This window comes from Vibrio sp. 3-2(1), assembly GCF_963887575.1.
GTDB lineage: Bacteria > Pseudomonadota > Gammaproteobacteria > Enterobacterales > Vibrionaceae > Vibrio > Vibrio anguillarum.
The window spans coordinates 115,343-576,715 of record NZ_CAWPGB010000022.1; the positions used below are offsets into that span (position 1 = coordinate 115,343).

At 44.5% G+C, this 461,373-nt stretch carries 372 protein-coding genes, 2 pseudogenes and 1 riboswitch (1 of these 375 running past the window's edge); of the genes and pseudogenes, 183 read left to right on the forward strand and 191 right to left on the reverse strand.

All coding sequences use genetic code 11. The features are described from left to right. Positions 1–2 precede the first annotated feature (2 nt). Positions 3–272, forward strand: coding sequence for an Lpp/OprI family alanine-zipper lipoprotein (locus AACQ79_RS08745; RefSeq protein WP_026027153.1), 270 nt, complete (start codon positions 3–5; stop codon positions 270–272). A 108-nt stretch (positions 273–380) separates the two neighbouring features. On the opposite strand, the gene AACQ79_RS08750 is transcribed toward AACQ79_RS08745, so the two are convergent. Genes AACQ79_RS08750 through AACQ79_RS08765 form a run of 4 tightly spaced genes read right to left on the reverse strand, consistent with a single transcriptional unit; the run spans position 381 to position 4,515 of the window. Next, positions 381–1,304: a L,D-transpeptidase family protein gene (locus tag AACQ79_RS08750; RefSeq protein WP_013868372.1), complete on the reverse strand. Its 924-nt coding sequence runs from the start codon at positions 1,302–1,304 to the stop codon at positions 381–383. Positions 1,305–1,309: 5 nt separating this feature from the next. Then, positions 1,310–2,722, reverse strand: a complete 1,413-nt coding sequence (gene phrB, locus AACQ79_RS08755) for a deoxyribodipyrimidine photo-lyase (protein WP_094131792.1) — start codon at positions 2,720–2,722, stop codon at positions 1,310–1,312. Positions 2,723–2,738: 16 nt separating this feature from the next. Further along, complete coding sequence (locus AACQ79_RS08760) at positions 2,739–3,572, reverse strand: MerR family transcriptional regulator (protein WP_129532897.1); 834 nt, start codon at positions 3,570–3,572, stop codon at positions 2,739–2,741. Then, the gene (locus AACQ79_RS08765; RefSeq protein WP_026027151.1) at positions 3,562–4,515 is read right to left on the reverse strand and encodes a YbgA family protein; all 954 of its coding nucleotides are present in this window, start codon (positions 4,513–4,515) and stop codon (positions 3,562–3,564) included. Before AACQ79_RS08765 ends, AACQ79_RS08760 begins: the two co-directional genes overlap by 11 nt. 311 nt (positions 4,516–4,826) lie before the next feature. Here AACQ79_RS08765 and deoD point away from each other — a divergent pair, with 311 nt between their 5' ends. The 6 genes from deoD to AACQ79_RS08795 all read left to right on the forward strand — a co-directional run bounded on the left by deoD (position 4,827) and on the right by AACQ79_RS08795 (position 11,858). Next, positions 4,827–5,537 carry a purine-nucleoside phosphorylase gene (deoD, locus tag AACQ79_RS08770; protein ID WP_013868368.1) on the forward strand — a complete coding sequence of 237 codons (711 nt, stop codon included), beginning with the start codon at positions 4,827–4,829 and terminating at the stop codon, positions 5,535–5,537. A gap of 60 nt (positions 5,538–5,597) precedes the next feature. Then, positions 5,598–7,067, forward strand: coding sequence for a lactate dehydrogenase (locus AACQ79_RS08775; RefSeq protein WP_026028170.1), 1,470 nt, complete (start codon positions 5,598–5,600; stop codon positions 7,065–7,067). 163 nt (positions 7,068–7,230) lie between these two features. Further along, positions 7,231–8,718 (forward strand): hypothetical protein, encoded by a 1,488-nt coding sequence (locus AACQ79_RS08780; protein ID WP_013868366.1) that lies wholly within the window; start codon positions 7,231–7,233, stop codon positions 8,716–8,718. Continuing rightward, entirely contained in the window at positions 8,699–10,279 is a 1,581-nt protein-coding gene (locus AACQ79_RS08785; protein WP_017042162.1) for a GGDEF domain-containing protein, read from the forward strand. The genes AACQ79_RS08780 and AACQ79_RS08785 overlap by 20 nt, the downstream gene beginning before the upstream one ends. Before the next feature lie 62 nt (positions 10,280–10,341). Then, complete coding sequence (locus tag AACQ79_RS08790; protein WP_013868364.1) at positions 10,342–10,728, forward strand: DUF3302 domain-containing protein; 387 nt, start codon at positions 10,342–10,344, stop codon at positions 10,726–10,728. Next, positions 10,728–11,858 (forward strand): HlyD family secretion protein, encoded by a 1,131-nt coding sequence (locus tag AACQ79_RS08795; RefSeq protein WP_088733132.1) that lies wholly within the window; start codon positions 10,728–10,730, stop codon positions 11,856–11,858. Before AACQ79_RS08790 ends, AACQ79_RS08795 begins: the two co-directional genes overlap by 1 nt. A 101-nt stretch (positions 11,859–11,959) precedes the next feature. On the opposite strand, the gene AACQ79_RS08800 is transcribed toward AACQ79_RS08795, so the two are convergent. Beyond that, positions 11,960–13,150, reverse strand: a complete 1,191-nt coding sequence (locus tag AACQ79_RS08800; protein ID WP_088733131.1) for an MFS transporter — start codon at positions 13,148–13,150, stop codon at positions 11,960–11,962. Between AACQ79_RS08800 and AACQ79_RS08805 the strand changes: the two genes are divergently transcribed. Next, positions 13,149–14,276, forward strand: a complete 1,128-nt coding sequence (locus AACQ79_RS08805) for an endonuclease/exonuclease/phosphatase family protein (protein WP_170898951.1) — start codon at positions 13,149–13,151, stop codon at positions 14,274–14,276. The genes AACQ79_RS08800 and AACQ79_RS08805 overlap by 2 nt on opposite strands. Before the next feature lie 12 nt (positions 14,277–14,288). Here AACQ79_RS08805 and AACQ79_RS08810 read toward each other — a convergent pair whose 3' ends face one another. Next, positions 14,289–14,576 carry a GNAT family N-acetyltransferase gene (locus AACQ79_RS08810; RefSeq protein ID WP_170898952.1) on the reverse strand — a complete coding sequence of 96 codons (288 nt, stop codon included), beginning with the start codon at positions 14,574–14,576 and terminating at the stop codon, positions 14,289–14,291. 136 nt (positions 14,577–14,712) lie between these two features. Here AACQ79_RS08810 and AACQ79_RS08815 point away from each other — a divergent pair, with 136 nt between their 5' ends. Beyond that, a complete protein-coding gene (locus AACQ79_RS08815) occupies positions 14,713–15,456 on the forward strand; it encodes a flagellar brake protein (protein WP_017042158.1) in 744 nt (247 codons plus the stop codon). 44 nt (positions 15,457–15,500) lie between these two features. On the opposite strand, the gene gltS is transcribed toward AACQ79_RS08815, so the two are convergent. Further along, on the reverse strand, positions 15,501–16,727 hold the full coding sequence (gene gltS / locus AACQ79_RS08820) for a sodium/glutamate symporter (RefSeq protein ID WP_026028168.1): 1,227 nt from the start codon (positions 16,725–16,727) through the stop codon (positions 15,501–15,503). 651 nt (positions 16,728–17,378) lie between these two features. Here gltS and AACQ79_RS08825 point away from each other — a divergent pair. The 5 genes from AACQ79_RS08825 (at position 17,379) to sstT (ending at position 21,493) form a co-directional block, all read left to right on the forward strand. Further along, positions 17,379–18,299, forward strand: coding sequence for a DUF368 domain-containing protein (locus AACQ79_RS08825; RefSeq protein WP_064626594.1), 921 nt, complete (start codon positions 17,379–17,381; stop codon positions 18,297–18,299). Between the two features lie 143 nt (positions 18,300–18,442). After that, positions 18,443–18,871 (forward strand): hypothetical protein, encoded by a 429-nt coding sequence (locus tag AACQ79_RS08830; RefSeq protein ID WP_017048144.1) that lies wholly within the window; start codon positions 18,443–18,445, stop codon positions 18,869–18,871. Beyond that, on the forward strand, positions 18,868–19,476 hold the full coding sequence (locus AACQ79_RS08835) for an SCO family protein (protein WP_013868355.1): 609 nt from the start codon (positions 18,868–18,870) through the stop codon (positions 19,474–19,476). Before AACQ79_RS08830 ends, AACQ79_RS08835 begins: the two co-directional genes overlap by 4 nt. Position 19,477: 1 nt before the next feature. Next, positions 19,478–19,921, forward strand: a complete 444-nt coding sequence (locus AACQ79_RS08840; protein WP_013868354.1) for a copper chaperone PCu(A)C — start codon at positions 19,478–19,480, stop codon at positions 19,919–19,921. A 354-nt stretch (positions 19,922–20,275) separates the two neighbouring features. Then, entirely contained in the window at positions 20,276–21,493 is a 1,218-nt protein-coding gene (gene sstT, locus AACQ79_RS08845; RefSeq protein ID WP_026028166.1) for a serine/threonine transporter SstT, read from the forward strand. Positions 21,494–21,604: 111 nt separating this feature from the next. Here the strand turns inward: sstT and AACQ79_RS08850 are convergent, their stop codons facing one another. Next, positions 21,605–22,750 carry a tetratricopeptide repeat protein gene (locus AACQ79_RS08850; protein ID WP_017045034.1) on the reverse strand — a complete coding sequence of 382 codons (1,146 nt, stop codon included), beginning with the start codon at positions 22,748–22,750 and terminating at the stop codon, positions 21,605–21,607. A 345-nt stretch (positions 22,751–23,095) separates the two neighbouring features. Continuing rightward, a complete protein-coding gene (locus AACQ79_RS08855) occupies positions 23,096–24,733 on the reverse strand; it encodes a glycoside hydrolase family 13 protein (RefSeq protein ID WP_115339935.1) in 1,638 nt (545 codons plus the stop codon). 218 nt (positions 24,734–24,951) lie between these two features. On the opposite strand from AACQ79_RS08855, the gene AACQ79_RS08860 reads away from it, so the two are divergent. From AACQ79_RS08860 to AACQ79_RS08870, 3 genes are all read left to right on the forward strand, one after another. After that, a complete protein-coding gene (locus AACQ79_RS08860) occupies positions 24,952–25,869 on the forward strand; it encodes a LysR family transcriptional regulator (protein ID WP_094126682.1) in 918 nt (305 codons plus the stop codon). A gap of 323 nt (positions 25,870–26,192) precedes the next feature. After that, positions 26,193–27,371 carry a maltose/maltodextrin ABC transporter substrate-binding protein MalE gene (gene malE, locus AACQ79_RS08865; protein ID WP_026028892.1) on the forward strand — a complete coding sequence of 393 codons (1,179 nt, stop codon included), beginning with the start codon at positions 26,193–26,195 and terminating at the stop codon, positions 27,369–27,371. A 76-nt stretch (positions 27,372–27,447) separates the two neighbouring features. Further along, entirely contained in the window at positions 27,448–29,913 is a 2,466-nt protein-coding gene (locus AACQ79_RS08870; protein WP_170898953.1) for an amylo-alpha-1,6-glucosidase, read from the forward strand. 148 nt (positions 29,914–30,061) lie between these two features. Here the strand turns inward: AACQ79_RS08870 and AACQ79_RS08875 are convergent, their stop codons facing one another. Then, positions 30,062–30,913 (reverse strand): MalM family protein, encoded by an 852-nt coding sequence (locus AACQ79_RS08875; protein ID WP_017045030.1) that lies wholly within the window; start codon positions 30,911–30,913, stop codon positions 30,062–30,064. A 65-nt stretch (positions 30,914–30,978) separates the two neighbouring features. Beyond that, entirely contained in the window at positions 30,979–32,253 is a 1,275-nt protein-coding gene (locus AACQ79_RS08880; RefSeq protein WP_170898954.1) for a carbohydrate porin, read from the reverse strand. 438 nt (positions 32,254–32,691) lie between these two features. Between AACQ79_RS08880 and glgX the strand changes: the two genes are divergently transcribed. Next, positions 32,692–34,689 (forward strand): glycogen debranching protein GlgX, encoded by a 1,998-nt coding sequence (gene glgX / locus AACQ79_RS08885; protein WP_017048138.1) that lies wholly within the window; start codon positions 32,692–32,694, stop codon positions 34,687–34,689. 101 nt (positions 34,690–34,790) lie between these two features. On the opposite strand, the gene ulaG is transcribed toward glgX, so the two are convergent. Then, a complete protein-coding gene (gene ulaG / locus AACQ79_RS08890) occupies positions 34,791–35,858 on the reverse strand; it encodes an L-ascorbate 6-phosphate lactonase (protein WP_013868344.1) in 1,068 nt (355 codons plus the stop codon). A 123-nt stretch (positions 35,859–35,981) separates the two neighbouring features. Then, the gene (gene ulaR / locus AACQ79_RS08895) at positions 35,982–36,737 is read right to left on the reverse strand and encodes an HTH-type transcriptional regulator UlaR (RefSeq protein WP_026027147.1); all 756 of its coding nucleotides are present in this window, start codon (positions 36,735–36,737) and stop codon (positions 35,982–35,984) included. Between the two features lie 390 nt (positions 36,738–37,127). Here ulaR and AACQ79_RS08900 point away from each other — a divergent pair, with 390 nt between their 5' ends. The 8 genes from AACQ79_RS08900 to AACQ79_RS08935 all read left to right on the forward strand — a co-directional run bounded on the left by AACQ79_RS08900 (position 37,128) and on the right by AACQ79_RS08935 (position 44,205). Beyond that, positions 37,128–38,888 (forward strand): PTS ascorbate-specific subunit IIBC, encoded by a 1,761-nt coding sequence (locus AACQ79_RS08900; protein ID WP_026028425.1) that lies wholly within the window; start codon positions 37,128–37,130, stop codon positions 38,886–38,888. Between the two features lie 77 nt (positions 38,889–38,965). Further along, positions 38,966–39,448 (forward strand): PTS sugar transporter subunit IIA, encoded by a 483-nt coding sequence (locus tag AACQ79_RS08905; RefSeq protein WP_094149381.1) that lies wholly within the window; start codon positions 38,966–38,968, stop codon positions 39,446–39,448. 7 nt (positions 39,449–39,455) lie between these two features. Then, positions 39,456–40,148, forward strand: coding sequence for an L-ribulose-5-phosphate 4-epimerase (locus tag AACQ79_RS08910; RefSeq protein ID WP_013868339.1), 693 nt, complete (start codon positions 39,456–39,458; stop codon positions 40,146–40,148). Between the two features lie 5 nt (positions 40,149–40,153). Next, the gene (locus tag AACQ79_RS08915) at positions 40,154–40,975 is read left to right on the forward strand and encodes a pyridoxal phosphatase (protein WP_170898955.1); all 822 of its coding nucleotides are present in this window, start codon (positions 40,154–40,156) and stop codon (positions 40,973–40,975) included. 5 nt (positions 40,976–40,980) lie between these two features. Then, positions 40,981–41,628 carry a 3-keto-L-gulonate-6-phosphate decarboxylase UlaD gene (locus tag AACQ79_RS08920; RefSeq protein WP_096037186.1) on the forward strand — a complete coding sequence of 216 codons (648 nt, stop codon included), beginning with the start codon at positions 40,981–40,983 and terminating at the stop codon, positions 41,626–41,628. Between the two features lie 8 nt (positions 41,629–41,636). Next, entirely contained in the window at positions 41,637–42,518 is an 882-nt protein-coding gene (locus AACQ79_RS08925) for an L-ribulose-5-phosphate 3-epimerase (RefSeq protein WP_026027146.1), read from the forward strand. A gap of 188 nt (positions 42,519–42,706) precedes the next feature. Continuing rightward, positions 42,707–43,129, forward strand: coding sequence for a hypothetical protein (locus tag AACQ79_RS08930; protein WP_094126674.1), 423 nt, complete (start codon positions 42,707–42,709; stop codon positions 43,127–43,129). Between the two features lie 119 nt (positions 43,130–43,248). Next, complete coding sequence (locus AACQ79_RS08935; protein ID WP_026028163.1) at positions 43,249–44,205, forward strand: diguanylate cyclase domain-containing protein; 957 nt, start codon at positions 43,249–43,251, stop codon at positions 44,203–44,205. Here AACQ79_RS08935 and AACQ79_RS08940 read toward each other — a convergent pair. Then, positions 44,195–45,166, reverse strand: a complete 972-nt coding sequence (locus AACQ79_RS08940) for an arginine deiminase-related protein (RefSeq protein ID WP_094133518.1) — start codon at positions 45,164–45,166, stop codon at positions 44,195–44,197. The two genes, AACQ79_RS08935 and AACQ79_RS08940, sit on opposite strands and share 11 nt — an antisense overlap. 511 nt (positions 45,167–45,677) lie before the next feature. On the opposite strand from AACQ79_RS08940, the gene AACQ79_RS08945 reads away from it, so the two are divergent. Both AACQ79_RS08945 and AACQ79_RS08950 read left to right on the forward strand, forming a co-directional pair. Next, a complete protein-coding gene (locus AACQ79_RS08945) occupies positions 45,678–47,522 on the forward strand; it encodes an ABC transporter ATP-binding protein (RefSeq protein WP_013868330.1) in 1,845 nt (614 codons plus the stop codon). 97 nt (positions 47,523–47,619) lie between these two features. Then, the gene (locus AACQ79_RS08950; RefSeq protein WP_096037189.1) at positions 47,620–48,324 is read left to right on the forward strand and encodes a DUF445 domain-containing protein; all 705 of its coding nucleotides are present in this window, start codon (positions 47,620–47,622) and stop codon (positions 48,322–48,324) included. A gap of 88 nt (positions 48,325–48,412) precedes the next feature. Here the strand turns inward: AACQ79_RS08950 and AACQ79_RS08955 are convergent, their stop codons facing one another. Further along, positions 48,413–49,168 carry a phosphatase PAP2 family protein gene (locus AACQ79_RS08955; protein ID WP_170898956.1) on the reverse strand — a complete coding sequence of 252 codons (756 nt, stop codon included), beginning with the start codon at positions 49,166–49,168 and terminating at the stop codon, positions 48,413–48,415. Between the two features lie 313 nt (positions 49,169–49,481). Next, a complete protein-coding gene (locus tag AACQ79_RS08960) occupies positions 49,482–51,359 on the reverse strand; it encodes a PhoX family protein (RefSeq protein ID WP_170898957.1) in 1,878 nt (625 codons plus the stop codon). 446 nt (positions 51,360–51,805) lie between these two features. Between AACQ79_RS08960 and AACQ79_RS08965 the strand changes: the two genes are divergently transcribed. Beyond that, positions 51,806–52,366, forward strand: a complete 561-nt coding sequence (locus AACQ79_RS08965) for a hypothetical protein (RefSeq protein WP_047688797.1) — start codon at positions 51,806–51,808, stop codon at positions 52,364–52,366. A gap of 23 nt (positions 52,367–52,389) precedes the next feature. Continuing rightward, the gene (locus tag AACQ79_RS08970; RefSeq protein ID WP_170898958.1) at positions 52,390–53,958 is read left to right on the forward strand and encodes a methyl-accepting chemotaxis protein; all 1,569 of its coding nucleotides are present in this window, start codon (positions 52,390–52,392) and stop codon (positions 53,956–53,958) included. Positions 53,959–54,075: 117 nt separating this feature from the next. Here AACQ79_RS08970 and AACQ79_RS08975 read toward each other — a convergent pair whose 3' ends face one another. From AACQ79_RS08975 to AACQ79_RS09005, 7 genes are all read right to left on the reverse strand, one after another. After that, complete coding sequence (locus AACQ79_RS08975; protein WP_013868324.1) at positions 54,076–54,912, reverse strand: arginase family protein; 837 nt, start codon at positions 54,910–54,912, stop codon at positions 54,076–54,078. Positions 54,913–54,918: 6 nt separating this feature from the next. Then, positions 54,919–55,653, reverse strand: a complete 735-nt coding sequence (locus AACQ79_RS08980) for an IclR family transcriptional regulator (RefSeq protein ID WP_170898959.1) — start codon at positions 55,651–55,653, stop codon at positions 54,919–54,921. A 161-nt stretch (positions 55,654–55,814) separates the two neighbouring features. Further along, positions 55,815–57,701: a methyl-accepting chemotaxis protein gene (locus AACQ79_RS08985; protein WP_170898960.1), complete on the reverse strand. Its 1,887-nt coding sequence runs from the start codon at positions 57,699–57,701 to the stop codon at positions 55,815–55,817. 326 nt (positions 57,702–58,027) lie between these two features. After that, entirely contained in the window at positions 58,028–58,885 is an 858-nt protein-coding gene (locus AACQ79_RS08990; RefSeq protein ID WP_170898961.1) for a hypothetical protein, read from the reverse strand. Continuing rightward, on the reverse strand, positions 58,885–59,748 hold the full coding sequence (locus AACQ79_RS08995; protein WP_017048124.1) for an ABC transporter ATP-binding protein: 864 nt from the start codon (positions 59,746–59,748) through the stop codon (positions 58,885–58,887). The genes AACQ79_RS08990 and AACQ79_RS08995 overlap by 1 nt, the downstream gene beginning before the upstream one ends. Further along, positions 59,745–60,116: a GntR family transcriptional regulator gene (locus AACQ79_RS09000; protein WP_026028428.1), complete on the reverse strand. Its 372-nt coding sequence runs from the start codon at positions 60,114–60,116 to the stop codon at positions 59,745–59,747. Before AACQ79_RS09000 ends, AACQ79_RS08995 begins: the two co-directional genes overlap by 4 nt. A gap of 194 nt (positions 60,117–60,310) precedes the next feature. Continuing rightward, positions 60,311–62,857, reverse strand: coding sequence for a glycosyl hydrolase family 18 protein (locus tag AACQ79_RS09005; RefSeq protein ID WP_170898962.1), 2,547 nt, complete (start codon positions 62,855–62,857; stop codon positions 60,311–60,313). A 475-nt stretch (positions 62,858–63,332) separates the two neighbouring features. Between AACQ79_RS09005 and AACQ79_RS09010 the strand changes: the two genes are divergently transcribed. Next, positions 63,333–63,956 carry a DUF2057 family protein gene (locus AACQ79_RS09010; protein ID WP_026027524.1) on the forward strand — a complete coding sequence of 208 codons (624 nt, stop codon included), beginning with the start codon at positions 63,333–63,335 and terminating at the stop codon, positions 63,954–63,956. A 64-nt stretch (positions 63,957–64,020) separates the two neighbouring features. Here AACQ79_RS09010 and AACQ79_RS09015 read toward each other — a convergent pair whose 3' ends face one another. The 3 genes from AACQ79_RS09015 to AACQ79_RS09025 form a co-directional block, all read right to left on the reverse strand. Beyond that, positions 64,021–65,406: an SLC13 family permease gene (locus AACQ79_RS09015; protein ID WP_017043564.1), complete on the reverse strand. Its 1,386-nt coding sequence runs from the start codon at positions 65,404–65,406 to the stop codon at positions 64,021–64,023. A 195-nt stretch (positions 65,407–65,601) separates the two neighbouring features. Next, entirely contained in the window at positions 65,602–66,459 is an 858-nt protein-coding gene (locus AACQ79_RS09020) for an alpha/beta fold hydrolase (RefSeq protein WP_115339947.1), read from the reverse strand. Between the two features lie 147 nt (positions 66,460–66,606). Beyond that, on the reverse strand, positions 66,607–67,215 hold the full coding sequence (locus tag AACQ79_RS09025) for a TetR/AcrR family transcriptional regulator (protein WP_170898963.1): 609 nt from the start codon (positions 67,213–67,215) through the stop codon (positions 66,607–66,609). Between the two features lie 126 nt (positions 67,216–67,341). Here AACQ79_RS09025 and AACQ79_RS09030 point away from each other — a divergent pair, with 126 nt between their 5' ends. Continuing rightward, complete coding sequence (locus AACQ79_RS09030; RefSeq protein ID WP_013868314.1) at positions 67,342–68,298, forward strand: AEC family transporter; 957 nt, start codon at positions 67,342–67,344, stop codon at positions 68,296–68,298. A gap of 57 nt (positions 68,299–68,355) precedes the next feature. Here the strand turns inward: AACQ79_RS09030 and AACQ79_RS09035 are convergent, their stop codons facing one another. After that, positions 68,356–69,105, reverse strand: a complete 750-nt coding sequence (locus tag AACQ79_RS09035) for a substrate-binding periplasmic protein (RefSeq protein WP_170898964.1) — start codon at positions 69,103–69,105, stop codon at positions 68,356–68,358. A gap of 175 nt (positions 69,106–69,280) precedes the next feature. Here AACQ79_RS09035 and AACQ79_RS09040 point away from each other — a divergent pair, with 175 nt between their 5' ends. Then, positions 69,281–69,910: an START domain-containing protein gene (locus tag AACQ79_RS09040; protein ID WP_026028159.1), complete on the forward strand. Its 630-nt coding sequence runs from the start codon at positions 69,281–69,283 to the stop codon at positions 69,908–69,910. A 5-nt stretch (positions 69,911–69,915) separates the two neighbouring features. Here the strand turns inward: AACQ79_RS09040 and AACQ79_RS09045 are convergent, their stop codons facing one another. The 10 genes from AACQ79_RS09045 to AACQ79_RS09090 form a co-directional block, all read right to left on the reverse strand. Continuing rightward, positions 69,916–70,311 carry an MAPEG family protein gene (locus AACQ79_RS09045; protein WP_094123942.1) on the reverse strand — a complete coding sequence of 132 codons (396 nt, stop codon included), beginning with the start codon at positions 70,309–70,311 and terminating at the stop codon, positions 69,916–69,918. Positions 70,312–70,387: 76 nt separating this feature from the next. After that, complete coding sequence (locus tag AACQ79_RS09050) at positions 70,388–71,125, reverse strand: DUF2931 family protein (RefSeq protein ID WP_170898965.1); 738 nt, start codon at positions 71,123–71,125, stop codon at positions 70,388–70,390. A 22-nt stretch (positions 71,126–71,147) separates the two neighbouring features. Next, positions 71,148–71,888: a DUF2931 family protein gene (locus AACQ79_RS09055; RefSeq protein ID WP_170898966.1), complete on the reverse strand. Its 741-nt coding sequence runs from the start codon at positions 71,886–71,888 to the stop codon at positions 71,148–71,150. A 1-nt stretch (position 71,889) separates the two neighbouring features. Further along, positions 71,890–74,025 carry a T6SS phospholipase effector Tle1-like catalytic domain-containing protein gene (locus AACQ79_RS09060; RefSeq protein ID WP_064626574.1) on the reverse strand — a complete coding sequence of 712 codons (2,136 nt, stop codon included), beginning with the start codon at positions 74,023–74,025 and terminating at the stop codon, positions 71,890–71,892. After that, positions 74,022–74,819, reverse strand: coding sequence for a DUF4123 domain-containing protein (locus AACQ79_RS09065; protein ID WP_064626573.1), 798 nt, complete (start codon positions 74,817–74,819; stop codon positions 74,022–74,024). The genes AACQ79_RS09060 and AACQ79_RS09065 overlap by 4 nt, the downstream gene beginning before the upstream one ends. A gap of 24 nt (positions 74,820–74,843) precedes the next feature. After that, on the reverse strand, positions 74,844–78,317 hold the full coding sequence (gene tssI, locus AACQ79_RS09070; RefSeq protein ID WP_170898967.1) for a type VI secretion system tip protein TssI/VgrG: 3,474 nt from the start codon (positions 78,315–78,317) through the stop codon (positions 74,844–74,846). A 141-nt stretch (positions 78,318–78,458) separates the two neighbouring features. After that, entirely contained in the window at positions 78,459–78,977 is a 519-nt protein-coding gene (locus AACQ79_RS09075) for an Hcp family type VI secretion system effector (protein WP_013868180.1), read from the reverse strand. A gap of 290 nt (positions 78,978–79,267) precedes the next feature. After that, on the reverse strand, positions 79,268–81,457 hold the full coding sequence (gene glgB / locus AACQ79_RS09080; RefSeq protein ID WP_017042358.1) for a 1,4-alpha-glucan branching protein GlgB: 2,190 nt from the start codon (positions 81,455–81,457) through the stop codon (positions 79,268–79,270). Between the two features lie 181 nt (positions 81,458–81,638). Then, positions 81,639–83,816, reverse strand: coding sequence for a 4-alpha-glucanotransferase (gene malQ / locus AACQ79_RS09085; protein WP_170898968.1), 2,178 nt, complete (start codon positions 83,814–83,816; stop codon positions 81,639–81,641). 101 nt (positions 83,817–83,917) lie between these two features. Continuing rightward, positions 83,918–86,371: a glycogen/starch/alpha-glucan phosphorylase gene (locus AACQ79_RS09090; RefSeq protein ID WP_170898969.1), complete on the reverse strand. Its 2,454-nt coding sequence runs from the start codon at positions 86,369–86,371 to the stop codon at positions 83,918–83,920. A gap of 586 nt (positions 86,372–86,957) precedes the next feature. Here AACQ79_RS09090 and malT point away from each other — a divergent pair. Then, positions 86,958–89,666, forward strand: coding sequence for an HTH-type transcriptional regulator MalT (malT, locus tag AACQ79_RS09095; protein WP_017046883.1), 2,709 nt, complete (start codon positions 86,958–86,960; stop codon positions 89,664–89,666). A 62-nt stretch (positions 89,667–89,728) separates the two neighbouring features. Here the strand turns inward: malT and AACQ79_RS09100 are convergent, their stop codons facing one another. Then, entirely contained in the window at positions 89,729–90,085 is a 357-nt protein-coding gene (locus AACQ79_RS09100; RefSeq protein WP_026027197.1) for a YibL family ribosome-associated protein, read from the reverse strand. Between the two features lie 291 nt (positions 90,086–90,376). Between AACQ79_RS09100 and AACQ79_RS09105 the strand changes: the two genes are divergently transcribed. Then, a complete protein-coding gene (locus AACQ79_RS09105) occupies positions 90,377–92,038 on the forward strand; it encodes a methyl-accepting chemotaxis protein (protein WP_170898970.1) in 1,662 nt (553 codons plus the stop codon). Positions 92,039–92,167: 129 nt separating this feature from the next. Here AACQ79_RS09105 and AACQ79_RS09110 read toward each other — a convergent pair whose 3' ends face one another. The 5 genes and pseudogenes from AACQ79_RS09110 to AACQ79_RS09125 form a co-directional block, all read right to left on the reverse strand. Continuing rightward, positions 92,168–92,650, reverse strand: coding sequence for a YehS family protein (locus AACQ79_RS09110; RefSeq protein ID WP_038148283.1), 483 nt, complete (start codon positions 92,648–92,650; stop codon positions 92,168–92,170). Positions 92,651–92,769: 119 nt separating this feature from the next. Next, on the reverse strand, positions 92,770–93,150 hold the full coding sequence (locus AACQ79_RS18375; RefSeq protein WP_410001445.1) for a CZB domain-containing protein: 381 nt from the start codon (positions 93,148–93,150) through the stop codon (positions 92,770–92,772). Positions 93,151–93,192: 42 nt separating this feature from the next. Beyond that, positions 93,193–93,693 (reverse strand): annotated as a pseudogene (locus AACQ79_RS18380) (methyl-accepting chemotaxis protein); the annotation flags it as partial. A gap of 296 nt (positions 93,694–93,989) precedes the next feature. Beyond that, positions 93,990–94,646, reverse strand: a complete 657-nt coding sequence (ribB, locus tag AACQ79_RS09120) for a 3,4-dihydroxy-2-butanone-4-phosphate synthase (RefSeq protein WP_013868190.1) — start codon at positions 94,644–94,646, stop codon at positions 93,990–93,992. 92 nt (positions 94,647–94,738) lie between these two features. Beyond that, positions 94,739–94,895: riboswitch (FMN riboswitch) on the reverse strand. Between the two features lie 181 nt (positions 94,896–95,076). Continuing rightward, complete coding sequence (locus tag AACQ79_RS09125; protein ID WP_013868191.1) at positions 95,077–95,214, reverse strand: hypothetical protein; 138 nt, start codon at positions 95,212–95,214, stop codon at positions 95,077–95,079. Positions 95,215–95,359: 145 nt separating this feature from the next. On the opposite strand from AACQ79_RS09125, the gene AACQ79_RS09130 reads away from it, so the two are divergent. Next, the gene (locus tag AACQ79_RS09130) at positions 95,360–97,258 is read left to right on the forward strand and encodes an SgrR family transcriptional regulator (protein WP_170898971.1); all 1,899 of its coding nucleotides are present in this window, start codon (positions 95,360–95,362) and stop codon (positions 97,256–97,258) included. On the opposite strand, the gene AACQ79_RS09135 is transcribed toward AACQ79_RS09130, so the two are convergent. The 8 genes from AACQ79_RS09135 to AACQ79_RS09170 all read right to left on the reverse strand — a co-directional run bounded on the left by AACQ79_RS09135 (position 97,255) and on the right by AACQ79_RS09170 (position 108,464). Continuing rightward, a complete protein-coding gene (locus AACQ79_RS09135) occupies positions 97,255–98,670 on the reverse strand; it encodes an aldehyde dehydrogenase family protein (RefSeq protein ID WP_170898972.1) in 1,416 nt (471 codons plus the stop codon). The two genes, AACQ79_RS09130 and AACQ79_RS09135, sit on opposite strands and share 4 nt — an antisense overlap. 21 nt (positions 98,671–98,691) lie before the next feature. Continuing rightward, the gene (locus AACQ79_RS09140) at positions 98,692–99,174 is read right to left on the reverse strand and encodes an Lrp/AsnC family transcriptional regulator (protein ID WP_010317305.1); all 483 of its coding nucleotides are present in this window, start codon (positions 99,172–99,174) and stop codon (positions 98,692–98,694) included. A 221-nt stretch (positions 99,175–99,395) separates the two neighbouring features. Beyond that, positions 99,396–101,285: a methyl-accepting chemotaxis protein gene (locus tag AACQ79_RS09145; protein WP_013868194.1), complete on the reverse strand. Its 1,890-nt coding sequence runs from the start codon at positions 101,283–101,285 to the stop codon at positions 99,396–99,398. A 218-nt stretch (positions 101,286–101,503) separates the two neighbouring features. Further along, complete coding sequence (locus tag AACQ79_RS09150) at positions 101,504–101,731, reverse strand: hypothetical protein (RefSeq protein ID WP_017049358.1); 228 nt, start codon at positions 101,729–101,731, stop codon at positions 101,504–101,506. A 215-nt stretch (positions 101,732–101,946) separates the two neighbouring features. Continuing rightward, positions 101,947–103,437: a sodium/proline symporter PutP gene (putP, locus tag AACQ79_RS09155; RefSeq protein WP_017044927.1), complete on the reverse strand. Its 1,491-nt coding sequence runs from the start codon at positions 103,435–103,437 to the stop codon at positions 101,947–101,949. Positions 103,438–103,505: 68 nt separating this feature from the next. After that, positions 103,506–104,204 carry a 1-pyrroline-5-carboxylate dehydrogenase gene (locus tag AACQ79_RS09160; RefSeq protein WP_170898973.1) on the reverse strand — a complete coding sequence of 233 codons (699 nt, stop codon included), beginning with the start codon at positions 104,202–104,204 and terminating at the stop codon, positions 103,506–103,508. Positions 104,205–104,225: 21 nt separating this feature from the next. Then, positions 104,226–107,348 carry a bifunctional proline dehydrogenase/L-glutamate gamma-semialdehyde dehydrogenase PutA gene (gene putA / locus AACQ79_RS09165; protein ID WP_170898974.1) on the reverse strand — a complete coding sequence of 1,041 codons (3,123 nt, stop codon included), beginning with the start codon at positions 107,346–107,348 and terminating at the stop codon, positions 104,226–104,228. Between the two features lie 291 nt (positions 107,349–107,639). Further along, on the reverse strand, positions 107,640–108,464 hold the full coding sequence (locus AACQ79_RS09170; protein WP_017042345.1) for an AraC family transcriptional regulator: 825 nt from the start codon (positions 108,462–108,464) through the stop codon (positions 107,640–107,642). Positions 108,465–108,890: 426 nt separating this feature from the next. Here AACQ79_RS09170 and AACQ79_RS09175 point away from each other — a divergent pair, with 426 nt between their 5' ends. The 3 genes from AACQ79_RS09175 to AACQ79_RS09185 all read left to right on the forward strand — a co-directional run bounded on the left by AACQ79_RS09175 (position 108,891) and on the right by AACQ79_RS09185 (position 112,998). Next, positions 108,891–109,994 carry a PEGA domain-containing protein gene (locus AACQ79_RS09175; protein WP_026028446.1) on the forward strand — a complete coding sequence of 368 codons (1,104 nt, stop codon included), beginning with the start codon at positions 108,891–108,893 and terminating at the stop codon, positions 109,992–109,994. Between the two features lie 156 nt (positions 109,995–110,150). After that, positions 110,151–111,971 carry an SUMF1/EgtB/PvdO family nonheme iron enzyme gene (locus AACQ79_RS09180; RefSeq protein WP_170898975.1) on the forward strand — a complete coding sequence of 607 codons (1,821 nt, stop codon included), beginning with the start codon at positions 110,151–110,153 and terminating at the stop codon, positions 111,969–111,971. A gap of 310 nt (positions 111,972–112,281) precedes the next feature. Further along, on the forward strand, positions 112,282–112,998 hold the full coding sequence (locus AACQ79_RS09185; RefSeq protein ID WP_017044931.1) for a helix-turn-helix transcriptional regulator: 717 nt from the start codon (positions 112,282–112,284) through the stop codon (positions 112,996–112,998). A gap of 39 nt (positions 112,999–113,037) precedes the next feature. Here AACQ79_RS09185 and pdxH read toward each other — a convergent pair whose 3' ends face one another. Next, positions 113,038–113,673, reverse strand: coding sequence for a pyridoxamine 5'-phosphate oxidase (gene pdxH, locus AACQ79_RS09190; protein ID WP_013868203.1), 636 nt, complete (start codon positions 113,671–113,673; stop codon positions 113,038–113,040). Between the two features lie 297 nt (positions 113,674–113,970). On the opposite strand from pdxH, the gene AACQ79_RS09195 reads away from it, so the two are divergent. The 4 genes from AACQ79_RS09195 to AACQ79_RS09210 are packed head-to-tail and all read left to right on the forward strand — an operon-like array spanning position 113,971 to position 120,115. Beyond that, on the forward strand, positions 113,971–115,362 hold the full coding sequence (locus tag AACQ79_RS09195) for an HlyD family type I secretion periplasmic adaptor subunit (protein WP_017046873.1): 1,392 nt from the start codon (positions 113,971–113,973) through the stop codon (positions 115,360–115,362). Between the two features lie 44 nt (positions 115,363–115,406). Beyond that, a complete protein-coding gene (locus AACQ79_RS09200; protein ID WP_026027195.1) occupies positions 115,407–116,069 on the forward strand; it encodes a transglutaminase-like cysteine peptidase in 663 nt (220 codons plus the stop codon). A gap of 5 nt (positions 116,070–116,074) precedes the next feature. Next, positions 116,075–117,985, forward strand: coding sequence for a bifunctional diguanylate cyclase/phosphodiesterase (locus AACQ79_RS09205; protein ID WP_105977647.1), 1,911 nt, complete (start codon positions 116,075–116,077; stop codon positions 117,983–117,985). 15 nt (positions 117,986–118,000) lie between these two features. Then, positions 118,001–120,115, forward strand: coding sequence for a type I secretion system permease/ATPase (locus tag AACQ79_RS09210; protein WP_013868207.1), 2,115 nt, complete (start codon positions 118,001–118,003; stop codon positions 120,113–120,115). 81 nt (positions 120,116–120,196) lie between these two features. Here the strand turns inward: AACQ79_RS09210 and AACQ79_RS09215 are convergent, their stop codons facing one another. The 14 genes from AACQ79_RS09215 to AACQ79_RS09280 form a co-directional block, all read right to left on the reverse strand. Beyond that, on the reverse strand, positions 120,197–121,873 hold the full coding sequence (locus AACQ79_RS09215) for a DUF342 domain-containing protein (protein ID WP_094128638.1): 1,677 nt from the start codon (positions 121,871–121,873) through the stop codon (positions 120,197–120,199). A 182-nt stretch (positions 121,874–122,055) separates the two neighbouring features. Next, positions 122,056–123,756, reverse strand: a complete 1,701-nt coding sequence (locus AACQ79_RS09220; protein ID WP_170898976.1) for an ATP-binding SpoIIE family protein phosphatase — start codon at positions 123,754–123,756, stop codon at positions 122,056–122,058. A gap of 18 nt (positions 123,757–123,774) precedes the next feature. Continuing rightward, a complete protein-coding gene (locus AACQ79_RS09225) occupies positions 123,775–124,074 on the reverse strand; it encodes an STAS domain-containing protein (RefSeq protein WP_013868210.1) in 300 nt (99 codons plus the stop codon). Positions 124,075–124,085: 11 nt separating this feature from the next. Further along, entirely contained in the window at positions 124,086–125,264 is a 1,179-nt protein-coding gene (locus AACQ79_RS09230; RefSeq protein WP_170898977.1) for a methyl-accepting chemotaxis protein, read from the reverse strand. A 44-nt stretch (positions 125,265–125,308) separates the two neighbouring features. Then, complete coding sequence (locus tag AACQ79_RS09235) at positions 125,309–126,352, reverse strand: protein-glutamate methylesterase/protein-glutamine glutaminase (RefSeq protein ID WP_170898978.1); 1,044 nt, start codon at positions 126,350–126,352, stop codon at positions 125,309–125,311. Further along, positions 126,349–126,990, reverse strand: a complete 642-nt coding sequence (locus AACQ79_RS09240) for a chemotaxis protein CheD (RefSeq protein WP_094145791.1) — start codon at positions 126,988–126,990, stop codon at positions 126,349–126,351. The genes AACQ79_RS09235 and AACQ79_RS09240 overlap by 4 nt, the downstream gene beginning before the upstream one ends. Before the next feature lie 10 nt (positions 126,991–127,000). Then, the gene (locus tag AACQ79_RS09245; RefSeq protein ID WP_017044936.1) at positions 127,001–127,861 is read right to left on the reverse strand and encodes a CheR family methyltransferase; all 861 of its coding nucleotides are present in this window, start codon (positions 127,859–127,861) and stop codon (positions 127,001–127,003) included. Continuing rightward, entirely contained in the window at positions 127,846–129,864 is a 2,019-nt protein-coding gene (locus AACQ79_RS09250; protein ID WP_017044937.1) for a methyl-accepting chemotaxis protein, read from the reverse strand. Before AACQ79_RS09250 ends, AACQ79_RS09245 begins: the two co-directional genes overlap by 16 nt. A 10-nt stretch (positions 129,865–129,874) precedes the next feature. Then, positions 129,875–130,339, reverse strand: coding sequence for a chemotaxis protein CheW (locus AACQ79_RS09255; protein ID WP_013868216.1), 465 nt, complete (start codon positions 130,337–130,339; stop codon positions 129,875–129,877). Beyond that, on the reverse strand, positions 130,339–130,869 hold the full coding sequence (locus AACQ79_RS09260) for a chemotaxis protein CheW (protein WP_170898979.1): 531 nt from the start codon (positions 130,867–130,869) through the stop codon (positions 130,339–130,341). The genes AACQ79_RS09255 and AACQ79_RS09260 overlap by 1 nt, the downstream gene beginning before the upstream one ends. A 21-nt stretch (positions 130,870–130,890) precedes the next feature. After that, on the reverse strand, positions 130,891–133,047 hold the full coding sequence (locus AACQ79_RS09265; protein WP_170898980.1) for a chemotaxis protein CheA: 2,157 nt from the start codon (positions 133,045–133,047) through the stop codon (positions 130,891–130,893). Between the two features lie 59 nt (positions 133,048–133,106). After that, positions 133,107–133,466, reverse strand: coding sequence for a response regulator (locus AACQ79_RS09270; protein ID WP_026028445.1), 360 nt, complete (start codon positions 133,464–133,466; stop codon positions 133,107–133,109). 23 nt (positions 133,467–133,489) lie between these two features. After that, positions 133,490–133,753, reverse strand: a complete 264-nt coding sequence (locus tag AACQ79_RS09275; RefSeq protein WP_017044940.1) for an STAS domain-containing protein — start codon at positions 133,751–133,753, stop codon at positions 133,490–133,492. A gap of 308 nt (positions 133,754–134,061) precedes the next feature. Continuing rightward, positions 134,062–136,125, reverse strand: a complete 2,064-nt coding sequence (locus AACQ79_RS09280) for a tRNA(Met) cytidine acetyltransferase TmcA (protein ID WP_170898981.1) — start codon at positions 136,123–136,125, stop codon at positions 134,062–134,064. Between the two features lie 173 nt (positions 136,126–136,298). On the opposite strand from AACQ79_RS09280, the gene AACQ79_RS09285 reads away from it, so the two are divergent. After that, complete coding sequence (locus AACQ79_RS09285; protein WP_017044942.1) at positions 136,299–137,333, forward strand: ABC transporter substrate-binding protein; 1,035 nt, start codon at positions 136,299–136,301, stop codon at positions 137,331–137,333. Positions 137,334–137,404: 71 nt separating this feature from the next. On the opposite strand, the gene AACQ79_RS09290 is transcribed toward AACQ79_RS09285, so the two are convergent. After that, complete coding sequence (locus AACQ79_RS09290) at positions 137,405–138,376, reverse strand: ParB/RepB/Spo0J family partition protein (RefSeq protein ID WP_017049342.1); 972 nt, start codon at positions 138,374–138,376, stop codon at positions 137,405–137,407. Positions 138,377–138,383: 7 nt separating this feature from the next. After that, positions 138,384–139,601, reverse strand: coding sequence for a ParA family protein (locus AACQ79_RS09295; RefSeq protein ID WP_170898982.1), 1,218 nt, complete (start codon positions 139,599–139,601; stop codon positions 138,384–138,386). Positions 139,602–140,829: 1,228 nt separating this feature from the next. On the opposite strand from AACQ79_RS09295, the gene AACQ79_RS09300 reads away from it, so the two are divergent. Beyond that, a complete protein-coding gene (locus AACQ79_RS09300) occupies positions 140,830–142,806 on the forward strand; it encodes a replication initiator protein RctB domain-containing protein (RefSeq protein WP_017043500.1) in 1,977 nt (658 codons plus the stop codon). A 189-nt stretch (positions 142,807–142,995) separates the two neighbouring features. Here the strand turns inward: AACQ79_RS09300 and AACQ79_RS09305 are convergent, their stop codons facing one another. Further along, positions 142,996–143,451, reverse strand: a complete 456-nt coding sequence (locus tag AACQ79_RS09305) for a hypothetical protein (RefSeq protein ID WP_064626530.1) — start codon at positions 143,449–143,451, stop codon at positions 142,996–142,998. Between the two features lie 354 nt (positions 143,452–143,805). On the opposite strand from AACQ79_RS09305, the gene AACQ79_RS09310 reads away from it, so the two are divergent. The 5 genes from AACQ79_RS09310 to AACQ79_RS09330 all read left to right on the forward strand — a co-directional run bounded on the left by AACQ79_RS09310 (position 143,806) and on the right by AACQ79_RS09330 (position 147,907). After that, positions 143,806–144,003: a PA3496 family putative envelope integrity protein gene (locus AACQ79_RS09310; RefSeq protein ID WP_170898983.1), complete on the forward strand. Its 198-nt coding sequence runs from the start codon at positions 143,806–143,808 to the stop codon at positions 144,001–144,003. Positions 144,004–144,162: 159 nt separating this feature from the next. Beyond that, positions 144,163–144,372, forward strand: a complete 210-nt coding sequence (locus AACQ79_RS09315) for a DUF3283 family protein (RefSeq protein WP_017046863.1) — start codon at positions 144,163–144,165, stop codon at positions 144,370–144,372. An 89-nt stretch (positions 144,373–144,461) separates the two neighbouring features. After that, positions 144,462–145,178, forward strand: coding sequence for a YebC/PmpR family DNA-binding transcriptional regulator (locus AACQ79_RS09320; RefSeq protein ID WP_017044945.1), 717 nt, complete (start codon positions 144,462–144,464; stop codon positions 145,176–145,178). A gap of 167 nt (positions 145,179–145,345) precedes the next feature. Then, complete coding sequence (locus AACQ79_RS09325) at positions 145,346–146,209, forward strand: NAD(P)-dependent oxidoreductase (RefSeq protein ID WP_064626531.1); 864 nt, start codon at positions 145,346–145,348, stop codon at positions 146,207–146,209. A 462-nt stretch (positions 146,210–146,671) separates the two neighbouring features. Continuing rightward, positions 146,672–147,907 carry an aromatic amino acid transport family protein gene (locus AACQ79_RS09330; protein WP_212756374.1) on the forward strand — a complete coding sequence of 412 codons (1,236 nt, stop codon included), beginning with the start codon at positions 146,672–146,674 and terminating at the stop codon, positions 147,905–147,907. A 35-nt stretch (positions 147,908–147,942) separates the two neighbouring features. Here the strand turns inward: AACQ79_RS09330 and makE are convergent, their stop codons facing one another. From makE to AACQ79_RS09360, 6 genes are all read right to left on the reverse strand, one after another. Then, positions 147,943–149,004 (reverse strand): alpha-pore-forming cytotoxin subunit MakE, encoded by a 1,062-nt coding sequence (makE, locus tag AACQ79_RS09335; protein WP_001076381.1) that lies wholly within the window; start codon positions 149,002–149,004, stop codon positions 147,943–147,945. 49 nt (positions 149,005–149,053) lie between these two features. Beyond that, complete coding sequence (gene makA, locus AACQ79_RS09340; RefSeq protein WP_000082912.1) at positions 149,054–150,163, reverse strand: cytotoxin MakA; 1,110 nt, start codon at positions 150,161–150,163, stop codon at positions 149,054–149,056. 12 nt (positions 150,164–150,175) lie between these two features. After that, a complete protein-coding gene (gene makB, locus AACQ79_RS09345) occupies positions 150,176–151,240 on the reverse strand; it encodes an alpha-pore-forming cytotoxin subunit MakB (RefSeq protein WP_094132119.1) in 1,065 nt (354 codons plus the stop codon). An 11-nt stretch (positions 151,241–151,251) separates the two neighbouring features. Beyond that, positions 151,252–151,647 (reverse strand): alpha-pore-forming tripartite toxin MakABE regulator MakC, encoded by a 396-nt coding sequence (makC, locus tag AACQ79_RS09350; protein WP_013868236.1) that lies wholly within the window; start codon positions 151,645–151,647, stop codon positions 151,252–151,254. 24 nt (positions 151,648–151,671) lie between these two features. Further along, positions 151,672–152,052, reverse strand: coding sequence for an alpha-pore-forming tripartite toxin MakABE regulator MakD (gene makD / locus AACQ79_RS09355; RefSeq protein ID WP_013868237.1), 381 nt, complete (start codon positions 152,050–152,052; stop codon positions 151,672–151,674). A 625-nt stretch (positions 152,053–152,677) separates the two neighbouring features. Further along, a complete protein-coding gene (locus AACQ79_RS09360) occupies positions 152,678–153,565 on the reverse strand; it encodes a LysR family transcriptional regulator (protein ID WP_013868239.1) in 888 nt (295 codons plus the stop codon). Between the two features lie 125 nt (positions 153,566–153,690). On the opposite strand from AACQ79_RS09360, the gene AACQ79_RS09365 reads away from it, so the two are divergent. The 3 genes from AACQ79_RS09365 to AACQ79_RS09375 all read left to right on the forward strand — a co-directional run bounded on the left by AACQ79_RS09365 (position 153,691) and on the right by AACQ79_RS09375 (position 155,672). After that, on the forward strand, positions 153,691–154,329 hold the full coding sequence (locus AACQ79_RS09365; protein ID WP_170898985.1) for an NAD(P)-dependent oxidoreductase: 639 nt from the start codon (positions 153,691–153,693) through the stop codon (positions 154,327–154,329). A 115-nt stretch (positions 154,330–154,444) separates the two neighbouring features. Further along, positions 154,445–155,167, forward strand: a complete 723-nt coding sequence (locus AACQ79_RS09370; protein ID WP_013868241.1) for a sulfite exporter TauE/SafE family protein — start codon at positions 154,445–154,447, stop codon at positions 155,165–155,167. 73 nt (positions 155,168–155,240) lie between these two features. Next, positions 155,241–155,672 carry a YccF domain-containing protein gene (locus tag AACQ79_RS09375; RefSeq protein ID WP_026027764.1) on the forward strand — a complete coding sequence of 144 codons (432 nt, stop codon included), beginning with the start codon at positions 155,241–155,243 and terminating at the stop codon, positions 155,670–155,672. A 79-nt stretch (positions 155,673–155,751) separates the two neighbouring features. Here the strand turns inward: AACQ79_RS09375 and AACQ79_RS09380 are convergent, their stop codons facing one another. The 5 genes from AACQ79_RS09380 to AACQ79_RS09400 form a co-directional block, all read right to left on the reverse strand. Next, positions 155,752–156,618, reverse strand: a complete 867-nt coding sequence (locus AACQ79_RS09380; protein ID WP_170899080.1) for a glycerol kinase — start codon at positions 156,616–156,618, stop codon at positions 155,752–155,754. 184 nt (positions 156,619–156,802) lie between these two features. Then, the gene (locus AACQ79_RS09385; RefSeq protein WP_013868244.1) at positions 156,803–157,210 is read right to left on the reverse strand and encodes a hypothetical protein; all 408 of its coding nucleotides are present in this window, start codon (positions 157,208–157,210) and stop codon (positions 156,803–156,805) included. Beyond that, entirely contained in the window at positions 157,207–157,698 is a 492-nt protein-coding gene (locus tag AACQ79_RS09390; RefSeq protein WP_094128604.1) for a methylated-DNA--[protein]-cysteine S-methyltransferase, read from the reverse strand. The genes AACQ79_RS09385 and AACQ79_RS09390 overlap by 4 nt, the downstream gene beginning before the upstream one ends. A gap of 1 nt (position 157,699) precedes the next feature. Then, positions 157,700–159,064, reverse strand: a complete 1,365-nt coding sequence (locus AACQ79_RS09395) for an AlkA N-terminal domain-containing protein (protein WP_445285854.1) — start codon at positions 159,062–159,064, stop codon at positions 157,700–157,702. A gap of 165 nt (positions 159,065–159,229) precedes the next feature. Continuing rightward, positions 159,230–160,120, reverse strand: a complete 891-nt coding sequence (locus AACQ79_RS09400) for a LysR family transcriptional regulator (RefSeq protein ID WP_013868248.1) — start codon at positions 160,118–160,120, stop codon at positions 159,230–159,232. Between the two features lie 148 nt (positions 160,121–160,268). Between AACQ79_RS09400 and AACQ79_RS09405 the strand changes: the two genes are divergently transcribed. Further along, positions 160,269–160,628, forward strand: coding sequence for a DUF413 domain-containing protein (locus AACQ79_RS09405; RefSeq protein ID WP_017049330.1), 360 nt, complete (start codon positions 160,269–160,271; stop codon positions 160,626–160,628). 266 nt (positions 160,629–160,894) lie between these two features. Here AACQ79_RS09405 and AACQ79_RS09410 read toward each other — a convergent pair whose 3' ends face one another. Next, positions 160,895–161,146, reverse strand: a complete 252-nt coding sequence (locus tag AACQ79_RS09410) for a DUF3081 domain-containing protein (RefSeq protein WP_170898986.1) — start codon at positions 161,144–161,146, stop codon at positions 160,895–160,897. Between the two features lie 311 nt (positions 161,147–161,457). On the opposite strand from AACQ79_RS09410, the gene nagB reads away from it, so the two are divergent. Further along, entirely contained in the window at positions 161,458–162,258 is an 801-nt protein-coding gene (gene nagB / locus AACQ79_RS09415) for a glucosamine-6-phosphate deaminase (RefSeq protein ID WP_013868251.1), read from the forward strand. 127 nt (positions 162,259–162,385) lie between these two features. Here nagB and AACQ79_RS09420 read toward each other — a convergent pair whose 3' ends face one another. Continuing rightward, the gene (locus AACQ79_RS09420; protein WP_305951630.1) at positions 162,386–162,682 is read right to left on the reverse strand and encodes a bactofilin family protein; all 297 of its coding nucleotides are present in this window, start codon (positions 162,680–162,682) and stop codon (positions 162,386–162,388) included. 8 nt (positions 162,683–162,690) lie between these two features. Continuing rightward, a complete protein-coding gene (locus AACQ79_RS09425) occupies positions 162,691–163,638 on the reverse strand; it encodes a M23 family metallopeptidase (protein WP_088733077.1) in 948 nt (315 codons plus the stop codon). Between the two features lie 638 nt (positions 163,639–164,276). On the opposite strand from AACQ79_RS09425, the gene AACQ79_RS09430 reads away from it, so the two are divergent. From AACQ79_RS09430 to AACQ79_RS09445, 4 genes are all read left to right on the forward strand, one after another. Continuing rightward, on the forward strand, positions 164,277–166,226 hold the full coding sequence (locus AACQ79_RS09430; RefSeq protein ID WP_094133869.1) for a PTS mannitol transporter subunit IICBA: 1,950 nt from the start codon (positions 164,277–164,279) through the stop codon (positions 166,224–166,226). Positions 166,227–166,342: 116 nt separating this feature from the next. Continuing rightward, complete coding sequence (locus AACQ79_RS09435; protein ID WP_026028875.1) at positions 166,343–167,491, forward strand: mannitol-1-phosphate 5-dehydrogenase; 1,149 nt, start codon at positions 166,343–166,345, stop codon at positions 167,489–167,491. Between the two features lie 61 nt (positions 167,492–167,552). Then, positions 167,553–168,083, forward strand: coding sequence for an MltR family transcriptional regulator (locus AACQ79_RS09440; protein ID WP_010319258.1), 531 nt, complete (start codon positions 167,553–167,555; stop codon positions 168,081–168,083). A 105-nt stretch (positions 168,084–168,188) separates the two neighbouring features. Next, entirely contained in the window at positions 168,189–169,118 is a 930-nt protein-coding gene (locus tag AACQ79_RS09445) for a Gfo/Idh/MocA family protein (protein ID WP_026027760.1), read from the forward strand. Here AACQ79_RS09445 and nhaD read toward each other — a convergent pair. The 3 genes from nhaD to AACQ79_RS09460 all read right to left on the reverse strand — a co-directional run bounded on the left by nhaD (position 169,115) and on the right by AACQ79_RS09460 (position 172,963). After that, the gene (nhaD, locus tag AACQ79_RS09450; RefSeq protein WP_170898987.1) at positions 169,115–170,563 is read right to left on the reverse strand and encodes a sodium:proton antiporter NhaD; all 1,449 of its coding nucleotides are present in this window, start codon (positions 170,561–170,563) and stop codon (positions 169,115–169,117) included. The genes AACQ79_RS09445 and nhaD overlap by 4 nt on opposite strands. A 169-nt stretch (positions 170,564–170,732) precedes the next feature. Next, a complete protein-coding gene (locus AACQ79_RS09455) occupies positions 170,733–172,037 on the reverse strand; it encodes a dicarboxylate/amino acid:cation symporter (RefSeq protein WP_029189696.1) in 1,305 nt (434 codons plus the stop codon). 482 nt (positions 172,038–172,519) lie between these two features. Then, complete coding sequence (locus tag AACQ79_RS09460) at positions 172,520–172,963, reverse strand: DoxX family protein (RefSeq protein WP_013868258.1); 444 nt, start codon at positions 172,961–172,963, stop codon at positions 172,520–172,522. Between the two features lie 1,178 nt (positions 172,964–174,141). Here AACQ79_RS09460 and AACQ79_RS09465 point away from each other — a divergent pair. Then, positions 174,142–174,798 carry a hypothetical protein gene (locus AACQ79_RS09465; RefSeq protein WP_017046847.1) on the forward strand — a complete coding sequence of 219 codons (657 nt, stop codon included), beginning with the start codon at positions 174,142–174,144 and terminating at the stop codon, positions 174,796–174,798. Between the two features lie 55 nt (positions 174,799–174,853). Then, positions 174,854–176,089: a zinc-dependent metalloprotease family protein gene (locus tag AACQ79_RS09470; RefSeq protein WP_170898988.1), complete on the forward strand. Its 1,236-nt coding sequence runs from the start codon at positions 174,854–174,856 to the stop codon at positions 176,087–176,089. 46 nt (positions 176,090–176,135) lie between these two features. Here the strand turns inward: AACQ79_RS09470 and AACQ79_RS09475 are convergent, their stop codons facing one another. The 3 genes from AACQ79_RS09475 to slyA are packed head-to-tail and all read right to left on the reverse strand — an operon-like array spanning position 176,136 to position 178,727. Beyond that, positions 176,136–177,170: a DUF2955 domain-containing protein gene (locus AACQ79_RS09475; RefSeq protein ID WP_170898989.1), complete on the reverse strand. Its 1,035-nt coding sequence runs from the start codon at positions 177,168–177,170 to the stop codon at positions 176,136–176,138. Positions 177,171–177,182: 12 nt separating this feature from the next. Next, a complete protein-coding gene (locus AACQ79_RS09480; protein WP_010318632.1) occupies positions 177,183–178,238 on the reverse strand; it encodes an HlyD family secretion protein in 1,056 nt (351 codons plus the stop codon). Positions 178,239–178,244: 6 nt separating this feature from the next. Continuing rightward, positions 178,245–178,727 (reverse strand): transcriptional regulator SlyA, encoded by a 483-nt coding sequence (slyA, locus tag AACQ79_RS09485; RefSeq protein WP_019283056.1) that lies wholly within the window; start codon positions 178,725–178,727, stop codon positions 178,245–178,247. Positions 178,728–178,840: 113 nt separating this feature from the next. On the opposite strand from slyA, the gene AACQ79_RS09490 reads away from it, so the two are divergent. After that, on the forward strand, positions 178,841–179,869 hold the full coding sequence (locus AACQ79_RS09490) for a VirK/YbjX family protein (RefSeq protein ID WP_017046842.1): 1,029 nt from the start codon (positions 178,841–178,843) through the stop codon (positions 179,867–179,869). Positions 179,870–179,902: 33 nt separating this feature from the next. Here AACQ79_RS09490 and AACQ79_RS09495 read toward each other — a convergent pair whose 3' ends face one another. The 12 genes from AACQ79_RS09495 to AACQ79_RS09550 form a co-directional block, all read right to left on the reverse strand. Further along, a complete protein-coding gene (locus tag AACQ79_RS09495; RefSeq protein ID WP_199871600.1) occupies positions 179,903–180,661 on the reverse strand; it encodes an EAL domain-containing protein in 759 nt (252 codons plus the stop codon). Between the two features lie 98 nt (positions 180,662–180,759). Further along, positions 180,760–182,313: a cryptochrome/photolyase family protein gene (locus AACQ79_RS09500; RefSeq protein ID WP_170898991.1), complete on the reverse strand. Its 1,554-nt coding sequence runs from the start codon at positions 182,311–182,313 to the stop codon at positions 180,760–180,762. Between the two features lie 154 nt (positions 182,314–182,467). Continuing rightward, entirely contained in the window at positions 182,468–182,842 is a 375-nt protein-coding gene (locus AACQ79_RS09505; protein ID WP_170898992.1) for a rhodanese-like domain-containing protein, read from the reverse strand. A gap of 50 nt (positions 182,843–182,892) precedes the next feature. Continuing rightward, entirely contained in the window at positions 182,893–183,990 is a 1,098-nt protein-coding gene (locus tag AACQ79_RS09510; protein WP_013868268.1) for an ABC transporter permease, read from the reverse strand. Further along, positions 183,987–184,913 carry an ABC transporter ATP-binding protein gene (locus tag AACQ79_RS09515; protein WP_017044975.1) on the reverse strand — a complete coding sequence of 309 codons (927 nt, stop codon included), beginning with the start codon at positions 184,911–184,913 and terminating at the stop codon, positions 183,987–183,989. The genes AACQ79_RS09510 and AACQ79_RS09515 overlap by 4 nt, the downstream gene beginning before the upstream one ends. Then, complete coding sequence (locus tag AACQ79_RS09520; protein WP_373433639.1) at positions 184,913–185,875, reverse strand: HlyD family secretion protein; 963 nt, start codon at positions 185,873–185,875, stop codon at positions 184,913–184,915. The genes AACQ79_RS09515 and AACQ79_RS09520 overlap by 1 nt, the downstream gene beginning before the upstream one ends. Before the next feature lie 91 nt (positions 185,876–185,966). After that, positions 185,967–186,626, reverse strand: coding sequence for an HAD family hydrolase (locus AACQ79_RS09525; RefSeq protein WP_019280796.1), 660 nt, complete (start codon positions 186,624–186,626; stop codon positions 185,967–185,969). 4 nt (positions 186,627–186,630) lie between these two features. After that, positions 186,631–187,680 carry an ABC transporter ATP-binding protein gene (locus AACQ79_RS09530; RefSeq protein ID WP_170898993.1) on the reverse strand — a complete coding sequence of 350 codons (1,050 nt, stop codon included), beginning with the start codon at positions 187,678–187,680 and terminating at the stop codon, positions 186,631–186,633. After that, positions 187,677–188,480, reverse strand: a complete 804-nt coding sequence (locus tag AACQ79_RS09535) for an ABC transporter permease (RefSeq protein WP_010318639.1) — start codon at positions 188,478–188,480, stop codon at positions 187,677–187,679. The genes AACQ79_RS09530 and AACQ79_RS09535 overlap by 4 nt, the downstream gene beginning before the upstream one ends. Continuing rightward, positions 188,467–189,366: an ABC transporter permease gene (locus AACQ79_RS09540; RefSeq protein ID WP_026027756.1), complete on the reverse strand. Its 900-nt coding sequence runs from the start codon at positions 189,364–189,366 to the stop codon at positions 188,467–188,469. Before AACQ79_RS09540 ends, AACQ79_RS09535 begins: the two co-directional genes overlap by 14 nt. After that, positions 189,366–190,169 (reverse strand): alkaline phosphatase family protein, encoded by an 804-nt coding sequence (locus tag AACQ79_RS09545; RefSeq protein WP_010318641.1) that lies wholly within the window; start codon positions 190,167–190,169, stop codon positions 189,366–189,368. The genes AACQ79_RS09540 and AACQ79_RS09545 overlap by 1 nt, the downstream gene beginning before the upstream one ends. A 9-nt stretch (positions 190,170–190,178) precedes the next feature. Beyond that, the gene (locus AACQ79_RS09550) at positions 190,179–191,240 is read right to left on the reverse strand and encodes an ABC transporter substrate-binding protein (RefSeq protein ID WP_170898994.1); all 1,062 of its coding nucleotides are present in this window, start codon (positions 191,238–191,240) and stop codon (positions 190,179–190,181) included. 212 nt (positions 191,241–191,452) lie between these two features. Here AACQ79_RS09550 and AACQ79_RS09555 point away from each other — a divergent pair, with 212 nt between their 5' ends. From AACQ79_RS09555 to AACQ79_RS09565, 3 genes are all read left to right on the forward strand, one after another. After that, entirely contained in the window at positions 191,453–192,205 is a 753-nt protein-coding gene (locus AACQ79_RS09555; protein WP_170898995.1) for a UTRA domain-containing protein, read from the forward strand. Between the two features lie 45 nt (positions 192,206–192,250). Further along, positions 192,251–193,477 (forward strand): DEAD/DEAH box helicase, encoded by a 1,227-nt coding sequence (locus AACQ79_RS09560; protein WP_170898996.1) that lies wholly within the window; start codon positions 192,251–192,253, stop codon positions 193,475–193,477. Between the two features lie 446 nt (positions 193,478–193,923). Continuing rightward, entirely contained in the window at positions 193,924–195,159 is a 1,236-nt protein-coding gene (locus tag AACQ79_RS09565; RefSeq protein ID WP_170898997.1) for a RidA family protein, read from the forward strand. Between the two features lie 139 nt (positions 195,160–195,298). Here AACQ79_RS09565 and AACQ79_RS09570 read toward each other — a convergent pair whose 3' ends face one another. Beyond that, positions 195,299–195,955: an HAD family hydrolase gene (locus tag AACQ79_RS09570; protein WP_088729347.1), complete on the reverse strand. Its 657-nt coding sequence runs from the start codon at positions 195,953–195,955 to the stop codon at positions 195,299–195,301. A gap of 217 nt (positions 195,956–196,172) precedes the next feature. Here AACQ79_RS09570 and AACQ79_RS09575 point away from each other — a divergent pair, with 217 nt between their 5' ends. After that, positions 196,173–197,909 carry a SulP family inorganic anion transporter gene (locus AACQ79_RS09575; RefSeq protein ID WP_050934249.1) on the forward strand — a complete coding sequence of 579 codons (1,737 nt, stop codon included), beginning with the start codon at positions 196,173–196,175 and terminating at the stop codon, positions 197,907–197,909. Positions 197,910–198,162: 253 nt separating this feature from the next. On the opposite strand, the gene AACQ79_RS09580 is transcribed toward AACQ79_RS09575, so the two are convergent. The 10 genes from AACQ79_RS09580 to AACQ79_RS09625 all read right to left on the reverse strand — a co-directional run bounded on the left by AACQ79_RS09580 (position 198,163) and on the right by AACQ79_RS09625 (position 210,324). Further along, on the reverse strand, positions 198,163–199,047 hold the full coding sequence (locus AACQ79_RS09580) for a YjjW family glycine radical enzyme activase (RefSeq protein ID WP_170898998.1): 885 nt from the start codon (positions 199,045–199,047) through the stop codon (positions 198,163–198,165). After that, positions 199,037–200,605, reverse strand: coding sequence for a YjjI family glycine radical enzyme (locus tag AACQ79_RS09585; protein ID WP_170898999.1), 1,569 nt, complete (start codon positions 200,603–200,605; stop codon positions 199,037–199,039). Before AACQ79_RS09585 ends, AACQ79_RS09580 begins: the two co-directional genes overlap by 11 nt. A gap of 145 nt (positions 200,606–200,750) precedes the next feature. Continuing rightward, positions 200,751–201,365, reverse strand: a complete 615-nt coding sequence (locus tag AACQ79_RS09590; RefSeq protein ID WP_170899000.1) for a glutathione S-transferase family protein — start codon at positions 201,363–201,365, stop codon at positions 200,751–200,753. 13 nt (positions 201,366–201,378) lie between these two features. Beyond that, positions 201,379–202,410, reverse strand: a complete 1,032-nt coding sequence (locus AACQ79_RS09595) for an NADP-dependent oxidoreductase (protein ID WP_047687590.1) — start codon at positions 202,408–202,410, stop codon at positions 201,379–201,381. 83 nt (positions 202,411–202,493) lie between these two features. Beyond that, positions 202,494–203,090, reverse strand: coding sequence for a TetR/AcrR family transcriptional regulator (locus AACQ79_RS09600; RefSeq protein ID WP_038169460.1), 597 nt, complete (start codon positions 203,088–203,090; stop codon positions 202,494–202,496). 154 nt (positions 203,091–203,244) lie between these two features. Then, on the reverse strand, positions 203,245–205,542 hold the full coding sequence (locus AACQ79_RS09605; protein WP_170899001.1) for a glycoside hydrolase: 2,298 nt from the start codon (positions 205,540–205,542) through the stop codon (positions 203,245–203,247). Between the two features lie 75 nt (positions 205,543–205,617). Continuing rightward, a complete protein-coding gene (locus tag AACQ79_RS09610) occupies positions 205,618–206,445 on the reverse strand; it encodes a DUF2861 family protein (protein ID WP_170899002.1) in 828 nt (275 codons plus the stop codon). Beyond that, positions 206,438–207,091 carry a response regulator transcription factor gene (locus tag AACQ79_RS09615; RefSeq protein WP_013868288.1) on the reverse strand — a complete coding sequence of 218 codons (654 nt, stop codon included), beginning with the start codon at positions 207,089–207,091 and terminating at the stop codon, positions 206,438–206,440. The genes AACQ79_RS09610 and AACQ79_RS09615 overlap by 8 nt, the downstream gene beginning before the upstream one ends. Continuing rightward, on the reverse strand, positions 207,088–208,533 hold the full coding sequence (locus AACQ79_RS09620) for an ATP-binding protein (RefSeq protein WP_170899003.1): 1,446 nt from the start codon (positions 208,531–208,533) through the stop codon (positions 207,088–207,090). Before AACQ79_RS09620 ends, AACQ79_RS09615 begins: the two co-directional genes overlap by 4 nt. A gap of 93 nt (positions 208,534–208,626) precedes the next feature. Next, on the reverse strand, positions 208,627–210,324 hold the full coding sequence (locus AACQ79_RS09625; protein ID WP_170899004.1) for an RluA family pseudouridine synthase: 1,698 nt from the start codon (positions 210,322–210,324) through the stop codon (positions 208,627–208,629). 574 nt (positions 210,325–210,898) lie between these two features. Between AACQ79_RS09625 and AACQ79_RS09630 the strand changes: the two genes are divergently transcribed. The 18 genes from AACQ79_RS09630 (at position 210,899) to AACQ79_RS09715 (ending at position 236,503) form a co-directional block, all read left to right on the forward strand. After that, positions 210,899–211,987 carry a hypothetical protein gene (locus tag AACQ79_RS09630; protein ID WP_094131750.1) on the forward strand — a complete coding sequence of 363 codons (1,089 nt, stop codon included), beginning with the start codon at positions 210,899–210,901 and terminating at the stop codon, positions 211,985–211,987. A 388-nt stretch (positions 211,988–212,375) separates the two neighbouring features. After that, complete coding sequence (gene tssB, locus AACQ79_RS09635) at positions 212,376–212,885, forward strand: type VI secretion system contractile sheath small subunit (protein WP_170899005.1); 510 nt, start codon at positions 212,376–212,378, stop codon at positions 212,883–212,885. 49 nt (positions 212,886–212,934) lie between these two features. After that, positions 212,935–214,410 (forward strand): type VI secretion system contractile sheath large subunit, encoded by a 1,476-nt coding sequence (tssC, locus tag AACQ79_RS09640; protein WP_026027753.1) that lies wholly within the window; start codon positions 212,935–212,937, stop codon positions 214,408–214,410. A gap of 2 nt (positions 214,411–214,412) precedes the next feature. Next, positions 214,413–214,850 carry a type VI secretion system baseplate subunit TssE gene (gene tssE, locus AACQ79_RS09645; RefSeq protein WP_013868295.1) on the forward strand — a complete coding sequence of 146 codons (438 nt, stop codon included), beginning with the start codon at positions 214,413–214,415 and terminating at the stop codon, positions 214,848–214,850. Positions 214,851–214,856: 6 nt separating this feature from the next. Beyond that, positions 214,857–216,626 (forward strand): type VI secretion system baseplate subunit TssF, encoded by a 1,770-nt coding sequence (tssF, locus tag AACQ79_RS09650; protein WP_019282041.1) that lies wholly within the window; start codon positions 214,857–214,859, stop codon positions 216,624–216,626. Next, positions 216,590–217,612, forward strand: coding sequence for a type VI secretion system baseplate subunit TssG (tssG, locus tag AACQ79_RS09655; RefSeq protein WP_026028436.1), 1,023 nt, complete (start codon positions 216,590–216,592; stop codon positions 217,610–217,612). Before tssF ends, tssG begins: the two co-directional genes overlap by 37 nt. 4 nt (positions 217,613–217,616) lie before the next feature. Then, on the forward strand, positions 217,617–219,089 hold the full coding sequence (tagH, locus tag AACQ79_RS09660; protein WP_094166082.1) for a type VI secretion system-associated FHA domain protein TagH: 1,473 nt from the start codon (positions 217,617–217,619) through the stop codon (positions 219,087–219,089). A 2-nt stretch (positions 219,090–219,091) separates the two neighbouring features. Next, positions 219,092–219,571, forward strand: coding sequence for a type VI secretion system lipoprotein TssJ (gene tssJ, locus AACQ79_RS09665; RefSeq protein WP_013868298.1), 480 nt, complete (start codon positions 219,092–219,094; stop codon positions 219,569–219,571). Positions 219,572–219,575: 4 nt separating this feature from the next. Beyond that, entirely contained in the window at positions 219,576–220,910 is a 1,335-nt protein-coding gene (tssK, locus tag AACQ79_RS09670; protein ID WP_017044997.1) for a type VI secretion system baseplate subunit TssK, read from the forward strand. A gap of 2 nt (positions 220,911–220,912) precedes the next feature. Further along, positions 220,913–221,686, forward strand: coding sequence for a type IVB secretion system protein IcmH/DotU (gene icmH / locus AACQ79_RS09675; protein WP_026027751.1), 774 nt, complete (start codon positions 220,913–220,915; stop codon positions 221,684–221,686). A gap of 23 nt (positions 221,687–221,709) precedes the next feature. Next, positions 221,710–224,328, forward strand: a complete 2,619-nt coding sequence (tssH, locus tag AACQ79_RS09680) for a type VI secretion system ATPase TssH (protein ID WP_170899006.1) — start codon at positions 221,710–221,712, stop codon at positions 224,326–224,328. A 2-nt stretch (positions 224,329–224,330) separates the two neighbouring features. Beyond that, positions 224,331–225,893 carry a sigma-54 interaction domain-containing protein gene (locus tag AACQ79_RS09685; protein ID WP_170899007.1) on the forward strand — a complete coding sequence of 521 codons (1,563 nt, stop codon included), beginning with the start codon at positions 224,331–224,333 and terminating at the stop codon, positions 225,891–225,893. Continuing rightward, positions 225,890–226,549, forward strand: a complete 660-nt coding sequence (gene vasI, locus AACQ79_RS09690; RefSeq protein ID WP_170899008.1) for a type VI secretion system-associated protein VasI — start codon at positions 225,890–225,892, stop codon at positions 226,547–226,549. Before AACQ79_RS09685 ends, vasI begins: the two co-directional genes overlap by 4 nt. A gap of 9 nt (positions 226,550–226,558) precedes the next feature. Continuing rightward, the gene (tssA, locus tag AACQ79_RS09695) at positions 226,559–227,956 is read left to right on the forward strand and encodes a type VI secretion system protein TssA (protein WP_170899009.1); all 1,398 of its coding nucleotides are present in this window, start codon (positions 226,559–226,561) and stop codon (positions 227,954–227,956) included. Positions 227,957–227,973: 17 nt separating this feature from the next. Further along, a complete protein-coding gene (gene tssM / locus AACQ79_RS09700; RefSeq protein ID WP_212756369.1) occupies positions 227,974–231,519 on the forward strand; it encodes a type VI secretion system membrane subunit TssM in 3,546 nt (1,181 codons plus the stop codon). Between the two features lie 57 nt (positions 231,520–231,576). Next, complete coding sequence (locus AACQ79_RS09705; protein ID WP_170899010.1) at positions 231,577–232,872, forward strand: type VI secretion system ImpA family N-terminal domain-containing protein; 1,296 nt, start codon at positions 231,577–231,579, stop codon at positions 232,870–232,872. Positions 232,873–233,039: 167 nt separating this feature from the next. After that, the gene (tssI, locus tag AACQ79_RS09710; protein ID WP_170899011.1) at positions 233,040–236,138 is read left to right on the forward strand and encodes a type VI secretion system tip protein TssI/VgrG; all 3,099 of its coding nucleotides are present in this window, start codon (positions 233,040–233,042) and stop codon (positions 236,136–236,138) included. After that, positions 236,135–236,503 carry a hypothetical protein gene (locus AACQ79_RS09715; RefSeq protein ID WP_170898907.1) on the forward strand — a complete coding sequence of 123 codons (369 nt, stop codon included), beginning with the start codon at positions 236,135–236,137 and terminating at the stop codon, positions 236,501–236,503. The genes tssI (AACQ79_RS09710) and AACQ79_RS09715 overlap by 4 nt, the downstream gene beginning before the upstream one ends. Before the next feature lie 163 nt (positions 236,504–236,666). Here AACQ79_RS09715 and AACQ79_RS09720 read toward each other — a convergent pair whose 3' ends face one another. Further along, complete coding sequence (locus tag AACQ79_RS09720; RefSeq protein WP_094145646.1) at positions 236,667–236,927, reverse strand: DUF3012 domain-containing protein; 261 nt, start codon at positions 236,925–236,927, stop codon at positions 236,667–236,669. Between the two features lie 306 nt (positions 236,928–237,233). On the opposite strand from AACQ79_RS09720, the gene rbsD reads away from it, so the two are divergent. The 6 genes from rbsD to AACQ79_RS09750 all read left to right on the forward strand — a co-directional run bounded on the left by rbsD (position 237,234) and on the right by AACQ79_RS09750 (position 243,231). Continuing rightward, positions 237,234–237,653 carry a D-ribose pyranase gene (gene rbsD / locus AACQ79_RS09725; RefSeq protein ID WP_013868176.1) on the forward strand — a complete coding sequence of 140 codons (420 nt, stop codon included), beginning with the start codon at positions 237,234–237,236 and terminating at the stop codon, positions 237,651–237,653. A 20-nt stretch (positions 237,654–237,673) separates the two neighbouring features. Next, positions 237,674–239,179 (forward strand): ribose ABC transporter ATP-binding protein RbsA, encoded by a 1,506-nt coding sequence (gene rbsA / locus AACQ79_RS09730; RefSeq protein ID WP_094145644.1) that lies wholly within the window; start codon positions 237,674–237,676, stop codon positions 239,177–239,179. 11 nt (positions 239,180–239,190) lie between these two features. Next, a complete protein-coding gene (gene rbsC / locus AACQ79_RS09735; protein ID WP_413470695.1) occupies positions 239,191–240,159 on the forward strand; it encodes a ribose ABC transporter permease in 969 nt (322 codons plus the stop codon). Between the two features lie 73 nt (positions 240,160–240,232). Next, entirely contained in the window at positions 240,233–241,111 is an 879-nt protein-coding gene (rbsB, locus tag AACQ79_RS09740; RefSeq protein WP_010320543.1) for a ribose ABC transporter substrate-binding protein RbsB, read from the forward strand. Between the two features lie 175 nt (positions 241,112–241,286). Continuing rightward, positions 241,287–242,207 carry a ribokinase gene (rbsK, locus tag AACQ79_RS09745; RefSeq protein ID WP_026027599.1) on the forward strand — a complete coding sequence of 307 codons (921 nt, stop codon included), beginning with the start codon at positions 241,287–241,289 and terminating at the stop codon, positions 242,205–242,207. Between the two features lie 16 nt (positions 242,208–242,223). After that, the gene (locus AACQ79_RS09750) at positions 242,224–243,231 is read left to right on the forward strand and encodes a substrate-binding domain-containing protein (RefSeq protein WP_047691031.1); all 1,008 of its coding nucleotides are present in this window, start codon (positions 242,224–242,226) and stop codon (positions 243,229–243,231) included. Positions 243,232–243,276: 45 nt separating this feature from the next. On the opposite strand, the gene AACQ79_RS09755 is transcribed toward AACQ79_RS09750, so the two are convergent. Together AACQ79_RS09755 and AACQ79_RS09760 are read right to left on the reverse strand one after the other, a co-directional pair. Next, positions 243,277–243,900, reverse strand: coding sequence for a DsbA family protein (locus tag AACQ79_RS09755; protein WP_170899012.1), 624 nt, complete (start codon positions 243,898–243,900; stop codon positions 243,277–243,279). Next, positions 243,894–244,757, reverse strand: a complete 864-nt coding sequence (locus tag AACQ79_RS09760) for an MBL fold metallo-hydrolase (protein WP_010320539.1) — start codon at positions 244,755–244,757, stop codon at positions 243,894–243,896. The genes AACQ79_RS09755 and AACQ79_RS09760 overlap by 7 nt, the downstream gene beginning before the upstream one ends. Before the next feature lie 110 nt (positions 244,758–244,867). On the opposite strand from AACQ79_RS09760, the gene AACQ79_RS09765 reads away from it, so the two are divergent. Further along, complete coding sequence (locus AACQ79_RS09765; RefSeq protein WP_170899013.1) at positions 244,868–245,770, forward strand: LysR family transcriptional regulator; 903 nt, start codon at positions 244,868–244,870, stop codon at positions 245,768–245,770. Positions 245,771–245,823: 53 nt separating this feature from the next. On the opposite strand, the gene AACQ79_RS09770 is transcribed toward AACQ79_RS09765, so the two are convergent. The 5 genes from AACQ79_RS09770 to AACQ79_RS09790 form a co-directional block, all read right to left on the reverse strand. Continuing rightward, positions 245,824–245,964 carry a hypothetical protein gene (locus AACQ79_RS09770; protein WP_010320537.1) on the reverse strand — a complete coding sequence of 47 codons (141 nt, stop codon included), beginning with the start codon at positions 245,962–245,964 and terminating at the stop codon, positions 245,824–245,826. Positions 245,965–246,097: 133 nt separating this feature from the next. Continuing rightward, complete coding sequence (gnd, locus tag AACQ79_RS09775; protein WP_017046894.1) at positions 246,098–247,546, reverse strand: decarboxylating NADP(+)-dependent phosphogluconate dehydrogenase; 1,449 nt, start codon at positions 247,544–247,546, stop codon at positions 246,098–246,100. Between the two features lie 13 nt (positions 247,547–247,559). Beyond that, on the reverse strand, positions 247,560–248,276 hold the full coding sequence (gene pgl, locus AACQ79_RS09780; RefSeq protein WP_115340002.1) for a 6-phosphogluconolactonase: 717 nt from the start codon (positions 248,274–248,276) through the stop codon (positions 247,560–247,562). Then, on the reverse strand, positions 248,273–249,775 hold the full coding sequence (gene zwf, locus AACQ79_RS09785; protein ID WP_026027771.1) for a glucose-6-phosphate dehydrogenase: 1,503 nt from the start codon (positions 249,773–249,775) through the stop codon (positions 248,273–248,275). Before zwf ends, pgl begins: the two co-directional genes overlap by 4 nt. Positions 249,776–250,131: 356 nt before the next feature. Further along, a complete protein-coding gene (locus tag AACQ79_RS09790; RefSeq protein ID WP_026027597.1) occupies positions 250,132–250,644 on the reverse strand; it encodes a hypothetical protein in 513 nt (170 codons plus the stop codon). Positions 250,645–250,853: 209 nt separating this feature from the next. Here AACQ79_RS09790 and AACQ79_RS09795 point away from each other — a divergent pair, with 209 nt between their 5' ends. The 3 genes from AACQ79_RS09795 (at position 250,854) to AACQ79_RS09805 (ending at position 256,589) form a co-directional block, all read left to right on the forward strand. Then, the gene (locus tag AACQ79_RS09795; protein ID WP_026027772.1) at positions 250,854–253,214 is read left to right on the forward strand and encodes a Lon protease family protein; all 2,361 of its coding nucleotides are present in this window, start codon (positions 250,854–250,856) and stop codon (positions 253,212–253,214) included. 242 nt (positions 253,215–253,456) lie between these two features. Beyond that, positions 253,457–255,088 (forward strand): methyl-accepting chemotaxis protein, encoded by a 1,632-nt coding sequence (locus AACQ79_RS09800; RefSeq protein WP_170899014.1) that lies wholly within the window; start codon positions 253,457–253,459, stop codon positions 255,086–255,088. Between the two features lie 256 nt (positions 255,089–255,344). After that, positions 255,345–256,589: an MDR family MFS transporter gene (locus AACQ79_RS09805; protein ID WP_170894913.1), complete on the forward strand. Its 1,245-nt coding sequence runs from the start codon at positions 255,345–255,347 to the stop codon at positions 256,587–256,589. Between the two features lie 42 nt (positions 256,590–256,631). Here AACQ79_RS09805 and AACQ79_RS09810 read toward each other — a convergent pair whose 3' ends face one another. The 3 genes from AACQ79_RS09810 to AACQ79_RS09820 form a co-directional block, all read right to left on the reverse strand. Continuing rightward, positions 256,632–257,369, reverse strand: coding sequence for an MBL fold metallo-hydrolase (locus AACQ79_RS09810; protein ID WP_096036849.1), 738 nt, complete (start codon positions 257,367–257,369; stop codon positions 256,632–256,634). Continuing rightward, positions 257,347–257,976, reverse strand: a complete 630-nt coding sequence (locus tag AACQ79_RS09815; protein WP_017043842.1) for a hypothetical protein — start codon at positions 257,974–257,976, stop codon at positions 257,347–257,349. Before AACQ79_RS09815 ends, AACQ79_RS09810 begins: the two co-directional genes overlap by 23 nt. Positions 257,977–258,075: 99 nt before the next feature. Then, positions 258,076–259,410, reverse strand: a complete 1,335-nt coding sequence (locus AACQ79_RS09820) for an MATE family efflux transporter (RefSeq protein WP_029189964.1) — start codon at positions 259,408–259,410, stop codon at positions 258,076–258,078. 461 nt (positions 259,411–259,871) lie between these two features. Between AACQ79_RS09820 and AACQ79_RS09825 the strand changes: the two genes are divergently transcribed. The 8 genes from AACQ79_RS09825 (at position 259,872) to AACQ79_RS09860 (ending at position 270,537) form a co-directional block, all read left to right on the forward strand. Next, positions 259,872–261,110, forward strand: coding sequence for a carbohydrate porin (locus AACQ79_RS09825; protein WP_064626497.1), 1,239 nt, complete (start codon positions 259,872–259,874; stop codon positions 261,108–261,110). A gap of 337 nt (positions 261,111–261,447) precedes the next feature. Continuing rightward, entirely contained in the window at positions 261,448–262,455 is a 1,008-nt protein-coding gene (locus tag AACQ79_RS09830; protein ID WP_017044901.1) for a LacI family DNA-binding transcriptional regulator, read from the forward strand. Between the two features lie 30 nt (positions 262,456–262,485). Beyond that, entirely contained in the window at positions 262,486–263,733 is a 1,248-nt protein-coding gene (locus AACQ79_RS09835) for an extracellular solute-binding protein (RefSeq protein ID WP_094124999.1), read from the forward strand. A gap of 94 nt (positions 263,734–263,827) precedes the next feature. After that, complete coding sequence (locus tag AACQ79_RS09840) at positions 263,828–264,814, forward strand: carbohydrate ABC transporter permease (RefSeq protein ID WP_013868154.1); 987 nt, start codon at positions 263,828–263,830, stop codon at positions 264,812–264,814. A gap of 4 nt (positions 264,815–264,818) precedes the next feature. Next, a complete protein-coding gene (locus AACQ79_RS09845; RefSeq protein WP_170899015.1) occupies positions 264,819–265,685 on the forward strand; it encodes a carbohydrate ABC transporter permease in 867 nt (288 codons plus the stop codon). A gap of 80 nt (positions 265,686–265,765) precedes the next feature. After that, positions 265,766–266,860: an ABC transporter ATP-binding protein gene (locus AACQ79_RS09850; RefSeq protein WP_013868152.1), complete on the forward strand. Its 1,095-nt coding sequence runs from the start codon at positions 265,766–265,768 to the stop codon at positions 266,858–266,860. Continuing rightward, positions 266,860–269,460 (forward strand): glycoside hydrolase family 3 protein, encoded by a 2,601-nt coding sequence (locus tag AACQ79_RS09855; protein WP_170899016.1) that lies wholly within the window; start codon positions 266,860–266,862, stop codon positions 269,458–269,460. The genes AACQ79_RS09850 and AACQ79_RS09855 overlap by 1 nt, the downstream gene beginning before the upstream one ends. A gap of 63 nt (positions 269,461–269,523) precedes the next feature. After that, entirely contained in the window at positions 269,524–270,537 is a 1,014-nt protein-coding gene (locus AACQ79_RS09860; protein ID WP_026027775.1) for a LacI family DNA-binding transcriptional regulator, read from the forward strand. 37 nt (positions 270,538–270,574) lie between these two features. On the opposite strand, the gene AACQ79_RS09865 is transcribed toward AACQ79_RS09860, so the two are convergent. Further along, on the reverse strand, positions 270,575–272,131 hold the full coding sequence (locus AACQ79_RS09865) for a methyl-accepting chemotaxis protein (RefSeq protein WP_170899017.1): 1,557 nt from the start codon (positions 272,129–272,131) through the stop codon (positions 270,575–270,577). Between the two features lie 234 nt (positions 272,132–272,365). Between AACQ79_RS09865 and AACQ79_RS09870 the strand changes: the two genes are divergently transcribed. Then, positions 272,366–275,284 (forward strand): alkaline phosphatase family protein, encoded by a 2,919-nt coding sequence (locus tag AACQ79_RS09870; RefSeq protein WP_170899018.1) that lies wholly within the window; start codon positions 272,366–272,368, stop codon positions 275,282–275,284. Positions 275,285–275,380: 96 nt separating this feature from the next. On the opposite strand, the gene AACQ79_RS09875 is transcribed toward AACQ79_RS09870, so the two are convergent. Continuing rightward, on the reverse strand, positions 275,381–275,911 hold the full coding sequence (locus AACQ79_RS09875; protein WP_370685849.1) for an RNA methyltransferase: 531 nt from the start codon (positions 275,909–275,911) through the stop codon (positions 275,381–275,383). Between the two features lie 196 nt (positions 275,912–276,107). Here AACQ79_RS09875 and AACQ79_RS09880 point away from each other — a divergent pair, with 196 nt between their 5' ends. The 5 genes from AACQ79_RS09880 (at position 276,108) to AACQ79_RS09900 (ending at position 280,502) form a co-directional block, all read left to right on the forward strand. Further along, on the forward strand, positions 276,108–277,436 hold the full coding sequence (locus AACQ79_RS09880) for an endonuclease/exonuclease/phosphatase family protein (RefSeq protein WP_170899019.1): 1,329 nt from the start codon (positions 276,108–276,110) through the stop codon (positions 277,434–277,436). After that, entirely contained in the window at positions 277,437–278,384 is a 948-nt protein-coding gene (locus AACQ79_RS09885; RefSeq protein WP_249339191.1) for a hypothetical protein, read from the forward strand. An 83-nt stretch (positions 278,385–278,467) separates the two neighbouring features. Continuing rightward, on the forward strand, positions 278,468–278,989 hold the full coding sequence (locus AACQ79_RS09890) for a DUF2058 domain-containing protein (protein WP_026027777.1): 522 nt from the start codon (positions 278,468–278,470) through the stop codon (positions 278,987–278,989). 185 nt (positions 278,990–279,174) lie between these two features. Then, positions 279,175–280,086, forward strand: a complete 912-nt coding sequence (gene dmeF / locus AACQ79_RS09895) for a CDF family Co(II)/Ni(II) efflux transporter DmeF (protein ID WP_170899020.1) — start codon at positions 279,175–279,177, stop codon at positions 280,084–280,086. Beyond that, the gene (locus AACQ79_RS09900; protein ID WP_017042082.1) at positions 280,086–280,502 is read left to right on the forward strand and encodes a MarR family winged helix-turn-helix transcriptional regulator; all 417 of its coding nucleotides are present in this window, start codon (positions 280,086–280,088) and stop codon (positions 280,500–280,502) included. The genes dmeF and AACQ79_RS09900 overlap by 1 nt, the downstream gene beginning before the upstream one ends. A 53-nt stretch (positions 280,503–280,555) precedes the next feature. On the opposite strand, the gene AACQ79_RS09905 is transcribed toward AACQ79_RS09900, so the two are convergent. After that, entirely contained in the window at positions 280,556–282,025 is a 1,470-nt protein-coding gene (locus AACQ79_RS09905; RefSeq protein WP_170899021.1) for a trypsin-like peptidase domain-containing protein, read from the reverse strand. A gap of 275 nt (positions 282,026–282,300) precedes the next feature. On the opposite strand from AACQ79_RS09905, the gene AACQ79_RS09910 reads away from it, so the two are divergent. Next, a complete protein-coding gene (locus tag AACQ79_RS09910; RefSeq protein ID WP_013868139.1) occupies positions 282,301–282,852 on the forward strand; it encodes a YbhB/YbcL family Raf kinase inhibitor-like protein in 552 nt (183 codons plus the stop codon). A gap of 14 nt (positions 282,853–282,866) precedes the next feature. Beyond that, positions 282,867–283,709, forward strand: coding sequence for a helix-turn-helix transcriptional regulator (locus AACQ79_RS09915; RefSeq protein WP_212756370.1), 843 nt, complete (start codon positions 282,867–282,869; stop codon positions 283,707–283,709). 13 nt (positions 283,710–283,722) lie between these two features. On the opposite strand, the gene AACQ79_RS09920 is transcribed toward AACQ79_RS09915, so the two are convergent. The 3 genes from AACQ79_RS09920 to AACQ79_RS09930 all read right to left on the reverse strand — a co-directional run bounded on the left by AACQ79_RS09920 (position 283,723) and on the right by AACQ79_RS09930 (position 289,577). Beyond that, complete coding sequence (locus tag AACQ79_RS09920; RefSeq protein WP_445285855.1) at positions 283,723–286,563, reverse strand: FAD-binding and (Fe-S)-binding domain-containing protein; 2,841 nt, start codon at positions 286,561–286,563, stop codon at positions 283,723–283,725. Positions 286,564–286,632: 69 nt separating this feature from the next. Continuing rightward, a complete protein-coding gene (gene lldD, locus AACQ79_RS09925; protein ID WP_047687773.1) occupies positions 286,633–287,769 on the reverse strand; it encodes an FMN-dependent L-lactate dehydrogenase LldD in 1,137 nt (378 codons plus the stop codon). Positions 287,770–287,876: 107 nt separating this feature from the next. Continuing rightward, entirely contained in the window at positions 287,877–289,577 is a 1,701-nt protein-coding gene (locus tag AACQ79_RS09930; RefSeq protein ID WP_170899022.1) for an L-lactate permease, read from the reverse strand. A gap of 220 nt (positions 289,578–289,797) precedes the next feature. On the opposite strand from AACQ79_RS09930, the gene AACQ79_RS09935 reads away from it, so the two are divergent. Next, positions 289,798–290,697, forward strand: a complete 900-nt coding sequence (locus AACQ79_RS09935) for a LysR family transcriptional regulator (RefSeq protein ID WP_170899023.1) — start codon at positions 289,798–289,800, stop codon at positions 290,695–290,697. Between the two features lie 311 nt (positions 290,698–291,008). On the opposite strand, the gene AACQ79_RS09940 is transcribed toward AACQ79_RS09935, so the two are convergent. Then, a complete protein-coding gene (locus tag AACQ79_RS09940) occupies positions 291,009–291,779 on the reverse strand; it encodes a helix-turn-helix transcriptional regulator (protein WP_094132356.1) in 771 nt (256 codons plus the stop codon). A 106-nt stretch (positions 291,780–291,885) separates the two neighbouring features. Here AACQ79_RS09940 and AACQ79_RS09945 point away from each other — a divergent pair, with 106 nt between their 5' ends. Further along, positions 291,886–292,596 (forward strand): type 1 glutamine amidotransferase, encoded by a 711-nt coding sequence (locus AACQ79_RS09945; protein WP_094132354.1) that lies wholly within the window; start codon positions 291,886–291,888, stop codon positions 292,594–292,596. A 79-nt stretch (positions 292,597–292,675) separates the two neighbouring features. Then, positions 292,676–293,311, forward strand: a complete 636-nt coding sequence (locus tag AACQ79_RS09950) for a LysE family translocator (protein WP_170899024.1) — start codon at positions 292,676–292,678, stop codon at positions 293,309–293,311. A 345-nt stretch (positions 293,312–293,656) separates the two neighbouring features. Here the strand turns inward: AACQ79_RS09950 and AACQ79_RS09955 are convergent, their stop codons facing one another. After that, a complete protein-coding gene (locus AACQ79_RS09955; protein WP_170899025.1) occupies positions 293,657–294,562 on the reverse strand; it encodes a LysR family transcriptional regulator in 906 nt (301 codons plus the stop codon). A gap of 108 nt (positions 294,563–294,670) precedes the next feature. On the opposite strand from AACQ79_RS09955, the gene accD reads away from it, so the two are divergent. After that, on the forward strand, positions 294,671–295,537 hold the full coding sequence (accD, locus tag AACQ79_RS09960) for an acetyl-CoA carboxylase, carboxyltransferase subunit beta (protein ID WP_000118599.1): 867 nt from the start codon (positions 294,671–294,673) through the stop codon (positions 295,535–295,537). A gap of 431 nt (positions 295,538–295,968) precedes the next feature. Here accD and AACQ79_RS09965 read toward each other — a convergent pair whose 3' ends face one another. From AACQ79_RS09965 to budA, 3 genes are all read right to left on the reverse strand, one after another. Next, on the reverse strand, positions 295,969–296,727 hold the full coding sequence (locus AACQ79_RS09965; RefSeq protein ID WP_013868131.1) for an SDR family NAD(P)-dependent oxidoreductase: 759 nt from the start codon (positions 296,725–296,727) through the stop codon (positions 295,969–295,971). Next, on the reverse strand, positions 296,724–298,427 hold the full coding sequence (gene alsS / locus AACQ79_RS09970) for an acetolactate synthase AlsS (RefSeq protein WP_170899026.1): 1,704 nt from the start codon (positions 298,425–298,427) through the stop codon (positions 296,724–296,726). Before alsS ends, AACQ79_RS09965 begins: the two co-directional genes overlap by 4 nt. 100 nt (positions 298,428–298,527) lie before the next feature. After that, a complete protein-coding gene (gene budA / locus AACQ79_RS09975; protein ID WP_069212237.1) occupies positions 298,528–299,325 on the reverse strand; it encodes an acetolactate decarboxylase in 798 nt (265 codons plus the stop codon). A gap of 85 nt (positions 299,326–299,410) precedes the next feature. Between budA and AACQ79_RS09980 the strand changes: the two genes are divergently transcribed. Next, positions 299,411–300,295, forward strand: a complete 885-nt coding sequence (locus AACQ79_RS09980; RefSeq protein ID WP_170899027.1) for a LysR family transcriptional regulator — start codon at positions 299,411–299,413, stop codon at positions 300,293–300,295. 63 nt (positions 300,296–300,358) lie between these two features. On the opposite strand, the gene glpQ is transcribed toward AACQ79_RS09980, so the two are convergent. Together glpQ and glpT are read right to left on the reverse strand one after the other, a co-directional pair. Beyond that, entirely contained in the window at positions 300,359–301,420 is a 1,062-nt protein-coding gene (gene glpQ / locus AACQ79_RS09985) for a glycerophosphodiester phosphodiesterase (RefSeq protein ID WP_026028651.1), read from the reverse strand. A gap of 99 nt (positions 301,421–301,519) precedes the next feature. Continuing rightward, positions 301,520–302,896: a glycerol-3-phosphate transporter gene (gene glpT, locus AACQ79_RS09990; RefSeq protein WP_026028652.1), complete on the reverse strand. Its 1,377-nt coding sequence runs from the start codon at positions 302,894–302,896 to the stop codon at positions 301,520–301,522. A 494-nt stretch (positions 302,897–303,390) separates the two neighbouring features. On the opposite strand from glpT, the gene AACQ79_RS09995 reads away from it, so the two are divergent. Continuing rightward, complete coding sequence (locus AACQ79_RS09995; protein WP_094125092.1) at positions 303,391–304,566, forward strand: lytic polysaccharide monooxygenase; 1,176 nt, start codon at positions 303,391–303,393, stop codon at positions 304,564–304,566. Positions 304,567–304,659: 93 nt separating this feature from the next. Here the strand turns inward: AACQ79_RS09995 and AACQ79_RS10000 are convergent, their stop codons facing one another. Continuing rightward, positions 304,660–305,064, reverse strand: a complete 405-nt coding sequence (locus AACQ79_RS10000; protein WP_094125091.1) for a cystatin domain-containing protein — start codon at positions 305,062–305,064, stop codon at positions 304,660–304,662. Between the two features lie 398 nt (positions 305,065–305,462). Between AACQ79_RS10000 and ompW the strand changes: the two genes are divergently transcribed. The 4 genes from ompW to AACQ79_RS10020 all read left to right on the forward strand — a co-directional run bounded on the left by ompW (position 305,463) and on the right by AACQ79_RS10020 (position 309,127). Continuing rightward, complete coding sequence (gene ompW / locus AACQ79_RS10005) at positions 305,463–306,107, forward strand: outer membrane protein OmpW (RefSeq protein WP_047687768.1); 645 nt, start codon at positions 305,463–305,465, stop codon at positions 306,105–306,107. Between the two features lie 163 nt (positions 306,108–306,270). Continuing rightward, positions 306,271–306,414 carry a hypothetical protein gene (locus tag AACQ79_RS10010; protein WP_019281242.1) on the forward strand — a complete coding sequence of 48 codons (144 nt, stop codon included), beginning with the start codon at positions 306,271–306,273 and terminating at the stop codon, positions 306,412–306,414. Positions 306,415–306,455: 41 nt separating this feature from the next. Continuing rightward, positions 306,456–308,291, forward strand: a complete 1,836-nt coding sequence (gene empA, locus AACQ79_RS10015; protein WP_170899029.1) for a zinc metalloprotease EmpA — start codon at positions 306,456–306,458, stop codon at positions 308,289–308,291. A 227-nt stretch (positions 308,292–308,518) separates the two neighbouring features. Continuing rightward, positions 308,519–309,127 (forward strand): 2OG-Fe(II) oxygenase, encoded by a 609-nt coding sequence (locus AACQ79_RS10020; protein ID WP_026027933.1) that lies wholly within the window; start codon positions 308,519–308,521, stop codon positions 309,125–309,127. Positions 309,128–309,175: 48 nt separating this feature from the next. On the opposite strand, the gene AACQ79_RS10025 is transcribed toward AACQ79_RS10020, so the two are convergent. The 3 genes from AACQ79_RS10025 to AACQ79_RS10035 all read right to left on the reverse strand — a co-directional run bounded on the left by AACQ79_RS10025 (position 309,176) and on the right by AACQ79_RS10035 (position 311,541). Next, positions 309,176–309,421: a Rho-binding antiterminator gene (locus tag AACQ79_RS10025; protein WP_013868119.1), complete on the reverse strand. Its 246-nt coding sequence runs from the start codon at positions 309,419–309,421 to the stop codon at positions 309,176–309,178. A gap of 17 nt (positions 309,422–309,438) precedes the next feature. Beyond that, a complete protein-coding gene (gene speG, locus AACQ79_RS10030) occupies positions 309,439–309,960 on the reverse strand; it encodes a spermidine N1-acetyltransferase (RefSeq protein WP_013868118.1) in 522 nt (173 codons plus the stop codon). Between the two features lie 90 nt (positions 309,961–310,050). After that, positions 310,051–311,541 (reverse strand): aminotransferase-like domain-containing protein, encoded by a 1,491-nt coding sequence (locus tag AACQ79_RS10035; protein ID WP_170899030.1) that lies wholly within the window; start codon positions 311,539–311,541, stop codon positions 310,051–310,053. A 97-nt stretch (positions 311,542–311,638) separates the two neighbouring features. On the opposite strand from AACQ79_RS10035, the gene AACQ79_RS10040 reads away from it, so the two are divergent. The 5 genes from AACQ79_RS10040 to pstB all read left to right on the forward strand — a co-directional run bounded on the left by AACQ79_RS10040 (position 311,639) and on the right by pstB (position 316,453). Further along, positions 311,639–312,541, forward strand: a complete 903-nt coding sequence (locus AACQ79_RS10040) for a DMT family transporter (RefSeq protein ID WP_026027683.1) — start codon at positions 311,639–311,641, stop codon at positions 312,539–312,541. Between the two features lie 282 nt (positions 312,542–312,823). Continuing rightward, complete coding sequence (locus tag AACQ79_RS10045) at positions 312,824–313,645, forward strand: phosphate ABC transporter substrate-binding protein (RefSeq protein WP_026027935.1); 822 nt, start codon at positions 312,824–312,826, stop codon at positions 313,643–313,645. Between the two features lie 211 nt (positions 313,646–313,856). After that, entirely contained in the window at positions 313,857–314,789 is a 933-nt protein-coding gene (gene pstC, locus AACQ79_RS10050; RefSeq protein ID WP_170899031.1) for a phosphate ABC transporter permease subunit PstC, read from the forward strand. Between the two features lie 5 nt (positions 314,790–314,794). Further along, positions 314,795–315,658 (forward strand): phosphate ABC transporter permease PstA, encoded by an 864-nt coding sequence (gene pstA / locus AACQ79_RS10055; RefSeq protein WP_026027681.1) that lies wholly within the window; start codon positions 314,795–314,797, stop codon positions 315,656–315,658. Positions 315,659–315,703: 45 nt separating this feature from the next. Continuing rightward, positions 315,704–316,453, forward strand: a complete 750-nt coding sequence (pstB, locus tag AACQ79_RS10060; protein ID WP_013868112.1) for a phosphate ABC transporter ATP-binding protein PstB — start codon at positions 315,704–315,706, stop codon at positions 316,451–316,453. 73 nt (positions 316,454–316,526) lie between these two features. On the opposite strand, the gene AACQ79_RS10065 is transcribed toward pstB, so the two are convergent. The 4 genes from AACQ79_RS10065 to AACQ79_RS10080 form a co-directional block, all read right to left on the reverse strand. Further along, positions 316,527–317,627, reverse strand: a complete 1,101-nt coding sequence (locus AACQ79_RS10065) for a GGDEF domain-containing protein (RefSeq protein WP_170899032.1) — start codon at positions 317,625–317,627, stop codon at positions 316,527–316,529. Then, positions 317,627–318,094: a molybdopterin-dependent oxidoreductase gene (locus AACQ79_RS10070; RefSeq protein WP_170899033.1), complete on the reverse strand. Its 468-nt coding sequence runs from the start codon at positions 318,092–318,094 to the stop codon at positions 317,627–317,629. Before AACQ79_RS10070 ends, AACQ79_RS10065 begins: the two co-directional genes overlap by 1 nt. Positions 318,095–318,294: 200 nt before the next feature. After that, on the reverse strand, positions 318,295–319,671 hold the full coding sequence (locus AACQ79_RS10075) for a YjiH family protein (protein ID WP_170899034.1): 1,377 nt from the start codon (positions 319,669–319,671) through the stop codon (positions 318,295–318,297). 351 nt (positions 319,672–320,022) lie between these two features. After that, positions 320,023–321,684, reverse strand: coding sequence for a SulP family inorganic anion transporter (locus tag AACQ79_RS10080; protein WP_170899035.1), 1,662 nt, complete (start codon positions 321,682–321,684; stop codon positions 320,023–320,025). 211 nt (positions 321,685–321,895) lie between these two features. On the opposite strand from AACQ79_RS10080, the gene AACQ79_RS10085 reads away from it, so the two are divergent. Then, positions 321,896–322,195, forward strand: a complete 300-nt coding sequence (locus tag AACQ79_RS10085; RefSeq protein WP_026027568.1) for an isoamylase early set domain-containing protein — start codon at positions 321,896–321,898, stop codon at positions 322,193–322,195. Positions 322,196–322,381: 186 nt separating this feature from the next. Continuing rightward, on the forward strand, positions 322,382–323,689 hold the full coding sequence (locus tag AACQ79_RS10090; protein WP_017050287.1) for a peptidoglycan DD-metalloendopeptidase family protein: 1,308 nt from the start codon (positions 322,382–322,384) through the stop codon (positions 323,687–323,689). A gap of 52 nt (positions 323,690–323,741) precedes the next feature. On the opposite strand, the gene AACQ79_RS10095 is transcribed toward AACQ79_RS10090, so the two are convergent. Together AACQ79_RS10095 and AACQ79_RS10100 are read right to left on the reverse strand one after the other, a co-directional pair. Further along, positions 323,742–325,574, reverse strand: coding sequence for a putative bifunctional diguanylate cyclase/phosphodiesterase (locus tag AACQ79_RS10095; RefSeq protein ID WP_105976710.1), 1,833 nt, complete (start codon positions 325,572–325,574; stop codon positions 323,742–323,744). Between the two features lie 215 nt (positions 325,575–325,789). Further along, on the reverse strand, positions 325,790–326,674 hold the full coding sequence (locus AACQ79_RS10100; protein WP_026027569.1) for a LysR family transcriptional regulator: 885 nt from the start codon (positions 326,672–326,674) through the stop codon (positions 325,790–325,792). 134 nt (positions 326,675–326,808) lie between these two features. On the opposite strand from AACQ79_RS10100, the gene AACQ79_RS10105 reads away from it, so the two are divergent. From AACQ79_RS10105 to AACQ79_RS10115, 3 genes are all read left to right on the forward strand, one after another. Continuing rightward, on the forward strand, positions 326,809–328,005 hold the full coding sequence (locus AACQ79_RS10105) for a multidrug effflux MFS transporter (RefSeq protein WP_170899036.1): 1,197 nt from the start codon (positions 326,809–326,811) through the stop codon (positions 328,003–328,005). A gap of 124 nt (positions 328,006–328,129) precedes the next feature. Further along, positions 328,130–328,480: a hypothetical protein gene (locus tag AACQ79_RS10110; protein WP_026027570.1), complete on the forward strand. Its 351-nt coding sequence runs from the start codon at positions 328,130–328,132 to the stop codon at positions 328,478–328,480. Between the two features lie 103 nt (positions 328,481–328,583). Then, the gene (locus AACQ79_RS10115) at positions 328,584–328,718 is read left to right on the forward strand and encodes a hypothetical protein (RefSeq protein WP_013868100.1); all 135 of its coding nucleotides are present in this window, start codon (positions 328,584–328,586) and stop codon (positions 328,716–328,718) included. Between the two features lie 198 nt (positions 328,719–328,916). On the opposite strand, the gene AACQ79_RS10120 is transcribed toward AACQ79_RS10115, so the two are convergent. The 3 genes from AACQ79_RS10120 to AACQ79_RS10130 all read right to left on the reverse strand — a co-directional run bounded on the left by AACQ79_RS10120 (position 328,917) and on the right by AACQ79_RS10130 (position 331,886). Further along, on the reverse strand, positions 328,917–329,486 hold the full coding sequence (locus tag AACQ79_RS10120) for a glutaredoxin domain-containing protein (protein ID WP_170899037.1): 570 nt from the start codon (positions 329,484–329,486) through the stop codon (positions 328,917–328,919). 59 nt (positions 329,487–329,545) lie between these two features. Further along, a complete protein-coding gene (locus tag AACQ79_RS10125; RefSeq protein WP_170899038.1) occupies positions 329,546–330,430 on the reverse strand; it encodes a DMT family transporter in 885 nt (294 codons plus the stop codon). Between the two features lie 460 nt (positions 330,431–330,890). Then, positions 330,891–331,886 (reverse strand): porin, encoded by a 996-nt coding sequence (locus AACQ79_RS10130; RefSeq protein WP_170899039.1) that lies wholly within the window; start codon positions 331,884–331,886, stop codon positions 330,891–330,893. Between the two features lie 284 nt (positions 331,887–332,170). Between AACQ79_RS10130 and AACQ79_RS10135 the strand changes: the two genes are divergently transcribed. Next, a complete protein-coding gene (locus tag AACQ79_RS10135; protein ID WP_013868096.1) occupies positions 332,171–332,785 on the forward strand; it encodes a fumarylacetoacetate hydrolase family protein in 615 nt (204 codons plus the stop codon). Between the two features lie 58 nt (positions 332,786–332,843). Here AACQ79_RS10135 and AACQ79_RS10140 read toward each other — a convergent pair whose 3' ends face one another. The 8 genes from AACQ79_RS10140 to AACQ79_RS10175 all read right to left on the reverse strand — a co-directional run bounded on the left by AACQ79_RS10140 (position 332,844) and on the right by AACQ79_RS10175 (position 340,208). Next, positions 332,844–333,164: an AzlD domain-containing protein gene (locus tag AACQ79_RS10140; RefSeq protein ID WP_013868095.1), complete on the reverse strand. Its 321-nt coding sequence runs from the start codon at positions 333,162–333,164 to the stop codon at positions 332,844–332,846. Further along, positions 333,161–333,892: an AzlC family ABC transporter permease gene (locus AACQ79_RS10145; RefSeq protein ID WP_170899040.1), complete on the reverse strand. Its 732-nt coding sequence runs from the start codon at positions 333,890–333,892 to the stop codon at positions 333,161–333,163. The genes AACQ79_RS10140 and AACQ79_RS10145 overlap by 4 nt, the downstream gene beginning before the upstream one ends. Before the next feature lie 76 nt (positions 333,893–333,968). Beyond that, positions 333,969–334,802 (reverse strand): AraC family transcriptional regulator, encoded by an 834-nt coding sequence (locus AACQ79_RS10150; RefSeq protein ID WP_170899041.1) that lies wholly within the window; start codon positions 334,800–334,802, stop codon positions 333,969–333,971. Positions 334,803–335,002: 200 nt separating this feature from the next. Continuing rightward, the gene (locus AACQ79_RS10155) at positions 335,003–336,706 is read right to left on the reverse strand and encodes a phospho-sugar mutase (RefSeq protein WP_170899042.1); all 1,704 of its coding nucleotides are present in this window, start codon (positions 336,704–336,706) and stop codon (positions 335,003–335,005) included. Positions 336,707–336,864: 158 nt separating this feature from the next. Next, positions 336,865–337,779 (reverse strand): amino acid ABC transporter permease, encoded by a 915-nt coding sequence (locus AACQ79_RS10160; RefSeq protein ID WP_170899085.1) that lies wholly within the window; start codon positions 337,777–337,779, stop codon positions 336,865–336,867. Positions 337,780–337,811: 32 nt separating this feature from the next. Then, a complete protein-coding gene (locus tag AACQ79_RS10165) occupies positions 337,812–338,594 on the reverse strand; it encodes a transporter substrate-binding domain-containing protein (RefSeq protein ID WP_170899086.1) in 783 nt (260 codons plus the stop codon). A 97-nt stretch (positions 338,595–338,691) separates the two neighbouring features. Further along, positions 338,692–339,489, reverse strand: coding sequence for an amino acid ABC transporter permease (locus tag AACQ79_RS10170; protein ID WP_026027335.1), 798 nt, complete (start codon positions 339,487–339,489; stop codon positions 338,692–338,694). Continuing rightward, positions 339,489–340,208 (reverse strand): amino acid ABC transporter ATP-binding protein, encoded by a 720-nt coding sequence (locus tag AACQ79_RS10175; RefSeq protein WP_047687789.1) that lies wholly within the window; start codon positions 340,206–340,208, stop codon positions 339,489–339,491. The genes AACQ79_RS10170 and AACQ79_RS10175 overlap by 1 nt, the downstream gene beginning before the upstream one ends. 299 nt (positions 340,209–340,507) lie before the next feature. Here AACQ79_RS10175 and aroG point away from each other — a divergent pair, with 299 nt between their 5' ends. Further along, positions 340,508–341,560: a 3-deoxy-7-phosphoheptulonate synthase AroG gene (aroG, locus tag AACQ79_RS10180; RefSeq protein WP_013868087.1), complete on the forward strand. Its 1,053-nt coding sequence runs from the start codon at positions 340,508–340,510 to the stop codon at positions 341,558–341,560. A gap of 94 nt (positions 341,561–341,654) precedes the next feature. Here the strand turns inward: aroG and AACQ79_RS10185 are convergent, their stop codons facing one another. Continuing rightward, positions 341,655–342,098, reverse strand: coding sequence for a DUF2850 domain-containing protein (locus AACQ79_RS10185; protein ID WP_026029059.1), 444 nt, complete (start codon positions 342,096–342,098; stop codon positions 341,655–341,657). Positions 342,099–342,467: 369 nt separating this feature from the next. Here AACQ79_RS10185 and ppnP point away from each other — a divergent pair, with 369 nt between their 5' ends. Continuing rightward, positions 342,468–342,749, forward strand: a complete 282-nt coding sequence (gene ppnP, locus AACQ79_RS10190) for a pyrimidine/purine nucleoside phosphorylase (protein WP_026027338.1) — start codon at positions 342,468–342,470, stop codon at positions 342,747–342,749. Positions 342,750–342,777: 28 nt separating this feature from the next. Here ppnP and AACQ79_RS10195 read toward each other — a convergent pair whose 3' ends face one another. Both AACQ79_RS10195 and AACQ79_RS10200 read right to left on the reverse strand, forming a co-directional pair. Next, positions 342,778–343,524 carry a substrate-binding periplasmic protein gene (locus AACQ79_RS10195; protein ID WP_170899043.1) on the reverse strand — a complete coding sequence of 249 codons (747 nt, stop codon included), beginning with the start codon at positions 343,522–343,524 and terminating at the stop codon, positions 342,778–342,780. Between the two features lie 97 nt (positions 343,525–343,621). Continuing rightward, entirely contained in the window at positions 343,622–344,470 is an 849-nt protein-coding gene (locus AACQ79_RS10200) for a pirin family protein (RefSeq protein WP_170899044.1), read from the reverse strand. 148 nt (positions 344,471–344,618) lie between these two features. Between AACQ79_RS10200 and AACQ79_RS10205 the strand changes: the two genes are divergently transcribed. Next, positions 344,619–344,909, forward strand: coding sequence for a hypothetical protein (locus AACQ79_RS10205; RefSeq protein WP_013868082.1), 291 nt, complete (start codon positions 344,619–344,621; stop codon positions 344,907–344,909). On the opposite strand, the gene AACQ79_RS10210 is transcribed toward AACQ79_RS10205, so the two are convergent. Together AACQ79_RS10210 and AACQ79_RS10215 are read right to left on the reverse strand one after the other, a co-directional pair. Then, positions 344,890–346,065 (reverse strand): GGDEF domain-containing protein, encoded by a 1,176-nt coding sequence (locus AACQ79_RS10210; RefSeq protein ID WP_047687751.1) that lies wholly within the window; start codon positions 346,063–346,065, stop codon positions 344,890–344,892. The two genes, AACQ79_RS10205 and AACQ79_RS10210, sit on opposite strands and share 20 nt — an antisense overlap. 342 nt (positions 346,066–346,407) lie before the next feature. Continuing rightward, complete coding sequence (locus tag AACQ79_RS10215) at positions 346,408–347,316, reverse strand: LysR substrate-binding domain-containing protein (protein ID WP_096036909.1); 909 nt, start codon at positions 347,314–347,316, stop codon at positions 346,408–346,410. A gap of 90 nt (positions 347,317–347,406) precedes the next feature. Here AACQ79_RS10215 and AACQ79_RS10220 point away from each other — a divergent pair, with 90 nt between their 5' ends. Continuing rightward, positions 347,407–348,333, forward strand: coding sequence for a DMT family transporter (locus AACQ79_RS10220; protein ID WP_017045989.1), 927 nt, complete (start codon positions 347,407–347,409; stop codon positions 348,331–348,333). 11 nt (positions 348,334–348,344) lie between these two features. Here the strand turns inward: AACQ79_RS10220 and AACQ79_RS10225 are convergent, their stop codons facing one another. Further along, the gene (locus tag AACQ79_RS10225; protein ID WP_170899045.1) at positions 348,345–349,436 is read right to left on the reverse strand and encodes a DUF3541 domain-containing protein; all 1,092 of its coding nucleotides are present in this window, start codon (positions 349,434–349,436) and stop codon (positions 348,345–348,347) included. Positions 349,437–349,764: 328 nt separating this feature from the next. Between AACQ79_RS10225 and AACQ79_RS10230 the strand changes: the two genes are divergently transcribed. Beyond that, complete coding sequence (locus AACQ79_RS10230) at positions 349,765–351,141, forward strand: diguanylate cyclase (RefSeq protein ID WP_017045991.1); 1,377 nt, start codon at positions 349,765–349,767, stop codon at positions 351,139–351,141. Positions 351,142–351,413: 272 nt separating this feature from the next. Here the strand turns inward: AACQ79_RS10230 and AACQ79_RS10235 are convergent, their stop codons facing one another. Beyond that, entirely contained in the window at positions 351,414–352,931 is a 1,518-nt protein-coding gene (locus AACQ79_RS10235) for a DUF3612 domain-containing protein (RefSeq protein WP_017047432.1), read from the reverse strand. Between the two features lie 161 nt (positions 352,932–353,092). Here AACQ79_RS10235 and AACQ79_RS10240 point away from each other — a divergent pair, with 161 nt between their 5' ends. Then, on the forward strand, positions 353,093–353,671 hold the full coding sequence (locus tag AACQ79_RS10240) for a malate synthase (RefSeq protein ID WP_013868075.1): 579 nt from the start codon (positions 353,093–353,095) through the stop codon (positions 353,669–353,671). A gap of 125 nt (positions 353,672–353,796) precedes the next feature. On the opposite strand, the gene AACQ79_RS10245 is transcribed toward AACQ79_RS10240, so the two are convergent. Next, entirely contained in the window at positions 353,797–354,813 is a 1,017-nt protein-coding gene (locus AACQ79_RS10245) for a GGDEF domain-containing protein (protein WP_017045993.1), read from the reverse strand. Positions 354,814–355,045: 232 nt separating this feature from the next. On the opposite strand from AACQ79_RS10245, the gene AACQ79_RS10250 reads away from it, so the two are divergent. After that, a complete protein-coding gene (locus tag AACQ79_RS10250) occupies positions 355,046–355,423 on the forward strand; it encodes an MmcQ/YjbR family DNA-binding protein (protein ID WP_017045994.1) in 378 nt (125 codons plus the stop codon). Here AACQ79_RS10250 and AACQ79_RS10255 read toward each other — a convergent pair. After that, a complete protein-coding gene (locus AACQ79_RS10255; protein WP_013868073.1) occupies positions 355,420–356,337 on the reverse strand; it encodes a chemotaxis protein in 918 nt (305 codons plus the stop codon). The two genes, AACQ79_RS10250 and AACQ79_RS10255, sit on opposite strands and share 4 nt — an antisense overlap. A gap of 185 nt (positions 356,338–356,522) precedes the next feature. Between AACQ79_RS10255 and ppiC the strand changes: the two genes are divergently transcribed. Continuing rightward, positions 356,523–356,801 carry a peptidylprolyl isomerase PpiC gene (gene ppiC / locus AACQ79_RS10260; protein WP_026027858.1) on the forward strand — a complete coding sequence of 93 codons (279 nt, stop codon included), beginning with the start codon at positions 356,523–356,525 and terminating at the stop codon, positions 356,799–356,801. Between the two features lie 375 nt (positions 356,802–357,176). Then, on the forward strand, positions 357,177–357,848 hold the full coding sequence (locus AACQ79_RS10265; RefSeq protein ID WP_013868071.1) for a LuxR C-terminal-related transcriptional regulator: 672 nt from the start codon (positions 357,177–357,179) through the stop codon (positions 357,846–357,848). Between the two features lie 70 nt (positions 357,849–357,918). Here the strand turns inward: AACQ79_RS10265 and malK are convergent, their stop codons facing one another. Continuing rightward, positions 357,919–359,037 carry a maltose/maltodextrin ABC transporter ATP-binding protein MalK gene (malK, locus tag AACQ79_RS10270; protein ID WP_017045996.1) on the reverse strand — a complete coding sequence of 373 codons (1,119 nt, stop codon included), beginning with the start codon at positions 359,035–359,037 and terminating at the stop codon, positions 357,919–357,921. Positions 359,038–359,694: 657 nt separating this feature from the next. Here malK and malE (AACQ79_RS10275) point away from each other — a divergent pair. The 3 genes from malE (AACQ79_RS10275) to malG all read left to right on the forward strand — a co-directional run bounded on the left by malE (AACQ79_RS10275) (position 359,695) and on the right by malG (position 363,430). Beyond that, positions 359,695–360,876, forward strand: coding sequence for a maltose/maltodextrin ABC transporter substrate-binding protein MalE (gene malE / locus AACQ79_RS10275; RefSeq protein ID WP_026027705.1), 1,182 nt, complete (start codon positions 359,695–359,697; stop codon positions 360,874–360,876). A gap of 76 nt (positions 360,877–360,952) precedes the next feature. Further along, positions 360,953–362,527: a maltose ABC transporter permease MalF gene (gene malF, locus AACQ79_RS10280; RefSeq protein WP_013868068.1), complete on the forward strand. Its 1,575-nt coding sequence runs from the start codon at positions 360,953–360,955 to the stop codon at positions 362,525–362,527. 12 nt (positions 362,528–362,539) lie between these two features. Next, the gene (gene malG, locus AACQ79_RS10285) at positions 362,540–363,430 is read left to right on the forward strand and encodes a maltose ABC transporter permease MalG (protein WP_010317575.1); all 891 of its coding nucleotides are present in this window, start codon (positions 362,540–362,542) and stop codon (positions 363,428–363,430) included. Positions 363,431–363,749: 319 nt separating this feature from the next. Here malG and AACQ79_RS10290 read toward each other — a convergent pair whose 3' ends face one another. Together AACQ79_RS10290 and AACQ79_RS10295 are read right to left on the reverse strand one after the other, a co-directional pair. Continuing rightward, positions 363,750–363,995, reverse strand: a complete 246-nt coding sequence (locus tag AACQ79_RS10290; RefSeq protein WP_017047197.1) for a hypothetical protein — start codon at positions 363,993–363,995, stop codon at positions 363,750–363,752. Positions 363,996–364,088: 93 nt separating this feature from the next. Further along, positions 364,089–364,574 (reverse strand): acyl-CoA thioesterase, encoded by a 486-nt coding sequence (locus tag AACQ79_RS10295; RefSeq protein WP_026027856.1) that lies wholly within the window; start codon positions 364,572–364,574, stop codon positions 364,089–364,091. Positions 364,575–364,874: 300 nt separating this feature from the next. Between AACQ79_RS10295 and AACQ79_RS10300 the strand changes: the two genes are divergently transcribed. Next, entirely contained in the window at positions 364,875–365,456 is a 582-nt protein-coding gene (locus AACQ79_RS10300) for an acyl-homoserine-lactone synthase (RefSeq protein WP_017046000.1), read from the forward strand. Positions 365,457–365,459: 3 nt separating this feature from the next. Here the strand turns inward: AACQ79_RS10300 and AACQ79_RS10305 are convergent, their stop codons facing one another. The 4 genes from AACQ79_RS10305 to AACQ79_RS10320 form a co-directional block, all read right to left on the reverse strand. Further along, positions 365,460–366,182, reverse strand: a complete 723-nt coding sequence (locus AACQ79_RS10305) for a helix-turn-helix transcriptional regulator (RefSeq protein ID WP_170899046.1) — start codon at positions 366,180–366,182, stop codon at positions 365,460–365,462. A 138-nt stretch (positions 366,183–366,320) separates the two neighbouring features. Beyond that, entirely contained in the window at positions 366,321–367,082 is a 762-nt protein-coding gene (locus AACQ79_RS10310; RefSeq protein ID WP_013868063.1) for a DeoR/GlpR family transcriptional regulator, read from the reverse strand. 196 nt (positions 367,083–367,278) lie between these two features. Beyond that, positions 367,279–368,196 carry a GGDEF domain-containing protein gene (locus AACQ79_RS10315; protein ID WP_170899047.1) on the reverse strand — a complete coding sequence of 306 codons (918 nt, stop codon included), beginning with the start codon at positions 368,194–368,196 and terminating at the stop codon, positions 367,279–367,281. A 129-nt stretch (positions 368,197–368,325) separates the two neighbouring features. Next, positions 368,326–369,225, reverse strand: coding sequence for a DMT family transporter (locus AACQ79_RS10320; protein WP_017050312.1), 900 nt, complete (start codon positions 369,223–369,225; stop codon positions 368,326–368,328). Between the two features lie 99 nt (positions 369,226–369,324). On the opposite strand from AACQ79_RS10320, the gene AACQ79_RS10325 reads away from it, so the two are divergent. Then, entirely contained in the window at positions 369,325–370,113 is a 789-nt protein-coding gene (locus tag AACQ79_RS10325; protein WP_026027854.1) for an AraC family transcriptional regulator, read from the forward strand. A gap of 133 nt (positions 370,114–370,246) precedes the next feature. Here the strand turns inward: AACQ79_RS10325 and AACQ79_RS10330 are convergent, their stop codons facing one another. Then, positions 370,247–371,158 (reverse strand): M14 family metallopeptidase, encoded by a 912-nt coding sequence (locus AACQ79_RS10330; protein WP_026029062.1) that lies wholly within the window; start codon positions 371,156–371,158, stop codon positions 370,247–370,249. A 280-nt stretch (positions 371,159–371,438) separates the two neighbouring features. Here AACQ79_RS10330 and AACQ79_RS10335 point away from each other — a divergent pair, with 280 nt between their 5' ends. The 3 genes from AACQ79_RS10335 to rlmC all read left to right on the forward strand — a co-directional run bounded on the left by AACQ79_RS10335 (position 371,439) and on the right by rlmC (position 375,050). Further along, complete coding sequence (locus tag AACQ79_RS10335) at positions 371,439–372,767, forward strand: HD-GYP domain-containing protein (RefSeq protein WP_170899087.1); 1,329 nt, start codon at positions 371,439–371,441, stop codon at positions 372,765–372,767. Between the two features lie 134 nt (positions 372,768–372,901). After that, positions 372,902–373,813, forward strand: a complete 912-nt coding sequence (locus AACQ79_RS10340) for a DUF808 domain-containing protein (protein ID WP_094133011.1) — start codon at positions 372,902–372,904, stop codon at positions 373,811–373,813. Positions 373,814–373,901: 88 nt separating this feature from the next. Next, positions 373,902–375,050 (forward strand): 23S rRNA (uracil(747)-C(5))-methyltransferase RlmC, encoded by a 1,149-nt coding sequence (rlmC, locus tag AACQ79_RS10345; RefSeq protein ID WP_026029063.1) that lies wholly within the window; start codon positions 373,902–373,904, stop codon positions 375,048–375,050. A 73-nt stretch (positions 375,051–375,123) separates the two neighbouring features. Here rlmC and pyrC read toward each other — a convergent pair whose 3' ends face one another. Then, positions 375,124–376,152, reverse strand: a complete 1,029-nt coding sequence (gene pyrC / locus AACQ79_RS10350) for a dihydroorotase (protein WP_170899048.1) — start codon at positions 376,150–376,152, stop codon at positions 375,124–375,126. A 208-nt stretch (positions 376,153–376,360) separates the two neighbouring features. Here pyrC and AACQ79_RS10355 point away from each other — a divergent pair, with 208 nt between their 5' ends. The 4 genes from AACQ79_RS10355 to AACQ79_RS10370 all read left to right on the forward strand — a co-directional run bounded on the left by AACQ79_RS10355 (position 376,361) and on the right by AACQ79_RS10370 (position 382,494). Next, the gene (locus AACQ79_RS10355; RefSeq protein WP_017046009.1) at positions 376,361–378,178 is read left to right on the forward strand and encodes a hybrid-cluster NAD(P)-dependent oxidoreductase; all 1,818 of its coding nucleotides are present in this window, start codon (positions 376,361–376,363) and stop codon (positions 378,176–378,178) included. Between the two features lie 587 nt (positions 378,179–378,765). Continuing rightward, a complete protein-coding gene (locus tag AACQ79_RS10360) occupies positions 378,766–379,974 on the forward strand; it encodes a NupC/NupG family nucleoside CNT transporter (protein ID WP_013868046.1) in 1,209 nt (402 codons plus the stop codon). A gap of 198 nt (positions 379,975–380,172) precedes the next feature. Next, positions 380,173–381,405 (forward strand): peptidase T, encoded by a 1,233-nt coding sequence (gene pepT, locus AACQ79_RS10365; protein ID WP_038169713.1) that lies wholly within the window; start codon positions 380,173–380,175, stop codon positions 381,403–381,405. Between the two features lie 210 nt (positions 381,406–381,615). Beyond that, the gene (locus AACQ79_RS10370; RefSeq protein ID WP_017047149.1) at positions 381,616–382,494 is read left to right on the forward strand and encodes a mechanosensitive ion channel family protein; all 879 of its coding nucleotides are present in this window, start codon (positions 381,616–381,618) and stop codon (positions 382,492–382,494) included. Positions 382,495–382,587: 93 nt separating this feature from the next. Here AACQ79_RS10370 and norR read toward each other — a convergent pair whose 3' ends face one another. Next, the gene (norR, locus tag AACQ79_RS10375; RefSeq protein WP_088729746.1) at positions 382,588–384,174 is read right to left on the reverse strand and encodes a nitric oxide reductase transcriptional regulator NorR; all 1,587 of its coding nucleotides are present in this window, start codon (positions 384,172–384,174) and stop codon (positions 382,588–382,590) included. 203 nt (positions 384,175–384,377) lie between these two features. Between norR and hmpA the strand changes: the two genes are divergently transcribed. Next, the gene (gene hmpA, locus AACQ79_RS10380; RefSeq protein ID WP_170899049.1) at positions 384,378–385,565 is read left to right on the forward strand and encodes an NO-inducible flavohemoprotein; all 1,188 of its coding nucleotides are present in this window, start codon (positions 384,378–384,380) and stop codon (positions 385,563–385,565) included. Between the two features lie 187 nt (positions 385,566–385,752). Here hmpA and AACQ79_RS10385 read toward each other — a convergent pair whose 3' ends face one another. Next, positions 385,753–386,298 carry a YaeQ family protein gene (locus AACQ79_RS10385; RefSeq protein ID WP_013868041.1) on the reverse strand — a complete coding sequence of 182 codons (546 nt, stop codon included), beginning with the start codon at positions 386,296–386,298 and terminating at the stop codon, positions 385,753–385,755. Between the two features lie 70 nt (positions 386,299–386,368). Then, complete coding sequence (locus AACQ79_RS10390) at positions 386,369–386,578, reverse strand: cold-shock protein (RefSeq protein ID WP_010318975.1); 210 nt, start codon at positions 386,576–386,578, stop codon at positions 386,369–386,371. A 796-nt stretch (positions 386,579–387,374) separates the two neighbouring features. Between AACQ79_RS10390 and AACQ79_RS10395 the strand changes: the two genes are divergently transcribed. The 4 genes from AACQ79_RS10395 (at position 387,375) to AACQ79_RS10410 (ending at position 389,795) form a co-directional block, all read left to right on the forward strand. Next, positions 387,375–387,737 carry a hypothetical protein gene (locus tag AACQ79_RS10395; protein ID WP_026029065.1) on the forward strand — a complete coding sequence of 121 codons (363 nt, stop codon included), beginning with the start codon at positions 387,375–387,377 and terminating at the stop codon, positions 387,735–387,737. 209 nt (positions 387,738–387,946) lie between these two features. Then, positions 387,947–388,186, forward strand: coding sequence for a hypothetical protein (locus AACQ79_RS10400; protein ID WP_017046015.1), 240 nt, complete (start codon positions 387,947–387,949; stop codon positions 388,184–388,186). A 164-nt stretch (positions 388,187–388,350) separates the two neighbouring features. After that, the gene (locus tag AACQ79_RS10405; RefSeq protein WP_017046016.1) at positions 388,351–389,355 is read left to right on the forward strand and encodes a response regulator; all 1,005 of its coding nucleotides are present in this window, start codon (positions 388,351–388,353) and stop codon (positions 389,353–389,355) included. Between the two features lie 2 nt (positions 389,356–389,357). Then, positions 389,358–389,795: a PAS domain-containing protein gene (locus AACQ79_RS10410; protein WP_170899050.1), complete on the forward strand. Its 438-nt coding sequence runs from the start codon at positions 389,358–389,360 to the stop codon at positions 389,793–389,795. Between the two features lie 78 nt (positions 389,796–389,873). On the opposite strand, the gene AACQ79_RS10415 is transcribed toward AACQ79_RS10410, so the two are convergent. Beyond that, positions 389,874–390,875: a 2-hydroxyacid dehydrogenase gene (locus tag AACQ79_RS10415; protein ID WP_129532985.1), complete on the reverse strand. Its 1,002-nt coding sequence runs from the start codon at positions 390,873–390,875 to the stop codon at positions 389,874–389,876. A gap of 565 nt (positions 390,876–391,440) precedes the next feature. Here AACQ79_RS10415 and AACQ79_RS10420 point away from each other — a divergent pair. The 4 genes from AACQ79_RS10420 to AACQ79_RS10435 all read left to right on the forward strand — a co-directional run bounded on the left by AACQ79_RS10420 (position 391,441) and on the right by AACQ79_RS10435 (position 396,073). After that, complete coding sequence (locus AACQ79_RS10420; protein WP_094132994.1) at positions 391,441–392,484, forward strand: GMP reductase; 1,044 nt, start codon at positions 391,441–391,443, stop codon at positions 392,482–392,484. A 144-nt stretch (positions 392,485–392,628) separates the two neighbouring features. Continuing rightward, positions 392,629–393,252: a TnsA endonuclease N-terminal domain-containing protein gene (locus tag AACQ79_RS10425; RefSeq protein WP_081245099.1), complete on the forward strand. Its 624-nt coding sequence runs from the start codon at positions 392,629–392,631 to the stop codon at positions 393,250–393,252. Further along, entirely contained in the window at positions 393,249–395,123 is a 1,875-nt protein-coding gene (locus AACQ79_RS10430; protein ID WP_019281668.1) for a Mu transposase C-terminal domain-containing protein, read from the forward strand. The genes AACQ79_RS10425 and AACQ79_RS10430 overlap by 4 nt, the downstream gene beginning before the upstream one ends. Beyond that, positions 395,120–396,073, forward strand: coding sequence for a TniB family NTP-binding protein (locus AACQ79_RS10435; protein WP_069212102.1), 954 nt, complete (start codon positions 395,120–395,122; stop codon positions 396,071–396,073). Before AACQ79_RS10430 ends, AACQ79_RS10435 begins: the two co-directional genes overlap by 4 nt. Positions 396,074–397,554: 1,481 nt before the next feature. Here the strand turns inward: AACQ79_RS10435 and AACQ79_RS10440 are convergent. After that, a complete protein-coding gene (locus AACQ79_RS10440) occupies positions 397,555–398,937 on the reverse strand; it encodes a DEAD/DEAH box helicase (RefSeq protein ID WP_088720822.1) in 1,383 nt (460 codons plus the stop codon). Then, a complete protein-coding gene (locus tag AACQ79_RS10445; protein ID WP_013855668.1) occupies positions 398,922–399,464 on the reverse strand; it encodes a hypothetical protein in 543 nt (180 codons plus the stop codon). Before AACQ79_RS10445 ends, AACQ79_RS10440 begins: the two co-directional genes overlap by 16 nt. 101 nt (positions 399,465–399,565) lie before the next feature. On the opposite strand from AACQ79_RS10445, the gene AACQ79_RS10450 reads away from it, so the two are divergent. From AACQ79_RS10450 to AACQ79_RS10485, 8 genes and pseudogenes are all read left to right on the forward strand, one after another. Continuing rightward, the gene (locus tag AACQ79_RS10450) at positions 399,566–399,895 is read left to right on the forward strand and encodes a helix-turn-helix domain-containing protein (protein WP_096036950.1); all 330 of its coding nucleotides are present in this window, start codon (positions 399,566–399,568) and stop codon (positions 399,893–399,895) included. 244 nt (positions 399,896–400,139) lie between these two features. Next, entirely contained in the window at positions 400,140–400,658 is a 519-nt protein-coding gene (locus AACQ79_RS10455; RefSeq protein WP_019281889.1) for an Hcp family type VI secretion system effector, read from the forward strand. Between the two features lie 139 nt (positions 400,659–400,797). Further along, on the forward strand, positions 400,798–402,777 hold the full coding sequence (tssI, locus tag AACQ79_RS10460; RefSeq protein ID WP_170899051.1) for a type VI secretion system Vgr family protein: 1,980 nt from the start codon (positions 400,798–400,800) through the stop codon (positions 402,775–402,777). Further along, on the forward strand, positions 402,777–403,565 hold the full coding sequence (locus AACQ79_RS10465; RefSeq protein ID WP_170899052.1) for a DUF4123 domain-containing protein: 789 nt from the start codon (positions 402,777–402,779) through the stop codon (positions 403,563–403,565). The genes tssI (AACQ79_RS10460) and AACQ79_RS10465 overlap by 1 nt, the downstream gene beginning before the upstream one ends. Beyond that, on the forward strand, positions 403,555–405,180 hold the full coding sequence (locus tag AACQ79_RS10470) for a hypothetical protein (RefSeq protein WP_170899053.1): 1,626 nt from the start codon (positions 403,555–403,557) through the stop codon (positions 405,178–405,180). Before AACQ79_RS10465 ends, AACQ79_RS10470 begins: the two co-directional genes overlap by 11 nt. Before the next feature lie 204 nt (positions 405,181–405,384). Continuing rightward, entirely contained in the window at positions 405,385–406,173 is a 789-nt protein-coding gene (locus tag AACQ79_RS10475) for a glycosyl hydrolase family 26 (RefSeq protein WP_170899088.1), read from the forward strand. A gap of 9 nt (positions 406,174–406,182) precedes the next feature. After that, positions 406,183–406,482, forward strand: coding sequence for a type VI secretion system PAAR protein (locus AACQ79_RS10480; protein ID WP_081245287.1), 300 nt, complete (start codon positions 406,183–406,185; stop codon positions 406,480–406,482). A gap of 496 nt (positions 406,483–406,978) precedes the next feature. Then, positions 406,979–407,186 (forward strand): annotated as a pseudogene (locus tag AACQ79_RS10485) (helix-turn-helix domain-containing protein). 375 nt (positions 407,187–407,561) lie between these two features. Here the strand turns inward: AACQ79_RS10485 and cas6f are convergent. Genes cas6f through AACQ79_RS10505 form a run of 4 tightly spaced genes read right to left on the reverse strand, consistent with a single transcriptional unit; the run spans position 407,562 to position 412,301 of the window. Next, entirely contained in the window at positions 407,562–408,161 is a 600-nt protein-coding gene (cas6f, locus tag AACQ79_RS10490) for a type I-F CRISPR-associated endoribonuclease Cas6/Csy4 (protein ID WP_019283234.1), read from the reverse strand. 2 nt (positions 408,162–408,163) lie between these two features. Further along, entirely contained in the window at positions 408,164–409,222 is a 1,059-nt protein-coding gene (csy3, locus tag AACQ79_RS10495) for a type I-F CRISPR-associated protein Csy3 (RefSeq protein WP_019283233.1), read from the reverse strand. Continuing rightward, positions 409,194–411,116, reverse strand: a complete 1,923-nt coding sequence (locus AACQ79_RS10500) for a type I-F CRISPR-associated protein Csy2 (RefSeq protein WP_170899054.1) — start codon at positions 411,114–411,116, stop codon at positions 409,194–409,196. The genes csy3 and AACQ79_RS10500 overlap by 29 nt, the downstream gene beginning before the upstream one ends. Continuing rightward, positions 411,117–412,301: a TniQ family protein gene (locus AACQ79_RS10505; RefSeq protein ID WP_170899055.1), complete on the reverse strand. Its 1,185-nt coding sequence runs from the start codon at positions 412,299–412,301 to the stop codon at positions 411,117–411,119. A 190-nt stretch (positions 412,302–412,491) separates the two neighbouring features. Between AACQ79_RS10505 and AACQ79_RS10510 the strand changes: the two genes are divergently transcribed. The 14 genes from AACQ79_RS10510 (at position 412,492) to AACQ79_RS10575 (ending at position 440,897) form a co-directional block, all read left to right on the forward strand. Further along, positions 412,492–413,976: a sigma-54 interaction domain-containing protein gene (locus tag AACQ79_RS10510; protein ID WP_170899056.1), complete on the forward strand. Its 1,485-nt coding sequence runs from the start codon at positions 412,492–412,494 to the stop codon at positions 413,974–413,976. A gap of 62 nt (positions 413,977–414,038) precedes the next feature. After that, positions 414,039–417,470 carry a DEAD/DEAH box helicase family protein gene (locus AACQ79_RS10515; RefSeq protein ID WP_170899057.1) on the forward strand — a complete coding sequence of 1,144 codons (3,432 nt, stop codon included), beginning with the start codon at positions 414,039–414,041 and terminating at the stop codon, positions 417,468–417,470. A gap of 164 nt (positions 417,471–417,634) precedes the next feature. After that, on the forward strand, positions 417,635–419,230 hold the full coding sequence (locus AACQ79_RS10520; RefSeq protein WP_170899058.1) for a type I restriction-modification system subunit M: 1,596 nt from the start codon (positions 417,635–417,637) through the stop codon (positions 419,228–419,230). An 8-nt stretch (positions 419,231–419,238) separates the two neighbouring features. After that, complete coding sequence (locus AACQ79_RS10525; protein WP_170899059.1) at positions 419,239–420,423, forward strand: restriction endonuclease subunit S; 1,185 nt, start codon at positions 419,239–419,241, stop codon at positions 420,421–420,423. A 51-nt stretch (positions 420,424–420,474) separates the two neighbouring features. Then, the gene (locus AACQ79_RS10530) at positions 420,475–421,131 is read left to right on the forward strand and encodes an amino acid adenylation (RefSeq protein ID WP_170899060.1); all 657 of its coding nucleotides are present in this window, start codon (positions 420,475–420,477) and stop codon (positions 421,129–421,131) included. 164 nt (positions 421,132–421,295) lie between these two features. Continuing rightward, positions 421,296–422,387 (forward strand): ComEC/Rec2 family competence protein, encoded by a 1,092-nt coding sequence (locus AACQ79_RS10535; RefSeq protein ID WP_170899061.1) that lies wholly within the window; start codon positions 421,296–421,298, stop codon positions 422,385–422,387. Beyond that, entirely contained in the window at positions 422,387–423,010 is a 624-nt protein-coding gene (locus AACQ79_RS10540; RefSeq protein WP_170899062.1) for a hypothetical protein, read from the forward strand. Before AACQ79_RS10535 ends, AACQ79_RS10540 begins: the two co-directional genes overlap by 1 nt. A 10-nt stretch (positions 423,011–423,020) precedes the next feature. Beyond that, positions 423,021–424,565 carry an AAA family ATPase gene (locus AACQ79_RS10545; protein WP_212756372.1) on the forward strand — a complete coding sequence of 515 codons (1,545 nt, stop codon included), beginning with the start codon at positions 423,021–423,023 and terminating at the stop codon, positions 424,563–424,565. Further along, positions 424,558–426,099, forward strand: a complete 1,542-nt coding sequence (locus tag AACQ79_RS10550) for a VWA domain-containing protein (protein WP_208613957.1) — start codon at positions 424,558–424,560, stop codon at positions 426,097–426,099. The genes AACQ79_RS10545 and AACQ79_RS10550 overlap by 8 nt, the downstream gene beginning before the upstream one ends. Positions 426,100–426,258: 159 nt before the next feature. Next, entirely contained in the window at positions 426,259–426,795 is a 537-nt protein-coding gene (locus AACQ79_RS10555) for a HEPN domain-containing protein (protein WP_170899063.1), read from the forward strand. 126 nt (positions 426,796–426,921) lie between these two features. Continuing rightward, complete coding sequence (locus tag AACQ79_RS10560; protein WP_170899064.1) at positions 426,922–430,518, forward strand: STY4851/ECs_5259 family protein; 3,597 nt, start codon at positions 426,922–426,924, stop codon at positions 430,516–430,518. Position 430,519: 1 nt separating this feature from the next. Further along, the gene (locus AACQ79_RS10565; protein WP_170899065.1) at positions 430,520–436,936 is read left to right on the forward strand and encodes a DEAD/DEAH box helicase; all 6,417 of its coding nucleotides are present in this window, start codon (positions 430,520–430,522) and stop codon (positions 436,934–436,936) included. 615 nt (positions 436,937–437,551) lie between these two features. Continuing rightward, the gene (locus tag AACQ79_RS10570; protein ID WP_170899066.1) at positions 437,552–439,207 is read left to right on the forward strand and encodes an ABC transporter ATP-binding protein; all 1,656 of its coding nucleotides are present in this window, start codon (positions 437,552–437,554) and stop codon (positions 439,205–439,207) included. Then, a complete protein-coding gene (locus AACQ79_RS10575; RefSeq protein WP_170899067.1) occupies positions 439,200–440,897 on the forward strand; it encodes an ABC transporter ATP-binding protein in 1,698 nt (565 codons plus the stop codon). The genes AACQ79_RS10570 and AACQ79_RS10575 overlap by 8 nt, the downstream gene beginning before the upstream one ends. 347 nt (positions 440,898–441,244) lie before the next feature. On the opposite strand, the gene AACQ79_RS10580 is transcribed toward AACQ79_RS10575, so the two are convergent. The 6 genes from AACQ79_RS10580 to AACQ79_RS10605 form a co-directional block, all read right to left on the reverse strand. Next, complete coding sequence (locus tag AACQ79_RS10580; RefSeq protein ID WP_019281883.1) at positions 441,245–442,903, reverse strand: (2,3-dihydroxybenzoyl)adenylate synthase; 1,659 nt, start codon at positions 442,901–442,903, stop codon at positions 441,245–441,247. Further along, on the reverse strand, positions 442,900–444,294 hold the full coding sequence (locus AACQ79_RS10585) for a salicylate synthase (RefSeq protein ID WP_017046024.1): 1,395 nt from the start codon (positions 444,292–444,294) through the stop codon (positions 442,900–442,902). The genes AACQ79_RS10580 and AACQ79_RS10585 overlap by 4 nt, the downstream gene beginning before the upstream one ends. Further along, positions 444,287–445,159, reverse strand: a complete 873-nt coding sequence (locus AACQ79_RS10590; protein ID WP_170899068.1) for a thioesterase II family protein — start codon at positions 445,157–445,159, stop codon at positions 444,287–444,289. Before AACQ79_RS10590 ends, AACQ79_RS10585 begins: the two co-directional genes overlap by 8 nt. Beyond that, complete coding sequence (locus AACQ79_RS10595; RefSeq protein WP_017046026.1) at positions 445,156–446,256, reverse strand: thiazolinyl imide reductase; 1,101 nt, start codon at positions 446,254–446,256, stop codon at positions 445,156–445,158. Before AACQ79_RS10595 ends, AACQ79_RS10590 begins: the two co-directional genes overlap by 4 nt. Further along, positions 446,243–458,164, reverse strand: a complete 11,922-nt coding sequence (locus tag AACQ79_RS10600) for a non-ribosomal peptide synthetase/type I polyketide synthase (protein WP_170899069.1) — start codon at positions 458,162–458,164, stop codon at positions 446,243–446,245. The genes AACQ79_RS10595 and AACQ79_RS10600 overlap by 14 nt, the downstream gene beginning before the upstream one ends. Before the next feature lie 74 nt (positions 458,165–458,238). Next, positions 458,239–461,373, reverse strand: partial view of a non-ribosomal peptide synthetase gene (locus AACQ79_RS10605; RefSeq protein WP_170899070.1) — the 3' portion only. 3,054 nt of this gene lie beyond the right edge of the window; the window shows 3,135 of its 6,189 coding nt (coding positions 3,055–6,189); its start codon lies off the right edge, out of view — the gene reads right to left on this strand; it ends in the stop codon at positions 458,239–458,241.

Consider the following 461,373-nt stretch of genomic DNA (forward strand, 5'->3'; position numbering starts at 1 on the left):
TAATGAATAAGATGTTAATTGCAGCTGCAGCCTCTTCTGTACTTCTACTTGCTGGTTGTGCATCAGGCCCTGATGACGCAGCAATGACGAAAATGGATCAGCTAAGCAACCAAGTTAGCCAACTCAGTGATCAAATTTCTGCACTTAAGAGCGAGCAATCGACACTTTCGTCTAAAGTAAGCCAAGCGGCTGATGCCGCTGCCGCTGCGCAAGAAGAAGCGGCTCGTGCAAACGAGCGTATCGATAATATTGCTCAGTCATACACGAAATAATTTCGTTATATTCCATAGCTGAAATTGCTTAAAAGGCTTGTTAATTCAAGCCTTTTTTATTGCTGCTATTACATGGTTCACCATTAATGAACTCATCAACTTCTTTAATTACTCCAATGAGGTTGAAAAATCTGCAGCCACAACTTCGACAGGCACACCATTTTGCGCCAAGATCACCGCTCTCGCTTTCGCATCTGATTTGTTAAATTCATCCAACCACCAGCGAAGTTCTTGCGGTACCTGCAACTCTTTTTTACTGCCGTTACTGCGCGTTAAAGGTTCATGAGCTTCAAGAAATACGCTTCGATCTGGCTCTAAGGCTAATTTTATCGGCTCATCAATTACTTTCACTTTCTCGCCACGCTGAACCTGCTTAAACAGCCATTCAATATCCTTGGGATCCATACGGATACAACCTGAGCTGACTCTCATACCAATACCAAAATCTTTGTTGGTACCGTGGATCAAATAATCACCCGCACCATAAGCGAGACGAAGCGCGTATTCGCCAAGCGGGTTATCTGGCCCAGCAGGCACCACCGCAGGCAGTTCAATACCTTTCGCTTTATATTCAGTGCGGATCGATTGAGGAGGTGTCCAAGTTGGGTTCGGCCGTTTTTGGCTGATAGTGGTTTCCATTTCGGGCGTGTCACGACCAATACGGCCAATACCGACGGGGAAAATATGCACTTTGCGTTTTTCAGGCTCAAAGTAATAGAGCCGCAGTTCCGCTAAGTTGATGACGATGCCTTCGTAAGCCACGCGCGGTAAAATAATTTGTGACGGAATGGTTAGCACAAACTCTTGCTGCGGCAAAAATGGGTCAATTCCTTTGTTAGCCGCCATCAAAGATAAAAACCCAACATCGTACTGTTTTGCAATTTGCGCTAAGGTTTCGCCCTGCTCAATCACGTGATATTGAGTTCGGCCAACCATGCTACTGCCTTCGGCAGGAAAATCATAAGTCGCGGCGAACGCGTTCACACTGAGCGCACCCCAGCAGCAACACAAAGAGAGTAGCTTGCGTAGCATGGTGATCAGGTATCCTTGGCGTCTTTATAGAGCTGTAAGGTTATCTCTCTTTCTACTTTATGATCAACCATTGGCGCGGGATATGACAAGGAATTGACGGCAGGGAATTTCCAAGGCGTGTGGATGTACTTATCTGGCAACGAAGCCAATTCAGGTACCCACTGACGAATAAAATCCCCTTTCGGATCAAAACGTTCCCCTTGGCTGGTAGGATTAAAAATTCGAAAATAAGGTTGCCCATCACACCCTGTTGAGGCGCACCACTGCCAACCGCCATTGTTGGATGCATAATCGCCATCCACTAATGTTTGCATAAAATATTGTTCACCAAGTCGCCAATCGATATGCAGATCTTTGGTTAGAAAACTGGCCACCACCATCCTTAATCGGTTATGCATCCACCCCGTTTTGTTCAGTTGGCGCATCGCCGCATCGACAATAGGGAACCCGGTTTGACCCTGCTGCCAACGTTCAAAGGCCGTTGAATTCTCCCACCAAGATACGTGTTTCCCCCAAGGTGCAAAATCTTTTCCCTTACAGAGATCAGGACGAAACCCGATCAGATGCTGATAGAATTCACGCCAAATAATTTCGCTCAGCCAAGTTTGCGCCCCTTCAGACAACCCAATATGTTGCGATTCAGCGTATAGGCGCGCCATACATTGACGCGCAGAAAGCGCCCCTATTGCGAGATAAGGTGACAGTGCGCTGGTCGAATCCAACGCGGGAAAATCACGCTGCTGGTGGTAGTTCTGTACCTTATCACGGCAAAACTGGCGTAATTTAGCGCGAATTGCATCGAACTCGACCACCCAATGATCACTGCTGATGCGTGGATAGCTGAACGAGCGGTGTTCGCTCCACAGCAACGGCTCAAGATCCTTTATGCGTTTATAATGTGTAGAAATAGGCGTTGGTAAAATTTGAGGAAGAGCCGCTTGTGATAACCACGCTCGTTTAAAAGGCGTAAAGACTTTGAAATAATCACCTTGCTTATTTTTGACCGAACCGGGGGCAATAATGCACTTATCGTCGTATGCTCGCCACTCGATCTGGCGCTCTAGGCAAAACTGGCTCGCCATCTCATCACGCTGCAACTCATTGATTTCATACTCGCGATTAACCAACACTGCGCTGGCATTAAGCTGCTTAGCCATAGCGGTAATCTGCTGCGCAGCATCAGCGTAATCATCGACTTCCTCATACAACAGAGCAATATTGAGTGCTTGCAGTTCACGTTGCAGCTCAAATAAACGCCGATAAATAAGATCCGCCTGCATCGGAGCAAGATGGTGTTTTTGCCACTGTGCTGGTGTTGCAATGAATACGGCAACAACAGGTTCTTCACCATCAATGGCGGCATGTAATGCCGTATTATCAACGGATCGTAAATCTCGGCGCAGCCAGAGTAATTTCACTGTACATCCTTACTGATTAATCTAACGAATGGTGCAGACGAGCAACCACATCTGACAACGAAAGCTTATCTCCCAGTGAGATACGCAATTTCCGTAACGCTTGAACTTGCTGCTCGGTTAGTGCTCGGTTGGCAAACAGCGCAACCTGTTGGTAGTTTGCTAAAGCATCATGATCAACAAGAGCGGTAAGATCTTCGACACCATCTAAGATAGTGAGGTTATAACCAGCTTCCACCTTTCCCACGAACCATAACCAAGCCAGTATGCTCGATGTTGGATCAAGATTAACGCAAAGACATTTTCCTTTAGTTGCCGCTTTGTTTTCCGCTTCAATGATCGAGCTCAACTTGCTTATCATCAGTGCCTGAAAAAGCCCTTTTTGCAAACTGCGCAACGGTCCTTTAACCCGCTCTAACGTGTCGATGACAGGAAAGACAAACTGCTGCTCAACAATCTCTAACGGATACTCTTTCAATACCGTAGCAATGGTTGATTCCGCTTTGCCTTTATTGAGATCCACTAAAGCTTGCAGCAATTGTTCTTGCTCTAAAAGCTCTGAGCCATGATTTGCCAAAGTATCAATGATGCTTTCACTGCCACTGAGCAATGCACTCACTTTGCCAATCGAAACCCCTTTCGCCAGCCAGCCTTGAATGATGCGAATCGTCGCAATATCCTCTTGTGAATAAAGGCGATGCCCTTTTTCCGTGCGCTGTGGCTGAACGAGGTGATAGCGGCGCTGCCATGCCCGCAAGGTAACAGGCTTTACTCCAGTCATCTCGGCAACGTCTCGAATAGCGTATAATTGTTCAGTCATCATGTTTTCAGTCAGTGGGTTCTCATAGTCCATAACGTAACCTTAACGTTTGTGGATAAGGCGATAAATAGTGCTGTTGCTGCAGATAAGCATCGGGATACATTTTTATGTAATGTTTGAGCAACGTAATAGGCGCAAGTAAAGGAAGCTCGCCAGTTCGATAGTCATCAATCAATTGCGCTAACTCTACTTTCTGCTCTTTGTTTAAGGCTCGTTTGAAATAACCCTGAATGTGCATTAGAACATTGGTGTTATTTTTACGGCTCGCTCTGTGTTTGAGTGCATCCATTAGCCCTTGGCGATAGTGCTCAATAAAATACTGTGGCGGATGCTGCTTGACTTCAGCCACCAAACGGCCGAGTTCTCGATACGCTTGCGGGTGATGCGCCATTAACGTCAATTTGTAGCGTGAATGAAAGGCCACCACTTTGCCCGGTGTCGGGTTGTCACCTATCGATTGATAAAAGTCATGTAAACAGTAGACACGCGTAATGAAGTTTTCGCGAAGCACAGGATCATGCAAACGGCCATCTTCCTCTACAGGCAACCACGGCATTTTACGCATCAAAGTGGCGGTATAAAGCCCAACGCCCTCTTTATCCGCTCGCTGATGCTTATAGACTTTGACTCTTTCCATGCCACATGTTGGGGATTTCGCACAAACGATATAACCACACAATTTCATCAATTCGAGTTCATCAACTTTTCGTTCTGAGAAATCGAACATGGCTTGCGTGTAATCTTTGGTTTCATCTTTAGTTTCAACCAGCGCTAAACGCTCTTCGTGAGAGATCAAGCGAATGGTAGGCCTTGGCACGGTTAAGCCAATCGCAACCTCTGGGCAAACGGGTATGAAAGAGAAATAATTCGTTAACTCTTTGGTCACAAAGTCACTCGCTTTGTGGCCAGAATCAAAACGGACTTGCTCTCCCAGCACACATGCACTGATCCCGATACGAATTTCTGGATTACTCATCGCCGCCTCATATACAAAAATATTTGTTGTATAATGTATAGCACACTCCAACCACCTTATACAAAATATATTTATGTACACATAAAAGGTAAACGTTTACCCAAATCGATTGCCTTACCACTTTCAACACTTTTAGTTATCAATGAGCCACAAAAAGGGTATTAACCTCCATTCTGTGACAAATCTCTCAAGGAACAGTGTCAGGTCTAGCTAGTATTGCCTCAACAAAACACATCAGATTCAACAGAATTAGTAATTTAATCCACTTATTGCGGATAAATCGCTGACTCGAAAACTTTGGAGTAACAACGATGGCAACCCCACACATTAATGCGCAAGTTGGTGATTTCGCTGAAACCGTTCTAATGCCAGGCGATCCATTACGTGCAAAATACATTGCTGAAACTTTTTTAGATGATGCTAAACAGGTTTGTGATGTTCGCAGTATGTTCGGTTATACCGGTACTTATAAAGGTAAAAAAGTATCCGTTATGGGCCACGGTATGGGCATTCCATCATGCTCGATTTATGTTCACGAGTTGATTTCAGAATACGGTGTAAAAAATATCATCCGTATTGGTAGCTGTGGCGCAGTTCGTGACGATGTCAATCTAATGGATATCGTTATTGGTATGGGTGCTTCAACCGATTCCAAAGTTAACCGCATCCGTTTTAACAACCACGATTTCGCCGCGATTGCGGATTACGGATTGCTTGAAACGGCCGTCAATCAAGCCCGCGCACAAAACGTGCCCGTGAAGGTAGGCAACGTGTTTTCCGCTGATCTGTTCTACACACCTGAAGGTGATTTATTCGAAAAAATGAATAAGCTTGGCATCTTAGGCGTGGATATGGAAGCGGCCGGTATTTATGGCGTTGCAGCGGATCTAGGCGCAAAAGCATTGACGATTCTTACCGTGTCAGACCACATCATTCGCGGTGAGAAATTAAGCTCTGAAGATCGCCAAACCTCTTTTAACGACATGATGAAAGTCGCGCTTGAAACCGCGATTAGTATCTAATTTTTAAACCTCAGCTGCTCACCCAAATTGGCAGCCTTAAATTACCCCGAGGGGGCGATTGTGTCCAACGACCAACTACCCAAGGACGCAGATGGTTTACAACTCAACTTTTGTAAAACATTGGCGTGTGACAACTTTGGACTGAGTGAAGCCGAACGGTACGTTCTGCAGCGCGTAAACCCGAAGCGTCCAACGATGGTTTGTCGTGAATGTGGAGCTTTCCCCCCCTTACTTAACAACCGAGAAGTGTTAAACGAATTACACCGTTTAAGGCAGCTTCACAGCGACGGTTTGCCCGCTTGTCGCAGTGATGATTGCCAAAATTTCGGTTTATCTGTTCATACACACAAACATCTCTATCACGCTTTTGGCTACAGCGGCGATCGCCAGCGATACCGTTGCAAAGCTTGTCAGAGTACCTTTGTTGATAAGTGGTCAGGAGCCAACAAAAAACTCGTTTTTCAAGAAACCTTACTCGGCCTACTCTTCATGAGTTATTCGGTGCGAGAGATTTGCCGTAAATTATCCATCAACCCAAAAACGTTTTATGATCATGTCGAGCACATTGCCAGTCGCTGTCGTCGAAAACTGGCCATGATTGATGCGCGTTGGGTGAATCATGCAAACCAATATGAACTGGCTTGCAATTACATCCCGCTCCAACCCCATAGCGACAACGGCGTATTGTGGTTTGCAACAGGTGAAGCCAAAACAGGTTACATACTCTGTCAGCACGTAAACTATTCCGCCAATGAAGAGCCTGCTGGCGAGCTTGATCACAACCCCTATCACTCGCCCGCGCGTTTTGTTTCTCGTGAACATTCATCCGAGGCGAATCTACCCACTCCTGACGCATCTCCGCTATTACGTGAGCGTATTGATCAGAAATACCAAACAATTTTAGCCCGCGGTAATGTAGAAGACCCCATGGGTAACCTCACCACTTTTCATTATCCTTCTAAAGGCGCCTTGATTCGCCCTCCTTACACCTCTTATGCCCACTTCCTCCACGTGCTGGATTTGTGCCTTGAAGATAAGCGAGTTTCTATCTATCTGCCTCAAGATCCGGTTTTACGTTCTGCCGCATTGAGCGTCTGTTTGCCGCGAATCAAGCGTAAGAATGTTGACTTGATGTACGTTGAGGAAGATCCGCAATGGCAAAATGGACATTCCGTGAATAAAACGGACATTGTTCACATGGGATGGTGGCGAGATCGCTGGGCTATTGCCAATCAGGCACAGGCTGCCAAAGGTGTTTGCTATTTGGCAGGAGACAATCCAACACCCGAAGCTTGGCTCGATAAAGCATCGATTAAGCAAACAGAGTTCTATCAAAAACGCTTCCAACTGTTGTTCGAAAGCTTTATCAACGAACCGAGGCGCAAACTTCGCCCTGGCGGCCTACAACCAATGCTGGATATTTTTCGTGCTTGGCACAATTTGTGCTACCAAGATAAACATGGATTCACCGCCGCCCAAAATTTGGAATTAACCAAACATCCACTGACGTTGAAAGAACTACTCTCTTAGATTTTTAGGTTATATTTAGACTGTGGATTGTGAAGTAGCGCAGATTATTGTGGTAATGAATAACCAATGCACCCACTTTTGGGAAAGTAAATAGTGCGCTTTAACGTTGGCTTCATATAATGAATCGGTGACTTAGGCTTCTTACTTTTGAGGAACAGCCCGTTTGGATAAAAGCCAATACCTTCTTGAAATTGAAATAGAACAGCTTAGAGCCCGTATTGAAACTGAGCCGGAGAAGGTGTCGATCGTCGCGGAGCAGTGTTTATTGAGAGCACAGCAGATCTTTTTCCCAGAAGGGGCGATTCAATGTTTGATCATTTTATCTCGCTGCGCTTGGTGTCTAATGGACTACCGCGTGGGTTTAAAATACATTAAAGAAGCCTTATCCACTCAAAATACCCTCGATACTGATGATTGCCTTCCCGAAATTCTGCATATTCACGCGCTGCAACTTTGGGGTCAGGCAAAATATTATACCGCCCAACAATATTGGATAAATGCCTTAGAACAATCAGCTCTGGTTGATGAAGTTGATATCCAGATAGAGTGCCTCATTGGTCTGGGTAATGTTTGGCGTATTACCAACGAATATCAACTTTCATGTTCAACACACGAGCTAGCCGTTAAAGTCGCTAATAATGCCCGTATCCATTGGTTAGAAGGCAAAGCCCGTATTCTGTGGGCATGGGATCTCTATCTACTTAACCAATACATCGATATGCTGACCGTACTCGATGGTGCCGAAGAAGCGCTACAGGATCATCCCGATAAAACTTGGCAAGCCGAGGTTTGGGATTTTCGCGGCTTAGCACTGCTCGGACTAGAACGAATCGAAGATGCGGAAGCGGCAACCACCAAAGCACTCGAACTTGCTGTTGAGCATAACCTTGTGTGGATGAAGGCTCACTCATTCATTAGTCGAGCTCGTTTGGAACTGCTGAGAAAAGACTCCAAGAAAGCAACTGAGCTGTTGCTTCTTGCTGAAGCCTCTGCTGCTTCATTTGATAAAGGTGAGCTACTTTCACAAATTTGCTACCAACAATCCCTAGTCGCAGAGCAGCGTGGTGATTTTAAAGCTTCTTTAGCCTCATTTAAGAAATATCGCCAATTTACGGTTGAGATGCTTCGAGAACAAACGGCGCGCATTGGCCTTGATAAAGCAAGAGCCTCTAAGCGACAACTTGAGCAACGAGCACGTAAACTCATTAACCGTATTCGTGGTCAACACGAATACGACCCAGAGAAACATCTCTCCAATGTGGTTTCAGAGACTTATTGGTGGGAACAACTCATGCTGTTCAAGACCGAGTTGAAGCATTCTAATCACGCCGTCATTGTCATCCAACATAACGACTCAAAGTACCTCGATGTATGTACCGAGATTGCCCACTCGCTCTGTAACCAAAAAGATCTCGTTTCTCGTTTAAGTAGCGAACGCTTAGCGCTGCTTCTTGCCGATAAAGGCGATGCAGCGCTGCACGTCTTCCATGTATTGGCTAAGATGATTGAAATATACCCCTGGGAAAGAAAAGGATTAACGGGGTCGCTACCTCAAGTGATGTTCCAAGACATTTTGAGTTTCCCATTCACATTAGAACAACTGGAAGACAGTCAACCTCAGGAATGGTCGCATGGAAGTACTGCTCAGTAAGATTAAAGATACGGGTTTGGATGCCACCTCCGTTTCCGGAGAAGAGGCCATCATTTTCTGGAATCACGTCCGACAACATATAGCCTCAACATCAAAAGAAAAAGCACTTAGCTACATCATCAGTGCAGAGTATCGTTCAGAACTGCATCAGTCGTCCGCCAGCATAGAGGAGCTTCGTCACGCCTTAGCATTACTTGAATTGCCTAAGGACGCCGAAATTATTTTGTCTGTGAAAAACAGTTTAAGCGATCGCCTAATGGAAAGCGGTGAATTTGCCGCAGCGCTCAACGAATATGTGTCCGCTTCTAATATTGCCGTCGACACGGGTTACATTGATGAATATGTACTGGCCGTCATTGGCATGGGTAACCTGTGTGATGCTTATGGCGAACACAGCCGAGCCCTTCGTTACTATCAAAAAATTGATAGTATTGATCACGCAATCACCAGCCGCTCATTACGCCTGCGTTATAAACTTTACATGCTATCGTGTTACATTCAACTGCACCGAATCTCCGCCGCCACCGACCTAATTAAAGAGTGTGAAGAGCTGAGTATTTTGGTCAGCGATAAAATTCTTACCGGGCAAATTTCACTCTATCAAGCTCAACTTTATCTTTATCAGGATCAAGTCGATAAAGCGCTCATTACGCTCTCTAGTGTTCAGTACAGTGCTGGGAATATGAATTCCACCTGGCTATCGAATATGATTCGAATTGAAACGGCCAACTGCCTGGCTAAAATAGGCAAAAGTCATATTGCCAATATGATGCTGGCCAGTACAGACAAACGTCTGCAACGATACACGTCACCCACGATGGCCAAGCAGCTGTATCGAGCATTCAGTGCCGTGTGCGAGCGCCAAGGCCTTTATCAAGCCGCCCTGATTTATGAAAAAAAAGGCTTTCGAATTGAAACTGATCTGATGAAAAACATCCCGATTAGTGAGCTGGGGGCCAATCAACTGCGTCGCTTATCGCGCTTTGAATTGCAATTGAAATTGATCTTATCTGAGATTGAAAATCGCGAGCTCAAAGAAACCACAGAACATCAAAAGAATGCCGTAGCCCAACTTCAACAGGATGTATTCACTGACCCACTCACCACTTTACACAACCGCCGCTGGTTAGATGTAAAGCTGAAAGACCTACTGCTTCATGAGAAGCTATTTGCATTTCTAGTCATTGATATTGACCATTTTAAATCGATTAATGATGAACTTAGTCACTTGGTTGGTGACAAAGCGATAGTCAATGTTTCACGTGAGTTGAAAAACTACTTTAAATTCCGAGGCTCCTCCTGTGTCCGTTTTGGTGGAGAAGAGTTTCTGGTGATTTTAGAAGATTGCTCGCTCGACCAAGCTGAAATGCATGCCGAAAACTATCGAGAACGCATATTCCAATTTGGTTGGCACGATATTCTAGGTGAGCGCGGCTTAACCGTCAGTATCGGTATAACCTTGCATCGAGATGGTGAAAATACACAACGCACATTCTACCGCGCCGACAAAGCCTTATATCGCGCGAAAGCGAATGGCCGCAACCAAGTGTGCACTGAGTAACTTTCCATCACATTAAGCTATTAGCTGCCGTTTACACTCTTCATTGAAATACAGGAGCAACTATGTTTTTAGATTACTTTGCCCTTGGTCTACTGATTTTCGTAGCCTTGGTCATTTTTTATGGAATCATCGTCATTCATGATATCCCTTATGAAATCGCCAAAGAGCGCGACCATCCACATCAAGATGCCATTCATGTTTCTGGCTGGGTGAGTCTATTTACCTTACATGCCATCTGGCCATTTTTGTGGATTTGGGCAACCTTGTGGCGAAAAGATCGCGGGTGGGGGTTCACTAAACTTCAAGAAGAGCAGCACGATATTCATCATCGTGTCGATGAACTTATCGATCAAGTCGCAACACTCACTCGAGAATTACATGAGTTAAAAGCGCAGCCACCCGTTGCTCAAGCGAACATCGACCATGCCAGTAATCAGGAGACAAAATAATGGATTTACTTCTGATCATGACTTATGCCGCTTTATGTATTGCGATATTCAAAGTCTTTAAAATTCCATTAAATAAGTGGACCGTCCCTACAGCTGTATTAGGTGGCGTTATTTTGATCGGCACCCTGATCTTACTGATGAACTATAATCATCCTTTTACTCAATTGGGTAGCCAAGTTTTTTCCACAACACCTGTCGTCTCAGGAGTACGAGGAAGAGTGATTGAGGTTCCGGTACAAGCAAACCAGCCCTTAAAACAAGGTGATGTGCTTTTTAGAATTGATTCTGTGCCTTTTGAAGCGGAATTGGCAAAAATTGAAGCTCAGATCAAAGAGGCGAGCCAAGGTGCACTCGGCCTAGAATCGAATGTTTCTGAAGCTGCGGCAGCGAAAGTACAGGCTATCGCTGACCGGGATAAAGCACAACGTGAGTATGCTCGTTATCAACGTGGGTATGATAAAGGTGCATTCACCGAACAAGATCTTGATACCCGTCGCCAAGCTTATAAAGCAGCAGAGGCAGCAGTAGAAGTCGCCCAAGCACGTCTAAATCAAGCCAATATCTCCTTAAACTCAGAAATCAATGGTGAGAATACTACCGTTGCTCGCCTGCTTGCCGATTTTAGACAAGCCCAATTCAACCTTGAACAAACCATTGTCAGAGCGCCTACTGATGGCTATGTGACGCAATTAGCTCTCAGACCAGGTGCGATGTCCGTACCATTACCCTTAGCGCCAATGATGACGTTTGTACACACAGAAGATAAAATCTACACAGCTGCATTTAGGCAAAATTCTCTTCAACGCCTAAAACCGGGCTTTGAAGCCGAGTTTTTGTTCAGAGCACTACCCGGAAAAGTCTTCAAAGGAGAGGTGGTTGAAATATTACCTGTTATTGGTGAAAGCCAGATCCAAGCACGAGGTACCTTGCTAGGAACTGAGGCATTACGTACCAATGGACGCGTACTCGTCACCCTTAAAATCACCGATGATTTAAGCGATTATCACCTGCCACTCGGTACTGCTTTTGAAGCCGCTATCTATTCAGACAGTTTCTCTCATGTCTCGATTATGCGTAAGGTACTCATCCGGATGAAAAGTTGGCAAAACTATCTCTACATAGATCATTAGATACCATCCATCACGACATACGTTGAAAAACAGCCAACCCAGATGTCGCTTGTCTAGTGACTATTGGCATCATGTTAAAAGGGTCGTAAACGACCCTTTTGCTACCTGTCGCTCCAACGCAGAATTCTAACTTCATTACCCGCTTCGGGTTTAATTGGAATATTGAGTGATAAAAGCAGCGAAACAAGTGCCATTACCGCTCCAATGTAAAAGACGCTCGCCGGAGAGATAAGCCAAATTAAACCAAACGTGGCGGGGATGAACACGGCCGCAATATGATTAATGGTAAAAGAAACTCCCGCTGTAGACGCCATGTCCGCAGGATCTGCAATTTTCTGAAAATAAGTTTTAATCGCCAAAGCCAAGGCAAAAAAGAGGTGGTCAACCACATAAAGTGCCGCCGCCCAATGTGCGTTTTGTACAAGACCGTACCCAACAAAAACAACAATCAACCCCGTGTATTCAAACAGTAGCGCTTTACGCTCGCCGACTACACCAATGAACTTACCAATACGTTTAGCAAACAAAAAGTTGAACAAATAGTTGATCAAAAACAGTAAGGTAATATCGGCCGCTGAATAGCCAAATTTCTCCACCATAAGGAAACCAGCGAAAACAGTGAAAATTTGCCTACGCGCACCACTCATAAAGGTCAAGGCGTAATACAGCCAATAACGTTTGCGTAGCACGAGCTTTTTATTTTGTGGCACTTCCGCTTTAAATTCAGGAAAGGCAAAGGCAATGATCAACACCAGCACAAAACCAGCACCGCCAGAAATGGCATAGACCCATTTAAAATCGAGCTGAAACACTTCTAACATTACCCACAAAGCACCGTAAGTGATCAGTGATGCAAGTGCTCCAACCGAAATGAGTTTGCCAAGCATTTCTGGCGCTTCATCTTTATTTAACCACTGCAAAGACAAGGATTGTTTAAGCGTTTCAAAGTAGTGGAACCCAGTCGACATCAATAATGTCGTGAGCAGTAACCCGGTTAAAGAAGGGAAAAAACCCGTCATCGCGGTTCCTAACGTCAACATACCTAATGAGACCAAGATAAATCGCTGCTCTCGAATGAACAGTAAAACGAATACGGCGGTGAAGGCTAAAAATCCGGGGATTTCTCGTACACTTTGTAATAAGCCAATGTCTGAACCATCGAAATTCGCTTTTTCAATCACGAAATTATTCAACAGTGCCATCCAACTAGAAAATGTAATCGGCACAATAATGGAGATAATCAATAGGAAATTTTGTGGCGTGCGCCAACCTTGAGAGGCTTTAGGGTACATGAGAGATCCTTATCTATGTTTCAGCGCATCATATACTCAAGTCGCCTTAAAAGGCGAGAGCTCATCACAACAGGAAACAAGGTTAGGGATTAGCACTGCTAAATTACACCGTTCGGGTATAAGATCGACCGAGACACAAATATTGGGATTTAACATGACGATTACGTTCGCAACGATCAATTTATTCAATTATTTAGCTCCGCCGAACGCATATTATCAGTTCGATAATATTTACACGCAAGCAGAGTGGCAGCAAAAAAAGCAATGGTTTGGCCAGAAGATCCAACAACTGGATGCCGATATCATTGGCTTTCAAGAAGTTTTCAGTTTTGATGAACTGCGCAACCAGATGATAGATTTAGGCTATCCGTATGTGGCCTGTGTAGATGAACCTATCGTCAAAGATGGATACATCTACAGCCATCCGGTTGTGGTGATTGCCTCTCGCTATCCTCTGCGCCAAGTGAGCGCCGTACATGGCACGCTACCAAACCAAGCTGCCCCTTTTTGCTTTAATCGTACACCGTTACACGCTACGGTTTGCCTGCCAATGCTCGGGGATATCGATGTCTATATTGTGCATTTTAAATCTCAACGTCCGGCAGAATCGCCTGCGGCACCTCATCATCTGATCGATGAATGGCAACAAGAAACGCTAGGACGCTGGCTCTCTACTGTTCAGCGAGGCTTTGAAGCAAACCTGACTCACCAATATATCGTCAATACTCAAAAACAAACTGGGCGGCCTTGTGTGCTAATGGGCGATTTTAATAAACCGTTACATCACGAGGAGTTTCAAGGACTACTATCACAGGCCTTATACCGCAGACCAGATACACAGCAACCGCTGGCTGGCTATGCGCTTTACGATGCTTGGGATCTGCATACCGAGAGTGTTGAGCAGCCTCGCAAAGCCACTCATTACGCCGGAGCCACGGGATCTGTACTCGACTATATTCTCCTTTCCGCAGACTTCGCGCCTTTTATCCAGCCAATGAAAAGCTATATCAGCCACTATACTGTGCTTGATCAACATCTGGTCAACCCGAGCTATGAGCTCGATAACTTTAGTACTGACCATGCACTGGTCGCGGTCACATTAAAAGTAAACACAACACCGAGCTAATGGGTTTGTATGCTACGACTCTCGATGCAATAAATGCTGCCATTCACTGTGTCGATTTAAATAATGCACAACATAACTACAGACAGGTTTAATGGTGTAACCATGCGCTTCAATTTGCGGTAATACACTCTCCATCATTATTTTTCCGTATCCTTTACCCTGAAGTTCATCCGGTACGCGAGTCGAAGTAATAAACAACACTTCATCCTGTTGTTGGTATGTCACAGTTGCGAATAGATTCCCCTCAAGATGTACTTTATATTGACAATTTTGTATATCATGTTGCACTTCATGAATCATGGTAACGTCCTAATTGATATATAAATCAAATAAATTGATATTCTCAGAATTGAATCTTCCAACATCTACCCCTAGAATTTAAACTATTACAAAAATTAGAATAAAATGCAGCTACTGCATCACGGAGAAAATTAAGATGGAATCGCAGTCGGCAGTGCTGAAAGATGAACAGAACCCAAACCGTTCAACCGAACGTAATAAAACCCTATCGACACTTAATAGTACTGATGCGTTATCTATGGTTGAACACAGTAGTGAACTAACCTTAAGTATAACCACTCCCGTTGGTACGAAATTCCAGTGTAAAACGTCATTTATCGGTACCTACTCTCATTCCCATCTCCTTGTAGAAATTCCTAAAATTTCCGCAGATGATCTCTCTTTTTTCTTCCAAGAAGGTTTTTGGATGAATATCAGAGCTATTTCACCACGTGGCGAAGGGGCTTTAATCCATTTTCGTAGCCAGTTGTTACATGTATTGCAAGAGCCTATACCGCTCGCCATGTTATCCATTCCCAACAGCATGCAAGTGACCCAACTGCGCAAAGAAGCTCGTTACGATGTGAATCTGGCAGGAAAAGCAACGGTAGGAACGCATAAGTCGGATTGTGAGGTAAGAGATCTCTCCAAAAGTGGCTGTCGTTTTGTCACACCTCCTCTTGGGCGCACTTTCCAAGTGGGTGATAAGATTAGTCTCGAATTATTTACTGATCCTCGCGGCAGCCAATTCTTTGCGCCTTTGATGGGTAAAGTTTGTAACCTGCAACGCTCACTGCACTATGCTCGTTACGGAGTGCAGTTTGATGAAGAAGGTGTCAAAAATGCAAAGAGTTTATTAAGCCAATTGAAGTTTGATGGCACAAAACTAACGCTGAAGTAAGCAATACACCCTAACCAATAAGTTAGGGTGTATTGCTATTATTTTTAACCGAGAAACGAAATATACCCTTGTAATATCACCAAATTCACAATATCCACAAAGAATGCCCCTACGATAGGCACTACCATAAACGCTTGTGGTGATGGGCCATATCGTGTCACTAGCGACCCCATATTCATCACAGCGGTTGGCGTTGCTCCAAGACCAAAGCCGCAGTGCCCACCAGCGATCACAGCGGCGTCATAATTTGATCCCATGACTTTAAATGTCACAAAATAAGCAAAAATACCCAACACGACCGATTGCACCGCTAAAATCACCAGAAATGGGACAGCCAAGTCAAAAATATTCCATAACTTTAAACTCATGAGTGCCATTGCAAGAAATAGCGATAGAGAAACGGTGCCTAAGATGTCAACGGTTTCAGCATCAATTTTATGAACTTTCGTCAATTCCAGTATATTGGTAATGAACACACCGATGAAAAGCGCATAGACAAAATCGGGGATCATCAACCATTTGATTTCAAATGCACTTACCCACTGTTCTAAATATTTAGCACCCGTGACACAAATAAGAAGGATGAACAAACCCTCAATCACTTTCTTTGCGGTGACTTTATCTTCTTCATATTCATTGTACGTAACCAGCTCTGGGAACTTATCGTGCGTTTTGGTTCCTCGTCCATACTCAGATTCAAACCCGTTTTTATTAATGAGTTTTTGGGCAACTGGGCTACCGATAATCCCACCAATGATCAAACCAAAGGTCGCTGAGGCCATGGCAATTTCTAGCGTATTGCTAAGCCCATAATTGTCGTTGAATGTTTGAGCCCACGCCGCTCCCGTACCGTGTCCACCCGAGAGGGTAATAGAACCGGCGATCAACCCCATCAGTGGGTCAAGACCAAGAGCCGTCGCTAACGATACACCGACGCCATTTTGGATGATGATATAAAACGAGGCAACAGCGAGGAAAAGAAAGACTTTTGCTCCACCCTTAACCAGTTGAGTGTAATTGGCCGCAAGGCCTACGGTGCTGAAAAACATCAGCATAAAAATATTCTGCAACGGCAATGAGAACTCTAAATCTAAGCCGTAAAAATGTAGAAGAGTGATCGCGAAAGCGACAATTAAGCCACCGACGATGGGCTCAGGAATGTTGAATTTTTCCAAGATAGGCAGTTTTGCGTTAATAAAGTGACCTAAAAAAAGCACGCTAATAGCGATTAAGAAAGACTCAAGGGGCCCAATTGAAATTAAATGGTGCATATAACCTCTTATTACTGCTTCACTCATCTTCCTTAATGAGTTTGGAGATCATCAAAGAAAGCTTGATAAACTCGAAAAAAATACGATTGATCGATACGGATCATCCTTATGGATATTTTTTATTTACAATGATATACGATGTTTATTTGATGGGTTTTACGAACGTATGGCCTAACTGATTTTGCTCGAAAAACATCTTCGCTCACGGCTTTTGATTGTCATTTGCAAACTCTCATTAGACGAGCGAGGAGACGTATCATACCTAACAGACAAAAAAAGAGCCAACCGCAATGATGCGATTGGCTTATATATAGTGTGAACAAATTCATTCACTAACAACGTCAGTTGGCTAGGTGACCCTCGGCTTTAAGAAGGGTCGAATAGTATTATGCATGAAGTATGCCAACTAAAAAAGGTCTGCTTTTTAGCTATGCATCGCATTAATTCATCAAAATGTAGTACTTTTTCGCATTACGCAAATTGCATTATGCGAAACGAATGCAAAACAATACTCACCCAGTTGCTATAAAACAAACTAACTTTCTGCGCTTTTTCACCTTAAGCCAGCACCACTCACTCATCTTTTGTACAAGCATTTCTTAGTTATTTCATTATATACTTCCGGCACATACACTTAATCATGCAGATTCAATGAACTATTTCAGTACGTTTTTAAAAGGGATGGCCATGGGCGCCGCCGATGTTGTGCCGGGTGTTTCGGGTGGAACCATTGCATTCATCACTGGTATCTATGACACTTTGCTTGAAAGCATTCGTAGGATTAACCCGAGTTTATTGCGCATAGTCAAACGAGATGGGTTAGCCGCTGCATTTCAACATATTAATGGCTTCTTCTTGCTCGCACTGTTTGGGGGAATATTCACCAGTATCCTCTCTTTGGCTAAACTCATTTCTTGGCTGTTAGCCACGCATCCTATTCCCATTTGGTCATTCTTCTTCGGTTTAATTCTGGTTTCGGTGTTCCATATTGTGAAACAAATTGAGCAGTTCAAACTTTCTCGGTTGCTCTTCGCTTTGCTGGGAATTGCGTTTGCTTACAGTATTACGGTACTTAACCCAATGCAGATGGAACCAACAGCGCTGAACACAGTTCTAGCCGGTGCTATTGCCATCTGCGCCATGATTCTACCGGGAATTTCTGGAAGTTTTATCCTGTTGCTGATTGGTATGTACGCACCGGTACTGGGCGCGGTGAAAGAGATGCAAGCCGATATTTTGGCACTCTTTTTACTCGGATGTATCGGTGGTTTACTGAGTTTTTCTCACGTATTGTCTTGGTTACTCAAACAATTTAGAGATTTGACCTTAATTTTTCTTACGGGATTAATGATCGGCACCTTACCCAAAATCTGGCCTTGGAAAGAAACGCTCACTTGGCGAACCAATTCTCACGGCGAGCTCGTTCCTTTACTACAGCGAAACCTTTCTCCATTGGAATTTGAGTCCATCACTTCACAGCCTTCGCAACTGCTGGTAGCCATTTTATTGATGCTTTGCGCTGTTACCCTCGTGCTTGGCTTGGAGCAATATGCAAAACATCACGATGTGTAAATCACACCGCATAGCATGAATGAGTAAAGGTGGGGAGACTCACCTTTACTATATTGATTTGTTGCACATTTTATCCATTCGTCACCACTGAAAAAAAATAGCTGTGATAATATTCGCGTTTTATAACCGCTTGGATTGTCCCCATGCACAACGCAATCAAAATCGGCGTCTTTGTTCTAGCCCTACTAGCGGGTTACTTTAGCAGCGATATTTTCAATTGGCTCTCTTCAGCACACTCTTCTCCAGACATTAATCGATATTGCCAATTGTCGAGTGCCCCTTGTCGACAAGGAGATGTTGTCATGACATTGGCACACGATAAATCTCAACCTTTGGTGGCTAACACTCTGACCGTTGAATGGCCACAAGCCAATGCAAGTAAACTCACACTCACACTCAATGGGCTAGAGATGGAGATGGGCACCGCTAAATATGTACTGACGCCGCAGGAAGACGGGCTCTACACAGCACAGATTGTACTCCCAGTTTGCACGACTGAAAAAATGACATGGATTGGCGAACTCTCTGATGGTCGTACCCAAGTATTTCCGGCAATAAGGATGGAAAGATGAGTAAAAATTGGTCTCTAGCATTGGTGGTTGCGTTTGTATTAGGCTTTGGCATAAAAACCTATTTTGATACGCAGCAAAGTATGGATTTAGAGAGCGGTAATAGCTCATCTTCTGAGGTGATTTTATTTGGCAAAGCAAATCAACCCATCTCTATTTTTGATACTAAAGATGAACGCATACGTGTTGTTTACTTCGGCTTTACACGCTGCCCAGATGTCTGTCCAACATCTCTGGCTATGTTAGCAGGTGCACTCAATCAACTGGATGATGTAACCAAAGCAAAGCTGCGCCCTTTATTTATCTCTCTCGATCCAGAGCGTGACGCTGCCGATGCTTCTCATCAATACGCCCAATATTTCCACCCTATGATCGAGGGACTTTCTGCTCCTCTAGACATTACAACACCACTGGCGCATCAGTATGGCGTCATTTTCCGCAAAACCGAATTAAAGGGATCTGAACTGAAATACACATTAGATCACAGCTCCTACTTCTACTTTTTACAACCAGATGGAACATTAATCACTAAAGTTCCACACACGCTTTCACCGGCTCCCATTGTTGAAGCCATCAAAACAATAATGACGTCATCACAAGGAAAATAACATGAAGCTCAATGCTCTTTTTTTAGCAAGCCTTGCCCTTAGCCCACTAGCTTTTGCGAACACAGATATAATGGTACATCACCCTTACGCACGTGCTACCGCACCAACCGCCACCACCAGCGCAGTATTTTCTCAAATCATGAATAAAGGTGAAACGGACCGTTTCATTGTATCGGCCAACACCGATGTGGCAGGGAAAGTTGAGTTGCATGATGTAATCACCGAAGGAGATGTGATGAAAATGCGTCAAGTCACTGAATTTAAAATTCCGGCCAAAGGGCACGTCGAACTCAAACCGGGCGGCTTGCACATCATGCTTTTTGATTTGAAGAAACCATTGGTTGAAGGTGAAAAGATTGACGTACAACTGACCTTTGCCAATGGTGAGCAGCAAACCATTACTGCACCAGTAAAAAAAGTGATGAGTGGTATGGCACACCATTAAAAAGAAGAGGGTGAGCGATGTTGGCTTACCCTCTTTTATCATCGCACTAAACGCTCATTGACCAGTCTAATGGCGAGAGCGAGACATCCCGACGAGAGGCTTATCATTCCACCACCACAAATGCTACATTTTATTTACATTTCACTCAAAATCGATTGCATTTCCACACATTGATTAATTATTTGTGCTGATTATCAATTAATTCTAGACACAATATCCCGCGTAGATATCATTACCCCCTTCAGTGGAGCTCACTGATGTCACTATAACTCTATTTGTCTACCATAACCGATGCTATGGCTTCGTAGTATTTAGGTCATGCAGGATGTAATTCGATTTATTGCAGGGATAACTATGCAAAGCAACAATATTTTCGCCCGTTTTGCGCGTGGCAATTTGGTTCTGCAAATACTCGCCGGTATCGTTCTCGGTGGGATATTAGCAACCCTTTCACCCGATGATGCGAAAAGCGTCGGCCTACTTGGCGACCTTTTCGTTGGCGCACTTAAAGCCGTAGCGCCGATCCTCGTGTTTATTTTGGTCGCCGCGTCCATCGCAAACCAAAAGAAAAACCAACACACTTATATGCGCCCAATCGTGGTGCTTTACCTTTTTGGGACCTTCACCGCCGCTCTTACTGCCGTTGTATTGAGCTTTATCTTCCCTACAACCTTAACATTGGTTGCGGGGGCAGAAGGTGCAACGCCTCCTCAAGGCATCGCTGAAGTGCTTAATACCCTGCTGTTTAAGCTGGTTGATAACCCAGTCAATGCTCTAATGAGTGCAAACTATATTGGCATTCTGGCATGGGCTGTTGGGTTGGGCTTAGCTTTACACCATGCCTCAGCAACAACTAAAGCCGTATTTGAAGATTTAAGCCACGGCGTTTCACAAATTGTGCGTTTTATTATTCGCCTAGCACCGTTTGGTATTTTCGGCTTGGTTGCATCCACGTTTGCCACGACTGGCTTTGAATCTTTGGCTGGTTATGCCAACCTTTTATTCGTATTGCTCAGTGCTATGTTGATCATCGCATTAGTTGTCAACCCAATCATTGTGTACGCGAAAACTCGCCAAAACCCGTATCCATTGGTGTTCCAGTGCTTGCGTGAAAGTGGTGTCACCGCATTTTTTACACGTTCAAGCGCCGCCAACATCCCAGTAAACATGGCATTGTGTGAGAAACTAAAACTGGATGAAGATACTTATTCAGTCTCGATCCCACTCGGTGCGACCATTAATATGGCTGGTGCCGCCATTACTATCACGGTTCTCACCCTAGCGGCAGTAAACACAGTAGGTATTGAAATTGACCTGATGACAGCCTTGCTACTGAGCATCGTTGCTGCTGTTTCTGCATGTGGCGCATCCGGTGTGGCAGGTGGTTCACTGCTGCTGATCCCGCTCGCATGTGGGCTATTTGGCATTTCAAATGACGTAGCAATGCAGGTTGTTGCCGTTGGCTTTATCATAGGCGTGATTCAAGATTCAGCCGAAACCGCGCTCAACAGCTCCACAGATGTTGTCTTCACCGCTGCGGTTTGCCAAGCTGAGCACAATAAATCAGCATAATCATTCGATACACTAAAACCGATACCAACAAAAATCCCCAGTCGATTCGCTGGGGATTTTTATTTCAGAGATTTTTTATTTACAGTGCTTAGCCACTTTATCGATCCAGCATTACCTGTCCATTGAAGTATTGGAGAAATCTAATCTCGTTAGAACCTCATGATCATCAGATGGGCTGGATGACAAACGCTCTTCGGAGGCATCCGCCACTACGCTCAATGAGAGATCGTCTTCATCAGGCAACTCCCCTTTCTCTGGGATAGGGATCCCACGTTTGTAGAGCTTGTTCAGCGCCTTAATAATTGAGTGTTTACTTACAGTACCCGCGCCGATTTTCTTCATGAGTGGTTTGGCCAACGATTGCAACCCCACAACAGAATCGACACCGATACGTGAGCCCACTTGATCTCTTAGCACCTTTGCTGGTTCAAAACCAAAATGAGCCGATAAAAATAACCAAATATAAGCAATAGCATTGCCATTTGAACCTTTATCTATCCAAGCTTCTCCTGCGTGATACATCGCCTCTACATGACCTTTTTCAGAAGCTCGCTCTAACCAATAACAAGCTTTACTGTGGTCCATTGCGACACCAACACCCTTAAGGTAATTCAAGCCTAGTTTCATCTGTCCTATCGGGCTATTTAGCTTCGCGGCTTTGGAATACCAAAATGTTGAATCCGCTGGTGATGGCGCGATATTGTCGTGTGAAACACACCAATCCCCCATGAAAATCACAGCGTCGAGCAAATTCGCTTCCGCAGCCTCTTGTACTAACGAGACTCCTTTCGCAGTATTCGCTTCCACGCCACGGCCATGAATATAGGCCATGCCAGTTTCATACTTTGCGGTTAAGTTACCTTCAATTCCTGCAATACAAGTCTGCCAAAACTTCTCTTTTTCCCGCAAAATCAGATCATCTCGAAACTTTTGGCAAATCCGAACAACACCATACATTCCCGTAACATTGTCATAATTTGCCGCTTTGTCATACCAGTACATCGCCTCTTTGAGGTTGGTTCGTTCGGCTTCTTTCGCTAAATACAAAATCGTCGGCACATGGCCTGTTTCGGCCTTAAACAAGCGATCTTGTCTTTCTTGTTCACGTGATTTTTCTATCGCTTTGCGATAAGCGATTTCTCTCTCTTTTCTCTCTTCCTCTAAGCGTTTTTTGCGCAAAGAGAGCGAAAACATCCACACGAAGATGAGGATAAGTGATAACCCGGTTGCGCCTATGGCAATCCCAATAGTGCTCATTGATTCAAATCTTATTTAGCTGATTAACTTCATTATCGACCATTTTTCTCAATCTTTGAAAAAGTCTGACCACATTCATTCTGTCTCGAACCATTTAAAGCATACGAAACAGTCAAATTCGTTCATCCAAAACAGAGAGGCCACTCTATATCTAATGCTCGTGATATCTAATGCTCGTGGATTAATTAAGCCACATAGCCTTAGCACTAAGATAGTACCGTACTCTTTTCAAGAGTGTTACGCACAATCACACTAATTGAGGAATAGATTCCGATTTGGGTCAATGAATGAAAAAACGCAGCCAAATCGCTGCGTTCATTCCAGATCAAAAATGAGCCACTCACTTTACTCTCTCATCAAAACCGCGATGGAGTGATAAGGCTCGAGTACTAGGTTTTCTTCTAATTTTTCAATCTCTTGATAATTAGAGCTCAAACACTCCACCGCTCTCAATTGAAACTTTTCGGGCATTGTTAAACAAACCGTGGCCGATGAAAAATTACTGACCACGACAATTTGCTCACCTTGGTACTCGCGCACATAGCCAAACACTTGGTCATGTTCTTCAAATAAAGGCGTGAACGATCCATAGACGATGGACAGGTGTTTTTTACGCAGTGCAATTAACTTTTTATAGTGATGGTAAATCGATTGTTTATCAGCAAGCGCTTGTTCAACATTGACTTTTAGGTAGTTAGGATTCGCCTCTATCCACGGAGAACCTTGAGTAAATCCGCCGTGTTTATCCGCTGACCATTGCATTGGCGTTCGAGCGTTATCGCGGCTGTTTTGATGAATAGCATCCAGCATATGCTGATGAGAAACGCCCGATTCTGTCTTCACACGATAAAAATTTAACGTCTCGATGTCTCGGTATTGATCGAGCGAATCGAAGGCCACATTCGTCATACCAATCTCTTCGCCTTGATAAATATAAGGCGTGCCTTTCAGAAAGTGTAAGCTCGTTGCCAACATTTTCGCAGATTCAACTCGGTAGCGTTTGTCATCACCATACTTAGATACAGCGCGTGGTAGGTCATGATTATTCCAAAATAATGAATTCCAACCCTGATCGGCAAGCTCAATCTGCCACTTGGTTAATACCTGTTTAAACTGCTTAAGATCTAACGGAATAGGGTTCCATTTGTCACCATGCTCCCACGTCAAAGTGATGTGTTCAAATTGGAAAACCATCGATAACTCACGACGACTCGGCGCACTGTACAGTTTTGCAATGTCTGGTGTGGCTCCCCAAGTTTCTCCCACGGTCAGCAGATCTTGATTACCAAAGGTGGCGGCATTCATTTGCTGTAATAACGGATGCAAGCGCGGGCCATTACCAGTAATGCCCTTATCAATTTCTTTGCCAATTAAATCAATAACATCTAATCGAAAACCACCAATACCCTGTTCAATCCACCAATTCATCATGCTGTGCACTTCTTGCTGCACTTTAGGGTTTTCCCAATTCAGATCTGGCTGACGTTTAGAAAAAAGGTGGAAGTAATATTGCTGCGTTTGCTCATCCCAGTGCCAAGCACTGCCACCAAAAATTGACCCTGTATCATCCGGTACACTGCCATCCGGTTTTGCATCCCGCCAAATGTAGTAATCTCGATACGGATTGTCTCGCGATTGCTTCGCTTGTAAAAACCATTGGTGTTCATCCGATGTGTGATTAACGACAAGATCCATCACTATCTTAATATTGCGTTTTTGTGCTTCGCTCAGTAAACGCTGCATATCTTCCATGGAACCAAACTCTTGAGCTATTGCTTGGTAGTCAGAAATATCATAGCCGTTATCATCCATTGGAGATTGATAAACAGGAGATAGCCAAATAACGTTAATGCCTAACTCTGCAAGGTAATCAAGCTTACTAATAATGCCATTTAAATCGCCGATACCATCGTGATTAGAATCGTAAAAACTGCGCGGGTATATTTGGTATACCACAGCGCTATGCCACCATTTGGGTTCCATGATATTGCCTTTTTGTAAATTAATTTATTGCTCATCATAATGAGAGCTGACGCAAAGTAACAATAGAACATTCCCCATATGATATAGCCAATACCTATATCATAAGAAAAATCACTATAGTTAGGCCTCTCTGCATGCAAAGAGATTAAAAAAACATCACCTAAAATGTGATTTATGCCAAACATGATAGCAATAAGCAGAAGACAAGATAAAACAGCATGGATAAATCCCTTCGATATTTTTTGATGGTTGCGATTGAAAATAATATTAAGCAAGCCGCAGAGAAACTGCATATCAGTCAACCATCTCTCACCACAGCAATTAAAAAGCTTGAACATGAACTTGGAGTTGAGCTATTTATTCGCCGCTCAAAAGGTGTAGAGCTCAGCGCTTATGGCAAACTATTTAGGGAGTATGTGCAGGAGCAACAAGAAAAGCAGCAACAACTGTTACATCAGTTCACCGATATGCAACAGAGACATCAAGGAAAATTAAAGCTTGGCACTGGGGAAGCGTGGTGGGAATTATTTGTTCGCGATACGGTATGCCTATATCAAAAAAACACCCCTAATTGTTCAATACATTTGGAATTTGGCAATAACCTTTCTTTGATCCATCATTTGGTGCAGGGAGATATTGACCTCTTTATTGGCCATGAAATTCAAGATCTACACGAAAGGTGTAAAGTCCATTTCCAACCTTTGTTCCGAGACCAAGAAGCATTTTTTGTATGTTCAAGCCATCCGATATTGAATACAAAAAAAAGTGATGATGAACTTCTGATTGAACAAGCCCAATACCCTCTCATCCGCGTCACGCCGGATCATTCTCGACATCGTACAATGTTGGCTGAACATGCATCACTGGCTAAACAATATACGGAACAAAGAGAGAGTAAAAGAGCCATCTATGATGTCGATTCTTTATTTGCTAGCATAGATATATTAGAGATGGCTAACGCTGTAATGCCATATAGCGATAAAATGTGCCATTGGATGGCCAGAAGAAATATTGCAACATTAACCATCAACAAAAAGAAAAAAGGTAATGTAGGAATTTATATTAAACAAGGCATAGCTGACCCAAAAATTACCAGTTTTATTGAAATACTAACGAAGTATACCTCTTCCTTATGAAGGCTAACACCCTACTAAACAAATTATTGAAGATCAGTGTGGACTAAAGCCTTGATAACATAGGCTTCCGGCACACAAAGCGGGCATTACAACAATAGTTTTTGTTTTGGTTCACACTTTTGAAAGTAGAAAAACTCACCGTGTTATCTACCGTAGTTACATTCTATCAATATTAGAGCAATGATATTGATAGAATCTATATCAAACTCACTTTCATCTATTTCTTATTGCAAGCAAAAGCCGTTATATTTTCAACAGGACTTACACTCAAGGACTCATGCGTACCATATTCGCTTCGGGCCTAGGTAAAACAGGAAATAGTGATGAAAAATTCAATTAAGAATCTGTCTATCTGTACACTGGCCACTTTAATGGCGGCACCACTGATGGCGATGCAAGAAGGTGAAATCACCATTTGGATTAACGGTGATAAAAGTTATGATGGCTTAGCGCAAATAGGCCAACAATTTGAACAAGATACTGGAATTAAAATCATTGTTCAGCATCCAGAATCGCTTGAAGCAAAATTCCAACAGCACGCTGCAACTGGCAGTGGTCCTGATATTATTTTTTGGGCACACGATAGATTCGGTGGCTATGCAGAAGCAGGCTTGCTTCACGAAATCAAACCAAGTAAGCAATTTAAAGAAAAGTTGGTCGATTTCAGTTGGGATGCCGTTACCGTTAATGGAAAATTGGTTGGCTATCCTCTTGCTATTGAGGCCCCTTCTCTTATTTACAATAAAGATCTGTTACCAACACCGCCTAAAACTTGGGAAGAACTAGTCAGTATTCATAATACAATGGAGAAACAGGGTAAAAAAGCCATCATGTGGGATATTAAAAATGCTTACTTTACTTGGCCTGTTATTTCCTCTGGCGGTGCCTATGCTTTTGAAAAAATTGTAGGGGGTTACAATGCCAAAAGTACCGGAGTTAATAATGAAGCAGGAATCAACGGTCTGCAGTTTTTAGTTAATATGGTTAATCAAGGTGTATTGAACCCAAACATGGATTATGCCGTCTCTGATGCTGCATTCAGCAAAGGAGAGGTGGCCATGACGATAAACGGCCCATGGTCTTGGGGTAATTTAGATAAATTAGGCATAAATTATGGCGTTGCAGAGCTGCCAACGCTAAACGGTGGCAAAGGTAATCCTTTTGTTGGCATTCTAAGTGCTGGGATTAATTCGGCCAGCCCGAATACTGATCTTGCCGTTGAGTTTTTAGAAAATTATGTCTTTCAAGATGATGCACTAAAAATCATGAATGACGATAAGCCACTTGGCGCAGTAACGTTAAAATCGTTTCAAAAAATCTTAGAACAAGATCAGCGAATCAAAGCCACTATGATTAACGCCGAAAATGGTGAAATTATGCCTAATATCCCACAGATGACAGCATACTGGTTTGCCGAAGGGGCAGCAATTGATAATGCGATGCAAGGAAAACAAGGTGTCAAAGAAGCATTAGATATGGCAGCGAAACAAATCACGAAATAATTCATCCCCAACAAGCACAATTTTCATGTTCACCTTTGGGTACAGTCTACTGTACCCCTTTTTATAGGTATCGGTCATGACTTCAAAATATAGACATTCTCAAATTACCTCAATAAACCAAACACAAACACGCCTTCTCATTTGTAAGGAGTTCACGCCGATATGTGGTGTAGAACCGAGTACACCAAGAATTGATGGCACTTTAGAGCTAGAAAATTTATTTTCAAATCTAGCAATAGAAAGTACCTCAAAATTTTCTTATGTATTCAGCGATGGCGTGGATGGATATTATCAAGGACATACCTATGGCTTCAGCTCAAGCGGTAATTACCGTCATTCTCAAGGTTGGTATTTAGGTCAATTTGCGTCATTTGTAAACGGTAACATCAATGATAAAACACAAGCCAGTAAAGCCCGCTTGATGCCTTTTGGCATTGAACATCACTATGTTGGTACATCTTCTGTAGAATGTTTGAGCTTATTACAAGGTCAACGACTTGCTTGTCTCACCATCACCTCTGAGTCCAAACAATCTCTTGCCATACTCCCTGAGCTTAATATATTAGTAAATGCAAGCAAACCTGAATGCATCGATGACGTCCTTATCTATGAAATAAATGACGCAAATTCTGTTAGCGAAGAACCACGTTTTATTGCGATTAGCGCAAATCAATCCGTTATTGCCAAAGAAATGGCAACCGATGAATGTGCAACCACCTCTAAATTAATGGGTTTAAGTGATTCTAATGTAAAGCTGATGATTAGTTCCACTGAATCAACCCAAAAATTAGTCATTTACCTCTACTTTGAAAGCACCAAAACAGAGGCAATAAAAGGAGCTCAACTCGCAGCGCAAAACCATGCAAATATTATTTTTCAAAACAATCTGTATTGCTTTCTGACACGTAATTATCTATGGACCAACGATCTGGAGTATAACCGAGCCGTGATGTGGTCTAGATTGGCAAGTCGTACATTTGTGAACCAAGAGTTTGGTTCTGGTATATGGGCTGGTTTACCTTGGTTCAAAGACTGTTGGGGAAGGGATACGTTCATAGCCTTATCTGGGACAAGTCTCATTAATGGTCAATTTCCAGAGTCCAGAGCAATCATTGAAAATTTTGCTTCCATGCAAATGAAAGATCATACTTCAGTCAATTACGGTCGTATTCCCAATCGAGTAACGAGCAAAACGGACATAATATATAACACGACCGATGGTACGCCTTGGATGATTAGGGAGGTGATGGAATATATTAATTACAGTGGCGATATCGCTTTTGCAAAGGATATTTATCCGATTGTAAAACGATTTATTGATGGGATAGAAAGTAATTATCTTAGTGAAGATGGGTTACTAAAACATCGTCATCCCGATACCTGGATGGATGCAAAAATCAAAGGTCAAATTCCATGGTCTCCTCGCGGACCGAAAGCTAATGATATTCAAGCATTGCTATTTGAAAGCTTTCATGTTGCGGCACGTCTGGCAGAAATGAATAAAAATGATCTAGATCATCGATATTATTTAAAATTAGCTGAAAAATTAAAGATGAGTTTTATCAGAAAATTTTGGGATGAGGATAAAAAACAACTAGCTGATCATCTAAAAGAGTTCGATATACCAGATAATAGCGTACGTCCAAATCAATTAATGGTACTATCTATCCCACAGACAGAAGCCTTTCTCCCACTAGAAATTGGGCAATTTATTATTCGAAATAGCATTGATCATCTTTTATTTCCATGGGGTATTTGTTCCTTAGAGCAATATCACGAAGATTTTCACCCCTACCATGATAATCGCTCTGAGTACCATAAAGATGCGGCATACCATAACGGTACGATTTGGGGTTGGAACGCTGGTTTTACCGTCAGTGCATTAACAAGTTTTAGCAAGCAAGATTTGGCTTTTCAATTATCCAAAAACTTAGCCAAACAAATTTTGCAGCAAGGACATCGTGGCACAATGAGTGAAAACCTCGATGCTTATCAACATGATGAAGACAACTTGATAGAAACAGGTACCTATGCTCAAGCCTGGTCTGTTTCAGAATATGCACGAAATGCTCAACAAGATTACCTAGGCTTTAAACCAGAATTGTCGAAAAATAAAATTAATCTTTCACCGAAACTACCATCATGCTGGACAAGCTTTAGTGCAACCCTCCCATATGGTCAAGATGAGAATTTATACTTCAACTGGCAATGCCACGATGGTAAGGCTAGTTATATGATCAATCCACGATACCTGAGGGCTGATCTCATATTGAATCTCATATTGAAGTTGGGGAATTATCAAATAAATATTGAGTGCGACTTAACAAAAAAAGTGGAAATAATACTAGATGTAAACACTGATGACATTAAATTCAACAGAAATGATATTATTGTAAAAAAAGTAGTGGCTCCATCTTATCCTGAACTCTCTAAATTAAAGTTCACTTATCCCAATTGGCATTTAACGCATAATTCTTTAAAGCAGAACGACTACCTTCAAACCAAGCGTCATAGTCAAAACTTACAAAAGGCAGTTGATTAGTATAACCACAGCTCCTTCATCATCAATGAAGGAGCTTATATATCAGAAACCACACCATTCAGTGCCCATCAGGGATATAGAAATCTAGGATAAGAATCATCCATAAAAACGATGACATACCAATATAACGCTTACCTTAAATTTTTAATTATTTGGCATTAACGGCTTTAATAAATGCTTGCTGAGCACCATCAACATTCAACATTTTCGCTTCATCTAATAAGCTTAGAGCTTTTGCTACATCACCAGTATTGACGGCATTTTCAATAGCTGATATGTAATATTTTTTCGTTTCTATCTGCACAACTACTGCTACTGCCGCTGCAGTTTGTTCTGATGCTGGCTTTTCAATTTTCCTCTTTGTTTGATGAGACTGTAAAGATAATGTCTTGATTTCTAGTTTAAATTGACCAAAGTGGGATGATATATATGTAGGGTCCGTGACCATTGGCATCGCTTCACCAAGATCTTTAGCTCTAACCTTCGCTGGATGATCGACCTTGATTGTTTTCCCAAAATATTGCTCTGGAGAGTAAATAATAAAATAAGGTGTCTGCTTAGAGTCTACCTGAACGTTTACATAATATTGTGTTCTTGTAAAAGCATCCGAGGTTTTAATTTTAAATTGTGATAAATCAATTTCAGAAACAATATTGAACGTCTGATCTAACATAATTAATTTTGGCAAAAATACTGCTTTATCAAACATGTAGCTACTAAGCTGTATTTGCACTTTTGCTGAACGTTGAGGGAGCTGAAAAGCATTAAAATAGCTATTGCCATCTGTAAAGTGGCCAATAGGGGCACTTTCATCAATATCAAACTCGATACTTTCATTGCTTTGTAGCTCAATCCAAGGAAAGTCAGCATAATTATTACAGCATACTTTTGCGTATGAGATAGCCTCAGTAGACGAAAGGTTTGAGGTAGATGGAACTGAACTACAGGCAGTCAAAGCTGCTCCGAGGATAAGGGTCATTAATGATTTTTTATTATTCATCGTTATTCTCTATCATTTACAAAGCAAAAAAGGCAGCCAATAGGCTGCCTTAAATCTTAGTTGAGTTAGAACCAGATTTCAGTGTGGACACCGATAACTGTTTCATTTTTGCCATCTTTGATGCCAATTTGTGATGCGCTTGCTTCATCATCAGCAGAAATATAGCTAATGTATGGTTTGATTTGTGGACGACCGAAGTAATCAGCATTGACTGTAAATGCAGCAGCTAATTCCACATTGAAAATATCGCTTTCTAGTGCCTCACCAGTACGACCCCAGTAACCTTCAGCTCCCTCTTCATGAGCATAAGAACCTGTCATTTCAAGACGTAGGTTATCATTCACTTTATACGATGGACGAACAGCAGCAATATAACGTTTCAAATCTTTAGCACCAAATAACTCATCCAGCGCACCAAAATAGGTAATTTCAGAGCCCATTTGCCAGTTTTCGGAAATATTCAGTACACCGTAAGAAGTCAAGAAAATAGACTCTTGCTTATCATCACCGCCTGACCAGCCACCAAAGTTAACACCACGGTTTTGCGCAACACCTTTACCATATGCAATAGCAGATTGAGCCCAACCATCCAAGCCGTAATAGCTAGAATTTAACGTGATTGATGCGCCAAAACCATCATCTGATTTACTGTCTTTGTTCGCTTGTTCCATGTATTTAAAATCAAAGTCTAAGCTACCAAAACCAACATCGACACCGTAGTAGTACAGATCGTAAGATGAAAGCGTTGTGCGTTCAGGGTTTGTCGTTGCCACACCTGCATCAGGATCGGCGACCACCACCGCAAATCCTGCAGTATTGCCAGCAAGCTTAGTTTGAACACCAGCACCTACGCCAGAAGATTGTTTCCAAAATTCACCAGAAAGAATACCAGCAGCACGGTTTAGGAAACGTTGACCAGCCCATATAGATGTGTCTTCTCCTAAGTAGGATAAACCACCGATTTCAACAAAAGTTTCTTTCACTTCAAATTGTGCAGTGTCATTGGCTTTTTGACTACCAGATGAAGAATAAGCGTACGAGTTACCATTACCGTATTCAGAACGAACAGTGAAATTTGACCAAACACCATTTTCATGTTCTGTGTGTTTCTTAATTACAAACTCAACCTGATTGGTGCTTTTTCCATGAGTACCCGCTGTTTTGTAATCTGGTTTACCAAACTCTGTATCAACAGTTTCACCATCAACCATGCGGAAATTCATTGAAGCATACCCATGAACTTCCCATCCGTCTTTTAGTACATCTGTTTCTGCAGCAAAAGCAGAACCTGCTGCTAGAGTAGCAGCCACTGCGGCAGCAATTACACTTACTTTTTTCATTCTTAACTCCATTAAGGACGATTTATATTTATGGAAAATTTTAACTACGGACAGCATTTAAAACTTTCACTCTTCTCCTATTGGAACCTGCAAGGCAGTTGACAGATAGACGCTAAAAGAAGAGGTAAGACGGGACTAAGTCCCCAGTTGTTTCAACGGTGATAAGGTTACTAAAGGCGTAATAAGCTTGCTTCCTCCACCTCAAAGTAATTTAGGGGGGAGGAGAAAGGATGAGTAATTTTATGGTATGGCGTTTTTAAAGCACGGATCACGGATTTCAGGGGGAGGAGATCAGTTAATGGTTATAAAATAGAATACAAAATGCCTTATTGATCACTATTTAGGGCCAATAACATCATTAAAATGAAATAAAATTACATTCAAATTTTATTCATTGGGCGCTTGACCTAATATCAACAAAGCTTTTTACTTAAAGCGATGACGTGCAGCAAAATAACAATTAAAGATGCCCATATGAAATGTACTATTTCTAGCCCTTACCCACTCGGTGCAACCCTTGACAACACAGGTTGCAATTTTGCTATTCATGCTCCAGCAAATAAACAGCTTCTACTCGCTCTGTTTGATCAACAGGGAAGTTTCACCACCCACGAGTTAGAGAATGAATATGCGGGCGTGAAGTACACTCATGTGCCAAACATTAAAGCAGGGCAAAAATACGGTTACCTCATTTTAAATGGTGACGAGCCGCACTATATTTCCGACCCCTACGCGAAGGCGATAGATAAAAACTTAGGCTATAAAACACCATTTAGTTCAAAAAAGAGTTTCGAGCTGCCTAAGTGTGTCGTGGTTGACGATCAATTCGATTGGCAATCAACTAAAAAACCACACATACCTCGCGATAAGACTATTTTGTTTGAGACCCATGTCAAAGGAGTGACCAAACTTAATCCACGAGTGCCTAAAGCAGAACAAGGTACTTATTTAGGCTTAATCAGTGAGGAGATGCTGGAGTTTTATCGCAAGCAAAACATCAACACACTACAGCTACTGCCCATCGCGGCTTGTATGCATGAGCCACATCTATTGGATATGGGCAAAGTCAACTATTGGGGATATAACCCCTATCTGTTTATGGTGCCAGATCCACGTTATGCGCAAAAAGATGCGGTAACGGAACTGAAAACGGCTATCAGAGAACTGCATCGTCACGGAATTGAAGTGATACTGGATGTGGTTTATAACCACTCAGCGGAGGGGGGCGAAGATGGGCCTATTTTCAATTTAAAAGCACTCGACCCTAAATATTATCTAAAACACGGCCAACATTACGCGAATTTTACCGGTTGTGGTAACACCATTGATCTCTCTTATCAACCCGCCCTTAACCTAGTCATGGACACGCTGCGCTACTGGGTTAGCGAATACCAAATCGATGGTTTTCGTTTTGATTTGGCCGCAACGCTTGGAAGAAATGGCGATAATTTCAGCCCCGATGCTGCGTTCTTTAAAGCGGTGGCGCAAGATCCAACATTAAAACGAGTCAAATTGATTGCAGAGCCTTGGGATATCGGTCCAAACGGTTACCAAGTAGGCAATTTTCCTTTCGGTTGGAATGAATGTAACGACAAATTACGTGATATCACACGCAGCTTTTGGCGCGGCGATCAAGGCTATTTAAAAGAGTTCGCCACACGCTTAATGGGCTCGCGCGACTTGTACAGTGCCGCAAACTGGCCCTACAAACTGACCGTCAATTACATCACTTATCATGATGGCTTCACCATGCAAGATTTGGTGTCATACAAGCATAAGCACAATGAAGCGAATGGTGAACAAAACCGAGATGGTCACGGTGACAATCGCTCCGACAACTATGGCGTCGAAGGCGAAACCGAGAACATGGTGATAAAAGCAACCCGCGAAAAGCAAAAACGCAATATGATGGCGAGCTTACTTTTTGCTTTTGGCATTCCTCATATTCTCACCGCGGATGTGCTTTCTCATACTCAGCAAGGTAATAACAACGCTTATTGCCAAGACAATGAGATCAGTTGGCTTGACTGGAACATGACCGAACGCAAAAGCTACTTCAAACATTGGTTGAGTCAAATGGTGGCGGCAAGACACCTTTATATGGTGCCCTTTATTCGTGCTTTTAGTGGTGAGGAACGTAATGCCAACCGCGTATTCTGGCGACGCGTAGATGGCACACTGATGGAACATGATGATTGGAACCGCTTAAGTTCTGTGGCATTGCAGATGGGCATTGGATCGGATGGGGCTGAAATGCTCTATTTGATCAACCAAACCAACGCACCCGCTCGTTTTACTCTACCTAAAGATCGTAACCAAAACTGGGAAGTGATATGCGATACCAATTTACGTAACGTACAACCCGGCCATGCAGAAGGGGAGTTGTTACAGTCGCCCATATCAATGACAATTTTGCACTACCAACCTGAAGTATAAAATCAAGTACTGCACATCATTACCAATAAGCAAAGAGATTACCAATAAACAAAGAGGCCCAATTGGCCTCTTTCTCTTCTCTAATTTTTGCTTTCAGAACATTACAAGAATGCCTTGAAAGGCAGCTCTGGTTCATCGACAAAAATATCTTTAAAGCCTCTGAAATGCTGGTAATGCATACGTCCTTTGTCGGTTGGGTAAGTGTATTTACCACCCACTTGCCAAAAGAATGGCGCAAAACCGTATTGCAGACGATCTTTTTTCATTTGCCACAATACTTCAATTTCACGCGGGTCATTTTGGAAGTTAGCCCAAATATCGTGATGGAATGGGATCACCACTTCACAATCTAACGCCTCGCCTGCGCGCAAAATATCAGATGCAGTCAGCTTATCTGTGATGCCTCGTGGGTTTTCACCGTATGAGAGCAGCGCCACATCAATCTTGTAGTCATTACCATGCTTGGCATAGTAGTTCGAATAATGCGAATCACCTGAATGGTAGATTGAGCCACCGGAGGTTTCCAATAAGTAGTTGACCGCGCGATCATCCATACCATCAAGAATCCCCTTATCATAAGATGAAACACCTTTAGGCAGCGTAATCAACGCAGTGCGATCAAAAGAGTCCAGTACTCGGATACTGATATCGCCGACTTCAATGCAATCACCCACTTTCGCCACAATGCAGCGCTCACTCGGTACTCCCCAGCCTTGCCACAGGTCAACGCAAGCTTGTGGCCCAATAAATTTCACATGCTCACCACAGTTTTGCAGCACAGCTGCTGCGACATTAATATCGATATGATCAGCGTGATCATGCGTCGCCAGCACTGCATCAATCTCTTTGATGCCAAATGGGTCCAACACAAAAGGAGACGTTCTTAAATTGGGTTGCAGTTCACGCACGCCCCCCATACGCATCATCTGATGCTGTTGATTCATCAAGGCATTCTTTTGCGTTTTCTTACCCGTCCCACACCAAAAATCGATCGAAAGATTGGTATTACCTGCACTTTTTAGCCAAATGCCTGTACAACCAAGCCACCACATAGCAAAGGTGTTAGCTTCCACTTCGGTCTTTTCTATCTCTTCATTCAGCCAAGTTCCCCACTCAGGAAACGTACTGAGAACCCATGAATCGCGTGTGATTTCATCAATTTTACTCATAGCAACACCTTTTATTTCACGATCAGTTAGACAAATTTTGGATGTAGGGAGCCAAGCGTCTTAACCAAAGGTGAAGACACTGAGCCTGTGTTTATTATTAGAATGTGTAGAGCGAAGTGCTTTCTATACCAGAATCACTTCTGTCCCCTGCTGTTGTAGCGCTTGGATAACTTGCGGATCGGCGGCTTTGCCAGTGATAACAATATCAACCTTGCTGGCGGGGCAAAATAGCATGCCCGTACGCTGCCCAACTTTAGAACTATCCACTACCACCACTAACTTACCGATTTGCTCTAGCATCTGTTGCTCGGCAACGGCGGTGAGCATATCGGTTTTGTATAGGCCATTTTCCGTCAGCCCTTTGCCACTGGTGAACATCCAATGTCCGGCATAACCACCTAACGAATCAGGGGCGGGGTTGAGGAAAATGTTTTGTGCTTTGTTGTACTGCCCACCAATGATGATTACATCGTCGTGATCTTCATTGATAAGGTAACTGGCCAGTGGGAAATAGTTAGTCACGATTTGAACATCTTGGCCACACAACTCTTTACCGAGCAAGAAGGCGGTCGAACCACAGTTAATTACCACACTGTCACCTGGGTTGCAGAGCTTAGCCGCAGCCATGGCAATCTGTGATTTTTCATGGAAATGATCCGTACTGTCGATATTTAACGGCGTCCACGCCCGCTTTCTAATCTCTAAACGTTCAGCACCATTGCGAACTTTCTTCAGCTTACCTAGCTCATCTAACTTAGAAATATCGCGGCGGGCCGTTGCTGGTGACACGTTAAATTTCTCAATAATATGCGTGACGTTGATGGTGCGCATATTGTCTAGCAAAGACAGTATCTCGTTATGTCTTTGTACTTCGTTCATGGTTATCACCTTATCTTTTCATCAAGTGATTACTTGGTGATTATTTATGATTTGTTTTGATTCTATTTCTCATCCATCACAATGTCAAACACTGGACGAACAAAACTTCCCTTTCGCTCACAATAAAACCTAACCAATTGATTTTATTTGAAATAAAATTTTAACTGTGACTTGAGTATCAAATAATGTCTCCATTTGGCGAAGAAATTGATAAAAATCAAAATAATCACAAATGAGCATTGAATGATTACTTTTGATTGGTAAAGTCTATTTCGTGAGCAAAACAGGATTGAAATCGGCATCACCTTGCTGATTCACTCTGACCTACACCCAGCTTCGAGTAAGACGGGAATACACATAACGATAAATAGAGAATCAAGGGGTAAAGATATGCAGTTCATCTACGATATCTTCTACATTTTTTATAGCCAAGTAATGACTAAAGCACCTTTGCTGCTGGGCTTAGTCACCCTTATCGGTTACTGGTTATTAAGAAGAGATACCACCACCATCATTAAAGGGTCGATCAAAACCATCGTCGGCTTTATGTTGGTACAGGTGGGTGCAGGGACCTTAGTGGCAGGCTTTAAGCCTGTGATTGAGAAATTATCGGAATATCATGGTTTAACTGGCTCGGTTATCGACCCGTACACCTCAATGATGGCCACCATGGAAATCATGGGGGATGATTATTCTTGGGTTGGTTATACCGTACTACTGGCACTGGCGATCAACATCTTGCTCGTTTTGCTGCGCCGCTACACAGGCATTCGCACCATCATGCTAACGGGGCACATTATGTTCCAACAGGCAGGATTAATTGCGGTGTTCTACCTTGTGCTGGGCGCAAGCATGTGGGAAACCATCCTTTATTCGGCTGTTTTGATGGCGCTCTACTGGTCTATCTCCTCCAACATTATGTTCAAACCCACCGAAGCCGTCACGGGTGGAGCCGGTTTCTCCATCGGCCACCAGCAACAAGTCGCGTCTTGGATTGCGGTTAAGATTGCCCCCAAATTGGGCGACAAAAACGAGAGTGTCGACCACCTTGAGCTGCCTAAATGGTTGCACATTTTCCACGACAGTATTGCCGCAACCGCGATTGTGATGACGCTATTTTTCGGCATTATTTTGCTCTCATTTGGTTTAGACAACCTGCAAGCAATGGCGGGAAAAACCCATTGGTCTATCTACATTCTGGAAACTGGCCTTAAATTTGCGGTAGCGATTCAAGTTATCGTAGCGGGTGTGCGTATGTTCGTTGCCGAACTGTCTGAAGCCTTTAAAGGTATCTCAGAGCGCGTCATTCCTAACGCGGTTTTAGCCATTGACTGCGCCGCTATCTACGCGTTCTCACCTAATGCCATGGTGTTTGGTTTTATGTGGGGCGCGATTGGTCAATTTACGGCGGTACTGGCCATGCTCGCTTTTGATGCACCGATCATGATCATTCCCGGCTTTATTCCGATGTTCTTCTCCAACGCGACCATTGGTGTTTTTGCCAACCACTTTGGCGGCTGGCGCGCGGTCATGAAGATCTGTTTTGTGATGGGTATCATCGAAGTCGTTGGCTCAGCATGGGCCATTCACATCTTCAACCAATACGGCACCGAATTCAGTGGCTGGATGGGCATGGCCGACTGGGCGTTAGTCTTCCCGCCAATCATGCAAGGCTTATCCGTCTCAAAACTGTTCTTCTTTGTGCTGATTGCATTGGCTGGTGTGTACATGTTCTTCGCCTCTAAAAAACTGCGTGAAGAGGAAGATGCACAAGGTTTGGTGAACATCAGTGACGATCCAGAAGTCATCGCCGCCGTCGAACAAGCACTGAAAGTCAGTGATGGCGTACGTCCGGTCAGCATTTTAGCCGTGTGTGGTAATGGGCAAGGCTCCTCAATGATGATGAAGATGAAAATCGGTAAGTATCTGGAGAAAAAAGGCATTCCACACGTGATGGATTCCTGCGCAGTGTCTGATTATAAATCTAAGCTCGCCACCACCGACATCATCGTCTCATCAAAACATCTCTCTGGTGAGATGGAGCCCGGGGAAGGCAAGTTTGTGCTCGGCGTACAAAACATGCTGAATCCGAACTCTTTCGGTGATGAGCTGCTCGATATCATCGATAAAAACTTTGTCACTTTGAAATAGCTATTTACTACAAAACGATAAGTACAAAAACAACAATAGGTGCCAGACGCACTGGCACCCACTCTGGAGATAGAACCATGGGACTGAAACAATCACTGATCGACAATGATTCCATCCAATTAAATGCACAGGCAAGCACTTGGCAAGAGGCGATCAAAATCGGTACGGATAGGCTGATCAAATCGGGAGCCATCCACCCCTGCTATCACGATGCCATCATCAGCAGCGTTGAACAATTAGGCCCGTACATCGTCATCGCGCCGAATCTTGCCCTGCCTCATGCTCGTCCTGAAAATGGCGTGATCAGAACCGCCTTTGCTTTAGTGACGCTACAAACGCCTGTCTATTTTGACGGCGAAGATGAACCGGTCGATGTGCTGATCACCTTGGCTGGTAGCTCGTCTGATCAGCATATGGAAGGATTAATGGAAGTAACCCAAGTGCTGGATGATGAAGAGAGCGAGACTGGCGTTGATCTCGATAAACTGCGCCGTTGTCGTACCGCGCAGGATGTTTACCAAATAATTGATGAAGCGTTAGCGGCACAATTGGTCGAGTGAGGATGTCATGTATAGCGAACTAAAACAGCGAGTATTTGCGGCAAATCTTAAGCTTCCCCAATACGGTTTAGTCACTTTCACTTGGGGCAATGTATCAGAAATAGACCGCGAGAAGGGCGTCATCGCCATCAAACCTTCCGGCGTAGAATACGATGTGATGAAAGTCGATGACATGGTGATCGTTGACCTTAACGGCGCGATTGTGGAAGGCACACTTAATCCATCCAGTGATACCGCCACTCACCTCGAACTCTATAAAGCTTATCCAGAGATTGGCGGCGTGGTACACACCCATTCGCGCAGTGCCACTATTTGGGCGCAAGCGGGCATTGACATTCCCGCTTTAGGGACCACTCACGCCGATTATTTTTACGGTGACATCCCCTGCACACGCAAACTTTCTTGCGATGAAATCGCTGGCCAATATGAGAAAAATACCGGCCTTGTGATCATCGAAGAGTTCAAACATCGTCGCATTGATCCGATGGCGGTGCCAAGCGTGATTGTCGCCGGGCATGCTCCTTTCTCTTGGGGCAAAGATGCTAACGATGCGGTTCATAACGCCGTCGTCTTGGAGGAGATTTCAGCCATGGCGCTGGCGACTCGTTCACTCAACAGTGGCATCAAGATTCAACCGGAATTATCCGATAAACACTATCAACGTAAGCATGGTGATAACGCTTACTACGGTCAAAGGTAGCGGCTATGTATAAAGTTCTCGCGCTCGATCTTGATGGCACAGTGTTAACTGATGAACACACCATTCACCCACAGCTAAAACGGGCGATTCAACAAGCGCAGCAACACTGCCACGTGGTGATCGTGACTGGTCGCCACCACACGGCGGCTAAACCCTATTATCAAGAATTGGGGCTCACAACCCCCATCATCTGCTGTAACGGCACTTATGTGTATGACTACCAAAATGAAAAAGTGCTCAAGCACAATGCGATTGCCAAGCACGATGCATTGACCTTTCTCGCTTTAGCTAAAGAGTTTCAAATGAAACTGGTGATGTATGTGACCGACGCGATGACTTATTCCAAGCGTAGCCCAATCGCCTACATGCAAGCGTTGGAAAAATGGGCCAACCAGTATCCACCGACGGCACAGCCCAAAATCGAGCAAATTGACTCGTTTCGTCACCGCGTCGAGCAAGAAACGTTTATTTGGAAATTTGTGGTTGAAGGGCTACCGAGTTCCGTTGAACGCCTTGCCCAACAAGCTTGGGTACAAGAGACATTCAACGGTGAGCGTTCATGGTCGAATCGCGTCGACTTTGCTGCCAAAGGCAACAGTAAAGGCCAGCGCTTGGCTGAATATGTGCAATCGCTTGGCTACCACGCTAATCACGTGCTGGCTGTCGGCGATAACCATAACGACATTTCAATGCTCGACTACGCCGGGCTCGGTGTGGCGATGCTCAATGCCGACGATACGGTGAAATCCCACGCCAAACTGATTTGTACAACCGATAACAATCACGACGGGCTCGCCCGTTTGATCCGTGACAAAATTCAAGGATAACTCTCATGACTAAACCAATGATCCAAATCGCTCTCGACCAAACTGACCTTATTTCTGCCATCGAAGTGGCAAAAAACGTAGCAAGCTTTGTGGATGTCATCGAAGTGGGCACCATCCTCGCCTTTGCTGAAGGCATGAAAGCCGTCAAAACGTTACGCCATAATCACCCTGACCATATTCTAGTGTGCGATATGAAAACCACCGATGGCGGCGCTATTTTAGCGCGGATGGCATTTGAAGCTGGCGCGGATTGGATCACCGTTTCTGCCGCAGCGCATATCGCCACCATCAGCGCTTGTAAGAAAGTCGCCGATGAACTGGATTGCGAAATCCAAATCGAAATTTACGGCAACTGGACCTTTGCTGATGCACAAGCGTGGATTGATCTTGGCATCACCCAAGCCATTTATCACCGTTCAAGAGATGCCGAACTGGCCGGTATTGGTTGGACAAGCGAAGATGTTGAGAAGATGCGAACTCTATCCGATATGGGGCTTGAACTTTCCATCACAGGTGGCATCGTTCCAGAAGATCTCTATTTATTTGAAGGCATTAAGGCCAAAACGTTCATTGCGGGGCGTGCATTGGTCGGTGAAAAAGGTCGCGCCACTGCCGAAGCACTGCGCAGTCAAATCGATCGTTTTTGGTGCTAGGAGGCCGTATGTATCAACATTTGCCACGCCAACGTATCGGGTTGTATGAAAAAGCGCTCCCCAATCATTTCAGTTGGGAAGAAAAGCTCGCTACAACGAAAGAGCTGGGGTTTGATTTTTTAGAGATATCCGTCGATGAGTCGGATGAACGTCGTCAACGCTTAGACTGGGATGATGCAACCATCTATCAGCTACGAAGATGGTGTGAGCAATACCAAATCCCGCTGCAATCGATGTGCTTAAGTGCGCACCGTAAGTTTCCTTTTGGCTCGTCAGACCCCGCCATTAGAGAGCAAGCCATTCTGCACATGGAGAAAGCGATTACCTTAGCTTACAAACTGGGCATTCGCACCATCCAACTCGCAGGCTATGATGTCTATTACGAACCCGCTAATAAAGAAACTCATCAACGTTTCATTGAAGGCATGCAGCTTGCCGCCAAACTAGCCGAGCGTGCTGGCGTAATGCTGGCAGTGGAGATCATGGATACCAGCTATCTTAATTCACTCAGTAAGTTCGAAATTCTAAAGCGGCAAGTACCCTCCCCCTATTTTATGGCGTATCCAGATGTAGGCAACATTTCAGGTTGGAACTACGATGTGTGTACTGAATTGGCACTTGGTATGCCACACATTACTCAGATCCACCTTAAAGATACTCATTGCGTCACCTCTAGTTCCACGGGCCAATTTCGAGACTTGGTGATTGGTGAAGGAGAAGTCAATTTCGATGCTATTTCCCAAACGCTGAAAGAGGCAAACTGTGTTGTACCTATGGTGATCGAAATGTGGGCGCAAGATGAACATTGGAAACACAATATTCGTGTTGCGCAGCATCGGCTAAATCAAGCTTGTGATGCTGCTGATTCGCCTCGTTTATTCAACCTATAGCTCATTTATTCAACCTATAAATTGTGCTCGGGTGCATCTTTTATGCATCCTTCATCCTCATATTGGATAATACCGCGCCCTCTCCCCCGTGAGCGCGGTAGCTTTTCTTGGCAAATATTGACATCACCAACACAATCGCGCAGAGTTGCTTTTTGATAACGCCCCGATGCATAACACTCTGAGAACCAATGAAATTACTTCACTTACAACTCTTCTGGTATGAAAAGCATCACACCCTTTTAGAAATGGAAGCGCTCCCTACGCTCACCCCAACCCAAGAGCAAGCACTGGCAGAATGGGTTAAGTGTCGACGCAAAATATTAAGCTTTGAGGCTCACCAGCATATTTGGGTAAAAGTGAATGTAGACGGTTTTTCTTCCGCTTTGCATTTAAAGCCGAATGGCACGTTGGTCGAGCGAGATCTGTTTGGTGAAAAAACACTGCAAGGATTATGGAAAGTCATCGACGGTTTCTTATTTATCAAAGTGATCAGCGGTGAATTTATTGTCGAATATCAGATTGTTGGCAATAACGAACACAGCATTCACTGCGGTATTGAGTACATCAACGGCCGAGTCAGTACCTACAGCAAATTTATTCAAACCAAATAAGCTTTGTGACCCACGGGAAAAAATGAGATGTATGTTGAACAAGATATCAACAACCTTGTGAATCCATCGGCAAACTGTGGCACACTCGACATAAATGCAGACTCGGTTCATCACGGTTTATGGAAGAGTACTTAAAACGAATCAAGCAGCTTGAAGAGCAAGTTGAGCATCTCAAAAAAGAAAACAGCTCTCTTGAAGAAAAACTGAATGCAACGCTAGAAGGCACTGGTCTTTGTCTTTGGGAACAACACATTCCTAGCGGAACCCTTAAAATATTCAATAGAGAATGGGGTGATATGCTTGGCTATCAATCACACGAGCTAGACGCCACCGTCGACATTTGGAAAAGCAAGCTCCACCCCGATGATTATGACTTAGCCGTGGGCGCTTTTGAGGACCATTTGAATGGCAAGGCTGACACCTATCAGGTCATACACCGGATGATCCGCAAAGATGGAGGTCAAAGCTGGGTGTCGGATCGCGGCCGAATCGTTGAATATGATGAGAATGGAAAGCCGCTGCGCATGATGGGCACCCACACGGATATTACCAATGAAAAACATTATGAATTAGAACTCTCCAAACTCGCCGCGCAAGATCCATTAACCAACCTATTAAATCGAAAAGCGCTAGAAACTAAGTTTGACGAGATGAATGATCTTGTCGAACACCCTGCGGCACTGATTTTTATCGATTTGGATGACTTTAAAACCGTCAATGATCATCTTGGGCACCAAGCTGGGGATTTCGTGCTGCTCCAAGTTTCTCAATGGCTTCAAGAAAATGCGCCTCAACCATCATCGATTGCTCGTTTGGGCGGCGATGAGTTTGTCCTCTTGTGCATCAACCAAAGCACAGAAACGTTAAAGCAGTTTATCGACAGTTTGCTCACCAAAGCCTATTCACCACTAAAATTAAGCCATGGAGAAGTGCAGATTGGCTTTAGTATTGGTGTTTGCCAATTCACAACCTCAACACATACTTTTGAAACCTTATATGAATTGGCCGACCAAGCAATGTATCAGGTGAAGAAAAATGGCAAAAATGGCGTTGAGTACATCAATCTTAGCCAATAGCAGGCAAAAACACTTCCCCTAACATACATCTCACCGAACCACCGCCAATATCCTCAATGGTCTTCACATTACACGGCAATAACTTACCGTGACTGGCCAGCTGCGCACGCTGCGCCAGCGAAAAGGCATCAAACGCCGATTGCGACATAGCGATCACTTTATCTCCTGCCGCCGTTTCTAATTGTAAAATGTTGCCGCAGAAACCGTTCATCTGCTCAAGTGAAATTGAGATGATCTGCTTATCTTTGGCCAGTGATTTAACCACAAAACGACGTTCAAACTCCGGAATCACTTCATCGCAAATCACGCAGAATGCTTCACCAACCGCCATCATCACATTGGTGTGATAAACCGGTTGGCCTGAAGGCAACGCCGTTTGAAAAGAAACCACGCGATCATAACCGATACGTTTGGCGTACTCCTCTAACACTTCACGGTCGCAGCGCTGTGACAACGCCGAATAGATGGTTCGATTAAGGTGATCCATCACCATCACACCGGTGCTTTCAAGATAAGCCTGCTGGTCTTGATACGCGAGCAACGAATCTTGCGCCAATATCTTGCGGCCAGACAAAGTAAGGGCTTCAACCAACGCTTGTGGGCGCACTTCTTGCTGTCGATTTTTACAAGCCATCGGAAAGGTAAACAAGGTTCCCTCTGGCGTAGTGCTAAACCAGTTATTGGGAAAGACGGCATCTGGCGTTTCCACTTCAGATAATGGGTAATCAAACTCCACTACTTGTACGCCTTCGAGACGCAGTGTCTGAACCATGCTTTGATATTCGGCCATGGCTTGGATGCGAACTTGTTCGGTACTCAATGCAACTTGGTGTTGAAATTCATTATCTTGTGCCGTTTGAGCGTTAAATTTGAACTCTTTTGGCGGCACCATTACGACACAATTGGCATTTTGCACTGTATTCACGGCTGGCTGTGTGATCACTTGTTCCTGCAACATCATAGAAACTTTCCCTTCTACTCACTTTAGGCCAATTGTAAGCATAATGTTAAAATAACATTGACTGAATTTTGGGTTATTTCATCGAATAACTCCTATTAATTACTGAGAAAACTACTTTTCACATTAAAAATTACGGCAAAATCCTCATCACACCTACAAATATTCACCATTATTCAAAAAATATTCACAGTAAAAACTCACTTAAAAGTAACGCAACTCGTTTATGGTTCTCTTATCGTCGATAACGATATTTTACTCGCTTCATTTTTTCATCCGATAGACGTTACTGACCATTCGAGCCGATGCTTGCTGCATTAACCACCGTATTAATCAGGCGCCGTTTTCTAGAGCCAAGCGCGAAAAGTAATCCGCCACTTATGTTGTGATTTCGTTATACTTCTGTTCGGCTTACTCCATCATTTGCTCCCCTTATAGGAGTTCAACGTTAGATTCTCGCGTTCTAGGCTTTTGGTCTCTCATACTTTAGCGAGAATTGGCATAAGGATTTTCGATGTATAAAAAATTTGAAAGCTTTACCCAAGCCTTTCCCAAAGAGGAACCCAAACAGCCTCCTGCGACCTTATGGGCCTTTTGTCGTTACTACACGCGCGGCTTTGAAAAACCACTCATTTTAATGGCGTTAATCAGCACGTTAATTGCCGTTGTTGAAGTATCACTGTTCGGTTTTATGGGCCAACTGGTGGATTGGCTCTCATCCAGTAACCCAGAGACTTTCCTAACTGAGAACCGAGACACCTTGATCGGTTTATCTATTTTAGTACTCGTGATCATGCCACTTTTGATTGGCATCTATTCACTGTTGATCCACCAAACTATGCTCGGCAATTATCCCATGTCGATCCGTTGGTTAGCGCACCGTTATCTGCTCAAACAAAGCCTCTCTTTTTACCAAGATGACTTTGCGGGAAGAATTGCCACTAAAGTAATGCAAACGGCGTTATCCATCCGCGAAACAGTGATGAAGACCTTGGATGTGTTTGTCTATGTGTCAGTCTATTTCACTGCGATTGTGGTGATGTTGGCGCAAGCAGACTGGCGTTTAATGGTGCCGATGCTAGTCTGGCTCGCGGCCTACATTTGCATTCAACTTCACTTTGTACCACAGCTTAAAAAAGTGGCATCAGAACAAGCCGATGCTCGCTCAACCATGACGGGGCGCATTGTTGATAGCTACACCAATATTGCCACGGTCAAGTTGTTCTCACACACCCGCCGAGAAACCGACTATGCCGAACAAGGCATGGAGAGCTTTTTAGACACGGTTCACCGCCAAATGCGTTTAGTGACTGGTTTTAACCTGTGCGTTGAACTCGCCAACTATATTTTGGTGTTCGTGATTGCGGCAACTTCGATTTATCTATGGATGCAGAGTGCCATCAGTATTGGTGCAATCGCGATTGCGATCAGCCTTTCATTGCGCATTAATGGCATGTCGAAATGGATCATGTGGGAAGTTGGCGCACTCTTTGAAAACATGGGCACAGTCGTGGATGGCATGAAAACCCTCTCGAAACCGATCACCATTGAAGATAAACCCAACGCAAAACCGTTGCAGGTTGCACAAGGTGGCATCGAATTTGATGACGTGAGTTTCCACTATGGCGAGAATAAAGGCGTTATTAACCATTTAAACCTGACCATTAAACCGGGTGAAAAAGTGGGTTTAGTAGGGCGTTCTGGCGCTGGAAAATCGACTTTAGTCAATTTACTGCTTCGTTTTCATGATGTTGAAGGTGGGCAAATTCGTATCGATGGGCAAGCGATCAATGAGGTCACCCAAGATTCGTTGCGCAGCAAAATTGGTATGGTGACGCAAGATACTTCACTGCTGCATCGCTCGATCCGCGATAACATTTTGTATGGCAACCCTGATGCAAGTGAAGAACAACTGCTGCAAGCCACCCGACAGGCACACGCGCATGAGTTTATCGAAACACTCACCGACCCATTTGGTAACCTAGGCTATGATGCGCAAGTGGGCGAGCGCGGCGTAAAACTGTCTGGCGGCCAGCGCCAGCGAATTGCTATTTCCCGCGTGCTGTTAAAGGATGCGCCACTGTTGGTACTCGACGAAGCCACATCCGCACTCGACTCCGAAGTGGAAGCGGCAATTCAAGAGAGCTTAAATGAGCTGATGCAAGGCAAAACCGTGATTGCCATTGCTCACCGTTTATCAACCATTGCCGCAATGGACAGGTTGATTGTACTCGATAAAGGTAACGTCGTTGAGCAAGGCACACACCAAGAGTTGATCGCTCAAAACGGCATTTATGCACACCTATGGGCGCACCAAACGGGTGGCTTTATCGGTTGCGACGACGTTGAGATTGCTTAATGGTTTATCAACGGAGTTTGCGCTCCGTTGAAGCTTCCACAATTGACTCTTTTTCCTTAGAATTCGCCCATTCCCTTTATTTAACTAGATTTGGATTATGAACAAGAGCTTACTCACTAATATCATTGCGCTAGCGCTCCTTGCTGCGGGCTATCAACTGGATAACACTATTGCGCTGTATGCGGGCTTATTTGCCTTCTCTGGCGCAATCACCAACTGGCTTGCGATTCACATGCTGTTTGAAAAAGTGCCAGGACTCTATGGCTCGGGTGTGATACCTGCTCGCTTTGAAGAGTTCAAAACCGCAATCAAGAGCCTGATGATGGAGCAATTTTTCACTCAGTCCAATATTGACCGCTTCCTCAGTAAAGAGATGACGGGCAGTAAAACGTTGGATCTTGAGCCTGTGATTGCCAAAGTTGACTTCAACCCAACCTTTGATTCTTTGGTCGAAGTGATTGCAAACTCTCCATTTGGCGGCATGCTGGCGATGTTTGGTGGAACCGACGCGCTACAACCACTCAAGCAACCGTTTGTCGAAAAAATGCAGCAATCTATGATTGATATCAGCCAAAGCGATAGAGTTAAACAAGCGCTCAAAGAGCAGTTAGAAGCTCCTGAGATGATTGAAGAGATCACCGCTAACATCGAAAACATCATCGATCAACGTCTCAATGAACTCACGCCTAAATTGGTGAAAGAGATGGTACAGAAGATGATTAAACAGCACCTTGGCTGGTTGGTTGTTTGGGGTGGAGTATTCGGTGGTTTGATTGGTGTAGCTTCCTCCTTCTTTGCCTGATTGCCGTTACTTATGTGATTGTAAAATATGATTATAAAAAGCCAGCACGTTTAAATGTGCTGGCTTTTTTATGATGGATTGTGACCCGTTAACAGAGATGAAGACGCGTTAATAGTGGCTTTAATTTAGGGTGATCTAAAGGGTACACTTTGGGTATCACAAGGTAAATCATGCTGACAAACAGCAAGGAGCCGTATAAATCAACCGGACGATGCATCCCTAACCATAAGCGGCTAAAGGCGACTCCACAGGCCCAAAGCAATAGACCCGCCGCAAAAATATAGCGCTTTTGTTCAATAAACAAGCCACCAAAGAAAGCCAGACAAATAGCAGCGAAGATCGTATGGCCAGAGGGAAATGAATAGTCCTTTTCACCCTGCCAATGACGTAAGCGCCAGTCACTGACTTGGGTTGCGATGTCGGTCATCACACTTTCTTTTTGTAATTCACTCAATTTATAAAAATGCGCAGGGTTTGGAATAAGCAGTTGATGCGTCATCAATTCAGTGTACGGGCGCGGGCTCTCTGTCAGATGTTTTAAACCCGTTTTGGCAGCCATACCAATCACCAATAACAAGCCAATTTGAATAATGCGGTTAAGCAGTTCAATGCGGGAAGTCGCTGTCCGTGTTGCCAAAAAAGCCAACAAAGCAAAGGTAAAGCCAAAACCTTGCCAACCAGCCGAATCGGTTAAATAGGTAAAAAATGCACCGACGCCCTCGCTCACTGGCGTGGTCAAATCAATCGAAGACCCAACCAATGAGATGGGAACTAACAGCAACGAGAACAAGGCTAAGAGTACTAAGCCCGATTTTTTCATTTGGATTTGCTTTTTCACGCTCAATAGACACCGCTGGATTATTGAAGATCAGCATAATAACGGACGACACGCAAAGAACGTATCAAGCAATTGTCAATTTGAGGGAAAATAATCGCCCCGATCTCACCCTTTTTACTTATTTTCCTGACACAAAGAGTTCATACATAACGTGTAGGAAAGGCAAACCAGACCATGTCCTGCCTAACCGAAACAACGTCTTCTTTCGTGCAAGATAGGAGGCTCCAAGACCGTGAATGGATGATGGCAACAGCGTTGACCGACAGCAGGAATGTTAAAAAGGGAGCCGCAGCTCCCTTCAGAGGAAAATGATCAGGGCTTATGCGCCAATCACCCCGCCGTCTTCACGAGTGATCATCATAATGGTCGAACGCGGCTTGGTGGTTCCACCGTATGGGAAATGCGATGGCGCTTCATCTTCCCCAGGGTGTTGAACGCCAACAAACATGGTTTTTTGATCCGGTGAAAAAGTTAACCCTGTTATTTCACAAGCAATCGGCCCAGTTAGGAAACGTTTTACTTCACCAGTAATTGGATCCCCGCACAACATTTGGTTATTGCCTTGCCCGGCAAAATCCCCTTTGTTGGAATAGTTGCCATCGGTTTGAATCCACAAGCGACCCGCTTTGTCAAAGCCGATACCATCTGGGCTGTTGAACATGTTGTCTGCTGAGATATTGTCGCTGCCCGCATAGAGATCGCCTTTATGTACCGTTGGGTTGCCCGCAATCAAGTACAGATCCCATGCGAACACAGTGCTAGTGTGATCCTCATTGGCTGGCATCCAGCGCAGAATCTGGCCATAGTTATTCTTAGCGCGAGGGTTAGGACCACCAACAGGTTGCCCCTCTTTACCTCGGTTTTTATTGTTGGTCAGTGTACAGAACACGTGCTTATTATCAGGGTGAATCGCAACCCATTCAGGACGATCCATTGTCGTGGCACCCACTTGAGTCGCTGCGCGGCGAGCAAAAATCATCACTTCTGCTTGGTCCTTAAAGCCATTTTCTGGCGTTAAACCATTTTTACCAAAGGTCAGTTCAAGCCATTTTCCCGAGCCTTTCAGTTCTTTCTCATTCATATCAAACTTAGCGACAAAGAGGGTTCCTTCTTCTAATAAATTGCGATTCGCTGCATCGTTACCAGCTTGGTAGCGATTTTTTGAAACGAATTTGTATAGATGTTCACCGCGTTCATCATCCCCCAGATAGACCACAGCATGGCCATCTTTGTTGAGAGTAAGCGCCGCATTTTCATGTTTGAAACGGCCTAACGCCGTGCGTTTAAGTGGCGTCGATGCTGGATCGTTCGGATCAATTTCCACCACCCAACCAAAGCGGTTTGGCTCATTGGGGTTTTTCGCAACGTCAAAACGCTCATCATGTTGGTGCCACTGATAATCACTGGGTTTGGCTTCAATACCATAACGCTTATGATCAGCCGTTAACTTCACGCCATCTTGGTTACTACCAAAGAAATCATCAAAGTTCTCCTCACACGTTAAGTATGTCCCCCACGGCGTTTGACCATTCGCACAATTGTTAAAAGTTCCCAGTGGATTTAAGCCCTTAGGATCAGTGGCGGTTTTCATTAGCGTATGGCCTGCAGCTGGCCCAGTGAGCAACATTGGTGTGTTTGCCGTGATACGACGGTTACGCTTCCCTGCGCGGTCAACCGTCCACTGGCCATTTTTGTTCATCACTTCAACGACAGTAACGCCGACCGCAGCTTGCGCTTTACGCACATCATCTGCTGTCATCGATTTACCTTTGTGATCAAACAAGTATTCGTAGTTGGTGTATTCATTATTAATCGCAAGTACACCGCGATCATCCGAAATTGGGAAGAAGCTCATGCCATCAGTGTTATCACCAAATTGAAGCTCTTGTGCTCGTGAATCTTGTTTACCACTTTGGTCAAACTCAGGAGCATCAACAGAAATGGGGTCACCCCATGAAATCAACGGGGTCGCTTTATACCCTTTAGGAACAACGATGGCATCTGCCGTTGAGACAGGAATGGCTTCAAAATTGAGCAGTGAAGAGCTCGACTTTGCCGCCACAGCCTTAGCAACTGGATTTAAAGATAAAAACGCGCCTGCACTGACTGCCGCACTACCCGCCATAAAACGGCGGCGAGAGAGTCTCGCTTCGATCATTTCACTAAATTGAGACTCTTGCTCATCACGCTTCCACATGTTTGCTCCTTGACTTTACTTGTCTTGTTATTGGATTTTGCAAGCAGCTTAGCGGTCTATCGTGACAAATAAGTTAAATTTACATTGCTTAACGGTGACAGTGAGTTAAAAAATAAAATCTATGCGTTAGCTAAATAAGCCATTCAGCACAGCTGGGTCACCACAAGTATCACTCCAAATCGATATTTTCTAACCGACCTCGTCGAGAAAACAATACAACCGGAACCGCCATCAAGCTTGTCAATTGTCAAAACGGATAGTTTTTTGTTTTGTTTTGTTTGGCAAGAGATGAATATTCATTTGATCATGCGCTCAAATCACACCTATTTTTTTACAGTTTTCTATTCTTAAACTAGGCTCAAAGTGCATATGGATGAATATGAACATCTAAGATCACTACATACCTTATACACAACGCAAAATACCTAACTCGACTGGAGTCTGTTATGAAATATTTTATTTGCCTGATCGCTTGTTTCTCCTTTTCCTCCTTTGCTAATGAGTTTGAAGGGGCGCTAAAAAACTTCATTGATACCAAGGTGGCTGAAATCATTGCTAATCCCGTTTTAATCCAAGCCATTAATGCTCAAAACGCTCAACACGCTAACCTAACTCAAATGCAAATTGATCAACTCGACAAGGATTGGCGTAGCCAAGTGGGCCAAACCGATGCTCCACTGATCAACAAACTGCTCTCTTCCCCCGCATCTTCTGAACTTAAATCGATTCAACAAGCTAGCAACGGGCTAATTACGGAGATCTTTGCTATGGATAACAAAGGGCTGAATGTCGCCCAAAGCGAGATTACTTCTGACTACTGGCAAGGAGATGAGGAAAAGTGGCAAGACACCTACCTTAAAGGTCCAAGCGCATATCTAATTGGTGAGATAGAAGAAGATGAGTCGACCCAAATGTTTCAGTCACAGATAAGCCACAGCGTGGTTGACCCTAGCTCAGGGAAAGTGATTGGTGCCATCACCATCGGCGTTAACGTAGAAGCTCTTTAACTCATTGATCAGGATTACTCTATATGAGACTTAGTATTAGTCGGTTGGTAGTGGCAAGTGCGTCGCTACTTAGCGTTGTATCGCTGATTGCTATTTCCTATGCTCTATGGTCGAAAAGTGCCACAGTGATGTACTCGCTGAGCGCTCAAACTTATCAACAAATGGCGGCTTCTCTAGCTGAAAACGTCGCCACTTCGGTGCGCTTTAACAAAGTAGAGAGCTTGGAAGAGCGGGTTAAAGTCGCTGTCGATAGCAGCAATAAAGAACTCAAACATATAGCGGTTTTCCTTGCAGATGGATCTTTATTCTATCAATTAAATGAGAAGTCCGTATCTCCTAGCGGAGTCAATATAAAAAATGCGCTGACCCAAGCATCAACCAACGCCATCATTATTGAACAAAGCACACAACACGTGATCATCATCAACCCATTAACGTCGGGCAAGGAAGCAAAATTGGTGGGTTACTTAGTTACTCAGTGGCAATTTGACAAGGTCAATGCCATTTCCAAGGAACTGGGGCTATGGGCCATTTCAATTGGCATAACCTTCGTGTTGATTACTTTTATTGGCTTGTTTTTTATTTTGAGGAGCGCTCTACTGCATCCTTTAAATCAGCTGAAAAACTTATGTGAATCATTGGCTTCTGGTCGGTGTGACCTCAAGCAACGAATTCCATTTAACAAAGATAACGAGTTAGGTGACCTTGCCACAGCAATCAATATGTTCATTGAAAAAGTGGAACACACCTTCCACCCTATTGAACAAAACATCTGCGATGTCACTGATGTTACGAAAGCTTTTGAACGACAAGTGAAGCAGCTAGAACACAATATCAATGGTCAGCAGCGGGAAATTGCGCAATCAGTACAAATTGGTGAAGGTGCTCGGCAAAGCATTGCGTCAGTCACCGAGAATATCAATACTGCGTCGCTGTCTTTACAACAAGCAGTTATTTCTGGGCAAGAAAGTCAACAACAACTTAAACATGCATTAAGTGAAAATAAAAACCTAGCAGAAAAGTCACAAGTAACAGCAAAAACCGCTGAGAGCCTAAATGCCCAGGTTGAAAAAGTCACCGATATCTTACAGATCATCCGTACGATCGCTGATCAAACAAACCTGCTTGCGCTCAATGCGGCCATTGAAGCGGCTCGCGCGGGTGAGAATGGTCGCGGTTTCGCCGTCGTGGCAGACGAAGTGCGTAACCTAGCGGAAAAAACATCCTCTTCAACCAACCAAGTGGAAGAGATCCTTACCGTGCTTAGTAACTTTTCGAAAGACTTGATCGGCTACATGGGGGAAAGTGTCAATGCATCAATGAGTTGCGTTGAAGCTATTGAAAGTAGTAACGAGTTAGTCAGCCAAGCGATCAAGGATGTTAATCAAGCGAATAACGCCAACCACTTAGCGGTCAATTCATCTGATGAGCAACTGTCACATGTTGAAGATTTGCTAACGCAACTGAGCAATCTTAATCAACATTCACTCGAACTGCTTAATGACAGCAAAGTGATGAGCGATTGTAGTAAAGAGCTCTTCCAGAAAGCACAAGCCACTTCATTATCACTCAGCAAATTTAGTGCTCATTAACCTAATACTAAAAACCGAACAACACACTTAACATACTTCAAATAGTTGAGTTCCATAAAACAAAAACCCCAGACAGCTGGGGGTTTTTGTTTGGTATATATGAGAATCAATATGTCACTACGCAGCGTGGATCACATCTGGCGATAAAGCACATAGCTCATCTAAAATTTCTTTGGTCTGCTTAGAATAAATCAATTTATCCTTCGCCCCCACCAGTTGGATAAGCTTTACCTTGCCAGAAAGCGCACATTGCCTTAACGTTCTTAGTACCATTTGGTTATCTAACGCGTTGTTCTCATCAACCCCCACTCCCGGAACTAAAGAGGCTAAATCAATCGTCACGATCAGTTGATCACAATGCTCTATGTAGTGACCTAATTGGCTTTTTAGTTGATTACGATGACGAAAACCGCACTCATTCAGCGTTAACCAATCACAGCCTAAATCTTCTGCATACTCCCACACTTGGTTGGATTGATGCATTTCATCAATTCCAATACAAAATAGGCGCGTATTGTTATAGCGAGAGAGTGCAAAATGAAATGCAGAGCCAACTTGTAGGTCCAGCGTTTGTTTCAGCTCAAAATGATGTCCGATACTCACAATACCAACTTCGTCATTCTCAAAAGCCATCACTGGTAATGCATTGAGCAGCATTTCGTGACAATTCGCTAGTACGACGGGCACTGAGCTCAGTGCTAATTGATGACTCAAGGTGTCTTGAAAACGGGTGGCATTTTTATCTTTGACGACTATATGTCCCGCATCAGAGTAACAAGGCGTGGATTGACGCTGATAGAGCCAATCTGATGCAAATTCAAGGCTCTGCTGAGCAAATTCAAACTCTACTTGAGACATTGGCTTTATCTGTTCACAGAGTGTCATGAACGTGAATGGATAAGCGGGTTGGCTCTGTGTACGACTCATACGGTAGCGTTTGAATAAACTTAGCATTATGAATTACCTTTCTGGTGGCAACGCTCTTGCTGCCTGTAATACATGTAAAATGATCCGCTGCTTGTTGGTTTCAACACGATGGGCTGGAGCCATCACTGAAATTGCGCCGATCAACTTACTCCCTTTCATTACGGGGGCACTAATTCCGGAAACGCCAGGATCAATTTCTGACGTGCTCACGGCGTACCCATTACGACGTATTTTTTCCAACTCTGTCTGCCATTTTTCCATTTGGTGGTCTTCACCAAAATAACGAAGAATTTTTTCACAGCGCGGAGTGGGTAAATACGCCAACATCACTTTAGATGAGGCACCTCGAAGCAGGGGTTGACTTTGACCCTGGACGAAGCTGCATCGAAGTGCCTGCATACTTTCTTTTTGGCTAACGCACAAGGCTCGGTATCCCACCGGAACCATGTATGCCGCCATTTCGCCTGTCTGTTTCTGTAATCGACTTAACACCGCATCGACTGCATCTAAATTGTGTTGACTCGTTTCATAACTGCGCATTAAAAGTAGAGCCGCCGAACCGATGATCAACGTTTTGTCGTGTGGGCTCTCTTCAATCAAGTTCCACTCTTTCAAAATCTTCAGATGTCGGTACAAACTACTCAGCGGAACTTGCAATTGTTCGCTCAAGGTTTTCGCTGATACTGGCTCTTCATTTACCGCCACTTGCATCAATAATTGCAGTGACTTTTCATTAACTTGGCTGGCCGATAATTTCGTTTCGTTCATGTTTTCTTTTTAGCCTCATTTATTCCACGCCTCAACTATGATTCTTATATATCGAGAATTTAAGATTAATAACAGACTTGCTTTCTCACCAAGTGAGAAAACATAACAATCTGATCAAAAAAAGGCTCCGCAGAGCCTTTTGAATAAGAAAGAAACAACCGTTACGCTAATTTAAATGTCGCCACTTTTGCACTCAGCTCTTCCGCTTGCTGCTTGAGTTCGTTGGATTGGCTCAAGCTATCTTCTGCACCAATGACCAGTTGCTCTGTCACATCCTTGATAGAAGTGACATTTTGTGTAATTTCACTAGTCACATGCGTTTGTTCTTCGGCTGCCGTCGCAATTTGCGTCGCCATATCACTGATCAAGGCAACCGCTGCTTTAATTTCTTCAAGCGCACCGGATGCTTTATCGGCATCTTCCACTGAGTTCTCAGCGAGCGTTGAGCTGCTTTGCATCAACGATACCGCACGTTTAGTGGTTTCTTGCAGGGTATCAATGGTTGATTTTATCTCTTCGGTAGAAGTATGGGTGCGCTGAGAAAGCACACGGACTTCGTCTGCTACCACTGCGAAACCTCGGCCTTGCTCACCGGCTCGCGCAGCTTCAATAGCCGCATTCAGCGCAAGTAAGTTGGTTTGTTCTGCAATGCCTTGAATGGTTGCCAGTACGGTCGAAATCTCTTGCGCGTGTTGGTTTAGTGCGGCAATCACGCCACTGGCCTCACTCACTGATTTTGCCAAGTTATTGATCGAGCCTTTGGTATGAATCACCAAGGCATGTCCATTGTTGGTGCTGGTTGCCGAGTCTTGCGCTGCTCTTGCCGTTTGCTCTGCGTGAGAGGCTATCTCTTGCGTTGCCGACGCCATTTCAGTGACCGCAGTAGCGACCATCACAATTTCTTGCTGCTGGTGACTAAGCTCTGATGCCGATTGATTAGCGCGATGCGCGCCATGTTCTGATTGCGCTTCCAATTGATGAGACTGGTGACGAATATGGCCAATAAGTTGTTGTAAACTTTCCACAAAGGTATTGAAGTTTCTGGCCAATTCACCTACTTCATCGCTGTTCTCTACTTCAATACGTTGGGTTAAGTCACCACTACCGTTTGCAATTTGTGCCAACGCTTGAGAAACATTATTCAAAGGACGGAACAAAATATTACACAATAAGTTGAACAGCAGAGTACAGAGTATGACCACAACGGCAGTAACAATGAGCTGGCTGAAAGTAGCTTCAGATAAAGGTGCGATGAGCGAATCGTGATTGATGACCACAACAGTACTGAGATTCGTTCCGTTGATGCTTCGGGCGTAGAGAACATACTCCTCACCTCGAATATCCACCAATAAATCGCTGCTTTTCGCAATCGCTTGGCGGATATCAGCGAAATTTAAACCCAGATCAGAAACACTTTTATTGAGCAGCTTAGTATCACTATGGGTAAAAATATTGCCTTTATCGTTAGCAATAAACATATATCCCTCACCCGGCAAAATAACTTGCTTCATGCTGTTGAGGATGTCAGTAATTTCTACGTCGGCGCCTAAAACGACTTGTTGGCCATGTAAATTCAGTGCCTTACCTAATGAAACCACATTAGCGCCCGTTGCCGCAGCAACGGTTGGGTTATCCATAAACACTTTTGATGGGTTTGCTTTAGCGTTTGTATACCAGCCCCATTTGCGCGGATCATCGTTCCCCGGCGGCAAGATGACACCATTAGCGTTGTTTTGAGAACCGTCGGGGTAAGCAAGAAATACGTTGTCAAACGCTGCAGAATCTCGAACTTGTTTTAAATGTGTCACGATGGCTTGTTTCTCGGCATCTTGCGACAGCGAGGTTAAAGCACGCTCTTTCGACAGTAACCAGTCCGTCACATACTGGTTATAAGAAGCGGTGGTACTTTGTAATCGTTGTTCAACATCAATATCTAATCGCTCCAGTGCAGCTCGATACGACAATGCTTCAACGAGTAATCCCCCAAGAATAATGGCAGCGCTGGCTGAAATCGCCAGTTTATTTTTTAACGACATTTTTTTAAACATAGGTAGACCTATTTGTAATAGTAATTTAACTCAAACCGATAGAATTCTCGATCAATTGGACATTATAATTTCAAGCCTCGAAATAAAACTTGAAGCGGTCCACGTCTTTGTCATTGCTCACAAAGGACTACAAAATAGCATAGTGCATTTAACACATTTATATCATGTTAGTCAGAGAGTTGATTACTCATCACTTTGGAACTAACTTCTAATTTTGAGTGAATTTTTCTGGTCTAACCTTTTCTATCCTCACCATAGTAACCGCAGGAAATAGGCGAAAAAAAAGAGAACAAACGCTCTCTTTTGGATTAAGCTTAACCAGAAACTTATCGGGTCAACAGTGACTTCAATGAAAGTTCATCAGTACTATAGAGCTTGTGGCTAATCCAGTAGCTGGCGATACCAATCATGATATACACAAATAAATTACCCCAACCAGCACCTTCAAAAGCCGTGAACATGTTTGAAGAAGTCATTAACTGCAACGGCAAGTTGAAAATCGCGTGGTAAAACTCCCCTACAATGTCAGAATTCAGCATAACAATCGAGATCCATTTAAGCGCGAAACCGCCCACGAACATCACAAGGATCGGCGAATTAAATATCTGTGAAATAACTAAAGTAAAGCAGGCCAATGGCAACATCGTCACAGCAATCACCCACATGATGCTGAGGTAATTCAACCAGTGTTGAACGGCATATCCTAGAGAACGTTGTTCAAATAGTAGGGCTAAACGGTTTTCTGTCGCTAAGTTAAGCCCCCACAGCAGAACGTCCGCACAAATGACCAACACGGAACAGATCACAGGGATTACAAATAGACCAAACCCCAGTTTTACTATGTGAGTCATATTGTTCGTCACTGGCATGCTGCGCCAGAACATTGAGCTTCCCTCTTTACGCTCCTTGCGGAATGTTCTGGGGAAATAGAGTGAACTGAGCATTAGCGAAATAAAACCAACAAGCATGATGATAAAGGTGTTGAAATCATCCACAAATTCGATATGGACATCGCTGATGTCGCCACCAAATTCCATCTCAAAAAACAAGTTATGTTGCAGTGTATTGTTCATTAATAAACTGATGAACAATAGGGTTCCGCATACCAATAGAAACAAAGGAATACGCGTAACATTTTTGTTTTCAATCAGCTCTTTTTCGAGCATATAAATACTGGGGTGCATTATGCGTTCTCCTTCTGCAAGGCAAGAAATAGTTCAGCAAGTTTTACACTGTAAATAGAACCAAGCCCTTCAACGGCTTGACGGTGTTCTGAAGTCAACAACCACTTTGTTGTTCCCAAGCTTGGCTGAGATGCCAAAGGACGATAGGTTTGGATAACGTCTTGATGTGCGTTACTGGCCTCTAGAACAAAATACCCTTGTGTAATCGCCTCCATTGAGTCTTGCAGCACGACCTTACCTTGCTTCAAGATCAGCACATCCGTTAGCAAATGTTCAATTTCCGATACTTCATGACTAGCAATAATCAAGGCACGTTCACCATCATGGAACCATTCGAGTAAGTGACGATAGAAGGTATCACGGTAGATTAGGTCCAAACCAAGAGTTGGCTCATCCAAAATCAGCACTTTGGTATCGGTGGCAATCACAATGGCTAAATGCAGTTGTACTTTCATCCCTTTTGATAAGGTACGAATTTTACTTGATAAACGAATGTTGGTTTGTGCAAGGACTTGCGTGGCCTTGTCTAACGAGAAGCTGGGATGCACACCTGACGTATAACGCAAAATTTGTTTAACCGTCATCCAATCTGGCAACACATTGACGTCTGAAATGTAGGAAAGATGCGCCATCACTTGCGCATGTTCCGTAATCGGATTTAAGCCTTGGATCAAAATGTCACCTTGATAATGGTGAGCACCGAGTAACGACTTAATTAAGGTCGACTTGCCCGCACCATTATGTCCGAGCAAACCGAGCACCTGTCCTGCGTAGAGCTTAAAGCTCACATTCTGCAGAGCTTCCGACTCGGCATGCTTTGCGTACTGTTTAGATACACCGTTGACTTCGACTAATGGATTCATTGGTCACCTTCAATATGCTGTTGTAGTTGGTTGATAAAATCCTCAAGCGGCATCGCCAATAGCTTGAGTGTTTGTGCAATTTCTGGGATCTGTTGCTCTAAAAAGTGCTGCTTTTGTTTCGCCTGTAATTGCGCTAGCGCTCCTTTCGCGACATACATACCTTGACCTCGTCTTTTTTCAACAATGCCTTCGTCAACAAGCAGTTGATAGCCTTTCATGACAGTTAAGTGATTGATTTTCATATCTGCCGAAACGGTTCTTACCGAAGGCAACGCACTATCTTCTAACCAAATACCTTGTAGGATCTGCTCGGTAATTTTGTCGGCTAGCTGACGGAATATGGGTTGGTTATCTTGCCAATCTGTCACAATTTCATACCGATATAGTGTTATACACATATATAACACTAAAGCAAAAATATTGAATTGCAAGTGATGAATGAAAAAACATAGAAAAACGCACAAAAAAGCCTCGTGTTAGAACGAGGCTTGAAGTCATTGTTTGCGATAAAAAGTTTATTAAAACCCGTTAGCTTATTGAGGTAACTGGTTTATTAAAGCAATCAGCTTGTTGGGCAACTCGCAGGACCAATCTCTTTCCATACTCCCCACACACCAGTAGTCGATGGGTTTTCGCCAGTTGTCCACCACTTGGCTTCCCATACTTTACCAGCCCAAGAAACTTGTTGACCGCCAGTATAAACCGCTGATTTATCCCATAAGTTACTGCAAGTGTCACCACCAGAGTCTTTCTTCGCCACGATAACCGATGCACTTGCAGAGGCCGCCGCTTTACCATCACTGACAGTTACAGTGAAGCTTAGCGTGGTGTCTTGTGTATACTCAGGAGCAACAAACGAAACACTCGCACCTTGAATGGTTGCATTTAGGCCTGCAGGTACATCCCATACGAAAGTTAAGGTGTCTTGATCGACGTCACTTGAAGCGGAAGCGTCCACCACCACAACCTCACCAGCACTGGCATTGCTTGGCGCAGTAATCACCGCCACTGGTGGCGTGTTCACAGGCTCAGTTGCTTTAGGTTTGACCGTTACAGTCACGACATCAGAAGCCGTTGCGCCTTTGTTATCTGTGACCGTCAACTTGAACGTCAGCGTTTGTACTTGTACCACTTCGGCCGCGTCAAAACTGGCTCGTGCAGAATTAGCGTTTACTAAGCTCACTGCTGTGCCCGTCGTTTGCTGCCACACGTAACTGACAATAGTGCCATCACTGTCTTTTGATGCACCGCCATCAAGAACAACACTCACCGGACCAACCACCGATTGATCAACACCTGCATTTGCAGTGGGCACGCGGTTCGCGGGGGGTGTAGTACCTCCTCCTGCTAAGCTTTCATGCATCGCATTTAGAATGTCACCATTATCAGCGTCAATCTCCCAAGAGAACAACCCGGCCAAACCAAGGTTTCGAGCATAGGCGCCCTTGGCTTTGATTGAACGGTTATCGTCAAAAGTAACCAGTTGGCCCGTTGTACGATTCCAAACCCAAGGTGCTTCAGCTTGTTCATCGTATCCATATTCAAAGCCATTAATACCGGTATTATTAGCCCCTAACATGAATGATTTGATGCCTTTATAGTCAATCACACCCGCTTCCCACACGCCTTGCGCGGAAGTGCCTTTCAATTTTCCGTTACCTACCCCTGTCATCGGATCGGTTGGATCACTTAATGAAGCCGGCATTACCCCTTCCCAGCCACGGCCATACATGGCCGCACCTAAGACTAACTTATTAGCAGGGACACCCTGTGCTAGCAGTAACTGGATACCGTTATCCGCCGTATAGGCAGGGCCTTTATAAGGTTCGCCATTTTCATCCACACCTTTTCCGTCACACTGACCAGGGCGCATGAATGAACCACAATAAAGCGCGGTTTGGTGGCCTAATACGTTATTCCAACCGCCATAAAAATCATAAGTCATGGCAAAGATGTAATCCATATATTGAATGGCTTCGCCGTAATTAACATCTTCAATCTTGTCATGACCAACACCAATCGCTGATGTGAGCTCATAAGTGCGGCCGTTTTCAGCTTGCAATTCATCAAGCATGGCGCGCAGTTCACGCATTAACGCAATGTACGCCGGGCCATCATTGATGGGGTCACCGCGATCCGCCGCTTGGCCACCGCCTCCTGGAAATTCCCAGTCGATATCCACGCCGTCGTAGAATTTCCACGTGGTTAGGAATTTCTTCACTGAGGCTACAAAAGTATCGCGGTTGGCTTTGGTGGTAAAATCAAAAAATGGGTCAGAGAGTGTCCAGCCACCGATAGAAGGGATAATTTTCAGATCCGGATTACGCTGTTTGAGCGCCATCAACATGGCGTAGTTACCCTTAATCGGGGAGCTATATTGGTGACCCGCTTGCGGGAAACTCTTTTGATACGCCGCCCAAGGATCATGAATCACCACTTCGTAGTCATCCACCCCATTACATGCGGTCATCAACGCGTTGTAGCTGTTTCCACCGACGGATTTCAATGATTCGTTAGGGCCACAAATTGGAATGAAGCCGTATAGAATATGCGTCAGATTATCAGCCGGGATGTTATCTACCGTATATTTCCGGTCATAGATGCCCCACTCAACAAAGTAGGTTCCAACCACCGTATCTTTATCGGTCGTGTAAGTCTTGTTATTGGGATCAATATTCATCACCAAAGGTTTGAGATGTGAGCCATCGGTATCGGCAATTGTTATCTCAACGGGTGCACTTTTGCTGCAACCTGTCGCGTCGCAAGCTTCGATTGTCATTTGGTAAACACCACCTTGTGCATAACTGAAGTTTGCGGTGGTTTGGCTGCCAGTGATTGGGCCTGTCGCGACCTGTGCGCCATCAAAATAGATTTTATACGTGTTGCCCGTTGTACCACTCCATTGGTTAAACTTAACGGCAATCGGCGCTTGGTCATAATATTTGACCATTTGGTTATAACCAGCCGTGCTTTCCATGGCTAATTCAACTTTAGAAAACTGTAGATTATTCGACCCATAGACATCGACGCTAGGGGTTGCTGGTGCTGCCATTGCCGTGCCCGAAAGAGCCATTGCAATACTTGCGGCGCACAAAGTAATACGATTCATACCTAATATCTCTCATTTCTGAATGTTTCACTTACATTTAAGCAAGCTGCTCTTCTGATAAGGCATTGAAGAACATCCATTTCAGTATTTACAAGACTTATTTTTTTTAGCAAAAAAATAAAAACGCTTTTCGAGTCATCGTTAAAATTTTGTTATGGGGATTCACCGTGTTACATCTTAAAAGCAATTCTGAGTCAGGAATTCAGAATTTTGACAAAGCAAAGCAGGTAAATTTAATTTTTTACGCTAATTAAGGCCTTTGAAGAAGACTAAATGGCATAATTTAAAATTAAGAGAATGACATTATCACGTGACTAACGATCTGATAATATTGACGAATGCATGACGCATGCCTCGCACTAAAGATGTTACATTTCAATGAAAATTAGTCACTTATGCCGTTGAGAACTTGCTTTTACAACCAACTATCGGCAACCTCTACTCTATTGCTTGCAAGGATAAAATAATGAACCTAATTAAACCGGCTTTATGTACATTAACCATGATCTTTAGTGCCTCTGTATTGGCTAATATCACTCTTGAAATTCCAGACACCATTAACTTATTAGCGGTGAATGGTCAGAAGCCCGAAACTTCTGGCAGCCTATTTTCCTCAGCGAAAAGCCTTGAGCTGGCCGATGGTGAACAACAAATCGTCTTCAAATACGCGCCTTATTTTACGCAAGGGAATGACCGCGTGATTATCGAAAGCGATGCAGTCATTGCCACATTCACCGCAAAGGATGCAAAACTGAATTTTGCCATGCCTGAATACCGTGATGCACATCGAGCAGAGAAAGAGATTAAAACAATGCAATGGTCACTGATTGACCAAGCAGGCCAAACACTAGAGATAAAGCAAGATCGCCTTCTTAAAGAAGGATATCAAGTAGGTCGTGACTATATCCGTGAAGCAAATGACTATAATCGCGCAGGGGGTATTGCAGCTATTGGAATGACGGATGTTGCTATGCTGCAAAATGAACTAGCTCAGTCAGGAAATGTACAAAACGCCGCCGAAGAAATGCTGCATTTTTGGTACAACAAGGCTGATGAGAAAACGAAAGCACGCTTTAAAGAATTCGTTAACCAACAGTAATAACATCTCAATATGAGCTCTCTGAATTGAGAGCTCATTAGTATTGAAGTAGTTTGTGCTTAGCTTACCAGAACAGCATCGCAATCATGGTCAGCAAGCCAATACAAGCAATATTTAACATCATACCCACTCGCATCATCTCACTTTGCTTAATGTGTCCAGAGGCAAACACTATCGCATTGGGTGGCGTCGCAACGGGCAACATAAATGCACAAGAAGCCGCAATAGCAATCAATACAGATAGAATCACGGGTGAGATACCAAAGGCTTCAGCAACACTGGCAAACACCGGAATAAGCAGCGCTGCACTGGCTGTATTACTCGCGAATTCCGTTAGGAACACCACGAAAACAGCAATCACGAATACAATAAAGAACAGACCTAAATGAGAGATCAGGGCACTTAGTTCATTGGCTAGGAAAACGCTGGTTCCCGTTTGCTTAAGTACGTTGCTCAAGCAAATACCGCCGCCAAACAGCAGTAATACCCCCCAATCTGCCGTTTTTTCTACATCTTTCCAGTGCACCACTCGGGCAAAATTGACCAAAACAATCGCACCCAGCGCAACCAGAGTATCAAAGCTCGCAAAACCACCCAGCATGGCATTGACTGGTTTGCTAAATATCCAACAAAAAACCGTTAATGCGAAAATACCAAGCGTGACGACTTTACCTTTATCCCAAGTAACAGGTTCATAATTGAGCTCGAACTCTCCATTAAGATCCGGTTTTAATGCGAAATATAAAATAGTAATCGCAATGGGCAGCATAATCGCCGCCGTTGGAGCACCAAATTTCATCCAATCTGTAAATGAAAGACCAACCTCAGCCGCGGCAATCGCGTTAGGAGGGCTTCCTACGATGGTTGCGATACCACCAATACTGGCGCTGTAAGCAATACCTAACAGCACAAAAACATAGGTCGAATGACCACGGTCTTTATCCACTTTGCTGAGTACACCAAGCACCAGCGGTAGCATCATCGCAGCGGTGGCGGTGTTACTGATCCACATTGAAAGCGCGGCAGTCACACCAAACAACATGAATACCGCAACGCTCATTTTTCCGCGCGCCATGATAAGAACTTTATCGGCAATAACTTTGTCCAGACCCTGCCGATGCATAGCAGCAGCCAATGCGAATCCACCTAAAAATAGGAAGATAATCGAGTTAGCAAAGTTATTGAGCGCCGTTTGGGTGTTAAAAACACCAAAAACGATGGCCATGATAGGCACAAGAATGGCTGTGACCGTGACATGTAAAGCTTCCGTTAACCACAGCACAGCAATAAATGCCAGCATACTAATGCCCAAAGCGACATTAGAATCAACAGGCAAGGCATTGTACAGGACAAAAAACAGGACAATATCGGCTAGGATGATAAGGCTGTTACGGTTAAAAAACCATTCTCGGGTGTTGGAGGGTAAAGGGACACTATCATTTCTATTCATTATTATTTTTCCTTATGAGGGCCTACTGGCAACAATATGATCACACATATTCAAACAAGGAGATAATAATTATTGCGAAATTGTTAACCTTATCAAGGCTATGGTTAACAATTTAACACTTTGAAATAAATGGAAAACTATTGGTTAAATTACACCCATCCAATTACGGCTTCAAATGAGCTTAAAACGAACACCTTAGCATGGTATTCCTGCCAACAAATCAAATCCGTACTTAACTTGTTCACCTTTCATCACACGTCCATGTCCTTGGTTTTGGGTGGTAATAAGTGACACTTTCTCGATTTCTTCTGCCGCTCGCTTTGACACAGAATATTTGGTGAACTTATCATTCTCATCGTGAACAATGACGCTGCGAGATTGACGCTGAGCAAGCTTATGGTAAGGATCGATAGATTGAATGGGATAACGATATTGATCGGCAACTTCCGCAACAACGGCCTCAAATAAGCGCATCGAATAGCCAGACCTTGCCACACTGCTGAATAAGTTATCCAAATAATCCAGCACGGGCGCGACCAATAGCATTGGACAATGCTCAATTTTATGATGTCGGCATTCTAATGCGGCGGCCGTCCCCATACTGTGTCCAACGATACCAGCAACATTGTCAATACTATCGAGTATCGCTTCCAACCCTCCAACAAACGCAGGAATGTGACCATACACTCCCTCGCTTTGACCATGTGCTGGGTGATCATAAGCTAATGCCGTATAACCACGTGCCGCAATATGCTCCATCAGTGGATAAAACTGACTTGCCGTGCCAGACCAACCATGGGTCAATAACCAAATGGGACCACTTCCGAGTTGATAAGTCGTCAGAGCCCCTTCGACGCACATTACACGGCCAGTTTTCAGGCCAATTGGCGGCTGATTTTGAGGCTTACTTCTTGCCGGAGTCAACAATACATTTCGTGCAACTTTTTTGGCATGTGACGGTGCGAGCGTGTGATGAAGACGAGTGCTCATATTGACCAATGTACGTTTCACACTGAATGTGTTTGAGGTGCTGAAATAGATTTTTTCACTCACTGAGTTGCCCTTCCTCTCGATAAAATAGAACGTTCGTACTATTTCTAATTAAAAATTTTTATTTTGCTAAGCATTTTATTTTGTTAAATAAAAGTGCATTTTCGCTGTTGCGGATTCGTTCTTCTCGCTGTGAAAAGCGAGAATTAGCTAACATTGCTGCTTCACTATATTTCGCCATCGAGACATTAAATCGTCCACGCCTTTCCAAAAATGTTGATAACTTTCCATTTGGCCGTAGATCGAGTAGAACAAATGAGCACTTAAATAGAGTCCATACAACTCATAAGCAGCCTGCTTTACATCCAATTTCGGATGAAACTGTGCGCTATCAACCCCTTTTTGAATTTGAATTTGCAAGTAATGAATCCAAGTCGCGATGGTTTTTTTAAGTACTTTTTGAATTGCACAATCACAAGTTGCGGCATCTTTCCACGCATCTAAAAACATACAACTGCCTTGGAATGAATGATTCCAACCTAACCAGTGCTCTAACAGCACTCGCAATTTAGCTTCGATATTCTCGTCGCCAATCAGGCGAGCCGGTGTAATAACACGCTCAGTAAACACAGAATGGGCATGCTCTAATACTGCAATTTGCAAATTTTCTTTAGCATTAAAATGCGCAAACAAACCACTTTTTGATAAACCGCACTGTTTTGCCAACTCACCGATAGTGAGGCTTTCCAAACCGTTTTCACTGGCTAATTCGAACGCTTTGTTCAGTATATTTTCTCTTGTAATTCTACCTTTGCTCATATTATGCCGACTCTCACTTTATACCATGCTATTTTTAGCACGTTCGTTCTTTTTTGCAAATTTGATTTTGCAAAATGAGGAACTGTGGAAGAATAGCAACGCTATGAGCAACTTCAATGGATTGATATGACAACGATTATCGAACAACTTTTGTTTTCGGCCTCAATTACAGGGCCTATCTGTTTGATGTTAGTACTGGGCGTTGTACTGAAGCGAACGGGGGTTATCAACGATAATTTCATCGATGTCGCGTCACGCATCGTATTCCAAGTCACCTTACCAGCCATGCTATTTCTTAGCATAGTCAAATCACAGCACGATTTTTCTTCCAGTGCAGCACTGATTGGCTATGGACTACTCGCTAATTTCCTATTTTTCCTTTTCACGACTTTTTTCACCAAAAAAGCGTTCCCACAACATCTGGATCACGGCGTGATCATCCAAGGCGGGTTTCGTGCGAATACCGCTATTATCGCTTTGGCTTATGTCGCAAATACTTATGGCGAACCTGGGCTAGCATTAGCGGCGATGTACGTTGCCGCAACCACTATCCTTTATAATATTCAAGCGGTGATAACACTCACGCCAAAAGGGGAAAGTTCAGGGCTCAAAGCCGCAGGAGTAATTGCCAAAACACTCACCAAAAACCCACTGATTATTGGTATTCTGCTCGGTGTTTTATGCTATTCCTTATCCCTTCCAATCCCGAAAATGGTTACTGATGCTGGCCAATATTTTGCCAATATGACACTACCATTAGCACTACTGTGTACTGGCGGCTCACTCAATATAGGTTCACTCAGAAGCGACAAAGCACCGGCTTGGTTTGCCACTGCCCATAAGCTGATTCTCGCCCCGATATTGATCACATCGGGTGCGTTACTTTTTGGCTTTCGCGGGTTAGATCTCGGGCTAGTCTTTTTGATGAGTGCATCCCCTACCGCTGCGGCCAGTTATGTTATGGCTAGAGCTATGGGAGGAAATGCAACCTTAGCGGCCAACATCATTGCATTGACGACCGTATTTTCACTGTTTACTTGTACACTAGGCATCTTCCTGCTCGCGTCTCTGAACTTAATTTAACCGCCTTTTAATTCACTGCGGAAAGGTAAGAAGGAAGGGCCATTCAAAAAAAGCGAATCATTCCATCATGGAGACATCACTTTCTTTCAGTCCATGATTAAATAGCGTCAACAGTTGCTCACTTCGTTCACCCATTTTAGGGAACAATAGATAGTTATTATTGATGAGAAAAGGTTTGGGATGGTGCGTGATCATTTCTCGCCATTGCGGTAAGTATTTATCCAGAGTGTAATAACCGATATGAATTTCTTCTGGCATGAGATCAATCCTCTTTTTCACCAGCCGTTCGAAGTTCTGTTTTGGATCATTGACTCGAGACATTTTTATTTGCTGCGTCTCTAACAATCTGTCTAACTCGGCACCATAGCTGTAAGCAATGCCACCTCCTAAATGTAACCCCTTAAGATCATAGAGGCTTTCCCAGTGAAAGTCGGTTTCTTTATGGTGAAAAAACACGAAGCGTTCATCGCTCACCGCTTCGCTATAATAAAAATCTACCGTCCGCTCTTGGTTAAACATCCAAATAGCAGTTGCATCATAACGTCCAGCTTTGGCTTCGGCGTATGCTCTCGCCCATGGGAAAAAATGAAACTCAACTTCGTAGCCAGCATCCTTAAATATTTTACGGATGATCTCAGCAACAAAACCATTATTTTCAATGTGTTGACCAATAAACGGCGGCCATTCACCCGCACTAATACGAATGATATGACTATTGTGTATTGAGGATGGCACTGCCCATGCAGGGATAGAAATCCATGATAGGATGAGACAGAACCAAACCTCATACCATCTTAAAGATTTCATTGCCGTACCTGAACATTGAGCAAACTTCTAAGAAACATAACAAAAACTAATAAAACAAAACGTATACATAATATATTTATGTTTTTATGCTAGTGCAGTTCTTAAACCCACTTTTTGTAACCAACACGACAAAAATAAGGCCACGTGCTACAACATCAATGAGGAAAGAACCATGATGAAATGGATAGTCGGTTTAAGCCTACTATTTAGCAATGTTGCTAGTTTGGCAGCGACTTCGGTCGATTGGTTACAGGTAAAATCAGAAGACGGCATTACGATCTACTCGCGCCACCATAGCGATGGCTTAGTCCAAATACGGGCGCAAATGTTCGTACCCACCAGCTATTTCGCTTTTATGCGGCTATTAGATGACAGTGAACATGTACCAAACTGGATAGATAACGTGAGTAACAGCCGTGTGCTGCAAAAAATTTCAGATACCGAGAATATTGTTTACACCCAATTCTCGGCACCATGGCCAGCTAAAAACAGAGATATGGTGACTTATTCAAAATTTGAAATGCTACCTAATGGTTTAAGTTTAGACATAGTGGATGCCCTAAATTACTTGCCTGAACAACCGGGATACATCCGTATCACTCAAGTCAACGCACATTGGACGCTGCAAAAACTGACTAATGGTATGACTCACATCGATTATATTGCCTTCGCTAATCCAGGAGGTGCGCTACCTAACTGGTTAGTGAACAAACTGTCCACTGACAGTGCCTTTACCACATTTAAAGGCTTGCGCCGAGAATTGGCCACCTATCAAGATAAACTTCACCCTGCCGTGAATGAATAGCATTCTTAACCCAATACTTGGCCAAAAGGAAGGTAAATAATATTCAGCACGATCAAGATAACCATCGCACTGAACGTTAGCTTCATACCACGAATCCGCCCTTTAAGTTGGTCACTTAAAATCGCTCTGGCATGTAAAATTCGGCCAACGATAAACGTAATACCCACCCCGTGGATCCACCATACGCTGGCACCATTAAACTCCAATAACCCCATTAGGATTAAAGTAATAGGAATGTATTCTGCGGCATTTCCTTGCGCGCTGCGAGCTAATTGCAGTGCTGGTACTCCACCATCGGCATATCTCACTTGGTTAGCCCGACGCTGTTTAATAACATTAATCGCTAGCCACAAAAATAATACTGAAAGTATCGATGCATATAGAGCAGTAACCATGGTCATTTCTTTTCAGGTCAGTAGTGCCTCTATAGTAGTGCATCAAGCACGTTCAGATCACTACTCTGATTCAAAGCAATCTCTAGTGCTGAAGTGGCTTAATCTCCTGAGCCGAGTATACCTTATCCACTTTATCCCAAGGAATCGGGTCAATTAATACACCGGCATCTTTTGCGCGTTGGTGAATACGCTCTAAATAAGAAGCCTCTTTATATGTGTCAGCTGTAAAACCATTACTATCACGATCCATGACTTTATCTGGTGCTAATTCAGCTAGATATACAGTCTCGCCACAACCTCTTAGCCAAACTTTGGCTTGCCCATTGGGCAGTAAACCAAACACGAATTCGGTGCGATAACAAACATTACCCAATGAACCATCTCTATTTTGGTAAAGACTTTTTCTTGCCATCAAACTTTTCACGTCTTCAGATACAGTATATTTGGTCACATAAAACTGGGTGTTAACAAGTGAAACCCAATACAAGTAAAGAGCATCGGGTGGTAGCTTAATTTGTACTACCTGCTTTTTCTGGTTCATTGCATAATCTTGAATTGGTAATCCGAAACCATCGTATTCATGAAATCGTTTGTTGATATTCTCGAATGCACTGATCCTCATAAACTGAGAAAAAGTATGTAAGGGAGATGTCCAATCTTGCGCTTCATTGACTCCATAGGCTTGAGTCACTTTAACAGGGTAAAAAGAGGGCATAGAGACGCTAACGCTCCATGCCTTCTCTGGTATTGGCTCCGCATACGATGAACAAGCATTTAACAATGCTGTGATCATCAAAGCAGATACACTTTTTAGATACATTTTACGTTCTGATCAAAGATTGTTAATTAAGAGATTTGATCTCTTCCATTGAATACACCTTATTTACTTTATCCCAAGGAATCGGGTCAATTGATACACCGGCATCTTTTGCGCGTTGGTGAATACGCTCTAATGAAGAACCAGACTGCTTATACGTTTCCACACCAAAACCATTGCTATCGCGATCCATGACTTTATCTGGTGCCAATTCAGCTAAATAGATGGTCGTACCACAACCTCTTAACCAAACTTTGGCTTGCCCATTGGGCAGTAAACCAAACACGAATTCGGTGCGATAACAAACATTACCCAATGAACCATCTCTATTTTGGTAAAGACTTTTTTGTGCCATCAAACTTTTCACATCTTCAGATACAGTATATTTGGTCACGTAAAACTGAGTGTTAATAAGTGAAACCCAGTACAAGTAAAGACTATCTGGTGGTAATTTAATCTTTACAACCTGCTCACCCTGCGTATTCATAGCAAAACTATGAACAGGCAACCCAAAACCATCATATTCAGGTAACCAACCTTGAACATTTTTTAGATCACTGATTCTCATAAACTGAGAAAAGGTATGCAAAGGAGACGTCCAGTTTTGCGCCTCATTTACTCCATAAGCTTGAGTCACTTTAACAGGGTAAAAAGAGGGCATAGAGACGCTAACACTCCATGCCTTCTCCGGTATTGGCCCCGCATACGATGAGCAGGCATTTAACAATGCCGTGATCAACAAAACAGATACACTTTTTAAATACATTCTACTTTCCTTCTTCGCATGGGTAGCTGGCGCGCTTATAGCAGCCTTGACTTTTGTCCCAAAGCGGTTTGAGTGCAAAACTATCATCCGACGAATGATGAAATAAGTTTAGCTGCATCAACTCTTGTTTACGTTTTGCATCAAATTCACTCTCTAACTTGGTATATTGCCCTTGCTTTGCCATATCAAGAATCTGTTGACTAAATTGCTCGAGGCTAAACGAGAAACGCTCGACAGGCTGAAACGTAAAATCTTTGACTATATATAAATATTCTTCAGGGTTTTGCCACAAAAAACCATCCGCATCGGCCACTGGTACCCCATGATACTCGGCTAGACCATACATCAACCTAAGGTATACACGGGAGAGCTCTCCTTCCACCTTTCGCTGTATATAAAGGCGGCCGACCACTCTTCCGCCCTCTTTTTTACCTTGTTCAATAAACTCAACTTCTGGTTCTACATAGTCACTTTCCTGCCAACCGGTGGCTAAATCACGTTGCTTATACTCAGACAGCTTTCTTCTCACGTATTGCTCGGCGCGATCCTTATCCCAGCGGTCAGAGAAAGAGCGGCTCGCACGCTTCACCAACTTTTTCTCTAAGATCGGCAAGAAATAATCACTGTTGTTGTAGCTCAGGCGTGAATGGTAACCACCACCAATATCGGAATGGGCTCCTGGAAGGACAAATTCATGAAAATGATCTACCGAATCAACAGAGTTAAGATGGTTGAGGCTAAAGTTATAACGACACTCAATGCTAGGATCGGCGGTTAAGTGAACAGCACGCCGAACGCGCTGAGGATCAATCCATAACCTCACATCACCATTGTCATGATGAGTTGAAAAATCAAAAGAGAGTAGGTCAACCACAGAAGCAACGGTATCAAACAGGCCTGCAAAAGTAATCTCACAGCTGGCTTTAGCCTCATCTGCTTCACTCCAATCAAACCCGTAAGCTAAGGGAATGCCGCTCTTTTGGCACGCCTTACTAAACGCTTGAGCAAACTCGCCCTGCTCGCCATCTAGTACTACATTAATAAAATGTCTTGCGGCAGCGGCTCCACGGCTAAAGCCAAATACATCAAACTGCAGTTTATTAAAACCGTCAACGGTATTCGGATCTGCTTCAGCAAAGACTGATTTAATATTTATAATTGACGTTGACAGTTGCTCTATGGAAGTACTGACTTTAGCGGTCACACCATATTTACCTATCCCAGCCCCCTGCCCAAAAATTTCCGATTCATCAGCTGGTGCAATATTGGTGCTATTTCCCGTACCAATACCCGTAACATATTCAGCTATAGAATAGGCAAGCCTGTTTTCAGAAAATTGATTTTTCTCATAAAGTTCAAACAACTTCTGTACATTGGTTAGCTCATTAGTGGCGCTACCTGCCACTGTCTCTAGTTCGCCTTCATCATTTTTAAATAAAGAGATAAAGAAATTGTCTTTTTTAGGATAATCAAAACACTCGCTCGATAAGTGAGTAGCAGGAATGTCGTTTTTAAGCCGCCCTGTTTTTCTGGAAATAATGTCGCAATCAACCTTGTATTTCATTTTCCATGTTTGATAGTAATTCTCTAACTGAGTTTTCCCCCACTGCGCACTGTAGCTATTATTGGCTGTGCCATCAAAAAACATACCTACACGTAAGGTAATAAAGTTAAATCCTCTCACTTTAAGAACATAACTTTTATCTGTCAGTAAATTACAAGCATCCGCTTGGCCTTTTTGGTGCCTTACGGGTAGAGCTTGTTCTCGCGTTAATTCGGTTAGATCGCCACTGGTTACGTTTAGAAAACGGGCACTATTACCTAAATGGTCTTGGTATTGCTTGGCAAAATCCAAAGTAGGATCGGCTTCATTATTGGGTGTTCTCAGTTTGCCCTGAGACTCTCTTAACCATTGTTCAGCATCGAGAGTGAGCGTCACAGGGCCGGGGGCAAGCGTTTTAAGCAAGATAGGTGCTTCACCTAATACGACGGGAAATTTATGCTTTGCAGAGTCAGTGATAGTACCAGTGATGCCTTCAAATGGCTTATTGAACTCATCACGGATGATAATTTCAATCCAATGCGTTCGATTTTCACACGGCGCACAAAAAGGGCTAACTCCTGTTGTACTTCTCATTGCCAGCTCTCCTTAATGGCCTTTAACTCTTTCAATTCATCCAATGTTAAATGTAAAGGATGGGATAAATCATCAAGCGCGGTATCGGTTGCAGTGACGAGCGCAACTAACGCATGCTGCTCTGCGACCTCATAGCTATTTTGCTTTTCTAATGCTGATTGCAAGGCTGATAATATCGTCTGCTGCGGTGATTCTAAGCGTTGTAAAAGATGCGGCAGTAGCTCCCACCAACGTCTTTCTAAGGAATTGGCATGAACATTTACGTTGTACAAAGGCGCTAGGTGGTGAGGTAACATCTTCCACCAAGTCCCGTGACGAAGCACAAATTCACTGCGTGAGGTATTACTGAAGGTAATGAGAGCGTCTTCTTTATGGTGATCAATCGCCACCAATTGGTTGATGTTGCCTAAAAAGTGATTCACCTCGGCTTCATCCATCGCTCGTAGTATGGGAATAATCACATCACGATCGTAAAAACGAAACATCACTTCTTCGCCATCAAGTGAAGCTATCAATAAGCTTTGTAAATGATCGAGCATTACTTCAGTACGGGTTGAACTGGTTAGAAATAGACCTTGCTGCAAAATCTCGACTGGCAGGTTTAACACTTTCCCAGATACTGGAACGAGCCACGGAGATAAGCCCATTACTGAAGAAAAAGTATCTCCATGAAATAGTACGGCCATGTTTTCGAAACTCATACCGCCGTTTTCAAGCATCGCATGCTTGATTGTCTTATATCCAACAAGCCAATACACAGATCCGCTTTGTTGCGTTACCCATTGATTAATCATCATTACATCCCTGTATTTTGATGGTTATTGGCTAGTAATGCGTTGCCATTCTTGTGGTTTTTCCGCCTTGACCCATTCAGCTTTATGATTAGCTGAAGCGCTTTTTTTCGCATTTTTGACTGGAGGCATGTTTATACTCTGCCGATAGTTTTGGTACCAGAGATCAAATTGATCGCCACTATTTTGGATAACATCGTCAACTTGATTATTGACTAATGTACGTTTTTTACCCTCAAATGCATCGAGTAGCTTGGTGTCTGTTTTTGCAGTAGATTCCACCTTGGGTAAATAACCTTGCAGCGCGTTTGGAACCGTTCGAAACTCAAAAAGTATCGCTGGTTGTGGGCTTTTAGGATCACCGATGGTGGCGTTATTGATGCCATGCCCAGCTACTTCTCCACCATTTTGAAAGTATTGAAATACATTAACGGCGAGATCATTTGAACACACCGAATAAAGTTCTGGAGTTATTTTGCTACGCACGACTCGAGAATCCTTAGCACTTAATACCTCTAACATTTTCGAAGGCTTAGTTCTTGGTAATATCTCCCAAGCATTTTTCACTTTAGGGTCCGTTAAACCATTAGCATTAGGTGTAATGCCTTCTGATTCTGGCTGCCACTCGTTGATATAAATACCAAATTTTTTCGACAACTCAGCGGTTTTAATATAGATGGACGTTAAGTAAGCAAATACTGAGGAAGCCGTTTCTTCATCATCCAACCGCTCACCGCGAGTTAATGACAAAAACTTATCCTTGAGTGATTTTTTATACCAAGGGGCTAATTCAAGTAACCGAAGCTCTGCATTAGCGCCCGTTCCAAATAATTTAGCGCTAACTCCAACTGTAACCTGCTGCCCACTCGGGGTCATCGAGATTGTTTGACCTTGGTAATCGGCAGCGACACCATTTCCAGCAGCGATAATATGATTCACGTTCGAGATTTCTAGAATAAACTGACCATCATCACTACTCGTAGCCGCAAGCGTTTGATGGTTAAACTGGCTAATGTGCGATGTGAAATACTTCGCTAACCAAAGCATACCTGCTTTACGATCCTCGACGGCTTTTTCATCATCCATTGCACAAGGGTAAGTAATAAGCTCAATTGTATGAGTTTGCCACCCTGTATAATCTCGACCATTTTTAAGATGCGGCGGGCAATGATAACTGCCTTGATTCATATCTTTGGTCAACATGAATAGCGCTTCGCCTTTTGCATTTTTTACATAACCAAATTTTTGTGATGAATTGGCAGGCATCGCGACAATCAAACCACTCAGCTCATTCTCGATACCGATTGAGGAAGTCGGGAAATGAGTACCAAACTCCGGAGCAGGCTTAGTTGTATTTCGAACACGAGCATCTGATGCTAAATTCGTTGCTTGTACCAGCACTGGTTGCGGTGGTGCTAATGGCGGAGGTGGAGGCGGTGGGGGACTCACTAACCCTTGAGTTTGCTCTAAAGGACAAACTCTTACTGCAGGGATACTTGCCTCTTCAGCTTGCAATAGCGCTTGGTAAAGAATGGTTTGAGGTGGCGCGGGGGATTTTTGCAGTTCAAGCTCACCAGGTAATAACGGTAAATCACCACTAAAGCCACTGCCACTACCCGCACTGCCGCCTGAGTTTAAATTAACGCCCGCCCCAGAAAGATGGACACCAGCAGGATCGACTTTGACAAAACTGCCGCCGGCTGTCACGGTAATTTCTGATCCAGCTTCGATCACCACTTTTTGTCCAGCTTTGATGTGGATTTCATCTCCACTTTCATTAGTCCAAACTTGCCCTGATTTTACGTGCAAGGAACCATCGACCATTAATATACAGCTACCCTTAACCGATTCGCGGCTTTCGCCCTCCACCGTGAGGTGGTGGTTATGTTTAACGTGCGTAAGCTGGTCGTTATCCACCGTGAGGTGCTGGTCGTGCTTGATGTGCGCCGTGGCGTCATTGAGCACCAAAGCATCTAAGTCTTTTTGCGCGTGTAGGTAGATTTTCTCTTGCGCTGCTTGGTCTTCAAAGCTCAGCTCGTTAAACCCTTGCCCTTGGTGCGTTTCACTGCGCAGCACGGTTTTGGTTTTGTTATCCGGCAGTGTGTACGGCGCTTTGTTGGTCGCATGGTAGGTACGGCCTGTCACTATCGGTTGGTCTGGGTCGCCGTTGAGAAACGAGACGATGACTTCATGGCCAATGCGCGGAATGGCTATCATGCCATATTGGCTGCCAGCCCAACCTTGTGAGACGCGCACCCAGCACGAGCTGTGCTCATCGCCGTTGGAATATCTGTCCCACGGGAAATGCAGTTTGACGCGGCCATGTTCGTCACAGAAGATTTCTTCGCCATCAGGGCCCACGACTAACGCCATGCAAGGGCCATCCACTTGAGGTTTGGCTTGCGGTGTCGCACGCCACGTGACATCAGCAGGAATGAGCGTGAATTGGTTGCTGTATGTGGTCGCGCCACTGCCGCCCTCTTCTTCCAAAGCTTGTGGCTGACGCCCTTGATGATGCACTTGCACTACAACCCAGTCGCGGTTCGCGCTGTCGTCAAGATGCTCTTGTAAGTCGAACTTTGTGCCCGCTTGCAGGCCAGGATGGTTACTTTTTCCGGTCGCGGTACGCGCTTCTCGTCGTAGGTACTCTAAGCGAATTTGATTAAAGGCTTTGCCGCTGACGTCGTCTTTAAAGCGACCCGGTGCATCAAAGTGTTCGTAGGTCGCTTGCTGGTAATCCATCTCGCGCCCTTGCGCTTGCTGAGCAAACGAGTAGCTCGGCTTTTTAAAGCTGTAATCTTGCAGCGCGCTGTGGCTCACTTCGGTTTGGCTGTGTTGCGTTAATTGCGACACATAAGGGCTCTCCATCACGCCACCCGCAAGGACGTTGTAAGGGATAGGCGTTTCTCGCTTCGTCAGGCTTTGGCTGTCGTCACTGAAAAAGAGGGTGTGTTTCCCCTCTTCATGGATGAAGTGATACACCAAGCCCTCTTCGGCGGCTAAGCGGTGCAAGAAGTCGATATCCGTCTCACGGTACTGCACGCAGAATTCACGCTGAGCACACTCACGCTTCAGCGAGAAGGCGTAGTCGTTAATGCCCATTTCTTGCAGTACGATGGAGAGGATTTCGGGAACGGTTTTGAGCTGGAAAATACGGCTGTTTTGGCGCAGTGATAGCCGCTCTAATGCCGGGACTAAGGTCAGTGAGTAAAAGGTGTGATGATGGCCAATATCGCCTTTACTGAACTGGCGCACAATGCCGTGCACGCGCTGCACGACAAGGCCATCACGCAACATCTCAAGCTGAGCGGTTTTATCCACCAGCTCCAGCGCCGTTAAGCCAGATTGGCGACTGGCCAGTTTTATCTCATAGCGAAAACCGTAGCAATGCAGGCCCGCTTGCGCGCTATCAGACAGCGATTCCACACCTTGGTATTCACGCACCACTAACGTGTCGTCTGCCAACCCCTCCACGGTGATCCTAAAACTTAACCTTGCCATCTTTTTCCCTTCCACATTTGAATGTCGAAAAACCTTAAGCTCAATACATAACTAGGCTACGTACTGAGCTTAAGGTTTTGGTGTGGGCCACTCACCCCAAGGACATGAAACACGAGTGAGCGACCCAAAAACTAAGCGTGATTACGCTTCAACAGGCTTGCGCCAGTCGTCAGAGCCTGAAGTACCCGCATTCACGTGATCCCACAGGATTTTACGGTAAGACATAGAAACCGTAACGTTTTGTGTGAAGTCACCGTTCGCTGGATCTTGGCAGTGTGGCATTTCACAGTGAATGTCCACGATAGAGGCGCTTTCGAGTGTAGTAGTGAAGAAGTTCTCTTGCTTACCTTCGATAGAAGTGCGGTACCATTTTAGCTCAACCGATTTCATCTTCTCGCCAGACGCCAGTGCGTTATAAAGAAGAGGAACCGCTTTGTTTAGCGCTACGGTGAATTTAAATGGTTTGTGAACACGTTGACCAGAAGGCTGACCTGATTGTGGATCAGTCGGTACAGTTACAACGTGGTCAAATTGTTGAACCAACATTTGGTCTTCATGACCTTCAACGAACGCATCACCGATTGAATCAGTAGACAGAGCACCAGCAGTGATCAGGCCCTGAGTTTCGCCTTCGATAGAGATATAACATGGAGTTGGCATTGCAAATTCCTTACTTTAATGATGAATGGTATGAAACAAGTTCACTCGTCATAGAGCAAAGTCAGTGCCAACTCTATTACTATTTAAAATCAAACACTTATATTGTATGTATTTTTGATTGAGCAAAAACCTGCCCAGTATGAGCAAGATATTGCTTCGATGGGTAAAAACTTACCCTCATTCTGAGACAGCCAGATGTAAAAATCCCGATTCACACTGTAAATCGGGATTTTGATGTTGAGACTTCACAAGGAACCATTCAACTCATTAAATTGCAATGGGGTTGACAACTATACCCTTGTCTCTAGCTTATAGTAGAGAGTTGCCAGTGGCGGTACACAGACCAAAATAGATTGGTCTAAACCCTCACTCTCAACGTTTTCCGTCAGTACACGGTTTTTGACTTCAAAACCGCTACCGCCATAGTGTCTATCATCTGTATTAAGCAGTAATTGATACTCACCTTTGACAGGCATACCTAAACGAAAAGCTTGGTGAGGAACAGGGGTAAAATTAGTGATAATTAAAATACGTTCACCGCAGTCACTCATGCGTTCATGCGCAAGAATGCTCGCATCGGCCGCATCTTGTAAGCGCCACTCAAAGCCACGAGGTTCACTGTCTAACTCAAAAAGTGCAGGCTCGGCTTGATACATCTTATTGAGATCTCGCGTTAAATTCTGCACTCCTTGATGGCGTTCAAACTGCAATAAGAACCACTGAAGTTGGTCATCATGATTCCATTCTGCCGTTTGACCAAATTCAGTGCCCATGAAGTTGAGTTTTTTACCCGGCTGGCCATACATGTACCCCATATAAGCACGCAAGTTTGCCGTTTGTTGCCACTCATCGCCGGGCATTTTGTTGTGGATCGAACCTTTTCCATACACCACTTCATCGTGTGATAGCGACAACACATAGTTTTCACTGTGTGCATAGACTAACGGGAAGGTGATGACGTTGTGATGGTATTTACGATGGACAGGATCTTCTTTTATATAAGCCAAACTGTCATGCATCCAGCCCATATTCCATTTGAAACCAAAGCCTAAGCCGCCCATAAAGGTTGGCGCTGAAACGCCGGGAAAAGCTGTTGATTCTTCAGCAATGGTCATAGCATTCGGGAAGTGTTTGTACACTTCTTCGTTCATCCACTTTAAGGTGGCAATCGCATCGTAATTTTCTCTGCCGCCATCCACATTTGGGATCCACTGATCATGGCTGCGTGAGTAGTCGAGATAGAGCATCGAAGCAACGGCGTCTACTCGAATGCCATCGATATGGAACTGTTCAAACCAATATAACGCATTCGAGACCAAGAAACGGCGCACATGTTCGCGGCCAAGGTCGTAAATATACGAACTCCAATCTTGATGCCAACCACGGCGTGGATCAGGGTCATGAAATAAAGGAGTGCCATCAAAATTGGCTAAACCATGACTATCGGCTGGAAAATGTGCGGGAACCCAATCGAGCACCACACCAAGGCCAGCTTGGTGGCACTGATCCACGAAATATTTAAAATCATCGGGCGTACCAAAACGGCTCGTTGGCGCAAATAAGCCAACAGGTTGATAACCCCAAGAGCCATAGAATGGGTGCTCAGACACGGGCATAAGCTCTACATGGGTATAGCCTAAATCCACCAAATAAGGCACCAGTTGATCAGCCAGCTCACGATAATTTAGAAATTCACCCGCCGAATTACGACGCCAAGAGCCCACGTGCAACTCATAGAAAGAGAGCGCTTGCTTGCGCTTTTCGGTGATGGGGCGAGCTTGCCACGTACTGTCTTGCCATTCATAACGCCGATGATCATACGTCACTGAAGCAAACGAAGGGTATTGCTCGGCGTAGTAACCCCAAGGATCGGCTTTGTGCGGTAACCCTTCACCATGAGGCCCTTTCAATTCAAATTTGTATTGCGTACCTTCGGGTAAGTTGGGCATGAAAATTCCCCAAATACCGTAATCAAGGCGCTGCATTGGATTACGACGTCCGTCCCATTGGTTAAATGCGCCAATCAAACTGCACGCTTTTGCATGCGGTGCGTAGACTAAAAAACGGATACCTGAGATTTGTTTACCACCACGTTCCATGGTCACGAACTGCGAACCCATGTGGTGATACATCGATTTCGGCGTATGTAAATCATCATATTCAGCGTATAAACCATGGTACTGATATGGGTCATCGATGAGCTGTTCGACACCTGCCCAATCGACCGCCAATTGGTAGTGGGTAAAACGTAAATCAATGTCTGATTTTAGGATGAAACCCGACTCATCTTCACGCTCAAGCAGAATGCGGGGTTGATTTTCCACCACCAGCTCAACTTTTTCGGCACCCGGCATCCAAACGCGTAGCGCACCTTGATCGAGTGCAAGGTAAGGGCCTAAAAATGAGAATGGATCTGTAAATGATGCATGGGAAAGTTGGCTATATGCCTGCTTTAGCTTTGAAAGCTTTTTTGTTTTCATATCCCTACTCCTAACCTAACTTTCTTTAAACGTATAAAAATGCCCGCTAAAATGGCGGGCATACTAGCGAGGTTCAGTGTACCGAACTCTGCTGTTACATTGAGTGACCTAGACTAAAATTCTTCATGCCATGATTAAGAAAGATAACACTAAGCCACATCAAGGTTTATTCAGTAAGTGATTATTTACTTACACTCGCTCGCACTTCCGTTAAACGTGCAGCGATGCGATTGACATTATCACGCGCAAATACTTCATCCAAATTCATTGAAAGTTTACGACGCCAGTTAGGGTACTCATTAACGGTGCCCGGAATATTAACGGGTTTATCCATTTCCAACCAATCTTCTAACTGAATACTTAACAAGGTCGATGCACCAGATGCAACGTGCAATTGCAGCGCCTCACTTAAATACGAATCCATTGGAACAAGGCTTGCATCGCGCCCCACACCCTCAGGCAAATAACCATGCCATGCCACCGAATCCAAAATGCCTTGTTTACATTTCAAACGGTCCTCAAACAAGGCTTCGAGCTGGGCTTGATCGGGGTACAAACCAATTTCGCTCCCCATTTTGAGATCATCGCAATGCCAGAAACCACGCAACGTTGGCATATCATGTGTGCACAGTGCCGACATCGACTGAGCGGCGTAATGTTTCGGTGAGATAAAGCCGCCATCTTCTGCGGTTTCAAAGAAGAACACTTTATAAGAGTGAACACCCGCATCGGCTAAAATATCGACGATTTCATCAGGTACTGTACCCAAATCTTCGCCAATCACGCTGCATTGATGGCGGTGAGATTCCAACGCTAAAATCGCGAGCATATCTTGTACTGGGTAGTAGATGTAAGCACCCTTAGTGGCATTTTCACCTTTTGGTACCCACCACAAGCGCAGTAGACCAAGTACATGGTCAATGCGCAGCGCACCACAATGTTTCATATTGGCGCGCAGCAGCTTGATATAAGCATCGTAAGCGGTTGCTTGTAATACTTGTGGATTAAGCGGTGGTAAGCCCCAATTTTGACCCAATGGTCCAAGAATATCGGGCGGTGCGCCAATGCTGGCGTCTAAAATCAAGTTACCGGCATCAGCCCAAGTTTCAGAGCCTGAATCAGCCACACCCACCGCAAGGTCGCGGTATAAGCCGACCGCCATGCCTTTTTCTTCCGCGAGTGCTTGGGCTTCATTAATTTGGCCATCAGCAATCCACTGCAAGTACATGTATAGGTGAACTTTATCTTGATTGTCTTCGATAAATTTCTGTACTGCGCTGTTTTCAAACCGACGATATTTTTCAGGGAAAACCGGCCAGCCCCATACATTCGGATCTTGGGCATGTAAATCGACATGCAGCGCATCGAATGCCGCTTGGTGCACTAAGCTCTCACCACCTTCTTCAACGAAATTCAAAAAGGCTTGTGCGCGATCGCTATTTTTATCTAAATGGCGTTTTTTAAATTCGGTGAACAGGAGTGGCAAGACACTCATTTTTAATGTTGCAACTTCGGTATAGTTTACCCAATGCGCTTCACGTACTTTCTGAAGACGTTGCTGAAACTCCGCACCGCCTACTTTTTGCTGCGCATCCGCACTCAAAGCAAATTCAGGCACTGAACTCACGTCTATGTATAAAATATTGAGCCAACGGCGTGACGATGGGCTGTAAGGACTCGCTCCTTCAGGGTTTGCAGGAAAGAGAGAATGAATCGGGTTAAGGCCGACAAAATCGCCGCCACGAGAGGCAATATCCGCCACTAACTGTTTTAAGTCGCCAAAATCACCAATACCCCAGTTGTGCTGAGTACGCAGCGTGTAAAGCTGCACACTCGGGCCCCACAATTTTTTACCTTCAGTAATAGGTGCTTGTTTGTAACAGGCTTTTGGCGTCACTATCAGCGTGAGCTCATACGGTGTTTTACGGCGTTTCCGTGTCACCAACAGTTTGTGATATCCCCATGCCAAATCGCTTGGCAATGCAAACACTAAAGGGCCACCCTCAGCGCGTTCATCACGAACGACTTGCGATTGAAGATAGCCTTCAAGTACCTCTCCTTGCTCGGTTTCTAAGCGCCAGTTAAATTCGCTTTCACGTGCGCTGGCACCTAGATAAAGTGGCACTTCCACCGCTTCACCTTCACGAATAACGAGAACAGGATCTAATACATCTTTCTTGTGTTTCTTTTCTGCTGATTTCAGCAGCGTTTCATCATTGGTTGTGTCATAGCCCAAAGACGCCAATAAGCGGATAATGGTTTCATCTTCCACTTTCGCTTCGTCGCCCCACGCGCTTATGTAGCTGTCGGCAAGGTTCGCTATCGCCGCTACTTGTTTTAATGCGTTTAGTTGTTTCATCGCTTTCTCCGAAGGGACTTCTTTTCCCTTCAAATGGGTAGGGTTTTATTATAATGAGTCATCATAGAGCCAAGGCTCTAAGGCCTTGGCTTACTTGAAAATTAACGTTTAACGGTTTCTAATTTCCAGATGTTGTTAACGTAGTCACGGATACTGCGGTCAGAGCTGAACTTACCCACCAACGCGGTGTTAAGAATCGCTTTCTTCGCCCAGCCAGCCTGGTCACGGTACTGTTTGTCCATCGCCTGATGCGCTTGTACATACGAAGCGAAGTCAGCCAGCACTAGGTATGGATCACCACCATCAAGCAAGCTATCGAACGTGGCTTTCAATTTGCCCGGAGCGCCTGGGGTAAACTCTTCACCCACCAACAAATCCAGTGAAGCCTTAAGCAGCGGATCCGCATTGTAGTAATCATATGGGTTATAACCACTGGCTTTTAACGCTTCGACTCCGTCCACTTCCAAACCGAAGATGTAGATGTTGTCATCACCCACTTCCTCACGAATTTCCACGTTTGCACCATCCATTGTACCTATGGTTAAAGCACCATTTAGCGCCATTTTCATGTTACCGGTACCGGATGCTTCTTTACCTGCGGTAGAAATTTGCTCGGATACATCGGCAGCAGGAATGATGATTTCAGCTATGCTCACGCGGTAATCAGGAATGAAAACTACTTTTAGCTTGTTACCAATGCGCGGATCGTTATTCACTTTTTCCGCAATTTTATTGATGGCGTAGATGATCTCTTTAGCTAGGTGGTAACCCGGTGCCGCTTTAGCCGCGAAGAACACCACGCGCGGCGTCATATCGAACGTTGGGTCATTCACTAAACGATGATACAAAGAGAGAATATGTAACATATTCAAATGCTGACGTTTGTATTCATGCAAGCGTTTGATCTGCACATCAAAGATGGCATTGGTATCAAGCTCAATACCCATGTTCTCTGATACCCAATCAGCCAGACGCTGCTTGTTGTGTTTCTTAACCGCCATAAACTCTTTTTGGAATTTCGCATCGTCAGCGTATTGCGCAATCGCTTCTAGCTGGTCAAGGTGCGCTGGCCACTCAGTGCCAATTTTTTCCGAAATAAGCGCCGACAAACCTGGGTTACAAAATTTCAACCAGCGACGCGGCGTAATGCCGTTTGTTACGTTGTGCAAACGTGTTGGGTAAAGCTCGTGGAATTCTGGGAAAAGATCGCGTTTTACCAACTCCGAGTGCAGCGCTGCCACACCGTTCACAGCGTAAGAGCCAACCACACAAAGGTTTGCCATACGCACTACACGGTGGAAACCATCTTGAATGATGGAGAGTTTTTGCTGTTTCGACACATCACCCGGCCACTTGGCTCGTACTTCTTGCAGGAAGCGGTGGTTGATTTCGTAAATGATTTCCATATGGCGAGGAAGCAAACGCTGGATCAACGACTCGCTCCAGGTTTCGAGTGCTTCAGGCAGTAGCGTATGGTTGGTGTAGGCGAACGTTTTTGAGCTGATCGCCCATGCTTCATCCCAGCCCATGCCTTTCTCATCAATCAAGATACGCATCAATTCAGGAATGGAAATCGTTGGGTGAGTATCGTTTAGCTGAACGGTTTGATATTTAGGAAGATCAGCAATGTCATGACCCGCCGCAGCATGACGACGCAAAATGTCACGCATTGACGCCGCGCTATGGAAATATTGCTGCATCAAACGCAGTGTCTTGCCTTTTTCGTGGTTATCGTTTGGATAAAGTACTTTGGTAATGTTGCCTGCATCAATCAAGGCATGCTGTGCTTCAAAGTAGTTACCGTTGTTGAAATCAGCCAGTGAGAAAGGCGCAATTGCGCGACATTCCCATAAACGAAGTGGGTAAACCGTGTCGCTTTCATAGCCGACGATCGGTAAATCCCAAGGCATTGCTTGGACAAACATACTCGGAATCCAACGGCGTTTTTCCACACCATTGTCATTGATAACGTCAACATGGCCGTAAAAACCAATCTCTTGTGCTAGGTGTGGTCGTGCCACTTCCCACGGGTAGCCTTCAACACAACGCCACTCATCAGGAGCTTCTTGTTGGTGGCCCTCACTAAAAGATTGCTTAAACAAACCATATTCATAATGTAAACCATAACCTACGGTTGGGTACTCTTGCGCAGCACACGAATCCATGAAACATGCCGCAAGTCGCCCTAAACCACCATTACCTAAGGATGGGTCACGTTCTTCTTCTAATAAATCCGTTAGGTTCTGGCCTAAATCAGCCATCGCTTTCGTGATTTGCTCATACAGGCCCATGCTGATGAGGTTGTTGCCCGTTAAACGGCCAATCAAGAACTCAAGTGATAAGTAGTTCAGACCCTTAGCGTTAACAATGCGCTCGTCTTGCTCAGTTTCGAGTAGATCAAACATCGTTAATTCAGCCAGTGCGCGCCCCATTGCGAGATACCATGAACGGCTATCTGCATTTTCAATGGTGGTAGCGTAGGTGGCAGTCAGGTGTTTCTTTACGTTGTCTTGGAACGAAGCTTTATCAAACTTCTTCTGTTGCGTAGGTTTCATTAGCGAAATCTCACTTAGTCGTTTTAATTCATCTTCGGCATATCGTGCATCAGCTACGCAAGGTCGGCATCCTCCTAAAAATGACCTCGTTTAGGAGGAGGGCTCAGGGCGTAGAGGGCGAGCACCAGAGTCGCAGTGATCTATCTCTCATTCGTTGCACATAGCGGTTCATAAGCAGTGATTGTGATCACATCACCCTGCTCACTAGCCTAAATACTGCTCATGACGCTCAGGTTTCGATCAGGAATATCAATCTCTCAATATGAGAATTGGCTCTCAAAAAAATGAGCTTCATTTACAAATCACATGAGATTTTGTACATGCTCAGTTTTTATATAGCGCATAACAAAGAAGTTTTAGTGATTAAAGTCACAATTACAGGGCGTAGATGATGAGTAAATGTGAATCCTGCAAGAATCTCGGGATGGATCAATAAACGTGCGTCACGACATCAAGTAACATCCACACAAAATGAGTGATAGTTCACTTGTGTACTCCTAAATAATGATGCTCTTCTTACTAAGCACCTCCAAAGCTGCGATCAGCTTTTAAGTCAGTAACAAGAACAATAAATGGAATCTGGAAGATGTGGATACCTTCTAAGCTTACTCGTCCCGGCCGCCTACACAACGCCATCGTTCGCCCGCGTGTGTTAGAGCTGCTTGCCCAAGCACCTTGCTACAAACTCGTGCTATTTCGCTCGCCTGCTGGTTATGGAAAAACCACCATGGCAGCGCAATGGTTATCAGACAAGACCAATGTGGGTTGGTATAGCATCGATGAAAGCGACAATGATGCGTTCCGATTTATCAACTACTTACTGCAAGCGATTAATAAAGCGACTCAGCAAAGTTGTCCAAATGCCCAAAAACTGGCCGAGCGACGCCAGTTCTCTTCTTTACACTCGCTATTTAGTGAAGTGTTTTCGGAAATGTCTGGCTTTAACAAAGAGTGCTATGTAGTTCTCGATGATTACCATTTGATCGCCGATGACGATATCCACGAAGCGATGCGCTTTTTCCTCAAACACATGCCAGACAACCTAACGCTGGTCGTCACTAGCCGTGCCACACCCCCATTAGGCACGGCCAACTTGCGCGTACGCGATTTGATGATCGAAATTGGTAACGAGCTACTCGCCTTTGATACCGAAGAAACAACACGCTTCTTTAATCAACGGGTCTCTGATGGCGTGGATGATGATACTGCCAACAACTTGTGCACCTATGTCGAAGGCTGGCCCTCTGCACTGCAATTGATTGCCTTACAAGCACAGCACCAAAAGCGCACGTTGGCGCAGACAGCGGAGTCGGTATCGCAGTTTAATCATGCACATTTATGGGATTACTTAGTTGAGGAAGTGTTTGATCTGCTGGATAAAGAAACGCGCCAATTTTTGATGCAATGCTCGGTGCTCGATCACTTTAATGACGTGTTAGTCTCTGCACTCACCAAACGTGACGACGCGCTGAGCATGATTGAGTCGCTCAACCGCTATGGTTTATTCATTTATCCACTGGAAGGTGAGCACAACTGGTACCGGTTCCACAACTTATTTGCGGAATTCCTCTCTCATGAACGCTTGGCGCGCATCCCGCAGCAGGAGCACGATCTGCACCGTGCCGCCGCGCACGCTTGGTTGCAAGAAGCTACACCTCATCAAGCGTTGCGTCACGCCACGCTCGCCAACGATACTGACTTACTCGCTACTATCTTGACGCAATTTGGCTGGAAGATGTTCAACCAAGGCGAGCTTTTGGCTCTCGAAGAGGCCATTAACCAACTCTCTCCGGCCCAACTCTATCGCGAGCCTAAACTGTGTATGCTACAAGCTTGGCTGGCTCAAAGTCAGCACCGCTACTTTGACGTTGGGGATCTGCTGACCAAATCGACCAACGAGATGAAAGCGCTTAATGTTCAGCTCAGCACCAAAGAACAAGGCGAATTCAATGCCCTGCGTGCTCAAGTCGCGATCAACCAAAATGAGCCAGAAAAAGCCTTAGAACTGGCGGAATTAGCGCTAAGCCAACTGGATCACACCGTTTACCGCAGTCGTATTGTCGCCACTTCAGTCGTCGGCGAAGTGAACCACGTGCTCGGTCAATTAAGCCGCGCACTCTCGATGATGCAACAAACCGAAAAGCTGGCACGCCAGTATCAGGTTTACCACCAAGCGCTATGGGCATTACTACAGCAAAGCGAGATCTTGATTGCCCAAGGTTATGTGCAAGCCGCTTTTGAAGTACAAGATATTGCCTTCAAATTAATTGAAGAGCAGCAATTACAGCAAGTGCCATTGCATGAGTTCTTACTACGGATACGTGCCCAAATCCTGTGGTGCTGGAACCGCTTGGATGAAGCGGAAGAGTGCGCTTATAAAGGACTACGCGTATTGGGCAACCACTCTCCAAGCAAGCATCTGCACAGTTATTCAATGCTGGCGCGTATTGCTATTGGCCGTGGTGAACTCGATAAAGCGGGTAAGTTCATCGAACAAATACAGCACTTACTGAAACAATCGACTTATCACGTAGACTGGACGGCGAATGCTTCGCTCTCACTGATTCTATTTTGGCAAGCTCGTGGCAATGATGAAGCAATGTTGCAGTGGCTCAAGACCACCATTCGACCAGAAAAAGCATGCAATCACTTTTCACAGCTTCAATGGCGTAATATTGCTCGAGTTCAGATTCACTTAGGTCATTTGGAAGATGCGACTCAAACTTTGACGTTTATGCAGCACGAAGCGCAAACTTATCAGTTGATTACTGACCTAAACCGTAATTTGATCCTCGAAGCCGTTCTAGCCACCACAGTGCACAACGAAGAAGTGGCGAAAGAAAAACTCAAAGAAGCCCTACAGCTAACCAATCAGACGGGTATGGTGGGTAACTTTTTAATCGATGGTTCGCAGATCGGCCACTTATTGGAAAAACTCTCTAGCCGATCCGAATTGGGAGATCTGGAACGCCACCGCGCACAACAGTTAATGAAAGAGATCTCTACCACTCAGCGCAGCCGATCAGTCCATTTCGACGAAGAGTTTGTTGAGAAGCTGGTTAATCACCCAAATATTCCTGAGCTGGTTCGTACCAGCCCACTCACTCAACGTGAATGGCAAGTCTTGGGGCTTATTTACTCTGGGTTTAGCAATGAGCAAATTGCACAAGAGCTGGATGTCGCAGGAACCACCATCAAAACCCACATCCGCAACCTATACCAAAAACTGAATATTGCTAACCGCAAAGAGGCAATCCACACCGCCGAGAATTTATTGCAACTTATGGGCTATTGAGTCGCAGGTACGATCAAAAAGAGCCAGATTATCTGGCTCTTTTCTGTCGTAAAAAATGATGGTTAGAAGGTTTTTGGAGCGAAACCAGTCATCACTTCTAAACGCAGTTCTTTGCCCATTGTTGTCATCGGGTGTACCACGATTAAACCTTTAACTGACTTTTTCAATTGACCTAAATCCGCCTGTTCGGCTTTGGTCAACTCACGAGAAAATGGCATATCGAGCAAACTCTTACGCTCTTTGCTCACCGTATAATTTTGCTTGTGTTTTGCTTGAGCGAGCTTTTTCGTCAGTTGCTCTACTTCATCGGTAAATTTGCTGATCATTACTTGATCGCCACGACCTTTAGCCGCATCGAGCTTATGGCGACACGTATCTAAACGGTTATTGAGTTGTTGAATTTCATTTTTCAGGCTCATGGTCACTGGCTCTTCGAAAGTAAAGTGGGCGCGGAGTATATCACAGCCTATCTATACTCTATATAGAAATTAAGCTTAAACCGGTGAAATGAAAGCCACTGGCAAGTCGTAGAGGGCATAACAACTCTACTTAGCATTCCAATTTGACATAACACCCATTTTTCATATGAAAATATGCTCTTTGTAAGACGCGGTGCCGCAAACTTAGCTAAGCTATATTTATAACAACAACGAGCATGTCAACCGTCAGTTAAAGTACCAAGGCCAATAACATAACAACAGGAAATAACCATGAGCCTGACTATTCGCCAAAGACTCTACGTGCTATCCATTGTTCCGCTACTGATTATTTCGTTAAGTATGATGTATCTCAGTTTTTCAGAAACACAAAAACTGAATCACGAACAAATGGCTGCTACCCGCGCTAGCATGATGGAGATGAAACAAAATGAGCTGCGTTCATATCTGCAAATTGCCGATACAGCGCTCAAATCACTCAAACAAAAGAACGCTCCCCTCAGCGAAGCCATCACCATACTGCGTGACATCGCGTTTGAAAATAGTGGCTATATCTTTGGCTACAATAGCAAAGGGGATCGACTACTACTGGGCCAAAGTAATGCTGGTTTAGGCGATAACTTTTGGAACATGCAAGATACGCATGGCAACTATTTAATCCAAGATTTAATCAAAAATGCCAAAGTAGATAAATTCACTACCTACTATTTCCCCAAGCCGGGAGAGACGACACCACTACCTAAATTGGCCTATTCCGCCTACTTGCCACAATGGGATTTAATCATAGGTACTGGTTTTTACACCGATGACATTGATGCCGTAATCGCCAACATGGAAACACTCGCTGCGGAAAATATGCAAAGCAGTTTAGTCAATATCGGTTTGATGAGCTTGATCATTATCCTCATCGTCGGTTTTTTCGCCATCATTTTAAATCGCAGTATCATGCGTCCTCTCGAGCTATTTGATTTATCGATTCGTTCATTTGCAAGCGGTGACGCTGATTTAACTGCAAGAATGGAAAAATTCAACGCCCCTGAATTTGCAAGATTAAGTGATAACTTCAATGCCTTTGTCTCCAGCTTGCAAAGTATCATTGCGCGCGTGCACCAAGTTGGGCAACAGGTTGTGGATGAAACCAATGACATGACACAACGAGCACAACAAGTTGACGCCATTGCATCAGGGCAACGTGAAGAGACCGATCAAGTAGCGACAGCGATGACAGAAATGACCACGACTGCAACAGAGATCTCGAACAACGCCCATCATGCCGCTCAATCAGCAAAAGATGCTGACGACAACGCCAAAGATGCCCATGAGATTGTTGATTCGGCAGCAAAATCGGTACAGGATCTCGCCAAAGAGGTCGCTGAAGCGAGCCTTGTGATTTCAAAACTGGAAGGCGATGTGAAAAACATTTCGTCTCTACTTGCGGTTATCCAAGATATTGCGGAACAAACCAATCTACTGGCGTTAAACGCAGCTATTGAAGCAGCTCGCGCAGGCGAGCAAGGACGAGGATTTGCCGTGGTAGCGGATGAAGTCCGAAAATTAGCCAGCCGTACCCAAGACAGTACAGGGCAAATTCATGCCATGATCGGGCAACTGAAAAATGCCTCTGATGCCGCAGTTAAAGCGATGGATTCAAGCCAAAGTCGTAGCTTAAGCACCGTAGAAAAAGCCAATGCCGCATCGACAGCATTACAAAAAATTCAAGACTCTATTGCCACGATTATGGATATGAACGCACTGATCGCAACTGCAACAGAAGAGCAAAGTATTGTTGGGCAAGAGATATCAGAGCGTATTGTGGTGATATCTGATCAAAGTAGTCAATCGGCTGAACTGGCTAATCAGAACCAAGCGGGTAGCCAACAGCTGAATAGCCGAGCCAACGAACTCTATGAGTTGGTAGACCGCTTTAAAGTTTAGCAAGAAGAGGTAAAACTGATATTCGTAAGCGTCAGAATGAAGATCGTTGATCACTAAGTAAAAAAGCCATGTCGACATGGCTTTTTTCAATGAAGAGATCCCTAATGACTTACAGGAGATTTCTTTGGTTTAATCGATTTTTTCTTGATATTCGCGTTTATCTTCTGGACGCAGTTGACGCTGAACACCCATTAAAAAGTTACGCAGGATCTGATCTTTACATTCACGGTAGTGTTTATTGTCAGGCTTGCGGAAAAATGCATTGAGCTCGTGCTTACTTAAACGAAAATCGATGAAAGCTAATGTGTCTAAAATATCTTCTGCTTTCATATCCAGCGCAATACGCAATTTCATGAAAATCATATTATTGGTTAAGCGTGTTTCAGGCTGAGGTTGTTCACCATCGCGTTTACCACGCTTTGTATTGATTAAGCCATTGAGAAATATCGCTAGATCCACATCACTCAACACAGATTCCGTCTCTTTGTTTAGCCAAGTAGTCACTTGCTCTTGAGTAACGCAGCCGTCCGCCGCAGCAAAAATCTCAACCATAGCTGAGTCTTTAAAGTCAAAAGTGTAGCGAATACGGCGTAAAATATCGTTATTGGTCAAAATAGATCCTAGGGTTAGATTTCCAGTGCCATCAAGATGACAGACTGTGAAGAAATAGCGCGCCACTGTAGCAGAAGAGCGATCGGACACCTATCTATTTTACGTAATACCGTCTGAGTTTAATGTGTGTTTACTACCTCTTTTAGTAATCGGTCTATCGAATCAACCACCGATTTACTGGCCAATTCCATAGTATCAACTTGCTTAATCAGTTGTGTCCAATCACCATTCTGACCAAACTTCAGTGCACTCTTTCCTGAATCATGCACCAATTTATGAGGAGCATTCAAACCAGCAAAGCTGGGAAGCTGGCTGTATTCACGCGCACCATCACCCTCAAAATACCATTTACCTAGACGGCACTCTTGATGAGTATTCATCCCATGTTCAAACCGACGATTGAGGATGTGATCGTACACTTCATTTTTCCAAACTGCGTGATCCAATTTCACCGTATCAAGGAAAGAACACGCCGTCGCAATACGAATAACTTCTTGCATTTGTTTTGATTTGTCTAAAACGATTGTTACCGTCTGTTTTAATTCATTTGAAGCATTTTCTACTTCGATTGCACATTCTTGACTCTGATTCACTGAACCTTTAATACTTTCCGTTTGGTTCTGAACTTGCCCAACTAAAGATTCAATCTTAGTGCTGGCATCATTGGCTTTGGAAGCTAATGCCCGTACTTCATCGGCCACGACCGCGAAACCTCGACCCGCTTCACCTGCGCGTGCCGCTTCAATAGCTGCATTCAGTGCCAATAAATTGGTCTGTTGCGAAATCTCTTGGATCGTGCCGACTAACTGGCCAATCGAAATGGTTGTTTTATCTAGAACAGTCACCGACTCCATACTAGCGTGAGCGTATTCTGCAATTTTTTCTGCTCGAGAAGATAAGTGATTAATTGCTGTGCTTGTCTGACCAAAAATACTATTCAGTTGCTTCAGTGATTCGTTCTCGCGCAATAAATTCTCAGCATTGTGAGCCAGACCAGAACGGATGGCTTCTAGCATGTGGCTACCACTCAAATGGCTGGCCATCAAATCAGACTCTAATTGAGTTGATGTACGCAATAAGGCCAGCTGTTCTTTTAGCTGCTGAATTTCATCTTGCCACTTTTGTTGCTCAAGTCTTTGCTGTGCTTGTAATGCAGCTATCTGAGCCTTCAAATCATCATTTTCTTATTAAATAGCATGCTCAACCTCGGCAAAAATAACATCGTCAATCTACATAAGTTTAATCGAACGTTAATAATTTTATGCACTTCTCATTTCAAAATGAGAAGATTAAATCGGAGTAATGTGAAGGGACGCACCTAGCCTCCCTTCGACATTCATTAAGCCTGTTTGAGTTCAAGTCTTGTTCGATACAGCACCATATCTTCAATCGTCAATACAGGCATATTGTGCTTTTGCCCGAACGCAACGATCTCGGGTGTTTTGGCCATGGAACCGTCAGGATTGGTGAGTTCACACAATACGCCCGCAGGCATTAAACCCGCCATTTGCATAAGATCAACCGTCCCTTCTGTATGCCCACGACGAGCCAAAACGCCCCCCGCCCGAGCACGAAGTGGGAAAACATGGCCGGGGCGTGCAAGATCATCGGCTTTAGCATCAAAGCGGGCCGCGGTTTTTATTGTGGTCACTCGGTCTTGCGCTGAAACGCCCGTAGTTACACCTGTTTTTGCTTCAATCGAGACAGTAAAAGCGGTTTGGTTTGCGCTATTGTTATGCATGACCATCGGGGGCAGTTGCAGTTGATTAGCCTGTTCATCGGTCAAACATAGGCAGACGATGCCACTGCATTCACGGATCATCAGTGCCATTTGTTGTGTGGTCAGTGACTCAACCGCATAAATGATATCGCCTTCATTTTCACGATCTTCATCATCAAGCAACAACACGCCTCGCCCTTCTTTAAGCGCAGACAGTGCGTTTTCAACACGAGTAATAGGGTCGCCAAATTTGGCAAGTAGAGATAGCTGATTCATGGTTGTACTCCTAAAAAATCACCAGAATCAGGGCTGCTATGAGGGATCAAATCCAAAACAAATTGCACCAGTTAGCGAACTAACTGGCGTCTCTTCATTCTCTCTCATCCGGACTATAACCGTCGGCTCTGGTTTTTCACCAGATCTGCTGACCTCGATACATCGAGCGCTCGCGGGCTCATCTGCCTTCTCAACTGAAAAAACAAACACACCGCCGGTGGGGAATTTCACCCCGCCCTGAGAATTTAAAATATAAATTAGCTTTAAAAAAGCGATGTCATGGTAGTCGTTTACGATAAAGATGAAAAGTAGGACGAAGAAAAAGTGATGTGTATCGAAAAGGAAAGGCATCCTGCAATTATGCAATTGGGGGTAACAGGAGCATAGCTAACTCAAGAGTTTAGGGTATGCAAGATGCCTTTATTCATGGTCACCAGTGACATAAATGAATCAGAGCTAAAATCGCCATTACCTCTATAGGGTTACGTGATTTTTCTAAACGCTGGCGGTAATAGATCGCCAGCGGTGTTGGCTGTTTGGTGTCAGTCGTTATGGGGTCGTTCATCATTCACCTCCTCAGCTATCGATGCGTTGATTGTGAATCAAAACAAGGAATACAAAAACTGAGAATTTTTTATTTTTTAATTCCTCATATCATCGAAATTAGCCTTAAAACGATATTTAAAAACTAAAAATCAATCAATGAGGAACAAATGATCATTAATATTTCTTATTTAGTTCTTCATAAATTCGCTACTATACCCAAACAACTTGACCATCAAGGAGGGCAAAGCGCAAGGCCGTGCGAAGAACTGAACTGCCTATCTCTTCCCTTTCATCCAGAGGATTTGCGAGTGTCTGATCTTACTTTATTACGTTATTACACACGCCTGACCGTGCTTGGTGTGGGTCAAGAGATTAAAGTGTCGTTAACACAGGTTGCAGAATGTTTATTCACCTCACCGCGTCATGCACGAAATCTGGTGGCTAAAATGCAGCAACAAGGTTGGCTCAATTGGCAACCCAAAGTCGGACGTAACCAACGCTCGATACTGCGCCTGAACCTCGATTTAGACACAATCAAACAAACGCTCGCGAAAGAGCAAATTTTGGCTGGGAAATATGAAAAAGCCTTAACCATACTAGATAATGATGAGGTAGTGTTTGGGCGTTTGTTGCAAAGTACTTCCGGCGCATCTATTCGCGAAGGTCGCTTACACATTCAACTGACGTATAAACGACCATTTGAACGGCTAGTGCCCCATCAAATACAACGTAGTAGTGAGCGATTTCTGCTCAGGCAAATCTATTGCTGCCTCATCCAGTGTGATGAACAAGGACGCTTTCATCCAGAATTAGCCCATCACTGGGAGTATGATGCGCAACATTTTCAGTGGGTATTTTATCTTCGCCCCGGATTAGCGTTTCATGATGGCTCACCGATTGATGCTAATACGATCGTGAGTTTATTTGCCAAACTCTCTAGTTTGGAAGAGTACAAAAAAGAGCTCGCGCATTTGGTTGATGTAAGCGCACCACAACCACAAAAAGTAGTATTTTCTCTTAATCAATCTGATTTAGGATTTGCAGGGTTGCTCTCTGGCGTCAAATATTCAATTCAACCAGCCAGCCAAGTGAACAATGCATACTCCCCAATGGTGACAGGTTGTGGCCCATTTCAAGTTCAAGATCACTCACCTCACAAACTCATTTTAAGCGCATTTGACCAATTCTATGGCTGCCGAGCTTTAACGGATCACGTCACAATTTGGATTTTAAATGAAGACGAGTTGTACCCTCAAGGCATGCATATCAAACAAAAAAATCAGCAACAAAACATCTCTTGCCACCACGATGTAGAGCTGAGTAACGTTGAAGAACTGGCGATCATCACCTCTAATCAGTCATCAAGAGTGGAAGATGGCTGCATGTTTATTTTGTTCAATCAAGGTGCTCATTCACCTCTCAATGAAAATCAGAAACGCTACCTAGCTACCGAGATATCTGGAGAAAAACTAGAGCACTATTTAGCACAACAACCAACTAAGTTTGACGCAGTCGTTGCCAGTAACCTACTGCCAGTATGGCAACCTGTGGTGCGACCACCAGCGCCCAAAGCAAGCTTGCCAAATCAAATCTCGATTGCCGTCTATGACTACACGGTACTGATTCATTGCGCCTTCGGTGTGAAACATATTTTAGAGGAGATGGGGCTGGCTGCTGCCGTCAACATTTACTCCTACCGAGAATTGAATTTTCTGGCCCAGCAAGGCAAATTGTACGAAACCATAGTTATCACCAATATTAATTTAGATGACAATCGGCATTTCAGTGCATTTAGCCATTTATTTGGCAACCCAATGTTGCACCATTGCATTGGCCCCGCAGAGAGCCAATGGCTGCTCAAAGCGTTAATCGACATTCGATCAACGACACCATTGACACACTACCTTATCGCGTTGGAACCGCTAGCATCGAGTTTGATCAACGAATACTGCCTCGTCCCTTTGTTCCACCATAAGCAAACATTACGTTTTCAGGGTGTGCTCAAAGACGTTGCACTGACCAACTGGGGATGGCCTGATATTAAAAATGTGTGGTCCATTGATTAGCGAATAAATAGCCTGCGTAATATTGCCAGCATCACTAAACGATAACGCAGCATCCACTGGCTACGTGGCAACCAACGCTTAGAAAACAATACGGTTTTGGCGTGTGAAAAGGTCTTAAAACCTTCAATCCCGTGATAGTGCCCAACCCCAGAATCGCCAATACCGCCAAAAGGGGCATCATCGGCGGCCACATGTAACAGAGTATCGTTCACAGCTAGGCCACCACTATGCGTTTGTGTACTAACCTGTTTGATCACCTCGTGATCATCACTCATTAAATATAAAGCTAACGGACGTGGGCGAGCGTTGATATAAGCTATCGCTTCATCCAAACTGTGATAGCTCAATACCGACAATATGGGGCCAAATATCTCATGTTGGGATAACAACATATCAACCTTCACATTCGTCACTAAGCAAGGCAAAAATTGATACGTGCCCGCTTTTGCATCGCCTTCTACGGGATGCAATGTAGCCCCTTTTTGTTTAGCATCTTCTAAGTATTGCTGCAGCCTATCAAACTGGGTTTGATTAATAATATGTGACGTATCATAGCCATCTTTAGTGGAAAAATAGCGCTTAAAGCGTTGCAGATAGAGCTCCACAAAGGCTTGTTGTTTGCCTTCCGGCAGTAAAACATAATCAGGAGCAACACAGATCTGCCCTGCATTGATGGCTTTGCCAAGCATGATGTTATCAACGCTGCGCGCAAGGTCAGCATCAGGTGCAATGATCACGGGAGATTTCCCGCCAAGCTCTAACGTTACTGGTGTTAGGTTTTTCGCAGCCGCTTGGGCAACCAATTTACCTACCGGTGTTGACCCCGTAAATAACAGATGATCAAAGGGTAACGCACTGAACTGTGCGGCAACGTCAGCCCCACCTTCTACAGTATCAACCGCTTCATCGACAGTCGCAAAAATACGCATCAACACTTGGTTGGTGCAGGGCGTATATTCGCTCAATTTGACCATAGCGCGATTACCTGCTGCCAATGCGGTGACTAATGGAGCCATACTGAGCACGATAGGAAAATTCCAAGGTACAATCACCCCCACAAGACCCAAGGGTTGATAGTGAACGCTCACTGTCGACGGCAGTAATAGCCAACCTGCATGACGCGATTGCGATTTTGTCCACGATTTGAGGTGTTTTAGCGTGTAATTAATGTGTGAAACGGCCGGTAGCAGATCGCAAACCGTACTATCAAAGCGACTTCGATAACCATAATCCCGATGTAAGGCCTCAACGAGCGCGGCCTGTTCACTGAGTAACGCGTTTTTTAAGCACTGCAACCAAATACGTCTTTGCTCAAGGCTAGGATACGGCTCTGCTATTGTCTGCTGTTTTAATCTAGTAAAAAGTGTCGTAACGTCTTTAGTTAAGGGCTGTTGCTGTTCTGTTTCTTGCACCGTATTTCACCTCATTCGCAGCTAAGGCAGCGTCTTGGAAATGAGCTCAGGATTAATGCCAAAGCTGGCTTTATGTTCTTCAATCACAAATTCACTGCGCGTTTGAATCACTCCCGGCAATGTACCCAACTTGCCAGACATAAAACTTTGGTAGGCTTTCATATCTTTCACTCTCACTTTGATCATGGTGTCAAAATCACCGGACAATGAATAACATGCTTCAATTTCTGGGATGTCCGCCACTGCTTGTGAAAAACGCTCGAAAATAGAGAAACTGGTTTGATCCAATCGAATATGAATGAACACTTGTACATCCAGACCTAACTTTTCTGGGCACAGTTCTGCATGGTAGCCTTTGATATACCCTTCCTTTTCTAAGCGTTTGACACGATCAGAACAAGGAGATGTGGTTAAATTCACCAACTTTGCCAGCTCAACAACGGGAAGCCGTCCTTTACTGTGCAAAATACGTAAGATCTGTTGGTCGATGCGGTCTAGGCTCATGGTTTTGCACGGCGCTCAAAAAAAAGTGATATGGCATACAATAATGGCTTACAGCGTTAAACCAACCTATCATCACAAGGCATTGTGATATAAATCACATAGAATAGGGGAACGTTAGAATAAAAAGACTGAGGAGAAAAAAGGAAAAGAAAGTGAGCAAGCACCCACTTTCTTGGTTGTAATCTATTTATCGCCTCTTTACTTTGAGTATGTTGAGATGATTACAGTTTGAAACGAGAAATTTCTTTATCTAACTCATTCGCTAAACGGTGCATTTCATGAGCTTGTTGCACTGCATTTTGCGCATCACTGGCGAGTTGGTCGCTGACTTCACGTACCGATTCGGTGTTGCCATTAATATCCGCTGTCACCAAAGATTGCTCTTCTGCTGCTGATGCAATTTGTGTCGCCATATCACTGATCATCTGAATGGCTTCGCTGATTGCGTGTAAGCTTTCTCCTGTATGGTTCACATCTTGCACACTTGTTTCGACCAGTTTATGGCTTTCCGTCATGACAGAAACAGCATTGGTCGTTACCTTTTGCAAACCGGAAATTTTAGACTGGATCTCCTCGGTAGAGGCATGAGTACGCTGAGAAAGCACTCGGACTTCATCAGCTACAACCGCAAAGCCACGACCTTGCTCTCCGGCGCGCGCCGCTTCAATCGCCGCATTCAAGGCCAACAAATTTGTCTGCTCTGCAATCGAGCGAATGGTCGACAGAATGGTTGAAATCTCATTAGCGTGCACTTCTAATTCACCAATGATGCCCACAGCACTGCTAAGCTCTTGTGCTAACTGATTGATTGACTGTTTGCTTTGCTGCATCTGGCGATAGCCTTGTGCACCAAGCTCAACCGATTCATTGGCATTTTTAGCGGTATTATCAGCATTGCCCGCGATTTCAGCGGTCGCAGACGCCATTTCAGTTACCGCAGTTGCAACCATAGTAATTTCATCTTGTTGAGTACGAATCCGTTCACTACGTTGACTGGCTGAGCTCGCGGCCTGTGTCGCTCCTTGGTTAAGGGAAACGGAAACATCACGCACGCTTTGCACCATGACATGGATGCGATCGACAAATTTATTGAACTTATCCGCTAAGATACCGACTTCATCATCGCTGCGAACGGCTAAACGACGGGTTAAATCGCCATCACCTTCGGCGATATCTGACAAAGCTTGAGCAATATTACTCAACTCATTCAACTGACGAGCGACGAACCATGAGGTCGCTAATGCCAAGATCACTAAAATCATCAAGCCAATCAAGCTCTGTTTCAATAGCATGTCATTGAGTGGCTGTTCAAGAACCGTTTTGTCCATCACCATAACCAACAGCCAGTCGGTATGTTCAATACTTTGCGCCATCAATACTTTGGCCTGACCATCAATATCAACAAAGAGTGGTAATTGAGAATTTGCCGCCTCTGATATGCTTTGAATGGTCAGTTGTGAGGCCATCTCTTGGGTAGGTTTTAAAATAAGCTCTTGATTGGGATGGGCAACAATTAGTCCCTTGGTATTCACCAAAATAGCATTGCCCTTCCCGGGAACCTCAATGGCTAAAACGTCCTTGATCAATTTACCCAAAGCTAAATTGGAAGCGGCAACGCCAATCAGTTGGCCATTTTGACGGACAGGTTCTGCCAATGTCACCACTAAGGTTTGCATGGTAACGCTGACGTAGGGGGCGGTTGTGATCGGTTTACCCGCGACTTTGGCTTCTTTATACCAACCACGCTCGCGGGGATCATAACCATTTTGGTTACGCGATCCGTCATTGCGGATCATATCGCCCTGTTCATTACCGTAATAACTCAGCCCAAACTCACCAGACTCCAAGGTTTGGCGTAGGTGAGGAACAATGTCTAATTGTGGATTACGCTCAATTTCGTTTTTTAATCCTAGCAGCGTTTTTTGTTTACCATTAAACCAGTCACCAATCCCTTTTGCATGAGCCTGTAATGTATTACGCGCTTCACTCTCAATCGCTCTCCAGCTATCGGTTTTAAAGGTTTGATAGCCAACCATAACCAATGCAGCGGCTGTCAATGTAATAGCAGCAACTACAGAGAACACCATTTTTCTCTTTAAACTCAATTGCATTGCAATGCTCCTTGAAGCTTGTTCACCAAAGTAATGGGCTTGAGAGTATTACAACTATGGATTATTACTTTGCCTAAGTTCCCAATACTTGACACTCGTGCAATAGAACGGTACGTGAATGTGCGCTAAATCAAACTTAGTCAGCCGAATAAAAGCAAAATTATCTTTTGAGCGAGAGGCGCACTACGCCAAAAACCTTAGCGCAGTGCTGGAAGTATTTAGAAAACGCGGACGCGTGAGAAGTCAGTGTGGCTTAATGTTGATGGGTGATTACATACTCGGCAAAAACCTTGCTTTTCCATTTTGTAATGAGGTTCACCTTGTATAATGAGCGCAAAAAACTTTTGAACACCTTGCCACGTTGAACAAGGTTCTGACTGACAGCGCTTCATCACGACTTTATGTGGTGTCTCTTTACGACAGCAGGTGCAATAAGCTTTTGACATGGTCCAATAATCCCTACAATTTGCATCATTATTGATAATTGACACATTTTGCGCCTACAGGTTCATTTTTCTCAAACTTTAGTGTGTGTTTCGTGAGCTATCTTCAAAAAACGTCCATCCCAATCTCCTTATTTTCTGCTAAGCACACTACACAATCTAACCTGTACAAAAAAGCCCCTCAGAAAGGGGCTAGCTATTAAACAACAGTATGAATATCAATCTAGTTCAACCAGCTGCTTTTTAAAGGTCACGTGCTGTGCTCTCACGCTCTCTTCGGGTTCAGCTGTTGCTAAGCTCACCACAACGATCGCAAGTACAGAGAAAATGATCCCAGGAACAATTTCATACACATCAAACCAACCGCCAGACAGTTGTTTCCAAACCACAATTGTCACGCCACCAACAATAATGCCGGCTAGTGCACCATTGCGGTTCATTCGAGACCAATAAAGGCTCAATACCACTGCAGGGCCAAATGCGGCGCCAAAGCCCGCCCATGCATACGAAACTAAGCCGAGCACGGAACTATCTGGTGTCATGGCCAGCACTAACGCAACGATAGAAATTAGAATCACAGCAAAGCGGCCAACACGAACTATCTCCTCCGACGTTGCATCTTGCTTGATGACTTGCTTGTAAAAATCTTCCGCTAACGCAGAGGAAGAAACTAATAATTGCGAGTCAGCGGTACTCATAATTGCCGCAAGAATAGCCGCAAGCAAAATACCTGCAATAACTGGATGGAAAATCGCATTCACTAGCAGCATGAAGATTTTTTCACCATCTGCCAGCTCCAGCGAACCGGTGTTAGTCACATAAACAAGCCCAACTAAGCCAACCAACAAGGCTCCCGCCATGGATAAACCGGTCCAAATGACCGCAATACGACGTGCAGTGGTGAGATCTTTATTTGAACGAGACGCTTTAAAGCGTGCCAAAATATGGGGTTGACCAAAATAACCAAGCCCCCATGCCATTAATGAGATAATGGCAACACCCGTTAACGGCTCACCTTTCACATCATGCCATAGCGTTAGTAGCTCTGGGTTTATTGCGGATAGATCTTGACTCAGTTGACCCAAACCACCGTTGATTGCCGCGATGGGCACAATCATTAATGCCGCTGCCATCAATAGGCCTTGCACTAAGTCAGTCCAAGAAACGGCTAAAAATCCACCAAACAGTGTATAAGACACCACACAAATGGTGCCAATAATAACTGCGGTTGAATAATCTAAACCAAATACCGTTTCAAATAATTTACCGCCAGCCACAAGGCCAGAACTGGTATAAAAGAGGAAGAACAGCAAAATAAAGAAGGCTGAAATGGTTTGAATCAGTTTAGATTTATCATTAAAACGGCGTGATAAAAATTCAGGTAATGTTAATGAATCTGTCGTGATGCTATAAGTGCGCAAGCGCTTAGCATTCACTAACCAGTTCGCCCATGTGCCCAATAATAAGCCACCCGCTAGCCAGAAAGCCTCAATACCAGCGGCGTACGCGTAACCAGGTAAACCGAGCAATAACCAACCGCTCATATCAGATGCACCCGCCGATAAAGCCGCAGGCCAAGGGCCCAGTGATCGCCCTCCTAAGAAATAATCTGCGGAGTTTTTCGTTCGAAGGTATGCAACCACACCAATAGCCAGCATCAAAATAAGATACAGGATAAAGGTGGTTGTAATAGCAAAGCTATTTTCCATTGTGTTTGTCCTCTTTAAAAGATCGCCTTCCATGTCCTCTTCCAAAGAAGAGGATAAAACAGAAAGGATTAATGGGTTTCGCTACCAAGCTCAAGCAAGGTCGCATTACCACCCACTGCTGTTATATTTATTGTGCGAGTACGCTCGGTAATAAAGCGCAACGATAAGTGAGGATCATGAGCCACGGGGATCGCGCTCAAGTCCGTTTCAGAAACTAGGCTGACAATCGCACCATTACGATCAGCTAGCTGACGGTTGAGGCTACGCTCAACCGAAGTGTTCCCAACGTAACCTACACTTCGAACGTCCGACGCCATCAACGGATGATAAGCATCAAAAGACGTAAACTGAATGAGATTAGTAGGGAGTGTTGACTGCTCAAATGCCGCTTGCAGTGTTCGAATCAACATCGCATCGTCACTACATAAGACGACGCTATTGCCTGCCACAAGAGCGGCACAAAGCTGAGCTGCCACCGCCTGTTGCGCTTTATCACTGTGTTCACCTTGGATGATCACAGCCACGCCCCGACCTGCGGTGTATAGCTCATTGGTTTCTCCAGTAGAACCGATCAATTGATGCGAATGCGCCAACAGCGCCGATGCCTGATGAAGATGGTAAGAAATCACTGTTGCCAGTTGTGGCATAGCGCTTTCTAGTAGATTTTTAAATGAAAGTAAGCACTCACATTTAGAATCAAAATCGGTGATATTCCAATTTTCCCATGCTGAAAAAGCGTCAGAAAAACGTGTTACTTGATGAACCATGCTAATTCTCCTGAGCCTTTATTACTGAGAAAATTCAGTTTGAGTAAAACGGTATAAGTAATGTGGGCCACCTGCCTTTGGTCCGGTACCAGAAAGCCCCTGCCCACCAAATGGTTGCACGCCCACCACCGCACCCACTTGATCACGGTTGATGTAACAGTTACCTACTCGGGCGTGTTTTTCTATCCAACGATACGTCGTTTCATTGCGGCTATGGATCCCCATGGTTAAACCAAAACCAGTTTGATTAATTTGCTGCACTACATCGGCCAGCTCACGCGCTTTAAAGCGCACGATATGCAAGATCGGCCCAAATTGTTCTTCGGTTAAGCAGTGAATATCTGAAATTTCAAAAGCCGCTGGCGGTACAAAATCGCCGTGTTGGCACTCCGAACTGAGTTCTAATTGCGCAACTTTGGTCTGTGTCTTGGTCATCTGTTCAATGTGAGAGAGCAACTTTTGTTTGGCTTTTTCATCAATAACAGGGCCGACATCTGTACTGTGGAGGTAAGGAAGACCAATCTTGAGCTCATTCATCGCACCATGAATCAAGCTGATGATGCGATCGGCAATATCCTGTTGAACAAATAGCACTCGTAATGCAGAGCAGCGCTGCCCGGCCGAAGCAAAGGCAGAACGAATCACATCTCTCACCACTTGCTCGGGTAAAGCCGTACTATCAACGATCATCGCGTTTTGTCCCCCCGTCTCTGCAATCAACGGCACTGGCGCGGCGTCACGTTGAGCGAGAGCTTGATTGATACGTTGCGCGGTCGCCGTTGATCCAGTGAACGCGACACCTGCAATGGCAGGGTGAGAAGTCAGCGCACTGCCAATTTCTGCACCACGTCCAGGTAACAATTGGATAACGCCAGCAGGAAAGCCAGCTTCCAACATCAGTTCCACGGCACGCGAAGCAATCAAACTGGTTTGTTCTGCGGGTTTGGCAACGACCGTATTACCCGCCACTAACGCTGCCGTGATTTGCCCAAGAAAAATCGCAAGAGGGAAGTTCCATGGGCTAATGCACACGAAAACACCGCGACCTTCACGGCTCACTTTACGCTTTTCATTATCAAAACTCGTCACTTCAAAGGGTGTTAACGCGGAAACTTGTTTGGCGTAATAGCGACAAAAATCTACCGCTTCGCGGACTTCATCAATGCTATCGTGAATGGTTTTCCCTGCTTCGTGATGACAAATGGCGACCAGTTCAGCCAAGTTCTCTTCGAGTAAATCAGCAAGTTTATCAAGTTTGCCCGCGCGAACGCTGTGCTCTTCTTGCTTCCAAGCAGCAAAGGATTGCTCCGCTATTGAGATAGCTTCGGAAACATGATCAAGGTTGGCAAATACCACTTGTCCAACATGCTTCCTACGGTCATACGGCGCAGTCACAACTTCCGGCGATGCCCCTGCCTTGATCATGCTTTCGAGTAGAGCAACACCATTGATGATAGGAGAAGCATGCCACTGTTTACTGAGCCAACATTCTACTTTCGCTTCAAAAGGCGTTGCCTCACTTTCAATATCAATATTGACGCCATAGGAATTAACGCGCTCGGCAAAGATATGCGGTGGCAAAGGGATTTTGGTATTTGGTAAAGAATCAAACGAGAGCAACATATCGACAGGATGTTGCGTTAACGTATCAATAGGACAACGAGCATCGACTAAACGATGCACAAACGAACTGTTCGCACCATTTTCAAGCAATCTACGAACTAAATAAGGCAGTAAGTCTTTATGACTACCTACTGGAGCATAAATTCGCACCGATTGTTGATAGGCTTTCATTGCATGATGATAAAGAGCATCACCCATGCCATGCAGACGCTGGAACTCAAAATCTTTGTGTTGTGACATCACCGCAATCGCGGTCACGGTTTGTGCATTATGACTGGCAAATTGAGGGAAAATATGACCACGAACACCCTCGCTTAAAAGAAAACGAGCGCAAGCCAAATAGGCTACATCAGTAGCTTCTTTACGTGTGTATACCGGATAGTTGCTGTAGCCACTTTGCTGAGACCACTTCACTTCGCTATCCCAATACGCCCCTTTGACTAAACGCAGTGGGATCACATCACCTTGCTGTTTCGCCAACCCATTAAGCCAAACTAAAACGGGTAAAGCGCGCTTAGAGTAAGCTTGTACAACTAAACCAAATTTCCCCCACCCTTTCACGGGCTCACTGCGATATATCTTTTCAAATAGCTTTAATGACAGCTCTAAACGGTCTGCTTCTTCTGCATCAATAGTGATCGCCACATCCAGCTCGATAGCACGGGCTAAAAGCTGTAGCAGTGTGCTATAAAGCTCGCTCAGCACGCGCTCTTGATTAGCCACCTCATAACGCGGATGCAATGCAGAAAGCTTGATTGATACGGACGGTGCCGGGCTGGTTGATAAGCCATATTTCTCGCGGCCAACCGCCTCAATCGCCATCAAATAATCTTTGAAATATTTATTGGCATCGGCCGTGGTTAACGCCGCTTCACCGAGCATATCAAATGAATAGGTATAGCCTTTATCACGCATAGGACGGCCATTTTTTTGTGCTTCTTCAATGGTTCGGCCTAGCACAAATTGGTGGCCCATCACCTTCATCGCTTGGTGCATAGCCTTACGAATCACTGGCTCAGAAAGCTTATTCACTAGACGATTAACCGCCTGCGTTGGACTAGTCGTATCCACATCAGCAAGGCCAATCACTTTACCAGTCAGCATCAACCCCCACGTGGACGCATTGACAAAGACAGAGTCAGAATTTTTCAGATGAGATTTCCAATCCGCAACGCTGAGGCGATCTTTAATAAAAGCATCCGCGGTTTCCGCATCGGGAATGCGCATCAGAGCTTCAGCCAAACACATCAACAAAATACCTTCTTGCGTATCTAAACTGTACTCAAGTAATAAGGCATCGATCATTTGCACCGCTTTTTTGTCGGCTCGGATCGCTTCGATTAACTGGGTTGTTTTATTTAATATCGCCGATTTTTCTGATTCTGTAGCTGTTGCCAGCGGTAATAACTGCTTCAGCCATTGAGATTCGTCCACCATATAAAGTGGAGAGATCAGCGACCACAGCTTATCAAGCGGTTGCTCGATAAACTCTGCATTCAACACATCTGTTGCTGTAAACATGCGTTTTCCTCAATCTCACTCCCGAAAAAGGTCGGGTTTCCTGCAATGGCTGGCAGTGTATTTTGAGCGCGAGAAGAATACTTGTCAAAAACTCCGAGTTTTTTGCTAAAAACTCTGGCTATTAACAAAATAAAAACACAATCACATCAATTGACATCATGTACAAAGCAGAAAACAGCAACATTGTTTCCAAAATTTAACCAAAGATGCACGTGTTGCCGATAGGTCAAGGCAAGCAATATAAAAATGATGTGGGAATTACAAACAAAAAAGAGGCAGGGATATAAAGAATTAGCGACGACACAATTTTCGGTATTGCGATGGAGAAATACCTTGCAAGCGAGTAAATGAATGAGTGAAGGTACTTTGTCCAGAAAAGCCTGTTAATTCCGCAATTTGACCAAAACTCAAACAACCTTGCTCAATCAAATCTTTTGCCATATCAATTCGTTTACCTAACAAATATTGATGAGGCGTGATCCCCATTTGCTCTTTGAACAACATATGAAATTGGCTTTCACCTAAATAAACGCGGCCCGCTAATTGAGCGACTGAAATTTTACGACCAAGGTGCAGATCGATATAACGATCAATCGCTTCAAGATCAAAACGAGATTCTTTGCGATGCGTTTCAAATACAGAAATATGACGTTGCAGTAATGCCATCACGGTGTCATTGCAGGCACGGCTCAACAGTAAATCATCAGGACTCGATTGCATCTCTTTAACCAGCAATTGGATCAGCTTTTGGATTTGTCCATCCAGTTGAAAGTAAATATCCGCATTCGACAGCTCATTCATTTTTTGTAGAAGCAAAGGGTCATCTCCACAGGAGATTGGAAGATTAAGCACTAAAATATCCGACTGCCCAACGACGCCACCAAACGCATGGCCAGTTCCAGAGGTAACGACACAACCTTGCCCCGGCCCCACCAAATTGCCTACACCTTGTACTTCAAACTCAGCTTGGCCTTTTAATCCGATAACGACTTGGGTATAACTATGATCATGACACTCCATGTACGAGGGTAATGTCACTAACTCTGCCGGCCTAGGCGACAAAACTTTGTCATTTTGTTGATAGTTAGATAGCTTAGCCGAAGAAAAGTCACTCATATTGCTGCATCATGGTTGAGGTTAGAAGCTGATGTTATAACAAAACTATCAGGAGCGAAAACAAAGCTGTATTTTTTTAAAAATTAAACATCAAAGTGCATATGAAGCTTAAGTTTAGGGGTGAAATGAGATCGATTTTTCAAAACGGAACAATGATCAAGTGCACATAAATTACGGTCAATGTGTGTTCAATCCCAAAACCCCTAAATAGATCGAAAATAGAGACTTGCATATTTCGCTATTAGGCTCAAAATGAAGATGCACAATTATAAAATTTACAAAATCAGTCACCTAGTAATAGATTTCAGTGAATTTTGCTATTGTTCGGAATAAATTTTGCATTATGAATACAGCTTATCCATTAAAGCTGTCAAAAGTTTGTCTTTCCCACTTTTGTGGTTAAACGTTAATTTGTTGCAGGGACCTATGATCACACGTCGCATCCCAGCGCTATTGCTTGCGCTAAGCCCTTTTTGGGTATCTGCATCGGTGTACGCGGAAGAAGTTATTCAGGTAGATCCTGTCACCGCTATCGATGAAAAAATGACTACTAAACAGACGGAAATCGACGCGATTTCTGCAGAATACGAAGCAGAGGGAGCCAAGCTTCAACAACTTAAAAATGAACATGTTCGTATTAAACGAGAAAGTGAAGAACTTGATGCTAAACGCAATCGAGCCAAGTCTGCTTTGGACAAACAATATAGCCGTCTTTTAGATGATCCAGACACAGATTTAGCTTCGTTTCAAAAGAAGTACCAAGAAACATGGGCATCAGTGAAGCAGAACCAAGCTGAAGGCCTTGAGAATAATCAAGCGATGACCGAAGTTGAAATGCGCTTGTCTCAAATCAAACAGAAGCAAGCTCGTCTCAGTAATGAGTATGCGAACCTCGAAGAGTCGCGCATTGAAGCTAGGGTCAAACGTCTCGAAGCCGAACTGCGTGAAAGTAGTGTTCTTGAAACTGGCTATAAAACCACCTGTTCAACGACAATGACACTCGGTGAGTGTTCAAATCAGGGACAGCACCTTACCAAACAAAAAGCAGTAAAAACGTTTCGGGCCAAGTTGCTTGATGACCTAACCGAATCGGTCATTGCCAAGCAAAACCTGAAAGGCGTGGAACTTAATATCCATGTACAAGATAGCCAAATTATTCGCAGTGGTTTTGAAGGCAACAACGAATACTTCACCCAAATGCAAGCTCAGCTTCAAGCGAAACCAGAAGCGGTGGCTGCGTGTAAACTGCTTAACGTGTCAACTCGATACTGTTTGAAAGGCGGCGTGTCTGAAGGTACGCAAAAAAATGACAAACAGTGGGCAAATGTGACCGTAAGGTCGGATCAATACAACGATGCCGTAACCATCAACGGTATTAACTACGGCAGTACACCTGTTGAGATTGTTTTGCCCAATGGCCGCCACCAAGTTACCGTCTCTAAAGATGGCTACGAAACCTACAACCGGGTATTAACAATTAACGGCAATGATACGGTTTGGATAAAGCTAAGACCGAATAAAGAGGGTTAATTACCTCAAAAAAACTCTGTTTTTCTGTCGTAATTCACAAAGATGCGGTTAAAACGCCATTTTGTCATTAAGTTATTGAAAGATGACTTCAGACAAAATGGTGTTTTCGTTTAGAATAGACACAATGAACTAATAACTTAACTGAAGTAGATAATAATGCGACAAGGTTTACCCGCTCTCTTATTAGCACTTTCGCCTTGCTTAGTGGCAACATCGACGATGGCAGAAGGAACGCCTTCCTCAGTAATTGCCATTGATGATGCGTTGTTTACTAAACAGTCCGAATTACAGGCAGCCCAGAAGGCCACCCATGAACAACAAGTGGTTGTGAACAACCACAACAGTGAGTTAGACAGGCTAACAAAGCAAGCCCAGCTCTTTGATAAGGCACTTGCAAAAGCAAAAACTGACTTAGAACGCGATTACATGAAAATGATTGATGATCCTGAACTGGACATCATGCCTTCACAAAATGCCTACCAAGCGGCTTGGGCTAATGTAAAGCAGAATCAAAAAAACCGTTTAGAAGCTGAACAAAAACGCCAAGAGTCAGAAGCACTGCTGGCACAAAAAAGGGCCGAGCAGAACACGGTCAGCAAAAATATCAATGAGCTAGAACAGCATAAATTACGCGCGCGAGTTGAGCGCTTAAGAGATGAACTCAAACAGAGTAGCACCGAGAAAGTTAGCTTTACTAACGCTTGTAGTGCCGATATGACATTGGCTCAATGCTCGAAACAGACCACTGACTTAGCGCTCCAGAAAGCGGTAAACCAGTATCAAACCAAGTTAATAGAGGCCACAAGTGAGGCCAAGCTCGTCCAACAACATCTGGCCAATGTCTCTTTTAATATTCATGTACTGCGCCATAAAGCCGTAGATTCAGGTTTCTACAATGGCAATAAGTACAAAGCCGTACTAGATGTTCAGCTTGATGCAAGACCGGATGAAAACACACCATGCCGGTTGCTGAATGTCGAATCACAATACTGTTTCGCCCCAGGCGAATACTCAGCCAATACAGAAAAACAGAAAGAAATTGCTTGGGTTACCCTATCGATTCGCTCGAACCAATACAGTGATAAAGTCTCTATCGACAATGTAAACTATGGTAGTACTCCCGTCGAAGTGATGCTTCCAGTGGGACCGCACATGATTACGATTGAGAAAGAAGGGTATTACTCATTTAATCAAGAGCTGAAAATCACCTCAGATCATACATTAAGAGCGAACCTACGAGAAAAAGACAACCTACTTAAACCTGGCCATAAATTTGCGGATTCCCTCAAAGGGGATATTAAAGCTCCTGAGTTAGTCACTTTGATCTCAGGCGAATATTTGATTGGCGAGCACGCATCGAAACAAGTTTTCCTTGATCATGCTTTCGCAATTGGTTCAACCCCCGTAACTGTGGGTCAATTTGAAACCTTCGTGAATCAAACCACCTACCAAACTGATGCTGAGCTACAAAAACTATGCACAGCAGTCGCCGAATCTGAAATTACCCCGATTGCAGGTAGCTATTGGCGCGACCCAGGTTTTAAGCAGTTGAGCAACTCGCCAGTGGTGTGTATTAGCCAAAATGATGCGAAGGCCTACACTCGCTGGCTAAGTAAGGAAACTGGCTATAAATACCGTTTGCCGACTGAAGAAGAGTGGGAAATTGCCGCTCGCGCTGGTACACAAACAGACTATTGGTGGGGAGATGATTTCGGAACTGGGAAAGCGAATACTGGCTGGAGTGGTACACCTTGGTCAAATAAAAGTACCTCTCCTGTGAAGTCTTTCGCTCCCAATGGCCTAGGCCTTTATGATGTTGTCGGTAACGTGTGGGAATGGACAAATGACTCAAGGGGTCAAGCAAAAGGTGGAGCATGGAGCTTCTCCCCTGCAACGGCGGCGGCTTATGGTAATTTGTTTATTGCTCCTGCTACTTCTGCAAATTATGTTGGCTTCAGGGTCATTAGGGAACTTTAGGTAAGCTGAACTAGCTCAGCCATTTATATAACAAAGGGGGGAATTCCCCCCTTTGTTATTGCACTCTCGTCGTCTAAAGTGGTGTTGAATATCAAACACGTTTGATATTTGATATCCATGTGGTATCCCTATGAATTTGCAACACCCTCGCAGCATTCATAGAACCTCTTCTACACGTCGACAAGAAGCAATTCTTGTATTTATGCCAGCCCTTCTTCAGGCTGGCTTTTTTTATGTTCAAATGCCGCTATGGATTACAACCCGCCATGCCATTGGTATTATATCAATATCATTGTTAGGAGAACCCGCTATGGTCAATTTCCTCAGCGCAGAACAAATTTCATTGTTTCAACAGCTTCCGGGATATTGGGGTTGCAAAGATCTTAATTCGGTTTTTGTTTACGCAAACAATGCTTATGGCAAATTAATTGGTGTTAGTGATGCAAAACAGTGCATTGGATTAACTGACTTTGAAATGCCAAGCCCGACAACCGCTTGCGCCGCAGAATTCCAGCAACAAGATCGATGTGTAATCTCCACAAAAAAACCGTTAAAAGTGCTGGATATCCACCCCTATGCTGACGGTTCTTGGCGCGCTCATATTTTCACCAAAACCCCATGGTTCAACGCACAAGGTGAGGTTCAAGGTACAATTTTTTTCGGGCAAGAGCTAACTGATACCGCGATTTTGGAAGTAGGCCATTGGATATGTCGGGCAACAGGTTTAACGACCACACAGCATTCCGCGGGTGTTCTAGAGCCCATTTCCGGGCCCCTAACCACAAGAGAATCTGAGGTTCTTTTTCTTCTGCTTTATGGAAAAAAGCCCAAACACATTGCTCGGGTGATGAAGATTTCGATAAAAACCGTGGAAGGCTATGAAGCAAAATTGCGACATAAATTTGCAGCCCACAGTAAAGAGCAACTTATCGATATGGCTCTAGACCAAGGTTATGGCTCAAACATCCCCAAGACCTTGCTCAAAACGCAATTATCCGTGGTACTCAATAGTGAATGCCCCATATAAATGAGGCATTCATTGCGACTGACTTTTAACAAGTAGGCCTTATGGTGCTAAACGTTCAGCGTCCCACTGTTGATCATGTTGCGTAAACAAGAAGCGATCATGCAAACGATGCTCACCACCTTGCCAAAATTCTATCGATTCAACTTTAACGCGATATCCTCCCCAAAAACTCGGAACTGGGATCTCACCTTGTTCAAATTTCTTTTTTAACTCCAAGTATTTACCTTCCAAAATACCACGTGCTGAGATACGGCTGCTCTGGCGACTCGCTATCGCGGCAATTTGGCTATCTTTAGGACGAGAAGTAAAATATTTCATGTTTTCAAAAGCCGACAATTTTTCAGCCGTTCCTGTGATGTGCACTTGTCTCTCTAATGGGTGCCAAGGAAAGTGCAAGCTGACTTTATTGTTGTGTTCAATATGCTGCGCTTTGCGACTGCCTAAATTGGTGTAGAAAACAAAACTGTCTTTTTCGACATTTTTTAATAGCACTATACGTTGGAAAGGTTGTCCATTTTCATCAACCGTTGCCACTGTCATCGCCGTGGGATCGGTAAGACCGGCATCAATGGCCTGTTGCAGCCAAAGGTTAAACTGCTCAATGGGATTTGAAAGCAAATCTTTGCGTCTTAAACCGCCTTTTATGTATTCGCGGCGGATGTCTGAAAGTTCCATCTCTGCTCCTTATGAAATTTTTGACGATTGTGCGCCTATCATCGTCATAACTCAAGAGTGCTAAGGTTCAACAAAATCAGTAATTCACAGCTAAACTCTGTAGAACGTACGCAATAGGAAGTACAATCAATTCAAATGGTGAATAGTAATCTCATGATGAGTGGCAAATCCTTAACATTTTGCTAGACAAGTAATAAAATCAAGCAACTATACCCAAACAACTTACAGTTGTAGCCTCCCTCTACAGCTTTAAGTAGAAAAGGGAAATACACTACGATTAGGCGCAAAGGATAAGCGATGAGCAACAAGAGTTATAACAAACTCTCTTCGACAGAATTGGAGTACGTAGACGACAAAACGGCGGCTCTGCTACTGAACACGCCCAACAGTGCACGTGTGATGCTCTGGGTTATGGTCTGTTTTTTTCTCTTAGCCATCGTCTGGGCCTCATGGGCACAGGTCGACAAAGTGACAGTTGGACAAGGCAAAGTCGTTCCGTCATCGCAAGTTCAAGTGGTTCAAAACTTGGAAGGAGGCTTAGTCAAACAGATATTGGTTCGCGAAGGTGAACGAGTGCAAAAAGGCCAACAACTGTTATTAATTGATGACACTCGTTTCCGCTCAGACTACCGCGAACGTGAACAACAAGTCGCTAACCTTACCGCCAGTGTTCTACAGCTATCCGCTTCCATTACTAGCGTGATGATTAACGAAGAAATTGATGATGACAACTGGCAAAATAGCGTCAAAATTGACTATAACAAACTCGCCTTTCCACCGCTGTTAACAGACAACCAACCCGATTTAGTTAATAGACAAAGGGCCGCCTACCGGCAAGATCTTAATAACTTACGCAACCAACTTTCTCTTTTAGATCAACAAGTCAAACAGAAACTACAAGAGTTGGTTGAAATACAAGCGCGCGTGAAAAATTTGCGCCAAAGTTATGATTTTGCGAATAAAGAGCTTGAGATCACTAGACCTTTAGCAGACGAAGGTGTCGTGCCACGAATTGAGCTGCTGAAACTACAGCGCCAAGTAAACGATACTCGCCGTGAAATGACTACCAGCGAGCTTAACATCCCAGTATTAAAATCAGCGATTCGCGAAGCGGTGCTCAACCGTATTGATGCGGCTCAAAAGTTTCGCTCACAGCAGCAAGACAAACTGAACGAAGCCCAAGATAGACTTTCAGCAATCACAGAATCAGCCGTTGGGCTTGAAGATAAGGTAAATCGCACTGTTGTACTATCGCCTGTGACAGGAACGATTAAGACGCTTTACGTCAACACCGTTGGCGGTGTTATCCAGCCCGGTATGGATATTGTTGAAGTAGTTCCAACAGAGGATACCTTACTTGTGGAAGCGCAAATTGCCCCACAAGACATCGCCTTCTTAAGACCAGAATTGCCTGCCATCGTAAAATTCAGCGCCTATGATTTCACCAAATATGGCGGCTTGGAAGGGACACTTGAGCATATCAGTGCCGACACCACTCAAGATGAAGAAGGCAAAAGCTATTATTTAGTCCGAGTAAGGACCAATCAAACCAGCTTAGGGCATGATGCTAACCTGCCTATCATCTCAGGAATGACGGCCTCTGTTGATATTATTACGGGTAAACGGACCGTGATGGATTATCTACTAAAGCCCATACTCAGTGCACAAAAAAATGCGCTAAGGGAGTAAGGTTCACTTATGCTTTTTAATATATTCATGATTGACGGTTTTTGATGAAGTTTTGGCTGCCACTGGTTTTATTGCTATTTATGCCCTCATCCCCCCAAGCGCTCAACACCAAAGAGCAGCAGTGGGTCGATGCGGTCGCGCTTACCTATGGCACAAGAGCGGGAAAACGCGTCGAAACATGGCGCAAAGAAATTGCCAAACACCAAAATGCTCCCGAACGTGACAAATTGACCGAAATAAATCGATTTTTCAATCAGCTGTACTTTGTTAATGATATCGATTTATGGGGAAAAAATGACTACTGGGCGACACCACTTGAGTTTCTAGGAAGCAACGCAGGGGATTGCGAAGATTTCACAATTGCGAAGTACTTCTCCCTGCTTGAACTGGGTATCGATGATAAAAAGTTGCGCCTCGTGTATGTTAAAGCCATTGAATTAAATCAGTTTCATATGGTTCTTGCGTACTATTCAACACCCAATGCCGAGCCCTTAATTTTAGACAATATAAACCCTGAGATTAAGCCAGCATCAACACGCCGTGATCTGTTACCGATCTACAGCTTTAACGGTAAAAATTTATGGCTAATGAAATCCAAAAATGGCCAGCTTGCAGGAGACTCTTCACGATTAAGTCTTTGGAATGACTTACGTGAACGGGAACGCTCGCTAAAATTGAATAAACCAATTGTAAGTTACGATGAGTAAGTAATATGACGCTATATAAACAACTTGTCGCGGGAATGATTGCCGTCTTCATTATGCTGATGACTTCAGTCTTTATTATTGAATTCAATACGACCCGCAACAACTTAGAGCAGCAGCAGCGCTCTGAAGTCAACAACACCATCAACACCGTCGGTTTGGCGCTGGCACCTTATTTGGAGAAGAAAGATAAGATTGCGGTTGAGTCGGTTATCAATGCCTTGTTTGATGGCAGCTCTTACTCAGTCGTACGATTGATTTTTCTAGACGATGACGAAGAGATTCTGCGATCTTACCCTGTAAAACCTAATAACGTTCCGCAATGGTTTACCAATTTACACCTGTTTGCACCGATCCATGATCAACGCGTTGTAACCAGTGGTTGGATGCAGCTTGCTGAAGTCGAAATTGTCAGCCACCCTGGCGAGGCCTATGCGCAATTATGGAAGGCGCTGATTCGGCTACTTATCGCGTTTAGCGCTATTTTTGTGATTGGCCTTGCCGCCATCGCTTTCATTCTGAAGCGCGCTTTACGCCCGTTGCAGATGATTGTCGAAAAAATGGAGCAAGTCGCACGCAACCATTTTGGTGAACCGCTACCGCGGCCAGCGACCAAAGATCTGATTTATGTAGTTGATGGTATAAATAGCATGTCAGCGCAGGTTGAAAAAGCGTTCAAAGCTCAGGCGCAAGAAGCGCAGCAACTGCGTGAGCGTGCTTATATTGACCCAGTTTCTCAACTTGGCAACCGCGCCTATTACATGAGCCAACTCAGTAGTTGGCTATCAGAAAGTGCCATAGGTGGCGCTGCTATTTTGCAAGCAGAGTTTATCAAAGAGCTTTACGAAGAAAAGGGTTATGAAGCAGGCGATGGTATGGTACGCCATTTGGCTGAGCATCTAAAAGTGTCGATTACTTCACCTGATGTGACTCTGGCACGCATTTCTACCGAAGAGTTTGGCTTTATTTTGCCCAACATGGAAGAGAGTGAACTCAAAATCATCGCCGATAGTATTATGAATTTTGTGCAAGACACTCTAGCCGACCCAACTGGCATGGCATCAGCTAAAGTCTCTTTAGGTGTTGTTCATAATAAAGAACCAAAATCTTCAACACAGTTACTTTCCTTGCTCGACAACGCGTTAGCCATTGCAACTGCAAATCCAGAGCTGATTTACGGCTTTGTCAGCAGTGAAACCAAACAAACTGTGATGGGTAAACAGCAATGGAAAGCATTGGTTGAAGAAGCTATCCATAACGATTGGTTCAGTTTCCGTTTGCAGTCAGCCAATAATAGCTGGGGACAAACTTTCCACCGCGAAGTTTTTTCAGCGATTGAGCACGATGGCAAACGCTACAGCGCTAACCAATACTTATTTGCACTCGACCAACTCAATGCCAGCCATATTTTTGATGAATATGTTATTGAAACGATGATTCGCAAGCTCGAAACGGGAGAGATAGCCGAACCATTAGCCATTAATATCGCTCAAAGCAGCCTTTCTCAACCCAGTTTTATTCGTTGGGTCACTCAGACTCTGGCGAAGCATCGCTCTATCTGTGAGAACCTACACTTTGAAATACCGGAAAACGCATTCCTCAACTCCCCTCACCATACGGCGCTGTTTTGTAATGCCATAAGAGCCGCAGGTGCAGACTTTGGTGTCGATAACTATGGCCGGAATTTCCAATCATTAGACTACATCAACGAGTACCGTCCAAAATACGTGAAACTCGATTATCTATTTACTCACCATCTCGACGATGAAAAGCAAAAATTCACCTTAACGTCGATTTCTCGCACAGCACACAATTTAGGAATCACCACAATTGCGTCAAGGGTAGAAACGCAAACTCAACTTGATTTCCTTTCCGAGCATTTTATAGAAGTCTTCCAAGGCTTTATTGTGGATAAATAAAAAAGGTCAGATGTAATGCAAGACACGCTACTCAATTCGCTTATCTATGTGAGTCGTTATTATGGATTGGCGAATTCCCCAGAAGCACTGATCAACGGCCTACCTTTATCAGATGGGAAACTGACGCCTTTTCTCTTTCCTCGAGCCGCCGAAAGAGCGGGATTAATCGCCAAGGAAAATCGCTCAGCATTGGATCAAATCCCAAAGTTGGTTTTCCCCGTTATCTTAATTTTAAAAGGCGGTGAGGCCTGTGTGCTCAGCAGCATCAACGAAGCGAATCAAGAAGCTGAGGTCGTCACTGCGGAGTCTGGTCTAATCCCCGTAGCTATCCCCTTAGAGGAACTGACTGAACGCTATATTGGCCGCTACTTCATGGTGAAAAAACAGTTTCGCTATGACGAGCGATCACCGGAAATATTAAAGACCCGTGATGGCCACTGGTTTTGGGGTACGTTATGGCAGTCAAAGCACATTTATCGCGATGTGTTGATCGCTTCCATTTTAATCAATTTGTTTGCCATTGCGGCACCAATGTTCAGCCGTTTAGTGTATGACAAAGTCGTGCCTAACCTTGCGTTTGAAACCTTGTGGGTATTAGCGAGCGGGATTTTTGTGATCTTCTTATTCGATCTGCTCCTCAAACTACTTCGCAGTTATTTTATTGATGTGGCGGGCAAAAAATCTGACATTCTGATCTCTTCCAAGCTCTTTAGTAAAGTGATGGGGATCAGAATGGAGTCTCGTCCTCCTTCTGTCGGTGCGTTTGCGCGACATTTACAAGAGTTCGAATCCATACGCGAATTCTTTACCTCAGCAACCATCTCATCATTGATTGACCTGCCATTTGCACTGCTCTTTTTAGTGCTGATCTGGCTAATGGCGGGCAGCTTAGTGCTGGTACCTATCGCTGGTGTACTGATCATTGCTATCTATTCTCTGCTCATCCAAGCACCTCTACGACGGGCGATTGAAGAGGGCTCTCGACTGGCATCACAAAAATACGCCAACCTGATTGAAAGTTTAGCTGGACTTGAAACGGTGAAACTCTTTGGCGCTCAAAGTCAGTTTCAATATCGCTGGGAAGAAGCGGTCGCGCACATGGCGAACTGGAACATTAAAAGCCGTAGAATTACTGATGGTATTCAAAATACTGCCGGCTTTGTTCAGCAAGCCGCGAACGTTGGCATGATCATCTTAGGCGTCTATCTGATATCCAACGGCGATTTAACCATGGGTGGGCTCATCGCCGCAACCATGCTCAGCGGCCGTGCGATTGGCCCAATGGTGCAACTATCATTACTTTCAACACGCTACAACCAAGCCAAATCGTCCTTAAAAATCATTGAACAAGTGATGCAAATGCCCGATGAGCAAGAAGAAGGTAAACGCTATATTCATCGTCCGATTGTGCAAGGTAAAATTGAGCTAGACAAAATCACTTTTCACTACCCTAATGCGCCTGTTGCATCAATACGTGACTTAAGTATAACGATTCATCCGGGTGAAAAAGTAGCGATCATAGGCCGCATCGGCTCAGGGAAGACCACCTTAGAGCGCCTTATTATGGGGTTATATCAACCGACCGAGGGGAATGTTCGCATTGATGACACTGATATCGCGCAACTGCATCACATTGATGTGAGACGTAATATTGGTTGCGTACCTCAAGACAGCAACCTATTTTACGGTTCAATTCGCGATAACATCACGCTCGGGCGTCCCTTAGTTGATGATAGAGATGTGATGGATGCCGCCAACCGAGCGGGAGTTACCGCGTTCACACAGCAAGACCCCGCGGGGTTAGAACGACAAGTGGGTGAAGGCGGCTTGTTGTTGTCTGGTGGTCAGAGGCAAGCGGTAGCCATTGCTCGTGCATTGCTCGGACGCCCACCCGTTTTGCTACTTGATGAGCCCACCAGCGCCATGGACAATCGCTCTGAAATGCACATCAAACATCAACTGTCTCAATTGACACCAAGTGAGACGTTAATATTAATTACTCATAAAACGTCAATGCTCGATGTGGTTGATCGCGTCATTGTGATGGAGAAAGGCTGTGTCATTGCCGATGGTCCTAAATCGATGGTGTTAAACGATCTCAAACAGGGCAAAGTGAGATCAGTGCAATAGCCACCTTACTAGAAATAGCATAATCAGCAAAAAACGAGGCAAAATGCCTCGTTTTTTGCTTAGCACTCTGAGATAAGAATGTTAGATCCCTCCGACATCTTCATCTTCAAGCATCGAAGCACATTTAATCTCATACTGGTTAAATGAGAAGATACTAGCGCCATGAGCCCGCTTGGTGATGATCCGCTCATCATCAAATTGCACCGACACATGGGTATAAACTTTATTTTTGACTTCGATCGTATTCATTTCGAGCAATTGCTCAAACTCCTCTCCCAGCATATCCAACGCCAATTTTGCTTTTTCTAAACGATCATTAGTCTGTTTCTTAAATTCATCAATTTTTAGCAGTTCCTCTTCCGAGCGTTCCGCTTTAGGCTTTTTCTTAAATTCAATTTCACGGCGGATCACTTCCATCGTCGCTTCTTGCGCTTGTTTATAATGCTCTTTGTGTTTCGCGACCCGTTCTTTATACACAGCATAACGAGCAAAAGCCTGCACAGCCGTGGCAGTATCGCCTTCAACGCCTAGATTGAAGCAAACGATCTTACCACCAACTTTCGCGTGACCACCGCTGAGTGTGCCTTGCTTCTCTTTACTATCTAATACTTTTAGATCATTGCCACAGCGTAATTCATTGCTCATGCTGTGAACCGCTAAATTGATGTCATCTGCCGCTTGCAGTTCGCTAAATTGAGCATAGTTAGCCGTGATAGAGCCTCCTGATTTGATAATGCACGTTCTTGCTTCATCATCAAACACCGTATGGCCAATAATGCCTTTACCAACATCAATATTACCTTGGGCTTGAACATCAGCAGACTCAACAAACCCACCGATGGTGATTGAGCCCGTCGCTCTCACGATCATCCCAGGCTCGACATCGCCCGTGATGACAACACATCCTTTAAATTTCACGTGGCCAGTCGCTACACTGACGTTGTTTAAACATAAAGCGTTATCGACATCAACCGTTTTACTTTTCAGGATAGGCATGCCCGCTTGACTGGCCAGTAGCACATTCGGGTCATTGGGTGAGATGTAAGACCCCTTTCCTGCAACTAAGGCCGAGTCTTTACCTGGTTTAGGATCCAGCACTTTTCCCTGCACGGTATAGCCTGGCGTTCCTTTTGTTGCAGGAATTCGACGCATCACTTCATCATCTTGACCAACAGTGATGGTTTCACCTAAGTTGCGCATATCAATTTTGTTCTGTCCTTGCTTTTTGGTCGGTGCTAACACGCGCTTACTGACATCCTCAACCAAAGGAACAAATTGTGCGTCTTTACCTTGAATGGGTTCGCGCCCCTGCGCAACAGGTTGAGTGTATACTTCCCCTGGCTTCAAGGTATTACTTACCATTAACACTTTCTTTAAAGCCAGTTTGTTGATGCCTTTTGTCACGTGGGAATGAGCCAATGCATACACCAACTCACTACCGCGCAATGCTCTGCCACCATATGCACCCGTCACGACCATGCTGGCTAACATATCTCGATCACTAAATTCAATCTCAACCGAAGCGTTCTTTTTCTCTGCAATGGTGATTCCAGAGAATGCTTCACCCTTACCCTCTTTTGCACAGTTGATAAAGCGGGTAACTTCAGTTTCATTTAAGAAAAATGTCGATGCAGATAACTCAAACAATGCTTCTTTCAAGCCTGCTTGGTCAAAATTTTTGTCGATGGACTCCGTCCCAGGCAGCTGGGCAATGACTTGTTTTTTGTCCTCTGAAAGCGAAATTAAGCGTTTCCACATACTACTTAACCCATATGGTTAGATTCCGTTCGTATGGCAGTGTATACAATTTACAGTATGGACTAAATCTTTAGGCAACCAAATTAAGGGCTACATCACTTAGTCACGACGAAACGAACCACATAACCTAAAAATAAACGAAAGAATGAGTTACGCGGAATTTTACAGTGTAAATAATCTGTTCAGTATTCAGACAATATCGGAAAATCATGTTTACTGTTAAAGGCGTAAGTCACCTTAACAGTGCAACCATCTTTTGAATATTCCAATGACTCACACAATTTAGAGACCAACATAATCCCTCGACCGTGTGTACAGTTGCCGTCTGCAACCGTATGTTGGTAGTCAAAGCCTTCGCCATTATGCTCAAGTGAAAAGCTCAATTGTCCCACCGTTGGGTCATAATCAATGTCTAGTTTAATCCATAACGATTCATCTAACTCATCCATACACTCTTCACGTCGTTGGTAAAAAGTGAGAAATCCATCTGGGTCATCTTTTAGTGAAGAATTAAGTTTTAATAACCCATGCTCAATGGCATTGGCAAACAGTTCTGACAATACAGAGCAAACGAGGTCAAGATGCTCGCCACCACTGATAAAACCGCGAACAATGTTACGCATCTCGACCATAATTGAAATCTTTTTAAGAATTGAAGCAGGAAAAAAGAGATGGCTTTGCATTGGTATATGGCTAAGAAACTGTTTTTTTTGCGACGCTAATATTTCATTATTATTGGTAATTGGAAATGTCATTGAAAGAATTGAGAGGTCATCACCATGGCCACGATTGGAAAACTGGCATACTTCATCGTACAAATCTGAAATCTGAGTCTTACCGTTCCGTTGCAAAACTTGTTCGAGTCGCAACTGGCCAAATTGTTCCCCGTTTTCATTCATCGCTTCGGTAATACCGTCGGTATAACAGAGGATAGTTTGGTTAGGTTTTAATTTGAGATGAACTAAATTTACTTCAAATTCATCAGCATCCAGAACTCCCAGCGGCATATGTGTAGAAACGAGACGACGAACGATGTTGCTCTCTTCATCCAGTAAATAACCATCAGGCAAACCACCTCCCCACCACGAAACCTCGAAGCCGTTGGCTCGTATCTCAAATACACTGGCGGCAAGCATCATGCCAACAGGCAAAAACTTTACTAACGCACTATTAAGTTCTGCGACCATTTCGCCAAGCGACATCCCTTTTTCTGCCATTGAAAAAAAAGTACGCGTAGCAGGGATCGTTGAAATCGCGGCAGGTAATCCATGCCCAGTGGCATCAGCGATCATGATGTAGACGCCACCATAGGGCCGGTTCGCCACAATGATGAGATCACCATTAAAAATGGTCGAAGGTGTGGAGATATAACTGATGCCATAGATATTGCTGACTTTTGCACTCATCTCCTCCATTAAGTTGGTGAAAATGGATTCGGCGATGGCATAGTCATATTGTACTTGTTCGTTGAAATAATTGAGTTTATCTCGCTGTTGAGTGACTTCATTATGCATTTTCACAATACGGTAATGAGCCTGCACTTTAGCGAGCAGTACACTTCGCTCTACTGGTTTAAGAATAAAATCATCGCCCAGCGATAAACAGCGTTCAAACGAATCATGATCATCAAGCACGGTCAAAAATATAATAGGGATATGGTGATTAGGAAAAGAGTCGCGGATCTCTTTTGCAGTGGTGAAGCCATCTTTAACTGGCATCATCACATCCAACAAAATAACGTCGGGTAAGACGTCCATGACGAGCATCGCCTCAACAGCATCAGCGCCATTTTCGAAGGTATCGATATGCTCGGCAATAGGCAATAAGATAAACCGACACAGCTCCCTATTCGATTTATGGTCATCAACGATCGTTACGCGCATCGGCTCACTCCTTAAGCATTATTCGATACTAAATTTTTTATCAAACCGAGAAATCAGTAAGATTTTCCTTATTTGGGGTAAGGTATTGGTAATTCGGATCATGCCATCACTTTGCTCAAGATATTTCTGCATATTGAGCAGCATGCCAAGACCAGCACTGTCAATATAGTCCACCTTGCGTAAATCAATGGTGAATCTAAAACCTCGATAGGGTGAATAACTATTACGAAATTCTTTAACTAGGTTAAAGCCAAAAGCACCATCAATCGCGATAGTAATGTGTTTCGCATTGCTATCTATTTCAGTTTCTATACTCATCGTACTCCCTCCTAGAAAAGCTCGACTTCGCCTTCGTCCATATTAGTTTGGATTGCGGCGGGACCACTTCGATTGTGCAGGCGCTCTGTCAATTGGTGAAGTTGTTCTGCCCATGCTGCTTTAGTCATGCTTTGTGTTAGTAAAGCGTTCAATAGCTCATTTGCTTCTTGCAAATAATCAATAGACGCATTCGCATAATCACTTTGTTGAACCACAATGTCAGCAAATTGAAGGGCACGGACGCCATTACTCACTTGCTGGGTTAATTCTTGTCCTAATTCTTGAATTTTTTGCACTTCTTGCTCTATTTCTATATTCACTTGTTGGACACCACGCAGCATGTGGTCCACTTTCTCTTTCGACTCAATAACGTGAGTCATATCTATCGATGCCATTTCGCCAACGGTTTTGTTTGCTCTTTGTACTGTTTGTTGAGCAACATTAATTTCTGATTCAATTTGAGTATTCAGCGTTCTTGCTTTAACCGACAAGTCGCGCACCTCTTGAGCCACGACCGCGAAGCCTCGCCCGGCCTCGCCCGCTCGCGCTGCTTCAATCGCCGCATTCAGCGCCAATAAGTTGGTCTGTTCCGATAGGCTTCTCACTTGATTTAACAGTTTAAAGACCATATCCAATTTTTCTGACATGTCGTGAATGCTGTGTACCGCTGAAATACTTTTCTCCGAAATATCAATCAGAATTTGCACAAAGCCATCAATAATCGCCTCAGTCTTTGGTAGTACGGTGGTGAGATCATATTCGCTGCCTTGGTTTGCCAATAAGTTATTGACCAAGGTACTTGAGACGTGACTCTGTTTTTGGCTGATATCTTGCAAGCCAAAAAATGCGTTATTTAATGTCTCTACTGAACCTTCAATCACGGTGTGCTGCATGGTTAAAGGGCTACTCACTTTAGGTAGCGTCTCTTTGAACAGTTTTTCAATACTCTGTAGATGTTGCTGCGTTTCAAGAGTGGACTCTTCTTCAACCTTATTTTGGTTGGCTTTAGCTTTGTTTTGTTCACTAAAATTCATAGACAATACTAGCCAAGGTATTGCTGCCGCAAAAATCATTAACCCCATGCTCCATAAATTAGAGGAGTGAAGCATGACGGCAAAAAGGGCCATTAGCTGCAAAACTAAAGCTAAAATATATTTTGCTTTTGGTGTCACTGTTTTATTTATCATCACCCATTCCTTGCTTCTCTATGTTGAGCTTATTTAATGAGACAACACTAGCGATAGAGCTCATCACAAATCCATTGTGGTATGGCATTTAACGCTTTGATATTCTGTGTTGCGCCAATCTCTACTGCCGCTTTGGGCATTCCCCACACCACTGATGTTTTTTCGTCTTGAGCTAAAGTCAATGCGCCACACAACTTCATTTTGAGCATGCCTTGCGCTCCATCTTTACCCATCCCTGTTAAGAGGATACCGATGGCTTTGTCTCCCACATTTTCAGCAACCGTATCAAACATCACATCTACTGAGGGTTTATGACGATTGACCGCAGGTCTATCGTCAACTTGACAGTAAAGGTGAGTGCCTTTTTTTATCACCATCAGATGCTTATCTCCGGGAGCAACATAAGCGCATCCATTCACTAAAGGCGCTTGATTAGCGGACAACTCTCTCACCTCTACGGCGCTACAAAGATTCAAACGCTCTGCAAAGGGGCGAGTAAACATCGCACTGATATGTTGAGTGATCACGATCGGTGGCAACCCTGCTGGTAAAACAGAGAATATGCTTTTTAATGCTTCTGTTCCGCCCGTTGAGGCTCCAATCGCGATCAACTGATAACGCGCCTCTTGGTGGCTAACCGCTATCAGTTCGACCTGATTAACCGCCGCAGAATGATGCGATTGAACGACATTTGCCCCTGCCGCCATTTTTATTTTGTCGTTCACCAGCTCCCTATAACTTGCCATTTCAGCCGTGTTTTCGACCGACGGTTTAGGGAAGTAATCCACTGCACCAAGCTCTAATGCTTCTAACGTGGCTTGAGCGCCATGCTGGGTCAAGGTTGAAATCATCACTACCGGCATAGGGCGTAACCGCATAATATTTTTTAAAAATTGCACGCCATTCATTTTTGGCATTTCAATATCTAGCGTTAGCACATCAGGGTTGTGCTGCTTGATAAGCTCTCGGGCTTGGTAAGGATCTTGTGCCATTGCGACGACATCTAACATAGGGTCAGCATTAATCAGCTCGCAGAGCAGTGCTCTAAAAACGGGAGAATCATCGACAATCAGCACTTTGATTTTTTTCATTTAAATAGCTCCACATCATCACTCTCTTTATGCGCTTTACGATCCAACTGTGTGGCATAAACCTTTTCTTGAAAACTTAACCGGCTCACTTCGGTCAATGGAATTCTTTTTAGCCACACTTTACCTGTCATGGGTTCGAAAATGACTTTTCTCGGTTCGTCACCCCCCAAGTCACTGGCTTCGACAATAAGCCTTTCTTGCTCAACATAGTTTTTGATGAAATCTATGTTTTTCTGGCCAATCATGGCTTTAAAACCCAGCATTTGTGCTCCACCAAAGAGTTTTACTCGTAAGCGCTGACGCTCAGCCCCCATTTTGATCAACTGATTAATCAGTAGCTCCATCGCATAGCAACCATAACGAGAGGCGGTTGAAGCAATATCATCAGGATGCCAGTGAGCAATTTGTGAATAATTATCAAAAGGCAATAAAAAATGGTTCATCCCCCCAACTTTGGCCGCTTGGTCCCACATACAGGCGGTAACGCAAGAACCTAAACCGGTACAAATGACCTCTTGTCGCATCGTACAGTACAACCCACCGGGCAAAACCTTTACCCAATCCACTTTTTGTTGGGGATGATAAAATCGGCTGAAATTCCGATTGTCGGTTGCCAAATGCATCGCCAACGAGGTCATTAATTATTCCTCATTTTTTCACGTAAATGGTGTGGCCGAGATGATGAAAAACATCAGCACAGCGCCCCACACTTTCTGAATGACCCAAAAATAAAATCCCATTCGGTTTCAACCATTCATAGAACCTTTCGATCAAAGCCTCCTGCGTGGGTTTATCAAAGTAGATCATCACGTTTCGGCACGAAATGAGGTCTAAATTCTTAGGTAACGTCCAAGGAGATAATAAATTCAGTTGCTGAAAATGGACAAAACGTTGTAATTGACTGGCGATTTTTATTTTTCCCTGTTTGATACCGCGCCCTTTTACAAAGCACTTTTTAAGATAGTGCTGTGGAATAGTAACCACAGCCTCATCGGTATAAATGCCCGCTTGCGCATGTGCCAAAACCTGTGTGTCTAAATCTGTTGCGTAGATATCAACATTGTCTGCGAAATCAAATAAACCGCTGCTGTATAACGACGCAATAAAACTGTATGGCTCTTCACCACTAGAGCAGCCAGCAGACCAAATTTTAGGATGACGCACGCCCTGTGATCGCCACTCATCGAGCAGTACTTTTTCTAAAAACTCAAAGTGGTGATACTCGCGAAAAAACTGGGTTTTGTTAGTCGTTAACGCATTGATGAAGTGGATCCGCTCTTGCTCATTATGCTCAATAAGCTCCTTGTAATCACAGAAACGCTGAATCCCCCGTCGACGCATCTGACGGCTCAAACGGCCGTAAACCATCGCTCGCTTAGCATCCGACAAGTAAATACCAGCCGTTTTGTGCATAAACCACTGGATGAATTTGAAATCCTTTGCGGTGAGTTCAAATTCTTGGTCATTGTTCATCATGATTGGATGGCTATCTGTTAGAACTCTTCCCATTCATCTCCATCCTCATTGAGGTTGAGCCCAGAATTGGCAACGTTATTGGTGGCTTTAATGCCTGCCACTTTCTTGACCTTGGGTTTGGGTTGATGGGCGGAGATGGGTGTTCTTTTGGGCTCGAACGTTTTGATGTTGTCATCGGTGGTGAAATAGCTCATCAAGCTAATCAGCTCTTTCCCTTCATCTTTCAACGATTGGCTGGCCGCAGAGGTTTGTTCAACAAGAGAGGCATTTTGCTGCGTCATCTCATCCATGGCTGTAATTGCACGATTGATTTCGTCAATGCCCGTCGATTGTTCAATACTGGATGATGCAATTTGGGCGATGAGATCAGATACTTTTGCTACAGCGTCCACAATCTCATTCAATGTTGCTCCTGACTCATCAACTAAACGCGATCCCTCTTCGACTTTCTCAACACTATCTTTAATCAGCCCTTTAATCTCTTTCGCCGCTGCTGCGCTACGCTGCGCAAGGTTTCGAACCTCTCCAGCAACAACAGCAAATCCACGCCCTTGTTCTCCGGCTCTTGCCGCTTCTACCGCTGCGTTCAAAGCCAATAAATTGGTTTGAAAGGCTATCTCGTCTATCACTCCAATAATATCGGCAATCTTCTTACTCGAACGATTAATTTCCGACATGGCCGAGATCGCTTGCCCCACCACTTCACCACCTTTACTGGCTTTTTTGGCAGCATCACTCGCTAGATCGTTCGCACCTTTGGCGTTATCTGCATTTTGGCGCACGGTCGCTGTCATCTCTTCCATACTCGCGGCCGTTTCTTCTAAATTGGATGCTTGAGCTTCCACCCGTTGGCTCAAATCATTATTGCCTTGCGCGATTTCTGTTGACGCCGTAGCCACTCTGGCAGAAGAAATGGTGATTTTTTCAACCATATCGCGCAGGTTAGCAATCGAGGTATTGACCGCATTTTGCAGTTGACCAAACTCACCTTGGCTGCCCTCTTCCATCTTGGTATTCAAATCGCCATCTGCCACTTTGCTCATGACGTCAATACACTGAGCCAGCGGTGAAACTAAGGTATCAAGCAAGTTATTAATCCCCTCGCCCAACTCCCGCATAAATCCGCTGTACACGGTGGTATCAATTCGTTCATTCAACTGCCCTGCGATAGCTTTTTGAATGAGGCTCTCTACTTGGTATTGACCATCTTGTTGTTCGGTAATATCGATCCATTGCAATGCAGGGCCAATGTATTCCCCTTTGTGATTGTGCATCGCAATACAAGTTAAATTAAATTGCAGCGCCCCCACTTTGATGTTGGATGAAAATGGCAAACGATCAGGGTTGGCAATAATGCTACGTTGATGGCCCGGGTTTTTATGAAATATATCGATATTTTGTCCGACCAGATTATTGACGTCAAAGCTTGTTAATACTGTCCTCAACTCACTTTCTCTTGTACGCATCAACTTGGTCAATGAAGGGTTTAAGTATTGAATAATACCCTCTTTATCGGCCATCATTAGGTTGGTTGTCATCCCCTCGACTGCCGAAGCTAAGCGGCCTATTTCTTGCTCTTTTGCAATCTCTTGAGTGACATCACGCCACTCTAATGTGTTCCCGATATAAATACCGTCTTCATCAATAATGGCGCCAACATTAAGCTCGATCTTCACTCCTTTAATAGTAATCATGGTAGTGAAAGGCAAGTTGGCTGGATTCGACAACATTTGGCGTTGATGCTGTGGATTGACGTGAAAACCATCGATGCAGTAGCCAATCAATGATGACTCTTCAGCTTTAAAATCAGGCCAGACACTTTGAAAAAGCACTTCATGCTGCTTGAGTAGAATCAATGACTGCTTATTGAGATAGGTGATTTGAAAATCTCGGTTAATCATCATCAATGCGGTTTTTGCTGCATTAAGAGCAGAAAGAAGCTGCTGATTGGAGAGCCCTTCATTCTCATCGACCAATGGATCTTCTATCTGCTCAACAAATTTTTTTGGTTCTGGTTTGCGGTTCCAAAATGCCATGAGTATTCCCTCACAAAATAGCGTCTTCTACGAATGTCTGATTTAACCCAGGTACATCAAAAAGGGTCTCGATATTAATTAGGATCAAATGACCGTTAGCCACACTAGCAATTCCCTTCATAAATTGTGGTTCAACCGTGGTGGATAAGGCTGGTACAGGTTTTATCTCTTCAGCGGCTAAGTCATACACTTCTGAAACACCATCGACAATAATGCCGAGCGGATTGCGTTGCGCGTCATTCAAAACGATAACAACTGTCGTGGCCCCAATCTGTGCAGGTGGCAGACGAAAACGAATTCGAAGATCAACAATCGGTACATACTCACCACGGATATTGAGTAAGCCAACTAAGTAATCCGGTGCATTGGGTACAGAGCGCACATCACTCCAGCCGCGAACTTCTCGGACCTCAAGGATTGGCACAGCGTACTCATCGTTATCCAGCACGAAACTAAGAAACTCTTGTTTAGACATCAGGGTTCCTCACTCAGTATTCGGTGCATATCAAGGAGCCCTTGGGTATCGAGCAGTGACATGACCTCTTCGCCAACATTGAGCAAACCGAGCGAATACGCAGCGGCAGGTGTTTCCCCCACGGCAGGAAACAGCACATTATCTCCCTGGCCAATCACATCACTCACTGCATCAACGACTAAGCCCATAATACGAGGCCGCTCTTGTTGAAGGCTACGAAGTACCAACACCACAGTCGTGGGAAAGTAGCCACAAGCCTCCATACCAAATCGAAGACGCAGATCGATAATAGGCACAATCATGCCGCGTAAATTAATCACACCTTTCACAAAGCTAGGCGCGCGAGGAATAGGCGTAGGTGGCTCCCATACTCGAATCTCTTCAACATCTTGAATTGCTACCCCGTACAACTCATTCGCTAACCGGAAACTCAGAAAATCGGCCTCACAGCTTCTTTCTTCATAAACAGCATTCAAAACACTCTGTGTTTGATTCTCTTGTTGATAATTTGGTGAATAATCATATTCCATGGCTCTTCTCTGTCACCTTCACTAAGCGGCAATAATCTTGGGAGATAAACTTGAACGTCGATTCGAGTACGTGGAGATTAACCCTTGAATATCTAAAATGAGCGAAACGGAACCATCTCCCAAAATCGTAGCTCCTGATATGCCTGCCACTTTGCAGTAATTTGACTCCAAGCTCTTTATAACCACTTGCTGTTGGTCTAGTAGCTCATCAATCAATAAGCCAACGCGGCACCCAGCGGCTTCAACAAAGCAGAGTATTCTATCGGGCAAAGCACCACTTGATCCCATTTCCAGTTCATCTTGCAGACGTAAGATAGGAATGTTTTCGTCACGAAGCCGGTACAGCTCAACCCCACCGGCGGCATACTTCACATTAGCTAGGTTGATTTGGATAGATTCGATAATGGTGAGCAGTGGGATGATGTAAACTTCCCCGCCTACTTTGATCAATTGCCCATCGAGGATGGCTAAAGTGAGTGGTAAACAGATAGTGAAATGGCTGCCTTTACCTAACGTGGATTCGACATCAATATGCCCACCCAACTCTTCGATATTACGTTTTACAACATCCATACCGACGCCACGACCTGAAATATCAGACACTTGTTCTGCTGTTGAAAACCCTGCGGCAAAAATAAGGTTAAGGATCTGTTTGTCGGTGATCTCTTCACGCCGTGTATCTTTAGGTAATACACCTTTTTCTAGCGCCTTTTGAAATATTCTTTCACAGTTTATCCCCGCGCCATCATCTTTCACTTCGATCACTATCGAGCCACCTTGATGATAAGCATGTAGTTCAATGGTGCCGATTTCTGGTTTGCCTTGTTCAAGGCGAATGTGTGGCTGCTCAATTCCGTGGTCAATACCATTTCTGACTAAATGGACCAATGGATCAACAATACGTTCAAGGACGGTTTTATCGAGCTCGGTGTGCTCGCCAATGATGTTCAGTTCTACTTTTTTTTCAAGTCGGCCGCACAAGTCTCGCACAAGGCGAGGAAAGCGGCTAAAAGCAAAGCTCATCGGCAGCATGCGAATATTGAGCACATTTTCTTGTAAATCTTTACTGTTTTGCAAAAGCTGAACTAGGCCTGCTTGCAACTTTTCTAATTTATCCATGGTGAAATCGTTGCCGATTTCGGTCAGCATTGATTGGGTGATAACAAGTTCCCCAACCAAATTAATCAGGCTGTCGACTTTCTCAATATCGACGCGAATAGAGCTTACGCTGGATTCTGCTTTAGCCACTTTGGGCGCAACAGCGGGCGTAGACTCTATTGATTTTATGAGATCGATGGGTTTTATGAGATCAACTTGCTCTGCCGATTCGGTAGGGGGAACAGCGTTCGCATGAAACGTAGGTGGCACCTCGGCCGAAGATTCCTCACTCTCGCTGATCATACCTTGGGTCGTCGATTCTGGTACTAAAGGTTCAACAATTAAGTCACATTCATCTTCAACCCATTCAAAAATTTCGCGAATATCACTCTCTTGCACTTGGCTACTGAGAAAAATAGTCCAGCTTAAATAACAAAGCTCAGCCTCTATTTCCACCAATTCGGGAAGGTGCTCAAGCTGAGCTTCCGCCCTGCACTGATCATCCAGTTCATAAAGCTCTCGCAGCAACCGAAGTGGATCATTACCACTGAAATAAAGTTCTCTATGCGGAGTAAAAACGACTTTCCAACCTAAGTTGTTCTCGTTGTCAGAAGCCTTTAAGAGCGATGACGTCTGTTCATCTTCGGCGTCAAGCGGGTGATGGTCTGCTAGCTCATGATCAACCGTTGAATTGTCAGCAAGTAAAGCATGCAGTGACTGGCTGACTCTCTGCTGAAGCTCACTATCAACCTCACCGTGGCTCTCATGCCCCGCGAGCATATTGCGAATGCAATCACCGCTTTTCAGTAAAATGTCCACACTTTGAGCGGTGAGAGTTGATTTTTCGTTACGGACGAGGTCAAGATACGCTTCGACAGAGTGGGTAAATTCACTGATATCCAGTAAACTAAAGGTCGCAGCGCCACCTTTAATCGAATGGGCAGCCCGAAAAATGGTATTAATAGTCTCTTTCTCAACCTGATTAGGGTCAAGATTAAGCAGTACATTTTCAAGCACTTCAAGATTTTCACGACACTCTTCGTAAAACATCTTGCGCAACAGTTCCATGTCTAAAGCCATAGCTCTTCCTGCCAGTTAACGTCGTTTAACGAATGAAGCTTTTAATAAAATACGGTGTTCTATATGACCCGTTTTAGTGTTTTCAATAGCGTCTCAGGGTTGAACGGTTTGACCAACCATCCTGTAGCTCCCGCGAGTTTTCCTTCTTGTTTCTTTTCCATACTCGTTTCAGTGGTTAACATCAAAATAGGTATAAACTTATATTGAGCATGACCACGTATTGCTTTAACTAACTCAAAACCACCCATCACTGGCATGTTGACGTCCGAAATAACAACATCAAATTTGGTTTGTTGTGCCTTACGTAATGCATCACTTCCATCAGTAGCGGTTTCAACGTCATAGCCTGCATCTTTCAATGTATGGCTTAGCATTTGACGAATTGAAACCGAATCATCAACCGCGAGGATCTTTGTCATAGCCCCTTCCTTGCAAAATCTCATTACTCTGCGAACAAGCTTTCTAAAGCCAGTAGCGCAATACCTTCATTGAGCGTGTTTGTTGCGTTAACTAAAGTGATCTCAATTCCAGCTCGCTCTGCTGTCATAAACAAAGAAGCAAGCAGTTGCAGACCGGCAGCATCCACGCTATTAACTCGTGATGCATCTATCGTTAAAGGAGGAGTTAGGCTTAGCCATTGAAGATAATTTGCTTTGGAATCTAGTACCGTTGAAATTTCCAAAGACTCCGCCAACAAAAAATCCATATCTCATCCTTACGTACTATTTATATTCTATTTTTTAGGAGAACACCTGACTTTGAGTGTAGGAGGGAATACTCATTAAGCAAATGATTGAACACGTTAGGAACAAAAATAAAAACCTCACAATAAGGGGGACCGTATGGTTAACTCATTAATATAGTTTGGATTTTTTTATTCTGTGACTAGAACAAAAAATCCTACTCTTAAGACGTAAGTAGTAGGACTTTTTTGTCATATGACAAGCACAGTACACCTGGAGAAAGTGTCTGCTCTTACATTATTCACGCTTTACACTGTAAATTGGCTGCAGTTCATTGCGTTGAATGATCAACTTTACAGTGTAAATCATCTAATAGTCGATTAAGGTCATGACGGAGGGTAGCCTCAATCATTTTCCGTCCAGTGAGGTTTAATTGACTGGCACACTCTTGCCAGCTTTTCCTTTGCAATACTTTGACAATAAGTACATCAGATAACAGTGATAGAGCAGCTTTATCCAATGAAGTAATTAGCCGATGAATCCATACACTCACACTCTCATAATCCGCACCGCCTTGTGCGTAACAACGTAGCAATGAATAAGGTAGGAAATTAACTTCATTTGAATCCGCGCATGCGACACGATCTCGGACTAATGACAAGATGGTCCGAACCAAAGCCGGCTCTAAACTTTGCAAAGAATCAGATAGCGAGAAAATGAAATGCTGCTCGAAAATTTGTTCAGCCCGAGTTAACCAATCCAATTTTTTCTCTTGGAGCATGATTAAGGAAAAACAGCCACTTGCGCTGTCTCTGTGGCTCCCTAGTTTTATCGGAACAAATTGGTTCTTAGCCCAAAAAGCCATTAAATCGCTCGTTACGCCAAAACTCGTCGCTAAATAGTCGGCATCATTTTCCAACATGCACGCTTCAATCAAGCGGCTGCCTAACCCTTGATTTTGTAATTCGGGATGAACTGCAATACGCATGATGCGCTGACAAACACTCTGCGCTGCCTGCGTAATACCTACTTGATTAGCTAAGCAAACAGGAACTAGATGACCTTTAGGACGCCGCTTTCCTCGTTGGATCTCTTCCACTAAAGCGCTACAAAGCCCACCTTCACGAACTGTCAGCAAACAACCGACACAAACCTCGCCTACCATTGCAGCAACTAGCTGAACTTTATCGTCCGCTAAAAAATGAAATAGATCGTTCGGTGATGTCTGGTAATGAGCATTCACTAATAACGAAAAAATAGCGGCTAAGCGTGTCGGGTTGGCAATGAGTTGAGCCTTATCCAGATGCTCAATGTTAAGTGTCGCTAACTGTTCTGATGTCATCGCCGGCAATGTAGCTAAATCATAATGAAGGAGGAAAGTATCGTAATGCCACGCTTCTAACGGATCACCCTGACGCCAACGGATCGGCTGATCTAAATGGAGAGTTCGAGTCCCAGCTCGATGGTGTACTAACCAAGTTTGAAACTTAAGCGTGAACCCTCTCCCACACCCTTCGTAGCCATGAATGGTGGTAGAGAAGACCACACGATGATAGTGTTCAACCCAGTTTTTTAACATTGATAAAGGCAGCGCGGCCGCTTCATCTACCAATAGGAGATCACATTGTGGCCGATGCAAAATCAGCTCATCCGGTGCCACAAACGTCAATGACGAGTTTTGCCAAGTAAGGGATTGTCTGGTGACGTGAGCGCCTGCTAAACCTTTAGCCGCATGTTCAAATATCGGCGCTACGGCATGGATTGAGGGTGCCGTGACCACAATATCTAATGAACGAGACGCCATCAATTTAGCCGCAGCAATACCAAGCGCACTGCTTTTCCCTCGTCCCCGATCGGCAGTGAGAACCAATGGTCGCTTGCGATGCCCATCCATCACACGAAGAATTGCTGAAACCGCATCAACTTGCTGTTCATAAATCGGTGATTGAGAGCTGACTCGTGGATAAACGGGTAAAGGAGGGCAAGGTTGATTCTGTTCTATAACAACAAGCTGTTCGAACGCTCGCGTTAACCAGCGCTCAGCAAAAGAGTCGTTACGCTGAGGGGCTTCAATGATCAACAGTAACCCACCACCGACCAGTGAACCCAGCGCAGCACTGAAACTGTTCGCATCAAAACCATGGTGATTGTCACAAATAAGTAAATGGCATTCTTGACCAAGAAACTGCTGCCCTTTGTTGAAGGGGGCATAACGAATGCATGGTAACGGTTCTCCACCTAACTGAAATATGGCTTGCCCCTCATTTTTTGCGAGAAAATGCATAAGCACGTGTTGTTGCCATTGAAGCTCACCACGGATTAAGAGCCCCATACGCCATAGGCTATTCTCAGCCTGCACCATCAAATCATCTAAATAAGCCGCTATCATGTTCATATTTACGCCACCTCGCTGAAACGCAATGGTAGCACAGCCGCTATAATCACTGTGCGTCGTTAAAAATATTTTTCTTTACGACAAATTATATTTGCTTTAATCGTGACCATTTTTAACTAATTATTCACCTACACCCCAGTACATTTCTGGGCTATTTAAGGAATTCAAATGCAATGAAAACTTTCATCAAAGGATTGGTTTTGGCAGCAGCTCTAACTTCTTCACACGTAAGCGCAGACAACAAAACACTCAACGTTTATGCATGGGGAGGATATCTTCCAGAAAAATCCCTCAAGCAGTTTGAGCAGCAGGAAGGGGTAACGATTAACTATTCGACCTTTGAAAATAACGAGTCAATGTATACCAAGCTCAAGTTGCTCAAAGGTGGCGGTTATGATGTGGTTTTTGCCTCAGCGTATTTCATTGAAAAAATGGGACGTGAAGGGTTACTAACCGAGCTGGATCATGCACAAATCCCGAACATGAAAGATGCCATGCCTTCACTACTCGGCCAAGCACACGATCCCAAAAATAGTTATTCCCTGCCCTATATTTGGGGGATCACTGGCCTCAGCTATAACGAAGCATTAGTACCAGAAGGTGTCTCTCGCTGGGCTGATTTGTGGGATAAGAAATATAGCCAACAAGTGATGTTGATTGACGATATTCGCGATGTCTTTGGTATGGCGCTGATCTTAAATGGCTTCAGTATTAATACAAAAAATGAAAAAGAGATTGAAAAAGCCTACCAATCATTGGTCGCGTTAAAAGATAATGTACTGTTGTATAACTCTGATGCGCCACATGTGCCTTATGTCTCAGGTGAAGCAGCGTTAGGGATGCAATGGAACGGGAATGCTTACCAAGGCCAAGTTGAGATGCCAGAGCTAAAATTTGTAATGCCGGAAGAAGGCGCAGTCTTGTGGATGGATAACTTTACTATTCCATCAGGAAGCAACAACAAAGCGTTGGCGCATAAATTCATCAACTTCATGTATCAAGCAGAGAACCAAGCTGAGATTGTGAATAGCTTAGGTTATGCATCGGCAACAAAAAGCGGCCGAGCGTTGCTTCCAGCAGAACTTCGCGACAATCCAACGATTTTTCCAGCCGATGAAGATATGGCTAAAGGGGAATTCATTAATGATGTTGGGCCTGAAGCGCTCGCTATCTACGAAAAATACTGGCAGCGTTTAAGAAATCAATAGATTCGAACTGAATAGACTTAGTTACTAAAAAACCCGCCGTGGCGGGTTTTTATTCTTTACATGATGGATGCTTAATCAAGCTTAGATTGGATAAAATCTAATATTTCTTGCACCGTAGCATCATCCACCTTTTTCAAATTAAGCGCTAAATTACTGCCTTTACGACTGTAACTTACGCGGCCTTTGATCAGATCAATTTTTACATGCTCAGTGCGCTTAGGTGGCAACAACTCTTGTATCCAAGACTCTATTGTCTCTGTGACTTCTTTCGTCAATCGGGCAACACCTTGTACGCTACTACGCTGCCAAACAAATCCATCTTCAGATTGACACTTTTCCAACAAATTTGCTTGTTGCTTTGCATCGAGTTCATTAAATTGTTTATGCAATTTAACTATGGTTGGACGACCTAATTCAACCACATTTGGATAAGCTTGCAATAGCTCAAGTGGCAAAGCCGCTGCTTTTAGAGCACCACTTACTAGGGCCTCACTGCATTGAAATATCTTGGCTAAAGCTTTTTGGTCTTCCGCTTCACCGTTATCCAGCTTCGCTTGCATCTCTTTACCCTTCTCATAAAGAGAAAGCGGCTTGTGCGCGTTTGCCACATCCGAAAGAAACTTCGCATGTTCCGAGTTTATGTCTTCAGCAACATAAACCAAAAATTCTTTACCCGCCAAGATACAAGACATTCGACGACGGCTGCCATCAAGGACTTCAATTTTGCCCCCAGCGGTTTTACGACCAACCGCAGGATATTGCTGACCACGCTCGCGTAATGTACTCAATACATCAGATAGAGCATGCTCATTCAGAAAAGCTTGTTCACGCGCATTCTGCGTAAAAACAATCGTCTTTTCCGCTACTTGATCTGCGGGAATCCTGACCAGTTCGAAAGTGACTAACTCTTCTCCCGCAACCGCCAATTCGATGATTTGCGCTTGTTCTTTCGCTGCCGTTTGGGCTTCTTGCGGGGTGGTTGCACGTCGCTTATTCGCTTTACCAAACAGTTTCGCATTTAGTTCAGACGTTTTAATTGCCATGTTTTACTTACCCCTGATTTAGTGATGACCAATGACTGTGAAGCACTCGCTCAAGCTCCAGTGCACTTTTTTGCACAGCGTCTTGCGCAGTCGCTAGCGTCTTTTTACCACCTTCAAAATCGCTGGTGGTGAGATCAAAAACGGTGCTGTAGGTGTCAGCACAGGTTTCAAATGCTCGGCTACGCGGAATCGTCGCCATCATGACTTGATCACCCAACAGGTAATTCATTTCCGTTAATACCGAGACTTGCTTTTTATTATCATCTTCAAACATCGTCGGCATCAAACGTACAAATTCTAACCCTTTCCAATCTTCTGGAAACATTTCATAAACCGTAGGAAGGTGTTGAAAGAAATTGACGGTTGACGCCCAATCTAATCGCTTAGCCGCGCACGGGATCAGTAATGCATTGGAAGCATACATTGCATTCCATACCAATGGATCAACGTGTGGGCCAGTATCAATCATAATGATGTCAAAATCATCGCCAATCTTATCGATAAGTTTCTCTTTCAGCAGTCGAACAATATCAAGCGATTGGTTTTGCGAAAGATACTGCCACGCTTCTGCGTTAAACATTGCATCTTCAGGAAATGCAGAGATGGTTTTTAAATTGGGATATTGGGTTGGCAACATCACGTTCTTATGTAAGAACGCCTTGTCCACTTTAGTGTCTTCAGGCACGTTGTCTAACATAATATCAACGGCAGAATAGATATTACTGTGCTCTGATAAACTTATTTGCGGGTTGAGAAATAACCGTAATGAACCTTGCGGATCTAAGTCAATCAAGCAGATACGGTAACGCTGATCCAAATTCAGGGCGAGGCACGCGGCTAGATGGACAGCCGTCATTGATTTACCTGTCCCCCCCTTTTGGTTCTGAACATTGATGACCCAAGGCTTATGATCACCATGCTTTTTCCTTTGGTGGAACTTAGGCACACCAGCGGCATCCATGAGCATGTGGGCTTCCGCTAAAGAAATTGAATAGTGATTTGCATTGTTTTTAGTAAATTGATGGCCAGCTTGTTCCATTTTGGAAATGGCATCATCTAGCTTACGGCGTGTTAAGCCTGAACGAGTTTCCATTAGCGCTTTTGACATCGCTGGGAAATGGTCATCACTACGTTCTTCTAAAACAATTTCAATTCGGTCAGCTTGCACCTGTTGAGTTTGCTCGGCGAGCTGGTAGAGATTCGCTATGGTTTGTTCTCTTTTCATTGCCAAATTCCATAATAAGTACCTAACGCAGATTGTACAGCAAACAATTTAATACTCAACAAAAAGGTGAACATTCACTTTTAGATTAATGTCACAATAAATAGAAAAACATATCGGAATTTAATGAATTGACCTCATTATGGTCATCATTTTTCCTTAAATAATGGACAACTTAGTCCATTATTTATTTGAACATTAAAAATATTACAACGTAACTTATTTACATTGTAAATGAGCTTAAAATACCCGGAACGATTAGAGAAGCAGCATAATTTACGGTATGTGTCATTTGGAATGATGTTCCCCCTGCAGATCAATTAAATAATCGCAGAACATGAATAATAATAACTAGAGCGACAGGGCAGGGGAAACTTATCCTTTTCGTCAGGGTACCAGGACGCATGATCAAGGCTAACATGATGATCATGCGTCCGAAGAGATCCCTCGCCACAGGAACAATGATCAAGAGGAATTAGCGCCTTCCTTATCAGCAAATAATCAGAAAACAAATGGATCTTCATCGGATCAATGATCAAGTGTGATTTAAGCTCGGAAGCATGTAAAAATAGCGCATAATTACGGGTGATTGCAGATGGAGTAGGGGCTGAGCAAGATACCTAGTACATAACAAGTAAAATTTAAAACACACCAAATAACAAAACCTTCTTCAATACGCTCTTGATCATGCTTTCGACACACTCTCACTCCTTATAATAGAAGCTGTTAAAAGAGTTATTTGTCATTTCAATTCGTGTTTATGCCAAAATCGACTTTGAAAGAACATTTAATGCACTTCCTTGATCATCTTTCCAAAGAAAAACCAAGCCCATATTCTTCATCTAGCTCAAATAAAATAATCACTTCAACTCATCATGTGGATAAGTTGTGCATGAGCCATGATCATGCTTTAAGAAAGTGTTTGATCATTGATTCATTCGTCTGATGATCATCGTTCGGAATGTGATTGATCATGCTTTCTTCTCTACAATGATCATGTTTTCAGTTTTCTATGATCATGCTTCTGAAGGGGATTTTTTTTTATCTCTATAAAACAATCAATTAGGCTGCTCATTAAGGCCTGATCATTAGATCATATAAGCAATATAATCAGAATAATCAAAAAGATCAGTTATTTAAAAGCAATAAGTTTTTCTTTATTTATGATCTCTTTTTCTTTATTCTATTGGAACTATAGCGATATTACGGCTAGTGTGATACGGATCTAATAATGAACGCAGACGAAAAAATATTGATCAAAGCACCAAGGAGCCACAAAGATGGGCATCTTTTTGAAGTTTCAGAAACTGCTGTTGATTGGGTTGATCAATACCAACATTTTAAAGGTGTTACCAAAAGTATCGTTGAACTTCTTAACCTGATCTCATTAAGAGGTTTCCGCAGCCAAGATGGGTTAGTCTCAACAACAGAGTTAATTGAAGCAACCGATGGCCAATTGACCAGAGCGGCTATTCAGCAACGGCTGCGTGCTGCAGTAAGTATTGGTTTATTTAAACAGATCCCGGTGAGATTTGAAGAAGGTTTAGCTGGCAAGACAATGCTGCATAAATTTGTTAACCCAAATAAGCTCATCTCTGTGCTTGGTTCAACCAGTCTGGTAACTGAATCAGTAAAACAGACAGAAAAACGCAAGCGTTCAAAAGCGCTGGCTCAAACTCAGGTCAATAAGCGTTTGTTGACAGAGCATGGGCTAAATATTCCACCAGCGATGAAAGACGAAGCGGATCAGTTTGTGGTTTCACCCACCAATTGGGCTGGGATCATTGATCAAGCATTAGCTCCACCGAGAACTCGTAAAAGCTACCAGAAATCAATGGTGTCGATTTCTGGTACCCGTGCGATCATTGAAACTCGTTCTTCTAAAAATATCATGACAGTTGATGATCTAATGACACTGTTTGCACTGTTCACCTTAACGGTGCAATACCACGATCATCACCAAGAAGATTACCAACTTAATACCAAACACACACCGAATAAAACCCCATTGTATATTACTGACATTTTGTCGCTTCGCGGTAAAAAAGATAGTGGCCCAGCAAGAGATTCTATTCGCGATAGTATTGATCGGATTGAATTTACAGACTTCCAACTGCATGAGTTAACAGGCCGTTGGCTGAGTGAAAACATGCCAGAAGGATTTAAGAGTGATCGTTTTCGGTTCCTAGCAAGAACGATCACCGCTTCTGAAGAAGCGCCAACGGAAGGCGCTGATGGTGAAATTAGGATCAAACCTAATTTGTACATTTTGGTGTGGGAGCCTTCATTCTACGAAGAGTTACTCACTCGCGATTACTTTTTCTTGTTTCCACCAGAGATCCTAAAGCAACATACGTTGGTCTTCCAACTCTACTCCTATTTCCGCAGTCGCATGTCGCGTCGCCATACCGACAGCATGCTACTGAGTGAATTGAACCAAAAGTTGGCCCGTAATATCGAATGGCGTCGTTTTTCGATGGATCTTGTCCGTGAGCTAAAACGATTATCGGAAGGAAAGGGCAGCGATTCGTTATTTGTCGTGAATCTTTGGGGCTATCATTTGACGGTCACCACACTGGTGGATAAAGAAAAAGTGATGGATTACCAAGTCGACATTAAGTGCGATGTGGAAGAAGTCCTGCGCTACTCGCGCGCTCGTACCACCAATGCAGGCAAACGCAACATGGCTCCAACGTTACCTAACCCACTGCGCAATGAGATGGTTTCTAAGCAAAAACTAGAAGAGCTTTCTGAGATCATTGATGGTGAATTTGAACCGATTCAACGTAAAGCACCGTCTCCAAAGGGTAAGCTGGGACGAAGAGTCAAGCAGCGCAAACACCTAGTAGAGATCAATGCCGATGAAATTACGATTACCTTATCTAAATATACCTCTCCAGAGGCCCTAGAACGCAGTATAACGGCGTTATCAGCAATGACTGGACACCCACCATCCTCTATCAAGGAAGAGTGTACAGAGCTGATTGATAAGCTGGATTGGCTAAGGGTTGGAAATGAGGCGATCTCTTATGAGACGTTAAGTAAATTGATCGAGCTCTATAACACGAAAAACGAGAATAAACATTTATCGATCGAACGTTTGATCTCGGGTCTCGCAGTACGTCGCAAAGTGTGTAAGCAAGTGTACGAGGGGCATTTAGATGAATCCGTATTCCGGGCACTTGATGAAGTCGCTATTGGTATTTAAAAGGTATTTAAAACCAATTTACAACACAACCTTGACATGTAGCTGACATTTTGTTTTAGAAGGTTCGTTATTATAGAAAACGAATAGACAACCTTTTGTCCTATCTGATGAATTAATAGATTGGCTCATATATGTTTTTAGCGAGTTATATAACTCGCTATTTTTTTATCTGTTGATCCCTGCAATCAATTAATACCCTCGCTTTATACCTTGATCATCGTTCCACGCGTAATATGCAAGAAATCGAACATGAGCATCAATTAAACTTTGGGATAAGGCCTCATCAACGTGCTGTTGGTTGAGATGCTCCAAACTCAGTACCATCAACTGCTGCATCCGTTTTATACACCAAGCTTTTAACTCAAGTTCACTACCCGGCTCCGACACACAACGCTGAAAACGAGCGTAAGCAAGCTGCAGATATTGGAAGGCAAGCTCACCGTCAATAAGCTTGTAGTACTCATATTGGCGCAGGCAAGCATCAAGCCAACAAGCAATTGCTTTACTTTGATCATCACTCAGATCCGGCCCCCAGATCTCTTGTGGAGCATTAAGGATCAGAGGTTGTAATTGAGCCACCTGGTCATAGCGCTTGTTCAGATGCCATTGATGGATCTCAGTTAACCAGTCGTGAAGCTTACACATCGCGTCTTACCTACAACTTTAAATGCATTAACTACAGTCTGGTGTATTTCAAGCTTATTTGCCAAACAGAAATGGGGAACCATGAGCTAAAAATCAGCACATTGAAAGAGCGTGGGGTAGGGGGGCTGCGACAGTACGCAACAGAATAAAATGAGCGCTAAAACGCTTGAATTCATGTATGCAATATTTAAATCTAGCCTCGTCTAGCAAGGTTGGCAAAGTAATATTAATAGTTTTAAAAATAAGGTTTCTAAACCATCGCCAAAATCACAATATGGACGAAATATGCTTAACAAATCAAATGTCGTTTGCTACAGATTACATGTCCCTTACGTGGTTTGTTCGGAGGTAACAATGTCCATAAATTCTATTGACCATGACGAAATGACTGATATTGCAAATAAGTGGGACTTCACGGAAGAAGTAGAAACTCAAAAACCAGTTAAAAACCTTAAATCAGCCGAAGCTCGCCGTCGTATTGAAGCATTAAGAGAGGTTCGAGAAAGTGGTTTAACCATTGAAGAAGCGAAGGAGCTAGGCATACTTCACTGACGAGTTCTCACCATTAATCCCCTAAGGGTGGCGCATAGTCACCCTTTATATTTTCCAATTTTCTTGATTTCATACCGATAAATTGCACATTTATGCTCTTAATTTTCCTATGTCCTATGCTATATTTCGTGCCACGTATTTACCGATCTAGGCTAACTCATGTCCTTCAACCTATCTTTACTTGCCGCTGAAGAGAAAAACAAAGTAGAGCTCGATAAACAAGCTTCCTTTCTTGTTTGGAAACTCAAGCAAGGAAAAGCAGGGCCTGAAGCGATCACTCAGCAGCAGTCTAAAATTGCCAGTGAGGCCGAAAAAGAGTGGTTTTTACAATCGGTGAACAAATACAAAAGAGTGATGGGTGTTGCGTAGCATTCATGTCTTTGCTAAGTGGAAAATTGAAATGATCCCACTTTTTGCTAAAATCCCTCGCGTTAAATTGAATTAGAGAGATCATCCCTATGGGAAGAAGTTTTGAAGTGCGCAAAGCCTCAATGGCGAAAACTCAAGGCGCAAAAATTAAAGTCTATTCCAAATACGGTAAAGAAATTTACATGTGTGCGAAAAATGGTGGTTCGGACCCAGACATGAACTTGTCTTTGCGCCACCTGATCACAAAAGCGAAGAAAGACCAAGTTCCAGGCCACGTTATTGATAAAGCTCTAGATAAAGCCAGTGGTGGTGGTGGTGAAGACTACCAACCTGCTCGTTACGAAGGTTTTGGCCCTGGCGGCGCAAGTGTTATCGTTGACTGCTTAACAGATAACGGCAACCGTACGTTCCAAGATGTGCGTCAATGCTTTGTTAAAACGGGTGCGAAAATTGGTACTCCAGGTACCGTATCACACATGTTTGATCACCAAGCGGTATTTCAGTTCAAAGGGGATGATGAAGATTCTATCCTTGAAGCACTGATGATGGATGATGTCGATGTGACGGATGTTGAACTGGAAGATGGTGTGATCACTGTATTTGCACCTAACACTGAATTCTTCAAAGTGAAAACATCGCTAAATAATCAGTTCCCTGATTTGACTATCGATGTGGAAGAAATCACGTTCGTTCCACAAACACACACACCGGTCACGGGCGAAGAGGCGGAGAAATTCCAGAAATTCCTCGACATGCTAGATGACTGTGATGATGTTCAGCAGGTTTACCATAACGCTGAGCTGTAATAGAGCGAATTAATGAGAAGCCGAGTGATTGACTCGGCTTTTTTTTATCTGTGCATTGCTAACCGTGGTCTTATTCATAGAGAATGACGCAAGGATACATACAGCCCACACTCAGTTACGTGTGTTCGTCCGTTTGGGCTGCTGGGTAATAATAAAAGGAGAAGTTAATGAAAGTCAGTTTTATTGGATTAGGGGTTATGGGATACCCTATGGCTGGGCATCTAAAAAATGCAGGGTTTGATGTTAGCGTCTACAACCGCACTCAAGCTAAAGCGCAGCAGTGGGCGCAGCAGTATCATGGGCATGCAGCGCAAACAGTCGCAGAGTGCGTGCAAGATGCCGATGTGGTTTTAACCTGCGTTGGCAATGATGATGATGTCCGTAGCATGACGACCAGTGACGGCGGCGCGATAAGGGCGATGAAACGCGGCGCAATTTTGGTTGATCACACCACCACATCGGCACTGTTAGCCGAAGAGCTGGCGTCTGCGGCTCATAAAGCGGGCATTCGCTTTATGGATGCTCCTGTTTCTGGTGGCCAAGCAGGGGCTGAAAATGGTGTGCTAACCATTATGTGTGGTGGAGATGCCGAACTGTTTGAGCAGCTGCAACCCGTATTTCATGCTTATGGCAAGTCATCGGTGCTGATGGGGAAAGCAGGGCAAGGACAACGCGCAAAAATGGTCAATCAAATTTGCATTGCTGGCGTATTAAATGGCCTGTCGGAAGGATTGATCTTAGCGGAAAAGTCAGGGTTAGATATTGGCGTTTTGGTTGATTGTTTGAAAAATGGAGCCGCAGGTTCATGGCAGATGGAAAACCGCGCTGTGAACATGTCAATAGGTAAATTTGATTACGGTTTTGCCATTGATTGGATGATCAAAGACTTGGGCTTTTGTTTGGATGAAGCGCAACGAAACGATCTAAAATTGCCGATGACAGAAAAAACTTATCATGCTTACCAAGCCTTGTCTGAGCAAGGTGAGGGAAGAATGGATACTTCTATCCTTATCAAAGCCGTTAATTCATAAATATCACAGCTCAGAGATAGACTCAATTGGCCCTATTTAGGGCCATTTACACTGTAAACCTATAAATCGATTCCTATTTATCTTCTGGCCCCGCATACCTACAGTGTCTATCTGTGTGCCTCTTTTTGAAAAATAATTGTATAAAACCATGATCGCCTACCTATTAGGGAGGACAAATGTCCTTCATTTTTGTTTGCTGTGCGTGACAGTGCTGGATAAATCGTCAGCTAATTACATTTACTGAAAAATCTTAAAATTTGGTTTTTAGTTTCAATAAACTAACATAAAACCAGTTTAATGTGCTGTTAATTTGGTGTTTCCATGGTTTTCAATCCAAGCTAAGCCCCTTGATTATAGTGATTATGACCAAGGTCTCAAAATGATCATAATGATTAATAGGAGTAGGATTCGCGATATTATTATTTTTATACAAGTGAAAAAGCAGTGAAAGACACTAAGGAAATGGCTCATTTTAGTCATGTTCAGATTTCCAATTGGACTAAACACGACACCTATTGGCTACTCAGTTTATTTGGTACGGCCGTTGGGGCTGGCATTCTATTTTTGCCAATCAACATTGGGTTAGGTGGTTTCTGGCCATTAGTGTTAATGGTCTTACTCGCTTTTCCGATGACTTATCTCTCTCATCGTGGTCTTGCTCGTTTTGTTCTCTCATCGCGCCGTCCTAATGCCGATTTTACCGACGTTGTTGAAGAACACTTTGGCCAAAGGGCTGGTCGCTTGATCTCTTTGCTGTATTTCCTCTCTATTTTCCCAATCTTACTGATTTACGGTGTCGGTCTAACTAACACGGTTGATAGCTTTTTGGTTAATCAAGCGCAGATGGTCGCTCCCCCTCGGGTGCTGCTTTCTGGTGGCTTAGTCTTTGCGTTAATTGCCATTATGCTGGGTGGCGAGAAGATCATGTTGCGCGCTTTTGCTGTTATGGTTTATCCATTGGCGGCTATTTTATTATTTCTCTCGCTCTATTTGATCCCGTATTGGTCAGTGCCGTCATTAGCATTGCCGCAAACGAGTGATTTCTTACACACAGTGTGGCTAGCCATTCCTGTCGTGGTGTTTTCTTTTAGCCATGCAGCGGCGATCTCAAGTTTTGCCAATGTTCAACGTCGTCATTATGGCGCGCTAGCGGATAAAAAATCAGAGCAGATTCTGCGTTACACCAGCCTTGTATTAATTCTGTTTGTCTTGCTGTTCGTATTTTCTTGCGTATTGGCTTTATCACCAGAAGCATTGCAAGAAGCAAAAGTGCAAAATATTTCAGTGCTGACTTACCTTGCCAATGTCACAGATAATCCCTTTATCGCCACTCTAGGCCCTTTAGTGGCGTTTATTGCCATTACCTCTTCCTTTTTAGGGCATTTCCTTGGTGCGCGAGAAAGCCTGACTGGATTGCTGTGTAAAAATTTTGGCCTGTCATTGCGTGTTGCTGGGCGACTCACCATTGCGATTTTGTTTGTCACGATTTGGATTGTCGCGATACTCAACCCCAGCATTCTGGGAATGATGGAAGCGTTTTCAGGCCCCGTGATCGCTATGATTCTGTTTATTATGCCGATGATTGCTGTATTCAAAGTGCCATCGCTGGCGAAGTATCAACAGCAGGTGAGTACACCCTTTGTCATGGTAATAGGTTTATTGGCGGTATCGGCATTGCTTTATAACTTGCTCAATTAAATCAGCCATTGGCTCCGTCACTGGAGCCAAATCAATTACTTGATTTGAGCTTTTGTTATTTGAGGTTGTGCATTATTGAGCGTTGATGCTACCTCCAGAATATCTTGCCACTCATTGTAAGCTGATTGGTACCAAACTTGCTCCAGAATGACCGCTTGTGAATCTTGTGCTTTGGTAAGGTTAGAAACGACGTTGTTGGTTTCATTGTATAAACTGAGCACCGTGGTTTGTAGTGTATCTAAGGATCGGCTGATCGCCGCACAATCGTTGTTAACTTGATCGACACTTAGCAATAGGGCATTGAGAGACGCGATTTGTTGTTGATCTTGAGAGAGCGTTTGTTGATCGTGGTTGATGGTATTTAAAGATGATTGGATATCGCTTTGCAGGCTAGATATTTCACTTTGTGCTTCTACAATAGAGCTAACACCAAACCCTGCCAATATCAAAGAACCTCCCAGTGTAAACGGAGCAAGCACCACGCCAAAAATCGTTTCAAATATCCCTTTCTTACGCTGCGATTGAGCATTCGCAATGGCGGTTTTAAATGCTGCTATCTGTTGTTTCATTAGATCAATTTGGGCGTTGGTGGCGATAATTTCTGCTTGGATGGAAACTTCTTCTTGCTGGATCTGTGCAATAGTTTGTTGCAATGTGTTATGAGCATCTTCCACTTGGCGAGCCCAAGCATTCAATCCCTCATCATAACGTTTTATATTTGATGTAAGACTTTGAATCGGATTTTGTAATGTTAAGATTAATGAAGTGAGCTGCTGTAGTTGGGCGGTATCAAAACGGGTTTCTAGTGCTTTGAATAACGTTAAAATTTGAACATTAGAATCTTTGAATGTATTCGCAATGGAAAGAACACTGTCCATAATGTCATTTGAAAAATATAAATTACCACTCAAACGCCATTGCCGTACCAGTTTTTGCACCGCATTTAAATTTTGTTCTACCTGAGCATACCAATGTTCTGCATTGCCTTGATCAATATAAGTTTCAACAACGCCTTGGCATGCAGAATTTAGTAACACCATAGCGCTAATAGATGCAGGAATGTCGGTTTGAAGTTGCTCGCTGGCTGATTGATTCATGATGATCCTCGAAAAAGAATAAAAGGGGGCATAACCCCCTTAGTAATGTTTAAGCTGCTTGTTTTACTGCAGGTGCTAACTCTTTCGTTTCGATAGCTATTTTTGCGCTAGCTAGCTGTTTAGCAAGTTCAACCGCATCATCCCATTCGTTTTTCGCTGCGTCAGACATCACTTTTTCCATAATAATGCTCTGCATGGATGCACCATTATTAAGCTTGGTTACTACATCATCTAACTCGTTACCAAAGACTGTCCACGTCGTTTCAAAATCAGATAATACTGATGTCGATGTTTCAATCGCTGAAACGACGGCGCTACTGGCATTGGAAAGCCCCTGTAAAGCGATAATCTGTTGTTGATCTTCAGCTTTTTGCTTTTGTTCTTGCGCGATGCTGTCGTAGTCATCATCAATTTGATTTTGTAATACGCCCCACGTAACGCCACCAGCAATAATCGATGCCGCGCCGACGGCTGCGATACCGCCGGAGACTACAGCTGCGGTGCCAGCGGTTGCGACGGTAAGCGCAACGCCTGCGACGAGCATAAAGATGCCAACACCAACCGCAACTTGTGCATAGACTAGATCTTTATTCAGTTTCTCAATGGCTGCACGATTGTTGTCTATTGCGTTATTCATACTTTCAATATCTGTTTGTAAATCGATAATTGTTTTTTGAATATTGGTCGCACCATTGACTAAGTCATCATGTGCTGCTTGCATTTTCACCCCCCAATCAGAGAGTTCCTTATTCATCCCTTTGACTGTGGCTTCGATACCGCTGACTTGAGAAGATAGGGCGGTCATAATCTGTGAAGCTTGCTGAACCGTTGTATTGTCTTTGCCACTTGCTGTTGGATCCGCTTTATATAACTCATGAATGGCATCGATTGATGCTTGGAAAGTGGCGTCAAAATTAATTACGCTGGAGGGAATCGATGCTGATACTTGTGGTCCCAAATCATCAATCCATTGCTTAGCAACCAATTTTGCTGAGTCTAATTTTTTACTCAGGTCATCAAACCAATCTGGTTTTACCGTAGGTGGCGTAAATTGTGTGTTTAAAATGGCATGGCACTGCGCTGTGATGACTGTGGTTGCCAAAAATGCAGATTGAGTGGTTTGCTGTGTTGGGTTCAACTGAGTAACTTGTTGTGACATTGTGTATCTCCTTTACTGTTCTTGAATGGTGTTATTTAGCGTGTTGACTAAAACGGGTTTTCCAATGTTTGGCGGTAAACTAATGAGTTGCACAAATTCTGAAATAGTTTTCCATGAGGCTGAAGCAATCTTGATGGTTTGCAAATCAGTCAATAGGGCAGGGTCTGAACCGCTTTGTAAGGCGTTGATCAGTTCGTTTACCTTGTCTAATTCGTCTTGCCATAACAATGAAAGTGCTGGCAAGTTATCATCAATCTTTAGGAATTCTTCGCTCATGTTGCTGAGGGTTTGAATAATGGCTTTAGTAATGGCAGCCGCTTGTGCTTCTTCACTGGCTAGTGTTTGTAATTGAGTGAGTTTGTCTAAATCTTGTTGTACCTCTTTCGCGCTCGATATTGTGCTGTATGCACTGTAACCAACCGTGAATAGCGCACCAGCAAAGGAAAGGAATGGCACAGACGTCGTTGCTCCCATTACGACACCGTAGGAAATAGTGACCATACTTTGTATGTAAGCTTTTCCTGCTCTTAATTGGGCCGCCGTGACATTGGCTCCTAAACTGGCAATGGATTGCGATAGAGAGCCTATCTCTGTTGCAATGCGTACCATTGCTTGTTCTTCGCTCGCAAGTTCATTCCAGCCATCTTGAATGCTGGATGCGAGCAGCTCCTCTGCATTTTTCGCTTGGCTGTAAGATTTCGTGAAAACTTGCTGAGCTTCATTTGTTAACGTGATATTTTGCTTTAACGTTTTTTGCAATAATTGTAAGCATTCAATCCATTGCTTCGTACTTGTTATCGCCTTACTGTTTTGTGCGCAGGCATCGAACGTGGTCTGATAATTAATAAACGATGTAATAATTTGCGCAAAAATTTTAGGCTTTTGCTGCATAAACTCATTCATTACCGCTCTTAAGATCTCAGTCCTGCTTCGAACTTCTACGAGCCAGTTTGGATCTTTTGCTACATGGCCAATAAAGAGAGAGTTGCACGTTGCATCGTAGTTACTAATACCTAAAAAATCAGTATATACGTCGGTCAGCATATTTAATGCGGTATCAACATTTGGGCTTAACATGAGTTCGCCCTCTACAGTGAAATAACGAGGAAAGGATCAAACGTTAATCTTGCACCATCAATAGACAAGGTCGCATTGTATTGTTGTGTGCTGGCTTGTCCTTGCGCTTCAACTCGGCCTTCCCAGAATTCATCACCGCTTAGTCCTTGTTTAGTGGGTATACAAACTCTGTCATTTATCATTTGCCCATTAAACTCGACAATATCAACTTCATTGTCTGGTGAAATAGCGACAACTCGCCAGCATAATAATTGGCCGTCTTTACAGGCTGTTTTTAACTCAGCTTGGCCTTCATTACCCGAGCCCATATATTTATTTGTATCAATGAGATAAATGTTACTTTGCAGATCTCGACTTGCCAGCGCTGCTGCTGCATCTACGACCATGAGTATTTCTACTTTTTTCATACAATGTTCCTTATTTAGATGGAGTTATTGAACTTCGAGATAAGGTGAAAAATTCATTGTTATTCCGTTTATTGAAAGAGAAATGGTATATAGATAACGCCCAGTATCCCCGCGAGTCTGAACTCTGCCTTCCCACGCGTCATTAACAGGGCTTGGTAAGCAAGCTTTTTGATCAATCATGTCACCAGAGAATCCCGTTATATTGACTTCGTCATCTGGCGAAATGGCGCAGCTACGCCAGCAAATAAACTGACCATCTTGAGATACCGTGTGGAGTTGGCACGTTCCTTCATCCCAAGAACCAAGCCATTGGTTACTATCAATTAAGTAAACGTTATCCATTAAGCTCGTGGTTGCTAATGCTCCGGCACAATCAACCACGATAAGTATTTCTATTTTTTTCATTCAATACCTACTGACGTTTATTTATGGATCCACAGAATATCACTGTACTGATTTAACCATTTCGAATGGTTTTTTGGGTTATATCTATTAAATCTTATTGATATTAGTGTTGATATTTACATGTTTATAATCTTTATGTGGATAAATATAGTTAGTGATTTCAGTTAATCAAGGTTGCATAACTAATATGTACATATCAGTATGTACATAAAATAATTTTATAATGATATTCATGGATAGATCTTAAGTTTAATTTCATTTTTGTTATTTATTAAGCACTTAATTTTCTGGCTTAATCATGTTTTTGTGTGAGATATTGAAAGGGATAATAAACGCTCATTTACTTGATGAAATTTTTATTTCAGGGTTAAATGATGATTTCAACAATGCTGGTTATTTTTACTAATAGTATTAAGTAACTTATCAACATTTATTGTTGATTGTTTTAGTGTAAGTAAAAATATATTTTTATTTTCACTTAACTTTTTAATAGGTAGGTAGTATGTCTGTGAGATAAATGAGGTCATCTACAATATTAATTATAGATAATTTCATTTTTGGCATTAACACTATGTTTAATCTAGCTAATAATATTGATTAAATTATTAGCTAGAATGACTTAACGCTAAGCGATGAGATCGTTTTTCCAGCTTTGAGCGATGAAATCAATGAATTGGCGAACCAATGGGGTTTGATAGCTACGAGAAAGATACACAGCCCATAGTGCGCTGCTTGGGCTGTGAAACTCTGGCAAAACGCGTACTAGTGTTCCTGAGGCGATAAAGACATTTGCAAGATCGCATGGTAGCCGTACGATGCCTTTGTGATGTAGGGCAGCACGGCATAAAATTTCCATATCATTAGCGCGGATGTTGCCATTCACGGTGACAGAGAGCTGTTCATTGTCTTTAACCACATCCCACTTGTTATTACTCATGTGCACAAAGCAGTTGTGCTGGGTTAAGTCATTGGGTGTATTGATAGGAGGGTGTTGGTTGAGATAGCTAGGGGAAGCGCATATGACGGTGCCGACGCTCATTAAACGGCGAGCGATGAGCGTATCATCCGGCTGTTGGGTAAAACGCAGGGCAATATCCACGCGTTCATCGACCAGTTGTGAAAGGCGATCTGAAGCGACAATGTCAATTAACACATTGGGGTGTCGTTGCGTGAAGTCTTCAACAACGGCCAATAACATGTTTTGAGCAAGGCCTATCGGCGCGGCAATGCGAATGGTACCGTTTAAGAGTTGTGACTGTTCCAACGCCCGTGTTTCAAGTTCGGCAGTTTGGTGCAAAATTTGTTCGCAACGGATTAAAGCCTCTTCACCGGCGGTGGTTAGGCTGACTTTGCGTGTCGTGCGGTGCAGTAACCTCTGCTTTAACCAATCCTCAACTTCTTGGACATGACGTGACACTTGTAATCGACTTAAGCTCAAGTTGTCTGCGGCTTTGGTAAAACTGGCAGTATTTGCCACTTCGATAAAACTGCGCATGGCGGTTAGTCTGTCCATGGTAGGCCTTTATTAGATACGAATATTGATACAATCTACATCATTTTTGGGTGTTTTTCCTCCTTCGTTTAACTACTAGACTACAATTGTTGTCGAGAAACAGAAACCGAATGAGGAAATAAATTATGAAAATTGCAGTATTAGGCGCATCAGGTTGGATTGGTAGTCACATTGTCAATGAAGCAAAAGCACGGGGCCACGAGGTGATCGCGCTAGTGCGTGATTCAAGTAAAGTCGATGCTGAAGGTGTTAGCGTTCAACTATTTGACTTACAACAGCCTTTGTCAAAAATTAGCGCTGCGTTAGCTGGTGTTGATGTCGTGATCGCTTCTATCGGCGGACGTGCAGCTGGCAACCACGATATTGTTGCAGCTACAGCGCAAAAACTGCTGTCAGATCTACCGCAAGTGGGTGTGGATCGCCTACTGTGGGTTGGTGGTGCGGGTTCATTGGAAGTCGCTCCCGGTATCAAATTGGTGACCGTAGAAGGTTTCCCTGAAGAGTACAAAGGGGAAGCATTAGCGCAAGGCGAAGCGTTGGATCTCTTCCGTGCGAGTACAAGCAAGGTTAATTGGACATTTGTTAGCCCGGCCGCTGAAATTTTTCCGGGCGAGAAGCAAGGTGCTTACCGTGTGGGTGGTGACACTCTATTGTCTGATGCTGAAGGCAACAGCAAAATCTCAGTCAGTGATTATGCCCTCGCGATGATCGATGAGTTAGAAAGTGCCGCTCACCCTCGTCAACGTATTGGTGTTGCTTACTGATACCAGACCGATAGATCCATTTGGCTATTCTCTTGATCGAAAATTGCTGATAACGTGAACGAAGTAATGCTCTCTATGGGCATTACTTTTCTTTGTTTCGCTTATAGGCATTTTAATGGAAATGTTCAGTAGTACGGCGCTTATCGCCATGTTTCTTATTTTCTTGGGTTCATTTGTGCAAACGGCGATTGGTTTTGGTTTAGCGATCGTCGCAGCGCCCTTGCTGTTCTTGATCTCCGCCGATTACGTTCCTGCCCCCATTTGTATCGTGGCGCTGTTTATTTCTATCTTGAACGCCTTAAAGCATCGCTCGAACATTGAGCTCGGCGGTTTAAAAATGGCGCTGATTGGTCGCGTTCCCGGTTCAATTGCGGGCGGTATCCTTCTGGTTTTAGTCTCGACGGATGTACTGGCGTTATGGCTTGGTTTATTGGTGTTATTTGCCGTGGCGGTTAGTTTATTGCCGTATCGCATCGAACCTACCCCGATAAAAATGGGTATTGCGGGTTTTTTCTCCGGTTTCTTTGGCACCAGTTCCGCGATTGGTGGGCCGCCGATGGCGTTGATCCTACAGCATCAAGAAGCGAATCAGTTGCGTGGCAATCTTTCGGCATTTTTTGTGTTTAGCTCGATCATCTCTTTGATTATTCAAATACCGGCAGGTTTTCTGACGTTACATCATTTATGGATAACGATTCCGCTTATCCCCTCAGCTTGGTTGGGTTATAAGTTGGCGATGATGACCACGCAATCACTACCCAAAGATAACATCCGTTTCGCTGCGTTGCTGCTTTGTACGATAAGCGGCGTTACGGCGGTATGGCATGGTTTAGCCTAGCGTTAATCTTCCGTTCAGGTCATGCAATGATACTGAAAGGGTTTATGGGTCTATTTTATACGGAGTAGCAGTGATGAGAACAATCGGCAATATTATTTGGTTTTTACTGGGCGGAGTGTTTATGGGGCTCGCTTGGTGGTTTTTTGGTCTCCTTGCCTTTATCAGCATTATTGGCATTCCATGGGGGCGTGCTTGCTTTGTTATCGGTAACTTTTCGTTTTTTCCTTTTGGGCAAGAGGCGATTTCCCGTGATGAATTGACCAATCAGCAAGATATTGGTACCAGCCCATTTGGCTTAATCGGCAATGTGATTTGGTTTGTTTTCGCTGGTTTTTGGTTAGCCGTTGGTCATATTTTATCGGCGGTGGCGTGTTTTATTACCATCATTGGCATCCCTTTCGCACTACAGCATTTGAAACTCGCGGTTATTTCTTTGGCTCCGATTGGTAAAACCATCGTCCCGAAAGAAGAGGCGGCGAGAGCTCGCTATTCTTCTTATCGTTAATATAGGTTTTGTTTTTTGCTCCTTTTCTCTCGTGTTTCTCTCTCAGTGACGAGAGGAAGGGGGCATCTTGCCAACGCGATTAATACGCTTTAATCCCAAACTCTCGCAGTTTTCTGGGCAGAATGTCATCTAACTGCGCAATGTCTTGCGGGTGAATATTAATCAGAGCAAAGCCGTGATCGTGGTAAATGGCTTGAGTTTGTAAGCGCGTTTTTTCGTCGGTTGCGCCACTATCTGAACCCCAATATTGTAAATATACTTTCCCGGTCGGAAGATAAAAATCGCACATTACGTCAGCTTCTATTGGCAACTGACGCTCATAAGCGTGGACGACGCCTGCCAAATAGAGCCAATTATCGATCAGTAATTCGCCGGTTGAGCGAACATAGTGGCCGTCTAAGGTGCGATGTTTTGCCTCAAATTTTTGGCGAAAGTGAGACAATGATTTATCGGTCGATTGGCTATGAGCATCTTGCCCTAAAAATTCGACGATGGATTGTTTCAAACGTTTATTGCGCGTCACCGTATCATGCCAAACAACAAATAATTGCTCAGAAGCTTTGTCTTCACGTTGCTGGGCGCCAGCTCTGAGCCCAGCCTCCGTTACTTGCCAGCCTTTTTCTGTTTTAGATATCCAGCCTAACTCACTCAATAGCTGATTTATTTTTTTTGGGTTGAGCCTGAAATGATTGCCAAGCTGAGTGGCACTTAACGTTTTCCCGCTGGTGGCTTGTGTGTCGACGAGCAAGTTTTCCGGCCAGACAATAAATTGGCTATATTGCGTGTGCTGGGCGTATTCGCCGCCAAATTTTGCTCCCAGTTCTGTTAATACCCACTTGTTGTCGAAGCGGTTAATGTACCCTGCTTTTTGGAGGTTACTGAATAGTTGTTTAGCATCTGTATTACGCAATTTAGCCAGTGCTGAGGTTGACAGTTTTTCTGCCATCATTATCTCCTTATTTCACGAGATCCATTCAATTCAACAGTCTGATATCTCTACCTTACTTGAATTTTGGGTAAATGACAGAGCGAGTGTGTGCGATGGTTTTTAAAATAGATAAAAGCTTAATTTTTGAGCTTAGGCGCGGGTAAACATGAGTGAGTAGAACTGGTCATTGCGTTAACGCGAGTTATTGGCTCGCGTTTTCTACTCCAGACGGTTTGGCTTCAACATTGCCTGTTTTTACCCATACGTTACTCAATTTATACATGGCGCAGACACTGCATGTGAGCACTTCTCCTTTGCCATGGATCACAAGCACGATATCTTCTCGTTTTTCTTTCGAATTATTGCGTAGCTGGATCGTCAGTTGATTACCATCCACGCTGTAAGCGCGAGACCAGTGCTGAGTTTCAGATTCAGCACGTACAACACCCTCTTCGAAAATCAATAAGTCATCATTGAACTGGTTGTCATAAGTCCCTTTGAACTCATAAGTTTCACGGTTTAACCAACGTTCAAGGTCATCTTGAAAACAGCCTTGCAAAGTGGCTGTAAGGACGAGAATACTGATTGATTTTGCCGTAGATCTTATCATGTTGCTGCAACCTCTGTTGTTGTTCGCTCAAGTTCTAATAAGCTCGCTTTACGGTTTAAGCCCCCCGCATAGCCAGTGAGTTTACCACTTTTTCCGATCACTCTATGGCAAGGAACGATGATCGAAATTGGATTTCTACCATTGGCCAAGCCGACAGCCCTTACGGCTTTGGGGTTACCGATCGCCTCTGCAATCTGTTGGTAGTTCCAAGTTTCGCCATAAGGTATCTTGCATAATGCTTGCCACACAGATTGTTGGAACTCGGTGCCTTTTGCCGCTAAAGGTAAAGTAAATATAGTCCGTTTCCCGGAAAAGTACTCATCTAACTGTTTGATAGTATTGATGAGTATAGTGCAGTGTTCGGATTTTACCCCTAACTCTGTTGGCATGGTGGTTTCGGTTTCAAACCAAGCCCCCAATAAACCTTGCTCGCAGGCTTGCAATGTCATGATTCCTAAGGGGCTGTGATAGTGGGTGAAGCGATTCATATTAGTAATTCCAACAGTGAAAGGTGGCGTAACTTCCCCAAGGTGAAACCTTGTCTGCGTTCAGCTCAGGAAAATGGCTTAAGGCCTTCTTAACCACCAAATCAGTGTCTAGAAAGCAATCTGAATCGGACTGACCTCTTAACCTAGCGTAGTTTACGGTCCACGGCCCAATACCTTTTAGTGAAAGCCAAGCATCCACATCGGCTTCAGGGTGTTGGCACATGAATTGAGCAAAGCGTGTTAAGGTCTCTTTTCGGCTGTGTGGCATCTTTAAAAAGTGCAAATCAAGCTGTGCGATTTGTTCCGGACTTGGAAAGTAACTGCTCGTATTTTGAGCTGGGTTTACCGCATCGACTAACAGGTTGAGCTGGCCAATGGCTGCTTTTATCGAAACTTGTTGACCTAAAATAGCTCTGACTCCCGCCTCCCAACAATTCCAAACGCCGGGAATGCGGATTCCTGAACGAGTGACTAAACCCGGAGCGCAGTCTTCCAAATAGGCCTCGATGTGGCTGATGTCGGCTTCGAGGTCAAATAGGCGGCGTAGTTTTGCCACCAAGTAACGCAGTTTGGTGATGTCTTGCAACTCGAATTCAACCTCTAAATGAGTCTCAGAGGTTAAGCTGGCACGAAACCAGCCAGTCGTATTGTGTATGTTGAAGGTGCGTTGATAATGATTGTTACTGACCTGTTCAATGGCGTTTACTGCACGTAATCGATAGAAATCTAGCATATGTTGCCAATCGAAAGGGCCGCGAAAAGAGAGTGTTAATAGGTTTTTTGTCATCAATGCAGTTTTAGATTGCCGCACTTGGCTGGGGGTCAGTTGCAACGTTTTGATAAACGCATCGTTAAAGCGGCGGGTACTGTTGAACCCACAAGCGAATCCTATATCGGTAATGGACAGAGCACTGGAATGCAACAACTGCTTAGCAAACATCAACTGATGGTACTGAGCATATTGTTTCGGTGACACTCCTAAATGAGTTTGAAACAGTTGTCGTAGGTAGCGGTCACTGATCCCCAAACGTTCGGCAAATTGAGCCAGATTGCTCGATTGTAATTCACCTTGCTCAATAAGCTTGATTGCACGCAAGAAGGTGGTTTCAACTCCTTTCCATGCCCAAGAATGAGGTGCACTGTCTGGGCGGCAACGTAGGCATGGCCGATAACCCGCTTGTAGAGCCAGTGCGGAGTTGGCGAAGTATTCAACATTCTTTTCTTTTGGCAGGGTTGCCGGACATATTGGGCGACAAAAGATGTTGGTTGTTTTGACGGCAACGAAAAATCGTCCATCAAATCGCGGATCACGGCTAGTGCGAGCCTGTTGGCATTGTTCCTTATCGAGTTCCATCCATGGTGTCATTTGGTATAACGAGCCTTATGCAGTTTTTATAAGCTAAGTGTATGCATGAATTCTGTCGATACTAGCCATTTTCGGAACTGAATGGATTTTCCTGCGGTTTCTCTTGAAAAAGGATATTCATAACGCTGTATTCAATACCCGCTACAGCGTTATGAATTTGTTGGGTCAGTCGAGAATGACCTCGCCCGCTTGTTGTAATGAGTAAGCACTACTAGGGTTGATGTTTTTGACTAACTTTTCCACTTGCATAATGGCTTCTATCGATGAGCTGTTTTTTCGGTAGCTGAGGAAGATGGGACGCTGCCAATCTTCCACATTGTCAATTCGATACAATTGGCCAGAGTGGATAAAAGGTTCAACAAGTGAAGTAGGAAGGTAAGCGCTTCCCCCTTTTTCTAAAATGAAATCAAGTGCGATACGAGCGGTCGAGGTGCGTAAATAGGGGGTTGGCGTCTTCGGATGTCGCTCAGCATGCTCGGAGGCGAAACGGCTTCCCCAATCGACGTACACGTATTTATTATCAAAGGCGGTTTCCAGTGTGTCAGGACGCGTCGAAACCAACACAAGTACTAAATCTGCGACTTTTTTGCAGTTTAGCTCTTCGGCTTTAATTGGGTCAAAGGCAAACGCCATATCTAAGGTACGCTCCAGTAGGCTGCGGTTGAGCTGCTCGCGCCCCATGACTTCCGCCATAAAGCCATAACCGCTAAAAGCATCAGTCACAACGCTTAAACAGTTTTGTAGATGAGCATCCCAAACGTTGGGCGTTCCCCCTAATGTAAGCTGCAAAGCTCGGCCATTTTCCAAAGAGAGCTCAAACTTGGCTTGTTGCAAAGTAGCCACCATCACTTCGGCATAGCCAACGAGTCGTTCTCCTGCCGATGTGAGCTTTATGTTGTTGCGATCACGCGTAAACAGTTGAGCATCAAAATAATTTTCTAATTGCTTGATGCGTGCACTGACGGCGGCTTGGGTCAAATAAAGGTTTTCAGCTGCTCGCCCAAAATGACGTACTTTGGCGAGTTCGAGAAAAGTGCGAAAAACTTTTACATCCATATTAAATCCTCTGAAATTACCCCGTCAGATTAACAAGGAAGTGCAATTATGACGATAAAAAATTTTTGTTTTTCTTTTCGGAGATTTACGCCTAATTTTCGCGTGATCTATCGCTACATGGTAGTAGCGCCATTCACATGAGGTTGATATGTCTGAGACTGAATTCCGTCACGGAAAAAAACGTTTTTACGACAATACAAAGTTTCCACGAGGCTTTGCTAAGTCTGGTGATTTTACTCTTGCAGAAGAAGAACTTCTCACCATTTATGGTGGTACCATGCTTGGTCTTGAATCTGGTGAACTCACGCCAGAGAATGCCGAAGAAGCTCATTTTGTTAAGGCGATTGAAAACCCAGGTAAAGCGAAATCTAAGTTAGAGCGTGTCTGGTTGAAATACACTCAACTTGCTCGTGGTCGTAAGCGTTTCCATACGTTGAACGGTCGCAATAAACCTGAAAGTGGTGACGACTATAATGATGAAGAAGTTAGCTTAACGGAAGAAGATTAATCTGTATCTCTAATGCAGGATCTTAAGCCGTAATTTGGTCAGCTTTCTCATTTATCTCTTCAGCCTTATTGTCTCAATAGGGCTGACAAAATCGCTCGCATCGCCTTTCATATAAGAGATCTCTGTGCAAAAGAGTGTGACTCAATCAAGATGAGAAAAGTGCTTTCGCTCAAAGCCCTAGTATTGATGATTCACTCGGGCTTTGCATTATCGCCACTCTGCTCATTTGGTCGCGCTTAGCCAATCCATGAGCTGGGTCAACACCGCTACTTAGCCAAAATGACTACTTTTTTCAAAAAGCTGTCGCGTAGATGCTCTTGGTCATAATCGAGATGGTAGGTATTGTGGAAGCCAACTTTTAGCTCCACACCATTTCCTCGCATGTAAATGTTATAGCCGTCATAGTCTGAAAAAGCTTCGATACCTTCATAGATTTTCCCGAATTCAGTCGGTGTACCATGCGCCATTACTGTTTCATAAGCATGGAGAATTTTCGCGGGTTCAAGTTCGTTTTTCATGGCATTTGCTCCTTTCTTGCTTGTTACTCCAAGTATGGGTAATGAATGCACGCTTCGCCAGATAGTGGAGTGATAGCGACTCAAACTTTACTTAATTTTATAGATGAATTTTTATCTCATTTGGTTATAGCATGTGCCGTATTAGTTAAGCGTACCTGTAGAAATTGCTACAAATTTAAGCGCATTTCTGGTTGGGATTTGAAGAAAGAGCGAAAATTTGACCTAAAACAATGGCAGTTACCTAATACTTATTTTATAATGCGAATTAATGTTCTATTACACCATAATATTCCAATAACTAGGGGCCAATCATGAGACTTATCCCGTTAAAACAGGCTGCACAAGTCGGCAAGTGGGCAGCAGCACACATCGTAAAACGTATCAACGCATTCAACCCAACGGCAGACCGTCCTTTTGTATTGGGTTTACCTACTGGTGGTACACCATTGACGACTTATAATGCACTGATTGAAATGCATAAAGCAGGCGAGGTGAGCTTTAAGCATGTCGTGACATTTAATATGGATGAATACATTGGTATTCCTGAAAATCATCCGGAGTCATATCGCTCATTTATGTATAACAACTTCTTCAATCATGTTGATATTCAAGAAGAAAACATCAATTTACTGAATGGCAACGCACCAGATGTTGATGCAGAATGTAAGCGCTATGAAGACAAAATTAAATCATACGGCCGCATTAATCTATTTATGGGTGGTGTGGGTAATGATGGGCACATCGCGTTTAACGAGCCTGCTTCTTCACTTTCGTCACGCACTCGCATTAAGACACTGACAGAAGATACACGCATTGCAAACTCTCGTTTCTTTGATGGTGATATCAACCAAGTTCCTAAATACGCGCTAACGATTGGTGTAGGCACACTGCTAGATTCAGAAGAGATCATGATTTTGGTGACAGGCCACAATAAGGCGCTAGCTTTGCAAGCGGCCGTGGAAGGAAGCGTCAACCATTTGTGGACAGTCTCCGCACTACAACTTCACGCGAAATCAGTGATTGTATGTGATGAACCATCGACTCAAGAACTAAAAGTGAAAACCGTAAAATACTTTGCGGAATTAGAAGCAAAAAATATCGAAGGTTTCTAAGTCTCTCCCTGTTGGGAAAGGACATTCATAAACAAAAGGCCTGCTAACATCAGCAGGCCTTTTTACACTTTGTAGCAAATGGGACTTTCTATCAAATGGGGAAGTGCGAACGAAATCGGTAGTTGAATTAACCTTCAGCAGCGATTTTCGCTTCTTTTAATTCAACTACTTGTTTCTCCGGGGCAGGGTAGGTTACTCCATTAAAGCGACCACCTTGTTCAATGCTCAAGTCGTCGCTATAAATAGACCCTGTGACGCTCCCTTTGCTTAAAATTTCAATTTTAGTCGCGTGACATGTGCCTTGGAACTCGCCATTAATGATGATGTGGCCTGCGTACAGCTCACCATTAACCGTGCCTGTTTCACTAATGACGATGGTTTTATCAACGTGCAATTGACCTTCTACCGACCCGTCAATTTGAATGTCGCTTTCTAACCTGAGTTCCCCACTAATGGAACAGCCTTTTGCGATGAGAGTTGTAGCTGAGTGCTGACTCTTAGCTCGACTTTGTTTACTAAAGATTCCCATCGGATACCTCTTACCTTACTAAATATCGTTTCAAAATCATTCACGCCCCAATCAACAAAAGGTCTTGGATCTAATGAACGGCCGACAAATCGAATTTCATAGTGCAAATGTGGGCCAGAAGATAACCCACTGTTTCCAGAATAAGCAATTAAGTCGCCCTTCTGTACAAAATCGCCCCCTTTCACGGCAAATTTTTGCAAATGAGAATAGGAGCTGGTAAATCCATAAGAGTGCTGTAAGCGTAAAAAATTGCCTGACCCTTTATCACTGGCGCGAGTGACTTCGGCAACGCCATCGGCTGGTGCATAAATTGGCGTGCCTATGTTAACCGCAAAATCTTGCCCGCGGTGAATTTTGACGTTGCCGGTCACAGGATGAATACGCTCACCGTATCCTGACGAAATTCTCGCATTATGCACAGGTGCACCGCTGGGTATTTGGGTCAGCATCACCATTCTAACTGAAGAAGTGATAGCGGCGGTGTCTAAACGTGATTCTAATTCCGCTCCGCTTTCATCCATACCCAATACTTTTTCAAGATCGCCGAGCCTGTCTGAAACAACCTGCATCTTCTCTTCTCGTTCGAGCAGGTCATTCTCTAAGCTGTTTTTTAGCTCCTTTAAAGAGGTGACTTCTTCGGTCAGTGACATCGACTGGCTCTCTAACTCTTGTTGCTTGAGTTTAGCAAAATCAACTTCATCAAGAAGGTAATAGATAACGCCGCCAGTGGCGAGAATGCTGACAACCAGCACATAGCCAAAACCTTTTAAAAAATGTCGGAACCATTTACCGAGATGAAAGTGCTTCGTCCCATGTATGGATGAAACGGAAACAACCACTCTTTCTTTCATGAATTCGTTCACAGCGTCTATGGTTAACAGTACAGCCGATTCTAACAGGGAATGCTCAGGGTCAAAACATTTTGCGTTGTAAGGCTATACTCGTCCCACCTCTTATTGTTCGGTTTGTGAATTGGAGCGTATCCTTGGCCTGCTTTTAGAGGAAGATCCGATGTTGTTAGTAAAAAAGCCATATTAATGTATGAGCTAATATTAATATGGTTTTGTGTATATAAGTTACAAAATAGACAATATGGAAGTGGTGGCTTTATTTTGATTAGTGAAATAAAGATGCAATTGTGATTTTTATCACTTTTGGTTCTTTGATTTTTAATAATTAAAGTGAAATTGTGACTTGAATCTCTTTTTTATCAAAAGTTAAAATTCAAAAAGTATGATATTGATCGTTTAAATCTTATTGACAAGTTGTATTTTTGTTTTTTGTTGTAAATTTACATGTCAATTTAATGACCATGATCACGAAGAAATGATTTGTAAGCTAGGATTTATGAGGGGCTGATCACGAAAAACCCGTCGTCAGTTCCAGAATGAAATTGTGTGGTAAATTGATTGTGTACTAAGCAATCAACGGTTTTTCGCAGAACCGTTACAACAACAATATTCATCAGAACATCGAACGGGGAATCCACATGATATCACCAGATGCAAAGATCAAGATACAAAATTTTGGTCGCTTCTTATCTAACATGGTTATGCCAAACATTGGCGCGTTTATCGCGTGGGGCTTTATAACCGCACTATTTATCCCAACAGGTTGGCTACCGAATGAAACGTTAGCATCTATGGTTGGGCCGATGATTACTTACTTATTACCACTGCTGATTGGTTACACGGGTGGTAAATTGGTTGGTGGAGAACGTGGCGCTGTTGTCGGTGCCATCACCACAATGGGTGTGATTGTCGGAACAGATATCCCCATGTTCATGGGAGCCATGATGGTTGGCCCTATGGGTGGTTGGGCGATCAAAACCTTTGACCAACGTGTTGAAGGTAAAGTAAAAAGCGGTTTTGAGATGTTGGTAAACAACTTCTCGGCAGGCATTATTGGTATGCTTGGCGCAATCTTGGCGTTTTACCTTATTGGGCCATTTGTCAAAGTGCTCTCTGGTGGTTTAGCGGCAGGCGTAAACTTCCTAGTTTCAGCACACCTTTTACCACTCACCTCTATTTTTGTTGAACCCGCGAAGATCTTGTTCCTTAACAACGCGATTAACCACGGTATTTTCTCACCGTTAGGTATTCAACAAGCCAGTGAAATGGGGCAGTCAATCTTCTTCTTAATTGAAGCAAACCCTGGCCCTGGTCTCGGTATTTTGTTGGCTTACATGGTGTTTGGTAAAGGTACAGCACGTCAAACAGCTGGTGGCGCTTCCATCATTCACTTCTTCGGCGGCATCCATGAGATTTATTTCCCATACATACTGATGAATCCACGTCTGATTCTTGCAGCGATTGCTGGTGGTATGACAGGGGTGTTCATTTTGACTCTCTTCAATGCAGGTATTGTTTCTCCAGCGTCTCCTGGCTCTATCTTTGCAGTGCTACTGATGACACAGAAAGGATCGATTGTTGGCGTATTATGCTCAATATTTGGTGCGGCAGGTGTGTCCTTTACCGTTGCGTCATTATTGATGAAAGCACAAAGCAGCACCGAGGAAGAAGGTGATGAAGCGGCGTTAGAAAAAGCCACATCACAAATGAAAGAGATGAAATCGAGCGCAAAGGGCAATGTGACGGCGGCTTCTCAAAAAAGCAATATTGATTTAGCCAACGTGAAAAGCATTATTGTTGCTTGCGATGCGGGTATGGGTTCAAGCGCAATGGGCGCAAGCATGCTGCGTAAAAAAATCAAAGATGCGGGCTTAGCGATTCACGTCACTAACCTTGCCATCAATAGTTTGCCGGAGAACGCAGAAATCGTGATTACTCATAAAGACCTGACTGGTCGCGCACGCACACATGCACCCAGTGCACAGCATATTTCACTGAGCAACTTTTTAGACAGTGAAATGTACAACCAGCTTGTGACTAAGCTTTTGGCAGCTCAACGCCCTAAGGCGGCGAATGATAGCGATGTGGTTAAAGTATCCATCCTCGCTGCGAATGACGACAGCTTTGAAATTCAAAAACCGTCCGTTTTTCAAATCCAAAAAGAAAACATTCACTTAGGTTTGAATGCCGCTAATAAAGAAGAAGCCATTCGTTTCGCTGGCAATAAGTTAGTTGAGCTTGGCTATGCGGAGCCTGAGTATGTTGATGCCATGTTTGAACGTGAGAAAATGGTATCCACTTATCTTGGAGAATCGATTGCCGTTCCTCATGGCACCGTCGCCGCCAAAGACCGTGTGATTAAAACGGGTATTGTGATTTGCCAATATCCTGCTGGTGTGCAGTTTACGGACGACCAAGATGGCGTAGCGAAACTGGTTATCGGTATTGCCGCCAAAAATGATGAACATATTCAAGTTATTACCACCATTACCAACGCACTCGATGAGCCTGATGCTATCGAGAAGCTCACCTCAACCAGAGACGTGAGCGATATCTTGGCCATCCTATCGGGTAACCAAGCAGCGTAACGCTTTTGCTCCTGAGGCAAAACGAGGTCGGCTGTTCCCCTATACTGCTGACCTCACCTCAATTGAAGCATTAAGCGCTCTTTTCTCTTTTAGATAAGTTTTTGGTAGGTAAGATTATGAAAAATGCAGTACATTTTGGCGCGGGTAACATTGGTCGTGGTTTTATTGGTAAATTATTGGCCGATGCAGACATTGAAGTGACTTTTGCCGATGTCAATGAACCTTTGGTTGATCAATTGAGTCATCGTCAAGAATACAAAGTAAAGGTAGTGGGTTCTGAGTGCAAAATTGATACTGTCACTCATGTCACTGCGGTGAATTCAGCCAGTAATGATGTGATTGATCGCATTGTAAAAACGGATTTGGTCACTACAGCTGTCGGCCCTGCAGTGCTTGATATCATTGCGAAAACGATCGCCAAAGGCATCACCAAAAGATTTGAAGCGGGCAATGAGCAGCCACTCAATGTGATCGCTTGTGAAAACATGGTTCGCGGTACAACACACCTGAAAGGCGAAGTGTATAAATATCTAGACCCATCGCTGCATGCTAAAACCGATGAGTTAATTGGTTTTGTCGATTCCGCGGTGGATCGCATTGTGCCACCTGTCGAAGCCGCGAACGATGACCCGTTGGCCGTGACGGTTGAAAGTTTCAGCGAATGGATTGTTGATGAACAGCAATTTAAAGGTGAGATCCCCAACATTGAAGGGATGGAAAAAACCAATAATCTGATGGCTTTTGTTGAGCGTAAACTTTTCACTCTAAATACTGGGCACTGCATTACCGCCTATTTGGGTTGTTTGAGTGGTCATAAGACGATTCGTGAAGCGATTGAAGATCCTGCAATTCGTCAGCAAGTGAAGCAAGCCATGCATGAAAGCGGTGAAGTACTCATTCGTCGTTACGGTTTTGACCCTGAATTGCACGCCGCTTATATCGAAAAAATATTGAGCCGTTTTGCCAACCCATATTTGGTGGATGAAGTGGATCGCGTTGGTCGTCAGCCAATACGAAAATTAGGCCCCAATGATAGATTAATCAAGCCATTACTCGGTACAATCGAGTACGGTGTTGAAAACAAAACGCTATTGAAAGGGATTGCGGCGGCCCTTAAATATACCAACGACAGCGATCCTCAAGCAGTCGAGCTTCAAACATCATTGAACCAATATGGCGTATGTAAAACACTGGCCCATTACACAGGGTTAGATGAGCAGAGCGAGCAGGTTAAGCAAATTGAAGCGATCTACAAACAGCTTTAATCACATAAATACTTTGGAGGGCGCTAATGCCCTCCCTTTATAACAACAATTAGTACAGCGTATGGCAGATAGAATTAACGAAAGCGATATAATTGAACGACTGAATAGTGCCCATTCGGTGCGCGGATTCTTTATTACGACGGTTGAAGTGTTCAATGAGGCGATTGATGCATTAATGCAACGCATTTTTCGCAAAGATAACTTCGCTGTCCAATCAGTAGTTGGCCCTCTATTGCAAGATTCTGGACCACTCGGCAACTTGTCTGTCAGGCTAAAACTGCTGTTTGGCCTTGGGGTATTACCTGATGATGTTTACCACGATATTGAAGATATAATCAAACTGCGTAATCAACTCAACAGTGATGGTGCTGAATACGAGTTCACCGACCCGAAAATTTTGGTGCCGATAAAAAAGCTCCATTTGGTGGCCAAAATGGGCATGGTGCAGTTGGAAGTATTGGAGCCGGATGGCGACATTGAACTGGATTTTTACCAGCTTCAACTTCAGCGTCAGCAACAAATCATCAAATCCGGGCTCTCATTGGCGATTGTCGAAATTTGCAATGAGCTGAACAAAGAGAGCCCATTTTAACCTCATCCCAGACAGGCAAGGATTGCCTTTTCACTGAGTTCTACACCTCCCTTTTTAATCTTCTTGTGTTAGCCTAACCTTCATCTAACGAAAAGAGATTTGATGATGAAAATTGGCATTATTGGTCTAGGTGATATCGCGCAAAAGGCGTATCTTCCGGTCATCACACAGCGCCCAGATTTAGAATTGGTATTTTGTACTCGTAATCCAGCTCTTGTTACGCAACTAGCGCAGCGTTACCGCATTTCAGAGAATTGCACGGATTATCGAGAGCTACTTGGCTATAACGTTGATGCGGTTATGATCCATGCGGCGACCTCGGCTCACCCTCAAATCGCCCAATTTTTCCTTGAACACGGAATTCCAACCTTTGTTGATAAGCCGCTAGCCGACAGTGCAAGCGCCTGTGAAATGTTGTATGAGCTTGCAGAAAAGCATCGTCAACCCTTGTATGTAGGGTTTAATCGCCGACATATTCCGCTCTATAACCAACACCTAAATGCAGTGCAAACTGGTAATAGAAACGACTTACGTTCGCTTCGTTGGGAAAAGCACCGCTATGATCTGCCCGGTGATGTGCGCACCTTTATCTTTGATGATTTTATCCATCCGCTAGACAGCGTAAACGTGAATGCTAAAGCCACATTGGATGATGCTTATATTACCTATCAGCAGCATCAAGGTCAGTTATCCCGCTTGGATGTTCAATGGCAACACGGCGAAAGTTTGCTGCATGCCTCAATGAATCGCCAGTTCGGCATAACCGCTGAGCGAGTCAGCGCGAGCTTTGTGAATGAAGGTTTTGAGTTTGACTCGTTTACACAAGGAAAACGTTGGCATCAAGGGCAAGAGCAAGCCCTTAGTTTAAAAGATTGGACGCCAATGCTGACCAGTAAAGGCTTTAGCGCCATGATTGACGATTGGATTGGCGTGATAAACAGCGGAAAGCTGGCTTCAGAAGTGGTGGCACGTAACTTGGCCTCGCACCAGCTGGCAGAGGCGCTGTGTCATTATATTGCGAAGCAAATTCGTTAAAACAAAGCGTGATTGAGTAGTAAGTGGACACCAATACTTGCGGCGTAGCCTGTTGCAATAATCGGTGTCCATTTTAGATGGCCTACAAAGGTGTATTTGCCGTGTGCAGCGCCCATCAGAGCCACTCCAGCGGCTGAGCCAATCGAGAGTAAACTGCCGCCGACGCCCGCTGTTAATGTGACGAGCAACCAGTTTCCGGTGGACATATCGGGTTCCATCGTCAGTACTGCAAACATGACGGGAATGTTATCGACAATCGCCGAAAGAAACCCAATCATCACGTTTGCCCATATGGGGTTCCATTGGCTATACATCACTTCCGAGATCAAGCCTAAATAACCCAGTAAGCTTAGCCCTCCTACGCACATGACCACCCCGTAGAAAAACAGTAGCGTATCCCATTCGGCGTGTGAAACTCGCTTAAAGACATCGAATGGCACCACAGAGCCAATACGTTTTAGGGCGGCCTCGTCATTATTTGCAATCGCAATTACGGTTTTTTTGGCCAGCGAAGTAGGTAAGGTTTTCCTGAGGAAGTAGCCAAAAAATTGTAAGTAAGCGAGCCCCATCATCATGCCTATCACGGGTGGAAAGCGCACCACAGCATGGAATGCTACGGCGGTAGCAATGGTTAACATGAAAAGTACGACAATACGGCGGGCTCCGCGTTTAAGCTCGACATGTTCATGCAGGGTGGTTGGCTTTTCCTTGGGCAGAAAAAATGACATCAGCAATGCAGGAACAAGGTAGTTGATCACAGAAGGGAGAAACAGAAAAAGGAACTGTGAAAATGGCACATGGCCCGCTTGCCAAACCATTAAGGTGGTGATGTCTCCAAAAGGGCTAAAAGCGCCTCCGGCGTTAGCCGCTACGACGATATTAATACAAGCAATGTTGATAAAACGTGGGTTGTTTCCTGCCACTTTTAGTACGACAGCGCACATCAACAGTGCGGTGGTTAGGTTATCGGCAATTGGCGAGATGAAAAATGCAAGTAGCCCCGTGATCCAAAAAAGAGCACGAAAATCAAAACCTTTTCCCACCATCCACGCTTGTAATGCATCAAATAATCGCCGCTCTTCCATTGCACTGATGTAGGTCATCGCGACTAACAGAAACAGCAATAATTCGGCGTATTCCAGCAAATTATGCTCTAGCGCGTTTTTGGCAATCTCGGTTAATTCATACTGCTGATAAACATAACCAATCATGGCCCAAATTAAACCAGCTGCAAGTAACACAGGTTTAGACTTTCGTAACTTAAGGTACTCCTCCATCATGACCAAAGTGTATGCCAGAGTAAAAATGACTAAAGAGGCATAACCAATCGTTGAGTGCGTTAGATCTAACGAATCGATATCGTTAGAGGAAGCGAGAGCGACTGAAGGAAAGAGTAAAGTGCAGAACAAAAGAAGCCATGTGCGTCGAGGTATCATTGTGTTCACTCCTAGAAAGTTAGGCTGATAAAATTCTAGATCTATTGAAGACAGTTCGGTGTGAGATAGCTCTGATCTACTTGATTTTTAATCTTATTCTTGACCTGTAAAGCGAATAAAGAAAAACCCTGTAGCAATAGCGACAGGGTTTGATTTTGATGAGTGGAAGTGAAGAAAGTTAGGCTTGAGCTTTTGCTAAATGAACTTCTTCTTCTTTCACGCCAGCTTGTGGATCATTAAAGCGAGCTTCATCTAACGCGCCTTCTGTTTTCGCCACAATAAGAGTCACACAGCTATCACCAGTAATATTGACTGCGGTGCGGATCATATCTAATAAGCGGTCAACACCCATAATCAAAGCAATACCTTCTAGTGGCAAGCCGACTTGGTTTAGCACCATCGCTAGCATGACAAGACCAACACCCGGAACGCCTGCTGTACCAACAGAGGCTAGTGTTGCCGTGAGGATGACCATCACGTAGTCACCCATGGTTAGGTCGATATTGAACGCTTGGGCAATAAATGCTGTCGCAACGCCTTGCATGATCGCTGTGCCATCCATGTTAACGGTCGCACCTAGCGGAATGGTGAAAGAAGCTATCTTGTTATCAACCCCTAAGCGGTTTTTAGCCGTTTCCATGGTGACGGGTATAGTCGCATTGGAAGAGGCTGTAGAGAAAGCGAACATAATGGCATCTTCCATTTTACGGAAGAAGGTGATTGGACTTAAACCAGTAAAGCCTTTCAACATCAAACTATAGGTGACAAAACCGTGTAGCAGCAGGGTAACCGTCAGTACTACGAAGTATTCTGCGAGGTTCAAAATGGCACTTAAACCAAGGCTGGTGAACAGTTTTGCCATCAGGAAAAATACGCCGTATGGAGCAAGGTTCATCAACAAGGCGACTAGTTTCATAATAACTTCGTTCAAGTCATTAAAAACGCCCGCAATACGCTCGCCCGGTTTACCCGCGGCACTGATGGCTATGCCAAATAGTACTGCAAAGACGATGACCTGCAGTGTTTTACCTTCTGCCATCGCGCTGATTGGGTTGGTCGGGAACATATCAATAAACACTTGGCCCAAAGAAGGGGCTTGCGCAGATTGGAATGAGCTTGCTGCGGTTAAATCGGCTCCGGACCCCGGTTGAAACACAGTGCCCATTGTCAGTGCCAGTGTGATGGCAATCGCAGTGGTTGCGATGTAAAAGGCTAGGGTTTTACCGCCCATGCGGCCAAGTGTGGTGAGATCTTTCAGTGAGCTCGTACCACAAACGAGAGAAACAAACACGAGGGGTACAACTAACATTTTTAAGCTGGCGATAAAGATTTTTCCGCCAACATCGAATAAGCCGTTAACGATATACGCGTCAACAAATCCGTTTTCAGCAAATAGGGCTCGAATGGCAAAGCCAGTCAAAATACCCGCTACCATACCTAAAATAACACGGCCGGTAAGCGACATCGGTTTTTTGGTATTCATTGTGAACACTCCTTTATTTTATGCACTTCGACATCATTTCAAAGCGTGCCGCAGGTTAGCAGGGCTGAGTGCAAATCAAAAAGTAAAATAATGTTAACGGTTAATTGCTGTGATCTTTATCACTTAAAATCGCCCATCCTTTACGTTTTAATAACCTATTTTTGGTTTTAAATTTTTATTTTTTATCATTTGGCAACACATGAGTCTTTTGTGTTAACAAATATCACTATTCTCATCTAATGGTAATTCGCTAGTTTTCATTCAATTTTAAGCTCGTTTGGTTGCATATTTACCCATTAAGGTTGCTTTATATGAATAGGGTCTCAACGGCACTTTTATGTAGCATAAAAAGAAGGGCATGCAACACAAGTAGAGAAAGGAAGGAAAGTGATACTAAGTTGAATGTTATCGACTGAAAATCTTAACGTTTGAAGGAGGCTTGGCCTCCTTCAATGAAACGGTATGCTGGCCTTAGGCATAGATTATGCGAGCTTTTTATTTAACCAGTTATCAAGTGCCAATTTGCCAGCACCAGAGAAAACCAACGATACACTGGCTGCAAGCAGCGCAAGGCCAAACTCATAACCGTTATTAGCCATGAATAAGCCGTTACCTAAGTGTACAGAAGCGATTGCGACGATCATCGTAATAGAAAGAAGCAAGGCGGCAGGGCGAGTTAGTAAGCCAAGTAAAATGAATAGGCCCCCAAAGAATTCACCACTACCCGCTAAAAATGCCATCAGCACACCTGGGTTTAAGCCAATTGAAGCCATCCATTGACCTGTGCCTTCTAATCCATATCCTCCAAACCAGCCAAAGAGTTTCTGCGCACCGTGCGCCATAAAAATGATGCCAATTGGGAAACGAAGCGCAAGCGCAGAAAATCCAGAAGTTGATGTGGTTAGTTGTTTCAATAGTGCTTTCATTAAAGTGTCCTCAGATTCATTAAAAGGTAGTAGGTGCTCAGCGGCTTCCTAGCTGTTGGAGCCAGTGTAGAGTGATTCGTAACCTGAGATAACTCACTCAGTTTGATGATTAAGTTCGAAAAAATTGAACAAGATTTATCTAGTACTTTTCTTAGCGCGGGGAATGTTGTGACCTTCTATCTATGATGATTCATGCCGATTGATCGTCTGATATCCCCTTCCTACTTGAAGCTGCAGCGGTGTTGGTTACGTTCGCTCACTTCATCAAATCGTTTATCTATGCTCATGGGGGCAACTTACTTTCCAACCTACCTGCAACTTCAAGTTGTGTAGTTATATACAATATTATCATTTATATGGACACTAATAGCATTCGGATTGACCTGTATTTCATAGTAGTGTCTTTTCAAAGGAGCAGATAATGAATTAAAAAACGAAGAAGGTTACTAAAATAAACGGGCTACCTTTGAGTCGTTAGCTATATCTTTCTTTACAATGTCATTCATCATCTGTTTTCTCTTTCCCATAGTTTATAAAAAGTGCAAATATTAAAACAATGGAATAAGTGTCAAGAAATAATCAGATTTATGTCCGAATAGATAAATATCTTATTGTTTGGTCATTAGGGTAAATAGTGAATTACGTTTTGATAAAATACCAAATTAGTTGGTTTAAAGTTCCAGCAAAGTGCTCAGCCATAGATTAAAGAGCTTCGAGAATGAAGGCTTTTTCCTTCCCATTGAAAGCTGTAGCGATGTTGACTACATTTTTAGCTATTGCTATGTGGTGCTCACTTACCACATCGACCTGCAACTTCAAGTTGTTTAGTCATAGACAGCCTAAACTGTATTTTTGCGCTTTTAAGTGCCTTTTTCATAAGACTCGTCGTTATCAAGAGTACCACCTTCTTTAATTTTCTCTGTTTATTGCCATCAAACAATAATAACTAATTTATTAATTACGGATTATTGTTTTTCTTTTGGCTTGATATTTTATTTAGCGCATTGCATTCATTTTTTTGAAAATTAGATCATCATTCAAATCTATAAAGTTTGATTATATTTAACATTAACTTTATTGACTTAAGATCACGTTATTTAATTGTATTCATACATCTTATGTATCTATATATATGCCACATCTAATTGTCGGAGATATAAAGTTTGAAAGTTAAGGTAATGACCATTTTGTTATTAGCAATATTCGGTCTCATTGTTGGTAAATATTACATTAGCCATAGTTCATTAACATTAGTGCCTGCCCAAAAAGCACCGAATAATAACGAGGATACAGATTTTAAAGCCGCAACAGTTGCTGATGAGCGTCAGCTGATGAAGCCACCACGAGAAGATGCATCGAGCGCTGGAGATGCTCGTTCTGCTCTGAATTCAGAGCCTATCACTGAAGAACGCATGCTTGCGGCGCAAACCGTTGATGAAGTATGGCACGACATCAACCCAAGCCCAGCGTTGCAAGCCATTAGGCCGAAAAGTGATGCAGTGACGGAAATCAAAGCGATCGAAATCGAAAATATTGAACAATTCCGAGTTCTGGCAACGGGCGATGCTGTCACGGTCACTATGCCTGATAACCAGCCAGTCAATATCCAAGTAACTTCATCAGAAATTCAGAATGAAGGCGTCCGGACTTGGTCTGGGCAGTTTGAACTCGACGGGGAAGTTTACCCGGCCACATTCACTTTCGGCAAAACGGCAATACTTGGTTTTATTGGTCATCCCAGTGGTCAAGTGAAGCTTGAAGGCAACGGCAGTGAAGCATGGGTTTACCGAGTACCACCGAATCATGGCTATGACGAAACCTCGACCAGCCATTGATACCTAAAACGCACGGCTTTGTGTGTTAATAAAATAAATAATGTAGGAGTTTTCTATGAAAATAGCGTCATTGGCATTAGCCGTGGTGTTAGCAACACATGCGTTACCGAGTAGTGCAACCACTGAAATTGATATTCTAGGTGTTTATACACCCGGCACGGCTGAGTGGTTTCAGCAAGATCACGTGGCTCAAATCCAGCACCGATTTAACGTGGGAAATGAAATTCTGCGTCAAAGTGGTCTGGACATCAAAGTCAACTTAATTGGCACGAAAGAAGTAAAATACGATACGCAAAGAGGGCTGAAAAAATCGCAAGAGCAGGCGCTTGATGCGATTACTCCCGGCAATAAACAAGATCCGGCGTTTGCCGATATTGAGCAATATCGTAAGCAGGTTGGCGCGGATATGGTGGCGCTGTTTCGTAATCTAGATATTAAAAATTCTCCTGATTATGAAGATAAAGGCAATGGTACTTACATGCTGAGCTGTGGTCTAGCATGGATAATCCCTGCCGCGTATTGGAACAATAGTGCGCGTTATGCGCAATCTAGAATGTACAGTCATAGCTATTTGAATGAGTGTGGCGATGATACGTTTATTCACGAATTAGGCCACAATTTGGGCTTGAACCATGCTCATGAACAGTACAATGGCGAACCCCATCTTTCAAATGGTACAGAGCAAGATGCGTATGGTTATGGGGTTCAAGGCCAATTTGCGACGACCATGGCCTATGGTTTCTTATTTGGTATTCATAGCCGTTCTTACACATTCTCTAACCCAAGCAAAGTGTGTAAAGGTCAAGCATGTGGTGTCACTGACTACGCGAACTCGGTGCGAGCGATTGGCCTGAGCGCACCACACATTGCGGCGATTTATGCACGTCCAGATGGGAGTAATGACGGAGGAACGTCACCCACTGAACCGACTTCGCCCCAACAAGCCATCTATGATTTACAAGGGCCTTTTGCCATTCCCGATCATGCACAAGGAGAGTTAGCACTTCCGATTAATGTGACTTATCAAGGAAATGCGGAAACGGCCACTATTCAACTTAATATTGAACACCCATTTGTGGGTGATGTTTCAGTCAAGTTGTATGCACCTGATGGTGGCTATTGGAACTTAAAATCGTATAACCAGTATGATCGTAATACGGCTTATCGTGTTCGCTTTACACTCAGCGGAATGCAACAAATGAACGTGCAAGGCCAGTGGCGTTTAGTCGTGGCGGATCACTATCAAGGTTTAACGGGTGTATTAAATTCGGCACGCTTATCCTTTGAATAAAGGTTTGCTGTGATGTTGACCCTGCACCTATGTGCAGGGTTTTTAATTACTGGCCAAATTGGGTGGCTTTGAATTGATTCAGCAATCGATGGATCACATAGGTTGTAAGTAATGTGGCGACAATAGCAAACAAAATACTGCCGACTCGGTACAGGGCACTGAAAATTAAATCATTGCCCGGCGTCAAATATTGACCAAACAAGATCCCCAAGGTAGTCAATGAGCCAAAGCCGACCCCTGAACCGCTGGATTCTTTTACATGCCAGTAGCTAAAGAGCATCGCACCTATCCACAGCAGCGGAATAACAAATAAAAGCTGACCTGACCAATCGTAGAGCAGCAGTTGGACCGCAATACCGAAAGTGACACCAAGCAGAGTACCCATCGCGCGTTTGCGTGCGTAGCCTAGCGCTCCGTTCCAATGCATCGGGAAAAGTAGCAACAAGGTTGTGGCTTGCGCGGACATTGAATCTTGCAGATCGAATATTTGAAACACCACGAAAGAGAGTGTGGCAATGGTTGCGCCCATGAGCGCTTCATGACGCATACGATGTGACTCTTTGGGCACGCTTGAATGAGCGGGAGGTTGCCTTTTCTGTGCGTCGGGAATACAGAATGTCACCAGATAAGCGACCATTACCGAAAGCAAATTCGCGATAAAGTTGCTAGTAATCAGATCGTTAAGATCAGTTGTGGGGTAGCTTGCAAAGTGCAGCATGATGCTCAAGCTCAATACGCTGTTCGCTCCAAACAAGAATAAGCTGCCTTTCGACATACAAGCAAATTTGTAGAGAAACAGTACAAAAGCCATCATCGTCATCAGTGCCGGATGAGCGCCAAACAGCCCCCCGAGAATGGCCACTTCTAAGCCACAAACGACGGCGGAAGCAAGCAGTTGCTTTGCGGCGTGCGCATTCATGACGGGCACCATGCCCAGTAACAGCATCGGTGTTACGGTAAAAAATACCCCGTAGTTCCAACCCAGTAGTTTACAAAAGGTAAAACCAAGCGTCGCACCTGTTGCTATTCTGACGCATTGGCGAAAGTCATTTTCAGATAATGGATGATCCCAAAGTCGCATTTTTTACTCCGCTTAATAGACGTAGTGCAGAGTGCTCAGAAACTGAATTTGCATTTTTGCCAGCCAAGCAAACGGGCCACTTTCTGGTAGCAACTGTACCGTCGCACGAGCACCGGAAGGCAATGTTGACATCGTTTCATCGAGCGAAAGGTGCACACGCATGCGTTGTGCATCACGCACCCAGCGATTAGATTCTGTTGGAGTGGCTAAACGCCCATTCGCATCAAACTGACCAGTACTTACCCCAGCATCCAGGCTACGAATACGCGCGGTAAAGACTTCGCCGGGTTTGCTATCAAAAGCAACTAGGGCGCGGCTATTGTCTGGGAAATGGCGTAAGCTTTTTTCTCTAAAATCAGCAATCACGTCTACATCCGTCGCTACCAACGCAACTAACGGCGTACCTGCTGCGGCGTAGGTGCCCGTTTCAAGCTGTAAGTTGGTAATGACGCCATCTTGCTCAGCTAGCGTTTGTGTGTAGGCAAGGTTTAGCTTGGCCTGCGCCAATTGGTTCAAAGCGGCGCGGATGCTGACGTTACTTTCGTCACTATTACCTCGACTAACGTGCAATTCTTGCAGGTGAGCTTGCGCTGCAACCAAATTGGCTTTCGCGGCGGTAGCGCCACTTTGTGCATCGTCTTTAAGTTGTTGAGAAGTCCCATTGCGTGCAAACAGAGTGTTTAATCGGTTAGCTTCGCGCAACTTTTGAGCGGCAACGATACGGCTTGCCGTAACATTAGCTTCTGCGGCTGCAATCGATGCATCCAATTGAGCGTTACCTTGTACCGCACGTTCATAATTGAGTTGGGCCTGCTCTACCGCCAGTTGATAGGGTTGTGGGTCGATGGTGAAAAGTACTTCACCCTTGTGTACGGTTTGATTATTAGTGACAAAAACATCACTGATTTGACCATTAACTCGGGGAGATATTTTGGTCACAGTCCGCGTTGCCATGGCTTGCGGTGTTAAAGGCATAGCCAAATCGGCCACCAAAAAATAGGCAAAGAGCGCCACAAAAGCGACGATGGAATATTTGATCCAAAGTGCAAATTTTTGATCAGGTGTCATAAGTAATTATTGTTCCTTTGAAGGTGTTGCTATCGGTTTGCTGAGCGTATCTAGAGCGTTGTGTGAGATTTGTTCGAGCGTAAGAGTCAGTTGGTGCAATTGTTGATCGTCAATATTACCCAGTAAGTTTTGGCGAACTTGCAAAATACGGGTTTCCATCTGCTTGATAAGAGCACGCCCGTTACTCGTCAAACTGACGATTCGAGCGCGCTTATCGTTGTGACAGCAGTGACGTTCGATCAGCGATTGTTCTTCGAGCTGCTTTAAAGTTCGCATCAAAGAAGCCAGTTCTATTTCTAACGCTTCGGCTAAGGTTTTTTGACTGACGTTGTCACCGAGACGCTGTAATTTCCACAATGCGGTCCAACGAGGATGGGTAAGGCCCAAGGGTGAGAGTTCTCGGTCCGCCACCATTTTCCATAAGCGAGAGAGACGAGCAAACTGCTCAGCGAGTGATAATTCTTTCAGGGTGTGCGTATTTTCAATCATAACGAGTCATATGTTACTTAGCGTGCTAAGTAATATAATTTAGTTAGCGCGCTAAGTAAATAGCTAATGACGAAGGCTGACATTTTCATACAAACTCAGGACAGCACCTCTCAATGAAACACTGTACATTATTTTCAATGAGCGACTCCCCAATGTTTGAGGCTGTCCTAGCTGCTGAAATTCTGGTCCATACTATGATAATTGAAAATAAACTCGACTACCTGTTTAGCCTGTCTGAACTCTCCGAAACGATTTACCCCAATACCAAAGGCTGGTCTAAAATCAGGAAGAATATCCGTTTTTGTTTATGGGGCGTGACCAATGCCTATGCTCTAAAAAGTATGCTGAGACTGTTTTCGTGCTCCGAGTTAGCGGAGGTATTGAAGCAATGTCCACAGTTTTTGGAAAAACCATTAAAACCTTATCTCTGCGTCAATTGGTCTGCCAAAGAGCGTACATGGCACATTAATCAACATTTTATCTACTTAGTTGAACAGTTTGGCTTTAATGCTGCGAAGTTTTTCTCAGAATCAGGCTTCTCTATTTTTGATTTTTACGACAAAAATGGGGCGAGTTATTCATTAAGCCTGTGCAGTGGAGAGATAAGAGAAGGTTCGTTGGGGCTGCAACTGACGGATGAAAAAGGGCAGAAAATTTACTCGATCAGTTTCAATGTTTCTGATCAAGGGCGCAGTATTTACATTGGTTCACTACAAGGTCCAAGCAGTGGTGTGACCGATCGTAATCAAATCATTAAAGATTTGACGCGCACGACTCACGGTTTAAGAACCAAAGCACTGATGGTTGAAATGATCATGACGCTAGCGCGTATCTTAGGGGTTGAAAACCTGTATGCGATTTCTAACCGCGGCCATATGTATCAAGCGTTGCGTTATATTGGCTCAAAGCGCAAATCAGTAAGCTTTGATTACGATGAACTGTGGACAGAGTACGAAGCAGAGAAAATGAGCAAATATTTGTACCGTTTGCCAACCACACCAAACCGTAAAGGCGTTGAGACGCTAAATCGCAATAAACGCCGTCTATATACTAAACGTTATGAGTGGTTAGCCGAGGTGGAAACAGCCATGTCGGGCCGTATTGAACAGTTGAAACTTATGCCCAAGCATTTCGTGGTTTGATGGATCCACAAAATTAGAGGCTGATATTATGGTTCAAAACGTCACTGTAGGTAACGCTTCAAACTCAGGTTTCGCAAAATAGTAGCCTTGCATGAGTTCAATGCCGAGTCGTTTTAGCCATAACATTTCTTGTTGAGTTTCAATACCTTCAGCGAGTGGACAAATCCCTAGCTCAATGAGCATTGCGACAGTATGACGGACGATTGCTTGCTTCGTGATGTCTTGATCGATATTACGCAGCAGTGACATATCTAATTTTACTATTTTAGTTTGGAAGTTAACCAATAGCCCAAGCCCGGCGTAGCCTGCACCGAAATCATCAATCGCGGTAGTAAATCCTAGGTTGGAGTAATAAGCGACGATCCGTTTTATGTGCGCTGTGTCTACGATTTTTTCCACCTCAGTAAATTCAAACATGATCCGTTCTGTCGGGAAACCGAACTGCTTTGCTGCCTCTAATGTGGTGCGGATACAGCGCTCTGGTTGGTAAACGGCATTAGGTAAAAAATTAATGCTCAAAATACCTGACAGTTTTAGTTTAGCCGCGAGTTTAATCGCTTTGATTCGACAAAGTTGGTCAAAGCGGTATCGGTTGTCATCACTGACTTGTTCAATGATGGAGTAAGCTGATTCATTATTCAGACCTCGTACGAGTGCTTCGTAGCCAAAGATGGTGTTATTTGCAACGTTAACTATGGGTTGGAAAGCCATGGTGAAGTCAAAAGGCAAGCTTTGTTTTTCTGAGCATTGCTGGCAAATACGTTGGTCCATATGGACTTGCTGTTGTTGCATAATCACTCACTGATATTTAATCGAATAGCATGATTATAGTTACTTGCTGCGTGCTCACCAAATTGCATAAATCAAAACGTGACCAGTAAGCCGATGAACTACAGCTCTTCAATATGGTGTAGATAGTATTGAGCTTGATCTAAGATTGCTTGTTGAGTAGCGTTTTCAGTGTTATCCCAATTTTTATAAATCATGCCTATCCTTGGATTTTTGGCTAACCGTTCACGATGAGTGAGCATGAACTGCCAATATAAACTATTGAATGGACATGAATTTAGACCACTACGGTTCTTTACTTGGTAGTGACAATCTTTGCAGTAATCACTCATTTTATTGATGTAAGAGCCGCTTGCGGCATAAGGCTTGGTGGCAACAATTCCCCCATCAGCAAACAGAGCCATACCTCGGGTATTGGGCATTTCTACCCATTGCAATGCATCAATATAAATACCTAAGTACCAGTCATCCACCTCATCCGGCTCGCAACCTGATAGGAGTGCAAAATTACCCGTGATCATCAAACGTTGGATATGGTGTGCGTAGGAAAATTCCAGTGATTGAGTTACGGCTTGTTTAACACAATGCATACGAGTATTCCCTGTCCAATAATAGTGAGGAAGAGGTCGTTGAGCGTCAAGGGCGTTGTGCTTGGCGTATTGGGGCATGTTCGCCCAATAAATGCCTCGAATGTACTCACGCCAGCCCAAAATTTGCCTAATGAATCCTTCGATTTGTGCTAAATCCATCGTATTGTCATTCTCAAATCGCATGAGTGCACTTTGAATGACTTCTGTAGGCGATAGTAGTTTGCAGTTGAGTGCAAAAGAGAGCCGGCTATGGTAGAGGCTCCAACGATGTGGGCTCTTTGCCGTCATTGCATCTTGAAATCGACCAAACAGCGGCAAGCCGTACTGACAAAAGTGGGCCAATAATGACAGTGCTTGTGAGCGGTTAATCGGCCATAACAATGAAGGAGTATACAGGCCGAAAACGTGAATATTATGATGCTGTAAACGGTTATAAATTGCACTGACATCGTTTTGAAAGCTAAGTGGTTTGGGTAGGTTTTCTATGTCTTGCACGCTGAGCTTATTGCGATTTTGGTGATCAAAATTCCAACGCCCACCCAAAGGCGTTTGATGATCATCTTGCAGAAGAATACCGAATCGCTTACGCATTTTGCGATAAAACGGCTCCATAATAGTGGTTTTGTTGGTGTTAAAATGCTGAGTGATCTCGTCAAAAGGCAATAAAAAGTGTTCAGTATCAAAACAAGTCACTTGTGTATGAGAGAGGTTTAGCTCCTGCAACTGTTGCCAAACTCGGTATTCATCAGGTCGCTGATAGTGAAAGTATTCTGCGTTGATCTGATGACACAGATCGCTAATCAATGGTGGTAGCTGCAAATAATCGGCAGTTTCATCAAGGGTCAAGTAGAGAACCTGGTGTCCCTCACTTTGCAATAATTCGGCAAAAGCTTCCATCGCGGCAAAAAAGGCGCAGATTTTTTGAATGTGATGTTTTACATAGCTTGTTTCTTGTTTAAGTTCAGCTACCACGTACAGTATGGAATCATCCGTTTTGTTAAACCAAGAGTGCTTGATATTGAGCTGATCGCCTAGGATCAAGCGTAAGGTTTTGTACGTTTGCATGCTGTATACCGTTGAGATTGGTTACCGAACATCTTCTACGTTCCAATCAAAAAATCGATCATTGTTGCCGAATAACAAGCTGTGTCTTTCTGTTGCGCTTTGAGAGCCAATTAAAAACAAACAGAGCGATAACGTGAATGTGAGTAGGCTAACATCAATTGAGCGGCTTTATTGCCGAAGGATGAATGATCATTTCCTCTAAACCGCCGCCGTTATGTACTTGAGTAAACCCTTGCTCGAGTAAATAGGCCATGGCTTGGCCCGATCGATTGCCGCTGCGGCAGTAAACCACAATCGGTTGTTGTTTATCGATGTGAGAAAAAGCACTGCTAACAGTATCAAGTGGGTAGTTTAGCGCACCTTCAATATGGCCAGCTGCAAATTCTGCTGCGGTTCGAATATCGACTAAAAGCGCGCCATTTTCAATCCATTGCCATGCTATCGTTGAGCGCTCTGATGCCAATGCATCTGAGGTATTGGAGATCAGGCCTACACACAATAACGCTTTGGTCATCAGTGACTTTAACATGTTAGTTTCCTTCTTTTGGCTTAAAAATTAGTCTTCAAATGTGAATGGCGTTAATCAAGGGATTTCTTAAATCTCAACGACGCGACGATAATCCCACCGACGGTAAAGCTTAACATCCATAATGCATCTCGCCATAGATCCATGAGGTTAGCACCGCGCAACACAATCCCACGGATCATGCGCATAAAGTGAGTCGCAGGCAACGCTTCAGAAATCCACTGCGCTGCGACTGGCATGCCTTCGTAGGGAAACATAAATCCAGAAAGTAAAATTGAAGGCAGTAAAATAAAAACAGTCATTTGCATGGCTTGCAGTTGAGTGGAAGCAATGGTTGAAATCACCAAACCTAAGGTCAAACTGGCGGCGATAAACAGCAGCGTACCGAAGAGAATTTGGCTGATCGCACCATTAATGGGCACGTCAAAAATAAAATGCCCTAAGCCCAAGATGATGAAGACCTGAATTAATCCGACAAAAATATAGGGCACAATTTTGGCGACCATAAGCTCAATAGAGTGAATTGGCGTTGTGATCAGCAGTTCTAAATTGCCGCGCTCTTTTTCTCGCACAATCGCGGCACTGGTGAAGAGGATCATCGTCATGGTTAAAATGACCCCCAGTAAACCGGGTACGATATTAACCGCAGAGCGGCGAGTGGGGTTATAAAACAGCGTGACTTCAAAGGTTTTGACGGTAGCTGGACGAATGTCAAAGTCAAAATCGGTCAGCGGCATGGATTGCAGACCTAAAATGGAGGCACTGATCATCGTATCGGAGCCATCAACAATCCACTGACCTAACACGCGTTTTTGCACCGCGCGCTGGGTGAGATCTTTTGGCAGGATCAGCGCTGCTCTCACGTTACCTTGTTCAATCGCATGTTCAGCTTGCTCTGCTGTGGCAAAAGTGTGTTTGACGCTCACAACCTGTGTGGCTTTGACTGACTCTACAATTAACCGTCCGAGGGTACTTTCACTTTGATCAACGATGGCGATCGGAATATTGCGTACGTCAGTATTGATGGCAAAGCCAAATAGCAACAGCTGGATCAGTGGGATCATCACTACCATGCCGAACGTAATTCTGTCTCGCGAGAGTTGGCGTATCTCTTTCACCATCACCGCTTTCATTCGAAACAGTGCTTTCATTGACGCCCCTTGCCAGTCACAGTGACAAAGACATCTTCCAAACTTGGGCGAGCTAGATTCATCTCAGCTTCAGCCAGTTCAGGGAAGGTTGTTTTTAGCCACGCGATAGGTTGTGTGACTTGTTGATGAATAAGGATCCGCAAGCGGATGCCAAGTTGCGCAGCAGAGCGAACCTCCGCCCGAGCCATGACTTTTTCTTTTAATTGGCGCAAATTATGGGCTCGGACTTCGACAATGTTGACGCCCATCGTGTTCATTAAGGTTTCTGGCTCACCATCTGCACGAATTAAACCCGATTCCATGATGGCTAAACGGTGGCAGCGTTCCGCTTCATCCATGTAGTGAGTGGTGATCAAAATGGTGGTGCCTTGGTCTGAAAGATCGAACAATTGTTCCCAAAATTCCCGTCTATTTTCAGGATCGACCGCCGACGTTGGTTCATCCAAAAACAGCAGTTCAGGTTTATGCATCGTGGCTGCTGCTAGTGACAAGCGCTGCTTTTGGCCGCCACTCATCCCACTTACGCGTTGTTTTCGGCGCTGATCAAGCCCATAAGTGCACAACTGTTCATTGAGTCGTTGTGCCAATGCTTTGCGCGGCATACCAAAAATTTGTCCAATAAATTGTAGGTTTTCCTCGACGGTTAAATCATCGTATAACGAAAATTTTTGTGTCATATAACCAATTTTTAGGCGCAATTGCTCGGATTGTTTTGGGATCGCTAACCCCAGCACATCAACACTGCCAGAGGTAGGGCTTAATAAACCCGTGAGTACGCGAATTGTGGTCGATTTGCCACAACCATTTGGGCCGAGAAAACCGTAAATGGTTCCTTTGGGGACACTCAGATTGATGCCTTCAATCGCAGTGAAATCACCAAATTTTTTGACCACATTACGGGCGTGAATGGCGAGTTCAGTCACTATTTTTGCCTCGCTAAATCGACTTGCGCCGGAATGCCAGAAGGGAGCGATTGCGCGGATTCGGGCAGATCCACTTCGGCTAGATACATTAAGCGGGCGCGTTCATTTTCGGTCAGTGCGTAGTAAGGCGTGAAAGAGGGTTCCGTTGCCACCCAACGCACAGTGCCTTGCAGCGGCTCTTTTATACCGTCGATATGCACTGGAAACTGTGCGCCCGGCACGACCGCTAAACGATGTGGTGCGGGAACGTAGACACGAGCATAAGGGATGCGGCTGGCTTGGATGATAGCGACAATGCCGTTGTTTGGGACGCGCTCACCCAAGTTGTATGGGAGGTTATCCAAAATTCCATCGCGGGTGGCGACAATGGTTAACTCGTCGAGCTTTTGCTGTTGCAGTGAGACGTCGGCTTTGGCGGCGGTCAGCGCCGCTTGCGCTTGTTTGATATCTTCAGGGCGAGTGCCAGCGGTTAGCTTAGCAAACTCTTCTTTTGCAGAATCGAGTTCGGCGCGAGCGGCATCACGCGTGGCGGTGGCGCTGTCTTTTTCTGATTGGCTGAGGAGCTTTTTACCGACCAGTTCTTCCACACGTTTGAAGTTTTGCAACGCCTCTGTCAGTTTGGCTTGCGCGCGATTGACTTTGGCTTGTGCGGCCGCCGTGTCTTCTTGGCGTTCACCATTGCTCAGTTTGAGCAAATACGCTTGCGCTTTGGCCGCCTCTGCGAGTGCATGGGCCAGCACCGCCTGCTGATTTCTGGTATCCAGTCGAACCAATATTTCGCCAGCATGCACTGCGCTGCCTTCCGCGACAGGAAGCGCGCGAATGATCTCATTGGCGGTGGCGGAAAAAGTGATGCGGTCTCGCTCTAAAGTGCCCAATGCTTGCGCGCTATTTTCCGGCGAGCAAGCATTGAGAGTTGACAGTAAAAGAGAGATAAAGGCAATGCGATGTTTCATGCTCATGGCGAGAGGCTCGGTTAACTTATTGTCTTCATACTAGAAGTTTACCGCCAGCGCCTCAAGCTACATGGTTCATCAAAAGTAGAGGATGTGATTAGCCCCACTTTAATATCGGCCATTGTTGGGGCTGCGCGTATTGGATGAGGCGCGTGCATGGGTTGACCAAATAGGTGAAATCGGCGTGTAGACACAAAGGTAAATCATTGATCGAGTCAGTGAAAAAATGCACTTGACCCACGTATTGTGGGCGCTTAGCTAGCCATTCATTTAAGCGAGTGACTTTACCGTCTCGGTAGGTGGGTGTTCCCAAAATATGCGTGGTGTAATGGTTGTTCTCTATGACCATATCGATACCCATCGCCTCTGCAACGCCTATTTTACGGGCGACAGCTTTAACCAAAAAACTGACCGACGCCGAAATAATGAGCATTTGAATACGCTCGTCCGTTAACTGTTTAATGAGTGCTTTGGCTTGAGGAAATAGCCTAGGTACGATGCGTGTAGCGACACAATCGTCCGCCAAGCGCTGGACTTGCTCTGTGGGCAGGGTGAGCAAAGGTTGCATCGCAAAATCGAGGTAATCTTCCATGTCCATTTCACCGCTGGCATAGCGTGACATGATCAGCCTATCCTGCGCGACAAAATCAGGGTCGCTCGCTATGCCCTTATCGGCCAAATATTCGCTCCAAATCATTGCGCAGTCGCCGTCAATCAATGTGTCGTCCATATCAAAAACGTATAGAGGTGTCGGCATCTATTTAGGCTCTCACAGGTTGTATTTCGTTAAGGTTAAACAGTAATTCTAGCTGACTGCCAGTAGCGAATAATCGCTCTGACGAACGATTGAGTAAATCGACCGTGAGCTCGCAGCCTCGCACATCCACATGGTAGCGAATGACATTACCCAGTAATTGGTGATGCTTGATGGTGCCATGTTGCGGCGCAGAAACATGGGCACCATAGCTCCGCCCAGCTTCCTTGACGTAGATGGATTCGGGGCGAATAGCCACTTTCCAAGCCGTGTCTATGTTAAACAACTGCTTGGCGGTGGCCGCCTCTACTAAATTGTAATGGCCCATAAAACCAGCCACAAACTCATTGGCTGGCTGAGTATAAATGCTTTCTGGGGAGCCTTGCTGAACGATTTCACCTTGGTGCATTAAAAAAATACGATCAGAGAGAATCATCGCCTCTTCTTGATCATGGGTTACAAATACGGTGGTGAGATTGAGCTCTTTTTGAATATCACGGATCTGCTGGCGCAAGTGTTTGCGAATTTTGGCATCCAGTGCTGAAAGGGGTTCATCAAGTAGCAAAATACGCGGTTTGACCACTAAGGCGCGAGCTAAAGCGACGCGTTGGCGCTGTCCACCCGAGAGCTGGTTGGGATAGTGTTTTTCTTTCCCTATCAGCGAAACCAGTTCGACCACTTTTTGTACTTCGCGCGCGATGTAAGCTCTGTCTTGCCCTTGCATTTTGAGGCCAAAGGCGATGTTTTCAGCCACCGTCATATTCGGAAACAGAGCGTAGGATTGAAACACCATTCCAATGCCACGTTGCTGTGGTGTTTGGTTAGTGATGTTTTCACCGTTGACCCAAATTTCGCCGTCATCGACGGGATTTAAGCCAGCCAAACTGCGCAATAAGGTCGATTTTCCGCAGCCGCTCGGGCCAAGTAGCGTGACAAATTCCCCTTGCTCAATGGAAAATTCAATCCCTTCAAAAACGGTATTGTTGCCAAAACGTTTGGTGAGGTTGGCGACGTGGACGTAATCAGAGCGAGAGGTTGTGTGGGTCGTGGCATTCATTGAGTGGATCCTCGGCTAAAACGACTGGCGAGCCAAGTCAGTAAAAAGATAAATAGGAAGTAAGTCATCACTAACGCGGAGGTGAAGTGACCACTAGTCTGACGCATGTTGTAGAGATAAATCTGCAAGGTTTCATAGCGCGTGCCGACCAGAATGTTCGCAAATACAAACTCGCCAAGTAGAAAAGAGAAGGATAGAAACAGCGAAGCCATCAACCCTTTTCTAATGTTTGGCAGTACGATCAGTAAAAAAGCACGGCTGGTGCTTGCGCCGAGCAGGTGCGCGGCGTCCATGAGATCGTGCAGATGGATCGCCTCAAAACTGTTGGCAATTGCACGGTACATAAACGGCAGCGCAATGGTGAAATAAGTGCCAATCAAAATCCAAGGTGTACCCACAATTGGAAATTGGCTATCGGCGTACAGTTGCAGTAATCCAACTGAAGAGACCACAGGCGGCACTGCAAAAGGGATTAAAATCAGCAGGTTCATCACTTTATCGAGACGAGGGAAATAGTAAAACACCACGAAGATCGCCGGAATAATCAAAACTGCGCTGAGTGTCAGAGAAGCGATGCCAATCAGCAATGAGCGGCCAAATGCATCGAGAAAGCGAGGGTCGGTCAGCAGTTTGAGATACCAGTCAAAGGTGAAGCCATCGGGTAAAATCGTTGCGCCCCAGCGTGAAGAAAAGGAATAAACCAAGGTGGCTAAAATGGGCAGCAACATCACTCCCACGATGGAATAGACCACACTTTTATGAAAGGTGATTTTATCAAGGGTAGGATTAGCGTTTTGCATGGGTGTTCCTTGCGCTATAGCTTTTCGCAATTAGCCACTGATTGATCACAGTAATGAAGGCTAAAATTAGCATCAATACCACGGAAATGGCGGCGGCCAAATTGGGCTCTAAGAACAGATCTCCCGCCACTAAACTGGCAATGCGTACCGTAATGACGTTGTAGTTGCCGGATGTGAGTGCGTAGACGCTGGCATACGCGCCCATCGCATTGGCGATCAGGATAATCAAGGTGCCGAGTAGGGCTGGTGAAAGCACAGGCAAGGCGATTTTCTGCCAATATTGCCATCCGTTGGCGCCCAGAGTAGATGCCGCCGCTTGCCAGTCATCACTGAGCGCATCAAATGCAGGATAGAGCAGCAGCACGCCAAGAGGGATCTGAAAGTAGATATACATCGCCAGCAGTCCCCATTTGCCGTACAGGTTGAACTCTTCAATCAAACCGTATTGCTTTAGCAGCAAAGTCAGTGCGCCGTTGACCCCAAGAATAATAATGAAAGCGAATGCCAAAGGGACGCCCGCAAAATTACTGCTCATATTGGTAAAGGCGATCACACCATCGCGCAGCTTGCCATCGACTCGGCGTAAGGAGGCGACCAACATTGCCGCAATCGCAAGGCCCGCGACGCTGGACCATATGGCGAGCCACAAACTGTTGCCCAACCCTTGCAAAATAAAGGATGAGCTGAAGATTTCGCGATAATGGTCTAGTGACCATTGATCGTCAGAGATAAAGCTGTTGAACAAAACCCACAGCATGGGGGCGAGCTGAAATAAGTAGAAAAACAGCGCAAAAGGAGTAAGCCATAACGCAGGTTTGAGTTTGCGTGCCCAGTGTGTTGATTGGCTCAGCACGGCGCTAGGCTTGCTAATAACTTGGCTACTGATCATGCTAAGCACTCCGCAGAAAAGGGCTTATTGTGATCAAGATTAAGCAGTTGGCAGCACAGGCCGCAGAGCTCAGTTTGTTTGATCTCACAAGCTTGGTGCGAAAATTGATCGCCCAATACAAACAGCGGGACGTTGCGCTCTTCGGTTAATATTCCGCCGTGTGACTTGTCATTGTTCATGCCGTGATCGCTGGTCACCATCACTTGGTAGCCATCGTTTAGCCAGCTTTCTAAAAAGTGAGATAACAGCGCATCGGCCATGCGTGCACTATTACGATACTGTCCTGAATCAAGGCCAAACTTATGTCCAGCATCATCGATATTCATTGGATGGATCAGTAAAAAATCAGGCTGATGAGTACGACGTAAGTGTTCGGCGTCTAAAAACAGTGCTTCATCGGGATAGTGATCCCAGTGATAAAAACAGCCATGCTGAATATTGAGTGTTTTATCACAGGTAAAACGATCGCGCGTTGCATCAAAAGGCGCGCGGTTATAGAGCTCGCTGACCCAATGATACGCCGCTGCGGCTGTTGTCAGCCCTTGCTCTTTTGCCAAACTGAAGATGGATTGATGATGTGAAAGGCGCACAATGTGGTTATGAACAATGCCGCTTTCGACAGGCTTTACGCCAGTGAGTAGACATTCATACAAAGGACGCGATAACGAAGGCAATTCACATTGTAGGGAGTATAAGGTTGCTCTTTGCTGCTCAATTAAGCCGTTTAAGTAGCCCATGCAATCACGGGCTACGGAATAATTGAGTCCATCAAGAACAACAAGGATCACCTTATTGTTCATGGTTACCTCTTACTGCTGGTGGATAATGACATTTTCTTGCCATTGACGTGGCAATTGGCGAGCTGATTTTTCCCAAGCATTAAAGTCGCTAATTGGACTCACGTTCTGGTATTGATCGTTAGCAATCAATTTGCTTTGTACCGCAGCAGGCAGTGCAACGTTGCTGCGGATCGGGCGAGCATAGCCTTGTGCAAGGTTGATTTGGCCTTGATCGCTAAAGATGTATTCACGTGCTAGCTTGGCCGCATTTGGGTTTTTGGCGTATTTATTGATGATGGTGGTGTAGCCGGAAATCACAGAACCATCTTGCGGAATGTTAACGGTAAAGCGGTTACGGTCAATTTGGTCACGGTAACTTAGGGCGTTGAAATCCCACAATACGGCCACTTCAACTTCACCTTTTTCGAGGTTAGCGATACTTGGGTCTGTAAATGATAAGCGCCCTTGCTTGGCGAGTTTGGCAAAAAATTCGATTGCCGGATCGAGGTTCTTTTCACTGCCACCATGAGCAAAAGCAGCGGCTAGTACGGCATTATTTGCTTGCGCGGCAACACCGACATTACCAATACTGATTTTGTAATCGCCTTTGAGCAAATCGTTCCACGTTTTTGGCGCATTCTTGACTAGATTATTGTTCGAGATAAATGAAATGGTGCCCGTATAAGCCAGAGCCCAGTGGCCATCTTTATCTTTGGCCCAGTCAGGGATGTCATTCCAAGTGCTCGGTTTGTACGCTTGAGTTACGCCTTTTTTCACCGCCACGCGAGCAAACGCAAAGCCAACATCACCGATATCGGCGGTCGCATTTTTCTTTTCGGCTTCAAACTTGGCAATTTCTTGCGCTGAGCTCATATCCGTATCTTGGTGTTTTAGGCCATAAATCTTACCTAAATCGCTCCACGTGTCTTGCCAGTTAGCCCAACTGCCGGGCATACCAACACTGTACACTTGGCCTTCTTGTTTCGCTGCGTTGATCAAAGATTGTAAATCGGCCTCTTTAGCAAAAGCCGAAGTCGAAAGAGTCAGCGCAAGTGCTGTTGCAGCCGCTGCGCGGGTAAATAAGGTTTTCATTGTCGCTATCCTTCTGGACTAGGTCAGTAAGTTCGATTTTTATCCTAGAGAAGAACTGTGACGTTTTCGGTGTAGTTATTTGACATTTTTGATGATTTTCTATTGCACTTTTATTTCAAATTCAATCAATTAGCCTGTCATAAATCTGTTATCTGCCTTAAGTAGTCTAAAAGACGTTTATTCACTCTGTATAATATTGGACTAGGTCACGCATGAGATTTCGCAGCCCTTTGCCAGTGGCAAATGCTCCTTTAGAAAAGACCCAACTTGGTAACATTAAAGGCACCCTTCGTGAGCAAATTTGCAGTGGGATGCTGAGCGACAGACAAAAACTGCCATCTGAACGTGAATTGAGTGAATTGTTTAATACAACGCGCATTACAATTAAAGACGCTTTGGTTTCACTGGAAACAGAAGGGTTGATTTACCGAAAAGAGCGGCGTGGCTGGTTTGTCTCTCCGGCGCGAATTCATTATAACCCGCTATCGCGTTGCCACTTCCACCAGATGATCCGAGAGCAGCACCGAATCGCAGAAACTAAGCTAGTTGCAGTACGCAGCGTGATGGCTTCTCGTGAGTATGCAAGAGCGATGGATATTGACCGAATTACGCCCATTCATATTATTGAACGGTTGCGCTCGATTGACGGGCGAGCGGTACTGTTTGTCGAAAACTGCCTGATTGCGCAGTGGTTTCCAAAGATATTAGAGGAAAATTTAACCGCTTCGTTAACGCATCTCTATCAGAAAAAATACGGTTACATCACCACGCGTTCTCGTTTTGAAGTAATCCCTACGGCTGCACCTCTTCATGTGGCAAAAGCGCTTAACTTAGCCGCTGGTCAATCTGTAATGAAAATTTGTCGAGTTAATTACAAACAAGATGGCGAGATCATGGACTGCGAATTTGAGTACTGGCGGCCAGATTCAGTCCTGATCCGTATCGACAGTTGTGATGGAGAATGAATAGCTTTAGACTCGGCGCAACCTTTTTCACCCTGCTAGTCGTTTATGAATTTTTCTAAGCTTAACTTAAGCGCCCCTTTGATGGCTGCGCTGCCTGCGTCGCGACACACGGCGACCAAAATCCAACAATTGGCTATTCCAGCCGTACTTTCTGGGCAAGATGTGCTTGCCTTCGCGCAGACGGGCAGTGGTAAAACGTTAGCTTATGGCTTGCCTTTACTGCAACAAATTGAAATTAATACTCTTGAAATCCAATCAGTTGTTATTGTTCCTACCCGTGAATTAGCACAACAAGTCAGCCAAGAGCTGAGTGCTGTGGCAAGCAAGATGGGCATTAGCTTATGCACTTTATGCGGGGGAGTGGCCCAAGAAGAGCAGCTTGCGCAGTTGGCCAAATTACCGCATTTAATCGTCGCGACACCGGGCCGCTTGCTTGATTTACTCATACAGCAACTGATCTCATTGGAGTCGATGCACTGTGTGGTGTTAGATGAAGCTGACAGACTGTTAGAGATGGGGTTTTGGCCGGATGTACAACGCCTGCTCAGTTTTATGCCCCAAACCAAACAAACGTTGCTGTTTTCCGCCACACTCGCCGCCGATCTCGAACAGATGGCATTGGCCGTGTTAAGTAACCCGGTAAAGATAGAGGCGAATCAAGCCAATCAAGTGGTGGCAGAAATTGAAGAGCAGCTCTACCTTGTGAATAAGGGCAGTAAAGCACAAGCATTAATTGCTCTGATTAAGCAGCGGGCTGGGCAGCAAGTATTAGTGTTCATTAGCGCTCGTGATAGTGCTGACGCGGTCGCGAAAAAATTACTCAAAGCGGGTATTCGTGCGGCGGCTTTGCATGGTGAAAAAGATCAAGTCATTCGCGAGCAAACGTTAGCCGATTTCAAAGCTAATCAAGTGGATGTGCTGGTGGCCACCGATTTGCTGGCGCGTGGTATTCACATTGACGCGCTGCCAGTGGTGATCAATTTTGATTTACCGCCTAGTGCGCCAGTTTATATTCACCGCGTTGGCCGCACAGCGCGTGCTGGTCAAGGTGGTGTGGCGATTTCGCTGGTCTGCCATGGTGAAAGTCAAGCGCTGGAGGCAATCCGCAGCTTAACGCAGCGCGCTTTACCTCTGCAGGCGTTGACCGATTTTCCAGTGACAGACCAACCGACCAGCGGTGAACCGAAGCGCAAGCCGCGTGATAAGCAAGCCAACCGCCGCAGTGCTCAAAAGCGCAGCGTGAAGCAGTTTCAACAGAAAACAAGCCATTAAGTAGCTCAATATACGCATGCTATTGTGCATTTTGATGGAGTAAGGAAACTAAGTGGCTCAGGAAATTTATGCATTTATCACGATTGAAATGGCATATTAATCGAGTTTATGTGTAAATTTTCAGCAGCTTATTGTGAACAACCTATCATTATTGGACTAAATCAAGAAAATGCAGTATTTAGTTTCATGAGATTATATTCACAATTTTAGAATCATTTCTAGGATAAATATTCTTTAATCCACGTTATTAACACGATTGTGGATAATTAGTCGTTAATCAATCATTATCAATATAAGCGATGACTTTCTAGTCAAATAATATTTTAATGTATGTCACATTTACTGAAATTTTTTTAACTTACCATTTCGCCACTTTGATTGTTTTATCAAAAAACACTTATTAAATATAAATACGCATTTCTACTAATAATAGGATAAATTTCGATATGGCTGCCGATATTGTAAAGGTTTCAAGAAACACAGAAAATGCACCTATATGTGCCGTCTCTACACAAACAGTCGCTTTTTCTCATTATAATAATATTTCAGCACAACTACCGATAGATCCTAAAACAGGTGAAATTGTTATTGGTTGTATAAATGACCAAACCAAGCAATGTCTGAATAATATACAGTCTATCGTAGAAAGTATTGGTCACGTTATGGATGATGTGGTCAAAATGAATATTTTTGTAAAGAATATTTCAGATATTGATGCCATCAAAAAAGTATACCCCACTTTTTTTCAGGGGCCGCTTCCTACAGTGACCATAGCGGCGGTTGCGGCTTTACCTGTCAGTGATGCTTTAGTGCAAATTGATGCTCTTATTTCAAACGGTGAAGGCACTGCTCCACAAGCGCCTTGTGAGCTCATCAAAGTGTCAAGGAATACTGAGCATGCACCTCAAGGTCTATACTCTCAAACTGCGGCCTTCTCTCATTATAATAACCTCTCGGCTCAATTGCCGATTGAACCTAAAACGGGAGAAATAGTACAAGGTGGTATTAAAGAACAGAGTCAACAGTGTTTGAATAATATTAATGCTATCTTAGAAAGTATTGGTCATGCGATGGCTGATATCGTTAAAACAACGATATTTCTTAAAAATATATCTGATGCAGAAGCCATCAATGAAGTCTGTGGACAATTTTTCCCAAGTTATGTGCCTGCGCGAAGCCTAGTTAGTGTTGCTGCCTTGCCTATGAATGCATTGGTGCAAATTGATGTTGTTGTGTCACATGGTGATGGTACACCGCCACAGCTTCCTGAAGATACCCGCTTACTTGTGATTGAAGCAAATAATACCGTGAATGCACCTGAAGTCGACTATTCTCACTCTGTTGCTTTTTCTCATTACAATCATATTTCAGGTCAGTTACCTTTATCTCCAGAATATAATGAAGTTGTTGCTGGTGGAATAAAAGAACAAGCTAAGCAGTGTTTGGAAAATATAAAGAATATTGTAGAAAATGTTGAGCATGTTATGGATGATATTGTTAAAGTAAATATTCAAATAAAAAATATGGATGACATTAATATTGTCAATGAAGTTTACACAACCTTCTTTAACCATGAGCTACCTGCGAGAACCGTGATTGGTGTTTCAGAGCTGCCTATGGATGCGTTAATACAAATTGACGCTGTGGTTTCTAATTGTGAAGGTACACCACCTAAACATTAACGAATATTTCTTATTGACTAAAGAAGGGGGTATCAATGATACCCCCTTGTTACTTGTTAGCTATCTGTAATTGCAATACCAATATCACGCTGTTTAGTTATGGCAATCGAAATCAAACAGGCGGCGTATGAAAAACCGATCAATTACTGTTTTTCAGGGCCGTTAAAACGTGATGTAGTGAGGGGACCACTTGGTGTCCAAGCGCCAAAACCTCTTCACTGGGTTCGACGAGATCAGGAATTTGGTAGGTGATCATATTCGCACTCACGGCGGATCGCACGCCGTTATTAGAATCTTCAAAGGCTAAACATTGGGTCGGTTCAGCGCCAAGACGTTGCGCAGCGAGTAGATAAATCTCAGGATCGGGTTTGCCATGTGTCACTTCACAACCAGTTGTGAACGAGTCAAAGTATTGCTCAAGGCCTGAAAGACGCAGCTTAATTTGTGCCACGTCTTTTTGGGTTGATGTTGCGACGGCAGTAGGAATACGATTGGCTTTTAACCATTGTAATAACTCGATAACCCCTTCTTTCACTGGGATCGCCTGGTGTTTCACCACGGCATCGTAACGTTTACGCCACTCCGTATGCAATACTGGATAGTCTAATTCTGGCCCGTAGCCTGCGCGCAGTGCTTGTTCAATGCCTGCCGCATTGCGACCAATAGCCGAGAGATAAACCTCTTTTAAAAATGGGACGCCAACTGCGTGGCAAGCTTGTTCGAATATTGTAAGGCAGACACGTTCCGTGTCGAGTAACAGTCCATCCATATCAAAAATGGCAGCTTGAAATTTCATAAGTACAACTTTAGGCGAGTGAAATGGAGTGGGCTATTTTCACATAAGTCGACCTATGGAGGCGATCTTTTTCCTGCACTTTTTCTTTTTCTCATACTTCAATAAAATCAGCCAATTATAAGCGCTAGTTTGTTAGCAATGAGTTATGCTTAATGTGAAAACCTTGTTGCGAGAAGAGGGGGGAAGCAATTTGAATAGTGCATTTGTACAACAGTGGATGCCGGGTTTACACCAACTGAAAGATTATGAAACTCGCTGGTTGATGGATGACGTACGTGCGGCGCTTTCTGTGGTTGCGGTTGCACTGCCTGTCGCGATAGCGTACGCGCAGCTCACTGGAGTAAGCGCGATTGTCGGCTTATATTCCTGCGTATTGCCGATGTTGGTTTACGCGATTTTTGGCACGTCTAGGCAGTTGATCTTAGGCCCAGACGCGGCAACTTGCGCAGTGATTGCGGCGGTAGTGACGCCGCTGGCGATGGGCGATCCTCTCAAACACTGGCAGTTGGTCATGACAATGACGGCAATGACTGGTGTATGGTGTTTGCTGGCCAGTCGTTTCAAACTCGGTATTTTAGCCGATTTTCTCTCTCGCCCTATTTTACTTGGGTTGTTAAACGGTGTTGCTCTGACCATTATCGTGGGTCAATTTGCTAAAGTATTTGGGCTGAAATATGAGCAGCAATATCTACTAGAGCGTATCGTGGAAGCGCCATCCTTGCTGATTGATTTGCATTGGCAAACCTTATTGATAAGTGCGCTGACAGTGGTGGTTTATTTTCTGTGTAAGCGTGTCAGGCCCAATTGGCCAGCTGCGATGTTGGCTATCATCGCTGCTGCATTTTGGGTGTGGTTTTTTGGCGCTGAACATCTTGGCGTTAAAGTCGTTGGTTTAATCCAAGGTGGGTTACCGATATTCCAAACCCCTCTATTTGATCTAGGGGTGAGCCGTGAATTAGTCATGCCTGCTTTGAACTTAGCGATGGTGAGCTTTGTCAGTATGATGCTCACTGCGCGCAGTTTTGCGGCAAAAAATGGTTATGATATTGACGCCGACAAAGAGTTTCGCGCGCTTGGCTTAGCTAATATTGCTTCTGCATTTTCACAAGGTTTTGCCATCAGTGGGGCGGATTCACGTACGGCGGTGAATGACGCTAATGGTGGAAAATCGCAATTAGTTTCGATTATTGCAGCGATTGTGATTGGATTTGTCGCGATTGTGGCGTATCAGCCACTACAATACATTCCGATTGCTGCATTGGGGGTGGTGTTGATTATCGCGTCTATCTCGTTGTTGGATCTGAAAGGGATTTGGAGTTTACACAAGCGTGATAAAGACGCCTTTTATTTGGCAAGCTTAACTTTCATCGCTGTATTGGTCATTGGCGTTATCCCCGGCATCACTCTTGCGGTATTACTGGGTCTGTTCCAGTTTTTACGCACCGTGATGCGGCCAAGTGATCAAACATTGGGTTTGGATGATAAAGGAACGATTCGCACGATTGATACGTCAGCGAAGGCGAAACCAATACCGGGTTTGGTGATTTATCGTTTCAACTCTCCGCTGACTTATTTCAATGCGCCTTACTTTAAACGTCGTATTTTATTTCACACTGAATCGGCGGGCATGAGTGTGGGGTGCGTGATTATTGATGCGGTGTCGAGTTTTACCCATTTAGATTTAAGCGTCATGGCGATGTTATCGGACGTGCAAAGCATTCTGAAAAAACGAGGTATTCGTTTAGTGCTAGCGGGGCGCAAACGCAGTTTGAGAAAATGGTGTGAGATCGCTGGAATTTCAACGGGTGATGGCGGCGTGGTGATTCGTGCGGACATGTATTTAGCCATTAAGCTAAGTGGATGTTACCAACACGCTGTAGAAGAAGGGCAAGTTCCGCCAGTACAAAAAGAGCCGCAAAAGGATATTGAAGGTGAAATTGCGGCTGCTATTTAAAATGAGGTTGGCTCTCGTTAATAATATTGGTTCTCGTTAATAAAAGATAAAGAGCTCTTGAGTATCGAAAAGATGTAAGAAATCCCATTCAATCATGATGCTTTCCTTTTTATGTGATGAGAGCGAGTGCTCGGCCTTTTGCTAAACGGTTGGTGCCTGTTTGGATAAGCATAGGTGAGCATTATGCATTAGGCAAAATGGTACGGGTTATTAATCTAATATAGGTAGCCTATTGGCATGGTGGTTTTCGACGCTAGGCGTAGCGTGTCGGCAGGTAAACAGTTCGCTGTACTTGAGCGGCCAGTTTTCGATGAAACTGCAGCATCATTGCACCTTCACTGCATGGCTGCCAAGTTAAGGCCTTGCCGACCACACCGTGATGTTGAAAGGCGTTGAGCCGAATGTTGACGTTCGCAGGCAACTGGTTAATCAGATGCGCCACTTCGGTAATTTCAGTCTCTAAATCACTTTTGTCCGGTATATGCAGCAGTCGCACTTCGTGCAGTTTATTCCGTTTAGCGAGGTGGAAAATAGTGCGTATCACTCTATGGTTACTGCGTCCGGTTAGCCACCGATGCGTTTCCTCTTGCCAAGCTTTTAAATCGATCATTGCGCCATCCACATAGGGCGATATTTTGTCCCATCCCGATTCTGATAGTGAGCCATTACTATCAATAAAACAGCTGAGATGTTTCAATTCTTCATCACGTTTGATGGCTTTGAAAAGAGCGATGATAAACGGAAGTTGTAGGGTTGCTTCCCCTCCTGAAATGGTAATACCGGCTAAGAAATAATGATTTCGGCGAATAAGTTCCACGAGTTGTTCAACACTGTAGTGATGAATTTTGGGGTTTGATTGGTGCATGCAGTGCTCAATACAGCGATCGCAGTGAGTGCATTTATTCGCTAGCCATTCGACTTGCTGGTCAGCATTGAGGCGCAGTGCTTGCGATGGGCAGGTTGTTACACAATCACCGCAATGGTGACAGTGACGAATCGTATGTGGGTTATGGCAAGACAAGCAATTGAAGTTGCAACCTTGCATAAAAATGACCAGTCGGTTGCCCGGGCCATCAACGCAGGAGAAAGTCAGCACTCGGCTGACTTTTGCTCGGAGCGGCTGTTTTTTACTCACCATTAGTTTGGCTGACAGAGTTTAGCTGATAAGCCGGTTGCATTTCATGGCTAACCACGCGTGCTTTTCGCTTGAGCACGGCCGTGTTTTTGGCCGCTTCTGCCCCAAGAAATGTGGTGTTGGTGCGTGATCCGCGCTGCTCAAATTGCGCTATTTCAGACAGTTTCACCATGTAACCCGTAATGCGAACTAAATCGTTCGAAGCCACGTTGGCCGTAAATTCGCGATAGCCCGAGTGGAGGGCTCCTTTACATAGGTTGAACATCGCTTCTGGGTTGACCTTTATGGTTTCATCCAGAGTTAGAATATCGCTGATACCAGAGGTGTAATATTGATGATGTCCAGCCGTTGCTTGCACATATTCAATCGGGTTGGGTTCGGTACCATAAGGGATGCGCACACCCGGAGTGACATCAAGATCAAGGCTAATACCACCTTGTGCGTGCAGTAAAGCACGGTCGTTGAAGCCATATTTGACTGGTGAGTTTTGTACAATGTCGGCCAGCTTGGCGGAAATGGCGATGCCTAATTGGTTGGCGATATCATCATGGCCATAACGAGCGTTACTCTGCTCCTTTTCCAGTAATAGATTAACGGCTTCAGCCATGCCATAAATGCCAAACATCGGTGCGAAACGAGATTCTTCAATCAACCCTTCTTGAGTCAGAAAACCTTCAAAAAAATGAGATTGTTGGTGCAGATGAGCAGCTCGAACATCCATCAGCTCAATCATATATTGGCTGTAAGTGGGTAGAATCTGATCTAAAAATGTTTGGCGGTCACTGGCTTTTTTCGCGGCCTCTTTTAAATTCATTCTGACTAAAGTATTGCAGCCTCCCGCTAAAGGAAGTGAGTTGTAGCAACTGACGATACCAAAACCTTGCTCGCCATAGGCGGTGGCATGAATCGGATAGTTGGCGATGTGCGGTTTACTGCATTGACAGATATTATCGGTCGCTTGTCGCAGTAAATCGTCAGGAGTGATAGAAGGGTCATACATGAAGGTAAGGTTGGGAGCGATCTGTTTCAGTTCAGCATCGACACGTAAAATAGTACGACAAATAATATTGTCGCTCGGGCCGATGTTGGCGTGCATGAAAGCATCGGGCAGAGTGCGATCAAGCATGATCCAAAACAGCTTCAGTTTTTGATAAATCGACGCTTCGCTCAGTTCGCCCACATAGGGCAATAACACGCTATCTAATTGCCCCAAATAGACAGGAATAGAGGTCACTGAAGGCACGTGATGGTACAAAATGGTCAGCATATTGAGTGCTTCATCAAAATTACTGGCAGGCGAAAGCTCTAAATACTCACTGCCTTGTGCTAAAAATTTTGCGTAGTCAGGCAACACGTAACGTGGTTTAAAAGGGGCATGGCCTTCAAACATATCGCAGATAATGCCTTGTTCCATTGCTCGAGCCGACTCAGGAGAGAGTTTCAGATAGGGCAAGCTTGCTTCGGCCTCTAGCGCAAGGAAGTGTGACTTTTGTTTGGGCGAGAGGTGTGCGTCAGTGACGATGGCTTGGAAGCGTTGCTGTGTATCGAGTGAATGGCCCATGAATTAAACCCTTATATTGTTGTGGTTTAATCCTAATGTGCTTGGTTACTTTTCACTATTGATAATACATCAAGTAGTCATTTCCATAATGGAAATGAAAACGCCACTTCGTTATCGTCGAAGTGGCGTCATCAGGAACCTAAGGTTAGGCGTATTGCGCTTCGATTTGGTTCGATTTTAGATAAGCAGGGTGAGTGGCGAGCTGCTCTAAGTAACGTTCAATATTCGGGAAGTGAGTAATCGCTCCGTTGGTCAGCAATATTTCAGCAATGAATGACATCATGAAATCAGCGCCAGTGAGTTGGTCGGCCACTAAGTAGCGTTTACCCGCTAAACACTGGTCAAAATAACTCATCACTTTGGCCGTTTCGCTTTCTGCATAGCCACCAAGGAAATTGGTTTGGCAGCCATCTTTGGCAACAAACATCTTTAATAGCAGCGGCAATATGGCAGAGCTTTCCGCAAAGTGGAGCCATTGCTGGTATTGCACATATTCCACGCTGCCACGCTGAGGCGCAAAGTGTTGGCCGTATTTTTCTATCAAGTAATCGGTAATGGCGCCAGATTCAGTAATCACCAAACCATTGTCTTCAATCACAGGTGACTTACCTAACGGATGCACGCTTTTTAGCTCCGGCGGTGCCAGAAAGGTCACGCTATCACGTTGATATGGAAGCACTTGATATTCAACCCCTAACTCTTCAAGTAACCAGATAATGCGCTTAGAGCGTGATTTATTTAGATGGTGAAGTTTGATCATTATGTGGTCCTTATTAAAGTGGTTGGTTGATTTGGATAACCAGTTTGCCAAAGTTTTTGCCTTCCAATAGACCAATAAAGGCTTGTGGTGCGTTTTCTAAACCGTCAATCAGTTGCTCGCGGTATTTCACTTTCCCTTCGCTTAGCCATTGAGTCATGTCAGTAGCAAATTCGTTATAGCGATGGCCGTAGTCATCAAAAATAATGAAACCTTGCATGCGGATTCGTTTGGTAAGCAAGGTGCCCATCAGCATAGAGAGACGATCAGGTCCTTCAGGCAGCGACGTTGCATTGTATTGAGAAATCAAGCCACACAGCGGAACTCGCGCTGCTGTGTTAAGCAGAGGTAAAACCGCATCAAATACTTTGCCACCGACATTTTCGTAGTAAACGTCAATCCCTTGAGCACATGTTTTAGCCAATTGCTCTGCAAAATCGTCAGCTTTGTGATCAATACATTCATCAAAACCTAATACTTCTTTAGCGTAACGACATTTTTCCTCACCGCCAGCAATGCCCACCACATGGCAGCCTTTGATTTTAGCAATTTGACCAACCGTTGCCCCTACTGGGCCAGTAGCTGCGGCGACTACCACAGTTTCACCTTGCTTCGGCTGGCCAATGTCTAGCAAACCCATATAAGCGGTAAAACCGGGCATTCCCATGATGCCTAGCGCGTATGAGGGTGAGGTTGGATTTTTACCGAGTTTGAGTAAACCTTCGCCGTTAGAAATAGCGTAATCCTGCCATCCGGTATAAGCGAGTACCCACTCACCTTGCTCAAATTTTGGGTGGTTTGATACTTCCACTTGACACACGGTCCCGCCTACCATGACATCATCAATTGCGACAGGATCGGCGTACGATTTAGCGTCACTCATGCGGCCGCGCATGTAGGGGTCAAGTGAAAGATAAACACTACGCAGCAGCACTTCACCTGCGGCAGGTGTTGGTTTAGGCGCATGTTCTAAGCGAAAGTTAGCAGGCGTTGGTGCACCGACAGGGCGTGAAGCGAGTACAATGCGGCGGTTAGTTTGTTCAGTCATTGGAGAGTCCTTTATTATTTTAAATTAGACCAGTCGTCTAGTTTGGGTTTCAAAAAAACCGCTATCGAAATAGCGGGTGAATCTTAACTAGGGCACTGGCCTTGCAAAATGTGTTCGGTGCTCGTAAGCGCTTGTGCAAGCCCTTGGTTATCTTGACGCAGTTTACTGAGCAAACTTGCGCCGAGCCAAAGGTTATAAAGCAATTCTGCGGTTTGCTGGCTGTGTTGTACGTGAATGGAGCCGTCGTCGATCCCTTGTTGGATACATTTTCCGACCGCCTCAATAATGCTATCTGCACCTTTAAGTAAAGCAATACGCATCGCATCAGACAAGTCTGAAACTTCAGCGCTTAATTTCACCACCAAGCAGCGCTGTGCGTTACATAAGCCATTGCTCTGCTCATACCAACATTGCCAATAATGCATCAAGTGTTGATAGGCGTTGCCTTCTTCTTGGTTAAAAAGGGCATTAATCCGCACTAAATAGTGCTGAAAATAGTCCGTAATCAGTGCCTCGCCAAATTGCTCTTTTGACTTAAAGTAGTGATAGAAAGAGCCTTTGGGCACATCAGCGGTTTTTAATAATTCAGACAAGCCTACGCTGGTGAAGCCTTTGGTTACGACAAGTTGGTAACCGACCTCAAGGATGTGTTGGCGAGTATCATGGGTTTTTGTATTCATGGACGGCACTATAATTCAAATTAGACCAGTCGTCTAGTTTTGTTCGTTCATATTATATTTGTGCTACTGGCTATGGTTGCTGAATAACAGAAATGGACACTTCCTCCTTGAAGTGTCGCACTATTATTTATCTTTTAATGAGTGAGAGATGAGACTATTTTTCTGTCTTTAGCGTATCCGATGCCCAAATGAGGTTTTGCCCATTGCTGAGCTCAGCTTGAATACTCAAGGCTGGAACTATTTTCTTATCCTCTTTTTTATATGGCTGCGTAGAGAAATTGGCGGTAATTTTACTGCCATCACCAAAGGTTGTTTGTTGTACCATCCCTTGTTCATCAAGCCATTTAAAATCGACTAAAGGTTGGTTCCACACGACTTCATGGATTGGTGCAAACCCTTGCTGATAACGGCGTAATGCGTTGACTCGTGCGCTGTTAGGCGTCGCTTCATCACGGCTAAGGTGAATCATCGCTGGGGTGTTATACAGCATGGCGATTAAATCTCGCTCCGCTTGCACGTTGGAAAACTTCACGCTGTCGTTGTGCCAGTGGTGACTGTTGATCACCTCATCATGGAACACGGTCTGATAGAGAGGGATACGGTATTGCGGTGCAAATAACAGTGTTTTGTACGGCTCTTTGACTTGCGCGGGTTTAAAGAAAAAATCTGGGCTCGTTGTTGGGAACCATGCTCCAAGAAAGTAAGGCGATTGGCGGTTAGTTTTCATATCAGGATCTGTCCAGCCAAATCCTACCGTTTCTAAACCATGAGCAAAAGAGAGCCCTTGTGTCGTCAGGCTGTTACCATCTTCAGAGCCGAGAACCACATTCTGTTCATTGGCTATCCAGCGCATGCGTTGATTAAATGCCTCCAGCATCGCGCTTTCTTTCATTCCTTGGCCCTCTTGGTATGAGTAATCTTCACGGGCCATTCCGGTCCCATCTACATCAAGAAACAGGCTGTTAAAGCGGCCATATTTTAAAATTGCCTCAATGCGTTGCTGCACAAAGCCTAATTGGCAGGCAGGGTTGAGATAAAAGCCGTTGCCACGAAACCCTTTTTGTTTTTTGCCGTCGGCGTTTTCTATCGCACATTGCTTGCGCATTGCATCCGGTAGCTGCGCGGTAAGCCAACCATCGTTGATGCCTTTTGCTATGGCGGTATTGTAGGAGTCGTACACCCCAACTAAGTAGCCAGCCTGTTTTGCTTGATCAACCACTTGTGGTTGGTAAAAGGCGGGCATCCAATTATCCAAACCTAGCCAGAGGTGCTGCAAACCAGCTGAGCTGAGTGCGTCAATCATGGATGTCGATAGCCCTTGTCCCCAAGTGCTGGCATCACGTAAAAACGGTAGTTTCTGCTCTGCGAGCCATGCTTTTCGTGCCTGAGCGGCTTGGTATTGGCTAGCTATCCCTGCTTCTTGGGTTGAAGGTTGCTCTTTTATCCAAGCATTGAGCGAGCGGTTCACTTCGTCAATCAACAACCGCTTGTTGTAGTTGTTGAAAAAATCTTTTCCTTTAACGAGTGGCTTAAGCTCTTTGAGCGCTTCGTTTGATGCTACCCACTGGGGCTGCTTAAAATACCATTCTTTAAGTGCCAAGAAATCAGTCACATCTTGTGTGGACACTAAGTCTTGGCCAAACAAGTAAACATGGCTTGCGCCGATAAGCTGTTTTATGGCTGGGTTTTGCTGCGCTTTTTGTTCGAGCGTTTGTGATAACCCATTCTCTTTTCGCCACTGACGGTAGCGTTTGGCGCCATCTAGTGGTGAGTTGCCAAGGGAGATTTCCACCTCAAAAGGCTCATCTTTGTTGAGCACAGTGAAAGCGTGCGTGGCTTGCATGTCCAGCTTGTTTTGCTTGGCGCTAAAATTGAGTTTGTTGTTGGTGGCGGTATTGAGTTGGTAGCTCACATACTGCTCATTGCCAGCTTCCACACTCCAAAATGGCATTTTGAGATCTTGCGTGGTATTGCTGGCAGAGCGTTCCGCTATGAGGTAGTTCACCCACTGTGGGTTATCCGTTGGAATGCGCATTCCTTCACTAAAAGGAAGAATGAGCGTTTTGCTTTGCTGCTCAGGCAGTTCAAACCACTGTACGGTTAACGGTTTTGCACGAGAGATTTTACTCTCAGCGCTCGCGGTAATCGACAGCTTCAATGTTTGTTGTAAATTGGCCTCAACCTTTAACTGGCTAGGAACAAGCAGCCAAGAGGCGTGATGTTGATTATCTTGTTGCAGTTGGCTGACTTGCTGTGACTGGCCGTTAACGGTTAGCTTGCCTTGGTTAATGGTTAGCTGGGCATTTTGCTGCCAATCAATAGCCAAATTTTGTGGCTCTATTTGCACGGTTTGGTTTTGATTATGCAGTGTAATTGACACCGGTTGTGATTGGCTAGCCAACGCCAAAAGTGGCGTACAAGTGATCAATAAAGAACAAAGTGGTTTATACATGGTTTGTCATTTCCAGTGTGTCTCGGTGTGTTGATTACATAAGAAATCGACAAATCAATTGTCACCCTGATGTCTTCATTGAGCCTGCTTTGGCAGAGTCAAACGTTGTACATATTCCACTTTGATTGCTCCTTGATACTCGATAGTTTTGATCAGAGTACTGAGCCATTTAGCCGAGCTGGGGGATGAGCTTGGTTTATTCAATAATTGCTGAGTATTACTTATTGCCACCATATCTTGCCGCTTGATTAACTGAAATTGGTCGTCAAACCATTGCCAAGCAAGGCTTGTTGGGGGGCAGTTTGTCAATGCTGTGGGGGACTCAAGCGCTAGTGGGTAGCCACCGTTGGGAGAGGCGGATTGCAACCATGTGGAGCCAAAAGGCATGGTAAGAACTAACCAATAGTGCTGTTTGTCGAGTGTCAGTCGATAAACGCCATCTTGCGGAGCAAAGAGCAGTTCTGGGCTTTCTAATTCTATATAAGGGGCTGATGACGTTACTTGGCTCTGTGAGATGAGCAAGCTATTGTCAGGGCCAAGAAGTTCAACCTGGCTAGGCAGCTTCGCTCCCTCCATTGATAATTTGAACTGGTAACCTTGCTGCATCACGTTGGTTTTTTTTTGTATCGAGACGTTGATCAGCGCCGTATTTGGTACCACATCGCTTAAGAGCTGTTGGCCACATTGGGTTTGTTCAATAATGGTATTTTTGACGCTTGCCCAGCGTGGCGTGGCAATGGTTTGGTTATTGAGTGCGAGGACCAACTCTTGCCAGGCAAGCTGTGGCTGATGGTTCGCTAAAGCGCGATAGGTTGATTGCAGTGGTGTGGCCATAAACCAATCATCACTCACGGCGTGGCTTGGACTAACGACGAACAGTACAAACAGCCAAAGGTTACGCATTGGACACCTCGACTAAACGATACCCAACGCCACGAACGGTTTCGATATTGAGTGAGGGTAACTGCTGCCTTAGCTGTAAAACATGATTATCGACGGTTCGAGTTGAGGGAAAGGCTTGGTAGCCCCACACTTTATTGAGTAGTTCATCACGGTGAAAAACACGTCCTTGGTTTTGAACTAGCAGCAGTAATAGCTGAAACTGTTTCGGTTTTAGCGTCATCAACTGCTCACCTAAGGTAACGCTGCGCTTTGAGAGATCAATGGCAATGTCAGCGTAGGAAAGCAAGCTTTCTCCTAATGGTCGCAGTTGCGCTTGAATTCGCGCCAGTAATTCTTGTTGCGAAAATGGCTTGGTGACGTAGTCTTTCGCCCCCGCCATTAGACCTGCTATTTTTTGCTCAACCTCGATTTTGGCCGTCAGGATGATCACTGGCACGGCTTTGGCCATTAGCCATTGAGGCAGATGATCCAAGCTGTCTCCTTGAGCCAGTTGTCTATCTAAAATCACCAAATCGGCGCGAAACCATGCTTTTTTGACTTGTGAGAGCTGCTGTACCCACAAACAATCAAAACCTTGCTGTAGCAAGTAATCATGCAAACCTTGCCCGAGTAGAGGATCATCTTCGACCAATAACAGTGTGTTCATAATGGTAATTCCAATTGGCAGCGAGTGGGGTGGGCTTTACAAGTCAGTTTGCCGCCCATTTTAAGCATCAAATGGCTCACAAGACGGAGTCCAATCCCCATATTGGAAACTGTGCGAGAACGGGAAAATAGCCGTTTTAGACGAGAGGGAAACTCGCCTTCATCGCTAACGCAAAGCCGCAGTCGAGTGTCAGTCACGCTGGCCGTTATTGAGATTGTTCCTTGACCATGCTGCTTGGCATTACGGATCAAGTTATCCAAACAAATCCCAAGCCAGTAATACGGCAGTGTGAGCTCGATATCTTGTGTCAGTTCATAGCTGAGTTCGTGTTTCGCTACGCAGTGATCTAACCAATCTGAGAGATAAGCGGTTTGACATTGAAACGGCTCATTTGGGTCGCTACTCAAAAATCCTTTACTGGTCTGAGCAAGCTGAGCTAAACGTTGGTGATCGGCCAGTAAGCGGCCGAATGTATCTTGGGCCAGCTCTGGCAGAGTATCAAATTGCTGGCGAAACTGCTCAACGGTCAAGCCAAGACTGGTGATAGGGGTGCGTAGTTCATGCGTCAGCAACTGTAAAATAAAGCGTTTTTCTTTGGCTTGTTGGCGGTGTAACCAGAGCGTCCTACTCAGCGTTGCTGCGAGCAACAGCAGTAATATGACTGATAACCACAGTGAAATATTGGGTTTTTCTTGGCTAGAGACACACAGATTACTGTAGCGTAATTGGCAACTTTGAGTAGCCGCTGTGATGGCCGACAATACCAATTGCTGATCGAGCGCGACTTTTTTCCATTGCAATGCGCTCAGTACGCGAATACCGAAATCGCCACTGATCCATAGCCGTTGTTGACGGTCAATATAAGCGCGATAACCGCTGACCAAGGCATCTCGCCCTGCCGTTTCTAAATCGGTAAAAAAGGTGTACAGCGGATGCTGAGGGTCAGAGAGAGTCGTGTAGGGCTGTAGCTCGGCGCTTTGCTCGGCCGTTATGTTATGAGTAGAAAAAGCTAAGTATCGCTCTGCGTAGCTCCCGCCTGCAGGATGCAGAAACGGAGCAGTCTTAAACCAACGGATGGGCAATTCATCGCCTTGGCACAAAGCGAGTTCAAACGACGCTGCTTTTTGCAATTCAGGGCGTGATGCCAAGGTTTTTGATAAACCGGGCGGCAGTGCGCACTGTGAGGCTATTGCTTTTAGCTCAGTTATGGTTTGCCATGAATAACGGGAAAAATCAGGATAGGCGCTGGCGCTGAGCAGAAGATCGACAGGGTATGAGTTGATACTTTGCAGTGGCAAGGATCTCGCAGCCGATAGCGATTCGGCTTGGCGTAGAAAATGCTGCCAACGATCTTGCAGCGTTTGCTCTTGCCCGTGTGCTAGGTTTGATTGTCCTAGCACTGCGGTGAGTGTGATCAAAAGGTACAGCAGCCGTGTTCTCAACGTTAAGCACTTAGAAAAAGGTTCGCATTCACGAAATTATAGCTGTGCTAAGTCAGGATTTGTCACCTCAATGTCACTAAAGCGGAATGTCGATCAAAACTCGGCATCCACCGTGAATGTCATCCTTTGCTTGGTATAAGGGTGATCAAAGCTCAGTGACTCAGCATGTAGATGTAAACGCGCTCCTTTCGTGCCATAAAGATCGTCGCCAACGATGGGCAGGTTGAGTCCTTCCACATGAGCGCAATGCACGCGCAATTGGTGGGTTCGTCCTGTTTTGGGGTAGAGGTAGACTTTACTGAATCCATCTCGGCATTCAATTAATTGCCAGTGAGTGTCAGCGGGTTTGCCATGTTCAAAACAGACCAATTGACGCGGCCTGTCATCTAAATCGCCCCGCAGCGGTAAGCGAATGTCACCATGCGATTGCTGTAATTCACCAGCGAGTAAGGCAAGATAGCGTTTTTCAACGCCGCGAGTAATAAACTGCTTCTGCAGGCTTTTATTGGCTCGGCGGGTGAGAGCAAACACCAATAAACCTGAAGTAGACATATCGAGGCGGTGGATCACAAAAAGCCCTTCATCTGAGCTAAACATTTGTTGCAGACGAGTATAAACCGAGTCCTGAATGTTGACTCCGGGAACGGATAGAAACTCGGCAGGTTTGTTGACGACAACAATCGCTTCATCCTGGTAGATGATGTCGATCTCTTTGCCTTGCGCTGGGTTATGCAATAGCGGGTTATCATCGAGCTTCAGCCCATCAAGCATGTGAGCCAAAATCGGTTGGCACTTGTTTTGACAAGCAGGATAGAATTTCTTGTGTTGACGAATTTCAGATTTTGGTGACGCTCCCCACCAGAATTCGGCGAGTGAAATCGGTGTCATCTGATGTTGAAACGCGTAGTGCAGCAATTTTGGTGCGGCGCATTCTCCAGATCCTGCTGGTGGAACAGGGTTAGCCGTAAGACGGAAAATCTCCCCCAGAGATTTTTCAGTGCCGTATTGATTGAGAAATCGATAGTGAGAAAAAAGTCGTTGCTGCAACGCATTAGAGAGATTTTTACGCTGCTCTTTTAATGCATCAATCTGTTCTTGAAATGCGTCTATTTGCGCTTGTAGTTCGTTGAGGTTGACGTCCCACTTGCGCTTTAATTGTTTGAGGGACGCTTTTTCAGCCACACTTTGTTTGGCGAGACAATCTAAGGTTTCACGCAATTGTTGGGCATCATTTGATTGCTCGGCAAGGATGCGTTGCTGTTTACGCTGTTCACGACCTTGAATCATCAGCTGGCGATGCGCTTCTAATTCATCTTGCGCCTGCTGTTGGGCTGTGGTCCATTGCCGCTGAAGTAGCGCACGCTGTGGATCGCACTCCAATTGTTCAACTTGCTGATTAATTTGATTGATTGGCACGCTGCCTTCCAAGAAAAAACCATCGTTAGTGAGCATGTCAAATATAGGCGGCACAAAATGCGGCAGCAGGTTTTGCTCAGCTAACTTCCCCGAGAATGCAGACAGATACCCTAGCTCTCCACTTTGTTTACGCACCACTAAAACGCCAAACATTTTCCCGATAGCTTCCGGATGCTGGTTTAGCACGCCGTGATTATCGAGCCCAAAATTATGTTGCCAATTCTGCTGGTTCAGCAGGTGTTGTTGCAGCTGGCTTGCCGCTAATTCGCTTAGCGGATGCGGCTCGTAACAAAATGGGAAAGTAAAGCGCTCAGGCAGAGAGTAGCCTTCAATAGGTTTTTTAAAGGCAGTAAAACAGGGCGCTGGTGTCGGCATTTTCTCTGGCTCGCAGTGGATGGTGGTGGAGAACGCAGAATTGTACTGATTTGACCTAGAAATGCCAGTTTCTGGTTGAACGGCGATGATGATACGATTAATTAATGTAACTAGCTTATTAATATCATTAATATAGCTTAGTGAATCCCAAAGAAATAAGTTAACAGTGTCGATTTAACCTGATGCTATGCGTTTATTTAAAACATATAGAATGATTGGAGGATTAATTCATTTTATTTCTATGTAAAACAATGTCAGCTTTATGTTAGTTTTTTGTCATTAATTCTATTTGTAGTGATTGGTTCCTGATTCTACTTAATTTAATGAGTTTATTGTTTTTAATTTTGATGGGTAAAGGCTGAGTATTGATTATCATATAGGCAATATTATGCCCGCTCGGGCAATTTGTTGCTCGGTTGGGCAATTTGTTGCCCGCTCGGGCTGTGGGGCTTTATTCTTAAGTAAGCGTAATTGAAGGGAATGATTTTTGCTTACGTGTTTATGGATAAATGGTTAGTCAGTTAAGGAAATATAATGAGTCAGAGTATTGTAGTGGGTAATATGGAAACGGTTCATGATGGATTTCTGCCAACGTCTATCATTGTGTGTTCCGCAAGCGTCAAGTTTGGAAGTCGCGTCAATGTGGATTAATAAAACATATGCCATTTTAGCGCTCTCCTTATTTCCTTCGATGGTGTTACATGCTGAGCAAGAAACGTCTGCAGCAGAAGTGTATGAAGTAGGAAATATGTCTCCAGAAAAAGCGTTTGCTACCGGACGACTGCTTCGAGCGCAATACAAAAATATGGAATCGCGACCATACCTCCAGTACGCGGCAGACAACGACAATTCGGATGCCGCCTTTCTCTACGCGATGGAGCTTTCGAACTACAAAACGACCATTAGAACGCCTCCTGAAGCGCGTGAATATCTGCTTAAAGCCGCAGAATTAGGCAATCGTCGCGCCATGAAACATCTTTATACTGATGCTAAGTGGTTAAGAGATCGCGATGTGCAGTATTGGAAAAGCCAGTATTACGATAGTTTGATTCGTTTAGGACGAGATGATCCTGCACAAGCCACTTACGAGCTTGCCCAGTTTTACAAAGGTATGGATAACGAGATGTATAGCTACTATCTCGATAAAGCGGTCAGTTTTAATCATCCACGAGCATTGATGGATAAAGCAAAGCAAGTTCAAGCTGGTGGAGGTCTGTTTTTAATGCCTGGGGAAAGGGAGACCAAGGTGAGAGAGCTCTATCTCGCGGCTGCGAAGACAAACTATATCCCTGCGATGAGACGCTACATCGGTATTTTAGAGAGCAAAGGCCGTTTTGAAGATGCCTATCAATGGCGACTGATGGCGTTAGAGCAAGGTGATATTACCTCTTTGGCAACGGTAGTTAAGATTCTGCTCGGCGATAGCGCATCCTATCATTTTGTGACTCCCGATCGGATCAAAGCGCAAGCCTATTTAGATTTATATCTCTCTGCTGCTGGTACTGAACGTATGCAGTCGCTCTACTCAATATTGGAATTAGAGGAAGAAAGCCTTGCTGGTAAGATGAGTGAGGAAGAAAAAGCACAAGCTAATGGCATATTTGTTAACTATAAGAATAGTCTGAATTTTTATTATCATGATGTCTTTTGGGATATTAATTAGTTAAATTATACAGTATTAGAAACGGCATATTTTTTTGGGTGAAGATCATGTTTTTGTGATTTTTTATATTTAAAATGCTCCTATATGAATAGAATGTGCCGAGAATTTTAAATCCCCACGAAAAATATCGATAAATCTGATGGGGTAATTTATGGAAGAATTTAATAGCTAATGCTAATTAATGGGATTTATTGTTTAAATGCTCATTAAAATCTACCAGATAATAAATATTAAGAGACTTGAGTTCTATTAGAACTTAAGTCCAATAGATTTAACTTTAATTTTTACAACGTTATGTAACCCTCGGCCTGAGTAAGTGGTAACTAAGTTTAGCTACGCTCTTGTCCGTAATTTTGACAATGATTGGCATAGGTATTGGAGACGTAATATGTCTAAAGAAGGAAGTGTAGCTCCTAAAGAGCGGATTAATATTAAGTATATTCCAGCAACGGGAGATGCACAGGCTGAAGTTGAGTTACCGCTAAAAACTCTGGTGGTGGGTGATTTTAAAGGCCATACCGAAGAGACCCCACTTGAAGAGAGACAAACCGTTTCAGTGGACAAGAACAACTTTGAAGCGGTTATGCGTGAAAGCGATTTGAAACTGACCACTACAGTGCGCAATAAACTGAGTGGCGATGAAAATGCTGAGCTTCCTGTTGAGCTTAGTTTCAAATCTCTTGCTGACTTCGAACCGGATTCAGTGGCAGCACAAGTTCCAGAATTAAATAAATTGGTTGAGCTACGCCAAGCTCTTGTGGCCTTAAAAGGTCCTTTGGGCAATATTCCCGCGTTTAGAGAGCGTCTACAAGAGCTACTAAATTCGGAAGAATCGCGTGAAAAACTTCTATCTGAGCTAAGTATAGTGAGCGGCAAAGAAGAAGAGCCTCAAGCATAAGGCTTGATCAACCCAACTTTTTATTTAATCAAATTTAGGAACGAAATTGATGTCTACTACTGAAGCCGTCTTAGAGAGACAAAGTGCCACCCAAGGCAGTTTACTTGATGAAATCATGGCACAAACGCGCATTGCACCGACTGAAGAAGGGTATGATGTTGCGAAGAAAGGGGTTGCTGCGTTTATTGAGAATCTCATCGGTTCGAATCAAACGGAAGAGCCGGTTAACAAATCACTCGTTGATCAAATGCTGGTTGAGCTTGATAAGAAAATCAGTGCTCAAATGGATGAGATTTTGCACGAAGAGCGTTTCCAGCAGATGGAATCGTCATGGCGTGGTTTGAAACTGTTTATTGACCGTACCGATTTTCGTGAAAACAACAAGGTCGATTTGTTGCATGTAACGAAAGGCGAGTTGCTTGAAGACTTTGAATTTGCACCAGAAACGACGCAATCCGGTCTTTATAAGCACGTTTATTCTTCTGGTTATGGCCAATTTGGTGGTGAGCCGACTGGCGCTATCATCGGTAACTTTGCTTTCACGCCATCAACCCCTGACATGAAGCTACTGCAATACATGGGTGCACTTGGTGCGATGGCTCATGCTCCATTCATTTCTAGTGTAGGCCCTGAGTTTTTTGGTATCGATTCTTTTGAAGAGCTACCAAATATCAAGGATCTTAAGTCAACATTTGAAAGCCCTAAATACACTAAATGGCGTTCTCTACGTGAATCAGAAGATGCGCGTTACCTTGGCTTGACTGCGCCTCGTTTCTTGTTGCGCGTACCTTATGATCCAACAGAAAACCCAATTAAATCATTTAATTATGTTGAAAGTGTCAGCGCTTCACACGAACACTATCTATGGGGTAACACCGCGTTTGCTTTCGCTACTCGTTTAACCGATAGCTTTGCCAAGTACCGTTGGTGTCCAAACATCATTGGCCCACAAAGTGGCGGTGCGGTTGAAGATCTGCCAGTGCACGTGTTTGAATCGATGGGTGCACTGCAAAGTAAGATCCCAACTGAAGTGTTGGTGACTGACCGTAAAGAGTTTGAATTAGCAGAAGAAGGTTTCATTGCTTTAACCATGCGTAAAGGCAGTGATAACGCCGCATTCTTCTCTGCAAACTCGATCCAAAAGCCAAAAATATTCCCGAATACCAAAGAAGGCAAAGAAGCGGAAACCAACTACAAGTTGGGTACGCAACTGCCATATATGATGATCATCAATCGCCTTGCACACTACGTCAAAGTGCTACAGCGTGAGCAAATTGGTGCTTGGAAAGAGCGTCAAGATCTTGAACGTGAGCTTAATGGTTGGATCAAACAGTACGTGGCTGACCAAGAAAATCCACCAGCAGACGTACGTAGCCGTCGTCCTCTTCGTGCTGCAAAAATCGAAGTCATGGATGTTGAAGGTGAACCAGGTTGGTATCAGGTCTCTCTCTCTGTTCGTCCTCACTTTAAGTACATGGGCGCGAACTTTGAATTGTCATTGGTTGGTCGATTAGATCAAGCATAACCATGACTTATATTGCACCTGAAGAGAGTGCATTTGGTGTCGGCTTCTTTGAACGTTTAGAAGCTGGCACCAAGCCTATGTCTTTGACCCAAGGGCCAAATGCATGGGATGTGCTCCAATCAATCAAACGCAATGTTTCCAATATTTTGAATACTCGCATGGGTGAGGCACAAAGTGCTCCAACGTTAGGTTTAGTGGATTTTAACGATGCAACGTTAGAAACCTTAGACTTATCGCTACGGATTAAGCTTGCGATACAAAGCTGCTTAGATGTGTATGAGCCCCGTTTACGAAATATTGTGATTCGATCCGAGTCGGACGTGTTTAGCCCTTTGATGCTGCGCTTCCATATTGTGGCCGAAATAAACAGTGATGCGTTACATGAGAAAGTGCAGTTCAACCTGCTACTGGATCAAAACCGAAAGTACCGAGTGTATTAGAAAATTATGGCTCAAGATAAGTACTTCAGAGAAGAGCTTGCTTTCCTTAAAGAACAAGGAAAGCATTTCACTGAAATTCATCCTCAACTCTCTCGCTTTTTACACGGTAAAACGACGGATCCTGATGTCGAACGTTTATTGGAAGGCTTCGCCTTTCTCACCGCTCGCTTGCGCGAAAAAGTTGAAGATGAATTTCCTGAGCTAACGCACTCCATCATCAACATGCTATGGCCAAACTACTTACGTCCTGTGCCAAGCATGAGTATTGTCTCGTTCACACCGGATAAAAGTGTCAGTGATAAGCAGCAAATTGCTCGTGGCACTCAGCTCGATAGCAAGCCTGTTTTCGGCACCAAATGTCACTTTAGAACCTGTCGTGACGTGCAGATTTACCCACTGAAATGTACTGACGTCACTGCGCAACATACTAGAGAAGCGACCATCATCGAAGTGTCGCTTAATATGTTGGGTGAGATAAGCGTCGGTGATGCGCATCTTGATGATCTGCGCTTTTACTTAGGTGGTGATAAATACAGCTCACAAATGCTCTATCTATGGCTCAACCACTACCTCGATAAGATTTCTGTTGAAGTCGCGGGGGTAGAATTTACGCTGCCGCGCAATAGCTTCCAAACGGTCGGATTTGATAGCGAGCAGTCACTTTTGCCCTATCCTTCCAATGTGTATGAAGGTTATCGCGTTTTGCAGGAATACTTGTCGTTTCCTGAAGCATTTCACTTTGTTGACATTACCCGTCTGGCTAGCGTAGTGCCGAAATCAGTGCATGGTGCGTTCAAACTGAAAATCAGTTTTTCGAAAACCTTGCCAGCGGACGTTCGAGTGCGTCAGGATAATTTCCAGCTGTACTGCACCCCTGTCATTAATTTATTTGAACATGATGCCGATCCGATCGATTTAACGGGCAAGCGTTCAGAGTATCGCATTATTCCCTCTAGTCGTTACCCTTCTCACTATGAAGTGTTCAGCGTTGACGGCGTGTTCGGTTGGCAAGACAAAACTCAAGCCAGCCAACGAATTCGGGGTGAAAAACGTGTCTATTCAGCGTTTGAAAGTTTTCAGCATGAAGTGGAGCGGGTTCGAAATCGTGAAGCGCTCTACTACCGTACACGAGTGAGGGACAGTATCCGTGGCGATGGATTTGATAATTTCATCTCTTTCATTCGCGGAGATGAAACGCAATCCATGCATATCGATGAAGCCATCTCGCTCAAACTCACCTGCACCAATCGCTTATTACCGCTCGAACTCGGTGTCGGTGACATTTGTGAGCCGACAGACAGCTCGCCCCCCTTTGCCACTTTCAGCAATATTACCGTGCCTTCACAATCTCTGCGCCCAGTACTGGATGGCAGTCTATTGTGGGTATTGATTTCTAACTTATCGCTGAATTATTTATCGCTGCTGTCCAAAGATGCCTTAAGCAGTGTGTTGCGAGCTTACGATTTCAGAGCCTTGGTGGATCGCCAAGCGGAGCGTGTTGCGCGTTTGCGTCTTGAAGGGATCCAAAAAATTGAGTCGCAACCCGTGGATAAAATATTGCGCGGTTTGCCAGTGCGAGGGCTGCAATCGACGATTCATATTGATCAAAACTGTTTTGGTTCAGAAGGGGAGCTTTACCTCTTTGGCACCGTGCTTAGCCACTTTTTTGCCCTCTATGCCAGCATCAATTCGTTTCATGAGCTGATCGTTATTAACGCGTCCAATCAAGAGAAGTACACATGGGGAACACAGACAGGAATGCAGCCATTGATCTAGAGATGGCTGCGGCGGCTGTGCCGGAGCCTCTACTGGGTTTACCAAGCGATGTACGAACGTACAACTTCTACCAGTTGGTGGAACTGCTGCAAAAACTTAATGCGTTTAATCCTGAATCAGAAGATTGGGAGCGGACATGCCAGTTGGTATTCAGTGCCAACCCCAGTTTAGGTTTTGCACCAGCGGACGTAACCGATTTACGTGAGTTCGCGGATGAGCGCCTGATCCTACAAACCAATTTTTTTGGATTAACTGGGGCACAGTCACCGTTGCCTGGTTTTATTTTGCAGCAATTGGTCGAAGAAGATCCCGGTGGTTTCAAGCGGCCCTTTTTAGATTTTTTCAATAACCGGTTGATTAACCTTGTATATCGCGTATGGCGAAAGTATCGCTATTACGTCCGTTTTCAAGCGGGTGCGCAGGATCAATTTTCATCACAGCTGTTTGCTTTAGTCGGTTTGGGTGATGCGGACTTGCGCGGCGAAACACCGATAAATTGGTGCAAGATGCTGGCTTATGCGGGCACTTTGGCTGGCCGAAGTCGTTCACCGCAAGTGGTGTCTGGCATCATCGCGCACTGTTTTGATCTGCAAGAAGTCAGTATTCGCCAGTGGGTTCGACGCAAAGTCCGGATAGAGCCTTATCAGCAGTTTTGCTTAGGTAAGCAGAATGGTGAGCTTGGGATCAACAGCATGTTGGGTGAATCAGTGATGGACTGTAACGGTAAGTTTGTTATCTGTATCAAAAACTTAACTCGAGAACGATTTGCCGATTTTTTGCCATCAGGCAAAGAACATCAACCGCTGTGTAAGTTGGTGGAGTTTATTTTACGAGAGCAGATGGCTTACGACCTTGAGCTGACCATGCACGAGAGCGAGGCTCCGGTGATGAGTTTATGCCATGACAGTGGTGTGGCTTTGGGTTGGTCATCATTTTTAGGGCGCGATTTGGCGGACAAAAGCGTGCTTATACAAGTAAGGCAATAGCGATATGCAGAAGAAGCAAATGCTTTCAATGGTAGTGACGAATGTGCAACTACTGGAATCAGGATTATCCGCACAAGCGATGTTTAATGTGCAAGGCGGTGTGATTGGCTCTGCAAGTGATGCGCATTGGCAGCTTCGTGACGGTAAAGGGAAAATTCAAAATCATCACTGTGCCATCCGTGTGATTGATGGTGCGTTTTGCATTCAAGATCTGGTTGGTAATACCTATGTTAATGGTTCCCATAAGCCGTTAGGGCAAGGTGCTTCGGCTAAGTTGGAGCATAAAGATGAAGTGGCCATTGGACCTTACCAAATTCGTGTCATTTTTGGTCAAGTGGGTGAAGATGATTCTCTGATTAATGGCTCTTTGGATCAGCTGTTTGCTAAAGAGGGGCTCGATCTACTCAAAGATGGTCCATTGGATGATATTAGCCGCGACGAGGATGAACCAGAGCCGAGTTCAATGGACCCTATCGCCGCTTTAGATGATTTATTGCAAGGCATTAAACAAGAAGAGTCGTTGCTTGAAGAGACGGAAAAACCACTCGCACAAGCACAACATTCATTAGTGCCAGAATACGATAGCCAGCAGTCGCAACTGCAGTTTACGCCTCAAGCTGACAGCGAGTATGAGATGACGTCATCGATTCGATTAAAGAAAATTCTCGGTTTTGGCAAAACCTCCACCGATTTACCACCTATTCCGGCTGTTGAGCACCATGAGACTGCGCAACCACCGACTCATTTGAACATTAACAACAGCATTTACAACGTACCTGAGGGCTTAGCGATGGACGATAAAGTATTAGATCTACTTGAGGAAGAAGTGGCGAGAAGCTACCACCCTCACTCCGAGCAACACAACAGCTCGTCAAACAATGCATCACACTTATTGACCGGCCCTATGCTCACCGGGCTAGGTGTTGACGTTGGCAATAGCCACGATATGGCGAAAATGCACATGCTTTCAGAAGAGCTTGGGCAATCGTTGCAAGCTTGTGTGCAAGGTTTGCTTGAGCTTCACCAGCAAGTGAGTGAAGGGCGTTTTGGTATGATGAATCGTAACTTGCAACCGATTGAAGATAACCCACTTCGCTTGGGGCTATCATACGAAGAAACCATTCGTACTCTGTATGATGCTGATAAAAGTGTGGTGCACTTGTCTGCCCCAGCGGCGATTGCCGAAAGCCTAAAAAATGTGCGCGACCATAACGAAGCAATGCAGCACGCCACTAGCGAAGCCCTAAATCAGATTCTTAATGCCTTTTCTCCTCAAGTGCTACTGCGCCGTTTCCAACATTACAAGCGCAATAGTGATGCACAGAATCACTCTTCAGATGCTTGGGCGTGGGAGATGTATTGCCACTACTACCAAGAGCTCACTTCTAATCGCCAAAAAGGATTTGAGAAACTGTTTTGGGAAATTTTCGAGCAGTCTTACGACAAGAAAATTCGTGAAAAACAGCTGGAGCTATAACGGTGAACAAGCGGTCTTTTGTCCTGCTGATGCTACTGACGGTATTAACCGCCTGTAGCTCATCAGAAAAGTATGAGCCAGCCACACAGCCGACCAAGGTAACGTTCAGTCTCGTTAGTGATGAAGGTACTAACCCTAATATTTGGGGTGAAGCGTCGCCGATAGAGGTTCAAGTGTTTGAGCTGAAAGATGATTCGATGTTTATGTCTGCCGATTATGACCAAGTAAAGGCAGACTACAAAAAAGCGTTACGCAGCAATTTTATCGCCAATTACGATTATGTAATGACACCAGGCCAGTTTAAGTTTGTGAACGCGTTCGAGATTGATGAAGGCACGAACTACATTGGGGTCATGGCGCATTTTGCTGAACCTGAGCTGAGTGAATGGAAAAAGGCCGTCAAAGTGCTTAACAAAGGTAGGGAATACCATCTTTTGATGTATTTCAAAGACTACGATGTAAAACTGGAAAGGGTGGAGTAACAAGATGTTTGCGCGTAATCGTGTCATTTGGAATGAAGGTCTATTCATTAAACCGCAGCATTTCCAGCAGCAGCAACGCTATTTTGAATATCATATTGATGAACGCATCTCATCAGTCAGTGGCTACCTTTACGGAGTATCAGAGTTATCACTTAACCCTGAATATCTCTCTTTTGGCCGTATCGCGATCGAACGTGCGGTCGGCATTATGCCTGATGGAACCGTTTTCCGTATTCCTCAGGAAGATGTGCTGCCCGATGCGCTTGAGATTGCCGATGCTTCGCTTGCAAACCAGTTGGTCTATTTAGCGGTGCCGCTTCGCAGTGAATCGTTAATGGAGATTAACTGGCCTGAAGAGCGTGGAACCGGGCGTTACTTAAGCAATCGTTTAGAAGTGCGCGATGTGCATACCGTGCGCGGTGACACCACGACGCTAGATGTCTCACCTGTTCGTGTGCAGTTGATGCTTGAAAAAGAAGACAGAAGCTCTTACGCCTCAATTGCGATCGCTCGTATTTTAGAAAAACGTCCTGATGGCAGTGTCGTACTCGATCCGGACTTTATTCCGTGCCATCTTAATGTTGCGAGCAATGCGGCTTTGCACCGTTTTATTAACGAAATCTCTGGGTTAATGCGCGAACGTGCCAAAAACATTGCTCAACGTATCAGTTCTCCCTCTCAAGGCGGGGTCGCGGATGTGTCTGACTTTATGTTGTTGCAAGCCCTGAATCGCTTACAACCCCAGATGCAACACTTGGCAGAGCTACGCAGTTTGCACCCGGAACGTTTATTTGAGTGCCTGTCATGCGTATGTGGAGAATTGGCTACATTTACCGATGAAAGTCGTTTACCACCGAGCATCCCGAGCTACAACCATGAAATGCCGACCCACTCTTTTGGGCCGCTGATCCGCAACTTAAGACAGAGCCTAAGTATCGTACTTGAGCCTAGAGCGGTCTCGATTCAGTTGGATAAACGTAAGTACGGCCTGATGGTTGCCCCAATCCACGACCCTCAACTAGTTGAAAGCGCAGAATTCATCATCGCGGTGAAAGCACGCATGCCATTAGATGAACTGCGTCGTCTCTTTACTCAGCAGACCAAAGTATCGTCAGTGGAGAAAATCCGCGAGCTCATTTCACTGCAATTACCGGGCATTCCAATTACACCGTTACCAGTGGCACCAAGGCAGTTGCCTTACCACGCCGGTTATACCTATTACCAATTGGATAAAACCAGCTCAGCATGGTCGATGTTAGGTCGCTCAAGTGGTTTTGCTTTCCATGTCGCGGGTGCGTTTGAAGATCTTGACCTGCAATTCTGGGCGATTAGGAGCTGATGATGGCCATTGATAAAAAAAACACCCAATACAGCGGTCTGCTTTTTGACAGCGTCGAGCAGATCAACCACGACCAAGATTACTGGTTTCAACTGCGTGGTGATAACCCTAATGTTTTGATTGATGCTGCTACCCCTCTGTTTGGTTTGTCGCTGCGGGTACGCAGCTTGTCAGAGTGCGACAACATTGAGCAGATCTACAAACAGACGGTGGAAGAGATTAAAGCGATTGAAATCGAGCTTGCCGAGCAAGGGTTTGAGCATGCGATTTTGATGGCTTATCGCTACATTCTGTGCGCGTTTTTGGATGAAGCCGTCATGGGAACCGAGTGGGGTGCATCCAGTGTGTGGGCTGAACATTCTATGCTGTCTCGTTTCCACAGTGAGACTTGGGGCGGCGAAAAAGTGTTTACCATCTTAAGTCGCTTGGAAGGTGAACCTAAACGTTATCGCGCGTTGCTAGAGTTTATCTATCAATGCCTAGTGTTAGGTTTTGAAGGTAAATACCGTGTGATGGAAAGCGGCCACAACGAGCGTGAAAAGGTGATCAGTCGTTTACATGACACCGTCAGTTCGTTGGATGAAAACGAGCCGAAAGAACTGACCTCCGCCACGGACCATGTGGTGAAATCAAAATATAAGTTAAGCAGGCAGTTACCGGTTTGGTCAGTGCTGCTTGGTTTTGTCATTATTTGGGTCGGTGTGTTTTTAGGCTATTCCTATTTACTGCACAGCCAATCGGCAGACGTATTAAACCAATTGAACCAAATACTCTAATTATAAAAGGCTAGGTGATTGTAGTGATCCGTATTGAATTACCCACATTAATTTCAAAACTCAATGAACAGAGTAAGCTAGCCCTAGAGCAAGCCGCTTCATTATGTATTGAACGTCAGCACCCAGAAGTGACCTATGAGCATTTCCTGCATGTGCTGTTAGAGAACCCACTTTCGGATGTGCGTGTGATAGCTAAGCACGCTAACTTAGATGTGGAAACCGTAAAACAAGCCATCAGTGCCAGTTACGCTCGTGAGCAAGTGTTAGATACCTATCCAGCATTCTCGCCACTGTTGGTTGAGCTATTGCAGGAAGCTTGGTTGCTTTCTACCACTGAGCTGAATCAGAATCAGCTTCGTTCAGGTGTGGTGTTTTTAGCCGCGTTGATGCGCGCTGATCGTTACCTACCACTTAAACTAATCCGTCTTTTTGAACACATCAACAAAGAGAGCCTAAACAAAGGGTTTGATACGCTGTTGCAAGACTCTTCCGAGTCGGCGGTTGAAAAAAGCAAAGCGGGTTCTCAAGCTCCTGCTGCGCTGGATGCAGTGTCATCTTCGCCACTGCATAAATACTGCACCAATGTCACGGCGCAAGCGCGTAACGGCGAACTAGACCCTGTTCTGTGTCGTGAAAACGAACTCAACTTGATGATCGACATTTTGTGTCGTCGTCGTAAAAACAACCCTATCGTTGTGGGAGATGCTGGTGTCGGTAAAAGCGCTATGATTGAAGGACTTGCATTGCGCGTCGTTGCGGGCAATGTGCCGACACAGCTGCAAAATGTAGAGTTGTGCTCACTCGATCTAGGCTTGTTGCAAGCGGGTGCTTCAGTCAAAGGTGAATTTGAAAAACGTCTTAAAGGCGTGATTGACGCGATCAAAACCTCGCCTAAACCGATCATTTTGTTTATCGATGAAGCGCACACTTTAATTGGTTCTGGCAACCAAGAGGGTGGTAGTGATGCGGCCAACTTGCTCAAGCCAGCTCTTGCGCGAGGCGAGCTCAGTACTGTCGCAGCCACCACATGGAAAGAGTACAAAAAGTATTTTGAAAAAGATCCTGCGCTGACTCGTCGCTTCCAGTTAGTGAAATTAGAAGAGCCGAGCATCAGCCAAGCAGTAGATATTCTGCGCGGCTTGAATCGTGTTTACGAAAAAGCCCATAACGTATTGATTACTGATGATGCATTGAAAGCCGCCGCCGAGCTTTCAGCGCGTTACATTTCAGGTAGACAACTGCCGGATAAAGCGATTGATGTGTTGGATACTGCTTGCGCGCGTATTGCAATTAATATCACCACACCGCCGAAGCGCTTAGCGCAACTAGAGACCGCTTGCCATCAACGTCAACTTGAAATTGATATGCTTGAGCGTGCTCAATATTTAGGTCAAGTGGTTGATTCGCATCGCTTGGATGAGCTATGTAGCCAAGAAGTGGCCGATGAAGCTGAAAAAGCGACCTTGACTCAAAGCTGGCAAGAGCAAAAAGCGATCATTGAGCGCATTATTACCCTACGCGATCAGCTCTTAGATGGCGCTGAGGAGCATGGTGAGCAGACCCAAGTTGAGCGCGATGAGTTACTTGTTCAATTGCAGGAGCAATATCGAGCTTTAGAAGTGATCCCTCATAATGATCGCCTCATGCATCCACAAGTCGATGCTCAGCAAATCGCGGAAGTGATTGCGGACTGGACGGGCGTGCCCGTTGACCAAATGAACAGCGATGAGCTGCATAAAATCACCCACCTAACGGCTATTTTAGGTGAGGCAATCAAAGGGCAAGATACTGCGATTGAGCGTGTTCACCGTAACTTATTAACGGCGCGCGCGGATTTGCGCCGTCCGGGGCGTCCAAAAGGTTCCTTCCTACTCGTGGGTCCAAGTGGCGTTGGTAAAACCGAAACGGTAGTCCAACTGGCGCAACAACTTTATGGTGGTAAACAATTTTTAACCACTATCAACATGTCGGAATATCAAGAAAAGCATACCGTTTCACGCCTGATTGGTTCGCCTCCGGGTTATGTTGGTTATGGTGAGGGTGGCATTCTTACCGAAGCGATTCGTAAAATGCCGTACTCTGTGGTGCTGTTAGACGAAGTTGAAAAAGCGCACCCAGAAGTGCTCAATATTTTCTACCAAGCCTTTGATAAAGGTGAGCTGGCCGATGGTGAAGGTCGAGTGATTGACTGCCAAAACATCGTCTTCTTCCTCACCTCGAATTTAGGTTACCAAACCATAGTCGATTACGCGCAGCAGCCTCAGTTGCTTGATGAGCAGCTTTACCCAGAACTTGCGGCTTTCTTCAAACCCGCCTTACTGGCTCGTATGGAGATTATTCCGTATCTACCGCTCAGCAAAGAAGTGCTAGAGCAGATTGTGCGTGGCAAGTTAACCCGCCTTGAGCAGCTCTTTAAACAGCGTTATGCCGCTGACGTGGTGATTGAAGATAGCTTGATCGAAGAGATCTTAAGCCGTGCAACGCGCTCTGAAAATGGGGCTCGTATGCTGGAAGCGATCATCGAAGGTCAATTACTACCACCGATTTCATTAGCTTTGTTAAATAAATTGGCTGATAAACAACCAGTGCAACGCATCTATTTAGCGGCGGAAGAGGGTGAGTTTATTGGAGAGGTTGAGTGATCATGAGTCACTGGTTAGCTTACGCAACCGAGCTTGTTGTCGCGAGAAAGCCTAGCCAATTGGCCGCATTGTTTGTAGAAACGCTGCGCCGAGAGCTAAGGCTCGATACTTGCTTGTTACTGGTTCCTAGTTCAGACGGCCGTACCTTAGTGCCACAGGATAACCCGCTGAATTTAAGCTGGTCGGTCACCGATTTTGATTGTCCGTTTGCCCATGTATTGCAATCGGCCAAATCGATGCACTTAACCGCTGATGAATTGGTTTTTTGGCAATCTAATCGCCTGTTTAGTCAACTCACTAGCCGGGTCGGCATGTTAGATAGCGTGGTTGTACACCCGTTACCGAATGGGGATACACAAGTTCAGTCTATTTTGCTGTTGATTGGTGAAACCCATACCTTGGAAGGCCTATTTGAGCAGCCAGATTTTATCAAGTATGTGGATGTTTTTTGCCATCAGTGGTCGTTGCTTAATGAGATGCAACGGGAAGAACAAAATCGACAAAGCTTATCGGAATCCTTGTCTGACGTTCAGCGTGACAACGCTCGTCGTTCATTAATTGCGAGCCTCTCTGAAACCTTAATCGGTAACAGTTTGGCGATGAAAAAATTAAGAGAGCAGATCATCAACGCCGCGCCATCACAGCTTTCAGTGATGGTGCAAGGTGAAACAGGGACAGGTAAAGAGTTGGTCGCGCAAGCGGTGCACCAACTCTCGCCCCGTAAACAAGCGCCATTTGTTGCTATTAACTGCGCGGCTATCCCTGAAAACTTATTGGAAAGTGAACTGTTCGGCTACTGCAAAGGGGCGTTTTCCGGCGCGGATAGCGATAAACAAGGGTTGATTGCGCAAGCCGATGGCGGAACCCTGTTTTTGGATGAAATCGGTGATATGCCCTTGAGCCTGCAAGCCAAATTACTGCGGGTATTGGAATCTCGATCTTTTCGGCCGATTGGCGGTAAAAACGAACAATCTTCTGATTTTCGTTTGGTTTCAGCAACGCATGTCAATCTCCTCGAACAAGTGCGTAATAAATCGTTTCGTCAGGATCTTTATTACCGCTTATTTCAGTACCCGATAACTTTGCCACGCCTTGCGGCAAGGATGGATGACATTGAACGGCTTAGCCAACATTTTGTACGCAGCTTTAATGAGCAGCATGCAACCAACATTCGGGGTGTGCACTATAAAGCGATCGATTGCCTAAAACGTTATGACTTTCCCGGTAACGTGCGTGAACTCAAGCACCTTATTGAATTTGGTTGTGCGCAAACACTGGATGGCACACAGGTGGAGGAGTCCTGCTTTACACAACGTTTAGCATACACTAAAGCCGATCAGCAGCTAGAGACTGAACGACATGGACATAAGGTCGCTAAAGCTGAGCCAGGTGTCAGCCGAGTGGTGGATGATTTAAAACAAGCGGTGAATGAATTTGAGTCTCGTATTATCCGTGAGCGCCTCCAATACTTTGCTGGTGACAGGGCCAAAGCGGCCCAAAGCCTCGGTATTCCCAAGCGGACCTTGGCCTATAAATGCCAAAAATTGGAGATTAAAACACCATGAATAAACGGTTGTTTAGGCTCACAGTTTGCCTCTCTATGACGCTGTATTTCCCCATGGCAAATGCGGAAAATGACGCTATAGCACAAGCAGAGCAATGCACTACGATCACATCTCGGTTAGAGCGATTGAGCTGTTTTGACCACCTGTTTAAAACGCCTTCTGACGTGGTGATGCCTCAAGCGGCAACGCCCAATGCACCGCTATCTTGGCAACGCGCCTTTGATAGCATCATCCAGTATCAAGACGGGGAAGCAAGTCACTTAACCGTTGAGGGCGACGATGATAAAGGGAATGCGTGGATTACTTTGGTTGCGTTAAATCAAAATACAAAATTTGACGATAACGCTAAACCTGTGCTGCTGATGAGCTGTATCGACAATTTGAGTCGAGTGGAATTGGCGTTTCCTAGCGCGATTGATGACCCTCGCATCCAAGTGTCGATTGCTAATATGCAGGCACAATCTTGGCGTAGTGACGATTTAGGTTTGCTCTTTTCCTCAGGCAGAGGCATGCCAGCGATTGAGATGATGAAAGCGATGGCGCGAGAAAATCGCCTGGTGCTGCGTTCAAACTCTCCTTTTGTTGATGGGTTGCAGTTTGATGCGAGCGAGCTTTCGCAATCATTAACGGCACTAAAAACACGCTGTGGTTGGTAAGGAGTTCCAATGGAGTTAACCGATTATCGCCGCTGTATTACTCAGCCTATTCAAGCCGATAACCCTGTGGGTGAGCGGCTGATTGATGATCCACTGTTTGATTTTGTTGAAGATCAAATGATGAAAGTGGGGTCACTCTCCCACGCTAGTGTGCAATGGGATGAAGTCGAACACAGTACGCTCAAACTGCTCAGCGAAAAAAGTAAAGATCTCAAATTATTGATCTACTTGTTGCAGTGTTTGCATAACCAAGTCACACCGCTACGTTTCACCACGTCGCTGCAGCTGCTGAGCGATTTCATGTCCCTTTACTGGGAAGATTGCTTCCCTGCGCCAGGCAAAAGAGGCAGTTTGCCACGTCGCAAATTCTTCAGCCAGATTGTGCAGCGGTTAGCCTTGGTGATCGACAAGTTAGATTTCGCACAATTTGATGGACCAGATCGTGATGAGTTAAACACCGCGATCGACGCGCTACAGCAAGCGACTACTCAAGCCGGACTGATGTCTGAAAGCGTTGAAAGTCTAGTGGCTAAAGTTCAAGCCCAACTGCGCCGTGCAACAGAACGTGAGCAAGCGACTCAACATGTGCAAGAGACTCCAGTAGTTGAACGTAAAACCACCACCCAGAGCGCCATCTCAGTCGACAGTTCAAGTGACAAAGCCACTAAGCAGACCTTACTAAAGGTAGCTGAGTTTTTGTCTGAACAAGAGTTCGGCATTGCCTTGGCAATACGAGTCAGGCGTTTTGCCGTGTGGTCAAGTATTACCTCATTACCTGAGCACGACGTCAGCGGTGAAACACTGTTACGGGCGATGGCGCAAGAACGAATCAAAGAGTATCACGACCAAATGCGTAGCCCAGATTTAGCCTTATGGCGCAAGGTAGAGCAGAGTTTGACCATGGCACCTTACTGGTTTGAAGGGCAGATGATGAGCTATCAAATCGCGCAAAGCTTAGGCCAAAAGGCGTGGAGTGAAGCCATTTTGAGTGAAAGCCAGCAGTTTGTGGCACGTCTACCTGCGCTACTCGAGTTGAAATTCAAAGGAGGCGAGCCTTTTGTCAATGCGAGCGTAAAAGAGTGGCTACTCAGCCAGCAGCAAAGTAGCGCCCAAGGCCAAGTAGCAGGTGATTGGCAAGACAAACGCAAAGAGGCGTTTAGCTTAGCGAAAGAGGGAGGCATTGCGGTGGCGCTCTCTATGCTCAACGATGGTCTGGTCAGCGCCAGTGAGCCAAGGGATAAATTCTATTGGCGGTTATTATCGGCTGATTTGTTAAATAGCAATAATTTAGATGCGATGGCGAAAGAACAGTACCAAACGTTACATGCTCAGGTTAGCACCATGAGCGTTACCGATTGGGAACCCTCATTAGTTGAGCAATTAGAACAATACACAACGTCAGAGTAAACGAAGGACACAAACCCATGTGGAAATTTATTGTTGGGATCGCAAGAAAGTTAACACCGGGCATTGCCGCGGCGATGCCTATTTTGCTATTTAGCACATTCATTCTATTGAATGTTGCGATTTGGTGGGCAGGCCCTTGGCTAGAAATCGCGGGTAATAAGCCACTTGAATCGATAACCGCTCGCGCAGTGGCAAGTAGCTTGTTCACTTTAGGTGCATTGGCCGTTTGGGGCGTGTGGCAGTGGCGAAAATTGCAAGGTTTTAAAGCCGAGCAAAAGCGTGAAGATCAGCTTCGCCAAGATCCAATTAAAGCCTATGAAGAGCGCCAAGAGGTTGAGCTGAACCAAGTGATGGTCAGCATGAAAGAGAACCTCAATAAACGTAATTATCTTTATGCGTTGCCATGGTATTTAGTGCTCGGTTTGGAAAATGCCGGTAAAACCAGCCTCATCAACCGCTCTGGGCAAAACTTTGTTTTTTCTTCGGTAATGCGAGCCTCGGGTCAAAAAAGTGAAAACCCGTATTCGTTTGATTGGTGGATTGGCGATGAATCGGTATTGATCGATCCAGATGGAGAGCTACTGACACAAGGTAACCACAGCAATGATAACGATGGTGCGATGGAGCGCCGTTTATGGCTTCATTTTGTTAATTGGTTGGAGAGAACGCGTAGCCGTCGTCCACTCAACGGTATCGTTTTAGCGTTAGACGTTTCTCATTTAGCAACCGCAACTGCAACCGAGCGTAAAGCTTACGCCAATTTATTGCGTGCTCGTTTACGTGAATTGATGGAGACGTTATCCACGCGTTTACCTGTCTATATTGCATTGACGAAATTGGATTTATTACACGGTTTTGAACCTTTCTTTAAACATTACTCGCGCAGTCAGCGTGAAGATGTGTTGGGCTTTACCTTTTCGCTCGACTCTATTGATGACTTGGATAACTGGCTCAACGAGTTTTCAAAAGACTACAGTCAGTTTGTTGAGCGCATTAATGATGTGTTGCCGCACGCCGTTTCTGTGCCGATGGATCTCGAAGAGCGCAATGCTATTTATAGCTTCACGCGTCAAATTTCTGGTTTAAAAGAGATCTTATTACAATTTTTCAACGATGCATTGGCCAGTGATCAGTTCTCTACGTCGGCTTTGGTACGTGGTGCGTATTTCACTTCTGTGTATCAACAGGGTGTACCCACAAACGCATTTGATGATGCCGCTTCACGTCGTTACGGGCTAGAGCATGCGATCAACAAAGCGCAGCAAGCCAAAAACTCAACGGTTTATTTCACACAAAAACTGTTTAATAACATCATCTATCCTGAAGCTGGGCTTGCCTCAGATAATTTTCGTGTTGCGAAGCAAAAACGGCGCTTGATTGGTTTGTCAGTAGTGGCTTGTTCTATTGCAACTGTGTTATTAGTCGGCACTTGGCATCGTTATTACCTTAGTAACGTGAAGCATTCTGATGCGGTGTTAGCGAAAGTAAACGAGTACAAAAACGAGTTCCCCTCTAATCTTTATTTAGCCTCTCAGCAAGATGTTCTCGTGCCGCTCAATAAAATTCGAGAGGCGACATTGGAGTTTGGCTTCTTCCGTGACAAACCACAGTACATTTCCGATTTTGGTTTGTACCAAGGCCACACGATTGGTCCAATGGTTGAAGCTACTTATTTGAATTTATTGGAAAACCGATTTTTACCTCTACTAATGGCTGATGTCGTTGTGCAGCTTAACCAAGCCAAAACAGATGAAGAGAAACTGGCCGTGCTACGTGTCTATCGCATGATGGTAGATAAAAGTGGCCGCTATAAGGATTATGTACTCGATTATTTCTCCAAATACTGGCAGCAAGAGTTTGCTGGGCAACGCGTGATCCAAGAAGAACTACTGGGGCATTTAGACTACGCCATGTTACACACGGATTTAGCGGGTGATCGCGCGCGCGGTGATCGCAATGCAGAGTCGGTGATGAAGCCTTATGATCAGGTGGTGGCGAAAGTGCAGTCTGATCTTGGTTCTATGCCTAACGATCAACGTGTTTACCGTAATTTGAAGTTGAATGCACAAACGGTTCTTGGCCCCTCGATCAATTTACGCAACTTGATTGGCCCCGTCTTTGATGTGGTTTTTGAAGAGCGAGTGGTCAACAGCAGCTCGCTGTATATTCCGCAAATGCTTACCAAAAAAGGGTTTGAAGATTACTTTATGCCGCAATCTGAATCCGTTTCTGAGCTGGCCTTGATCGACAGTTGGGTACTAGGGCAATCCAAATCGGCTCAATTTAGCGAAGCGGATAAGCACGACCTTCGTAACAAAATCCGCAGCTTGTATGTGGCGGACTACACCAATACCTGGCGTGCGGCTCTTAATGAAATCAGCGTTAAGTATTTTAGCGACATCAATGACGCAGTATCGGTATTAGAAAACTTTACTGGCAACATTGAACCGATGCAGCGGTTGCTTCGCACTTTAGAAAGCAATACTCAAATGTATGCCAGTGTGCCTAAAGATGAAGCCGCGCAAAAAGAGCTGTTAAAAAATCCAAAATACAAAGTTGCTTCGCAGATTGATGCGCCCTTTGCTGAACTAAACGCTATGCTCAAGCCAGTCGGTGATAAGCCAGCGTACATCAATGAAGTGTTAGTGGCGGTGGAAGAGTTACAAAATTACCTCAAATCTATTCAAGAAGCGCCAGATGTTGGTATGGCTGCGCTTGATGCCACCAAAGCACGCGTAAAATTAGTGAACGCTGATCCAATTTACACGGTGAAACGTATTGCATCAGGTTTGCCTAAACCGCTCGATACTATGGTGTCTAAACTGGCGGATGAGAGTTGGTATGTTGTCAAACAAGAAGCGATTAAGCACCTTGAAGTTCGCTGGCATGATGATGTTTACAAAACCTTTGAAGAAAAATTGGCTGGGCGCTATCCATTTAATGAGTCTTCCAACAAGGACAGTTCTCTTTCTGATTTTGAAGCATTTTTTGCGCCCAACGGCACATTAGACAACTTCTACAACAACCAGCTAAGAATGTTTGTGGAAGAAAATATTGCGGTCAATGATGACGATAACGCGCAGTCGATTATTCGCAAAGACGTTCTAGAACAGCTCAAGCAGGCGAAGAAAATTCAGCAAGCTTTCTTTAACCGCAAAGGGGTCTTAGACGTTAGTTTCTCGGTTGAACCGCTACGCTTGAGCAACAACAAACGCCGCAGTGTGCTGAACGTTGATGGTCAATATCTCGCTTATAGTCACGGCCCAAGAGACAGTGTCGAGTTGATTTGGCCAAATACGCTGCGTGATTCTGCGATCTCTAAAGTAACGTTAGTGCCGACGAAAAATAATATGTCGCCACGAAGTATTAATATCCAAGGTCCGTGGGCATTTTTCCGCTTGCTTGAACAAGGTGATGTGGTGGGTGCTAGTTCCACGTCGGTTGACTTTAAGTTTGCAGTTGACGGTGGTGAGATGATTTATCGACTCAATTCAGAGGCAGATATTAACCCATTCACCGAGCGGTTATTTAAGTCATTCAAACTCTCGAAAACCCTTTACTAAAATAATAGTGAGGAGCGATTGGTCATCGCTCCTCAACTCACTTAGGACGCTGTAGTCATGTCCAATATTGTATTTATCGACCACGCTCGTTTTCATTTGATAGATGATGCTGCTGCTGTTCGTCACATTGATGCCTACCAAAAGGTGAGAGATGAGATCAACCGTCGTAACAACCCATTATCAGGTGGTCCAGACTGGGCTGTGGTGAAAGTTGCTTGTGAAACATTAGCAAAAGGCCCGGGGATTGACCTTTTGCTGTGCGGTTATTACACCGTAGCCTGTTTAAAAATGCAGGGTTTAGCAGGATACGCCAATGGTGTTGAACTGTTGTGCTGCTGCTTAAGTAATTTGCCAAAACCGGACGTAAAATCGGCGAAAATGCGCAAGGAAGTGCTCGATTGGGTTAATGCTCGTGTAGTGCGGGAGTTAAAAGATCTGCGTCCGAATCATGAAGCACTGCGTGATTTATACCGTTGTGAGCGCTTTTGTGAGCGTATGCATGCCATTTTAGAGCTGCAACAGCCGGATTATTTGGTTGATTTCGAAGGAGTAGGTTTTGCTATTTTTGAACATATTGATCGTTTAGAAACGCAATATCATTCGCTGCTAAAGCGCCATACCCAAACGGAACAGGTTGAGCAGGTGAGTAATCAAAAGCGCTCACGTATTACGCATGTGGCCGCTTTTATATCCGGTGTTCTTGGTGTTGTGATGGTGTATGGGGCCGTCACTTATTTGCCGTTTTTCAACTCAATATCTTATGCAACCAACCTAAGGTTACCTGCTTTACATACGCCAGAGCAGGTCAATGCGTTTCAACAGGCTAACTCGCCAGCCAAGCTTGAACAGTTGTCAAATGAGATTGTGCCATTGTACCGAGAGGCGATTGAGCAAAAAATGGCGCGCTCTTTTGAATCGGCTCGTGTTGAAGCCCAGCAAGTGTTGGATGCGTTATTGCAACTTTATCCCCAAACCGAATCGGTACTGGAGGTTGATCAAGCGTTTGCCGATGCTAAGCGTGAAGCTCTGCAACAAACTGAGCGCTTTATGGAGCGTTTTAGTGAAACGCGAACCAAGATGGCTAACATCGCGCTGCTCGCGCAAAAAGGAAAATTAACCGAACTGCAAAGACAAACCAAATCGTTGGAGGAGTTCGCTATTAGTTTGTCTCCTATTTACGGGAGAGCTGCATATGTCGAAGAGTTGCTCAAAAAAGGTGATGTTGTACAGGCTGAACAGGAGTTTATGATTCTGAAGCAGCGGCTTAATAATTTGAGCTGGAAAATGGCCGAGCTCGACAAGCAGTTTGAGCATTTGACTGTGACACATAATCAGGAAGCTCAGACTCAATAAGCTGAGCAACAATTGGTTATTGAAGGGCAACTTTTTGCTCATATCAGGCAGTTTGTTGCCTTTGTCAATCGAGCTGTTTATAAGCTAATGAATATCAAAGAAAAATATCTGGCACTGCACTTGCTGTACTAGTGTCATTTTGCGATAAAAGAGTGGAAGGGAAAAAGATGGCAAGGTTAAGTTTTAGGCTCACCGTGGAGGGTTTGGCAGACGACACGTTAGTGGTGCATGAATACCAAGGTGTGGAATCGCTGTCTGATAGCACGCAAGCGGGCCTGCGCTGCTACGGTTTTCGCTATGAGATAAAACTGGCCAGTCGTCAATCTGGCTTAACGGCGCTGGAGCTGGTGGATAAAACCGCTCAGCTTGAGATGTTGCGTGATGGCCTTGTTGTACAGCGCGTGCACGGCATTGTGCGCCAGTTCAGTAAAGGCGATATTGGCCATCATCACACCTTTTACTCACTGACCTTCGTCCCGGCATTAGAGCGGTTATCACTGCGCCAAAACAGCCGTATTTTCCAGCTCAAAACCGTTCCCGAAATCCTCTCCATCGTACTGCAAGAAATGGGCATTAACGACTACGCCTTCTCGCTGAAGCGTGAGTGTGCTCAGCGTGAATTCTGCGTGCAGTACCGTGAGACGGATATCGACTTCTTGCACCGCTTAGCCGCCGAAGAGGGCTTGGTGTATCACTTCATCCATGAAGAGGGGAAACACACCCTCTTTTTCAGTGACGACAGCCAAAGCCTGACGAAGCGAGAAACGCCTATCCCTTACAACGTCCTTGCGGGTGGCGTGATGGAGAGCCCTTATGTGTCGCAATTAACGCAACACAGCCAAACCGAAGTGAGCCACAGCGCGCTGCAAGATTACAGCTTTAAAAAGCCGAGCTACTCGTTTGCTCAGCAAGCGCAAGGGCGCGAGATGGATTACCAGCAAGCGACCTACGAGCACTTTGATGCACCGGGTCGCTTTAAAGACGACGTCAGCGGCAAAGCCTTTAATCAAATTCGCTTAGAGTACCTACGACGAGAAGCGCGTACCGCGAGCGGAAAAAGTAACCATCCGGGCCTGCAAGCGGGCACAAAGTTTGACTTACAAGAGCATCTTGACGACAGCGCGAACCGCGACTGGGTTGTAGTGCAAGTGCACCACCAAGGGCGTCAGCCACAAGCTTTGGAAGAAGAGGGCGGCAGTGGCGCGACCACGTACAGCAACCAATTCACGCTCATTCCTGCTGATGTCACGTGGCGTGCGACACCGCAAGCCAAACCTCAAGTGGACGGCCCTTGCATGGCGTTAGTCGTGGGCCCTGACGGCGAAGAAATCTTCTGTGACGAACATGGCCGCGTCAAACTGCATTTCCCGTGGGACAGATATTCCAACGGCGATGAACACAGCTCATGCTGGGTGCGCGTCTCACAAGGTTGGGCTGGCAGCCAATATGGCATGATAGCCATTCCGCGCATTGGTCATGAAGTCATCGTCTCGTTTCTTAACGGCGACCCAGACCAACCGATAGTGACAGGCCGTACCTACCATGCGACCAACAAAGCGCCGTACACATTGCCGGATAACAAAACCAAAACCGTGCTGCGCAGTGAAACGCACCAAGGGCAAGGGTTTAACGAGCTGAGTTTTGAAGACCAAGCAGCGCAAGAGAAAATCTACCTACACGCGCAAAAAGACTTAGACGCCTTGGTGCTCAATGACGCCACGGCGCACATCAAGCACGACCAGCACCTCACGGTGGATAACGACCAGCTTACGCACGTTAAACATAACCACCACCTCACGGTAGAGGGCGAAAGCCGCGATAACATAACCAAAGATAACAGTGTAGAGATTAGCGGGTCAGTACAGCATAAAGTGGCCAAACTGACCGCGATACAGACAGGGCGCGAAATCAGTCTTAAAGCGGGAGCTAAAATCGTTGTAGAAGCTGGGGCTGAAGTGACTTTAAAAGCGGGTGGCAGCTTTGTTAAAGTGGATGCCGGTGGCGTGCACATCGTTGGTCCTGCGATTAACCTCAATGCTGGCGGAAGTGCGGGCAGCGGTAGCGCTTATGGTGGGCAATCCGCCATGTTGGCAACCCCACTACTTGATATGAAAGCTCCGGCCGAATTACAAGCGAGTGCTATTAGCGCGACCATGCAAAGCGGCCAAGCGAATGTGATCACTCATTTTGAGGCTGCCGCAGTACAATCCGCTGCGCAGAAATCATCTGCATCATCAGAAAAGCAGTCAGAAGCGAAGGTGGCAGAAAAGAGCGCTCAGGAAGAGAGCCCAAAAGAGGATGCACAAAACGAAGATAAAGTGTCACTGCTACAATCGGATGTGTTGAAACCTTCAGAAGAGCTGGAAAAGTTAGCGAAGAAACAAGCCAGCGCTTTCAGAAAAGGCAACAATGGTGAAGAAGTGAGCTTGATTCAGCAAGCGTTAATCAAAATGAAATTTGATTTGCAAGCCGATGGTGATTTCGGTAATAAAACCAAAACGGCCATCGAACAGTTCCAAAAAAGTTATCAACCCAGCCATCAAACGCATCCGTCATACAGCATTGGCCCCGTTGATGGTATTGTTGGCCAAGGCACATTGTTAGGTTTAGATGAAGCGCTGGTCGATGGGTGGGTTTATGAAAATGATGTCCATGAAATGTGGACGCTAGGTAAAACTTCAGAGAAATATGAGTCGGCAGGAAGAGGTCCAGGGGTCATATCAACAGGAAATGGAGATTATGGTGGTGCTTCATATGGCTGTTATCAAATGTCATCAAACCTTGGCGTGGTACAACAGTATATTCGATCATCAAAATTTAAAGATTTTTTTATTGGATTGAATCCAGCGACGAAAGAATTTAATACTGCTTGGTTGGATATAGCTTCTAAATACCCCCAAGAATTTAGAGAAGAACAACATCAATTTATTAAGCAAACACATTACGATATACAAATAGAAAAGCTTAAAGGAAAAGGACTATTGTTTGAGCATAATCGAGCTGCTGTGCACGATTTGATATGGTCCACTTCCGTGCAGTTTGGCGGGCGAACTAATTTAATTATTAATGCGTTGAATGGAAAAAATGTGGAAAGTGTTACAGATAGGGAGTTTATTATTCTTGTACAAGACTATAAGACTCTTAATACAGAGAGGCTCTTTAGATCTTCACCATCATGGTGGGATGATTTAAAAAAACGGGCAGAGTCAGAGAAGAAAACTTTACTTGAACTGGAAACTAAAGGTTTAGAGGTTGATATAAAATGAATAGGTTGCTTTCTGAAATTTTTACTGCTCTATTGATATTATTCAGTATTAGTAGTGGCGCCATTGCTAGCGATAATTGCTATGATACATCTACTGTGCATCAAGAAATGATAGGATGCATCCAAAATGAGATAGCAAGGTCAGAGGCTCAGATTAAAAAAGTTATTTCTTTTAAGTCTATAGATTATGGCTTTCCAGATGATTTTTACAATAAGCAAAGGTTAGCTATCCATGAAAGGTGTATGCTTTATGCGAATATTGGTGGTCAACGTGGTGAATTGCTGATGATTCAATGTGAACAGTCTAATTTAGAAAGCCTTGATGAATATATTAAACAATATATAGAGGATGTTGATAACGGCTAGAGCTAACAGTTAACAAATTAATTATATATTGATAGGTTATTGTAAATAATCTTATAAAAGTGATTTTTGATAGTTAATTAATATCAAAAATAGTATGAAAAAATCCACCAATTAATTTGATGGCCGTAAACCCCATAGCAACCTAGCTCTGGGGACTCCCTTCTTACAGCAAACAATATTTAGCATAAGAACCAGCCTCATTCGCTGTCCAATCACCTTTTGGCTTGTCTTTCATATCTTCACACCACGCGTCGCTGCCAATTTGTGATTGGAAGACACAGTGCTTTGCATAATCCACCGCCTGCCCGGCGTTCCATTCGCCTTTTGGTTTCTCTTTCATATCTTGGCACCATGCTTCGCTGCCCACTTCTGAGCAGGCGGCGAGTGAGAATGCAGTAAACAATACCAAGGCTATTTTTTTCATGTTTGAGTTCCAAATGGATGCGATTTTTGTTCGGAGTGACTATACCGAAAATCACGCTCTCAGTGTTAATCCTATGCTAAAAATGGGCATCTAATGACAAATTACTCAGTGATGATCCTCACTCTTTTTTACTCCTCAGCTCACTAATCAACGATCAAAATCACATTACCTATTTTCGTATCGTGCAAATTATTTTTGCTACGCTAGGATTCATCGAAACGTTTCGATGAGATTTTCTTGAACGATTCAAGAGTGATAGAAAGGTGTCAAAAAGCGAAACATAAAGCCTAACGTGAAGGTATAACAATGAAAAAAAGTACCCTATTAAACTCAGAACTCTCTTACTTGGTGGCTACTTTAGGGCATACCGATGAAATCACAATTTGTGATGCCGGTTTGCCCATTCCTGATGAAGTGCAGCGTATTGATTTAGCATTAACTCACGGTATTCCCGGTTTTATTGACACGGTCCGCGTGATTCTTTCTGAATCTCAAATTGAAGGTGTGATCATTGCTGAAGAGTTTGCACAAGTAAGCCCTGAGCATCACAAAGCGCTGCTTGCTGAGCTGAAAGCGGAAGAGGAGTTGTGCGAGAAAGCGATTGCTGTCACTTACCTCTCTCATCAAGATTTTAAAGAGCGCACTATGCGCAGCCGCGCCGTGGTAAGAACAGGCGAATGCACGCCGTATGCGAATGTTATTTTTCAAGCAGGCGTCGTGTTTTAAGCCGCGATTGAGGATCCACTATGACTCAAGCAATTTTAGCGCTCAGTGAGATTGAAAAAGCGTTCCCCGGCGTGAAAGCGCTCGATAAAGCTAGCCTCAATGTTTACCCCGGCCGCGTGATGGCGTTGATGGGCGAAAACGGCGCGGGTAAATCAACCTTAATGAAAGTGTTGACGGGTATCTATTCATTGGATGCGGGTTCTATCACTTACCAAGGAAAACCAGCCGCCTTTAAAGGCCCACGAGATTCACAACAAGCGGGCATCAGCATTATTCACCAAGAGTTGAATTTGATTCCGGAATTAACTATTGCTGAAAACATTTTTCTAGGCAGAGAGATAACCGGTGCGATGGGGCGAATTTTATGGAATGAAATGTACCAAGCAGCCGACAAACTACTGGCTCGTTTAAACGTTAAACACAGCTCCAAGACCTTGTTGGGTGACTTAAGCCTTGGTGAGCAACAGATGGTTGAGATTGCAAAAGCGCTCTCATTTGAGTCGAAAGTGATCATCATGGATGAACCGACGGATGCGCTGACGGATACCGAAACTGAATCGTTATTTAATGTGATTAACGAGTTGCGTGAACAAGGTTGCGGCATTGTTTATATCTCACATCGATTGAAAGAAATTTTTGAAATTTGCGACGACATAACCGTGTTACGTGATGGCAAATTCATTGGCCAGTGCAAAGTGTCTGACACCAATGAAGATGGCCTGATTGAGATGATGGTCGGCCGGAAATTAGAAGAACAGTATCCACGCATTGAGGTAAAGCACGGCGACACTTGCCTTGAAGTGATAGGCCTTACGGGCTCAGGTGTGCATGACATTAATTTTACGCTCAAACGAGGTGAAATCCTCGGTGTCTCGGGTTTGATGGGCGCAGGGCGCACTGAATTAATGAAGGTGATTTACGGCGCGCTGCCCAGTGAGCGAGGCGTGATTAACCTTGAGAACAAAACCATCAACCCAGTCAGCCCACAAGATGGTCTTGCAAACGGTATCGCGTATATTTCAGAAGATCGCAAAGGGGACGGTTTGGTTCTTGGCCTGTCGGTGAAAGAGAACATGTCACTGTGTGCGTTGAATAAATTTAGCAAAGGTGTACAGATTCAACACAGTGATGAAGTCATCGCAGTGGAAGATTTCATTCGCCTATTCAACATCAAAACGCCATCTCGTGATCAAATCATTGGCAATTTATCCGGTGGCAATCAGCAAAAAGTAGCGATTGCGAAAGGGTTGATGACACGTCCCAAAGTCTTGATTTTGGATGAACCCACACGCGGGGTTGACGTGGGAGCCAAAAAAGAGATTTACCAATTGATTAACCAATTTAAAGCCGAAGGGATGAGCATTATTTTGGTCTCGTCAGAGATGCCAGAAGTGCTAGGGATGAGTGACCGAATTTTGGTGATGCATGAAGGTCGAATCAGCGGCGAATTTTGTGCCAAACAAGCCAACCAAGAGATTCTACTCGCCTGTGCGGTAGGCAAAAAGATCAATGAGGAAGCAGCATGAGCAGTAACAGCATGAGTAATTCAACCCAAACTAACCGCAGAAAATGGATCAGTAAAGAGTGGCTCATTGAGCAAAAATCACTGATTGCTTTGCTTTTTTTAGTGGTCGTTGTCTCTTTTTTAAACCCCAATTTCTTCACGGTTGACAACATACTGAACATTTTGCGCCAAACCTCAGTCAACGCCATTATCGCTGTGGGGATGACCTTGGTTATTCTAACGGCAGGTATCGATTTGAGTGTTGGCTCGGTACTGGCGTTGTGCGGCGCTTTTGCTGCAACCATGATTGGTCTTGAGATTCCTGTCATTATCGCAGTCCCTACAGCGTTACTTGCTGGCGCGGCACTGGGTGCGATTAGCGGCATCATTATCGCCAAAGGTAAAGTGCAAGCGTTTATTGCCACCTTAGTCACCATGACCTTACTGCGTGGTGTGACCATGGTTTATACCGATGGACGTCCAATTTCGACAGGTTTTACCGATACTGCAGATGCTTTTGCTTGGTTTGGTACAGGTTACGCGTTGGGTATTCCCGTTCCGGTGTGGATGATGGTGGTGGTCTTTGCTGCGGTTTGGTACTTACTCAACCATACACGTTTTGGCCGCTATATTTACGCGCTAGGTGGCAATGAGTCTGCGACTCGATTGTCAGGTATTAATGTGGATCGCGTGAAAATTGGTGTGTACGCCATCTGTGGTCTATTGGCTGCGCTGGCTGGCATCATCGTCACGTCTCGCCTCTCTTCTGCGCAACCGACTGCTGGTATGGGTTATGAGCTGGATGCCATCGCTGCCGTCGTACTTGGTGGTACCAGCTTGATGGGGGGTAAAGGACGCATTATGGGCACGTTAATTGGGGCGCTGATCATCGGCTTTCTTAATAACGCGCTGAACCTGCTTGATGTCTCTTCTTACTACCAAATGATTGCGAAAGCCGTGGTTATTTTGCTCGCGGTACTCGTGGATAACAAAAATAAGTAACATGATAGAAAACCTCCGTTTTAAAGCGAGCCATATTAGCTTTAAAACGGCCCCTACAAAAAGGACTATAAAGATGAAAAAACTTGCAACTTTAATCTCTGCTGCTCTACTTTCCACCACTGTCTCTGTGGCTGCGCATGCGCAAGATACCATGGCGATTGTACTATCCACTCTGAACAACCCATTTTTTGTCACCATGAAAGATGGCGCAGAAGCGAAAGCGAAAGAGCTAGGCTACAACCTGATCGTCTTGGATTCACAAAATGATCCAAGCAAAGAGCTATCAAACGTAGAAGACTTAACCGTCCGTGGCGTTAAAGCGATTTTGATCAACCCAACCGATTCTGATGCCGTCTCTAACGCCATTCGTATGGCCAACCGCGCTAAAGTGCCAGTGTTGACACTGGATCGCGGTGCAAGCCGTGGTGATGTTGTGAGCCACATCGCTTCTGATAACGTAGTCGGTGGTGAAATGGCCGGTCACTTTATCGTCGAAAAAATCGGTGCAAAAGCCAAAGTCATTCAACTGGAAGGGATTGCCGGCACATCGGCCGCTCGTGAGCGTGGAGAAGGTTTCATGAACGCGGTGAAAGGCAGTGAAATGGAACTGCTTGCTAGCCAGCCTGCTGATTTTGACCGCACTAAAGGTTTGAATGTAATGGAAAACCTGCTAGCGGCAAACCCAGATGTTCAAGCCGTATTTGCCCAAAATGATGAAATGGCATTGGGTGCACTTCGCGCCGTTCAAGCATCAGGCAAAGAGGTGATGATCATTGGTTTTGATGGTACCGACGATGGTATCGCGGCGGTAGAACGCGGCCAACTTGCTGCGACTGTTGCTCAACAACCAGACATGATCGGTGCACTTGGCATTGAAACGGCCGATAAAATGCTAAAAGGCGAACAAGTGGATGAGTACATTCCGGTTCCTCTAAAAATCATCAGCAAATAATCTTTGCTGTAGGTAGCTCTTTACTGGCTCGTAGAGAGCTACCTCTTCTATAACCCCTCAGCCATCAATAACCAGTAATCAGGCTCGATAGGTTTGTTTTTTCAGGTGAAGCCACAAAAGCCAAACCTCTCCAGCTCTATTTCAAACATGTTCACTCATGAACAAAGGACAAATTATGAATCAGTTAGTGGTATTAGGTAGTGTTAACGCTGACCATGTTTTGCAAGTGCCTTCATTTCCTCGCCCGGGCGAGACGCTGCATGGTCGTCATTATCAAGTTATTCCCGGTGGTAAAGGGGCCAACCAAGCTGTAGCGGCCGCGCGATTAAAAGCGGACATTGGTTTTATTGCCTGCGTGGGTGACGACGCATTCGGTATCAATATTCGTGAGAATTTTAAGCTCGATGGTATCAACATTGCGGGAGTTAAAATGCAGCCCAATTGTCCGACGGGCATTGCGATGATCCAAGTCTCGGATAGCGGAGAAAACAGCATCTGTATTTCGGCAGAGGCGAATGACAAGCTGACGGCTGATGCCATTGAAGCGGATTTAGCCGCCATTGGCGCGGCCAAATATTTATTGATGCAATTAGAGACGCCAATCGATGGCATTATTAAAGCTGCGCAAATCGCCAAACAAAATCGTACCAATGTGATTTTAAACCCAGCGCCTGCCCGAGATCTGCCTGATACTCTGCTAGAATGTGTCGATGTGATCACACCAAACGAAACGGAAGCGCAGCGCTTAACGGGGATCACGGTTGATGATGATCACACGGCGCAATTGGCGGCCAATGAACTGCATAAAAAAGGGATTGAAATCGTCTTGATCACCTTAGGTGCAAAAGGCGTTTGGCTAAGCCAAAATGGGCGTGGTCAACTGATTGCTGGTTTTAAAGTCGATGTGACAGACACCACCGCGGCAGGTGATACGTTTAACGGTGCTTTGGTCACGGGTTTGTTGGAAGATATGCCTTTAGAATCAGCCATTAAATTTGCACATGCTGCGGCAGCCATTTCTGTTACCCGTTTTGGCGCGCAAACCTCAATACCCACCCGAGTAGAAGTGGACGCGTTTCTCGCTCAGCATCAATAGAATAGGAAAAACAGACATGGCGACAATGAAAGATATTGCAAGATTAGCCGGCGTATCCACGTCTACCGTCAGCCATGTCATTAATAAATCTCGCTATGTGAGCGATGAAATCGCTGAGCGTGTCAATAAAGCCGCGCAAGATCTGAACTATGCCCCGTCAGCATTGGCTCGCAGTCTCAAAATGAACCGAACGCGCACCATTGGTATGTTAGTGACCACTTCGACTAACCCCTTTTTTGGCGAAGTGGTCAAAGGGGTAGAGCGCAGTTGCTACCACAAAGGTTATAACCTTATTTTGTGTAATACCGAAGGGGATAGCCAGCGGATGCAAGCCTCTATCAACACGCTGCTGCAAAAGCGCGTTGATGGCTTACTTTTGATGTGCTCCACCTTAGAAGGTGAGCGGATTGACGTTTTTGAACGCTACCCAGATATCCCTGTCGTGGTGATGGATTGGGGCCCAATGCTCTTTCCTAGCGATAAAATACAAGATAACTCTTTACGTGGTGGTTATATTGCGACGAACTATTTGATTGAGTGCGGTCATAAAGAAATCGGTTGCATTACTGGGCCATTGATTCGACATCAAGCTCAAATGCGTTATGAAGGCTATAAGCGCGCTGTCTTGGAAGCAGGTTTGGACATTTATCCCAATTGGATTGTTGAATCCGATTTTGAATGTGAAGGTGGCTACGAAGCGTTCAATAAAATGTTAGCCAAAGGACCATTACCGAGTGCGATTTTTGTCTCTAATGACATGATGGCAATGGGTGTGATTAATGCAGCTAATGAAAAAGGGATCCGCATTCCTGAAGATCTTTCGCTGATGGGGTATGACGATATTCACATCGCCCGTTTTATGTCGCCAGCTCTAACCACTATTCATCAACCCAAATATCGTTTAGGTAAAGCGGCAGTTGACACCTTACTTGCCCGTTTAGAAAACGAAGCGCTCGAACCGCAAATTGTCCAATTAGAGCCGACTTTAGTGGTGCGTAAAAGCATCAAAATGATGAACAAGTAGATCGAAAAATCCCTCTCTTTACTAAAGAGAGGGATGAGGCACTAATTACTGAGTCATATTTTTCCAGAAATCAGCCCATTGCTGCGGTCGATTATAGAAATGGCTAACAGATACGGTTCGCCATTGCCCCTCTGCTTCATACACAATCGAGGGAAAACCAGAAAGTTGATATTGCGCCATTAAGCTTTGCGTCTGCTCTAACTGCTCTGGTAACTGAGCTTTAGCTTGCTCCATCGCTTGTAGCCATTGATTTGGCTCTAGGTCAAGCGATTGGGCTAACAGTGCCAATGTGTCAGTATCGGCCACAGGCAAACCTTGCTGGTAGTGCGCTTGTTGAATGCTTTTGAGCATAACACTTGGCGATACACCGAGTAATTGCGCTGCAATAATGGCTTGAGCAGTAACGTATGAGTCCAATATCACGGTTTCGCCACTTTTGATTTTGGCGATGTAACCTTCCCCAAATACGGCTCCTGTTTGCTGAGCAATGCGCTGATCAGCTTGCAGTACATGTTGGCGAAAACCATCTGAAAGAGGCGATCGCTCGATCATTCCACCCGGATGAAGGTGCAGTTTGACTCCGCTCATTTCATTCAACTGCTGAATCAGAGAGGTTGCTCCGTAACACCAGCCACACATTGGGTCGAAAATATAGTGGACGTTTACCATTTCATCTCACCCATATGAACTTTGGCACCAATTTCTAAAGCCATTGGTAGGCCAGCATTAGGGTAAAGGTTTTGCATGGTTTGAATTAACTGAGCGCTGTCTTTGCTGTTTGCTTTGGCTTTAGCAAAATCCATAAGATATTGTTGTGCAAATTCAATTGAAGAAGCATCAAGCGCTGTTCCAGAAGTCATATGCCCCGGGATCACTACGTTTGGTTTGAGTGCTTTCATTTGATCAAGTTGTTGCGCCCAAGCTTGGCGGCTCGCATCACTTTGTGCATCAGCCATCCATAAATGAACATTTCCGTATACCGCGACGTTACCTAAAATCGCTTTATTGGCTGGTATCCATAAATAAGGACGATGCGCTAATGCTCCATCCGCATCGCGAATTTCAATAGTTTGCCCATCAATGGTTAAGGTTTTGCCATTATAAGCTGTTGGTAGTACTGGTTTTACAGGGGCATTTGCCCCCATTTTTGGAGCCCAAAATGCCAGTTTACCTTCGAGTTTTTCTGCAATCGTTGCACGTACGCCAGGAGTCGTCAGCACTTTCGCTTGTGGAAACATGTCATGCAGTACTTCAGCGCCAAAGTAGTAATCAGGGTCAGCTTGGCTAATAAAAATCGTGGTTAAGTTTTTGCCAGAGTCGAGTACTTTTGCTGCAATACGGAGTGCGTCGGCTTTAGTAAAGCCAGTGTCAACCACCATCGCTTCTGTTTCGCCATAAACCAAAGTGGAGTTGACATGGAAGCTATTGCCATCTGCATTGTAGACATCAAGTGTCAAAGGTTGTTGTGCTGCAAACGCGGTGCTGCTGATGAGTGTGGTTGCGGTAAGTAGAGTCAGTGTTTTCATGATTATTTATCCAAAGAGTATGTTATCGGTTCGGGAGCTATCATACGAATTAGACTTGTTCGGATATATAGCTAATAATTGACATCATTGTTTCTTAATTAGAACTAATCATGGACAAACTCACAGCAGCTCAGGTCTTTTTAGATATAGCGATTACCCAAAGTTTTACGGCGACAGCGGAACGGCTGGATATTTCTCGTCCTATGGTGACTCGGCATGTTGAAACCATGGAAACTTGGTTACAAGCTCGGTTATTGAACCGAACCACACGAAAAGTATCGCTCACATCAGCAGGAGTTCAATGCCTAGACGCGATAAAATTATGGGTCGAGCAAGCGCAGCAACTAGAACATCAGTTGATGGATCAACAGTCGTTATCTGGAAAAATCCGGATTGCGACCAGCATGTCGTTTGGCTTTTCTCAACTGATCCCGGCCGTTAAACCTTTTTTGAATACGCATCCAAATATCGAAATTGATATTGATGTACAGGATAAAACCGCAGATTTGATTGCAGAGCGAATTGATTTAGCGATCCGTATTGCGGCCGATCCCGATCCTTCTTTAATCGGGCGCCCTATCGCCCAATGTGATTCTGTATTGGTTGCCTCTCCTGACTATCTTATGCGCTGTGAGCCAATACTCATACCAAGCGATCTCTCACAGCATCGTTGTCTTGGATACAAAAATTTTGAGCGACATATTTGGCATTTAAAACAAGATGATAAGCATCAATCGGTGGAGGTGCCATGCCAGCTAACTGCAAATGAAGCCACCACTTTGTTACATGCGGCTATCCACGGGATGGGCGTTGCTTTACAGCCGACTTATCTAGCCAAGGGTGCGTTAGAAAGGGGGGACTTACAGCAGGTGTTAGCGCATTGGCAACCGAAGAAAATGGACATTTACGCTTTATATCCTTCTCGGCGTCATTTATCACCCGCTGTCAGAGCTTTGATTGATCACTTAAAGGAGTATTTCGTGAATCATGATTGGCAAACGATATGCCTATAGATGAGGTAGAGAGGAGTGATAAGCAGAGCGTGTTGCCACACTCTGCTTATGGATTATGCTACTGCGCCTTGTTTCTGCGCTTGTTGCACTAATGCCTGACGTTGAGCTTCCATAGCAGATTGAACTTCATTTTCCCTATGAGTGTCTTCTTCCACAGCCTGTGGGACAAATACATAGAACTTATTGATGGTCATCTTTGGATCTCATATAGTTTTGGAAACAAAAAAATAGAGGATGTTAACCTAGTTAACATCCTCCATGACGGCCAAATTATAGGCGTAGATGAAGGGGCTTAGCTAGTCCTTTTTTCATCGTAAGCCGAATTTTTTATACGTCGTAAGTGGTAGACGCCGTATCGCCGCCTGTACCAGTCCAGTTTGTGTGGAAGAATTCACCACGTGGACGGTCAGTACGCTCATAAGTGTGAGCACCAAAGTAATCACGTTGTGCTTGCAGTAAATTAGCCGGTAAGCGAGCGGTGGTGTAGCCATCTAAGAAAGTGAGCGCGGAGGTCATACATGGCATTGGAATGCCGACTTCCATTGATTTGGCCGCTACTTTACGCCAAGCCGCTAGGCAGTTATCCAAAATGCCCTTGAAGTAGGCATCTGAACCTAAGAAGGCGATTTCTGGGTTAGCTTCGAACGCATCACGAATGTTGCTCAGGAATGCGGAGCGGATGATACAACCACCACGCCACATCAATGCCACGTTACCGTAGTTAAGATTCCAACCATTTTCGTTAGACGCTTGGCGCATTAGCATAAAGCCTTGTGCGTAAGAGATGATCTTAGACGCAAGTAGCGCTTGACGAAGTGCATCAACCCACTCTTGTTTATCACCTTCGATCTGCATATTGCTCTTACCAAACAGCGCTTCGGCAGCAACGCGCTGATCTTTCAATGCTGAAAGGCAACGAGAGAAAACTGACTCAGTTATGAGCGTCAGCGGAATACCCATATCGAGTGCGTTAATGCCCGTCCATTTACCTGTGCCTTTTTGGCCAGCAGTATCGAGGATTTTCTCAACCAGAGCTTCACCATCTTCGTCTTTGTAGCCTAAGATATCAGCGGTGATTTCCACTAGGTAGCTATCGAGCTCGGTCTTGTTCCAATCAGCAAACACTTTTTGCATTTCATCATGGTTTAAACCCAAGCCGTCTTTCATAAACTGATAAGCTTCGGTAATTAGCTGCATATCGCCATATTCGATACCGTTGTGTACCATTTTAACGAAGTGGCCCGCGCCGTCGTTACCCACCCAATCACAGCAAGGCTCACCAGCTTCGGTTTTTGCTGAGATACCTTGGAAAATTGGCTTCACGGCTTCCCAAGCTTCAGGTGCGCCACCTGGCATGATAGATGGGCCAAAACGTGCCCCTTCTTCGCCGCCAGAAACGCCTGTACCGATAAAGTGAATACCTTTTTCACGCAGTGCTGCAACACGGCGGTTGGTGTCTGGGAAGTTCGTGTTACCGCCATCGATAATGATGTCGCCTTTATCGAGTAGCGGAACCAGTTGGTCGATGAAATCATCCACGACTTGGCCCGCACGCACCATCAGCATCACTTTGCGAGGTGTCGCCAGTTTGTCGACTAACTCTTGCAGTGAATAAGCACCAACAATATTGGTGTCTTTCGCTGGGCCTGCTAGGAACTCATCGACTTTTGCCGCGGTACGGTTGTGAGCTACCACTTTAAAACCGTGGTCGTTCATATTTAGGATAAGGTTTTGGCCCATCACTGCTAGGCCGATTACACCGATATCACCTTTCATTTATTTCTCTCCTTCACGCAATCTTTGTTGCGGCATCTGAATCTAAAAACCACTCTGTTTCGCCAGTTGTTGATTTAACTTTGGCAGCCGGATAAGGAAGATCCTCGGCTTTCGTGGTGTGAATTTCGTGTACGATCTCGGCTTTACCTGCGCCAAGAACGAGGTAACTAATGCGTTTTGCAGCTTCCAACACTTTCGCTGTTTTAGAGACACGAAGTTGGCCTGATTCCGGATGCGTTGCCACTAAAGATAAATTCTCATCCTCGTAGTCGGTCACATTAGGGAACAGGGATGCCGTATGGCCATCTGCGCCAACACCGAGCAAAATCCAATCAAAAACAGGAGTACCGTTGACGGATGGAATGACTTTTGCCATCTCATCGGCAAAGCGCTTAGCTTCGGTTTGTGGATCATCTTCGCCGCGAATACGGTGAATATTTTGAGGTGGAATGTTCACTTGGCTAAACAGCAGTGTATTGGCTTCACCAAAGTTGCTTTCGGCATCGTCAGGAGCGACACAGCGTTCATCACCCCACCAGAAATGCAGGTTTTGCCATGCAATCGCCTGTGCATAAGGTTCACTGGCCAATAATTTGAATAGCATTTTGGGTGTGCTGCCACCGGAAAGGGAGATATGAACTGGCTGACCTTGCTCGCTATAGCGTTGCATTTCATTGGCGAGCGTTTCAACCACCTGTTCTGGGGTTTGACAAATTTTATGATTGATCATAATTCGCAGTAATCCGTATCGGTCAAGTTTTTACACGGGAAGCGCCACGCGCGGCCATCATTGTGTAGCAGCAAATCGGACTCTTTTGGTCCCCACGTGCCACAGGCATAGCCAAACAGCGATTGAGGGTCTTGTTTGAAATCCAAAATAGGTTGCACGAACTTCCAACACGCTTCTACGGCATCGGTACGCGCAAATAAAGTTGCATCACCGTTGAGCGCATCCAAAAGGAGCCGTTCATAAGCGGTCAACATCTTGGTTTCTTCCAGTGATGTGTAATGGAAGTTCATGGAGACTTCTTTGGCTTTAAAGCCCGCACCTGGCTCCTTCAAACCAAAGCTCATTTGAATGCCTTCATCGGGCTGAATGCGGATGATGAGCTTGTTTTCAGGGGCATTTTGCCCAAAAACAGGGTGTGGCGTACGCTTAAAGTGAATGACCACTTCGGTGACGCGCGTTGGTAAACGTTTACCTGAACGCACATAAAATGGCACGCCATTCCAGCGCCAGTTATTGATAAACATTTTCAAACCGACATAGGTTTCAGTGCGCGAATCTGCTGCCACACCATGTTCATCACGGTAACTGGGTAAAAACTGGCCACGAACTTCCGATTCCGTATATTGCCCCAGTACGAGGTTGTGGCGTAGGTCATCATCAGAAAGCGGTTGCAGGCTTTGCAGCACTTTATTGACTTCGTTACGAATTGAATCGGCATTAATGGCGGCTGGTGGTTCCATGCTAACCATAGCTAACACTTGCAGTAAATGGTTTTGGAACATATCACGCACCGCACCAGAACCGTCGTAATAGCCACCGCGTTCTTCGACGCCCAAAAATTCTGCGCCTGTAATTTCGACATAGTCAATGAAATTGCGGTTCCACAAAGGTTCGAACATCCCGTTAGCAAAACGGAAAACCAACAGGTTTTGTACCGTCTCTTTGCCTAAATAATGGTCGATACGGTAGATCTGGTGTTCTTGGAAATGGCGATGAATTTCGATATCAAGGCTTTGAGCCGATGCGAGGTCATAACCAAACGGTTTTTCGATGATCAAACGCTTCCAACCTTGCGCTTCGCTATTTAATCCATGCGCTGCGAGATTGGCCGGGATGACGCCATAAAGGCTCGGCGGCGTCGCGAGATAGAACAGAGTGTTGCGTTGCGTGAATTGGTATTGCTCAGCCAAAGAGTCAAGACGCGTGGCGAGCTGCGCGTATTCTGCAACATCTGAAGTATTGATCGCTTGATAATGCAAGTGCTCGCAAAAGGCGTCGAGAATATCTGGGACGGTCTTTTCCATTTCCTGAAGAGAGCGCTTTAATTTTTCACGGTATGACTCATCGCTGTATTGGGTTCGGCTGACACCCAGAATAGCAAAGGATTTCGGCAGTTGATCACTGGCGAACAAGTGATACAGAGCAGGTATAAGCTTGCGATAGGTTAAGTCGCCTGAAGCACCAAAAATCACAATACTGCTGTTTTCAGGTATTACCATCATCTTTCCCTTAAAAACGAGGTATTTAGCATGCGCCAACGGTAGCAGCGTCATGCAAAAATAGAAAATAGGCTCTAACTATAATGTCGATAGTTAAAACCAATGCGCTCCTCCAAAAGTGCAGAACGCAGTCCAGGGATCGCCCCTAGACTCGGGTGCGTATTGTCTACGACAATTTGACATACATCAACTATTGATAACGCAATCGATTAAATTCTCATGCCATCTCGACACATTTTCAGGGTGAGAGGTTAGGTTCTGCCTAAGTCTCATCCCCTGACCACAGCACGTTACTTATAGCGGCTGTGAATGATGCTAGGTGGTCAGTCTTATCCGGAATGGTAACTCTATGGTGATTATTCAGTTGAACAATGACAGTTTGACGACGGAACTTGAGCCTGTACTTGGTTATAACGTTTGAGTTGGTTGAAATAGTGGTGCGCTTTTTGTACGTGTTCGAACTCCAACATCCAAGTCGCACTGCGCTGAGCTGAACAAAAAGCACCCATATGTTTGAGTAAGTCATCGCTTTGTTTGGTGAGTACGTTGGCAAGGCGGTTAACCAAGGCATTGGGCTCAATCGCAGTAAACTGCAGCAGAGCATAAGATTGATTTAAGACATCAAAGGCCTGTTTATGCTGACCCAAGTGGTTGAAAATTTCAGATTGAGAAACAGCAGCATCACATAGCCCAGAGATCAAGCACACCAACTGGCAAGGTTTTGTATGTTCGCAGTTTAGTGCTGATTGAATATGGCTTGGCATATGATGCAGTACATCTTCAAACAAACAGTGTGCTTGTGGCCAATGCCCTTGCGCTAATAGTTGTTCAGCCTTGAGATAGCTTGTCCAGCACTGTTGTAAGTCCATACTCAGTTCTCCAGAATGACGGCGTTCACTTATTTAAATGCAATTTATTATCAAATGCAAATAATTGTTATTTGCGATTTTGGGTGTGGTGATTGTTTATTATTTGTTCGGTTAAACGCGAATAAGGTGTAACTCGCTAAAATATAAATGAATTGCTTCTACACTTAGGTCAAACTACAACAAGAATCCAAAAGCTAAGGAGCGGAGTGATGGCGATTCAACGATTGAATGCAGAGCAGCTCTACCACGTTGCCCAGTTAGAAAAACTCCCTTGTAAATCAACTAAGGAGTTAGACCCAGTTGATGAGATTGTGGGGCAAGAACGGGCGCAAAAAGCGGTCGAATTTGCAATGTCGATCAAAGAGAAGGGTTACAACATCTACGCTATTGGCCGTAATGGGTTGGGCAAACGTACGATGATTTTGCGCTATTTAAACCGCCATCAGCATGATGTCGATGCGTTGTTTGATTGGTGTTATGTGGCCAATTTCAGCGATATTCGAACCCCAAAAGTGCTGAAGTTACCTTCGGGTATTGGGGTTAAACTCAAGCAAGACATTGAAAAGTTAATGAATAAGTTGGTCAATGCGATCCCGTTAGCTTTTGATAACGAGATTTACTTTGCTCGTGCCGATAAACTGAAAAATCAGATGGCACAAAAACAGCAAAGTGAATTGGATAGCATCAGTAAAGAAGCCAAAGATAAAGGCATTAGCTTAACCATCACCACTCAAGGCGACTATCAATTTGTTGCGATGAACGGTGAAGAGATGCACACCGAAGAGTCCTTTGACGCCTTGTCTAAAAAAGAGCAAGAGCACTTTAGCCATACCATTGATGAGCTAGAAATCAGCCTACGCAATATGGTACGTCAACTGACCGAATGGGAAGACTCCTACAGTGAGAAGATCAAAAAGCTCAATGATGAAGTAACGCTTGGCGTGATTACCCACTTTATTAAGCAGCTTAAGCAAGATTATTCTGGCTACCCAGACATCAAAACGTATCTCACGGAGTTACAAAAAGACATCGTCGATAATGCGGACATTTTTTTAGATGAAGACAGTGAGCAAGGCGAAGTCGCGACAGCTTCTTTAGATAAGCGTCTGCCGCGTCGCTACAAAGTCAATGTGCTGGTCAGCCAGCCTTCAGACAAGCTACCGATCGTGGTAGAAGAGAACCCGAACTACCACTCTCTATTTGGTTATATCGAAACGGCGACTTTTAAAGGCACAGTATTTACCGATTTTTCGTTGATTCGAGCGGGTAGTTTACATAAAGCCAATGGTGGTGTGTTGTTGATGGATGCGGTGAAAGTGCTTGAACAGCCCTATGTTTGGGACGGTTTAAAGCGCGCGCTGCGTTCACGCCAAATGAGTTTTACCTCTTTGGAAAAAGAGGTCACGCTAACAGGGACGGTTTCACTTGACCCAGAGCCTATCCCGCTAAATGTGAAAATCATCCTATTTGGTGATTACCACACCTATCAGCTGCTGACTCATTACGATCCTGAATTTAGCGAATTGTTCCGAGTAACGGCCGATTTTGAAGATGAGATGAAACGTACGCCCGATACCGAGCTACATTACGCGCGTTTTATTTCGAGCATAGTGCACGACAACAATATGCTGCATTGCGACCGTAAAGCGATTGCACGCATCATTGAACACAGTTCACGTACAACGGGCGATCAAGGCAAACTGTCACTTCATTCGGCGCATATTGCCAATTTGTTACGCGAATCTAACTATGTGGCGAAGCAGGCGAATTCAAACATGATCCGCCAGAATCATGTCGAAGAGGCGCTCAGCAACCAAGAGATGCGAGTGAGCCGCCTGCAAGACAGTGTGATGGAGTCGTATGTTAACGGTACAACGCTAATCCAAACGCAAGGCATGGCTGTCGGGCAGGTGAATGCGCTGTCGGTATTGAGCACCAGCGATCATATGTTTGGTGCGCCAAACCGTATTACCGCCACCACTTCCTATGGCGATGGTGACATTATCGATATCGAGCGCAGTGTCGATCTGGGTGGCAGCATCCACTCTAAAGGTGTGATGATTTTATCCGCGTATCTCTCTTCGGTATTTGGCCGTACGGCGCGTGTACCACTTACCACAACCATCACATTTGAGCAATCATACGGTGGTGTGGATGGTGATAGTGCCAGCATGGCCGAATTCTGTGCGATTGTGTCTGCGTTTTCTAAACGGCCTAATCGCCAAGATATTGCGATCACAGGTTCGATGAACCAATTTGGTGAGTCGCAGCCGATTGGCGGTGTGAATGAGAAAATTGAAGGTTTCTTTGATGTGTGTGCAATCAAAGGGCGCACCAGCCAGCAAGGTGTCATCATTCCTCGTTCAAACATGCACAATCTGATGTTACGCGCTGACGTTGTTAAAGCGGTCGAGAAAGGGGAGTTCAATATCTGGGCTATTGAACATGTCACTGAAGCGGTTGAGCTCTTTACTGGCAAACCCGCAGGCGAAGCAACAGAAGATGGCAGCTACCCGGTTGATACCATCTTCGGTTTAGCACAAGCCAAACTGAATGCGCTTAGAAAATAACCTTATTGGGTGATTTTTGAAATATTGTTAATGGTTTAATGGCCACTCATCGAGTGGTCATTTTTATATCAATTTGTAAAAAAAGATGAAAAGAATCACTTTGTCAACTCTAGTTGTTTGTTTTTATTGAGTTTGTTCTTTATTTATAATTTTATAAATATTCATTAGTCGCTTTCATCTAGCATAAATTACAGTGCATTACCTTTTGGTTTTATGGCCACCGCTACATTTTAGAGAGATTTATGCACTTTTCACTGAAAGATTTGCCTATCCGAGTTCAGGTACTGCTTCCTGTTTTAATTACCACATTTGCCTTAGTAGTCGCTCTGTGGATTACAAAAAATAATTTAGAGCATGATCAGTTTGAGGCTACGGCTGTAAGAAGTGCCGTTCAAGAAAATGAGGAGACATTGTCCGTATTTGTAGTCGATGATATTAACTTGATGCGCATTAATGCACTGTATTCGATTATTGACCCACGCTATCGTAAGGAGCTTCCACTCGAGTTAAAACAAACGAAAAATGACATTGCCACACAACTGAAAAATTTGCAAAAAGAGTCAATATATCAAGGTGATGTTTCTCATATTCTTAGCCGTGTGGATGAATACGTAACTCTTTCAAACCAAATGTTGGCATTGTTGGAACGGTATGATCAAGGCGCTGTATCTGAAACTGAATACATGTCATACATTTCCGAGTTTAGAGAAACAGGCCATGATATGCTCAGTGCTGTTTCTGACCTGAGTAAAAAAGTTAAGCAGCAAGCAGATCAAGCATTGGATAAAATTGCAGCACATGAACAGAGCGCAATGAACACTGCGATGTTTACTGTACTGTCTGTGCTTGCGTTATCTCTTGTGGTGGCTTGGATCCTTTCCAATATGATTGTGGCCCCGATTCAGAAGCTGCAAGCTGTGATGCGTGAATTAGCGCAGGGGAACTTAACCATTCGCGCTGATGCGGATGGCGAGAATGAAATCTCAAAGCTTGGTAAAGATGTCAATACGACTACCTCTCAGTTACATGCTACGGTAGATCATTTAAACCGTATTAGTGAAGAAGTGGCGTCAGCTTCAACCGAGCTGGCTGCGGTGATGACGCAAGCAGAGTCAAATGCACAACAAGAGTTGAGTGAAATTGAACAAGTTGCTTCGGCGGTGAATGAACTTGCGAGCACAGCAAACAACGTGAGTGATAACGCAACGGTCGCTGATTCAACCGCTCGCGAAGCGGATGAACTTGCTAAATCAGGCTTAGCTATTTTTAAAGAGAGCGCCCAAGCGAGCTTACAAATGTCAGAATCGCTGAATCATGCTGCGAGCGTAGTTTTACGTTTAAAAGAGCAATCAGAGCAGATCAACGATGTCGTTGAAGTGATCCGAGGTGTCTCTGAACAAACCAACTTATTGGCACTGAATGCGGCTATTGAAGCGGCACGTGCAGGTGAGACTGGTCGTGGTTTTGCGGTCGTGGCTGATGAAGTTCGCATGCTTGCTGCACGTACTGAGAGTTCAACTAAAGAGATTCGAGTTATCATTGAAGAGCTGCAAAGCCAATCGATTCTTGCAAACGATAGCATGCAAACCAGCATTGAGATGCTTGCGCGTAACGGTGAGTTAACGCAACGAGCAAATGATGCGCTTGTTGGGATCACGGAATCGGTTTCAGACATCAATGATTCAAATACCCAAGTGGCGACTGCGGCAGAAGAGCAGTCGCAAGTCACGCAAGATATTAACCGTAACGTGGTTAATATGTCTGAGCTTGTAAATCAAAACGTAACGGGTATCAGCCAGAGCGCCAGTGCCAGTGCCGAACTGTCACAATTGGCCGAGAAGCAAAAAGCGCAGCTCGCCTTCTTCAAACTATAAATCGACTACTATTTCCTAGTCTCAACCGCATAACTCGAAAGGTTATGCGGTTTTTTTATGAATCAAAGAATATCTAACCATCCGAAATAACTAGGTTTTTTTGGGTTAGCTGTTTGTTTTTATGATTCGATCTCCCCTGTATAAAAAACACTATCTTTATTAACATTATCTTCATATATTGACGCAATAAGAACTAAAAATGTGATGTTCATCGTGTGAACGCATGGTCAAGTGGCTGAAAGTAAGGAGTGTTTTTATGGCGAAAGAGGAAAGCTTATTTCGTTTAGAAAGGGTAAAAAGGTTTAATTTTTCAGTGTGGACGGTATTAACCGGAACATTGATTGCTCGTACCAGTTTTTTCATGGCATGGCCATTTTTGATCGTGTTTCTTTACCAAGATTATGGTGCATCGCCGATTGAAGTGGGTGGAATGCTGGCGACCTCTGCTGTTGTAGGAGCAATTACTGGGCTGTATTCAGGGTATCTTTCCGACAAATTTGGTCGCAAGTGGGTGATGGTTCTTGGCAGTGTGATGGCTGCATTTGCCTACAGTGGCATTGGTGTGGCTGATCAAATCTGGCAGTTTTACGTGCTTATTGTCCTTACCGGTTTAATGCGACCAATGATTGAAGCGCCGGGCAAAGCGGTGATCGGTGATAACTTGCCGAATTTGAAAGATCGCGAGCTGGCGCTCAACATCCGCTATTTCCTACTCAATCTAGGTGGTGCCATTGGGCCACTGCTTGGGATTACGTTTGGGCTTTCTCATCCACAAACTCTCTTTTTCTTTACCGGCGGCACGTATTTATTGTTTGGCTTTTGGCTGTTGCTCGGTATTGAACGTAAAGGGCGCTACACCAAACCCGATCGCTCTGGTTTGCCTGATTTTTCTTCGACGCTAAGAGTGATCAGTAAAGATAATATTTTTGTGAAGTTGATGGTGGCGAACTTCATCATGATGTTCATCTATGGGCAGGTAGAATCGTCTATTCCACAAGTGATTGTACGCACCAGTGCCGCCGATGCAGCGCAAATTGTCGCAGGGTTAGTGCTGGTAAATACCATGACCATTATCATCTTCCAGTTCCCAATGTTGAAGTGGTTGGAAAACGTCCCGCTGTTTGTACGAACTCGGATCGGCATGTTATTGATGGGGCTTGCGCAACTCGGCTTTCTGTTTACCCCTGCAGATTTACCGATTGGTTGGGCGCTCGCTTGCTTTGTTTTGAGTATGGGCGAAGTCATTGCTTTTCCAACCTTAAACGTACAAATAGACCGCATGGCTCCCGCCCATTTGCGTGGTTCTTACTTTGGTGCCGCCGCGCTTTATTCGTTAGGTTTTGCGATTGCGCCACTGGTTGGGGGGGCGGTGATTGGATACCTCAATTCAAATTGGCTGTTTGGTCTTTGCTTTGTGCTGTGCCTAGTGATGATTTGGCTTTACTGGGTCGCAGAGCATCAGCCCGATACGGTCGAGCGTGAACCCATTACTCAAGCTTAATTTGCTCTTTTTGTAAGGCTCTCATCGAGAGCCTTAACAGTGCTATTTTTTTATCGCTACGCCAACTTCCAGCTTATCTAGCCATTCCAAAAATCGTTGAACATCATCGCCCCGAAAAATAGCGCCATGTTGCGGACACATCATCTTAATATCCAGCTGGCTGACTCGCTCAATCCAATCACTTTTGGCGCGGTTAGATGGCATCCAACGTTGATGAAAATAAGTCATTTTTGGAATATGGCTTTGAAAATCTTCTACAAAAAAAGAGGCGTTAGGGCTGTCGAGCGCGGCACCAATATCGCCAGACATCAATATTTTTGCATCAGGGTCGTAAACCGAAAAGTTACCAGAAGAGTGCATGTAATGTGCTGGGATAAAGTGCAGGTCGTGACCTGATAAGGACACTTTTCCACCTTCATCTTTGATGGGGGAGAATTGAATTGACTCCATACCAAAATGGCGGATAAACCCTTCCCACAACCAAGGTGAATGTAATGTTGCACTGGGCAGTGCTTTATCCCATAAACCGAGGGAAGAGATGATGTCTGGATCTTGGTGAGAGGCAAAAAGATGCTTGATATGTTCAATCGGCACTTCTTTCACGACGCAACCGAGCATTGCCGAAAACAGTTCAATGCCACCGGGGTCTAGCAATATCGCTTGATCACGATTGACTATCATATATTGGTTGGTATCAATGATTTTTTCTGGTTTGTTTGGATCGCGAGCAAACATCACCCAGCGATGATGGCCGCGTTCAAATAGTATTTTTGATTGCATAGTTCACCTGAGAAAAGAGAGAGAATGTTTTGAGCGATAGCATGACGTGAGCTTGAATTTCTTTTGCCAGTTCAGCGACGTTATTCGCAATGCTTTGCAGTTGTGCTTGATATCGCTCATCTGCTTGAGAGGCTTCCACGCTCAGCATGATCGAGATGATTTGTGCAATGCGCAGGTTGTCGTACAAGGTTTGCAATAACTCGTGCAGGTTTTGAGCTTCAGAGTAGAAACTGTGACTGAGTTTGCTATATTCCTCTTGGTTCTGATGATGTACGACATCCAAACTGTGTAAATGCCGAGCGTTATGCGCTTGTATATACACATTTTCAAAACGTTCAAGCGCAGCGCGTGCACGAGTCCTTGCGGTTGCGAGTTGGCTAATACGCTGCGCTTTTAAGTTGATGGTGTGCGACGCCTCTAGCGTGACGCGGACTAAATCATCAATCGAATCAGTAATTGGCCGAAAACCTGCGGCACTTTCGCCCGCACGCAGAGCCAGAGCTCTGGCATTGCTGGCGACAAGCAGTAATTTTTTTGCAATGAGTACGCTTTGGTTTAGCTCTGCTGCCACTTCCGCCGCAATTACGAAAACCGGTTTGTTGTCCATAGTTATCGAAAATATTCATCAACTTAACGTGTGTTAACTATAGACCAAATTCATATTTTTGAGACTAGATTGCTCGTTTGGGCTCTGTGTTACCCAAACTCAATGGTTTTTCTGCTGCTCAACTTGCCGAAGTGCACGTTGGTACATCGCCCACGCGGCAAGGCCTGCGAGGATATTACCGACCAACGCCCCGATAAACAGGCCATGCAGCGCCGCTATTTGAGCGCCAACCCATAAACAGGGTAAGAAGAACACAAACAGGCGCAGCGCGGAAATGGTTAAGGCGGTGTATGATTTCGCCAACGCATTAGAAACCGATACCATTAACATGCAGATACCAAGCGGCCCTAAACTGATTGGCACGATCATTAAGTGCCAGTGCAAAATGGATTCGACACTTTGTTCGCTGGTCATCAGCGCGGCAAGGTGGCCGGATAATAGATAGGTCACCACGGCGATGATGAGCTGAAACCCAAGAATAAATTGGCACGCAATACGAACCAATTTTCGAATGTCTTGCAATTGGCCTGCGCCAAGCAAACGGCCTACCATCGGTGGCATCGACATAGTTAATGCCAATATTGCGACCATCGCAAAAAACTCAAAACGAGATCCTAATGCCCATGCCGCGACAGCTGCTGTACCGAAACTGGCCAATAGTTTGGTTGCCAGCATCGAAGAAAGCGGTGGAAGAAGTTGGCTTATCATGGCCGGCCCCATGATATGGCTGATAGAGCGAATACTTTTCCCCACATCCAAATCTGACCAATCAAACAGCATCCAGTGCCTTTTTGACACCTTGGGTGCAACCACGAACACGCCAATCCCAAAGGCTAAAATGGTCGCCAGCGCCGCGCCTTCAATACCCAAATCAAAAGTGAAGATAAAAATAGGGTCTAAAATCAGGTTTAAAATGCTGGTGACCATCATCATAGTACCCGGCAACATGGTATTGCCATTGGCTCGACACAGGCTGTATAAAAAGTACAGCACCGCGCCCACCCAAGCACTGATTAACCAATAAATCCAGTAGCTGTCGACGATCTGATACACAGATTCAGGAGCGCTGAGTAGCGCTAAGATGGGGTGACGCAGTAAATAGATAATGACTGAAAACAGAGCAACCCCAATACTGCCGATAGCGACAACCAACCCCCCAAGCTGCTTCGCGTAGCGAATTTGGTTTGCACCCAGTGCGCGAGCAATCACCGCTGTGGTCGCGATGCCAAGCCCAACCTGAAGGCCGATGATGATCATCTGAATGGGTAATGTAAACCCTTGCGCGGCAAGGGGTAACACGCCAAGTTGGCCGATAAACGCACTATCAACCAGTTGGAAGCTCATAAGGGACAGCACACCAAACATCATCGGCCAAGTCATTTGCAAGAGTTGGCGTGTGAGTGAAGGTGGAGATAACGGGGTGGTGTTTGACATTGCTCGGCTCAACTATATGGGTAGAGGTTTTAATATGTGGCCTCTGCGGTGAAAAACAAGCTCAGTATGGTTTGTACGTTATGTGCGTTGAGTATGTTAACAGCTATACATGAAGAGAGCGACGTCCATCCCCAGTCTAGTTGCTCTGTGCAATGACATGAAAATCATCATATTTGTGAAATATTTCATAAAAACCTAACCATTTGGTGAATACTTGAGCGTTAATCTCGTGATGAACTCGTCCTATTTCTATGAAATGAAACCGATTTCATTTCTGTTTTGTGAATCAATTTGCGTTTAATGTATTGATGGTGTTAATAAAAAATAACAATAACGCTCTTCCTCAGTTTCATCGCCAAAAGCAGTCGAGCGCGCTGTGAAGCGACACCTAATTTTCACTTGTTTCATTTTTTAAACTGACCACAGAACAAAAACAAACCAAGTGATTAATAGGACTTAACATGAAAAATTATAAGCTTCTACCTCTATCCCTAGCTGTGGCTGCCGTACTCTCTTCTGCTCCTTCTTTTGCCAACGATCCAATGCCAAATCCTGAGGTGTTGGATAAAGAACAACAACCGCTGGTGCTGACGCCGGATATGAAAGTTCCCGCGGGTATCGTATTTTCTGGTTATGCTCGTTATGGCGCAGCCTACCAAAATGGCGATGTCAAACTGGTTGAAACCAATGGCCGTTTAAACGGTAACTCAACAGGCCGTTTAGGTAACGAAGGTAACGGTGGTGAGTTCCAATTTGGTAAAGGATTCGTCAGTGACAGCGGTGCTATTTGGGATGTGGTGGTGATGTTCAACCATTGGGGTGATGAGGTGGGTGTGCCTAAAGCTTACGCTGGCGGAACCAACATTTTTGAAAGCCAACCTGAACTTTATGTATGGGCTGGTCGAGACTTTCACCAACGTATTTCAACGAATTTGAACGACTATTTTTGGATGACGCATGATGGGCAAGGTGGTGGTTTCTACAACCTTAATCTAGGAGGCATTAAATTCGACGCCAGTGTCGTTAGTGCAACGGGGGCTTCTCCTAGCGATCATCCAGATGGTAATTACGCATTGACCACCAAAATCCACGGCATTCAATTTTCTGATACAACCAATCTCAGCATTTATGCTAACTACGGCTTTGATGATAATTCGGATCCAACGGCCAAAAAACTCAACGCGTTTCAAGTGGCGGGTGAATTGAAGTTTGGGGATGACCGTTTGGTGGTGCGTTATGCTGATAACGCCAAAGACAGTGTTTTTTGGAAAACGGAGAATCAATCAGCGTTGTTGGTGAGCTTTGATGGGAGTAAGGCGCTGGGAGACAATGCGGCGATCGAATACTTAGCGGCTTATCAAGCCTACGAAGATGGCGCATACAAACAGTATGACCGTACTAACTACAACGTGTTGGTCCGCCCGATGTATTTTTGGGATGAGACCAACTCAACGTGGTTAGAAGCTGGCTATGATGTTGTAGATTTTGACAACATCGACGCCACCAACTCTTCTTGGAAAGTGACACTATCGCAGAACATTTCGTTTGGTAAAGGTGCAGGCGCTCGACCAATGCTCCGTTTCTATGCCACTTTGGGTGATGCCGATAACGAAACTGTGATCGACAAAGACGGCCTATTTAAAGCCGCAAGTAACCCAGATACGGTAACGATTGGCGCGATGTGGGAAGCGTGGTGGTAACCCCATATTTGATCATTAACTGTCCATTCTTTTTTCACGGCTCGCTCGATGCCTGCCGTGGTTTTTAACCTCCAGCGATACACTTACGCTTTCGGGCCACATTAGTGGCCCTTTTTTATTTACGGTAATCGGCCACCATCTTTTTCTCTCTTCCGATTGCCATGAAACAGTTTCATGGCTGCTTGGGAAACTGCTGTGGCTTTCAATGTTTAGATAATTGTCATTTGTGTGCCTAGTTCGATGTGATTTCTCTCACGCTAAAGCGAGGGGATATCTTGAATACTAGCTCATGAAAGCGGTTTCTTGTTGGTTTTGTCAGTAATGTTGTGAGGCGAGAGTGGCGACAATTAAAGATGTGTCTGAACATGCAGGTGTATCGCAAGCGACGGTGTCGCGGGTGATTAATGGAACTAGCCGTGTTAGCCACGATAAAAAACTCAGAGTCGAAAAGGCGATTAAAGATCTTGGTTACCGCCCCAATTCTATTGCTCAAGCACTGGCCTCAAGCCGTACGGGGAGCATCGGCATCATAGTACCGGAATTAGGGGGCCCTTTTTATTCAAGCATTTTGCACAACATTGAAGAGCAACTGCGTAAGTTTGGCTACCACGTCGTCGTGACAGCAGGCTCGAACACAGAGCAAGGGCAAAAAGAGTCGGTGCAATTTCTGCTAGGTCGCCGAGTCGATGCATTAATTCTCCATACTCAACATCTAACCGATGACTACTTGATTGAATTGGATCAACAAGGGGTTCATTTGGTGCTGGTGAACCGTTTTATTCCTGAAATGGCCAGCAGCTGTATTGACATTGATAACGAGATAGGTGGCTTTTTGGCGACACAGTATTTACTCAGTCAGGGTCATCAACGAATTGCTTGTATTACTGGGCCATTGGATAAATCTGATGCGCGAGGCCGTTTGCAAGGCTACCGCAAAGCGTTGGAAGAGGCTGGGCTTGACTATGAAGAAGCACTCGTGTCTGAAGCTGGTTTTACCGAAGAATCCGGCGTCAAAGCGATGCGCAAATTACTGATGCGTCACTGTGAATTTAGCGCCGTATTTGCTTCAAACGATCATATGGCATTTGGTGCATTTGAAGAGTTGCGCCGTGTCGGGTTGCAAATACCACAACACATATCCTTGGTTGGATTTGACGATATTTTATTCGCGCGTTACCTCACCCCAGCGTTAACGACCGTGAATTTCCCTCTTGAACAGATGAGCTTAGAAGCGGTTCAGCTCGTTATTCAAAAGCTGCACAAAAACAAACGCGACGTGAACTTCAAATTATCCCCTTCGTTGGTGATACGAGACTCCGTCAAAAATTTACTCAACACCCTATAAACCTAACAATAAAGATATTAAGGATGAATCATGAAATTTAAGACCTTAGTGCTATCAAGCGCCGTGGCTTTAGGATTTTCTTCGCTTACATATGCTGCCGACCACACCATCCGTTTAGACGGTTTCCCCGACTTTGATAGCAGTTTGAAAGTCTTATTGCCGGACTTTGAACAAAAGAGTGGTATCAAGGTTGACTATTTAATGAATAACCACGGCGACCACCACACCAAGCTGACGACGAACCTTGCCACAGGATCCGGTGCGGGGGATGTGATTGTGGTTGATGTAGAGAAAATTGGCCCCTTTGTTGCCTCCGGTGGCTTAGTCAATTTGTCGGAAAAATATGGCGCGGACAAATTCCAAGACCATTTTGCGCCTTATGCTTGGGCACAAGGCAAGGGTGGCGATGGCCATATGTATGGCATTCCTGTCGACCTTGGCCCAGGCGTTATGTACTACCGAACCGATGTGTTTGAAAAGGCGGGGATTGACATTAATCAAGCGATCAAAGATTGGGACTCCTACATCAAAGCCGGTGAAATATTGAAGAAACAAAACGTACAGCTGATTGCATCCGCCGCTGATGTAGCACAAGCGATCATTTTTACCACGGTTCCTGACGGCGAAGGATTGTATTTTGATAGTAAGGGAAATTCAGTCGTCACTTCCGAACGTTTTGTACATGCATTTGAAGTGGCAAAAACGATTCGTGAAAAAGGGCTAGATGGCCGAATTTTGGCATGGTCTAACGAATGGTATGAAGGTTTCCGTAACGGTACTTTTGCCACTCAGCTTTCTGGTGCGTGGTTACTCGGACATCTGAAAAACTGGATTGCGCCAGATACAGCAGGCAAATGGGCCGTATCAAACCTTCCTGATGGTATTTACGGCAGTTGGGGCGGTTCATTTCTCTCAATCCCTACTCAGTCAAAACATCAAGATGACGCGTGGAAGCTGATTGAGTACATGACAACCAACCGTGATGTGCAGCTTAAAGCGTTCGAAACGATTGCCGCGTTCCCCTCTAATGTCACGACTTACGATGACCCAATGTTCAATGAAGAAATTGAATTTCTAGGTGGTCAAAAAGCGCGTTTGTTGTTTGCGAATGTGGCAAAAAACATCAAACCAGTCGCGCCTGCGAAAGGCGACCATGTGGCTCGTTCTATCATCTTAGAAAATGCACTGATGGAAGTGTTGGATGAAGGCAAAGACATCAAAGCCGCACTGAAAGATGCAGAACGTTTAATTCAGCGTCGTACCCGTAATATGCAATAGCACGGTCATCATTAAAAAGAACCGCCAGCGGTGCTGGTGGTTCACTAAGCGTAAGTTATAGAAGGCATGATGTTATGCCTAAGAGGTCGTTATTATGAATCACGTTACGAGCAACGCTGTGCAAGCGCCATCGGGTCGACGTTTTTTTTCTCACCTGAGTTTGAAAGCGCTTACACCGTACGGGTTTCTATTGCCGTTTTTGATTATTTTTTCTGTTTTTGGAGTTTTTCCTCTCCTGTTTTCTGTTTATCTCTCTTTTCATGCGTGGAACCCCGTCGAAGGGGTTGCCGCCATGAATTATGTGGGATTTGATAACTACCAAGTTGCATTGACCGACCCTTGGTTGTGGCGTTCATTAAGCAATACATTGTGGTTGGCGATAACCTCGGGCGTCGCTCAACATTTAGTGGCTATTCCAGTGGCCTATATTTTGGTTTCATTGGGCGATCGGCTGCGTCATTGGCTAACATCCGCTTATTTTTTGCCATTCATTACCTCAACGGTGGCGGCGTCGCTCATCTTCTTCAATATGTATTCACCCAATTCGGGCATCATCAACCAAAGCTTAATGGCTTTAGCTGATAGCAGTGTCTTTGGCTGGGCATTTTCTTGGCTTAATGAGTATCAGCCTATCCGTTGGTTAGATGATGCCAACATGATCAAACCCTCGATTGCCATCATGGTTTTTTGGAAATACACCGGTTTTAACATCGTGTTGTACACCACAGGTTTAATGACCATTCCCAAAGAAATTTTAGAGGCCGCGCGGATGGATGGCGCTAACGCTTTTCGCCGTTTTTGGAATATCTCACTGCCGATGATTCGCCCTTTCGTTTTCTTTGCCGTCACCATGACCATCATTGGCAACTTACAACTGTTTGAAGAACCGTTTGTATTAACGCGCGGCACCGGAGGCGTAGGCCAAGCGGGCTTAACCATCTCAATGTATCTCTACAAAGTGGGTTGGGAGTGGCTAGAGATGGGCACGGCATCCGCTATTTCTTGGCTGCTGTTTGCGCTGATTGCAACTTGTACTGCGATTCAGTTTTTCTTCTTTGGTAAAAAAGGGTTGGGGGAGTAATAGCATGTCAATCCACGCTTTAAAACTCAGTGATCGCAGCATTGAACTCATCACTAAAGTAATGATGGCGCTACTGGCGGTTGTATTGATTGTCTCGGCGTTGATCACTGTTTTCCCATTTTTGTGGTCGGCGCTGCTGTCAACGCGCGATCGTACGGAAATCTTCGGTTCAGGCATCAGCTTTGCCATTGGGGATAGCTTAGCCATTAACTATACAAAGCTGTTGCAGATTATGCCGTTTTGGCAGGCGATGTTTAACTCTATCTACATTGCCTTTTTAGGCACCACTATCTCACTGTTGTTTTGCAGTATGGGCGGTTACGCATTTGCTGTGTTTCAGTTCAAAGGTAAGAACGCGCTATTTGGCATGTTGGTGGCTTCCATGATGATCCCACCCGTCTTGAGCTTGATCCCCTATTTTATGATCGTGAAATTTCTGGGTTTGATGGATAACCACATGGCAGTTTGGCTGCCGTTTACCACTACTCCGTTCGGGATTTTTCTAATGCGCCAACACGTGATGGCCTCTATTCCTAAAGAGTTATTAGAAGCGGCCAAACTCGATGGCGCGGGAGAGTTTCGTACTTACTGGAGCGTTGTTTTGCCGTTGATGAAACCTGCATTGGCAACACTGGCGATTGTACAGTTTGTCTTTTTCTGGAACAGCTTTATGAACCCGTTAGTGGTGCTCACATCGCCAGAAAACTACGTCATTACTCAGGCGTTACGTAGCGTGCAAGGCATTCCAAATACGCCTTGGGGTGCGGTGATGCTTGGCACCACCATTTCTATATTGCCGTTGGTGACTATCTATCTCTTTGCGTCCAAACAGATGATAAGCGGCTTAACATCCGGTGCAGTAAAAGGCTGATTAGCCTTCAATCCCTCATTTTAGTTACTCATGCTGGCGTAGTTCTGTTTCAAGAAGGCGCAGTGTGAAGGAGAAAAATTATGGCAAAAGTTGAATTTAAGAACATTAAGAAGTCGTTTGGTCATGTGGATGTTGTTAGGCATTTTGATTTCACGGTGAATGATGGTGAGTTTGTGGTATTTCTTGGCCCATCGGGTTGCGGAAAATCAACCACATTACGCATGTTGGCGGGTCTGGAGTCGATTACGGCCGGTGATATTTACGTTGGTGACAAGTGGATGAATAACGTAGATGCCAAAGATAGAGACTTAGCGATGGTGTTCCAAAGTTATGCGCTTTACCCACATATGAGCGTGTATGAAAACATCGCGTTTGCATTGAAGTTAAAAGGCATGCCAAAAACTGAAATCGATAAGGAAGTGCGTAAAGCGGCAAAAATGTTAGAGCTTGACCCGCTCCTTGATCGTAAGCCTAAAGAGTTATCTGGCGGTCAACGCCAACGCGTGGCGATGGGGCGTGCCATGGTGCGTACGCCAAAAGTGTTCTTGTTTGATGAGCCACTGTCTAACTTAGATGCCAAACTTCGTGGTGTGATGCGCGAAGAGATCAAGCAGTTACATCGTCAGCTTAAAACTACCACTATTTATGTTACGCATGATCAAATTGAGGCCATGACGCTCGCTGATCGCATTGTGATCCTCAAAGATGGCTATGTTGCGCAAGTCGGTACGCCAACAGAGGTGTTTCAACGCCCGGCGAACAAATTTGTGGCGCAGTTTATTGGTAACCCTTCGATGAACATGCTTGATGCACAACTTATCCAGCAAGATGGCGAATGGCTTATCCAACTGGGTGACATCTTTATTCCGCTTCCCGAGCGATTTAAAGCTCATGCGTCTAAAAACCTCGCACTGCATGTCGGTATTCGCCCCACCGACATTCACTTACGCGCAGAACAAGTTAACCATGAACGTGTATTGCCAATTGCCGTCACGCTCAAAGATAAAGAGTTGCTCGGTGCGAGTATTTTGTTGAAAACCCATGTTGCAGGCCAGCCTTTGATGGTGGAAACCCAAGCGGCAGAGGTAGAGGTGACGAAGGTTACACTCTATCTCGACCTAGATGCGATTCATATTTTTGATGCGCTGAGTGAAAACTCATTGGCCAGTTTTTAATGGTGAACAAGACGATGACAATAATAAAGCAAGCCCCTTATTTCGACGTTTGGCCCAAAATAGAATCAGCAATCAAAGCTGACCCTGAAATTGAACAGCAAGTAGCAAGAATCGTAGGGTTGATGACCTTAGAAGAAAAAATTGGCCAGATTATCCAACCAGAAATCCGCGATATTACGCCGCAAGAAATCATCGATTATAAGATTGGTACGGTACTCAATGGTGGTGGCTCTTGGCCAAACAGCAATAAACATGCACCAGCCAGTGAATGGGTAGCGAAAGCCGATGAATACTGGTTTGCCGCAGAAAAAGCTTATCAAGGTCGCCCATTTCATATTCCGTTTATGTGGGGGACTGACGCAGTACACGGCCACAATAACGTCTTTGGCGCAACCGTATTTCCGCACAATATTGGGTTGGGGTGCGCGCGCAATCCCGCGTTAATTCGCAAAATTGGCCGTATTACCGCGCTGGAAATCGCCGCGACGGGTATTGATTGGACCTTTGCACCAACCGTAGCCACCCCTCGTGATTTGCGTTGGGGGCGCTGCTATGAAGGTTACTCTGAAGACCCTGAAGTGACTTATGTTTATGCCAGCGAAATGGTCGCAGGTTTGCAAGGTGATGCCATTGACTTACAAGGTGAGCATCATGTGATCTCAAACGTCAAACATTGGGTGGGCGATGGCGGCACAGTGAATGGTGTTGATCGCGGCAGCAATACTTACAGTGAAGATCTGCTGCGTAACGTGCATGCCATGGGCTATTTCAGTGGCCTTAATGCTGGTGCGCAAGTTGTGATGTCTTCATTTAATTCGTGGGATAACCAAGCGAACTATGATCACGCGCCGCACATTTCAGGTGATTACAACCTCAAAATTCATGGCAGTAAGTACCTACTCACTGATGTTTTGAAAGATCAAATGGGCTTTGATGGATTAGTTGTAACCGATTGGCATGGTCATTCTGAAGTCAGTAAATGTACCGATGGTAATGCGACTTACGCTATCAATGCGGGTAACGATATTTTAATGATCCCTATTCGTGAGCATTGGCAATCAGCCTATCGTCAGGCGGTGAGCGATGCAAAAAGTGGAGTACTGAGCCAAAGCCGAATTGATGATGCTGTGACGCGTATTTTACGGGTGAAAATGCGCGCGGGTTTATGGAAAAAACCGCATCCTTCAGCGCGAGCTTTGGCTGGTCAGCAGTCACTGATTGGTTGCTCTGAACATCGTGCTATCGCTCGCCAAGCCGTGCAGCAATCGATGGTACTGTTGAAAAATAACAAGGGTATTTTACCGCTCAAACGTGGGTGCAAGGTTGTGTTAACGGGCAGCGGTGCCAATGATTTGCAAAAGCAAGCGGGCGGGTGGAACCTCACTTGGCAAGGGGATGAAAATAACTTAGCCGATTTCCCCGGAGCCACCACAGTGAAAATGGCGTTAGAAGCAGAATTGGGCATAGATAATGTTTGCTACGATCCAGAATTAACAGGTGATTGGCAAGCGGGTGATATTGCGGTTGTGGTGTTTGGTGAAGATCCTTATTCTGAAATGATGGGTGACATTAAAGCGTGGCAATCTTTGGAGTTTTCAACCTTGAAACGTCGCTACCGATCAGATAGCGAAAAAATCAAAGCATTTCATAAGCGCGGCGTAAAAGTGGTATCGATTTTCTTTAGCGGTCGTCCACTGTTTGTCAATGAAGAAATATCCTTGTCTGATGCTTTTGTTGCGGCATTTTTACCCGGCAGCGAAGGACGTGGCATTACTGATGTTTTAGTGGCTAAAGAGAATGGTGAAGTTAATATCGACTTCTCTGGTACCTTGTCATTCAGTTGGCCCAATAAAAAGCGCAGCACCTGTGTGAACCGTATTCCTCCTCATATTCCCAATTATGTCGTGCCTGAATGTGAGCAGTCTCCTGTTGGGGAACATGCACCTTTATTTGAATACGGTTATGGGCTTAATTACGCTGAAAAAAAACAAACTCGAGATTTGGATAACCTTGATCTAGATATCGACTCAGAAGAAGCAAAATGGCAAGCAACACGTGCAGAGCATCTGTATGGAATTATGGCGACGATAGGCGATTATCAACTTAAAGTGTCGGATGCTGAACATTGGATGGGCGTGGATGTCTCACGCAACAACGTGATGAAACTCGGTGCTGTCCGAACTAAGCCGTATAACTACCAGCAGCAGCAAGACGCCGTTGAGGTAGAAATTCTGGGGGGTGGAGCAATGGTTTATGCGCAAACGGGGCTAGGGCAAGCGGAAGATTTCAGCCATTACGATAATGCGCATGGTGTGGTCAGTTTTGAGATTAAAGTGCTCAGAGCGGCAACAGAACCTGTTTATTTGGCACTGCAACGCGCCGTTGTTCCTGGATGTTTGGGGGATATTGATAACGTGGTTAAAGTGGACGTCAGCCACTACTTTTCCACCATCAATGATAGCTTTACGCGCGTGAACATTGCTTGTTCACATTTCTCAGAGCAGGGATTAAGTTTTACTCATCTCGACACGCCCTTCTCATTATTTACTAATGGTGAGTGTCAATTTGTGATCGCCAATATATGTTGGGATACACAGTAAAAAGAAACGATAGACTCCTTCTCCGTGTGGAGAAGGAGTGCTTCTAAAGGGCCAAACATCGCCATGAGAAAATCAAAGAAAGCACCCACTGTTTATGATGTCGCTAAGCTTGCCGAAGTTTCGGCAAGCACTGTCTCTCGTTTTTTGAATCGCACAACTTACGTATCGGATGAAAAAAGCCAAAATATTGAACGTGCAATTAAAACCCTTGGCTACAAACCTAGTTACCCAACCAGTCATCTAGGCAATAAGCGTTCGATGACTATTGGTGTATTAGTGCAGCACGCAGAGAGCCCTCACACCAGTCGAATTCTGAATGACATGGAGAAGGTATTAATGACCCAAGGGTATTCACTGGTGATTGCCACAGGTCAGTGGCAGAAAAACTTGGAAGCACATGCACTGGAGTATCTTGCAAGAAGCAATGTCGATGGAATGATCATAGTGACAGGCAGTTTAAAAAGCGATCAAATCCTCAAATATGCTCAATCGATTCCCATCATTGCTGTCGGCCACCAAATTGTTAGTAATAATGTACGTTGCATTAATGTGGACAATGTACTCGGCGGTTATATTGCCACCTTGCACCTATTGCAATTAGGGCACGTGAACATTGCTCATATAAAAGGGCTCGCTAATCAGCCTGATTCAACCGCCCGTTTCACTGGCTACCAAAAAGCGCTTCGTGAAGCGGGAATTAAGCCTATGCCTAAACTCATTAAACAAGGTGACTTTAGCTCTGAATGTGGGTATGAAAAGACGGTTGAACTGTTGCAGTCTAAAGTCCATTTCTCGGCGATTTTTGCTGCTAATGATCAAACGGCTTATGGTGCCATTAAGGCGTTAACTGATCACGGTGTGCGAGTGCCAGATGATGTTTCAGTGATTGGTTTTGATGACTTACCTGTCTCTCAGTATTTCACTCCGGCCCTAACGACATTGCGCCAACCAATTGAAGAGATCGGTGCGGTGTGTGCGCATTCCATTCTCAACTTGCTCAGTGGTGAGAGGCACGATGCTAGGTTACCCCCTATCGATTTAATTGTGCGAGAGTCCACAAAGTCTATCTACCGTTAATAAAAAGCCCTCGTTAGAGGGCTAGTAGGACATGAAATTATAACCGTCGGAATTGGCGAACTAATGTGCCTTGAGAGCTAAGGTTTACCACTAAATCCTCACATTCATCTCGTGTATCACTGGCCAAAATATTGGTCGCCACACAGACATCACTGATCGATTGAACGCTTGAATTCATATCTTCAGTCACGCGTGCCATCTCTTCTACGGCGGTGGCAATTTGTTCATTTCTATCCGTAATATCAATCACTTGTGTAAGTAGCATATTGAGTTTATCGCCAGAGACATTAGCACTATTAACACATAATTTAGATAACTGTGCGCCTTCATGCATCGCATCGACAGCTTGGTGGGTACTGGTTTGAATCAGCGCAATGACATTTTGGATCTCTTTAGTGGACTCATGGCTGCGTTGTGCCAAGGTGCGAACTTCGTCGGCGACGACCGCAAATCCACGGCCTTGCTCGCCAGCCCGAGCAGCTTCAATAGCGGCGTTAAGTGCAAGCAGGTTGGTTTGCTCAGCGACAGATTGGATCACAATTAACACTTGGCCAATGGTTTTTCCGTGGTCTGCCAACTGTGTGACAACCGATGAGGCGCTGTCTAGTTGTGTTGCGAGCTGTTGCATTGCATTCAATGTATCTTTTACCGAATCCATACCTTCTTCGGCGGCCAATTTTGCTTTCTCTGTTGCGTCTGATGCACTTTGCGCATTTTGTGCAATTTCATTCGCGGTAGAGTGCATTTCATTGATCGCGGCGGCAACTTGTTCGGTTTCTCGTGTTTGACCTTCTAAATTGGTCGCAGTTGTTTTGCAGTTTTTTGAAGATGAATTGGCCGCTTCACCAATTTGTTGGTTTGAATCTTGAATGCGTCCCACCACAGCATTGAGTTCGGATTGGCGCATTTTTAACGCAAGTTTGATTTCAGAAATGTCATCAATATGGTTGTTATACACCAATTCCATTAGTGGGTTGTTAAACACTTTGCGAGCTTCGGCACTGAGCGATTCTAAGCGGCGAGTCAAACTATAACCTGCAACCATGGACAGTAATAACATCAATACTAAGCCTATTCCCGGAAGAAGAGTATCAGCCACAAAACTGATGCCTGCAATGGGGACTAAGGAGATGGCCAAACGTTGCCACAGGCGAGTCCGAGGCAGCTTTAACTGCCTGGGTGTTTTGCCTGCTTTAAGCTGCGCGTAGATTTTTTCTGCGTTGGTGATGTGTTCTCGACTTGGACACAAACGTACCGACTGAAACTCAACCGTTTTGCCATTTTCGACTATCGGAGAAGCAAACGCATCAACCCAATAATGATCGCCATTTTTACATCTATTTTTGACGATACCCATCCAAGATTGGCCGCGTTTTAAATGCTCCCACATATCTTTAAACGCTTCTGCTGGCATGTCTGGGTGACGAACTAGGTTGTGAGGCTGGTTGATAAGCTCTTCTAATGAGTAGCCCGCCACTTCACAAAACTCTTTACTGGCATAAGTGATATGGCTGCTTGGTTTAGTGACCGATAATAAGTTATAGCTAGGTGGAAACTTGACTTCTTTTTGTGTGACAGGTTGGTTGGTACGCATGATTACCTCGAATTAAATAAGTTAAAAACAAATTAAGCCAAGTTTCTCTAGCGTTAAATGAGGGTGTTATTTATTATTTTTGTTTCCACTGTTATAGATTCGAATCGCTAAGAACGCAATAGAATTAACCAATATAGAATACCTAATTGGTATCATTACTTTTGATATGGATATATGGCAGATTTATAACGTAAATATAACTTACGGCTTGACCTTACGAGTAAGCTTGCCACAATGTGCGCATGCAATAACTGTAGGGAAAACAGTATGATATTTTATTCTTTTGGGCGGCTAAAACCCATCTCGTTACTCTTAACCTCTTTACTTTCATCAACCTCTTTCGCTGCTATCAGTGACGCGCCTGTGGTTGGTGGGCTGTTCAATTCGGCGCAAATATTGAAAAATCAAATGGCGTCGTCTTTAAGCTATTCAACGCGCTTTGCCCGTGATTCGACCTTATTTACCATCGCCGGGGTAACACTCGATAGCTATATCCTTATGTTGCCTTTAGATGCAAAAACAAAAGCTCGCGTTATTGCACAAATTTCTAACCCAACTTACGCCATCCCGCTGGGCTATTTTTTATATCAATATTATGATCGTTATACGGGGTTAGAAAATGATGATGTATTTAAACAGTATTTAAGTACTGTTTATGACGCAAAGGTTTTAAAGGGATTCGAGCATAGCCTCTACCATTATGGGGAAGAGGTGGTGAGTGAACAAAAAGAAAATATTAAAGATCAAGGGCATCATGAAGGGATTAAAGTGGATGCCCAATTTATTGCGGCCATGGTGACTGTGTATGATGCCTTGGTTGAAATTGGTGAGTGGCAACAGCTTGAGAGATTGCCGGATCACTATCAATATCTGACGTCAAGTGAACCCGATCGATTACTGATTAATAAAATCCAACCGATAGTGATCCAAATTATTAGTCAGGCTGCTAATGGGATGGATGAAGGAGAGATGAAGCAAGCCCTTTTTGGGGTATTAGAAGATGCAAAGCCAGAAAATACAGCACGTGTGAACAACAAAGCAGAGGCAATCACGGTTACTTTGATTGATTTTGTGCGTATGAACGTATTAAAAGGCTACCGTCAATTTGTCTATCAGCAAGAGCGTGAACAAGCACTAAATTCCTGGTTACAAAAAGCACTTGATGATGATCCTCAAGCATTGGTTGCGTTTCTCCGCTCTCAGCAACAACGTCGTATGGCAGTGCAGATCACCGTGGATGGTTTGCAACAAGGGCTGATCGAAGGTTTGGTTGATCCAAGTAAGCCATTTATCCGCAAAGCTCACCAAGATCACAACAATCGATTGAGCACTAAGCCTTCTTCAATGGAGGTGGTTCAACCCGAACATCAGCAGCAAGTACGTTTCATGCAGATATTGGCTGAGCAGCCTTATCACGATCCACATTACTTGCCGTTTTTTAAACGCTTGTATCGTGATCATCGCGCTTCTATTACTCAAGTGGGCATTTCATCAACACCAACGATCAGTGTGCGTAATTTACCGATCATAAAAACAGGAGCGAAGGTGTCCGGCCAAGGTGGTACTGGCATACCCAATTTCCACTTTGTTGATCGCCCAACCGACCGTGCTTATTACTTTTTTGGTAATGATGCACTGCAGCTTGATCGCTTACTGGTTAAAAACCAAGTACAAACGATGTTTGATCGCCTTGCTTACCTCAACACCCTCAACTGCAATGCGCAATACGATTGGAATGCTCACACCACTTATGATGGTTTAGTGAATTTAGGGGCGGGTGAGGCATTACGTGATTTTGGTGAAAAGCGGTGTGTGCGTGAGCTGAAAGAGCGCGCGATTGTCGAACGTGAACTCCAACAGTTGCGAACGACATTAGTTGAAGAGGTCACGCGCTATCAGCAGATAAGCAAGTGGGATTTTTATACTCGCTGGACTCGCCATCAAGTACTTGCTCACCAGTTGAAACAACTTGCACAAAAAGAACGGAAAGGAATGCCCGACTATACGCTGATTTATAATCCATGGCCGGATCATTTTGCTCATTTTAGCGGCCCATTCAGCGATGAAGTCATCATGCCAACTGGGGAACTAAACCGCCTCGATTACTGGCTAGCGCAAATAGAAGCAACCTATCAAGACGCTGGAGTATATGACCGCACGTTATGGGGCATGGCTGGCGATCATGGTTTAGCTCCTGTTTATTTCTCCCTCAACCCAGAAAAACAGATCTTTGAGCCGCTAGCGTCGCAACTGGGAATAAAACTCAAGGTGAAGAAAATCTCATCGGATGAGGGAGAAGGGCCAAAAATGACGAATGCGATTAACGCGCCGTCAAACAAAGGGATTGATGTGGTCGTCGCTTCCACTGCGGGTGGAAATTTTATGATGGATTTCTTTAATGCAGAAGCTGGATGGGAAGTTCAACCGGTTTATCAAGAGCTGATCCGTTGGCAACCGATCCATTCTAAGCCAGGGCAGCAGGTTGATGTGATCGATGAAACCGTAGCGCGACTTGCTGAAAGCCTAGATTATTTAGTCGTGAGAGAAAAACCATGTGATTTAACGGACTGTTCTGTACGGTTGATTGGCGAGCGGCAAGGTAAACGAGTGGATGAATGGATTGAAAAAAAGGGTGATAAACTGCGCTATTTTGCTAAATCGGAACAGCCATTGCTGCTTAGCGTTCAGCAGCTAAATGCTTATTTGTCGCCTCCTTCATCTGACGAGCTAGAACATTATGCACAACTCGTCGAACGTTGCGTTTATCACGCTAAAGCGAATCAACCTGAGACGTGGTGCTCAAGTGCGCAGTGGCGAGAGTTAACACGTTTTACGTCCCGTCCAGATTCGGTTAATCAGCTCGCTGCTATTTATGAAGACGACCGTGCGGGCACCATTAACCTATTTCCTAAAGAGGGCGTTGGCTTTAATACTAAAGTTCCGGGGCGTCATGCGGGTGAAAGCTATCTAGAAAAAGATGCTTTTATCGGTTTTTGGGGGAGTCCAATTGGCAATCAAGCCACGCCGCTCGGTTCAGTCGAAAATGGCTCACTTGCGCCCACTCTTTATCACTATTTAACGGGAGACGAAGTTAAAGTTGGTGAAGATGGTTGGGGTTACCCATCGGTTCTTAAACAGCTGGATATTCGCTAGCGAGACTTAACCGTTATGACTGCCAATGAAATAAGTGAGCGTTATGCTCTATTGAGTGAAGAACGTTCGCTTGTTTCATTGGCTTCGATTGCAGCCTTAAGTGGCAGGTTGATCAGCACGTTTAAACTTCAAACGATTTTTCACATCTCGGCTGCTCAGAATACGTTGGCTGTGATCAATATCGAGCTTGGATTTTGCTAAGCGATCATACAGCAGCACATTGACGCTCGCGGCCAAATTCATGCAACCAATTGTTGGGATGTATACAACCTCGCTGGCTTGGTTGACTATCTCTTGTGGAATAGAACCATCTTCAGGGCCAAACACATACAGCGCTTTTTCCGGGTGTATAAACTCGGGCAGTGGTGTGGCTCCTTCTGCCAGTTCAACACAGACGATTTTCATCTCACTTGGCAAGTCCTGCGTGATCTCTACCATCGCGGTGAGCGGGATTTTACTTTGAATGTTTTTTGTGTCGGTTTGAAATTTCACTGCGCGATCATAACGCTCACCACTGTAGCGAACCGCGCATGCTTGGTAGCAACCTGCCGCGCGCATCACACCACCTACGTTGGTTGGGCTTTTAGGGTTACACAAACCAATGATCACTGACATTTCACGTTCCACAAAAAATCCTCTCACAATTTGGGGCGGGCAGTATAACGCTAAAATTTGCCTTGAAAGAAAAAATATCGATAAATCGTTCAATAGTTTTTATATTTTTCGTGACCTTTCTTGGAGTACTCAAACTGTCGTATTTCTTACATCAATATTTCATAGGGGGATGGCTTAATTTATTTTTTCACAGTTAAAGGATGAAAACGTGAAGATTATTAATAAAGTCATGCTATTTGGGTTGTCTCTTGCTGCTCATGTGGTATTGGCGGACACCGATATTTATTTAACCAATAACTCTGCGCTGCCAATGTCTATTGCCGTGAAACAGACCGGATCTGATCAGTTGCAACAAGGCAGTGAATGGCAGCAACACAGTGAAACGTTAGGCCCGTGGGAAACTAAAATGGTGCTCAGCTTTAACCGTTGGCAAGGGGTGAAATCTGGCAAAACGTACCAATTTGAAACCATGGTGACTTTACCGCAAGGGCAGGTTTTCTCTTTACAGCAGAAGATGGAAGGTCATTGGTATAACTCAAGCATTGAGCATGGGGTACAAGCACGAGATGTCCCTCTTCAGTGGCAAAATGATCGTGCGGTTCACCGTTATTACTCAACGCAGTTGATTGAACGTCCAACCGAGTTTGCGTTTAAATCCGTCAGCACCACTCGTTACGACGATATTTATTACACCATTACGCCAACGAATACAGAAGAAACACCCGACGCTGAGACCTTAAAAGTGATGACCTATAACGTTTGGGCGTTACCTGTGATTGCTTCAAATATTGCCGAGCGTTTTGCTATCATCCCTCAGCATATCAAAGGATATGATGCCGTAATGCTGCAAGAAGTGTTTGCTGCGGGGCGTGATGCCTTTCTTCGAGAGCTGGCAAAAGAGTATCCGTACCAAACGAAGATGCTCGATAAGTCTGGGGTGAATATCCATGACGGCGGAGTGATGATCGTCAGCCGCTACCCAATTGTTAACCAAGGACAATATGTCTTCCCTGATTGCTCGGGAACTGACTGTTTTGCTGATAAAGGGGTGAATTATGCTGAAATTATCAAAAATGGTCAGGCTTATCATCTGTTTGCAACGCATACTGCCTCGTTTGATACCGATACCGCTCGCGATTATCGCCAACGTCAGTTCAGACAGATGCGCAGTTTTGCGCAATCGTTCTCTATTCCCAGCACAGAAACGGTGATTTATGGCGGTGATTTTAACGTGAATAAACGTAAATTTGCCGATGACTATCAAAACATGCTCGCGAATCTTGCGTCAACCGAACCTAGCTACGCAGGCTATACCGAATCAACGTTTGATCCGCGTATCAATGATTTTGCAGGAGAAGCCTTATCCGGTGGTGAAAACGTGGAGTACCTCGATTATGTGGTGGTAAGCCAAGAGTTTGCACAACCAAGCGAACAACAAAACCGCAATACTGTGCTGGTGCCAAGAACCACGGACGAGCGTTTATGGCAGCATTACAATTTATCGGATCACTTTCCGGTTAAAGCTGAGATCCGCTAGATGCGTTGGGTTAGGTTATTGATCTGCGTTGCCTTAGTCGGCAGCGCAAGTTATTGGTGGGTGAAGAGGGATGAGTTTCCCACTATCCAAACACCCCCCAATAGAATTGAGGTTGCATTGCCGGGCACGGTGCGTTTGCCAGAGCAAAGTAGCGTTGCTTTGCTGGCTAATCGCGATCATCAAACCCATGAAGAGTGGACACTCGTTGGTGAAACGCTGCAAACAGAAATAGGCAAAGCGCTGAGAGAGAGAATAGAGCAGTTTTGGCAACAGTGTCGTCAGCAAAATGTGTGCGCTGCGCGGCTACAACAATTACAAACGCAGTTGCCCCATGAACGCTATGAGCTGGTTGCACTCTATTGGCAAAAACAGGCGCAACGTGACGCGTTGCTTGGAATGGAACTCATCAGTCAGGATACGGAATTAGGTGACAAAATGGCTTATGTAAAATCGATTGATCAACAAGTATGGGGGCGACAAGCGGATATCTTGTTTGCTGATCAGTACGCTTATGATGATTTTGTACAGCAACCCAATGACTACGAAGGCATTGCTTCCGTAGAAGAGGCGTTGCAGAGCATTGAACAGCGGCTTACACAGCATCAATATCAATGGGATACCTTTTCATTAAACACAGGTAATGCACGCTATGAACAAGCGATTCGGCTGATCCCTCAACATTTATCGTTAGAACAGCGCTTAGAAGTACAACAAGGTTTAGCCGAACTTTACTTAAATGAACATGAGCGCAGTGAGGTGGCCCATCGCCAAATCGAGCAACAAGCGCAGGCTGCTCAAGTCATTGACTACCAGCAAGCGTTAGCGCAGTTAGAAAAAACGCTCTCAAGCCAGAGAAAGACAGCCTATGCCACCCTTTCGACAGAAGAGTGGGTGCGCTATGCGGCAAAGCAGCGTTATGAGTTTAGAAAAGCATTTTTTGCTCGTTAGGATGAATAAGATAACTACAGCGCTCTTTATTCACTCGCCATGAACCGTTAAACTCACCAGCAAATAACTGACTTGGATTGATCATGGCAACCTTATCTCTACAAGAGCAAATGCTAAAAGCGGGTTTAGTTAACGCCAAAAAACTCAGCAAAGCGAAAAAGAGCTCTAAAAAATCGCGCGTGCAAGCACGTGAAGTGAAAGCGGCAGTAGAAGCGAATAAAGTCGAGCAACAAGAGCGCGACAAGGCACTGAATAAACAGCAAAAAGAGCAGTTGTTGAGCAAAGAAATTCGTGCTCAAGTAAAACAACTGATTGAGATGAATAAGCTGGATCTAAAACACGGTGAAATCAAATACAACTTTGTTGATGGTAAGTTGGTGAAGTCACTTTATGTCGATTCATTGGTTCGTGATCAACTGAGTAAAGGAATCCTGGCTATCGCGCGTTATGAAGATGGCTATGCTGTCATCCCGGGTGTAGTAGCGGATAAAATCTTCATGCGTGATGAAGAGAGCATTATCGAAAATAAAACTGCCGATGAATCTCTACCTGCTGAAGATGATCCGTACGCGGATTTCGTAGTCCCTGATGATTTGATGTGGTAATTCCTTCCGGCTCTCCTTCTCAACGGAGGAGGGCTCTCGTTCTCCCTTCCTACCTCTACTTTCCACTTAGCCTATTTCCCCAATGGTTTCGGTACTAACTGATAGACAGAGTTTGTTGAAAATATTTGATAATCAAACTAAATTTAAATCAAATATTTTGATTATCAAACTAAGTGAGTGGGATTTTGCAGTTTACTACCGAGCATCGTCATAACTTTATCGCTAGCGCAGACCAAAATGAGAAACGCACGTTTTACGTTCTTTTGCTCACGCTTGTCACCATGGTAGCGGAGATCATTTCTGGTACTATTTTCGGTTCGATGGCTTTACTTGCCGATGGTTGGCATATGGGTACTCATGCGGCTGCTTTCTGCATTACGCTGTTTGCTTACCGTTATGCTAGAAAGCATGCACACAGTGAGAAGTTCTCATTTGGTACAGGTAAAGTGAGTGTGTTGGGAGGCTACACCAGTGCGATTGCATTAGGTATTGTGGCGTTGCTGATGGTGGTGGAATCGGTTCATCGTTTATTCAATCCCGAAGCGATTCAATTTAATGAAGCGATTATTGTCGCCATCATTGGCTTGCTGGTGAATTTAGTGAGCATGCTATTGTTGCATGATAACCATCACCACCATCATGGTGACCATGACCATGACCATGACCATGACCATGACCATCACGATCACAATTTACGAGCTGCCTATTTGCATGTTCTTGCCGATGCCTTGACTTCTCTTTTGGCGATTGTGGCGCTCTTGTTTGGAAAATATTATGGCTGGAATTGGTTAGATTCTGTTGTAGGCATCGTCGGCGCTGCCGTGATTGCTAAGTGGACAATAGGCCTTATCAAGCAGACTAGCCCTATTTTATTAGATGAAAGCATCGAGCAACCCTATCGACGTTTAATTGAAGAAGAGCTAGCCGCATTTGCGGTGATTAAAGATCTCCATATTTGGAAAATCAGTGGTCATCACTACTCAGCTGCGATTATCTTAGAATCTCATGTTGATAAAACCGTTGCAGAATATAAACAAATATTGGCGAAGTTTGATAAAATCCACCACCTTACCCTTGAAGTTCACCCGATGGCATGATGAGTAATATCGAAAAACTGAATCAACAATTAACGGAATTTTACGACAAGATGTCCTCATGGGAGCAATCTGTGGTGCGAGACACCGGCTACTCTCTGGCGCAGATCCACACCATCGAGGTGTTAGGTATTCATGGCGCGCTGAGAATGAAAGAGTTAGCGCAAAAGCTCGGCATCACAACTGGTACGCTCACCGTTCAAATAGAGAAGTTAGTGAATGCTAAGTTGATTGAACGCGGCGCGCACCCAGATGACAGAAGATCGATTGTCGTGACTTTAACCGCGGAAGGTCAGAAAATTCATCGCCAGCATAATCAGTTGCATGTGGAGTTAGTGAAAGATCTGACGAGATACTTGGATGCAAACGAAGAAACAGTATTACTCAACAGCCTACTAAAAATGAACCAAGAGTTTTAAACTATGACCAACCACTTGCGACTTGCAAGTGGTTGGTCAGCTAATTTTCTGTTTTATTCTACCTGTAATGTTACATCAGAAAAATTCGAGTATGCATCGATCATGATATGCAGATCCTCAGCATTTGGCTCTGCTAAGCATTGCTCATTACTTCCTGATTGGTAAGGCCGACAATCAAAGACTCTTTTGGTCGGTGGATTGCCTGAAAGGGTATAGAGATCGGCATCGCCTTGCCCAGAGGTTATCGAAATTTTCACCGCTGTTTGGCGTTCTGATGCAGGTAAAATGAATCGTTTTTGTTGGCCTTTGCTCAAGGTGATGCCAGTAATGCTTTGCCCACGTTGGATGACGCCATCTTGCGGAGGTGGAGTGCCTCCTTTTTTCCCTACGGGCAACTGGTTATCAAAAAATGGTGCAACCTGAGGCCAGATTTTGCTGATTTTGACCCCTTGGTTTTCACATCCCCCAAAGTGGTGTAGTGCAATGACTTTATGGCTCTCAGAGGCCAATACAGGTGAACCAGAAGAGCCGCCAATAGTGTCACAAAAATACCCTGTGTCGGTATTGGCACCGCGACCATTGGTAGAGGCTATATCAATTTGGCACATGCCAGAGCCATTTTGATCGCTTTCTATCGCCAACTCTTTGGGGTTACCAGCGCCGTGTTGTGGAATATAAATACCCGTGCCGTAGCTGGGCTCTGAATTGTCTAAGCCTAAGTAACTAAATTGTCCTAGCTGCTCGAAATTAGCCACCGTGAATAATGTGTAGTCCAAGGTATAATCGGTGCTTAATAACTGATCGCCCATGACTTTTACTGTGGTATCCAAGCTACCGCCGCAAGTTGTGCGTTGGTAATTAAACCATACTTCAGTATTTTTTAGTTCAGAGGCTGTTGATACACAGTGGTTATTGGTGATCATGTGATTATTGGGCCCGACACGCCAAGCTGTGCATAAACTACGGCCATCAATCAGTAGCCTTGCTACGGCGCTACTCCACGCCACTTTTTCAGGGTGTGAGTCGCTCCAACAAGCAACATCTTTTCTTTCATTGATGCCACAGGTTGAAAACAACCCAGAATTATCAGCGGCTAGGTTCGGTTGTGGTAACGTGGCACTTTCATTCCCTGCCATAAAATAGTCAATTGAGATCTGTGCTTGGTCAGGATGTTCACCGGTTTTCCACTCCACGATAACGCTATCCCCATTAATCGAGCGGGCAAATAAAGGCCCGTTCTCTGAACTGTCGTAGGTGATACTTTCATTGCTGTGTGGAGAGCGTAGTGTGACGCTTCCCCCTTTGCTGAGTTGAAACTTATCAAAGTGGACCTTAATAAAGCTGGCTCCCGGCGAATGGATTGGATAGTGAGTGGTTAGAGATTGATGGGTTGTTAAAGAATGCGGATGGATTACTTTATCCGCAATGGTGGGGAGTGATTCTTTTTCTATTGAAGCAGTCGCTGGAGTAGAACTCAACACCACTGCTGCTATTAAGCCAAGTAGACGTATTGATAATTGCATTTTGATCTCCTCTATGTGGCAATAAATGCCTCATAAAGCATATGAGCCTATGAGAGTATTGGCTCAAAAATAGTCTCGATATGTGTGTAAACTTAATTGTGCGTAATATTATCAATAGCAGTCCTCTCCAGTAGTCTCTCGATGATGGTAGAGGAATGGGGTCAACAAAAAGTATCACTGTTCAATCTTTAAAGCGTTAAAATGATACTTTTTGTCGGATGTTGGATGGGTGATGCTGCTAGACTTGTTCATGAACTTATTCATAGGAGAAAACAATGAACTCGACGATTTTTAGCTCGGCCATCGTCACCACGACGTTAACCACCAGCTTATTATTTACAGGGATGGCAAACGCTCTGCAACTCAGCAGCCGTGATATCCAAGAAGGCCACCCGATGGCAAAAACCTTTGAATTTTCAGGCTGGGGTTGTGCTGGGGAGAATCTTTCGCCGCACTTAATTTGGACTGATGCACCACAAGGAACCAAAAGTTTTGCTATTACGGCTTTTGATCCAGATGCTCCGACAGGAAGTGGCTTTTGGCATTGGATTGCGCTGGATATTCCAGCGACAGTGAGTGAGCTAGCACGTGGGGTTGAAGTCAAAAAGCTCGGTGCAATAGAAACACGTATCGATTATGGCAGCGTTGGTTTTGGTGGTGCTTGTCCGCCAGAAGGGCACGGAATGCACCGTTACCAGTTTACGGTATGGGCTCTCCCGACGGAAAAACTCAATTTGGCGGCCGATGTATCACCTGCGGTGGTTGGTTTTACCCTCAATAGTTTGGCGTTAGAAAAAGCGACGCTGACCGCAACCTATACACGCTAATTCATGGGGGAGTGATGAATCACCAATACCAAGTCACCACCTTTCGAGCCGCTCAGCAACAAAGGCTGAGAAATGTGAGGATTCACTCTCCAAGCTTGATTCAGATCCAATCTGGCAGTAAAAAACTGTTTCATAAAGAAGAGGCCACTAATCTATCGAGCACTTCGTTATTGTTGTGTGAGGCCTCAGCTTCGCTCAGTTTCGAAAATTTACCAGAACACGGTTACTTCTCTTCAAGGCTGTTCAGTTTCACCTACCGCCCGACCGAGGCGATGCTTGCGTTAAGCGCAAATCATGATCGCCCAGTTATGTGGCCTGTGATTTCAACCAGCCCCTCACTGAAAAGTTCGCTCAATGCGCTCGCCTCGTTCGATCTTTCGTTAATCAGCCAAGAAACCCAAGCCTATCTACTGATGGTGTTATACCAACAATTGGCTGAGCAAGGTGTACTGCATTGGCTCTTTGAGAGTAATTCTCTACCCTTTGAGCAGAAGCTGAGAAACTACCTCGCCCAGTCACCAGAAGAAGAACATCCACTTGAGCGGGTAGCAACGCACTTTGCCATGAGCCGCGCGACCTTAATTCGACGCTTAAAGCAACATGGCACCCGTTACCGTGAGGTTTTGGCTGAAGTGCGTGTGAATCACGCGCTGAACTTAATGCAAAGTGGCCAACGAAATATAGCGATATTGGCGCAGTGTTGCGGCTACCAATCGGAACAGCGATTTAATCAACGTTTTCGCAGTCAGTTTGGTTTAAGCCCCAAAGCGTATTTACACACTCTTGGTATGCGAGGTAAAGGTACGCCAGATAAAGAGACAAAAAAACAGCCCATTTTATCCAATGAGCTATTTTAAGATTGAGGGTAGATCAAAGCGGTTTAGACACTTCATCAACCAAATACAAAATGGATTGATATGGAATGCCGCTGTGGTGCGACAGGCCAATTTCACAGGTACGGCTATTACTGAATCCGCGTTCGCAGTGAGCAGGGACTTGCTCTTTGAGCGGATGAACGGCCGCCGCATTCAGTTCTGGCGTGGTAAAGCCTTTATCGCCCGCCCAGCCGCAGCATTGAATATGCTCTGGCACAATCACTGTGCTGACGCAGGTTTGGGTCAATTTGAGCATCTCGGCTTCTAACCCCATTTTGCGCGCACTGCAGGTGATATGCAGCATCACAGTTTCTTCTTTGACTTTGATAGCTAAAGAATCCAGCAGATACTTATTGACAAAACCGACGGGTTCTAAGATCTCCAGTGGTTTGGTAAATTGTTCAATACTGCGTTTTGCACACGGGCTGGTATCCATCAATACCGGATATCGCCCTTGTTGGCTAGCTTGCCATAACGCGGCTTCTAACTGCTGCGCTTTTGACTGCGCAAGCTCATTCATTCCCTTGCTGTCATAGGGCATGCCACAACATTGGCTGTTGAGCTCATTAGGTAGAATCACCTCATATCCTGCTTTGTTAAGCAGCGATAAGGTCACTTCGGTTAATGGCCGCTGATCGCCCGCGCTGTTCTGCTGGCCCATATTTCGGCTCGCACAAGAGGGCAGATAGACAACTTTTTTCTCACGGCGCGGCAGGTTTTCTACTGCAATGGCTAAGTTCTGATGATTGGCTTGCGGCAGTTGTGGATACCAAATAGGCGTTTTGCCTTTGCTGAGTTTACGCAAGCCGTTGGTTGCGCCGCCGACTAACTTCTCGCCCAGCCATTTGCTAGCCAATTGGTTGGCACTGAGGCCGATTTTAGCCACGGCTGTGGTGGCGGCAAAGTGATCCGCTGTCCATGTAGCAATGGGGATGAATTTTTGGTATTTCGCGGTGCGCAGCTTTTTCACTAAATCGCCAGTGTTGATGCCAACAGGGCAGCGCTCAGCGCATAAGCCAGTTGCGGCGCAGGTGTCTAATCCTTGGTATTCAAAGACTTTTTCAAGCTCAGAAGCTTCTACCGTTTCACCTTGAGCGCGTCGACGTTGCAGTTCGCGGTACAAGACGATTCGTTGACGGGGCGAGAGTGATAGTGTGCGAGACGGACAAACAGGTTCGCAAAACCCGCATTCGATGCAGCGATCGACCAAGGCATCAGCTGCTGGCATTGGCTTTAGGTTAGCTAAGTGGGAACGCGGATCATCGTTGATTATAACGCCGGGGTTGAGCAAGCCTTGTGGGTCAAACAGGGTTTTGATTTGTTGCATTAAGGTGTAACCGTCTTTGCCCCATTCCAATTCCACATACGGTGCCATGTTACGGCCCGTGCCGTGCTCGGCTTTGAGTGAGCCTTGATATTTCACGGCCACCAGCTCGGCCACTTCATCCATAAATGCGCCGTAGCGGTCGATCTCACTTTGGCTATCAAAGCCTTGTGTAAAGACAAAATGCAAGTTGCCTTCTAGAGCGTGGCCGAAGATGATGGCTTCGTGATAGTGGTAGTGATCAAACAGAGCCTGCAAGTCGCGCACACCATTGGCAAGGCTTTCTACCGGAAACGCCACATCTTCAATGATGACGGTTGTCCCCACTTCGCGCACCGCGCCCACGGCAGGGAACATCCCTTTGCGAATGCCCCATAAGGTTGCCACCGTCTTGGCATCGGAGGTGAATGGTACGGATTCGATGATCTGGTAATCGCTTAGTGCTGCCATCACGGCGCTGCATTGCGAATGAAGGGCCGCGTGATCGCTGGCGTGAGACTCAATTAGCAGCGCAGCGGCTTCTAGATCCAATTGCGCAATAAATGCGGGCATGCCGGCTTTGTCAGCGACAGAGCGCATCGCGCGTCCATCCATCATTTCGACTGCCGCAACTGGGGTTTTGGACAGCGTCGTAACTGCTTGGCTAGCCTGTTCAATATCGGCAAAGACAAGCAGCGCTGAGGCTTTGTGCGCGTGCTCAATGACGGTGTTGTAGGTGATGTCGGCAATAAAACCGAGTGTGCCTTCCGACCCAATCATCAAATGTTCAATGATTTCAATCGGATCAGAGTAATCAACGAGAGCATTTAGGGCATAGCCAGTGGTGTTTTTTAGGCGATATTTGTGGTGAATAAGCTTTGATAGTGTGTGATTTTTCGCCGTTTGTGCATGAAGTTGAGCAATACCTTCAATCAATTCGGGTTTAGCGATTTTGAATGCAGCGATGCTTTCCGGGTTTGCGGTGTCGAGCACGGAACCGTCTGCGAAGACGATCTTCATACTATCGACAGTACGGTAAGAATTTTGCGCGGTGCCGCAGCACATACCACTGGCGTTATTGGCGGCGATTCCACCAATTTTGCAGGTGTTGATTGAGGCTGGATCTGGGCCGATTTTGCGTTGAAAAGGGGCAAGGTATTTGTTGGCATCAGCTCCGATGACCCCCGGTTGTAGGGTGATTTTTTTGCCCTCATCGTGAATGCGATGGCCGCGCCAGTCATCGGTTAAGGCGATCAAGACTGAATCAGAAACTGCCTGACCAGATAAACTGGTTCCAGCGGCGCGAAACGTGCAGTGAACGCCAAGCTCGCGGCAGCTTTTAATGGCAAAAATGACCTCATCAAGGCTTTGTAAGCGCAGCACAATTTTCGGCACCAAGCGATAGAAACTGGCATCAGTGCCATAAGCAAGGCGTTTTGCTTGCTGCGTGATGATGCGCTCAGGGTCGATGCGTGTAGCGAGTTGCGTTTCCAGTTGACGATAGGTGGCGTCTGAAAGAGTGCTGGCCATCATTGTTTCCCATTTTAAATTGAGGTTGTGGATAGGTTAACGTGCGGCTACCGTTGGTTTGTCATCATGAGATTAAAGTTTGACTAACGAGTCTCGTGACAAATCAGTAATGGTTTTCGCTCCGGTTAAGGTCATGGCAACGCGCATCTCTTTTTCATATAAATCGAGCAAATTTTCAACGCCGCTTTGACCTTGCGCCGCCAATGCATAAACAAACGAGCGACCCAGCAGCGTGCAGTCCGCGCCCAGCGCCAGCATGCGCACCACATCAAGCCCAGTGCGAATTCCAGAATCGACCAGAATTTTCAGGTCGCCCTTCACCGCATCAGCAATCGCAGGTAAGGCTTTGGCGGTTGACAACACTCCATCAAGCTGGCGACCACCGTGGTTGGATACGATAATGCCATCAGCGCCAAAGCGCACCGCGTCTTTGGCATCTTCTGTATCTAGAATGCCTTTAATGATCATCGGGCCGTCCCAAAAGTCGCGGATCCACTCTAAATCTTTCCATGAAATGGAAGGATCAAAATTCTCACCAAGCCAACCAATGTAGTCTTCCAATTTAGTCGGCGTGCCACGGTAGGCAGAAATATTGCCTAAATCGTGTGGTTTACCGAGCAAGCCAACATCCCACGCCCAGCTTGGGTGTTTCATCGCTTGAAATACTCGGCGCATCGCCGCATTAGGGCCGCTCATGCCAGAATGCATATCGCGGTAACGCGCGCCGGGAACGGGCATATCCACGGTAAACACGAGGTTTTTTACCCCCGCGGCTTTGGCGCGCTCCAACACATTTTTCATAAAGCCGCGATCTTTAAGCACGTAGAGTTGAAACCAAATTGGTCGAGCCAGCGCCGATGATACTTCTTCGATCGGACAAACCGATACGGTGGACAGTGTAAAAGGAATGCCTTTATTTTCAGCCGCGCGCGCCGCTTGCACTTCGCCGCGCCGCGCGTACATACCAGTTAAGCCAACAGGGGCAAGGGCAATCGGCATTGCAAGCTGTTCGCCAAACAGTTGTGTTTCTAAACTGAGCTCTGACATGTCATTAAGCACGCGTTGGCGCAGTGCGATGTCAGCTAAATCCGCGGTATTGCGTGTGAGCGTGTGCTCACCGTATGAGCCACCATCAATATAATGAAACAGAAAAGGAGGCAATTTCGCTTTCGCGGCAGCGCGATAGTCGGTGGAGGCTGAAATAATCATAGATTGAATCCTAATTTGTACAGAGCCGCCGCCTAGCGAGCTCTGCATTTATTACACAAGATTAATGGTTATAAAAACCAAGTTGATACCAAATCACATCACCAAACTTAGGGTTGCTGGGTCATTAGTACATCGGTCATATTAAAGCCGTAAATCACCACTAAACCGATAAGGCCAGTCATCACAAGGTAGTAGAAAGTCGGGATAATGGTTTTGCGCAGCGTGGCTCCTTCACGGCCCAATAAACCGACCGTTGCTGATGCCGCGACGACGTTGTGAATCGCAATCATATTGCCCGCCGCTGCGCCAACAGCTTGTAGCGCAATGATCATCACACTGGAAATAGAGAGTGTTTGCGCCACTTCAAACTGGAACTGACTGAACATCATGTTCGACACCGTATTTGAGCCTGCGATGAACGCCCCAAGTGCGCCAACGGTGGCACTTAATGCGGGGAAGGCATCACCGACTAAACCCGCGGCAAAATTGGCGGTAGTGACAGGCATGCTCGCAAGCTCTGCGCCATTGACGCCAGAGTTAATAAAAATGCGCACCATAGGGATAGTGAATACCAACACAAAACCCGCGCCGATCAGCGTTTTGCTTGATTCACCGAATGCTTTGATGAGCGGTGTGGCACTGCGTGACTGCAATATTACTGCCAGTAACGCAACAAAAACCAAGATGCCACCGGGAAGATAAAGCGGTTGAATGGCCGTGCTGATGCCCGTTTCAGCCAGAATGTTGTTAAAGGATAGGCTCACTCCAGCCAGCAGTGACTTAAATTCGCTGCTCACACGGCTTGCCACAAGGATAACCGCAAGCAGAACATAGGGAGTCCAAGCCAATGCAAGGCCCATCGGTTTAGCTTTGATCTCTTCAATATCAATTTTTAATGAGCCTAACCACTCTGCGGGCCACGATTTTTCTTCTGGAAAATCCCATTGTGATTTTGGTACTAAAAAGCCTTTTTTCGCGGCCGTGACAACCAGTGCCAAGCTGATCAAGCCACCGATTAATGAGGGAAATTCTGGGCCAAGAAAGACGCCCGTTAGCGCGTAAGGCACAGTAAAAGCCAAGCCAGAGAAAATCGCAAAAGGCAAAATATCTAACCCTTCGGTCCAGCTTTTGTTTTTACCGAAAAAGCGCGTCAACATCATCGCCATTAATACTGGCATCAATGTACCGACTATCGCATGGGTGATGGCGACACTAGCGGTGATTTGCTGTAAATACACATCCCAACTTGAACCGTTGCTGATCAGCGTTTCGGTGATGTTGTGCGTATCTAACCCCTTGTTTACCCCGACAATAATCGGCGTACCCACTGCGCCGAAAGAGACAGGAGTGGATTGGATCATCATCCCCATCAATACGGCAGCCAACGCAGGAAAACCAATCGCAACCAGCAACGGAGCCGCGATAGCCGCCGGTGTACCAAAACCAGAAGCGCCTTCAATAAAAGAGCCAAAACACCACGCAATGATGATGGCTTGCACACGGCGATCAGCCGAAACATCCGTAAAACCGTTACGAATGGTGGTGATAGCACCAGTGTGTTTTAAGGTGTTGAGTAGGAAGATTGCGCCAAACACAATCCAGAGCACGGAAATCGTGATACCGAACCCTTGCAAAACAGAAGCGAGCACGCGGTTTGCCGACATATCCCAAAATGTGAGGGCGATGGCCACAGTTAATGCAAAGGCCACAGGCATCGCCTTTTTCGCAGGCCAGTTGAGCCCGACTAAAAGAATCGCTGCCGCCACAATGGGGGAGAAGGCCACTAGTGCCAGTAAGGTTTCGTTCATTGGATACTTCCTCGTAAAGTGTGCTCTTCGTTCTATCTCTAAATAGTAGGATAGTTGAGGAGCAGACATCCTGTAGGGGCTACAGACCTTTCGGCCACGTCGGGTAGCTAAATTATTATATTTGTGATGTTTTTGTTAATTCGGGGTGAATTTACTCCTTTATTTTTTATGGATATAGGGAAATAATGAAAATAATTAATTCCAAAATTGACATAATAAGATGCGAGCAGACGACCTAATATTGTTTTCACAAGTGATGGAGCTGGGAAGTTTTAGTAAAGTAGCAGAACAGAATAGCCTTACAAATTCGGTAGTTAGTAAAAGAATGGCGCGTTTAGAAGAAGAGTTAGGCGTGCAGCTATTATATCGAACTACGCGTAAATTAACCCTGACCGAAGCAGGTAAGGCACTGTTACAGGGTGCGAAAAATGTGAAGCTTGCCACTCAAGAAGCCGTCGATGCGGTGGCTGGGTTTGGTGAAAATGTCAGCGGCCACATCAAAATGTCGGTACCCACCATATCAGGCGATCTAATATTGGCCGACGCGGTTGCGGAATTTTGCAATTTACACCCCGGTTTAACGGTAGACATGTCGCTTGATAACCGTTTTGTTGATTTAGTGGAAGGGGGTTTTGACCTAGTGATCCGCACTGGTTACTTGGAAGATTCAAGCCTAATTGCGCGGCATATTTTAGACTCACAGTGGGTTGTGTGCGCTTCTCCCTCTTATATTGCGAAAAATGGAAAACCGTTAAAACCGGAAGATTTAGTCAACCACAACTGCTTTCAATATGCCTACCAAACCACAGGCGCGAGCGAGTGGGAATTTAAAGGTCGCAAAGGAAACTATATTGTCACAGTGTCGGGCTGCTTCTCTACGGATAATGCCACGGCACTGAGAAAAGCGGCTTTAGGCGGCCACGGTGTTGCTTATGTACCGCGCTGTTTGGTTTATCATGATTTTCGTAACGGCCAGCTAGTGGATATTTTCCCGGAACAAGTGGGCAAAAAATTGGGTATATATGCCGTGTATCCCTTTACTCGCCAACCCCCGAATAAAGTCCGCTTGCTGATAGAGCACATCCGTGCCCGCTATTTGACTATTTCACACTATTTTTGAGTGTGACTTATGTAAAGGATGTCTTCGGTCGTATACCGTTCTGTTCCTCCCCCTTTTAGGGGGAGGTTAGGAGGGGGTACTGCCAGCAACCAAGAAACACCCCACCCTAACCCTCCCCTTGAAGGGGAGGGAATCAGTTTCGTGATCGTTGAGAGTGTGCCATTTATTATGATTGGTATGGCTTACTAAAACACTTTTGCCCCAAAGTGAGTTTCGTCTCAGATAGTGCATCAGAGATGGTTCTTGATTTTGCTATACTAAAAATAATCCCAAAAGTAGTGTAATCCGTGTATTAGAGAGTCTGTACTCGTTTATAGGTTTGCAGTGCGGTATTTTCTTGGTGTCTGATTGAACAGCTTTTTAAAAGCCTGTACATAGGATGAATCAGATGCGTATCCCAACTCCATAGCAATTTCCTGTATGCTCATTTTCGAGCTTAATAATGGCAGAGATAAAACCAGCCTTATATTTTGTCGCCACAGAGCAAATGATTGAGAGAACTCTTTCGCACATAATCTGGATAATGTGCGCTCAGATGCTCCGACTTTTTTTGCCCATTCTTTTAACGTAAACGGTAAGTCAGGTTGCTGTTTAAGCTGTAGAAAAATAGATAAAAGGCGTTTGTCCGTAGGGATGAGAAGTGGTATTTCATAACTTTTTGCTGCCTCGATTTGATCTCGTAAGACTGTTAACAAATGTGCCAAGTTGGATTCCGGCTGTGAGAGCGTATCACTTTTAAATAAAAGCAATATCAACTCTTTGAGGAAGGAGCTTACCTGACAGGATTTCGGCTCACTTCCATACTGCACATGTTTGTTAGGGTTGAGGTAAATCGCTAAAAATTCTGTGTCTGTAATTGCAACAGATTTATGAATGGTATTGGCGGGGATAAAGAGCATACCATTGTGAGGGACTATTCCACTTTTATCACTAATGTCTGATTGTAACAAACCTTGACGTGGGAAGACGATTTGGTGCCATGGGTGTGAATGGAAATCATCAATATAACCAGAAGCCATGATAGTCGTTTTAGTTATAAATTGTTTATCTGGAAAATCTCTGATTAAATCATTAGCTTGCATAAATGGCGGCTTGTCTACATTAATTGTCAGTCATTATAAATTACGCCAGTTTGTTTTGATATAACATCATCAGTCAATTGTTATCAAAAAACAAAAGGACTAAATGATGCACATTCACTTTATCATCCATGAACATTTTGAAGCTCCGGGAGCTTATGAGTCTTGGGCTAAAACTCGTGGCCATTCAACGGGTTACTCTCGGGTTTATGACGGTGACTCTCTTCCGGAAAAAGTAGATGATATCGATTTTCTGATTGTCATGGGCGGCCCACAAGATCCTGTGACCACTATCGAACAATGTGCTCATTTCGATGCCAAAGGTGAAAAGGCGGTAATTACAAAAGCGATTGATGCAGGAAAAGTCGTACTTGGTATTTGTTTGGGATCTCAACTCATTGGTGAAGCATTAGGTGCTCACTATGAGCATAGTCCTGAACGCGAAATTGGTAAGTTCCCTATCACGCTAACCAAAGACGGCAGTACCCATCCACTGTTTGACCATTTCGGCACCGTTCTGGAAGTGGGGCATTGGCACAACGACATGCCGGGACTGACTCCAGACGCCAAAATCATTGCGTACAGTGAAGGCTGTCCTCGACAAATCGTTGCTTATAGCGATTTTGTGTTTGGTTTTCAGTGTCATATGGAATTGACTAAAGATGTTGTAGCGTTGCTGATAGAAAATGATGATCTCAGCGAGGCAGCAAACTATCGTTTCGTTGATGAGCCTGAAGTACTAATGAATCATGACTATGATGAGATGAACCAAAAGCTACACGAATTTTTGGATAAACTAGCGAAAGCCTATCAAGCATAAAGTTAAGTTTCTGGTAGCTTTTTATTTTATCACCGGCTCATTGAGCTGGTTTTTTTATAGATAGTTAGTGAGGAAACACATGGACCTTGATTTGCAAACATACATGCCAATATTGGCAATCACTGGAGCGCTTACTCTCGGCGCTATGAGTCCGGGTCCCAGCTTTATCTTTGTTGCCAGACGAGCAATTTCACTTTCAAGACGGCATGGGATTTTTACCGCGTTAGGTATGGGGACGGGAGCTTTAGTTCTATCGGTTGCCGCCTTACTCGGATTACAAACGATTTTTAGCCTGATGCCGGTAAGCTATTCAATATTTAAAATTGCAGGCGGATGCTATCTCTTGTTTTTGGCATTTGGAATTGTGAGATCAGCTCGAATTCCGTTACAGTCCATAGATGCTACTCGATGCCAAGACATTTCCTTATTTCGTTCGTACTTATTAGGTTTAGGAACCCAACTCAGCAACCCCAAAACAGCCATCGTATTTGCCAGCGTATTTACAACACTGCTACCGCAAAACATACCTACGTATTTCTATATTGTGGTTCCAATCTGCACATTTTTGAGTAATGCAGGATGGTATCTTATTGTAGCTTTAGTTTTATCTGCTTCACGCCCTCGTCAAGCGTACTTAAAATTTAAACAATTTATTGATTATTTGTCTGGGTCAATGATGGGAGGATTAGGATTGAAATTAATCATCAGTCGCTAATAAGTGTCACGAATGAGCACTTTGCTATACTTCAAGTAATGCATTAAATGCTAATTTAGCAAAATCGATAACTTACATGTGTCCAAAGGTGTGCCGACGGGGCATGAAACACGAAAATGCCCCTTTCCAAGTTTGCGCAACAAAACGGTGGTAAATTTCGCCAGAAAATAGCCCGACTTTTACTAATGGCAGACCGCGCAATATCGATGCGCGGAATCTCCCAATTACTTGCACCATACTGCGTATACCAAGTAGCCTAACTTTTGTATAACAATTCGCTTAGCTAATCACCTACTCTAAAAGAAGTGGTTCAGACAAAGCCTTTCATAGAAATTGTTCTTCAGCTTATGTACTTTTATATAAATTTGCTTGGCGCTGTAAGTGTTCAATAAACATCGGGATCTTTTTAGCCAAGTGTTTTCTGGAAGCATAAAAGACATACAAAACTAAATCTTCAGGTTCGTACTCCAGTTCTACGACGTTCAAAGAGCCTGCATCTATCTCATTACGACAGGATTCGATTGGTAGTATCGCGAATCCCAAACCAGCTAATGCGCCAGATTTGGCAAGATGTCCGCTATTAACCTTAAATGAAGACTGTACCTTTTGGGTAATTTGCTCACCTTTAGCATTTTTGAAAACCCAAGGAATTCCATTTAGTGCTGTAAAGCTATTGATGCACGGAACGTGTTTTAAATCGGTAATCTGAAAAGGTCTGGGAGAGACCTTTAGAAGTTGGGGGGATGCTACAACAGCACTTTGCCAGCGTTTAATCTCCTTAGCTACCCAATTATTGTCTTCAAGCTTTCCTCTGTGAAAGCTCAAAATAACGTCAAACCCATCAAGTAAATCCTCTTTAGGGCTGATACTCGTATCACAACATAATGAAATTGAGGGATGCTGGGTACAAAAAGAAACCACTGCTTGAGCTAAAACAGGCGAGTCTGGCATTAAAACTCTAAGTTGTCCCATGACTTCATAAGAATGCTGAGTCACTTCCTCAAGTGCGTCATTAAGCTTGTCCAGCAGTGGCTGTGTTCGTAAATAAAGATGTTCCCCTGCATCTGTCGGAGCTATCCGACGTGTAGTCCTGTCAAATAGTCGTGTATCCAGTCGCTCTTCCAGTAAAGCGATATGGCGACTGACATTTGACGTCGGTAAGTTTAGAAATTCCGCCGCGCGTTTAAAGCTGTTGTTTTCATAGACACAATGAAAACTTTTTAGCCACTGCTGGTCAATCTTATCAAACATTTCATTTCATCCCATAATATTGGATTATAAAACCCATATTTGACACTTTATTACCAGAAATTGGCTTATACAATGCCCCTTATTAAAGTTATCTGGTAAAGGTATCCCATGAGTTGGTTAGAAAAGCTGTTAGATAAAAAGAATATAATCAGTACACGTAAAGCGTCGATTCCAGATGGGGTATGGACCAAATGTCCCTCGTGCGACCAGATCCTTTACCGCATGGCTCTTGAGGAAAATCTGGAGGTATGTCCAAAATGCGATCATCATTTGAGAATGTCGGCACGCCACCGCTTAGACAGCTTTCTGGATAAAGGGGAACGAGTTGAGATTGCCAGTGAACATGAGCCACAAGATTTACTGAACTTTAAGGATCTGAGACGCTACAAGGAACGTCTTGCTATAGCCCAGAAAAGTACAGGAGAAAAGGATGCCTTAGTTGTGATGAAAGGAAAGCTACTGGGCTTACCAGTTGTTGCCTGTGCTTTCGAGTTTTCTTTTATGGCTGGCTCAATGGGTTCTGTTGTCGGCGCTCGTTTTGTTCGTGCCGTTGAGGCCGCTATTGAAGCAAATTGTGGATTAGTTTGCTTTTCTGCCAGTGGTGGTGCTCGTATGCAAGAATCTCTAATGTCGTTAATGCAAATGTCAAAAACCAGCGCTGCATTAAATCGTTTATCCAATGAAGGCCTCCCTTATATATCTGTATTAACAGACCAAACATTGGGTGGTGTATCTGCGAGTCTAGCCATGCTGGGAGATGTTAACATCGGTGAGCCAAAAGCAATTATCGGGTTTGCTGGGCGTCGAGTTATAGAGCAAACCGTTCGTGAGAAATTGCCCGAAGGTTTTCAGCGAAGTGAGTTCCTTTTAGAGCATGGCGCTATCGACATGATTGTGGATAGACGTGAGATGCGCAAGCGAATTGGGGGTATAATAGCTAAGATGACTCATAACACTATTTCGCTGGAAGCATAGTTTATAGTTTCTGTAACGAAGCTGATCTATCAACCTGACTGATATTTCGTGAATATTTGCATAAATAATTTGAGCAACGCAAGGTTACGATGCACGCTATTGTCCATTTCCTTTCACGTACGGCACCGTATCAATCAGTGCCACACAGTCTTTTGTAATATCAAAAGTTATCCGTGAATAGCTAATTTAGTAAAAGCACTGACAAACTTCTGTCCAATTATATGCCCTAGAGTGGAAGCTGATACCGTTCTGTTCCTCCCCCTTTCAGGGGGAGGTTAGGAGGGGGTGTTTCTTTGAGTTGTACTATGTACTAATTGTGGAAAAGGAGGCCGTTTAGGGCTGAAAGGTTTATGGGGCTTGTTTTGAATTATGCGGTTTTAAAATATCAGCCAGCACGGAAAATGGTTTGGGTACTGGCTGAGTTTTCGTGGTTAAACGATTTTAGGTTGGCCGTCGGAAGCGGTAGCGCCACCATCGACGGGTAAATTGACACCATTAATAAACGATGCATCGTCACTGGCTAAGAAGGCCACTGCGGCGGCAATTTCGCTCGGTTCTGCGGCGCGTCCTAGAGCGATGCGCTCGTTAAATTTATCTCTAATCTCTTGCGACCAACCATTGGTCATATTGGTTTTAACTAAGCTTGGGCACACGGCGTTAATTCGCACGCCAGCGGCACCGTGGTCTAACGCCATGGCGCGAGTGAGGTTGACTACCGCGCCTTTACTGGCGCAGTAAAATGCGGCACCCCAGTCGCCACCTAAGCCAGAGACTGAAGCGGTGTTGACTATGGTCCCCTGCGTTTTTAGCAGCTCAGGTAAGGCAAATTTAGAGCAATACACGACGCCATCAATATTCACCGCTGATATTTTCTTCCAATCTTCAACACTGCTTTCTAAGACGGAGCCGGGGATGTGGATGCCCGCATTGTTGACTAAAATGTCGAGCTTACCGAAGCGTGATACGGCGTTATCGATCATAGCTTTTACTTTTTTAGGATCGGAGACGTCAATCACTTGCGCCGCGACGCGTGTTGAGTCAAAAGCTTCGATGGCGGTGGCGAGCTGCTCTTCATTCCAGTCGGCCAGTACTACATTGGCCCCTTCATCATATAAACGCTGTGCTATCGCAAAGCCGATGCCGTTGGCGGCACCCGTGACTAAAGCGACTTTATGGGTTAAACCATTCATATTGTTTCTCCTTCGATATGCTCAAAAATTGGATCTCGATTTTCTTGTGTTCTGGGTAGCATCAACTTGTAGTTGTCGCTGTAATCAACGGGGATAGCGATGACAGCAGGTCCTTGAGTTTCCATGGCTTGATGCAGCATAGGCATCAGTTGATGACGTTCGGTCACGGCAAAGCCTTGCGCGCCAAATGATTCGGCATACGCTTTAAAGTCTATCGGGCCAAATTTTATTCCGGACGGGCGTTGATACTTTTTCATCTCTTGTATCTCGACCATGTTGTAGGCGTTATCGACCCAGATGATATGTACAATGTTGCATTTTAGGCGGACGGCAGTTTCTAACTCCATGCTTGATTGCATGAAGCCACCATCACCAGAAACAGAGACCACTTTGGTACTGGGTTTAAGCAGGTTTGCACCAATCGCCCAAGGTAGGGCAACGCCCATAGTTTGCTGACCATTTGAAATCAGCATTTGACGGGCGCGAAAACAGCTTAAATAGCGTGCAATCCAGATATGGAAGCTGCCCATATCCAGACACAAAGTGGTGTCTGGGGTAATAATGGATTGCATCGCTTTGATTAAGGTTAATGGATGAAACCCATGCTGAGATTGACGAGTAGGGTAGGATTTTATTATCTGCCGCTGTTGTGCCACTTCCTCTAAAATCGATAAGGCTTTGGGAGAGAGGCGTGCGAAATTGGTGACACAATCGATCATATCATCCAGTGATTGAACGATATTGCCGACAATTTCCACACAAGGTTGGTAATTGAGCTGATACTCTGCTGGTTCAATGTCTAAGTGGATGATTGGGGACTGTTTTGCGTTCCAAAGCTCTGGGTCGTACTCGATGGGGTTAAAACCAATAGTGACAATCAGGTCAGCATCTTGCAGCAATACATCTCCGGGCTGATTGTTAAATAAACCTACGCGGCCAGCGAAATGGTGATAATAGTTAATATCAACTGCCCCAGCGGCTTGATAGGTTCCGACTACAGGCAGTTGAGTGGTGCGCAAAAAACGGCTGATGGCTTGAGCATTTTCAGCGCGACTGGCGTGTAAGCCGAGTAAGACGACGCAGCGCTGTGACCGCTCGATTCGGGTAATGGCTTCTTCGATCGCTTCTGGGCTGGCTTGGCTTGAATGAGCATTACGTGATGGAACAATAATATCAGTGAGAGTGTGGTCGGATAACACATCTTGGGGAATGCTAACGAAACACGCCCCCGGCCGGCCTGATTCTGCTGTGCGAAAGGCATTGGCCATCACTTCGCTGGCGGCATCAACATGTTGAATTTCTGCACTGGATTTTGTGATAGAGCGGAAAATACTGACGGTATCCATACTCTGGTGCGTTTGCTTTTGTTGATCTGCTCGTTTGACCGCGCCGCCGATAGCGACCAGCGGGTCACCTTCTGAATTGGCAGTGGCAACCCCTGAAACCAAGTTGCCACAGCCCGGGCCTGAGGTCACCATGGTGACTCCAGCTTTGCCGGTTAAACGGCCGATGACGCCGGCCATAAAGGCCGCATTGGCTTCGTGACGCACTGGGATCATTTGAATATTGGTGTCTTCAATGGCGTCAAATAACCGATCAATTTTGGCCCCCGGAATGCCAAAAATATAGCGGACACCCAAAGATTCCAGCTGTTGAGCGATTAATTGAGCGCCATTTCTAGTGGTAGGTTTTGTATTCATTTTTATACCCTTATTGTTGACTGACGTTGACACTTCTTGACGAAGTGGTGGTGCTATCTGGCGGCTTTTTTCAATTCAATTCTTTTTCTCCTGTTCAGCGCTATTTTTCCGCTTTTTCAATCGCGGTTCGGATGTCATTGGGAGCTAGGTTGGCTTTAAGGAAATCTAGCGAAGTCGGGGTATCAATTACCAAGCGCGATACTTTGCCAATTTGTAAAAAGCCCGACGAAATAGAGTAGTCCTGTATGTGGCCGCCGCCTTTTCTATCTTCGGTAATGAAATGTTCGTGATACCCCGGAACGTTAATACCTGTGGTGTACTGCGGGCTTCTAAAACCGGCGATAACGCCTTGTTTGAAGGTGAAATTAAATGTGGGCTGCTCTTTTACAACATCCAACATTGGGCGAAATGGGCGAGTTTGACGCGGCACGGTACGCGTTCTGACAAACTGATATAAACCGTCAATGCGTACTGCGCAGAAAATATTGTCACTGGGTACTAGCTCATCAATCAGATGATGAACGTCAGCACGAGACATTTTAGAGGTGATAGGAACTTCGACATCAGGAGTGAAAAAAGTCATGACGGCGAAGGGGGTTTGCTGCGCTAAGTGTGCGGGGTTAGCCGAACCATCGGCTTTTAATTGGAAAACCTCTTTATCAAACGCAATGAGCTCACCGTCTAATTGATTGAATGTGCCCAAGCCAAAATCGCCATGTTGCAGCAGTTGTTCAACCGTTGTTGCGCCTTCATAAACGCCAGCAATCAACGCACTCATCAACGAAGTTTGGTAAATCTCTCCATCACCCGTTACATGATGATATTCAGCAAACTCTTTTGCTACATCGAGAGAACAAGCACAAAGCGGAGTGTAGAATCCACGCATGAGAATAACCATTTATGCAATAAAGTGTATATTTAGATTGACTTCTCCACGTGGCTAAATCCAATATAAATAAGATTTATTTCTATATGGAAAAGATATGGAGTTTCGCTATCTCAAGTATTTTGTGGCGGTGGCACAAACTCGCCATTTCACACGAGCGGCTGAAGTGTTAGGTATTGCTCAACCACCGTTGAGCCAGCAGATAAAGAAATTGGAGCATGAGCTCGATACGCTGTTATTCAAGCGTTTACCACGTGGGGTAGAGCTGACCGAGGCTGGGCAAATGTTTTATGTTGATGCGGTCACCATCTTAAATGATGTGGATCGAGCGAAGGCGAAAGTAAAACAGTTGGCGCGTGGAGAAAAAAATGAAGTACGGATGGGCTTTGCTACTTCGGTTGCGATGAATACCCAAATATTATCCCGAGTGCGGGAGATAAGGGACAGTTTTTCAAACGTGAATCTCACCGCGGTTGAGCAAGCGATGCCAGAGTTGGTTGAGCAGTTGAAAGCTAAGCAGTTGGATATAGCATTGGTGCGTTTACCTTGTTATGCCAGTGAGTCTTTAAAGCGGGTGGTTTTATTTGAAGAGCCTTTTGTCGCGGTGATCCCTTTAGGGCATACCTTGGCTGAAAAAGATCGCCTTACTTTAGTTCAGTTAAAAAATGAGCACGTGTTGTTGTTTCCTCGTGAAACGGGGCCAGCATTGCATGATGGTATGAAAGCGCTGTTTGACGATGTGGGCATCCGTGTCGATCAACGTTTTTCGGCTCCGCAGTTGAGGTCGATGGTTGCAATGGCTCAGGCGGGATTTGGCGTAGCTGTTGTGCCCCAATCACTGGCTGAACATATCGATGATTCTGCCGTGATCACTCCTATCGAGGAGATGCCTTTTAACAGCCAAATTGCGGTGCTTTGGGAAGCCAGTAACTTAAATAAGCATGTGCTTAAGGTGGTGAAGGCATTAAGTCACCAAAAATAACATCCCCAGCATGATGATACTGGGGATGAAGCGTGCCAAAGTGGTAAGGTTAATCACGCTTACTTAGCGAGTTGAATGCAAAAACTCCACTGCTTTATCGGGATAGTCCGTAAATAAACCATCCACTTTGACAGTGTTGTAGAACACATCGAGCATCCCATCAAAGCTGTCGGCATAAGGTGCAATACGATCGGGTTCTGCGCGGAAGGTATAAGGGTGAACGACTAATCCGGCGGTTTTAGCGGCTTTCATCAATGGCTTGATGATGATGTTTTCTTTGGTTGAAGCGTCGTCAACCAACATAGGTTTCCACGGGCCAATTCCATCGGCGTAGGTAGCGACTTGCTTCATGCCGTTTGCTTCGAACATCCAATCATAGCTGTATGGCTGTGCTTGGTCGCCATCATAGATCATGGTCTCATTCCAATCGGTGTAGGCCATCAATTGAACCAGTTTGAGGTCCATGTTCATTGCTGGAAGCAGTTCATCATTAATGCGTTTTAGCTCGATAGGATCAAAACATTGCAAGTAAACGTTTGACTCTTGACTGTCGTAACCATATTCCTTCAACATTTTCAGTACCGCTTTACTGATGTCTTTACCTTCATGGCGGTGGAACCAAGGCGCTTTGATTTCCGGATAAATACCAATATCGTAACCGAGCGTTTTGTTCAGCCCTTGGATCAGCTCGATCTCTTCCGCTAAGGTTGGGACGGTGAAGTCTGATTTCCAAAGAGGGAAACGGTTGGGGAAACCAGCGGTTTTATTGCCTTTGTCATCGATATTAAAACCTTCAGTTACGCGCAGGCTTTTGATCTCTGCCAGCGTAAAATCGATGGCATAGTAGCGGCCATCACCACGTGCGCGGTCAGGGAAACGCTCTGCAACGTCAGTGACGCGGTCAAGGTAGTGATCGTGTAGAACCACCAATTGGTCATCCTTGGTCATCACGACATCTTGTTCAATAAAATCAGGCTTCATGCCGTAAGCAAGCGCTTTGGCTTCAAGGGTATGTTCAGGCAGATAACCGGAAGCGCCGCGATGCGCTATCACCAATGGTTCTGCTTGAACCCACGCCGAGCTGGCTAAAGTAGCCATGGAAAGTGCGAGTAGTGTCAGTTTCATATTGTTATCCTTAAAAATTCCCCCTGACGTTGCAGGGGGAGAGTTTTGATTCAAAGTGAACAGTGCGTAACGTAAATTCAACACATTTAGGTGTCAGATTTATGATTGTGTTGACGCTTTTTCTTCCGCAATTCTGTCTTTTTCTTTATGGTGAGCACGCTCGCCAATGTAGGCATACAGCAGACAAAGGATAGAAATACCGCACGAAGCGACTAGGATCATAAAGCCGCCATCCCAACCAAAGTGGTCAACGGTGTAACCCAATACCGCATTTGCCGCTACTGCGCCGCCGAGATAACCAAACAAACCTGTTAAACCGGCTGCGGTACCTGCTGCTTTTTTCGGAGCCAGTTCCAGTGCGTATAAACCAATCAACATTACTGGGCCATAAATTAAGAAACCAATCGCAACAAGAGCCGCCATGTCGATACCTGGGTTACCAGCAGGGTTAAACCAGTAAATGAGTACCGCAAAAGTAACGAGAACCATGAATAAGATGCCCGCAGGTGCACGACGGCCTTTGAATACTTTGTCGGATATCCAACCACACAATAGCGTTCCCGGAATACCTGCCCACTCATACAAGAAGTACGCCCAAGAAGATTTATCAACGGTGAACTCTTTAGCTTCTTTCAAATAAACAGGAGCCCAGTCCAATACGCCATAACGAATGAGATACACAAAAGCGTTGGCAATAGCGATAGACCACAACAATTTGTTAGAGAAAACGTACTTAAAGAAGATTTCCTTCGCGGTCATCTCATTCTCATGAGATTTATCGTAGTCGTCTGGGTAGTCATCTTTATACTCTTCAATCGGTGGTAAACCACAAGATTGCGGCGTATCGCGCAGTGTCATCCAAATGAAAATGGCAACTAAGGTCGCAAAAAAGGCAGGAACGTAAAATGCGGCGCGCCAATCATCGTTAAATGCCCAAAGACCAAACAAGAAAAGGGGACCGATTAAGCCACCGCCGACGTTGTGGGCTACGTTCCATACAGAAACAATTTCCCCACGTTCTTTACGTGACCACCAGTGAACCATGGTACGGCCACAAGCAGGCCAGCCCATACCTTGGAACCAACCGTTTAAGAACAGCAAAATAAACATCGCAGTAATGCTGCCTGTTGCCCACGGCATAAAACCGAAACAGAACATTACTAACGCAGACATTAAAAGGCCTGCACTTAAGAAGTAGCGTGGGTTAGAGCGGTCAGAAACACTCCCCATTAAAAATTTAGATAGGCCATAAGCAATCGATACGGCGGCAAGAGCTACCCCGAGATCACCGCGGCTAAAACCTTGGTCAATCAAATAAGGCATCGCCAAACTAAAGTTCTTACGAACAAGGTAGTAGCCTGCGTAGCCGAAGAAAATACTGATGAATAACTGCCAGCGCAAGCGGCTATAAGTGCTATCGAGCCGCTCAGTAGCGAGCCTCTCGATATGCGCTTGGGGTTTAAAGATACCAAACATAGTTGACCTCATTATTGTAGTGCGATGGTTCTAAAGCTCGAACGATAAAAAATGTTTCATTCGAAAGAGAACGGCATTGTCGTGTGCAACTAAATGTATTTCTGTGACAAATGTTACAAGGGAATTAATTTGTGCATAAAAACAAATGATTAGTTTTCATTTTTTCATGGTTAGTGCCATTAAATTGAGATGTAATCGTTTTCATTTTTGTTCGCGAGATGTTTGTTTTTGGTTGTTTTGTCGTCAATTAAATCGCAGATAAGGAAAGTTGGCAAAAATTGTTAAACCATGAAGTCACTCGAAACTCACTGTGAGTTCAATGATTCATATCCTTTTTGATTGGAAAGAGAGTGGCAAAATAAGCAAATAGTCCAGTATTCCTACCCAGATTTGACACTGTCTATTGATAATTCTTGCTAGCTTTGATTGGCAATTCATGTGTTACAGAGTGTCGTTCTGTGGCATTGATGCTAATAATACAAAAAGGAAGAATGATGAATAATTTTAATAAAGTCAGTGTATTGGGTTTGCTTTCATTGAGCGGATTGCTTTCTGCTCATGCACAAGCTCATGGTTGGGTTGAATTTCCGAGCGCGCGGCAAAATACCTGTTACTTAGATGGTGGTTTTTGGAGTAATACGATCCCTAATGCAGCATGCCAAGCGGCTTTTGATCAGTCCGGAGCTTATCCTTTTGTACAACGCAATGAAGTTGCGGCCAATGTGGCAAATTATCGTGACATGGCTCATGTTCAAGCTGTTGTTCGCGACGGCTTGTTGTGCTCCGCAGGCAGCAACGCGAAAGCAGGGTTAGATGTTGCTTCACCTCATTGGCAAAAAACGGCCGTGAATTTAGATGCTAATCAACAAATCGAATTAGTCTTTAATGCTACCGCGCCACATAACCCCTCTTATTGGGAGTTTTATCTCTCTAAACCGACTTATACTGGTGAGGCCCCATTAACTTGGGATGATCTGGATCTTATTGATACCAAAGGTAATATCACCGTAGGGACGGATAAAAAATATCGCATCAAGATTACCCTACCCGCCGATAGAAGTGGTGATGCAGTGCTTTATACCCGCTGGCAACGTATTGATGCCGCGGGCGAAGGTTTTTATAACTGCAGTGATATTAGTTTTAGCGGTGGTGGATCAAACCCAACGGATCCGACAGACCCATCAGAACCTGCGCAGAATCTCAGCGATCTTGGTGGTTATCTTTCACAAGGTTTTGGTCCTGTTGAATCTGGCGATACGGTTCGTTTGCGTACCTTCGATGCCAATGGCAATGAAACGACCGATATCAGCTTAGCGATTTCAGCCAATAATACAGCAACGTGGCCAGCGGAAATGGCAGGTCAGTTTAACCAAGTAAAAAAAGGGGAGTGGTTTATTGGTATTTGGCACCAAGAAATGAATCACTATATGTACGATAGCCAGAATGTGTATGCTAACCGTGTGTTTGCTCCAAACGCGACTTACAGTTATCAGCTTTCTTTGCTAAAAGAGGAAACGCCACAGCCACCTGTCCCAGATAATGCTTGGAATGCGACTAAAATTTATACGTCCGGTGATGTCGTTATGCACAATCAGCAAACTTGGACCGCGCAGTGGTGGACAAAAAATGAAGAGCCCGGAACTACGGGTGAATGGGGCGTATGGCGATAGTATTAAATAGCTATAGTATCGAGTAGTAAAAAGAGGCCATGGCCTCTTTTTACTCTTTAACTCTCTGGTTTAATCATGGCTTATGAGATGAGGTTATTCACACAATTTGCCTTGTTTTGCTGGTTGGGTTAACAAGTAATCACCTTCTAAACTGCGATAGATTATCGCATTCCAAATGCTGCCATCATCCATTTCAAACTCAATGGCATAATTCACCCCGTTAACCACTTGTGAGCGGACATCGATAATGTCTTTTAATTGTGCATTGCTCTCCATTTGTGCTAAAGCGCTCTTCAACGCTTCTTTAGCTTCGTCGGTAATTTCTGTCGCTTGCCAACCTCCCGGCATCAACTCGCTTGCACAGATGGGCGACGGTACGGCATCTGTTTCCGCCACCACGGCGGTGGGCTCTAGAGCCTTAGCACTTTCTGTTTGCGTTTGTTGATCACACCCCGCTAACGCGAGCAAACCAAATAGAGGTAAAAGAAATCGTTTCATTGAGTTGTCCTTTGTTTTTAGAAAAGCAGAAAGGGTTAATCTGAGGAGTTCATATTAACAATTGTGGTGTGAGGAGTCCGTCAAGCTCTGTTAGGTGCGTGATAAATTATGATGATATTTTCTGACAATAAAACGCTATTACTATTTCTTACCAATATTGTCAGTTTTTAACCATAAATAACAAAGCCATTTCAACGTTAGGCTAGGTGTGATGCACATAAAAAACGCATTACATGACTGTGTGTTTTTATGCCTAGAAAAGTGATCAAGGTTGCAGAGTTGTAAGCTGATCGGCGATAAATTTTACAAATTGATTTCCATCAAAAAAGTGTGGTTTTTATGTGCTACTGTGCGCGCAAATAAAAACTATTACCCCGCCCTACAAAAAGGAAATCACAATGAAAAAAACACTTTGCGGCCTTGCCGTGCTTTCTGCTCTTGTTTCTACGAATGTTTTTGCCCACAAAGAAGGTGACTTTATTGTGCGTGCCGGTCTTGCCGCTGTGGTGCCCAATGATAGCAGCGATGGTATTTTAGGCTCAAATGAAGAGCTTGCTGTGGACTCAAACGTTCAGCTTGGCTTAACAATAGGCTATATGATCACCGACAATATTAGCTTTGAAGTGTTAGCGGCTACACCTTTTAGCCATACTATTTCAACCAATCTTTTGAACTTAGGTGACATTGCTGAAACAAAACATCTACCGCCAACTTTTATGTTGCAATACTACTTTGGTGAAGCGTCATCGAAATTCCGTCCTTATGTTGGAGCGGGCATTAACTACACCATGTTCTTCGATGAAGGTTTTAACAGTACGGGAAGTGGTGCAACCTTAACGGATCTCAAACTCAAAGATTCTTGGGGTTTAGCGGCCAATGCTGGTTTTGATTATATGCTCAACGAACAGTGGTTTTTGAATGCGTCAGTTTGGTATGCCGATATTGAAACCGAGGCAACGTATAAGTTTGGCGGCATTGAGCAAAAAACTGATGTGACCATTGATCCTTGGGTATTTATGATAGGCGCTGGTTATAAGTTTTAGTGGTAGCAAGGTGATTAATAGAAGGCAGCGAGCGCTGCCTTTTTCAATTTCAAGCAAAAATTATATTGATAGTTATGTGCACTATTAAATGTACATATAATTATCATTTGTGTTTATCTTGTTGATATTAAAATTAATTATCATAAAAACTCTTCGAGTTATTTTGGCTATTGTCTTTTTTGTGACCATTTTATTTGACGCTCGTTTTGCACTATTTTTCCGTGCTACTGGCGAGGTTGGTTTTCTTGATCCATTTTCAATGAGCGAATCATTCGCAGTCACGTCGCTGGTGGTTGATTGGATGTAAGTCGTCAGCGGATGCTAATAATAACTCTCTAGGATTGAGAAATGAAAAAAGTACAACGTCAAATGAAGTGGCTATTCCTCGCAGCCTCTATCAGCGCAGCACTACCAGTATCAGCCGCGAAAATGGTGCAGGTTGATGATCCAAGTCTACTAGAACAAGCTTTATCCATGCAGGCTCGCAGTATTGTGCCAACACAAAATGGCTTTCAGGTGATAAAAAGCGTCACTCTACCTAATGGTAAAGTCAAAGTCCGTTACCAGCAGATGTATCATGGTTTACCGGTCTTTAATACGTCAGTCGTAGCAACGCAAACTGAGAAAGGTATCGGCCAAGTTTACGGCATGATGGCGCAGCAAATTGATTCTGATGTGGTAAGTACTTCACCACAAGTTGAACAAAAGCAGGCGGTTAGCATTGCACTTACGCATTACCAACAACAAAACCCATCACTAACGAGTGCGGATCTTGTTACAGAAAACGAGCGTGCTCAATTGATGGTGCGTTTGGACGAAAACCAAATGGCTCAAATGGTTTATTTAGTCGACTTCTTTGTTGCAACCAATGAACCTGCACGGCCATTTTTCTTTATTGATGCGAACTCTGGTGAAGTATTACAAACTTGGGAAGGGTTAAACCATGCAGAGGCGACGGGTACTGGACCTGGTGGAAATCAGAAGACAGGTTTTTATCAGTACGGAACAGACTTCCCAGGGTTAGTGATAAATAAAGTAGGCAACACCTGTAGCATGATGAATAGCGCTGTAAAAACCGTGGATATGAAGCATGCGACATCGGGTGGTTCAACGTTCAGCTATTCATGTACCGACGCGAGTAATTACAACGATTACAAAGCGATTAATGGCGCTTATTCACCGCTTAATGACGCACACTACTTTGGTAAAGTGGTGTTCGATATGTACAAAGACTGGATGAACACTACTCCATTAACCTTCCAGCTAACTATGCGTGTGCATTATGATAGCAACTATGAAAACGCCTTCTGGAACGGATCGTCCATGACCTTTGGTGATGGCCAAAATACATTTTATCCATTAGTGGATATCAACGTCAGCGCGCATGAAGTTAGCCACGGCTTTACCGAGCAGAACTCAGGGCTTGTTTACCAAAATATGTCTGGCGGGATGAATGAAGCGTTCTCTGATATTGCTGGGGAAGCGGCTGAATTTTATATGAAAGGCAGCGTTGACTGGGTGGTCGGGAGCGACATTTTCAAATCTTCCGGTGGCTTACGTTATTTTGATCAACCGTCAAAAGATGGCCGTTCTATCGATCACGCTTCTCAATACTACAATGGATTAAATGTTCACTATTCAAGTGGTGTGTTTAATCGCGCGTATTATTTGCTAGCCAACAAAGCCAATTGGTCGGTTCGTAAAGGTTTTGAAGTGTTCACAGTCGCTAACCAGTTATATTGGACAGCAAACAGTACCTTTGACCAAGGTGGATGTGGCGTCGCAAAAGCGGCACAAGACTTAGGTTATAACAAAGCGGATGTGGTTGATGCCTTTAACCAAGTGGGCGTAAATGCTAGCTGTGGCGTAGTTCCTCCAACGGGGAATGTGCTAGAAAAAGGCAAACCAGTAATAGGGTTACAAGGTACGCGAAGCTCCGAAGCCTTCTATACCTTTACGGTCGCAAGCTCAACCAGCGCTAAAGTTTCGATCAGTTTGGGCTCAGGTGATGCTGATTTGTATGTCAAAGCCGGCAGCAAACCAACCACTTCTTCGTGGGATTGTCGCCCTTACAAATCGGGTAACAATGAACAGTGCACAATTTCTGCAACACCAGGAACCACCTACCATGTGATGCTCAAAGGCTATAGTAACTACAGTGGTGTAACGTTAAGACTGGATTAATCATCTTTATTGATTAAATTTAAAGGGGCACGAGTCAGTGCCCCTTTGTTATGTAGGAGGGTATTCAACGATAGGTTGTTCAACAACCATGGTGTTTGTTTCTAGTCTTTTCTTGCCAGCTTCTCCGCCTCCACAAATTCGCCTTGTCTTAAGCATCGAAACACCGATTTGTTGTTATGGCTTGCTATCGATATAACCACAGCACTTTTGTTATATGTAGTGTGAAAATGTCGTTAGATAAATTGATGGACGCAATTGCCGATCAAGGTTGGTACATATGGGATGACTTTTTAACACCAGAGCAAACCAAAAACCTACGAGCATGTACGCCACCGCAGTTACAAGTGGCGCGAATTGGCAGGCACGATGCCTTGCAATTAGAGGTTGAAATACGCAACGATAAAATCCAGTGGATTGAAAACAGCATGGGCCTGCCTGTGCAAGACTATTTGCAACGTATGGAGCAAATTCGGCAAGAGGTTAACCGCCATTTTTTTCTTGGGCTATTTGAATACGAAGCTCATTTTGCCAAATATGAAATAGGGGCATTCTACCAAAAACACCTCGACGCCTTTACAGGCAACGCCAGCCGCAAACTGACGACGGTATTTTATATGAATGATCGGTGGTGTGGTGCTGATGCAGGTGAGTTGGTTATTTACGATGTTCAAGATCAGTATCTCGCGACGGTTGCGCCGATAGCGGGGCGTTTACTGGTCTTTTTATCCGAACGTTTTCCGCATGAAGTACAACCTACCAATGCTGAGCGTTTCAGCATCGCTGGGTGGTTTCGCATTAATGGCGTGACGGGCAACAAGCTCGATATTGCCAGTTAACGCAAAGCTAATAAGTAAGCGTGGCTTTTGTGCTTCCACGCTCTTTTATCAGTCAAATTTGATCAGGGTAAAATGAGGATGTGAGCTTAATGCCTCCATCATCAATAAGGCATTGGTTTCAATTAAGTGTTCACTTTGTTCATTTTTCAACACAATGCACTCTTGTTGGTGTTCATTGCGCAGAGTGTCCATCGCGGTGCCTGAATAGGTAATACCATTTTTTAAAGTGAGCTTGACGGGCAAATGAAACAAACACGCGAGCTCAATGTAATCATATTGACTGCAAGTGACCATTATTCACTCCTATGACGTTACGCGGGCTTATTAAGATACGCGTTTTGCAAAATGTACATGCGCTTTACATCACGATATTGGCCATTAATAAAGAATTCTTCAACTAAGTGCCCTTCCTCAACAAAGCCGGCTTTTTGGTATAAATGGATGGCTTTTTCGTTTTCCGTCGACACATGCAGGTAGATTTTGTGTAGGTTCAAAATGGTGAAAGAGTAGTCTAAGGCTTTGTTGATCAAGGTTTGTGCAAACCCTTTTCCTTGGTGCTCTGGCGTGATGATGATCTGAAACTCGCCACTGCGGTGAATGTAATCAATTTCAATTAATTCAACGAGACCGATCAGTTCCTTATCTCGGTTCTCAACCACAAACCGACGCTCGGCGTTATCGTGAATGTGCTTGTTGTACAGCTCTTCCAGTTCATCAAAAGATTCATAAGGCTCTTCAAACCAGTAAGACATAATGTTGCGGTTGTTATTGAGATCATGGATAAAGCGTAAGTCACCGCGCTCTAACGCTCTTAATGATAATTGATTATTCATAGCAAACCTTCATTGAACTAAGGCATTCATCTTATGCCGACTTTGTTGCAATACAAGTGGTTAGTCAGCAATTTTTTAAAATGCGTATGCTTACGTCTTGTGATCTGATGCCGCGAGATGAATCAGTTCGGTCAGTTTGTTTATGCTTTCCTGCCATGCCATGTTGTCTTCAAAGTTCGCTACACTGAAACGGATACAGTGTTGGAATTGCCCCTGTGTTGCAAAAAGATGCCCCGGCAGGAGGCTGATTTTGTTTTGCAGGCCACGTTGATAAAGCTCAAAACTATCGATGAATGGCGGAAGTGTCAGCCAGCATAAAAATGAACCTTCAGGTCGGCTTAATTGAAACTGCCCTTGCAGCGACGGGTAGTGATTGAGCGAGGTGGTGAGCAATTTGGCAAAGCGCTGCTGGTTCAGTTGGTAAGTACGGCGCATTTTGGCTAGATGTTGACGGTACTTACCACTTTCGAGAAATTCCGCTACGGCTGATTGGATTAAATTCAAGCTGCCCATATTCTCGCTGAGCAATATCTTTTCTATTTGCGCTTGATACTTTCCAGCGATGATCCAACCGATCCTCAGCCGTGAATCCAAGGTTTTGGAGAGCGAATTGATGTAAATAACGCGGCCTTTGCCATCCAGCATCTTCAAGCAAGGTATCGGCTTTTGAAAATACAGGCCACCAAACACATCATCTTCAATAATTGGTGTATCACCACTGACAGCCAAAAGCTGTTTACGTTTTTCCAGAGGCATTTGTGAACCGGTTGGGTTGTTAAAATTCGGCGTGACGAGAATTGCCTTAATCGGCCATTGAGATAGCGCTTGTTCGAGGGCGCTGATGTCGATGCCTTCGACACTATGGCTGGGGATCTCCACCACTTTTAAGCCTAATGATTCAAGCAACAGCAGCGTGCCAAAATAACAAGGTGACTCAACGGCCACAATGTCTTCGCGCTTGGTTAATGCACGAAATGCGAGGCTGATGGCCTGCTGACCGCCATGCGTAATGGCGATTTCTTGTGCTTTGATTTGTAGGCCCAAATCTTGCGATATTTTTAGCAGTTGTTTGACTAAATGGCTATTACCTGGCGGTAGTTGATAGTGGCTAGGAATGTGCGTTTGCTGGCGGCTGTGGCGGCCAATTTCTGCATACAAACTACGAATCGCGGCGCTTTGCGTATTAGGATGCGCTGAACCTGCGGGCATGTGATGTTTCACTGTGGGTTGAACCAAAATTGATTTAGATAAAGAGAGCAGGTCAATGCTATTGGGTTGTGGCAGCGGAATCTCCAAAGGGGTTACAGCACCTTGGACTCGATAGCCTGAACGAGGCTGAGAGTAGACGACATTCATCGCTTCTAACTCTTGATAAGCACGAATAACGGTATTTTTGCTGACAGACAGTTGTTCGCATAGCTGGCGAATGGAAGGCATTTTATCGTGTGCGTGGAATAAACCATCGTCGATGGTCTGCTTAAGATGACGTTTTACCTCAGTATATTTAGGTTCAGTATATTTAGGTTCAGTATATTTAGGTTCAGTATATTTAGGATCCGTGTTTTTAAGCTTACTTTTCATTCTGTACCCACTAAATTATTCAAATCTGTGCCTTTTGCGAATAACTGTACCCAAATAAAGTAGCAGCATAGAATCGATTGTGGCTAGGAATTTTGTGATGTTTGTAAGAATGATCCCGTTCTTGTTTGTCGTGCTATGGGCATCTGGTTTCGTTGGCGCAAGGTTTGGCTTAATGTATGCGGAACCTGCCACGCTGCTCACGCTGCGCATGGTGGCGAACGTGGTGCTTTTTATTGGTTTGCTGTTATTGCTCAAAAGGCGCATTCCGCGTGGTCGCCATTTGTGGCATTCCTGTATAACGGGCGTGTTGATTCATGGTTGCTATTTGGGCGGAACCTACCAAGCGATTTCTTGGGGAATGCCAGCAGGTTTAAGTGCTCTGCTGGTGGGGACGCAACCCATTTTGACTGCGCTGCTGCTGGTTTTTATGAGTACAGAGCGCTTTAATCTGGCGCAGTGGTTAGGGTTAGCTCTTGGGTTTTCTGGGATAAGTCTCGTCTTGATGGGTAACATTGAGTGGCAATCGGAAGTACACAAATGGCCTGCCATTAGTTTGTGTTTGTTATCTCTGCTCGGCATCACGCTCGGCACCTTATATCAGAAAAAATTTTGCCAAGGTGTGGATATGATTGGCAGCGCTACCGTGCAATATGTGGCTGCGTTATGCCTATTTTTACCTTGGGCTTGGAGCTTTGAAACCATGCAAGTGCAATGGACACCGACCTTTATCATGACACTGGTATGGCTGGTTGTGGTGCTGTCATGTGTCTCTATTTTATTGCTGTTGTATATGGTTGAACACGGTGCGGCCTCAAGTGTGGCTTCAGTGTTTTATCTTGTACCGCCAACCACCGCCATTCAAGCATGGCTTGCTTTTGATGAATCATTGGATGGGTTTGGTGTTGCGGGCTTCTGCCTTGCCGTTACGGCTGTTTATCTGGTGGTGAAAAAGCCGAATCTGCTGAGAAAATTGGCGAAACCGGTATTTGAGCGTTCATAAAATTCACCCCTATAAATCGAACTTAGAATGGGGTGCTCTGCTGGTGGTCGGGTAATAAATGGATAATTTCTGACTCGCGGCGGCACCTAATGACTTTGCCAATTTTTTCAGATTGATCTTAAGCGATGCACTCAAAAATGCGCTGCCCTTCCTCTGTTTTCCTAAAATATTTTACTGTGTCATCTAGTTTTAAACTAAGTGAAACACAACTGTCATATTTGCGTCCTAAAGTGAGTTTCGTTCAATACACAACGGCAATAAAGCCTCTTAAGGATATTTGTGATGAAAAAGACAGTAATCGGTGCAATCGCTCTTTTAGGTGCATTGGCAGTTAACCCAGTTTTTGCAAAAGAAACCATTTCTGCTGTTGGCTCTAGCAGCGTAACGCCATTGATGGAAGTTTTCTCTGAAACATATATGAAGAAAAACGCGGACGTGTTTATTGAGGTTCAAGGCCCAGGTTCTTCTGCCGGTATTAAAGCCGCTAAGAACGGCAGTGCGGATATTGGTATGTCTTCACGTGGCCTAAAAAGCTCAGAAAAAGAAGCATCATTAGTTGAAGAAAAGATCGCGCTTGATGGTATAGCGGTGGTTGTGCATCCAAGCAATAAAGTAAAAGGGTTGAGTGCTGAACAAGTCTCTGCTGTTTACCGAGGCGAGATCACGAATTGGAAAGATGTCGGTGGTGAAGACAAACCTATCGTTGCAATTACTCGCGATACCGCATCAGGGACTCGTGGTGCATTCGAAGAGATTATGAAACTGACAAAAAAAATCTCAGACAAGACGGTATCTGCTATCTCTCAACGAGCTCAAGTAGCTAACGGTAACGGCAGTTTGAAAACTATGGTTGCGTCTAACCCTTATTCCATCGGTTACATCTCTCTTGGCACCGTTGATAACACGGTTCATGCCTTAGCGGTAGACGGTACTGATGCATCGGTAGATAACGTGAAAAATGGTTCATACAAAGTGGCTCGTCCTTTCCTTGTACTGTACAAAAAAGGCCAACCATCCGCTCAAACGCAACAGTTCCTTGATTGGATGCTAACGCCTGAAGCTCAAAAACTCGTTGCAGAACATCACTATATCGCAGTGAACTAATAGACTCTCCCATTCGACTTGAAGGTGCAGCGACGTTGTTTCGTTCAGCCCAAACACATGCTTTATCCATGTGGATGGGAATTCACTGACTTGCTGTTTAGCCGCCACTTCAAGTTGTTTGGGGAAATAACTTTAAAAGTTTGCTTAGCCCATCGTTGGGGCTGAGCCTTTTCTATCCACGTCGATTCCATCGAATAGTGAGATTGATACTATGACCATCGCAACAAATAGTGAAAAGCTTATGAACAACGTTTCTACGCAAGCTTCCAAACGTGCACTTCGTGCTAAAAAGCGTGTGGACTGGAAAGAGCGCATTTTCCACGGGTTGTTTCTTACCAGTGCCATTATTGGCATTGTGTCTCTTGCCATCATTGCCTACTTCATTTTCCGCGAAAGTATTCCCGCATTTCAAGAAGTGGGTATCTCGGGTATCGTCCTTGGACAAGATTGGTTGCCGCCAGCTCTGTATGGTGTGGCAACTATGATTGTCGCTTCTGTGGTTTCAACGTTTGGTGCGGTTATCGTTGGTGTGCCTGTGGGCGTACTCACCGCTATCTTTATTGCCGAAGTCGCACCAAAACGTGTCGCGAATATCATTCGCCCAGCCGTTGAATTGCTCGCTGGTATTCCTTCCGTGGTCTATGGTTTCTTTGGTCTTGTGATTATTGTTCCTGTGATTCAGGACATTTTCCAAGTTCCTGCGGGCAATACCATTCTCGCGGGCATTATTGTGCTTGGTGTCATGATCTTACCGACGGTGATTACCGTGTCCGAGACTTCTATTCGCGCAGTCCCTCATGCGTACAAAGAAGGTTCTTTGGCATTAGGTGCATCCAGTATTTTTACCATCTTCAAATTGCTGGTACCGGCAGCTCGCTCCGGAATTATGACCGGCGTCATCTTAGGAATTGGGCGTGCGCTCGGTGAAACCATGGCCATTATTATGGTGATGGGCAACGCGCCAGCGATGCCTGAAGGTATTTTAGACTCAGCACGCACGCTGACAGCCAATATTGCGATTGAAATGTCTTACGCAAGTGGTGTTCATGCCAGTGCGCTTTATGCAACAGGCGTTGTGCTATTGGCATTCATCATGATCTTGAATGCCACATTGCTCTATTTAAACCGTGAGAGAGCGAGATAATAGTGATGGATACAGTAAAACTAAAACGTGCCCGCCAGCTAAAAGATAACGTATTGAAAATATCTATTTGGATTGCGGCCGCTGTAACAGTCGGCTTCCTATTTTGGATTATCTGGTACATCCTTTCTAACGGGCTACAACACGTAGATTGGAATTTCGTTACTGACGATTACACCCGTACTGGCAATGAACACGGGATCTTCCCGATGATCATATCGACGATTTATATGGTGATCGCTTCTATTTCGGTGGCCGCCCCGTTGGGTATTATGACGGCGATTTATCTTACCGAATACGCCAAAATCGGTAGCCGCTTGGTGAAAGTGATCCGCTTTTGTACCGAATCTTTGGCGGGGATCCCCTCCATTATCTTTGGTCTATTTGGCATGACCTTCTTTGTGGTGATTCTAGGCTTAGGCTTCTCTATTTTGTCGGGTGCGCTAACGCTCAGCATTTTGATTTTGCCTGTGATTATTCGGACCACAGAAGAAGCGTTGATGGCCGTCCCTCAAACTTATCGCGAAGGTTCTTATGGTCTTGGAGCCTCAAAAATATACACCATTTGGCGTCTGATTTTGCCAAGTGCAATGCCCGGCATTCTCACGTCAATTATTTTGAGTATTGGTCGTGTTATTGGTGAGTCGGCCCCTGTGTTTTTAACCGCAGGAATGGTGGCACGTATTCCTGATTCATTGCTCGATTCAGGCCGCACCCTAACCGTTCACCTTTACAAACTCACAACAGAGCTGTTCACGGTTGAAGAGTGGAATCAAGCCTACGGCACAGCAACCGTGCTGATTGTGGTTGTGCTACTGATCAACATGGTGACGAAGCTAATCGCAAGACGATTTAATACCGCTTCTTATTAAGCAGAGCGTTGGGCGCGATTTACAGAATTTTGAGAGATAACAAGAATGAACAAATTTAATATTGAAAACCTAGACCTTTTTTATGGCGATAACCAAGCGCTAAAATCAATCAACCTGCCTATTCCAACTCGTCAAGTGACAGCGCTGATTGGCCCTTCTGGCTGCGGAAAATCGACTTTATTACGCTGTTTGAACCGAATGAATGACCTCATTGAAGGCGTGACTATCACCGGTAAATTGGCGATGGATGGGCAAGATATTTACGGCAATATTGATGTTGCAGATCTGCGTATCAAAGTGGGAATGGTGTTCCAAAAGCCAAATCCGTTCCCAATGAGTATTTATGAAAACGTGGCGTATGGGTTACGCGCACAAGGGATTAAAGATAAAAAGCACATCGATGAAGTGGTTGAGCGCTCGTTGCGCGGCGCAGCGTTGTGGAATGAAGTAAAAGATCGCTTGAAGTCGCATGCGTTTGGCCTCTCTGGTGGTCAACAACAGCGTTTGTGCATCGCACGTACGATAGCGATGGAGCCGGATGTGATTTTGATGGATGAACCAACGTCCGCCCTTGACCCGATTGCAACACACAAAATTGAAGAATTGATGGAAGAGCTGAAAAAGAATTACACCATCGTTATTGTCACGCACTCAATGCAGCAAGCGCGTCGTATTTCTGATCGCACAGCGTTTTTCTTAATGGGGGAATTGGTTGAACACAATGATACACAAGTGATTTTCAACAATCCTAAAGATGATAGAACCATGGGATATGTCAATGGCGATTTCGGCTAGTCACTTATTGCAGCGGCTAACCTGGAATAATAGCGGACTCATTATAACTATAAAGCGATGGTAACTTTGCCCCTCATACAGAGGGGCTTTTTTGTAGAAACTTCATGGCATACATATTCTTATCCGCAATATGTATTAATTGATTAATATTGGCTGAATCTTTAGGAAAAGAGGCAATACCGATACTGGTTGAAAGCTTTGCTCCCACTCCATTATCCACGAAAAAATTCTCTTTAAAACACGCTTTAATGTGGCGTTGCATAATGCTCAGTTCCATCGCATCTACGCTATGGATGATCAGGGCAAACTCATCACCCCCCATACGAAATACCGAATAATCAAAGGTTGGAATCGAATGTGTTAAGCGAAACGCTACTTGTTGCAACACACTGTCCCCTGCTTTATGACCATTTTGGTCGTTAATGGGCTTAAAGCCATTTAAGTCGAGAAGAAAGAGAGAGAAGGGGTTGTTGGTAGAAATTTGATTCAGCTCTTCAAACATAGCAAGGCGGTTAGCAAGCCCAGTTAGAGGGTCAGTTAACGCTAAGGTACGCTGAGCAACCGCTTCTTTATGAAAAATATAGCTAACTAAGCCAATGCAACCCAGCATCAAGAACATCAGCAGAAATTGTACCTGTGTTAGCCTATTTGCTTTTTCTTTTTGCTCGAGATAGATAGGGCTTTGCAGTTGAAAGTTTTGGTTTACATAGCCGATAATCTGGTCGTAAATCAAGCGAGCATGTTTTTCAAATACAGCCAATGACTTTTGATCTTTAACGGCCAGCAATAAGCTTTCTAATATTTTGAAATCATCAAAGTTGTTCTTAAAGAAATGCTGGGAATCCGTTCTACCCATAAAATTATCCGATTCCTTACTCGTTAGAATCAAGTCAAAACGGCTCCAAATCAGCTCATACTGCAGCCAAGTGTGCGCTCTCTTCTCCTTTGACTCTAGGTAATAAGGAATCGAAGCAACCAGCTCAGAATACTCTTTGGTGAGCTGGAATAAATACCAAGTTGCATAGTTACGTTGGTCGGTATAGGAGTTGGCTAAAGAGCGTGTGGTCGAAAGTATATACAAATTAGCGACGATCAAGGCGACTGACAGGACAATCAACAGTGTTTTTGCCCGGTATAACAAGGGGTGTAAAGTGCTGTGTTTTGTAAAATTCATTATTTACCGTGAACCAATAGTTTTTCTAACTGCCACACCATTTGGGTGTAATAAATGTCATTGTCTATTTGTGGATATTTATCTAGATTGTAGATCAGCCAAAACGGCCCCTTGTTTCTTATTTTCATTTCATCGCCATTCATGTGATAAGCAATAATGGGTTCATAGCGAGTTAAGTTTTCAATTGCAATATTAGCGGCGTAATCATTAATGGCCAAAAATGATACAGAAGAAACCTGTCCAACTTGCAAATGATTAATTAAATCAATAACTTTAAAACCAGTGAAAGTATTTTCTTTTGGTAACCAAGGAAGCTGAGTCGTGAAGGTTTCACGAGGCAGTATCTCTGCCAATTGTGCAAGAGAATAAGTAACCCGATCTTGGTTTGGGAGGGTAATAGTTAAGCTTGCAGCATGAACAAATAAGCTGAAAAAAATAAGTGGTAAAGCGGTTATCCATCTCATCATAAACTACCTTATTTACTTCTGCTTTTTTCTTAGAGCATAGGCTAAAAGTATAAGGTGATAATTTAATCAATGAAATTATTTTCTATTTATATTTCTGTTAATTTGGTCGAATCAATCTTTAGTTTAGAACAAAAAATCCCCACATAAGTGGGGACTTGCATATTGAAATGTTATTAGTGCCGTTACTGCTGCATTGTTTACTAAAATATGAGATGTGCTACACCAGCTATCACTGGCAGTGTAATGAGCGTACGCAGAATAAATATGACAAACAGCTCAAGTATGTTGACAGGAATTTTGCTGCCTAACATTAATGCACCCACTTCAGACATATAGATCAACTGAGTCACTGACATGGCCGCAATCACGAAACGTGTCATTTCATTATCAATGGAAGCTGCAAGAATCGCGGGAATAAACATATCCGCAAAACCGACCACAATGGTTTGAGATGCTTGAACAGCCTCAGGTACACCAAGTAATTCTAGAAAAGGAATAAACGGTCGGCCCAATACAGAAAATACAGAGGTGTATTCTGCAACAATCAGAGCCAGAGTACCCAAGCCCATCACGACAGGTAGCACACCAAACACCATATCAACAGCGTTACGCATGCCTTCAGCGAAGATCGATTTTGCAGATTTAACTTGGCTTGCTTTCGCCAGTGCTAATTCCATCCCCCATGAGAACGAGGTATGGCCGCTTGGAACTGCATCGGCATCTTTAGCTGGAGAGGTACCATCAATATAAGTGTTCTTTTTGAAACTTAATGGTGGCAGGCGAGGAATGATGATCGCTGCAACAAAGCCTGCAAGGCAAATGGTGCCATAAAAAGGTAGGAACAGATGCTCTAGCTTAACTTGCGCAATAACGACTAAGCTGAAGGTAATTGAAACGGCAGAAAACGTTGTACCAACAATAGCGGCTTCACGCTGTGTGTAGAATTTGCTTTCGTACTGTTTGCTGGTCAGCAAAATACCGACACTACCATCGCCCAACCAAGAAGCCATGCAGTCGATTGCGCTACGGCCTGGAAGGTTGAAAACTGGACGCATGATTCTGCTTAATAAACTACCAAATAGCTCCAGTAGCCCGAAGTTAAGCAGTAAAGGTAGCAAAAGCCCTGCAAAAATAAATACAGAAAATAAAGTGGGTAATAAACTCTCAAGAACCATACCGCCAGTGTTTTCTTCCCAGATAGCCTTCGGGCCGATTTGGAAAAACGTCATGATGACGGCGATACCACCAAATACACGGACGGCTAACCAAAGAGCCGATGGATTAAAAAGCCCATTTAAGAAAGGACTCTTTGTAATGAATGCAGGTTGAAAAATTTTACATAAAATGGAAGCTGCAGACATAAAGGCGATGATCACTGTCACTATTGCAACAAGGTAATCGCCTAAAATAGCTTGGATAGATTTAGCAAGGACGGCAACTGGAATGGTTAAGTCGCCTTGGTAGCTAATTGGCGCCATAAACAAAAATAGACCAATTAACGATGGGATGAAAAACATCCAAAAGCTACTTTGTGTTGGTGCTACAGGAGCTTCAATAGTTTGAGCGTTATCTTGCATGTCGTGTCTCGTATTACTGCGGGTCAATAGTCACCAACTGGTGGCATAAAAATGCACTAAATAGCTCTATTTAGTCATTGCAGGCAAGAATATCTATTTTTAAGATGGCTTGCAATACTATTCATTAATCAAGGTTAAGTATTCAAACAAAAGAGCTATTATTCTCAGATAACATGGTCATTTGTTTTGTTATTGTTGTATTGGTTAATAATCTGTTGGTGATTGAGGCGTGCGTTTTAAAAAGAATTAAGGAGGGCTGAGGAAAATTGGGTGGTTAAGGTAAGAGGGACGGGTCAGTCAAAGGCCTTTAACCGCAGGCTAAAGGCCAAAAATGTATAGGTCCAATGAGCTTTATTGAGTTGTACTGATATTCAAACGTTGTAGGCTAACGCTAAGCGCATCATCGAATTGACTAAAGAAATTATCTTCACCGACCAAATCAACAATCCCCGCTTTTTTCAGTTTCATTGCAACACGAGTATTTGCACCAGAGATCAACACTTGCACATTCTTTTTATGGAAGTTTTCGATCATTTCCTCAATGGATTGCAGGCCAGTAATGTCCATAAATGGAACCCATTTAAGGCGAATAATTAAAATTTCTGGCTGCTCTTGAATGCTGCTCATCACACGCTCAAAGGTTTCAGCCGCAGCAAAGAAAAATGGGCCTTCTAAGGCGTAAACGGCGAGCTCTCTTGGTAACTGAGTTTGCCCATGACGAAGCAGCTCAGCACTGAGCTCATGGTGTGTACTGGCTTTTACCTCAACACTAGATGCCATACGTTTTACAAAGTGAAGGGTAGCGATGATCACCCCGATATTGACGGCGACAACTAAGTCAGCAAACACGGTTAATCCAAAGGTTAGCAACAAAATAACCACATCGGCTTTGGGTGCACGTTTAACCAATTTAATAAAGTGGGGAACTTCACTCATGTTCCATGCTACGACGAACAAAATCGCACTGAGTACTGCCAGCGGAATATTGACGGCTAATGGTGCAAGTGCAATAAGGATAATGACCAGAGTGAGCGAGTGCACCACGCCCGAAAGTGGGCTTGTCCCCCCGTTGCGTATATTGGTTGCAGTACGTGCAATGGCGCCTGTTGCTGCAATACCACCGAAGAGAGGAGCCACGATATTAGCGATACCTTGGCCGACTAACTCTTGGTTTGAGTTGTGTTTGGTACCCGCCATACCATCGGCAACCACCGCCGAAAGCAATGATTCAATCGCACCTAGCATGGCAATCGCAAAAGCAGGGCCAATCAATAGAATAATTTGAGAGAAGCTAACTTCTGGAAGCGAAAACTCTGGCAGTCCTTGAGGTATGCCTCCAAAAGCCGATCCAATCGTGCGGATCCCTTCAAAGCCAACAAAATATTGCAACACGGTAACGGTGACGAGAGCAAGCAGCGGCCCTGGCACTTTCGAGAGTTTCGGGATCTTAGGGCCGAAGATAACCAGCGTGAGTGAAAATAATGCAAGGCTTGTGGTGGCCCAATCCATCTGCGGAAAGGCATGGAAAATAGACACTAATTTTTGATGAAAATGCTCACCTTCGATCTTGGGGAGGCCGAAGAATTCTTGCCATTGCCCAACCCAGATAATGACACCGATACCGCTGGTGAAGCCGACGATTACGGGGTCAGGAATATAGCGGATGATACTACCGAGTTTTGCGACCCCCAGAACCAATAGAATCACACCGGCCATCATAGTGGCTATCTGCAACCCGCTGACCCCATACTGGCTAACAATTCCAGCGAGTATCACGATGAAAGCGCCCGTTGGGCCGGCTATCTGCACTCGCGAGCCGCCAAACAGTGAAACGATAACGCCTGCAATAATGGCGGTGTATATCCCTTGCTCTGGTTTCACGCCAGAAGCAATAGCGAATGCCATCGCCAGTGGCAGAGCGACAACCCCTACAATCAAACCTGCACTGATATTATTTAGCCACTGTTTTGGTCGTAGCAGACCTGCTTTATAGGATTCATATACGGCAAACATAATTGATAACCTTATTGAAAATAGGGGAAAATAGAAAGCGCGGTGGATTCTACGCTCATTTAAAATGCTGTAAAGAGGGGTGAATATTCAACTGAGGTTATAAATATAGTGGTTCGGCGGCGGAATTTTTACTATTTAGAGTTGTGGATGTGAGTCTATTTTCTTATGATTCACTAGGTAGGATGTTTTTTATACAGAGATGGAGTTTGTGATGATCAATAAACGTTTTTTTAAAACAAAAGAAGAAGTCGAAGTGACCTTTGAAGTGGACGCCCCAGATACGGCTGGCAATGTTGCGATAGTAGCGGACTTTCTTGACTGGCAACCAGAACCGATGAAAAAGGTGGCGAAAAGTAATAGTTTTAAATTTAAAACCCGTTTACCTAAAGATGCTGAATTTCAATTTCGTTACTTGTTGGATGACCAACAATGGGTTAACGATCCTAGCGCTGACCAGTACATTGCCAATGGTTTTGGCGAAGAAAATAGCCTAGTGACGACTTATCAATAGGTTGTTGATAAATCTTGTGAAAGCGTGAAACATGATTAGGACAGTACTCATTTTTACGTGTAATTGTTGATTTGTTATAAGGCACTCCGGTGCCTTTTTTGACCATAGAATCACACGATATAGGTGACTTTTGAAACAGAAAGTCTTAATCTTGAGGCTCTTTTGACTTAATCCACAGGATAGATAGTGCTTCCTCGTTCTCTCATTCTGCGCTTTTCTGAGCTTTCACTTCCAAAAAAAGCGTCGATTATTGGCCTACCGATTGTCGCGGCCATCGCATTTTCCTCGTCTATTCAGGATAGCTCCTTACAGCGCCAAATTGAGCTCTCTATTACCGAAACTCAAATTGTTCAGTCGATTTTATCTGATGCTATTGAGGTAAAAAATCTTCCGGATTTTGAATATGAGATTAAATCTGGTGACAATTTAAGTACTATCTTTAATCAACTTGGCTTTGGTTACCAAGACTTGATGAAGATTATGGAAACCGATTTAAACTACCTCGCATTGGATACGTTAAAACCTGGCAACATCCTCAGGTTTTGGAAAGCGCAAAATGGAAATGCGCTTTCCAAAATGGAGCTAGAATTTAGCCTAGTCGAGCGCGCGGTATATTCACGTTTAGATGATGGTACCTATGAGTTTCAAGATGTTAAAATACCGGGTGTATGGAAAGAGTTCGCCATGGTTGGCGAGATCCAAGGCAGCTTTTCTCAGTCGGTCAATTCGATAGGGTTAGGCAGCGCTGAGATAGAACAGATCGTTTCTTTACTTAAAGATAAACTCAATTTCTCTCGTGATCTTAGGGTTGGCGATCGATTTGAAGTGGTTCAATCTCGTCAATTTGTCGGTGAGAAATTGACGGGCAATCGTGAAATCCAAGCGATTAAAATCTACAGTCGAGGCAAAGACGTTTCTGCTTATTTACACCGTGATGGGCAGTACTATGACAAAAATGGCGATAGTTTACAGCGCGCATTTCAACGCTATCCGACGACAAATAAACGCATTACCTCTAACTTTGATGCGCATCGCCTGCACCCAGTCACAAAAAGAGTGGCTCCGCACAATGGTACTGATTTTGGTGTACCAGTCGGTACTCCGGTATTCTCGACTGGCGATGGTACGGTGATCATGACGCGTAAGCACCCTTATGCGGGTAATTATGTGGTGATACAACATGGCAGTACTTACAAAACACGCTATTTGCATTTGAGTAAAATTTTAGTGCGTAAAGGTCAGAAAGTATCGCGAGGTGAGCGGATCGGTTTATCTGGGCAATCGGGCCGAGTCACTGGGCCTCATCTGCATTATGAGCTGATGGTTCGAGATCGCGCAGTGAATGCCATGACCGCCAACATACCAATGGCAAACTCAGTGCCTAAAAAAGAGATGGCGGGGTTTGTTGCAAGGCGTAATGAACTCGATTCTATGCTTCAGCAGCAAGAACTGCGGTATGCTACCAGTGAGTCTTCGGCTGACCAAGAGTCTTAATTTGATAGCATAATGGATATTAGTAATCCCTCACTTTCAGAGTGAGGGTTTTTTATGCGCGCCGTACATGGCTCATGTTGTTCCAGTGAGTCACGATAGAGTGCGGTGTTTCTGGCTTTGAAAAATAGTAACCTTGGATCTGTTCACAGCCCATAGCATAGAGTTTCTCCAGAGCTTCTTGGTTCTCCACCCCTTCTGCGACGAGATCAACCCTAAGTTGATTTGCCAATTGAATAATCAACCAAACTACACGCTCTGCTGTTTCGTTACACACCATGTTTTTGATAAAAGTGGCATCAATTTTAATGCAATCGATGGGGTAGCTATGGATGTAATTCAAGCTCGAATAGCCAGTGCCAAAGTCATCAAGCGCGATGGTAAAACCAAGTAGTCTGAGCTTATCTAAGATGTATCTAACTTCACTGGTTTGTGAAAGTAGTACTGTTTCGGTGAGCTCAATTGTGAATTCATTAGGCTCAAAGCCGTATTGAGTAATGGTTTGCATTAAGTGTTCGAGATAGCGCTTGGAGTTGATCAGTTCATGTGCCGAACAGTTAAGTCCTAATTTTACCTTGTAGCCTAAGCCCTCCTCTAGCTCAACTTTTGCTAGGCATGCCAGCTCAACAATGCGTTCTCCTAATTCCACAATTAAACCTGACTGCTCAGCAGTGTCGATAAACTCAATCGGTGAAATCGCACCCAGAGTTTCGCTATTCCAGCGAGTGAGAATCTCAAAATAGTTCCACTGTTCTTGGTGACGACTGACGATCGGTTGCGCCACCACAAATAGCTCACTATTTTTACTGGTTAACTTATTGAGTTCACGGCGTAGAGCTTCTGTGATTTGGGTTTGACGATGGTATTGGTCACTCAGATGGGTATCATAACAACGGATATTACTACCGCGAGTTTGCTTACACTCTTTGAGTGCTAAACAGGCATTGAGAATCAGTTGATCGGCCGTGATTGTCTCTTGAGTTTTCCTTGAAATGCCAATGCTTAAGCTAATTTTAATGCGATGTGATGCATCGACATAACCTGTATTTAGCTTATCCAATATACAGCGGCAGATTTGCAACGGATCATTAGAGAAGGTGATAAACGCATATTCATCCCCAGCGATTCGAAATGCCAAATTCTCTTCCGGAACGCTTTGAATGATGGCATTAGCCACAAACTTAATGATTTGGTCGCCAATATAGTGCCCATATAAGTCATTGATCGATTTAAAATTATCGATGTCTAAATAAGCAAGAGTAAACGGTTCATTGGTTGTTTCAACTAAGCGTTCTAATTTGTCTGCTAGATAACTGCGGTTCATTAAATCGGTCAGGTTGTCGTGAGAAACTTCGTAACTAAGTTGATTAACCAAGCTGTCAGAGCGTTCGCTCAACCACTTATTGCGCAGGCTGTGAACGACTATGTTCGCAATGATTCGGTGGTAGCCAATCACGAATTCCTCATCTTCGATGGGAGAATAGAAGGTAGACACGAGCATTCCGAGTATTTCGCCATTCTTGGCACGTAGGGGAATACCGATATAGGCATCAATCTTATTTTCAATTAGAAACTTGTCATCAGGAAAAATTTTGGTCACTTGTGATGGAAACAGACAGTATTCCTGTTTTGATTTCCACACTTGCTCACACGGTGTTCCCCTGAGCGGATAACCCGTGTCGTTGTTGTCTGGCGTCTCACCAGCATGAGATAAGGTGTGAGCTCTGTAATGCCATTTGTCTAACTCGACGATGCATGTACAGCAGGTTTGAAAATGTGTATGCAGCACCAATGTGGCCCGATCATGTAACTCAGAGCCATCGAGCAGCATGAGCTCGTTAATGGTGTTTAGACTAACTGCATCCCTAGCCAATGATGTTTTAGTCATATGTCGTACTCTGTTTTTTTAGAATATGCACTTAGTGACTATGGTCGACATTGCGCAGTTTTGCCACTCGCAATGATGGGTACTTGAGACGTAAAAAAATAAAATATTGGTTATTCAGCGGCTTAGTTGCAGAGTTTTATGAGTACTTTTTTGTCTAGGGTAAATTTGCTCTGGTGGACAATTTTGTGATGGAAATAGACGTAACCCCAATTTAGTTACCTAGCTTCATTCGTTAATTTTTCTTTTAAGTAGTTGAGAAATAAATGAGTTCGAGTGTGTTGATAATCAAGTTTAGGGTAATAAGCGTAAACCGTTGCTTGATCAACGGTGATATCGGGTAGCAAACGTACCAGATTGCCCAAACGTAGCTCTTCTTTGACCATCACGTCGTTGGTGACAATCACTCCCATGCCATTTTTGCCTGCATAGAAAAGTGCTTCTGGATTGGTTGTCGCGAAGTTACCCGATAACGATAGGCGCTTGCCCGTTGAGGTTTTTAATTCGCGCGTTGTGTGTTCTCCCCAAATCAAGACATTGTGCTGTTGAAGCTGTTCGGCAGATTTGGGCATACCATATTTTTCAATATAGTTAGGAGAAGCATAAAAGCCGGCCCTATGTTCAAATAGGGGTGAGGCTTTAAAACTGAGGGAATTGAGTTGGTCAATTTCTCGGCTGATGAATAAATCAAGGTGAAGTTCGGGCAATTGCCCCGGAGTTGTTGTGGTCAGTTGGATTCGAATGTCAGGGTAGCGCTGTAGAAATTCATCTAAATACTGCACCAAAAATTTTGAGCCCACAGAGAGTGTCGCCCCAATTTTTAGCAGGCCAGCGGGAGTTTGGCTGACAGAGCGTGTTTCATCAACCACCGATTGCCAACTTTCAAGTTGTGCTTTTGCTCGCTCATAAAAGAGAGCACCCGCTTCGGTTTGTGTCACCGTTCGTGTGGTGCGCTTAAGTAACTGCACGCCAATTTTCTCTTCCAGCCAATGTACTCGTTTACTGATGGCTGAGCTGGTGGTATTGAGCTTACGTGCCGCGCCGTTAAAGCTGCCTTCTTCAACCACTCGCATGTATGTTTTAACATTTTGTATCCAATCCATTGTTACCCTACTCATTCCTCATTGGAACTAATTCATTTCCTGAGTGCTTTATTATCAAATCTGAGTTGCCAATATATACTGAAAACGTATTTTGACACCACATCTACCGACGATAAGAGCTCACTTAGCAACCCATGAAAACTCTCGCTAGCACACCATTTAAAAAGACGCCGATGTTATTGGCGATGATGATCATTGCCACGGGCCAAGTTGGGGTGAGCATCTATTTACCTGCACTGCCGCTGATCAGCCGAGACTTAATGGTTGACCAAGCCAGTATTCAATGGCTCGTTACGCTCTTTTTAGTGGCGTTTGGGATGTCACAGCTTTTTTACGGGCCATTGTCTGATGCGGTTGGTAGACGCCCGACATTTTTACTCGGGCAGGGGATCTATTTGGCCGGTACAGTATTGTGTGTCTGTTTTTCGGATAATTTTCATGCGTTGGCTGCTGGTCGCCTACTGCAAGGGCTTGGCGCGGGAAGTGCTTCTGTTCTTGGCCGCAGTGTGCTGCGTGACAGTTATGATGGTCTGCAATTAACAAAGGCGCTTTCTTACATCGCCATCACCGCCTCAATTATGCCAATTATTGCCCCCGTACTCGGTGGGGGGCTTGCCTTTCATTTTAGTTGGCAGTCCGTGTTTGTGTTCGTATTAATGTATATCTGTACCATTTTTATTTTAGGTTGGTGGATATTGCCAGAAACGTTGCCATACGCGAAACATCGGTTTCAACCTAAGGCCGTATTGCATAACTACTTGCTACTCTTGAAAAATTCCCAAGTGCTGACCAGCGCCAGTTACAACTGGATCAGCTATTTATCTAGCTTAGTGACTCTATCGGTGCTGCCTTTTCTCTTGCAAAACAAGCTGGGGTTAACGGCCGCCGATTATGGAACCGTAATGATCGTCCCTTCCGCGGGTTTGATGATAGGCAGTGTTGCCGTTAACTTACTCAATGATCGTTTTTCATCCCAACGTTTACTTGCTTTGGCGATTGTCATTATGGCCTTTGCCGGTGTTTGGTTACTGATAACACCGATGAGCGTGTTCAATTTAGTGTGGGGATTTACTTGGTTAACGATTGCGCAAGGTATCTCATTTCCATTATCCACCAGCATGCTGCTCGGGCCACACAAAACTCAAGCGGGCTCCGTTGCGGCTCTATCTGGCTCCATTCAAATGTGTTTAGCTGGATTTTTAGGGGGATACTTGGTGGAAAGATGGATCACGAGTCAGATGTCGCTAGGCTGGTTCTATTTAGCAACCAGTTGCGCTATGTTTTTGGTGTTGTGTTCTTCCTATCGCTTACGTCAAACCAAATTCGCTTAATGCTGTTTATACCCTTCCGGTTTGAAGCGGTTTAAGTCTAGTGGTGCATTTACATCGTACATGTCGGCACAAGAGAAATAATTTGAGGTATAATCTCGGCGACATTAATTCGACGGAAAAATCAATGCAACAAGATGAATTTCAAGCATTAGTCAAAAGCTTGTGCGAGCAAAAAACACTTCCTCAAGCGTTAGATATGCTGAAAGTATTTGAAGATCAAGATATTGCTGAAGCAGCCTTATCGTTAGTGGGTCAGTTTGCTTTAGCCGAAGTGGATGGGGAGCAACGCATTTACCACGTCGTGTTGCAAGAAAATGAGCAAGGTGAAGAAGAAGAGTTTGTCGAACACATTATGAATGAAGGCGATGACGTTATTAAGTTTGTTGCTTGGTTTTTTGAAACCATGTTTGAAGTTAAGCAGAAAGAAACTTACTTGGCTGCTGGTAAAACCTATAAGCAGCCTAAACGCGGTTAACTGAAAATTAATTACTTTATTTTGTGACTTAAGTCTTGTTTTTGTTCTTTTTTGGACTAATATACACCTCGTCAGGTAAATAAATTACATGTTGAGGTGATTCATGGGTTATGAATTAGGTGGTGCTTACGTTGGTCAACTGATCGCAAAAAAAGCGATGTATGATGCAATGCATGGCAAACCACAAGCAAAGAAAAAGTCTTTCATTAAAACGCTAGTGAAGAAATTCAGCAAATAGTGAATGCCTAAGAATTAAAAAGCCCTAGCTTGGTAACAAGCTGGGGCTTTGCTTTATTTACTGGGGTAAAAATGACTGTGCAAATTCGTCCACCATTCGTCCACAAAGAGCCCGTATACCATTACTGACTAAAGAGTCGGCGGTTTCTGAGGCGTCAGTACTTTTTCTTCTAAAGTAACCAGATACTCTGGGGGGGCACTACTGACTTTTTTTGGTTAGCCAATCTTCCAATTTATCACACCCGCCGATATAGCGGCTTTCTAGCCAAATTTGTGGCACGGTGACGGGCGTTTTTTGACCAATGATGGCTTTAACTTCTGGGATCATCCGGTACAGCGCCGCACTTTCTTTGACTACATCATGATAGGTGTATTGAATCCCCGCTTCATCCAGCAATTTCTTTGCTTTGACGCAGTATGGGCAAGTGGCTTTTCCATACACAATATTGCCAGTTAACTCGTCACGTTGTGCCCACTCTTTGATCACCGATTGAACCAAAACACCTCGATTTAACGCTTCTCCTTGGCTGATCACTTTACCTTCAACGACCAATATTGGGGCGTGCAATGCGCCAAGTTTCAAGGGTTCCCACCAGTACGATAGCCAGTCTTTGACTTCTAACTCGATGGGAATGCCCTCCAGTTCATTATTGAAGGTGTCAGTCAAAATGTCTTTGGTGAGCGTACACTCGCCGCAAGGGATGGTGACTTTAAATGGACCCCAACTTCCAGCCCATCGGTATAGTGTGATTTTTATCGGTTTTGCCATCGTGTTTTCCTCAAGAAGCATTGCTTAGAGAATAGGAAAGAGTTGAGTGACTTTTTATTTCAACGCGAAGATTTTTTTGTTTCCCAGTGAGTAATAAAGGCCACTGAAGCGATAATGATGGCAGCGCCAAGCCATAATCGCCCGGGTGGTGCCCAGCCAAACACTAACCAACCCGCCAAAACATTCAGTGGCAGCTTTGCGTGATCAAAAGGTTGCACAAAAGACGCATCTGCCACCGCATAGGCTTTAACGATCGCCCATTGAGCCAGTGCTGTCATCGCACCCGCAAAAAGCAATATGAGCCATAGAGTGCTCCCTTGAGGTGTTTGCCAATCTGGTAAAGCGAGCAGTAGATTGAACGGTGTGATCAGTACCAAAAGGTAGACCACCATAGTAGACGGTGAGTCATGGGCAGACAGTTTTTTCACCATCAAAGAGTAACAAGCCCAAAAAAATGCCGCGCCAACAGGCAGCAACGATGCCCAGTTGAAATCGTCAGCCCAAGGTTCAAGGATGATCATCGCCCCGATAAAGCCAGTTAATGTTGCTCCCCAGCGCGCTGTACCCACTTTCTCTTTTAAAAAAAGGCCTGAGCCAATCGTGGCAAACAGAGGAGAGGTCATCAGCAGTGCAATACCTTGCCAAATGGGTACGGGATAGGCGAGTGCCCATAACCAGAGTTGTATGCCAATCACAGATAAAAACACACGGAAAATATGCATGCTTAAATGCTCGGTGCGCAGCGAGTAGCGGATCCCTAACGTTGATAAATACGGCAAAATAACGACTAACGCGATGGCATATTGAACCAGCGCCACCGTGGTAGATGACAGGCCATAATTGATACTGGTGACTTGAGCAAGGCTATTGACTATCGCAAAGGCGAGGCCTGCGATTAGCATCCAACTTGCCCCTTGGATTGGGTGGTGAAGTATTTTGGTCATAGAGAAGAGGGTTATAGAAAAAGTCGTTGAATCATACTGACTTATCAGCGTTAAACCAATCTCTGAAATGAATGGAGTGGTTCAATAAATTTGAGCAAGTGTTATCCCTGCTGATTTCCACTTGTCTGAAACGCCAAACATTTTGCGTATGGGCTGTGGTGATGGGATAAAAAAAGCCCCCTAAAAAGAGGGCGAAAGAACATGAACGGCCAGTGCTCTGCCTTAGCACTGAAAAGAAGCACAAACGCTGCCATGCATTTGTACTTATTACATAGCAGGTTGTGTGCCACATTTAACTTATTGAAAAATAATGAAATTATATTATTGGCTCTATGAAGAATGGTCTAGCCTAGTGCAATGTGTTTCATTGTGGTGCAATGCGGAAAATAAAAAAGGCCAAGCGGGTGCCTGGCCAAAAGGACAAAATCCTTAGGGAGTATATGCGTTCGTATAATTAAAATTAGAAGTTGTAACGTAGACCTAGGCGAATAGAGTCTTTTGCATCATACGCAGTGCCGAGGTCTTTTTTATCTAGGTTGTTCATTTTGTAGGCAACGTAAGTGTAGATTGATTTATTGAAATCATAACGTCCCGTCAACTCAGCAAAATCACTTTTCGTCGTTGTGACGTTTGCAGTTTCATTTTCCGTTTTTTGATACACCCCAATCAAGCGGAAGTTACTTGTGATTTTGTATTGCGCAGCAAATTCAATCCCGTTGAATTCGCTCTTCGCTTTATCGTCCAAGTCCCCTTGTGTATAGGTCAGGCCTAAGTACAAATCGTCCAACGTGTAATTAGCACCGGCAATAATTTGATTCGCTGCACCTTGGCCTGTGCCATTATCGTTGCTTGCGTAGCCCAAGCCTAAACCAAGGCCGATAGGTAAGTTATAAATTGCAGAAAGACCAAAGCCATCGGTGTCTTTTTCTTCGCCTGCAATAAAGCTTGCTTTCACATTGAGGGCATCAAATGTAGCTGCGTAGAGGAAGGTGTTGTTGATTTGCTCATTACCTGCGTTGATGAACTCTTTTTGAGCGCCAGTATAAGTACCGATGTCTGACATTTGAGAAATTTGCACGCCAGCCGTATCTTGGCGGCCGACAGAAATAGCACCAAAATCAGCTTGTAAACCTGCAAATAGGTAACGTTGGTTGAAATCAGAATTCTTATCGTTGCTGGCGGAGGAATTAACCGTTTGCTCTGCTTCATAGGTTGCAAAACCTTTCAAAGAGTCAGAGATTTCTGTTGAACCTGTAATGTTCAAACGCGCACGGCTTTTGTTTTTCATCGTGCCTTCAATTTCTTTGCCTTTGTCATCACCACCGAAATCGCCACGAAATTCTGCACGTCCACCAACTTTAAGCTCATTTCCATCCGCTTTGTAAACGGTCGCAGCAAAAGAAGAACCTGATACCAATGCTGTAAGAATTGCGGTTGCGATTGTTGTTTTTTTCATTTTATTTACCTTATTCATAATCAATGAGCTTCAGTGCTCGAACGGTTTGATGTGAGTAAAGTAGATGTTTTAAATGAATGTTTAATTACTGATTCATGATGTTTACATGTTGTTTTTATTGATGATTTATTAAAGAGAATGTTATGTAGTGATGTTCAAAATAGTCAAGGTGCCATGAATTTTGAGTCGAAGATCTTACTTTTATCTAATGAAGATGCAAATCCATTCACTCGCGCTGTAGATGAGGTAAACTCGACGATCTTAGTCATCTCAAGGAAGAGTATATGTATTCGGTTCGTTTGGATAAACAGAAGATAACCCCGTCTAAAGTATTGTGTGTTGGACGGAACTATATTGAACATATTCAAGAGCTTAATAACACAATTCCAGAACAAATGGTGGTGTTTAATAAACCCAACACGAGCATCACAACCACTCTATCCTCGTTTCACCAAGAGACGCTTCACTATGAAGCTGAAATTTGTTTTTTGATCAAAAAAGGTCAATATAGCGCGGTTGGTTTGGGGTTAGATCTGACTAAGCGGGTACTGCAATCTCAGCTTAAAGCAAAAGGTTTACCTTGGGAGAGGGCGAAAGCATTTGACGGTTCAGCAGTACTTAGCCGATTTGTGCCATTGCATGGTATCGACATCAATAAGTTGCAGTTAGAGCTATTCATCAATTGTGTTCGGGTTCAGTGCGGTGGTGTAAACCAAATGATCTATTCACCCGCCATCATTTTAGAAGAGCTGAAATCTTACACATCGCTGCGTGATGGTGACGTTGTGATGACCGGAACGCCACAAGGAGTTGGAGAAGTGCATTGTGGCGATCTCTTTTTAGGGCGTCTTAAATGTGGAGAGCAGACTTTAATCGAGATTGAATGGCTAGCGCAATAAAACTGATTTGCGCTATTCGGGCTGCGGTTATTATCAGTATGCACCGCAGCCTCTGTCTTTAATGGGCTAAGAGCGTTAAATTTAGCAAAAAGAAAGTCGCCATACTGATGATCGTGGTCAGCAGGACATTCTTGGTTTTCCATGCAATCAGTCCCGCTAATGCTGCGGCCCACAAGTAGGGATTATGGCGATCAAGCCAAAGTGTTTGCTCTGGCAGGAACACAATCGGAGCCCAAATAGCAGTTAATACAGCAGGGCTAGAATAAGTGAGTAAGCGCTGGATAACTGGGTTGAGACGCAGCGGTAATTTAGGCTCTAAGAACAGATAACGGCTCATAAAGACCAAAGCGGTCATGGCGAGGATAGAAAGCAGAATCATCGTTGGTTCCTCCTGCTCGAACAGAGTAAAACTTCAGAAACATAACCTGCACACATTGCGCCAATGCTTGCTAGCATTAAGCTACCTTCAACTTGCCAAAGAGTCAGGCTTACCGATAACACTAGGGCACTGATGACAGCAACGAGTATCGGTATGTTTTTAATGTTCGGAATGACAATGGCGATAAAAGTAGCCGCGACTGCAAATTCCAACCCCAACTCGTTTAAAGCGGGGATGTAGCTGCCTGCAATAATGCCGACCAGTGTGGCCAAATTCCAAACTAAATAGAAGCTTAAACCTGCACCAAGCGCGTACCAACGGTTAAACTGTTTTTCATTTTGTTGTCCGCAGACCGCAAACAGCTCATCAGTGAGCAGAAAACCCAGAATTAAACGCCAACGTGTCGGGAGTGGGCTGATTTTGCTGCGCATGGAAACGCTGTAGAGAAAATGGCGAGAAGTGATGAAAAATGTGGTGATCAGCAGAGTCAACAGCCCTGCACCTGTTTTAAACATCCCCGTGGCGACGAGTTGCGCTGAGCCTGCAAATAAAACCGCAGAGAGTGCTTGGCTCTCTAATACGGTCAGGCCACTTTCAATCGCAAATGATCCTGCCAATAAGCCCCATGGTAAAACGGCAATACTCAGCGGTAGCATGGCCAGTGCGCCTTGCCCAAAGAGGCGACCTCGAGGTTCCAAATGTACGTGGTTCAATAGTGTGATATCCATAGTAATTCCTTTGCTGGAAGTGATGAATCTATCAAGCCACAAGGTTGGGTCAAGCGATTGTACAAAATTGCGCTTGCTATTTGGCTAAGAACTGTTTTGGCGTTAAGCCCATTGCACGCTTAAAGTGGCGATGTAGATGACTTTGGTCATGAAACCCAGATTCTTGCGCAGCATCTGAAATGGGATGACCACTTCTCAATAGTGTTTTAGCATAACGCAACCGCGCTTGAATTTGATAGGCATGCGGTGGGAAGCCATACATTTTTTGAAATGAACGAACCAAATGATAGGGGCTAACTCCAGCTAGTTTTGATAAATCTTCTAATGAGACATCGGCCTGGGGAAAGTCATCTAAGAATTCTTTAACCGTATAGAGCGACTGCTGAATTTTAGTTTTAGGTACTGAGATCGGAGGACTTTTGGCATGACGTGCTACCAGTTTGGTTAGGGTCGCGTACACTAATGTTTCGCGTAATAGACGGTTACTCGACTGCTCTAACGTATCAAAAACTAAACGAAATTGGTTTGCTAATTCAGGATCGTAGACTACGGGTTCTGGAAAATAAGGAGCGCATGAGTTAAAGGAACCTAACTCTTGAAGCACGGTACTAAATTGTTCTGGAAGTGGATACATGGCTTTATAGGCCCAACCACCTTCTACAGCAGAATGGCCATTATGGATTTCTTCGGCATTAACCAAAATAATGCTGTCTTGTGGAGCAATATGATGACCACCGGTGCGGTAAAATCGTTGAGCACCGCGTTCAATAACTCCTACCGTGTACCCTTCGTGGCTGTGGCGCGAAAAGTTTTGTGTTTCGTATTGTGCATCGAGAAGCTCAATTCCGCCAAGTTCATTAGCGATATAAAACTTGGCTAGTTCTCTCTTTTTGCTTTTCTGCTTGGGCATTTCATATCCTACCTTTTTGCAACAACCAGTGTAGCCGATTTATTCAGAATGGTTTTGTACAAAATTGCGCATATCGTGTTATCCACTGAAGGCAAAAGAGTGTCGCGATGGTGCGCAACCTAAACAGATGAAATAAAAATGCCGCCAACAATGAACTGAAGACGGCCTGTTATTTCGTTGTGCTTATCCAGCAATGAGTGCTACAAGCTGTGTTGGTGTTCTGCGATAAGCATCGCCATTTGCTCGTCAGCTTTTTTCTCGGCGCTGGCGAAATCTTCTCCTGCTTCAAAGGTTCCGACGACCTCGTAATAGCATTTCAATTTAGGCTCAGTGCCCGACGGGCGGACAATCACTCTCGCTCCGCCTTCCAAGTGATAGGTCAATACATCGCTAGCAGGAAGTTGAATCACTTGCGTTGTTCCATCGGCAATATAACGTGTTAGTGATTTGAGATCGTCGATCATGAGCACTTTTCGACCGGCGATTTCCGTTGGCGGTGTGGCGCGAAGCTTATCACCGATCGGCGGTGAGTTAGGGTCTAACTTAATGCTACGTTGTGCATTAATGTAAAAACCGTGCTGGCGGTAAATGGTTTCGAGTTGATCCCAAATAGTCTTACCTTGGCTGTATAATTCGGCCGCTAGTTGTGCAAATGCCACCATGGCCGAAAGGCCATCTTTATCCCAAACGGTTTGCCCTATGGTGTAACCCAATGCTTCTTCATAGGCGAATAAGAACCGCTGTTCATCGCTTTGTTGTTGCATCGCCACGTTAGTCAACCATTTAAAGCCAGTCAAGGTTTGGTAGTATTTTGCACCTTTCGCCTGCGCAATATTACCGAGTAAACTGGATGAGACGATGGTGTTGCCAACCAACTGCTTTGAGGCATCGGTTTTGGAGAGCAAATAGTCCCCAAATAGTGTGCCAACTTGATCGCCAGTCAGCATTTGGTATTGACCATCCGCTCGTTGTACGGCAACGGCAAATCGGTCGGCATCTGGGTCGTTGGCGCAGGCCAGTTGTGCATTTTGGGCATGAGCTAACGCGATAACCATATCCATCGCCCCCGGCTCTTCAGGGTTCGGGAAGTTGACGGTCGGGAAACGGCCATCTGGTTCGCGTTGTTCTTTCACACTGATGACATGGGTAAACCCAGCGTCATGCAGCAAAGTTTCAGCCATCTCAGCGCCGACACCATGCATCGCGGTATACGCAATGGTAAGGCATTGCGGATCAGTGTGGTGGTTTAACAATGGGCTTTGATTGAGGGTACGACGGTAAGTTTGGTAATACTCTTCTGTTAGCCATTGCAAAAGGCCTTGTTGGTGCGCGTTGTCTAACGGCATCAGAGAAATAGCTCGCGTTGCCGCTAAGTCGATTTCTGCTGCAATACCTGAATCGTGAGGCGGGATAATCTGTGCACCATTTTCCCAGTACACCTTAAAGCCATTGTATTCGGGTGGGTTGTGACTGGCGGTGACTACGACTGCGGCGGCGGCATTAAAGTGTTTTACCCCAAAAGCGACTACTGGGGTCGGTGCCACTTTATGCGTGAGATACACTTTGATCCCCAGCGCGGCGAGTACTGAGGCGGTATCATGTGCAAATCGCTGAGAATCTGGCCGGCCATCATAGCCAATCACCACCCCACGTGTTTTGGCATTGCTGACTTGTTGAATGAGGTAGTGCCCTAAACCCGTCGCCGTTTCTTGAATTACCAGGCGGTTCATACGATTAGGGCCGCATCCCACCATGCCGCGTAAACCTGCGGTGCCGAACTCAAGGCGTGATTGAAAGCGAGCTTTTATCTCATCTAACTGATGCTGATCGACTAGTGCTTGTAGTTCTTGGCGAGTTTTAGGATCGGGATCTTTTTCTAACCATTCGGAAACGTGTTGCATCATGGTTTCACCTTCTTACATTCATGTTGAATTGATCTTAACTGATATTCATTCTCAATAATGGGGGCGCAATCGCTAAACATCGTTCTTATTTTGTTTCTCATCACGTGTTGCTTCTCTTTGATTGGTTGCGCAACTGACGCTGACAAATTCAGTGTTATCTAGTTAGAGTGATGAAGCGAGAGATGGCGTAAACTGCGTAGCTCGAGCCGCCTAAACAGTAAAGAGAGGCTTAAACATAAACCCAAGTATGCACCGCCCACTAACAACCATATTTCAAAAATAAGCCCAGAAGAGTTAGCGATTTCTGTGCCAACAAACGTCATTTCTTGAATTGAAATTAGCGATACAATCGAAGAATCTTTGACCAAAGAAATCGCTTGCCCAGCTAAAGCCGGCGTGATCGCCGCCAATACTTGAGGGGCAATGACGTATCGGTATTTTACCCATCGAGACAGCCCTAAAGAGTGCGCTGCTTCCCACTGACCTTGAGCGATTCCGGCCAAACCTGAACGAACAACTTCAGCGATGTAGGCCGATGAAAGCATCCCAATACACACAATTCCAGAAAACAAATTTTCCCATAGATGAGAAGGACCAAACAGCCAATGCTGAATGACATTGGTTGGCTCATGGTGTTCCCGTAGTAGGTTTTCTAGGCCCAACAACGGGATCAGTTGATTGGAGACAAAAAAATAAAAAATGAACACGAAAACCAGCGGCGGAATGTTCCTAACTAATTGCACAAAAGCGTTAGCCGGAATTCTGAACCACGAAAAATGAGAGTGGCGTGCTACGCCAAGCAGTGTGCCTAACACAAGGGCCAGCACCATCGCCCAGACACTTAAGCGCAAAGTAGCAACTAACCCCTGAAAGAAATAAGGGATAGCACCATGGCTCGTTGGGGTGAAAATCAGAGCAAAAGCTTCTTGCCAACGCCAATTATAATTCACCCCAAGCTCGGCTCGGTGCGTTAACCAAATAACAAAGCCTAACAGTGCTACGAGTAACGCATAATCGAGCTTATTGAGCGATAATTGTAGCCATGGTTTAAGGTTCCGTTTTTCATACAGCACAGTTTTTGTTCTATTCACATCCGCCCCTCAGGCTATTGCCCTGAGACGATTTGGTTTTGCCAATCTAGCGTTGAGAACCAATATTCGTAGCGTTCACTTAACCAGCCGTCATTGGTTCGTTCAATAATCCATTGATCAAAAAAGGCTTTTTTGTCCTCTTCACCTAAGCGAACGGCAAACGCTTCGTTCCCTTTGGACAACCGTTCATTGAAAGGAATGAACAGTTTGTCACTGTGTTTCACTGTTTCATGTTCAGGTTTAGGGCTTGACGCAATCACGGCGTGTGCTTGGCCGTTTAATACTTCTTGAAAGGCTTGTGCATCGTCATCAAATTGCAGAATTTTGGCTTTGGGGAAGGTTTCACGGGCGACTTGAACGGTAAATGCCCCACGGCGCGCTGCGATAGTCACTCGACGAGAGTTGAAGTCTTCAATGGTGGAAAAGCCATTAGCTAAGGATTGATTGGCAGCAAGCTGCACGCCTGAATGTGAGTAGGGGGTGGTAAAGAGCACGCTTTTCGAGCGTTCTGGCGTGATAGACATGCCGCCGATAATGACATCAAATTTCTGTGCTAAGAGTGCTGGAATAATGCCATCCCACGCGGTAGGTACAAATTCCACTTTCCAACCTGAATCTTCAGCAAGACGTTTGGCAACATCAATTTCAAAGCCAATTAGGTCGCCTTGCTTGTTGCGCATTGCCCAAGGCACAAATGTAGACATACCCACACGCAATGTGCCTCGTTCAGTGATTTTATCAAGGCTAGGCGTTTCACTGGCAAAGGCGGGTATGGAAATGGTTATCCCTAGTAACATGGTCAACCCGAGCGATAGAGCGGCGATAGCCTTCAATCCAGCGCGTTGCCACGCTTTTGGTGCAGATTGCTGCATGATGTTCTCCTTTTAAGGATGATTATTGAGCGCGCCATTGCGCCCCGAGTTTGTGTTCTAACCATGCTGAAAACCCTGATAAAGACAGAGTTAACAGTAAATAAATTGCAGCGACGGTAAACCATATTTCAAATGGCATCGCCGTTTCTGAGACAATATTTCTACCTTGAGTGGTTAAGTCAAAAATAGCCATCACACTGACGATAGACGAGTTTTTAATTAATGACACGACTTCATTGGTCAGTGGAGGTAATGTACGTTGGATAAGTTGCGGTAAGATCACATCAACATAGGTATAAAAACGAGAAAGCCCTAATGTTCGTGCCGCTTCAAACTGTCCCTTCGGAATGCTGTTTAAACCACCACGAAACACTTCGGCAGTATAAGCGCCTTGAAACAGTGCCAAAGCTAAAATGGCAGTAGAGAAGCGATCTAAGCCCAGCACTGGGCCAAACACAAAATAGAGCAGGTATATCTGCACCAGTAGCGGCGTGTTGCGGATAAGCTCAATATAAATATTGGCCAACCAACGCCCTACCACTGAATTGGAAAGCTTCAACAAAGCGGTTGTTAAGCCAATGACCAGCGTAAAAAATAGGCTGACCGTTGAGATTTGCACCGTGACGGCTAACCCTTCGAGCAGTTCCGCGGGCCACCATTCACCTTCGTCGTAAAAAGCAATGAAATCAGGCACACGATGCCATTGCCACTGGTAACCCATAGCATGTGCGCCAGAATCAAGTAGCCATACCATCCCCGCAAGCAATAGAACTATCTGTACTAGAGCGGAGAAGATCGGTTTTATCAGTACTTTTATCATCAATGGCTCAATATTTGGTTGAGAAACTGTTGAGTTCTTGGGTGTTTTGGCTGACGAAATATCTCTTCCGGCGTAGCGATCTCGAGAATTCTTCCTTCATCCATAAAAATGACGCGATCCGCTACTTTTCGGGCAAAACCCATTTCATGAGTGACGCACATCATGGTGATGCCATCTTGAGCAAGATCTACCATGACATCCAGCACCTCCTGGATGGTTTCAGGATCGAGAGCTGAAGTGGGCTCATCAAACAATAAAATTTCTGGTTGCATACAGAGTGAGCGTGCAATGGCAACACGCTGTTGCTGACCGCCAGATAATTGCACCGGATATTTGTCAGCTTGGTCAAGAATATTCACTCGCTGTAAAAAATGGCTCGCTCTTTGTCTTGCGGCTTGCTTACTCAATTTCAGTGTACGAATTGGAGCTAAAATAAGGTTTTCAATCACCGTCAAGTGAGGGAAAAGGTTGAAATGCTGGAAAACCATACCGATTTTTCCCGCAGGCTGTGTGATGTCGGAATGGTTAGAGTTCAGGGTGATCTTGCCCGCGGTGATAGCTTCTAACCCATTGACCGTTCGGATTAATGTTGATTTTCCTGAGCCTGAAGGGCCACAAACGACTAAGATTTCCCCTCGACGAACCTGAAGAGTAATGTCTTTCAAAGCGTGAAAATTATTGTACCACTTGTTTACTTTTTCAAACTCTATCGCATTCATGGTTGAATATCTTGTTGCTATTTTGTTATCACCTACCTTAGCAATATCAACGAGATAATGCACCTACGAAGCTCATATTAGCGTTAATTTGTGGGTTCCAGCTCAAGAGTGTAACTATTTTTTTACGCAATGATAATTTTGTAAAAAAGTAGCCAATATTGCCTTTTGTTGAAAATAATGATTGAAGTTGTGGTTTTTAGTAGATAGGTTACAGGGGAGAGCCGAAAGCAAGGCTGCGTATAGATCCAACCTGTCCGTTGTTCGGTAGGCAGTAGAAAAGAATAAGGAAGAAGTAAGCAATGTTTCAGACTGATGATGTAAAAATTAAACGAGTTAAAGAGTTATTACCTCCTGTTGCGGTTCTAGAAAAGTTTCCGGCAACAGAAGTTGCTTCTTCAACCACATTTCAGGCTCGAGAAGCCATTCATAATATTCTACAAGATAAAGATGATCGCTTATTGGTGATCATTGGCCCATGTTCAATTCATGATCCTCAAGCGGCTGTTGAATATGGAAAACGTCTTAAAGTGTTGCGCGATGAACTAGGTGATCGCCTTGAAATTGTCATGCGTGTCTATTTTGAAAAACCTCGTACGACCGTCGGATGGAAAGGGCTCATTAACGACCCTTATTTAAATGATACCTATAAAATTAACGATGGTTTACGCATGGCGCGTAAGTTACTGCTTGATTTGACCGATATGGGGATGCCGACAGCGAGCGAATTTTTGGATATGATCACACCGCAGTATGTGGCTGACCTTATCAGTTGGGGTGCTATTGGTGCTCGTACAACAGAATCTCAAGTTCACCGTGAACTCGCATCGGGTCTATCTTGTCCGGTTGGGTTCAAAAATGGGACAGATGGCAATATCAAAATCGCTTCTGATGCGATTCGCTCTGCCAGTGCATCGCACCATTTCTTGTCGGTCACTAAGTATGGTCATTCGGCCATCATTCAAACGGCAGGCAACCCTGATTGCCATATCATTCTACGAGGTGGTAAAGAGCCAAACTACAACGCTCAACATGTCGCGGCTATCAAGCAGGAACTAGAAATCTCCGGTTTACCACAAAAAGTGATGATTGACTTTAGCCACGCAAACAGCTCTAAACAGTACCAGCGTCAACTTGTGGTATCACAAGATGTGAGCGAGCAGATTGCATCGGGTGAACATGCTATTTTTGGTGTGATGATTGAGTCTCATCTCGTTGAAGGACGTCAGGATCTCGTGGATGGTTGTGCGGCCACTTATGGTCAATCGATTACGGATGCATGTATTGGCTGGGATGACACTGAAGTGGTATTGCGTCAGTTGGCTGGTGCCGTAGAGGCGCGTCGCGCACGCTAAATATGGCGTCACTCTATAATATAAAGTATCAACAGAGCTCCCGATTCGGGGGCTTTTCTATTTAGACTCAGCTCTGATCGCGTCACTTTAAGCACTATGGTTGTGAAAAGTGCTCAGATAATGCTGAACGACGATTTTTACTTGGGTCGCCGTTTTCATCGTTTTCTACCGTGCTTTCATAGCCTTGTTTGATAAAGCGTTGTAAAGGCATGACAGGTTCAATGCGCTTCAGTTGAGGGGAGTTTGTTGTCCCAGCAAGTTGGTAAATGGTCACGCCACTACCAGTGTTAATCACAATTTTATCCCCATCATATTCAAACTGAGTGCTGACTAAGCGATTATTTCGAAACACGCCATTTGAATTGAGAGTAAGAACCTCAGTGCTATAGCTGGGTGTACCGATTTCAATCCATGAACCATAGACATTTTTGGGGCTTGTATACTCTTGATAGCTCACTAAAAGCAAAGTGGCAAAACCAACTGCGATAGTGAACAGCACTATCCAAAAAAGACTTTTTAATACCCACTTTTTTTTCATAGGGTGACCTGAAGAGGCTTTATTTGCATGCGTGAAACCCTTAACTGCCATTCCCACTCCATAACGTAAGCAATCAGCGACTAGTATCGGTAAGGCTAACCAATTAAAACAAGGTTAGAGAGTGGAATATGTCGTGTGGTTTAGCAAATGTCACACTAGAAAATATGATCTTTTTTCCAAAACCAGTACTAATGGATGACAAGATGAACATTGCATCATGAATTTTGTTGACTTACCGATCAGTATAGGTCGCGTTTCACTATTTGTTTAATCCCAATTGCCACTTGTGTATTTTTACGATTTCAGATAAAACGGCTTACAAACGTGTTATTCACCATATTTTGGTGGTTTATTTTACAAGGAAGAGAAATGATCAAAGAAAACACATACTTCGATGGGGCGGTTAAATCTTTAGGTTTTGCTCACCAAAGTGGTGACAGTTCGGTGGGCGTAATGGCTCCTGGCGAATACACCTTTGGCACGGCCGCTCCTGAGCGTATGACAGTCATCAAAGGTTCGTTAACGATAAAGCGTTTAGGGGATGAACATTGGTCTACATTTAAAGCGAATGAATCTTTTGAAGTCGCTGAGAATTCGTCCTTTGATTTGAAAGTTGCCGAAGCAACAGCTTATTTGTGCGAATATTTGTAGTTGAAATAGGGCTTAAAAGCCCTATTTCTTATTGAGCTGTTAAGCCAAATTTTGCATAGATGGCTTCGATCCTTCCACTTTTTACCATTTCAGACAGAGCGTCTTGTAATGCATCCGCTTGTGGATGGCTTTTAGGCATACCGTAATAGTTGCCGATAGTGTTTGGATAGTAGTAGGTTGCTACTTGGTAGTTACTAAAATTGATTGTTTTTAATTCCACTTCTAGCGCAGGTAAATCCAATACGATAACGGTATCTATTCTCTTTGCCTCTAGCATTCTTGCTAGGTTGAAGTCATCATTAACAACCGTTCTATTTATCTCTTTGTCTTGATCAAACGCTTCGAAATAAGCGGTACCTCTTTTCACACCGACATTCAGCTCTCGTAAATCTTGATAATTGTTGATTGCTGGCCCATCACTGCGAGTGACAAAAACAATATTCCGTGTTTGCTCACTTATAGGACCGATAAAGCGAACAAATGCTTCTCTGTCTGCTGTTCGTATGACACGTGGAACAATGTCAACAGTACCATTTTCTAAAGTAGCAAGGCTGCGAGGAAATGGAATGTTTCGCCACTCGATATCGAAGCCTATATTTTTTGCTGCTTCTTCAAGGATTTCCTTTAATGGGCCGCTGATTTTTTGACCATCTGGACTGATCACCATTTCTGGTGGTCGATGCCTAAAATCAGCTTTAAGGGTGTTAGCAAAAAGCGTTGAGCTGAGCAGCACTGCTGCCAATGAAATGAGAATATTTCTAGTCAATACCCACATATTTCGTGCCTCTCGTCAAATTTACTACTTGAGTATAGGCAAACTTTCTGAGAACCCCAAAATGACACTTAAGATCAGCCGGATGGTTACCCTATGATTAATACTGTTCAAACACACCTGAGTTGTAGTCTTTAATTGCTTGTTCTATCTCAGAAAATGAGTTCATTACAAACGGCCCATAATGCACGACAGGTTCATCAATGGGTTGCCCCATTAGCAACAATACTCCGCTCGTATCATTGGCTGTTAATGTTAAGAACTCACCTTTTGAGAGCAACGCTAGCTCGCCTTGCTTCAACACTTTACTGCCTAGCTGTGCATTGCCTTTGTAGGTAAATGCCATGACATTAAAGTAATTGGGAGTGGCGATCTCTAATTGGCTACCCGGTGTTGCTTGCCAGTCGGCCACACTCAATTTAACGCCCGTTTTTGTTAATGGGCCAGTTACTATCTGGTTGCCACAAGTGACATCACCCGCAAGTACTCTCAGCAGGCCAGCCTCTTGGGAGTGGTATTCGGTAATGGTTTCGGGTTGAAAGTCGTGGTATTGCGCTGGCGCCATTTTTTGGCTAGCAGGCTGATTGATCCAAATCTGAAAACCGTGCAACTGACCTTCAGTCATGATTGGCATCTCGCTATGAATAACACCTCTTCCTGCGGCCATCCATTGGGCACCACCAGAGCGTAATTCACCGACATTACCCATATGATCTTGATGTTGGAAATGCCCATTTAGCATATAAGTGAGAGTTTCGATTCCTCGGTGTGGATGAGGAGGGAATCCGCCAATATAATCGGCTTTTTGATCAGATTTAAATTCATCGAGCATTAAAAATGGTGAAAAATTAGCGTTATTAAAGCCAGCAACGCGGCTAATTTTTACGCCATCTCCATCCGAAGTGGGTTGTGCGGGGATTATCTGTTTTATTTCACGTTGCGTTAGCATAATGATTCTCCTTGTCGGTATAACATCAGTCTAAGACAAGGTGCTGATAAAGAAGAGCGCTGTGTTTTGAAGGTCTTCGTCGAGAAATTCGAACATATCTTGAGGGGGGCTATAATTAGAGTAGGTTGGATCACGAGGAGGATGCCCAATGTCTATGTTGCCCAAACATGAAGATCAGAATCCGCATTATGATCCCAAAGAGGATTTTACGCTTGAGCAGATGCACCGATTTACCAAGGTGGCTAATCAAGCGCAGAAAAATCGCGATACGCTTGAACAGCTCAGTGATAAAGACGTTTCCATTGTTGAAGCAGCAAGGCGTGCGGCAATGAGGCCAGTGATTCACCCTAAACCAAATAAACCTAATACAGCACGCTACGCCGCATGGATGGTGGTGGTATGTGCAGTAGGTTTGTGGATTATGTATATGACTCGCTAGCTTTCTTTATTGGTGTCACTGTTGCTGAATGGGTTGCAGTAGATGCGTCAGTATGGTCAAGTGAAATATGTTGGTAATACTGATATTGATTTTTGCCGTTGTGTTTTGCTGCGTACATCGCTTTGTCTGCGCACCGAGTCAGCTCGGCCAAGTTATCAGCATCAGAAGGAAACAAAGCAGCGCCGATGCTGACGGTGAGGTTATTGATCATTTCTGACCCTTGATATTTATCCTCAAACAGATAACAAATCCGGTTGAGAACACCATCCAAATCCTTAACCGTTTTGATATCGTAAAGTAGTAGCACGAACTCATCTCCGGCAAATCTCGCGATGGAGTAATCGTGTTTATCGGTCTTCCGGTCTTTATTTCGGACGTTGTTTTTTAAACGATTGGCGAAATATTGTAAGACTCGATCCCCGACCTCATGTCCGTAGCTGTCATTAATGGACTTGAAATTATCAATGTCTAGAAAAACGAGTGCGGTGATGGTCTTTTTATCAGTCTGCTGGGAGAGCTTTTCACGTGCCCAAGTTTCGAAACTCCAACGATTGGCGAGCCCAGTCAGTTGGTCGGTGTAGGCAAGGTCTTCAATTCCCTCTTGATAAAGATGCTGGATATAGCAAACCGCTTTGTTGTAATAGTAAGAGGAAATATGACACATGCAACAGAGTGCGATGAGACTGAGAAAAAACCGATCTATGGGGAGATATTGAGGAAGAATATCGGCACCGGAGAGTTGTACTGAGACGCCAATTAGCATAAAGAAACTACAGCTAAAAACTAAGCCTATTCGAAAGTCATTAATGAAGATCACCGCCGCAATAATTGGAAACAACCACAGCACATTGCCGACCATATGCTGTCCATATAGTAGTAATATGACCCCTTTTGTTAACAAGATGGCACTGAGGAATAAATCGGCATAGGAGGTGTTATCTGAGTGATGGTAGAAATAAAGGTAATTAGAGGCAATGGCGATCAAGCATAATAAATTAAAAGTGCTCAGGTAATATTGCTGTTCAAGAAAATGAAGAATGCCATAAAAGGCGAAAAGTAGCACAGACACAAACGAGCATAAGGCAACGACCCTACGCTTGCGTGACGCTCGCATATTGGCCATCTCTTCTAAATGTCTACCTACCAGTTCAGTCATACTCGATCTCGATGCTATCCTAAAGTATTAGATACCGAGTTAAGTCTAGAATAAATAACAGAGTTTTGCGGACGAAGTGCATGGAGTCAGTTAAAAAATACAATGGCTAATCATTTGGCGTTTTCGTTAAGTCATTAGGCTATTAATAATCGGTGATCAATGGTCTTATAACTTATTGTATTATCAGCATGTTTTGTCGATTATTTTAACGTTGTTCAAATAAGCCATTATTTAAGCCATTATTTTTTTATAAAAAAATGAATATAAGCAAATATGGATATAGCAAAAAAATCTAAGCCGTCCTGTAGTTACATTACAAATTTAGTTACATTACAAATTTAGTTACATCGCAAATTCTTTTTTGATCCAACTTCTTAACACTAAGATACTCTCTTGTTTCAGTTGCTCTTTGGCACAAACGAAGTAGTAGTCTTGATAGGGATTAGTCACTGCGGAACCGAGTTCTTGTAGTAGGCCTAACTTGATGTCATCTTTTACAAAGAGGCGATGGGTAACGAAAATACCTAATTGGCGGATAGTTGCTTGTACGGCTTGTGCTGAAGAGACAAATGATAGGTTTTTGCGACTTGCTGGCATGGTAAGTTGATAAGCATCGCACCAAATTTGCCAGTCTTTTTTGCGGCGCTCGTTCACAGCGATAATCGCTGGGTGGCATTTAAGTATGGATGAAAGCGTCTGCTTATCACCTTGCTTTATGAGGTCAGGTTTTATGAGTTCAGGGCTGCATACCAGCACCAATTCATCTTCGGCAAGTTTCTCACAATAGTAGTCTTGCCACTCATCTTGTTTACCATGAACAATCGCGATATCAACGTTCTCTGATGTTAGAGAAAAAGTGCCTGTTAAACTCGATATTCTCACGTCTATATGTGGCGCGTGCTCTTGAAAGCGGTTAACTCGTGGTATCCACCAGTGCAGCGCTAATGAGTTGACCATGTTGAGTGTCAGTCGGTTATGGCGCTCATCTCTCATAAGCACTTCAGTTGCTTCAACGATTTGCTCCAAAGCAGGCGCAATTCTCCGATAGTATTTTTGACCAGCATTATTGAGTACGACGTGACGCCCAACGCGATTGAATAGCGGCTGGTTTAGCTGGTTCTCTAATGCTTTTATTGATTGACTGACGGCTGAATGACTAACATTAAGGTGCTTTGCTGCATCCGTCATACTGCCTGTTTCTGCTACGGCAATAAATGAGTAGAGTGACTTGAGCGGAGGTAGTTTTCGCATTGGTAAGTTTCTCTTACAGGTTTGGTTAATATTACTCGTTATTTTTCCTTTCGTCATTGCTCTATGATGGCTGTACTAGAGGAGAGTTGTATGAACCCACGAATTTTGGCCCCATTATTTATGTTGTCCTCCACATTTAGCTTGTCATTGACAGGGCTACTGTCTAAGTTTCTTGCACATGAGATACCGCTACAAAGTCTCAGTTTTCTCCGATTTTTACTCCCCGCGCTCATATTGTTGGGAGTAATGAGCTTAACTCATTTCCGTTTTCCTCCCAAAGGTATGAAACGGGCTCTGTGGGTTCGCTCAGTATGTATTGCAGGCTGTCAGCTCTGTTTTATTTACTCACTTCAGCATCTTTCTTTGGTGGAAAGTGTTGTATTGTTTAGCACTGGTCCACTGTTTATTCCTTTGTTAGAAAAATTAATATTTGGTGTAGTGATGAAAGCAGGCACGGTTGTGAGCTTGGCCATTACATTTATCGGGGTGTTACTGCTGGCTGGCGATGTTTCGGGCATCCATTTACGGATGGAGTTATTGGTCGGTTTACTTGCGGGAGCGCTGAATGCGGGATCGCAGTTAAGCTTATATCGAGCGACGAAAAGTGATATGCGATCTATTGATATCAATGCTTGGACGTTTGTGTGTGCATCAATCTTATTACTACCTTTGTTATTTCTTCCTACCTCGGACGCGAATGTACTTCAACAAACCTGGGGCAGCTTGCAGCAGTTAGCTGTGGTTATTGCCTTGAGCGGAGTCTCTATATTAGTCATCAACACTCAAATTTTTCGAGCCAAAGCCTACCGTCTGGCACACTCTGGCTCGCAGCTCGCTCCGTTAATTTTTACCAATTTGCTTTTTACCGCTTTATGGCAACAGTTGTTTTTTAATGTGCAGTACTTGCCAACACAAATGGTAGGATTGGGCTTGATTGTGATGGCAACTTTTACCGGAATTCTTATCCCGAAGCTATTTAAATCCTCAGTATCGTCAAACCAGCTTAAATCAGCTTAACCCGCTTATTGCTACTGTCTGATGAGCCCATAAGGCAGGCTAGAAAATACCTTAGGATTATTTTTCACTGTGGGCGCTTGGTTGGTTTTCTGCCAGTCAAGTAACATAATGGCAAGTACATTGCGGTGCTCTCCGTCGGCAAGGTCAAACACACCTGAGGTAGAGGGGATCATCCCTTTCTTTTTATCAATCGCTTGTTGAATTGCGAGACGAGTTTTTTCTACAACAGGATCTTTTTCTAAACCTGCGAGTAGAAAAGTGATCCCAACTTCAGCAACCACATCTTCCTTCGCTCTTAGCAAAATGGTATCGATATTATTGCGAAAGTAGTCGAAGATCCATTGATGCTGCTGCTCTTTAATGGGATTTTGATAGTATTCCGAATCGGCAAAAATAATGTGTGTCATGCCATACAGTTTATTGCCATATTGTTGCGCGGAGAATGCTTTATCAGCAGAATCTGGGTATGTTTTCCTAAAGCTATCAATGAATGGTTGTACGACATCTTGTTCACCTAACTGGCGTAACCAATAGACTTGGTTAGCAAGTTGTGCGGCCCACGCTTTAATCATTTCTTCATCAGTGGCGTACTTAGTAAAATCATAACGGCGGATCACTTGGCGCAAAAGCTGATCTTCTTTATGTTTCAAACCATATTCGTTGGCACGGGCCATAGAGCCTAATAGGTCGACGCCTAAGTAGAGATATTCTGGCATATGTTTAGTGGCGATATAGCGTAATTGGCTGCGTTCATCTTCGTCATCGAGGTATCCAGCCAAACGTTGCTCAGAGTAGAGAAAAACCTGTTCAGCAGTTGAAACTTCTGCGGAAAATTGATTAAGTCGGCTTGCTACGCGAGCAAGATCACTCCACACCGCTGCTGAATATTTAGGATCTAGAGTTTGGCGATACATCCGTAACCCATAGTGCCCCTCTTTGAATGCCGGCAATGTGAAAAGTTGCTCTTCATAGGTTTGACGAATAAGCTCCGCAGATTCAGAAAAAGTGTTATTCGTTGTTGACGCCGGCTCTGCATAGCCAGAGGCAGGCAACCACAATGTAATAGCTAATCCCAGAAATAGGCCACTCTTTTTTAATAACATGATGAAAACACACCTCTAAGCTAATATTCATAATAACATTAGCATTTAATGGATTTATTATTGTTGGTGATGTGTCAAGTGTGCGTAAAATGACCGCTTTGAGCCGTCGTTAGGATAATGCGTTTAGCTGATTGTGCTTTTTACGCTATGCAAATTGATGAATTAAAATATTGCTATGTTAGCAAAAAGCTACGAGTTCATTTGGTCATATCAACAAATTTGTAATTAATTTGGGTATTCCCCCATTAATTACGTTAATCTTAAGTAAGAAGCACTATTCTAAATAGAGCAAGTAAAACCATACACATGTAGTGATCGCTACAGGCTAGTGAGGGAGAGTTGCATGAGACATATCTCAGGCAAACAGTGGTCTGTCAATTTGCTTCTCGTTGCCTTCATCATTTTTTGTGGAGGGTTGATCGAAATTATCAATTTCAATCAACGAAGTTTTATCCGAGATAATCTTCAAACCAGAGCAAAGGAAGAGCTTTCGATTATTCGAGCTCAGTTAGAAGCTGCCATTTTGTCTGACATCTATGTAGCAAATGGGTTAACCAGTTTAATTGCGATTAACGCCCATTCTCAGTTCGAAGATTGGGAAAAGATTGCGGCTAATATTTTACATGAAGGTAGACATTTGCGCGTGATTGGGCTTGCGCCTGATGATGTGATTCGTTACACCTATCCATTGAGCGGAAATCACAAAACGATAGGCTTAGATTACCGTACCGTTCCCAAACAATGGGCCACGATCTTAAAAGCAAGGGAGATCCAAGAGATCTTCATTGCAGGCCCTGTGAACCTAGTTCAAGGTGGGCGAGGCCTTGTTGCTCGGATTCCTATATTTACTGACCCTCCTGATAACCAACAATATTGGGGAGTATGCAGTGTCGTGATCGATTTAGATTCGTTATTACTTTCCACTGGCGTTGAACGTTTTACTCACCGCTTTAATTTGGCGATACGTGGGGTAGACAGTACTGGTTCGGAAGGCGAGGTATTTTTTGGTGAACAAGAGGTGTTCACGAAAGCTTTTGCAAAACAAAGTGTTCATTTTCCCTATGGCGGCTGGGAAATTGCTGTTGCGCAGAAAAGCGATGTTTTAGGTCAAGTGCCTTGGTATCAGGTTCACATTGTACGGCTGTTAGGTTATCCGATCTTAATCTTGTTGGTTGCGGCGTTTATTACGATATATCGCTTGTACTCTATTGCTAATGAAAGAGCACTTCATGATGAATTAACTCAGCTTCCTAACCGTCGGTACTTCATGTATACGCTTGATCGATATTTTGAGCAGGCTATAAAAATGGACCAATCGGCTGGTTTTGTCATCCTCAACATTGATATTGATAAGTTCAAATCGATCAATGACACCTATGGGCATGCGGCGGGTGACAAGGTGTTGATTGCTTGTGCGGAGCGAGTGAAAAGCGTATTGCGTTCTTCGGATTTAGTTGCACGTATTGGCGGTGATGAGTTTCTGGTTTTGCTGTCTCGAGTATCGGACAACGATGATATTGAGCGGATCAGTCTCAAAATAAAAAGTGCGTTGTGTAATGCGCCAGTCATTTATGAGCAGCACTTAATTAACCTACATGTCAGTGTAGGCGCAGCCGCATTTAGCCCAGAATTTGATAATGTGGATGCGATGTTGAAACTGGCTGATGAGCGGATGTATCAAGAAAAGAGGCAGCAGTACTACTAAATTATTTATTCAGATTTGCATTTTGAAATTTAATTGCAAAATGCAAATTTATTATGCGACACGTTGTAATGAAACCGCTCATAAAGTAGACAGATAAGGTGTTTTTTGGCAGTTTTAAAGTTGGCATGCATCCTGCTATATAGTAAGTGACCCTTCTAAGCCGAGGGTCACCTAGCCAACTGACGTTGTTAGTGAACCTTATTTTTGTTCACACTTATTAATAGCCAATCATACTTTTTGTGATTGGCTTTTTTTATTTTTACGCTCTGCAACTAGCCAGCACATTTCTCATAGCAGCTTGGTTTTCTTGGACAGACAGCACCGCGTGAGCAGATTAAGCGCGCATTATTTTCAATTCCGCGTTCAATCCAATTGATATTAAGAATTTTAGCAATAGTCGTGAGATCTTTTTTAATATGTCTTGGAATAAGAGAGCTTCCGCCGTTGCTGACGCATAACGCTTTGAGCTCCTCAGCAATTGAGTGAGCATCCCCACCTTGTGCATTGATGGCTGGATTCAAATCTATTCCTGCGCATAGCACTCGATTATTGCCTGCTGGATCGATCATATTGACGGATTCACAGCAATATATTCTCGGCTCATCACCTACATTCAAAATCGAAATTTGCGCAGAGCTGCCACTTTGCGGCTCTGAAAGACGTCTAAACACGGCCCAATGCTGGCAAGGGTCATTCACTTTACGCATATTCCCCCACGGTAGAGGGATCCCATTGCCACGATAAACCGCTTTTAATTTGCCTTCACCATAAGCATCGAAATAGTGCCAATGCGGATAGGGTGACACGACCGTCATGCGTCTCATCGCAACAGAAGGAGAAACCCCTGCTTTCAAATGTACATCGATTTCGTAGCCGCTGCGATCAAGAAGTTGTCGATAAGGCACTTTGGGGCACAGTAGTGCGCCAGCAAAAAAACTCGATTCAAAATCTCGCCATGCCTGAAGGATATCTTGGGAATTTAATTCGCAGGTGGCGGTGGCATCAGGCGTTTCTTCCCAACTGTTTGTGTGGCCAACCGTTAAGACACTTTTTAGTCCCTCTTTGCTGTGCAGAATATTGTGGCCAATATACACCGCGAGGTCGTACTTTAGGCGAGTTGGGTACTCACGTAGAATTTCATTGAGGTAGATCGTGCATGGTGGTTCAAAAAAAGAGGTAATAAGTTGTTTGGCGCTAACACCAAGCTCATCAACAACATCTTGCGGGGTTCTCGTGACCCAGCGGATAACCAAACCAAGGCTTTTGGCGATGTCGATAAGATCTTCAACAGCTAAGTTTAAGCGTTTTAAACCCACTTCTTCTGCCGCTCGCTCAAGATCTGGGAAGTGGTTTTGTAAACTCTCTTGGTGAGCACGGATCAATAGATGAGCAAACTGTTTGCCAGTGATCCCGGTTTGGGAAAGCATCTCTGGGATCGCGATTTGTAAAATATCATTTGAGAATAAAAAGCTAGGTTCAAGAGCCATACCGCTGATCCCACCTCTGTTACCCTTGTCAGGAGTAATATCCGTTTGACCTGGTTCATCATCTAAAAACCAAGCGGGATCTTTTTGGAAAACTTGGGCAATGACCTCCAACATATCAACACTAGGCACCCGTTTTCCACGCTCAATCATCGAAAGGTATGAAACGGAGGGGGCGTATTCTGGGTTGATACGAATACAGCGTGCCGATAAGTCTTCCATCGTTAGGTGATTACGCTTTCTTAAGTTTCTGACTTTTGTCCCTAAGAAATGTGACTGACGAACTAAGCTTTTTGATAAGGCCATTTTGTAAAATTCACACTGTAAAATTTTTGTTGTGAAATTGTAGTAAAAAATTGGTTAATCTACCAAGTAAGCAAGGTCACAAATTTGCACAAAGGTTAAACGCAAGTTTGGAATAATTGCTCTAGAACACAAAATGTTGAGTTACCTATAAGGAAAAGACGATGAATATGCTGACATTCGATAAAACAGAAATCCAAAAACTAGATAAACCCTTTATCGCTGAAGCCGTCTTCGCCGTCGAGACTATCAGTGCTAATCAACAAAATGAAAAGCAGAGTAGAGCGAAGCAACTACTCGATAGATTGTTCCCTTTGGCGACGGGCTCTCATCAAGATGTGACCAGTTATGTGATCGATTACCGCCATGTGTTGGCTTATTTCAAGGATGGGCGTCATAGTGGTTTGAAGCACCCAAAACATTTTGTTGCCTTCAATGGTGAAAAGGAGTCACCATGTTCGATCTTGTTCCGTGATGGAAGTGGTAGTCATGTTGAAGTGATGTTAGGCTGCACTAAAGGGACTGGGCGCGTTGAGCTGATAGAGATTAATGATATTCAGTTAGAAACGTGTACCACATTTACCCAATCGGTGGAAGAAATGCCCAGCGCCGCAATGCGCCACTGGGTAAGCCTAGTCAAAGGTGATGAAAAGGGTAAGCCTCAAGCTTGTAGTGAAGATAAGGAGTACACCGCAAAAGATGGTGAAGACTATTACTTAAACTACAGTTTTAACCTTGCTTAGGTTATAGATGCGTATTGGGATTAAATGGGGCGTGGCGCCCCTTTTACTTTTCTATCCATAAATTGAGGTTTATGGAACTTGTGATTGCTTTTCAGCTACCTATAAGCCATAAGAGGTTGAAGCGATTAAAGCGGCATAACACGGTTGCGGCCTAACTGTTTTGCTTCATAGAGCAGTTTATCTGTTCTTTCTATCAAAGACTCGGACGTATCACCTAGTTGTAATTCTGTCACACCAAAAGAGGCGGTAATATTACCAACTTGGTTTCCTGAACGGCGATCCTTCACGCTCATTTTCTCTATCGAACGGCGCAGTGATTCTGCAAACTGTCTGGCAATGCGCAGTGTTTTATTTGGAACAATTAAAACGAACTCTTCGCCGCCAAATCGGTAGGCGGTAATGCCATCTCGACAGCTACTCTGAAGCTTTTTAGCGATGCCTTTGATGACGGTGTCACCAAATAGGTGGCCGTAATTGTCATTAAAAGATTTGAAGTGATCGATATCTAATAAGATCAGGCTTATTGGTTGCTGCGCGCTTATTAGGGTAAAGAGATCATCATTGAACGAACGGCGGTTATATAAACCGGACAATCCATCGAATAAAGCCTCTTTTTGCACCTCGGCAAGCTGCTCTTTCAGTCGATGAATTTCTTTACTGGCACTATTAAGTTGACCATTTAGAAACTGAGTTGAATGGCGAATATCTCGCGATTCAGTGACCAATTGGCGAACCACTTTCATCACCTCTTCGATCGATAAATCATCGTTTTCGACTCGTTCTAATTCACTAAAACTTTTATCAATCACTCTGGCAAATTCGCTGGTATCGGTTAGGGTATCTGACATTGAACTTGCGACTTCATTGACTAACACTTCAATGTTGTTGCGTAGCGTGCTTAAACTGGTTTCAGAGCGCGATGCGACATAGCTGTTATAGAGTTGAGAGCTTGCCGCGGGAGGACAAAGGCCAAAGTTTTCCAATACAGAATCGAGTTCTCGATTGAGTTGAGGTATGGCGTTGTCAACATAGGTATACCAAAGTGCATAGTTAGCAGGTGTTGCCGCCACATGATTTTTCATCATCAACGGTACTGCTTTTTTTAAATTGGCTGTAGATCTCTTAAAGTCGTCGCTGGTCATTATCGTAAAATTAATAGACAGTCACAGATATTCATACCGCTAAGATTAGCGGATATCCCAAAGTTATGCGCTAAAAAAATGCAACTAAAGTTTGAAGTTGAATTTTTATTTACGGTGAACAATCGATTCTTGATGTAGATCAAACACAACAGACAGACATAGTAGGGGGTTTTTTATATATTGAATCGTTGAATGATTAAAATAAGTTGGTTACTGAATCAAGGAGTAATAGATGGAGATGTATGATATTGAATCGTTTTTGGATATTTTACCTCAGGTAGAAAGTAGCTATCCGTTTGGTCCTGACGCGTTGGTTTTCAAAATTCGCGGTAAAATGTTTGCCTATACTTCTCAGTCGAGAGAAGAGCCGTTTGTGACATTGAAGTGCACTCCAGAAGATGGTGAAGTTCTGACCAGTGCCTTTTCCGCTATTCGTCCTGGTTATCATATGAATAAAAGACACTGGATCTCCGTTAAGTTAAACGGAGATGTTGACCAGATGATGTTAGAGGAATTATGTGAACGCTCTTATCAGCTTGTAGTGAGTAAACTGAAAAAATCAGATAGAGAAGCGCTTCAGGCTCTGTTTGTGCAAGCAAAGCTTGATTAAGCGGTATCCTTACGTTGTTCCAGTTTTTTTGCGCCACGCAGCATCGCTTCTATTAATTCTGTTGCGTTAAATTTTTCCAAAGCTTCGTGGGCTCCGACTTGGTGAGCTCTATCCAAACAGATCTCACTGGAAAGCGAGGTGTGAAGAATACAATAAGCATGGCTCAGCATTGGATCATTTTGAACCTCAAAGGCCAGTTCATATCCATCGAGGCCCGGCATTTCAATATCACTGACCAGCAAATCGATCGCACGTTGATGTTGAGCGTCTTGACGCATCAGCTCAATGGCATCAAGCCCATTTTTACAGATTTGGTAAGGGATGTTGATACTGTCTAAGGCATCTGACAATTGTTTACGTGCAATAGATGAATCATCCACCAGTAAAATACGCAGTGCTTTTAATCGCTCACGTTCAATATCAGTCAGCATCGGGATCTTAGTTGATTCATACTGTGGATAAATTTTTGAAAGTAATAATTCGACGTCAAGTAACTGCACAATCTGTTTTTGATAGCGGGTTATGCCAGTGACAAAAACGTCTTTTCCCGCCACTGCAGGTGAAGACTCGATTGTTCGCCAGTCACACTCGATGATTTTCTCAATGCTACGTACCATAAACGCAACTACAGTTCGCAGGCAGTCCGTCACGATTAAGTAGCATTGTTTATATTCGCTAGGTTGAATTGCTCTAAAGCCAATGGCGGCAGCCATATCAATGACAGGTACCGTCAAGTTACGGATAGTCACCGTTCCGATCACATGGTGATGAGAATATGGGATTTGTGTCATTGGCATGTAAGGGACAATCTCTCGTACTTTCAGAGTCCCGATAGCAAAAAGCTGTTTCTGAGTGTTCAATGTGAACATCAACATGCCTTGGGATTGGTTTGCCTTACTGGGGGTTTTAGCCATAACACCTTACTCAACGTTGTTTCTTATGCTTAATACTAAACGATCTCTTACTGACGGCAATGCGTTAAATGCAAATAAACAGTATAACCGTATGTTTATTGATCTTTTGCACTCTTACATTGGGGTTGGACTCTTGAAAAGCATCCGTTACACTATTTGCAGTAGCAAATTTATTGAGAAAAATGATGGCAAGAACGGCAGCGGCTCTTCACATTTTAGTGAAGCATAAAGAACAAGCTGAAGATATTATCGCTCAGTTAAAAAAAGGAGCGAAATTTCAAACATTAGCCAGAAAATATTCTACCTGTCCTTCTGGTAAAAAAGGGGGCGATCTGGGTGAGTTTCGTCAGGGGCAGATGGTACCTCAATTTGATAAAATCTGTTTCACTGGTGAGGTACTGACACCCCATTTGGTGAAAACCAAGTTTGGTTGGCATGTTGTAAAAGTTCTATATCGGACCTAGCCTCAATAGGGTGATTTTCTCATCGATGTTGATTTTTAAAGTAATAGTCAATGAGCAGTGAGTGCCACGCTTTTTCTTAACACCAGAAGTGCGTGGTGCTTTTCATTCGTTAGGAATGACACTCGATTCTTTATCTTTTTTATTCCATTACCTTTTATAGAATGGCCTACTACACCCAAACTACTTCAAGTAGTAAGGTATATAAATAAAACAGTCATTTGTTCTCATAAATAAGAATGCACAATAACTTCATGAATTAAATGGATTTATTCATTAGGTTTTTTATTAAAATGAGAGCGGGTTATTTTGAGATATTGACTTATAGTCGCTTAACGTTAGTTTTATCAAGTGAGCGGTATGATCTAGGAGTTTAAAATGAGTGAAGAAAAAAAAATTAACGTTCGATTGCTTTCTGATGTTTGTATGCAGTCTCGCTTACTTAAAGATTCGCTAGAGTCAAAGTTGCCGATTAGTATTGATATCTCTCCGCTTTGCGATACGTGGATGAATGATAACAGTCTATCATCCTATAAAATTCAATTGGTTATCATCGACTATTCTCGCGTTGATGAAAATAATTTTGCTGATTACTCAGCATTTAAACGCTTATCCTGCCCTGATGCAAAAGAAGTGCTTATTAATTGCCCGCTAGATATTGAACCTAAAATGCTCTTTAAATGGCAGAATCTTGTGGGTGTATTTTATACCAATGATCAGCTTGAATCTTTAGTTAAGGGCATGGAAAAAGTGCTTGATGATGAAATGTGGTTTAATCGAAAATTGGCTCAGGAATATATACAGCATTATCGTGCAGGTAATTCATCTATTACCTCTCAAGCTTATGCTAAATTAACGAAAAGAGAGCAGCAAATAATTAAGCTACTTGGCTGTGGTGCATCTAATATGCAAATTGCAGATGAGTTGTTTGTAAGTGAAAATACAGTAAAAACACATTTACATAATGTATTTAAAAAGATAAATGCTAAAAATAGACTTCAGGCATTATTATGGGCAAAAGATAATATTGGTATTGAAGAGTTTAATTAAATTTTATTTATTTTTAAATAAGACAGCCCCTATCAAAGGGGCTGTCTTATTTTCTTAACTGAATTTCTTTTTATTCGGCTTCGATGCCTTTTTCTTTGTAAAGGCGGCGGCATGCACGTCCATCGCTGTGGAAGAGATGGCAGCGATGCCCTGGAATACCAATTGTCAATGTATCACCTGTTTCAACGCCCAAAGTATCAGGCTGGCGGTAAATTACATCAGAATCAGAGCCTTTCAAGTTCATGTAGACTTGTGTTTCATTGCCGAGTTTCTCAACCATCATCACCTTGCCTTCAATTTTCGCGTCACCATCTTCAGCGCTCAGCAAGTGCTCTGGACGCACACCTAATGACATACGCTCGCCGCGAGTGATCGTGGTTCCATCGACCAAAATCCAAAATGAGGTTCCATTAGAGAGTTGAACTTTCACACGTTCGGCTTCGACATCTTCGATGAATACGCTCATGAAGTTCATTTTAGGAGAACCGATGAAGCCTGCGACGAAACGATTTTCTGGGTAATGATACAACTCAAGTGGTTTACCTACTTGTGATACGAAACCAGCATCCAAGACCACGATTTTGTCAGCCATTGTCATTGCTTCGACTTGGTCATGGGTAACGTAAATCATAGTGCAGCCCAATTTGCGTTGCAGTTTGGTTATCTCTGAACGCATCTGTACGCGCAGCGCTGCATCTAGGTTAGACAGCGGCTCATCAAGCAAAAAGACATTCGGTTGTGAGACTAAAGTACGCCCAATCGCGACACGCTGACGTTGGCCACCTGAAAGAGACTTAGGTTGACGTTCAAGCAAATGGCTGAGCTGGAGAATATCGGCGGCGTGCTCAACACGTTGCTCGATCTCCTTTTTATCGGCTTTGGCCAACTTTAGGCCAAAAGACATGTTGTCGAAAAGATTAAGGTGCGGGTAGAGCGCATAGGATTGAAATACCATGCCGACGCCACGTTTAGAGGGTTCAACATCATTCATTCGCTTATCGCCAATAAACAAGTCACCCGAGGTGATATCTTCTAGGCCTGCGATGCAACGCAGTAGGGTGGATTTCCCACAACCTGACGGACCGACAAAGACGACAAATTCGCCTTCTTGAATTTCTAAGTCGACATTTTTAGAAATTAATACATCACCGTATGCTTTACATACATTTTTTAACGTGACACTCGCCATAGAGCTCGTCCTCGATCAATATTTTTTATAAATCACTGCCCATCATTATATGAGTTTTCTTGCAGGCAATGACAGCAGGAATTGGGTAAGGTGGTTAATAATGTAAGAAAAAGGGTGATGTCTTCAAATTAAGGGAGTTTGAAGAAAGCATCACCCATCCATGCCAATGATTTAGTTCACTTCCCCTGCACATTGAGCGTCTCCCCCGTTATAAAATCAATTACCACGAACGCTCATTTATGACAGCAAACCAATCTAGCGATGTAAGCCAGTAAACGATGAGTTACTGGAAAAGGCTCTTACTATCCACTCTGGGATGACTGTATTTTGTGTGATGTGTGTGTTTGATACATCCTCCTAATTGAGTTTTTTATAGGGGGGAGTAGCGATGGATGCGATGGAGGAGGGGTTTAAGGGCTGAGTTAGATCCAGTTCAAATAATTAATGGCTGTTAAGTGGAAGCATGTCACAAAAAGGTATTTTTTTGTGATTGAGCTCTCTAACCTTGAGCGATGATGATCACGAAAATAGTCCATAATATCGAGGGCGTAGGGCGTAGGAGGATGAGTCAAGTTAGGTTTTCTCTGATTATATATGACGAAATACGGCGAAACCTGTTGGTGAGCCCTACAACACAAAAATAAAAAGGATATGAACATGAAAAACGCCCTAAGCACAGTCGCGCTAAGTACTCTAGTTGCTCTTGGTTCGTTTGGTGCACATGCTGCTATTGAAGAAGGACAACTCACCATTTGGATTAATGGTGATAAAGGCTATAACGGTTTGGCTGAAGTGGGTAAGAAATTTGAGGCGGACACGGGTATCAAAGTGACCGTGGCCCACCCTGACGCACTTCAAGATAAATTCCCACAAACCGCAGCAACGGGTGATGGACCTGATATTGTGTTCTGGGCTCATGACCGTTTTGGTGGTTATGCAGAAGCTGGCTTGCTGGCTGAAATTAAACCTTCAAAAGCGATTCAAGAGGGTATCGTGGATTTTGCCTGGGATGCGGTGAAATACAACGGTAAAATCATCGGCTACCCAGTCGCGGTAGAATCCTTGTCTCTCATCTATAACAAAGATCTTGTGCCAAACCCACCGAAAAGCTGGGAAGAAGTGGAAGCGTTGAACGCCAAACTTAAGAAAGAGGGCAAAACGGCCATCATGTGGAACTTGAAAGAACCGTATTTCACATGGCCTCTTATGGCTGCTGATGGCGGTTACGCATTCAAATACACGATTGATGGCTATGATGTGAAAGATGCGGGTATCGCGAATAAAGGCGTAAAAGACGCGATGAACTTCGTGAAAGGCTTAGTGGACAAAGGCGTGATCTCTCCGGATATGGACTACTCTGTTTCTGAAGCTGCGTTTAACCAAGGTAAAACGGCAATGACGATCAACGGTCCGTGGGCTTGGGGCAACATTGAAAAATCAGGCATTAACTACGGTGTGACGACATTACCGAAATTTAACGGGCAATCTTCCAAGCCGTTCGTGGGCGTATTGACGGCTGGTATCAGCACCGCTTCTCCAAATAAAGATCTCGCGATTGAGTTTATCGAAAACTACTTACTCACCAATGATGGTCTGCGCATGGTCAATAATGACAAACCTCTTGGTGCGGTGGCTCTTAACTCTTTCCAACGTGAGCTTGATGCAGATACACGCATCGCCGCGACAATGGATAACGCAATGAATGGCGAAATTATGCCGAACATCCCTCAGATGAATGCATTTTGGGGCAGCGCGAAAAGTGCAATTATCAATATTGTAGATGGCCGCCAAACTGTCGATGCCGCACTGGCTGATGCAGAAAAACAAATGACTAAATAATTCGGTTTTGGTCAAGCCCTTAAGGAGAGGGTAACCTCTCCTTCATTTTACGTTTATATCGCTAGCAGGTTCTTCTATGCAGTCAGTTCAAGGTACAGATGCTTTGTCAGCACCCGAAACGGCACTTCCTTCCAGTAAAAATGTGCTCATTAAATGGGCATTATTAGGTACGGTTGGTATCGTTAACGGTTACGCCACTATTCTTATGTATTCTCGCGGTGAGCTCGCCTTTGCGCTGCTTACTCTCATTCTTACCGCTCTGGCCCTTTATATTTTCGGCAGTAAACATACTTACGCACACCGCTATATTTATCCGGGTATCGCGGGAATGATCTTATTCATCCTCTTTCCTTTGGCCTACACCGTTGGTCTGGCTTTTACTAACTACAGTGCTAAAAACCAACTCTCTTTAGAACGTGCACAAACCGTGCTGTTGGATCGAACTTATCAGGGCGGGGAAAGCTATCCTTTCACTCTATACAAAACGGAAAGTGGTTATCGAATTGCAATCGAAGATGGAGAGCAGACGCTCGCTACCGACGTATTTTCCTTAAATGGCTTATCGGTGACCGATATGGACCTTCAACCTATTGAGGGTATTGAGGGCACCAAAGAGCCGATTAAAACCATTATTAATCACCGTGCTACGTTGAGCTCAATTGATCTGCATTTCCCTAGTGGTGAAGATGTACGCATGAGTGGCTTGCGCAAGTTTGCCGCCGTATCGCCGCTTTACACCATGCAAGATGATGGCGAAACGCTGGTCAATAATCAAACAGGCGAAATACTACGGCCGAATATGGATGTTGGCTTTTATCAACCAGTGGACGAAAGTGGTCAATTTATCGGTGCGACAGTATCGCCTGGTTTTGTGGTGAAAATTGGCACACATAACTTTGAGCGTGTATGGAAAGATGACGGTATTAAAGAGCCTTTCATCAATATCTTTATCTGGACGGTCGTTTTCTCAACCTTAACCGTGATTTTCACTCTTATGATAGGGTTAGTGTTGGCTAGTGTTGTGCAATGGGAAGAGCTTAAAGGCCGCGCCGTTTACCGAGTGCTATTAATCCTGCCTTATGCTGTTCCTGCCTTTATTTCTATTTTGATCTTCAAAGGCTTGTTCAACCAAAGCTTTGGTGAGATCAATATGGTGCTCAACAGTATTTTTGGCATTAGTCCTAGCTGGTTCTCAGACCCCTTTCTCGCTAAAAGTATGGTGCTGATCGTCAATACTTGGCTTGGTTTTCCTTACATGATGATTTTGTGTATGGGTCTTTTGAAAGCGATTCCAGAGGATTTATATGAAGCATCGGCGATTGATGGTGCAGGTTTTTTACACAACTTCACCCGTATCACATTGCCGCTCATGATCAAACCAATGACTCCGTTACTTATTGCGAGCTTTGCGTTTAACTTTAACAACTTTGTGATGATTCAACTTCTGACACAAGGTGGCCCGAATATGATTGGTACTTCAGAGCCAGCCGGTTACACCGATTTACTCGTAAGCTATACCTATCGTATTGCGTTTGAAGGAGCTGGTGGTCAAGACTTCGGTTTGGCTAGTGCCATCGCAACCTTGATCTTCTTACTGGTTGGTGGGTTAGCACTACTCAACTTACGTTTTACGAAGCTGTCACAGAATTAAGGAGTAATCGTTATGGCGATGGTACAAGGTCAATCTCTCAAATATCGCTTATGGGCGACTCATGTTGCTCTGTGGGCATTTTTATCGCTGATCATTTTTCCACTATTGATGGTCATTGCGATTTCATTTCGTGAAGGGAACTTTGCCACGGGCAGTTTGATCCCAGATAACCCATCTCTAGAACACTGGAAATTGGCATTAGGTTTTGCTGTCACTAATGCTGATGGCTCTGTTACACCGCCGCCATTTCCGGTTCTGACTTGGTTATGGAATTCAGTGAAAGTAGCAGGCATTACTTCAGTGCTCATTGTGGCCCTATCGACAACGTCTGCTTATGCCTTTGCGCGCATGCGTTTTAAAGGTAAAGACACCATCCTAAAAGCGATGATGATTTTTCAAATGTTCCCAGCGGTACTGGCACTGGTTGCGATGTATGCACTGTTTGACAAATTAGGTCAATACATCCCATTTCTTGGCTTAAATACGCATGGTGGTTTAATTTTCTCCTACCTAGGTGGTATCGCACTGCACGTATGGACGATCAAAGGCTATTTTGAAACGATAGATAACTCATTAGAAGAAGCGGCTGCTTTAGATGGAGCTACACCATGGCAAGCCTTTAGACTGGTGCTGCTACCACTCTCTGTGCCGATTCTTGCGGTTGTGTTTATTCTCTCGTTTATTGGGGTGGTTGGTGAAGTACCAGTGGCATCTTTGCTACTTTCTGATGTAAACTCATATACATTAGCGGTGGGTATGCAGCAGTATCTTTATCCTCAGAACTATTTGTGGGGAGATTTTGCAGCAGCAGCAGTGTTGTCTGCTTTACCTATCACTGTCGTATTTTTGCTTGCACAGCGCTGGTTAGTCGGAGGACTTACGGCCGGTGGTGTGAAAGGATAATAACGATAGGGCGACCGTGAGGTCGCCCATATTGTATTAGCTTAACGTATTTGGTTTGGCCGCCGATCAGTTAAGTAATATGCAAATCTGGCGTTACGCATAGCTGGCTGTTAGCTTTATTCCTTACTATCCAACAAACTAACAGTTTTTGTAACCAAGACCCGAGCATTGCTTGGGTTTTTTTATATCTGCATTAAAGGGTGCTATTGGTAACGCACATGCAGTATATGATGAATTGAATGTCTCAAAAGTGAAATGGTGTTTGGATGCGACTCACATCTGAAATCTTCGTGTAACGTCGTAAAGGAAAGCTAAAAAATTAGAACTCACGGCTAGAAGGGGCGCAGCCTAAGTATTGCAAAAGGACATACAAACTCTCTTGTTGCAACGCAACGCGGCGAAACAGATCGGCGAAGGTATCATCTCCGCCAAAGCAGGCACGGATATAGTGGTTAATTTCTTGGGGCTGGTAGCCTTCAACGTAAAGCGTTCGGACCCAGTGATACTCAATTGACTTTGGGTCGACTAATGTCGATTCGCTCAAGGTAATCTCTCTGAGAGTCAAAGCCTTTTCCTATCATCGATGCAAAATTTCAGAGAACTCGATTTAAGCAGATAAAGATGAAGAAAAAATGACAACTGAGCGCATCATGGGTGGTTATTTTAAGTACTTAACGTGAGCTTCCATCTCTTCCCCTATCTCTTTACGCATGTTCATTAAGCGTATCGCTGATTGGCGTAGGGCAATATCTTCTGCTGTTTGCGGCACCCATTCGGGTATAGGGGTGGGCTTGCCTTGCCCATCGACAGCCACCATGATGACAATACAATGGGTAGTCAGCTGGTTTTTTAACTCTTTTGGATCACTCGCTTGCACATCAATGGCAATATGCATTGAGCTCGTTCCCGTATAAATGACTTTTGCGCTGACTTCAACGAGGTTCCCTACGTGGATAGGAGCGACAAAGCGGATCCCTCCAGCATAAGCGGTGATGCAATATTTACCACTCCAGCCTGCAGAGCACGCATAGGCCGCTAGATCTATCCATTTCATGACAGCGCCACCGTGGACTTTACCACCAAAATTCACATCACCGGGCTCTGCTAAAAAACGCAAAGTTATTGCACGTTGGCCACTACTCATTGGGGAATCCTTGTTTTTTATTAACGGAATCATAAATAACAAAGCGTTAACCAAACTGCAATATTATTTTGAATGCAGCAGATATAAAAAATCCTCTTAGTTGCCTAAGAGGATTTTTAAAGCCGAGCGGTACGAGTTATTTACTTTATGTTGTACCTTATTGAGCCAACTGAGCGTTAGTTATTCAGTTGCGTTAATAATAGTTTAAACAGTATTTCGACGTAACTGTTCGATCGAACAGGTTCTATCTCTGATGAGATTGTTTAGCGTGATTTCTCCAATAACCTAAGGAGAAGTCACATGACTATTTCAATTTATTCACATACCTTTCAAAGTGTCCCTCAAGCTGATTATGTGTCATTGCTGAAGTTACGCTATAAAGTTTTTTCGCAACGCTTGCAGTGGGAGCTAAAAACAAATCGAGAAATGGAGACTGATGAGTACGACGTTCCAGAAGCACACTATTTGTATGCCAAAGAGGAACAGGGTCATTTAGTGGGGTGTTGGCGAATTTTGCCAACGACGTCGCGTTATATGCTTAAAGATACTTTTTCGGAATTACTCGGTGTGCAGCAAGCACCCAAAGCAAAGGAGATTTATGAGCTGAGTCGTTTTGCGGTCGATAAAGATCATTCGGCGCAATTGGGCGGCGTGAGTAATGTTACGCTGCAGATGTTTCAGTCGCTGTATCATCACGCCCAGCAATATCACATCAATGCCTATGTAACGGTCACATCGGCCAGTGTGGAAAAATTGATTAAGCGAATGGGGATCCCATGCGAAAGACTCGGTGATAAAAAAGTGCATCTTTTGGGAAGTACACGTTCTGTCGCTTTGCATATTCCAATGAATGAAGCATATCGTGCAAGTGTCAATGCATAAGCCTTATAAATAGGGATTGATATAGCCACCTAAAATAGCTTTAGTGATCGCTTGGTAGCGATTCGTCGCGCCAAGCTTTTTACAAGCATTACTGAAATGGAACTTCACGGTACGTTCTGACGTATTAATAATCGTGGCAATTTCCCATGCGCTTTTGCCTTCGGCCGCCCAAGCTAAGCATTGTACTTCACGTGCGGTGAGCACCGCTCTCGGTTTTGCGTCTTTATGGTAACGGGTGATGTTGCCAATATTATGAGCCAGTAACGGTACAATGAGCTGTGAGGTATGGATACTTTGTTGATTCAAATCGTAAGACTTGGTATCTGAGGTTGCAAAACTTATCATGCCAAATTCCCCCCTAAGTCCATGGATTGGAATGCTAAATCCCGCTTTGAGTCCATTGCAACGCGCCTCTTCGAAAATGACTCGTCCATCCTCATTGACCCGCTTAGCGTCATCCCAGCGAATGGGCAAAAAATTGGTAATGCTGTATTTGACAATTGGATCGATATGCATGAAGCCTGATTCATCATATTGCTGTCGCCAACTATTGGGGTAATTGTCCGTGACAAGCGTTTCACTGGTTTTTAACGTGGGTTGAAAAGAGAGGCCAAAGAGGAAAAATTCATGATCAATTAAGTTATTGAGCCCATTGAGTACATTTTCCAAATCATCGTGGCTAGTGATTTGTTGGTTCTCTTGGATCAGTCTCAGAATTTTGTACATAAGCCGAAAGTTCTAAATTGCGTCGTACTATATTGGCATTTATATCAAAAAAAACCGTAACAGTACGAGCAAATAATGAAATAGTTTATCTATTTGGCGGGAAAATCTAGTTCAAATGTCGGTTTGGCCTCAATCTATCTATACCACCTGAATGGTTACTTCATTTTCACGAGCGAATGCATCAATTTCTTCTGGTGGTTGAGCATTGGTAATGATCAAATCTACATCGGCAATTGTGCCTAGCTTCACCATGGCATTACGTCCGAATTTACTGTGGTCGACACCGAGATAAACACAGCGACTATTTTCGATGATCGCCCGTTTGACTCTCACTTCGTGATAATCGAAATCTAAAAGTGAGCCATCATAGTCAATGCCGCTAATCCCTAAAATACCGAAATCGAGACGAAATTGTGAAATGAAATCCAAAGTGGCTTCACCCGTCACGCCACCGTCTTTATTGCGCACTTCACCGCCCGCTAAGATGACATTGAAATCTGGTTTGGCCATTAAAATCGTCGCCACGTTAATGTTGTTGGTGACAATGCGCAGATTTTCGTGATTGAGCATTAATGCCCGAGCGATAGCTTCAGGTGTCGTACCTATGTCGATAAAGAGCGTTGCGCCATCGGGAATGTGTTTGACTAGCTCTGCAGCCACTTTCTCTTTTTCTTGCTGATAAGTTACTTGGCGAGTGTGGTAAGAGGAGTTTTCAGAACTAGACGCGATGGTGGCGCCGCCGTGATTGCGTCGTAACTTATTGGCATCTGCAAGTTCGTTGAGATCTCGGCGGATGGTTTGTGGGCTGACATTGAATCGCTCGACTAAATCATCGGTACTCACAAATCCGTGTGTTTGAACTAATTCGATAATTTCTTGATGGCGTTTAACTGCTTTCACCTTAAATATCCTTATTCATTGAAGCTTAAATAGGTCAATACCTTGAATGCTTACTTTGCGTAAGGCACTACGACTTCGTGAGTGTACGGTTTAATCGACCAAATTCAATCATTAGTGAATGGGATACGCGAGTATTTGCTCGTTTTAAGTGATAATTCACATTAAACGAACATTATAGGCTCTTTATGGAACATAGTTATGTTTCTTGGAATGTGGCACATTGATTCCGTCCAGCGAGCTTGGCTTTATAAAGTGCTTTGTCTGAGCGGCGATAAATTTCGAAAAAATCGGCATCGCTACCCGCAATTTCAGAGATACCACAACTGATACTAAAGTGTGCGCCGTTGTCAAAAAATGCGTATGCATAAAATTCTTTACGTAAACGATCTGCCACTTGAAAGGCCTCATGCGCATTGGCCTTATGCAGAACAATCAGAAACTCTTCACCACCAATTCTACCGCAGGCATCGCCATGGCGTGTGTGCTTTCTCGCTATCTCTGCTAACTGCCAAATCACATCATCTCCTCGCTGGTGGCCATAGGTATCATTTACTAACTTGAAGTTGTCGATATCAATCGCGATACAACTTATCGGATAATGATCACGCTGAGCCAACGTAAATTCATTACACGCTTCTCGCCACAACTTGCGGCGATTGTAGAGCTGCGTTAAGTCATCGGTATTGGCCAGAGTGTGTAGTTGCTCTCGCAGTTCAACAATATCGGTAATCTCAGTAGAAACACCGATAAGGCCAATCACTTCACCCGTTTGTGTACTTAGAATAGGTTTCTTTATTGCGCGGTAGACGCGTACTTTGGTATCGAATTTTGCTTGTGCACGTTCTTCACTGATGAAAGGCTGTTTGGTATCAAATACCATTTGATCGCTGTGTAAAATATCGGCGAGTAGGTCATCTTGAAAAAAATCATGATCAGTTTTGCCTCTGAGTTCTTCCAAAGTTGTGCCAAACAGTTTAAGTGTTAGCTGATTTGCATACAGATACTCACCTTGACGGTTTTTTACGAATACGTATGAACCGAGCTCGTTGAGAACAAGCTCATGCAAGGCAAACAAATTATTGCTATACACATCTTCGATGTTATCAAGAATCATTATCTGGCCACCAAATTTGCTAGGTTGCCTAACGGATCTGACGTAAAGGATCCCTCAATACATTTCATTTTTGTTTATTTTTATTCTTCTTCCATAAACATAGCTCGAATCGATGCTAGATGCTCAATTTTATGGTTGTATTGCGCCCTCGATAGCTGTTGTACGGCTTTTTGTCAGTTTTATTTGGGATAAAATAACCCCGGAAATTACCATCGTTCCACCTAAAAGATGGTAGTTTTGCACTGTTTCACCTAACAGGGTTGTGGCAAGCGAAACCGCCACCACAGGTAACAAATTCATAAACATCGCACTAGAGTCTGCACCAATTAAATCGATCGCTTTTACCCACATCCATGGAGCCAATAAGGATGCAGCGACGGAAGCGTAAGCGATTAGGGGCAGTGAGCCTTCCGTGGGTAGGAGATGTTTACTGGTCAACCATAATGGTGTCAGCATTAAGACAGCAAACAACCCTTGCATATAAATAAGCGTCCAATTGCTTAGCGGCATTTTCCACCGTTTAAGTAACACACAATAAAGTGCGTAAACGGTTGCAGCCACCACCATTAATGCATCACCATGTGTAATATCTTGATGCAAGAAGAAGCTCATATCGCCTTGACCTAGCATAAAAGCAAGCCCTGCGAGAGAGAGGACTCCTCCGACAACACTCAAAGCTGAAATGCGCTTATGGAGCAGAGGAACGCTGATGAACACACTGAGCAGTGGTACCAGCGAAGTGATCAACGACATATTTGATGCAGTAGTCGTTAGCCCTGCGTAATAGCCAAGAGACTGATTCAGTACCATGCCTAACATGGCTAAAAAAGCCAGTTTAGTTAAATGGGGTTTGATGATTACCCATTGACGGATCACGGTAGGTAAGCAAAAGGGGGTTAGCAACAGCATCGCGACAAACCAGCGATAAAAACTCATCGCACTTGGTTCAATGGTTTCTGCGGCGAGCTTGTTGATGATAGAGTTACCACCCCAAATTAGAACCGTGAATAGTGGAAGAAGATATACCATGTGAGCCTCGTCGCAAATTGTGCTTTGAAGTATAGTGTGGCAGGTCTCTATAATTATATATATCTCCAAAACGACATTGCGAGCGATAGGAAGACAAGTTTGAAAAAAGCGCCCAGAAATCTTCACCCTTCACTATCGATTGACAGTGCGCCATCGGATGTCTTTATGAATTTCGATGCGTTTTTGTCAAACACAGAAACGCGAACTCATAGCCATCCATGGGGACAAGTGCAGCTAATTTCCGGCGGGATTTTGGAAATGGAAGCGCAAGAAACGCGATTTCTCGCTCCGCCTCATCTCGCGATTTGGGTTCCTGCGGGGGTGAAACACTGCAGCTATAATCGTAAGCCAATTGAATATTGTTCGCTCAATATTGATCGGGCTCTCACCCATGGTTTTCCCAGGCACACCAGTTTGATAAAAGTGACGCCCATCGTTTCTGCCATCATTGAGGATTTTCGATCGCGTGAAATCAGTGTGGCTCAAAACGCGCAAGATAAACGTTTAGTTCAAGTATTGCTCGACCAATTGGCAACGCAAGAAACGCAGCATCATTTTTTGCCTTCCACTAATCACAAATATTTAGCCCCGATTTTAGCGGCGGTAGAAGAAAACCCGACCGATGATACGACATTGGCTTTGTGGGCTGAAAAAGTACATACCACAGAGCGAACATTAGCGCGTCATTGCCAAACGGAACTCGGGATGAGTTTTACCGAATGGCGATTAAGAGTACGCTATCTCTATTCTATGGATTTACTGCGCACAGGGCATTCAGTGAAAGAGGTAGCATTAACTCTTGGCTACAACCAAGCCAGTCCTTTTATTACCATGTTTAAAAAATACTCCGGCCAAACGCCGGAACAGTATAAAAATCGTTTGTTATAATATTGCTTAAGCGTATGTAAGCACTTTGTCGCTGATCAAACCATAAAGAAGAACCTTAGACTTGATGTGGTGACTTTTTACAACGTCTATTACTCATGAATCCATGACATAGGGTGTTTGGTGTTTTATCGTTTTAGCGGCACACGTAGTCCAAAGCGCCAACAATGGCAGCCACTTGTGCGTCATTACACTCTTGCGCTGTGACTTTTGGGCTATCTGGGTACACTTCGGTGGTGGTGCCGAAGTAGCAATTTGTGATGCCACCGCATAACCCTAACGCTTTCATGGGGTAGTTGATCACCCCTTCTTGAGTGATGGGAGAGCCGATGATCTCGCCTTTACTATCGGCTGGTGCAATGTGCGTGACTTTGCGTACCGATTCAATAATGGCTGCTTGGAATTCTGGCTGCGGATTTTCCGTATCGCCGACAGTATAAAACCCATCGGGAATCGTATCGGCTTCATATCTAATCCCATCGCGCGCTGCTAGTGCAGGGCGAAATTCGCTTTCATCACTGTCTGTAGTTTCATGCAAATCAATATGCACCAGCACGTCACCTAAGCTTGCGACCCAGCGCATTAAGCTTGCAGACTCTTCGGCTGGGCTATTGGCGTAAAATGAGCGATTAGGGTCAAGCGCTGATGGGTTCCAACGATTGATCGTTTCATAGCCCCAAGGGCTTATGCACGGGGCAACGGCAATGTTGAAATGAGATTGATACTGCTGTGCTTGAGTCGCTAAAAACTGCAACGCGCCGTGCACTCCGCTGGTTTCGTAACCGTGTACGCCACCTGTGATCAACACCGTTGGTTTGTCAGGGTTCCATGAGCGACTTTTTAAGGCAAATAATGGGTAGCGATCTTTGTCTATTGATAGTGCACCGTATTGCTCTATCTCAAAATCCGTTGCCAAAGCGTTAATTTTCGGCACGACTTCTTGCTGATATTCTCGTTTAATCGTCGTTTGCGCGAGCCACGCTTCGCGTTCTGCTGCTTGCCAAGGTGTGCCTGGCGTACCGATAGGATAAGTATAAACAGAGTACATGAGGGTTCCTTTCTGACTAGTTGCCCACAGAGTAAGAGGTGTGAGTGTCAAGAGCAATCAAAAATACCAAGCTGGATTTACCAGAGCCCGTTAACAGGGTTCATTACCTCAACCTGTTTTTGGGCAATGCAGGTTTGTTAGAGCAAGGAAATAGTCCAACTCTGGCCTGATAACTGAGGTAAATCATTGGCTAAACCGAACGGTCACATCTAAACTGCAACCAGACCAATGCAATTGAGTGAGAACACGATTGGAGAATAGTTTCCCCCTTTCTGAACTAATGATTTCGCTAACGACCGCCTTAGACATGACGGAAGGCCAACCACCGGAGCACTGCATTCGCTGTTGCTGGGTTGGTATGCATATTGGCATGCAATTAGAGCTCGATCAGGCTGAGCTGCATGATCTGTTTTTTACCTTGCTATTGAAAGATGCGGGCTGCAGTAGCAACGCCGCGCGAATTTGCGAGTTGTATGCCACTGATGATCTCGCTTTCAAACGGCGTTATAAAACCGTCGGAACCAGTCTATCGAGTGTGATTAACTTTATCGTCAAAAATACCGGTTCAGAGCAGAGCTGGGCAGAACGTATTTTAACTACCATCGACATTTTGAAAAATGGTAATGATTATGCACAAGAGCTTATTCAAACTCGTTGTACTCGTGGGGCTGATGTGGCGCGAGAGTTGCGATTTAGCGAAGTCGTCGCGCAGGGGATCCACTCACTGGATGAACATTGGAATGGTCAAGGGCGCCCTCAACAACTAAAAGGTGAAGCCATCCCCCTTTTCTCGCGGATTGCGTTATTAGCTCAAGTGTTTGACGTTTTTCAAATGGAACATGATTTGGACGAAGCAATACGCGAGGTTACAGAGCGTAGTGGTGTATGGTTTGACCCACAATTGGTTGAGATTATTGAGCAGTTGGTGGATAACCCGCACTTTGTGGCTAGCCTCAAAGCCTCTGATATCAGCCAACGAGTGATGCATTTACCACCGGCACAAGCGCATCAGCCTTTGGATGAAGCGTATTTAGACTGTATCGTCACGGCATTTGGCAAGATTGTTGATGCAAAAAGCCCCTATACCGCAGGGCACAGTGAACGAGTGGCTGTGTATACTGATTTTATCGCACGACAATTAGCCATTTCGGAAACTGATCGATCTTGGTTGAGACGCGCGGCATTACTGCACGACATTGGTAAGTTAGGGGTCAGTAATGCCATTTTAGATAAACCCGGTAAGTTAGACGATATGGAGTGGAAAGCCGTTCAGGCACATGCCGCGTTTACTGAACAAATCTTGCAGAAATTATCGCCCTTTAAGACGTTGGCACGTATGGCAGGGGCACATCATGAGAAACTCGATGGTACTGGCTATCCGCGTGGTGTAAACGGTGATGAGATCAGCGTGATGACTCGAATCATCACGACAGCCGATATTTTTGATGCTCTCAGCGCGGAACGCCCTTATCGCTCCGCGATGCCAATTGATAAAGCACTTTTGATCATGCAAGAGAATCTACATACTGCCATTGATCCTGACTGCTTCGCCGCGTTACAGAGCGCTCTGGCTCAATTGCCAGCCGAATATACTCAGTCACTGAGCTAGTGTTCTTTACTGCTTTGCTACTTGAAGCGTCAGCACTGTTGGTGGGATTCTTATCGCTGTGTTTCCCTTCATCAGCGCTTGGTGTTACATTTTGTCACGCTTTGAATAATGAAAATGAATAAGAGAGAATTTGCATGGCAGGCGCGAGCTTACTTACCCTTCTTGATGATATTGCAACCGTGCTCGATGATGTGGCGTTGATGTCAAAAATGGCCGCGAAAAAAACGGCAGGCGTATTGGGGGATGACTTGGCGCTCAATGCTCAGCAGGTGTCTGGTGTTGCCGCTGAACGAGAGATCCCAGTGGTATGGGCAGTGGCTAAAGGCTCATTTCGCAACAAATTAATTTTGGTTCCCGCCGCCTTGTTGATGAGCTCATTAGCCCCTTGGCTGATAATGCCGCTCTTGTTAGTCGGTGGACTTTTTCTCTGCTTTGAAGGGGCAGAAAAAATCTTAGAAAAAGTGTTTCATACCAGTCATCACAGCACCGCTGACGCGGATGAGCGCATGCTCACTGACGTATCGATTGATGACTATGAAAAACGTAAAGTCGCTGGGGCGATTCGGACCGATTTTATTTTATCGGCCGAGATCATCGTGATTGCGTTGGGGACAGTGCAAGGCCATAGCATGGTGACACAAATTTTGGTGGTGAGTTTGATTGCAGTGGTCATGACCATCGGCGTTTATGGTTTGGTGGCAGGCATTGTGAAATTGGACGATTTAGGTTTCTACCTAGAGCGCACTTCAGATGGCGCAGGGCTGCGTGCTCGCTTTGGTAAAGGGTTGATCAGTTTCGCGCCTAAGCTCATGAAAGCATTAACTGTAGTGGGTACCGCCGCGATGTTTTTAGTGGGCGGTGGCATTGTGGTGCACAACATCCCTTTTATTCACCACGTGCTTGAACCTGTGATTGTAGCCGTTGCTGAACTCTCTTTATTAGCAGTAGTGATGCCAACCTTGCTTAATGGTTTCGTTGGTTTACTCGCCGGGCTGGCTGTGGTTGCAGTGTGGGGGATGGTGAGTAAATTGAAATCGTCCCATTAATTTTTTTTATGGTGATGATAACCATATTGAATGGTGATTTGCCCGCAGACGAATAGACTAGCGCTTTTCGTTTTTGGCAGTTCCCATTATGCAGTGTGCGTTTTTTGATCAACAGCTGTGCCGTTCTTGTACTCATTGCGCGGTTTCTTATTCAGAGCAGGTGAAGCGCAAAGATTTGGCACTAAAAGCGCTGTTTTCAACGCAGATGCCACAGCAGTGGCTAGAACCTGTCATAAGTGAAGAGACGGGTTTTCGTAACAAAGCGAAAATGGTGGCTCTTGGCGCGGCTCATGCACCGATTTTGGGTGTTGAATCCATGGTTGATGGGCTATCAACGCCCGTGTCGTTAGTGCAATGTGCTCTCTACCCACAAGAGACACAAGCGCTATTAACTTATCTACAAGATTGGATCCGTAGCTCGGGCATTCCTCCCTATAATAAAGCCAAGAAGAAAGGCGAACTCAAATACATATTGCTCACACGCAGCGAATATTCAGGTGAGTTTATGCTGCGTTTCGTACTGAGAAGCCGCGAAGCTTTAGGCCGAGTTGAGCAAAACCTCGCGCGGCTTCAGGCGCAGTTTCCAACCATTCGCGTCGTCTCAGTTAACCTTCAACCCATCCACATGGCGCGCCTAGAAGGTGAAGAAGAGATTTTTTTAACCGAGTGTGAGTATTTGATTGAGCAGTTTAATCAGGTGCCTATGGTTATCCGCCCGAAAAGTTTTTTCCAAACCAACCCGCATGTAGCGAAGCAGTTGTACGCGGCGGCGCGTGATTGGGTGAGAGAGATAAACCCAAGTCATATGTGGGATCTGTTTTGTGGCGTGGGCGGTTTTGCCCTACATTGTGCCAGCTCAACCACGGCAGTCACAGGCATTGAAATTGAACCAGAAGCGATTGCCAGTGCTAAACGCTCTGCCAAGACGATGGGCATTACCAATTTAGACTTTGCTGCGCTGGATTCTGCCCAATTCTCACAGGCTCAATCAATCGCGCCTGAGCTGGTGCTAGTCAACCCTCCGCGTCGTGGTTTAGGAGCTGAATTAGTTGAGCGATTGGTGGCTTTATCACCCAAACACATCATTTACTCAAGCTGTAACCCGCAAACGCTGATCACTGATATGCAAGGTATGGTGGGCTACTTACCCAAAAAACTGCAATGGTTTGATATGTTTCCACATACCGATCATAGCGAAGTGATGGTGCTGTTAGAGCGTCAGCCTAAGCTGAGATAAGCGCTGTGTGGTGCAAAAATGATAATGATAAAGAGAGGGAAGCCGCGGCTTCCCTTTTTGATGCATTAATGGGCTATTTTACTGCCCACGCGACCGTTTCACCGGCGCGGATCGGCACCACAATATCTGAGCCAAATGGCATACTTTCAGCAACTGGCCACTCTTCTTTGACCAAAGTAACGGTGTCGTTATTACGGGGTAGGCCGTAAAAATCAGGGCCATTGTGACTGGCAAACGCTTCAAGGTTGCCAATTTTACCAACTTGCTCAAACACCTCTGCGTATAACTCTAAGGCTGCGTGCGCTGTGTACGATCCAGCGCAGCCGCAAGCGGCTTCTTTTTTGCCTTTGGCATGAGGCGCAGAATCAGTACCCAAGAAAAATTTCTTATTGCCCGATGTCGCTGCCTGAATCAGCGCAAGCTGGTGGGTGTTGCGCTTAAGGATTGGCAAACAGTAAAAATGAGGGCGAATACCACCAGCAAGCATGTGATTGCGGTTATACAGTAGATGATGCGCCGTGATCGTTGCCGCTACATTCTGGTTCGCATTTTGTACAAACTCGGCAGCATCGGCGGTGGTGATGTGTTCTAACACTATTTTCAGATTTGGGAAATCATTAACAATAGGAGCAAGTACTGTATCGAGGAAGGCTTTTTCTCGGTCAAAAATATCCACATCGTGAGCGGTTACTTCGCCATGAATCAGCAGCAGCATGCCAACGTCTTGCATCGCTTCCAATACAGGGTAAATATTTTGAGCGCAGGTTACGCCAGAATCTGAATTGGTGGTCGCCCCAGCCGGATAAAGTTTGGCTGCCACGACAGCGCCAGAAGCTTTGGCTTTGCTGATCTCATCAGGTGTCGTGTTATCGGTGAGATAAAGCGCCATGAGTGGCTTGAAAGAATCACGTGGTTTTTGCGCCATGATGCGCTGTTGGTACGCTAATGCTAATTCTGTGGTGGTGATCGGCGGGACCGTATTGGGCATGATCAGTGCGCGGCCGTTGTAGCGACTGATGTCTCGTACTGTATCGGCCAACACATCACCATCACGTAAGTGAACATGCCAGTCGTCTGGACGAGTAATCGTTAATGTTTTCATTGGTTGCTCCCACCGGAAAATAAATTGATTGGAGCTTAAACGGGCTTCGCTTTTAATGTGCGCGCAATCGCTTACGTTTAAGCGACAGGATGATAGAGGAAACAGGGGTGAATTTCATCCTTTTATTTTCCATAGGGTTAGCCAGCTTTGGCGATTTCCATTATCATCGCGTTATAAAAATACCTTCAAAAAAGCATAAGGATAGGCCATGTCGTCAGCTCAACTCTCACAAATTAACGTCTACCCAGTCAAATCGATAGGTGGCCTCTCGCAGTCCACCGCTTGGGTTGAAAAACAGGGGCTGGCTTTTGATCGGCGCTTTATGATCGCGTTAGCTGATGGTTCAATGGTCACTGCACGTAAGTATCCAAATATGGTTAAGGTCAATTCAATACTGGTTGCGGATGGTTTGATCTTCACGGCGGTGAACCAATCTCCATTAAAACTGCGTTATGCAGATTTCAAAATGCAACCTTCCCCAGCGCAAGTGTGGGATGACAACTTTACCGCTTACACCACAACCGATGAAGCGGATGATTGGTTTAGCCAAGTGTTAGGCCAGCGTGTTGAGTTGCTGTTTACCGGAGAGCAATCAAACCGAATGCGTGAAAAAGTGGGTCACAATGTCAGTTTTGCTGATGGCTATCCAGTGCTGGTCATCAGCCAAGCTTCACTTGATGAACTTAATCGCCGCAGCCCTGAAGTGCACAGCATGGATCAATTTCGTACCAATCTAGTGGTACGAACCGATGAGCCTTTCGCTGAAGACAGCTGGAAGCGGATCCGAATTGGTGAGGTAGAATTTGAAGCGGTAAAACCTTGCGAACGCTGTATTCTCACTACTGTTGATGTGAATAAAGGGGCTTTTCGTCCAACCAAAGAGCCGCTAAGAACCTTGTCACAATTTCGCGCTAACGAAAGAGGTGGGGTGTTTTTTGGGCAAAATTTAGTCGCAAAAAATGAGGGAATGATTCGAGTTGGCGACAGCGTTGAGGTGCTTGAGTACAAAGAGAAAGAGTTTTATCGAGATTTGGGCATGAGTCACCATGTGATGACCTGTGTTGAGCGTGAAGCGATTGCGCGTGATTTTGTCACGTTCTGGCTAGAGCCGAAAAAGGGTGAAATGCCAAATTATCAACCTGGGCAGCATCTACCAATCGAAGTTGTGATCGATGGCGAGAACGTGGCGCGCCGCTACACTTTGTCATCTAGCCCATCGCGCCCGGGTCGGTTAGCGATTTCAGTCAAACGTATTGATGGCGGTAGAGTTTCTAACTGGTTGCTTGATCACTTGCAGGTAGGAAGTACATTGACCACGCAATCACCGGATGGCTCGTTTCATCTGTCGACTCAGCACCAACAACCGTTGTTACTGTTGTCGGCTGGAAGTGGCGTGACGCCTATGTTATCGATGTTGCGCTATCTTGCCGATAATCAACAAATTCAAGATGTGGTCTTTTATCATCAATGCCGCAGCGTTGAGGATATTCCTTGCCGTGTTGAACTTGAAGCGCTTAAGCAGCGACATCCGGGGTTGAAAGTCTTCATTTCTCTGACTCAAGCTCCAGTAGATTGGTTTGGCCTGAAAGGCCGGCTCTCTTTATCTCACCTTAAGCAAATCCAACATGTGACTGCTCGCCAAGTGTTTGTGTGTGGGCCTGATGGTTTTATGCAGAAAGCAAAAAGCTTATTGTTGAAAAAAGGGCTTGCGGAAGAATCTTACCACCAAGAAGCATTTGGTGTGGCGCACACCGTCGCAGCTGAGCTGAAAACGTTACAACTGAGCGTCAATGGCCATGTATTTGAGGGTAATAACCAAACGACCTTATTAGATCAAGCCGAAGCCGCTGGCATTGCGATTGCCAACAGTTGCCGAGCAGGGTTCTGTGGTGCGTGCAAGGTGACTGTGCAGTCGGGCAAAGTGCATCAACCTGACGTGCCAGCACTGCCTGAACATGAGCGTCATCTTGGTATCGCTTTAGCGTGTTGTTGTATTCCTGAAACCGATATTGAGGTTGTAAACTAGTTTTCGCCTCACGCTGTTGCACTACAGTGACTTTGTCCAATAAAAATGCCTCTTGGGTCAGTGTTGACCGCAAGAGGCGTGACGTTGCTAGTGATTTTTATTCGAAACCGTTTGAGTCTCTTGAAAGTGACTCTCTTAAAGCTAGTTGGCAAAGTGCAGAAATACCAATTATTCGTTTTTATATAGTTAAATTAGTTTAAATTTGTGATGAAAATTCCATATTTTTTTTGTTTGTTTTCCATCCAATCTTGCCTGTGTTTGATGTTTTTTTAGAATAACTGTCGAATAAATGAGCGCTTGAACGTTTGCGTAAAAATATGTGATGAAACTCTCATTTTGTTCGCTATACTTTCCGCCCGGTTATGAGCCGGTGCTCAACCCATACAAGCCGTCACACGGAAATGTGAATGACCCCAAGGACTGGACCAGCTAAGTTCCTCTGCTTGTATAAGGTGATCTTAGATGAACAATATGTTCGCATACCCCTCTTTTTGTCACGCTTTTGTTGTACAAAAGGACAATGATTCCTCCTTTGCCAAGTTTTTTGGTTCTACCCTTATTTCCAAATTTCAAACTAGGTAAATACAATGAATATTCTTTTTGGCCTCGTCGGCATTTTAGCGCTGATCGCTTGCGCCTACCTGCTCTCTGAAAATCGATCTTTCATCAATTGGAAAACCGTATCACGTGCTTTATTGCTGCAAGTTGGTTTTGCCGCGCTGGTGCTCTACTTCCCATGGGGACAAAGCGCACTAGCCAGCATCAGCGGCGGTGTGTCGAGTTTGCTGGGTTTCGCCGATGCAGGAATCCGCTTTCTATTCGGTGATTTAGCCGATTCCGGATTTATTTTTGCTGTTCGTGTTCTGCCTATCATCATTTTCTTCAGCGCTCTTATCTCTGCCCTTTATTACCTTGGTATCATGCAAAAAGTCATCGAGTTTATCGGTGGTGGTATTCAAAAATTTTTAGGTACGAGCAAAGCAGAATCTCTGGTTGCTACGGGTAACATTTTCCTTTCACAAGGTGAATCTCCACTGCTTGTGCGTCCCTTTTTGTCGCGCATGACACGTTCAGAACTGTTTGCCGTCATGGCCGGAGGTATGGCCTCTGTCGCAGGTAGCGTGTTGGGTGGCTATGCCGGTCTAGGTGTTGAGCTTAAATACCTTATTGCAGCCAGTTTTATGGCGGCACCCGGCAGTTTAATGATGGCAAAAATCATCGTACCAGAGCGCGATGTTCCACTTGATCAAACCAATATTGAGATGGATAAAGCGCAAGAAAGTAATGTGATTGACGCACTGGCGAGCGGGGCGATGAATGGCATGAAAGTGGCGGTGGCCGTCGGTACAATGCTGGTTGCATTTGTGAGCGTGATTGCGATGGTTAACACTGGGCTTGAAAGTTTCGGTGAGTTATTGGGTTTGAACGGCATTACCTTACAACTGCTGTTCGGTTATCTATTTTCACCACTGGCTTGGTTGATTGGTGTACCAAGCCATGAAGTCTTGATGGCGGGCTCTTACATTGGGCAAAAAGTGGTGATGAACGAATTTGTGGCTTTCATTGATTTTGTTGACCACAAAGCGCTGTTGTCGGAACACACCCAAGTTATCATTACTTTTGCTCTGTGCGGCTTTGCCAATATTGGTTCTATCGCGATCCAATTAGGCTCTATCGGGGTTATCGCTCCTGAACGCCGTGCAGAAGTCGCGAATTTAGGTATTAAAGCGGTGATTGCAGGTACGCTAGCTAACTTAATGAGTGCATGTCTAGCGGGCATTTTCATTCTGCTTTAAACGCCCTGTTTGCTTCTCTCAATGCTCACTGCGGTGGGCATTTTTGATCCCTTTTTTGAATGATTGACACCTCAGTAATTGCTGAAAAGCTGATTTATAGCAAATTCCGTTTCTGATGAGCGCGTAGTATAGCTTGCAATTAACTGCGTATCCCAACATAGGCGATACGTTGACATGCTAACTTATTGAGTGCTTGCTATGGAAAATCTTGTTGAACGCTTTTTGCGTTATGTCTCTTTTGATACTCAATCTCACCCTGCCAGCCGCCGTTGCCCGAGTTCAGTAGGGCAAATGACGTTTGCCCATACACTGCATGAAGAATTAATCGCATTAGGCTTAACCTATGCTACGGTTGATGAACACGGCTATGTTATGGCGAAGTTGCAATCGAATGTTGATTACCCTGTTCCTGCGATTGGTTTTATTGCACATATGGATACCGCGCCAGACGCGTCAGGTAAACACGTTAAGCCGCAAATTGTGGAGAATTATCAAGGTGGAGACATTGCTTTAGGTAAAGGGGATGAGGTGCTGTCACCTATTCAATACCCGGATTTGCATCAACTGCATGGTTACAATCTGATCACGACTGACGGCACCACACTGCTTGGTGCCGATAATAAGGCAGGCATCGCTGAAATTATGACGGCCATTGAGAGGTTAATTGCCGACCCAAGCATCGCACATGGTGATATTTGTATCGGTTTCACTCCCGATGAAGAGATCGGCCGGGGCGCGGACTTATTTGATGTGGAGAAGTTTGGCGCACAGTGGGCTTATACCATTGATGGTGGCCCGGTGGGTGAGTTGGAGTATGAGAATTTCAATGCGGCGAGCGCTGATGTTATTTGCTATGGCGTGAATGTTCACCCTGGGACCGCGAAAGATAAAATGGTGAATGCCATCAACATCGCCGCACAATTTCAGCTTATGATGCCAGCCGATCAAACCCCAGAGACCACGCAGGGCTATCAAGGCTTTTACCATTTAAAATCCGCAGAGATGAGTGTGGCTCGCTCAACCTTGGGTTACATTATTAGAGACTTTGAACGAGAAGGCTTGGAAGCTCGTAAAGCGTTTATGCAGCAGCAAGTGGACCAGTTAAATGCCCGTCTTGAGAAAGGACGAGTTGAGTTGGTTGTGACGGACAGCTATTTCAATATGAAAGAGATGGTCGAGCCTCATCCACAAGTCATTGAACTGGCTAAACAAGCCATGATTGCTTGTGATGTTGAACCGCTGATCAAACCTATTCGAGGTGGTACGGATGGTGCGAGGCTCTCATTCATGGGCCTGCCATGCCCTAATATTTTCACTGGCGGTTATAATTTTCATGGTATTCATGAGTTCATTACCATTGAAGGGATGGAACAAGCGGTAAACGTGATTGTAAAACTGGCTGAAAAGACAGCGTTGGCGAATCAACACTGATAACAAATTTTTCCTTTCGCCAATCTCAAAGGGAGTTTCTCTTCCAAAGCTATGACAGGGCGCATAATAATTGCGCCTTATGCCGACGTTAACTATTCACTCAGTTACAATACCTTTCGAAAATTCTAACACGATCTCAATCAACTGCTCTCTAGTCGCTGTAGATGTGTTGCTGCTCATTATGCATAAAAATAAAAGAAGGGGATTGATATGGAGAAAGTGGTCGCAGTGTGGGACTTTCTTATCACTCATAAATTGGTGTTTAGTATTTTAATCATGACGTTGATTATTTTGACGCGGCGAGTTGTACTTTCTCAAATTCGTGGCGATGTCGCACTGATTACCGAAAAGCAGCGTAAATGGATGTCACGCACCAAGAATGGCACCTTTGCGTTTACTTTGGTCATCCTCTTCGTATTGTGGCAATCAGAGATCAACGAATTTGCACTGTCAGTGACTGCGATAGCGGTCGCCATTGTAGTCGCATCAAAAGAGATCATCTTGTGTTTTACGGGTTCAATTCAGCGAGCGAGCTCTCGCTCATTTCGTATCGGGGATTGGATTGAAGTCGGAAAACTAAGCGGTGAAGTGATCGAACACAACTTGATGGCAACCGTGATCCAAGAAATCGACTTGAATCATGGTCAATACCACTACACTGGAAAAACTGCGACCTTGCCAAACAGTATGTTCTTCTCGTTTCCGGTAAAAAACCTTAATTTTATGAAGCGTTATGTGTTTCATAACTTTTCGATAGTAGTGCCTGAATTTGTAAATTTGTACCCTTTATTGCCGATTATGCATGAAAAGATTGAGAGCCACTTTGCCCACTTTATTGATGTTGCAAGGCGCTATAACAGCATGATTGAAAAACATGCGGGTGTAGATTTGCCCAGTGCTGAGCCGCACATTCAGATCAGCAGCGCAGCCGCAGGAGAACAGATCGTGCATTTCATGATTTTTTGCCCAACAGAGCGGGCCAACCATTTAGAGCAACTGATCCGCCAAGACTTTATGCAAGCATATGAAAACGCATTTCCACGTGCTTTAGTTGCAACAGAAGTGTTGCCGAGTGAAGTGGGTAGCTAGCGGCTGAATAATGAGCGCTCACACAGTATGGTGAGCGTCTTACCTGCAATTACTGTTTGGGTGAGAAAAGATATATTAGTGATGAAAGTGAGATTAACGCTCAATTGCGTGTGTTTTTTTCACCGAAATCCCTAAGCGTTTTGAAAGCCGAGTGAGATTCGCGCGATCCACTTGCAATAATCTTCCCGCTTTTGCCCAATTAAAATCGGATTGGGTCAATGCTTCACTGATCAATTTACGCTGATATTCATCCGTTGCTTCTCGCAGCCCACGTTGCCACACCTTCGCTGTGACCTCTTTGTCGCTCAACGTACTTGGCGTGTTAACCAGGGGTAGGCTGAAATCTAACTCACCTATGTCGTAGCTGTTGACGGTGATCAACGCTTGTAAGCCTTGTCTAGCTCGTGCTTTCAGCGCTGCGCGGTTGATCACGTGTTCTAATTCGCGAACATTACCGGGCCATGAGTAGTTGAGTAACCCAGCCAGTGCGTTGGGATCGATTTTGAGCTGTGTGATACCGAGCTTGCGACGCGCTTGCTCTAAAAAATAACCTGCCAACAAGGTAACGTCACCATTTCGCTCTCTTAGCGGAGGGATATGAACAGGGTATACGCTGAGTCGATGGTAAAGATCGGCTCGGAATCTTCCCGCTTCCACCTCTTGCTTTAAATCTCGATTTGTCGCTGCCAATATCCGTACATCAATAGTTTGGACATGATCTTGTCCTACGGGCTGAATTTCATTGTTCTGCAATGCACGTAAAATCTTGCTTTGGGCAGCCAGTGGCAGTTCACCGATTTCATCGAGAAATAAGGTTCCACCGTCGGCTAATGCAAACTTGCCTAAGCGATGCCGTTCTGCTCCAGTAAAGGCTCCTTTGACATGCCCAAATAGTTCACTTTCGACCAAGTTTTCTGGAATTGCGGCGCAGTTGACATAAATAAGAGGTTGGCGTTTACGCGCTGATAGTTGGTGCAGTGTTCGTGCGACCAGCTCTTTACCGACACCCGTTTCACCATGGATTAAAATGTTGAAATTAGAAGGGGCGACCACTTCCAAATCGGCTTTCATGGCCAGCATCGACGCACTTGAACCGATGATCTCTCCACCTTCTCTGTCCCATGCTTCTTCATTCAGCTCTTCTAAGCGTTGCTGTGATTGTTTGGCTTGTGCTTCAAGTTGAGAAAAGGTCAGTGCCATTTTCAAGGTAGAGGCCGCGATTGCCGACAACGCTTCTAGGCTGCGTTTGGGAATATGCTCAAACATGTTGGGATTAAGGCTATCAAGCGTCAATATACCGAGCAGTTTATCACCAAATAAAAGGGGTAGGCCCATACAAGAGTGCATGGGAAGGTCGCCATCATGATCCATTAATAAACCATCGAAAGGATCGGGTAGTGGTGAATTCGCATCGAAAATAACCGGCCCATCAGCGTGGCAAATCTCACGAAAGCGGGGATGTTCATCAATTAAAAAGCGTCGGCCTAAGGTATCGCGAGTCAAGCCTTGCATCGCAAGGGGGATTAACAAATCACCTTGGCGTGAAAGCAGCATCACACAGTCGCATTGAATGGTTTTACGAATCGCATCAAGCAGGCGATTGAACCTATCTTGATCGTTCAAACCACTTGCGAGTCCTATGGTCATTTCAATCAAGGTAGAGATGGAAAAATCTTGCATGGTAAGCACTCAGGTGATGTTTTTGGATATTGTAGTGTCATAATGACATTTTTTGAAGTGTTATTTTGACCTGATTATTTAATGATTTATTATTTTTTATTTAAAAATCAATGGATTAATGTTGGTATGCTTTGTGCTATACAAGCTTCAGTATCAGAGCGAATCTAATTCGCCATTTATAAAATCTGAGGAGAAAGCTCAATATGCTCAATAATCAACACATCGCCATTGTCAAAAGTACCATTCCTTTGCTTGAATCTGCCGGGCCAGCGCTTACAGCTCATTTCTATCAGAGAATGTTTACTCACAATCCTGAGCTAAAAGATATTTTTAATATGACCCATCAACATACTGGCCGTCAGGGCGTTGCACTGTTTGAGGCGATTGCCGCGTATGCGAAAAATATTGAAAATCTCGCCGCATTAACCAGTGCAGTGGAACGTATTGCCCAAAAGCACACCAGCTTTAACATTCAGCCAGAGCACTATCAAATCGTCGGTCATCACCTTATTGAAACGTTGCGAGAGCTTGCTGCCGATGCCTTTACTCCTGACGTTGAAGCAGCATGGACGGCGGCTTATCTCTTTTTAGCGCAAGTCTTCATTGATAGAGAAGGAGAGTTGTACTTACAGCGTAAGCAGGCGATCGGTGGTTGGGAGAATGCGCGTGAGTTTGTGTTGCAAGATAAAGTGAAAGAGTCTGAATTCGTCACTAGCTTTATCTTTGAGCCTGCTGATGGCAAAGCAGTATTAGATTATCAGGTTGGTCAGTATATTGGGATTGAACTTAAGCCGGAAGGTGCGCCATATAGTGAAATTCGTCAATATTCCTTGTCACAAAAACCCAATGGAAAAAACTACCGCATTTCTGTGAAGCGTGAAGGCGTGGATACTGAACATCCTGGGACAGTCTCTAACTATTTACATGATTACGTTGAAAAAGGCAGTCGAGTGAAACTTTATGCGCCAGCGGGTGATTTTTTCTATGTTGAGAAGCTCGCTCCCGTTGTACTTATCTCTGCAGGTGTCGGGGCAACACCAATGCAAGCCATACTTCAACAGCTTGCGTCAGTAGGAAAAAAAGAGGTGACGTATCTGCATGCTTGCAACAATTTATCACAACACTCCTTTATTGATGAAACCGCGACATTAATGGCGGTGCATCCATCATGGCAGCAAGTGGTCTGGTATCTGGAAAGTGAGCAAACACCAGCCAAGCAAGGTTCTATGATCTTGCATGAAGTTTGCGAGCAACTGCCGCTAACACAGGGGGATTTTTATATCTGTGGCCCCGTTGGTTTTATGCAGTTCATTGTTGAACAGCTTGAATTGCTTGGCGTAGCAAGAGAGCGTATCCATTACGAAGTCTTTGGTCCACACGCCTATTTATAAAGTATAAAGCGCTATCTCAATCTAGGCTCTTTTAAGGGCCTATACCCTTCCCATTTAAAGCTGCAGCGGTGTTGGTTACGTTCGCTTACCCCAATCACATAGTTCATCTATGCTCATGGGGATGAGCTCACTTGCCTTCTACCTGCAACTTCAAGTTGTTTGGGTATAGATACTGAAAAGTGGGCAATTAATGCTCACTTTTTATTTGTAGTGCTTGCCAAGTAATTTCATCGGAATGGCTATCGCTATCAATAAAGATAGAAGAGCCACTAATCATCACTGAAATATCCATACCTCGGTTCAAGGAAGTAGAGAGTTTTTCAATCGCTGCAGCATCAAAGCGAAATAGATCGACATTGAGGTGAGAGAACTTTCCCTTGTTTTGCTCCCACCACACCTGCGATTTCGTGTTAAAGCTGTAGACTTTCACCTGTTTTGCAAGCCGTGTGGCTTTTTTAATGCGATCAGCATCGGGTTCGCCAACTTCAATCCAGAGCTGAATTTGGTCATCTAATGATTTTAGCCAGAGATCAGGTTCTTCAATGGAAGAAAGTCCTCTAGTAAATGTTAGCTCGGGTGAAGCATTAAGACAAAACGCCAAAATGCGCGCCATCATTCGTTCGTTGCTTTCTGAAGGATGCTGAGCAATGGTGAGATTTAAAGAGTCATAATGATCGCGATTAGTATCCGTCAGCGCAATACGGAACTTATAGATTGTTGGTTTAAGAGCCATTGGAAGAATGCCAAGAGGTAAAAACGAAAATAGCCAGCAAATTGCTGGCTATTAGAATACTTAGTAAAAATTATACTAGGCGGATGTTTTCAGCTTGAGGGCCTTTTTGACCTTGAGCTACTTCAAACTCTACCTTTTGACCTTCAGCAAGAGTACGGAAACCGTCACCTTTAATTTGGCTGAAGTGTGCGAATACGTCTGGACCGTTTTCTTGTTGAATGAAACCGAAACCTTTAGTTTCGTTGAACCATTTTACTGTACCAGTAACTGTGTTAGCCATTTTTATACCCAAAATCAAAAAAAATTTTACAGCCGAATACGGCGCGGATAGCGTGGAAAAGTAGATTGCTATTGCGTACGACACGACGGGGGAGTTACAAGTAATCCAACGAGACGTATGTGTATACAAAGAACTGCTTTCTAGCTAGTGCAAAGTCTAGTTCAAACTTTTATCTTGTCAATCATAACTCGATAAAACTCGAAAAACTTTCTTAAAATTGTTAGGTTTTATGCTCTATGTTGCATTTTCTTATGATGAGGCTTGAAATTAACATTACTATTCTATTACCCATTGACATAGTTGAAGTTTTAGCCAGATTTAGTGGTCAGATGAGTTCGATGGTTGAAGCCGTTTATTACTGGCTAACGTTCATTGAGTGAGGAGAAGGGTTAGGTTTACTTTCCTATTTAATGGCTCTCTTTTTGGGCTGAATGACTCTCCTCAAAACTGAGGAAATTTTTCCCTATCAAATAGCATCTTCAAGTTGTTTTGGCGACAACTCGGAACGTTGCGCTGTACACATCACAAATTTGCACTTTCAATGAAATATTTACTCGGTTAAATAATTGTTACAATTAGTTCCATTTTGAAGTGTTTTTTTGGGTAATGCCATGTCCCATCTAATTTTCGGGTTTTCTGTTGTTAACCACTGATTAACAATTGTTTTATTCTAAGCCAATAAGGAAAAATTGCTTGTTTTTTGAACTTGAAATTCTTATTTAATGGAGGAAAATGTATGTAAACTGAGTTTTCGAAAATGAATGGATACTTTCTCATAAAAAGAGAGGTTTACAACATGAAACTAATACTGATTTTAATGGCGTCTGTCTCGGCGGGTGTGGCCTCTGCTGATCACTTTCATTCATTTTTGCTTGGGCTTTACATCTCGTCACTCGCAGTAGGCAGTTGTTACTGGTTTGCGTTTCGAAGTACTAAAGTGCCGGAGTTTGCCCTTTTTCTTCTCATCTGTGGGCTTCTTGCTAAATTGACAGTGACCATTATCGGTGTTGCGTGGGGGATATCGGCGCAATTGATCACATCGCCTTTTATCTTTGCTTTGTCGTATCTCTTCTTCTCTATTGTCGTGACATACATCTGGTTCAGTTATCGAGATAAATTAACATCTGCAATCTCTAAAACAACGGCGCATCACGCGTAGCGCACTTAATACATAGCGTCTTTATGCGTAACTTACGCGTAAGATAGTTAATGTGATAGTGAACTAAATTATTTCTGTTAATGCAAAAGGGCTTCCTCACTGGGTCCTTTTGGTGCTTTTGCACTTTAGACTTTTGTCCAAGAGTGGCACTCATCTTTTCGATATACACTGTTGGCAATGATTATTTATCTCCTGAACAAGGAAGTACTATGGGCATCGGATTATTTTGGGCAGAGAAAGTTATCTTAATACTGGGCATCATTTTTATTCTGACGAGTATTGTGCGGTATGGTAAACGTAGCCATGACTGGAAAGGTGTCATCACGATGTTTTATCGTCGCATTCCCATGTCAATTGAGGAATATAAGTGGTACCGCTTGGGAGTGGCATTCATTGTTACCGCTATTGTGTTGCGGATTGCTGTACTGACCTTCTGGCCCTCACTATGAGGTTGAAATGAGCGAACATTGCTGTTTGCTAACCGATGTTTCGCTTGAGTGTGTAGCCTTTTATAATCCCTAAAACTTTTTAATTAATTTTTTGCGCAACTCGCATCTACGCGAGGTTTAGGTATACACTCTATTTATCGAATTAATAAATAGAAGGTGATTACATGTCTTTCCCCGTACTCATCTGTGATGACTCTGCACTAGCTCGGAAGCAGATGGCTCGTTCACTTCCCGCCTCTCTAAACGCCGATATTACTTTCGCAGTCCATGGTTTAGATGGCATCAAAAATCTTGAAGAGCATGATTTTAAATTAATGTTCCTCGATTTAACTATGCCTGAACTGGACGGCTATGGAACGCTAGAAGAGATGCAACGCAGAGGGATGACAACGCCTGTTGTTGTTGTTTCTGGTGATATACAGCCGAAAGCGAAAGAGCGAGTATTGGCGTTAGGGGCGCGTGCTTTTATTCAAAAGCCGATTGATAAGGACGTGTTAAATAGCGTACTACGAGAGTTAGTCGAACCGCCAACACAGCCTCGTATCGTTACGCCTATCTCCGTTGAACTACCCATCTTAAAACGTCGTGACATCTATATGGAAGTTGCGAACGTTTCGATTGGTCGAGCAGCTGATGCTCTGGCGCGGCACTTTGATGTATTTGTTCATTTACCGCTACCAAACGTCAATATTTTTGAAGTGAGTGAGCTACATATGGCACTTCGTGACTTGGCGGAAAATGATCAAGTTTCTGGTGTATGTCAAGGCTTCAGCGGTGAAGGCATTGCAGGTGAAGCACTGGTGCTCTTGAGTGATTCCAGTGTTTCTGATCTGAAAAAATTAATGAAAGTGCCAGCAGACAGTGAAGAGCTTGAAGAATTAGAACTGTTAATGGATGTATCAAACATATTAGTTGGTTCTTTTCTGAATGGATTAGGCGAGCAATCGGAGGTGCGTTTTTTTCAAAGCTCTCCAGTATTGCTTGGGCAACACATCTCCATTGACTCTGTGATCAATTCCACCGCTGGATCATTTAAAAAAACGATGACGTTTGAAGTGAGCTACAACATTGATCAAACGACGATCCGCTGTGACTTGCTCTTTATGTTTGTCGATGAGTCTCTTCCGTTGCTAGACAGTAAATTAGCGTACTTGATGGAGGATTTTTAACGATGAATCTCCCTGCAGAATTTGAACAGTTCCACTGGATGGTGGATATGGTGCAGAATGTCGATATGGGGCTGATCGTGATTAATCGTGATTACGAAGTGCAAGTGTGGAATGGATTCATGACACACCACAGCGGTATTCAAGGGCACGATGCGATTGGTAAAACCATTTTTGAACTGTTTCCTGAAATCCCCCAAGAGTGGTTTAAGCTCAAAACTAAACCTGTGTATGACTTAGGTTGTCGTAGTTTTATTACTTGGCAGCAGCGCCCATATCTCTTCAAATGTCGTAATGTTCGCCCTGTCACTCAGCAAGCCGAATATATGTACCAAAGCATTACTTTAAACCCGATGCGAACCACGATGGGTAAAATTAACTCATTGTTTTTATCAATACAGGATGCCACATCTGAAGCGTTAGCCTCTTTACAAATACGTTGATAGAATCAGGGTGTTGATGATTTCGAAGCCTCCTTTTGGTGTTTCATCAAGGAGGCTTCATATTATCGATGGGTTTAATTAATCAAGCGTTACAAGCTCATTTCCGCAACGTTGATTGTTTGCAAAGGCACGAATGTTATCCAAAGTTGTCTGAGCGATATTGTGTAGTGCATCTTCAGTCAAAAAGGCTTGATGTCCCGTAAATAGTACATTGTGGCAAGCCGATAGGCGTCTGAATACATCATCGACAATCACATCATTCGACTTATCTTGGAAGAAAAGATCCTTTTCATTGTCGTAAACATCTAAACCAAGAGCGCCGATACGACCTTGTTTCAGTGCTTCAATTGCTGCAACTGAATCGAGTAATTCACCTCGGCTGGTGTTTACAATCATCACGCCATCTTTCATTTGGGAAAATGCGTGACTGTTGAGTAAATGGTAGTTCTCTGGCGACATTGGGCAGTGAAGCGTAATCACATCACTTTGTTGGTAGATTTCCTCAAGGCTGCAGTAAGTTGCACCGAGTTCAATCGCCAGAGGGTTCTGATAAGGGTCGAAGCACAGTACCTTCATTCCCAACCCTTTCAAAATGCGCATTGTGGCAATACCAATTTTTCCTGTGCCAACAACTCCCGCGGTTTTACCGAAGAAGTTAAACCCGACCAACCCCTCTAATGAGAAGTTAGCGTCTCGGGTACGTTGGTACGCCTTGTGAAAGCGGCGATTCAAACACATCATCATTCCTACCGTGTGCTCTGCCACCGATTCTGGTGAATATGCGGGCACTCGCACCACTTGAATACCCAGCTCTTTTGCGGCATCGAGATCGACTTTATCAAATCCGGCACAGCGCATTGCGATAAGCCTCGTCCCATTTTCATACAATTGGCTCAATACTGGGCGACTTAAGTCGTCATTCACAAAGGCACACACCACAGTGCATCCTTGGGCCATTTTAGCTGTGGTTGGGGTGAGTCGAAAATCGTGAAAGTGCAGCGAGAAGATTTTTGTATCACTGACCTCTGAGAAAGAACTCGCGTCATAAGATTTTGCGCTGAAAAATGCAATGTTGATCATGTTCTCTTCCTAATTAGACTTATAATTTTCACTATAAATACGCCTAATATCACAGAAAATAAACCACAAAATAACTATGTCTTTGGGATGGTAGGAGTTGCGGGGGGATGTCACTAAAATCGAAAACGGACGGATTAATGATAAACATTCACCACAATCTGTAAAAATCGCCGATAGAAATGTCTGAGTCACCTCTTTTGTGAGCGTGATTTCTCTCACGTTTTCGGCGCAATGCTGAACAAGGTAACGTTTGCTTATTGTATGAAAGCTTTCGCTAAAATGATGCGTTCTTTAATAACGTATTGAAAAATAAAAATTTACACGATGAGTATTTGAGAGAGATGGACTTGAGAAGTGTCGGATATGAAAGTTTCGAGATAGTACCACAAAAAAAATGCAAATATCAGACTTGCCGATAAGAAATCCGGGCCTATAATGCTGAAAACCGGAGCGTCTGCCAACGCTCCGGTTTTTTTGTGTCCAAAATGTACTGACGTCTGCCAACGAAGGTACTACGCACTCTGCAAAAGAGACACAAATGGTCAATTAATCAAGGAATTACATAATGCGTATCGAACAAGAACTTAAGTTAGGTTTTAAAGATGTCCTGTTTCGCCCTAAGCGTTCAACACTAAAAAGCCGTTCTCAAGTAAATTTAACCCGCGATTTTACATTCAAGCATAGTGGGCGTCAATGGTCCGGCGTGCCTGTTATTGCGGCGAATATGGACTCGGTAGGCAGTTTTGCTATGGCAAAATCACTTGCTGAACATGAGGTAATGACAGCGGTTCATAAACATTACTCAGTAGCTGATTGGGCTGAGTTTGTTAAAAACGCCGATGCATCAACACTTAAGCATGTGATGGTTTCAACTGGCACATCTGATGCTGATTTTCAAAAAACCAAAGATATCATGGCGCTTAGTGACGATCTGATTTTCATTTGTGTTGATATTGCTAACGGCTACTCTGAGCACTTGGTCGATTACGTACAACGCGTGCGTGCGCAATTTCCAGATAAAGTGATCTCAGCTGGTAATGTTGTCACCGGAGACATGTGCGAAGAGCTCATTCTAGCGGGTGCGGATATCGTAAAAGTTGGTATCGGCCCGGGCTCGGTTTGTACCACTCGCGTGAAAACAGGTGTTGGTTATCCTCAGCTTTCAGCCATTATTGAATGTGCCGATGCGGCGCATGGATTAGGTGGGTGTATCATTGGTGATGGTGGCTGCACATGCGCAGGTGACGTTTCTAAAGCCTTTGGTGGTGGCGCTGATTTTGTCATGCTTGGTGGCATGCTTGCAGGTCATGAAGAGTCTGGCGGCGAAGTGTTTGAAAAAGATGGCGTGAGCTACATGAAGTTCTATGGCATGTCGTCACAGTCTGCAATGGCGAAGCACTCTGGCGGCGTTGCAAAATACCGCGCAGCGGAAGGCAAAACCGTATTGCTACCTTTCCGTGGCAGCGTTCACGACACCATCTCTGACATTCTTGGTGGTGTGCGTTCAACTTGTACTTATGTCGGTGCAGCTAAGTTAAAAGAGTTAACTAAGCGCACTACATTTATCCGCGTACAAGAGCAAGAAAATAACGTGTTTGGCCGCGAGTAAACTGAGAAATTTGGTTGTATCTGTAAATACAACCATACATTGCAATAAAACAACCATACGTTGAAATTTAAACAACCATACCTTGCTGCTGTATAAAAAGTGTACCATACTTTTGAAAGTTTACTACAGGTGTGGTTGTTTGATATGAAAAAACGAATCCTCAAAAACTCTAAAGTAAAGAACATTTCCCGCTTTGTTAGCTTGAAGACAGATTCAGTTCAAACTACAGAATCTGATCTTGAGTTTGATGCTTGTTTTCATTTTGAATTCGCTCCCCAAATAAAGACATTCGAAACCCAACCATTGGGCTTTAAATATCGGATGAACGGACTTGTTCGTCGATATACGCCTGATATGCTTTGCTATTTTCATGATGGTTATGCACCATATTATGAAGTTAAGCCTAAATGGGTAACTGAACAGGATGAATTTAAAGAAAAATTTGATGCGCAGAGGCAACAAGCAATTGCCAACGGACACGATTTACTCGTTCTGACAGAAGAGGATATTCAAATTTACCCTTTATTAGATAATTTGAAGATCATTCATCGCTATGCTTGTTCTGATAATCTTGATGATGTTCAGATTAGGCTTTTAAAGTTATTCCAAAATTACGGTGAAATGCGAATTTCGCAAGTATTAAAAGCTAGTCAGGGACAATCTGCATCTATATTGCCTGCGCTATATGATTTAATTGCAAAAAAAATTCTAGAGTTTGATTGGCATTGTCCAATTAGCCATGATTCTCTTATCTGGAGAGTTTCATGAGCGACAACTCTGAAGATGTTCATGCTTTTGGTGGTTTTTTCTCAGAGAAAAGCTCAGTTATTTCTGTGCCTAAGACATCAAAGGGTGCACCATTTGGGACCGAACTTCAAGAAAGGTATCAAGACCTATTTTCATTCGATGAAAAACGAAGAGATGAGGCAATTCATCGATACAACATATTAGATTACCTTATTGAATTGCATGGCCCTAGTCTAACCTTAAAGAAAATATTGGGTTCGATGAAAGGCCTTGAAGATAAATTTTATCCGAATGTACCATCTCCTCCATCGATATATCGTTATTGGAATACGTATAAGAAATCTGGTTTTGTACTTTCTTATTTGGTTCCTGGAGTAACTAGCGGTAATAGAGCTCCTCGGAAGGCCTTGGAACTGGAAGAGTACATAGATAACGCTATAAAGTCGTATTTTTCGGAAGAGTCTCCGACAATTCAACAAGCCTTTACGTTATTAGAAGTTGAATTGGATCGACATAATGAGTGTAATGACACCCAATTAACTTTTGAATACGAATCCTTTAGAAAACGAATTGTTAAAAAACCAGATTATGAAAGGTTGCTAATTAAAAAAGGAAAAAAAGCCGCCGATACATTCTACAAGAAAGTCGGACACCGACCGGAAACGACTCGAGTTTTACAGCGTGTTGAAGCTGATCACACCCGCTTAGATTTGTTTGTGATTGATGATGCTCGTACGCTTCCTCTTGGGCGTCCGTGGCTTACATTACTTTTTGATACTCATACGAAAAGTGTGGTTGGTTTCTATTTGGGCTTTGAGCCGCCAAGTTATTTATCGGTTTCTCTGGCGCTAGAAAATGCTATTTTGCCTAAGGATTATGTTAAAGAATTATATCCCGATGTAAAAAATGAATGGCCATGCTACGGTTTGCCAGAACACCTCATTGTTGATAATGGAGCAGAATTTAATAGTAAAGATTTTGTTAGTGCCTGTAAAAATTTACGCATTAAGGTTAAAAAGAATCCTGTTAAAAAACCATGGTTGAAGGGTTCCGTTGAACGTTATTTCCGAACAATCAACAATAAATTGCTTTCTGGAATTCCTGGTAAGAGCTTTAGTAATATTTTTGCTCGAGGTGATTATAATCCACAAAAAAATGCGATTATTACCCGTTCGGATTTGATGAAAGTTATTCATGTTTGGCTAATCGATATATACCAATCTAGCCCTAATGGTTTAGAAACTAATATCCCTAATCTTACTTGGGCGGATGCCATGCGAAGTGCTCTTCCGCCTCGCCCATTTAAGGGGACAATAGATGAACTAAGATTTAATCTCGGTAAAAATGCTGAGATTTCATTAGACAAAAACGGCATTCGTTTTAAAAAAACACTCCGCTATTCCAGTGCGTCACTTGCTCAATATTTTGGTAAGCATACCTATGATGGTAAGAGTATTAAGGTCAAAATAAAATATGATCCTACTTGCATGGGTAAAATATACGTTCTGGATGAAGATAAGCATGAATTTTTTGCCGTTGAATCAGTGGATCCTGACTACGCATATTCAGTGTCGGAGTGGCTTCACAAAGTATGTTGCGATTATGCACGAGACCACATAAGAAATAACTATAGACATCATGATGTTATCAAAGCTTGGCGAGTGATATACGATATCATCGATGAAGCACTGCACCTATCTGGCAATGATAAGCAAACTAATATTGGGATCAGAGAAGCCTCTAAATTTGAACGGGTACGAGAGCATTCTGAGCGGACAAAATCGCAGAAAAGGCCAGAGTTATCATATATTGATGAAGATGATATCGACTGGGGAATTGATGTGGATACAGATGGCTGGAAGATTGATTCTGTTCGAGGGAATCAATTATGACTGCTTCAGTTAAAATGTTACATCAACAGGTGAAAAATATTTTTATAAGTGATGCTCAAATTGATGAAATTTTGGCAGATATAGACGAATGTCGAGAAGATAGTGATCGTATTTCTGAACCGGAATGTTTAATTGTTGTTGGTGACAGCGGTTCGGGGAAAACGACAATTATAGATAAATATTTGTCGGATAATCCGAGGATGGAAGCTAATGATGGTTCCATTATTCCCATTCTATTCACGTCTTTACCTGCAAATGCTAATCCTGTCACGGCATCAGAAAGACTGTTGTCTTCGATGGGAGATCCGTTAGCATTTAATCATGGAAAAGATCCCGCCGAGTTAATGAAAATTGTAAAGGATTTGCTCCGCGAGTGTAGGGTTGAGCTCATTATTATAGATGAATTTCAACATATGATTGATCGTAAGAGTAAGGATGTACTTCATATCACAGCTGACTGGTTAAAGATGATAATTATTGAATCAAAAATACCGGTTGTGCTTTTTGGAATGCCTTATTCAACAGAGATTTTAAGGGCGAACAATCAATTACGTGGGCGTTTTGAATCTCAACACCATTTAAAGCCATTTAAGGTAAAAAAAACGAGTGAGCGTATCAGATACAAAACATTTTTGACGATGTTAGATGCGGCGCTCCCCTTTTCAACGAAATCTGGATTGGCATCTGAAGACTTAATGAAAAGGGTTTATGTTTTTTCTAAAGGAAACATGCGGTTAATCCGTCGTTTAATCAATAAGGCCGCCAAATTTGCTTTGTTAGAAAATGCTCCGTGCATCTCTTTAATGCATTTTGCACGTGCTGCCCCTAAAGTTAGTCGAGATGCTTGCGAATCATTTAACCCATTTGACGTAGATATCAAACAACTTAAAATTATTGAGCCCTCTGATGATGTGGGTTGGGAAAACTATCTCGCGGCTAAAGGAGATTGACCCCATTAATTAATAGCCTGTTTTAAGCTAATACGAACATAATATTTATATCGCCGAAAACGCTTCGATCACCCGTTCCCTAAAATGACTCCAAGTAACCGAACTGTACGCAGCGTAATGCTTTTCACCTGCCAAGTCACCGGTACCATCTGTCCATGTTACGCTTCCATGTGTAGTTGAGCTGCCTGAAGAGGATATACCAAATGTTCTTGGAGGGGACGGTGGTTCGTATTCACTGAATTCTCTAGGTTTAACATACAAACAAGAATCTCGAATATTTTGTACACGCCCCATGATCCCACGGAGCGTTTTAGTGTGAGAAGTTCCAATAATAAACCTATTTCCTGGAAAAATCCTTTTGATGAGGGTGTTAAGATAACAGAAGATATGTTGCGGCCGCTACCAAAGGATATTGGTTGGGAGGATTATTATCATAACGTTCAACCCAAATACCAAAGACGCAAGGGTGGTAATATGTTTGAGTAAGGTTAAATAAAGGGATTTGAGACCCCACTTGAATAATAAGGTGAGGTTACATTAAAAAATAAAAAGTGGTTAATTATCTTGACGCGGGTCGTTATTTTTCTAAATCCAGTTCCATTGAGTAATCAACCCTCTGACTGAGAAATAACAGTGCGCTAGGCAATCGCTGTGGGCTAAAGTGTATCGCATCCCGTTAATCTGGCCGCGTTTCTGATTTTAGAAAAACTCACTAATGCATTGTATGAATACATAAGCTTATTAGCTATTTTTTGTGGCATTTCTCAATCCTTCAATAATAGCGTCTTCAATTTTAAATGATTCCCAAATTTCATTTATTGTCCAATCAACCCCAACCCACAGTACAACACCTGCTAATATCGGTAGAGCAAGACTTCAACAACCACATAATCACTAGTAGAAAGAACGGTCATGGCTTTGGAAATATCATTTCCAACATGCCCAAACAAATCAACCAAATGATAATCATCATTAAGTACTAATTCGTTCGTGTTTATTCCGGCGGAGATAATTATGTTTAACACCGCTCCTTTTTTAAAGCTATTCACAGTATCTTTGCCAAAACACCTAATTGCTTTACCGTTGGATTAGATGTTGGATGGTGTTTCTTTATATTCAAACCATTAACAACGGCATAATGAATTTTTATCATTCCAAAGGCTCGATATGGTGATTTTTTCCTTGCCTTTAGCATCTAACTATTGAACTACTCAGAGATTTTGTTACCTTTGTAGCAGCAACGAGGCCAACACCGATATTAAATTTAGAATGAATCTTTTCTAACCGCTTCAATGTTTCGCCATTCATTTAGGATTGCCTATGATAACCCAAAAATCATAGGCAGAAAATTGCAAAGTATCTTATTACACAATTAAAAATTTATGTTTTAGTTCAGTAACTGACTTATATGTAAGGCTTTTCTACATCATTAATTGCAGACCAAACAAAGTAGAAACTCCACCCCCATTATCGGTCAACAACTACACAAACGCCGATATCACTCGCTGCTTAAAGCGCCCTAAATGTAACTCATCAAAGGGCTCATTTGAGCCATCAACTGACGTTCCATTTTTAATTGAAGAGTTCCAATCCAGAGTGGGGACGGTTATGTCATCCTGTTCAGAAGTTGCCGATTGCAGTGGGCGGATATTCGAACCGTCGATGTGGAAAGCTTCATTTTGACCCATTTTCGCAAACAGACAGGTTTCGGGTATATCTTGCTCAATGCGTTCGGAATATTCAATAAGGCTTTGCTCTGCAAAAGTGAACAGCCAAGCCTCTTGGTTCGGCTCATCGTTCACTCTCAAAATACGGCCAAGTACTTGCCTAAAGTACAATTCGGTTTTCACTGAGCTGATATGGCAACAAACTTGCAATCTTGGGATATCGGTCCCCTCACTAATCATACCGACACTGACAATCCACTCGGTATTACCATGACGGTAAGCATTAATTTCAGACAGCGGCTCATCATGACGATAGGTAACAATCGCAGCCGATTGATGAAACTGAGTTACTAATATTTTTTGGATTTTCTTTGCATGTTGTACCGACGCCGCCACGACCAATCCTCCGGCATTGGGCGATTCCAGACGAATACTCGCCAGTTTGTTACAGCCCAAACCAAGGAGATATTCCATCGCTTCATCATTATGGATGATGCTCTGGTATGACGTTTTTGTCTGTTTCAGTAACTCTAATATAGAAGAAAACGATTGAACCTCTTTGCTACCAGTAATGGTGAGATGTTCGTTATCCACCAAAACAATCTTTGGTGAACGGCATACTTTGTCTTCAATCGCCTGTTTCAAGCTGTATTGATAATCGACGAGCAGTTGGCCATCAGGGTCACTGTATTCCGCCATCACAATCGGTAAGGAATCCGAGCGCCATGGCGTACCAGATAGCGCTAACGTATAAGTGGCGAGCCCTTGAACTTTGGAGAGTATTTGCTGCCCCCATGCATTCGCGCCTTCCATTTCAGATCCAGAACAATGATGGATTTCATCAAATACGACAAACACTCGGTATTTAGTCAGGATCCGCCAAAATTCATCATTTAAAAATTGAATGGATTGATAGGTCAGTGATTGCCCAATGGAGCCTAAGCCTCCATTGAACGTACAATGTAATGTCTTGGAAAAGGTTCCTTTTATACTGTCAGCCACACTGAGCGTTGGGGAGAAGCACAACACCAAGTCAATTAAGTTGCCCGCCAATAAGCGTTTAGCAATTTCGGCGGCGAGGATAGTTTTACCGGCCCCCGGGGTTGCTTGACAGAAAAAATGAGACTGTTCGCCTTGATACTTTGTTAACGCTCTCATCGAACAGTCTCTTTGCCAATCTCTTAACATCGAGCGCATCCTTCTGATAACGACGTTAGTACATTGGTTAATACATTGATTTTGCCCAATAATAATGCAGAACGTTCTCTCGCTATCTTAAGCAGTGGTGTGATTTGAGTACTCAATTCAGGAAAACGTTGACTCAACGACTGATATTCTTCTATTTCACCGAGAATAATTTCCAACTCACCCTGATGTTCACCACGCTCTGTCATCAAGACCGAGTATCCATCCATGGCTGAAGTTGACGGTTGGGAAATCCGAACTTTAGGCGATGAGCTCTCTCGGCAGATTATATCGAGTCCTCGAAAGAGTTCGGTTTGGAAATACTTTTTTTGCCTTCCGATCCCTTCACAACTCAGCCAACCTTTTTTCTCAAGTACTAAAATTTGACGATAAATGAACTTCCGGGCTTCTTCAGGATCGGGATCAACACCTTCAAGCAACAGCAATGCATCTCGAATTTCCACAACCGAAAAATTATCCATCTGTTTTTCAATCAACAGTTGATGCATAAACGCATTCATTTTTTGAGAACGATTCATTGACTATTCTAAAACCATAAAACTAAGGATTGCTTAGTATACATAAATCAGTAAAACTAAGAAAATCTTAGTTACATTGAGCCTAGAGATATGAATCCTAAGTGTCGTTCGACAACCCAATCCCAATACGCCTCAAAGAAGCGCGTAAAAAAGCCAAGCTCTCACAAAAAATGTTGGGAGTTCGCATAGGTATGGATGAAAGTTCAGCTAGTCCTAGGATGAATCAATACGAAAAGGGAAAACACACACCTGACGTCCACACGCTTAAGCTGATTGCTGATGAGCTTGGAGTGCCTTTGAACTATTTCTTTTGTGAAGATGAAGAGTCGGCTGAATTAGTTGTTGCTATCTCAAAATTATCTACAGAAAAGCGGCGTCAGTTACTTCAGTTTATTGCAAACATGCCAGAAGATGCTCCCCTCCCTAAGTGATAACAACTCGCTACCAGCGATAGCCCTTTGCCACTTTTACCTAATTATCGCCTTATCAGGTAATATTTCGTCACCGTGAGCAATTTTTTGCCCGCGCGAGCAATTTATTGCTTGAGTGTTTGCTGGGTTTTTCTAACCACTTGATATATAGCTCTTTTTGATTTGGCATTTCTTTTGCGTAGAGAAGCATCAAACTGTGCGATGTGGTTCACATCGCTTTGATTCACTCAATAAGGATTAAGCTATGCCAACTCCATGTTATATCTCTATCGAAGGCGAAACTCAGGGCCTCATCACTGCAGGCGCTCTTTCTACTGACTCTATCGGCGATGCGTTCGTTGAAGGTCATGAAGACCAAATGTTGGTTCAAATGTTTGACCACGTTGTGACTGTACCGACCGACCCACAATCGGGTCAGCCTTCAGGTCAACGTGTGCACAAACCATTCAAATTCACCGTCGCGCTCAACAAAGCGGTTCCTCTGCTTTATAACGCCCTCTCTTCGGGTGAGAAGATGAAATCGGTGGAGCTAAAATGGTACCGTACCTCTATCGAAGGTAAGCAAGAGAACTTCTTCACGACCAAACTCGAAAGCGCGTCTATCGTGGACATTCATTGCGAAATGCCACACTGCCAAGATCCAAAAAACGGCGACTTCACACAAAACGTTACGGTTTCTATGTCTTACCGTAAAATTCTGTGGGATCACGTGAACGCGGGTACTTCAGGCTCAGATGACTGGCGCAAACCCGTCGAAGCGTAAGCTTTGATTTGGGTGGCTGGCTGATGTTGCGTAAGCAAAGCCAATCGAGTCAGCCACCTTTTTTAGCCTTAAGCAAAGTACATTTAATGAGTGTGACTTGCTTAAGGCTTTGCTGTTTCTAGTGTAAAGAGGATGGAAGATGGCCACGCTGAATTTTACGTTAAAGGTTGATGGACTCGCAGAGGATGTGTTTGTAGTGCGAGACTATCAAGGTCAGGAGTCGTTATCGAACACGCGACAGGTCAATGGTGAGCCTTGTTATGGGTTTCGTTATCACATTGAGCTGGCGAGTCGTCAATCCACGCTCAGTGCGATGGACGTGGTGGATAAAAACGCCCAGCTTGCGGTTATCCGTAATGGTCAGGTGGTTCAGTACGTGCATGGCATTGTTCGCCATTTTGGTATCGGAGATACCGGTCACAGCCACACCCACTATTCGCTGACTTTAGTGCCTGCATTAGAGCGGTTATCACTGCGCCATAACAGCCGTATTTTCCAGCTTAAAACGGTGCCTGAAATCCTTTCCGTTTTACTTGAAGAGATGGGCATCAGTGATTACGCCTTTTCACTCAAACGCGAGTGTGCTCAACGTGAATTTTGTGTTCAGTACCGTGAAACCGACCTTGATTTCTTGCATCGCTTAGCCGCCGAAGAGGGGTTGGTGTATCACTTTGTTCATCAGGCTGGTAAGCACACGTTATTTTTCAGTGATGACAGCCAAAGCTTAAGCAAACTCGATAGCCCGGTGCCTTGGAATGCCCTGTCTGGAGGGGTAGCCGACACACCTTATGTGTCCAAGTGGGCTCAACACACTCAATCGCATGTGGCGCAGAGCCAATTAGCCGATTACAGCTTTAAAAAACCCGCTTACAGTTTCAGTCAAAACGCTCGTGGTACGGAGATGAATTACCAACAGCCGAACTATGAGCATTTTGATTTCCCTGGCCGCTTTAAAGACGATGTGAGCGGTAAGGCGTTCAATCAAATTCGTTTAGAGTATTTACGCCGTGAAGCGCACACCGCGCAAGGCGCCAGTAATGAGCCTCGTTTACGCGCAGGGACAAAGTTTGACCTCATAGACCATTTGGACCCGCGCTTTAACCGTGATTGGGTCGTAGTGAGTATTGTCCATACCGGGAGCCAACCTCAAGCCCTCGAAGAATCGGGGGGCAGTGGCGCGACGACCTACTCCAACCATTTCACTGTGATACCCGCTCATGTGACGTGGCGAGCCACGCCGCAACCCAAACCACAAGTGGATGGCCCGTGCATGGCGAAAGTGGTTGGCCCAGACGGTGAGGAAATCTTTTGTGATGAGCATGGCCGGGTCAAACTGCATTTTCCATGGGACAGAGAGTCTGAGGGGAATGAGCTGAGCTCATGCTGGGTGCGCGTGTCTCAAGGATGGGCAGGAGGGCAATATGGCATGATGGCCATTCCTCGTATTGGTCATGAAGTGATTGTGTCTTTTCTTCATGGCGACCCAGACCAACCGATTGTCACTGGGCGCACGTACCACGCGACCAATACGTCGCCTTACGTCTTGCCCGACCATAAAACCAAAACCGTGTTGCGCACGCAAACCCACCAAGGCGAAGGGTTTAATGAACTGAGCTTTGAAGACCAAGCAGGGCAAGAATTGGTGTATGTGCACGCGCAAAAAGATATGCAAGTGAAGGTCGAGAACTCTCATCATGCCCGCATCAACTATGACCAGAGCGTGAGTATTGGTCATGATGAAATGCATGTCGTCGCCAATGACCGCAAGCTCACGGTGGATGGCTCACAAAACCAGGTTACAAAAGGTAACTATATCTCTGATACTCAAGGGGATAAACACGAATCGATTGGCGGTGATTTGGCACGCAAAATTGCGGGTGCCATCGGGGTCAGTGCCGACGGCGACATTACGATAAAAAGTGGCAGCAAAATTACCCTACAAGTTGGCGGAAGTTTTGTGGTGATTGATGCCAGTGGCGTTGCGATAGATGGTGGCACCATCTTGATTAAATCGGGAGGCTCACCCGGCTCACTAGCCCTTCCTTCAAGCGCGGAAGTTTTAGAAGCGGCCGCCTCAGCTGGGAGCGCTTTTGTCGCTAACTGCCCGGAGATGAGCTGATGCGTCATTTAGTCAATTATGCCGTGGTAGATCGAACCGTGGCTCCTGAGTTTATTGCCGAAGTGAAAGAGTCAAATAACGAGCATTGGTGTTTATTTCCAGAGCCAATCGAAGAAGACTTTGCCCTAGTGGCTCCTTTTCTGGTGCTCATGACCCCAGAGCTTACCGCGCAGCTCATCACAAAAAATGCCCCTTGGGGATTTTTCCTTCAATCAGAGCATGACCACAAGACGCTTCGCGCTCATCTTCGTCGTCTGATGAATATTGAGATCCTACAGACCAAAGAGCGGCTGTTTTTTCGTTACTACGATCCACGAGTGCTATGGGCTGTACTCGATGGATTTGAGCCACTTTGGCTAAACCACTTCCTCGGCCCGATACAGAGCGTTCATACCACATTCCCACAACAACGTGCGTCAGACTTCGAGCCATTGCTGACACCCTATCGCCGATTTGGGTATGAAACATTCACACCGTTTCCAATAGAGCGCACTCACTATCAAGCCATTCTTGCTCAGTGTGAGCAAAACTTGGTCGATGAAGTTGCCAGCATTGTTGGCGATACGGACAAAGTTTTTAGCGAAGCGCTGGTCAACCAATTGATTGAATGGGAGATCTCCCTTCCAACTTACATCAAAAGGGTTGCACAGTGGTGTTCAGATGAGAAAATTACTAGCCTGCTTAACTTTCCCAAGCCGTGGCAAACACTGTTATCGAACACTCAATATCCAGCGGATTACCGAATCATGCGTCTTCAGTCTGAAGTAAGGACCACTCATGTCATGTAAACACCCGGCAGGTGTTGCCTGCCGCTGTAATCTAAAAGGCGATTGTTTAGTTCGCTACCAAATCACTAGCGATGCGGGCCTTTTTGAGTTTAAAAATGGCGATGTTGGCACTCGTACCGTCAAACTCGTGGATAAAGGGGAAGGCACTTCCGTTAATATTGCGATTGAAGGGAGCTGTGTCAATCATCTCTCTTCCTGCCCTACGGGGTACTTAAGTGATAACATCGCGTATTCTGAAGCGCTGTCGGCTTCACAATGTAAAAATCACACCTTGTATTATCGCGCGATACCCAGTGAAAGAATGGGGTTACTTGGGGCGATACAAAATTTACTGTCTGAAAACAAAGCCACCGCATTGAGCCATACCCGTTATAAAGTGTGTATCACGCAATGCGCCGGAAAACCGCAAGCCGAGCAGACACTGTGGCTTTCTCCACCTATTAGTTATCTTTTGGGGCCAATCCCCAATGACACCTTTATTGACGTGTATCCTCAGCTCACGCTGAAACCGAAGTTGACGTTGGCAGGAAAACACATCAAGAAAAGCATCTCAGATGAAGACCGACACAAAGCGTATCAGTACAAAGAGAGTACGGGGCAACTTGATGGTCTCAGTATTCCAACAAAGGAAATTGAAAAAGGCTTTTCTCTGTCAGGGAGTTTGTCCATCAATGAAGGGAGCCAAATCACTCAGTATGGGGTGGGTTATACCCATACGGACTCTAATATCCCGGGTAAGCCCAGTACACGTGATTTAGACACGGAATTTGAGGGCATCAAAAAGAAAATGAAGCTCGTGAAAGCGGCGACCCAGATGGTGGAGCAGATACAATCGGGTCTTTATACGGAAAAGGCGAGCAAAGGTGAGGTGAAGTTGTATCATTTCGATTTTCAGCCGCCCTCCTTAAGCCTTGAAGGGGAGCAGACCGTTAACGTGGCCAATAACGGGTTGGATGTCGACGGAAAGGTGACACTGGGTTTGGATCCCCTGATTGGCTTTGAGCTGAAGCTTGATATGCTGATGGCCGCGGCCATGTATTTTAAATTGGGCAACGTTGTGCAAACGGTGCGGGAGAAAGCCGCAGAGTTGGAGCCACGAGTCAAAGAAGGGAAAACCGGAGCCTATGCCGGAGCCGAGTTTGATATCACGCTAAAAGCCGCGTTGAGCGCGAAAGGCAGCATCCAGTATACACCACAGAAAGCGCCGACTTACGATTTTGAAGCCGAAGTGGAAATGCCGATCAAGGGTGATTTGAATGCTCGCAGCGGCCTTCGTGTTTGGATGATGGAAGGTGCGTTTAATGTAAATGTAGGAAGCAATGTCAATGCCAAGGGGATGCTGGCGTTAACGACAGAGACGAAAGACCCAAACGCTCGGGTTGAGTTGGTGTTTTATCATGGTGGGATCTGGGCGGAAGTGAGCATTGAGAAGTCTTTGGAGTTTAGCTCAAATGAAGAGGATAAAGACAAAAATAGCAATGTCGGATGGGATGGTGTCTTGGGGTCAGAAGAAACACAAGAGCAATCTAACTCAACAAAAATCAAAGAAAAATGGCAATGGGTTGAAGCGAAAAGTAAACAAGATTCAGAATATCGCGTAGTCGTGATTGGATAAAAAGAGGAAACAATGAAAGCGTATTTTATTGCAGCGTGCATAACGTTACTGGCAGCCTGTTCGGGAGACAATGAATTAATGAGTATTAGAGAGCAAGTGTCTACAGTCGATATTAGCATTGAGAATGAGGGGAAAAAGCCCGAGGTGCTATACACCACTAATATCCGAGCGCAAACCTTATACTGCCTTGGTCTATTTAATGAAATGAAAATGCTGGACAACTTAAAAACCAGCAGTGGCACCTTCTCCTCTGGCTTTAATCCCACCGCTTATTTGCAGCCAGGTGAAAATTCTTTAGACCTTTATACCGCGCCTATTGGCTTATATGAGCGAGATTATACATATCATGACGATGACCAGTGTGAAATGACGCTATACGGCGCTTTCCCTAATGGAGAGAAGGAGGAAATGTCCTCTTTGCATATCACCATCGAAGAGGGAAAGCCGACGGCTAAAGCGTCGAAAACCTATCCGGCTAATCACCAAACCCCATTAAATGATGTTGAGGGTGAGGTTGAAGGTAGAGCGACTAAATTTGCTCGCACTGTTAACATTAAAACCATTCCTCGCTGGCGTTGGGTTGATGCGACGCCTATTCGAGAAGATAACCCAGAGCAGATGAAGCAGTTGTACCGCGCTTACAGTAACTTGATTGAGTTGATGGAAAAGCGCGATTTTGAAGGGTTAAAAATGGCGTACTCACTGTCAATGCGAGAGCATGCTAAAGCAGATGGGTATTTCGCTAAACCGGAAGATTTTTATGATGCTGTTGGTTTTGAAGAGAATTTTAACAAATGGGAAGATGCCTCAGTTGAGCCTCGCCGAGATTGGAGTGAGTATAAGCTTGAATCGCGTATGGATGGACGTCTTGTGCGATTAAAGGATGAACGTAGCCATTCTCCACTACGAATAGGTTCGGATAAAAATAACAAAATCATATCTCAGCTACCTTATTTTTCGATGATTGATGGTCGAGTAGTCGTATCGCGTTAGGAGGTAATGATGCCAGGTGCCGCAAGATTAGGTGATATTGGCTCAGAGCATGATTGCTTCCCGCCAACGCCGATTATTTCTGCCAGTAGTGGTGTGTTTATTAATGGCCAACCCGCGGTACGTCAAGGAGATGCACTGCAAGATCATGGCTGCCCATGCTCTGAAAAACCCCACGGTAGCCACCCACGCAGTATTTCTGGTGGTTCAAGTGGTGTTCTGATTGATGGCAAACCCGCCGCCCGTTTAGGCGATGCTATTGATTGTGGAGGCACCATCGCCTCCGCATCATCGGATGTGATGATTGGGTAAGGAAACAACGGTCAGCTAAAGCTAGCCGTTTTCTCTATACAATAATTAGGTCAACGGGTTGTAGACCAATTTAGAGCCGTGATTAGTGAAACACGCAGTTTCCCAAATTGTGCAAGGGTCTCTTGCACAAATGGCCTTTCTGTCAGGTACGACAAAGCCACAGATAATGTCTATGGCTTTGTCGTACGGCTACAGAGTGTTTGTCATTCGCTTTGACGAGGAAACGTATTCTGTGTGTAGTGCCAGCTGTTTTATCACCAAATATGGGAGGGGAAAATACCTAGGTTTATTACATATCCTCGATGGGCTGCTTTACAATTATGCCAAGTTCAAATTGATACTATTACTTCTGGCTAGACAGTAGATAGTAACGTTAAGAAAAAGCAGAGATACCCGAGGCTCTCTGCGTAGTCTAAAGCTGTAGGCTGTGTCGCAAGTTTACTTTGTTTTATAGTGGATTCGAACGGCGTTGTTGATCAAATCAGTCACCTATTAAATGAAAGAACTAGCAAAGTGCTTTGGTGCCAATTTACGCGGAAAACGTAGGGACAAAAAGGTTTTTCAAGACCAACTAGCTTTGTTGGCCGATATCGTTCGGAGTTGTATTGGCAGGATTGAACGAGGAGAAGTGAACATCACACTCGAAAAAAGCCTACCAATTAGCGAAGGTGCTCGAGTGTGATGTTAGAGACCTTCTTCCTTAGCTATCTACTTATTCAGCAGTAAATTGTTCTTGTACTCGAATGAAGGTGGTTCGTTTATTATCAACTACTTCGCAGTAGAGTTGAGGATTACAGTCCTCCTTTGGGGTTAAAACAAACAGCCGAGTGGCTGTTTGGAAAGTAACAGTGTTAATGTTGTGGGTGCACTCTACCTACTCGGCAGTACACTGTTTGGATGTATTTAATATTGTAGGTGGTACATTATCAGCTACCTACTCGGCAGTACACTGTTACTAATTAAAGAATAGTATGATTTTATCAATCAGTTAATCTATTTAGTTCTAATTAGCCCTATTTTTTCATGCTCGGTTAAATGTTATTTAATTCAATAAGTTAATTTTTTCGATAAAAAGATGGTCAAATTAAGGGGACTGGTTGAAACGAATTGTCTGTATTCGACAGTCCGTAACTACTGAAAATAGAGTCACCCTCAAAACTTTGTTCTGACTTCATTTGTATGTTCAATGGAAAGATGCATTTTTTACTTTGACTGTCAATCTCGAGTGAGTGGTAGTGGGGAAGAATAATTGACTCTCTTTGTTTAATAAGAGCTGGATTAAAAGACTCTCCTCTAGCGGTTGCCCGCTTTTCAAGGCGTCTTAGCTTTCTTGTTTGACCTGCAGCAGAAGATTTGTCGATCGATTGATTACGTACAAACGAAACATATTCGCAACCATCGGGAATTTGAGCTGTTGCTGAAATATCGAAATAACTCAGCTTTCTCATTTGAATAAAGTATTGGTGCTTCAGTAATAAATCGAGCTCAACTTTACTCGTGCTGATAAAAGTGAGCTTCTTGCCTACAGTATCTTCACACCAACCAGGGAAAGAGATGCCGATACTTCGGGTATCATACTTGTAATTGAATGCGTGAAGAGTGCTCAAACACTTCGCTGCGAGCACCTCATTGTCACAGCGCTCAGGAAGAAACGTTATGGTCTTATTGTACCAATTCATAGCTAATCACCCTTATGCTGGAACATCCCACCCTTAATCAAGTTTGCCAGTAAGAAGTGCATATCGTTGATAGTTTCCTGATCTGGAGTTTTGTTAGCGTTCAACACTTCAATGTAATGTTCTGCTTGTTGCAGTATCGAAAACAAATCTTTTCCGGTAGACGGATGACGGTAGCAAGTGACATCTTCGCGATGAACGCCAAACCTTCCGACCCGAAGTGACTCAGTTGCCCCAGGATACCAGTCGTCAATGGTCGCAATGGCCGCTCCAGTTTTAAAGGCACCTAGTATTGGACTACGTTCGCCATCAATCGTTGTACTCTGAAAAACTCGACTGTTTTGAGATTTCGATTTGCTTTTACTGCCACTTTCTTTTTCCGTGAAAGCTTGGCTTGGCCGCACCATAGCATTAGTTGGCAAGTGCAAGGTGGCCTTGACTTCAAATATAGCCAGCCCATTAGAGCTAGAAAAAGCGGTTTTGATCATTTTTGTTATGGCCGACCAATCTTTATGACTTTCAAAGTCTTGTCGTGACCTGTAGCTACTACGGATATCTTCAAATTTAACCTTGTTCCCGTTCCATGGCCAAGGTGCTAGTTCAATGTTCCAGCAATAAGCTTTGCGGGTATTTTCCCACAGCCATGCACCGTTGCATATATTGATCAAATATCGGGTTGCTAGCTCAGTCCAGCCGATTTTCATTTCGTACAGCTCGATAAGTTGTACCAACGTTTGTTTGACTGAGCTTGAATTACACTTATACGGTTTGCGTAGTTCACACGAAAATGAGACGGAAAAGCAGCATTCGACATGACTAGCGCCAAACGGAACACGGCATATATCAACCTGATGAGGGTTTCCTTGAGCCAACGCCTCAGCGGTAGCACTTTTTATTGGTTGGCCTGATGCATCATAGGCTAATGATGCCGTTTCCATTTGCCCGAGCAGAGTACGAGATGTGTAGGTTAAAGGTGTTTTTTTATCATCGGGCCAGACGACAAAAAAGCAGACATCTGATGGGTCGATAGATCGCTCATAGGCTAGACTTGTCGGTAGTTTCATCGTTGATAATCCTTGGCTGTACCACTAGGTAGTTTTGATGGTTATTTAGCGACCAAAAGATTGTGTTGGCATCGGTCTCTGAGCTAAAGGTGATTGAGTTAATGAGCCCAATAATGCACTCGGCGAAAGCGTGTTTGTAACTTCTGAGTGAGTTTGGTTTATCTTTGGGCTCTTCTAACAAGTGGTAACCGACACAGCTTGCCATGAGCTGATGGTCTTCTTTCATGGCAGCTAATAGATCACCTAGGTTATTGTTTGGCTGTGCATAAAGTGATAACCACCTTCCAGCCTCTATTGGCAGAGATTGGATCGCTGCTTCTAATGTGGAGAATGAGTTGATATGTTTAAAGTCATCAATCGCAATCTTTGCTGAACCTCGAGCAAATCGCTTTGGTAGCGATGTAATTAACGTAGATTGGTCAATACGTTGAGCAAAGTTGGTGTTCAAAATAAGACTAAACACTACATCACACTGCCAGTCATCTCGGGTTGCGGGAGCTGATATTGTTCCGTTGCCTTTTTCCACAAATTCCGCTGTTAAACCTCGCTTTTCGACATGTAATTGGTGGACACATATCGCAAAGGATTCGACACGAAACGTGGGATTTAATCTATTCAATTTGCGTTCGAATGCGTGAACGAATCCAAAGAAAGCGGTGAGTGACGGAATCCCTACTGTGACCGGAGAGCTTAAAGCAGTTGCGCCGCAAACCCTGATGTTCGGTAGGACTAGAAATGAACCGTTAGAATAGTGCGTACTATCATTGAGCGAATTTGAGAGCGCTCGCTTCAAAAGTTCAGTAAAGAGCTTCGTCATTACTGGGTTGTATGCAAAACGCTTTGTGGCTCCAAGGCAAGATAAGTCATGATTCAAATGTTGAACAAGAATGATTGAATCAAGGGTGTGGTCTTGCATTGCCAACCAAACGCTGACCATATTTTGAATCTCGATTTTGTATTTTCTACGGAGCGCTTTTCGCGCATTTTCAGGTATGAGGCGTTTGTTAAGGCGCTGGTACTGTTTTAATGATTGAACATTCTCTGACGTTAACCAGCTTCGTTTGCTGTTTAATCGATGATGAGGGGTAATGGAAAACTTGGTGTTAGACTTTAACATTCTAAATGCGCCGCCACATGTCATCGCAGTGACACCCATGTTGGTGGCTCTGCTAAACCGCGTGGTCGATGCATGCCGATATTCATCTTGGAGCCCTTGATAAAAGTGGCTCTGCATTGATAGAGATGCAACAGGTGAGAGTGAAATGTAGGACGTATCGCTATTCGGGAGAGATATTTGAGTCAAGTAATTCGGGGCGAGTGGCACACTGATGGTTATGTGAGCAATTGAAGCTAACTGCTTTGCTATTGCTTTACGAGTTTTTTGATAGCAACCTAATTTCGTTAAAGTTTTCCAAAGTGGATGTTCTACATCTTTAAGAAGCTCAGCCAAGCATGATATCACCCCATTCCAACAAAACTCAGTGGTGAGTAATGCGCTCTTGTTGACGTATTTTGAATCATGGCTATATGACCAATGGTATGGTGGGATTTTTGAAGAGGAAAGTAGAAAACTCGGTAACTCACCTAGGGCTTGGGTTCTAATAATGCCTTCAGAACGTATATCAGGAAATTTGGGGTTGTGGCTTTGTCGATAATTAACGCAATTTAAGCAGCTAGCCCACCACTTTTCATCTCGGAGTTTTTGCTTACATTTGGCTTGGTCGAGCAGGTCTTTTTGATCATTAGTCTTATCGGTTAAATTGACTAATATCGTCAGTGCGTCAAGTTCTTTACCATCAATTACAATATGCGGTGTGAGTGGACGAAATGCTCGCTTAAGTACTGTCGTTAAGTCGTCAGGCGTGGATTCGATTAACTCTTTCAGAGTTTGCATTTACCACCTCGACACATAGAACGAACGGTTAAACTCATCGGTTTGGAACTCAGCCAACCAAAGACAGAAAATATCGCCGAAATGAAATAGATAATCGGTGACCTCAAGAGGGCTATTGGGTTTGGTTCTTCGGTTTGGCTTCAAGATACGTTGTTCAACTATCGATGCTATTTGATCGACGCTACAATTTAGCAATACAGTTGCTTCTAACGCGTTCATTTTAAGGTTAGCGATTAATCCCTTGTCTCGCCATAAACGTTTTTCTAAGTGGCTGAGAAGCTCACCTAGGATGATATTGTGTTGAAGATTCCGTTCAGGTAACCGAATTGAATGGAAAAATAACCGACCAAGAAGATCTTTTAATCGTAATTCAGATGTGCTGACAACGGCATGCTCTAGATTAAATTCAATTTCATCATCAATCATTGAATGAAATGATCTTGGCCAGTTTGAGAAAAAATGGGTGAATGACAGATGGTCGAACTCGTTGTCATTAAGATTCATCCACCAGTGTATCAAACCCCAACGGTAGCTTCGAGGGATGTCTGGTAGATCTTGAGAGCCATTGCCAGCGAGCCAATTTGAAACAGTGGATGTCGTCTCATAACTATTCTCTTGATTCTTGGTGGTGATAGGCTCTTTGCAATTGTTGCAAATTCCTTTTAACCCACATACTCGGTAGTCAAACTCAGCGCCACAACTACAGGCGTTAATTAAAGGTATATTATGAATGTGGCAGTGATCGTATCCCTTAAAATGCCAAAGATAAGAAGCGTAGCCATTTTCTTGTAAGCACAAAGGACAGCTAGAGATGGAGTTAGTCCGAAGCAAACTGCGAGGCAACACTTCCGCGCCCCGTATCACAGCACTTGTTGAGGGCGAGTATTGCAAGTTTGTTCGGTTTAATGCTAACCCGAGCAGTTCTGGCGGCTCATTAAACGTTAATTGAGCAAGTTTCAGGAGCGAGGCGGTTCGTGCTCTGGAACTGTTATTAGCCGAGCATGGGTTTATCCTAGTGATATCCGTAGGAAAGGTTTGATAGCCATGATGATCAATGTCTTGAAGGAAGCGCTTGGTGGCTTCTAGGAAGCGATGAACATCATCATATCCATTTTTGTTAGCAACTCGAATAAAGAAACTCTCGAGGCTTTCATCGCTATAAGGTTTAGGTCTTTGCAAAAACATAGAGCTCCTCCTGAATCTAATATAGGAGGTAAAGGCCCTATTAACAGGGTTTTACTTGGGATTGAGAGGCCAGCCACAACTTTTTGATTTTGCTTATGTTGGCGTAGCATTTAAGTGTAATTGAATATCAACTCAATGCGTAATACGGTAAGCTCCGTTCCCATAAGTAAAAATAGTTACGGACGTCAGAATGGCAACTCTACTCAGTTGGCTTGGCAGAACAGATCTTGACCAAATGAAGCAGGATAAGCCTGCTTCCATTGCAACGATTGCTCTTAAAGGAAAAACGCTAGACAGCATCATTATTCTTGCCAGTACCTGGGAAGATGAATGGTACGACTATGAAGAATGGTTGAAGAGAAAGCTGGCTTGTGCGGGACGTTCCAAGACTTCAGTGACTATTCAGCGTGTTCGATTAGCATCACCAATAGACTATTCAGCTATAACTAAAGTGATGCAAAAACAGCTGAGTAAGATTTCTGCTGGCTCGAAACACATTTATTTAAATCTCACATCTGGAACGCCGGCAATGACGGTTGTTTCTGTCTTACTCGGCAAGAGCATCGCAAAATGTCAGCTCCTTCAAACATCGCCCAAAGGTGAGTTAATTGAAGTCGATATACCCGTTGATTTCGCGACGGAATACACCAAATCCTCCACTGGCGCTATACAGTCACTGACATCAGATATCCCTCAATTAAGCTCGGCCTTTGAAGCTATAACAGCAAAATCGACAATCATGCAGCTTCTAGTGAAAAAAGCTCACAGACTCGCATTATCTGATTTACCTGTACTTGTGCTTGGTGAAAGTGGTTCAGGCAAAGAAGTCATGGCGACTGCAATTCACAATGCAAGTTCTCGCGCTGAAATGCCATTTAGAGCCGTTAACTGTGGTGCATTACCAGAAAATTTAGTGGACTCAATTCTATTTGGTCACGTTAAAGGGGCGTTTACCGGAGCTGATAAAGATCATTCAGGGCTATTTGAACAGGCAAATGGTGGCACCTTGTTTCTAGATGAAGTGGGCGAGCTGCCACTCAATGTCCAAGTTAAATTACTTAGAGCGCTACAACAAAAAGAAATCACGAGAGTCGGCGACGTTAAATCTAAGGTTGTTGATGTTCGCATTATTGCGGCTACGCACCAGGATCTGTTTCAGATGACATCACAAGGAGCCTTTCGGGAAGATTTATTCTACCGACTCGCCGTCGGGGTTATTGAAGTGCCACCACTTAGAGCAAGAGCGGAAGACATTCCAGAACTCATATCAATACTAATGAGTGATATCAACCAACAGGCCGAAAAGCATCCTCTGTTTGAAAGTAAGAAAATTTCCGCTGATGCAATAAATTTTTCGAAGTCTTATCCATGGCCCGGAAATATAAGGGAGCTTTGGAATACATTAAATAGAGCGGTTTTATGGTCTGAGTCGAATACTATTTCTGTCGAAGACCTTCAATCGTCAGTATTAAGTGCCGGTAGAAACCAATCTTCACAGGGTGAGTTTTCTGTGCCTGGAGATATACAGCAATATATTGATAATATTAAGAAAGATGCGGTCGAATCGGCTTTAGAGTATAGTCGTAATAATAAATCCAAAGCAGCTGAAGCACTAGGTCTAAAGAGTCATCAAACGTTAAGCGGCTGGATGACAAAATTAGGTATTGAAGAATAAGCAAGCAGGCTAAAGCAGGGTTGGCATACCCATTGCTCATTGAGGTCAGGAGTACAATAAGAGTGAAAACGTCAGTGAACTTTGAATATCTAAGAAAAGATTGGCCAGAATTGGCAGAGCTTGGTGCATTTGCTGAGGCTTATGCAGTGAGCGATCCTCAAAGTGCATTAGTTAAGCTGCGCTGTTATGTCGAAAAAATCGTTGGCTACCTCTATTACGAGCTTCGCCTTCCTGTTGCCCCCAATGCTTCTATGCACGATAAACTCATCAGTGGTTCATTTACCTCCATCGTTGATAAATCCATCGCGGATAAATTCCATGCTATTCGCCGAGGCGGAAACAAAGCCGCTCACGATGGCAATGTCACTCAGCATGATGCCATTTGGTTACTAAAAGAATCCTATTTCATTGGGTGTTGGCTTTATATTGCTTATGGTGAAGGCAAACGAGAAGAATGCCCCGACTTTACCACACCAGAGAATGTCCAAGGTGTAGATGAATCAAAAGGCGAATTTAAGCGCAAGAATCGCCAATTACAGGAGAAGCTTAAGCAGAATGATGAAGTGCTTAAGCAAGCCATAAAAGAGCTGGAAGACGTCAAACAAGCTCAATTAGCGGCACAAAAAGAAGCGGCCTCACTGAAACAACAGGCCAATCAAGCCAAAGCCGACAATCTAAAACAAAATACCCTTAGCTTGAAAAACAGTTTTGACTTCAATGAGGCGGAAACCCGTAAGCGGTTAATTGATGCCGAATTGCGCAGTCAAGGCTGGGACGTTGCACTGGACGATGAAAGCACCGAGCAAGTGTCAAAAGAATACCAAGTTGATGGCCAGCCAACACCGACAGGGAAAGGTTATTGCGACTATGTGCTTTGGGATGACAACGGTAAACCGCTAGCGGTAATTGAAGCAAAACGCACTCGCACAGACGCCAAAGCCGGACGCGAGCAAGCAAAGCTGTATGCCAATGCACTGGCAAAGCAAACTGGCCAACGCCCGGTTATTTTTTACACCAACGGCTATGAAATCTACATTTGGGATGATGCCCAAGGCTATGCGCCGCGTTCAATTTTCGGTTATTACTCAAAAGACAGCCTGCAATATTTGATTCAGCAGCGAGAGCTAAAACAAGATCTTAACGAAACCCCAATTGATACCAAGGTCGCAGGGCGCATGTATCAAATGGAAAGCATCACACGGATATGCGAACGTTTTTCTGATAAACACCGCAAAGCACTGGTGGTTCAGGCAACCGGCACGGGTAAAACCCGCGTATCTATTGCATTGGCTAAGCGTTTGCTTGAGGCAGGCTGGGCCAAACGTATCCTGTTTTTGTGTGACCGCAAAGAGCTGCGTAAGCAGGCCGGCGGCGCATTTAACGAATACACCAACGAGCCTCTTTACATCAAAGGCAAAAGCAAGAAAGCCGCCGCCGCAAAGGCGCGTATCGTGATCGCCACCTATCCGGGCATGATCCAAAACTTTGAAGAATATGACGTTGGCCATTTCGATTTAATCATTGCTGACGAATCTCATCGCTCTATCTACAACAAGTATGGCGAGCTATTTAAATATTTTGATGCGTTGCAAGTGGGGCTAACCGCCACCCCAGTAGAAATGATCTCACGCTCTACTAGCCAGCTGTTTGGCTGTGACTACAAAATGCCAACGGCGAATTACCCCCTTGAGCAAGCGATCGAAGAAAAAAACCTTGTTCCCTTTAAGGTGGTGGCGCATACCACGCAATTTTTACGTGATGGTATCAAAGCAAGTGAACTCAGTGATGAGCAAATTGCTGAGCTAGAAGAGCAGGGCATTGACCCCAACACCTTGGATTTTGATTCAGAGCTGATCGACAAGGCCATCTTCAACAAAGACACCAACCGAGCGATCCTTCGCAACCTAATGGAAAAGGGCTTAAAAGATGCCGACAACCAGCTTCCAGGCAAGTCGATTATCTTTGCTCGCAGCATTGCTCACGCTGATCTATTGGCTGATCTGTTCCATGAAATGTATCCGGACTTAGGTGGCAACTTCTGTCGAGTGATCCACTCAAAGTATGAACGCGCCGAAGATCTTATCGATAACTTCAAAAGCACAGAAGGCAGAGAAGACGACATCACCATCGCGGTGTCTGTCGATATGCTAGACACAGGCATTGATGTACCTGAGTGTGTTAACTTAGTGTTTGCCAAGCCGATTAAATCCAAAGTGAAATTTTGGCAAATGGTCGGGCGCGGCACGCGTTTGTGTGAGAACCTTTACGGCGCGGGTTTAGACAAAAAGCACTTCTTAATCTTTGATCATTGGGGCAACTTTGAATACTTCAAAATGAACCCAGAAGAAGACGAAGGCAGTCAAAGTAAATCTCTGCCGCAAAAAGTGTTTGAGGCCAAACTTATCCTTGCGGTTGAAGCCCTCAAAAAAGCAGAAATGGCAATCTTCGCTGATGTTGTTCAACAGATCAAAGCTGACATCGATGCACTCAATGATAAAACCATCGCCGTTCGGGAAAAATGGCAGCTAAAAGCGCAGCTGAGTGAAGAAAAACGCCTAATGCAGATGGCTCCCGATACCAAAACTCGACTGTTTGAAGAAATGGCGCCCCTGATGCAGTGGAAAAAAACCACCGGTGAGAGTGAAGCACTGCGCTTAGATCTGCAGTTCTTGCAGTTGCAACTGACCAAACTGCAACAGCCAAGCAAGGTTGAGATAGAAGCTCAGTCCATTTTGGACAAGGTGACTAGCTTGTCGATGCACTTAAATGAAGTGCGCAGCAAAGCCAGCACCATGAAGCAAATACAACAGCCAAGCTACCTTAACGATGCGGACTACTTTGCGGTTGAATCTTGCCGACAAAACCTGCGAAGCATTATTCATCTGCGTGACAAGGGGATTGCCCCAGCGCCGGTGGCAACGCCAATTATTGACGTGCGTGAAGATAGAGGCCTTTATCAGTCACAAGAGATAAAAACCAATATCATCACCGTCGATTATGAAATTTATCGCCAAGAGGTGGAGAAAACCTTGTCCCCCTTGTTTGAATCAAACGAGGTATTGCAAAAAATTCGTAGTGGCCAAACTGTGACAGAGGCGGACTTAGCCACCTTGAGCGCGCTGGTGCATACCCAGAATCCCAATGTCGATTTGCAAACCCTGAAAGAGTTCTTCCCTGAATCATCAGCAGGCTTAGATCAGATCCTTCGTACCATCGTCGGCATGGACGCGCAGCAAATCGAGAAAGAGTTCACCACCTTTGTCCAGCAGGTGCATACCCACCTTAACGCAAGGCAGCAACGATTTATCGGTATGCTCAAAAACCACCTCTGCCGCTATGGCTGTGTCGATATTGAACAACTGTATGACGCGCCATTTAACCAAATTGACGATGCAGGGCTAGATGGGGTATTCCCTAACCCGGCGCAAGCCGATGTCGTTGAGCAATTTGTGCGCCGATTTAGCGTGGATTTAGGTAACAAACAACCAAGTTAGAGAAAGCATTGAATTAGCCCTTTGGTTAAACCACCAAGCTGATTACACTACCCCCATTAATAACCAGCGGCTAACCAAGTAACACAGCCGCCCGTTGTCCATGCAGAGCCTTTGCTAATATATATTGTGCAAAGAGATCAAGCGAAAAACTAAAGAGAACAATAATGATCACATCAGGTGCACTAAAAAGCCAAATTGACAAGTTATGGGAAGAATTTTGGACTGGCGGGATCACCAACCCCTTAACTGTGGTCGAGCAAATTACCTATTTGATGTACGCCCGCATGCTGGATATGAATGAGCGTAACGACGAAAAGCGCAGCGCTCGCACAGGCAAGCCATTCACTCGTCGCTTCCCTGTGAGCGAAGATAAAAGCAAAGATAAACAACACATCCGCTGGGAAAATTTTCGCCACCTTGGCGCTGAAAAGCTCTATCCATTGGTAAAAGACGAGTTATTTCCATTCTTTAAAGAGCTGACCAGTGACGACACCCTGTTTGCTGAGTTTATGAAAGACGCTCAGCTGATGATCCAAAAAAAATCGCTATTGGTGAAGGCGGTTGAGTTGGTGAGTGAACTGCCACTAGAAAACAAAGATGTTAAAGGTGACTTGTACGAATACTTGCTGTCTAAACTAACCACCGCAGGGATCAATGGTCAGTTCCGCACGCCGCGTCATATCATCCGCGCCATGATTGAAATGCTCGATGTCGAAGAAACTCACCGAGTGTGTGACCCAGCCTGCGGTACGGGTGGCTTTTTATCTTCTACCTACGAATACCTGCTAGAAAAGTATTCATCACCTGAAGGAGTAGAGAAAGAGCAAGCGTTTGATATTGAAGGTAAGCCAGTGCTCGATGTACATGGCAAGCCGGTATTTAACTACCTTTATGCTGGTGACTTACTAGAAAACCGTGCTCATATCGATTACGACATGTTCCACGGGTTTGATTTTGACTCTACCATGCTACGTGTAGCGGCAATGAACCTAGTCATGCACGGCGTAAAACAACCGGGGATTCACTACCAAGATACCCTAAGCCAAAGTTTTATTGAGCGTTTTCCGAGTGAAGCCAAAAACTGCTTTGATATTATCCTTGCTAACCCACCGTTTAAAGGCAGCTTAGATGAGGAAGACGTCGACCCTGCCATTCTAAAAGTGGTGAAAACCAAAAAGACCGAGCTGCTGTTTGTCGCGCTTATTCAGCGCATGTTAAAAGTCGGTGGGCGCAGTGCCACCATTGTGCCTGATGGCGTATTATTTGGCAGCTCCAACGCCCACCAAATGTTGCGCAAGCACTTAGTTGAAGACAACCAGCTAGAAGCGGTTATCTCACTACCGAGTGGCGTATTTAAACCCTACGCTGGTGTGTCGACTGCAATCCTCATCTTCACCAAAGGTGGTAGTACCGAGAAGGTGTGGTTCTACGATGTTCAGGCTGATGGTCGTTCGTTAGACGACAAACGTACGGCAATCAAAGATAACGACTTACCAGATCTCGTTAAGCAGTACAGAGCATATCAAGCAGCGGTAATGGCAGGGGAACCTACCGAACAGTGGGCGGACAAAAAACAAAAAGCCTTCTTGGTCAATAAAGAAGACATCAAAACGAATAAATACGACCTGTCGATCAATAAATATAAAGAAGTCGTTTATGAGCAAGAAAGCTATGAAGAGCCGAAAGTGATTTTAGGTAAACTTAAAGCGCTAGAGAATGAGATCTTGGCTGACCTCAATGAACTGGAGTCGATGCTATGAGTTGGTCGATGGTAAAGCTAGGTTCACTTTGTAAAATTGTTAGGGGAAGTAGTCCTCGTCCCAAAGGTGATCCTAGATACTATGGTGGAACAATACCAAGGTTGATGGTTGGAGACCTAACACGTGATGGAAAAGTAGTTACTCCTAAAATCGATTTTTTGACTGAGGAAGGGGCTGCAAAGAGTCGTCCAATGAAGAGTGGTGACTTCATTGTAGCTGTGAGTGGTCAACCTGGACAGCCATGCATATTAGCTATTGATGCATGCATACACGATGGATTTGCTGGACTGCGTGATTTGGATACCAGTAGAGTCGATAAAGATTATCTATACCAATTTATGCTTCATACAAAGCAAAAATTGAGTTCGAGCGCTGTTGGTGCAATATTTAAGAACCTTACAACGGATCAGCTTCGAGAGCTTCAAATCCCACTCCCTCCATTAGATGAACAAAAACGCATTGCTGAAATTTTGGATAAAGCCGATGCTATTCGCCAGAAACGCAAACAAGCCATTGACCTTGCCAACGAGTTCTTACGCAGCGTGTTTTTGGATATGTTTGGTGATCCGGTAACGAATCCGAAGGGGTGGGAGGTTAAGAATATTGTTAATCTCGTATCTAAAGAAAAACATGCGATCAAACGAGGTCCATTTGGTGGTGCGCTAAAGAAAGAGATTTTTGTCGATTCTGGATACTTAGTTTACGAGCAATATCATGCATTAAACAATAACTTTGAGTTTGCTAGATATTTTATTGATGAAAGCAAATATCAAGAGCTTGAGGCATTTAAGGTGAGCGCGGGGGACATTATTATTAGTTGTTCTGGTGTGAATTTAGGTAGGCTCGCAATAGTTCCAGAGGGTAGCCCTGACGGAATAATAAATCAGGCTCTGCTTAAGGTTAAACTTGATGAATCAAAAATGTTAAATGACATGTTTGTGGCAATTTTTACTCACCCAAATTTTAAGAATGAGTTTTTTGGTGAGCATCGAGGAAGTGGCGTTCCCAATTTCCCTCCTATGAGTACATTTAAGGAGTTTGGTTTTATCGTGCCACCACTAGATGAACAAAAACAGTACTTAAGGGTCGTGAATAAAGTAAAAGTTTTAAAAAGAAGAATAGAGTTTTCTGTATCTTCAGCTAACGAACAATTTAACTCGTTAAGTCAAAAAGCCTTCTCAGGCCAACTATAAATTTCAGAGGTGTCTTCGGATGCCTCTTTTTTGATCAAAGGTTAGGTTTGTATGCAACTTCAACTCAGTGCCACTAACGCACTAAACAAATGGCTTAAAGCCGATCTCCCTCGTTTGCCAGTGGAAGAAGGTAAACAAGCCGGAGTAAACAAACTGAGTTCAGATGCCAGCACCCTAAGCTGGCAGGTGCACATTATCGAAAACCGCTATCAATCCATTGAGAAAACCCTCATCGTCTGTGAAGCCAATAGCCGCTTCACTTATTTTATTCCCCTTGAACGTCTGTGTTATACCACTGAAGAGTTAGCTGAACGGCTAAAAATCGAGTGGCAATTTGCCTTTGTTGAAGCATTGGAAAACGGCGGTTTAGTCCATCGTTACGATATTGCCACACTGCTATCTAGTCTCAATGCCATTGAGTTCACGCACCGCTGGATAAAAAACACCGATCTCAGTATTAACGGCCATATAGCCGACGCAGCACAATGGGTCACGCAAACCTTAGAGGATAGAAATCTCGAGCGCTTAAGCCAGCCGCTAGCATTTGAGATTTCTAACTATATCAACTCTCAAACCAAAAGCATTAAGGTGAACAACAAGAAGCAGCGCTTCATCCCAATCGAGCGATTGCTTGACTATGTCCAACAAATCACTAAAGAAAACTCACCTTCTGATGACATGAGCAATGTAGTTCCGTTTAGGCACTAGTTAATTTTCTTGATTTATCTGAAGGTAATAAAATTTACCACGGGTAAATATGGTTACGGGTTGTGTCGTCACGCTCTAACTTAATTTTAATAAAAACAAAAGGTTATAAATTGGCATGCTAGTTGATTAGTAACTCATAACTTTCATAGAAAAAGGAAAAAGTTATGGGTTACGAAATAGATTTTTTAGGTGTTGGTGAAGAGTCTAAGAGTGGCGATGCGATAGCACTTCGCTACGGGAATCTACACGGTCCACGTGACGAGCAAACTGTTGTTGTGATTGACGGTGGCTTTCAAAGCACAGGTTCAAAGATTATTGATCACATCACCACTTGTTTTGGCACTTCTAAAGTGGACTTGGTCATTAATACTCACGCTGATCAAGACCACATTAACGGTTTGGAAGCCGTCCTCAATGAACTCGAAGTAAAAGAACTTTGGATTCATCAGCCTTGGCTACATAACCAAGGACTTGCTGATAACTTCAAAGATGGACGCGTAACGGACAACAGCTTAGGGGAACGTCTTAAACAAAACCTCGAAAAAGCGTGGTCACTGGTTAAATTAGCTGAATCGAAAGGGGTCACTATACGTGAACCTTTTACTGGTTTAATGGACACAGGCGGTGGTATTAAGGTTCTCGGTCCTTCTGTCGAATACTACGAATCCCTCATTCCTGATTTCGATGGCATGCCGGAAAAAGCCATTGCAACAAATGCTTTAGAAAGTTTTTTTGAAAAAGCGGCTGCATCTATTCGTCGTTTTTTTGCTACTTGGGGCGAAGACCAGATTGATGATGAAGGGGTAACATCGGCGAAGAACAACTCAAGCGTTATCACTCAATTGGTCGTCGATGGCCGACGCTCCCTATTTACTGGTGATGCGGGCATTCAGGCTTTGGAACACGCAGTAGATCAGGTGGAACAATGTACAAGTGGCGCAGAGCTGCGTCTTATGCAAATCCCACATCATGGAAGTAAGCGCAATATTGGGACGACCGTTCTAAATCGTTTAGTTGGGGAGCCCATCAGCCAAGGCTCATCTCGGAACATTACGGCGATTGCCTCTACGGCTAAAAATGGCGAGCCTAAGCACCCACGAAAAGCGGTGATGAATGCTTTCACTCACCGAGGTGTCAAAGCACTAGCGACCAGAGGTTCCGGTATTTGTCACCATTACAATGCGCCTGGCCGTGGTGGGTGGAACAGTATGAATCCTGAGCCATATCACTTCGATTATGAAGAAGAGGTGGCATAATGATGGGTATATCGATGAAAGCCAATAACATTGTCCCGCTCTCGGTGTTGATGGTTCTTCAGTTCACAGTGATATCACTTGTTAATCAAAGTGCTTTTAATATCAGTTATGTCGATATACTAAAAGACACGGGGTGCGCGATGTTAGCGATAGGTGCGGTTTCGGGGTGGCTTAGCCACCTCATGCCCCCTGAACTCAAGAGCGTCTTGGTATTTTGGCGATGGCACAATGTGTTACCTGGGCATCGCTTTATACAGTTATCGGAGAAAGATCGACGTATTGATACTGCGCTCCTAAAGGCCCGCGTGTCTGAGTTTGAATTGTTGAAGCAAAATAATAGTGAGCAGAACAGTTATTGGTACAAAGAGTTTTATCGCTCATCCAATAAGCAGGACGAAGTGGCTTCAACTCACCGAGCTTATTTGCTGTATCGCGATGCCGCGGCTGTATCTTTTGTCAGTGCCTTTGCATTGCTGGCCGCGAAGCAATTCTTGGGTGAGTATCTTTCAGAAGTAAGTTATCAATCTTTGTGGGTGTTTGTGGTAGCGATCGCAGGCTTTTCCATCGCAGCAAGAAATGCAGGGAACAGACTCGTAACAACGGCAATTGCTGTGAGTTTATGACGTGTTTCACTTGGCAACAAAATTAGAAAAGGAATTTATTGTGACAACAACAGTATGTGCAACAACGATGAATAGAAAAGGCAAGTTCCAAGCACTAATGGCTCAGATGAGCGATGGCTTATTGGAAAGGGAGCAGCAAGTCCGACTAATGATGTTAGCAGCACTTTCTGGTGAACATGTATTACTTGTAGGACCACCAGGAACCGCTAAAAGTGAATTGGCAAAGCGATTGAAAAATGTCTTTGTTGAGGCTAATTACTTTGAACGATTAGTGACGCGTTTTTCTGTTCCAGAAGAGCTGTTTGGACCGCTTTCGATAAAAGCGTTGGAAGAGGATCGTTATAACAGGCTTACTAGTGGATATTTGCCTGAAGCTTCGGTTGCCTTTATCGATGAGATTTTTAAAGCAAATAGCGCCATTCTAAACAGCCTACTAACCCTATTGAATGAACGCCAGTTCGATAATGGCAATAGAAGGGTCAATGTTCCTTTGGTCTCTGTTGTAGCAGCAAGTAACGAGCTACCGGAAGGGGAAGAGCTCAGCGCTTTATACGATAGATTTATTTTGCGTTCTTATGTGTCGCCTGTATCCACAGAGTCGTTTGATGCATTACTTTGTGGAGCATTAGAGGGGTTCGACCCAGAACTCAATGTACGTTTGAAGGTTGAAGATCTAAATGAGGTACAGCGCCTAGCTGAGAAAGTTGAGTTGACTGTAGCAACGAGAGAAGCATGTAAAGAATTTCGTAATTACTTAGTGTCACAAGAGATTTACGTATCTGATCGCCGTTGGCGTAAGTTGGCGAAATTAATGAAAGTGTCAGCTTTCACTTCAGGCTTTAATGAAACCAGTATTTACGACACATGGATTCTTCCACATTGTTTATGGGAACAACCAGAGCAATTTGAAGGCCTGCAAGAGCTTTATAAACGATTGGTGACTGTTGATGGGAAAACACCACCATCACGCCTATTACAAGTTATGAGTGTATGGGAGAATAGGTTAGCAGAAGAAAACAGCCCGCATAAAAAAGATGCTCAAGGAAAACTACTCTACATCGATTGTGATGGTAATGAAACGACTAAAAAGTCTAGTGAACGTCAAGCCACGGATAAAAATGGTAGATTGCTCTATAAAGACTATCAGGGAAGTAAAACTACGCACAGCGATTATGGTCGTAACGAACCTTGGATGGAAAAAGTGGAGAACAATCCATTGATTGGTAGTGCTCGATTTTCACATGCTCATATCGAGAGCCGGGTAACAAGCGTTCAAGAAATAGTGAATAACATTGAGCAGTACATTGCTACTGTGAAGCAAGAATTGCAGACTGTTGCAGAATACTTCAATAGTCACCTTTGGTTAGATTGCAGTTTGTTACCAGAAATTGTCGGCTCACTCAATGAGTCACTCAAACAGGCTGAAAAGCTGTTAAACAGAGCTAATAAACTTGTTGATGGGTTTGGTCGTTTGCCTTTGGAGGAAGACCCAAGTATTGAAATTGCAGAGCTAGTTTCTTCTGATGATCCTGTGGAAGGAGAGCTGTGTGATTAGAGAATCGTACCAGATTGGCTCTCCGCTATTTAACATGGATAGTCAATTTACATGCCTCGATAATGTGCCGGAAAAATTTCTTCCGGCGGTTATTACGAGCTCTGTCGGCGAATTAGCGGAGCGGTGTGAGTCTTTAGTTAATTCTAGAAATCAACTTCTAACGGGAGAGAATCCGACGAGTTTGTTTCCCTTAGCGTCTCAACCATTGACGAATGCGATTTGCAAAGCGGTAGAAGAAACAGGATTGACTCGATACTGCTTGCAGAGTGAAGAGGTCACAGATGCACTGCTTTCTGACATTCTAACTACGATAGATAAGCTTCAATCTAAAGCATCGCCGTTAGTTACGGACCTGCTTAAGCAGTTGGAAGAAGAAGCATTAAATCAAATCAAGCAAGCTTTAGAGAAGAAAAAGCCTAAACAGGCCAAATCTCTGTTTCTGACTAACGCACAGCGAGCAAGAATTGCCGCGACTGCCTCAGAGCAAATATGGCAGGAATTGCTTTCTAATGAGACTGGCATCGAGATTTTGCCTAATGTATGGCAAGAGAGGCTAGCGGTATGGTCGCAACTAGAAGAGGTATTTACTGAACTTGGGCTGATCACAGGTTTAGGCTTTGACTTATCAAAAGGCGTTTTCCAAAGCCATGGTTGGCTCGATATTGTTCGGTTAAACAAGCTTGTTAAAAAGCTTCCCAAGTTACAAAGCTTGATTCGAGACTTAGGGCGTGATGAGCAAGCAAATGGCTCAGTTCTTGAAGAAATAGTGATCAAAATGAGTGCCGCTTCCAGGCATGAGAAGTATGTGACGACGTCTCTTGTTCCTATGGAAACTAAAGGCATTACTCGCTCTGATTCGATTTCTAGAATGTTGCCCCAAGAAGCCTCACTGTTAACTAACCCTGTACTAAAAAAACTGTGGCACGCCAAGCGAGCAGAGCATGCTTTACTTTCTTATTCAGTGGAAGGGACCGAGGTCCTGGAAACAGAAGAGAAGCTAGAGCAAGAGTTTGTTAGTGAAAAGCAGGGTAATAAAAGCAATAACATTCGAGGACCGATGGTGATTTGTCTGGATACTTCAGGCTCCATGAAGGGGTTACCAGAAAATATTGCCAAAGCGATCGTTTTGGAATGCTTGAAAGTGGCCTACAAAGAAAAGCGGCGTTGCTACGTTTATCTCTTTGGGAGTAAGGATGAGGTTAGTGAACTTGACCTTACGTTAGATACTTCAGGGTTTAATGACCTACTAAACTTTCTGACGATGTCTTTTGGAGGTGGTACAGATGTAGAAGGGCCACTCAACAAAGCTCTAGAAAAATGTGATTCAGAGGAGTGGTACAAAGCAGATATTTTGTTAGTGAGTGATGGTGAATTTCCAGTATCGTCAGGGCTGAGTAGGAAAATTAGTAATCGAAGAGAGAAGCAGGGGCTACAACTCCACGGTATTCAAATAGGTAGCTCTTACTACACATCAATGAGCAAAATTTGTGATCCGATGCATTACATCTTGGAGTGGATTGATTTAAAACGTTAGTCGTTTGTTGGTGATGCCAATCTGCTTTTAACGCAATTAGCAGCCAAAAGTAACTAGCTTATTGAAGTAACTCAATTTTCTCGAAGCTAATTATCATGATTTAACCCTAGATATGATAAATTCCATTGTATGCATATATCATGATAACTAGGACAAAGGATGTCAGAAGCGAAAGCCAATTTTGAGTACGCGATCTCAGACGCAGAGCAATTATTAGAGTGCTACGATCAATTAAACGGATGTAATTCCAACTCCCAACCTCCAGAGGTACTCAAGAGAGCTACTTTGATAATGACCCTTACTGCTTGGGAAACCTATGTAGAAGACATAGCAAAAGAGCTTGTTGATGCAAAGTATGGAGTCGTTAAGGGGTCTCAACTTGGGCGAATAGTAGAAAATCGGCTTGAGGAGCACCTCAAGTACTTCAACAATCCTGGATCTCAGAAAACAAAAGCTTTGTTCGAAGAATTCTTTGGCATTGATGTTACTGAAGCTTGGGTGTGGGGTAACGTCCACACCGCGGATGATGCTCGTACGCAATTAAACAGATGGCTAAAAAAGCGAGGTGAGGCTGTTCATCGTGCCCAAACTGACAAAAATGAAGCTCATATCGTCAAGCGTGAAGAGTTGAATAAGTGCATCAGGTTCTTTAGAGAGCTAGTGCCCGTAACTGATGCAACACTATCAGATTTATAAAAATAAAAAGACTCAAGACAAAAACTTTAACTGTCAAAAATTCTGATTTTAAAGAATCACGTACACAAAGTATGCAGTGCATGGCTGGGATATGATTTTTGGTATGCTGCGTATTATTAGGTATTTATGATGGATGTAATCAAAAGAACTCCTCTAGGAAATATTAAATCTTGGTTGAAAACATTCGAAGGTAAACGAACTAACATCCATGGTTTACCTTTATGGGCATTAAAAGTAACGGATACTGAGCTACTAGAACTGAGAGTTCTTTTTCAGCATCTTTTTCGAGGAAAAGACCCTAAGACAATTCTCAATTATTACAGTTGTCGTGGTAGTGATAAAGCCAATGAATTTGATCGACTATTTACTCTGTATATCTCAACGTGGTTGCAGCGCAACTATCAAGGTGAACGATTGCGTTGGCCTCCAGTGTTAGAAAATATTGACATCAAACATAGTACTACGCTTATGCCTTCTATCTATCAATCGATAGATAATGGTTTGGCTGGTTGGGGAGTTGATGTTTATAGCACTGAAAATAGAGATCAGTACTTTGCGACGCTATATTGCCAGGGAGGTTTCCCTAGGGCTGGACTTGTTGGGTTGAACAATGGACCTGTTCCCAATTATTTAAATGCTGTTATTCAGCAATACTCCCAATTTCATCATACAGCAACAGCAGAAGACATCGCCTTAAAAGCGATGGATGATCTACCGGTTACTTTGCGTCAAAAGCCGTTTGCACAGCTTGCTGCTGAGCTGATTAATTGTCTGCTCAAATTACGAGATAAGTATCATTTATACTCAGAATCTGATCCTGTTTTAGCGCTTGATATTAAATGTCCTAATTGGCGTAATCAGCTGCCATTCTTATTGTGTGATAAAGAAGCGTATGAGTTAATGCAAAAGCTTCTTCGTCGAACAGCAGCCTTGATCAAGCGAGAGCAAAACCCGGTCAGAATTTCTCGATATATTGAAAAAGGAGTCAATAGTTGGCAACTTGTTGCCGAAACTCATATTAACCATACGATACATCCCGAAGATTTAATGAGATGTATTGGGTGCCCAAACTTACCCATATTTTTTGATTTATATACACAGACAGAGTCCGGTGAACGTTCTCGATCTGCATCCTTTAATTTAAAAGGTGTTGGAGCGAAGCGATGGCAAGTGGTCCCAAATGAAACTCGTTTCTTTAATGGTGATGCGGCGTCTGAAATCAGCTTTGAACTTTGGAGTGATGGTAACAAGATCTGTGAGAATACCTATTATAGGGGAGAAGAGCTCAACCCAGATTTACCATGGGTCTTCTCGCAGTCGGGGGAGCGTTATCATTTTCTTGGTCAAGGTAATACGAAAGTTGCTCATGAGAACGTTTTGGTGGTGTTTGCAGGACAGCTAGAACCTGCAAACGTCTTGTCGACAGTTGAAGCTGTTGGGAAACTCGGGGCGTTAGGACAAACGGTATACCGATTAGCGGGGCAAGCTTATGCCCAAGTTCTTTCTGGTAAGTTCACGATCACAACGCTAGCTGAAGAAGCAGGTGATCTACACTGTTGGTTCGATGGTGATCGTTGTATTGAAGCGATTTCGTCAAAGCATGTGTACAAAGGTGTTCCTAATATCTACTACCGTGAAGGTTTAGGTGAGAAGGTGTGTGTGTCTCGTTCTGAGTTATATTGGCAGGCGGTAAACTCAGAACGAGTCGAGGCTTTGACGGGCAGTTCGTTAGAACATGGTCTTGGCACCATCAGTTGGCAAAAAGATGGCGAGTTGAAGTGGCAGTCTAAATGTGCTTTGTTACCGGAAGGTTCGGGTTTTGATGTCATTAGCTATGAACAGGGTGAACTAGAGCTTAAAGTCCTTGGATTTGGTAACGATATTGACGTTGGTTTGATTGAAGAACAATCGAATTGGCTAAGGGCGGTTGATAAGTATGAGGAGCTTTATTTAGGTGAAATACAGCTACCTCGTAAAATGTCAGATGTTATAAACCCCGTAATCTGTTGGCACAGTTTGATAAATAATAAAATTACGTTTGAGTTACCTACAGAGCAGAGTGGTGTCTGTTTATTAACACCTGAAGGACGTCCATTTGTACATACTAAGACAGTTTTGACGTTAGATGATTTATATAGCCATAAATTAAAAATTCAGCTGCCTCCTGATTCTAGAAAGAGGTTTGTAAACGTGTCAGCAGTCCTTATAAAAAATAGAAATCATGAGGCTTTTGTTTCACAAACTATTGAGCTAGAGGGTGGTGGAAGCCAAATTGTGAGCAGCAGTGTGTTAGCTAAGCTTGCGCAATTACTGTTTAACCAATCGAGCGACTTACGGGATGTGGTTACTTTTAGGTTCTTTGGTGATGAAGAGTTAGAGTCTGTGGTACCTAAAGTCGAATGCTACAAGCATCATGTTAAGAACTTTATAGTGGATGATGAACTTGTTGGTGTGAAGCTTGTTAATTCTCGTAGTCATAAGAATCGCGAAGGCATAAAGATGTATGCTGCCCCAATGTGGGATTTAAATCGAGAGCATATTGAGTTAGAAAGGTACGCCAACCCATATAATGATTTAATTTTTTCACTTCCGTCCACTTCTGAATATGGACCTTGGTTTCTTTATTCCTCTTTAGAGAACAGAATTCAGCCTAGAGCTGTAATTATTTCAAGGCCGAAAATAGAAATATCAAGCTATGCGGAAGTCTTAAATCATGAAATGGTGTTGCCATCATTTTCATGTGATGGTCAGGAGTTGTCCAATGCAATAAGAGATTTGAAGTTTAATAGTTCTAGTTATGGTTACGACTTTTCTGATATTGACAGAATCTTAGAGGTTTTGGCGAACGACATATATCATGATGATTGGCAGGTGGTACAAGGTTTTGTGGAAGCCCTTGATTATGCAGAGCCAAACACATTTCATGTTATAAATCGCTTATTGTATTCTCCAAAGGCTTTAGCTTTACTACTTTTAAAACAAAGTGACCCTAGACACTTTGAAAATGTGTGGCAAATGGCGAGCAAAATGCCTTTTGAATGGCTCAGCTTATCGGTCTCAACGTGGAAGCATGCTATTGAACATAATCTTTTGAGTGCTTTAGATAGTTTGAAACCTCTGAGCAGTGTGTTTAGTGATAAGCAATATAAGGAAGCCAAGAAAGGATTGTTTTTTTCCAAGCTTGAACCATTAATGAGCAAAGGGGAATACTTTAAAACTGTAGCTGAATTTTGCCTATATGAACTGTTTGATATTGAACCTGAATGGCTTCTCTCTTCAATATGGGAAGGAGAAGGAACAGTTGTTGATAATTTCTATGGAGAAAAAAGTAAATTATTTTTGCGACATCAGGGAAAGCTATTACGCAATGTTCAAAATAAGACTAATGATTTTCGTTTGCGTGAGCTACTGAACACTACGTTTAGCCGTGAGCTTTTGCCAGGGACGTTAAAAGGTTTTGTTCAACCACCTTCCCTTGAATCAGAAAAGGCAGATCACCGAGCGGTTGTATTAGATCTACCAATCAAAGTTGCTTTCAATAATATGAATGCTTTTAAATCGGATAATGTTCAAGCTTTTAAGGTACTCGATGACAGTGAGCAACTACTGCTCAACTTTGCATTGTCACGCTTGCAACAATTTGATCGGCAATGGTTGCAAGCCTCTATGGCATGTGCTGTAAAAGCAACCACATTATATAAGTTAGAGTCTATGGATGAATAAAATGAGACAACCTAAGAGTATTAATTTTTCTGCCCTATACGAAGATTTAACTTCGGTTACTTCTCAAGCAGTCATCAATAGACTTCGTCTAAACAACCCGTCTTTGCGCGCTTTTTTGCGTGAAGAGTTTAAACCCCAATTTGGCAGAGGAAATGATTTTTTTGCTCAACCTGTATTTGAAGCCACTTTTGGTTGGCGGCCTGCGGATAAAAAATACAATTTAAGTGGTCTTCAGCAGCAAGGAATGATCGCGCCTAGCTTGGTGAATAATCTTGTGTCTCCTCCGATGCCATTCCCAGAAAGTGACGATGAGAGAGAAGAATATGTGCGCAGAGGTATTACTGAGGACCGTTGCTTTGAAGATATTCAAGAAGACTATACTTGGCCGATAGACCGCCCTCCGTATGCTCACCAGTATGAAGCATGGAGCCATCTAACGTCTGATACAACAAAATCAGTTGTTGTAACTTCGGGAACGGGCTCAGGTAAAACCGAGTGCTTCTTAGTTCCTCTTTTAAATGACTTGGCCAAGCAAGCAAGCAAATCCACTGATGATCTAGTCGGTACACAGGCTATATTCTTGTATCCGTTAAATGCTTTGATTAACTCTCAACGAGAGCGTTTGAGCGCTTGGACTCGCGGATTTGCCGGAAAAGTGAAATTTAGTCTGTATAACGGAGAGACTCCTGAGTCTGAATCAGATAACAATAAAAAATCTAAAGGTCAAAACAAGGCACCAGAACAACTTTTTTATCGTAAAGATATCTGGAAAACACCTCCGCCTATATTGGTAACCAATGCCACAATGCTGGAATATATGCTTGTTCGTCAGAAAGACCGCCCCTTAATCGAGAAATCAAAAGGTAAACTGAAATGGATTGTTCTGGATGAGGCACATACCTATGTTGGCTCTCAAGCGGCGGAAATTTCATTGCTGTTAAGACGAGTTATGCATGCCTTTGGTGTTGAACCGGAAAAGGTTCGTTTTGTGGCTACGTCTGCAACGATTGGTGATAAAGCAGACCAAGATAAGACCAATGAAAAATTACAAGAATTTTTAGCAAAGCTTGCTGGTGTGAGAACAGAACAAGTTGCGGTTGTGAATGGTCATCGTCTCATCCCGCCAATTAAAAAACCTTTCTCTCAGACCTCATTCCAAATGGATAAAGCGAGGACACTTTCATCGGGGGATTTATACGATTACCTCTCACAATATCCGACATTACTTAAATTACGAACTATCTTGACGGAAATGCCGTTGTCTCTTGGCGAAATTGTTAAGGTTGTGTGGCCAGAAAAGGATGTTATCGAGATTCATGATCAGAAAAAGGCTCTAGAACTCATAGATCTTGCTACTACTGCTTACCCTAACGGTGATGAAAAACGTGAGCAAGCCTTTTTGCCGGTTCGAGCTCACATATTCCATCGAGCTCAAAGAGGGTTATGGGCTTGTGCTGATCCTGAGTGTTGCAACAAAAAGGGAACAGCTTTGGAAACTGGGTGGGAGTTTGGCAAGGTATACACTCAAGAAAAGCGACATTGCGATGGTGACTGCGGTGCCCCAGTGTTTGAACTTACTCATTGTATTGACTGCGGTACGCCAAGTCTTACAGCAGTAAAAACAACTGCGGAAGCTGGTATTAAGTACCTTGAAGGTAGGGAAGTTGATCTACTTGATGATTACGCTGATGAAGTTGAAGACTCAGGCGAGCAAGATGAAGAAGAGCTCTTGGAAACTGAGTTTGAAGCTAATGTTCAATTATTCGGCAAATCTTTAGCGAAAGGTAATCACTTTGATAAGCTGGGCTGCACCACAGCATACATCGAACGCTCTTCGAACCGCATCCATGACTCATGGCAAGAAAACACGTTAGCTTTTTTTTACAACCAGAGTGACCGTTTAGATGGAGTTCGATGCGCTTGCTGTAATAAAGTTGAAAAGACACCTAATACAACATTTAAGCGTGCAATTCTTGGATCTCCTTTCTTAATGGGGTCTTTAGTGCCAGCAATGCTTCGCCACATTCCAAGCGACAATCCTTATGATATGAAGGGTAAACGATTGATAACGTTTACAGACAGTCGACAAGGTACGGCACGTTTTTCAGCAAAAATGCAGCTTGATTCCGAACGCAATTGGGCTAGAGGATGGATATATCGTCAGGTATTGACAAAAAAACAGAGCAATCCGATTTTAACAGTCGAAGAGGAACTTGCAGTGCAGACGTTAAAAAATGCAGGTTTGTCTAGTGAAATGATTGCAAGAACAGTCCCTAGTTATGGCGCGATGTTAACTCCTTCACTTTTAGATTGGTCTGAGGCCAAAGAATTGTTAGCGAAAGAGCCAATTATTCAACTCCTTTCTGGTGAGTTTCTCAATGAGCTTGATGATGAAGCAAAAGAGAAAGTGCAAGAGAAACTGCCAGGCGAATATAGTCTAAGATCGGAAAAGTTAGGTGAAGCAAAAGAATTAGCACATCTCTTCTTACTGAGAGAGTTCTCTCGTCGAGCTAAGACAGCAAACAACCTTGAATCAATGGGGTTAGTCAAACTCTGTTACCCTGATATTGAAAACCTGATCAGCGACGACCTATGCCCCGAATGGCAGCAGCTTGGTTTCGGTCTTCAAGATTGGAAAGATTATCTTAAAATTTGTCTCGATTTCTATGTCCGAGAAAATACCTTCGTTGATATGCAGCCTTACCAGTGTGATTGGATGGGGGCGAAAATCATGCCGCGCCTATTGAAGCCTTCGGACTTTGAACCTATTGAGGAATTCGAGAAGAAGGTTTATAGAAAATGGCCCAAAGTGAACAATGGTAGCCAACATCGATTGGTTCGATTAATTGAGATAGCTAAGGAGATTGATGCTAAAGAGCAAGAGGGGTTGCTGAATCCAATTCTCGAGTTTGCTTGGAAAACACTGACCCAAAAACTTAATTTATTGGTTTCTCATACTCGTATTGAAAGAAAAACAGGTAACGAAGTAACAGGTTATCATCTTGCCTTTAATGAAAAGATTAAGTTTGAACATATTACCAAAGCTTGGGTATGTCCTGTAACTCAACGATGGCTAGATACGACTTTTCGGGGACTGTCTCCTTATACCAAAACAGGCTCTGTACGAAGAGATGTTGAATGTCTAAATGGACCTTTCGATATATCGATACCTGATATTCAGTTTTACGATGATGAAACGAAGCAAGCATTGAATCATTGGTTGGAAAATGACAAAGAGATCGTACGATATAAAAATGATGGTACTTGGTCTGATGTTCATGATGGTGTAATCAAAGGGATACCCCTGATTAGAGCTTGTGAACACTCAGCACAGCAAAGTTCATCGAGCTTACAAGCATTTGAAAAGGCATTTAAAAAAGATCATCTAAACGTTTTAAGTTGCTCTACTACGATGGAGATGGGGGTTGATATTGGCTCGCTAAGCATGGTTGCCATGAACAATGTACCTCCGGGGCCCGCTAACTACTTGCAAAGGGCTGGGCGAGCAGGTCGCCGTAAAGAATCAACTGCGTTAGCACTTACATTCTGTAAAGCGACTCCTCATGGTGAAAGAGTGTTTGCAGAGCCTAAATGGCCGTTTATCACACCCATCAGTGTGCCCAAAGTGGCTTTAGATAGCCCCACTATTGTGCAGAGACACGTAAATGCATTCCTATTAGCCAGTTATCTGTCTGATATCCTTAAAAAGACCAATGATCTGGTGAAGATGCAGGCTGCCAAATTCTTCAAGGAAGAGGCTGCACAGTCCAAAGCTCAAGGCTTTATTGATTGGTGTTTAACCGATGTGAACGATGATGAATTTGTTATTAAAGGCTTAAACGCTCTTAAATTTGATAGTGCTTTTTCTGGTTATTCATCTAAAGCATTAATTGAAAGAACTGTCGCGGCAATGGAGTCTTCGATGACGAGTTGGTTATCGCAGCACGAAGCGCTGTCAAATCAGATAAGTTGTGCGCAAGGAGGAGTTGATGATTTCGGTGCTAAACGAAAATTAGAGCGTCAGTTAAAGCGTTTTGAAAAGAACTATTTGTTATCAGAGCTTTCGGCAACTAATTTTTTGCCTGGATATGGCTTTCCTACGGGAGTTGTAACACTAGTGACAAATAACAGAAATGAAAGACGAGAAGATGCTTATATTAAACATTCTTACCCAAGTCGAAGCCTTGATGTAGCTTTGCGAGAATACGCACCTGGTGCTGACATTGTGGTTAATGGTGCAGTATATCAATCACAAGGCTTGCAACTAAACTGGAAGATGCCATTTGGCGAGAACGAAATCAAAGAAGATCAGCTCTTAAAATATCAATGGGAATGTAAGAATTGCTCTAACATTGGTGTGGAGTCATATACGGTTGATAGAAAAAAACACCGATGCAACGCTTGTGGTCACTCTCACCTAGTTTGGAATGAGTTTATTGTCCCTTCGGGTTTTATCGTCGATTATAACAAGCCTCTTAATAACAATTACGCTCAGCCGCATTATGCACCTTACAAAGAAGGAAAGATTTCTATTAATGATACAGATTGGCAGATGTTGTCTGATACTAGTTTAGGTCGTTTTAGAATCTCCGAGTCTGGAAGCATCTTTCATTACAATGATGGTAATGGAGGGGGGTATGCTCTGTGTTGGTGCTGTGGGAAAGCGGAGGCTCTGGCTATTGAGAAAAGAGGTAATAAAATTACTCAGCAAGGCACTCCGCAGATTGCTAAAAGTCATCGACGTTTGCAAGGTACAAAGGTTAGCGATTCGCTGAAATGTGAGAGTTCTAGTAGACCATGGAGCATCAAACAAAGCAAAGTTTCAGGAATTGATAATCAAGTTGTTGTGCCATTTATACTTGGTTACCCACAAACGACAGGTATGTTTGAGCTTCAGCTTAAGCATCCTAGATCAGGCGTTTGGATTAACGATGAGAAGTGGATGTATACCTTAGGTGCCGCTTTGCGTCAGTTATTGTGCCTCGAAAAAGGGATCACTACGCAGGAGATTGGGTTATCGATTCGCTCAAGAAAAACAGAAGATGGCGATTCTGTAACGAGTTTATTTATGTATGATTTGGCAACTCAAGGAGCTGGCTTTTCTACGTCTATCCCTGAGTTATTTAATACGTTGATGGGACGTGTTATCGGCTATTTAGAGTCATGTACTCAAAAGTGTGAGTCGGCCTGCCACGCTTGTTTGTTGGACTACGATACACAACATCAAGTAAAAGTGTTAAATCGAAATTACTTGATTGAAGAACTGGTCAGTTCGCAATTTATTGAGAAGCTTTCTCTTCCAAAAGAGATGCAATTCTTCGGTCATCGATCTCAGGCAGAACTGTTGAATGCACAGCAAGTGATTCATCGTAACATCAATGTAGTATCTGGTATCGATTTCTATATATCCGATACTAACTGGAGTTGGTCGGATTGGCCTGTTCGTTTGCTTATGCTAAGTATGCTGAACAAGCAGCAACGAGTTCGTATTATGCTGACAGAAAATGTCGCTCAATCGATCGACTCGGATTTGGCATGGGAAATTCAAAAGCGGACGACCTCAGACGTAGAATGGTATATTGCAGAATTTGAAAAAAGTTTGGAGAATTCAGCGTTCCCATTGATGAGTCTCTATAAGAACAACCGGACTATTTGGTACGCAACCAACGATAATTCTCAATTATCAGCTAACGCTGGTTGGGGGAACTCCAAACATAGCTGCCTAGTTAAAAGCTCATACTTTGAGTCAAAGATCATGTTGAGAAGTTTTGATCTACAGTCACTATCAAGAGCTTCAGAGCTTAATAATAGCGGTGTCACTATCATCGAGAACATTGATGAGCAATTGGATGTCAATGTTCAGTCTTTTGGCAAAGAGTTTGTTGAATTCTTATTTACTAATGTAGAAGGCTTAAAAGAGCAGCTTCATGATAATGTCGAAAAAATTGAATATTTCGATAAATACATTGTGAGCCCAATCAGTGCTCACCTTATCGTCAACGTGTTGGCCAGTTTAAAACGTGCGATTGGCAGTTTTACCGCTGAAGTCATGACGGCAGAGCCAAAACAGGATCATAGAGGGCGTAGTCCATATTGCGTGGCAGATAACTTTTACGATGATGGTTCGTTACCTGAGTTTATTAACACTCTAGGACGACAATTTAACTTGGCGGTGTATAGTGAGGTTTGTGAACCACGTAATATGCCGCATGGTCGATCTATGGTTATACATCTTTCTGACAATTCAATCGTAAAACTAATCTTCGATCAAGGTATGGGCTACTGGACAAATCGAAGAGTTTATTCACGTGAACGTTTCGATTTTGATGATGTGAATTATGAAGCGACTGAGGCAAGTAAATGGAACTTTAGTGTAAAATCCGCTGATCATGATAGCTATATCGTGGTTCAGAGATAGGGAGTATTGTGAATGACGTATTTAGCGATTGATTCATAGTTCATAGGTTGTTAGTGACCTTTCGCAGAAGTGGAGCGTGAAAGTAACTTTCTTACTGATGAAGTTTGGCTGAAGTGGATGATTCACAAAAATATTAACATATGGTTGTTTTAATCGATATCAATATATGGTTGTATTTTGGTTAACTATATGAAATATAGGAAAATACGAATATCATCTTATGGTTGTATCAACAGTATCGACATGTTTCAACATCAATAATTAATCTGAGCCGCTTTTGAGGCTCTTTTTTATACAAATGAGTTTGTTTCAATCAATAAGATTACCTATATATTCTATTTGATTCGGTTGGTTTTGATTTATACAACCAAACGTAATCTATACCACTTGACGATAAGGCGCGCTTAAATTGGTTGGTTACTGATGTACGGCCACCTAGTGCGATGCTGATACGATATTGAGCAATTGAGGATTAATGAATGTGGCCACTAATATACTAATACCGATTGCTGAGTGGTGGGCTAGTTACGACTAAACGCGACGATTTTATACCTAATTGCGTTAGCGATGGCATGCATATTCAGCAAAAATAGCCTCCATTTATGGAGCTTTATTATGTTGCTCTCGCATCACATGAGCCGGATGACGGCGCTGAAAAGCTTGTTGTTCAGTGAGCGAAATCGCGTCACCTTATCGATAACCAGTGCTATTCTATGCAGTGTCTTTGAGCTTATCTCTTGGATTTTTCTCTATTTAGCCGTCACTGCGATTTACCATAACGAATCGGCGACAGCTTATTTTCTAATGATGTGTTTGACGGTAATGGGTCGCTACGCCTTTTATGCATTAGCAGTATGGCAAGCACATTTAGCGGCCTATCACATTATTCAGAAAGTAAGGCAACACTTAGTGCGTGCGTTAGCCAAGATGAGAATGGATAAACTGCGCAGCTTGAGTCGGGGCGATATTGAAAAGCGCATCACCGATGAATGCCAGAGTCTTGAGCCGCTGATTGCTCACCATGGTACGGATATCATCAACGGACTTCTGATGCCCTTGTTTATGGTGGGATTGCTATTCTATATTGATTGGCGACTCGCCCTGATTGCTTTAATGCCACTGCCGTTGGCAATGACTGCACAAATTTGGATGATGCGTGGATTTGCTGAAAGACAGCAGAAATATAATCAAATCGTCGCTCATCTGCATCAAGCACAAATGGAATTTCTGCGCACCATAGGTGTAATGAAACTGTTTGCAGTTGATGCGGATTCCTACCTTGAACTCAGCCGAACCTTACAATCTCATCATAAGATTGTGACGGGATACACTCAAACGATGGTTAGCGCTTGGGTGACATTCGTCACGCTGGCACAAATTTCGCTGATCTTGGTGTTGCCTGTTGCGATTATGCTCGCCAATACGGGCCAATTAACCCTCATTGATCTGGTGATGGTGGCATGCGTGAGTGTGGGATTGCTTAAACCGTGGTTAGACTTAACGCAAGTATTTGCGCAAATTCAGCAATCGTTCATCGCCATAGACAGAATCCTTCCCTTATGCGGTGAGCCTGAGTCTCATCCTTTCCATTACCCCTCGTCTTTGATGCTTCTTGAGTGCAGTGACCTTGTTGTGGCTCGCGACCCAAAGGTTGCCGTATTGCAACAGGCGAATTTGAAAGCGTATCCCGGACAACGCATAACGATTGAGGGAGCGTCTGGGGTTGGGAAAAGCACACTACTTGCGTCGTTACTCGGTGAGTTGGAGCCTACTTCGGGTGCTTGGTACATCAATGGTCAGCCAATAACTGATATTGACGATGAGAGCCGTAGTCATTATCTCGCCTCGGTTGATCAGCGAGTGGTCTTTTTTTCTGGATCCTTACGCGATAATTTAATCTTAACGAAACGTCACGTTGAAGAGCATGAAATCTGGCAATTACTGACTTGGTTTGGGCTTAAACCGTTAGTGCAAAGCCTACCTCAGCAGCTCGATTGCCCAATTGGAGAAGCGTGCCGATTGTTCAGTGGTGGTGAAATGCAGCGTTTGGCGATTATCCGCGCCGCTGTCACTAAAGCACCGATCCTAATTTTGGATGAGGCAACGGCCCATTTGGATGCGCTTTCAGAGCAGAGCGTTTTTGAGGCGTTACGCCATTATGCACCAGCTCAGATTCAACTGATCATTAGCCACCGTGCTAGTCAGATTCAGCAGGTTGATCGCCGCTTGGTACTGTTGAACGGTCAACTAGAGGAGAAAGCTGATGAGTAGTCTGAGGCGCTTAATTGAACATAGTGGTGCAAAGACACAGCACTTTTGGTTTGGTTTACTGGGCAAAGTCGCTACTGAGCTGATTGGGCTACTGGTCTGGATTATGTTATTTACCTTTCTGCTCTCTTCCGAGTCATTACCGTTCACTGTCATGTTATTGATAGCGCTGTCGTTGATCTTAGCGCAGTGGATAGTAGGCCAGAGTACCAAGCTCAGTTTTCTTGGTGCCTATCAAATCACCCATCAATTACGTCATCAGTTATTGACCGATATCCGTCTTCAACCCTTGGCGGCTTTGCGTGGTAAACGCTTAGGTGAAAAAGTAAAGTTACTCACTTCTGATCTCAAACAGTTTGAAGATATTTTCAGTCACCTGCTGACCGAGTTTGTCGCAACTTGGGTAACACCGATCGTCATGACGATTGTACTTGCACTGATTCAGCCTTGGTTAGCCGTGACTCTAGTGCTGATTTTTGGGTTAGCGTTTAGCGTATTAGTGCTCGTAGAACGGAGATTTAGCCATCAGGCAGACCACACACATCATACCAATGTGCAAAGTAGTAACTTGTTGCTCGAATACCTAGACTGTTTGCCGATGCTGCGCAGCTTTGGACAGAGTGGGCGATTGGCGGACCCACTCTGCCAGCAGATTGAAAAGCAAAAAGATCAGGGACTAGGATTAGAGTGGCTTGGTGGAAGTGGTGTATTGTTAGCAACGCTGATCTTAGAGCTTGGCCTCGTGATCAATTTAGTTTTGGCTGCGTGGTTGGTGGATCTCGATTGGTTGAATCGCTCACAATTTTTGGTTGCTGTGGTTGTCACCGTGGTCTCTATTCGTCCACTAGCGCGGATGACGGTGTATGCAGCCTTACTCCGCTATATGTTAAAAGCAGCATCACGTTTACATCAGCTTTCCCAGTTGCCGCAACAAACCTCACAGGGCGTAGAACCTAGCACTTTTGATTTATCACTCAAGGATATTCATCTTTGCTTAGACGGCCAGCCAGTACTCAATGGGGTTAACCTTGAGGTGGCGGAGGGTGAGCATATTGTGCTGGTGGGCAAAAGTGGTTCAGGTAAAAGTAGTTTACTCGATGTGTTGGCTGTGTTTCATATCCCCACACAAGGTTGCTTAACTATGGGAGGAAAAACCTTGGATGAAATAGGTACTGAGCACTGGTATCGACATATCGCCTATGTCACGCAAGAGGTTCAGCTCCTTGGCGGTAGCCTACGTGATAACTTGCTATTGGCCAAACCCGAAGCGAGTGAGCAAGTGTTGTGCGAGGCAGTAGAGGCGGCGGGTTTGAGTGAGTTAGTGGCTAAGTTGCCGCACGGACTAGATTCGCGGATTGGCGAAAATGGTAACCAAATCTCTGGCGGGGAGCGGCAGCGTTTGTCGATTGCGCGAGCGCTATTGCATGATGCGCCTATCTTACTGCTTGATGAATTTACCTCCGCACTGGATAGCCAAACTCAGGCCCAAGTGTTGCAAGCGCTTGAGATTCTTTGCCAAGGGAAAACGGTGATTTCCGTAGCGCATCGCCTGGAGACTATTCAGCAAGCTGATACTGTTTATTTGATGGAGGCAGGGCAATTGCGCAAGGTTGAGCAGTATCAACAGGAGGTTACAACAGCCAACTCACAACTCTATAAACCACAACTCTGTAAAAAGAGCGAAATGGCTTAATGGAAAATGGTTCTTAAATCGAGCCAAGATATGTGCTCGGTTTATCCTTAACGATGTGAAGCTACCGCCATCTTGGCTGAGTTTTTTCGCCCCAATCACATGGTCTATTGCTGTGATTGGGGACTCACTCATTTACCGCTAGCCTGCGATTTCAAGTTGTTTGGCTATATCAACAATTAGCTGCTTTACTGTCTTCTCCATCGACGACTACCATGTCATCCTCGCCTATTTAACAAGAGCAGAAGGATGAAAGGCTGTTTCTGCGTGTTGGCGAATGAATGCATCCCCATGAGTCTCGACCGACTCGATGATTGGGGTGAACGAACGTAGCCAACACTGCTTCAGCTTCAGGTCGGAATGGTATTATAGCCAGTCTGAATATCCAGCATCCACGGTTTCCCACTGGGGCCTAAAATCGCTTTTTTATCTATTTTTCCGACGGCGGTTTTGGGTAGATGGCTGACGATGTGCAGTTCATCAGGAAGCTTAAATGAGGCGAGATTACGCTCTTTTAAAAACTGACGGAGTGCTTGTAATGTCAATCTAGAGTCTTTGGAGATGAGTGCGACACCGATCCGCTCGCCTAAATAAGAGTCGGGTACTGCAACCACTGCGACCTGCGCTACTTGAGGATGAGCTAATAAATGCTCTTCAATTTCATCCGTAGCAATACATTCCCCAGCTCGATTGACCACATCTTTAATCCGCCCGGTCACGGTGAGATATTGGTCGCTATCCATGCGCACTTTATCACCACTGCAATAAAAACCATCTGGAGTGAAAGCCTTTTGATTGTGTTCATTCGCTCGGTAGTAACCACGCAAGGTATAGGGGCCTCGCGTCAGCAATTCGCCTTCTTCTCCCTCGCCAACGGGATAACCTTGAGGGTCGACTACTCGAATTTCATCGAGTGCACAGACTGGACGACCTTGTCGAGACGCAATAATTTCAGGATGATCGCCCAAGCGAGTGCAACAGATAAGGCCTTCCGCCATACCAAATACTTGTTGTAGGGCATTAGGGAAGGCTTTTTGAATGGCTAAAGCATCAGTGTAGGCCAGTTTCGAGCCTCCAACTTGTATCAAGCGTAGGCTTGAAAGATCGCTTTCTTCCCATTGTGTGGCTTCTGTCCATAATTGAGCTAAGGATGGCACCAAAGCGGTGGCGCTGATTTGGTGCTGTTCAATTAACTCAAAACAGTGGTCTGGCCCCGCGTGTTGGGTAAACACGACCTTTCCACCTTTGGCGAGCACCCCTAAAAAGCCCGGGCAGCCGAGTGTGAAATTGTGTGCAGCTGGCAGCACGGCAAGATAAACATCCCGCTCATTTATCTCACTTGCCTGACAGCAACAACGAATATTGAACAGGTAATCGTTGTGGGTGCGAGGGATAAGCTTGGGTAGTCCTGTCGTGCCACCAGATACCAGAAATAGGGCAGGGTGGCCTGGATTTATGGTAGGAGCTATCAGTGGTGAGTGAAGCTGAATATTATTAAGAGAATGGTGGTTACCGTGCTCACCAAACAGATAAACCTGCTGTAAGCCTTGGCAGTTGGCTATTAAGTTATTTGCCAACGCCGCACCTTGAATTTCTTCACTAATATACGCTTTGGCATCGCCGAGCTGAGCCAAGTGTTTGATTTCAGAAAGCCCATGAGCAGGCAGCGCCAAAATAGGTACTAAACCAGCTCGTAGAGTGGCAAAAAGAGCGATTGGCAAACGGCAAGTATTTGAGAGTTGGATCACCACGCGCTCACCCACTTGCATTCCATCGGTTATCAAACGATGCGCGATACCATCCGCAGCGTTTAGCAGTGCTTGATAAGTTAGCTGATGATGCTCATCTAGCACGGCAATCTGCTCACCGTATTGTTCAACACCTTGAGTTAATAGGCACCAAAGCGGTGCGTCTTCCCAAAGTCCTGCTTGCTGATAACGCATCGCTTGTGCGGTTTGGTAGCCGATAAAGCCTCGGAGTAAATCTGCTGTCATTGGCCGGTTTTTCATGCGACTGCCTCACTGATTAAGGAAGATGAGTTCTGTGCATCGCTGGTTTCAAGGACTAAATGATTGAGTACACAGGCCATTTTTTCACAAGTTTCTTCCCATTCTCGTTGAGGATTAGACAAACTGATAATGCCAGCTCCGGCTTGAAGCAGAGAAACAGAACCCGTTTTGTATCCCGCCCTTAACACCAAAGCCGCATCGAAAAATCCATTGCGGTCTGTAATGAATACGCTACCGCTGTACAGTTTTCTGGGTTGTTTCTCAAAACGAGCAATCGCGGCAACCGCCTCACGTTTAGGAATGCCAGAGGCAGTGATGGAAGGAAAGAGGACTCGGAATGCATCCCATGCGGATTTGTCTGTGGCGAGCTGACCTTTTACTCGCGATGCTAAATGTTGCACGCTACCTCTTTCTGATACGGTCATAAATTCAGACACATGAACGCTTGAGGGATCACAAACCTGTTCGAGCTCTTCGATAGCCAGCTTGACGGAAGCGGCATGTTCGGCAATTTCTTTAGGATCGTTAAGCAGTTCGTTCTTTAGCCTTGCTGCGTCGGTTTTATCTTGGGGTAGTAAGCGTGTTCCGGCCAAAGGTTGGGTGCTCAAGGTCCCCCGCTCATCGACTTCTAAGACTGTTTCTGGTGAGAAACCAAATGCTTGCATGTTATTTAGCTTGAGCATGAAAGAGCGAGCTGGCGTGTTGTTCATTCTACCGTTAATAAAGCTTTTGGTTATGTCGATATTAAACGGCAGTATGGCTGGCCGAGATAAAATCACTTTCTTGTATTGGTTGGCTTTGATTTCATTGACGGCTAAATCGACTGCCTGCTGATAGTGATGTTTCACTTCAATGCCACCAACAATATCCTGTTGAGAGCAGGGCTGCCCTTGCAGAGGCAATGGCGCAGGTAAGCATGATACCCGGGTAATGATGGCTTGAATTTGCGCAAGTACTGAGCTTTCAAAGGTACGGATGATAACGTGAGTGGCCGTAATGCGTAATTCGGTTTCGGCTACAAACAGTTCCAGCAGTGGATGTTGGCACTCTTGTTGTGGTAAATCGTGAGCGAAGCGACTGAATTCAAAATCAGCGCGGCCGAAGAGTCGCCAGTCCTCTCCACTCAGAGTTTGGGTTGCACGATGAATATATTGACACAGATGATGAGGGTTTACCTGTGCGACCTTTCCTTCAAAGTCACAAACTTCGCTTCTATGGTTGACGGTTAATTGCAGTCGTTTATTGATGCCGATCGCCCATTCATTCTCATGCTCATAGACCAGATATTCATGACAGAAAGAGGCCGAGGTCAGTTCGGCAACGAGTTGGAGTGGATGACATTGATGTTGCAATACCAAAGAATGTAAATATGCCGTATGAATGTTAGCCATGTTGTTCTCCAGAAACGTGAGAGTAATTTATTAAGGTTGTTGGTCGATGCTCCGACCTTGTTACTGTTGGTTCGCTAATCTTGCTGAGAAAGTGTTCAGGGGTTGCTGTGATGTAAAAGTGGTCGCCTGATATGGCTATCAGTGTTGGTTTGTCATCGATTGGCATCAACCATGGTTGCCATGCAGCGACTTCGGACTCCCAAGCTTCAGGGTCATGTTCGCCAAACACGAGTGTGCATGGGGTGTACTGTAGACATTTCGATGCTGTAACTTGTTGGTGGTAGTTAACTTGTTGGTGGTAGCACTCTGTGGCTAAAAAATCCGCTCTCAACATGGGTAGAAACAGCGGGAGTAGTTCAGGGTGCTGCTTGAGTATCGGACTGCCGCTGCCAATCGCGATCAGTTGGTCAATAAAGTCATCATCATTGAGTTGGCTCAATCGTCTTCGACTGCTTAAATTCGGGGCATGACAGGCAGAAAGGATCAGATTTTTGATCGGTGATAGGGCTCCAAAACTGCTCTCAAATCGATGACATACTTCATAGGCCACTTGTGCCCCCATGCTATGTCCACAGAGTATTATTCGAGTCTCTTTAATGAAGGTTTGATCCGCTATCCAAGTCCTCAATCCCTCAGCAACATCCTCTGCTATTACTTCAATACTCGTAAGGGGGCGCTCTCGCATTCGATGATCTCTGCCGGGGTAAGTGGCCAGCAGTACCAGCGTTTCTTTTGCTAGTGCATTGCAGTCAAGTGACATCCATGTTTTAAATGCACTTAAACTGCCTCCAGCAAAAGGACAAATAATCCATATTTCACGAGGTTGGGCACCATTCTGATAAAGTGTTTTGAACACCTGATTCATATCTCCACCTCTTTGGTCACTGCGCGATTGAATCGAAATGAAATTCGTGGTGGTGGAGTCATGGTCCTTTCTTGGGGTTGTCCACATAATGTGAGAATGTCTTCCCACAGTTGAGCAACCTTGAGTTGGTGACAGATAAGCAACAATGGCGCGGTGTCTTGCCCATCAATTAAACGGCAAAACTGCTCTAAAGTGTTGCATACCCCTTCAGGTCCGAATTCTTCAAACAGATCTTTAACGAGACAAGGTTGGTCGTAAAGTGTCTGCGTAGTCGGTTGATTGAGATAGTCTCCTTCAGCGAGGCTGACGACCTGATACAGGCTTTGCTGGTTATTCTGGTGCTTTTCGGCATGAAGCGCTGGTGTCCAATGTATCGGGCCATAGCTATCAACCATCGAAAGATAGCCAGATTCCCACCCTAACATAAGACGATGCATGGCGAGGCTGTGCATATCTGGATCTTGTGGATCCAGATAGTTTTGTAACTGCAACAGATAATCACCGTGAGGAGATTGAAGACTAATCAGATCAAAAAGGTGTTGTTTGCCTAATTTTATAGGTTGAATTTTGCCATCGCGGCCTAATGCCAACAGCAGTAAATCCAATGTTGAGTAAAGCAACTGCCGACTTGTCGTAATATTGCCGTAGCTGGCGGGCTGGCGCATTTGCAATGAGACTTGCTGTGCGCTTGAAATCATGGTTTGCCCCGCTTGAGACGAACTATAGAAACTGTTGACTCGGTATTGGACTCCACATTGCTCTGCAAGCGCATGATGCCGTTGTAATTCTTTCGCCGACACGGGATGCTCTTGCAAAACATGAATATGACGTTTGAGCAGCTCTTCGACCAATACGTTACCGCCCCCACCGATAACGGAGGCGCGAACAACCACGCAGGCAATAGCAATATCCTGAGGCAACTGTGACACCTTTTCATACAGTGGTATACCAAAGGCAGTGGCCAGATTCTTTGAACGCAGGCTACCTTGGGACAGAATCCCTGCCAGTTCGAGATCGGGATGAGATTCGATAAAGGCATTTAGGTACAGTTCGCCAAATTTAGCCCCAACGATAATGACTTTCTTACGACTCTTCATTTTCTAGCTCTTTTACGTTTTGTTGGTGGAACGAATTTATTGAATGTGAAGGGTGACCGAGCAAAGTAGAGATCTCGTGCGCCAGTGTTTTCACATGAGGTTGTTGTAGTAGGGTGTAGTGATCTCCCTGCATGCGATGAATGATGGGATGACAGCAATCACTCCAACCATGGCAGCGGCGTTTTGCCATCTCAGGATGTTGGTAGCGCATAAAATCAAGCTGTGAATGGTTTTGTGCGCTATAAAGTGTGACGGGGAGCGTCTCCAAATAAGGTGGCTGATAGTCGAGCATGGCACGCAAGTTTTGCTGATAGATTGCTAGCAACTCAGCAAAACTTGCACTGTCTAATAAGCCTGATCCTGTCTCTAAAAATGCCTTGGCAAGCTCTGCGCAAAATTGCGTCTCTGATTCGAAGTTCGAAATCACATGCTCTTTCAGCGCCGGGAATCGGCCAATACAATCCGCGTAGAAGTATTGGCGGATCGACGCCTCGGTTAATCGCTGATTTGGGTTTTGGCTTGGTTTATAACTATCAATCAAGATGCAGTGGCTGACCTCTTCGCCCTGTTCCATGAGTTGTCGAGCCATTTCAAAAGCCACTATTCCGCCAAATGACCAACCTGCCATCTGGTAAGGGCCAGTTGGCTGTACGTGGCGAATCATAGATAGATAGTGTGCGGCTAAAGCCACAATGTCGGTTTTTGGCGCAGATTTATCGTGCCGATCTGGGTAGGCAAGTCCATACAAAGTGATCTGGTTGAGCTCTTTAGCTAATGCCTGATAGCTCAATAAGTGTCCGCCAATCGGATGCACAATAAAGAGTGTACTGGTTCGGTTACTGCCATTTGATGAGAGTTTTACCGGTGCATGATGGAGCGGTTGGGTTTGCTCTGTCAGCAAGGTGGCGAGGCGCTCAACCGTATCATGGGTTTGTAACTGCCCTGCGCTGAGAGCAAGGTTTAAACGGTGATTGATTTGGTTAAGTAAGCGCACGGCGATCAATGAATTTCCGCCTAGATCGAAAAAGCTCTGATTGGCTGGAATAGGGGCGAAATTAAGGCATTCAGACCAGATCTGAGCCAGAAGTTGTTCCTGCTGTGAGTGCGGCATGCGTAATTGTTCTGCGGCAAGATGGGCATCTGGGCGCGGTAGTGCAGAACGATCCACCTTACCGTTAGCCGTCAATGGAAGGTGCTCTAAGGTTATGATCTGGCTTGGACATAAGTACTGGGGCAACAGTCGGCGAGCATGATCCAGTAAAGCCTGATTATCACGTCGACTGTGGGGGGCGTACTGAATATAAGCCACTAAACGTGCACCATTTTGCGCCGTTCTGTCTGGCTGAACGATGGCATCTAGGATGTCTATTCCGCTCGCGTTGAGTGCACACTGACGTAGAGCATTTTCCACTTCACCAAGCTCAATACGATAACCGTTAATTTTGACTTGTTGATCGTTTCTGCCCAGAAACTCAATGTTACCATCCGGTAAATAGCGGCCTAAATCCCCCGTTTTATACAAGCGCTGGCCAAGAGTTGGATGTTCGATAAAAGCGAGGTCGGTTTTTTCTTGATCATGCCAATAGCCGCGAGCGAGACCAAATCCACCAATGTACAGCTCTCCTGTAACCCAATCTGCACAAGGATTGAGCTGTTCATCGAGCACATAAAATTGTTGATGAGTGAGCGGTTTTCCATAGGGAATACTGGTGTGTGTGGCATAGCTTTTCTCAATCGGATAGCAGATAGACCAAATGGCGGCCTCGGTAGCACCACCTAAGCTGAGCAATTTAGCCTGAGGCATAAGGGTATTCAGTCGGTCTGGTAAGTTGACGGGTATCCAGTCGCCACTCATCATGATTTGACGTAAATGGGGCAGCGGATTTGAGCGATTTTCTAGTAAATCTACCAATAACTGTGCGAAGGCTGGCACACTATTCCACACCGTAATCGCTGACTGCTGAGCTAAATGCAGCAGTGCTTCAGGATCTTGACTTGGCGATGTCTGTGGTATTACCAATCTTGCCCCACAGCTTAGGGTGGAGAAAATATCAAACACAGAGAGATCAAAATTGAGAGAGGAAATCGCCAATACTCGGTCACGATGATCGAGTGCAATACGCTGGTTAATATCGAGCAGGGTATTGATTACGGCACCATGCTCCATCATTACCCCTTTAGGTTGGCCAGTGGAGCCGGAGGTGAAAATGACGTAAGCCAGATCGGTTGGTTGGTTTGCCACGGGGATAAAATGTACTTTGGCTTCTGTCATTAACGCAGGGATTAGAACTCGATAGTCATCGGTGCGGCAAGGCTCAGAGCTATCGCTGATAATGGTTGAGACTGCTCCTTGTTTAAGCAGAGCTTGGATACGAGGTTCAGGATAAGCGCCATCAATGGGCATATAAGCTTTCCCTGCCAACAGAATGGCGAGAACAGCGACTACCTGTTGCCATCCTTTGTTCATCACAACCGCCACTAATGGTGCATCATCTTGTTGTTCGATAAGCTGCGCAGCTAAGTGCTGAGCGGAAAACCAAAGTGTTTGATAAGTCAGTTCTAGTTCGCCTTGCTCAATCGCAATTCGCTGTGGGTGCTGTTCCACACCGAACCTTACTAAATCGCACAATGTCGCCACGCAAGCCGTAGTTTGGTTGTCTAAAACCAATTTGAGTTCACCTTGTGTCGCATTAACTTGATCACGCTTCTGCTGCTGTGCAGAGGGGAGTTCTAGGGCGAGAGGCAGTTGCCAGTCTCGGCTTGTAAGCGTTTCTAACGTGTGGGTATAAGCGGCAAACATGGCTTCAAAGACACCGCTTTTTAAGTAGTTTTCTTGAATCGTCCATTTGATGATAACGCCGCCGCATGGTGACGGAATCAACATACTGTCAAGGTAAACATGGGGGGTTTGTGCACCAAAGGCATTGAGCTTGCCATAGGGTAATGGTCTATGTTGCCCAACCGATAAGGTGTCGTTAAACACCACTGGCATGCCTGCATTGAGATTATAATTATGACGGTTTTTTTCAGTTAACACCGATTGACCATCAAATAAGGAATGTGCCATATCATCGGCCATCTGCTGTTGAATTTGCTCAACAAACGCGAGCAATGAACCGGGTTGGGTTCTTACTTCAAGCATGGATGTGGTTGAAAGGTTGCCAATGACGTCGGCGGATTGAGGCAGCATAGCCGGACGGTTACTGTGCAGTATATTGATGGCAAAATGCTTCTGGGCACTCCAATGGCTGATCACAAGGCAAAATGTGGACAGCATACTCATTGACGGCAATAAATTATGGGCAAATGAGACGGCTTGGATCTGACTCCACTGTTCAGCACTGAGGTGGTGAGTGAGTACACTTTGTGCTAAATGCTCTGAGCGTTTATCCGCTAACGGCAGTGCTGGAGCTTCTGGTAGTGTCGGTACTCGGTCAAGCCAGTAAGCTTGAGCTTGTTGGTAAGGCTCTGACTGTTTGAGCTGTTCAAGCTCAAGGAGATAGTTGTCGATACTCATCGTTGGCAATGCTAATTCGATACTCAGATCGTCATACAGTGCAAACCATTGTTGAAATAGAGTATTGAGGCTTTTGCCATCAGCCACGACCAAATCGAGTACCAAATGTACCAAAGAGGTTTCGCCGTCTACCTGCAGGATGCTGATATCAAACAGAGGCCATTGATGTGTCGCTACACCGTGGGCGGCGATCTGCGTCCTTGCCTCATCAATCCAGCGTGTTTTTTGTGGTTCATCCCATGAGCTTAAGTCGAGAAACTGTGGTTGATACTCTGGTACTTGGCGATGAATATGATATTGACCAGCATTGATTTCACCGCGTAACTGGTCGTGTAATTGCACCAGTCGATTCCATGCTTGGGTAAGTCTCAGACGATCAAGATGCTTAATTTCAAGCTCTGCATAGAAATGGGCAACCCCATTTCCCAAGGAAAACAAGGCATTTTCACCAAGCCAGTAGGCATTTTGTAGCGGTGTGAGTGGGTAATGTCGAACGCAAACGCCATTTTTCTGTTGTGTTGTATTATCTTGGGATTCAAGAGTGGTGTTTGGCTCAATAATGTCCGTTTCAACGGTTGTCGTTGCAGTAGACGGGGCACTCTCAAATTGGCAACAGAAGTCTTGGAATTTCGGATGCTCAAACAAGGATTGTAAGCTCGCTTGTTTGATTCCCGCATGTTGTAGTGCCACGATCATCTTTGTTGCCATTAAACTGTCACCACCGGCAAGGAAAAAATCGGTGTCGTGGTTAATCTCACCATGTAAAAACGTTTGCCATATACTTTTTATTTGTTCTATTTGTTCTATTTGTTCTATTTGTTGCTGATAGGACTCAGACTGACCTAAGGTCTGCGGACTATGTTGTGGACGTTTTTGGGTTACTATAAGATGCTGACGTAATGCCGATACCTCACTGTTGGGATAGCTCAACTGTGGCTCTAAACCTTGTTCCGCCAGCAGGGCAAGCCAAGCAGGTTGTGTCAGCATGCCACTTCCACTGGATTGACGAAAATCATTGAATGCGTTGATTCCTTCAACAAATCCAACCGTCGCCAACTGCATTGGGCTGTGTTGATCGGTCGCCTCAATCAAAATCAAATAGCCATCATCGGCCAGAAGAGCGCGGAGACCTTGTAAACATTTTGTGAGATCGATGGCATCGTGCAGAACATTGACGGCCAAAATAACCTGATATCCACCATCCATTTTTAGTGCTTCATCAATGGGCTGATTAATATCAAATAGCCCATAGCTTACCTGTGGGTACTCAGATAATAGTTCGCGTGCTTCATGAAGGAACAGACGAGACACATCGGTAAACTGATAGTGGCGAATCCTTGAAGAGGCGAGGCTTAATACCTCTCGAGTGGTCGCTGCAGTGCCAGCACCGACTTCAAGTATATTCAAACCTTGCGCCTGCTGTTGGCCAAGGGCATAAATGGCACGCGCGGCACTTAAATTCAATATTTGCAGTGATGGATTGCAACGGTAGAGGCTATCGGTGATCGCTGGGTCAGAAAATAGCAACTCGAGTGCAGAGTGGCGACCATTCAACAAAGCCGGGTGTTGCTTGAGGCAATCCTCAAGATAAGTATCCAAACGCTGACACCAAGCTTGTTGAGGCAAAGGTAACCCCGGTGCTTTGGGGAAATCGTCTTGGAAGCGATACTCTCCGTCCTTCTCCGTCAGCACGCCCTCTCGGCATAACTGATCTAACCAAAGTTGGATAAGCTTATGATGTTTATCGGTTACTTTAAGTTGTTGAATAATTTGTGGTGCGCGATGGGTTTGCTCTGGCGAGGTAAATAATTGGTGATTGCGTAATGTTGCCCAGATCCCACACAGTGCCCGATGCTCGAGCTGCGCCCACGCTTGCGTCACCTCTTGTACAATCTGCGGTGAAATTTCGGGGAGAGATATGTTGTGCCAATCAAGGGTGGATTCGGCGATGACGTGATCAGGCGGCAGAAGGTGATGCTGAGGCTCTGGTTGAGTCAATGATCGCTCGAAAAACTGCGGGTCTGCCGCACACTGCTGCAGCAAGCTTAGATATTGGTTGAATAAGTTTTCCAACAGATCTGGCGCCAGTACGCCGGCCATGCAATACCAGTTGAACGCCAAATCACCTTCAATTTCCATGATTTGATGATCAAGCCAGACTTGTGGGGTTTGACTCAGAACATAAACCGGATTCCCCAGTAAATGGGTCATGGCTTGTTCGATATCCATGCCATCCATCGACATTCCCAGCATGCTAGTAAATACCACCGGAGTTAACGGCAGTGCCGCTTCTTGCTCACTGAGCTGACCGGAGGATTTCCAGTGTTTGGCTAGTTCGCGGATCACCTCAACCCCATTGACTTGACTATGGCCTAAGCGTTGCCAAAGTTTGCTTTGGGTTTGCAAGATACGCTGTTTCAAATCGGTACTTGAGTCGTGTTGGAAATCCATTAGAAAGACTGAGGTGAAGTCACCAATCAGATCTTGGACGGCCTCATGAAAAGGTTGACGGTTAAAGAACGTCATGTTCAACGTAAAATCAGGGCTTGCAGTCCAATTGGCCAAGGTATGCGCAAATAGGGTCAGCAGGCCAGCTGAAGGGGTTACCCCCCATTGTTGCCAAACCGATTTTAGCGTTTGCCATTCAGAGTCGCTAAGGCGGCCTTCTAAGGTAATAAATTCCGGATCATGGTGTTGATAATCCGGGTTCAGTGGCAACTGAGGCGCTTTAGGCAGAGTTGGGATCGTTTGTTGCCAGTAGTGCCATGAGTTTTGCCACTCGGCGGAATGGCGTAACGTTTGCTCATGCATCACGTAGTCACGGAAAGTGATCGGCAGAGGCTCCAAGTCTTGGCCTTGATAGGCGGTGGCTAAATCATCCATCATGATTTTGAAGCTTTGTACATCAAACTGCAGTAAGTCGAGGTTTAGGTGCAAACGCACCTTGTGCTCAGATAAACGGCTGAGTTTGACATCAAAGAGTGGCCAGACATCCGCAGCCCGTACCTGATGACGCATTTGTTGGCGTATTTGCTCAAGCTCAACGTGTTGTGTTTCTTCTGAGAGTGAACGTAAGTCTCTCTCTACAATCGGAAAATAGTCAACCTCAGCGTGAACAACTTGTTCTCCTGCATGATTGACTGTCATGCGCAGCATGTCGTGACGCTTGATTAAGGCATTCCAAGCGGCTGCAAATTGTTGTGGGTTAAACTCGGTAAGATCCTTATCCCACTCAAAGACGACGTGACAGGCAATACCGCCATATTGAACCCAGGGTTCACGACCAATCCAATACGCGTGTTGAATAGGCGTGAGTGGGAAGGGGGTATAGCGGTTGTGAGGATCGCTCACAAAGTGTGTGAGCATTGAATCCGATTCTGGTGCAGCAGGGACACGAGCGATCGCTTCCACCAAACCTGAAATGGTTAAGTTTTGGTAGGCTTGTTCGGCATCGATCTTGACTGCGAACTGTTTTTGAATAACCGCACTAAGCTCAAGAAATTGCAGAGAGTCTAAACCTAATTGCAGTAAATCTTGATCGACTCGGATTGGTGTATCGTCACTCATACCCAATTGGTAACGAAGTCGTTCGGTTAACCATTGACCTACATCACTCACTGTGGGACGCGTTAGCGGCTTGGGTGATACCAAGCAATCTATGGTATCTACTGTATCTATTGCCGTGTTCAATGGGTCAAGATAAGGCTGGAAATTAGCATGCTGAGGTTCGATATTCATTGCCAGCACGAAAGGAGCGCCACTGAGCAGACTCTGACTGATCTGCCACAAACCTTCTTGTACGTTTAAGGTATGCATACCTTCTTTGGCCAGTGTATCGAGAAGCGCTGAATCGGCGGTCATTCCGATGCTATCCCAAGCTCCCCATCCAATACTCATCACGCGGCAACGGCTGCTGCCCTGTTGGGCGAGAGCATAGCCATCTAAGAAGGCATTGGCTAACGCATAAGCACCTTGTCCAACCGCACCCAGTGAAGCTGCAGAGGATAAACCCAGTAAATATTGGGCTTCTTGTGCTTCAAGCCATTGGTGTAGTGCGACAAAAGCGCGGCATTTGGTTTGAATAAGTAGGGCAGATTGCTGAGGATCCCATTGATTGATGAGGCTTGTTAGCGATGTCCCCGCAGCATGAAACGCACCTATGATAGGCAAAGTTCGCGGCCAATCATTAAGCATTCGTTGCAGCTCCCCTTCTTGGCTCACATCGCAAAGCAAGGTCATCACCTGACAGCCGAATTTGGCTATGGTTTGGCAAAACTCAGGCCAATCGCTGGGTTCTCGTCGTCCAATCACCGCAATATGGCGGGCACCGGATTGTGCTAGCCATTTAATGATGTGCCGGCCTATGCCCCCCATACCTCCAGTGACAAGATGCCAACCTGAAGTCGTAAACCAAGAGGAAGGGATGAGGTCGGGCACGGTTTTGGCGTGCACCAGTTGAGGTATCCAGTAGCTGTGGTTGCGATAAGCTATCTCAGTCGCTAGATGGAAAGGAGCAGAGTTTAAAGACTGACTCAGAATCTGGGCTTGATGGTGATCATTCTCAAAGGACGGCTCAATATCAAGTAGATAGATACCTTGATGTTTGTGTTCCGCGCGAGCAACTCGCAGCAGAGACATCAGTGCCACTTTTTCGGCAGCAACACTTTGCGTTGCATCTGTCGCCATGGCTTGTGAGGTCAAAACATACAGCGTTGTAAAATCAGCGCTTAGTGATTGGATGACTTTTTCAGCGCACTCGACAAGCTCACCATCAGGCAATACGAACAGGCTGACAGTCTCATTGACACGGTAAATCTCTCCTTGACGCTGTAGTGCTTGTTGGAGATCAGACTCACTAACGTTGAGCCTAGCTTGGCTCGCGGCGACTGGCAGCCATTGCCACTCATAGCGCTGATGGGGGCTTGGTAACAGCGCGTGTGGTTGAGAATCATCAAAGTTTGGGGTTTGAATCTGACCGATCCAAGCCCATTCTCCTGAAGTTAAGCATCCTCTTAGTTGGTATTGGACTTGTCCCCAGAGTTGAGTCGTTCTGTGTGCAACCAGTTGCTTTATTGTTTTAGGGTCAAGAGACGGCGCTGCAACAATCAACCAGTCACTACGCTCTTCTTGTACGAAACTCGGCATATGCTGGGTGATGAGTTGATGCCAGTCTGTTTCTGTTGGTGTAATTACCCAGTCTACATAGAGCAACTGCGTTTGATTGCTGAATGGTATTGCTAGGTTTGGCTGAATAGAGGGAGTCAGTGGACTGAGCAAACGCTGTTTTATTTCTGCCACTTGTTTTTTTAGTTGCAGTGGCGAAGTGTGATAACAACGTAATACTTGTTTAAGGCGCGCCGGAGCCTCGCACAAGGCTCGGATATCGCTCAATGGCACTGTCGCTGGCTCTTGGTTGGTGGTCAAAGCATCACGCAGCCATTGTGCAACCACGTCTGTGGCTGGCAAAGGCACGGCGGTGAATTGATAACACTTATGCGCTTGTTGCAAGTAGCCGTGTTCAAGTAAAGAGTCCAAAAGTGTTGTGATCAGATCTCGATGTTTTGGTAGCAAACGTCCCCCACGGATCAGATCGCGCAGGGTAAAACGAGGCTGAGCCGTACAAGAGTGAATCAAATCGCGGATCACACAACAGCGCAGTATCGGATAGAGAGCCGCGATTGTGGTGGGTGGCGGTACACTCAAGGTTTGTTTAGGCAGTGCAGTTTCGATTGTTTTGACATCGGGGGTTTGATACCAATATCTCTGTTCATCGAACACATACAGAGGCAATCGACAAGGTCGACCCTGCAGCGCGAATAGCGCGGACCACTTATTATTGCAGCCCGCGACAAAAAGAGCGGCTAAGAGTTCAGTTTCTAAACGCTGTGTAGGGATGCTAGGGTGAGAGGTACCTAGCCATACACAATCTGTTGACCATGTTTCACGTTGCCCCATGGCTGTGAGGTGTGCACTTGGCCCCATTTCGACCAACAGCTTAGCCTGCTTGGCTAAGGCTGACTCTATCGCACGCTGGAATTGTACAGTATCGCGGACATGACGGGTCCAATACTCAGCGTTGAACGATGCCGCATCATCGGCGACCTGTCCTGTGACACTAGAAATCAGAGGTATAGTACCTTGCTTTGCGGTTATGGGAGCCGCAAACTCATGAAACGACGCTAGCATTTCATCCAATAGGCGTGAATGTGCGGCGCAGGATACGTCTAACTTTTTATAACGAATGGCATGCTTATCAAGTTCCAGAATCGCGTTGTCGACATCCCGTTGATGGCCAGAATATACCCAATGCTGCGCGCCATTATGCGCGGCCAGATCGAGTTCGCGCAAAGCCGGTATCGTCTCTAATGTGTTTGGCTTAGCGAAAATCGCTAACATAGAGCCCGCTTGGCGTTGCGCACATAAGTGCATCAGCCGTCCTCGTTCGCTGACAAGCGCAATCGCTTGTTGGTGAGTGAGGTATCCTGACACCACACAAGCAGCAAATTCACCTACCGAATGGCCCATCACCATATCTGGCCTAAACCCTTTACTTTGCCAGTGAGCGGCCATCGCGATTTCAAAAGCGACAATCGCTAATTGTGCGTAGTCGGTACGTTGGAGTAATTCTGTGCGGTGACCGAATAACGCATCAGTAAGCCGTATTTCTAAGCTGCCGAGCGCATATTGTTGACTCAGTTCGATGCTGTCACGAAATGCGGCGCTGCGGTGATATAACTCTTGTCCCATATTGGCCCATTGGCTGCCTTGGCCAGTAAAGCACCACACCACCTTGCTTGTTGCTGAAGGCTGGCCAACATGTAAATCACGGCCAGCTTGCCCTGTTAGCGCGAAATCACGTAGGGCCTGAATTGCCGCAGAATTGCAATCAATTGCCAGTCGATAGGGGAGATCTAATGCTCGCTTTAACATGGCGGAGTAAGCAATATCACTGTGGTGTGTTGGCAGCTCTAAGTGTGTGGCATATTCACCGGCCAGTTTGCGCAGCGAGGTTTCACTATTGGCGGAGATCAGTAGTTTTGCATTTTCGGATCGAGGATTGAGGGGCGTAGGATCCGCCAGCTCAGGGGCCGATTGCACAATCATATGGCAGTTGGTACCACCGATACCAAAGGAAGAGACCGCTGCAGTGCGAGTTTCGCTCGGCCAATCAATGGTAGCGGTCGCAAGCTGGAAACCAGAACCTGTAAGCTCTAGAGCCGGGTTAGCTTGAGAAAGGTTGAGTGAGGCCGGAATTTTGCGGCGCGATACCGATAACACCGTCTTGATTAAAGAGGCGATACCTGCCGCTGTGTCCAGATGCCCGAGTCCGCTTTTTACTGAACCCAAAAAGCAGGGTTTTGCTTCAATGCTGCGTTGATAAGCTTGTTTGATGGCTCGCACTTCGATAGGGTCACCGAGTTTAGTGCCTGTACCATGAGCCTCGATCATCCCCACTTCATCGGGTAATACATCAGCCAAATGCAGGGCATCGGATAGCACTTGTGCTTGGCCTTTTACCGAGGGAGCGGTAAACCCCACTTTATCCTGACCATCGTTGTTGATAGCACTACCACGTAACAACGCCAGAATAGTATCACCATCGCGTCGCGCATCCTCCCAGCGTTTGAGCACCACACAGCCTAGCCCGTGACCACCAAAAGTACCATTGGCATCAATATCAAACGGGCGACACAACCCATCTGGAGAAAAGATCATACCGGGTTGGTACAAGTAGCCTGAGCTTTGAGGAAATGACACCGCGACACCACCCGCAATCGCCATATCGCATTCCCCCGAACGCAGACTTTCGCAGGCGAGGTGGCAGGCGACCAAAGAGCTAGAACAAGCCGTTTGAACAGTAAACGCAGGACCCGTTAAGTTAAATTTATGGGCGACTCGCGTGGCAAGGTAATCTTTATCGTTACCCAATAAGGCTTGTAGCCCCTTGACTTGGCCAACTTGAGTGACATCAAAGTCGGCAAAAGAGGGGTAGGTACTGGTACGAATCGAGCCGAAGACACCAGTTTTCGATTGAATGGCGTTTGGGGCATACCCTGCATCTTCAAGCGCATGCCAAACTATCTGTAAAAATAGCCGCTGTTGGGGATCAATAGAGAGAGCTTCAGTGGGCGAATAACCAAACAAGCTTGCATCAAAGTAGTCTGGATTATCAATAATGGCACCGCTTGGCACGAAGTTCTCTTGCGCGGAGAGCGAAGTGGTTATTCCAGCCGTTTGTCGCTCTTGTTCCGAAAAATAGCTTTGCCCAGAAATACCATTCACCAAGTTGTGCCAAAATTGCTCCGCATTTGGTGCTTTCGGAAAGCGGCAAGCCAGTCCAATGACGGCGATGGGGTCACTGTTGCCAAAGCAAGGGTCGAGAGTGTTCATGGTTATCCTCGTAATTCAGTTGCAGGGTGGTCAGTTTCGCCACCCTGTTGTGCATTTGATAGATTCTGTTCACGTCAATCGATGTGGGGGGATGACGTGGCTCGTTGACGACGGTTGGCTTTTCGATCGCTCACTCTTTGTTGCCTGCTTTTCAATGCTTCGTTTGAGCTATCGACCTTTTCCGCCTTCGATAACCAAGCCGCGAGTAAAGCCGGAGAGGGGTAGGCAAAAAGGTCGGTAACCGATAGCGGCATCGCCAGTGAATGTAAGGCGGTGTGTAGTTGAACCAGTTGCAAAGAGTTAGCCCCCGCATCAAAGAAGTTTTCTCTTTCGCTGATCGGTACATTCACAATCTGCTGAAACTGTTCGCGAATGGTTAAAATGGTTACCGGGTCGCCGCCGACTGGGGGCAAGATCGCTTCGTGGTTATCAAGCATGCTTGGGCTGGGAATCAATCGAGTTACCCCTTGCGGTGCGGGAACCAGCAAGTTTAATGGCTGTGACCAAGACTCTGGTTGAGTCGCCAGCGTTTGCAACAGAGTGAGGTACTGGCTGAACATCTGTTCCAGTAAGGGCTGAGGCAATAATTCCTCGACGGCATCCCAGTTGAGGCAGAGTCGTCCTGAGGACTCATAGACTTGGTGATCCAACCATACCTGAGGGGTTTGTGATAGACCTCCTACCGGTTTAAGCCAACCCGAATCAGAGAGGAAATCGCGCTCAGAAGTACCCAAGGCGCTGGTAAACACCACAGGCATAGTGGCACTGGTACGCTGCTGCTGACGCGCCAATTCACGCATCACCCACACCGCAGAAACTTGGCTGTGTTTGAGATCGTTGACCAGTTGGTGTTGTAGGCGCTGCAGGCTCGCGAGCCAATGCTGATCAGGATGCCATGCGAGCAGCAGTAGGGTGGTGAAATCGCCCATGATCTGCCCAATATTTGGATGGACATCAGGTCTATCAAATAAAGTGAGGTTGAGGGTGAGTGCTTGCTGGTCGCTCCAAGCGGAGAGGACACTGGCGTATGCATTGATCAAGAGAGCCGATGGTGTGACTTGGTGTCTGGCGGCCAGCTTTTTCAAAGCTTGCCACTCTTGTGGAGACAGTGAGCCTGCGGCACGAATAAACTTAGGCTTGTGAATCTGGTTTGGATCACTTTGAAGAGGCAAAGCCGGGGGCGCAGGTAGATCGGCCAAGCGCTGCAGCCAATATTTTTTCGCCGTTGAACGTGTTTGCTTGGTGACCGCTTGTTGCTGCCATTCAACATAATCTCTAAAGGTGATCGCAAGCTCTGGTAAAGCAAGGTCGGGATTGTGGTAGAGCGCTTGCAGCTCAGAAAAGAAGATCTGCATGCTCAAGCCATCGAGCATCATATTATCGAGATTGACAAAAATTCGCGCCTCGCCGTGGGAAGCGCTAACCGCCTCAACCGTAAACAGCGGCCATAGCGCACTATTTTTTACCTGATGGGCTAATGCATCACGCAGGGCATTGGCTTGAAAACCATCAATATCATCCAATAAATGACAACTCAGCGTAAAAGCAGGAACCTGAATCAAAACTTGCTGTTGATGATCACGCACTACGGCACGGAGCATATCGTGGCGCTGGATTAAGCGATTCATCGCTTGGTTAAAGCGCTCAGCATCCAGTTGTTCAACTCGAAACTCAATAAAGAATTGAGAGCTTATTTCTCCAAGAGCAAAACCAGACTGACGGCCAACCCAATAGGCTTGCTGCACTTCCGTCATTGGGAAAGGCAGAAAGCGCCGGCTGGGCTGTGCGATTAAAGGAGCAAGCGGACTTGATTCATCAGCCGTCATTTCAATTAGGCTGGCGGCGAATTGTGACAAAGTGGAATGGCTAAACAGAGCGGTTAAATCCGCTTGATAACCCTGTTTGCTTAATTCCCCCATACAACGCGTTGCCAGTAAACTATCCCCTCCGATCAGGAAGAAATCACTGTCGGCTTGTAAGTCCGATCGATGAAATAACGCCTGCCAGACTTGGGCGACGATTTGCTCTTTGGTGGTCCGAATGGGTTGAGATTGTTCTTCCTGACGGTGGGTATCACGAGTGGATCCCATTAACGCTTTTCTATCGACTTTGCCATTTGTAGTGAGTGGCAAAGATTCAACAAAGGTAAAGCGTTTAGGCACCATATAAGCTGGTATGAGAGAACTGAGTTTGGCAGATAATTGGCTACTATCCGGGCTGAGCACGATATGCTGATTTCTGAGCACATAAAGGCGTTGCTCTGCCGCCAACAGACTGTGTTGTACATGCAGTTTGGCGAGCGCAAAGTGGGTCGCGAGCTGTTGGGCCGATAAAAGAGTCGGGGCCTGCTGTAAAACCTGAGCACTGATCAAACTGGCCTCAGGTAAGCTTGCCATCTCATTGACCAACAGCATGCCTTCCGGCTTAAGTAATCCGGTGATGTGTTGCAAATAGTCAATAGGGTTGGTTTGGCGGTGCAACACATTATTGAGTAGCACTACGTCAGCTTGACCAGCAAGTGTATCCAGATGAGTCAGTGAACCATGTTGGATTGTGACATGGCTAAAACGTTGTAAACGTTGTGCGGCACGTTGGGTGAAGCTTAATGAAGAGTCTAAGGCATAGTAATACACCTTTTCAGGACCGAGCGCAGAGCAGATATGCTGTGCCAACAAGCCACTGCGCGCTTCGGTTTCAATCAAGACTATTGGTCTGCACAGTTGCTCTGCCAAGCTCGATATTGCCTTGATTGTGTGTGACAGCAAGGCCTGAAATGCTGGCGTTTTGAAGAGCATCACCTCAGGCGCAAGTTCTGTCTCCAGTATCACAGAAGGGGCCGCTTGGCCGGTGATGATTTGTTGCAGCAGTGGGCTGACTTGAGAAAAATTTGTGCAAAGTGCGCTGGTCTGTGGTTGTACACTAGATTGAGAAACGAGTTGATAGTAGTGTTCAGCGCCTTGTTGCTCTGTGGTGGCTTGACCTCTAGAACACAGCAGTTGCCACCACTGCTTAAAGAGTTCTAAATAGGGTGCACAGACACCATAAGATTGGGCTAGTTTGGCTAAAGGTTGAGATTGCAGGCTATTAGGCAGCGTCTGAAGTAAATGCCAGGATAAGAAATCCGCAACCTGAGATCCGGTGTCCTCAATGTCGGTATTAGGCTGCATTTCGAAAAGTGTTGCATAATCTTGTGGCAGCCGTGGGTCGGA

Excerpts from the sequence above, each read along its gene's own strand:
- AACQ79_RS08860 (WP_094126682.1), top strand. The coding sequence starts at position 24,952 with ATGGATAAATCCCTTCGATATTTTTTGATGGTTGCGATTGAAAATAAT.
- AACQ79_RS09330 (WP_212756374.1), top strand. The coding sequence starts at position 146,672 with ATGGCTCATTTTAGTCATGTTCAGATTTCCAATTGGACTAAACACGAC.
- AACQ79_RS09280 (WP_170898981.1), bottom strand. The coding sequence starts at position 136,125 with ATGAACATGATAGCGGCTTATTTAGATGATTTGATGGTGCAGGCTGAG.
- AACQ79_RS08995 (WP_017048124.1), bottom strand. The coding sequence starts at position 59,748 with ATGAATCCATTAGTCGAAGTCAACGGTGTATCTAAACAGTACGCAAAG.
- makB (WP_094132119.1), bottom strand. The coding sequence starts at position 151,240 with ATGTTAAGCCCAAATGTTGATACCGCATTAAATATGCTGACCGACGTA.
- makD (WP_013868237.1), bottom strand. The coding sequence starts at position 152,052 with ATGAAAAAAATAGAAATACTTATCGTGGTTGATTGTGCCGGAGCATTA.
- AACQ79_RS10045 (WP_026027935.1), top strand. The coding sequence starts at position 312,824 with ATGAAAAAGACAGTAATCGGTGCAATCGCTCTTTTAGGTGCATTGGCA.
- AACQ79_RS10330 (WP_026029062.1), bottom strand. The coding sequence starts at position 371,158 with ATGTACTCTGTTTATACTTATCCTATCGGTACGCCAGGCACACCTTGG.
- AACQ79_RS09795 (WP_026027772.1), top strand. The coding sequence starts at position 250,854 with ATGGCGATTCAACGATTGAATGCAGAGCAGCTCTACCACGTTGCCCAG.
- AACQ79_RS10300 (WP_017046000.1), top strand. The coding sequence starts at position 364,875 with ATGACTATTTCAATTTATTCACATACCTTTCAAAGTGTCCCTCAAGCT.
- gnd (WP_017046894.1), bottom strand. The coding sequence starts at position 247,546 with ATGAAAGGTGATATCGGTGTAATCGGCCTAGCAGTGATGGGCCAAAAC.
- AACQ79_RS09940 (WP_094132356.1), bottom strand. The coding sequence starts at position 291,779 with ATGCAAGCTAATGATTTAATCAGAGATTTTCCAGATAAACAATTTATA.
- tssC (WP_026027753.1), top strand. The coding sequence starts at position 212,935 with ATGTCTACTACTGAAGCCGTCTTAGAGAGACAAAGTGCCACCCAAGGC.
- AACQ79_RS10155 (WP_170899042.1), bottom strand. The coding sequence starts at position 336,706 with ATGATGCAACACGTTTCCGAATGGTTAGAAAAAGATCCCGATCCTAAA.
- AACQ79_RS09885 (WP_249339191.1), top strand. The coding sequence starts at position 277,437 with ATGCGTTGGGTTAGGTTATTGATCTGCGTTGCCTTAGTCGGCAGCGCA.
- AACQ79_RS08875 (WP_017045030.1), bottom strand. The coding sequence starts at position 30,913 with ATGAATAATAAAAAATCATTAATGACCCTTATCCTCGGAGCAGCTTTG.
- AACQ79_RS10240 (WP_013868075.1), top strand. The coding sequence starts at position 353,093 with ATGAATATGCTGACATTCGATAAAACAGAAATCCAAAAACTAGATAAA.
- AACQ79_RS09490 (WP_017046842.1), top strand. The coding sequence starts at position 178,841 with ATGAAACACTGTACATTATTTTCAATGAGCGACTCCCCAATGTTTGAG.
- AACQ79_RS08915 (WP_170898955.1), top strand. The coding sequence starts at position 40,154 with ATGTATAAAGTTCTCGCGCTCGATCTTGATGGCACAGTGTTAACTGAT.
- AACQ79_RS10105 (WP_170899036.1), top strand. The coding sequence starts at position 326,809 with ATGAAAACTCTCGCTAGCACACCATTTAAAAAGACGCCGATGTTATTG.
- AACQ79_RS10555 (WP_170899063.1), top strand. The coding sequence starts at position 426,259 with ATGTCAGAAGCGAAAGCCAATTTTGAGTACGCGATCTCAGACGCAGAG.
- AACQ79_RS08980 (WP_170898959.1), bottom strand. The coding sequence starts at position 55,653 with ATGAACGAAACGAAATTATCGGCCAGCCAAGTTAATGAAAAGTCACTG.
- AACQ79_RS09365 (WP_170898985.1), top strand. The coding sequence starts at position 153,691 with ATGAAAATTGCAGTATTAGGCGCATCAGGTTGGATTGGTAGTCACATT.
- AACQ79_RS10475 (WP_170899088.1), top strand. The coding sequence starts at position 405,385 with ATGAAAATGCTGGACAACTTAAAAACCAGCAGTGGCACCTTCTCCTCT.
- AACQ79_RS08850 (WP_017045034.1), bottom strand. The coding sequence starts at position 22,750 with ATGAGCACTATTGGGATTGCCATAGGCGCAACCGGGTTATCACTTATC.
- AACQ79_RS09145 (WP_013868194.1), bottom strand. The coding sequence starts at position 101,285 with ATGCAATTGAGTTTAAAGAGAAAAATGGTGTTCTCTGTAGTTGCTGCT.
- deoD (WP_013868368.1), top strand. The coding sequence starts at position 4,827 with ATGGCAACCCCACACATTAATGCGCAAGTTGGTGATTTCGCTGAAACC.
- AACQ79_RS09220 (WP_170898976.1), bottom strand. The coding sequence starts at position 123,756 with ATGCGCGTAACGATCGTTGATGACCATAAATCGAATAGGGAGCTGTGT.
- AACQ79_RS09580 (WP_170898998.1), bottom strand. The coding sequence starts at position 199,047 with ATGGTGAGTAAAAAACAGCCGCTCCGAGCAAAAGTCAGCCGAGTGCTG.
- AACQ79_RS10400 (WP_017046015.1), top strand. The coding sequence starts at position 387,947 with ATGGGCATCGGATTATTTTGGGCAGAGAAAGTTATCTTAATACTGGGC.
- AACQ79_RS09555 (WP_170898995.1), top strand. The coding sequence starts at position 191,453 with ATGAGATTTCGCAGCCCTTTGCCAGTGGCAAATGCTCCTTTAGAAAAG.
- alsS (WP_170899026.1), bottom strand. The coding sequence starts at position 298,427 with ATGAATACAAAACCTACCACTAGAAATGGCGCTCAATTAATCGCTCAA.
- ppnP (WP_026027338.1), top strand. The coding sequence starts at position 342,468 with ATGATCAAAGAAAACACATACTTCGATGGGGCGGTTAAATCTTTAGGT.
- AACQ79_RS09440 (WP_010319258.1), top strand. The coding sequence starts at position 167,553 with ATGGCAGATAGAATTAACGAAAGCGATATAATTGAACGACTGAATAGT.
- AACQ79_RS09860 (WP_026027775.1), top strand. The coding sequence starts at position 269,524 with ATGAGAAAATCAAAGAAAGCACCCACTGTTTATGATGTCGCTAAGCTT.
- AACQ79_RS10455 (WP_019281889.1), top strand. The coding sequence starts at position 400,140 with ATGCCAACTCCATGTTATATCTCTATCGAAGGCGAAACTCAGGGCCTC.
- AACQ79_RS09325 (WP_064626531.1), top strand. The coding sequence starts at position 145,346 with ATGAAAGTCAGTTTTATTGGATTAGGGGTTATGGGATACCCTATGGCT.
- AACQ79_RS09410 (WP_170898986.1), bottom strand. The coding sequence starts at position 161,146 with ATGAAAAACGAACTTGAACCCGCGAAAATTCTCCATGCTTATGAAACA.
- AACQ79_RS08900 (WP_026028425.1), top strand. The coding sequence starts at position 37,128 with ATGCAGTTCATCTACGATATCTTCTACATTTTTTATAGCCAAGTAATG.
- sstT (WP_026028166.1), top strand. The coding sequence starts at position 20,276 with ATGCAAAGCAACAATATTTTCGCCCGTTTTGCGCGTGGCAATTTGGTT.
- AACQ79_RS10585 (WP_017046024.1), bottom strand. The coding sequence starts at position 444,294 with ATGGCTAACATTCATACGGCATATTTACATTCTTTGGTATTGCAACAT.
- AACQ79_RS10110 (WP_026027570.1), top strand. The coding sequence starts at position 328,130 with ATGCAACAAGATGAATTTCAAGCATTAGTCAAAAGCTTGTGCGAGCAA.
- AACQ79_RS09900 (WP_017042082.1), top strand. The coding sequence starts at position 280,086 with ATGAGTAATATCGAAAAACTGAATCAACAATTAACGGAATTTTACGAC.
- ppiC (WP_026027858.1), top strand. The coding sequence starts at position 356,523 with ATGGCAAGAACGGCAGCGGCTCTTCACATTTTAGTGAAGCATAAAGAA.
- tssI (WP_170899051.1), top strand. The coding sequence starts at position 400,798 with ATGGCCACGCTGAATTTTACGTTAAAGGTTGATGGACTCGCAGAGGAT.
- AACQ79_RS09075 (WP_013868180.1), bottom strand. The coding sequence starts at position 78,977 with ATGCCAACTCCATGTTATATCTCTATCGAAGGCGAAACTCAGGGCCTG.
- AACQ79_RS09210 (WP_013868207.1), top strand. The coding sequence starts at position 118,001 with ATGCAAGACACGCTACTCAATTCGCTTATCTATGTGAGTCGTTATTAT.
- gltS (WP_026028168.1), bottom strand. The coding sequence starts at position 16,727 with ATGCACCATTTAATTTCAATTGGGCCCCTTGAGTCTTTCTTAATCGCT.
- AACQ79_RS09160 (WP_170898973.1), bottom strand. The coding sequence starts at position 104,204 with ATGGTTCATCAAGTAACACGTTTTTCTGACGCTTTTTCAGCATGGGAA.
- AACQ79_RS09605 (WP_170899001.1), bottom strand. The coding sequence starts at position 205,542 with ATGTATAAACCACTTTGTTCTTTATTGATCACTTGTACGCCACTTTTG.
- tssK (WP_017044997.1), top strand. The coding sequence starts at position 219,576 with ATGTTTGCGCGTAATCGTGTCATTTGGAATGAAGGTCTATTCATTAAA.
- AACQ79_RS09815 (WP_017043842.1), bottom strand. The coding sequence starts at position 257,976 with ATGGACAACAAACCGGTTTTCGTAATTGCGGCGGAAGTGGCAGCAGAG.
- AACQ79_RS10000 (WP_094125091.1), bottom strand. The coding sequence starts at position 305,064 with ATGAAACGATTTCTTTTACCTCTATTTGGTTTGCTCGCGTTAGCGGGG.
- AACQ79_RS09015 (WP_017043564.1), bottom strand. The coding sequence starts at position 65,406 with ATGAATAGAAATGATAGTGTCCCTTTACCCTCCAACACCCGAGAATGG.
- pepT (WP_038169713.1), top strand. The coding sequence starts at position 380,173 with ATGGAAAATCTTGTTGAACGCTTTTTGCGTTATGTCTCTTTTGATACT.
- AACQ79_RS10085 (WP_026027568.1), top strand. The coding sequence starts at position 321,896 with ATGATCAATAAACGTTTTTTTAAAACAAAAGAAGAAGTCGAAGTGACC.
- AACQ79_RS08765 (WP_026027151.1), bottom strand. The coding sequence starts at position 4,515 with ATGAGTAATCCAGAAATTCGTATCGGGATCAGTGCATGTGTGCTGGGA.
- ribB (WP_013868190.1), bottom strand. The coding sequence starts at position 94,646 with ATGAATCAGCTATCTCTACTTGCCAAATTTGGCGACCCTATTACTCGT.
- AACQ79_RS08945 (WP_013868330.1), top strand. The coding sequence starts at position 45,678 with ATGTATAAAAAATTTGAAAGCTTTACCCAAGCCTTTCCCAAAGAGGAA.
- AACQ79_RS09045 (WP_094123942.1), bottom strand. The coding sequence starts at position 70,311 with ATGACCATGGTTACTGCTCTATATGCATCGATACTTTCAGTATTATTT.
- AACQ79_RS10580 (WP_019281883.1), bottom strand. The coding sequence starts at position 442,903 with ATGAAAAACCGGCCAATGACAGCAGATTTACTCCGAGGCTTTATCGGC.
- AACQ79_RS10565 (WP_170899065.1), top strand. The coding sequence starts at position 430,520 with ATGAGACAACCTAAGAGTATTAATTTTTCTGCCCTATACGAAGATTTA.
- norR (WP_088729746.1), bottom strand. The coding sequence starts at position 384,174 with ATGCAAGATTTTTCCATCTCTACCTTGATTGAAATGACCATAGGACTC.
- AACQ79_RS09570 (WP_088729347.1), bottom strand. The coding sequence starts at position 195,955 with ATGAAATTTCAAGCTGCCATTTTTGATATGGATGGACTGTTACTCGAC.
- AACQ79_RS08810 (WP_170898952.1), bottom strand. The coding sequence starts at position 14,576 with ATGATTCATGAAGTGCAACATGATATACAAAATTGTCAATATAAAGTA.
- cas6f (WP_019283234.1), bottom strand. The coding sequence starts at position 408,161 with ATGAATTGGTACAATAAGACCATAACGTTTCTTCCTGAGCGCTGTGAC.
- AACQ79_RS10510 (WP_170899056.1), top strand. The coding sequence starts at position 412,492 with ATGGCAACTCTACTCAGTTGGCTTGGCAGAACAGATCTTGACCAAATG.
- AACQ79_RS10020 (WP_026027933.1), top strand. The coding sequence starts at position 308,519 with ATGTCGTTAGATAAATTGATGGACGCAATTGCCGATCAAGGTTGGTAC.
- AACQ79_RS10470 (WP_170899053.1), top strand. The coding sequence starts at position 403,555 with ATGTCATGTAAACACCCGGCAGGTGTTGCCTGCCGCTGTAATCTAAAA.
- AACQ79_RS09500 (WP_170898991.1), bottom strand. The coding sequence starts at position 182,313 with ATGCAAACGTACAAAACCTTACGCTTGATCCTAGGCGATCAGCTCAAT.
- AACQ79_RS10535 (WP_170899061.1), top strand. The coding sequence starts at position 421,296 with ATGGGTTACGAAATAGATTTTTTAGGTGTTGGTGAAGAGTCTAAGAGT.
- AACQ79_RS09845 (WP_170899015.1), top strand. The coding sequence starts at position 264,819 with ATGTCAATCCACGCTTTAAAACTCAGTGATCGCAGCATTGAACTCATC.
- AACQ79_RS09550 (WP_170898994.1), bottom strand. The coding sequence starts at position 191,240 with ATGAAAACCTTATTTACCCGCGCAGCGGCTGCAACAGCACTTGCGCTG.
- AACQ79_RS09060 (WP_064626574.1), bottom strand. The coding sequence starts at position 74,025 with ATGAGAAGTACAACAGGAGTTAGCCCTTTTTGTGCGCCGTGTGAAAAT.
- AACQ79_RS10370 (WP_017047149.1), top strand. The coding sequence starts at position 381,616 with ATGGAGAAAGTGGTCGCAGTGTGGGACTTTCTTATCACTCATAAATTG.
- AACQ79_RS09425 (WP_088733077.1), bottom strand. The coding sequence starts at position 163,638 with ATGAAAGAAAGAGTGGTTGTTTCCGTTTCATCCATACATGGGACGAAG.
- AACQ79_RS10115 (WP_013868100.1), top strand. The coding sequence starts at position 328,584 with ATGGGTTATGAATTAGGTGGTGCTTACGTTGGTCAACTGATCGCAAAA.
- AACQ79_RS09890 (WP_026027777.1), top strand. The coding sequence starts at position 278,468 with ATGGCAACCTTATCTCTACAAGAGCAAATGCTAAAAGCGGGTTTAGTT.
- AACQ79_RS10255 (WP_013868073.1), bottom strand. The coding sequence starts at position 356,337 with ATGGCTAAAACCCCCAGTAAGGCAAACCAATCCCAAGGCATGTTGATG.
- AACQ79_RS09855 (WP_170899016.1), top strand. The coding sequence starts at position 266,860 with ATGGTGAACAAGACGATGACAATAATAAAGCAAGCCCCTTATTTCGAC.
- AACQ79_RS09720 (WP_094145646.1), bottom strand. The coding sequence starts at position 236,927 with ATGAAAAAAATAGCCTTGGTATTGTTTACTGCATTCTCACTCGCCGCC.
- AACQ79_RS10095 (WP_105976710.1), bottom strand. The coding sequence starts at position 325,574 with ATGACTAAAACATCATTGGCTAGGGATGCAGTTAGTCTAAACACCATT.
- AACQ79_RS10575 (WP_170899067.1), top strand. The coding sequence starts at position 439,200 with ATGAGTAGTCTGAGGCGCTTAATTGAACATAGTGGTGCAAAGACACAG.
- pdxH (WP_013868203.1), bottom strand. The coding sequence starts at position 113,673 with ATGGAACTTTCAGACATCCGCCGCGAATACATAAAAGGCGGTTTAAGA.
- AACQ79_RS10320 (WP_017050312.1), bottom strand. The coding sequence starts at position 369,225 with ATGGTATATCTTCTTCCACTATTCACGGTTCTAATTTGGGGTGGTAAC.
- AACQ79_RS09800 (WP_170899014.1), top strand. The coding sequence starts at position 253,457 with ATGCACTTTTCACTGAAAGATTTGCCTATCCGAGTTCAGGTACTGCTT.
- AACQ79_RS08905 (WP_094149381.1), top strand. The coding sequence starts at position 38,966 with ATGGGACTGAAACAATCACTGATCGACAATGATTCCATCCAATTAAAT.
- slyA (WP_019283056.1), bottom strand. The coding sequence starts at position 178,727 with ATGATTGAAAATACGCACACCCTGAAAGAATTATCACTCGCTGAGCAG.
- AACQ79_RS10215 (WP_096036909.1), bottom strand. The coding sequence starts at position 347,316 with ATGCGAAAACTACCTCCGCTCAAGTCACTCTACTCATTTATTGCCGTA.
- putP (WP_017044927.1), bottom strand. The coding sequence starts at position 103,437 with ATGGAAAATAGCTTTGCTATTACAACCACCTTTATCCTGTATCTTATT.
- AACQ79_RS09150 (WP_017049358.1), bottom strand. The coding sequence starts at position 101,731 with ATGTCAAAAGCTTATTGCACCTGCTGTCGTAAAGAGACACCACATAAA.
- AACQ79_RS10235 (WP_017047432.1), bottom strand. The coding sequence starts at position 352,931 with ATGGCCTTATCAAAAAGCTTAGTTCGTCAGTCACATTTCTTAGGGACA.
- AACQ79_RS09870 (WP_170899018.1), top strand. The coding sequence starts at position 272,366 with ATGTGCGCATGCAATAACTGTAGGGAAAACAGTATGATATTTTATTCT.
- AACQ79_RS10590 (WP_170899068.1), bottom strand. The coding sequence starts at position 445,159 with ATGAATCAGGTGTTCAAAACACTTTATCAGAATGGTGCCCAACCTCGT.
- tssG (WP_026028436.1), top strand. The coding sequence starts at position 216,590 with ATGGGGAACACAGACAGGAATGCAGCCATTGATCTAGAGATGGCTGCG.
- AACQ79_RS09480 (WP_010318632.1), bottom strand. The coding sequence starts at position 178,238 with ATGACACCTGATCAAAAATTTGCACTTTGGATCAAATATTCCATCGTC.
- AACQ79_RS10150 (WP_170899041.1), bottom strand. The coding sequence starts at position 334,802 with ATGCCCAAGCAGAAAAGCAAAAAGAGAGAACTAGCCAAGTTTTATATC.
- AACQ79_RS09385 (WP_013868244.1), bottom strand. The coding sequence starts at position 157,210 with ATGATAAGATCTACGGCAAAATCAATCAGTATTCTCGTCCTTACAGCC.
- AACQ79_RS09185 (WP_017044931.1), top strand. The coding sequence starts at position 112,282 with ATGGTCAATTTCCTCAGCGCAGAACAAATTTCATTGTTTCAACAGCTT.
- AACQ79_RS08950 (WP_096037189.1), top strand. The coding sequence starts at position 47,620 with ATGAACAAGAGCTTACTCACTAATATCATTGCGCTAGCGCTCCTTGCT.
- vasI (WP_170899008.1), top strand. The coding sequence starts at position 225,890 with ATGAATAAACGGTTGTTTAGGCTCACAGTTTGCCTCTCTATGACGCTG.
- AACQ79_RS09955 (WP_170899025.1), bottom strand. The coding sequence starts at position 294,562 with ATGTTTGATAAGATTGACCAGCAGTGGCTAAAAAGTTTTCATTGTGTC.
- malQ (WP_170898968.1), bottom strand. The coding sequence starts at position 83,816 with ATGAAACAACTAAACGCATTAAAACAAGTAGCGGCGATAGCGAACCTT.
- ompW (WP_047687768.1), top strand. The coding sequence starts at position 305,463 with ATGAAAAAAACACTTTGCGGCCTTGCCGTGCTTTCTGCTCTTGTTTCT.
- AACQ79_RS08760 (WP_129532897.1), bottom strand. The coding sequence starts at position 3,572 with ATGGACTATGAGAACCCACTGACTGAAAACATGATGACTGAACAATTA.
- AACQ79_RS09750 (WP_047691031.1), top strand. The coding sequence starts at position 242,224 with ATGGCGACAATGAAAGATATTGCAAGATTAGCCGGCGTATCCACGTCT.
- AACQ79_RS10245 (WP_017045993.1), bottom strand. The coding sequence starts at position 354,813 with ATGACCAGCGACGACTTTAAGAGATCTACAGCCAATTTAAAAAAAGCA.
- AACQ79_RS08785 (WP_017042162.1), top strand. The coding sequence starts at position 8,699 with ATGGAAGTACTGCTCAGTAAGATTAAAGATACGGGTTTGGATGCCACC.
- rbsB (WP_010320543.1), top strand. The coding sequence starts at position 240,233 with ATGAAAAAACTTGCAACTTTAATCTCTGCTGCTCTACTTTCCACCACT.
- AACQ79_RS09820 (WP_029189964.1), bottom strand. The coding sequence starts at position 259,410 with ATGTCAAACACCACCCCGTTATCTCCACCTTCACTCACACGCCAACTC.
- AACQ79_RS10080 (WP_170899035.1), bottom strand. The coding sequence starts at position 321,684 with ATGTTTGCCGTATATGAATCCTATAAAGCAGGTCTGCTACGACCAAAA.
- AACQ79_RS10100 (WP_026027569.1), bottom strand. The coding sequence starts at position 326,674 with ATGGATTGGATACAAAATGTTAAAACATACATGCGAGTGGTTGAAGAA.
- AACQ79_RS18375 (WP_410001445.1), bottom strand. The coding sequence starts at position 93,150 with ATGCAAGAAGTTATTCGTATTGCGACGGCGTGTTCTTTCCTTGATACG.
- AACQ79_RS09920 (WP_445285855.1), bottom strand. The coding sequence starts at position 286,563 with ATGATGGCCAGCACTCTTTCAGACGCCACCTATCGTCAACTGGAAACG.
- AACQ79_RS09910 (WP_013868139.1), top strand. The coding sequence starts at position 282,301 with ATGAACTCGACGATTTTTAGCTCGGCCATCGTCACCACGACGTTAACC.
- tssI (WP_170899011.1), top strand. The coding sequence starts at position 233,040 with ATGGCAAGGTTAAGTTTTAGGCTCACCGTGGAGGGTTTGGCAGACGAC.
- AACQ79_RS09140 (WP_010317305.1), bottom strand. The coding sequence starts at position 99,174 with ATGAGCCTAGACCGCATCGACCAACAGATCTTACGTATTTTGCACAGT.
- AACQ79_RS09250 (WP_017044937.1), bottom strand. The coding sequence starts at position 129,864 with ATGGCATTTTGGAACCGCAAACCAGAACCAAAAAAATTTGTTGAGCAG.
- AACQ79_RS10435 (WP_069212102.1), top strand. The coding sequence starts at position 395,120 with ATGACTGCTTCAGTTAAAATGTTACATCAACAGGTGAAAAATATTTTT.
- pyrC (WP_170899048.1), bottom strand. The coding sequence starts at position 376,152 with ATGAAAACATTAACGATTACTCGTCCAGACGACTGGCATGTTCACTTA.
- AACQ79_RS09545 (WP_010318641.1), bottom strand. The coding sequence starts at position 190,169 with ATGAACAATAAGGTGATCCTTGTTGTTCTTGATGGACTCAATTATTCC.
- AACQ79_RS09470 (WP_170898988.1), top strand. The coding sequence starts at position 174,854 with ATGAAAATAGCGTCATTGGCATTAGCCGTGGTGTTAGCAACACATGCG.
- AACQ79_RS10065 (WP_170899032.1), bottom strand. The coding sequence starts at position 317,627 with ATGAATTTTACAAAACACAGCACTTTACACCCCTTGTTATACCGGGCA.
- AACQ79_RS09265 (WP_170898980.1), bottom strand. The coding sequence starts at position 133,047 with ATGGCTTTAGACATGGAACTGTTGCGCAAGATGTTTTACGAAGAGTGT.
- hmpA (WP_170899049.1), top strand. The coding sequence starts at position 384,378 with ATGCTCAATAATCAACACATCGCCATTGTCAAAAGTACCATTCCTTTG.
- AACQ79_RS09320 (WP_017044945.1), top strand. The coding sequence starts at position 144,462 with ATGGGAAGAAGTTTTGAAGTGCGCAAAGCCTCAATGGCGAAAACTCAA.
- AACQ79_RS08795 (WP_088733132.1), top strand. The coding sequence starts at position 10,728 with ATGGATTTACTTCTGATCATGACTTATGCCGCTTTATGTATTGCGATA.
- tagH (WP_094166082.1), top strand. The coding sequence starts at position 217,617 with ATGCAGAAGAAGCAAATGCTTTCAATGGTAGTGACGAATGTGCAACTA.
- glpT (WP_026028652.1), bottom strand. The coding sequence starts at position 302,896 with ATGTTTGGTATCTTTAAACCCCAAGCGCATATCGAGAGGCTCGCTACT.
- AACQ79_RS10360 (WP_013868046.1), top strand. The coding sequence starts at position 378,766 with ATGAATATTCTTTTTGGCCTCGTCGGCATTTTAGCGCTGATCGCTTGC.
- AACQ79_RS09055 (WP_170898966.1), bottom strand. The coding sequence starts at position 71,888 with ATGTATTTAAAAAGTGTATCTGTTTTGTTGATCACGGCATTGTTAAAT.
- AACQ79_RS09530 (WP_170898993.1), bottom strand. The coding sequence starts at position 187,680 with ATGAATGCCACGACCCACACAACCTCTCGCTCTGATTACGTCCACGTC.
- AACQ79_RS09715 (WP_170898907.1), top strand. The coding sequence starts at position 236,135 with ATGAATAGGTTGCTTTCTGAAATTTTTACTGCTCTATTGATATTATTC.
- AACQ79_RS10560 (WP_170899064.1), top strand. The coding sequence starts at position 426,922 with ATGATGGATGTAATCAAAAGAACTCCTCTAGGAAATATTAAATCTTGG.
- tssF (WP_019282041.1), top strand. The coding sequence starts at position 214,857 with ATGGCTCAAGATAAGTACTTCAGAGAAGAGCTTGCTTTCCTTAAAGAA.
- AACQ79_RS09180 (WP_170898975.1), top strand. The coding sequence starts at position 110,151 with ATGCGACAAGGTTTACCCGCTCTCTTATTAGCACTTTCGCCTTGCTTA.
- AACQ79_RS08750 (WP_013868372.1), bottom strand. The coding sequence starts at position 1,304 with ATGCTACGCAAGCTACTCTCTTTGTGTTGCTGCTGGGGTGCGCTCAGT.
- AACQ79_RS09300 (WP_017043500.1), top strand. The coding sequence starts at position 140,830 with ATGAACGCAGACGAAAAAATATTGATCAAAGCACCAAGGAGCCACAAA.
- AACQ79_RS10355 (WP_017046009.1), top strand. The coding sequence starts at position 376,361 with ATGTCGTCAGCTCAACTCTCACAAATTAACGTCTACCCAGTCAAATCG.
- AACQ79_RS09205 (WP_105977647.1), top strand. The coding sequence starts at position 116,075 with ATGACGCTATATAAACAACTTGTCGCGGGAATGATTGCCGTCTTCATT.
- malK (WP_017045996.1), bottom strand. The coding sequence starts at position 359,037 with ATGGCGAGTGTCACGTTAAAAAATGTATGTAAAGCATACGGTGATGTA.
- AACQ79_RS09170 (WP_017042345.1), bottom strand. The coding sequence starts at position 108,464 with ATGAGTGACTTTTCTTCGGCTAAGCTATCTAACTATCAACAAAATGAC.
- AACQ79_RS09030 (WP_013868314.1), top strand. The coding sequence starts at position 67,342 with ATGACAACGATTATCGAACAACTTTTGTTTTCGGCCTCAATTACAGGG.
- AACQ79_RS10540 (WP_170899062.1), top strand. The coding sequence starts at position 422,387 with ATGATGGGTATATCGATGAAAGCCAATAACATTGTCCCGCTCTCGGTG.
- AACQ79_RS09465 (WP_017046847.1), top strand. The coding sequence starts at position 174,142 with ATGACCATTTTGTTATTAGCAATATTCGGTCTCATTGTTGGTAAATAT.
- AACQ79_RS08940 (WP_094133518.1), bottom strand. The coding sequence starts at position 45,166 with ATGATGTTGCAGGAACAAGTGATCACACAGCCAGCCGTGAATACAGTG.
- AACQ79_RS08840 (WP_013868354.1), top strand. The coding sequence starts at position 19,478 with ATGAAGCTCAATGCTCTTTTTTTAGCAAGCCTTGCCCTTAGCCCACTA.
- AACQ79_RS10410 (WP_170899050.1), top strand. The coding sequence starts at position 389,358 with ATGAATCTCCCTGCAGAATTTGAACAGTTCCACTGGATGGTGGATATG.
- pgl (WP_115340002.1), bottom strand. The coding sequence starts at position 248,276 with ATGATCAATCATAAAATTTGTCAAACCCCAGAACAGGTGGTTGAAACG.
- AACQ79_RS09755 (WP_170899012.1), bottom strand. The coding sequence starts at position 243,900 with ATGGTAAACGTCCACTATATTTTCGACCCAATGTGTGGCTGGTGTTAC.
- tssB (WP_170899005.1), top strand. The coding sequence starts at position 212,376 with ATGTCTAAAGAAGGAAGTGTAGCTCCTAAAGAGCGGATTAATATTAAG.
- AACQ79_RS08830 (WP_017048144.1), top strand. The coding sequence starts at position 18,443 with ATGCACAACGCAATCAAAATCGGCGTCTTTGTTCTAGCCCTACTAGCG.
- malE (WP_026028892.1), top strand. The coding sequence starts at position 26,193 with ATGAAAAATTCAATTAAGAATCTGTCTATCTGTACACTGGCCACTTTA.
- ulaR (WP_026027147.1), bottom strand. The coding sequence starts at position 36,737 with ATGAACGAAGTACAAAGACATAACGAGATACTGTCTTTGCTAGACAAT.
- AACQ79_RS08925 (WP_026027146.1), top strand. The coding sequence starts at position 41,637 with ATGTATCAACATTTGCCACGCCAACGTATCGGGTTGTATGAAAAAGCG.
- AACQ79_RS08855 (WP_115339935.1), bottom strand. The coding sequence starts at position 24,733 with ATGGAACCCAAATGGTGGCATAGCGCTGTGGTATACCAAATATACCCG.
- AACQ79_RS09625 (WP_170899004.1), bottom strand. The coding sequence starts at position 210,324 with ATGCCGACACCAGCGCCCTGTTTTACTGCCTTTAAAAAACCTATTGAA.
- AACQ79_RS08935 (WP_026028163.1), top strand. The coding sequence starts at position 43,249 with ATGGAAGAGTACTTAAAACGAATCAAGCAGCTTGAAGAGCAAGTTGAG.
- ulaG (WP_013868344.1), bottom strand. The coding sequence starts at position 35,858 with ATGAGTAAAATTGATGAAATCACACGCGATTCATGGGTTCTCAGTACG.
- AACQ79_RS09215 (WP_094128638.1), bottom strand. The coding sequence starts at position 121,873 with ATGTGGAAACGCTTAATTTCGCTTTCAGAGGACAAAAAACAAGTCATT.
- rlmC (WP_026029063.1), top strand. The coding sequence starts at position 373,902 with ATGCAGTGTGCGTTTTTTGATCAACAGCTGTGCCGTTCTTGTACTCAT.
- malG (WP_010317575.1), top strand. The coding sequence starts at position 362,540 with ATGGCGATGGTACAAGGTCAATCTCTCAAATATCGCTTATGGGCGACT.
- AACQ79_RS09380 (WP_170899080.1), bottom strand. The coding sequence starts at position 156,618 with ATGGCAGAAAAACTGTCAACCTCAGCACTGGCTAAATTGCGTAATACA.
- makE (WP_001076381.1), bottom strand. The coding sequence starts at position 149,004 with ATGAATCAATCAGCCAGCGAGCAACTTCAAACCGACATTCCTGCATCT.
- AACQ79_RS09125 (WP_013868191.1), bottom strand. The coding sequence starts at position 95,214 with ATGATGAACGACCCCATAACGACTGACACCAAACAGCCAACACCGCTG.
- AACQ79_RS10480 (WP_081245287.1), top strand. The coding sequence starts at position 406,183 with ATGCCAGGTGCCGCAAGATTAGGTGATATTGGCTCAGAGCATGATTGC.
- malF (WP_013868068.1), top strand. The coding sequence starts at position 360,953 with ATGCAGTCAGTTCAAGGTACAGATGCTTTGTCAGCACCCGAAACGGCA.
- AACQ79_RS09195 (WP_017046873.1), top strand. The coding sequence starts at position 113,971 with ATGAGCAACAAGAGTTATAACAAACTCTCTTCGACAGAATTGGAGTAC.
- AACQ79_RS08970 (WP_170898958.1), top strand. The coding sequence starts at position 52,390 with ATGAGACTTAGTATTAGTCGGTTGGTAGTGGCAAGTGCGTCGCTACTT.
- AACQ79_RS10175 (WP_047687789.1), bottom strand. The coding sequence starts at position 340,208 with ATGAATGCGATAGAGTTTGAAAAAGTAAACAAGTGGTACAATAATTTT.
- AACQ79_RS09510 (WP_013868268.1), bottom strand. The coding sequence starts at position 183,990 with ATGAAAGCACTGTTTCGAATGAAAGCGGTGATGGTGAAAGAGATACGC.
- AACQ79_RS08880 (WP_170898954.1), bottom strand. The coding sequence starts at position 32,253 with ATGAAAAAAGTAAGTGTAATTGCTGCCGCAGTGGCTGCTACTCTAGCA.
- AACQ79_RS09505 (WP_170898992.1), bottom strand. The coding sequence starts at position 182,842 with ATGTTAAAGTCACTGATGACCAAAGCGTTATTGTGTGTAGGCCTGATC.
- AACQ79_RS09240 (WP_094145791.1), bottom strand. The coding sequence starts at position 126,990 with ATGACCTCGTTGGCGATGCATTTGGCAACCGACAATCGGAATTTCAGC.
- AACQ79_RS10070 (WP_170899033.1), bottom strand. The coding sequence starts at position 318,094 with ATGATGAGATGGATAACCGCTTTACCACTTATTTTTTTCAGCTTATTT.
- AACQ79_RS09790 (WP_026027597.1), bottom strand. The coding sequence starts at position 250,644 with ATGGACTTACAACAGTGCTGGACAAGCTATCTCAAGGCTGAACAACTA.
- AACQ79_RS10135 (WP_013868096.1), top strand. The coding sequence starts at position 332,171 with ATGTATTCGGTTCGTTTGGATAAACAGAAGATAACCCCGTCTAAAGTA.
- AACQ79_RS09980 (WP_170899027.1), top strand. The coding sequence starts at position 299,411 with ATGGAGTTTCGCTATCTCAAGTATTTTGTGGCGGTGGCACAAACTCGC.
- AACQ79_RS09290 (WP_017049342.1), bottom strand. The coding sequence starts at position 138,376 with ATGGCAATTAAAACGTCTGAACTAAATGCGAAACTGTTTGGTAAAGCG.
- AACQ79_RS09435 (WP_026028875.1), top strand. The coding sequence starts at position 166,343 with ATGAAAAATGCAGTACATTTTGGCGCGGGTAACATTGGTCGTGGTTTT.
- AACQ79_RS10265 (WP_013868071.1), top strand. The coding sequence starts at position 357,177 with ATGAGTGAAGAAAAAAAAATTAACGTTCGATTGCTTTCTGATGTTTGT.
- AACQ79_RS10145 (WP_170899040.1), bottom strand. The coding sequence starts at position 333,892 with ATGGATATCACACTATTGAACCACGTACATTTGGAACCTCGAGGTCGC.
- AACQ79_RS09965 (WP_013868131.1), bottom strand. The coding sequence starts at position 296,727 with ATGAATGGTTTAACCCATAAAGTCGCTTTAGTCACGGGTGCCGCCAAC.
- putA (WP_170898974.1), bottom strand. The coding sequence starts at position 107,348 with ATGTTTACAGCAACAGATGTGTTGAATGCAGAGTTTATCGAGCAACCG.
- AACQ79_RS08805 (WP_170898951.1), top strand. The coding sequence starts at position 13,149 with ATGAGAGATCCTTATCTATGTTTCAGCGCATCATATACTCAAGTCGCC.
- AACQ79_RS10595 (WP_017046026.1), bottom strand. The coding sequence starts at position 446,256 with ATGAAGAGTCGTAAGAAAGTCATTATCGTTGGGGCTAAATTTGGCGAA.
- AACQ79_RS09760 (WP_010320539.1), bottom strand. The coding sequence starts at position 244,757 with ATGAAAACACTGACTCTACTTACCGCAACCACACTCATCAGCAGCACC.
- AACQ79_RS08825 (WP_064626594.1), top strand. The coding sequence starts at position 17,379 with ATGAACTATTTCAGTACGTTTTTAAAAGGGATGGCCATGGGCGCCGCC.
- AACQ79_RS10205 (WP_013868082.1), top strand. The coding sequence starts at position 344,619 with ATGTCTATGTTGCCCAAACATGAAGATCAGAATCCGCATTATGATCCC.
- AACQ79_RS10140 (WP_013868095.1), bottom strand. The coding sequence starts at position 333,164 with ATGATTCTGCTTTCTATCCTCGCCATGACCGCTTTGGTCTTTATGAGC.
- AACQ79_RS10170 (WP_026027335.1), bottom strand. The coding sequence starts at position 339,489 with ATGATAAAAGTACTGATAAAACCGATCTTCTCCGCTCTAGTACAGATA.
- AACQ79_RS10525 (WP_170899059.1), top strand. The coding sequence starts at position 419,239 with ATGGTAAAGCTAGGTTCACTTTGTAAAATTGTTAGGGGAAGTAGTCCT.
- AACQ79_RS08985 (WP_170898960.1), bottom strand. The coding sequence starts at position 57,701 with ATGTTTAAAAAAATGTCGTTAAAAAATAAACTGGCGATTTCAGCCAGC.
- AACQ79_RS08975 (WP_013868324.1), bottom strand. The coding sequence starts at position 54,912 with ATGCTAAGTTTATTCAAACGCTACCGTATGAGTCGTACACAGAGCCAA.
- AACQ79_RS09685 (WP_170899007.1), top strand. The coding sequence starts at position 224,331 with ATGAGTCACTGGTTAGCTTACGCAACCGAGCTTGTTGTCGCGAGAAAG.
- AACQ79_RS10420 (WP_094132994.1), top strand. The coding sequence starts at position 391,441 with ATGCGTATCGAACAAGAACTTAAGTTAGGTTTTAAAGATGTCCTGTTT.
- AACQ79_RS10185 (WP_026029059.1), bottom strand. The coding sequence starts at position 342,098 with ATGAAAAAAAAGTGGGTATTAAAAAGTCTTTTTTGGATAGTGCTGTTC.
- AACQ79_RS09915 (WP_212756370.1), top strand. The coding sequence starts at position 282,867 with ATGAATCACCAATACCAAGTCACCACCTTTCGAGCCGCTCAGCAACAA.
- glpQ (WP_026028651.1), bottom strand. The coding sequence starts at position 301,420 with ATGAAACTGACACTACTCGCACTTTCCATGGCTACTTTAGCCAGCTCG.
- AACQ79_RS08990 (WP_170898961.1), bottom strand. The coding sequence starts at position 58,885 with ATGCACCCCAGTATTTATATGCTCGAAAAAGAGCTGATTGAAAACAAA.
- AACQ79_RS08800 (WP_088733131.1), bottom strand. The coding sequence starts at position 13,150 with ATGTACCCTAAAGCCTCTCAAGGTTGGCGCACGCCACAAAATTTCCTA.
- AACQ79_RS08745 (WP_026027153.1), top strand. The coding sequence starts at position 3 with ATGAATAAGATGTTAATTGCAGCTGCAGCCTCTTCTGTACTTCTACTT.
- AACQ79_RS10395 (WP_026029065.1), top strand. The coding sequence starts at position 387,375 with ATGAAACTAATACTGATTTTAATGGCGTCTGTCTCGGCGGGTGTGGCC.
- AACQ79_RS10305 (WP_170899046.1), bottom strand. The coding sequence starts at position 366,182 with ATGTACAAAATTCTGAGACTGATCCAAGAGAACCAACAAATCACTAGC.
- AACQ79_RS09850 (WP_013868152.1), top strand. The coding sequence starts at position 265,766 with ATGGCAAAAGTTGAATTTAAGAACATTAAGAAGTCGTTTGGTCATGTG.
- AACQ79_RS10315 (WP_170899047.1), bottom strand. The coding sequence starts at position 368,196 with ATGATTCTTGATAACATCGAAGATGTGTATAGCAATAATTTGTTTGCC.
- AACQ79_RS09950 (WP_170899024.1), top strand. The coding sequence starts at position 292,676 with ATGGACCTTGATTTGCAAACATACATGCCAATATTGGCAATCACTGGA.
- glgB (WP_017042358.1), bottom strand. The coding sequence starts at position 81,457 with ATGAAAACAAAAAAGCTTTCAAAGCTAAAGCAGGCATATAGCCAACTT.
- AACQ79_RS10530 (WP_170899060.1), top strand. The coding sequence starts at position 420,475 with ATGCAACTTCAACTCAGTGCCACTAACGCACTAAACAAATGGCTTAAA.
- AACQ79_RS09460 (WP_013868258.1), bottom strand. The coding sequence starts at position 172,963 with ATGAAAGCACTATTGAAACAACTAACCACATCAACTTCTGGATTTTCT.
- AACQ79_RS10500 (WP_170899054.1), bottom strand. The coding sequence starts at position 411,116 with ATGCAAACTCTGAAAGAGTTAATCGAATCCACGCCTGACGACTTAACG.
- AACQ79_RS10035 (WP_170899030.1), bottom strand. The coding sequence starts at position 311,541 with ATGAAAAGTAAGCTTAAAAACACGGATCCTAAATATACTGAACCTAAA.
- budA (WP_069212237.1), bottom strand. The coding sequence starts at position 299,325 with ATGGTTATTCTCATGCGTGGATTCTACACTCCGCTTTGTGCTTGTTCT.
- AACQ79_RS09035 (WP_170898964.1), bottom strand. The coding sequence starts at position 69,105 with ATGAAATCTTTAAGATGGTATGAGGTTTGGTTCTGTCTCATCCTATCA.
- AACQ79_RS09175 (WP_026028446.1), top strand. The coding sequence starts at position 108,891 with ATGATCACACGTCGCATCCCAGCGCTATTGCTTGCGCTAAGCCCTTTT.
- AACQ79_RS10465 (WP_170899052.1), top strand. The coding sequence starts at position 402,777 with ATGCGTCATTTAGTCAATTATGCCGTGGTAGATCGAACCGTGGCTCCT.
- rbsA (WP_094145644.1), top strand. The coding sequence starts at position 237,674 with ATGACTCAAGCAATTTTAGCGCTCAGTGAGATTGAAAAAGCGTTCCCC.
- AACQ79_RS10025 (WP_013868119.1), bottom strand. The coding sequence starts at position 309,421 with ATGGTCACTTGCAGTCAATATGATTACATTGAGCTCGCGTGTTTGTTT.
- AACQ79_RS08815 (WP_017042158.1), top strand. The coding sequence starts at position 14,713 with ATGGAATCGCAGTCGGCAGTGCTGAAAGATGAACAGAACCCAAACCGT.
- AACQ79_RS08930 (WP_094126674.1), top strand. The coding sequence starts at position 42,707 with ATGAAATTACTTCACTTACAACTCTTCTGGTATGAAAAGCATCACACC.
- aroG (WP_013868087.1), top strand. The coding sequence starts at position 340,508 with ATGTTTCAGACTGATGATGTAAAAATTAAACGAGTTAAAGAGTTATTA.
- AACQ79_RS09310 (WP_170898983.1), top strand. The coding sequence starts at position 143,806 with ATGTCCATAAATTCTATTGACCATGACGAAATGACTGATATTGCAAAT.
- AACQ79_RS09260 (WP_170898979.1), bottom strand. The coding sequence starts at position 130,869 with ATGGAATATGATTATTCACCAAATTATCAACAAGAGAATCAAACACAG.
- csy3 (WP_019283233.1), bottom strand. The coding sequence starts at position 409,222 with ATGAAACTACCGACAAGTCTAGCCTATGAGCGATCTATCGACCCATCA.
- AACQ79_RS10120 (WP_170899037.1), bottom strand. The coding sequence starts at position 329,486 with ATGGCAAAACCGATAAAAATCACACTATACCGATGGGCTGGAAGTTGG.
- AACQ79_RS09370 (WP_013868241.1), top strand. The coding sequence starts at position 154,445 with ATGGAAATGTTCAGTAGTACGGCGCTTATCGCCATGTTTCTTATTTTC.
- AACQ79_RS09360 (WP_013868239.1), bottom strand. The coding sequence starts at position 153,565 with ATGGACAGACTAACCGCCATGCGCAGTTTTATCGAAGTGGCAAATACT.
- pstA (WP_026027681.1), top strand. The coding sequence starts at position 314,795 with ATGGATACAGTAAAACTAAAACGTGCCCGCCAGCTAAAAGATAACGTA.
- malT (WP_017046883.1), top strand. The coding sequence starts at position 86,958 with ATGTGGATACCTTCTAAGCTTACTCGTCCCGGCCGCCTACACAACGCC.
- AACQ79_RS10430 (WP_019281668.1), top strand. The coding sequence starts at position 393,249 with ATGAGCGACAACTCTGAAGATGTTCATGCTTTTGGTGGTTTTTTCTCA.
- AACQ79_RS09575 (WP_050934249.1), top strand. The coding sequence starts at position 196,173 with ATGCCGGGTTTACACCAACTGAAAGATTATGAAACTCGCTGGTTGATG.
- tssI (WP_170898967.1), bottom strand. The coding sequence starts at position 78,317 with ATGGCAAGGTTAAGTTTTAGGATCACCGTGGAGGGGTTGGCAGACGAC.
- AACQ79_RS09520 (WP_373433639.1), bottom strand. The coding sequence starts at position 185,875 with ATGAGCATGAAACATCGCATTGCCTTTATCTCTCTTTTACTGTCAACT.
- AACQ79_RS09770 (WP_010320537.1), bottom strand. The coding sequence starts at position 245,964 with ATGACCATCAATAAGTTCTATGTATTTGTCCCACAGGCTGTGGAAGAA.
- AACQ79_RS10125 (WP_170899038.1), bottom strand. The coding sequence starts at position 330,430 with ATGACCAAAATACTTCACCACCCAATCCAAGGGGCAAGTTGGATGCTA.
- AACQ79_RS09005 (WP_170898962.1), bottom strand. The coding sequence starts at position 62,857 with ATGAATCGTATTACTTTGTGCGCCGCAAGTATTGCAATGGCTCTTTCG.
- AACQ79_RS10075 (WP_170899034.1), bottom strand. The coding sequence starts at position 319,671 with ATGCAAGATAACGCTCAAACTATTGAAGCTCCTGTAGCACCAACACAA.
- AACQ79_RS10335 (WP_170899087.1), top strand. The coding sequence starts at position 371,439 with ATGATTTCGCTAACGACCGCCTTAGACATGACGGAAGGCCAACCACCG.
- AACQ79_RS09705 (WP_170899010.1), top strand. The coding sequence starts at position 231,577 with ATGTCCAATATTGTATTTATCGACCACGCTCGTTTTCATTTGATAGAT.
- AACQ79_RS09100 (WP_026027197.1), bottom strand. The coding sequence starts at position 90,085 with ATGAGCCTGAAAAATGAAATTCAACAACTCAATAACCGTTTAGATACG.
- AACQ79_RS10440 (WP_088720822.1), bottom strand. The coding sequence starts at position 398,937 with ATGCGCTCGATGTTAAGAGATTGGCAAAGAGACTGTTCGATGAGAGCG.
- accD (WP_000118599.1), top strand. The coding sequence starts at position 294,671 with ATGAGTTGGTTAGAAAAGCTGTTAGATAAAAAGAATATAATCAGTACA.
- AACQ79_RS10600 (WP_170899069.1), bottom strand. The coding sequence starts at position 458,164 with ATGAACACTCTCGACCCTTGCTTTGGCAACAGTGACCCCATCGCCGTC.
- AACQ79_RS09600 (WP_038169460.1), bottom strand. The coding sequence starts at position 203,090 with ATGAATACAAAAACCCATGATACTCGCCAACACATCCTTGAGGTCGGT.
- tssM (WP_212756369.1), top strand. The coding sequence starts at position 227,974 with ATGTGGAAATTTATTGTTGGGATCGCAAGAAAGTTAACACCGGGCATT.
- speG (WP_013868118.1), bottom strand. The coding sequence starts at position 309,960 with ATGAATAATCAATTATCATTAAGAGCGTTAGAGCGCGGTGACTTACGC.
- AACQ79_RS10415 (WP_129532985.1), bottom strand. The coding sequence starts at position 390,875 with ATGATCAACATTGCATTTTTCAGCGCAAAATCTTATGACGCGAGTTCT.
- AACQ79_RS09840 (WP_013868154.1), top strand. The coding sequence starts at position 263,828 with ATGAATCACGTTACGAGCAACGCTGTGCAAGCGCCATCGGGTCGACGT.
- AACQ79_RS09405 (WP_017049330.1), top strand. The coding sequence starts at position 160,269 with ATGTCTGAGACTGAATTCCGTCACGGAAAAAAACGTTTTTACGACAAT.
- AACQ79_RS09560 (WP_170898996.1), top strand. The coding sequence starts at position 192,251 with ATGAATTTTTCTAAGCTTAACTTAAGCGCCCCTTTGATGGCTGCGCTG.
- AACQ79_RS09525 (WP_019280796.1), bottom strand. The coding sequence starts at position 186,626 with ATGCCGACACCTCTATACGTTTTTGATATGGACGACACATTGATTGAC.
- AACQ79_RS09585 (WP_170898999.1), bottom strand. The coding sequence starts at position 200,605 with ATGGGCCATTCACTCGATACACAGCAACGCTTCCAAGCCATCGTCACT.
- AACQ79_RS09930 (WP_170899022.1), bottom strand. The coding sequence starts at position 289,577 with ATGAACGAAACCTTACTGGCACTAGTGGCCTTCTCCCCCATTGTGGCG.
- AACQ79_RS09200 (WP_026027195.1), top strand. The coding sequence starts at position 115,407 with ATGAAGTTTTGGCTGCCACTGGTTTTATTGCTATTTATGCCCTCATCC.
- AACQ79_RS09630 (WP_094131750.1), top strand. The coding sequence starts at position 210,899 with ATGATGGATTTCTGCCAACGTCTATCATTGTGTGTTCCGCAAGCGTCA.
- AACQ79_RS09595 (WP_047687590.1), bottom strand. The coding sequence starts at position 202,410 with ATGACTGAACAAACTAACCGCCGCATTGTACTCGCTTCACGCCCTGTC.
- AACQ79_RS09495 (WP_199871600.1), bottom strand. The coding sequence starts at position 180,661 with ATGCAACAACAGCAAGTCCATATGGACCAACGTATTTGCCAGCAATGC.
- rbsK (WP_026027599.1), top strand. The coding sequence starts at position 241,287 with ATGAATCAGTTAGTGGTATTAGGTAGTGTTAACGCTGACCATGTTTTG.
- AACQ79_RS09835 (WP_094124999.1), top strand. The coding sequence starts at position 262,486 with ATGAAATTTAAGACCTTAGTGCTATCAAGCGCCGTGGCTTTAGGATTT.
- AACQ79_RS10200 (WP_170899044.1), bottom strand. The coding sequence starts at position 344,470 with ATGCTAACGCAACGTGAAATAAAACAGATAATCCCCGCACAACCCACT.
- AACQ79_RS09235 (WP_170898978.1), bottom strand. The coding sequence starts at position 126,352 with ATGAAAAAAATCAAAGTGCTGATTGTCGATGATTCTCCCGTTTTTAGA.
- AACQ79_RS10445 (WP_013855668.1), bottom strand. The coding sequence starts at position 399,464 with ATGAATCGTTCTCAAAAAATGAATGCGTTTATGCATCAACTGTTGATT.
- glgX (WP_017048138.1), top strand. The coding sequence starts at position 32,692 with ATGACGTGCAGCAAAATAACAATTAAAGATGCCCATATGAAATGTACT.
- AACQ79_RS09225 (WP_013868210.1), bottom strand. The coding sequence starts at position 124,074 with ATGAGTATAGAAACTGAAATAGATAGCAATGCGAAACACATTACTATC.
- AACQ79_RS09615 (WP_013868288.1), bottom strand. The coding sequence starts at position 207,091 with ATGAACACACTGTTATTGGTCGAAGATGATCCTCTACTCGGGCAAGGT.
- AACQ79_RS09565 (WP_170898997.1), top strand. The coding sequence starts at position 193,924 with ATGGCTGCCGATATTGTAAAGGTTTCAAGAAACACAGAAAATGCACCT.
- AACQ79_RS09375 (WP_026027764.1), top strand. The coding sequence starts at position 155,241 with ATGAGAACAATCGGCAATATTATTTGGTTTTTACTGGGCGGAGTGTTT.
- AACQ79_RS10505 (WP_170899055.1), bottom strand. The coding sequence starts at position 412,301 with ATGTTTTTGCAAAGACCTAAACCTTATAGCGATGAAAGCCTCGAGAGT.
- AACQ79_RS10225 (WP_170899045.1), bottom strand. The coding sequence starts at position 349,436 with ATGTTATTAAAAAAGAGTGGCCTATTTCTGGGATTAGCTATTACATTG.
- AACQ79_RS08965 (WP_047688797.1), top strand. The coding sequence starts at position 51,806 with ATGAAATATTTTATTTGCCTGATCGCTTGTTTCTCCTTTTCCTCCTTT.
- AACQ79_RS09040 (WP_026028159.1), top strand. The coding sequence starts at position 69,281 with ATGAAATGGATAGTCGGTTTAAGCCTACTATTTAGCAATGTTGCTAGT.
- rbsC (WP_413470695.1), top strand. The coding sequence starts at position 239,191 with ATGAGTAATTCAACCCAAACTAACCGCAGAAAATGGATCAGTAAAGAG.
- AACQ79_RS09295 (WP_170898982.1), bottom strand. The coding sequence starts at position 139,601 with ATGAAAAGAGAACAAACCATAGCGAATCTCTACCAGCTCGCCGAGCAA.
- AACQ79_RS10295 (WP_026027856.1), bottom strand. The coding sequence starts at position 364,574 with ATGAGTAGTGGCCAACGTGCAATAACTTTGCGTTTTTTAGCAGAGCCC.
- AACQ79_RS09445 (WP_026027760.1), top strand. The coding sequence starts at position 168,189 with ATGAAAATTGGCATTATTGGTCTAGGTGATATCGCGCAAAAGGCGTAT.
- AACQ79_RS09805 (WP_170894913.1), top strand. The coding sequence starts at position 255,345 with ATGGCGAAAGAGGAAAGCTTATTTCGTTTAGAAAGGGTAAAAAGGTTT.
- makA (WP_000082912.1), bottom strand. The coding sequence starts at position 150,163 with ATGTCACAACAAGTTACTCAGTTGAACCCAACACAGCAAACCACTCAA.
- AACQ79_RS08835 (WP_013868355.1), top strand. The coding sequence starts at position 18,868 with ATGAGTAAAAATTGGTCTCTAGCATTGGTGGTTGCGTTTGTATTAGGC.
- AACQ79_RS10570 (WP_170899066.1), top strand. The coding sequence starts at position 437,552 with ATGTTGCTCTCGCATCACATGAGCCGGATGACGGCGCTGAAAAGCTTG.
- AACQ79_RS10165 (WP_170899086.1), bottom strand. The coding sequence starts at position 338,594 with ATGTTACTAGGGATAACCATTTCCATACCCGCCTTTGCCAGTGAAACG.
- AACQ79_RS10250 (WP_017045994.1), top strand. The coding sequence starts at position 355,046 with ATGGAGATGTATGATATTGAATCGTTTTTGGATATTTTACCTCAGGTA.
- AACQ79_RS09810 (WP_096036849.1), bottom strand. The coding sequence starts at position 257,369 with ATGCAATCAAAAATACTATTTGAACGCGGCCATCATCGCTGGGTGATG.
- zwf (WP_026027771.1), bottom strand. The coding sequence starts at position 249,775 with ATGGTAATACCTGAAAACAGCAGTATTGTGATTTTTGGTGCTTCAGGC.
- AACQ79_RS10520 (WP_170899058.1), top strand. The coding sequence starts at position 417,635 with ATGATCACATCAGGTGCACTAAAAAGCCAAATTGACAAGTTATGGGAA.
- rbsD (WP_013868176.1), top strand. The coding sequence starts at position 237,234 with ATGAAAAAAAGTACCCTATTAAACTCAGAACTCTCTTACTTGGTGGCT.
- AACQ79_RS08910 (WP_013868339.1), top strand. The coding sequence starts at position 39,456 with ATGTATAGCGAACTAAAACAGCGAGTATTTGCGGCAAATCTTAAGCTT.
- AACQ79_RS09905 (WP_170899021.1), bottom strand. The coding sequence starts at position 282,025 with ATGCAATTATCAATACGTCTACTTGGCTTAATAGCAGCAGTGGTGTTG.
- AACQ79_RS09305 (WP_064626530.1), bottom strand. The coding sequence starts at position 143,451 with ATGTGTAAGCTTCACGACTGGTTAACTGAGATCCATCAATGGCATCTG.
- empA (WP_170899029.1), top strand. The coding sequence starts at position 306,456 with ATGAAAAAAGTACAACGTCAAATGAAGTGGCTATTCCTCGCAGCCTCT.
- AACQ79_RS09865 (WP_170899017.1), bottom strand. The coding sequence starts at position 272,131 with ATGCGTACCAACCAACCTGTCACACAAAAAGAAGTCAAGTTTCCACCT.
- AACQ79_RS09995 (WP_094125092.1), top strand. The coding sequence starts at position 303,391 with ATGAATAATTTTAATAAAGTCAGTGTATTGGGTTTGCTTTCATTGAGC.
- AACQ79_RS10220 (WP_017045989.1), top strand. The coding sequence starts at position 347,407 with ATGAACCCACGAATTTTGGCCCCATTATTTATGTTGTCCTCCACATTT.
- AACQ79_RS09475 (WP_170898989.1), bottom strand. The coding sequence starts at position 177,170 with ATGCGACTTTGGGATCATCCATTATCTGAAAATGACTTTCGCCAATGC.
- AACQ79_RS09255 (WP_013868216.1), bottom strand. The coding sequence starts at position 130,339 with ATGTCTAAACAAGAGTTTCTTAGTTTCGTGCTGGATAACGATGAGTAC.
- AACQ79_RS09400 (WP_013868248.1), bottom strand. The coding sequence starts at position 160,120 with ATGGATGTAAAAGTTTTTCGCACTTTTCTCGAACTCGCCAAAGTACGT.
- AACQ79_RS09395 (WP_445285854.1), bottom strand. The coding sequence starts at position 159,064 with ATGACACCATGGATGGAACTCGATAAGGAACAATGCCAACAGGCTCGC.
- AACQ79_RS10405 (WP_017046016.1), top strand. The coding sequence starts at position 388,351 with ATGTCTTTCCCCGTACTCATCTGTGATGACTCTGCACTAGCTCGGAAG.
- AACQ79_RS10040 (WP_026027683.1), top strand. The coding sequence starts at position 311,639 with ATGTTTGTAAGAATGATCCCGTTCTTGTTTGTCGTGCTATGGGCATCT.
- AACQ79_RS10390 (WP_010318975.1), bottom strand. The coding sequence starts at position 386,578 with ATGGCTAACACAGTTACTGGTACAGTAAAATGGTTCAACGAAACTAAA.
- AACQ79_RS08790 (WP_013868364.1), top strand. The coding sequence starts at position 10,342 with ATGTTTTTAGATTACTTTGCCCTTGGTCTACTGATTTTCGTAGCCTTG.
- AACQ79_RS09610 (WP_170899002.1), bottom strand. The coding sequence starts at position 206,445 with ATGCGTAACCTTTGGCTGTTTGTACTGTTCGTCGTTAGTCCAAGCCAC.
- nagB (WP_013868251.1), top strand. The coding sequence starts at position 161,458 with ATGAGACTTATCCCGTTAAAACAGGCTGCACAAGTCGGCAAGTGGGCA.
- AACQ79_RS09765 (WP_170899013.1), top strand. The coding sequence starts at position 244,868 with ATGGACAAACTCACAGCAGCTCAGGTCTTTTTAGATATAGCGATTACC.
- AACQ79_RS08960 (WP_170898957.1), bottom strand. The coding sequence starts at position 51,359 with ATGTGGAAGCGTGATGAGCAAGAGTCTCAATTTAGTGAAATGATCGAA.
- AACQ79_RS09130 (WP_170898971.1), top strand. The coding sequence starts at position 95,360 with ATGATCATTAATATTTCTTATTTAGTTCTTCATAAATTCGCTACTATA.
- AACQ79_RS10385 (WP_013868041.1), bottom strand. The coding sequence starts at position 386,298 with ATGGCTCTTAAACCAACAATCTATAAGTTCCGTATTGCGCTGACGGAT.
- AACQ79_RS10130 (WP_170899039.1), bottom strand. The coding sequence starts at position 331,886 with ATGAAAAAAACAACAATCGCAACCGCAATTCTTACAGCATTGGTATCA.
- AACQ79_RS09825 (WP_064626497.1), top strand. The coding sequence starts at position 259,872 with ATGAAAAATTATAAGCTTCTACCTCTATCCCTAGCTGTGGCTGCCGTA.
- pstC (WP_170899031.1), top strand. The coding sequence starts at position 313,857 with ATGACCATCGCAACAAATAGTGAAAAGCTTATGAACAACGTTTCTACG.
- AACQ79_RS09285 (WP_017044942.1), top strand. The coding sequence starts at position 136,299 with ATGAAAACTTTCATCAAAGGATTGGTTTTGGCAGCAGCTCTAACTTCT.
- AACQ79_RS09590 (WP_170899000.1), bottom strand. The coding sequence starts at position 201,365 with ATGATCAAACTTCACCATCTAAATAAATCACGCTCTAAGCGCATTATC.
- AACQ79_RS09315 (WP_017046863.1), top strand. The coding sequence starts at position 144,163 with ATGTCCTTCAACCTATCTTTACTTGCCGCTGAAGAGAAAAACAAAGTA.
- AACQ79_RS08870 (WP_170898953.1), top strand. The coding sequence starts at position 27,448 with ATGACTTCAAAATATAGACATTCTCAAATTACCTCAATAAACCAAACA.
- AACQ79_RS09270 (WP_026028445.1), bottom strand. The coding sequence starts at position 133,466 with ATGACAAAGATCCTCGCGGTTGATGATTCGGTTTCAATTCGTCAAATG.
- AACQ79_RS10210 (WP_047687751.1), bottom strand. The coding sequence starts at position 346,065 with ATGACTGAACTGGTAGGTAGACATTTAGAAGAGATGGCCAATATGCGA.
- AACQ79_RS08920 (WP_096037186.1), top strand. The coding sequence starts at position 40,981 with ATGACTAAACCAATGATCCAAATCGCTCTCGACCAAACTGACCTTATT.
- pstB (WP_013868112.1), top strand. The coding sequence starts at position 315,704 with ATGAACAAATTTAATATTGAAAACCTAGACCTTTTTTATGGCGATAAC.
- AACQ79_RS10195 (WP_170899043.1), bottom strand. The coding sequence starts at position 343,524 with ATGTGGGTATTGACTAGAAATATTCTCATTTCATTGGCAGCAGTGCTG.
- lldD (WP_047687773.1), bottom strand. The coding sequence starts at position 287,769 with ATGATTATTTCAGCCTCCACCGACTATCGCGCTGCCGCGAAAGCGAAA.
- AACQ79_RS09430 (WP_094133869.1), top strand. The coding sequence starts at position 164,277 with ATGATATCACCAGATGCAAAGATCAAGATACAAAATTTTGGTCGCTTC.
- malE (WP_026027705.1), top strand. The coding sequence starts at position 359,695 with ATGAAAAACGCCCTAAGCACAGTCGCGCTAAGTACTCTAGTTGCTCTT.
- AACQ79_RS09105 (WP_170898970.1), top strand. The coding sequence starts at position 90,377 with ATGAGCCTGACTATTCGCCAAAGACTCTACGTGCTATCCATTGTTCCG.
- AACQ79_RS09090 (WP_170898969.1), bottom strand. The coding sequence starts at position 86,371 with ATGAAACCTACGCAACAGAAGAAGTTTGATAAAGCTTCGTTCCAAGAC.
- icmH (WP_026027751.1), top strand. The coding sequence starts at position 220,913 with ATGGCCATTGATAAAAAAAACACCCAATACAGCGGTCTGCTTTTTGAC.
- AACQ79_RS09390 (WP_094128604.1), bottom strand. The coding sequence starts at position 157,698 with ATGAATCGCTTCACCCACTATCACAGCCCCTTAGGAATCATGACATTG.
- tssA (WP_170899009.1), top strand. The coding sequence starts at position 226,559 with ATGGAGTTAACCGATTATCGCCGCTGTATTACTCAGCCTATTCAAGCC.
- AACQ79_RS09025 (WP_170898963.1), bottom strand. The coding sequence starts at position 67,215 with ATGAGCAAAGGTAGAATTACAAGAGAAAATATACTGAACAAAGCGTTC.
- AACQ79_RS09275 (WP_017044940.1), bottom strand. The coding sequence starts at position 133,753 with ATGGATTTTTTGTTGGCGGAGTCTTTGGAAATTTCAACGGTACTAGAT.
- AACQ79_RS09945 (WP_094132354.1), top strand. The coding sequence starts at position 291,886 with ATGCACATTCACTTTATCATCCATGAACATTTTGAAGCTCCGGGAGCT.
- AACQ79_RS09535 (WP_010318639.1), bottom strand. The coding sequence starts at position 188,480 with ATGCAAAACGCTAATCCTACCCTTGATAAAATCACCTTTCATAAAAGT.
- AACQ79_RS09935 (WP_170899023.1), top strand. The coding sequence starts at position 289,798 with ATGCGAGCAGACGACCTAATATTGTTTTCACAAGTGATGGAGCTGGGA.
- AACQ79_RS09050 (WP_170898965.1), bottom strand. The coding sequence starts at position 71,125 with ATGTATCTAAAAAGTGTATCTGCTTTGATGATCACAGCATTGTTAAAT.
- tssE (WP_013868295.1), top strand. The coding sequence starts at position 214,413 with ATGACTTATATTGCACCTGAAGAGAGTGCATTTGGTGTCGGCTTCTTT.
- AACQ79_RS09245 (WP_017044936.1), bottom strand. The coding sequence starts at position 127,861 with ATGGGAAGAGTTCTAACAGATAGCCATCCAATCATGATGAACAATGAC.
- AACQ79_RS09455 (WP_029189696.1), bottom strand. The coding sequence starts at position 172,037 with ATGAATACCAAAAAACCGATGTCGCTTACCGGCCGTGTTATTTTAGGT.
- makC (WP_013868236.1), bottom strand. The coding sequence starts at position 151,647 with ATGAAAAAAGTAGAAATACTCATGGTCGTAGATGCAGCAGCAGCGCTG.
- AACQ79_RS10340 (WP_094133011.1), top strand. The coding sequence starts at position 372,902 with ATGGCAGGCGCGAGCTTACTTACCCTTCTTGATGATATTGCAACCGTG.
- AACQ79_RS09065 (WP_064626573.1), bottom strand. The coding sequence starts at position 74,819 with ATGATTAATCAATGGGTAACGCAACAAAGCGGATCTGTGTATTGGCTT.
- AACQ79_RS10425 (WP_081245099.1), top strand. The coding sequence starts at position 392,629 with ATGAAAAAACGAATCCTCAAAAACTCTAAAGTAAAGAACATTTCCCGC.